Source organism: Chryseomicrobium excrementi, assembly GCF_002798305.1.
In the GTDB taxonomy this organism is placed as follows: Bacteria; Bacillota; Bacilli; order Bacillales_A; family Planococcaceae; genus Chryseomicrobium; species Chryseomicrobium excrementi.
In genome coordinates, this window is record NZ_PCGR01000001.1 from 288358 (window position 1) to 749730 (window position 461373).

Here is a 461373-nt window from a genome sequence, read left to right on the forward strand (position 1 = left end):
TTATGAATTTACGCCAAGCAATTGGTGTTATCATGGGTGCCAATATTGGTACTACAGTAACTGCGTTCATCATTGGATTTGATGTAGGTGAGTATGCGTTACCAATTATGGCTTTAGGGGCATTTGCTATCTTCTTCTTTAAAAATGCACGTATTCATAACATCGGAGAAGTAGTATTCGGTTTTGGGGGACTTTTCCTAGGACTTGAACTAATGGGAGATGGAATGAAACCACTCCGCGAAGTACAAGCATTCACAGACTTGACCGTTGAAATGAGTACAAACCCTGTATTAGGAGTTATCGCAGGTACGTTATTTACTGTACTTGTACAAAGCTCGAGTGCAACTATCGGGATTTTACAACAACTCTATGCTGAAAACCTGGTTACATTAGACGCTGCATTGCCAATCTTGTTTGGTGATAACATCGGAACGACTATTACAGCAGTTCTTGCATCACTTGGTGCTTCAATCGTTGCGCGTCGTGCAGCAGCCGTGCACGTATTGTTCAACTTAGTCGGAACAGCTATTTTCTTGCTGATTTTGCCACTATTTGAATCGTATGTGATTTGGATTGCAGGAATTTTAGATTTAGAAACGAAAATGCAGATTGCCTTCGCGCACGGAACATTCAACGTTGCGAACACAATTATTCAATTCCCATTGATTGGTTTATGGGCTTATGTGGTTACAAAAGTAATTCCTGGTGAAGAAATGTCTATTGAATACAAACCAAAACATTTAGATGAGAACTTCATTGAACAATCGCCTTCCATTGCCATCGGGCAAGCGAAAGAAGAAATCCTTCGTATGGGGAATATGAGTGTTCAAGGTCTAGAATTAACTTATAAATATCTGAAGGAACGTTCTAAACGTGATGCAGAACTGACTCTTCAAATCGAAGAAGCTTTAAATAACTTAGATAGTAAGATTACGGATTACCTTGTGAAGATTTCATCTCAGTCCTTGTCTCCACAAGATTCAACACGTCACAATATGTTAATGAATACAGTTCGTGACATTGAGCGAATTGGAGATCACTTCGAAAACATCATTGAATTGATTCAGTACCAAGAATCTCACAAACTTGTGCTTACTGAAGATGCAATCGAAGACGTGTCCGAAATGTTTGAGTTAACGATTAATACTGTTGCGAAAGCAATGACTGCTTTAGATGAAAACTCTGCAGAACTTGCACGTGAAGTCGCTGAACAAGAAAACACAATCGACAAAATGGAACGTAAATTCCGTAAAAACCATATTGCTCGTCTAAATGAAGGACAATGTACAGGTCAAGCGGGTGTGATGTTCGTGGACATTCTAAGTAACTTAGAGCGTATCGGGGATCACTCTGTGAACATTGCAGAAGCCATCTTAGGAAAACGCGTATGATGGAAAGCATCGGTTGGATTTTCATCATTGCGAGCTTTGTCATTGCCTATGTAGGGCTTGTGTATCCGATTATTCCATCTGTTGTATTTCTAGTGCTTGGCTATATCCTTTATGGTGTATTCTTTTCGTTTGAACAATTAAACGTTTGGTTTTGGGTCATTCAAATTTTGTTCGTTGTACTAATTTTTGGTGCAGACACACTTTCGAATCTCGCAAGTGTAAAGAAATTTGGAGGAACAAAACCTGGTCTCTACGGAAGTACGATCGGTCTGATCATCGGACCGATTATTCTTCCAGGGATTGGTCTATTAGTCGGACCGTTTCTCGGCGCTTTTTTAGCTGAGCTGTTGATTTCGAAGAAGAAAGTCAAAGATGCGGTTCGCGCGGGAGTCGGTTCTTTTGTCGGTCTCGTAACCTCCACTGTAGTCAAGGCAATCTTGTTTACAGTCATGCTCGTCATCTTTGTGTTCTTCATCTAATTTCAGTCAAAAGCCTGAAAAATGAAAAACTGAATAGTTTTTAATTGATTGCCATTGTCTTCTTTGCTAATGTAAATAGTGGATATACTACTAGTACCTTAGGAGGAATTGACAATGGCTTTTGAATTACCGAAATTACCGTATGAATATGACGCGTTAGAGCCTCATATCGACAAAGAGACTATGAACATTCACCACACGAAACATCACAACACGTACATCACAAATGTGAACAACGCTCTTGAAGGACATTCGGATCTTTCTTCTAAATCAGTTGAAGAATTGATTTCAAACCTTGATGCAGTTCCAGAAGACATTCGCACTGCTGTTCGTAACAACGGCGGCGGTCACGCGAACCACTCACTATTCTGGGAAATCCTATCACCAAATGGTGGCGGACAACCAACAGGTGCATTAGCAGAAGCTATCGACAGCAAGTTCGGAAGCTTTGACGCATTCAAAGAAGAATTCGCGAAAGCAGCTACAACTCGTTTTGGATCTGGTTGGGCTTGGTTATCAGTTGCAAACGGTGAATTAGAAGTTTCTTCTACACCAAACCAAGACTCTCCATTGATGGAAGGAAAAACACCACTTCTAGGCTTAGACGTTTGGGAGCATGCTTATTACTTAAACTATCAAAACCGTCGTCCAGACTACATTTCATCATTCTGGAATGTTGTCAACTGGGACGAAGTTTCAAAACGCTACGAAGCAGCAAAATAAGAAGTACTGACTCTCCTCTGACCTTGGTCAAGGAGAGTTTTTTTGTCAAATTGTCTAGGTGTTGCAACATTTTCTTATGAAAAGACGTGTTATACTTGTAAGCGAGGTGCACGCAATGAAAAAAACAAAATCCCAAACAACACGAACATCCAAGTCCAAACAACGCGCACATTTGATTTTTCGGATGAATGTGCTTTTCTTGACGATCTTCTTGTTATTTACTGCTTTAATTTTTCGTCTAGGCTATTTACAGATCGTTAAAGGGGAAGACTATACACGAATTCTTGCTCGCACAGAAGAAGTGCCGGTGAATACAAGTGTTCCACGAGGTCGAATTTTCGACAGCCAAGGCCGCATCTTAGTAGACAATCAAGCAGAACGTGCAATTACGTATACAAAAATGCAAACGACCACTGGAGATGAGATGTGGGGAATTGCGGAGAAGCTTGCTGCTCTGATTGAAAAAGATGCTGATGCCATTACAAAGAGTGACCTACAAGATTATTGGTTACGCAAAAATAAAGACAACATGTATAAATATGTCGATCAAGCAGAACAAGACGCTATTGAAGAGAATGAAGAACTCGATAATGTTGAGAAATCTAGAGAAATGAATCGTCTGATACGAGACAGCATTCCGGAGCAGGAATTAGATGCTTTCACAGAAGAAGAACTTGAGAAAATCGCGATTTACCGTGAGATGGTATCTGGATATGCATTATCTCCTCAAATCATTAAAGGAGAGAATGTATCCGCTGAGGAATTTGCACGCGTTTCAGAGCGTCTAAATGAATTGCAAGGTGTCAATACGACAACAGACTGGCGCCGTGTAAGAAATTCAAATCTTGCTATTCTTGGAACCACTACTTTACCAAAGGAAGGAATTCCAAAATCAGAATTAAACCACTACCTAGCTCGTGACTATTCTCGGAACGACCGTGTTGGTAGAAGCTATGTGGAACAGTATTATGAAGAAGTGCTACAAGGTCAAAAATCTGTAGTGAAAAATATTACTGACGGAAAAGGCCGTGTTATCGATACACAACCGGTCTATGAAGGGGATCCAGGAAAAGATTTAGTATTATCTATAGATACGGAAGTTCAAGCTCGACTTGAAGAGATTGTCACAGCTAGACTCCTTGAAGCAAAGCGTAATCCTGGAACACGTCATTTAGACCGTATGTTTTTCACAATGATGGATCCGAACACTGGTGAAATCATTGCTATGGTCGGCAAAATTTTGCGACGTGACCCGGAAACGAGCGAATTTGCTCGTGATCCAGAAACAGGTGGATACATAGTGGATGACTATGCATTTGGAACATTCACTACAGCTTATGAGGCGGGTTCGACAATTAAAGGGGGAACCGTTCTAACTGGATATCGGGAGAATGCACTCAGCATCGGGGAAACGAAAATTGATGAACCGATTTATATTGCAAATGATGATCCTAAAAGCTCCGTTTTTAATAGGTCAGGAAGAATTCCGGTATCTGATTTGACGGCACTTGAGCGCTCATCCAACGTCTATATGTATAAAATCGCATTTACCCTCGCAGGAGAGACGTATCGACCTCGAGAGTCTGTTGACTTCAATTTCGATGCTTTTGACAAATTGCGAAACGGGTATGCGCAACTGGGCCTTGGAGTCCCAACGGGTATAGACCTGCCTGGTGAAGTGGCCGGATATAGTGATTCTAGTAAAGATGAAGCGTTTAACCTCCTCGATTTAACTATCGGGCAGTATGATACGTATACGCCTTTACAATTGACTCAGTACATTGCGACGATTGCAAACGGGGGCAAGCGGATCCAACCTCATGTCGTCAAAGAAATTCGAAAAGCCTCTGAAAACGGTGAAGAGATGGGTGCTTTAGAGGCGGAGATTCAACCTAAAGTCTTAAATATTGTGGAAAACACACAAGCAGAAATAGAGCAAGTCCGCAGAGGAATGCGCCGAGTCTATCAAGGGGATCAAGGGACAGCTCGTGGAGCTTTTGCTGATTTTAAGTATGACGGTGCTGGGAAAACAGGTACAGCAGAAACATCTGCTTATGATCCTGTTGAGAAAAAACTGTATGACACGGTTACACTTTCTCACGTAGGATTCGCGCCATATGACAACCCTCAGATAGCGTATTCGACCATGATTCCTTGGGCGTCACTAGAAAGCGTCTATAAAACAAACTCTTCAACGCCGCTTACACGTGAACTTGTCGATGCCTATTTCGAAATTATGGAAAAACGAAATTCCAAGCAAAAAGAAGAGTCCTTACATCCAAAAATCATTCCTTCCATTTCAGACGATTCTATAGATGAAGAGGAAGAAACCGAATGACAAATCTAAATCCAACCAGCGATGGTTGGATTTTTTGTGTTTACAATCTCTTAACATCTCCTTCATTTGTTCTCAACAATGTGTTGGTAAAGTTACTAGTGTAAGAACAAAACAGAAAATGTAGGGGGACTTACCTGATGAAGAACTGGAAGTACTTTATGGGAACGGCAATGTTAGGATCTGCACTTATCTTAGGAGCGTGTGGGGAAGAGTCAGCACAAAGTGAAGGAACGTCCAATACAGAAGGTGGCGAAGCAGTAGAAGGTTCAGTAGCTGGAGATGGTTCATCGACAGTAGCACCAATCTTAGAAGCATTAGTTGAAGAGTACTCTGCACAAAGTGATGTACAAGTAACTGTAGGTGTATCAGGAACCGGTGGAGGCTTTGAAAAATTCATCGCGGGTACAACTGATTTCTCAAATGCATCTCGACCGATTAAAGATGAAGAAGCTGCTCAACTTGAAGAAGCAGGAATTGACTATACAGAATTTTTACTAGCGTATGACGGTCTTACAGTAGTAGTGAACCCTGAAAACGACTGGGCGACTGACCTGACTGTTGAAGATTTAAAGAAAATTTGGGTTGAAGATGGCACGACTAAAAAATGGTCGGACATCAATCCAGAATGGCCAGATGAAGAAATCGTATTCTACTCACCAGGTACGGATTCTGGTACGTTCGATTACTTCAATGAAGTGATCCTAGAGGAAGCAGATATGGTTTCTGCTGCGACACTATCTGAAGATGACAACGTTCTTGTACAAGGTGTACAAGGGGACAAAAATGCTATCGGGTTCTTCGGTTATGCTTACTACCTAGCTAACCAAGATACAATCAAAGCAGTTAGCATTGAAGGCGTAGAGCCAAATAACGAAACAATTGAATCAGGTGACTATTCACCACTATCTCGCCCACTATACACATATGTCAAAAACTCTGCGGTTGCAGAAAATCCAGCTGTGTATGACTTCATGAAGTATGTGATTGAAAATGCGGGTGCTATGGCAGAGGCTGTAGGATATGTGACAGCTCCTCAAGAAGAGTACGACGCTGATATGGAAGCATTAGAAGGCTTAAAATAATTTCAACTTCAATACGTGAAGATGAGGAGTAGCAGAGGCTACTCTTTTCTTCCGTCCGGTAAGGAAAAGGGGGATCATGATGGCACAAGTTCGTCCATCTGTTCAAGAGCTAATAGCTCAAAAAAGTTCGAAAGGCCGTAAAAAGGCCATTGAAAAAGCAATACCCATTATCTTATTTATGATTGCAGCCATATCCGTATTAACTACTATTGGAATTGTGGTTACATTGATTTTTGAAACAGCAACATTTTTTACTCAAGTACCGTTCTTCTCCTTCTTATTTGGGACTGAATGGTTGCCATTCTCAAACACTGAGGCACGCTTTGGAATTCTACCATTGATTGTTGGAACACTTAAAGTCACTTTAATTGCAGTTATCGTGGCTGTACCGCTTGGATTAGCTTCGGCAATCTACCTAAGTGAGTATGCAAGTGACACAGCTCGCCGCATTATCAAGCCTATTTTAGAAGTGCTTGCTGGCGTACCAACCATTGTTTATGGGTTTTTTGCTTTGACGTTTGTAACACCAGTACTGCAGCAATTCATCCCGGAGCTAAAGATTTTCAATGCAATCAGCCCCGGTATTGTTGTAGGGATCATGATTATTCCAATGATTGCTTCATTATCTGAAGATGCAATGAGTGCTGTACCGAACTCGATTCGTGAAGGTGCCCTAGGAATGGGTTCAACAAAACTTGAGGTTGCATTAAAGATTGTTTTACCAGCTGCATTATCTGGTATTTTAGCTTCAATTGTGCTTGCGATGTCTCGTGCAATCGGAGAGACCATGATCGTTTCTCTAGCAGCTGGGTCAACACCACGGTTTGATGCAAACTTTACAGATAGTATCCAGACGATGACGGCTTACATTGTACAAGTATCAACTGGTGATGCTGGATACGGTACACCAATTTATTATTCGATTTATGCAGTTGGATTTACGTTGTTCTTGTTCACGTTGGTCATGAACCTCCTCGCTCAGCGTATTTCAAAACGATTCAGAGAGGAGTATTAATATGCGCTATATTGAAGAACAAAGTGTCATGAAGAAAATGAACTCGAGAAAAATTTTAAACTCCGTCTTTAAAGGAATTTTCTTTGTGGCTACATTGATTGCATTGCTTACTCTTGCTGTCTTGTTTTATCGCATCTTGTCTCAAGGGCTAGGGTATTTGACCTCGGACTTCTTTACAAACTTTGCTTCCCGCTTTCCAGAAAAAGCAGGAATAAAAGCAGCTTTAATAGGGTCTCTTTGGTTAATGGCGGTAGTTGCCCCGGTTTCCATGATTCTTGGCGTCGGAAGTGCCATTTACCTTGAAGAATACGCAAAGAAAAATCGAGTGAATGACTTTATCCGAGTCAATATCTCTAATCTTGCAGGTGTTCCGTCTGTTGTATTCGGACTTTTAGGCCTAACGATATTCGTCCGTGCGCTTGCTCTTGGGAACAGTATCTTAGCTGCAGGATTCACGATGAGTCTGCTTATTCTTCCGGTCATCATCGTGGCTTCACAAGAAGCGATTCGTGCAGTGCCAAGTGAAGTAAGACAAGCGTCATACGGAATGGGAGCAACTAAATGGCAGACCATTTTGCGAGTGGTATTGCCGAGTGCAATTCCAGGGATTTTAACAGGTTCTATTTTGGCTTTGTCTCGTGCTATTGGAGAAACGGCGCCGCTAGTAGTGATTGGAGTTCCTGTTATTATTCAATTCTTACCTGCAGATGTAATGGATACATTTACGGCACTTCCGATGCAGATCTATGATTGGGCAAAACGTCCACAAGCAGATTTCCAAAATGTTGCCTCCGCAGGAATCATAGTTTTAATGGCCGTTCTTTTGTTAATGAATTCAGTCGCGGTACTCATTCGAAATAAATTCCAGAAGCGCTATTAAGCGCCTTGGAAAAGGGGAGACTTACATGCTACAACAAGCAGAAACAAACGTTCAACCAAAATCATCATCTATAGTTTACGATACAAAAGGGTTAAATCTGTGGTACGGATCAAACCATGCATTAAAAAATATCGATCTTCCAATTTACGAAAACGAAGTGACAGCTATCATTGGTCCTTCAGGCTGTGGGAAATCTACGTATATTAAAACATTGAACCGAATGGTGGAGTTGACACCGGGCGTAAAAACGTCAGGTGAAATTGCTTACCGTGGACGAAATATTTTTGAAAAAGATTACTCTGTTGAAGAACTTCGTACAAAAGTAGGAATGGTATTCCAAAAACCAAACCCTTTCCCGAAATCAATCTATGACAACATTGCTTACGGGCCACGCATCCACGGAATCAAAAACAAAAAGATCTTGGATGAAATCGTTGAGAAAAGTTTACGAGGCGCTGCCATTTGGGACGAGGTCAAAGACCGTCTTACTACAAATGCGTATAGCCTTTCTGGTGGTCAGCAACAACGTATTTGTATTGCACGTGCTCTTGCTATCGAGCCGGATGTGATTTTAATGGATGAGCCTACATCTGCGCTGGATCCAATCAGTACATTAAAAGTGGAAGAGCTGGTTCAGGAGTTAAAGAAAGATTACTCGATCATCATCGTAACGCATAACATGCAACAGGCTGGACGTATTTCAGATAAGACGGCATTCTTCTTGAATGGAGAGGTAGTTGAGTATGACGAGACAAATGTCATCTTCTCGAATCCATCTGATCAGCGTACAGAAGATTATATTTCAGGAAGATTCGGTTAAGGGGGATTTATAGTGGTAATGAGAGAATTGTTCGATAAGGAATTAAAAAGTTTACACGATAAGTTGATTCATATGAGTCAGTTGTCGATTCAGCGACTAAGTGATTCAGTTGATGCTTTAGCAGATCACGATGTAACATTAGCTAACGAAATCAAAGAAAAAGATGCGGAAATTAATAAGCTTGAAGAAGAGATCAATGATGCCGTAATCCTGACAATCGCGCGTCAACAACCTGTTGCAACAGACCTGCGTCGCTTGATGGTTTTAGTGAAAATCGCTGGAGATATGGAGCGCGTTGGAGATTATGCAGTGAATATCGCTAAAGAAACAGAGCGCATCGGTTCACAACAACATTTAAAGCAACTGCCGATGATTCAGCAAATGAAGGACAAAGTCGTATCCATTTTGCGTTTAACTTTGGATGCATTCGTTGCAGAAGACGTAGAACAAGCGCAGCATATCGCGAAACTTGATGACGAAATTGATACAATGTATGGCCAGTTAATACGTGATTTGCTTGGGTCGGGAGTTGAGCAACCTGAACAACTGCCACAAATTACTCAGTTGGCATTTATCTGTCGCTACTTAGAGCGTTCAGCAGACCATGCAACAAATATGGCAGAGCAATTATTATACTTGCGTAAAGGAAAGCATGTAGACCTGAACTAAATCTTTTTGAGAAATGACTAGATTTTTTATGTCAGTATGATATAATAGGAAAGTCGTATAAATCAGCTCAAAATGATTTTAAACATCCTTTATATAGTGGGAGGGACTACAATGCGCGTTAATATTACTCTTGCATGCACAGATTGTGGAGAGCGTAACTATATTTCTAAAAAGAACAAACGTAACAATCCAGAGCGTTTGGAGCTTAAAAAATATTGCTCTCGTGAAAAGAAAATGACTCTTCACCGTGAAACGAAATAATAACTGATCAACCAAAATCCCCGCTCGGATTTTGGTTTTTTTCTTAAAAGCAGTTGAACCCGGGCCACTCATCTGAATTCTCAGATGGGTGTTCTTCGTGAGAGGAGCGAGAAAGATGAAACGTGAATTAAGAAATTTAGTCCTAGCTGAAATGAGCAGTTTAGGGCAGAAACAGCATTTAGAATTGAGTCACAAAATAATTGCGAACGCTGTGAAATTTTTTGATGGCCACTCATTTCATACAATCGCAGTAACACTTTCCCGATTTCCTGAAGTGGAAACTGCAGCTCTTATAGCGTATCTTTGGCAGCAAGGGAAGAGGGTGTGTGCCCCGAAAAGTGATGGCTCGACAAAGGGGATGCAATTTTATAAAATAGACTCTTGGTCCGATACGGAACCTGGTTATAAAGGGATATTAGAACCTAAAGAAACAAGTTGTGATGCTGTTAGCAAATCAGAAATTGACTGCATCATTGTTCCGGGAGTCGTATTCACTCCTAAAGGATACCGCATAGGTTTTGGGGGCGGGTTTTTCGACCGCTACTTGGAAGATTACACAGGTGTGACTTGTTCTTTAGTAGCTAGTCTTCAGTTATATGAACAGCTACCAATCGAACATCACGATGTACCTGTCCAATATTTGATTACAGAAAAGAACATTTTAAGAGTGGAGAGTAACGGGTGATGAATAGTTTTTATGATGTACAACAACTTCTAAAAAAATTTGGTACGTATGTGTACACAAAAGATATAAAATCAGATTGTGATCTTATGGAATTTGAATTAGACGAGTTGCATCAGTCTGGGTTACTCCCTACTGAAGATTTTTTGAAAGCTAAAGTTCTTGTTAGAAAACGTCGGCAAGAACATAGCTAATTTCATATCAGCTTTACATTTTACTATGTCTTTTGACGTGTATTTACTAAAAATGAAACTTATCATGCATACTTCCGTCTAATAGAGGGTATTATGTTTATGTTATGTATAGATTTTATGAACTATATTAAATTTGTTTACCTATATAAAGGAGGGGTTGGCCATGAAAAAATGGTCCACACATTCTTTACTATTTGCTGCAATAGTATTGACCTGGTTAAAAACGTTTGTTGTTTATCATATTAGTTTTAACCTGAAATTAGAGAACATCATGCAGCATATAATTTTATTAATCAACCCGTTAAGCTTTATTTTGTTGTTCTTTGGGATTTCTCTCTTCTTTTCTAAAGAAAAGACTCAAAGACGCTTTATTCTAACGGGAGCTACTATTCTATCTATTGTTTTATATGCAAACGTTGTTTTTTACCGTTTCTTTACGGATTTCATCACGTTACCTGTATTATTCCAGACGAGTAATTTTGGAGATCTAGGTGGATCGGCAACATCAAGTATTTATTTTACAGACATATTCTATTTTGCCGATGTGATCCTGCTATTCATTTTAGCTCGTAAAATTGCAAAACTACCGGTACAATCACAAGCTTATAAGATTCATCGCAAAGCGTATTACGTATTTGCTGCAGCTATTTTTTTCTTAAACCTTGGATTAGCCGAAATTGAAAGACCGCAACTTCTTACTCGTAGCTTTGATCGTGAAATGCTTGTGAAAAACATCGGTACTTACAACTACCATATTTATGATGCTTATGTACAGTCTAAATCACAGGCGCAACGCGCATTTGCTGATGGAAGTGAACTGGTTGAAGTAAACAACTATGTGCGCGCTAATCATGTGGAAAATCAATCCCCTCTTGAAGGGATTGCAAAAGATAAAAACATTATCGTCGTTTCCATGGAATCTTTACAAAACTTTGTAATCAATGAAGAGATGAACGGAGAAGTCATCACACCTTTCTTAAATGAATTAACGCAAGACGAAGATACAATGTATTTCTCTAATTTCTATCATCAGACGGGTCTAGGAAAGACATCCGATTCTGAATTTATCGTAGAAAACTCACTGTATCCTCTTGGAGGAGGCGCAGTATTCTTCACTCATGGTGGAAATACGTATAACTCTTTATCTGAACGTCTTGGTGAAAATGGCTATCATACATCTGTGATGCACGCTAATAACAAAAGCTTTTGGAACCGAGATATGATGTACAAATCTTTGAACGTTGAAAAGTTCTTTGATATTGAAAGTTATACTGTAGAAGAAGGGCAAGCTGTCAACTGGGGAATGAAAGACATCCCATTCTTTGAACAATCTGTTCAGTTAATGAAAGATATTCCACAGCCATTCTATACACGTATGATTACGTTAACGAATCACTATCCATTCACTTTAGATGAAGAAGATAAGATGATTCCAGAATACGATTCGAATTCGGGTACATTAAATCGTTATTTCCAAACTGTACGTTATATGGATGAGTCTTTACGGGTCCTATTTGATGAACTGAAGGCAGAAGGTCTGTATGAAGATTCGATCATCGTTATGTACGGAGATCACTATGGTATTTCGGAGAACCATAACAAGGCAATGTCTCAGTATCTTGGAGAAGAAGTCACGCCATTTGTGTCTCAAGGACTTCAAGAAGTGCCGCTGTTCATCCACATTCCTGATAGTGGACTTGGTGGAGAGCGTACAGACATAGCAGGGCAAATCGATTTACGTCCAACAATCCTACACATGGCAGGTATTGAAACTTCTAAAGATATTCAACTAGGAACTGATTTGTTTGCAGAAGACCGCGAGCAGAAAGTGGTGTTCCGTGATGGTGGATTCGTAACAGAAGATCTTGTTTATACGAAGAATACATGTTATGACGCAAAAACAGGACTTGAGATTGAAGTGGCTACTTGTCAAGAAGAGGCAGATGCTGCGAATCAAGAGTTGAGCTACTCAGATCAGCTAATCAATGGGGACTTGCTTCGTTTCTATAACCGAGAAACAGGTCAGTTGCTTATTGAAGAAGAAACAATAAACGAATAAATTTCATTCCTTCGTCGTCCTGGCGAAGGGATTTTTTTGTACAAAAAAAGACTTCCAGCGAGGAAGTCTCTTTCTGATACGAATGGATTAGTGCACTGGTGGATATCCTTGTTTAACTACTGTCATAACAGAGAAGAATCCAAACACTAAAAGTGTTGCTAGATTAAAGAATACGCCTAAGAAATTTCTTTCTTTGAACGCTTGGTACGTACCTACGGCTGCAAGAATCGTAGTTAAACCAAAAATGACGATTAATAAGTTCATTGATGACACTCCTTTCGACATCAGAAAATGAATGTCGCAAACAAATATTTCTCTTTTATTTTACGTTGTTCTTGAACATTTGTCGAGTACGATTCATGACATTTGTTTGAACGTTGCGTTACACTAACACATGAGGTGAAAGAAATGACAACAATCCGAAGATTACCGTTAGGTCCCATTCAAACAAATTGCTACATCATTCGTTCTGGGCAACAAGCACTTATTTTTGATCCAAGTGACGAGCCTACTAAAATCATTCAGGCGCTGGAGCAGTCTTCAGTGAAGCCGCTCGCTATTTTCTTGACGCATGCTCACTTCGATCATATCGGGGCATTGCAAGCGCTAGTAGACCGCTATCAACTTCCTGTCTACCTGCATAAAGCGGAAGTCAAGTGGCTGCAAGATCCGCTATTAAATGGTTCTGGAAAGTATGCAGAGCTCCCTGATATTCAAGCAGATGTACAAGTAACGGAAGTCAAAGAAGGAACTATTGAATTGGGAGAGTTCACATTTAATGTGTTAGAGACTCCCGGACATTCACCAGGTAGTGTCAGCTATTATTTCAAAAAACAAGGGTTTGTTATAAGCGGAGATGTACTGTTCCATGGGAGTATCGGACGTACAGACCTTGTTGGTGGGAATTTACAGACGTTGATGCAGTCGATCACTCGAAAGCTTTTAGACTTGCCAGAAGAGACCATTGTTTATTCCGGGCATGGACCTGAAACTACTATTGGGGATGAGATGGATAGCAACCCGTTTTTAAATGGTTTTAATTAAACATAAAAAAACCAGATTCTCAATTTGAGAATCTGGTTTTTCTGGATTAGTGACCTGCTCCTGGTACATGAATAAATGAAGCGTAGTACGTAAATCCTGCGAAGAAGAACATCAGGTACGCACCGAAAATATACATATACATACGTTCAGATAAGTTCAAGAAACCAAGAAGAAGGAATAAACCGGTGTTTGCTAACATGATTAATGAAGCAGGTACCATATCACCTAGATAAAACATGACAGAAAAAATACCTGTCCAAAAAGCCATTACTTTATACATATTGCCCATCATAATTAAGAGTCCCTCCTTTTAACGGCAGACGAATCACACTCTTATTATAATGTATGTAGCAAACGAATGTAAACAGAATCTATCCTCGTTTTGACAATGACAAGATGTTGTCACATGTTGCGGCACCTTAATAACATTCTGATAATTCTGAAATAACTCTAGACATTGTCAAATCATTAGGTATACTGAAGATACATTCTGATTGGCGATGTCAGGATGTACTGGAGAGAGGAGCTGACTTTGAACCCATCCAATCCTATCGAACAACGAAGTAGGGAGCTTCTAGAAAAAGCAATCGTTTTTGAAGCATCCGATGTCCATCTCGTTCCACATGATAAAGAATATCAAGTGTTCTTTAGAAGACAGCAGCAAATGTTTGATGCTGGATCAATCCCCCATGCTTTTGGTGATCGCATGATCACGTACTTCAAGTATTTATCTTCTCTAGATATTACCAATAAGCGCAATCCCCAAAGTGGTGCCTTTCATTTACCTATCCAAACTGAGACTTATCATTTCCGTGTCTCCACTTTAATTTCCGTTTCCAAAAGAGAAAGTGTTGTACTTCGTATTGCAAAACCAAACTTGGTTGTGCCACTTGATGATATTAGTTTGCGAGTAGACCAAGCAGCAAAACTCCGTGAACTCGCCGCATCTAGGCAAGGCCTGCTTCTTCTAGTAGGTCCAACTGGCTCTGGAAAGTCAACGACGATGTACGCACTTACGAAATACTGTTCACAAGAACTCTCTAGACATGTGATTTCCTTAGAAGACCCGGTTGAAATCAATCAGGAGTGCCTTCTTCAAGTGCAAGTCAATGAAGTGGCGGGGTTATCGTATGCTACGGGCTTGAGAGCAATTTTACGTCATTCACCAGATGTCATTTTAATAGGTGAGATCCGCGATCAGGAAACAGCTAAGATAGCAGTAGAGGCTGCACTCACAGGACACCTTGTGATTTCAACCATTCATGCTAAAGATACAATAGGTGCCATCTATCGCTTGTTGGACCTTGGAGTTTCTGCAGACGAAATCGAACAGGTCTCGAAAGCCTATATCTCACAGCGTTTGCTTGTGCGAAAAGGGGAAGCTCCTTCATTAGGTGCTATCTACGAGATTGTAGAATCTGAAACGATTAGCGGGCTTTTAAGTGATCTGGCAAGTGGGAATAAGTTATATCTTCCAATAACTATGACCCTTGCTTATCAAATCGAACGAGCTGTAAGAGGATGAAGAAAAAAGATCAGGCTGAGTTTCTTGAAAAAATTGTGATAGCTATGGCAGAAGGAATCTCTGCAACAGATTCGATTCGAATTTTAGCTCCTTTTTATTGTGATGGCACCCAACTTGGACGGATAAACGAGTTGTTTGAAGAAGGACATGAAATCGACGAGATCTTTCGGTACCTAGGATTTAGTGCGGTGATCGTCGAGTCCATACAATTTGCGGGCATTCATGGTCAACTTTCGAAGGTCCTGGAACACATTAGTGTGCAAATAAGGAAGCAGCAACAGTTTCGAGGAGAATTGGTAAAGGCATTAAGCTACCCATTAGGACTTTTGTTGTTCATGTCTATTCTGTTCATTACATTCAGAATCTATTTCTTACCGATATTTTTGCCAGTTTTAGAACGCGCGAATCCACAAGCTATCGGTAAAGTGAAAGTTATTTTTTCGTTGCCGTTTTATATAATTGTCACTCTTTTCGTTCTTGCTACTTTCATCGGTATTGTTCTACTTGTTGTGATGAAATCAAAATCGAATCGGTGGTTTTTTTATATGAGAGGGTATCCCGTAGTCGCTCAGCTGCAAAATGCTGGAGCGGCATACCGGATCTCCCGTGAACTCAGTTTGTTACTCGATAGTGGTTTCACACTATCTCAGTCTCTGTCTTATTTACAAAGTTCTCGCGCAAGGAATGTCCACTTTGCCTGCCGTAGTATTCTCATGCATTTAGAACGAGGAGAGAGCTTCTCCCAATCACTTAGACTAAGCGGCTGGGTCCCACAAAGTTTGATTCGTTATGCGGAGCATGGAGAAATTCATGGCTATGTAGCTAAAGAGTTAGGGCTTTATCAAGAATTTACGATTGAACGGCTACAAAAACGAAGTGTAGCGCTTGTCGGAGTGGCGCAACCTTTATTGTTTTTAATCATCGGTGCCATGGTGATCAGTGCGTATCTATCTCTCATGCTGCCCATGTATAATCTCATCTCACTATAGGAGGAATAAATAATGAAAAAATGGTTATCGAATAAGGGGTTTACTTTAGTGGAAATGATGGTCGTGTTGTTGATCATCTCAGTATTATTATTAGTTACAATTCCAAATATTGCTCGTCATACAGCTACCATTGATTCAAAAGGGTGTGAAGCATATAAAACCATGCTGACGTCACAAGTAGAAGCCTATAAACTAGAATTTAAGAAAAAACCGGAGCTTGTGGATTTGGTGACTGAAGGATTCGTAAAGGATTCCAATCTAGTCTGTCCTGATGGAACAGAACTTGATATAGTGGCTGGAGTTATCGGTGTCAAAGAAGACTAAGGGGGAGACGGGTTTTACATTAATTGAAGTTCTATTAATTCTAGCACTTCTAACATCGAGTATAGTCATCGCAAATTCCATTGCATATCGACAGTCTGTCAAACTTGAAGAAGCTCAGTTCTTCTTATTACTAGAACAAGACTTGCTTGCTGCTCAAGCAATAGCTCTTGAACTTCATACGCCAGTAGTTATCCGTTTTTTCTATGCGGAATCAAAATATACGATGACCGCACAATTCAAAACGATAAAAACGGTCTTGTTTCCAGAGACAGTTCAGTTTTTATCAAGCTCTTATTTAAAGACAATCGAGTACTCATCAACTGGAAATGTAGTGAATTTTGGAACCTGTTACTTTACTACAACTTCAGGAAAAATCACGTTAACGCTATATATAGGAAAAGGACGCGTGCGTTTTGATGGATAAGGGATTTAGTACATTGGAAGCGTTGGTGGGATTCACTTGTTTACTCGTCTTCATTTCGTTAGTGATTCCACTACTAATGCAAATGTCAGCGACTTTATCAGATGCTACTTGGGCAAGTTCAGATGCACAAGCTCAATATGAACTGAATCGTCTGCTACCCCATCCTGCTAGCTGGGAAAATCACGGAGTAGTGTATACGAGTTATTGGAAGGGGGACTTATGGTGTGTGGCAAGAGGTCCGGACGAAATTTCGTGTATCTCCAAGTAAATTCACAGCAAGGCTTTTCTCTACTAGACCAGCTGTTGCAGCTCGTCATCTCTTTATCTAGCTTATCTTTGTTAGTGACAGTTATTGCATCTACAGCTGCCACCACTTCAAAGTTTGCCGACCCTTACGTCCAGCAGGTCGACTCCTTTTGGCTGGAATTCCAAGAAGTACTCCACTCCTCTACGAATGTTCGCAACTATCTAGGGAGCTGTTCTGTTGTAATGGATAGTGCTGGAGCTTCTATACGCTATGAGAAAGTAGGAGACCGCTTTCGAAAGACAGTAAATGGTGCAGGAAACGAACCTGTACTACTTGAAGTCCAGTCGTGCAGGATTTTGATCGGTGACAACAAGTTACAGATGGAGATTACCGCTTTATCGGGAGCCACTTATAAAAAGGAAATGCTGTTGTATGTTCCGTGAAAGAGGCTTTATTTTACCCTTCACATTAGTGTTCCTACATCTTCTTCTAACGATTATCTTGCTCACAAGTGCTAACTATGTTTCTAAACTCAGTTACTATCACTCTATGGAAAAAATTTATAGTGACAAAGCGCAACAGCTTTGGATAGTGTATACTGAAAAAAACAAATTGAAGTAAATGAGTGAGTCTATGAAGAAAGTGTACCTAGTAGGATTCATGGGGTGTGGGAAAACGGCTATCGGAAAACGATTGAGTTTTGCTCTTCGTATCCCTTTTTACGATATGGATAAGGAAATCGTCAAACAGCAAGGCTTGACCATTCCTGAAATATTTGAAAAGCACGGAGAGCCTTACTTCAGGAAATTAGAAACTGAATTTTTGAAGTCTTTTCGAGATGAATTCTGTATCATTTCAACGGGTGGTGGAGTAGCTGTCTCAGAAGAAAATCGTAACATCATGAGAAAAACAGGATTGGTGCTATTTTTGAATGCTGTTTTTCCGGATATCTGGATGCGGATCCACCGAGATAAAAATCGTCCTATTGTACAAAGGAGCACGCGTGAAGAAATTGAGGCCTTGTATTATGAACGCCTCCCATTTTATAAGAAGACTGCTCATATAGTAATTCGTACAGAAGGAAAGACACTCCGGCAGATTACCGAATACTGTGCTTTCCAAGTAAATCGTCTAAAAGGCGAATATTCAAAGTGAATTTATTGTAAAAAGTTCGTGTATAAGCTGGAAAACAGAAATAGATTGCGTTTTCAATCTTACAATGTTAGGATGTAGGTATTGAAAACAGCATAATTGGCGGATGAACGTACGGGGAGAGAACGCAAACAGCGTCGCCGAAGGAGCAAATGTGAAAACATGAATCTCTCAGGCAAAAAGACTCGTACTGGACGCACCTCTGAACTTTCAGATAGTAGGACAGAGCCCGGAAAATTGGGTTGCTGTCTTTTTTTATGCGAAAAATTCACAATACTATGAATTTCATTGAAGGAGGAACTGAGATGCAACGAACACCCCTTTATGACCTGTATGCTAATTATGGTGCCAAAACAATAGATTTTGGTGGTTGGGAATTACCTGTTCAATTTTCAAGTATTAAAGAAGAGCATGAAGCAGTCCGCACGAAAGCTGGATTATTTGACGTATCCCACATGGGAGAAGTCTGGGTCACAGGTGCTGACAGTGAAGCGTTCATTCAGCAGCTTGTAACGAACGATGTGTCCAAGCTTGTTGAAGGAAAAGCGATGTATGCAGCGATGTGCTATGAAGATGGTGGGACTGTAGACGATTTACTTGTTTACAAGTTTGGACCTGAACGCTTCTTACTCGTAGTCAATGCTTCGAATATCGACAAAGATGTCGCTTGGATGAAAGAACATGTGACAGGCGATGTTCTAATCGATGATCAATCAGTAGAATGGGGGCTTCTTGCTCTTCAGGGACCTGTTGCGGTCGATATCCTTCAGCCTCTGACAGAAACAGATTTACATGTTGTGAAATTCTTTACATTTACAGAAGGTCAAGTTGCTGGACAAGACGTCATCATTTCACGTACTGGATATACGGGAGAAGATGGCTTTGAGCTTTACGCTCGCAACGAAGCATTGCCAGAACTGTGGACGAAATTACTTGAAGCGGGTGCTGATCAAGGCTTGGTTCCTGCGGGACTTGGTGCTCGAGATACCCTGCGTTTTGAGGCGTGTCTGCCACTTTACGGACAAGAACTTTCTAAAGATATCTCTCCACTAGAAGCGGGTATTGGATTTGCGGTTAAGACTGCCAAAGAATCTTTTATCGGTAAAGAAGCCATTATCGCAAAAGGGAAGCCTCGTAAATTAGTTGGTATCGAAATGATTGACAAAGGAATTCCACGCCATGGCTATCCCGTTCTAGTTGATGGGCAAGTGGTCGGAGAAGTGACGACAGGAACCCAGTCACCCACTTTAAAGAAAAATATTGGACTCGCCTTAGTCAAATCCGAGCTTGGCGAAATTGGACAAGAGCTTACTGTTGAAATTCGAGGGAAACAGCTTAAAGCGGTAGTTATCCCGACACCATTCTACAAACGACAAAAATAAGAGGAGCGACTCTATTATGATCAAACATCGTTATTTGCCGATGACAGAGCAAGACCAAAAAGAAATGCTCGACACAATCGGTGTATCATCTATTGATGAACTGTTTGCAGATATTCCGGAAAAAGTACGCTTTAAAGGTGAATATGCTATCAAGCCGGCCAAGTCAGAGACAGCACTTTTAAAAGAATTGACGAAGATGGCTGCTAAAAATGCCGATAGCCGCCACTACGCTTCTTTCTTAGGAGCTGGAGTTTACGACCACTTCAAACCAACGATTGTGGATCACGTGATCTCACGTTCAGAATTTTATACAGCTTACACGCCGTATCAACCAGAAATTTCTCAAGGGGAACTTCAAGCTATCTTTGAATTCCAAACAATGATCTGTGAATTAACAGGAATGGAACTTGCCAACTCGTCCATGTATGATGGCGGTACGGCACTTGCAGAAGCAGGAAACTTGGCTGCTGGACATACACGTCGCAAGAAGATTTTAATCTCAGAAGCTGTGCATCCGGAATACCGTGATGTCGTCAAAATGTATGCACATGGTCAAAACATTGCGGTTGAAGTCGTTCCACATAAAGACGGAAAGACTGATTTAGATGCGTTACAATCGCAACTTTCTGATGATGTTGCAGCTGTGATGGTTCAGTATCCGAACTTCTTCGGCCAGATCGAAGAGATGCAGGCAATCTCAGATGTGACACATGAGCATGGGGCTTTGTTTGTCAGCTCATCAAACCCGCTAGCATTAGGTGTCTTGACTCCTCCTGGTAAGTTCGGAGCGGATATCACAGTCGGAGATGCACAAGTATTTGGGATTCCAGAAGCATTTGGTGGACCGCACTGTGGTTACTTTGCGGTATCTGGAAAATTGATGCGTAAAGTTCCAGGGCGTCTTGTAGGGGAAACAACTGATGACCAAGGTCGTCGCGGTTTTGTATTGACGCTTCAAGCTCGCGAACAACACATTCGTCGTGACAAGGCGACTTCAAATATTTGTTCGAACCAAGCACTAAACGCACTTGCTGCAAGTGTCGCGATGACAGCACTTGGAAAGCAAGGTACAAAAGAAATGGCAATCCAAAACATCGCGAAAACGGCTTATGCAAAACAAGCTTTCGAAGCTGCGGGATTATCCGTGGTCTTCACAGGAGCACACTTCAATGAAATCGTAGTGAAGCTGCCAGGTAGCATAGAAGGCTTGAATAAACATTTACTTGAAAAAGAAATGATTGGTGGTTTACACCTTGGAACGTATTACAAAGATTTGCAAGATCACATCTTGATCGCTGTAACCGAGCAGCGCACAAAAGAAGAAATCGATGCACTTGTGCAGGAAGTGGGGGCTTATTATGCATAAAGATAACCAACCCTTGATTTTTGAACTCTCAACTGAAGGGCGTATTGGCTATAGCCTGCCAGACTTAGATGTTCCTGAAGTGGACTTATCGTCTCTTTTACCTGAAGGAATGATTCGCGAAGAAGAAGCAGAACTACCTGAAGTGTCTGAATTAGATATCATGCGCCACTATACAGCGTTATCGAATCGCAACCATGGTGTGGATTCAGGGTTCTACCCATTAGGTTCTTGTACGATGAAGTACAACCCAAAAATCAACGAAAGCGTAGCGCGCTTCCCAGGCTTTGCAAACATTCACCCATTGCAAGATGAATCTTCTGTTCAAGGTGCGATGGAATTGATGTACGATCTGCAAGAGCACTTGATTGAAATCACAGGTATGGATGATGTGACATTGCAGCCTGCAGCTGGTGCTCACGGTGAGTGGACGGCTCTGATGATGATCCGTGCGTTCCACGAAGCAAATGGGGATCATCACCGTACAAAAGTCATCGTCCCAGACTCAGCTCACGGAACAAACCCGGCATCTGCGACAGTTGCTGGATTTGAGACCGTAACTGTAAAGTCCGATGAGCACGGTTTAGTTGATTTGGAAGATTTACGACGTGTAGTAGGTGATGACACTGCGGCTCTTATGCTGACGAATCCAAATACACTCGGTCTATTTGAAGAACATATTTTAGAGATGGCTAGCATCATTCATGGTGTCGGGGGCAAATTGTATTATGACGGAGCAAACTTGAATGCCGTTATGTCTAAAGCACGTCCTGGGGATATGGGCTTTGACTGTGTTCACTTGAATTTGCATAAAACATTCACGGGTCCTCACGGTGGTGGTGGTCCAGGTTCAGGTCCTGTAGGTGTGAAGAAAGACTTGATTCCTTTCTTGCCAGCGCCAGTTCTTGTGAAAAAAGACGATCGTTATACATTTGACTATGATCGTCCACAAGCCATTGGCCGTGTGAAACCATTCTACGGAAACTTCGGTATCAATGTTCGTGCTTACACGTACATCCGTTCAATGGGTCCAGATGGGTTGAAAGCTGTAACAGAATACGCCGTACTCAATGCGAATTACATGATGCGTCGTCTAGAGCCTTATTTCGACCTTCCATACAACCGTCACTGTAAACACGAGTTCGTTTTAAGTGGCCGTCGCCAAAAGAAATTAGGTGTTCGCACACTTGATATGGCAAAACGACTGCTTGATTTCGGATACCATCCACCAACTATCTACTTCCCACTTAATGTAGAAGAGGGTATGATGATCGAGCCAACAGAGACAGAATCTAAAGAAACACTTGATGCATTCTGTGACGCTATGATTCAAATTGCGAAAGAAGCAGAAGAAAATCCAGAGATGGTGCAAAATGCACCGCATACTACGGTTATTAATCGTCTGGATGAAACGAAGGCTGCTCGAAAACCAATTCTCCGTTATACGAAGTAACACAAAAGGCTCGCCAATTGGCGAGCCTTGTTTTAAGTTATTTGGATTTGATTTTACCTGTCCATTTGCGGAAACCGCCATCTAGTTGGTAAAGTTGATCGTAGCCATTCTTTTTTAATGTCATAGCCGTACGTGCACTACGTGCGCCGCTCTGGCAATATAAATAAACGGGTTTGTCCTTACGGATTTCTTTCATACGAGTCCGTATCTGGCTAGCAGGAATGTTGCGGGCTCCTAGAATATGACCGCCTTCAAATTCTTTTGGTTCGCGCACATCGATCAGCTGTGCTTTGCGATAGCCTTGAATAAATTCATCTTGCGATAACGTAGTTACGGACTTCTTCATTTTCATTCCTGTGAAAAATGTGTAGATTCCAAATACGATGATGGCACCTAAAATACCTAATACGATTTCTAACAACTTCATTACTCCCTTCTCTTCTTCTATTATAAGTAGTAGACTGAAGAGATTCAATTGACAATCTTGCAAAACGGAGGCAACCTCATGACAAACAACTGGATTTTTATTAATTCTGGCAAACAAGACGCCGCCTACAATATGGCTTTAGATGAAGCATTGCTTGAATGGCATGCAGAAGGATTGATTCCACCGGTCATTCGCTTTTATCAGTGGGAGCCAGCAGCGCTTTCCATTGGCTATTTTCAGCGAGTAGAACGAGATATCCATCTACCAGCCGTAAAAGAGATGGGGCTCGGATTTGTACGTCGACCAACAGGAGGTAGAGCGGTTCTTCATGAACACGAACTCACTTACAGTGTCATTGTATCAGAAGACTATCCGGATATGCCTAAGACGGTAACAGAAGCCTACCGCGTCATCAGTGAAGGGATTCTACAAGGGTTTCGGAACCTGGGACTTCAAGCGGAATTTTCTGTTCCAAAGTCTGAATCTCAACGTGAAGCTCTAAGTCAGCCTAAATCGGCGGTCTGTTTTGATGCTCCTTCTTGGTATGAATTAGTAGTTGAAGGGAAGAAAGTAGCCGGTTCTGCTCAAACACGACAAAAAGGAGTTATTTTACAACACGGTGCTATTTTAATTGATCTTGATGAAGATAAATATTTAAATTGTTTTTCTTATGAATCGGAAGAGAAACGTCAAAAAGTAAAAGAACGATTAAGTCAAAAAGCTGTCTCGATTAACAAAATTGTATCAAAGACAATTGAGGTTGATCAGTGTATTCCTGCCTTCAAAAACGGCTTTGAATCGGCACTAAATATTCACCTGACTTCTTTTTCTTTAACACCTGAACAGCAGCAATATGTTGAAAACCTTGCAGACACAAGGTATCGTTCGGATGAATGGAATTTTAGAAAATAATCGCCACTTCTGGGCTATGGAATTTCACCGAAATAGGTTCAAAGATTCATCTTGAAAATCTGCGAGGTTCTAACTAGACATTCAATATATAGTGCTTTATCATTTGGATATACACTATATATTGTGTCAATAATCATAGAACTTATTTCGGGAGGAATTTACATGGTCTCACCATCAACTCTTCAAAACCAACAAGCAGCAATCCAACAACTCAATGAAGCTATCAAACAATTTCCTCAGGTTCACCCCGTAACACCCGATATGAAATTGACTCATAAAGGCGTATCTCGCCTGGTCATGATTGATCGCTACTCATTTAAAGACACCGAGAAAAAGACACTCCAAGCAGGAGACTTCGTCGTTCTTACTGTAAAAGAAGACCCTAAATTCCCGGCCCGTGGCCTTGGGCAAATTGTCTCAATCGATTGGGACAAGAAAGTAGCTGTCGTGCGCATTGACGAAGAATACCGTAGTGCAATCGATGATCCAGAAAAAGCACAAACTGGTGAGATCACACGACCTTTATCTGTAATTGAAAAACCATTGGAATTGTTCTACGAGCAGATCGCTTTGCGAAATGCGACGGGTCTTGCTAGCGTTGAAAAGACTGAAGAAAAACGCAACGAATGGTTTGAAAAGTTCTATCAAGAGCTCGTTTCTCTCAATTTCATTCCAGCAGGCCGTGTCATTTATGGTGCAGGAGCGGAAACAGACGTTACGTACTTTAACTGTTACGTGATGCCATTCGTTCCAGATTCACGTGAAGGCATTAGTGATCACCGGAAACAGGTTATGGAAATCATGAGTCGAGGTGGTGGAGTAGGAACAAATGGTTCTACATTACGCCCACGTAACACTCTAGCTCGTGGGGTTAACGGAAAATCTTCAGGTTCCGTATCGTGGCTTGATGACATTGCAAAACTCACGCATCTAGTGGAACAAGGTGGCTCACGTCGTGGAGCACAGATGATCATGTTAGCTGACTGGCACCCAGATATTGCGGAATTCATCATCTCTAAAATGCAAAATCCGCGAATTTTGCGGTATTTGATTGAAAATACAGAAGACGAGTGGATTACGCAACTTGCTAAAGACAAGCTAAAATTCAAACCCCTCTCTTTACAAGAAGAGCAGATGTATCAAGGGATTGTAAACTACAAAGCGATTCCAGGTTACGGCGGATTCAGCGATGCTATCATTCGCGATGCAGAGTCAAAACTTAGAGATGGCGGTCACTACAGTGTCCACAATTCAGAATTTTTAACAGGTGCAAATATTTCTGTTACCCTCACAAAAGAATTTATGCAGGCCGTAGAAGATGACGCATCTTTCGATCTTCGCTTCCCAGCAGTAGAAAATTATTCAAAAGAAGATATGGAAGTGTACAACCGTGAATGGCATAAAGTCGGTGACGTCCGTGAGTGGGAACAGATGGGCTATGAAGTGCGTACCTACCGCACGATCAAAGCACGCGATTTATGGAACTTAATCAATATCTGTGCAACATATTCTGCGGAACCAGGTATTTTCTTTATCGACAATGCCAATGATAAAACGAATGCAAAAGCCTACGGCCAAAAAGTTGTAGCTACCAATCCTTGTGGGGAGCAACCTTTAGCTCCATACAGTGTGTGTAATTTGGCTGCGGTCAACTTAGCTCAGTTTGCTGATAAAGAGACGTTGACAGTTGATTTTGAAGCACTGAAAGAGACGGTTCGCGTTGGTGTGCGTATGCAAGATAACGTTATTGATGCCACGCCTTACTTCTTAGAAGAGAACAAAGTGCAAGCGCTAGGGGAACGTCGCGTCGGCCTAGGAGTAATGGGTCTTGCGGATCTATTGATTTACTGTGAAAAACCATACGGCTCTGAAGAAGGAAATGTACTCGTCGACCAGATCTTCCAAACGATTGCAGAGACAGCATATGAAACTTCTATCGAGCTTGCGAAAGAGCGCGGGAGCTTCCCATTCCTAGTTGGAGATACGGAAGAAGAGACGGCACGTCTTCGTAAAGCATTCACTGAGACGGGCTTCATGCAAGGAATGAACGAAACGATTCGTGAAGATATTTTGTCTTACGGTATTCGTAACTCACACTTACTGACAGTTGCTCCAACTGGCTCTACAGGTACTATGGTTGGTGTATCGACTGGTCTTGAACCTTACTTCTCCTTCACGTACTACCGCAGCGGTCGTCTAGGGAAATTTATCGAAGTGAAAGCTGATATTGTTAGTGAGTACTTAGCGAAGCATCCCGAAGCTTCAAGCGAAGAGCTCCCAGAGTGGTTTGTAACAGCAATGGAACTGAAACCAGAAGCACATGCGGATGTTCAATGTATCATTCAGCGCTGGATTGATTCTTCTATTTCAAAAACAGTAAATGCTCCTAAAGGCTATACAGTTGAACAAGTTGAAGGTGTTTATGAGCGTCTTTACCGAGGAGGAGCCAAAGGTGGTACAGTCTATGTGGACGGAAGCCGTGACTCTCAAGTGCTGACATTGAAAGCAGAAGAAAATGATATGACGGAAGTGCAAACGGAAGTGGTAGAAGAGAAACGTCCGATCGTCTTGATCGATACGATTCAAGATCTTCGCAGCACGAACGTTACTATCGGATCTGAAGTAGGAAATACATGTCCGGTCTGCCGTAAGGGAACAGTTGAAGAGCTTGGTGGCTGTAACACTTGTACAAACTGTGGTGCTCAGCTTAAGTGCGGTTTATAAAATTAAAGGTAAAAATAAAAAAATGATTTAACAGTGTAGGGGTGACTCCAGCGGGATTAAAAGCGAAAGCTGAGACCGAGGCTCAACCCGCGCCCGCGGAACGCTTCCCCTACACTAAAATTTAAGTATAGACTAAGCAGCTTCTCGTTATTTTTTGTGAGAAGTTGCTTTTTCTAATTAAATTCGGCATCTTTTTTTGAGTTCCGAAGGAATATTCGTTTTCTGAAAAATAGCACTATGCTACACTAGAACTAGTGTTTACATAGGAGGCTATTACTCATGAAATTAAAAAAACTTCGTCAAGCATTACAACAAGCAGATCTACCCGCATTACTTGTTACCAGCGCACACAGTCGCCGCTACTTAACAGGATTCACCGGCACGGCTGGCGTCGCTGTCATTACAGCAAATGAGGCATTCTTTATCACGGATTTCCGTTATACAGAGCAAGCAAACGACCAAATTGAAGGTTACGAGATCATCGAACAGAAAACCACTCTTATAGAAGCAGTGGCTCAACTAGTTGAAGACAAGCAATTGACTAAACTTGGATTTGAACAAGATGCGATGACATACGCGGAATATGATCGCTATGCAAACGCTTTGAAGGCGGAGCTTGTGCCGACATCAGGCCTAGTAGAAAAAATCCGCTTGATTAAGACGGAAGACGAGCTTACTATTATTAAGCAGGCTTGTAAAATTGCCGATGATGCATATGAACATATTTTGACGTTTATCAAACCGGGAATGACTGAGTTAGAAGTCTCCAATGAACTTGAGTTCTTTATGCGAAAACAAGGTGCCACTTCTTCGTCGTTTGATATTATTGTGGCATCAGGAACGCGTTCTGCTTTACCGCATGGTGTGGCAACAGATAAAGTGATTGAGTCCGGAGATTTTGTTACACTTGATTTCGGTGCCTATTACAACGGGTATGTTTCAGACGTGACGCGGACGCTCGCTGTCGGACAACCAAGTGACAAGTTGAAAGAGATCTACCAGGTCGTATTAGATTCTCAGTTACTTGCTCTTGAGAAAATCAAACCAGGGATGACAGGGAAAGAAGTAGACGCTATTTCTCGAGATTACATTGCCTCTAAAGGATATGGTGAGGCATTTGGTCATTCTTTAGGGCATGGCATTGGACTTGAAGTGCACGAAGGACCAGGTCTTTCTTCACGTTCTGACGTGGTTCTTGAACCAGGTATGGTCATCACGATTGAACCGGGAATTTATTTACCAGGTATCGGTGGCGTTCGCATCGAAGACGACGCTCTTGTAACAGAGACAGGTGTCGAAAAACTGACGCATACGTCAAAAGAATTAGTTATTTTATAGGAGGAAATCACATGATTTCAGTAAACGATTTTAAAACAGGTCTAACTATCGTATTTGATGGTAACTTATACCGCGTTATCGAGTTCCAACACGTAAAACCAGGTAAAGGTGCAGCGTTTGTTCGCTCAAAACTTCGCAACCTTCGCACGGGTTCTGTAAATGAACGTACATTCCGCGCAGGTGAAAAAGTAGAGAAAGCTCAAATCGATACACGCAAAATGCAGTACTTGTATGCAAATGGTGATCAACACGTGTTCATGGACACAGATACGTATGATCAAGTGGAACTTCCAGAAAGCTCAATCGAATACGAATTGAAGTTTTTGAAAGAAAATATGGAACTAAGCATCATTCAGTACCAAGGTGAAACACTAGGCGTTGAGCTTCCAAACACTGTAGAGCTTGAAGTAATCGAAACAGAACCAGGAATCAAAGGCGATACTTCTGGCGGCGGTTCGAAAACGGCGAAACTTGAAACAGGTGTTGTGGTAACGGTTCCGTTATTCATCAACGTAGGTGACAAACTGATCATTAACACATCAGAAGGTTCTTACGTATCACGCGCTTAATAAATTGGTAAGTGAACTAAATAAAAACTGTGCAGGGAGTTTCTCAATGACGAGAGACTCCCTTTTCTCTGTTTATCTGACCTATCTTTTTCGTCTAATACCATGTACTGAATCATATGTTGAAGAAAAAAAGGGGGGTGAAGAAATTGATCCCTGAGGAACTGGTCTCTCTTTACAGGATGTTCTGGTTGACCGCACTTCCAAATTTCCCCTCACCGCATTCAAGTAGAACGTATGAAAGGAGATTCAATTGACCCCTAATAAAGAACTGTATGGTTGATGATATTACTAAGTCTTGGTGTCGTATTCTCTGTGTATGTTCTAAATGATCGACCAAATCCATTTACGGAATCGTCCTGTTTGAAATTGTCACACTATTCGCTGTTGCCTGAAATGTAGGGAATATAAGAGCAGGTACTAAAAAAGGATGCGCAATCGAACGAAAAACGGTAGAATGGATAATGGAAAGAATGTCATTACTGAAATAGGGGAGTTCGATAACGATGAAAATTCAAGAGATTCGAGAAATCATTAAATTAATGGATCAATCTTCACTAGATGAATTCGTATTTGAAGCAGATGGCACGAAATTAAAATTAAAAAAACACGCTACTGGAACAGCGGTAGTTAGTCAGCCATCTCGTGAAGTAGCAGCTGAACCTCAAGTGGAAGCACCAAAAGTAGTAGCTCAAGCTCCACAGACAACACAAGAACCTGAGCCACAAGCTCCACAAGCTGCACCTGTAGCAGAAGAAGCTTCTACTACATACAAAACAATCAACTCACCAATGGTGGGAACATTTTATGAAGCATCTTCACCAGAAGCAGAGCCTTATGCAAAAGTAGGCGATAAAGTAACAGCTAGCACAGTAGTTTGCATTGTCGAGGCTATGAAATTATTTAATGAAATTGAAGCGGAAGTAGAAGGAGAAATCGTAGAGATCCTTGTTAAAGACGGTCAGCTTGTCGAGTATGGTCAGCCGCTATTTTCTATTAAATAAACAGCGAAGAGGTGACGAACATGAAAAAAGTACTGATTGCGAACCGTGGCGAAATTGCGGTGCGGATTATCCGTGCATGTAAAGAGATGGACATCGAAACAGTTGCTGTCTATTCAGAAGCGGACAAAGAAGCACTTCATGTACAATTAGCTGATGAAGCATATTGTATCGGACCACGTACTTCAAAAGATTCTTACTTACATTTTTCAAATATTATGAGTGTAGCGAAATTGACTGGAGCTGACGGCATTCACCCAGGCTACGGTTTTTTAGCAGAAAACGCCGATTTTGCCGAGCTCTGTGAAGCGTGTAACATTAAATTCATCGGTCCATCAAGCTCTGCAATCTCGAAAATGGGAACAAAAGACGTAGCTCGTGAAACGATGCGAGCAGCTGGTGTTCCTGTTGTTCCTGGTTCAACAGGAATTGTTGAGACTGTCGAAGATGCGAAGCGAGTAGCTTCTGAGATCGGCTATCCGGTCATCATTAAAGCAACTGCTGGCGGTGGCGGTAAAGGGATTCGTGTCGCTCGTTCGGAAGAAGAGTTGGTGACAGGAATCAAAATGACTCAAAAAGAAGCACAAGCAGCTTTTGGAAATCCTGGCGTTTATTTAGAGAAGTTTATCGAAGAGTTCCGCCATGTAGAAATCCAAGTGCTAGCTGACGGTCACGGCAATGCCATTCACTTAGGTGAACGTGATTGTTCGATCCAGCGTCGTATGCAAAAGCTTGTGGAAGAAGCACCGTCGCCTGCATTGTCTGAAGCCACTCGTAAGAAAATGGGAGATGCGGCTGTTAAAGCGGCTCTTGCTGTGAACTACGAATCTGCAGGAACTGTAGAATTTATTTACGACCACGTAAATGATACATTCTACTTCATGGAAATGAATACGCGGATTCAAGTAGAACACCCGGTAACAGAAATGATCACAGGTGTGGATTTGATCAAACAACAAATACTTGTTGCATCCGGTGAAGCTCTTACTTTAAAACAAGAAGATGTTCAAATGAACGGCTGGGCCATTGAGTGCCGTATTAACGCAGAGAACCCGTCAAAAAACTTTATGCCTTCTCCAGGTAAAGTCGTGATGTATTTACCTCCGGGTGGATACGGAGTTCGAGTGGATTCTGCAGTGTATCCAGGCTATGCCATTCCACCATTCTACGATTCAATGGTTGCGAAACTGATTGTTCACGCTCCGACTCGTGAAGAAGCCGTCCTCAAGATGAAGCGAGCTCTTCAAGAATTTATAGTGGACGGCGTGGAGACGACAATCCCGTTCCACTTGCGTCTGATGGACCATGAAGTATTCCGCTCAGGTCACTTTGATACCAAGTTTTTAGAACACTATGAAATTATGAAGGAGGAGACAACGCATGGCTGAGACAAAAGATCAAGAATTCTTCCAAATGTCTAGTGGAAAAGCTGACTTAGGAACAATTCAGATTGCTCCTGAAGTCATCACGGTCATTGCAGGAATTGCTGCACATGAAGTGGATGGTGTGGCTGCAACGAGAGGAAACTTTGCAGCAGGTGTTGTCGAACTGCTTGGAAAGAAAGTGCATGGTAAAGGAATCAAAACGGACATCTCGTCAAAAGGATTGTTCATCGATGTCTTTTGTACGATTCGTTACGGAAAATCAGTTCCAACTATTGCACAAGAAGTACAACAAAGTGTACGTCAAGCTATCTTGAACATGACCGGACTTGAAGTAAAAGAAGTCAATGTCCATGTGACGGGTATTCAGTTTGATACACCAGAAAACAATCAATAGACTGATATATTCCAGCCGATTGCGGCTGGAATTCTTTTGTGTTGCCAAACTTTCTGAATAAGGAATAAAGTTTTGTAATGGCCGTTTCTATGCTATGATGAAAGACATAGTGAACGTATAAAGGAGTCAACTTGAATGAAAAGAAGAGAAGCGCGGGAACACGCGTTACGAGTACTATTCCAACTGGACCATTCGGACATGGATGTACACGAAGCAATGCTGCACGTTACAGAAGAACACGATGTGTTTTATGAAAACCTCGTCAAAGGGACTCTTGCACACCGTGAAGAGATTGATGCAAGTTTAGCAGAGAAATTAGAGAACTGGTCTTTAAATCGCTTGCCTAAAATTGAACGAACAATTTTACGAATGGCCGTTTTTGAGATCAACCATACGGAAGATACCCCAGGGGCCGTTGTGGTCAACGAAGCAATTGAACTGACAAAAGCATATGGAGACGAACAATCCAGCCGATTTGTAAATGGCGTATTATCGAAATACATCAACAAGTAGGAGTGTGCAACATGACAGCGACAATCATCGATGGCAAGGCAATAGCAGAACAAGTAATTGAAAAAGTAAAACACCGCGTATCCAAACTTCAACAACAAGGGATCACACCAGGACTTACAGTCGTATTAGTTGGTGATGACGCAGCTTCTCAGACATATGTAGGAAGCAAGGAACGGACGAGTAAGCGCCTTGGAATGCATTCTTCAGTCATTCAAAAGCCTTCATCCATATCGGAACAAGAACTATTAGCAATCATCCAGGAGTTGAATGCATCTCCTGATGTACACGGTATTTTGGTACAGCTACCTTTACCAAAACATATTGATGAGAATAAAGTGCTGCAAAGCATTGATCCTCAAAAAGATGTAGACGGTTTTCATCCTCTAAATGTGGGTAAGCTGTTACTCGACCAACCAGGATTTATTCCTTGTACACCGTTTGGTATTATTCAATTACTTGACTATGCAGGCATTTCGATCGAAGGAAAACATGCTGTTATCGTTGGTCGAAGTAATATAGTAGGAAAGCCGATGGGCCAACTGCTATTGAACCGTCATGCGACTGTTACATATACCCACTCTCGTACACCAAACCTTAAAGAGTTCACGACACAGGCAGACATTCTAATAGTGGCAACAGGTCAGCCATCCATGATCACAGGGGAGCATCTCAAACCAGGTGCTACAGTGATCGATGTAGGTATCCATCGCGATTCTGATGGACGTCTTTCAGGGGATGTTGCGTTTGACTCTGCTAAAGAAGTAGCAGGAGCTATAACCCCTGTACCAGGTGGAGTCGGCCCTATGACGATAGCCATGTTGATGGAAAATACCTGTCTCAGTGCAGAACGACAAGCTGAATAAGAACGACATGCCAAGCTTGTACACCACGTACAAGCTTGTTTTACCGGGAAAGGGGAAATGTGCATGAGCTCTGCGGCCAATTATTTGACAGTGTCAGCACTTACACGGTACATAAAACGAAAGTTTGATGCGGATCCTTATTTACGTAAAGTTTATGTGAAAGGGGAATTGTCAAATGTCAAATACCATTCCAACGGACATATCTACTTTACCTTAAAAGATGCCGGTGCTCGTATTGCTTGTGCGATGTTCGCCTCACAAGCTAGGGCTCTGTCTTTTCGTGCTGAAGAGGGAATGAACGTCTTTGTTACGGGTGATATTTCTGTCTACGAAAACGCAGGAAACTATCAATTTTATGCGAAAACTATGGAACCTGATGGTGTCGGTGCTCTATTCGTAGCTTATGAGCAGTTAAAACAAAAGCTTGAGAAGGAAGGCTTGTTTTCTCCAACTCGAAAACAACCATTACCTCCCCTACCTCGACACATCGGTGTCATCACGTCATCTACAGGAGCGGCCATTCGTGATATTTTGACCACTCTTGAGAGAAGGTTTCCATTAGCAAAAGTCACCGTAATCCCGACTTTAGTTCAAGGTCCTGGAGCCGCACCCGCAATTGTCAAAGCGATTGAAAGAATGAATGAGGTACCAGATGTTGATGTTTTGATAGTGGGGCGCGGAGGAGGGTCGATTGAGGACCTCTGGGCGTTTAACGAAGAAGCGGTTGCTCGAGCCATTGTAAAAAGCCGAGTGCCCATCATCAGTGCAGTAGGTCATGAAACGGACACGACGATTGCTGACTTTGTAGCGGATCTTCGTGCGCCGACTCCAACTGCAGCTGCCGAGCTTGCGGTGCCGGATCAACTTCAGTTGCTCCAGAACATCAGGAGTTTCTCCGACCGCATTACGCAACAGACACTCGGAAAAGTAAAACAGTCTCGAATTGACTTGCAGCGTGTGAAGCAGTCGGCTGTTTTTCAAGATGCTAGCAGACTCTACAGACCCTTTGTAGAACAACATCTTCGGATGACAGATCAATTGCAACAAACTACCATGCGTACAATCGAACGAGTAGGGCAGCAGCAAGAACGCTTAAGCCTTCGTCTCATGCACGTCTCCCCAGTGGAACGTATTCAGCGAGCGCAGCAGCAGATCGACACCATTCGTCAACGGATTCTTTATAGCACGCAGCAGCAAACTACTGCCAAAAAGCATCAACTTGTTAACCGGATTCGTACATTAGAGGCTTTGAGTCCGTTACAGACCTTACAAAAAGGGTTTCTATATGCAGAAAAAGAGCACGGAGTCGTAAAGACGATTGAGGAGATCCAGCCAAAGGACACACTCCAATTGCATTTTTACGACGGAACTGCGACTGTACAGGTACAATCTTTAGAAAAGGGTGGGAATCATGGAACGGACATTTGAGCAAGCAATGAAACAACTTGAAGAAATCGTGCGTCGTCTAGAACAAGGAGATGTGCCATTAGAAGAGTCGATTGATCTCTATAAAAAAGGGATGGAACTGTCTGCGGAGTGTTCAGCGAAACTCCAACAAGCAGAAAAGCAACTTGTACAGTTTATAGATGCAGAAGAGGAGGCAGACTAAGTGAGTGAGCAAGTAAAATCATTTATTGCGAACAATCTGCCAGTTGTCGATGCGCATCTCATCCATGCAATTGACAACCAAGACATTGTCGAAACTTTAAAGAAATCGATGATTTATTCTTTAGAGGCTGGTGGAAAGCGTGTGCGTCCGATGTTGCTTCTAGCTGTATTAGAGGAGTTTGGTACACCACTTGAAAAAGGTCTAGATGTGGCTTGTGCTTTAGAGTACATCCATACGTATTCGTTGATTCATGATGATCTGCCTGCGATGGACAACGATGACTTGCGACGTGGGAAGCCAACCAATCATGTGGTGTTTGGTGAAGCGACAGCTATTTTAGCTGGAGATGCACTTTTAACTGAGGCATTTCGTCTAATTGCCGCATCTAGCGACTATTCAGCAGAGCAAAAAGTAGAGTTACTGCAACTTCTTGCAGAGTCTGCAGGAGCACTTGGAATGGTCGGCGGCCAATTGATGGACATGGAAGCAGAAGGCAAGCGTGTAGAGCTTGAACACTTACAAACGATCCACGCGAACAAGACAGGCGCATTGCTTCGCTTTAGTATTCTTGCAGGAGCGTTACTAGCTAATGCTGACCAAAGAGAACTACAAGCATTGACGCGCTACGCAGAAGCACTTGGCGTGTTGTTCCAGATTCAAGACGACATTTTAGATGTGACGGCAGATTCGGATCAACTCGGAAAAACAGCTGGAAAAGATGAAGCGGCTAATAAAAGTACCTATCCTTCTTTACTGACTTTAGAAGGAGCTCTTAAGGAACGTACGCAGTACCATGAGCAAGCAATTGGTGCATTACAGACTATTGAAAAGGCGGATGGCCTGCTAAAAAGTTTCGCAGACTACATAACCTTCCGCGAGAACTAACTTCTCGCTGTATTTTAGCGTCTGATATTGCTATCATTAGAACTACCTATAAATTCAGGAATAACAAGATAAGGTGTGTGATGGAAGTGGATCTGAATACTATAACTAGTCCATCCTTTTTAAAAACTATGACAAATGAAGAGCTTGAATCTCTAAGCCAAGACATTCGAGACTTCCTAATTGAAAAATGTTCTATAACAGGTGGTCATATTGGACCAAACCTGGGTGTTGTTGAACTGACACTCGCTTTGCATAAAGCATTCAATTCACCTGAAGACAAGTTTATTTGGGATGTCGGGCATCAAGCCTACGTCCATAAAATTTTGACGGGGCGTGCCGACCAGTTTGACACACTTCGTCAATTTAAAGGGTTATGTGGATTCCCAAAACGTGTAGAGAGTGAACACGACGTCTGGGAAGCGGGGCACAGTTCTACATCTCTTTCAGCGGCAATGGGGATGGCAAAAGCACGTGATGTGCTTGGAAAATCCAATCATGTCGTTCCCATCATTGGTGATGGTGCTTTAACAGGCGGAATGGCACTAGAAGCGTTGAATCATATCGGACATGAAAAAACGAAGATGATTGTTATTTTGAATGACAATGAGATGTCGATTGCACCTAATGTCGGTGCACTTCATAACATCTTAGGCAAACTTCGCACACACGGTTCGTATAACAAAGCTAAAGATGATCTCGAATATTTAATGAAAAAGATTCCAGCAGTTGGCGGTCGCATTGCGGCTACTGCTGAAAAAGTCAAAGACAGTTTAAAATATTTGATGGTATCGGGTGCGTTTTTCGAAGAGATGGGCTTTACGTATCTAGGTCCAATTAATGGGCATGATTTTGAAGACTTAGAAGAAAACCTTAAGTTTGCTAAAAGTGCTGACGGTCCGGTGGTTCTTCACGTCTTGACGAAAAAAGGAAAAGGCTACAAACCAGCGGAGCTGGATACGGTTGGAACGTGGCACGGAACCGGTCCTTACAAAATGGAAACAGGAGATTTTGTAAAGTCATCTGCTAAAGGTCCATCATGGAGTGGTTTGATTTCGGAGACGGTTCGCAAATTGGCACGTGAAGACAAACGCATTGTTGCAATCACACCTGCTATGCCGGTCGGATCAAAACTTGAAGGCTTTGCTTCTGAATTCCCTGACCGTATGATTGATGTGGGAATTGCAGAACAGCATGCCATTACGATGGCTGCCGGTATGGCAATGGATGGTATGAAACCTTATGTAGCCATTTATTCAACCTTCTTACAACGTGCCTACGATCAAATGCTTCACGATGTGTGTCGTCAAAACTTAAACGTTTTCCTTGGAATCGACCGTGCAGGCTTAGTAGGTGCAGACGGTGAGACGCACCAAGGTGTTTACGATATTGCGTTTTTACGCCATATGCCGAACATGGTGATTATGATGCCTAAAGACGAAAACGAAGGCCAACATATGGTGAAGACCGCTATCGAATACAATGATGGTCCTATTGCTCTTCGTTATCCTCGTGGAAACGGTTTAGGTGTCCCGATGGATGAAGAATTGAAGACGATTCCAATTGGCTCTTGGGAAGTCCTTGAAGAAGGAACGTCCGCTGCCATCTTGACATTCGGAACTACGATTCCTATGGCCTTACAAGCTGCTGAAGAATTGAGAGAAGAAGGCATTTCTGTAGAAGTGGTGAATGCACGTTTCATTAAACCACTTGATGGTGCCATGTTAGATTCTCTTGCTGCCCGTCAGATTCCTCTAGTGACACTTGAAGAAGCTGTCTTGCAAGGTGGATTTGGAAGTAGCGTATTAGAATACTACAATGAACAGCAGCAAGATGTGAATGTGACTCGAATTGGGATTCCAGATGCTTTCATCGAACATGGTGATGTTCCTGAACTGCTGAATGAGATTCATATCTCCGTTGCGGATTTGAAAAAACAGATTAAGTCACAGCTACAGCAGGCGACGGTGTAATGGCTCAAGTTCCAAAAGAAAGAGCAGATATCTTGCTCGTTGAAAAACAACTGTTTGCTTCACGAGAACAAGCCAAACGCGCTATCATGGCCGGTCAAGTTTATGTGGATGAGATGCAGATCATGAAACCAGGCGAGAAAGTAGCGATTTCTAGTGAATTTGTATTAAAAGGGCAGCGACTTCAGTACGTGAGTCGCGGAGGTCTAAAGCTTGAAAAAGCGATTGAAGTGTTCGCTATTCAAGTCAAAGATGCCATTCTTCTCGACATTGGATCTTCAACAGGGGGCTTTACAGATTGTGCTCTACAAAATGGTGCGCGTCACGCTTATGCACTAGATGTTGGGTACAATCAGCTCGATTGGAAAATTCGCAGTGATGAGCGCGTGACTGTTATGGAACGTACAAACTTCCGATACAGTAAGCCAGAAGATTTTGAAGTTGGATTGCCAACACTTGCTACGATTGATGTCTCGTTCATCTCGTTAAATTTGATATTTCCGCCACTCGCTTCCATTTTAGTTGATGGAGGAGAAGTAGTGGCCCTCGTGAAACCACAGTTTGAAGCTGGGAAAGACCGAGTTGGTAAAAAAGGTATTGTTCGCGATGCTAAAGTACATCTAGATGTGTTAGAACAAGTGGCGGGTTTTGCAGAACAAGCAGGGTTTGCAGTTGAAGCCGCTACTTTCTCTCCTATTACAGGTGGAGAAGGCAACATCGAATTTTTATTCTATTTAAAAAAAGCACAAGGTCTCGTGTCTCGTCCTGACTTTAAACAGGTCGTGGAAGAGGCACATAGATCATTAAATCAATAAACTATGGGCGGAATCCGCCCATAGTTTTTTTCGTAACACTTGTGAGCATCCACTCAGAATGATACTGTATTACTACTAAGGTATAAATATACAGTCAATGGAGTGAAGAACATGAATAAAGGCCAACGCCACATTCGGATTCGAGACATCATTTCAAACAATGAAGTGGAAACTCAAGACGATTTAGTAGATATTTTAAAAGCAGAAGGATTTACGATTACACAGGCTACGGTATCACGTGATATTAAAGAGCTACATTTAGTAAAGGTGCCATTGCCAGATGGTCGCTACAAATATAGCCTACCTGCAGATCAACGCTTTAATCCGATGCAAAAATTAAAACGAGCTTTAACAGATGCATTTGTCTCCATTGATGGAGCCAGTCACTTTTTAGTGATGAAGACCCTGCCTGGAAATGCCCATGCCATCGGATCTCTGATCGATTACTTGGATTGGGAAGAGATTTTAGGGACGATTTGTGGAGATGATACATGTCTTATTTTATGCAGACAAGAAAGCGACCGCGATGACGTCAAGAAACGGTTGCTCGAGATGCTTTAAGAGGAGAGGGTTCCTATATGTTATCGGAGTTATCAATCCGCAATTTTGCAATTATAGATGAATTGACAGTCAGTTTTAATGAGGGTCTGACCGTATTAACAGGAGAGACAGGTGCAGGGAAGTCGATCATTATCGATGCCGTGCAATTGTTATGTGGTGCGCGTGGGTCTTCTGAATTCATTCGACACGGGGCAAAAAAAGCGGAATTAGAAGGGTTGTTTTCTTTAGATTCCACTGCCCACTCAAGCTACAAAAAGCTTGAGGAGCTAGGCATTCCTGCAGATGAAGAAAGCATTGTGTTGCGTCGAGAACTCAATGCGAATGGAAAAAGCACATGCCGAATCAACGGTAAGCTTGTCACGATTGGCCTCTTGCGTGAAGTCGGAACGACGCTTGTGGACATCCACGGGCAGCATGAAAGCCAAGAACTGATGGACGAACGGTCTCATATTGACTTACTAGATCAATTTGCTTCAAAACAGTTAGTTACAGCGAAAGAGAGCTATACGGATGTCTACACTACTTATCAAAAAACGAAAAAACGCCTTCATTCCCTTCAGCTCGATGACCAAGAAATGACTCACCGAATGGATCTGTACCGTTTTCAATTGAATGAGATCCAAGAAGCAGAATTGTCGGGTGGAGAAGAAGAAGCGTTGACGTTAGAGCGTACGGAAATGATGAACTACTCCAAGCTTGTCGAAAAGCTACAGACTGCCCAGCAAGCATTGTCTTCAGAATCGGCAGCGATGGATTACCTGGGAGTCTCGATGAATGCACTTCAGGATATCTCGAATGTGAACGGCACGTATCAGAAGATCAGCGAAGAGTTTGCAAACGCCTATTTCATCTTGGAAGATCTGCAATCCCAAATTCAATCACAAATCGATTCGTTGGAATTTGACGAAGAGCGGATGCAAGTTGTTGAAGATCGACTGGCACTTATCCAGACATTAAAACGTAAATATGGACAATCTGTAGATGAAGTCATCGCTTATGGCGAAAAGATTGAACGGCAACTAGATCAATTAACAAATCGAGATGTAGAAATTGCACAACTCGAGAAAAAATTGTCTCAAATTGAGCAGGATCTCGAAGTAGAAGCTGCTGAACTGTCTGCTATTCGAAAGGAGACAGCAAATGAGCTTAGTGAACGCATCATGGAACAGCTAAGTGCACTTTATATGGACCGAGCTGTAATGGACGTTCGAGTTGAGCCGACTGCAACTTACACAGACAACGGCAAGGATCATGTTGTTTTTTATATAGCAACTAACGTTGGCGAGCCTTCCAAACCGCTTACTAAAATTGCATCAGGTGGAGAACTGAGTCGCATTATGCTAGCACTTAAAAGCATCTTCTCAAAACATCAGGAAATCACATCCATTATTTTTGACGAGGTCGATACGGGTGTCTCCGGACGTGTTGCGCAGGCTATAGCTGAAAAAATTGGAGAGATCGCCAAAGATTCACAAGTGCTTGTCATTACGCACCTGCCACCTGTGGCTGCCATTGCTGACACACATCTGCGTATAGAAAAGCATGTTCAAGAAGACCGCACGAAGACAACAATTCAAGAGTTGACACACTCGGAACGTACGGAAGAGTTAAGTCGGATGATGGCGGGAGAAGTGATTACCGAAATCACACTGCATCATGCGGCAGAACTACTAAAACAAGCACAAGCGAAGAAATGACTAAATAGAAAAATTGTACTACACATTCTTCACCTCCTTTGATGCACACTAGCAAAAAGGAGGTGATTTTTTTAATGAAAAAAAACTGCTCCTTATTGCAGGGCTTTGGATTCTTCCGACACATGCTAAAGAGTGGGTAGTGCATCCCCTGGAAGTAGAACAAGTCGAGCAATTCACGTTAACGATTCAATCAATTAAAAAAAATTCGTTTTTTAGTTAAGTCACTGATTATTTGGCTGTGTTTTTAGTAGAGAAGATTTGACGAAAACGGTATACAAGAGAGAAGATTATTCGACAATTTAACGATTCTGTGTCAGAACTTGTAAGGAAAGCAAGAGATTAAACTACAAAAGAATGATTTAACTTAACTAGTACTTTCTTTTTACTATGTAAGTAGATTGATACAGAACAGGGGATGAATGTAGTGGGGAAAATTAAAGTGATGATTGTAGATGACAATAGAGACTTGGTGAACACTATTGCCGATTATTTTAAAGAGCATCCATCAATTGAAGTGATTCACACAGCATTTAACGGCAAGCAATGTCTCGACCTTTTAGAAAAAGAAGTGCCGGATGTATTGTTATTGGACATTATCATGCCACATTTAGACGGAATTGCTGTTATGGACTACTTGCACAAAGAGCAATTGTATCCACAAATGAAGGTCATCATGCTGACAGCCTTTGGTCAAGAAGAAGTCATGAAACAAGCGGTAGATCTAGGTACGGCGTATTTCATGTTGAAACCATTTGAATTCGACCGCCTCGTCCAGCAGATTTTGCAAGTCGTCGGCAATGGACAGAGCACGACAGATGTGACACCAAAGCGTCATATCTTCAAAACAAAAGGCATCGACTTTACCATCACCAATGTGATTAAAGAAATAGGTGTACCAGCACATATCAAAGGGTATTCGTATTTACGTGAAGCCATTCAAATGGTCTACCATGATATAGAACTTTTAGGATCGGTTACAAAAGTACTTTATCCAGAAATCGCAGAGAAGTTTGATACGACACCTTCTCGTGTTGAACGCGCCATCCGCCATGCGATCGAGGTGGCATGGAACCGCGGGAATTACGAGACGATTTCACAGACATTTGGCTACACAGTCCATCATTTAAAAAGCAAACCTACCAACTCCGAATTTATTGCGATGATTGCTGATAAGATTCGATTGGAGAACATGGCTAGCTAAAGGAGACGATTTCATGCTTCCAGTTTATGCGCATCGAGGTGCATCAGGATATAGAATGGAAAATACACTCGCTGCGTTCAAAGAAGCGATCAAACGAAAAGCAAGGGGAATTGAAATTGACTTGCAGCTTACTGCTGACGGACAGCACATGATTCTTCATGATTTAGATTTGTTCCGTCTGACAGGTCAAAACAAACAAGTGCGTGACGTGGCAGCAGAAGAGCTGATGCAATGGAAGGTCGGCAGACGTTTTTTTCGTAAGTGGTTTGGCCATCGCATTTTGACATTACGTGAATTTTTAGAGTTTGCGAAACCCCATCAAGTTGCTTTGAATGTTGAATTGAAAGAGACCTACATGGGAAAGACGGAGAAGATAGCGGAAGTTGTAGAGCTGCTCCGAGAGTTTGAAGACGTGCATTTCTCTTCATTTGATATTTCCATCTTAGATGCCGGTCACTCGATGTTTCCAGAATACGACTGGTGTTTGATCGGCAAAAAATCAACGGACTGGGAAGAGATGAAACAGTATACATGGCTCAAGACGATTCACATGAACAAGCGCTATTACCAGGCGAAGTGGGTAGCACCGCTGTGTGAGCGGTATTCATTCCGTTTTTATGGTTTGACAGGAAAAGAAAAATTCATCACCAATCCAAAACCTTGCGTCATCGGTTGGATCAGCGATTATCCAGATATTGTGGAGCGAACACAAAGAAAAGCGTAAAGTTATAAATAGTGAAAAAGCAGTTTCTCGTATTATGGAGAAACTGCTTTTTCTATGCTGCTTTTAGGTGTAGGGGAAGCGTTCCGCGGGCGAAGGCTGAGCCTCGGTCTCAGCTTCCGCTTTTCATCCCGCTGGAGTCACCCCTACACTCTTTTCAAATTGTATTAGGGCTCTGACATAGAAATAATTCTTTCACAGTTTCGTTTTCTCTTTGAATCGATCGGATACACGGCCATTCTTTCTGTCTCTTCGAAGTAAAAATCCTGCAAAGAAGCCTACACCCAAAATCATAAAGAGTAATCCGAGTAGGAACTGCAGCCAAAGTGGAGCAGCACCAAGGTTAGAAATCCCAAAAAAAGTATCGCGCATCAATTTGATTCCATAAGCAGCTAGAATGCCTGGAATAACTAGAACTATCAGTGCAACTAAACGTGCCACGTGCTTCATCTCCTTACCTATTGATACTATCGCACGGCTAAAAATGATTGTCAATTGAGTTCTCTTGCGTTATGATAAGTAGGAAATGCAACAACTTGCACTAACGCCAGGGAGGTGTGCAATATATTGCAAAAGATAATGTTACTAGGGGCAGGTCGTGGCGGGACAGCCATTCTTCGTCTTCTACATACCAGCGGCAGCTTTTCATTCAGTGCTGTGATCGATGAAAATCCGGATGCGCCTGCGCTCGAGCTTGCACGCTCTTATGGAATTCTTACCGATACGGACTGGCGGCCCTATTTGACACCTGATATCGATGTGATCATCGATGCGACAGGAGATCCGGAGCTGTTTCCTGAACTGCTGAAACGGCGAGACCGCTCAACAGTGGTCATTCCAGGAGAAATCGCATCTGTTCTCGTTCAGCTGATTGAAGAAAAAGAACGCAGTTTCCACATGATGGATTCCCAGCGCCGTATTCAACGAATTTTGTTTGATTCCATGGAAGAAGGAATCATCAGTATCAATGAATCGGGAAAAATTACGTTTTTTAATACAAGTGCTGCCAAGCTTACACAAGTATCAAAAGATGAAGTGATTGGCAAACATATTCATGAGGTCATTCCTGATAGTAAATTAATGCACGTGATCGAGTCAGGGCGCTCTGAGACCAATCAGCAATTAACTCTTGAAAGCGGTACCAAAATTGTTACTTCACGCTTTCCAATTACAACAGAAGAAGGGAAACGGATTGGAGCGTTTGCTGTATTTAAAGATATATCTGAAATTCAACAAATGGCCGAAGAACTTACAAACCTTCGAGAAATCCAAATGATGCTAGAAGCCATCATACAATCTTCAGACGATGCGATTTCAGTTGTAGACGAAAACGGAATTGGTTTGCTGATCAACCCGGCGTACTCTCGAATTACCGGACTACAGGAAGACGACGTGATTGGGAAACCCGCTGAAGCAGATATCGCAGATGGAGAAAGTATTCATAGGCAAGTCCTTGAAACCAGGAAGCCTGTCCGAGGCAAGCAATTACAGGTCGGAAAAGATAGAAAAGACGTCATTGTAAACGTAGCACCGGTCATTGTGAACAATCGGTTAAAAGGTAGTGTCGGTGTCATTCATGACGTTACTGAGATGCGCTCAATGATGAAAGAGCTTGACCGTGCCAGATTGTTGATTCGTTCTCTTGAGTCCAACCTGTCGTTTGAAGACATTATTGGAAAGTCCGAGAAAATCCAGTTTGCAAAAGATCAAGCTAAACTTGCTTCCAATGTTCCCGTTACGGTTCTTCTTCGAGGAGAAACAGGAGTAGGAAAAGATTTGTTTGCCCATGCCATTCATAGGAAGAGTGAACGAAGGCATAACAAGTTCATTCGGGTGAATTGTAGTTCACAAGAAGACTTGGCTAAACTATTTCACTCTTCTAGCGATGAAAGTTACATCAAACAGGCTCAAGGTGGCACGTTGTTCTTGGATGAAATCGGTGATCTTCCACAAGAGATGCAGCAAGAGTTACTTCAATTAGTGCCACATAGCGATATTCGTCTGATTGCATCCACGAGTGATCAACTAGAAAAAAATATGCGAGACGGTTTGTTTGTCGAAGAACTTTATTTTCACGTCAACAAAATGCCAATTTTTATACCACCACTAAGAGAACGAACGGAAGATATTCCGTTGATTCTCGAACATGTCTTGGTGAAACTAAACAAAGAGTTTGGTAGACAGATTGAAGGATTCTCAGAACGCGCATTACGAGCGCTTGAATCCTACGACTGGCCAGGAAATGTCCGGGAGCTCGAAAACGTCATCAGTCGCACACTCATTTTTATGAATACGACTGAAAAATGGATTGAAGAAAAGCATCTCCCATTGACGACGATTCGAAGAGCCCAGCCGGTTCTTCCAGAAGGTTCTTTATCGGACCTTGTAGAAGAATACGAGCGCAAGCTTATCCAAGATACTCTTGCTACGTTTAAAGGTAACAAATCAGAAGTAGCAAAAAAATTAAAGATCTCACTTCGTACTCTTTATTACAAGATTGAGAAACTTGGAATCGAAGATTAAAGGAGGGTGACGATGAAAACATTTGATGACCTACTAAAGCAAAGTGCTGAACGGGATAAGAAAACCATTGCGATTGCCTGTGCAGCAGATAAAGAAGTGTTAGAAGCGGTCTCACAGGCTCTCAATCATCAATTAGCGAAATTTATCTTGTTTGACACCGAAGAGGCTTTTACTAGCTTTTCTGAACTCGTGCCCCAGCACGCGGATGTTGAAGTTCGCTATAGCACTTCAGCACAACTAGCTGTTCGAGAAGCAGTCCAAGCAGCGGGAACGGGACAAGCAGATGCTTTGATGAAAGGCCATGTAGACACGGCAGCACTTCTTCGAGAAGTGTTGCGCGATGACAATGGCTTAAAGACAGGGAAGACGATCTCGCATGTAGCGGTCTTCGAGTTTCCGGACTTTGATCGTCTGTTATTCGTAACAGACGCTGCGATGAACATTGCACCAGATGTAAAACAAAAGAAAGACATTATCGTCAATGCTGTTGCAGTAGCCCACCGAATTGGAATCAATCATCCAATCGTTTCGCCACTCAGTGCGGTGGAGGTTGTCAATCCGGCCATGACATCAAGCACGGATGCGGCCTTGCTGACGATGATGAACCAACGAGGTCAACTTACAGGCTGTACTGTAGAAGGACCCCTTGCTTTTGACAATGCGATATCAGTCGCTTCCGCAAAAGCGAAAGGGATTGAGTCGAAAGCCGCTGGACACGCTGATATTTTAGTCGTTCCAAACATTGAAGCAGGAAATATTCTTTATAAATCGTTTATGTACTTTGCTCATGCTAAAGTTGGGGCGGTCATTGAAGGTGCTAAGGTACCTATCGTGTTGACTTCACGTGCCGACAGTGCAGAAAGCAAATTATATTCAATAGCGCTAGCCGCTTACTAAACTACTATTGGAGGAATTACAAATGGAAATTTTCAAATATATGGAGACTTATGATTACGAGCAATTGATTTTCTGTCAGGACAAAACATCAGGACTAAAAGCAATCATCGCAATTCACGATACAACTCTAGGTCCAGCTCTTGGTGGAACACGTATGTGGAATTACGCTACAGAAGAAGAAGCGATCGAAGATGCACTTCGCCTTGCAAAAGGAATGACTTACAAAAATGCTGCAGCCGGTCTTAACCTTGGCGGAGGAAAAACAGTTATTATCGGCGATCCACTAAAGGACAAAAATGAAGAGATGTTCCGTGCATTCGGTCGTTTCATCCAAGGTTTAAACGGACGCTATATCACAGCAGAAGATGTCGGTACGACTGTAGCGGATATGGACTTGATCCACGAAGAAACAAACTATGTAACAGGGATTTCCCCTGCATTCGGATCTTCAGGTAACCCATCTCCAGTAACAGCTTATGGTGTATACATGGGGATGAAAGCAGCTGCAATGGAGGCTTTCGGTTCAGATTCACTTGAAGGCAAAAAAGTAGCCGTTCAAGGTGTTGGAAACGTAGCTTACAAACTTTGCGAGTTCCTTCATAAAGAGGGTGCGATCTTGACAGTGGCTGACATCAACCAAGCTTCTGTAGACCGTGCAGTGAAAGAATTCGGAGCGACTCAAGTAGACGTATCTGAAATCTACTCTCAAGACGTAGATATCTTTGCACCATGTGCTCTTGGCGCGATTATCAATGATGACACGATTCCACAATTGAAAGCTAAAGTAGTAGCAGGTGCTGCAAACAACCAATTGAAAGAACCACGTCACGGGGACAAGCTTGCTGAACTAGGTATCGTTTACGCACCAGACTACGTAATCAATTCAGGTGGCGTTATGAACGTTGCGGATGAGTTGAATGGCTACAACCGTGAGCGCGCTATGAAACGCGTTGAAGGAATCTACGATACAATCACTCGTATTTTTGAAATCTCTAAAACAGAAGGTATTGCATCGTATGCAGCAGCAGATCGCTTAGCTGAAGAGCGTATCGCTCGCATGGCGAAATCACGCCGTCAATTCTTACAGAACGGAAAACACTCTTTAACAAATCGCTAATCAACTCTGGGGAGGCAACACAAATGGAACCTTATCGAATACTTGTCCTGAATCCAGGTTCAACCTCCACGAAGATCGGCATTTATGAAAATGAACAATTGCTATTTGAAAAAACGATTCGCCATAAAACAGAAGAAATCGAAAAGTTTCCATCAATTATCGATCAATATGCATTTCGTAAAGAGATGATCTTACAGGCCCTGGATGAAGAACAAATGAATATTTCCCGTCTGTCCGCCGTGTGCGGACGCGGGGGCCTGTTACGGCCTATCGAAGGCGGCACCTATGAAGTCAACGAGCAAATGCTCGAAGATTTGCGCATCGGCTATTCGGGGCAACATGCATCGAATCTTGGTGGCATCATTGCCAACGAGATTGCAAAAGGCTTAAATATTCCTGCTTATATCGTCGACCCAGTCGTCGTAGATGAAATGCAGGAACTTGCACGGGTCTCCGGTACAGCAAAACTTGAACGTCGTTCCATCTTTCATGCATTGAATCAAAAGGCTGTAGCACGTCGCTACGCGAAGGAGATAGGCAAACCGTATGATTCGTTATCTCTCATCGTCGTTCATATGGGCGGTGGTGTGACAGTCGGTACCCATCATTTAGGAAAAGTAATAGACGTCAACAATGGTCTTCATGGAGACGGCCCGTTCAGCCCAGAGCGTGCGGGAAGTGTTCCGATCGGAGACCTGATTGAACTGTGTTTCTCTGGACAGTACTACCAGCATGAGGTTATGAAGATGATTGTCGGTCAAGGTGGTCTGGTCAGTTATCTTGGAACAAATGATGCGGTGACAGTCGAAAAACGCATCGAACAAGGTGACCAAGAGGCGAAGTTAATCTACGACGCTATGGCGTATCAAGTGGCTAAAGAAATCGGTGCTCAAAGCGCTGTACTTTCTGGCAAAGTAGATGCGATCTTATTGACGGGTGGCCTAGCTTACGGCAAAGCATTTGTCCAAGAAATCGCAAGTCGCATCAGCTGGATCGCAGACGTCGTTACGTATCCTGGAGAAGATGAACTTCAAGCATTAGCAGAAGGTGCTTACCGCGTATTAAGCGGTGAAGAGCAACCGAAGCATTATCCGAATTAAAGGAGGGATTTCCCATGGCAAAAGAGTATGATTTGGTCATACTTGGTGGTGGAACAGGCGGTTATGTAGCTGCGATTCGTGCAGCACAACTTGGCCTGAAAACAGCCATCGTTGAAAAAGGAAAATTAGGCGGAACATGCCTACATAAAGGATGTATTCCAAGTAAAGCCCTTTTGCGTTCTGCAGAGGTCTACCATACAGCAAAAGACCGTGCACATGAATTTGGAGTGGTGACAGGAGATGTCACACTCGACTTTAGCGCTGTCCAAAAGAGAAAACAATCGATTGTCGACCAACTGCACCAAGGTGTACAAGGTCTAATGAAAAAAGGCAAAATTGATGTATTTGAAGGAACAGGACGCATGCTCGGACCTTCTATCTTCAGTCCATCTCCAGGTGGTACGGTTTCTGTTGAGATGAACAACGGAGAAGAAAACGAAATGTTGATTCCAAAAAACGTCGTTTTGGCTACAGGATCACGACCACGCACGCTTCCAGGTCTGACAATTGACGGTGAGTTCGTCATGACTTCTGATGAAGCACTTGAAATGAAAGAACTTCCGAAGTCGATCATCATCGTAGGTGGAGGCGTCATCGGTATCGAATGGGCTTCTATGCTTCATGACTTTGGTGTCGAAGTGACGGTTATTGAATACGCAGACCGGATTATTCCAACGGAAGACGATGCCATTTCAAAAGAAATGAAAAAGATTTTAGAGAAAAAAGGGATCACCATCATTACATCAGCAAAAGTGATGCCCGACACGCTTTCTGTTGACAATGGCGTTACGATTCAAGCCGAAATCAAAGGGGAGAATCAGTCGTTCCAAGCTGAGAAGATGCTCGTATCTGTTGGTCGTCAAGCAAATGTTGAAAACATTGGAATCGAGAATACGGATATCGTTATTGAAAAAGGCTTTATCCAAGTGTCGGATACGTATCAGACAAAAGAATCTCACATCTATGCAATCGGAGATGTCATCGGGGGTCTTCAATTAGCTCATGTAGCGAGTCATGAAGGAATTACTGCCGTTGAACACATTGCTGGACAAGACGTACATGCAATGGATACAGAGAAAGTAGCTCGCTGCATCTATTCAAACCCGGAAGCTTCAAGCGTCGGGATAACAGAAGCTCAAGCGAAAGAGCGCGGCTTCAACGTGAAAACTGGGAAATTCTCTTTTAAAGCTATCGGAAAAGCTCTTGTATACGGAGAATCTGATGGATTCGTGAAAATTATCGCAGATAAAGATACAAATGATATTTTAGGAGTCCACATGATTGGACCACATGCAACCGACTTGATTTCTGAAGCGGGTCTTGCAATGGTTCTTGATGCAACTCCTTGGGAGATCGGATCTACCGTTCACCCACACCCAACGCTTTCTGAAATCATGGGAGAGGCTGCTCTTGCAGTCGACGGCAAAGCGATTCACAGCTAAAAGGAGGAATTGAAATGACTACTCGTCATGAACAAGTTGGACTTACAAATGATGACGTACTAAAAATGTACGAGACGATGTTGCTTGCACGTCGAATCGATGAGCGCATGTGGTTACTGAACCGCGCTGGTAAAATTCCATTCGTTATTTCATGTCAAGGACAAGAGGCAGCTCAAGTTGGTGCTGCGTATGCTCTAGACACAGAAAAAGATTATATCGCACCTTACTACCGTGACATGGGTGTTGTTCTTCACTTTGGTATGACAGCTCGTGACTTGATGCTTTCTGCATTTGCTAAAGCTGAAGACCCAAACTCAGGTGGACGTCAAATGCCAGGTCACTTTGGTCAGAAGAAGAACCGTATCTTGACAGGTTCTTCGCCGGTTACGACTCAAGTTCCTCATGCAGTTGGTGTGGCTCTTGCAGCTAAAATCGAGAAAAAAGATTTCGTTTCGTTCGTAACTCTTGGTGAAGGATCTTCTAACCAAGGAGACTTCCACGAAGGTTTGAACTTCGCAGGTGTTCATAAGCTTCCATGTATCACAATGGTCGAGAACAACAAATATGCGATTTCTGTACCGTTTGACCGCCAAGTAGCAAGTAAGAACATTGCGGATCGTGCCATTGCTTACGGCATGCCTGGCGTTGAAGTGGACGGAAAAGACCCGATTGAAGTATACCGCGTCATGAAAGAAGCGGTAGAACGTGCGCGTAACGGAGAAGGTCCTTCTCTAATTGAAGCGGTAACATTCCGATTGACTGCTCACTCATCAGATGACGATGACCGTCAGTACAAATCAGCGGAAGAAATCGAAGAAGGTAAAAAGCTTGATCCAATTTTGTCATTTGCCGCGTACTTGAAAGAAAACGGCATCTTAACAGACGAGTCGGAGAAAGAACTGAACGATCGCATCATGAAAGAAGTCAATGAAGCAACGGATTACGCTGAAAATGCACCGTATGCGGCTCCTGAAGATGCCCTGAAACACGTATATGCTGAGCAAGGAGGCGACAACTAATGCCAATCATGTCTTATATTGATGCCATCACACTTGCGATGAAAGAAGAGATGGAACGTGATGAGCGTGTATTTATTCTTGGAGAAGACGTTGGTCGTAAAGGCGGCGTATTCAAAGCGACAAACGGTCTTTATGATCAATTTGGTGAGTACCGAGTATTAGATACACCACTTGCAGAATCAGCAATTGCTGGGGTAGGAATCGGTGCTGCGATGTACGGTCTACGTCCGATTGCAGAAATGCAGTTTGCTGACTTTATCATGCCAGCAGTCAACCAGATCATTTCGGAAGCGGCACGTGTTCGCTACCGTTCAAACAATGATTGGACGTGTCCCATGGTTATCCGTGCACCATTTGGCGGGGGGATTCACGGTGCATTGTACCACTCACAATCTGTAGAAGCGGTATTTGCGAACCAACCTGGTTTGAAAATTGTGATTCCTTCAACTCCTTACGATGCAAAAGGATTATTAAAAGCGGCTATTCGTGACGAAGATCCAGTACTATTCTTCGAACATAAGCGTGCATACCGACTAATCAAAGGCGAAGTTCCGACAGAAGACTACACAATCGAAATCGGAAAAGTGGATGTGAAACGTGAAGGCGAAGACATCACGGTCATCACTTACGGTTTAGCGGTTCACTTTGCTCTGCAAGCTGCTGAACGTCTTGAAAAAGACGGCATCTCAGCTCACGTAGTCGATTTACGTACCGTGTATCCATTAGATAAAGAAGGCATTATCGAAGCGGCTTCTAAAACAGGAAAAGTACTTCTTGTAACAGAAGACAACAAAGAAGGAAGCATCATGTCAGAAGTTGCAGCGATCATCGCTGAGAACTGTTTATTCGACTTAGACGCTCCTGTCCAACGTCTTGCTGGACCAGATGTTCCGGCAATGCCGTATGCTCCGACAATGGAGAAATTCTTCATGATCAACCCGGATAAAGTAGAAAAAGCAATGCGTGAGCTTGCAGAATTCTAAAAAGGAGGAACTACTATGGCACTTGAACAAATCAAAATGCCTCAGCTCGGAGAGAGTGTGACGGAAGGGACCATTGAAAAATGGTTGGTTGCTCCTGGCGACCACGTCAACAAATACGACCCGCTTGCTGAAGTGAACACAGATAAAGTCACTGCTGAGATTCCTTCTTCATTTACTGGCGTGATCAAAGAATTGATTGCTTCAGAAGGAGATACATTAGCAGTTGGTGAAGTCGTTTGTACGATTGAAACTGAAGGTGGAAGTACGGAAGAAGCAGCTCCTGCACCATCTAAAGATGAAACACCTCAAGAAGCACCTAAACAGGAAGCGCAACCAGCGACTCCTGCGAAAGTGGAACGCCCTGCAGGTGGCGGCCGTTTCTCTCCAGCTGTTCTGAAAATGGCTGGTGAGCACGGCATTGACTTAGCTCTTGTATCAGGCTCAGGTAAAGAAGGACGCATCACTCGAAAAGATCTTCAAAAGATCATCGATTCGGGTGAGATTCCTCAAGCACAAGAAACACCAGCGGCTCCTAGCCAATCGGTAACACCACAAGCAGCTCCAGCTGCTGCTGCAACACCAGTGGCACCGAAACAAGATATCCCAACACTACCAGGTGACGTGGAAATTCCAGTCACAGGTATCCGTAAAGCAATTGCTGCCAACATGCTTCGTAGTAAGCACGAGGCACCACACGCATGGACAATGATTGAAGTAGACGTGACGAACTTGGTTCAATACCGTGACTCAATCAAAAACGAGTTCAAGCAAAAAGAAGGTTTCAACGTGACGTACTTTGCTTTCTTCGTAAAAGCAGTGGCACAAGCATTGAAAGAATTCCCAATGATGAACTCCATGTGGGCAGGCGATAAGATCATCCAGAAAAAAGACATCAACATTTCGATTGCAGTAGCGACAGAAGATGCGTTGTATGTCCCGGTGATCAAGCATGCTGATGAGAAGACGATTAAAGGGATTGCCCGTGAGATCAACGAACTAGCAGGAAAAGTACGTGCTGGTAAGTTGAAATCTGACGATATGCAAGGTGGCACATTCACAGTCAACAATACAGGTTCATTTGGATCTGTACAGTCGATGGGAATCATCAACTATCCACAAGCAGCGATTCTGCAAGTCGAGTCTATCGTCAAACGTCCAGTTATCATGGATGGCGGCATGATTGCAGCTCGAGACATGGTCAACTTATGTCTATCTCTTGATCACCGTGTACTTGATGGTCTCGTATGTGGCCGTTTCTTAGCACGAGTGAAAGAAATTCTAGAAAACATGACGAAAGAAAACACGTCCGTCTATTAATTTTAGGGGCCGTCCACTTGGTTGGACGGCTTTTTCTATTCCAAAAAATAGAGTACACTAGAAATGGTATGAAAACGCATTCAAGTTAGGGAGGAACAACATGGCACACTCTACAAGCTCGTTTGAATCAAAGACAGTAGAACAATGGAAAGAACTTGTCACCTCTTCGTTACGAGGAAAAGACTGGTCATCGCTCACGACTACAACTCCTGAGCTGATCACGATTGAGCCTCTTTATACAGAACTAACTAAAGAACAAGAAGATCAAATCCAAAAGCTTCAACAAGTATGGGTAACTGAAGATGTGAAGGCTATTGAGCCTGGAACGCAAGTTGAGCTAGACACAAGAAAGTGGCATAAACATGGGGCAGATGCTGTCACAGAACTTGTGGCATTTCTTCTTGAATCTCATAAAAGAGCAGAATCTGGATCGATTCCAGAGAAGGTGGCTTTTTCTGTAGATACTCAGTTCTTTATGGAAATCGCGAAACTTCGTGCTGCTCGCGTATTGTGGAGTGCTTTTTTACACGCTCGCAATCTAGAGACAACATCTTTAGTCATTGTCGCTGAGACGTCTTTGCGCTCCTATTCTTTATATGATCCAATGGTCAACTTACTGCGCAGTGCCAACAGCGCATTCTCAGCAGTTCTTGGCGGCGCAAATGAAGTAGCTGTCTACCCATTTGATAAGTTGACTGGCGAAACAGAACTCAGCAAACGCCTTGCTGCTAACATCTTAGAAATCATTGAGCATGAAACGTTCGTATCTGCAGTTCAAGATCCGGCAGCGGGGGCTTATGCGATTGAGGCGTTGACCGACCAACTTACTGAGAAAGCTTGGAATGCTTTCATTGAAGTAAGCGAGAAAACTGTAGAGCAACAAAATGAATGGTTGCAGCAGCAATCTAGTACGTCTTTCGACGCTCAGCTCCAAGCCGTGGCAAAACGCAAACAAGCCCTCATCGGTACAACAATCTATGCAAATCCTGCAGATCCTGTTACCATAGCTTCTCAAGATAACGGATACAAACGTTTAGCTGAACAATTTGAAGAGCTTCGAGCGTCGCTTCAATCTTTCTCTGAAAAAGTAGCCATTGTACAAGCAGGTGACTACAAAACAAGCAAACCTCGTGTAGACTTTTGTAAAGGCGTCTTATCGACGTTCGGCTGGGATGCAGCTGTGATTTCTCCAGCTCAAATGAATGAGTATGCGTATATCGTCATTGCGGGAACTGATGAAGATATTTCGAAGGTAGTTGCTGAGATGACAGATGGGCCACAACTCGTTGATATCGCAGGCAAACACCCAGAATTCGAAAACTTCCAATCAAAGGGAGTAACTGGAATGATTCATTTAGGTCAGTCTCTTCTTGAAAAAGGGTCAGAGCTCCGTTCTAAACTGGCAGTGAAGGAGGATGCACGATGAAAAAGACGATCATGACAAACGAAGGCATTCCATTAAAGCCTCGGTACACAAAAGAGGATCTGCAGCAAGCACGCCACATTGGGGAACTCCCTGGAATGGTGCCGTTCACTCGAGGCCCGTATCCTACGATGTATGTCCAAAAACCATGGACAGTTCGCCAGTATGCCGGGTTTTCTACAGCAGAAGAAAGTAACGCATTCTATCGCCGCAACTTGGCAATGGGGCAAAAAGGCTTGTCCGTCGCATTTGACCTTGCCACGCACCGTGGGTACGACTCGGATCATGAACGTGTCAAAGGAGATGTCGGGAAAGCCGGTGTAGCAATTGATTCTGTAGAAGACATGAAAATCTTATTTGACGGCATTCCACTTGATCAGATGTCAGTATCGATGACGATGAACGGAGCCGTGCTCCCGATTTTGGCGTTTTACATCGTGACTGCAGAAGAGCAAGGAGTCACTCCAGAGCAACTGACAGGGACGATTCAAAACGACATTTTAAAAGAATATATGGTACGTAATACATATATTTATCCGCCTGATATGTCGATGAAGATCATTGCAGATATCTTCTCATACACGTCTCAAAATATGCCAAAGTTCAATTCGATCTCGATCTCGGGCTATCATATGCAAGAAGCCGGTGCTACAGCGGATATCGAGCTTGCGTATACACTCGCGGACGGCCTTGAATATGTCCGCACTGGACTCGCTGCAGGAATGGATATTGACCGGTTCGCCCCGCGTTTGTCATTCTTCTGGGCAGTCGGCATGAACTATTATATGGAAGTCGCGAAGATGCGCGCCGCACGCCGGATCTGGGCAGAACTGATTTCTCAGTTTGATCCGAAAAATGAAAAATCGTTAGCACTACGTACGCACTCGCAAACTTCGGGGTGGAGTTTAACAGAACAAGATCCGTTCAACAACGTGACACGTACATTGATCGAAGCAAACGCTGCGGCTATGGGGCACACACAGTCTCTTCATACGAACGCACTGGATGAAGCCATCGCGCTTCCGACAGATTTCTCCGCTAGAATCGCACGGAACACGCAACTGTTCTTGCAAGAGGAAGCGGGCATGACGTCTATTATCGATCCTTGGGGCGGTAGCTATTACCTCGAGACATTGACTGAAGAACTGATGACTAAAGCGTGGGCGCATATCGAAGAAATCGAGTCTTTAGGTGGCATGGCGAAAGCTATTGAGACCGGTCTACCGAAAATGAAGATTGAAGAAGCAGCGGCCATTCGTCAAGCGCAGATCGATTCGAAACAAGAGAAAATCGTAGGTGTCAATTACCGTCGACTTGAAAAAGAAAACCCAATCGACATCTTAGCCATCGACAACTCAGCAGTTCGACTGTCTCAAATCGCGCGTCTTGAAAAAGTTCGCACAGAACGCGATCAACAGGCAGTAGAAAAAGCGCTACAACAACTTACTGATGCTGCAGCTTCTGGCCAAGGCAATTTGCTTGAGCTCGCGGTAGAAGCGGCACGTCACCGAGCTACTCTTGGTGAAATTTCAGATGCTATTGAAGAAGTGTCGGGCCGCCATAAAGCCATCATTCGTTCAATCAGTGGTGTGTACAGCTCAAACTATTCGGAATCTCAAGAAGTGGAAGCAGTGAAAGAGATGGCAGAAGACTTTTTAGAAAACGAAGGTCGCCGTCCGCGCATCATGATTGCGAAGATGGGACAAGATGGGCATGACCGCGGTGCGAAAGTCATAGCGACAGCATTTGCAGACCTTGGCTTCGATGTCGATATGGGACCGCTGTTCCAGACTCCTGCAGAGACGGCTTTACAAGCTGTTGAAAACGATGTCCATGTCATCGGAGTCAGTTCTCTTGCAGCAGGTCACTTGACGCTTGTGCCTGAACTGAAAGCAGAACTTGAAAAATTGGGTCGATCCGATATTCTTCTTGTTGTTGGGGGCGTTATCCCAAGTCAAGATTATGCGTTCCTGCTTGAAAACGGCGCATCTGCTATCTTTGGTCCAGGAACTGTCATTCCGGTAGCTGCTCAAAAAGTAATCGAGGAGATTTACAAGCAGCTTGGCTACGAAGAAGCTGGAGAAACCGTATGACGAACGTCAAAAAATTTTCGAAAAGAGTACCACAATCTTTAAATCTTGAAGAACTTGTAGAGCCGCTTGTTAACGGCTCGCGGGTTGCTCTTGCTCGTGCCATCACGCTCATTGAAAGTCAACAACCTACTCATAGAGAAGCGGCGCAGCAACTCTTACAGCAATTGCTACCTCGAACGGGAAACTCGATTCGAATTGGCATCACTGGTGTCCCTGGTGCAGGCAAGAGTACGTTTATCGAAGCATTTGGGAAGATGCTTGTTGAACGTGGTCATCGTGTTGCTGTCCTTGCTATCGATCCTTCATCCTCTCGTACGGGTGGAAGTATTCTAGGTGATAAAACGCGGATGGAGACACTTGTGAAAGAAGCAAACGCATTTGTCCGCCCGTCACCAACGTCAGGAACACTTGGCGGCGTGCATAAAAAAAGTCGCGAGACGATGTTGTTATGTGAAGCAGCAGGATATGATGTCGTATTAATCGAGACGGTAGGAGTCGGTCAATCGGAGACAGCTGTCAGAGAAATGACGGATTTCTTCCTGTTACTCACTTTGACTGGAGCTGGAGATGAGCTGCAGGGGATGAAAAAGGGAATTATGGAACTTGCAGACGCCATCATCGTGCACAAAGCAGACGGAACCAATGAAGCACCTGCGAAGAAGACGGTATCTGAATTTAAACAGATTTTGCATTTCATCCAACCGGCAACTGTTGGTTGGACACCTGTTGCACTTCCTGTTTCGTCTTATAAAAAAACCGGCTTAAAAGATGTCTGGCAGACGATCGACCAGTTCCGTAAACTTACAACGGAGTCGGGTGTGTTTGAACAAACTCGTAGCTTGCAACAAAAGCAGTGGTTCAAAGAGTCCGTAACAGACGCATTGATTTCAAGGTTTTTTGAATCTCCTGAAAAAAAGCACCTGATGAAAGAACTAGAACAACAAGTAGCTGCATCAGAGCTGACAGTTGAACAAGCCGTCAGCAAACTTTTTGCTTCGTCAAGTAGCTAAAAGTCTGATACAATACTGCTATAAAGGAGTGTTTTGAAATGAGTATGGATTTTAACCTATATATGAATGAGATCGTAACTACAGCTCGCAATGAGATGGATGCTGCAGGATACGAACAATTACGTACACCTGAAGATGTAGACCGCGCGCTTGAGCGTTCTGGAACTACTTTGTTCATGATCAACTCAGTATGTGGATGTGCAGGAGGTATCGCCCGTCCAGCAGCTACACATGCGGTACATTATGACCGCCGTCCAGATCACTTGGTAACGGTATTTGCAGGACAAGATAAAGAAGCGACTTTCTATGCGCGTGACAAGTTCGGCGACGAGCATCTGCCTTCGTCACCATCATTCGTTTTAGTAAAAGACGGTCAAATGGTTGCAGAAGTGGGACGCCATGAAATCGAAGGGCATGACCCAATGAGTGTCATCACGCACCTTCAAGCGCTATTCGAAGAGCACTGCGAAGAATATTAAACTAAAAAATACACGGTCTGAATTTCAGACCGTGTATTTTTATAGTAAAAAGCTTAATCCAAACACAAATGTAGAAAGTAACATTGTGATAATCATTAAGTAGATAATTACTTTTCGAAACGTCTCATTTCTCATGTATACATCGCTCCTCTAGTTCACTACCTCTATTTTAGCAAAGACAAAAGAGGTAGCCAACCATTTTTGAAATCGCTACAATAGAAGATAGAGTGCGAAAGGGGATGGCATGATGAAAAAAGTAGATCATATTGGAATCGCCGTACAATCTATTGATGAAGCGCTTCCATACTATAAGGAGACACTAGGTCTTCCACTGTTGAAAGTTGAAGAAGTTGAAAGCGAACAAGTAAAAGTTGCTTTTCTAGATGCTGGGAATCTAAAACTTGAACTATTGGAGCCACTTTCAGAAGCTAGCGCTATTCATGGCTTCTTAGAAAAAAAGGGACCTGGCATGCATCATATCGCTTTTGGAGTCGACTCGATTGAAACTCGGTTACAGGAATTAAAAGAGCAAGGGGTGCGCTTGATTCAAGACAAACCGAAAGTAGGAGCAGGAGGCGCATTAGTAGCCTTTTTACATCCAAAGTCTTCTTACGGAGTGCTTTATGAAGTATGCGAAAAACAGTCGGAGGCGAAACAGTAATGGATATGTACGATAAAATTAATGAGTTATATGACCGCAAACGCACTATTGAACTTGGTGGTGGTGACGAGCGTATTGAAAAGCAGCATGAGAAAGGAAAGCTGACAGCTCGCGAGCGAATTGATCTACTATTAGATGAGGGTACATTTGTTGAACTGAGCCCATTCATTAAGCATCGTACGACGGACTTTGGAATGGACAAGCAAGAAGGACCTGGAGACGGAGTCGTGACTGGGTACGGAAAAGTGCACGGCAAACCGGTGTATCTGTTCTCTCAAGATTTCACAGTGTTTGGTGGTGCGCTTGGTGAGATGCATGCTCTTAAGATTGCTAACGTCATGGACATGGCCGCAAAGAACGGGGCTCCGTTCATCGGGCTCAATGACTCGGGTGGCGCTCGTATCCAAGAAGGCGTCGTATCGTTAGACGGCTATGGCCAGATTTTCTATCGCAATGCCATCTACTCTGGTGTGATTCCTCAGATCTCAGTTATTTTAGGGCCATGTGCAGGAGGCGCAGTCTACTCTCCAGCCATCACGGATTTTGTTTTCATGACTGACAAGACGAGTCAAATGTTCATAACAGGTCCAAAAGTTATCGAAACGGTGACAGGTGAGAAGATTTCATCTGAAGACTTAGGTGGTTCAAAAGTACATAATACAATCAGTGGAAACGCACATTTCCGCGGTGCAACTCACGGACAGATTCAAGTCGTGATTACAGTTGGAGAAGAAAGCGGACTCGTCGGTGCAAAAGCGTTAGATGCGGCACTTCTAGATGCAGACTATGGCTATGCGCTTGATAGTGACGGGGAAGTCGGCGGTATCGTTGTAGCAGCTCCTTACCAAGCAAAGTTATGGACAACTGTTACAGGGAAACCAGCGCACGCGGGTGTTGCTCCTGAGAAAGGTATCTCTGCCATCACAGTGGCAGCGAAGTCAATTTCTGCGATGTCTCTTGGTCGCATCGACGACGAGACAACAGCGAACATCGGTCGTTTTGAAGGTGGAAAAGCGACAAATATTGTCTGCCCAGAAGTTCACATCCTTTCTGAAGCACGTTCTTTGACTGAAGAAAAAGTAACGGCTCAAGTAGATCATATGGTTAATACATTCTCGACAACGGCAAAACAATTCGGAGCCACTGCAGAGACGAAGACCGAGATGATGTATCCAGGATTCTCCTATTCAGAATCAGAACCTGTCGTAATATTTGCAAAAGAAGCTCTTGAAGCTCTAGGACTTCCTGTTTCCATCAAGCGTAGTGGAGGCGGCAGTGATGCCAATATCTTAAATGGTCTAGGTGTCCCAACAGTCATTTTATCTGTAGGCTACGAAGAGATTCATACAACAAATGAAGCGATGCCACTTGATCAGCTTGAAAAATTAGCAGATGTAGTAGAACAATTAGTGAAGAAATAGGAGGAACAGAGAATGAGCGAGCGCGGACGCATCTTATTCCATCTGGATATGAATAGTTTTTTTGCGTCGGTCGAACAGGCTCATGACCCCTCTTTAAAAGGAAAGCCGGTCGCTGTTGCCGGCAATCCGAAAGAACGTAAAGGCATTATCATCACATGCTCCTATGAGGCTCGTGCTTACGGAGTATACACGACGATGCCTGTATGGGAAGCGAAGCGCAAATGCCCTTCGCTTCTTTTCGTTACCCCTACTTTCGAGAGGTACCGAATTGCCAGCCAAGCCATGTTTGCGATTTTGCGGGAGTATTCGGATCTTGTAGAGCCTGTCTCTATTGACGAAGGCTATGTTGATGTCACTTCTGTTGTAAACGGTGCGGATGCCATAGACCTTGCCAAGACCATTCAAAGTCGCATTTTACGAGAACTCGACCTGCCTTGTAGTATCGGAATTGCTCCGAACAAATTTTTAGCTAAGATGGCAAGCGGTATGAAAAAGCCAATGGGAATCACGGTGCTTAGGAAACGCGATGTAGCACATGTATTGTGGCCGCTCGATGTGGAAAAGATGCATGGTGTGGGAGAGAAGACTGCTAACAAATTACGAGAACACTCTATTCATACTATTGGAGACTTAGGGCGCATGACCGAAAAACAAGCGTCTGAAGTACTGGGACAACACGGCGAAAAATTGTGGCGACGAGCTCACGGAATCGACAGTCGACCAGTAGATCCAGAATCCGTGTATGAACGAAAAAGTGTAGGCAACTCCAAGACTCTGTCTTTTGACGAAACCTCAAAACCTGCACTGCTCCAGCATATCGAGCAGTTATCAGGTAAAGTGGCAAGTCGTTTGAAAGAAAAAGGGTATGTGGGGTACGGAGTTCATGTCCAAATCCGTTATCACGATTGGCAGAACCGGTCGAAGAGTCGCACATTTAAAGAACCTATCTATAGACAATCGGATATTGAAAAACACGCCAAGAAGTTATTCCTCGAACTATGGAATCTCGAACCAGTTCGTCTGGTTGGTGTAACTGTGCAACAGTTGAAAGAGCCAGGTGAGATCACCGAGCAATTGACGTTTGACTCGTATCAACAAGTAGCTAAAGAAGAACCAGTTCGAAATCTTGTAGAAGAGCTGCAAAAGAAATACGGAAAGTCGAGTATTCAAAAAGGGATCCGAATCCGCTCTAAAGGCTCATCTTCAAGCTTTAGTAAAGATTTCTTAAATGATCACAACAAGGAGGAGTAAGATGGAACTCATGTTTTTAGGTACGGGTGCTGGCATGCCATCTCGAACGCGTCATACGTCCTCGATTTTATTGAACCTTGTAGAGGAAAGAGATACGTATTGGCTGTTTGATTGTGGAGAAGCCATGCAGCACCGTCTGATTGAAACCTCCTATAGACCGCGGCGAGTGGAAAAGATTTTCATCACGCATCTTCATGGGGACCATATTTTCGGTCTTCCAGGCTTTTTGGGATCCCGCTCTTTTCTCGGCGGAACAGAAGAATTGACCGTTTATGGTCCTGTTGGAATTGAAGAATATATCCGCACATCTCTCCGGCTATCAGGAACGCATCTGACCTACCCACTCACTATTAGAGAAATTGATCCGGGAGTCGTGTTTGAAGACGAGCAGTTTGTAGTGGAAGCGGACTTACTGGAACACGTGATTCCAAGCTTCGGATACCGAATCGTTCAGAAAGACTTACCTGGTACGCTTTTAATGGATAAAGTTCGAGAGTTGGGGGTACCAAAAGGACCGTTACTGGGGCGTTTAAAAAAAGGAGAGACTATCCAGTTAGAAGACGGCCGAATAATAAAAGGTACAGATGTCACATCTTCCCCTCAGCGAGGGCTTATTCTATCAATTCTTGGAGATACAAGATTTTGTGAAGCTTCGATTCGATTAGCTATGAATGCGGACGTGGTCGTTCATGAAGCCACCTTTGACGATACCAATAAAAAACTCGCTGGTGCTTACGGTCACTCGACATTTCGTCAAGCAGCGACCGTAGCACAGCGAGCAGGGGCTAAACATTTGATTGCAACACATATTAGTGCACGCTTCACAAAAGAAGATGAACCGCGCTTAGTAACTGAAATGGGAGATTCCGGCTGTCCCGTCTATATAGCTCGAGATTTACAGGGCTATCAGCTTTTACGAGATGGCAGCATAACGTCTTTTACAGCTTGACCAAGTATATGCGACTGAGTCGCAGCAGCGGCGATGCCTTCAGAGATCGCCGTCTCCATTCCTTGTTGTTTCATTTTGCGAAGGCCGGCTTCTGTCGTGCCTCCTGGGCTTGTCACGCGTTGTCTTAGTGTGGCAGGCTTCTCGTTTGTCTCGCGCAGCATAGCTACAGCACCTTCGAGAGTCTGCAATACAAGTGCTTCAGCATCTTCATCTGGGAGACCTTGCTCTTTAGCAGCTTGTTGAAGTAGTTCGGTTACATAATAGACATATGCTGGACCACTTCCAGAAACAGCGGTGACAGCATGCATCTGATCATCCGGCATGACAGCAACTGTTCCAATTGCTTCAAATAATTGAGTTACAAATTCAAGTGTATTTGCTGAAACTAAATTATTAGTACTCAACACGGTCGCACTTTTTCCGATTGTAGCAGACGTGTTTGGCATGGCTCGGATGATGGCTTGACCAGGAAATGCTGCTTCTAACAATTCCAAATCAATTCCTGCAATGACCGAAATCACGGTCGTGTGTGCTGAAATCTGAGGTTGAATCGCTGGAAACGCGTCCTTCACGTCTTTCGGTTTCATCGCGAGTACTACATAATCTGCCGTTTCCACACTTTCTGGATGGTCCACTACGCAGCCCGTATCATAAGTGGCTTCTAATCGTTTTAGTGTTGCGTGATCGCTTTTATTGGTGACATAGAGAGAGAGCGGAGGAAGTGTCGGAGAGTGTACCCATCCACTAATTAATGCTTCTGCCATAGAGCCTGCTCCGAAAAATACAATCTTCATTCAAACCGCCTCCTCTGTATAATGATTCGAATTATAGAATTGTAGTAGCCGCTTGTCAATGTGTCCGTGACGTCTTTCGGAATTCGTAGTACACTATGAATAACCATTCATTTTAGGAGGCGTCTCATGATTCATACGATTACACTTCCCACGCCGTTTGCTGTCGGGGATGTTCATAGCTATTTAGTAAAAGGAGACACCTTAACGTTATTCGATGTTGGACCCAAGACAGGAGAGGCTCGAGAGCGACTCGAGTCGCAATTAAAAGATTTAGGCTACCGTCCATCTGACATTGAGCAAGTCGTGCTCACTCATCATCATCCGGATCATTCGGGGTGGACAGAGCTCTTTGATAACGCAACGCTTATGGGCCATGCTTATAACGACGTATGGTTTACAAGAGACGAAGACTTTTTCTCTTACCATGACACCTTTTATCTACAACAACTGATTGAAGAAGGCGTTCCAGAATCCTACCACCACTGGATTGAAAAAATGCGCCGGCCGATCAAGCTAATGGGCAATCGAGCTCTCGATCGTATCTTGAAAGAAGGGGACGACTTGCCTGGTCATCCTAAGATGGAAGTGCTAGAAACTCTTGGACATGCACAGAGTCAACTGTCTTTCTATCAACCCGATGCGCAGTTTATGATTGGGGGAGATCATGTGATTGCACATATTTCTTCAAATCCATTGATAGAGCCGCCTATTACTCGAAGTGCGCCGCGTCCAAAAGCTCTTCTTCAATACAATGAGTCGTTGAAGAAAGTGTTAGAAGTTCCAGTGGAGACCATCTATAGTGGCCACGGAGCGCCTGTAGTGAACGCCCATACTCTGATCAAAGAACGTTTACTGAAACAGCAACAACGCGCGTATCATGTTTTAAATCTTATAGGCAATGAGACGGTAACGATTTTTGAAGTGACTAAACGGTTGTTCCCAAAGGTTTATGAAAAAGAACTAGGCCTTACGTTGTCAGAAACGATTGGTCAAATCGACTATTTAGTGGAGCAAAACGAAATTTTAGAACTCCAGGAACAAGGAGTGAACTATTATCGAAAAGCGTAAACGGATTCTCATAACGGGTGCAACCAGTGGTCTCGGAAGGTCTGTAGCAGAGGCTCTGTTAGACCAAGGGCACGAGGTTACAGTTACGGGAAGGAATACTTCTTCTCTAGAACAACTGCTACTAAAAGGAGCCCGAACCGCCACTTGGGATATGCTCACTCAAAAAGAAGAAACCACATGGCCTATTGAAGTGAAGGACGAGTTTGACGTCGTCATTTTGAATGCAGGACTTGGCTTTTTTAAAGAGCATACTGCACTAAGTCCTGAAGAAATACACGAGATGCTGACCGTTAACGTCGAGTTACCAATACTGTTTAGTCGGTACCATAGTCAGTCTTTTCAACAACGTGGAAGGGGCCAGCTACTATTCATCGGCTCATTAGCTGGTCGCATGGCCTCTCCCAAAGCAAGTGTCTATGCAGCCACCAAGCATGCCTTAACGGGATATGTACAAGGTCTCCGCATGGAGTTGATGGGGAGTGGGGTAGATGTGACTATCGTGCAACCAGGTCCAATTGATACGCCATTCATCGATAAAGCAGACGCGTCCGGTAACTATAAGAAATCACTCGGCAAGCATCTGCTGTCCATTGAGACGGTACGAGACGTCGTTCTTGAACAATTAGTGCGACCACAAGGAGAAGTGCTCGTACCCCGACACTTAGGAATCGGAGCGAAGCTCACACAGCTCGTCCCTCTACAATTCGAACGCTTCGGAAGAAGCATCTACGCAAAAAAATAGATCGCCCGCGGGCGATCTATTTTTATTTCAAACCAACAGTCGCTTTGACATCGACTTCTGCATATTTCTTAGCATCTGCTCGCTGTCCAACAAGAGTTCCAATAAATCCTCCGATGAAACCAGCAGGAACAGAAACTAGGGCTGGATTCGTCAGTGGGAATAATGGCTCACCCGTAAACAACATCGATCCGTCCGCCGCCCATAAGTTCGGGCTCAGTAGTACTAGAACGAGTGCCGTGACTAGACCCGTCACAATCGCTGCAAGCGCTCCAGTTGTTGTGAACTTCTTCCAGTAGATCGTGTAGATGATTACTGGTAAGTTCGCAGAGGCAGCGATACAGAATGCTAAAGACACTAAGAAGGCCACGTTCATAATTTTGTGCTCCAAGCGCTAACACAATCGAGATGACAGATACGGCAATGGAAGCCGAGCGAGCCGCAACCATCTGCTCTTTTTCTGTCACTTTTCCTTTTTTAATGATTTGCCCATACAAGTCGTGAGCAAAAGCAGAGGCACCTGATAATACAAGTCCAGCCACTACTGCAAGAATCGTTGCAAACGCTACGGCTGAGACGAAGGACAATAGCAACTCGCCACCTAAAGCTTCAGCAAGCAGTGGGGCTGCCATGTTGCCAGCAGCATTCGCTGCAACAATTTGTTCAGAACCAACAAATGCAGCAGCGCCGAATCCTAGGAAGATCGTCAAAATGTAGAAGATTCCTACGATCCAAGTCGCATAAACAACTGAACTACGAGCAGTCTTCGCATCTTTTACCGTGAAGAAACGCATTAAAATGTGAGGAAGACCTGCTGTACCAAGGACGAGAGCAATCATCATAGAAATCGTATCAATGCCATTTGTATAGCGGACTCCCGGATGCAAATAGGCTTCTCCGTGAGTGGTAACGGACTTCATTTCAGAAAACATTCCTAAAATGTTGAAGTTGAACTTCCACAGAACTAAGAAGGAAATAATCACAGTTCCTACCATTAGCAAAACGGCTTTGATGATCTGTACCCAACTTGTGGCAGCCATCCCTCCAAAGAGCACGTAAATCGTCATCATCGTTCCCACAATCAATACGGCTATCCAGTAATCAATGCCAAGTAACAACTGAATCAAGGCTCCTGCCCCAACTAGTTGCGCAATCATGTAGAAGAGTACAATTGTAATCGTACTAACTGCTGCTGCTCCTCGTACTTTTTTCTGGTTAAAACGAGCGGCGATCATATCAGCTAGTGTGTACCGTCCAAGATTTCGTAACGGTTCGGCTACAATATAAAGAACGACTAGATAGGCAACTAGGTAGCCGATTGAGAAGAAGAAGCCGTCAAAACCGAATAACGCGATCGCTCCTGCAATCCCTAAAAAGGAAGCTGCAGAGAGATAATCTCCTGCAATCGCAATTCCGTTCTGCCAGCCTGTCAAACCTCCACCGGCTGTGTAAAATTCACTCGCTGAATTCGTTCGCTTCGAAGCGACGTATGTAACATACAATGTCAGTCCCACGATGGCAACGAAGAAGAACAAACCAATTCCACTCATTTGACCACCTCACCGACTGCTTGATCTTTAATAGCTTCAGCTTCTTCATCGAATTGATTGGCTCTTTTGACATAAATCATACAAAGCGTCCATGTCATCACAAACAGGAGAATGGAGTAGACCCAAACAAGAGAGATATCTCCAATGACTGGAGTATTCAAAATTGTCGTGTATGAAGTCAAGATAGGTAATGCAATATACGCAAGTAAGAAAAAGATGGAGACATACAAGATAAAACTGTTTTTCTTTCGTTTCAACTCTTTAAAGTTTTCTTGATTTGCGATCTTCTCATAAGGATAATCGCGTGTGTAACCGCTTTCTTTTATAGGTTCCATACCATTCCTCCCTTTCTATAAGTATTCAGTATAATGAATGATTAATCAGAAAACAATGAATAGTTAAAAAACGAGAGTATTCGATTACTTCCATTAATTAGGCTAGGGAAAAATTCTTATCTTATGTGAAAATGAGCAATAAAAATCTCTCATACCACAAAGGTATGAGAGAAAGATTTAAAACCCACGTTCGTATGCTTTTGGTGGTGTCACTTTTCCAGTCAGTTGTTCTTCTGCATGAAGAGCCCAATACGGATCTCGTAGCAAGCCACGACCGATGGCCACAAACTCAGCATCACCTTCAGCTACAACTTTTTCTGCAAGGACCGCATCTTCGAGTCTGCCTACAGCAATGACCGGAAGTTCAAATGCTTTCTTATAAGCACGGGCGAACCCCACTTGATAGCCTGGTTCGTTAGATGGTGTTACTTTTCCTGGAGGCGCTTCACCGCCACTCGAGATATGGAACACGTCGACGCCAGCTTCTTTATAGCGGCCAGCGATTTCTAATGCGTGATCAAGCCCGTACCCGCCGTCCATGTATTCGATTGCTGACATACGGAACAAGAGAGGCATTTCTTTAGGCATGACAGATTTTACAGCTTGAATGACTTCAACACCGAACAACGATAGGTCGAGACCGTACTGATCTTGTCGCTTGTTGATACTTGGTGAGTGGAACTGATGTATCAAATAGCCATGTGCTCCGTGTAGTTCAATCGTATCGTAACCAGCTGCGATGGCACGTTCTGCAGCTCGTTTAAATTTTTCTACCATCTCTTTGACTTCTTCGGTCGTCAAAGCACGAGGAATCTTCCAGTCTGGAGAATCGGCTACTACAGGAACTGTCGATGAAGAGACAGGCTGTTCAGCATCCGTTGCTTTTCTTCCGGCGTGTGCGATTTGTACGCCGATTCTTGCACCATTCTTTTTCACACATTCGACAAGGCGGCGGTGTGATTCAATATGGCTGTCATCCCACAGACCTAAATCCCGATTTGTGATACGTCCATCTGGTTCTACGTCTGTCATCTCCACGATGACGAGACCCACTCCACCTACAGCACGAGAAGAATAGTGTACTAAGTGCCAATCTTCCGGGTGGCCATCTTCCGCTTCGACTGAATACTGACACATCGGTGCCATGATCACTTTATTTTTAAGCTCTAGTTCGCCGAGCTTGGCAGTTTCAAATAATTTCGACATAACTCATCACCTTTCTCGGGTATGTTGCTATTATTTCGCATTTTCATGGAATTTTCAAAGAATAGCTACCGAATTTTCAGAAATCACTTATAATAGGGAGAAACTGGAGGTGGAGCTTGTGATCATTCAATTAAACCAGGTTCAAAAGAAGTCGGAGTCCTTGTCCAAAAAGGAATACAAACAAGAGCTGAAGAAGCTCCAGTATCATCTGTTAAGTCTGCAACTGACGCTTCGGAAACACGGAGTGGCACTGGTTCTAGTTTTTGAAGGTATGGATGCGGCCGGAAAAGGGGGCGCCATCAAGCGCTTGACGGAACGCATGGATCCGCGTGGTTTTATTGTGCATCCGATTGCAGCACCTCAACCACACGAAAAACGCTACCATTATTTGCACCGATTCTGGCGAAAATTGCCAATGCATGGGCAGATCGCCATCTTTGACCGCTCGTGGTATGGTCGAGTGCTCGTCGAGCGAATCGAGAAGTTTGCGACGAAAACTGAATGGAAACGAGCATTTGAGGAAATTAATACATTTGAACAGACACTGACGGAAGAAGAGTATATTATCATCAAGTTTTGGATGCAGATTTCAAATGAAGAGCAATTAAAACGATTTGTCGAGCGCAAAAACGATCCGTTTAAACAATGGAAGCTGACAGAGGAGGATTGGCGCAATCGAGATAAGTGGGAAGACTATATCGTCGCTGCTGAAGAAATGCTCGAAAAGACGGATGTAGAACGCTCACCGTGGTTTGTTATTTCAGGAGATGACAAAAAATCGGCACGTCTCCAAGTCATCCGCCATGCCATCAATGCGATCGAAGCTGAGCTCTCAAAACGAGGATTAGAGTTCCCACCAATCCATGACAAAGAACTGACACAAATTATAAATGAATAAATAATTAACTAGTTGTATTTTTATAACCTCCATGTTAGTATATGCATATTGATAAATTATTATGCATAAACATACATGGAGGTTTTATTATGAAGAAAGTCGTTTTAGCATACTCAGGTGGACTTGATACATCCGTCGCCATCACATGGCTTAAAGATCAAGGATATGAAGTAGTGGCGGTGTGCCTAGACGTTGGTGAAGGAAAAGATTTAGACTTCATTAAAGAAAAAGCACTTCTTGTTGGAGCTACAGAAAGCTATGTAATCGACGCAAAAGAAGAGTTTGCAAATGAATATGCACTCACTTCTATGCAAGCTCATACATGGTATGAGCAAAAATACCCACTCGTTTCTGCATTGTCTCGTCCTTTGATCGCTAAAAAATTAGTGGAAGTAGCGGAGCAAGTCGGAGCAACGGCCGTGGCTCACGGGTGTACTGGAAAAGGAAATGACCAAGTTCGTTTTGAAGTATCGTTCCAAGCGCTTGCGCCTCACTTAGAAGTTATTGCGCCTGTTCGTGAGTGGTCGTGGAGCCGTGACGAAGAGATTGCGTATGCTAAAGAAAAGAACATTCCAATTCCTATCAACTTAGACAGCCCGTTTTCCATCGATCAAAACTTGTGGGGACGTGCGAATGAATGTGGGATCTTAGAAGATCCGTGGGCAGCACCACCAGAAGATGCCTATGAACTAACGGTAGCACTAGAAAATACTCCTAACACTCCAGACGTTATCGAAATCGAGTTTCAAGCTGGAGTTCCTACTTCATTAAACGGAGTGAACTACGCACTGAGCGATTTGATTCAAGAGCTGAACAAAGTAGCAGGAAAACATGGAGTCGGTCGTATTGATCACGTCGAGAATCGCCTAGTTGGTATCAAATCACGTGAAGTTTATGAGATCCCAGGAGCACACACGCTTCTGATTGCACATAAAGAACTTGAAGACATCACGCTTGTCAAAGAGCTTGCGCATTTCAAACCTGTGATGGAGAAAAAGTTAACAGAGCTGATTTATGAAGGACTTTGGTTCTCACCACTGCGCACAGCACTGCAAGCCTTTTTAAAGGAAACGCAACAATACGTCAACGGTACGGTTCGCGTAAAGCTCTTCAAAGGTCACGCTATTGTGGAAGGCCGTAAGTCACCAAACTCTCTATATGATGAGAAACTTGCAACGTACTCAACGGATGATGCATTCAACCACGCATCTGCAGTAGGCTTTATCGAGCTATGGGGACTTCCAACAAAAGTCCATGCAGTCATTAACAAACAACAGGAGCAGAAGGTGACGGTATGACGAAGTTATGGGGAGGTCGTTTTCAACAGACGGCCGAACAGTGGGTCGATGCATTCGGCGCATCCATCCACTTTGACCAAGCGCTGGTGATGGAAGATATTACGGGGAGCTTGGCGCATGTTCAGATGCTCGGGGAGCAAGGGATTTTATCTGTTGATGAAGTAAAGCAGATCACTGACGGCCTTCACGTTTTGCAAGCAAAAGCTGAAAACGGGGAGCTTGAGTTTTCCATTGATCAAGAAGACATCCACTTAAATCTTGAAAAGCAGCTGATTGATCTGATTGGTCCGGTCGGAGGTAAGTTGCACACCGGCCGTAGTCGAAATGATCAAGTAGCGACAGATATGCACCTGTATTTGAAAAAGCGTACGAATGAGATTATCGATCTGATTGTAGCGTTTCAAAAAGTGCTAGTAACGCAAGCGGAAACACATGTGGAGACACTTGCACCAGGGTATACCCATTTGCAGCGCGCACAACCTGTCTCTTTCGGTCATCATCTCATGACGTATTTCTGGATGCTGGAGCGTGATAAAGCACGTTTCGTTGATGGATTGAAGAGAACGGATTGCTCGCCTTTAGGTGCTGGGGCTCTTGCTGGTACGACATTCCCGATTGACCGTTCACGTTCTGCGGAACTATTAGGCTTTTCATCTATTTATGAGAACAGTTTGGATGCGGTGAGTGACCGTGATTTTATCGTGGAGTTTTTAAGTGCGTCATCTCTACTCATGACACATTTGTCTCGCTTTGCAGAAGAGATTATCTTATGGTCGAGCCAAGAGTTTTCTTTCATTGAACTATCTGATGCGTTTTCTACGGGATCAAGCATCATGCCTCAGAAGAAGAACCCAGACATGGCCGAACTGATCCGTGGCAAGACGGGGCGCGTTTATGGCAACTTGTTTGGTTTGCTGACTGTACTTAAAGGGCTGCCACTTGCATATAACAAAGACATGCAAGAAGACAAAGAAGGCATGTTTGATACTGTGGAGACGGTGATGGGCTCATTGAAAATCTTTGCTGGTATGGTCGAATCCATGACGGTACGCACGGAAACCCTCGAAGCAGCAGTCGAGTCTGATTTCTCGAATGCGACGGAGCTTGCGGATTATTTGGCTACCAAAGGGATGCCGTTCCGTGAAGCGCATGACGTTACGGGTCGTGTTGTGTTCCATTGCATTCAAAACGGCATTTTCTTAAAAGACGTTTCTCTTGCAACGTATCAAGACTACTCTTCTTTAATAGAAGAAGATATCTATACCGCTCTATCTCCGCGTGAAGCGGTCCGCAGACGAAACTCACTTGGAGGCACTGGTTTTGAACAGGTGCGCTTGCAACTTCAGAAAGCGAAGGCGTTGTTATAAGTCGAAGTTCAATCTCGTAAAAGACTCTATTTCTTTTTAGCTGAAGATTTTCTTCTTTATCGTGACGATGGGCTTTCTCTAAGAACTATAAATCAAAGGTGCAGGACTCGCTTTTCGAGCGAGTCCTGCACCTTTCTTCATCGTACTTGAAAAAATCCACATCTTGAAGTAGAAGAAACTCAGTCTGCCACTGCTTTTCTGGAAGTTGTAGAATCTCATAATCCCAGAGTCGGCCCTGCCTCTATTCATTGTCAAGAACCACTTAGCAATCTCTAATGTAACAAGGCAGAGTCGGGCTGTACTGGAGCAAGGCCCGATAATTCAAGCTTGTAATCACAGTCTAGGACGGCAAGCCTGCAGCAAACGCCAAGATATTATTAAACCTCTGCATTCTACCACAATCCCCTATTCTCTAAACTCCTCCAGAAGAAAAGACCCCGGGTGAGGTGCCTGTCTTAGACTCAATTCTGGCAGTTGATGAGACTCAGTTCGAGACGAAGTCGAAGAAGTGTGGCTCTTCAACTGCCGATTTAGAATTGTGGCTGTGACAGGCTCCGCATAACTTACACTACGAAGCTACAGGAATATTTAGTTCTATTCCTACGCTTTGTTTTCCAAAAACCACCTAAATTCTTTACTACATCTAGTAAAGCGCTTACCAAATAGGTAAAATAAAAAGGAATACATATAAACTAACAACAAGAATGAGGTATATTAGATGATAAATTTTCAAGACAAAGTAAGCTTTATTTGGTCAATCGCTGAAGTGTTACGCGGGCCATACAAACCAGAAGATTACGGAAAAGTGATTTTACCACTTGCCGTATTACGTCGCTTTGACTGCGTACTCGAGAGCACAAAAGAATACGTACTATCTTCTAAGAAACAATATGAAAACCTTGCCGAAGAAGCACGTGAACAAGTGTTAACGCGCGTTTCAAAACAAAACTTCTTCAATACTAGCAACTATGATTTCAACAAACTACTTTCAGATTCAGACAATATCGCCGACAATTTACGCGATTATATCCGTGGATTCTCGAAAGTAGCTCGAGACATCATGGATCACTTTGACTTTGACCGTCAAATTGAAAAGTTAGAGAAGAATAATCTTCTCTATCTTACAATCAAGCGTTTTAGTGAGATTGATTTGCACCCTGAAATCGTTTCCAATGTGGAGATGGGTTACGTTTTTGAAGAACTAATCCGTCGTTTCAACGAGAATGCGGAGGCAGGTGATCACTACACGCCTCGTGAAGTGATTACACTTATGACACACTTGTTATTTGCACATGATGATCAAGAAATCTTACATAAACCTGGATTAACACAAACCCTATATGATTGTGCCGCTGGAACTGGAGGAATGGGTTCAGTTGCTCAGGAGTACCTAAAGGAGCACAATCCTACTGCTCACTTAGAATTTTTCGGTCAAGAAATTAATGATGAATCTTACGCTATTTGTAAAGCTGACTTATTAATAAAAGGTGAAGATGCAAGCAATATTCGTCTTGGAAACACTTTAACTAACGATCAGTTTGCAAACGAAAAATTCGACTACTTAATCAGTAACCCTCCTTATGGAGTCGATTGGAAATCTTTTGAAAAACCGATTAAAGACGAATCCGAAACACTAGGCTATAAAGGTCGCTTTGGTCCAGGGACACCTCGTACAAGTGACGGACAACTTTTATTCTTATTACACTTACTTTCTAAAATGAAACCTGTGTCTGCTGAGAACCCCCAAGGCTCACGCTTAGCTATAATTATGAACGGTTCGCCATTATTTACTGGAGACGCAGGTTCCGGCGAGAGTGAAATTCGCAGATACGTTTTAGAAAACGATTTAGTTGAAGGAATTGTCGCTCTGCCAAATGATTTGTTTTACAATACGGGGATTGCGACCTACATCTGGATTTTAACAAATAACAAAGCACCTCTAACAAAAGGGAAAGTGCGTCTTGTAAATGCTGTCGATTTCTTGAAAAAGATGAAAAAATCAATGGGTAACAAACGTAACGAAATCACTAGCAATCAAATTGATGAGATTGTTAGATTATATGGCGATTTCCGAGAACATGAACACGTGAAAATTTTTGATAATGAAGACTTCGGATATTCAAAAATTACTGTGGAACGCCCACTTCGAATTAATTTCCAGGCTTCAGAAAAGCGAATTGCACGTGTGCTCGAACAAAAAGCATTCAGTAATCTTGCAACTCCTAAGAAAAAAGGCGATGCTGGGCACTTCGAAATTGAAGAAGGCAAGAAACTGCAAACTCAAATTGTTTATGTGCTACGTCAGCTAGATCAAGAACAACTTTATAAAAATCGAGAAGAATTCACAGCTATATTGAAGAAAGCGTTTAAAGACGCAGGAATCACAGTATCTGCTCCTGTCTTAAAAGCTGTACTCTCTGGATTGTCTGAAAAAGATGAGACTGCAGACATCTGCATGAAAAACAAAACGGACCAAGAACCAGATTCAGATCTGCGAGATACGGAGAGTGTGCCATTAAAAAAAGACATTCAAGAATATTTTACACGCGAAGTTCTTCCACACGTTCCAGACGCTTGGATCGACGAATCCAAAACTAAGATCGGTTACGAGATTCCATTCACTCGCCAATTCTATAAATACACTGCGCTCAGAAGCTCAACAGAAATCATGGAAGAAATTCGTGTATTAGAAGCGGAGATTGCTGAGCAATTGAAGAAGGTGATGGGATGATTGAACAAAAATCAAATTGGTTTGGATCTATTCCAAAAGAGTGGAGTGTTACCAGTTTAAAAAAGGCTATATCATTAGCCTACAGATACCCTACTTATTATGGGATTGATTATGTAGGTGAAGGTATTTTAGAGGTTAGGGGAGAAATGTTAAGAACTGACGGGCAAATCTCTTTAGAAAATTCAAGCCCAAGATATATATCTTTAGAAACTTCAAACAGATTCCCTTTAACTATATTAGAAAAAGGAGATTTAGTAATTTCTGTACGAGGTACTATTGGTAAAGTAGGAATAGTAGATGAAGATATAGCCGGTAGCAATATTACAGCAAATCTATTGCGTCTAAAAATCATAAAGAAGCTATTTGTTCCGGAATATCTTTTTTGGTTGATTAGAAACCATGTTTTTCTCGCTCATTTAAATAATGTTTCAGATTCAACTACTATAAAAACAATAACTTTACCTACCTTTTTATCGATTGAAATTCCTTCTCCTACTTTATTGGTTCAAAATAAGATTGTGAAGTATCTAAATCAAAAAGTCCAAAGTATAGATAATATAGTGGTTCAGAAGCAAAATTTAATAAATCTTTTAGAACAACAACGTCAATCCATAATCACCGAAGCCGTCACAAAAGGTTTAAATCCGAATGTGAAAATGAAAGATTCGGGTGTTGAATGGATTGGAGAGATTCCTGAAAATTGGAGTGTCAAGAAAGTTAAGTACTTGATTTCAGAACCTTTATCTTACGGTGCAAATGAATCTGCAGAATTAGATGATAGAGAATTGCCACGGTATATCAGGATAACAGATATTGATGACAGTGGTAAGTTAAGAGAATCTACTTTCAAATCAATATCTAAAGAAATAGCCAATCTGTACAATGTTAAAAATGGTGATATTTTACTTGCAAGAAGTGGTGCAACTGTTGGAAAGTCATACTTCCACAGAGAAAGTGAATCAGCTTCGCATGCTGGATATTTAATTAAACTTAGAGCAAAAAATTACAAAATAGGAGAGTATATTTATCTCTACACGCAATCTTATATATATTCTCAGTGGATCAACTCAAATTTAATTCAAGCTACTATACAAAATGTGAGTGCAGAGAAATATGCTAATTTATATGTATCAATTCCTGACAGGATAGAAGAAGTAGAATTAATAGTAAATAATATAAAACACCGAATTGATGAAATTAATTCTTTGATTCAAAAAATAAAAATTGAAATAAATTTAATTAAAGAATACCGCCAATCCTTAATCTACGAAGCAGTGACTGGAAAAATTGATATAAGTGAGATGGAACTTGAAGAAGTGAGGTGACGATATGGCAATTGACTCGTCTGAAAAAGGATTTGAAGAGAATATTGAAAAGGCACTTTGTGAAGTGGGGTACGATAAGCGAAAGCTCGAAGGCAAGGCAAGTAGCTTGTTCAAAGAACATGCACTTGACGTAGAAGAACTGTTTCAGTTTCTAGAGCAAACTCAAGCTAAATCCATGCGTATTTTGGAAAAGAGTTACGGCGCGGACTATCAGCAGCATGTGCTAAAACGTATCAAAGATCAACTTCATAATCGTGGGTTAGTCGAATGTTTACGTAAAGGTGTTCAAGATCGAGGAGTGACGCTTCGTCTTGCATATAACAAGCCACCTACGGATATGAACCAAATGCTGAACGAACTTTATCAGATGAACCGTTTTCGAGTATCGCGACAAATGTTCTATAGTGACAAACACACTAACAGTTTAGATATAGTGCTTCTACTTAATGGGTTACCAGTAGTGGTGATGGAGCTGAAAAATCAGTTCACGAACCAAACGGTAGAACACGCAATGAAGCAGCTAAAGTTTGACCGCAATCCAAATGAACCGCTGTTTAGATTCAATGAACGCGTAGCGGTTTATTTCGCTGTGGATACCGATGAAGTATTTATGACGACGAGACTAGCAAAAGACAAGACATACTTCTTACCTTTTAATCAAGGGAACCAAGGCGGGAAAGGGAATCCGCTTACTTATGAAAACACATACCGGACTCATTATTTATGGGATACGATTTTAACTCCTGATAGTTTACTCGATATTTTATTCCGCTTTGTCTTTGTGAAAAAAGACGACATTTTAGATTCGGACGGCAAGCTTCTACATACAAGAGAAATGCTGATTTTTCCACGTTATCATCAATTAGATGTAGTGAGGAAGTTAGAGCATGATGTCAAACAGAAGTCTGTTGGTGTGAATTATTTGATTCAACACTCCGCAGGGTCTGGGAAGACAAACTCAATTTCGTGGCTATCGCATCGCTTGGCGAAGCTTCATAACGAAGACAACGAAGCAGTATTTAGCAGTGTCATCGTCATCACGGATCGACGCGTTCTTGATAAGCAACTTCAAGATGCCGTTTATCAACTTGAGCACAAAGCAGGTATGGTCGAGCGTATCAATGAAGACTCTGACCAATTGGCTCGTGCTATTAACAATGAAACGCGTATTATCATCACTACACTTCAAAAGTTCCCGTTTATTTTAGAAAAAGTTGCGGGACTTGAGCGGAAAAAATATGCCGTCATCATAGATGAAGCTCATTCGTCACAAGGTGGGAAAGCATCCACTGCTTTGACCAATGCATTATCCGATAAAACATTAGAAGCCGCCTACAAAGAAGACCGTATTGCTGAAGAAAACTTAGATGATACGGATGAAAAGATTGTAGAAGCTATTTTAAAGAGCGGAAAACAAGATAATGTCTCGTTCTTCGCATTTACAGCGACTCCGAAACCAAAGACACTTGAGAAATTCGGTACACTGAGTCCCGATGGTAAGCCTCAAGCCTTTCATGAATACACAATGCGTCAAGCCATAGAAGAAGGCTTTATTTTAGACGTGCTTGAAAACTACACAACGTACCAAACGTTTTGGAAAATCGCGAAAACAGTTGATGACGATCCAGAAGTCTCGCAAAAACAAGCAACGAAGAAACTTGCGCAGTATGTATCCTTACATCCGCATAGCATCGCTCAAAAGACGGAAATCATCGTTGAACACTACCGCAATTTTGTGCAGCGTAAAATTGGTGGCCGTGCGAAAGCCATGGTCGTCACAGCTAGTCGCCTTCACGCCGTGCGTTATAAAATCGCTTTCGATAAGTATATCGAAGCCATGGGCTATACTGATTTAAAAACAGTTGTCGCTTTCTCTGGAACCGTAAATGACGGAAACATTCCGTATACCGAATCAGGGATGAACAACTTCTCGGATAAAGAGTTGCCGACGAAATTTAATTCTGATGAGTTCAAAGTACTGCTTGTGGCTGAAAAATATCAAACAGGATTTGATGAGCCACTTCTTCATACGATGTACGTCGATAAACCACTTAGCGGTATTAAGGCCGTGCAAACTTTATCTCGACTCAACCGCACGTGTCCAGGAAAAGAAGATACGTTTGTTCTCGACTTTGTAAACGATCCAGATGAAATCAAAGCGTCATTCCAGCCGTATTATGAATCAACAAGCTTATCGGAAGTAACAGATCCGAACATTTTATATGATATGCAATCAGAGATTGAAAACTATCAGCTTTTCATACCCGAAGAAGTGCAAGCGGTAAATGAGCTTGAAGTTGCTGGTGGACCGCAAAAGTCTGTCAAAGCTCAACAAACTTTAAACGCGGTCATTGATCAAGGCGTTGAACGATTCAAACGTCTTCCTGAAGAAGATCAAATTGCATTTAAAGACGTGGCTTTGAAATTCACGCGCACATATAGCTTTGTTCTTCAAGTCGTGACGTTTATTGATTTAGGCCTTCATAAGCACTATATCTATTTAAACTATTTGCTGCGTAAACTGCCAAGAAGTTCTGTAGATAAAGATATCTATCTCGCTGACGACGTCGCACTCGAATACTACCGCAATCAAAAAGTATTTGAAGGCAGCATCGAACTCGAAAAAACCGGTGGCTCTGAACTTGACCCACAAAAACACGGCGCAGGTGGGGCAGTAGAAGACGAAAAAGTCCGTCTCTCTTCTATCCTCGACAAGCTTAACGATCGCTTCGGCACCGAGTTCACAGAAACCGACTACCTATCTCGTGAACAAGTAAAAGAAGACATCCTAAACAGCGACGATATCCGTCAAAAAGCTCAAAACAACACAAAAGAAAACTTCAAATTCGCGTTTGAGCGGACCTTTATGGACTTTGTTATTGATCGTATGAACACCAACCAAGACTTCTTCATGAAAATTCTTGAGAATCCAGAATTTAAAGCTTATATCATGGAGGATATGATGAATGAGATTTATGGAGAAGTGAATCAGTAATTTTAGCCGTGCCCTTGAACATATAAGTTTAAGGGACTTTTTTTATTACATTTTACAAGTAGCAGTATTTACCTTTTTAAATAATGGTATAATAAGGGAAAAAGCAGGTGATGTAATTGAAGAAATTTAACCCATCTATTTTATTGTTTGTTATTGCTCTTGGAATATTTGTTGGTTTAAATCTTAATAATGATTTTTTTAGTACAACTGAAAGCTTATTAGATGGCATAGCATCTTCTGAGGTTTCGCAAGAGCAAGCGGAGGCTACCGTATTTAATACTGAGAACCAGTCGGGCAATACCTCAAAACTAAACTATGAAATTATTTATTCTATTGTAAAAAGGTACGACGGTGGAACATCCTATTATGTATTATTAGAATCAGTAGATTTAAATTCTGCTGTATTTATGGATGATGTGAAATACATAGTTGATGAATTGGTTCGCGAAAAAGGTGAAAAAATTTCAATCGAAATTTTCGATAATCGCGATGCATTGGAACTAGCCTATAAACAATATGGTGATTTATCTTTAGAGCGAACATTAACAGAAAGCGAAAATCTATGGCAAGCACGTCATTATATAGCTGCTTATTCTGGAAATCTCGAGACAGGAATTTATTTTAATACACTCTTAATGTTTCCTTCAGCATCTTCTGATCATCCTGAAGTTGGAGAATTTGTGGCTATAACAGAATACAATCCTGAATAATCCTGAATTATTGTTTAATACCCGTGCCAAGACAATTTTGATTATTACTTGTTTGTGTTTCTTAACTTGCTTTCCTAGACGGTGAGTTTTAGCTCTATTAATCGGGCCTTGCCCCAGTACAGCCCGCCCCAAAACCGTTGTAGAGAGAATGCTTGAAGATTACGTTATGTGAGATAGAGGCAGAGCCGACGCCAGGACTTTGATTTTCCACGACTGCTTTCAAAAAAGAAGTTTGGTCAGAGGTTTTGTCTGTTGGCAGAGGTTGATTTTACAGAGAATGAAGAAGAGTAGTGGCCGATTCGCTTAAAAAGCGAATCGGCCACTACTGGTTCTTACTTCTTTTAAAAAAATCAAACCTTAGGCTGTGGATTGAACATCTATCCAAGTATAAGTCATACGGGATCTTCTTTTCTTGACTAGTATAAAACCCGTAAAAAATCCTCTACAAAACTGACTCTCCACTAGATTAAGAACAAGCGTTCGGTGTATACTAAACAAAACTAAAGAAAGGCGGAATCCCTATGTATGAACTTCTTGAACCGCGCACGATCCTTTGCATCGACATGCAAAGCTTCTTTGCAAGTTGTTCTGCAGCTGTCCACGGCCTGGACATCCAAAAAGAGGCCATTGCCATCGTCGGCAACTTAGAACAGAAGGGAAGTGTTGTACTCGCTGCTTCTCCGTCCATGAAAAAGCGTTTCGGCGTCAAGACCGGGACACGCTTGTTTGAAATCCCCAACCACCCCGACATCCGCATCATCCAGCCACAGATGGAGCTGTATGTCAAAATCTCAGCAGAGATCACACGCTATCTCAATCAACTTGTCCCAATGGAATCCATCCATGTCTACAGCATCGATGAAAGCTTCATTGATTTAAAAGGAACGGAAATTCTTTGGGGAGACCCATGGACCATTGCCCGTAAAATTCAACGCGACTTAAAACGTCAATTTCAAGTTCCGTGTAGTATCGGGATCGGGCCGAACATGTTGCTATCGAAGCTTGCGCTTGATTTAGAAGCGAAGAAAAAAGGGATTGCAGAATGGACCTATGAAGATGTACCGGACAAGCTCTGGCCCGTTTCGCCACTGAGAGAAGTATGGGGGATTGGAACCCGTTTAGAAGCGACGCTTCATGCGATGGGGATTTTTTCAGTAGGAGACCTTGCGCATACACCCTTAGAACAGCTCGAGAAAAAATTTGGTGTGATGGGCAATCAGCTCTACCATCACGCTTGGGGAATCGACCTTTCGGAAGTCGGTGCACCTATCATGGAAGGACAGGTGAGCTATGGCAAAGGCCAGATTTTGTTCCGGGACTACAACTCGAAAAAAGAAACCATGGCAGTCGTCCTGGAGATGACAGAAGATGTTGCGAGACGTCTTAGAGAGGCTGGAAAAGTCGGTAGAACGATGCACATGAGCATTGGCTATAGCAAGTTCGGCGGGTTTAGCCGGTCTCTTTCTATAGAAGAAGCGACAAACCGCACATCGGTCCTCTATGCAGCCTTTGACCGATTGATGGATACTTTTTATGATGGCAGTCCCGTGCGCCGCATAGCGCTCTCGGTCAGTAATCTTGAAGAAGACACATCCATGCAGCTCAATTTGTTCCAACATCAGCAACAGGTCCGCGAACAACGGCTTGGAAAAACCATTGATGCCTTGCGACGTAAATACGGATCGACTGCTGTACTCCGGGCGGTATCTTACACAGCGGATGGCACGGCACGTTACAGAGCTACACTTCTAGGAGGACACAAAAAAATGTAAGTATAGATATTTCAGTTTTCGAAATTATTTTAGTGGTTCGTCTTCCGAAATGTGTGAACATTTGCTAAACTAAATAAGGTTTTGAAATTGGACGAGAAAAGGGGAACAACACATGAAGGTATTTTTAGACCTTGCCTGGTTCTTTAAAGAGAGAAAATGGCACTACGGCCTCGGCATTGTCATGCTCTTATTTGTGGCATTCTTATCCATTATTTCTCCTCGGATTATTGGGGAAGTCGTCGATGCCATCAACGAAGAACGACTCACACCAGAACTACTTTTGCAGTGGCTCGGGCTACTTGCAGGCGCAGCCGTTCTGATGTACATTCTTCGCTACTACTGGCGAATGATGATTTTCGGATCGGCCATCTTACTTGCTAGACGCATGCGCCAAACCTTGTTTACACATTTCAGTCGCATGTCCCCAGCATTTTATCAAAAACGCCGTGTCGGAGACTTGATGGCACACGCGACGAACGATTTATCCGCCGTTCAGCAAACAGCAGGAGCGGGTGTATTGACTCTTGTGGATTCACTAGCCACTGGTGGATTTGTTATTGCCGCAATGGCTATCACCATCAACTGGAAACTGACATTGATTGCGCTGTTACCGATGCCACTTATGGTGTTGTCGACGAGCTATTACGGACGCTTGCTTCATAAACGTTTTCGTTTCGCTCAGGAAGCGTTCTCTGACTTGAACGATAAGTCGCAAGAAAGTATCAGCGGCATCAAAGTCATCAAAACGTTTGGTCAAGAACAAGAAGATACGGAAGATTTCAAACGTCTCTCTCAAGACGTCGTTGACAAAAATGTTCACGTTGCGAAGGTTGATTCGTTGTTCGACCCGACGATTTCACTGATTGTCGGCGCCTGCTTCTTCTTGGCCATCAGTTTTGGAACGCAGTTTATTTTGTCCGAAGAGATGACGATTGGAGACCTCGTCGCATTTAATACGTATTTAGGACTTCTTGTTTGGCCGATGCTTGCATTTGGCTGGTTGTTCAATATCGTGGAGCGGGGTCGTGCTTCGTATGACCGCATTCAACAGTTGCTTTCTGAACCAGTAGACATTGACGATCGTGTCGGTGCACTTGAAATGAAGCCTGAAGGAAAAGTAACATTTGCGATTGATTCCTTCTCTTTCCCAGGAGACGAGCGGAAGGCGTTACAAAATGTCCACTTCACACTTGACCGCGGACAGACTCTGGGAATCGTCGGTCGTACAGGTTCAGGGAAAACGGCGATATTAAAACTGCTACTGCGTGAATTTGAAGGGTACGAAGGCCACATCACGTATGGTCAACATGACATTCGCGATTATAAGAAAGAAAGTCTGCTCGAAGCTATCGGATATGTCCCACAAGATCATTTCTTGTTCTCTACAACGATAGGTCTCAATGTAGCTTTTACGAATGTAAAGGCGACCCAAGAAGAAATTGAACGAGCAACGAAGCTTGCTGCGATTCATGATGACATCACACGCTTCACAGAAGGCTATAATACAATCGTCGGAGAGCGAGGAGTCTCTCTTTCAGGTGGACAGAAGCAACGCATTTCCATTGCACGTGCTCTGATGATGCAGCCGGAACTACTGATTCTCGATGACTCCTTATCTGCTGTCGATGCGAAGACGGAGGAAGCGATTCTAGAAGCGTTGAAAGCAGAACGAAGTGATGAGACGACCATCATCACGTCTCACCGACTAAGTGCCATTCAACATGCGCACCAAATCATTGTGATGGAGAATGGAACCATCAAAGAAAAAGGCACCCACGACGAGCTTATGGCTCTTGAAGGTACGTATTACGAGATGTATCAGCTCCAGCAGCTCGAGTCTCTCGTTGAGCAAGGAGGCGATCACAATGGATGACAAAATGCCAAAACTAACGGGTAAGATGCAGTGGCAGGTTTTAAAACGGTTGCTACGCTATTTGATCCCGCATAAAAAAATGATGATCATCGCCCTTGTATTGCTGACCTTAACCGTCATCGGTGATCTCGTCGGACCGTATTTAATTAAAATCTATATCGATGATTATTTAACACTTGGATATTTCCCGCAGTCTGCGATCATCGCTCTTGCAGCAGCCTATATTTTCATCCAAGTCAGTAATGTAATCATCAGCTATTTTCAGCTCATGACGTTCCAAAAGCTTGCGCTAAAAATTATTCAAACGATGCGCATCGATGTCTTCACAAAGGTGCAGGGTCTTGGCATGCGCTATTTTGACCGGACACCAGCAGGAAGCATCGTATCACGCGTCACAAATGACACAGAAGCGATCAAAGACATGTTTGTCAGCGTACTGGTCGGATTTGTGCAGTCAGGGTTCTTGGTCATCGGGGTTTATATTGCGATGTTCCTGATCAATCCGCAACTTGCTCTAATAGCGACACTGTTACTTCCGATATTAGGGTTCATCATTTATACGTACCGAAAACATAGTTCGGTCGTGTATCAAGATTTGCGTGAGCGGCTGTCACAGCTAAATGCCAAGCTTGCCGAGTCTCTTGCCGGCATGGGAATGATTCAAGCATTCCGACAAGAAAAGCGATTACGCGATGAGTTTAGTGAGATCAATGACAAACACTTCAAGGCAGGACGACGCAATATTAAACTCGATAGTTTGCTTTTGCGTCCTGCTATTGATCTAGTGTACGCACTCGCTATCATTCTTGTACTTAGCTATTTTGGTGTCACGTCGTTTTCAAACCCAGTAGAAGTTGGGGTCATCTATGTATTCGTAACCTATATCGACCGCTTCTTTGAACCAATCAACCAAGTGATGCAGCGCCTTTCCATCTTCCAACAAGCCATCGTTGCTGCTTCTCGGGTATTTACATTGATGGATGAGAAAGACATGGCACCGGCACAGAACGACCAACCAAATGCGAAGATTGAACAAGGCAAGATTGAATTCCGTAACTTAACGTTCTCCTATGACGGACGTCAAGACGTACTGAAAAATATTTCCTTTACGGCAGAGCCAGGACAAACCGTAGCCCTTGTCGGACATACTGGAAGCGGGAAGAGCTCAATCATCAACTTACTCATGCGTTTTTATGAATACAACAACGGAGACATACTTATCGACGGACATTCATTAAAAGACTTTCCGATGAACGAGTTACGGAAAAAGATGGGCCTTGTACTACAAGATCCTTTCTTGTTCTACGGAGATATAGAGAGCAATATTCGTCTCCATGATAAGGAGATGACGAGTGCACAAGTCCGTGCGGCTGCTGAGTTTGTGCAGGCAGACAACTTTATTGAAAAATTACCGGAGCGCTATCAGCAGAAAGTGACAGAACGCGGCTCGACCTTCTCCAGTGGACAGCGTCAGCTTGTAGCATTTGCTCGCACGATGGCAACGGATCCAAAGATTTTAATTCTCGATGAAGCAACTGCAAATATTGATACGGAGACGGAAGTGGCCATCCAAACGAGCCTTGAGAAGATGCGAAAAGGACGGACGACGATTGCCATTGCACACCGACTCAGTACCATCCAAGATGCGGAACTGATCCTGGTACTTCACCAAGGTGAGATCGTTGAACGTGGTACGCACCAGGAATTGATCCGTCAAAAAGGGCTGTATCATAAAATGTATCAACTGCAAAATGGCATCGTGGAAGAACAAATGTCATAAAACTGTCATAAGCAAGTGATAGGTGATTTCTAGGAAAGTCTGATACGATGGAGACAGTTCAGCTGAAAGGGTGATTTTGTTGGCAACCGATGTTAGCATCTGGCTTGCTTTTGGCGCAGGGTTCTTAAGCTTTATTTCCCCGTGTACATTACCGCTGTATCCGGCTTTCCTTTCTTATATCACAGGCATGACGATTGAAGAATTGAAGACCGATCGGAAACAAATGCAGCGCAGAGGCATGTTTCATACGTTATTTTTCTTACTTGGATTCTCCGTAATCTTTTTGGCACTCGGCTTTGCTACGTCGTGGCTCGGCACTTTCTTCATTCAATATGGTGATCTGATTCGTCAAGTTGGGGCTATTTTAATCGTAATTTTTGGTCTACTAGTCGTTGGTGTGTTCAAACCGGACTTCTTGATGTCTGAAAAACGATTACAATTCAAAAATCGTCCTTCCGGTTATCTTGGCAGTAGCTTGATTGGGATGGCGTTTGCTGCAGGATGGCAGCCGTGTACAGGACCTATCCTTGCCGCAGTACTTGTAATGGCAGGACAGAACCCTGACCAAGGAATTTGGTATATGGTCGCTTACGTTCTTGGATTTGCTATTCCATTCTTCTTATTGTCGTTCTTCGTCACACGGACTCAGTGGATGAAGAAGCATAGTGAAAAGTTTATGAAAATCGGCGGATATATTATGATTGTGTTAGGGGTCATCTTGTTCTTTGATGGCCTGACATGGATTATCCGGATCTTGAGTCCGATTTTTGGGGACTTCACCGGTTTTTAAGGACGTGAACCTATGAAAGACATTCATACATTTGAACAGTGGCAGACAGTCCGTGAACAGCAACCTGTGGGATTGCTATTCGTTAAGACCACTGGTTGCTCAGTCTGTGAAGGGCTGCTACCACAAGTGGAAGCAATCGAAGCAAACTATAACATTCCGTTTTATAAAGTAAATATCGCAGATTTGCCAGAAGTAGCGGGTCAACTTGGGCTTTATACAGCTCCAGTTGTTCTCTTGTGGCACCATGCGAGAGAAAGTCAACGCTTTGCACGATTTGTGCCGATGCAAGAATTGATTTTCCGACTAGACCAATTGCAAGAGGTGACAGACGATGTTCTTTGAGTGGATTCCGCAAGAACTGTTAGTCACACTTTCGATCGTGACAGCGGTCGTCATGGGTACCGTTCTTACCATCGTGAGAAGTCGTGCAGCCAAAAAACCAGCCAGTGCCAAGAAGATTTTATTGCCACCACTCTTTATGTCTACAGGAGCGTTGATGTTCGTATTTCCGTTCTTCCGAGTTCCTTGGATTCACGTGCTCGAAGCGGTAGCAGTAGGCATGGTCTTTTCCATTTTGCTGATCAAGACCTCTAATTTCGAGCGACGAGAAGGAGACATCTTCTTAAAGCCATCAAAAGCATTTGTCTTTATACTTTTTGGGCTGCTAGCTGTCCGTATCGTCATGAAGTTGCTCTTGAGCAGTGAAATCGATGTTGGGGAACTCAGCGGCATGTTCTGGCTACTTGCCTTTGGTATGATTGTGCCATGGCGTCTTGCCATGTATACAAAATTTAAAAAGCTAAAACTTCAAAGCAACTAAAAATACCGTACCTTTTTTGGAAACACTCCAAAATAGGTACGGTATTTTTTAATGGAAATAGACTTCATAAGGACTGAGGTCAATCTGCAGTTCTGCCATCTTTTTGCGAAGAAACTTATGATCTCGTTTTGGTGTAGCTAGAATATAGCCACGAATCAGCAGTTCTTGTGTGATGGCCTTTGCATCTTCTTCAAGCGCCAATTGTCCAATACGACCAGCAATCTTTTGTTTGGCGACCGGACGGAACAATTCTGGCACAGGTGCCACAAGTTCATTTAATAATGCTTTTTGTTCATCTGACCACAAATGGATGGTCTTATCTACATAATACGATTCCCAGTCAAGATCGGACTTACCGTCTTCTTTAGGAAGGGCTTTTAAAAACTTTCGGAACATAAAAAATCCGCCAATGGCCATCAAGGAAATCAACACGACAACCCAAAACAGTATAAACCAAAGAAACCAACCATCTAACACAATCGTTCACCTCGCCTTAAGTATACAAGGTTCTAGATAAAAATTCATCCATCGTATCCCTTTTCTTTGAACTCTTCTATATAGAGGATGAAGGAGGTGAACAACATGGCCAACTACATTTTAAAAAGTTCGGTTCTGCGTCTCGTCTATGATGACGGTATGACAGCAGACAACAAACCGAAGCGTCACTCAAAGTCGTACATCCACATTGAACCGACCAGTTCAGCGGATGCAATGTACCAAGTGGCTGTTCAACTCGGCAGCCTTTCAGCAAAAGAATTGCTGTCAGCAGAAAAGCAAGAAGTAGACGAAATCATCTAATGACTAGGAGGACCTGACAATGGCGAAAACGTTACAATTGGAGTTCGGTAACACGGCAGGTAAGAAGATCACGGTGGCAGTTGAAGAGCCTCGCACGGATCTGACACTGGCAGAAGTACAGACGGCGATGCAAGCCATCCTTGCTGCAGAAGTGTTTTCAGTAGAAGGGGAGCCGGCTACAGAAGCCGTCTCTGCGCAGATCATCGACCGAAGCGTTCAAAGTTTATTCTAATCTGAGCCTCCTCCACTCGTGGGGGAGGTTTTTAAACTATCTCTGTGATTTTATGAACCTGAGATACCATTTCCCAGGGTATCAGAGGTTCTCCCCTTGGAAATGGTGTCTCAGGTGAAGATCAACATTTAAGGAGGTGTCTTTATGGATCAATGGGTCGCAATCATTCAAGAAATTGGCTTTCCGGTCGTAGTTTCCTTCTATCTCCTGCATAGAATCGAATCTCGCTTAGAAGCCATTCGTGATGCACTTGTGGCAATCACTCCTGTCACAAAAGTGTAAGAAATAGCCGTTCATTTGGATTGAACCCACTCATTGAAACGACTATCATTAGGAGTAAGATGAGGAGTGATCCATTTGAAAAAGTTGTTGCTTACACTACTTGCAGTCGTGACGATTCTCGCTGGATGCGGCGGCGGTTTCGAGCGTCAGACGGATTGGGAAGTCGAGTCCTTTTCAGCGACCACCCACCGAGGTGAGACACTTGCATTAGAAGATTTACAAGGAACAGTATGGCTAAGTGCCTTTATCTTTACAAACTGTGCAACCATCTGTCCGCCTATGACGGCGAACTTGACAGATATTCAAGAAGCTGTTGAAGAGCAAGGCGTTGAAAACTACAAAATCGTTGCATTCAGTGTCGACCCTGAAGTCGATAGCCCTGAAGTGTTGACAGACTACTTGAGCATGTATGAGCTCGCTGACGAGTCAAAATGGGAGCTCTTGACAGGGTATGACCAAGCATTCATTAGCCAGCTGGCGAAAAATTCGTTCAAAGCACTGGTTCAAAATGACGCCAATTCAGATCAAGTCATTCATGGAAGCAGTTTTTATCTAGTTGATCAAGAAGGAATCGTAGTGAAAAGCTATAGTGGGGTCAGTGATGTTCCTGTAGATGAAATTGCACAGGACATGAAGGCGCTGTCTGAAGAGTAAACTGTCCAATTTGGGCAGTTTCTTTTTTTATCAAAATTATAGTATGATAGGACAAGCATTAGATGAAGGTGATTCTCCATGAAACCAAAAAAACTCAATCACAAAAAAATGATCCGCCGTAGGCTTTGGTTTGTCGGCTTATTTCTTCCTTTTATGATTGTCGGGTATTTTTTGTCCGTAATAGGATGGCATGAACTACGGAACATTCCGTGGGCCCATGAAATCGGCCAGTTTGTAGAAGCGAAGAAGGTGGAGTTCCGTGACCCTGAGATACCAGAAGACTATATTGCGGTTTATCAGGCAGCCGAGGAAGAATACGGAGTTCCCTGGCAACTGCTAGCAGCACATCACCGGATCGAGACACGTTTTTCAACTATGGATCCTTTAGTGTCGCCAGTGGGAGCAGAAGGGCATATGCAGTTCATGCCCTGTACTTTTGTGGGCTGGTCGCATCCGACCTGCAGTGGGCTCGGACAAGGTGAGATTCCACAAGAAGAGAAGACGGATCCTGAAGTGATTGCCAAGTACGGAGGATACGGGGTAGACGGGGACGGAGATGGAATCGCCGATCCGTATAGTTTAACAGATGCGGTTTACAGCGCAGCGAACTATCTCGGCTCGAACGGAGCGGCAGAAGGGGAGTTAGAAGCAGCCATCTTTCTTTACAACCGTTCGGATGAGTATGTGGAAGATGTCCTCCATTTTTATAACTTATATCGCGAGACGTATATTGAAAATGTGACGGTCCGACCTGAATAAGGCATAAAAAATAAGCCTCCATAGGAGGCTTATTTTTTTATGCTGCTTTGCGCATAGCTTTCATGATAAAGGAAACGATGAAGATTACGATGATAGCACCGATTAATGCAGGAACGATTGCCATGCCCGCGATTGATGGTCCGAAGTCAGAGAACAACATGCCCCCAACCCAAGCACCTACGATACCTGCGATGATGTTTCCGATGATACCGCCAGGAATGTCTTTACCTAAAATAAGTCCAGCTACCCATCCGATGATACCACCGATGATTAAGTATAAAATGAATCCCATTTTCCTTCACTCTCCTTGTCTAATGTTAATGTATGAGTACACTCTTTAAATATCCTTAGACAAGAATTCTTAAACCTATTCACGAAAAAAATTATTTTATTTCTGCGCCAAGGGTGTTTTTGAAATGGAGTAGTGCCCATTCGTGACCTTGAGGATCAAACGATGCCACAGCTTCTTCATGGATTACAATGTCATAGCCAAGGTTGTAGGCATCGACCGCGGTATGCAACACGCAAATATCTGTACAGACTCCTGTTATATGAACTGTCGTAATGTCTCGCTCGCGTAAATACTGGTCTAAATTCGTCCCTGCGAAGGAACTATAGCGACGTTTGTCCATATAATAGATATCGGATTTATGTTTCTCGTAAAAATCTTCAAGCGCGCCATACAAATCTCGTCCTGGTGTTCCTTCAATATTGTGTGGAGGGAACAGTGCGGTCTCCGGATGATACGTATCGTTTCTATAATGAAGGTCTACAGGGAAAACAATCACTTGATTTTGTTGGACGAACTCTTCACATAAAGAAACGATTTTCTCTTCAATTGCCTGTCCTGGCTTACCACAAGTGAGCGCTCCATGATCAGCGACAAAATCCACTGTATAGTCGACTACTAGTAAAGCTTCCTTCATACTCCGTCATCCTTTCTCGAATAAAATGTTTTTCAAATGTTCTGAAAAATTGTATACTAAGAAAAAAAGGAGGTACAACAAGATGGATTATGAACTACACAAACGTTGGACCAAACACGCCATGTGGTTTGCTGGACTTCACACCTTGTTTGTTGTTACACTCACCTTTGACTTTATCCAATTTTACTAAAAGAGTGGAAGCAGATTCCACTCTTTTTCACTGTGAGGAGACGACTAATGGATACTCTAAAGCATTTAAACTCGATTCGTGACCAACTGGTGCGTACCCTACATACGATTCCAGACGCTATGTTTAATGAAAGACCTGACCCGAAAACCTGGAGTCCACGAGAAGTGGCAGAACACATTGCACGTATGGACGCTCATGTAGCGCGATTGATGAGGGAAGGCAAGACGGAGGACAAAAAAGTACTGAAGAAACCTATCCGATTGACCACGCTCCGTGGGATAAAGGTTTCCGCACCCGCGCAGCTCGACCCTCAAGAAGATGCGCAATCAAAGGATGCCATTTATCAGCAATTGTTTGATTCACGGATGCAAGTTTTAGAACTCTATAAACAATTCACACCTACTGAGAAAAAAGAAAAAGCTATGAAACATCCAGTTTTCGGCTATCTTTCACTGAGACAATGGTTTGTGTTCCTAGGGTACCATGAGAAGCGACACTTAAAACAATTAGATGAGATTTTGCGTCAACTAAAGATATAAATAAATCTTATCAAGATTAATAATTTTAATGTAATTTACTTATCACGTTCACTGTTATAAGATTAATAGTGGAGAAAAGCGACATATGTCTCTTTCATTATGCAAAGGAGGAAACACGATGGCAAAAAGCAATTTACATCAGAGCCGCGCTTCATTTGAAGTAAATGGCAAGACGTATAACTATTACCGTTTAAAAACTTTAGAAGAAGCAGGAATCGCAAACGTTTCACGCTTGCCGTATTCTATCAAAGTGCTACTTGAATCTGTACTTCGTCAATATGACGGCTACGTGATCAAGGACGACCATGTTGAAAAATTAGCAAACTGGGGCAAAGAAAACGATCCAGAGGCGGAAGTACCATTCAAGCCGTCACGCGTTATCCTACAAGACTTTACAGGTGTTCCTGTAGTCGTTGACCTTGCTGCACTTCGTTCAGCAATGGCAAAAATGGGTGGAGATCCATCAAAAATCAACCCTGAGATTCCAGTTGACCTTGTTATCGACCACTCGGTACAAGTTGACAAATACGGAACAAATGATGCGCTTCGTCAAAACATGCAGCTTGAATTTGAGCGCAATGCAGAGCGTTACCAGTTCCTTAGCTGGGCTCAAAAGGCGTATGACAACTACCGTGCAGTTCCACCAGCAACGGGTATCGTTCACCAAGTAAACTTAGAGTACTTAGCGAACGTAGTTCACGCTGTTGAGAACGAAGATGGCACATTTGAAACATTCCCAGACACACTAGTCGGTACAGATTCTCATACAACGATGATCAATGGTATCGGTGTACTTGGATGGGGTGTAGGTGGTATCGAAGCGGAAGCAGGAATGCTTGGTCAACCTTCATACTTCCCAATTCCAGAAGTTATCGGAGTGCGTCTAGTAGGAGAACTTCCAAACGGAACAACTGCTACTGACTTGGCTCTTAAAGTAACTGAAGTTTTACGTAAAGCTGGCGTAGTTGGCAAATTCGTTGAGTTCTTCGGACCAGGCGTTGTTCAACTTCCACTTGCTGACCGTGCAACAATTGCGAACATGGCACCTGAGTACGGTGCTACTTGTGGTTTCTTCCCAGTAGATGAAGAGGCACTAGATTACATGCGTCTAACAGGTCGCGATGAAGAGAACATCGAAGTCGTAAAAGCTTACTTACAAGCTAACGATATGTTCTTCACAGCAGATTCAGTAGAGCCTACGTATACAAACATCATCGAACTAGATCTTTCTGCTATTGAACCAAACCTTTCAGGTCCTAAGCGTCCACAAGATTTGATTCCACTTTCAGCAATGAAAGAAGAATTCAATAAAGCTGTTGTGGCACCACAAGGAAACCAAGGTTTCGGTCTGTCTAAGAAAGAATTCGCAAAAACAGCAACAATCGAGCTTAATGGCAAAGAAGTTACAATTCCTACAGGTGCAGTTGCAATCGCAGCGATCACATCTTGTACGAACACTTCTAACCCATACGTAATGCTTGGTGCTGGTCTTGTTGCGAAAAAAGCAGTTGAAAAAGGATTAACTCCTCCTGCTTACGTGAAGACCTCATTAGCACCAGGTTCAAAAGTTGTAACAGGGTACCTACAAGATTCTGGCTTGTTAGAATCACTTGAGCAAATCGGGTTCAACCTTGTAGGTTACGGCTGTACAACATGTATCGGGAACTCAGGTCCACTACTTCCTGAAATCGAGCAAGGCATCATCGACAACGACCTACTAGTGACATCTGTATTGTCTGGTAACCGTAACTTTGAAGGCCGTGTTCACCCATTAGTAAAAGCGAACTACTTAGCTTCTCCACCATTAGTTGTGGCATATGCACTTGCAGGTACTGTTGATATCGATCTTCAAAATGATCCAATCGGTCAAGACAAAGACGGTAACGATGTATTCTTCAAAGACATCTGGCCAACTACTGAAGAAGTAAAAGAAGCAGTTCACTCAACTGTAACTCCTGAATTGTTCCGTAAAGAGTACGCTCGCGTATTCACTGAGAACGAAGAGTGGAATGCAATTGAAACTCCAGACGATGACCTGTATGCATTCGATGAGAATTCAACATACATCCAGAACCCACCGTTCTTCGAAGGTCTATCTAAAGAGCCACAAGACATTCAAACTTTAGCTGGTCTTCGCGTTGTTGCGAAATTTGGCGATTCAATCACTACGGACCACATCTCTCCAGCTGGAGCGATCGGTAAAGATACACCAGCAGGTCGCTACCTTCGTGAAAACGGAGTAGAGATTCGCGACTTCAACTCTTACGGTTCACGCCGTGGGAACCACGAAGTCATGATGCGTGGTACGTTTGCAAACATCCGTATCCGTAACCAAGTAGCACCAGGTACAGAGGGCGGTTACACGACTTACTGGCCAACTGGTGAAATCATGGCAATCTATGATGCAGCAATGAAGTACCAACAAGATGGTACAGGACTTGTCGTTCTTGCTGGTAAAGATTACGGTATGGGATCTTCACGTGACTGGGCTGCGAAAGGTACAAACCTTTTAGGCATCAAAACAGTTATCGCAGAGAGCTACGAGCGTATCCACCGTTCTAACCTTGTCATGATGGGTGTACTTCCACTTCAATTCATGAAAGGCGAGAGCGCAGACACACTTGGCTTGACTGGAACTGAAGAGATCAGCGTGAATATCGCAGAAGGCGTAAAACCACGTGATATCTTAACAGTTACTGCAAAAGCTAAAGACGGTTCTGAAAAAACATTCCAAGTACTTGCTCGCTTCGATTCAGAAGTAGAAGTAGATTACTACCGTCACGGTGGTATCCTTCAGATGGTACTTCGTAACAAAATGTTAGAAGCATAAGCTTCTCATAAGACCTCTCTCTACTCTGGTGGGGAGGGGTTTTTTCGTGCTTAATCGCCTGATATAAGTGAGAATGATAACGTGAATTCTATATAACTATATTGAAATAATATAGAGTTAACCCTATTGTTATTCTTGAATAATATCTAGTTGTTTTAGTACTTCCTGTTCTATGATGTATACTGATAGTGAGGTGAATCAACTTGAAAAGTAGCAAATCTATTGAAGTTCGCTATGCAGAAACCGACCAGATGGGCGTCGTCTATCACGCAAACTATCTTGTCTGGCTCGAGATGGGCCGAACACAGCTGATCAAAGACCTAGGGTTCGATTATGCCGGCCTTGAATCAAAAGGCTACCTGTCGCCAGTATTAGACGTGTCGATACAATACAAACAAAGCGCAAGGTATGGCGACACCGTCACTGTAACGACTTGGATCGATTCGTACAGTCGTTTAAAGACCATCTACGGCTACGAAGTGACGAAAGAAGATAGTACCGTCCTAGCTACGGCCAAGACCGTCCATACATTAGTAGCAAAAGAGACGTTCCGTCCTATCGCATTATCCAAAGTAGATCAAGACTGGCACGAAGCGTACGAGAAAGCGTGCGTGCAAGCATAATGGCTTTTGGGATCTCGAAAACAGAGCTAGTAGAGTGGAAGCGGCGGATTGAAGCAGGAGAGATGGCTATCTTGACGCATTACTGGTTAGACCCTCGTTTTCCAAGTTCGACTTCTGTCACGAAAGTCGGTTGCCAAGATACAAAGCGCCTTGCAGAGTGGGGACGGCAGTATGGTCTTAAAGAAGCGTGGATCGACCACAAAGAAGGTTATCCTCATTTTGATTTGTTCGGAGACATCCAGAAGCAAGTGTTACAGGATGAAGGCTTAGTGGACCAATATAAGCGTTTTATACAAAAAGAAAGATCGTAACCTTCAGGAGGCTACGATCTTTTTTGATAGTCAAATACGATTTCATTTCTTTCGTTGTCCACATCCACATGAAGGTCATGGTCATCAAAGTACCACAGGTCTCGTTCTTCAATGTAGAAATGGATAGAATCAAAGTCTTGCTGCACTGCAGGTTCATCAGGCTCTGCCTTGGTCATCCCAAGCGTAAACCCTTCATGGAGCTTGCTGCTCCCTCCATAGCGTGGGTAAAATTGGATCCACTCACCACTTACAGCGTCCATATCTGTTTTAAACCAGTGGAGTGCTTGTTCAGAGATCACGATGTTCATCGAGCTCACTTCCTATATCCAAGAGATTTTTGGTTCCGTACCTTGACGAATGCGCGAGATGTTCGCACGGTGACGGTACACGATAAAGATCATCAAGACACTTATCAATAGAATAAGCGGAACATCAGGGCGAATCAAGAAATGTGACCCCACTGCCATCAGGAAAGCAATGATAGATAGTAAAATGGAAGTCAGCGATACCATTTTCGTGAGCTTCAATAACACGAAGAACAACACGAGTAGAATCAGGAAGAACAACCAGTTGTAACCAAGTAATACTCCAGCAGATGTTGCGACCGCTTTTCCTCCACGGAAGCCGGCAAACACCGGGTACATATGACCGATAACAGCCACTGCCCCAAGAACTAGCGGATGAACACCGACATCTGTGAAGATTGCAAGTGCCGGCAACAATACAGCAGCTGTTCCTTTTAAGATGTCAATCAGCGAAACGATTAGGCCAGCAGGTTTCCCTAGGACACGGAACGTGTTTGTCCCTCCGAGATTTCCACTCCCATGCTCTCGTATATCTGTCTTAAAGAAAACCTTTCCTATTATAAGCCCTGTCGGTATGGAACCGAGCAGGTAGGCAAGTAGTAATGCAATTCCAGTAATCATAGCAGTCTCCTTTAATAAACAGTTCTGTAGTAGTAGTTTACCATATTCGAATTTTGATTGGACAGAGTGCATTGCAATCTTTTCACTGTTTCTTTACACTTAGAGAATGACGGTCTAGCAGTTGACATCACTGCTGGACAAGCGTATCGTTAAAAATAGAACACACGTTTGATTGGAGAGAGCAACTTGGCAAAACAGACTTTAACAGCCTACACAGATGATGATATTCAAGTACTAGAAGGTCTGGAAGCTGTCCGGAAACGTCCGGGTATGTATATCGGATCGACAGACACGCGAGGCCTACACCACTTGGTTTACGAGATCGTCGACAATGCCGTGGATGAGAGTCTTGCAGGCTTTGGAACACAGATCGATGTGACGATCCATAAAGACAACAGCATCAGTGTCCGCGACTATGGTCGTGGGATGCCAACGGGAACTCACAAAACAGGTAAGCCTACAGCAGAAGTCATCTTTACAGTGTTGCACGCAGGAGGAAAGTTCGGACAAGGCGGCTACAAGACGAGCGGAGGACTTCACGGGGTGGGTGCTTCTGTAGTGAATGCCTTGTCCACAGAAGTAGAAGTAGAAATTCACCGGGACGGCAAGAAGTTCTATCAAAAGTTTTCTCATGGCGGGAAAGTCGAGGTGGCTTTGCACGAAACAGGCAAAACAAAAGAGACCGGGACACTCGTTCACTTCTTACCGGACCCTACCATCTTCTCTGTTACGAAATACAATTTTGAAACACTCAGTGAGCGTCTACGTGAGTCAGCTTTCTTATTAAAGGGACTCCGCATCACATTAAAAGATGAAAGAACCGATACAATAGAAGTCTATCACTACGAGACGGGTATTGAAGCATTTGTTGCTTATTTAAATGAAGAAAAAGACACGCTACACAATGTGTTTTACATGGAAGGCACACAATCAGATATCGAAGTGGAGTTCGCGTTCCAGTTTAATGACGGCTACTCAGAGACCATTCTTTCGTTCGTCAACAATGTACGCACGCGCGACGGTGGAACCCATGAGACAGGCGCCAAAGCGGCACTCACTCGCGTCTTCAACGACTATGCTCGCAAAACAGGCCTGTTGAAAGAAAAAGATAAGAACTTGGACGGCTCTGACGTGCGTGAAGGGATTGCAGCCATCATCTCCGTGCGTATCCCAGAGAACATGCTGCAGTTTGAAGGCCAGACAAAAGGCAAACTCGGAACGAATGAAGCCCGAAGTGCAGTGGACACGGTCATTTCAGAAAAGCTTCAATACATTTTAGAAGAAAACGCCGATCTGACGGCTTCTTTGATCCGCAAAGCCATTCGTGCCCAACAAGCGCGGGAAGCAGCACGCAAGGCTCGTGAAGAAGCGAGAAGCGGCAAGAAGCGCAAGAAGAACGATACGCTTCTTTCTGGGAAGCTGACACCTGCCCAGTCTCGAAACGCGAAACGTAATGAACTGTACCTAGTGGAGGGTGACTCTGCTGGAGGTTCTGCTAAACAAGGTCGTGATCGTACGTTCCAAGCCATCCTGCCACTTCGTGGGAAGGTCATCAATACAGAAAAAGCAAAGCTAGTAGATATCATGAAAAACGAAGAGATCGCGACAATCATCCATGCCATTGGTGGGGGAGTCGGAGCTGATTTCAATGTAGAAGACATCGCGTATGACAAAATCGTCATCATGACTGATGCGGATACGGACGGTGCCCACATCCAAGTGTTGCTGCTCACGTTCTTCTACCGCTATATGAAACCACTGATTGAAGCAGGAAAGGTCTATATCGCCTTGCCTCCACTTTACAAAGTGTTCAAGGGAAGCGGCAAGAAAGAAGTTAGCACGTATGCATGGACTGAAAAAGAATTGCAGGATTCCATCAAAAAGATTGGAAAAGGCTATTCCCTGCAACGTTATAAAGGATTAGGTGAGATGAATGCGGATCAGCTCTGGGAGACGACAATGAACCCAGAGACGCGTACACTGATTCGTGTCACGATTGAAGACGGAGGACGGGCCGAACGCCGCGTGACGACCTTGATGGGTGATAAGGTTGAACCACGACGCAAGTGGATCGAGAGCCACGTCGACTTTAGTCTTGAAGAAGATGGCACGATACTAGAAAATGAACGTATTCATATGGAGAGTGAATTGTAATGTCCCAAATCGAACGTTTTCAAGATTTGCCACTTGAAGAGGTCATCGGTGACCGCTTCGGCAGATACAGTAAATATATTATTCAAGACCGCGCACTACCGGATGCACGAGACGGCTTAAAACCGGTTCAACGCCGAATCCTATATGCGATGTATACAGAAGGCAACACAAATGACAAAGCGTTTCGTAAGTCTGCAAAGACCGTCGGTAACGTAATCGGGAACTACCATCCACACGGAGACAGTTCAGTGTATGAAGCGATGGTACGCATGAGTCAGGACTGGAAGCTACGAAACTTACTTGTAGAGATGCACGGAAACAACGGGTCTGTTGACGGAGATCCACCAGCTGCAATGCGTTATACAGAAGCTCGTCTATCAGCGATTTCTTCTGAATTATTGAGAGACATCCAAAAAGAGACGGTTGAATTTATTCCAAACTTTGATGACTCGGACAGTGAACCAACTGTTTTACCTGCTCGTTTCCCGAATCTCCTTGTGAATGGATCAACTGGAATCTCTGCTGGGTACGCTACAGACATCCCGCCACATGCCTTGCACGAGGTCATTGATGCTTTGTTCATGTATATGGAAAACCCAGCTGTCACAGTTGATGAGCTGATGACAGTTATGAAGGGACCTGACTTCCCAACAGGTGGTATCATTCAAGGTGTCGACGGCATCAAGAAAGCTTATGAGACCGGTAAAGGGAAGATTATCGTCCGATCTAAAACGGAGATTGAGTCGATCAAAGGAAACAAGCAGCAAATCGTCATTACAGAGCTTCCTTATGAGGTCAATAAAGCGAATCTGATCAAACGCATGGACGAGCAGCGTTCTGACAAACGGTTAGACGGAATTGCGGATATTCGAGACGAATCCGATCGTACGGGTCTTCGTATCGTCATCGAAATGAAAAAAGACGTCGATGCACATGGCATCTTGCAGTATCTATTGAAGAACACAGACCTTCAAGTGTCGTACAACTTTAATATGATCGCCATCTACAATCGACGCCCAACGATGATGACGTTGCCTCTACTTCTAGATGCCTACTTAGAGCATCAGAAAGAAGTCATTCGCAAGCGCTCTGATTTCGATTTGAAGCGTGCAAAAGCTCGTCTTCATATTGTGGAAGGTTTGATGAAGGCATTATCTATTCTAGATGAAGTGATTGCAACGATCCGTGCTTCGAAAGACAAACGCGATGCTAAAGAAAACTTGAAGGCGTCGTATGAGTTCACAGAAGAACAAGCTGAAGCCATCGTGTCACTCCAGCTTTACCGTTTAACGAATACGGATATTACGGCACTTGAAGCAGAGCATGCGGACCTAACGAAGCTTGTTGCACAATTGCAAGGTATTCTAGGTGATGAGAAAAAACTGATTCGCGTCATCAAAAAAGAACTACAAGACGTCCGAAAAGCTTATGCAGAACCGCGTCGTTCTGTAATTGAAGATGCGATTGAAGAGATCAAATTGACCCTGGATGTGTTGATTCCAAGCGAAGACGTTCGTCTTACAGTGACAAAAGAGGGCTATGTGAAGCGCACGTCACTACGTTCGTATCAAGCATCAAATGGGAAAGACTTCGCGATGAAAGAGACAGATGAGTTGCTGCTCGATATGACGAGCAACACACAGCATCACTTGCTACTGTTTACGAGTCTCGGAAACTATATCTATCAGCCGGTTCATGAATTGCCGGAGATTCGCTGGAAAGACCTTGGTCAGCATATCTCAAGCATCGTGCAGCTAGACCCGAATGAACAGATCATCCATGCTGTGGCCATTGAGTCGTTTGAGCTAGATCACACTGTGGTGACGGTCTCTAGAGATGGTCAAGTGAAGCGGTCGTTGCTTGCTGAGTTCTACGTTCAGCGATACAACCGCACATTAAAAGCAATGAAATTAAAAAAAGGTGACGAAGTCGTATCCGTACACTTTGCAAATCCTTCAGATGATATTGCGTTCTTTACAATGGGAGCTTATGCATTGACGTATTCTTTAGACGAAATCCCAATTACTGGTGTCAAGACAGCAGGGGTCAAGGCCATCAATTTAAAAGACGGAGATGCGGTTGTTGCAACAAATATGATTGCAAAAGACAGCCAGGATTTCTTTGTAGTTGTGACGCATAGAGGCGCTGTGAAGAAACTGGCACGCAAAGAGTTGGAACCAAGTTCACGTGCAAAACGTGGAGTGGTCGTATTACGAGAATTAAAAACAAATGCGCATCGAATCGTCGATGTGAGATACGTTCCAAATGATGCTGTATTGATTCCTCAAACTGCTAAAGGCGACAGTGATCCATTAATCGTCAAAGAACTAAAGTCAGTCGATCGTTATTCAAATGGCAGTTTCTTGGTGGATGTTGATGTTGTTGGAGCTATTCAAGGATTAAAAGTAAAAGAGCTTTAAAATTTAAAAAGAATTATAAAACCAGGACCTAAAAAATCCTGGTTTTTTCTCTAATATCTCATTATTTCAAGTATACTACTTTATGAAACTTAACTTTAGATAATATATATTATGGAAACTAATTTATTTTGAAAGCAAAGGAGACCTCATTTAGAGTCTCCTTCTTTTACTCTCTTTCCATAATCCACTTCATCATTTCATAACGTTCCCGTGCTTCTGGAACTTTGTCTTCAATTGCCCAAACTAAATACACCATTCCAAGTGCTTTGATTGCATCTAGCAATTTAGTCTGTTCAAATCCATGTTCTTCAATCAACCAAGTAACTTTTTGAGCAAACTCTTCAACAGATCGATTTTTATTGAACAAAAACTGCACACAATCATAATACGCATGTCCAACGACGCCTTTAGGATCAATAATTACAAATCCACGCGTGTCGTCCCATAAAATGTTCTCATGATGCAAATCTCCATGTAAATTCGTATCTTGCTGTAATTCTTTTAATCTCGAACTTGCAAGTTTTGCTTCAACTAACCAACTTTTTGGAACTTCAGAGATTTCTGCGTCAAGAGCTCGAAACCATGTATCAATGCTAGGTAATGTTATTTCTATCGTTTCAGATGGAACTATATTATGTAGCCTCCTCCACTGCTCCACAAAAAATCGAACATTAGTTCTCGTATCGGGAAGTTGAGCATTTAAAGTAGTTCCAGGCGAAATACTTTCCATAATATAGTAGCCTTCTTCAACATTTGAGACTAACAGTGCGGCTATGATAGTTTGATCAAACGCTTCAAGAGCCCTAACCTGATTTGTGAAGTCATATCCAGGTAAGCCAATCTTTACAACCACTTCTTGCCCCTCTTTTATAGCTCTTGCTACATAATTGTAGGACAGATTAGAGAAAGGTTGAATCGAGTGGAGCCCGTGTTCACACTCCACTTTTCGGATCAGCTGGGGAAGCTTCTCAAGCCACCTCTCCCCTTGCTCACCAAAGGCTGCGGCAATTTTTTCTTCAAAAGTCATAAAATCTAGCTCCAATCAAAAGGCGTCTGTTGATACACATAATAATTTAACCAATTAGAGAATAACAGATGGGTATGAGATCTCCATGTGTTTTGCGGAGTCTGCGATGGATCGTCATTAGGAAAATAGTTATCGGGCACCTGGCACTTTAACCCTTTTGCTACGTCTCGTTCGTACTCGTCACGGAGAGTAGTTGCATCATACTCTAAGTGGCCGGTAGCCATTATATGGCGCTGATCTTTCGACTGGATCAAGAACACTCCAGCGTCATCTGATAATGCAACTAGTTCGAGCTCTGGCTGCTTCAGAATCGATTCATAGGATACCGTCGTATGTCTTGAATGCGGAGCAAGAAACGTATCGTTAAACCCCCGTACGACAGCTAGATGAGGAGCTACCAATTGATGAGAAAAGACTCCTGAGCACTTTTTAGGTAATGCTTCTTTATCAATACCAAATTCTTGATACAGCACTGCCTGTGCACCCCAGCAAATTGATAAGGTAGATGTTACATGTGTTTTTGCCCAAAAGAGTAATGTCACAATTTCTGGCCAGTAGGCAACTTCTTCAAATGGCATCTGCTCAACAGGGGCTCCTGTTAGGATCATACCATCGAAGCGACGGTCTTTGATGTCGTCAAACACTTTATAAAACTGATCCAAATGGCTGCTACTGACGTTCTTTGGCTGATAACTCGCCATTCGTAAAAACGTCACGTTGGTCTGGAGAGGTGTATTTCCTAAGAGCCGCAACAATTGATGTTCAGTCTTTTCTTTCTCAGGCATTAAATTGACGATCAATACCTCGAGTGGTCGGATATCTTGAGTATGGGCCCGTTCTGTATCCATCACAAATATATGTTCTTCGCGTAATTTCTCAATAACAGGCAATTCTTTTGGTAAATTAATCGGCATGTCACTTCACTCCTTCAAAATAAAACACTCTACCCATACAAGGGCAGAGTGTCGGTAATATTATCTTCCAAGTCAGCACTTGATGGAGGGAGCACCTTTCTGCACTGCAGAGGTTGCTGAAGCGTCACAGGGCCATATCCCTCGGCTTCTCTTGATAATAGCTATTCAATTGGGATGTTGCTGTCATTTTAGCACTACATGAAAGACCTAGCAAGCTATTCTTCAATATCGAAGATCAAATCATCCTCGTCTTGTTCATGACTCCCGTCACCAAAGAAAGCGGTCGTAATCAATGTCAAATGCGTCGCTTCCGCTCCCTCTTCTGGAACCCAGCGCTCATCTGGTATGATTTCAAAAGGAATCATCCGCGTGGCCTTTGAAGAGGCACTGCCCACAGGCTCAAATGACAATTTCGCCACTAATTCCCGCGTCTCTTTCTTACATACTTCTAGACGAATATCTTCAAGATCTTCATCATTCTCTAGTCCTTCGATGTAGATAGTTCCAGAGAGGTTGATGCCGTGCTCAATATACGGATGGTCGACCACCGTATCAATTTTGATCAATCCTTTTTCAATATGCGATTCAAACGAATTCATAATTACTCCACCTTATTTGTTTTCGTACTATATTCATAGTGATTGTCCACAACCGGCTCATATCGATTATACCGCATTTTAAACAATCGGAAAAAGTGTGTGACAATTACTTTTACTATAGCATACCCTGGAATCCCAAGGATAACGCCAGGTACTCCAAATAAAGCACCGGCCGTAATTAAAACAAAGATGATCGTAATCGGATGAATATGCAATGTTCTGCCCATGATTTGAGGCGAGATGAACTTTCCTTCAACTAACTGGACAACGGTCCATACTGCTGCAAGCTTCAGTAACATGAACGGGGATTGAATCAATGCGATGATGACCGCTGGTGTGATTGCAATAATTGGTCCGAGGTATGGCACCACACTCGTCACCATAGCAATTGCTCCTAGAAGTACGGCATAGGGCATCTGGATGATACTGAATCCAATGAACACCATGAATCCAATGGCAGCGGAGACCAATAATTGCCCCTGTATGTATGAGCTGATCTGCTTGTCGATGTCCGTGAACACTTGTGCCGTCTCGTCACGCATACGAGGAGGCAACATGCGTAAGATGTACTGTGGCAACTTCTCCCCGTCTTTTAGTAAGTAAAAAACGATAAACGGTACTGTGACAAGGGCTAAAATAAAACTGGTGATTGCACCAATAAAAGATGTGATTCCCGTAGCGATCCTAGTGAACGTATCTTGGAAAAACATCGCCAGTTGACTTGGTAGATCTTGAATCATCTCATTAAGGTCTGCTTCAATCGTATCGTAGTAGCCTGAAAACATCGATGTCTGCAGCCAAGCTGTAAAGTTGTTCACAAGCAGCGAAAAGTCATCAGGGAAGTTTTCGATAAAACGAATCGATTGTTCTTTTAAATAGGGAAATACGAGCAGTACAATCAGAGTGATCAGTCCTACGACTGCCAAGAACAGAATCAAGATACCCCAGATGCGCGGAATCTTTACCTGTTCTAGTAAACGCAATACCGGACGCAATAAGTAATACACTATAGTTGCTAAGATGATGGGTAATACTACATTTCCTAAAAAGACGGTAAGTGGATTAAACACAAACGATACCAAATCGAAAATAAATATGGTTAATCCTATCAAGACAATCAGCAGTAAAGCAAAAATCGTATTCTTCCCACCTAAAAATTGAATAAATCTTGTGTCAAAAAACCCTGACTTTTTGTCTTCGAACATAGCTTTCCCCCCTACTTGAGAAACTCTGAAATCGCAGTCTGAGCTGCTTCCTTATTGATTTCGATTACACTTCCGGCATGGCTGTATGAGTTGTAGCTGTACTCCCCTTCGCGAGGAATGGTCAAGCGCTCGATTTCTGGCTTGCCCCCTGTAGCAGCGTCTAGTAGGAAGCCAAGTTTTTCTGTGCTGCCGATATCTGTTTGAATATACCCATTTAAAGCCCCTGCAAACTTAGGCAGACGGTGCAAGTTTCCTGGTGAAGTCATTTCTTCTGACAACGCTTCGAACACGACTTGTTGGCGTCTAACACGTCCAAAATCGCCTTCTTCATCTTTCCGAAATCTTGCATAACCCAAGAGCTCTTTTCCTGAAAGTTTATGAACACCTTGTTTCAATTCTACACCGATTTCCTCGGACATGTCTTTTTCTACATCGATCTCCACGCCGTCCGGAGCTAACACATCGACCATCGTCTCAAAGCTCGTAAAATCAATGAGTGCATAATGATGAATCGGGACACCGAACATCCCTTCAATCGTCTGTTTAGTGAGTTCTGCACCTCCGAGGTAGTAGGCAGTGTTTAACTTATAGGATTGGTATCCTGGGATTTCTGCATAGATATCCCGCATGAGCGACACCAATTTCACATCATTCGTGTCAGGGTCCCAAGAAGCGATCATCATCGTATCCGTTCGTGACTTCTCTTCTCCCCGACTATCCACGCCTAAGAGCAACACATTCATTCGACCTCCCTCATAGGCAGTTCCAGAAAATGCTTCCGGCTCTTGCTCCTCCGCCAATTGGGTCCCTTGCCAGTAAGTAAATGCGACGTATCCGGCACCAACTAGCACCAACACGACTAAGAGCTTCATTAAGCCTTTAAAAGGCGATCTGCGTCGTTTGCGGGCCCTTCTCTCTGTTCGTAATTCTTCCATGGTCAACACCCTTTCTATAGATATCATAACGTATTGGAAGAACAAGTAGTTTCATAGTTTGCGCAGAAGTGATAGAATTTTTTCAGCACCATGAATCGGAGGAGATACTATGGAAAAAGCAATTTTTGCAGGCGGCTGTTTTTGGTGTATGGTAAAACCATTCGATAGCTACCCTGGCATTCATAAAGTGACATCTGGTTACATGGGTGGTCATGTTGACAACCCAACATACGAACAGGTAAAAACAGGTACTACAGGCCACCTCGAAGTCGTGGAGATCGAGTTCGAACCAGCCTTGTTCCCTTACAGTCAACTTCTTGAGATTTATTGGCAGCAGATTGACCCTACAGACGACGAGGGACAGTTCCAAGACCGCGGGGATCAATACCGTACAGCAATCTTCTATACAACAGAAGAACAGCAACAACTTGCTGAAAAAGCAAAAGAGGAATTAGCGGCAAGCGGCAAGTTCCAGAAACCTATTGTCACTCGTATCTTACCTGCTTCTACCTTTTATGAAGCAGAAGACTACCATCAAGACTTTTATAAAAAAGAACCAGATCACTACCAACAAGATCGTGCCCAGTCTGGTCGTGACGAGTTCATCGAGAAGAACTGGAAGTGACATTTCCTCATTTCATGGTATAATGAAATGATTGTGTTAACAGGAGGGTATGAACTAATGATTCAAGTAAGCGAAGTCAGTTTGCGATTTGGTGATCGTAAACTTTTTGAAGATGTCAATATTAAATTTACTGCAGGAAACTGTTACGGTTTGATCGGTGCCAACGGTGCTGGGAAATCTACATTTATTAAAATCCTATCAGGTGACCTAGAGCCTCAAGAAGGCCACGTCTCCATGGGTCCGGATGAGCGTCTAGCTGTCCTGAAGCAGAATCACTTTGAATACGAAGAGTTCCAGGTTCTTGAGACGGTCATGATGGGCCACAAACGTCTCTATGAGGTCATGAAAGAAAAGAACGCCATCTACATGAAAGAAGACTTCTCTGATGAAGACGGCATGCGCGCTGCAGAGCTTGAAGGCGAATTTGCTGACATGAACGGATGGGAAGCAGAATCGGAAGCAGCTATCTTGCTTCAGGGCTTAGGTATCACAGAAGAGATGCACACTAAGCTTATGAGCGACTTAAATGGTTCTGACAAAGTGAAGGTCTTGCTTGCTCAAGCTCTATTTGGCAAACCCGATGTACTCTTACTCGATGAGCCTACCAACCACTTGGACTTAAAGGCGATCCAGTGGTTAGAAGAGTTTTTGATTAACTTTGAGAACACAGTTATCGTCGTATCTCACGACCGTCACTTCTTAAACAAAGTATGTACACATATTGCGGACCTAGACTTTGGAAAGATCCAAGTCTATGTTGGGAACTACGATTTCTGGTACGAGTCAAGCCAACTAGCTTTAAAAATGGCACAAGACCAGAACAAGAAAAAAGAAGAAAAGATCAAAGAGCTTCAAGCATTCGTTGCACGCTTTAGTGCCAACGCTTCGAAATCCAAGCAAGCAACATCTCGTAAGAAAACTCTTGAGAAAATCGAGCTCGATGATATTCGTCCATCTTCTCGTAAGTATCCATACGTCAACTTCTCCATGAAACGTGAAATCGGTAACGATGTTCTTCAAGTTCAAGGCTTAGGCTATGAGCAAGAAGGTCAAACGTTATTGAAAGATGTTCACTTCATGCTAAACAAAGACGACAAAGTGGTATTACTTGGTGATGAACTTGCTAAGTCTGCACTTCTTCGCATCTTAGCCGAAGAAGAACAACCAACTTCAGGGTCGGTTCGTTGGGGTGTCACTACAACTCGTGCCTACTTCCCTATCGATAATGCTCGTTACTTCGAAGGCAGTGAAACGTCACTCGTTGATTGGCTGCGTCAGTATTCACCAGACGATGAGTCTGAGACCTTCCTGCGTGGCTTCCTAGGACGTATGTTGTTCTCTGGGGAAGAAGTAAAGAAAAAGCCTTCTGTCTTATCTGGTGGAGAAAAAGTGCGTTGTATGTTATCGAAGATGATGTTATCTGAATCGAATGTATTGCTCTTTGATGAGCCTACCAACCACTTGGACTTGGAGTCTATCCAAGCACTCAACAACGGATTGATTGCATTTAAAGGTGCCATGTTGTTCACTTCCCATGACCATCAGTTCATCCAGACAATTGCAAATCGTGTCATCGAGATCCAACCAGATGGAACGATTCTAGATAAACAATTGTCGTACGATGAGTTTCTTGAGTGGAAAGAGCAACACGCTGTAACAAAATAAATACAAAAAACACATCCCGCAGGATGTGTTTTTTTTACATAGGAGTTCGTTTCATAAATTGACCGATCAACGATTTAGTTGGGAGCTTCCCTAAGATAGATTCTCCACTTGCAGATAAGCGTTTCAGTGTTGCGAGTAAGTTGTCATCTCCTGCCCAATGGTCTTCTAACACTTGTGGAGACAGGCGATTCACCAGCATATTCAGTACAAATGTGGCAATGACTAAGTCATCGACAAATCCGCCTGGACCTGCCAGCAGTTCTGGCATGAAATCGACTGGTGCAACAAAATAAGCGATTCCAGCCCCAAGTAGAGCCTTGCTTTTAAAATCAATACGCGGGTCTGCTAAGGATTTGATCATCAGATGAAAAATATCCGGTGCGAATAATAGATAGGACGTGACTTTGGTCATTCCTTTTTTTTGAAAGTAGGACGTGATAGACTTACGTAAACGCTCATAAAAATCGAGCTGTTGTTCATACTCAGTAGTTTGCATCATGATTCCTCCCTTTCCATCAGTATACCAATTTTTTCGTAACTTGAAACTTCCAGCTCCCTCGACCCGTCTAACAAGTTAAAGGAGGCATCTGAACATGAAAAAGCTCTTGCTACTACTCGTGATGCTACTCGCTGCCTGTTCTCAGCAAGCTGCAGATGACCCGTCACCACAGCCACAACCGACTCCAACTGAAGAACAGCCTTCCACTGAAGAGCCAGCTGAAACGCCCGAGACAGAGATTGACCTGCATGACTACTTCATGCCCAATCAATCGATAGCCTCGTTTTTAGGTGACGGAAATGAGTACGCCACTTACACCTTGAGTACACAGCACTTATATGAAAATTATATTGGTACGCTAGAAGACAATGGGGGTACTGTGATGCAACGGATTTACCGAGTTGAAGAAAATCGCATTGTGAAAATCTTTGAGCAAGCAGAAGCCTATGATGCGGATTTTCCCGCTCTCAGCGAACTGGAGTCCATGCCAGAACTTGAAATCTATTTATCTCTACCTTTTGAGGTGGGTCATGAGTTCAACGGTTGGACCATCACCGACACAAACGCTTCTTTAGAAACACCGTATCAGAATTTTTCAGATGTCTTAGTCATGGAGCAAGAAGGATCTGACGGAAGCATCCTACAAAAGTACTTTGCCCAAGGATTTGGCGAAGTGAAACGTGTCTTCAAAATGCCTGGAGGCGAAGGAGAACAGTTTGAAGTGACTTCCACTTTAGAATCTGTAGAGTAAAGAAAAGGATGACCACGGGGGTCATCCTTTTTGTATCTTATAGTTTTGTTACGTTCGCAGCTTGTGGTCCGCGGTTGCCTTCTACCACTTCGAACTCTACCGCTTGACCTTCATCAAGAGATTTGAATCCGTCACCGTTGATTGCTGAGAAGTGTACGAATACATCGTTTTCTCCTTCAACTTCGATGAAGCCGAATCCTTTTTCTGCATTGAACCATTTTACTGTACCTTGTTTCATGTGAACAACCTCCAAATAGATAATCAATATGTGAAAAGCAAAAAATTCACATATCCGATGAAGTACCGATGCGTTCACATCGATCACTACATAGGATATGTGAATTGGGTTACGGTTTTCACTATACATTGTTAGTTAAATTATATCAGTTCCAGTTTCTTCGTCAACAGCTATTATCTGATTACATGCATTATTCTGCTAGTTCCGTAAAAATAAACAAGCCATGATAGAGCTGCAAGTCTTCTTCACAGTCTTCGCAATAGCAAACTTCTTTGCCATCCCAAAATGCATGGTAGCCATTTATTTCACGAGAAAATGTGTAGGCTTGTTGAAACTCTTGAACTTTATGTACAAGATGCTGCTTTGCTTCCTTCTCGGATGGGAAGGACCAGCTGTCTACAATATGGTGCTGCCAGCCTTCAAACAAATACCACGGCTCATAATCAGCCTTCATATAGATCACACGATACATGTGTGTCCCTCCTTCCTTCTCTCATTATGCTAAAACAATTAGGTGCTGTCGACTAAAGTGCTTGCAATTCTTTGTCTAGAAACTGATACTTACGTTAAGAATGAAACTTTTCGGTCCCCAAAACGTATGTAAAAGTAGTGAAACGAGGTGCAGCTATGAATTCAAAATATACAGCAATTCGACATGTGCTCAATATTCCCATCGCGGGGTCGTCTTTATTATTGTTACTCGTCCCGTTTGATGCAGGGCTCACCCTAAGTGCCTTTGTAGCTGCGGGTACGTATGCAGCTTCCAATTACTCTATTAAAGGTGTGCAGAAGTACCATGTCGTCAAAAAACATGGACTTACTTGGTCAGAACTTCAGCATATTTCTAAACAAGTTGGAGAAGCGCAAGAAAAGATGCGTGAGCTCAATCAATACTATACCAAAGTTCGGTCATTTCGTTCCATCAAACAATTGATCGAGATGAACCGGGCAGCAAAACGGATTGTTCAGCTTGTCAAAGAAGATCCAAAACGCTTCTATTTAGTCGAATCCTTTTTTTATTCGCACATGGACAGTGCATTAGAAATCACCAAAAAATACGCGCTACTCGTGAGACAACCTAGTAAAGATGCTTCTACAAAGCTTGCACTTTTAGATGCTCGTGAAATGATGGATGACATCAATGAACTTCTACAACAAGACGTCAACGATGTTGTCAAACAAGATATCAACCGTCTCCAGCTCGAGCTGGATTACGCTAAACAATTGACCACTTCCCGTCTACCGGAACCGAAAGGAGATCAACCACATGAACGCTGAACAAAACAACCAAACCGATTATCTACTAGATGAACTGTTAATGGAGCCTGTAGCGAAAGCAGAAACACCTGCCACGCAACAAGTAAAACTACTTGATCGCCTGACAGAAGAAGAACAAGCCAAAGCCAAACAATTGGCTACACAAATCCCCGTTGGAGATTATGAATCTATTTTGACATACGGTGCTACAGCTCAAAATGAACTTACGAAGTTCTCTCATCAGATGCTGGACCATGTTCAGAAGAAAGACATTGGGCCGGTCGGCGATATATTAAGTGATCTGATGAAAAAATTAAATGAGATCAATCCAGAAGATTTAAACCAAAAAGAGAAAAAAGGCATCCGTAAACTGTTCTCTAAAGTGAATCGCTCTCTTCAAGAAGTGATGTCTCGCTATCAGAAATTGAGCACACAAGTAGACCGTATCGGCATCCAATTGGAGCACTCTAAACGAGGTTTAATTGAAGATGTGCGTATGCTCGACAAGCTCTACGATCAAAACAAGAACTACTTTAAAGCATTGAATATTTATATCGCGGCTGCAGAATTGAAACGAGACGAGATCGTCTCTACGACAATTCCTGCACTTAAACAAAAAGCCGAGCAATCCAATGACCAAATGGCGTTCCAAGAAGTTCATGACATGACGCAGTTTGTAGACCGTTTAGAAAAACGTATCTACGACCTACAGCTTTCACGTCAAATTACGATACAAAGTGCACCTCAAATCCGAATGATCCAACAGACAAATCAGACGCTTGCTGAGAAGATCCAATCTTCTATCATGACATCGATCCCTCTTTGGAAAAATCAGATTGCAATTGCACTCACACTTAATCGCCAGCAAAAAGCAGTGTCTGCTCAGCGTCAAGTAACGGCGACGACTAATGAGCTACTGCTAAAGAACTCGGAGATGTTGAAAGTGAACAGTATCGAAACGGCTAAAGAGAACGAGCGCGGTATCGTTGAAATCGATACATTGAAAAAAACGCAAGAAAACTTGCTCAGCACTATCGAAGAAACGCTTCAAATTCAAGCAGATGGCCGTATGAAACGAAAGGCTGCAGAGCTTGAGATTGCCCGTATGGAAGAAGAGTTGAAAAACCGTCTCCTTCAAATCCAAGAACGTAGTGAAAACCGTATGTAGGATAAAAAAGACCCCAGAATCGAATGATTTTGGGGTCTTTTCTATAGTCGCATCAAGGCATGTTGTAGCATCCGCTTTAGTAAACGATGTGCTTCTGAAGTAAACTGATCTAATGAATCCGTTGCAGCTGTCCTCTTTCCATAAATCACTGAGAAAAGGTGCTGTTGTTCTTCTGTCACCTTAGTGTCAGAAAGATACAGATGAAGAAATCCTATTCCATTCTTCTCCAGCCACTGCACAGCGTCTGCTGTGTCCAGAATCCCTTTTTCTCGGTATTCGAACGCTGAGGGCTCCCCGTCTGAGAAATAGAGTAAGAACTTCTGTGACTCCGGTCTTGCAAGCAAGGAGTGCCCTGCTTTTCGGAGCGCGTAGCCGTCTCGGTTGTCTTCATGTGCTTCCATCGAGAATATGGATGGAGCGGCATCTGTCGTATGCTCGTACTCATGCATGACTTCAAAGTAGTTCGGTTGGAAGCTCTCTGTAGCATCATACGCATCCTCGTAATGCTGTACGATGCGATGCGGGATTCTGAGCTTGCGCAATACATCATGCACGTAGAGAACAGCTTCTTTCGTTTCTTCAAGCTTATCTTGCATCGAGGCAGAGCCGTCTACTAGTAAGTAAAAAACTGCATCAAGTTCTCTACTATCTTGACCTTTGCGGTAGAAGATTCGTGGTCTTTCTTCAAGCCAAAGTGGCAAGAGGTTTTTCTGCAGTCTTCCTTTGCTCAAATTACGTTGCACGTCGATTTCTTTTTTGGCCATTTCTTTTTCAAAAAGTGTGACCAATTGTTTCACGTAAGGAGATTGGAGTAGTCGGGTCTTAGCAATAGCAGGCAAATTAGGGGTATCGTGAACCTCAATTAACCGTTCCTTCGCTACCACAGCATCATGAATTCGAGGAAATAGACCAGCAGCCAGTTGATCCATGTCATATTCTTCAGATTCCTGAGCAGCAGAGTTTCCGAGTCCTATTGAAGTCGGCTCATGATCTTCACGCCCTTCTTCCACTGCACCATCTGGATCTGCAAGGTCACTATCTCGACCGTGTTCAATTTCAAACCGTAAATGAAGGCCTTTTTCCTCTTCGCTTTCTTGATGCCACATCTGCATCATTTCTTCTACTGACTCTTTTGATTCTTCCGCACCTTCTAGCTTCTTTTTAAGACCGCGGTGATACGTAAAGTTTTCAAATTCAGACCCTCGTAATACTAGGTGCTGAAAATGTGTCAGTTGCGCATCTTGTGACAATAGTTCTTCCATTCGAAACAAGATTCCCCAGACGGTATCGAGAGTCGCTTCTGTTGAGGTAAGTGCACGCCACTGATTCAAGAAAGGAACGAGTTCACTAAATTCTTCAATAGCTTGGACACGCAGCGTCCCTTCATAAAATGCGATAGCAACAAAATAAAGTAAGGCATCAGACGTGAAGCCACGTTTTTGGAGAGTCGAGAGCTGCTGCTTATAATAAGGAACAACCGCTTGATGGCGAAGCTGAAACCATTTCGCTGTGCCTTTTCTAGTGCGGGTAATTTGCTGAGTAAATCGAATTTCTTCTATTAAAAATACAAGTTGCCTTGCTAGTTGCTCGAATCGGTGCCCTCGCACTTCTTCTAGAAACTCCTGATACACCTTCAAATTAAACTCTTTATAGAATCCTAATGTGAGAAGAAGCACATCTGTCACGCGACCCGCGTGTTGAATAGCAGGCGACCGGTGTCTCCAAAATACACTGATGGCAACGAGACGGTCTACTGGATTCAATTCTAGAAGTTGTCGTTCAGACAACTCAAATTCAGATGTGCGCATCCATGCTTGTGCTACACGCTCAAAATGCAATAGTTCCCCCGCCTCGACAACTTCATTATTGAACTTGATGAAGCGTTCCATTAGGCATCCAACCATGAGGCTATGATTTCATGTACAAGCATTTTTTCTTGTACATCTGCTAGTTTCTCTAATAGCCCGTATTGATAAGCTCGTTCAAGAGGCATATAGAAGGACAGCTCGATCACATCAAAAAGAGAACGAATCGAGGCAGATTCATCAGCCACACGACCTTGTTCAGACAGTTCTCGTAACTCATTTGTTACGGCGAGCACTGTATCGAGATCTGAATCGCCTAAATCAGGAAATTGGCTCTTCACTAACTCTTTTAAATCGTCGCCATGAATATACGGAATGGAAAAGGACACAAAACGGTCTTTCAACGCCTCGTTTAGAGGGGCTGTACCCATATACCCTTCATTGATGGCAGCAATCACCCCGAAATGAGGATGCGCTTTAATGACCTCTCCTGTGAAAGGGTTAGTTAGCATTTTTCGGTAATCGAGAATTCCGTGCAGAATCGGCAGTGTTTCGGCCTTCGCCATATTGATCTCATCGATATACAAGAGATGTCCTTTCTTCATGGCTTCCACAACAGGGCCTTCCACAAATTCGATAGCTGTCTGACCGTCTCGTTGAATGATTGTCTTAAAGCCAAGAAGTGCTTCTGCATCAAGATCAACAGAAGTATTGATGCTTTGCATCGGTTGGCCGAAATAGTGACTTATAGATTCCGCAAGTTTGGTCTTCCCCGCTCCTGCCGGCCCTTTAAGCAACACAGGTTTCCCTAGAGCTATAGCAATTTGAATATCCTGTAATAAATGAGCATTCGGACTTTTGTATCCACCATCCCGTATGAGCGATTTGTCATCAAAGTAGTTTCTAGTAGACCGTTCTTTTCTTTCTTTGTCTAAAAGATTCATAGTCTTCACCCTTTCGACAGAAAAAACCGATGGAACCCCATCGGTCATTCAAAATAGTCTTTATAATATCCACCGATTTTGCCTGTGTTGTCGACAACAAAAACAAATTCGTCTGTCTCGTTCTTTACTTCATACTCTTTTCCTGCAGTTAACACATTACTCACTAGAAATTTGTCAGCATTTGTGTGCTTGCAGACTACTGTACGAAGTGTTGGCTTTTCTGCCCAATTTTCATGAATCATAAGAACCCTCCTGTAGTGGAAAAGAGATCCTGCGTAGTGCAGGACCTCTCGTTAAAATTATGAGTTAAGTAAAAGATCTTCTGGGTTTTCAAGCAACTCTTTAACAGTTTTCAAGAATCCTACAGAGTCTTTTCCGTCAATCACACGGTGATCATAAGATAGAGCGATATACATCATCGGACGAATTTCGACATTGTCTCCAACAGCGATTGGACGCTTTTGAATTGTATGCATACCAAGAATACCTACTTGTGTACCGTTCAAGATTGGAGTAGACATCAATGAGCCGAATACACCGCCGTTTGTGATTGTGAATGAACCACCTGACATGTCGCCTAGTGTCAATTTGTTGTCGCGAGCTTTTGCAGCTAGTTCTCCAATGTTCGCTTCGATTTCTGCGAAGTTTTTACGGTCCGCGTCACGTACGATTGGCACAACTAGTCCACCTTCAGTAGATACCGCAATACCGATATCGTAGAAGTTGTTTTTCACGATGTAGTCTCCATCGATTTGTGAGTTCACATATGGATACTTTTTAAGTGCTGCTACAACAGCTTTCGTGAAGAATGACATGAATCCAAGACGAACGTCGTTTTGCTCGAAGAACTGATCTTTTTTGCGTGAACGAAGTGCCATCACATTCGTCATATCAATCTCGTTGAATGTAGTTAGCATGGCTGTATTTTGTTTCACTTCAAGTAGACGGCTAGCAATCGTCTGACGACGACGCGTCATTTTCTCGCGAGTTGTACGGCCCTCGTCTTCTTTAGTAGCAGTTTGTGCTTGTGGTGCTGCAGCAGGAGCTGATGGTGCAGCTGCTGGTTTTTGACCATGTGCTGCTACGTCTTGAACACGAACGCGCCCCATTGGATCTACTGGAGAAATCTCGCTCAAGTTGATTCCTTTTTCACGAGCTAGTTTGCGAGCTGCAGGTGATGCGATTGTGCGGTCACCAGACTCTTCGTGTTTTACTTCTTCTTTAACCGCTTCTTTAGCAGGTTCTGTTTTTTGCTCAGGAGCTTTTTCTTCTGTTTTCGCTGGAGCTTCTTCTTTCGGTGCTGGAGCTGAACCTTCACCAGCGCCAACACGTGCGATGACTTGTCCGACTTGAACTGTATCACCTTCAGCAGCTAAAAGCTCTTGAACAACTCCAGCTTCTTCTGAGATGACCTCAACATTCACTTTATCTGTTTCAAGTTCAACGATGAACTCACCTTTTTCAACTGTATCACCTGGTTGTTTTAACCACTGTGCAATGGTACCTTCTGTAATGGATTCTGCTAATTCTGGAACGATAATATCTGCCACGATTGTTTCCTCCTTGGACGATTTAGTTGTTTGCTACTGCTTCTTCAATGATTCGTGCTTGTTCGATCTTATACGCTTCTCCATCACCTTCTGCAGGGCTTGAACGGTGCGTACGACCTGTATAAGAGATTTCAAGGCCTTTGCCTAACTCTAACAAGTATGGAAGGGCAAAGTGCCATGACCCTTGGTTTTGAGGTTCTTCTTGAGCCCATACCAGTTTTTTAACGTTTGGATAACGAGCAATGATTGCTGCGATTTTCTCCTGAGGGAATGGATACAACTGCTCTACACGAACGATGTGTAGGTGATCATATCCTTCACCAGAGTCAATCTTATCTGCTAAATCAATTGCAAGCTTTCCACTCGCAAACACGATCTTTGTAACGCTGTCCGCGTTTTTACCCAAGTTTGGTTCTTCAATCACTGTTTCGAATTTGCCTGATGTCAATTCTGCTACATCCGCTCCCACTTTAGGATGACGTAACAAGGACTTAGGAGATACGATAATCAGTGGACGAATCGCTTCGTTTTCTAGCATAGCCGCTTGGCGACGCAAGATGTGGAAGTAGTTCGCAGCACTCGAAAGGTTGGCAACCGTCCAGTTGTTTTCAGCTGCTAGCTGTAAATAACGCTCTACGCGGGCACTTGTATGTTCAGGTCCTTGTCCTTCAGCAGCGTGAGGAAGTAACATAACTAGACCTGATTTTAGGCCCCACTTAGCACGAGCCGCACTGATAAAGTTATCAAACATCACTTGTGCCATATTAGCAAAGTCACCATACTGAGCTTCCCAAATCGTCAAGGTGTTTGGATCCTCTAGATTGTAACCAAATTCATAACCTAGGATAGCTGCTTCTGTCAGTGGACTGTTGTGCACGACGAAAGAAGAGTTTGAACCAGAAATATGATGGATTGGCATCAATTCCTTACCATTTGTTTCATCATGCAGTACAAGGTGACGGTGAGAGAATGTTCCACGCTCCGCATCTTGTCCTGTAAGGCGAATCGATTGACCATCTTGCAAAATAGTAGAGAATGCTAATGTCTCAGCATGACCCCAATCAATCTTGCCTTTGCCGTTGAAAGGTTCTTCACGACGTTTTAGGATGCGAGCAAGCTTTTTAAACGGAGTGAAGTCTTCTGGCCAAGTCAACAACTCTTCATTGATTTTGCGCAGACGGTCTTCTTCTACACCAGATTCGTGTTCTGGCATGCCATTTAATACAGCCTCCGGAATTACAATTTCATGTGCTTTTGACTCAGGAAGTTCTTTGACGCGGTCATAAGCTGCTTGCATTTCTGCAAATGTGTCTTCATCTAATTTTTTCACTTCATCTTCACTTACTAGTGATTCGGAAGATAAGTTCTTTCCATAGAGTTCACGTACAGTTGGATGTTTGTGAACCAATTTATACATCTCTGGATTCGTTACCATCGGCTCGTCCATTTCATTGTGGCCATAGCGACGGTATCCGATCAAATCGATCACGATATCTTTATTGAATTTTTGTCGGTACGCAAACGCAAGTTTAGCCACACGAATCACTTCTTCTGGCTCATCGGCATTTACGTGAACAACTGGCACTTCGTACCCTTTTGCTGGATCACTTGAATAAAGCGTTGAACGTGAATCGTAATGTTCTGTCGTAAAGCCAATCATATTGTTTGCAATGATATGGATGGATCCTCCAGTTTGGTAACCTGGAACACGGCTGTAGTTCAAGACTTCTGTAACCACACCTTGTCCTGGGAATGCAGCATCTCCGTGTACAAGAACTGCAAACGCAGCGGATGGATCTTGTTTCGGTAGGCCAGCTTCATCTGTTGTTTCTTGAGCAGCACGAACTTGCCCAGTTACTACTGGACTAACAACTTCTAAGTGTGATGGGTTATATGCAAGCTTCACTTTCAAACCTGATGGTGAATTGTATGTCGCACCGTTGTGGTACTTCACATCTCCGTACCAACCTTTAGAGAACTCTAAAGAGCCATCTTTAGGAATGAACGCATCATTTGGAACATGAGCAAAATCAGCGAACATCATTTCATACGGCTTGTTCAATATATGAGTCAACACGTTCAAACGGCCACGGTGTGCCATTCCGATATTCATTTGTTTGACTTGTTCTTTATTAGATTGTTCGACTAACGTATCAAACAACACAACAAGACTATCCAAACCTTCTATAGAGAAACGCTTAGCTCCAACAAATGTACGATGAATAAACTTTTCAAACCCTTCTACGTGAGTCAAACGAGCAAGAAGCTCCTTTTTCTCATCCGCTGAAAGTGTTTGAGGTTTCGTACTTTCAATTTGAGACTGCAACCATTCACGCTCAGTGCGAGTAATAACGTGAGCAAACTCATAAGCTACTTTATTTGTGTAAACAGACTTTAGATGCTCGATTGCTTGTGCTCCATTTTGAACGAAAGCAGGTGGATTTTGAACAAGCAAAGACACAGGCACCTTTTCTAGGTCCTGTTTAGTTAATCCGTAAAACTCTAATGAGATACGTTCTGTTTTCTTTTCGCGATCATTTAGCGGGTAAATGTCTGCTGCTTCATGACCATGTGTACGAATCGCATCAGCAAGTTGAATCGCTTTCAACACAACATCCATTAACGAGTCGTCTACTTGTACAGATTCTGATTTTGAAGTTGTAGAACCAACTGGCGCACCATATTGTTCAAACAAAGCGGCAAGGTCAGAATCTACGTTTTCTGGTGTTTCCAAAAATAAATCATATTGTTCCATCACATACCCTAAGTTCGGACCCGAGAATGCGGACCAGGGTGTAGTTGTTTTCGACATGAGAAAACCTCCAACTGTAGTTCCTATCAATAGTATATATATTCATAGTATCATTGATGACCCCTTTATGAAAGCGAGGGGGCATGAACAATTTTTCCATTTCAATCTTACTACTCTTAGGAAAAATTACAATGCTTTTTGTGAAAAATCTCACGAAAAAACGCTCGTCTAAAACGAGCGTTCAACTGAACAGTTATTCACTTGGTTTTAATTGGGAATTGAAGTGTGAATTCACTTCCTTTTCCAAGTTCACTTGTTACAGAAATCTTCCCGCCGGCACGTTCCATGACTTGTTTTACAAATGTTAGACCTAGTCCAGTGCCACCCGCTGATTTGGAACGCGTTGCATCGATTGTATAGAACGGCTCAAAGATTTTCTCAAGTTCATTTTCACCCATACCGATTCCCTGATCTTGAATACGTACTATATAGTCATTGTTGTTAACTTTACCTACAATAGTGATTACAGGATTTTCTTTTGAGTAGCGAATTGCATTCGTAAGTAAGTTCGTAATCACCTGTTCAAGCAAGACGGGAGAAATTGGTAGCAACATCGGTTCAATAGAAGAGCTGATCGTTACCGTATCATGAATATCTTGTCGCTGTATTGTTGTCTCAACTACTTGTTTGATATCTGCAACATGGTTCGAATCCTCTTCTTGTTTCGCTAGGGCTAGTAGCGCTTCCATCATTAGTCTCATTCGCATCGTCTCTTGCTGCAAGATGGACACAGTCTCTTCGACTAATTGCGGATCGGTCTTTCCCCACCTCTGTAACATAGCGAGATTTCCTTCCATGGCTTGAATCGGACTACGCAGTTCATGTGATACGTTCCCTATAAAACGTTCCTGCATTGCATAAACTTTATGAATTCGTGTCACCATTTGCTGATACTCCTCAGCTAATTGGCCAATCTCATCAGTTCCTGAGTAAGATAAAGTGGGAACTACCTGATTATCAAGTGCATATTGTTTCATAGCATGCTTTAATTCTTCTAATGGACGCACGAGCAAAGATGATAAGAAATAGCCTGCTATACTTGAAACAATAACAAACAACACCCCAAATAGAACTAAAGACCATCTTAGATAAGTGATCATGGAATTATAGCTTTCTAAAGAGTGAGACATGGCGATATAAAGTGAGCCGTTGCCAATTTGAAAAGCTGTTGCTTTATATAAAAAATCTTGTCCGTCCTGTTCCATTCTCTGAAACGAATTGACTTCACCAGTAAACACGGGATACGGAGAATTCGGGTTGATTTGTAGAATCTCTACACCGTCATCATTTAGTAGTCTCGCACTTTGATTTCGACTCAGAAATTGATTTAGTAAACCCGTATTGCGCTCAAAGTCTTGAACGCTAAGTGTAGGACCCCTTGTTGTCATGTAACTTTCAAGCTCTGTAAACGAAATGGTTGCCGCGGCCCTTTCATTGGCAAGAAGCCATTGACTGAGAGCAGTAGCTAAAACAAGAGACAACAAAATGTATGTCACGATCATGGCAGTTGCAGTCCAAACCGACCAACGGACTCGTAATGAACTAGGCTTCCACTTCATACATATATCCAATCCCTCTTACCGTCTGCAAAGCGTCACTGACGTTTTGTGGAAGTTTTTTGCGGAGATGTCGCACATAGACATCGACGACATTCGTCTCAGCTTCCGCATCAAATCCCCATACATGTTCTATGATCTGCGCCCTGGTCAAGGCACGATTTGGGTGCTTCACAAAATAGAGCCACAAATCAAATTCCGTCTTCGTCAATTCGATTTCTTTCCCTTGTGAAAGTACTCTACGAGCTTTTTCGTCAATTTGGAACGTTTCATCACTAATAGACTTTGTTGTCTCTACTCTACGAAGAATGGCACGGATTCTTGCAAGAAGCTCTTCTATCGCAAATGGTTTGACAATGTAATCATCTGCACCCGCTTCAAGACCTGAGACTCTATCCATAACAGCGTCTCGAGCAGTCACTAATAATATAGGAGTGGTTGAAGTCTTACGAATTCTTCTGGTCAATTCCATCCCGTTGAGGCCGGGAACCATCACATCCAGCAAGACGACATCGTAGTTATTATTTTGAAATAATTCGTAACCCTCACGGCCATCCAATTTATGATCGACTGTAAAACCTTCGTGCTCCAATTCTAGTTTTACAAACCTTGCGATATTTGGTTCATCTTCAACAAATAATATGCGTGTCATGGTCGCTCACCCACCTTATCAAATCACGTATTTTGTTTAGCTTAATCGTACGAATTTAGGTCCTAGGATTCAAGTTTTTCTGTTCACGCATTTTTCACTTTTCAATTTTAAAAAAATAATGTATATTTTTCTAGCAACATAAAATTCTATAGTTTGATAGGGAAGGCAAATGGTGCGCCACCACGCGATTGGTTCTAGTAGGTTCGATTCCTACCCCGAAATTTTTTATGCAGCACAAAATGAAAAATTTCAGGAACCGTTATACCGGTTTGGGAGGAAGATTGAATTGCTAAAACGACGCGATTTACAAGACTGCCACGCTCTATATGAGCTCATGTCCGACCCGTCAGTGATGAAGTATGTACGTCATAAAGCTGCTTCTGCGGAAGAGTATCTCTTTAGCACAAAAGCACTTATGGAAGAAGAGGAACAAGGAACGGTTATCTCACGAACTATTTTAAGTGACTTTGGTCAACCTATCGGCACCATCAACTTGTTTGATGTGCAACAGAATGCCGGATTTTTAGGCACTTGGATCGGCACTCCTTTCCAAGGACTAGGTTACAATTCAAAAGCAAAAGAACAGTTTTTAAGTGAATTGTTTTTTGAGCTTGATATTGATAAAGTGTTTATGCGTATTCGCAAATCAAATGAAAAGAGTCTTCGTGCGGCATCCAAGTTACCTTATGCAGTCGAGGCAAATGATTTATATTCCGCGCTCTACCAAGAGATCAACCGTGAACAAGAAGTCTATGACCTTTATTGTATCTCAAAAGATATGTTCATGTTTTATATGCTGCAACAACAGAATCAAGAAGAACAAGCAATGTGAAAAAGGCTGGGATAAAAACCAGCAAATGGAGTTTCTCGTCATGAGAAACTCCATTTTTGTTTGATGTATTGTGTGTAGGGGAAGCGTTCCGCGGACGAGGGCTGAGCCTCGGTCTCAGCTTCCGCTTATTATCCCGTTGGAGTCACCCCTTCACACTTTTTTATAAGTCTAAGCATCAATTTTGCAATTACATAAGTTATTGCCCAGCTTTTTTTCTATTTCTTGAACTGTTCTTCAAGAAGTGAAACAAATGCTACTGGAGATGGTGAGCTAGCCGCCTGTTGTTGCTTACTACGTATTTCCTCTTGACGTGAAACTAGTTCCTGAATAGCATTAGTGAATTCTTCTGCTGTCAATAAATCTTCTTCTGTCATGACTGCATAGCCCTTCTTCACAAAATAATGTGCATTCTCTACTTGATCTCCCCGACTTGCTTTTTTAGAAAGAGGAATCAAATACATAGGTTTTTGAAGTGCTAAAAACTCGAAAATTGCATTGGAACCTGCTCGTGAAATGATAAAATCTGTTGTCGCTAAAAAATCGGACAAGTCGTCTGTCACAAATTCAAAGATTCGGTAATTTGGGTGTGACCACTCGCCTACTTCCACATGCCCCTTACCAGCTAAATGTATAATTTGAAAAGACTCTACCAACTGCATTCTTGTCTCTCTGACCAACTGATTGATTTTTGCAGAGCCTTGACTTCCTCCCATAATCAATAACACGGGAAGTTCGTTAGTAAATCCAAGTTGTGCAAGCCCCTTATCTCGTGACCCACTAAATAATTCTGGGCGGATTATTGGGCCAACTGATAATCCTTTGCCAGGGAAATGCTTTGCAGTAGTATCAAATACTGTTAGAACCGTTTTAGCAAACTGAGAGGCAATTTTATTTGCTAGACCTGGGCTCATGTCTGATTCATGGATCACTAGTGGTTTGTTTGTAAGTTTTGCTGCCAAAGCAACAGGCACTGAGACAAAGCCCCCTTTTGAAAATACCGCAACGGGCTTATGTTTTAGCATGAGCTGAACGGATTGCCCGACTCCAGCTACAACTTTAAACGGATCTTTTATGTTTTCAACAGAAATATAACGGCGTAACTTTCCTGTAGAAATGCTGTGGAACGGTACGTGTGGGTAGTATTCCTGTACGAGCTCTTGTTCAATGCTGTTTGCAGAACCAATATAATGGACGGCATAGCCCTTCTTCTCTAGTTCTGGTATAATGGCTAAGTTTAAAGAAACATGGCCGGCAGTTCCACCGCCTGTTAAAAATAGTGTTTTCATAAAATCCAACCTCCAAGATCATCATAAAGGATGTGCTCACTCATGGCGAATTCATTGCCAAGATATTTGAAGACTTTAGCCCTCATCGTCACTCCCATTTTAATTACGCAAGTTTTTCTCTACCTTATGACTTTTTTCGATATCTTAATGACCAGTCAATACGACATCGGTCACTTGGCAGGCGTTTCGATTGGGTCGTCGCTTTGGGTGCCTGTTTATACAGGTTTGACTGGCATCCTTATTAGTATAACGCCTATCGTAGCACATTACATCGGTGGAAATAAAAAAGACCAGGTTCGTCCGTCTGTTCAACAAGGAATACTTGTAGCCATTGGAATGTCATTACTAGTCTATATCTTGGTGTTCACTTTTGCAGAATCTGTAGTGAACGCAATGGATGTTACAGCAATCGAACGCGAAATCGCGATTGCTTACATGAAGACGATTTCCATTGGACTAGTACCACTCTTTATTTATAGTGTCCTCCGAGGATTCATAGATGCTTTAGGTCTTACTCGTGTAACAATGTTCATTACCTTGCTATCGGCTCCTATCAATATCTTTTTAAACTACTTGTTTATCTTTGGAAACTGGGGGGCTCCCGAGCTCGGGGGACAAGGAGCTGCACTAGCTTCCGCCCTAACCTACTGGCTAGTATTAGCAATCACTATCAGCTTGATTGTGTTGTTACCTTCTATAAAAGAATACCGGATCTTCAGTGGTTTTGTCGGAGTCCAGAAGAAGAGAATTTGGACGATCGTCGCGATGGGAGTTCCCATCGGATTATCTATTTTTGCAGAGACGACCATCTTCTCAGCAGTTACACTCGTTATGACGAATTACTCGACAGAAGTGTTGTCTGCGCATCAGATCGCTTTGAACTTTACGTCACTGCTCTATATGATTCCGTTATCGATTGCTATGGGAGCGACCATTGTTGTCGGTCAAGCTGTAGGTGCAGAAAAGCGAAACGAAGCGAAACACTATGCTTGGCTAGCCGTATCGCTAGCAATAGGAGTCAGCTTTATCTCGGCATCCATCCTGTATTTCTACCGTGAACAAATCTCAGGATTCTATACAGATGACGCAACAGTTGTTGCTTATGCTGTTCAGTTTCTAGTGTTTGCTGCTTTATTTCAATTGTCTGACGCTATTCAAGCACCAGTACAAGGAGCGCTTCGTGGTTATAAAGATGTCAAGATTACATTCATTATGGCCATCATCTCGTATTGGGTAATCGGCTTGCCTCTAGGCTACGTACTTGCTACCTATACAGAGTTTGCTCAATACGGGTACTGGGTCGGTCTGATTGCAGGTCTTACTGCCGGAGCCATTACTCTCTCTATTCGTTTAGTAATTGTACAAAGAAAACCACATGTCGGCTGACATGTGGTTTTTCAATTGATCCGTTCTTTAATTTCGATATTGCTATAAGTAGAACTAGTAGTGAGAGATTCTACCAATGAAGAAGGGTATTGCTAGATGGATTGTGTTGACAAGTGCTTGTATCGCATAGAAAGAAAGTCTAGAAAGTGCATTTGTTGCCAACTAGAGCAATCTAACGCTTGTATCTTTTCTTCAATCTGGAGGAGTTTCGCCTCTAAATTTAATCGTGTTCGAGGATGCGTTCTGACATCTAAAAGCTCCTCATCTATGAACTGTTCAAGCTCAGTACGTGTGGTAAATTCAGCTATACGTTCTCGACCCGGGTAGAGTAGTTCTAAAAGGCTTCTAAGAGAGAATGTATCTAAAGATGGAACCGTCTTAATGCTCTCTCCAATTAACACAAGTTGCGTCTTCACTTTGACATCCTCTGGCATCCACTGAGTCATTCCATACGAATATTGGAAAAGATGTGGATGAGTCGTAGATGGAAGCTGGATATACCCTTTTATCCGGTAGACGGAATCGGGTAAGGATTGAACCCATTCTTCCACTAGGTATTGAGGATAGGAATGCTCTAGAGTGTCAAGGCGAGAGCCAAGTCGTAATTCTTTACCTATTCGAGTGGGTTGATGCGAAGCAGTACCCTTTCTAGAGCTTGTCAATTTTTCAAAATCTATGGATGCATGCTGCGCTTCAATAATTTCAGCTGAGTTGTTCAATTGTTGCAGCGTGAAAAGAAGTTCACTCAGTTCATCACGATCAACCAGATCAGTCTTATTCACAATGAGTGTATGTGCATGCCGGATCTGCTCAAGATACAGTGCCTTGGTCTGAATAGGCAAAGCATCTCTCTGCAAAAATCGCTTAGCATCGATCACTGTGAGAATACCTTTTAATTCAAATTGATCTGCAAACAGTGGAGATAAGATTACGTCCAAAGAGGCCACTGGATGCGCGGCACCCGTCGTCTCAATTAGTAACACGTCAAATTCTTCCTGATAGAGGATTTGTTGAATTTGAGCTTCTGTTTTCTCAGCAGGTGAACAGCAAATACAACCGTCTAACAACTCACGTAATGGTACGTCTCCTTCTACCGCGTCAGAATCGAAGCCGAGCGCACCCAATTCGTTCATGATAACTGCAGGTCTCAAGCCCTTGCTTTTGAGATATTCGATAAATTTGACTAATAGAGTCGTTTTTCCACTCCCTAAAAAGCCACTTAATAAGTAAACTGATTTCATGAATTGCCTCCTATCGAAAAAGAAGGCTGACTACAAGTAGCCAGCCCCTTCCTTCTATTGTTCTGATAATACTTCGATTGCTTTTAGTAGTTGTGGATCTTCTGTTCGCATTGTTTCACGGACAGCGTTCATCAAGGCAGTTGTTGTCTCACCTGATACCACTCCTGTAACTTCTAAATCATTTTCTTGCTGGAATTCTTCCACAAGTGTCTTAAGCTGTGCATCAAATTTATTATCTTCTGATTCCACTTCATAGCCAATAGCCGCCATAAATTGCTTTAATGAAGCCACTTGTTCAGATTGCAACCCTTCGCTCAGCTCCACAGAAGAATCTAGTGGAGCAAGAGATGCATAGTCCGGGTATGCAACTTCATAATCAGGTTCAACGCCTTTTTCATGAATCCAATTACCATCTGGTGTCAACCATTTAGCCGTCGTCAACTTAATATTCGAACCATCTGCCAAGTCTTCGACGCTTTGAACAGTTCCTTTACCAAATGAAGTCAGTCCTACAACAGGAATATCTGCAGATTCACTTAAAGCTGCTGCAATGATTTCAGAGGCGGAAGCACTTCCTTCATCAATAATGACTGCTGTCGGTACCGTTACTTTCTCTGCATCCGTTGCAGGTAAGACTGTCGCTTCACCTTGTTGTTCGATTTGAAGGACCGGTTGGCCTTCTTCAACAAATAGGGAGGCGATATCAACTGCTACGTCTAAAAGTCCGCCGGGATTTTGACGTACATCGAGTAGTAGCATTTCCATTCCTTCAGATTCCATTTGGTCAAGGGCATCCAAAAGTTCCTGGTACGTATCTCTAGAGAAACTTGTAATCGAGATGTGCGCTACATTCCCATCTAACATTTCAGCATACACTGTCTCAATCGGAATATCATCACGAGTGATTGTAAGTTCGATTGGTTGTTCTTCCCCACGCTGAATCGTTAATGTCACATCTGTTCCTTTTTCCCCGCGAATCAACATAACCGCTTCAGAAGCACTGAAACCACGGATATCTTCACCATCAACGGCAATGATTTTATCGTTAGGCATAATACCAGCGCGTTCAGCAGGAGAGTTTTTAATTGGGGACACAACTGTGATGACTCCATTTTGTTCTTGAATCTCTGCTCCAATACCCTGGAAGCTGGATGAGATACTTTCATCAAACTGGGACGCTTCTTCTTCATTCATATAATCCGAATAGGGATCTCCTAAAGCATCTACTAACCCGTTAATTGCCCCATTTACTAGTTCTTCTTGATCAAAATCCATGTAATATTGCTCCTGCAATTGATCATAGACATCATATAGTTTTGAAAACTCTTGTCGCTCTGTAGGTTGAATGACTTCTGCCACTTTATCCTCACCTGTGGTTAAGGCAAGCATCGTGACCCCAGCAGAGGCAATGGCTGTAAGAAACAGGACAATGACAAAGATAAACGGATTGATGCGGAATGAACGTTTTACTGGTGGAGTTGGTTCCAGTTGTTTCTGTTCATTTTCATGTTCCATGTTCTCACCTCATTAATAAAGACTGCCGCACAAGTCGACAGTCCAAAACGTAATTCCGGCTTCAATTGGAAGCCGAAATTCATTTTATTCTTGAATAGCAGCTTCGAGTGCAACAACAATCATATCGTTAAATGTTGTTTGTCGTTCTTCAGAAGAAGTCGCTTCACCTGTCAAAATATGATCACTTACAGTTAAAATTGATAGCGCTTGGCGACCGAATTTAGCAGCTAATGTATAAAGAGCTGCAGATTCCATCTCAACTGCTAAAATACCATAATCTGCCCATTTTTTATAGTCCGCTTCATCATTGTAGAATAAGTCAGCTGTAAAGATGTTACCTACACGAAGGTTAAGGCCCGCTTCTTTTCCTGCTTCAAATGCTTTGTACAACAAATCGAAATCTGCAGTTGGCGCGTAAGCTAAATCATTTAACAGTACTTTGTTTAATGAAGAATCTGTAGAAGCACTTTGACCTAAAATAACGTCGCGTACTTTTACATCTTTTTGAATAGCACCACATGTACCTACTCGAATCAACTTTTGCACATCATATTCCTGCATAAGCTCTGTTACGTAGATAGCAATAGAAGGAACGCCCATTCCTGTTCCTTGAACAGAGATGCGTTTGCCTTTATATGTACCTGTGTAACCAAACATATTACGAACTTCATTATATTGTACGACATCCTCTAAAAATGTTTCAGCAATATACTTTGCACGCAATGGATCTCCTGGAAGTAAAATTGTATCTGCAATTTCACCTTTTTTAGCACTAATATGAACACTCATCTTTGTAACCTCATTTCTTTAACGTATAGATTTATGATACATAGTTTGACGTCTGATTGCAATTGTCGGTATTACCTTGACGCATATTCTTCCCAAAGCTCGTCAAAAGTAGACGCAGGCAAGTCATCGTCTGCCTGCATCTCAATGTATAGTGAAATCTCATGAAAATCTGTAGATGCTTTCGGAAAATCATGCAATTCGAAGACTCGCTCTGCAAATCTGTGTTTCGGATCTGCCTTAACGCCGCCTCTGTAACGTAATGCAAATTGATAAAAACTGTCTCGCATCGGCTACACCTTTATTCAAATGTCGACAAATAGTCGCCATAGCCTTCTTTTTCTAGATCTTGCTTTGGAACAAAGCGAAGTGCTGCTGAATTGATACAATAGCGTAGACCCGTTTCTTCTTTTGGTCCGTCTGGAAACACGTGACCCAAATGAGAATTTGCAGTCTTGCTACGCACTTCCACGCGTCTCATGCCAAAGCTGTCATCAAACTCTTCGACGATCTCAGGAGCATCGATTGGTCGAGTAAAGCTTGGCCACCCGCATCCTGCATCATACTTGTCTTTCGAATGAAATAATGGCTTTCCAGAGACGATATCCACATAAATCCCCTCGTCAAAATGTTGATCATACTCATTCTTATACGGAGGCTCTGTACCATTTTGTTGTGTTACGTAATACTGCATTTCTGTCAGTTTTTCTCGTAGATTATCTTTCAAAGTAATCCCTCCTTAAATTTTCCGTGAACTGTTTGCGTCCAGACCCTGTAAAATAGCGTGTATAGTGTCCACTATTTTTTTTATAGTAGTCTTGGTGATACTCTTCCGCAGGATAAAACGTAGATGCGGGAAGCAATTTTACAGCTACTTTTTTAGCGAAAACATCGTTCTCAAGTCGCATCATCACTTGTTCTGCAATTTCTTTCTGCTCTTCATTATGAAAGAATATTGCGGTTTGATACGATTGACCACGGTCAAAAAATTGTCCGCCCGCGTCAAAAGGATCAATATTTTGAAAAAAGATTTCTACAATCGACTCATAAGAAAATTTGGCTGGGTCAAAGGTGATTTGAACCGCTTCATAATGCCCAGTCGTTTCCGAACAGACTTGCTCATATGTTGGATTTTCAACTTGACCTCCGGTGTAACCGGAGACTACTTTTTCAATTCCGTCATACTGATCAAACGGCTTTACCATACACCAAAAACAACCACCAGCAAATGTTGCTATTTCCATATGAAAACCTCCTAGTTTGATGTTGGAACAGTAACAGAGAGAATGATTTCATCATTTTCAAGATCGATTTTTTCAGCTCGTATATCAAAATCCCCATCGATCGGGAGACCTCCAAGATCAATGAAGACAGACTCGTCTCCAGGGCTAACGACCATCCATGTTGGTAGATCTATAGAATCTCGTAACAGCTTCAATACCTGTTCAGGCGGGATTGACAATTGCCCGATATCTACCTTGTCTTGTTTCAATTGAATGTTGCCGTCTTCTTGTACGATAGGGTCAAAATACATTTGAACCGGAATCGTTAATGTAAATACAGTAAGCTCGGATACCAACGCAATCTGATCGTCCACTGTCAATTCTAATGGAATAGGCTGGTTTTCAACGGCTTCTTGTATATACTTGTTGGCTAGTGCTTCAAAATCCGCTTTAGTTGTCTGTACTCTTAGTTCTCCACCAGAAGTAGCTGCTGCTCTTTCGGCTAATCCATAGCCCCCAGGCTCACTGGAAATCAAACTCACGAACCAGACCACTCCTACTAGAAGTGCTAGGATCAGTAAGAAAAATGCAATCTTCCATTTGTTCATTCCGACTCGCCCCCTTTTACATACAGTTCCCCATTTGTTTCTTCAACAAAACCACAGCTTTCCATAGTTCGAATCATCCGATTAGCAATCAACTCATACCCTTTGGCATTAGGATGAAAGAAATCTGTATGGTAGACCAAGTTGGCATTCGTATAGAACAAATCTTGAACAGGTACATAGCACGTCCCTTCAAACTCCATCAATTGACGTTCCATTGTTGTGTTCCAGTCTGTTATGATGGATTCCACTTCTTCAGATTCTACAGTGATTAACGAGAAGGGATTGTATAAACCTAGCGCAATTATAGGGGCTTGCGGATTTAAATCTCGGATGTAATGCAAAATATGAAAATAGCGAGTTTCATAATTCTCGCGTTCTTCCTCGAACGCTTCCAACTGTAACGAAAACAAATCCCGTTTAATGATTTTCATGACATCGTTTCCACCGATTGATAGATAAATATGACTCGCTTCTTGTATCTCCTTGTCGAGGCCTCCACTTGAGAGTAGGGTCATCAATTGATCGCTTCTGCGTCCTCGTTTTGCCGTATTGATTAAGTCAATCTCGTCAATCTGTTCACTTTGTAACAGCTGTTGTTTGACGCGCCCTATATACCCGTCCTGTTTTAATTCATCGCCTACGCCGACAGTTAATGAATCTCCCAAGCCAAGAAATAATAAATTGTCCGGAAAGACAGCATAAGGAACCTGATAATCTACAGGTTCCTCACGTTCCTTGGTTTGAAAGACTGGTTTGATGACAATTGAAGAACATCCCGCAATCAAAAAAACCATTCCTATAAGTAGTAAACTGAATTGTTTCACGATATTATCCTTCCAACAAATACATAAACCCAATGGCACCTGGGCCTGTGTGCGTGGAAATTACGGGAGTCGTATAGGACATCTTTACATCACGGAATCCAGAAGCTTCAATTGCCTCTTTTAAAGGAGTAGCCATTTGGAAACCATCAGCTTGTGCAATTCCTACTGCTTTTACACCTGAAGAATCCGTATCTGTTTGAAATTCATTCATCAAGTAGTTGATCACTTGTTTGTAACTGCGCGCCTTTGCTACTGGTGTGTATTCTCCGTTAGCAAGCGAGGCAATTGGCTTTATTGACAGTAAGGAACCGATCATGGCACGACCTTTCCCAATACGGCCTCCCTTTACTAAATTATCTAATGTATCTACAACAACAAATAGTCGCGTGTTCTCGCGGACTCGATCAAGCAACTGCAGAATATCATCTAGTGACTTTCCTTCTTCAACAGCTTTTGCTGCTTCGATTACTTGGAAAGCCAGAGCATGAGAAATAAAGCGAGAATCAACAACCGTCACATCACTGTCTGTCATCTCTGCAGCAGCTTGTGCAGATTTCACTGTACCACTCATTCCGCCTGTCATATGGATAGATAAGATTTGAGAACCGTCTTTTCCAAGCTCATCATACACTTCTTTGAATGTTCCTGCTGCTGGTTGAGAGGATTTAGGTAATTCATTAGATACTTTCATCTTTTGAAGAAATTGTTCTGCTGAAATGGTCACGCCGTCAAGGTAATCCTCTCCATCCACATGGATGGTTAGAGGAACTACTGTTATGCTGTAGCGATTCAGTACGTCTTGTGTCAGTTCAGCAGTAGAGTCCGTCACAATTTTAATCATAGGCCTATTCCCCCTTCTGTAGCTTTGCTAACGCTCGTTCAATCTGATGTTGAACGCGTTGTTTGAATTCATCTATACTTTCCGTCTCTTCTAGTGAAACCGAAGGCAACACCTGCACATATACTTTAGCTGGTTGAATCCGGTTGCTCTGTTGTTCCATTAGACGAGAAGTTCCATAAATCGCAATAGGTACAATAGGTACTCCTGCTTTTTGAGCAATTCGTACGAATCCTGATTTAAACTCCCGAATGCCTTGTCCTTTTGAACGTGTACCTTCAGGGAACAATAGTAAAGAGTGTCCGTTGCGGAGAGTCTCTATACTATCATCTATTGATTTCAAAGCACTGCGTCTGTTTGAGCGATCGATGAAGACACAATTCATTTCTGTCATCCAATCAGCTATAAACGGAATTTTAGTAACTTCCACTTTTGATAAAAATCCAAATGGTTTTGGAATTTTAGATATCAGCACCGGAATGTCAAAATTCCCTTCGTGATTGGCTACAAGAAGTACCGGTCCTCGAGGGAGTTGTTCCGTACCGGAAATCTCCACAGTAGCACCGGCTTTTTTCAAAATGTTAGTTGCCCATCTTCTTGGCGTTTCATAGACTAGTTCATCGTAAGAAGCCAGATCTAAGTCATGCTTTCTCTTCTGTAACCGTCTCAATGTAGCCATTTGAGTAGGGATGTAGCCAATAATATAACTATATGTCACAAGGCTTCTAATCACGAGTCTTCACTAGCCTTTCTTACTATAACGTTTATAAGTGTAATCGATTCCAGCTTTTGAAGTCATCTTTTCTGACTCCCACTGAAGCTCAAATTCAGGATATTCAGGAAAATAGGTGTCTCCCTCAAAAGTGTCATGGATCTCGGTAATATAGAGTTGGTCCGCCATATCTAAATAGTCTTTGAAAATCTGTGCACCGCCAATAATCAGTTGTTCGTCTCCATGCTGTTTCGCGAAATCGACAGCGTCTTCCATCGAATAAAAAATATGAGTTCCATCAGCTTCAAACTCTTTGTTACGAGTAATGATGATGTTCGTGCGATTGGGTAAGGGTCTTCCAATTGATTCAAACGTTTTTCTTCCCATGATGACCGGCTTGTTGAGAGTAACTGACTTGAAATAAGCCAAGTCTTCCGGAAGATGCCACGGCATCTCATTATTGATACCAATGACTCGATTTTCATCATGAGCAACGATCATAGAAATCATGCTACCACGTCCTTACACAGCTATTTCAGCATGAATGCGAGGGTGCGATTCATAACCGATAAGTTGAATATCTCCGAGTTCCATATCAAAAATGGATTTTGAACTTAATTGAATCTCAGGCATTTTTTTTGGTTCACGAGACAATAGCTCGTTTACTTGATCTAAATGATTTAAATACAGATGAGCATCGCCAAATGTATGAATAAATTCGCCAACCTCAAGGTTCGTCTCATGTGCGATTAAATGAACTAATAAAGCGTAAGATGCAATATTAAAAGGAACTCCTAGAAATACATCTGCACTTCTCTGGTATAACTGGCACGAAAGCTTGTTCCCTTGAACATAAAACTGCATAAACGAATGACAAGGTGGCAACGCCATCTCATCCACTTCTGCAGGATTCCAAGCGGTCACAATATGACGTCTTGAGTGAGGGGAATGTTTCAAAGAAGAAATAACGCTCTGAATTTGGTCAATGATTTGACCATCCTTGCCTTCCCAAGCACGCCATTGCCTTCCGTAAACAGGGCCGAGCTCTCCATATTTTGCAGCAAATGCATCATCTGTTTTCAATCGCTCAATAAATGCAGACATCTCTTTGTCATAGTGAACCTTAAATTCAGGGTCCTGCGTTGCGCGTAGTCCGAAGTTTGTCATATCAGGTCCTTGGTACTCTTCGCTCGCTACCCAATTTTCAAAAGCCCACTCGTTCCAAATGTTATTATTTTGACGAACGAGAGTTTGAACGTTCGTATCCCCTTTTAAAAACCACAACAGTTCACTTGCAATTAATTTAAAAGAGGTATGCTTTGTAGTTAGGAGTGGAAAGCCTTGTTGAAGATCAAAGCGCATTTGATAGCCAAATATACTAATCGTTCCAACACCCGTTCGGTCTGTTCTTTCTTGCCCGTTTTTTAAAATATATGTACAAAGATCGTGATATTGTTTCATGGAACTACTCCTTTAGGATAACCATTTAGGTGGTGTATTTTTTGACCAGTAGATCTCACCAACATCAATGTGACTACTAAAAGCATCGTCAGCCGTATGATAGTGGAATGTGAAATAATATCCTTCTTGAGGTCGTTTTTCTACTCGGACATGAGCTCGAAGAATATCATCATTTGTCACTGTATCATAGAGGTGAAAGATTTTCTCTCCATACTCTCCTGAAGGTTTGTGAGAAATAGCGGATTCAGGTGTGGCCAGTTGTTCAATTTTCTCTTGATAAGCTGGAAAAATGGCAGCCTGATACTGATCATAAATTTTCGGACTGATTTTTGAACCAAATTTTAATAGACTCTGTTCTTCAGCAGCTGCTAGAAGGCTTTCAGTATCAATAGGTCGTTGCTCAATATAACTTTGAGAGACTCGGCTTTCTTCTACTTCAAAGACCGCGTTCCAAATTTCATGTGAAGGTGTAATGACACCAAATGTAATGACGGCAACTAAGGCAGCAAGAAACTTTTTCACGTATAAAGTCAATTCATACACATCCATCCGTAACATTTTTGAAACAACTTATCATCCAAACTAGGACTTGCACTTCATTCTTTTCTCATTTCATTGTACAATAAGAAGCAACCATATGTACAAATTGATTCAGCAAAAGGAGGATTTCTCATGAGCTTGGGTATTTTCATCGGTATCGGATATTTATTACTATTAGGTTACTTGACTTCTTTAAACTTCACACATTGATACAAACAGGCTGGGACAAAACCCAGCAAAGGGAGTTTCTCGTCATGAGAAACTCCCTTTTGTATGTTCTATTGTGTGTAGGGGAAGCGTTCCGCGGGCGCGGGCTGAGCCAAGGTCTCAGCTTCCGCTTTTAATCCCGCTGGAGTCACCCCTACACACTTTTCATTTTGTTATCCTTAACTTCATTTATTGAATTAACTGAGTTATGTCCCAGCCTCTAGTTCTTTATCTATAAAACCAAAATGAAATTTTGAAGTTTTTCGGATTTGCTGCTCGAATCCATAGTCTGAAAATACAGAGCTGGAATAATGAGCTTTCACAACAACACGTCTTTTTGCTACTCTTAAAGCTTCTTGCACCCATTCTTTAGAGAGTGTATCCCCAGCTGCGAACACTTTATGCGTTTTAAAATTTGTTGCTTCTTCAATAGACTCCTCAAACATCGGATCTAAATAGACGACGTCAAAAGAATTGTCTTGCTGTAGCTTTAGAAAAGCGAGTGCATCTTGCTCCACGCATTCTATTCGTTTTAGGGCCGCTGTTAATTCAGGCAGACGAAGATCGGCAAGTTGTTGGCTCTGTTGAAAAAGAAAACTAAGTACTGGAGATTTTTCAACCCCCATCACTTTCCCTCTTACTCCCACAACTACACTTGCCATCAAACAATCCGCACCAAAACCAAGCGTTGTATCGAGAAATGAATCTCCTGGCTGCAGTTGAACTGCTGTAAGAAAAGGTTCTATATCACCTTGTTTGAAACGTTTGTACCTGAACATCGCAGTACCAGGATGGTAAGCATATCGATACCCTTCCCCATTTTGTGCTTCCCAGCCATGAGACGTCCAAATATAGAGGATATCATACTGTTTGAACCATTTGTGAAGAGACTCATCTCCGCGTTCCACATAAGGATATCCGAGTTGTTCCGCAAAAGTTTTCGCGTACTGTCGCCCTTCTTCAGAAAGCTTAGCTGAAGTGGTTATTGCAATTCTCATGAAGTCACAAGTTGTTCCAATACACCTTGTACATGGTCGACAATAGCTTCTTTTGGGAAGTTTTCAATCTGCTCACGTGGAATGAAATAAGCTAACTGACCATCTTTCCAAATAGCCATTGAAGGTGAACTAGGAGGAACTTCTGAAAAATAATTCCGCATTCGTTCTGTCGCTTCCTGGTCTTGTCCAGCAAATACTGTGACAAGATGATCTGGTTTTTGAGTCAAATTTTCAATAGCTTCAATTGCAGCTGGTCGTGCAAGTCCTGCTGCACATCCACATACGGAATTAATAACGATAAAAGAAATTCCTTTAGCAGATTCCATATGATTCTCGACTTCTTCAACAGTTGTCAATTCTGTAAAGCCATGTCCAGTCAACTCTTGACGCATTGGCTGAACGATTTGCTTCATGTATTCTTCATAGGCATTCATTGGTTTTCCTCCTTGATTGCTCGGGCCATGTTCATTTGCTTCCAAACGGACCCTTTTGCTTCTTCGCCTTGCTCGATGCGCGCAATAGCCATTTTAACTTGAAGACGCACTTCATACTCGCTGTCATTTTCAGCTTTGCGCAGCGTATCTAAATGCGTATCCTCTCCAACTTCATAGAAAAACATGGCTGCACGCCAACGAACTAACTTATTTTTATCAAAAAGTGCTTGTTCCATTGCTTGTGCGAATTCTGGATACCCAAGGTCACTCATCGTATCTCCAGCGGTACGTCGAATCGATGCATTCTTGTCATGTAGAGCAATGGTCAAGTGAGGAACTACAATCGGATCTTCAAGAATCCCAAGATAAATGACGGCAAGTCTACGAATTGATACTTTCTCGTCTTTTAGAGCTAGTGCAAGTAGTGGCAAGTCTTCTTCTTTAGGGTGTGTTAAACGGTCAAGCAACTGATAGCGAACTTGCCAGTCTGGATGTTGAAAATCTTCAAGTGAGACTGGGTAACGCTTATTTTTCCATTCTGTCTCCGTGTGAGACTCCGGCTCAGCCAACTGATGAAGACGTTCTTCTGTAAAAGCTGCCTCTAGCTCGTCTTGGACTTGTGCAGCAATCTCATCAAAGTCACCGTAACGCACTCCGTAATCCAACCATTTTCTCTGAAGGATATAATTCTCATCATCTTGAATCCGTTTTTCAAATGTTTCTGTAAAACGTGAAGACAGCGCATAACGTTTTTCTGATGAGTTATCAAATACTTTTATTTGGAGTGGTATGCCGTGATAATCCTGAATGTGTACACGGACCTCTCCAAAAGATGGTTCTAGAGCTGGTTGTTCCTCTACTGCCTCACTATCTTTACCAAACAAGCCTTCAATCTGCGGAATCAACTGATCCCAGCTCGCTTTTGGATGCTTCTCTACTGCTAAAAAGTTAGCAACATGATAAATACCTTTCATTCCATCTAGCTCTAAAATCTGTCGAATGACACCTTGTGCTTGGTCAAGTGCCTCAACTTTGTAATTAGTACTTGTACCGAAAGGTAGCTCTGTGTCTACGACAATTTTCATTGAATTCGGACTAGGGGTTGGTTCAATTGTGACAATCTTCATCGAATCACTCCTTTTCTATCTCTCAGTGTATCATGAAGAAACAATTTCTTCTAAGTACGCCCACCGCTCCATCTTTTCTTCTAAAATAGCTTCTTTTTCTTCTAGTTCTATAGAGGCGACACGGATCGATTCGTAATTGGAGCCCGCTTGATCTATTTCCTGTTGCAGCTCAGAGATTCGTTGTTCGAGTTTTGCAATCTCGTCTTCAATAGTTTCCCACTCTTTTTTCTCGTTATAAAAAAGGCGTTTCTTTTTCTCTTTCACTTCAGGTTCAGGTGAGGCAGTTACTTCTTCCATTTTTTCTTCCTTGACCTGTACTTTTTTCTGCTCCAAATACTCTTCGAAGGAATCTAGGGTTTGCGTTACACGACCATTCTCTAATATCCAGAGCTTATTCGTCACTCGGTCTACAAAGTAACGATCGTGTGATATTGTGAGTACAACACCTGGGAACGTATCTAAATAGTTCTCGAGGACTGTCAAAGTATCTAAATCCAAGTCATTTGTCGGTTCATCTAACAACAGCACATTCGGTTGTTGGATGAGTAACTTGAGCAAGAACAGTCGTTTTTTTTCTCCTCCTGAGAGCTTTCGGATTTGAGTACCATGAGTAGACGTTGGGAATAAGAACTGCTCTAACATTTGAACCGCGGAGAATCGTTCTCCAGTTGTCGATTCTATGGAATTGGATTCTTCCGTAATATAATGGAGGACGCGTTGATTCGAATCAAATTCAGGAAGTTCTTGAGTAAAGTATCCAATTTTCACAGTCTGTCCACGATCGAGAACGCCTGAGGTTGGTTCTTCGAGTCCGGCGAGTATCGAAAACAGTGTTGTTTTACCTGCACCGTTTTCTCCTACAATTCCGATGCGGTCTTTGTTTTGAAGCAAGAAAGAGAAATCGTCAAATAGACGACGGTCACCGAACTGCTTTCCAAGATGATGCCCCTCCATGACTTTTTTACCGAGACGGCTTGAAGACAAGTTAACTTCTAAATCTGTAACAGTCACTTTTTGCTTCGCTTTCTCTTGAATATCGTCAAATCGGTCAAGTCTCGCTTTTTGCTTTGTCGTACGCGCTTTAGCTCCACGTCGTACCCATTTCAGTTCATTGCGGTAAAGGTTTTGAATCTTAGATTGCTCGGCCTGTTGTTGTTCATATCGAATCGCTTTGTTTTCCAAATATTGTTCGTAATTGCCCTTATAACGGAACAACTGCTGTTGATCGATTTCCAAAATGGAAGTAGAAATCTGATCTAAGAACACACGGTCATGCGTTACAAAAAGCACGGCTCCTTTGTAAGACTTCACTAGCTCCTCCAAAGCAACAGTCGATTCTACATCCAGATGGTTGGTAGGCTCATCTAGTAGTAACAAGTCATGTGGTTCAATTAGCGCTCGAGCTAGTGCCACTCGTTTTTGCTGCCCACCTGACAATGTCCCTGCATCTTGATTGAAATCTTCAATACCTAGCTTAGTCAATGCTTGCTTTGCCGCTGTATTGACTTCCCACCCGTTCATCTCTTCCATCTGCTGCTGAACAGAAAGTAGAGTCTCAATTAATTTCATATTAGAGCTGTCCAGTTCAGCTGCTAGACGCGCTTCTTCATAGGCACGATTTAGTCTCATCACTTCAAGATCCCCACTAAACATGCTCTCAAGGACGCTCTTACCTGCTGGTAGTATCGGCTGTTGTTCTAAATAGGAAATCGAGTAGTCTTTTGGGTGATCCATTACTGCTTGATCTGCTTCGAGTCGTTTAGCAAGGATTTGGAGCAACGTGGATTTGCCGCTACCATTTTTACCTACTAGCCCTATCTTTTCACCTTTATAAATCGTGAATTCGATTGAGTCAAATAGCATTTTCTCTCCTACAGTTTTGGTCAATGATTGAATGATCAATTGCGACACGGCTGATTCCCCACTTCTTCATACAACTGTTTTAAAAAGAGCTCCATAAATTGATGGCGATCTTCTGCCATCTGACGAGCCTGTTCCGTATTCATTAAATCTTTTAATTTTAAGAGCTTCTCATAGAAATGCGTTACAGATGAACCATTTGTTAAGGACTGTCCGCCCCAATAAGCCTCGACTTCTTTGTGATCATAGAGCTTGCGATTTTTTGCGCCTCCAAATGCAAAGGTACGTGCAATTCCCACCGCCCCAATGGCATCTAAGCGATCTGCATCCTGTACAATCTGGGCTTCTAGACTAACAGCTTTGACTCCTCCACTAAACGAAACTTGTTCAATAATCGTCCGAATCTTCAACTGTTCTTCTAGAGACAATGCAAATCTTTCAAAAATCTGTATCATAAAAGCTGCACTAGTAGCTGTTGCGTACTTTTTATCTTCTACATCATGCAGACCAACTGCAAAAGTCACTAACTGACGATCTGCTTCTGGGTAATGGTTTAGTAAGCGGTCTGCATTCTCATAGACACGTTCAATATGTGCCATGTCGTGACTTCCATCGTACTGGTTGTAATAACTTTCAAGATAGGGAGCTAGTTTTTCCCACATCAAGGTTTTCCCCTTTCAAATTGACGGATACCGTCGAATCCTGTATAGTTTATCTAGTAATTATCTGATTTTTCTAACGAAGGGGGTCCCGGTACGATGCAACAAGGACAAGTAAAATGGTTTAATGCTGAAAAAGGGTACGGTTTTATTGAATCCGTGGATGGTGAAGACGTGTTCGTTCATTTTACAGGTATCCAAGGTGAAGGGTTCCGAACGTTAGAAGAAGGTCAAAAAGTACATTATCGTACCGTTGAAGGAAACCGAGGACCACAAGCTGCGGATGTTCAAGTAATCCTAGATGCTTAACTTATGTATACATTCCCCACGCTTCAAGCGCAGGGGTTTTTTTATGTGGTTTGATAGAGTTTAGAACCCATCTGCTGCAACTCTTTGCCCACCGAACAACCAGAAATACAAAATTGGTGTGCAGCCGTCTTTCCTTTACGTGAGCGAAGATCTTGCTTGATTGGACAGTCTTCACAGTAAACGTCTTCTAAGCGGTTGATCTCCTCTACAACTTGATGTAAAAGCATGTTTATCCCACCTTATCTATTGTAGTAGTATAATCGTTTTTAGAAGACGGTTGCAAGGAAAGGAACTAGAAAATGATTGAACTCTATACGGATGCGGCCACTCGTGGCAACCCTGGCGAAAGCGCTATAGGAATTTTTTACAAAGGAGATGGCCATAAAGGAATGCTTGCGAAGAAAATCGGAGTCTGTTCCAATCATATCGCTGAATTTATTGCTCTTCGAGAAGGCATAAAAGAAGTGGTTGCGCTCAAACCGGATGTTTTGTCCATTCGGGTGGACTCTAAGATTGTATTCCAAGCAGTTGATACAATGTATGTGAAACGACCGGAATTTAAAGTGCTTCTTAAAGAAATTGAATCTTTATTGAATGAAGTTCCACTCTATTTTATTAAATGGATTCCGGATAAGGAAAATGCGGCAGCGCATCGTTTAGCTACAGAGGAATTGAGGAAAGGTTAGGAGAATTTTTATGATATTTCTAAAGCGGCGTTCTACACATCTAATAATAATCGAGTTGCGAACGCCAGAAATCCCCATCAAAACCATTCACCCCAACCGAGGCAAAGAACGCCTCAATTGGCGCGCCTGGTTTTGATGAAATTTCTAGAGCGGCGTTCTACACATCTAATAATAATCGAGTTATAGGGGTTAAAAATACATTGAAAAATCGTTAGCCCCCATAGAGGCAAAAAGCGCCTCTACGGGCACGCCCAATTTTAGAAGCATTTCTGACCAAATCCCTTCCAAATCTGAAAATAAATAAAAAAAAAGACCTCACAAGTGAGGTCTTTTTGAATGGGTAAAATTAAGCTTTAACTACGTTAGTAGCTTGTAGGCCGCGTTGACCTTGCTCGATTTCGAAAGTTACGTCTTGACCTTCGTCAAGAGTTTTGAAACCTTCGCCTTGGATAGCTGAGAAGTGAACGAATACGTCGTCTCCGCCTTCGCGCTCGATGAATCCGAATCCTTTTTCTGAGTTAAACCATTTTACTTTACCTTGTTCCATGTGTGTATCCTCCTCGTGTACATGCATGTACACTTTTGTTACTATCCTTGCTCAACACTGTTAAGTAAAAGTGTTGCCACCTACTAACGCTCCGAACAAAAATAATTCTATTACAATATACCATGAGCTGGGAGAGAATGCAAATAGAATGATTAAATTGTTAAAAGAGCCCCAATCGCGCCACTGTAGCCATGTTCTGGTAAGAACAGAGGGGTTTTTTCCTTCAAAATTGTATAGGAGGAAATAACATTTTGGAGCATCTTATTGTTTTCTAACGTCGTTCCTATATAGATAATATCTGTGCAGGATTTTGTATCCGCAGCTTGAATTGAAAGGGAGGAAATCACTTCTCCGATCATTCCTTGGATGCCTGCAACGTAATCGTCAGATGTGTTTTTGCCCGGCTCTACGTTCAATAAAGCGCCAAAATTACTCGCAGTAAGTGAACCTTTGATGGGAAGCTGGTTTTGCTGATAGATATCTTCAACTCGTACATCAATCCATTTTCTTGAGCCGTTTTCACTCTGAGCTACGATTTGAGCAAAGTCATCTGTTCCAATCATGATTTTACTCAAACCCAGTAGCGTTCCTCCGCCGATCCCAGTACCGGCGAGTCGTTCATGTATCTCGCCATTTAAGTAATGGATAGATGTTCCAGTACCAATATTCGTTATAATGGAGCGCGATGTTAATGAACCACCTTTTTTCAATTGATAAAGTACTCCTTTTACAGTGGCATCAAACTCCACCACATAGCGGTAGTTTTCACTCCCTAAATACTGTTCCAATTGTTTTGCTCGTCCGCCTGTCATACAGATCTGAGGATGTTCCATCGTTTCCGAGATCCATTGCTTGACCAAGTCAAAACGTGCAGAAGGAAAATACGTGGTTTGAATTTCATTATCTTTCCAATACGCCAGTTTTACTAACGTTCCTCCTGCATCAATTCCTAATGAAGACATGCTATTGTTCCTTTCTATACACCGTTTCCCCATTCACGATTACTGCTTCAATTGTAAGATGGACAATCGACTCTTTCGTTATCTCTTCTGATACTACTGTAAAGTCCGCAGAAAACCCTGGCGCGATTTGACCAAAGCGGTCCTGTTGTCCAGCAATACGAGCGGCACCAGTTGTATATAAAGAGATGGCTTCAAATGCTGAAAGCTCTTGATGTGGCAAATAGGGATTGTTCATAGCTGCCTGAATGCCTAGTAGGGGATCTGCCGTTTCAATCGGTGCATCCGATCCACCAGCGAGTCCAATCCCGTTCTCTAGGAGCGTCTTCCAAGCGTAGGCATAATCCAGTCTTTCTTCACCCAATCGCTCTCTTACCCAAGGGAAGTCAGAAGGTACGAACATTGGCTGGATATCACACATGACTCCGAGCTTGGCAATACGATTCACAAGATTTTCAGATAGCACATTCACGTGGATTAGCCTGTCCATAGTGCCTTTTGGAGCTGGGTAAGCTTCAAGTAGCTCAACCACTTGTTCTGTTGCCTTATCTCCAATCACGTGGACTGCAATACCAGCATCATGAGAACGAGCAGTCTTAAGCATGCTCTCAAATGCGTCTTTTGTATGTATAGCTACACCTTGAAGCTCCGGTTCATCTGAGTAAGCTTCGGACAACCAAGCTGTATGTCCACCTAAAGAACCATCCATGAAAATTTTCATACATCCAAATGACAGAAAATCATCTCCTGTTTCATGGATCATTTCTTCAAAGACCTGGTGATGCCGTAGTAAGTGCGCTCTAAACGATGTCCCTAAAGCATTTCGATAGGCGCTAAGGGGATTGGTATAGGCCCCGTAGTAAGCCATATCTTCCGAGTGACCACCTGTAAGTCCTAAGCTATGTAAATTTTTAATACTTTCTTTAATAATATAGGTCAAGTCATCTATTGATAGTTCAGGGATAGCTTTTGTAATCACTTGTTGCGCTTCATCATAAAATAATCCATTTAGTCGATTCGTGCCAGGTACTCTTCCAATTACGCCTCCAGCAATTTCTTCGACTTCTTCATCTATACCCGCTAATTCTAATGCTTTTGAATTGGCAAGAAGCGCATGGCGACAAATTCGTTTCAACACTACAGGTATATCGGGATAAATAGCATCCAACTCTTCTCGAAGTGGAGGTCGCTGTTCCATTAGAGTATTGTCATTCCAACCTTCCAATACAATCCAACCAGAAACCGGTGAAGCTGTGCTGACTACATCTAACAACTCACGGATGGACGTACAGATGGAAAGATCAGCTGATAGGATTTTTTGACCATGTCCGATTAAATGCATATGGCTATCGATCAACCCGGGATAAACAACTTTCCCTTCAAGGCTCCGTTCTTCTTCTGCTAGCGCTTTCAACTCTTGATAGGAGCCAGTAGCAATGATCTTTCCATCCTCTATAAGAACAGATTCTACTTGATGGCCTGGTTCGGTCATCGTCACAAAAGTGGCATCTTTTAGTAACGTTTTCATAAAGAATTTTATTCCTCCTCTAAAGTCGGATGGATTGTGATGAGCACATTGCCTTTGAGTGCATTACTTATCATACAGCGCTCGTCGGCTTTGTGGACCAATCGCTCGATAATTTTTCTTTTATCAGACGGAAAGTACCGAATGGTCGGGTGATGTCGAATTTCCTGGACCTTAAAGATTCCTTCGTTTACTTCGACAATAAGTTCCGAATGAAGATCAATTTCCGCATGAGTAATTTGACTTCGTTCAAACATAGCACCTAATGTCATGATGTAACATCCAGCTGCTGAACTTAATAACAGCTCGTCTGGGTTCGTACCTTCACCTGGTCCGTCAAGCGAAGCAGGAATCGAAAATTGATGAGTGTGTCCTGCAAGAGTCACTTCTCCCACAGTATTGCGTTTATGATTCCAGCGCAGAGACTGGTGAAATGAGTGTCGCATCCATTTACATCCTTTCTTTTTTATTAGTATACTTGAAATCAGAAAGCGGGGAAATGAAATGAATGCCAATTATAAAACTTTGGGCGTGCTCGTCATGTCCATCACACTCTTTCTTCTGCTCCTTGGCGTAGGAGTTTTACTTGATCAACCACTTACGACTTCTAATGTCGTTACCATCATCGCTTATGGATTAGCTGCAGGACTATTTGCAGGAGCTTTAGCATTTTTAAACTTAAAGATAGGTGTCATCATCTTTTTGATTGGACTAGCTATCGGATTCTTTGAAATGTTCCGGAGTTTCCTTTTTGCTTCTGGCGAGTTCGGAGATTTAGCCGGTCTTCTATCCTTATTTATTTTCACAGCATTTGGTCTAGTTTTAGCTGTAGTAGTTGAAGGAATCCGCTATTTTATCGCAAAAAGCAAACCGCCCACAACATAAGTTGTGAGCGGTTTTCTTAATGGCCTCCTAAATAGGCTTTACGAACTTCCTCTGAACTCTGAAGCTCATCAGCCGAACCAGAGAGTACTACTTTGCCTGTTTCAATTACGTATCCTCTACTCGCCACAGAAAGCGCCATATTAGCGTTCTGCTCAACCAGTAAGATAGTCGTTCCTTGTTCATTAATGTCTTTAACGACTTCAAATATGGTTTTTACCATTAAAGGAGCTAGCCCCATTGAAGGCTCATCCAATAACAGTAGCTTAGGCTTTGCCATGATGGCACGTCCCATAGCTAACATCTGCTGTTCTCCACCTGAAAGCGTTCCAGACATTTGTTTTCGGCGCTCTAGAAGTCGAGGAAACGTATCATAGACTTTCTTCATGTCTGCTTCAATTCCCTTTTTATCTTTACGAAGAAAAGCTCCAAGCTCTAAATTCTCTTCAACTGTCAGATTTGCGAATACACGACGACCTTCTGGAACGTGAGAAATACCAGACTTCACAATTCCTTGTGCTGGCTTTCCAGCAATCGAATTGCCTAAAAACTCGATAGAACCCGATTTTGGCTTTAGTAGGCCTGATAATGTTTTTAGAAGAGTACTCTTCCCCGCGCCATTTGCACCGATCAGCGTGACGATTTCGCCTTCTTCAACAGTAACTGTAACTCCTTTTAATGCTTGTATGTTGCCGTAGTACACATCAATATCTTTAACTGCAAGCATCGTCATTCTGTTACCTCCTCACCTAAGTAGGCCTCAATAACTTTCGGATCGTTCCGGATCACTTCAGGAGGTCCCTCAGCCAACAACTGGCCGTGATCTAATACATAAATTCGTTCACAAACGCCCATCACTAGGTTCATATCATGCTCAATCAATAAAATAGTCAGATCAAACTTTTTACGAATGAATGCGATCAGTTCCATTAAATCATGTGTTTCTTGTGGATTCATTCCTGCAGCAGGCTCATCTAATAGCAAAAGTTTAGGATTCGCAGCGAGTGCCCGAGCGATTTCCAATCTCCTTTGTTGCCCATATGGAAGATTTTTGGCCAATTCGTCTTTATAACGATCTAACCGAAAAATCTTTAAAAATTCAATTGCATCTTCTTCCATTTTCTTTTCTCCAGCAAAGTGAGAAGGAAGGCGAAGAATCGAAGCTAACATGGTATGTTTTGCAAGGGCATGATACGCAACTTTCACGTTATCAAGTACCGTCATGTCACGGAACAATCGAATGTTTTGAAACGTTCGGCTCATTCCAGATTGCGTCACCTTATAAGGAGCAATCCCGTTGATCCGTTTTCCTTGAAATACAACATCCCCTTCAGTTGGCACATAAACGCCTGTCAGTAAGTTGAAGCTTGTCGTTTTCCCGGCACCATTCGGTCCAATTAGGCCAACAAGTTCCCCTGGATAAAGAACAAGGTTTAAGTTTTGTACGGCTTTTAAGCCTCCAAATTGGATACCCGCTTGCTTTACTTCAAGTAATGGTGTCTTTTCCATTGTCTTTACCTCCTTTTGACGTCCAACCTCGGAAATAATCTGTGATTTCTTTTGTTCCCATCAACCCTTGTGGACGGTACAACATGACGATAATCAATACAAGGCTGTATATAATCATACGCGTTTCTGGATAATCTTGTAAGAATGTCGATACCAGCGTTAAGAAGATTGCAGAAATGATGGCGCCTGATAAACTCCCTAACCCCCCTAATACAACTAAAATCAAAATATCGACTGATTTCAAGAATCCAAATTGAGACGGTAAGACAATGTAAAAATTATGTGAAAATAACGCCCCTGCAACTCCAGCAAAGAACGCTCCAATGACGAATGCCACAACTTTATAGTATGTCGTATTGATCCCCATAGCATCGGAAGCTATTTCATCTTCTCGAATCGACAAAGCAGCAATACCGTGACGTGAACGCGTGAAGTTTACAATCACTAGAATCGTGATCAACATGAAGAAGAACGTATAAGTCCAGTCCGTCATTTTGCTGACCTGCATCCCAGCAGCTCCACCAACATAATCGATATTCAAGAAAATGATGCGAATAATTTCTGCAAAACCAAGTGTTGCAATCGCTAAATAGTCGCCGCGGAGACGTAAACTTGGGATTCCAACAATCAAACCAGCAAGAGCTGCCACTAACCCACCAACAATGATGGCTACAACAAACGGAAGATCAAATTTCATTGTAACAATAGCCGATAAGTAAGCCCCAACCGCCATAAATCCAGCATGACCGATAGAGAACTGTCCAGTAATTCCAATTACTAAGTGTAAACTGACTGCTAAGATAATATTAATCGCAATAAAGATGAGCGTATTTGTGTGGTACGCTCCAAGCATATCCGTCATAATAAGACCCTGAACAATTGCGTAAAAGACAAGAGCTGCAATTAGTAGGGGCCAAAACGCTTTTGAATGTCTTTTCATTTTGTCCACCTACACTTTCTCTCTTGAATTTTTTCCGAAAATCCCTGATGGGCGGAAGATTAAGATCAAAATCAAAATAATGAATGCCGCAGCATCTCGCCACAATGAAAACCCGATGGCACTAACAAAAGTTTCAACTAGACCAAGAATCAAGCCCCCTACCATGGCACCTGGAATAATGCCGATACCACCAAGAACGGCTGCCACAAATGCTTTTAGACCAGGAATGACACCCATTAATGGATCGATTTTTGTATAATACAATCCAAAAATGACACCAGCTGCCCCAGCTAATGCAGAACCTATTGCAAAAGTAGCAGAAATCGTATTGTCGACATTAATCCCCATCAATTTAGCTGCTTCTGTATCATGTGATACAGCGCGCATCGCTTTACCTGTTTTTGTTTTGTGAACAATAAATTGGAGAAGCAACATTAAAATCACAGATACAGACAAAATCAGCACAGCTTTCATGTCAATTGTCGCGCCAAATAAAGAAACAGACTGACGACCAAACACATCTGGATAGGCCTCAGGTTGAGCCCCTCGAATATAAATAAATCCGTATTCAATAAGTAATGAAACTCCGATAGCCGTAATCAGGGCTGCTATACGCGTCGCATTGCGTAAGCGTTTGTAAGCAATGCGCTCAATGAGCACTCCAATTAAAGCTGTGATTGCCATGGAGAAAATCAGTGCGACAAAAAAGTTCATCTGGAACTGGGTAATTGCATAAAACCCGATGAATGCACCTAACATGAAGACGTCACCATGTGCAAAGTTGATTAGTTTGATGATCCCGTACACCATCGTGTAGCCGAGTGCAATAAGTGCATAGATACTCCCGACCGAGATACCATTCAAAATCTGTTGAATGATTTCCATAAGTAAACCCCCTTTGATGTGTTGCCAAAAGAAAAAGGGGGGACATGTTCTCCCCCCTAATAACGCACCCCTTAAGGGTTAACTTTCGTATTAAAGACTTGAACTCCATCAACGAATTCTAAAATCGTAGCTGATTTTACTGGGTGGTGGTTTTCGTCGACAGAGTAAGAACCTGTTACAAGCTCTAGTCCGTCAGTAGAAGCTAATGCATCTTTAATCTTTTCTCCATCAACTTCTCCAGCACGCTCAATCGCATCTTTTAACAGATAGACTGTGTCATATCCTAAAGCGTTGAAAGAGTTTGGTAATTTGCCGTATTTCTCTTCAAACTTATCAGCAAATTCTTTTGCTTTCCCGTCTGGATCTTCTGCAGAGTAGTGGTTGATGATGTATGTGTTATTCAGTGCATCCGCACCCGCTAAATCGACGATTGTTGGTGAATCCCATCCATCTGCTCCCATTAAAGGAACATCAATGCCAAGCTCACGAGCTTGCTTAACAATCAATCCAACTTCTTCATAGTATCCAGGGATGAAGATGAATTCTGCATCTGCAGATTGTAAGCGAGTCAATGTAGAACGGAAATCTGTATCTTTTGCAACATAAGATTCTTCGGCAACGATTGTTCCACCTGCAGCCTCAAAGTCTTCGATGAACGATGCAGCAAGACCCTTAGCATAGTCAGAAGAGTTGTCAGCGTAAACTGCAGCGGTTTTTACACCTAATTCATTTGCCGCAAAGTTTGCAGCTACTGTACCTTGGAACGGATCGATGAATGATGTACGGAACGCGTATTCATTTACAGAACCATCTTCAGCAACAGTTACCGTCGGGCTTGTACCTGATGGCGTGATTAGTGGCGTTTTAGAATCACCTGCCACTTGAACTTGTGCTACTGTATTTCCTGAAGTTGCAGCACCAATGATGGCTACTACTTCGTCTTGATCTGTTAATTTAATTGCAGCATTGGTTGCTTCCGCCGCATCTGATTTATTGTCTACTTTTGTCAATTCGATTTCTTTGCCGTCGATTCCACCGTCAGCATTGATTTCTTCAATTGCCATTTCGATACCTTCAAGTTCAGACGAACCATAAGAAGCTACAGGTCCAGAAAGCTCTAAGTTAGCCCCGATTTTAATTGTATCGCCATCTCCTGAAGAACTGCCACCTGTGTCACCACATGCTGCCAGAGTGCCAAGAATCACAGTTGAAGCTAAAAACAATGACGCAAATTTCGATTTTTTCATTACTAGACCCCCATTTTTTTGACAGTTAAATTGTCTCTCTATTTTCACAATTCACAACTGTCGTACTTGTTTGAACAACTTCATTGTAATGCATGACTTTTTATCCGTCTACATAAATTTTCAGATTTTATTAGAAAATTTAATGAATATATTAGTATACATAAATAAAAACGCGAAGAATTAAACTTCTTCGCGCTTTGGTACTACTCTCTTTATAAATAAAGTTAATATTAGTGCAACCAAAGTTACACAAGCCGCTATGAAAAATGAATACGTGATCCCCTCAAGCATACCTTGTCTGGAAAGTTCTCCTATCATCTGCTCAGTTGGAGTGACTCCGGTAAGCTGTAGCTCACGTATCTGAACTTCAATCCAGTGATTCATTCTTGTGTTCATAATTGTTAAGAAGATAGCCGATCCAATAGCTCCGGAAACTTGTTGGAGCGTATTGTTCATCGCTGTACCATGCGGATAAAGTGGTGCAGATAGTTGGTTCAAACCGTTTGTCATGATAGGCATTGAAATCATGGAAAATCCAAACATACGCAGTGTATAGAAGATCATGATAACTTGAAAACTTGTTTCCATCGTCAACGTACTTAATTCAAATGTGGCGAAAGCTGAAATCGACAGACCAATCAATGCCAACCACTTGGCGCCGAATGAATCAAATAAACGTCCAGTGATTGGTGACATGATGGCCATGACAAGAGCTCCTGGTAACATCAATAAACCTGATTCAAGTGGAGTGAACCCTCTGATGGTCTGTACATATAGTGGCGTTAAAATCATTCCAGAGAACATTGCGGCAGATAATACGATGGATATGGCTGAAGCAAGGGCAAACATTGGGAATTTGTAAATACGAAACTCGAGAAGCGGCTCTTTTAATTTCAGTTGTCTTTTAATAAATAAAATTAACCCAATTGTACCCGCCGCAAGAGTACTTACGACGATTGCCGAATCCCATCCTTTATCTCCTGCTGCACTAAATCCGTACAATAGACCTCCGAAAGCAATAGTCGATAAAACTAGTGAAAACTTATCTAGCGTTACTTCCCGCTGAGGAGTAATGTTTTTCAACTTGAATATGGCTAAAATTAAAGGAATAAGAGCAAATGGTAAGATCATCGCAAATAATACTCGCCAGCTGTAATTTTCTACAATGAATCCAGAGAGTGTTGGTCCAATTGCAGGGGCCATAATCATGACTAATCCAAACAGTCCCATAGCTGTTCCCCGTCGTTCTATTGGAAAAGCAATTAACATGACGTTCATCAAAAGTGGCATCATGATCGCAGAACCACATGCTTGGATCATACGTCCAGCGACTAATATCCAAAAAGCTGGAGCTAGATATGCGACCAATGTTCCTAAAGTGAACAAGCTCATTGCTGTAATAAACAAAGTTTGGTTTTTGAATTTCTGAATAAAATAAGCAGATGCAGGGATGAGGATTCCGTTAACAAGCATATAGCCGGTAGTTAACCATTGAACTTGAGAAGGTTTAACATCAAATTCTACCATGATGGTAGGCAAAGCAACGTTTAGGAGCGTGTTATTTAAAAAAGCTACGAACGCACCGATAAATAAGATGGCAATCATCCCATAAGGTGGTTTTTTCATACAAAATCCTTCTTTCTTTTTTTACATTTCTACATCGTACCTCAAAATATTTAGATAATCAAACTATTTGTGATACGAAATACCGAACCAAAAAATGACGCTCAATCAGAGCGCCATCCCTTCTTTGCAAAACTCATGAATTGCTGTTGTGCATGTATCGTTTCATCTGACTCTCTATAACAATAGATTCCACTTGAGTTTTGAACCCGTGCTTTTGTAGTATCTCGAAGCTCCAAATCCAAAATTGACAAAATTCGTTTCTTAATACTTGGAGACAGGATTGGAAACAAAATTTCTACTCGTTTGATCATATTGCGTGTCATCATATCCGCTGAGGATAAGTATAGCTTGGAAGCTCCGTTGCGATGGAAATAATAAATTCGTGAATGTTCTAAAAAGCGCCCTACAATACTGATAACTTGAATAGTGTCGCTAATTCCTTTGATTCCTGGTCGTAAGCAACAAATCCCTCTTACGACTAAGTCAATCGTAACTCCAGCTTGAGAAGCTTCATAGAGTTTCTCAATGAGGTCCTTATCTGTTAACGAGTTCATCTTCAACTTGATATGGCCATTGCCAAAGGTCTTGTGGAACTCTATCTCTTCATCAATCAATTCTACAAAACGGTCTTTAATCTCAAATGGTGAAACAACAAGCTTCTGATAATCCGGTTTGTCCATATACCCACTCAAATAATTAAAGAATTTCGTCGCATCCGCTCCAATTTTTTTGTTGGTGGTGATAATGCTCATATCTGTATAGACTTTTGCGGTCTGGTCATTGTAATTTCCTGTTCCAAGGTGCACAAACTGTTCAATTCTGCCTTGTTTCTGTCGGATGATCAATGTGATTTTGGAGTGCGTTTTTAAATTGTGCATTCCGTATATCACTAGACACCCTGCTTTCTCTAGCTCTTTTGCCCAGATGACATTGTTCTCTTCATCAAATCGCGCTTTCAATTCCACTAACACGGTGACTTGTTTGCCATTCTCTGCTGCTCGTTTTAATGCATTTATAATCGGTGAATTTCCACTGACTCTATACAAAGTTTGCTTGATTGCAAGGACATAGGGATCGTCTGCAGCCTTTTCAACAAATTCAAGTATCGGTTGAAACGATTCGTAAGGATGAAAGAAAAACAGGTCTTGAGTCAATGCTTTTTGGAACATGTCTTCTTCTCTCTTTAAGTCTCGGGGCTGCTGTGGCATAAAAACCGGATAAGAGAGTCTTGGAAATTGCGTTTCAAAATGTTTAGTGAATGAAAACAAGAACGTAGCATCGAGCGGCCCATCTATTTTATAAACATCACTTGCTGTAATTTCTAGTTCATCTAATAAATAGGTCAGTACTTTTTGTTTAATTTCGCTTGATTTCACTTCTAGACGACTGACAGCACCCCATTTTCTCTTCTTAAGCTCTTTCTCAATTTCAATTAAAAGATCGCGCGCGCCTTCTTCATGTATCGTGAGATCTGCATTTCGAGTGATACGGAATGGATTTGCATGTTTGACAGTGAAGCCTGTGAACAATTTTGACAAGTTTCCAATTATTACATCTTCTAATAATACGATCGTATGGGAATCTCTAGTTGATTCTACGACCAAAAAGCGCTTAAGAACTGACGGCACTTGGACAATGGCGATTTTTAAGTCGTCTTCTTCATCTGCGTCTTCAATCATGGCCAAAATGTTCATCGTCTTACTTAGCAAAATGGGAAATGGACGGTAAGCATCTACTGCAACAGGAGTTATGACAGGATAGATTTCTTCATCAAACTGTAGATCGATTCCTTTTTTTTGATCTGAATTTAATTTTGAATAACTGATAACATGGAGACCCTCCTTAGGCAGGTCCACTTCCATCAGCTGACGGTATACTTTCATTTGACGAGCTACCAGTTGTTGCGTTTTCTCAGCAATGGCTTCTAGTTGCTGAAGTGGCGTGAGCCCCGACTTTGCTTCGGGGTTTGTAAACCCTACTCGAACTTGATCTTGGAGACCCGCAACTCGAACCATAAAAAACTCATCCAGATTGGAGCTGAAAATAGCTAGAAATTTGAGTCTCTCAAACAACGGGTTGTCTTCGTCTTCCGCCTCTTCCAAAACTCGCTCATTAAAAGCCAACCAGCTGAGTTCTCGGTTGTTAAAATGCGCATATGTAAAATCGCTCATACAGATGCCTCCGTCTCAAACTGTACTCGAACATTCCTGTTCGTCAATTTTTCAATATGTTTCTTCATTTTATCCGCCTGATAAGACTCTAAAACATGAGAACCTCTTGCAAAAAGAGTCAACACAATATCTTCTCTATCTGTGTGCATCTGTGCATCATAGACACTCGAATGATTTGTGGTCTGGAGAGCGTGAACAAACCGCAGCAGCGCTCCAGCTTCTCGACATTCTTCAATTTCTTGCATGGGTAAGATGCCTTGATACGGTTGAATATACTGCTGGAAAGTTTGCTTATTTTTATATGAAGCAAGCAGAGACAATTTCAACTTTTGCTTATTCGTGAAACCATCCAATGTACTATTCGTCAACAAATAAAATGTGTGTTGACTGGCAGACTCTAAATCGACTTGTTTGCCAAAATGGAATAACTGGTAAGCATAAGTAAGCATCTCTGGGTCATCTGACCACTCTTGAATCCATCCTGCTTCAGAAAATTGCTGATGAAGCTTGTGAAATGCATCGATCAAGTCATTTTCTTCTAGCTTCTTGATTCCAAATTTTCCGTGGACATGCCGGATTGCACTTGATGCTACCTCATCGACGAAAAAAGTATGTTCATTATTGGCCTCTAATTGTTCGATGATGATCCCTTCACGAAGTCCTTTTCTGCTGTGCATGAATAGTGTGGAGCTGCTCATCTCAAGTAAGGCTTGAAACGTAATTATAGCGCCATCAATGACATCGGCTCGGTCAGAAGAAAGTCCGTCAATTTTCTTTCTGTCTGCAAATGATATTTTCTTTAGCAGGTGATCGACCGCTCGCATATCCTCTAAAGTCATCTCGTACTGATGAGTACCGGACAACGGATAATTTTTACGGTTTTGATCAATCTGGACGATGTTTCGAGCACTTCCTCCTATTGATATGACAGGAAGTCCTTTGCCTTTTTCGGCAATCCAAGGCTGCTGTGAAAATTGCTCTTTCACAAAAGCTTGAATTGCTTTTCGTTCTTGAAGAGTTGGAAGATCACCTGAGATAAATTTCTTTTTTAAGGTGACGACTCCAAATGGAAAACTGAAAGATTCAAGTAACTGTTTGTCTTTAAATAACGTGACCTCAGTACTTCCTCCCCCCATATCAACAGTTAGCCCGTCTTTGCAATCGGTAGTCAAAACCACTGCAAGGTATCCATAATAGGCTTCTTGTTTTGTGGATAAGACATCTATCGCCATACCCGTCTTGTCATGCACTTGCTGTAAGATTTCTTTTTGATTGACTGCCTGTCGAATTGCAGCAGTTGCTGCTATGACAGGCTGCGGAATAGATAAATCTTTTAAAAAGGCGTTGAAGTTTTGAAGGGTCTCGACTAGCTTGTCGATTCCTTCTTGTTCTAATACTAAGTCATCGTTCAAATAGTTACTTAGACGAGCCACTGTCTTAATATTATGGTGTTCTTCTAGCCCTTTTTCATAAGAATAACTGTAGACTACAAGTCGAATGGAGTTTGATCCGATATCAATGATGGCGCGTAACTGGTCCATACACTCACCTGCCGTTTCTTTTTATTATAACGGATTCGGATTCTAATGAAGTTATTTTTCAGAAAATTTACCTGAAATTCATAACGATGCGATACAATGTTAAAAAGAGGGGGAAGGTCTTGTGAAAAAGTACAGTAAAAAAGAGAACAGCTGGGTGATGTATGACTGGGCCTCATCAGCATATACACTCATTATAACTACCGCAATTTTTCCCATTTATTTTAAATCTTCCGCAACCGAGGCTGGCATTGCAGGGGCCGATTCCACTGCTTATTTAGGCTACACGATTGCAATCTTCACAACAATTCTAGCTTTACTCGGTCCTATAATGGGAACTATTGCAGACTATGAAGGGCTGAAGAAGAAATTTTTTAGCGTATTCACTGCAATTGGTGTGACATTTACAATAGCGCTAGCACTTGTGCCTTTTGAGAATTGGCTGCTTCTATTGATTATTTATACATTTGCTGCACTAGGAGCAACAGGGTCTAATGTGTTTTATGACAGCTTTATCGTAGATGTCACAACAGACGAACGAATGGCGAAAGTATCTGCTCGTGGTTATGGGATGGGCTATATAGGAAGTCTCTTTCCTTTTATTATCGCCATGGCTATCATTATTCTGAGTCAACAAGGGATTCTTCCATTCGCTGCAGATACAGCTAGTAAGATTGCTTTCTTGATAACAGCAGCTTGGTGGGTAATTTTTTCTATTCCTATTTTTAAAAATGTAAAACAAATTCATTTTGTTCCGAGAGAACCAAATCCGGTGGCTCAAAGCTTTAAAAGGTTGTTTACTACGTTCAAAGAAATTCGCAAATACCGAGCTGTCTTTCTCTTCCTCCTTGCTTATTTCTTCTATATTGACGGAGTCGGCACCATCATTTCTATGTCAACAGCGTATGGTACTGACCTAGGTCTTGATTCTACTTGGCTACTTGGTATCTTGTTCCTCACACAAGTGATTGCAGCACCTTTTGCTTTCCTATATGGTCACCTAGCTGGCAAGTTCGGGGAAAAGATGATGTTATATGTAGGGATCTTTGTTTATACGATTGTATGTACGTATGCATATTTCATGGATTCCGTAACCGACTTCTTCATTCTAGCCATGCTAGTAGGAACTTCACAAGGGGGGATTCAAGCCTTGAGCCGTTCTTATTTCGGCAAGCTTGTCCCGAAACAAAATTCTAATGAGTTCTTCGGTTTCTATAACATCTTTGGACGATTTGCAGCGATTTTAGGTCCGCTACTCGTTGGTGTTACCGCTCAAGTAACGGGTAACTCTTCAACAGGCGTCTTCAGCTTGATTGTGCTCTTCATAGTCGGTTTCATTATTTTGCGTTTTGTACCAGAGCCAGACCATCATGCCCCTCCAGTCGTAGTCAATGAGTAAACCTCAAAAGTTCTTTCCGATTGTCTTCGGAAAGAGCTTTTTTCATCTATAAATTTTCCATCAAGCGTTTGGCAATCTTTCTGTAATCTTCAGTCGTAAGCCCCGGAGCAAATTCTTCTGGTAAGTCATCGAGCTCTGGAATTGGCGCCCCTTCTGGACTCCCCGCCTCTACAATCAATGGCGCTCCAGTTGTTGGGTGCTCACCACTTGGGGCAAGTCAATTAACAGCTTACTCGTTCGCTGGAACATTAGTAGCCCTCCGAACGTGAAAACCAGATGATCTGTTGGTTACGAACAACGAAGTCTCGTTCTTCTTTAGTGACAACAACTCAATCGTAATGGACCATTGTTAATGTCCCTTCTACAGTAGACCGCTGAGTTTGAATGGTTACTTGTTGACCTTGAAGTTCACGTAAATGACGCACCCCATAAGATTCCACGGTTGCCTCATAATTCACAAGTGGAGTTGATTGACACACTGAATCCCTCGCTTTCATATTAACCTATTCAAAAAAGGAGTTTATGTTACACTAAATTTAGAGGTGAGTCTGTGAAGAAACTTGTGATCAGCGGATACCGCGCAACGGAACTCGGTATTTTCGACTCTAAACATCCAGGTATTTCTATTATTAAAACGGCACTAAAAGAACGGATTCTTCGTTACTATGAGGAAGGACTGGAATGGGTATTAATTTCTGGACAACAAGGCGTCGAAATTTGGGGAGCAGAGGTTGTAGTGGAGTTGAAAAAAGAAGGAATTCCTCTAAAACTTTCTATAACTCCGCCATTTTCAGAGTTCACCAATCGATTAAAACCAGACAAACAAGCGGAGTTTCAACAACTTGTGCTCGAAGCTGACTTTTACCAAGCACTAACGACAGGTGGGTACCAAGGTCCATGGCAATTCCAAGAGCGGGACAAGTTCTTGCTTCGAAATACGGAAGGTGCTCTAGTCGTATACGATGATGAACAACCTGCGAGTCCCAAATTTTTTATGGAATTAATCGGACGCTATCAGGAAAAACAGCCCTCATTCGTTGTCGAACAAATTACATCTTTTGATTTGAATGACACTGCAGAACAGATGAAATGGAAAGAAGGCGATGACCATGACTAGACACTTTGAAATCTATTCTAAAGAGACGGATGAGTTACTCCACTCATTCACGGAAGAAGATTTATCTAAAGCTATGTCCTATTTCAATGACCATTTAGATCATTATTTATACGTTTCCAAGCCAGAATACCAAGACTTTCGAATTGAAGGATTCGTGCTAGAAACGGATGACATCTTTCGGTTTTACAATGCGTTGATTGGAATCTACATTCCGAAGTCAAAAATGGAAACTGTGAAAAATGAGCTTGCCTCTATTTGGAACAATCCTGATTTCCAATATGCATTCACTTATGACGCCAATGAAGGAGTTGCAGAGTTAAATCTCCCTCTCAATTATATTCAAGGATTTGATCCTCAAGGATCCATTGGAACGACAATTGCATTTGTGGAGTCTATTTTAAAAAAATTTGCCAGTTCTTACTAAACCGAATAACTGAAGAGCTTCCTGAGCATACTACTAGCGATTATGCAAAGGAGGCTTTTTTATGTGGAAAAATCAGCACCATCTGTACCAAATACCTAAGTTGGATAAGCAATATGTCCAGACGATTCTACAAAACTTCCAACCAGCATCTAAACTAAGTTTAAATATGAACTGATAACAAAAAGCACCTCCTCGGAGGTGCTTTTTAACGCATTGGAATGCCGTGTTCTTTGACGTGTTGTTTAATTTCTTGAATCGTATAGTGACCGTAATGAATCATAGAGGCAACAAGTGCCGCATCTGCCTTTGCTTCAGTGAAAACTTCAGAGATATGATGCAGTTCGCCCGCACCACCTGAAGCGATAATCGGAATAGAGACATTTTCAGAAAGAAGTTTGATTAACTCTAGATCATACCCTGTCTTCATACCGTCCTTATGAATACTTGTACAGATGATTTCACCGGCCCCTCGATATGCAGCTTCTTGAGCCCACTCTAAGACGTCTCGTCCTGAATTCTCATGGCCAGAGTGCGTATAGACTTCCCACCGCTCGATCGAACCATCTTCACTTAGGATCGGCATCGCATCAAGTCCCAGTACGACACATTGTTTCCCAAAGATTGCTGCAGCTTCGTTCAATAGTTCCGGACGCAATACAGCAGCAGAGTTCACTCCTACTTTGTCCGCACCTGCACGAAGCAACAGGCGGAAATCTTCAATCGTTCTGACACCTCCGATTACAGAGAAGGGAATATAGACTTCTTCAGCCACTCTTCGGATCCACTCATATTTCACTTCTTGATTTTTCAATGAAGCGGTCGTGTCTAAATAGATCAGTTCATCCGCTCCATCTTCAGCGTATTTTCGTCCAAGTTCTGCAGGATCTCCTATGATAGTGGGATTACGGAATTGAACGTATTTCACTGCTTTGTCATCTAAAACATCAATAGCTGGTACAATTCGTTTTTTTAACATGTCGTCACCTTTTTCTTTGCATAACGGCAAAAATTATCGAGCAGCTTCATGCCCGCTTCTCCACTCTTTTCGGGGTGGAACTGCACGCCCATTACATAGTCATTGCCTATTGCTGAAGCAAAAGGTGTCCCGTAAGCTGTCAATCCAATGATATCGTCTGTATCTTTAGGGGCTGCATAATAAGAGTGAACGAAATAAAAATCCGTTTGTTTAGGAAGGTCTTTTAATAAGAAATGGCCTTTCACATCTTCTACATCATTCCAACCCATATGAGGAACTTTCAAATCCGGATCTGCAAAGTACGGAACCGTGCCTTTTAATAGGCCTAATCCTTGTGCATCACCTTCTTCACTTGTTTCAAGAAGCAGCTGCATTCCTAGACAGATTCCAAGTAACGGAATACCTTCTTCAACTTTTCTTTTTATATAAGAAACAAGACCACGTTCTTCGAGTTGTTTCATAGCTTGTTCCGCATGTCCCACTCCAGGTAAGATCAACTGCTCAATTTCACCTGTATAGGTCCCGTCTTCAATTCGCACGTACGGGTACCCAAGTTTTTTGATGGCCTTTTCCACGCTGTGCATATTACCAGCACCATAATCCAATATTCCAATCATCGCACTCGCCTCCTGTTTCTCATTATGCCATCGTCATAAAATAATTGAAAGAGAAAACTTTAATTCACTAGCAGAAGAAAGTTTTAATACAAACGAAAAACCCGCTGTTACACGGGTTGAGGTGTTGCAACAAATTGATTCACTTTTTGAGCCGCTTCTTTTCCTTCTTTAATTGCCCAGACGACAAGACTTTGTCCTCTTCTTGCATCTCCAGCTGCGTAGACGCCGGGTAAATTGGTGGCATAATCTACTTTTGAAGCGGCGATGCGGTTGCGTGATAAGGTGAGATTGGAATCTGCGGCAACCTCTTCTTCTATACCTTCAAATCCAATTGCAACAAATACGACATCCGCTGGCCATTCTTTTTCAGTCCCAGGTAGTTCACGGAAATAGTGGAAGCCGTCTTCTCCTACCACTTTTTCCATTTGTATCGTCTTTAACGCAACGACTTCTCCTGAACTGCCTTTCACAATTTCTTTTGTTTGTATCAAATATTCTCGAGGGTCTTGGCCTTTGCTTGCAAGGGCTTCTTCATAAGCGTAATCCATTTTAAAGACATTAGGATCTGATGGCCACATGTGTTCGCCATCTCGTTCTGAACCAAGCTTCGGATGCTTCCCGAATTGCACGACCGACTTGCATCCTTGGCGTATGGCAGTGGCAACACAATCTGCTCCCGTGTCACCTCCACCAATGACGAGCACATGCTTTTTACTGACATCGAGTGGAGGTTTCGTACCATCAAGAAGTGCTTTCGTTGTATTGGTTAGATATTTCATGGCTGGAACTATGCCTTGTGCATCGTCGCCAGGAAGATGGAGCACACGTTGCTTCTGTGCACCAACACAAAGGATGACCGCATCAAACTCTTCACGAAGGTGAGTAAGAGTCAGGTCTTTTCCAATTTCAGTATTCACGATAAATTGAATTCCTTCTTCTGCAAGTAAATGGACTCGTCTAAGTACAACATCTTTATCGAGCTTCATAGAAGGAATCCCATACATCAGCAACCCTCCCGGGCGGTCATCTCGCTCAAATACTGTTACACTGTGGCCTTCTTGATTCAGATCGTCCGCTGCTGTTAGACCTGCTGGCCCGGAACCGACAATAGCAATCTTTTTCCCAGTTCTAGAAGTAGGAATGCGGGGTGTGATCCACCCTTCTTCAAATCCTTTATCGATGATACTTCGTTCGATACCCTTGATAGCCACTGCAGGTTCTGAAATACCTAGTACACAAGAGCTCTCACAAGGTGCCGGACACACTCTCCCCGTAAACTCTGGGAAATTGTTCGTCATCAAAAGACGGTCAAGAGCATCTTTCCACTGGCCTCTGAAGACAAGGTCATTCCACTCAGGAATAACGTTTTGAATGGGACATCCAGCTGCGACGCCACGAATCTCGATTCCCATATGACAAAACGGGGTGCCGCAGTCCATACAACGCGCTCCTTGCTGTTGCATCTCCGAATCCGTGAAGCGTTGTCCATATTCATTAAAATGACGAATTCGTTTTTTTGCTGGTTCTTCGAGCGGCTTTTGTCTCCCGATTTCCAAAAATCCAGTTGGTTTTCCCATTCATTTCACTCTCCTTAAGAAACGACAGTTGCCCCGTAGAACGCTTGTAAGGCAGCTTGATCTTTTTCAAGGCCTTGGTGTTCTAAATCAACAATGCGCTTTTTCATTTTTGCATATTCGACAGGCTCTACCTTGATGAATTGGTACTTTATAGCATCCCAATTCGCTAGAAGTGCTCCCGCTTTTTTGCTCTTCGTATAATAGAAGTGGTCCATCAGCATCTTTTGAAGCTCGTGGTACTCTTCTTCATCTGCTACTGTTACGAGTTGAATCATCTCCAAATTGCTGAGTTCTTTTACTCGTTGCTCGCTATCCGGTAGTATATAAGCAGTGCCTCCTGACATTCCTGCCCCAAAGTTTTTGCCTATATCACCTAGGATAACTACTCGCCCACCTGTCATATATTCGCAGCCATGATCTCCAATACCTTCAACTACAATAGAGGCTCCTGAATTTCGAACAGCAAAGCGTTCACCAGCGCGTCCATTCAGGAACGCCTCACCCGAAGTTGCTCCGTAAAACGTTACATTTCCTGCAATCATGGCATCCTTCACAGAGCTTTCGACAGGTTGTTTGAGGACGAGCTTTCCTCCAGACAAGCCTTTACCTAGATAATCATTCGCATCTCCCGACAAGTAGATAGAAACTCCATTCGGCAAATAGGCTCCAAGACTTTGGCCCGCATGACCTGACAAGTGTAGCTGGATATGATCTTCTGGTAGTCCTGCTTCCCCATACTTTTTCGTAACTTCATGTCCAACAATTGTTCCGACCACTCGGTCTGTATTTCGAATAGCGAACTGAACGGTTTTAGACTGACCTGTTGCAATGGATGTCTCAAGCTGAGGCAACAAAACTTTCAAATCAAGTGACTGCTCTAAACGGTGCTGTTGGTCACGTTGTTTTGTAGTCGGTCCATCAACACGATGTAACAATACGGTCAAATCGAGTTGTCCTGCTTTCCAGTGATTCTTAGCTCGCTCAGAAACATGTAATGCATCTGTGCGGCCCACTAGCTCATCTACTGTGCGGAACCCAAGTTTAGCCATCCATTCTCGTAGTTCTTCTGCAACAAAGTGCATATAATTTACGACGTGATCTGCTGCTCCTGTAAACTTGTCGCGAAGTTTTGGGTTTTGCGTAGCAATACCGACTGGACAAGTGTCTAGATGGCACGCACGCATCATGACACACCCCATCACGATAAGTGGTGCCGTTGCAAATGCAAATTCTTCTGCTCCAAGAAGTGCTGCAAGAAGGACATCCTTACCTGTCATCAATTTCCCGTCCGTTTCGAGTGTCACACGGTCACGAAGACCGTTTAGCATAAGTGTTTGATGTGCTTCTGCTAGTCCGAGTTCCCATGGAAGGCCGGCATGCATGATGCTTGTTTTCGGAGAAGCACCCGTTCCGCCGTCATATCCGGAAATGACAATGACATCTGCAGCTCCTTTTGCAACACCTGCTGCTATGGTTCCTACTCCGCCTTTTGAGACGAGTTTCACGCTAATACGAGCGTGACGATTGGCATTTTTCAAATCATGGATGAGTTGCGCCATATCCTCAATGGAATAGATATCGTGATGTGGAGGTGGTGAGATCAATCCAACTCCTGGAGTTGAACCTCTGACCTCTGCAACCCAAGGGTACACTTTGTTCCCAGGGAGCTGCCCACCTTCACCCGGCTTTGCACCTTGTGCCATCTTGATCTGTAATTCATCAGCTTCAGAAAGATAGACTGCCTTAACTCCAAAACGACCAGAAGCGATTTGTTTGATGGCGCTTCTTCGGTAATCGCCATTTGCATCACGTTGATAACGAGAAGGATGTTCTCCACCTTCTCCACTGTTACTTTTGCCTCCTAGACGATTCATGGCAATAGCGAGCGTTTCATGAGCTTCTTGAGATAACGAACCGAAGGACATAGCGCCCGTTTTAAATCGTTTGACGATGCTGCTTGCAGGCTCTACTTCTTCTAACGGTACTTTCGGTCGGTCTGTACGCAGATCAAATAAATTTCGTAAAAAGCCCAGTCGCTCCTCATTCGCCATCTCTGCATATTGTCTGTAAAGACCTATATCATTTTTGCGAGCTGCCCACTGAAGTGTATGAATCGTTTTTGGACGAAACGCGTGATGTTCTCCATTCGCTCGCCATTGGAACTGACTACCTGAGTCTAATGGTTGAGCTGCTTGCTCCACAGCATGTGCAACACGAAGTTCCATCTCGCGCTGTATTGTGGATAGGTCAATACCACCCAGCTGAGATTTCGTTCCTGTAAAGTACTTACTGATAACATCCTGTCCAATCCCAACGGCCTCAAAAATTTGTGCACCACGGTAGCTTTGAATCGTCGAAATTCCCATTTTCGCCATCACTTTTACGACTCCATCTGTAAAGCCTTTTACAGTTGAAGCTACAGCTTCATCATAGGACTTATTCAGATGACCTTGCTCAATTAATTGCTCAAGCGTTGCGTAAACCAAATATGGGTAGATAGCATCTGATCCGTACCCGATAAGAGCAGCGATGTGGTGAACTTCTTTCACTTCTGCAGATTCGATAAGTAACGATAGTTTCGTTCGCTGTCCTTTTCTGACGAGATACTGATGAATGGCACTGCTCGCTAACAGGACCGGCACAACTTTTTCTCCCTTAGAAAGATGGCGGTCAGAAAGAACCACCAAATGCTTACCTTCTGCAAGTGCCAGATCAACTTCTTCAAGTAACGAATTGAGCTTTTCTTCGAGTGACCCTGTAAACTGCAACTCTAAAGTTGTCGAGGAAAATACCGGATGATTTCGCAATTGGTTCATTTGACTTGCTTTTAAAATTGGCGTCTGCAATTGAATCCTCTTTGCATTCGTGGCATCCGATTCCAGCAAGTTTCCTTCAGGACCTAAGTAGCTGATAGTTGAAGTTACCATTTTTTCACGAATCGAATCGATTGGTGGATTGGTCACCTGAGCAAATAACTGCTTAAAATAGTTAAACAATAGCTGCGGTCGATCTGACAACACAGCTAACGGCGTGTCATTCCCCATGGAACCGATTGGATCTTTGCCTTCCAAAGCTAAAGGCAGTAGGTATTTGTGGATGTCTTCAAAGCTGTATTGATTTAAATGCTGTTTGTAGGAAAGTTCTTGCTCATTCTCAACGAATTCTTTAGACGTATCAAGCTTTTCTAATTGCTCTAGCCAGGAATCATACGGATGTTCCGTAGCAATTGTCTGTTTCAATTCATCGTCTTCAATGATTCTTCCTTGCTCTAGATCTACAAGTAGCATCTTTCCTGGACTGAGTCGTTCTTTTCGGACGACATCTTCTTCTTTAACATCTACCACTCCGACTTCAGAAGAATAGATGAGACGGTCGTCTTTTGTAACGTAGTAGCGTGCCGGGCGCAAGCCGTTTCGGTCTAGTACAGCACCTAGCTGTTTACCATCCGTGAAACAAATTGCAGTCGGCCCATCCCAAGGCTCCATAAACGTAGAATGGTACGTGTAAAAGGCTTCTTTTTCTGGCGTCATGTGTGGATTGTTCTCACTCCAAGGTTCTGGGATCATCATCATCGCAGCATGCGCTGGAGATCGTCCTGCAAGGACCAGGAACTCGAATGCATTATCTAACATGGAAGAGTCACTTCCAGACTCGTCAACGATTGGAAGGATCTCTTGAATGTCTTCGCCAAAAACTGAGGAGACAAACTGTCGCTCACGTGCCTTCATCCAATTGACATTGCCTTGAAGTGTATTAATTTCTCCATTATGGACGAGGTATCTGTTTGGGTGTGCTCGTTTCCAACTCGGGAATGTGTTCGTACTATAGCGCGAGTGAACCAAGCTATAAGCAGATACAAAGCGCTCATCTTGTAGATCCAGATAAAATTCGCTAACTTCAACCGGAGTTAGAAGTCCTTTAAAAACAATAGTTTCCGTTGAAAGCGAAGGAATATAGACTTCGTAGCCATTTTCTAAGAAAAAACGTTCTAGTTTTTTTCGGAATACATATAGCTGTCTTTCAAAATCTAACTGATTCATTTTTGCGTCGTTTTTCTTTAAAAACAACTGCTCAATGATAGGCATCGAATCTTGTGCTGTTTTCGATAGTTCCGAGCCATTTACAGGAACCTCGCGCCATTTTATCAGATTAAGATGTTTTGAACTGGCAACTAGTTTATCCACTTGTCTCTTTACTTCCTCTACTACTTGAACTTCCTGAGGGAAGAAAAACATCCCAACAGCATAATCTCCTCTTTGAGGCAGCGGAAAATTCAAGATTTGACGAAACAATGCATCTGGTAGCTGAACCATAATGCCTGCTCCATCTCCGGTACGATGATCATGCCCACGTCCTGCTCTGTGATCCAGTCGATGTAACATTTCAAGACCATCCGTTACAATGTCATGACTCGCTTTGCCCTTAATATTGGCATAAAGTCCAATTCCGCAGGCGTCGTGCTCATTTGTCGGGCAATACAGTCCTTGCTTTTTTGGATACTTATGAAATGTCATCGCCAATCCCTCCATGTCATGAATGTGTAGGAATAGTGTAAGTTTTCAAAATGATATAAACAATATATAATTACTATCATACTTATATCATTTTGAGATAGAAAGGCGGATAAACGTTGGAATTACGGCAATTAATTTATTTTCAAGAAGTTGCAAAACGCGAACATATTTCTGAAGCAGCTCTTCATTTACATGTTGCTCAATCTGCCATCAGTCGTCAGATTGCAAATTTAGAAAAAGAGCTCGGAGTCCAATTATTTGACCGAATTGGAAGAAACGTTAAATTGACTACTATTGGTAAAACTTTTTTAACTCATGTGTCAAAAGCTTTACTAGAAATAGACCTTGGTGTAGAAGAAGTCCATACGTATCTTAATCCCGAAAAAGGGAGCATCCGGATCGGCTTCCCAAGCAGTTTTGCTACTCAATTATTGCCAAGTGTCATCACAGCGTTTCGCAAGCAACATCCAGACGTTAAATTTCAGCTTCGCCAAGGAAATTACAACTACTTAGTAGATGCAGTTAAAGATCGCTCAATCAATCTTTCCTTCATTGGTCCGTTACCAACTGGCGAGACAGAACTTATCACTACTGAATTATTCACTGAAAAGTTTTCACTACTAGTTCCCCTTCCACATCGACTGGCGAATCAGACGTCTGTTCATATGATTGAACTGAAGAACGAACCATTCATCGTCTTCCCAGAAGAATTTATTCTTCACAAGACTGTCATCCAAGCTTGCCAATCTGTTGGGTTTCAACCTGCTATCAGTTCGGTTGGAGAAGACCTCGATGCCATCAAGGGATTGGTTGCCGCTGGTCTCGGAGTGTCGATTTTACCTGAAAGTACTTTGCCAGAAGGTTCGATGCGATTCACAAAAAAGATTCAGATTGAAGCACCTTTGATGCAACGGACAGTCGGTCTTATCACATCCACTTCAAGAGTGCTCACACCATCTGAGACCATATTCATCGATTTTGCCACCCAATTTTTCAGAAGAATGAACCAATATTTATAAATGCTCTAGCACTTCAGCGCAATGGTGTGTTAAACTTGTCAAATATTCTGATAAAGGTTGTGATGAAATGATTGAACTTGAAAGCAAATCGTTGGTGAAAGTAGAAGACATTCTTCAAGCATTTCATCAATTAAAAGATGTTGTAGCCCATACCCCGCTTCAACGAAATGACATTTTAAGCACGCGCTACCAAGCTGATATTTACTTAAAACGAGAAGACTTGCAGCATGTCCGGTCGTTCAAATTAAGAGGCGCTTATTATAAGATTGCTTCTATAGAAGAACAGGCTAGAAAGAATTCCGTAGTGTGTGCGAGTGCAGGAAATCATGCGCAGGGAGTCGCATATGCATGTGCAGCATTAGCTATTCGAGGAACCATCTTTATGCCGAAGACCACTCCAAAACAAAAAGTGAATCAAGTGCGAATGTTTGGCGGGTCCTTTGTTGATATTCGACTTGAAGGAGATACGTTTGATGATTCAGCTGCAGCTGCTACTGTCTTTGCAACAGAGCAAGGTGCTGAGTTTATTCATCCTTTCGACGATCCTGATGTCATAGCAGGACAAGGTACAGTCGCTGTAGAAATCCTCCACGAACTGGAAGGCCCCGTAGATTACATTCTAGCCAGTGTTGGTGGCGGTGGTCTGATTGCTGGTGTATCGACTTATACGAAAAGTATATCGCCCACAACAAAAGTGATTGGTGTAGAACCGAGCGGCGCTGCTTCCATGGCGGAGGCATTTCAACAAGGGCAGCCGGTCCCACTCAGATCAATTGATAAGTTTGTAGACGGTGCTGCTGTGAAATGTGCTGGTGCTCAGACGTTTACCATTGCAAAGCACTTTGTGGATGACTTGCTAGCAGTTCCGGAAGGAAAAGTGTGTACGACGATTCTCGAGATGTACAATCAACACGCCATCGTTGTTGAACCCGCTGGTGCTCTTCCTATTGCGGCACTGGACTTAGTAGCGGATGATATCCGTGGCAAACAAGTGGTCGTAATTATTAGCGGAGGGAATAACGATATCTCCCGAATGCAAGAAATTAAAGAAAAATCCTTATTATATGAAGGCTATTTGCATTATTTCTTAGTGAAATTCCCGCAACGCGCTGGTGCTCTTCGTCAATTCTTGCACGACGTCCTCGGGCCTGAGGACGACATCACAACGTTTGAGTACACGAAAAAGAACAATAAAGAGAGCGGCCCTGCACTTATCGGTATCGAACTTCATGATCCTGACGACTACGAGGCCCTGATTGCTCGATTCGAGCACAATGGGTTTGAATACAAAGCCGTCAATACAGATTCGCTTCTGTTTGAATTGTTGATTTAAGTGAGTTGATGGGTTTGTGAAATCATGATGCGGAATAAATTAGCGGTCATGTAGAAGATATCAGGCCTGATGCTGATGAAACCTCGCTTGATGCAGTACAAATTGCGCTCAATGCTGAACAACCCTTGCTCCATGCTCGTGAACGCTCGCTCGCCCCCCTTCTTACACAACCATTTCAAACTAAAAAGCACATCTCATCACGAGATGTGCTTCTTTATACTTCTAAAAGCATGCGGTCCGATAACGCATGACTGCCCTTAATTTTTTTGAACTCCTCTAACAAGTGCTGGACGTTCAACTGCTTCTTCGTTTCAGCATCTGCCTCGTAAATGATTTTTCCTTGATCCATCATGATCAAACGGTTCCCTAAATCAATCGCTTGCTGCATATTGTGTGTCACCATCAACGTCGTCAGTTGCTGATCATTTACAAGCTGTTTCGTCAGCTGCGTAATCAGCTCCGCTCGTGCTGGGTCCAGTGCTGCTGTGTGTTCATCTAAAAGTAATAACGACGGATTCGTGAATGTGGCCATCAAAAGAGACAATGCTTGCCGTTCTCCTCCAGACAATGTACCCACTTTGGTAGTCAACCGGTTCTCAAGATTCAAATGCAAGACTTCTAGCGCTGCGCGAAAATGGTCTCGCTTTGTTTTGGAAGTCGCAAATCGCCAGCTTCGTTTTCGGTTTCGTGCATGTGCAACAGCTAAATTCTCTTCAATCGTGAGACTAGGTGAGGTTCCAGCCATTGGATCTTGAAACACACGGCCAATCCATTTGGCCCTGGCATGCTCTGCGAGTGAATCGACTTGGTTCCGTGCAATTTCAATGGTGCCCCCGTCTCCTTGTAACGTGCCGGAGACACAGTTTAGCAATGTAGATTTTCCCGCACCGTTACTGCCGATAATCGTCACGAAATCTCCGTCATTCAAATGAAGAGACAGATCATGTAACGCGATTTTTTCGTCATGACTCGATTCATTGAACCGTTTGTGTAAATTACGAATGGTTAACAAGTTCGGTCCCTCCTTTAGTAACGGATTTGGATTGCAATCTCTTTCGAGCTAAACGTTTTTTCGTTTCGCCTAGTTTGCCTGGAACAATTAGTGCAAGAACAACAATCGCAGCTGTTAGAAGCTTCATATCCCCTGTATCTAAAAATTCAATACGAAGTGCAAAGGCTAAAACGAGACGGTAGATGACAGCTCCAATCACAACAGCTAGTGTGACTCGAACGATAGATTTGGTACCAAATAGAGCCTCTCCAATAATGACCGAAGCCAGACCGATGACAATCATTCCAATTCCCATCCCGACATCTGCAAACTTCCCGTATTGAGCAATTAAAGCGCCTGACAGAGCTACAAGACCATTGGATAAGCCAAGCCCAAGAATCGTTAGTGTAGAAGTGTTTCCTGAAAAACTTCGAATCATTCGTTTGTTATCCCCAGTTGCACGAAGAGCAAGACCCACTTCTGTTTTCAAGAAGGCATCCAATGCCAATTTCACGACTGTAACACCCACTGCTGCAAATAAGATGATGCTAATTTCAACAGGAATCCCTAAACTTGTCGCCCAAGCTGTATACTGACTAAACAACGTTTCTGATTGTAATAACGGGATATTAGGACGGCCCACTGCATTTTCTACCGTCCACCCCATAATTCGTAAATTGATAGAATACAGAGCAATCATCATCAAGATTCCAGATAATAAAGGATTGATGCCGCCTTTGGTATGCAGGAGACCCGTTCCGACACCTGCTACAAATCCAACGACAATGGCAACCAGTGTTGCAAGTACTGGAGAATAGCCCATCACGATCATCGCCGCTGCGGTTGCAGCTCCTGTCACAAAACTTCCGTCAACCGTAAGGTCCGGAAAATCAAGGACCCGGAATGTTAAATAGACACCTAGAGCCATGATTCCGTAAATCAACCCTTGCTCAACAGCACCAATTAATGCTCCTACCATTTGAATCCCTCATTTCTACTCTGCGAGTTCTGCATTCCATTCATCTTTTACTTCTATACCTAACTGCTCTGCGACCGTCCCATTCACCACAAATTTAACGTTTTGAGGATATTGAACTGGCAGTTCAGCCGGAGTGGCTTCACCGTTTAAGATCTTTACAGCCATTTCTCCAGCTTCGTAGCCGATTTCAAAGTAATCAAAACCAAATGCCCCTAGACCACCACGTGCTACCGAATCAAATTCTCCTACCATGACGGGAAGTTCATTGTCTGTAGCTACCGATAAGACAGATTCTAAAGCTGAGACAACCGTGTTATCTGTAATGATGTAAAACGCATCTACTTTACCGATCAGAGATTCTGCAGCTTGTTTCACTTCTGCTGAAGTAGCTACTGATGCTTCTTCTACAGTGATACCTAATTTCTCTGCTTCTGCTTTCACTACATCAACTTGAGCTCTAGAGTTTTGTTCTCCCGAGTTGAACACCATTCCAATAGATTTTGCTTGTAGCTCATTTTTTAAGAACTCGATCGTATTCGGGATGGCTTCAGGTTGAGTATCAACTGTTCCCGTCACGTTTCCACCCGGTTCTTCCATTGAAGCGACAAGTTCCGCACTTACTGCATCCGTAACAGATGTGAAAACGATTGGGATTTCGGAAGTAGCACTTGCGACTGCTTGTGCAGAAGGAGTGGAGTTTGCGAAAATCAAATCAACACCACTGCTCACTAAGTTGGTAGCGATCGTCGTATTCGCACTAGTATCATTCTGAGCGTTTTCGATTTGGTACTCTGCTTCGATACCAGCGTCTTCAATTGCTTTTTGGAACCCTTCAAATGCTGCATTTAAAGATGGGTGCTCAACAATCTGCGTGACTCCAATTGTAACTGTATCTTCAGTTGCTGCTGCTTCCTCTGAAGAATCTCCACAAGCTGCAAGTACCAAGGTCGATGATAGTGCGACAAGTCCTAATGTGCGTTTCCAATTCATATAATTATCCCCCTTAACTTTAGCGCGTTGAAGCGACGAAGTATTATAAGGGCTATATTACAGACACTTGAAAGAGAAGTCAATGGAATTTTCAGAAATAATACAAATAAAAAAATCAGCAGAGATAATATCTCTACTGACTTTAAATTAATTTGCGACTTTTTCTTTTTTGATTTGTTTACTGCGAAGCTGACCACAAGCGGCATCGATGTCGGTACCTTGCTCTGTGCGAACACCACAGTTGATTCCGCGTTTCTTCAACGTTTGGAAGAACGCATCGATTGCTTCTGGCGTACTACGCTGATACTGACCATGCTCATCCACTGGATTGTATGGAATCAAGTTCACATACGACAAGTGACGCTTGTTCTCTAGAAGATCTGCCAGCTGTTTTGCTTCTTCCACGTGATCGTTGACATCACGAAGCAAAATGTATTCAAACGTGATACGACGGTTCGTTTTCTCCAAATAATAATCAACAGAGTCCATCAATTTCTCGATTGGGAAGGCCTTATTGATAATCATGATGTTGCTACGTAACTCGTCATTCGGTGCGTGAAGGGACACTGCCAAATTCACTTGTGTTTGCTCATCCGCAAACTCACGGATTTTTTTAGCAAGTCCACTTGTGGATACAGTGATATGACGTGCTCCAATAGAAAGACCTTTTTGGTCGTTAACTACATTTAAGAAGTTCATCAGATTCGTGTAATTGTCAAACGGTTCTCCGATTCCCATTACTACGATATGGCTGACGCGTTCACCTTTCCCTTGTGCATCCAAGTGTTCTTGAACCTTCATGATCTGTCCGACGATTTCACCGCCATCTAAATCGCGGCTTTTTTTCAAAAGACCACTTGCACAGAAGCTACAGCCGATGTTACATCCAACTTGCGTCGTCACACAGACAGAAAGGCCGTAATGGAAACGCATTAAAACTGTTTCAATCAAGTTCCCGTCTTCTAGCTGGAACAAGAATTTGATTGTGCCATCTGCTGACTCTTGTTTTACAGACTCTTTTAACGTCTGCATCACAAAGTGTTCGCTAAGTAACTGCAAGCATTCTTTATTGACGTTATTCATTTCTTCAAATGATTGTACGCGCTTCACATAAAGCCAATTCCAGACCTGTTCAGCACGAAACTTTTTCTGACCTCGTTCAAGTAACCATTCTGTTAATTGATCCTTCGTCAGACTATAAATAGATTTTTTCATAATGTATAGTCCCTCATTTCATCCTCATAACAATTTTTCCATTATACTATAGGAATGTATGAGTGACAAGTTTATTTACTTGTCTCTACTGCATTGTTGCGAATCCAGTCACTATAACTACCTGCATAAAGGTGCACGTTTTCAAAACCCGCTTCTAGTAAAGCAATGGTCAGTGGAGATGCAGTGACGCCACTTCCGCAATAGGTGATGACCGGTTCTTCTTTAGAAAACTGTTGAAAAAGACCGGTTGTTTCACTCGATTTCATTAAACCATGCTCTGTTTTTAACGACTCCCAATCGAGATTTTGAGCCCCCGGAATATGCCCCGCAATTGGATCGATCGGTTCCACATTGCCCTTGAAACGCTCTGATGAACGAGCATCGAGGACAGCTCCACCAGTTGCGAGATGGTTTTTCACATCTTGTTCAGTAACCAACAACTCCTTATTGAAAGTGAGCTGCTGATCGGTTTTTGGATACCAAGGCGTGCCACCTTCTAAAGGATACACCTCTTTTAAACGGCTATACCCTTCACGTGCTATAGAGACATGAGGAAAGCCAGCCCATAACAGTAATAGGGCTGCACGAGCTGCAAAAGGTGCGTTCCCTTGATCGTAAAGAATTACTTGGTCGTCATACTGCAACCCAGATGTTTGGATCAAGCGAGTCATCTGTTCTTCAGATGGGGCAGGATGTCTGCCTTCTACTTTTGACATATCAGACAGATGCTCCTCCAAATGCCAATACACAGCTCCAGCAATGTGTTCTTGCTGGAACTCGTATTCTCCCCACTTCGGATTTTGCAAATCAAAGCGTGTGTCAATAAAACGGGTATTTCTCTTCGGAAGTTCATGCACATCTTTAGTGATGATCATTGGTCTCCTCCAATTGAATCCGTATTTTCTTCCATGCCTCAAGTGTCGCTTGCTGTTCTAACAGTTCTCGTTCTGCAGCAATCGTATTTAGACTAGCTTGTAGGAAACGCTGCATACTCGTCTCCATTTTGTCATTGAATTGCTGCTCCGTCCAGTTCCGCAATCGCTTGGTTTGCTGATCTAAATGTTGCGCAACATCCACTTTGAGTTTTGATTCAAGTTCAGTCTGTAAAATTGCCTTTTCATTTTTCTCAAAGAACCGCTTTACATTTTTTACATATTTTCGAAGCGGTTCGTAACTCTGAATTGGAAGCTCTGGTTTATCAAACTCCAATAACTTAGGAGCTTTAAGTTCCATCGGTGACACAGAAAAAGCTGCTGGTTGTTCCGCAAGATACGCTCTTTCTTGCTTCTCGAACTCACGAATCGCTTTTTCAGTAGCTTGTTGCAAACGAAGGTTTGTGACGCGTAGCTCTTGAGCTGTATCAAATTCCAGACTTTCCACTACTTCTTGAAGAGAATCTTCAAATGCTGACTTGATATCCTGCTTCGAGAAACGAGAAGGATTGAATGCTTCTTTAAAGAAATCGGGATATCTATAGAACAAACGTTGTTGCAAGTAATAAATAAGTGTCTCGACTTCATTAAGCAGTGCGTTGCGTTTTGTCTCTGAAACAGGTCGCTTGTACCTCGCACGGAGTTGTTGCTCTACTTCAGACAATTCAGCTAGACGTTGTGGTTTTCGTTTCATATTTTCTTCTGTTGAGTCAATCAGCATGTAGAATTGATTGGTCAACTCGTTTGTTTGCTCATCGATGTATTGCAAAATCACTTCAAGCAGCTCTTCTTTCAAGAAATGTTGGAAGGCCACTTCAAATTCAGACATACCACTTGCCCCTGATGTGTTCGATTGTTTTTCTTCGAGTGCTTGTAGACTTGATACTCCGTACAAACGTGGGAAGCGAATTCCGAACTGTGTCAATTCTTGTTCCACATAATCCAGGACATCTTGCTTTTCTTCTTCCGTGTTAGCGAGATCGATTGCATTGACGATAAAGAACATTTTATCCATCTCGAAAGAATCTTTGACTCGTCCAAGTTGAATCAAGAATTCTCTATCTGCTTTCGCAAAAGCATGATTAAAGTATGTGATAAACAAAACAGCGTCCGCATTACGAATATAATCAAATGCGACACCTGTATGACGAGCATTGATAGAATCAGCACCCGGTGTATCTACAAGAGTCACACCTGCTCGAGTCAGCTCACAATCATAGTAGTATGTGATGGTCTCAACAAAACAACTTTTTGACTCGACAGCTACATATTCTGTAAATGCTTGATGCTCGACTAATCGGACTGTACCAAGGTGATTTTTTTGTTCTAGATACCCTGAAACAAAGGCACGAATAAATGATTTCTTAGTCTCATCTAATGGCTTGTGAAGAAATTCTTGCGCTCTACTATAGAGTTCATCTAGTGTTTGAATCTCTTTACCATGCGGTGCAATCATTCCTTTTAATTCCGCAAGTAAATTCTCTACTGTTTTAAATTGCACATCTGCGTTGCGATGTGGTTTTTCAGTTGAAACCGGGGAGATTTTATTGATAGAAGCTGTTGTTGGATTTGGTGAAACCGGTAATACCGCATCTCCGAGTAAGGCATTCGAAAAGCTTGATTTTCCAGCAGAGAATGCACCAAAAAGTGCAATGGTAAAGGAGCGGTTGTTAATACGGTCTCGCTTTTGTTTCATCTCACGAATGGCTTCTTTGAAATTTGGAATATCGGATAATAAATTTAGCAGCCGATCCGCTTTAGACAAAACCTGTTGTTCTTTTAACTGATTAGTAGATGCCGTTTGCTCCAACCGAATCTCTTTTTCAACTTCTGTTTTTGTTTCCGAGAGTGTCAGAGGAGAAGCAGAAGAGTAAAACCCCTTGTATTGCTCCTCCCACATTTCTACTCGATTTGCACGCTGCTTTTGGAATGCTTCATTTGGAGACTTGATCTGTAAAGAAAAATCTTGTTTTTTCTGTTCAGTTGCTTCCCATTCTTCCAAAGCACGCTGTTTTCTGACTAGTTGTTGTTTCTTAAACTGATCATCTTCTGACAGTACTTGTTTGCCATCCGATTCCTCAGTCATTTCTTCTGCCCAATCTAGGACATGTTGCACCACTTTCTTTTTAAGTGCTTGTTCAATACGGCTTGAAAACTGTAGCAGTCCATCCCCCGTAGAACTAGTACCAGGTTTGAATTCATCTACAATAATAGAAGCTTCTAGTGTATAAGGAGTGTACGCATCTGTAGGTACCTGAATGATTTGTGCATACTTAACAACAAGCCCTTCAATATGAGGGGCAGTCGTTTGGTTGTAGACGTGTTGAAGTTGTGAAAGTGCTTTTGTTTGTCGCGCTATACGCTCTTCCTCAATTTTTTTCTTAGAACTGAAAAACCCCATCTTAAATCCTGGATCACTTGCTTCAGCAAACGAACGTACAGCCTCTCGCACTTCAGGTGTCATCACATACGCATTTGACATGACTTGTTGGACTTGTTGCTGTAGGTCATCTTTCCATTTCTTCAAGTCGAGAAGCTCAAACGACTGAACTGCTTGTAGGATTTCTTTTTTTGTCGCACCTTTATCCTGCCATTCTTCTTGCGAGAACAGCTCTTCGTAAGAGGCTTCTACTTCCTCTTGCTGTTCTTGTAAAAAAGCCTCGTGTTCTTGAATCAGTTTCACTAATGTCCCCTGTGCACTTTCTTCTAGAACGGTCTCTTTTTGCTGAAGAGCACTATCTATTACACTCTTTACTGAATCCACTGGGTACATGTCTGGCTGTCTAAGAGAAGTGAAGAAAATTCCTTTCGGAAGGACTCCCCAACTCTCAAAAGAGGTCTCAACAGACTGTTTGTACGCTTCAATAGAAAGTTCTTGTTCTCTATGCTTATCCATTTGATTAACAATTAAATAAACATTTGGGTTTGTCCGCATTAGATCTTTGGTGAATGTAAAGTTCAGCTCCGACTGGACATGGTTGTAATCCATTACGTAAAAGACTAGGTCTGCAAGATGCAGTTCCGATTCAGTGGAAAGGCGGTGAGCGTCATCCGTTGAATCTACTCCAGGTGTATCCATTAATACAACGTCTTTTGGTAGCGACGTTTCTGGATGGAACAACTCGATTTTGCGAACCGATTGGCCGTCTTTTGCCATACGCTTTAAGTTAGCTACAGCCAGCTCCTCTTCAGCAATTGCTAAATCTCCATTCATAAAATGAACATAGGCTTTCCAATCCTCTGCTCTTTGAATAGTGACAATGTTCGCCGAAGTCGGAATCGGACTCGTAGCTAACAAATTCTCTCCTGTTAGCGCATTGATCATACTCGATTTTCCTGCAGAAAAATGCCCGGCAAACGCTATAGTCAATTGCTCAGAAAACAGTTTTTGTCCAAACTTTTTTGCTTTTTCTGCTGTTGAGGAGTTCCCTTGCTGTTCTGCAAGAACTCCTAAAAGAGCGGTACGTCGATAAATATGCTTTCTTAACTCATTCATGAAACGGGACCCCTTTTGCAGTCTAATAATTTGGCATTACAGGTAGTTCTTTTTCAAGTTCCTTCATAAACTCGTATTCTTGTTCCGACAACAAAAGCTCTATAGTGCCATGATCTTGTTCAGTCCGAATGAGACGCCCAACTCCCTGTTTCATTCGCATTTTCATGAACGGAAGATCGACTTCTTCAAATGCATGGAACGACATATCCCGCTTTGCATTAAAAATAGGATCATTCGGAGGGAATGGTAAATCATAAATTATGACTCGAGTTAACAGATCTAAAGGTAAATCTAATCCTTCCCATAAGGAATAGGAAGCTAAGACTTTAGGATTTTCTTTATACTGCTCAATCAACGTGCTCATCTCTTGATCGCCCTCGAAAAGGATATCCTCATGACCATACATAAATTTGAACTGTTCAAACGATTCTATCGTTGAGAAAAGAACTAAAGTCGGTTGTGGTTCATTGAGCAGTTCCATTACTTTGTCATTTTTATCAAACGGCTTTGACAGTTGAATAGTCATCACTTCTTCATAATCAAAAGGTGACGGAACTTGCAAAGATTCATATTCTGCAATTCCTAGACTACCTGCTAAATAATCAAACGTTTGGTCGACACTAAGTGTCGCACTAGAGAAAATAATTGGTAATGATCCGTTAAATAATTTTTCAGCCAATTGCTCATCAACAAGTTCAGGCATAATCGCAAGTGTTTCAATGCCATCTACTTCTTCTACCCAGTGAATGGCCTCGTTTTCTTCTGTGAACAGTTGGAAAGCTTGCAAATAGTCCTCTAGATATTCTTCCATAAGTTTCATATCATACGACTCAATAGAGTACATTTCGCCTTCAAATACGAACTCTTCTAACAACCCTTCTACCGTTTTAATTAGAAACGCACTTTTCCCAACAAGTTCAGGGGAACGACGAATCGTCATTTTTTCAAGAGCTGGATTTTCTATTGAATTCCGAAGGAGCTCAAAAAATGCGAGATGCGCTTCCTCTAGAACATCTAAGTAGTGGAGTGTCTTAGGTCGTAACCCTTCTACACGTGCCTTTTCAAGTAAATCTAGTAGCGATTCACTTTGTACTTTTAGTGTAAACGCTTCTTGTGCTGCAAACTCAACCAAATGACCTTCATCCAGTACGATAGCAGACGCTTCTGGTAACAGAGGAAGCTGCTCTTGGCGTTTTCGAGACTCTGCCGTCCATAAGTGTTCCATTAAAAATTCATGGGAGCAGATGACTAGATCTGTAGCTTGACGATAGAACTGCCTTGAGATGGTTTGGCCACATTGATTTTTCACCTCACAAATCGAACACTGCTGTACAGGGTGATAATTGACAAGTTTCCACTCTTCATCTGTTAAGAAACTGAACTCTTTTCGGTCACCATAAGGGTATACTTTTTGCAAAGAGGTTCCAGCAAAAACAAACTCCGGAAGACGATCATCGATTTCATCGACAAACTCAGGTACATCAAACCCCCTGCGCTGTTCATCTAGGCGCTGCAAACAAAGATACTCTTCTCTTGATTTTGCTAGACGAACATCAATAGCGAGATTCAATAGCTCAGAAAGACGAGCGATATCGCCCTCTGGCTTGATTAACTGCTCAATCAAAGCTTCATCGGAACATGCTACGATGACTGGTTTTCCAGTATAGCGGGCATAAGCTATCGAAGGAAGTAGATAGGCCATTGTTTTACCAGTTCCTACTCCCGCTTCTGCAAAAAGGACTGATTTCTGTTGGAGTGCTTTTTCGATTTGAAACGCCATGTAGACTTGTTCGTCTCGTATTTCATATCCATGGTCAGGTAACGTCTCATAAAAGATATCCCCTAACCAATTGGACAAGGATTGATAAAATGACTGATCTTTTGACAATTCAAAGGGGATATTTTTACGCATAGCTCCACTCTTTTCCATATATTCTAGACACGTTTACCCCAGAACTGGTAGTAATCCGTGCGGATGAATCCATTGAACAATTTGCGCTTTTTCGTCGCTTTTTTACCGTAGACCGTCTCTAAATTTTCCATTGAAGAAAGTAAGTAAACAGACCAAGACGGGTATTTTTCCATGACGTAACCAAATTGAGAAATGGTTTTCTCAATTTCCTCGATTTCTCCGATACGCTCGCCATAAGGTGGGTTACTGACAATCACTCCATTCTCGAGTCGCGTCGTGAAATCAGTTGCTTGCATCTGTTTAAATTCAATAATATCTGCAAAGCCTGCTTCAAGTGCATTGGACTTGGCAATTTCAATCATGCGATGATCGATATCAGTTCCAAGGATGGTTAATTCTTGATCATAATCTGCTTGAGCGTCCGCTTCTTCACGAACCTTATCCCATACAGCTGGTTTGATAAATTTCCAATTCTCCGCATCAAATTCACGATTGTAGCCAGGTGCGATATTTTGACCTATCATCGCTGCTTCGATACATAGAGTGCCAGAACCACAGAATGGATCTACAAACGGACGGTGCGGACTCCACTTCGAAACCTTCACAAGTGCTGCAGCCAGTGTCTCTTTTAAAGGTGCATCTCCTTGCGTCGTGCGATAGCCGCGTTTATGCAACCCTGCTCCACTCGTATCAAGTGTCAATAACACCTTGTCTTTCAAAATACTGACTTCTACTTTATAGCGTGCACCTGATTCATCAAAATAACTCATTCGTTTATAAGCAGACTTTAGTCGTTCGACGATTGCCTTTTTCACGATACTTTGGCAGTCCGGCACACTATAAAGTGTTGACTTGACACTCTTACCGCTAACTGGGAAGTTCGCATCTACTGGTAAGTAAGTTTCCCAAGGAAGTGCTTTTGTCCCCTCAAACAATTGATCAAATGTGCGGGCCGGAAACTCTCCCACGACTAACTTGACACGGTCTGCGACTCGTAACCAGACATTAGCACGAGCAATCGCTTCTTCGTCTCCTGTAAAGAATACTTTTCCGTTGTCTGTAGTCGTCTCAAAACCAAGGTCCTTCAGTTCATCTGCGACGATTCCTTCAAGGCCCATGGCCGCAGTTGCTAGTAATTTATACTTCATATCGTCTTCAACTCCTTGCTATAGTTTGGGTATATAAAGAGAAAAAACTCTCCACAAAGGAGAGCTGTAAAGTTCATCATAAACCTTCTATTCGGTAAGCCATGTTTTGTCTCCCATGTACTCAAGCGGGGAAGCCCCTCGTACATACTGGGCGGCAATCATCTATCTACGGAATCTCCGTCTTCCAATCCGTTCAGTTCCTTCATGGAAATGCCCCTACCATAATTTGGGTTTCTCACTCGTGGGGTTTACCGCGTTCCACTCTTACCGTTTCCGAATAAGACTTCGTCACTGTGGCACTTTCAAGAGTACTACACCGTATCCAAAGACTTAGGTGATTTCTCTGCCGTCAGCCTGGCAGCTGCCCTCGTTTATGACTTCACGAGGCACGAACACTACAGTCGTCTCAGAGCTGTGTGAGCATGGACTTTCCTCTACACATCAAAGTGTGCAGCGATTGCCTGAATAGAAGGCCACAATCGAGTATACGTTATTTACCTTGTGAATACAAGCACAGATTATTCGTAAAGTTTGGCTCCAAAAACATGCTTCTCAAGATTTGATAGACGTTTTAAAATATCAAAGTTAGTTGATGTCTGTGGTGCTGGTGCTGAACGAGGTGCCTCTTCCACTTGAGTGCGAAGATCGCGATTTTCTCGTTCTAATTCTTGGATACGTTTATCAAATTGCTCGTAATCTTTAATGATCTCATCTAAAAATGCGTCGACTTCTTCTTGGCTATAGCCACGCATCGTAGTTTTAAATTGTTTTTCTAAAATATCAGAAGTTGTAAATTGAATCGCCATACCCATCTTCCTTCCATCCATTGGTGATTGGCTTCATTATAGCATAGGATGGAAAGGTGCACCTATCTATTTGTCGAAATCTGCGCTTTCCCGGGAAATGATTTTCCGAGAAATACGGGCATCTCGTTTCTTTAGGTCAAGCAAATAGTCGGCCAGCTTTTCTCTTGTGAGAACAGCTGTTAAAGTAAGCAGCTGGGCTTTAGCTTGGAGCACGTAATTCGTAGCCAAATTGAAGTCTTTCAATTGATGCTCTAAAATCTTTGCGCAATAGAGAAGGGCATCTAGCCTTTCTATGCCTTGTAGTTCATCTGATGCAATCTTCATTAGCTCAAAACTTTCTTCATACTCTTTCTCGCGCTTCTTCAACAGCGATAAGTAATAGTAGGCATGAGGAATATCTTGTCTTTCGTAGCGCTCCGTTACTTTTTCATAGAGTTCCTTACTATGCGGCAACAGTTTGATATCCTTCAACCACTTGGCCAAATTTATCTCGATAGCCGAGTTACTCTGTTCAGACTGATCGAGTAAGTGCTGGAGCGATCGAATGTAAAGTGCTACAAGTGATAGCAAGTCCCACTTATTGTGTTCCAGGACCCTGTCTAAATTTTCAGTTGTATTGGATCTCAAGGCATCCATATAAATAATAGGCGCTAAATGCCCCGGCATATCTTCTTCACGAACAAATGCCAATTGTTCGCGTTCCATATCTTGCAATTTATAACGCTCCTGCAACCCTTTCCACAAGCGTTTACTTCCATGAAATAAATCCACTTGAAATAATGTAGGAAATGGAGGTAGCTCCTTCCGATTCATCGTCCAGCGCACTTCAAGCTGCGGAATATCGAAGCTCTTCCCATTATAAGTTACGATGGTATCGGCTAATTGAAATGGCAACGCTTTTAAGAAAGGCACCTCAAACTCAGGAGACGCAAGGAGATACTGATCTAACTGAAAATGAGTCGGGAAGCGCTGAATAATCCCATTTAAGAAAATATGCACGCCAACGCCTTTCAGACCTGTCGTCTCTGTATCATAAAATAACACTCTCTTGTCATCATGCGGAACCAGTGGATGGCCAGGAAATTTCTCTTTAGCTTGCAGGAGCAATTTGTCTAACTCGCTAAATTTGACAAGTCCATGTTCAAAATCAAGTGGATAATGAGTCGTCACTTTAAAGTAAAGACCTTCAGGTGTCTCCACACGCTCATAACCGGACGATTCCCACTGGTTCGGTAGAAGTTTCTTCTGATCAACAGCTTGGGCTTCTTTAATCTGTTCCGGTTGCTTTTTCAGTAACCCTTTCATAGCCATTAATTTCTTCTCATAAGACATCAGCTTCACGCACCAGATGATTTAGTAGTAATAGAACTTCTTCTTTCAGTCCAACATTTGCTTCTTGGGCACCGATACATGCTGGGCATCCGTCGAGGCAAGGACAAGCCGTGACTTGTGAATGGGTCTCTTCCACCAATTCATCAAAACGATCCATCATTCGTTCAGATAGACCAATTCCACCAGGATAACTATCGTAGATGAAGAACGTAGGTTGTTCATCTAATATAGACTTCATTTGGGGAACAACATGCACGTCTTTACGATCACAATCTAGGAAAAGTGGAATGAACGAGTGTAACGCGTATGCAGCTCCAACCATTGCATCTGCAAACAAGTGCATGGCTCCATGTGCAGGTTTATCAAATGTGATCCAAGTTGCACTTGTATGGAGCTCCAGCGGCGGAAGGTCTATAGTTCCCGAGCCGATATTGTCATGAGTATCAAATTTAATTTTTTTAAAGATGGTTGGGTGAGCTAGAACGATGATATCCCCAAAGGTCATCTCAACTTGTTTCTTTGTCAGTTGTTTGTCTTTAGATAATACCTTCATCTCTACAGCTATGTTGGCATCCGTAAAGTAATCGACATCGACTTCTGTCACATAGGCTTTCTTTTCATCCCAGTCGAGAAGTTCCACTTGGAATTGTGTCCCTTGATGCAGATAAATGGCTTCTTCATGGAGTAACGTCATGGCACTGAACAGATCCATCTCACCAATAACTCTTGTTTGGGTCGGAATGGATTGGTCGATGATGATGACATTGTCTTGAGAAGCAGAACGAAGTGAAATGTTGCTGGCTGGGAAGCTTTCCGCCATCCAGTGCCACTTGTCTCCCGTCTCTAGTAATACATTCTCGTCCTTTAAATGCTCAAGTAACGATTGCACGTAATACTCTGCATAGTCTTCTTGTTTGTCAAATGGCAGTTCAAAGGCCGCACATTTCAGATGGTCCATCAAGATCAACATGTTTTCAGGGAAGATCCGCACTTCTTCAGGTGACTGCCCAAGTAAATAGTTTGGATGGTCTACCACATACTGATCGAGTGCAGTTGATTGAGCAACATATATAACTAGTGATTCCCCTTGTCGTCTACCCGCTCTGCCGGCTTGCTGCCAAGCACTTGCGATATTTCCTGGGTAACCTGTCATAATGCAGACTTGTAACTGACCGATATCCACACCAAGTTCAAGAGCGTTTGTACTGACTACTGTTCGTATATCTCCGTTTCGAAGCCCTTTTTCAATGTCTCGTCTTTCTGAAGGTAAATAACCTCCGCGGTATCCTTGAATAGACCGGTCATTTAGCTTTTTACTTACGAGCGCTTTTAAATAGGTTACTAGCATCTCTACTCGGACCCTACTCTTAGCGAAAATAATGGTCTGTAACCTCTTTTTATATAATTCTTCTGCTAGATCTCGAACTTCAAGAATAGCGCTTCGACGAACATTATACGTCGGATGCACAATAGGAGGATTGTAAAATAAAAAATATTTTGTTCCAGAAGGGGCTCCGTTATTTGTAAGCACTACATGATTTTCATGCGTCAATGTATCTGCAAGTTCTTTAGGATTTTGGATAGTTGCTGATGTGCAGATAATTACAGGATGACTTCCATAAAATGCACAAATACGCTTCAATCTTCTGATGACATGGGCAACATGAGAACCAAACACGCCCTTATAAGTGTGCATTTCATCGATTACAATAAATTTTAAGTTCTCAAACATCGAGACCCATTTCGTATGATGTGGCAATATACCCGAATGCAGCATGTCTGGATTCGTCAAAATGATATTGCCGTTGGTCCGCACTTTACGGCGTATTCCTGGCTCCGTATCTCCATCATAAGTGAAACTATTAATTTGCTTACCTGTCGCTTCAATCAATTCATTCACATCTGTCTTTTGGTCTTGTGCAAGAGCTTTTGTTGGAAACAAATAGATGGCTCTGCTCTTTGGGTCTTCAATGATGCTTTGTAGAACTGGTAGGTGATAACAAAGAGACTTACCCGAAGCTGTTGGAGTAATAGCTGTGAACGATTGACCTTTTCGAGCATTGTCATAAGCACTTGCTTGGTGCGTATAGAGTTCCTGAATTCCTTTTCGCTTTAGAGCGGAAACTAAACTTGGATCCAGATCCGATGGGAAGGGTACTGTTTTAGCTTCGCGGGGTTCTATAGTATGAATAGATTGAATCTGCTGTCGCTTCTGAGGGTCCTTCACCCATTCGTCGAGAAGTTTTGAGATCTCACTCATCTACTGTACCCTCCAGTTCCGATTGCATAGTCTTTAATGTATAAAGTACTGCATGGACACTCTGATAAAATCGCTTTTTTGATGTTTCTTTATAAAATGATTGTACAACAAACTGTTTCATCCCTTCCTGAGCTGCATGAATCTGAGAAGGGTGTAAGTATTTTGGTCGGTTCATTTTTATATAGTGCTCAGAATCTTTTACCCATTCATCCAGGATGCTATCTACTTCGTTCACATGCGGTTTCACTTCGTTAAAAAAATCTGGGCTGCGATCTTGTTCTCGCATTTTTTCAAAACGGCTTATGCACCGCTCTGCTTCATTCAATAAAAAACTAGTAGTTTCTAAGAGCTCCATTCGTTCACTTCCTCTAACGTCTATCTTCTTATCATATCAAATGTATTTCAGTTCCTCTAGTTTTACGAACAAACATTCGAATGCAACATTCGGCACGTGTCAGGCGTCTAATCTGTGTGCTACACTAAGGCACAGAGGTGTTGAAGATGACAATACGTTATCCTGGTGGGAAAAAATATCAACCCCCTACCCCAAAAAATAATACGAGTAAAAAGGATTATTCTTTTAGCAATAGGGGAAAAACGTTAGAGGATGAAGTGAATGAGTCGAATGACTATTACTTGCAGCATCAGCTAGCAGTCGTTCATAAGAAACCTATTCCTATACAAATCGTCAAAGTCGATTATCCCGGAAGGTCTCGTGCTGTGATCCGAGAAGCGTATTACAGAACGCCATCAACTACAGATTACAATGGCGTCTACAAAGGCTATTATTTGGACTTTGAAGCAAAAGAAACGAAGAATAAGACTTCATTTCCTTTGCAAAACGTCCATGAACACCAAGTCTTGCACATGCGAAGTGTCCGGCAACAACAAGGCATTGCATTCTTGTTAGTAGCTTTTCAAAATCTAGAAAGGTATTTCTTTCTATCTAGTGAGCAGCTAGATATCTTTTGGGAACGTATGCAGCAAGGCGGTCGGAAATCGATTACTCTTGAAGAGTTTGAGCAAGTAGGAATTGAAATAACACCTGGCTATGCTCCGCGCATACCCTATTTAAATGCAGTAGATCACTATGTGATCGGTAATGAAAGTGAGGATGGAGCTCGTGGCGAATGAACAACGATCTCGACAGCAACGCAGATTAGAAGAACAGAAGAATAAATCAAAAAAGAAAGGTAGTAAAGGAAAAAGAGGTATCTTTAAAAAGATTTTCCTAGCACTTGTTGCTATTGGGCTCATCGGACTTATAAGTGGTTTTGGACTCTTTGTCTATTATGCAAGCTCAGCACCAGAACTAGATGAGGCCTCTTTAAAAGATCCTATTTCTTCCACTTTTTTAGATGTAAATGGAGAACCTTTCTATACATCAGGTACTGAAAACCGAATTTATGTAAACTATGATGATATTCCACAACAAATGGAGGACGCGATTCTAGCAACAGAAGATGTGCGATTTTATGATCATATGGGAATGGACTTCTTGCGCTTAGGTAGTGCCGTTATTGCGAACGTGACGCAAGGCTTTGGAGCACAGGGTGCTTCTACTATCACGCAGCAAGTTGTGAAGAACTCGTTCCTGCAAAATGAGAAAACTCTTAAGCGAAAAGCTCAAGAAGCTTGGCTTTCTTTTCAATTAGAACGTAAGTATGATAAAGAAGAAATTTTTGAGATGTATTTCAACAAAATATTAATGTCAGGTAGAAATTATGGATTTGGTACAGCAGCCGAATACTTCTATGGCAAAGAACTAAACGAACTTGAATTACACGAGATGGCGATGCTTGCCGGTATTCCTCAAAGTCCGAACAACTACAATCCATTTAACAATCCGGAATTAGCTGAGAAACGTAGAAATACCGTTCTTCATCTCATGGAACTTCATGAAAAAATAACCCCTGAAGAAGCAGAAGCAGCACGCGCTATTCCAGTTACAGAAACGTTGATTCCGGAAGAAGAACGCCAAGCATCTTCAGAATTAAAATATGAAGCATTTATTGATATTGTTGAAAGCGAACTAAACAAAATTGATCCTTCCCTTCTATCAGAAGGTATTACTGTTCACACGACTTTAGACCCGGCTATCCAGTCTAAAGTCGAAGAAGTCATCAACTCCGATGTTTATGCAACAGAAAAACAACAAGCGGGTATTGCAGTGGTCGACCCGAAGACAGGCGCCCTGGTAGCTTCTGGTGGAGCTCGAAATTACTCAAATCGCGGCTGGAACTACGCATATGACAATAAAGACCGTCAACCTGGTTCTACGATGAAACCGCTACTTGCCTACGCACCAGCTATCGAAAATCTAAACTGGTCTACAGGTCAAACAGTAGTCGATGAACAAATTACGTATACAGGCACTGATCAAGTCGTTCGGAACTTCGTTGATCGTTATCTAGGACCGATGACAATGCGTGAAGCACTTTATCGCTCACAAAATACACCAGCTGTGAAAACGTTACGTGAAGTCGGACTAGACAATTCACGTGATTTCATCAACCGCTTTGGTCTTGGAATTGAAAATGTTTACGAATCTTCTGTTCTAGGCGGTATCGAAGGTATCTCACCAATGATGCTAGCAGGTGCATATAGTGCATTCGCTAACGGAGGCTATCATGCAGAACCTTATGCAATCAATAAAATTGTCTACCGTGATGGTGAAACTGAAGATGTATTGAAAAAAGAACTCAAACCAGTCATGAAAGATTCTACAGCTTATATGGTTACGGATATGCTCCGTGATGTACTTGAAAATGAAAATGGAACAGGTCAAACTGCAGCAGTGCCTGGAATTGATTTGGCTGGTAAATCCGGAACATCCAATTACAGTTCCGATGAAATAGCAGCAAATAACCTCCCTTCTGGTTCATTCCCAGATACTTGGTTTGCAGGGTATTCTACTAAATACTCAGTTGCCATTTGGTCAGGGAACAGTAAACGTAGTGAACCGATGACATCCGCTGAAGAACGCCGCGTTCCACAAGTCATGTTTAATCAGATCATGTCATCGATTTCTTCCGATGCGGAAGATTTCAGTCGTCCAAACTCAGTGGTTGAAGCTACAATTGAAGTAGGTACTTCTCCATTACAATTGGCAAGTGACTTCACACCTAGTAACCTACGTCGTACAGAATTGTTTGTTCGAGGTACAGAGCCAACTGCTGTCTCTGATGAATATGAGTTAACAGAGCTACCTGCACCAACCGGCCTATCAGCAGACTTTGATGAATCTTCTGGTTCTGCCACATTGCAATGGAACTATTCTGCTCCGGATGGCGTGGACGAGGTAAATTATGTGGTTTCTGTGAAAGTCAATGATGGTGGCACTCAAGAACTCGATACTGTGGATCAGACCGGTATTGTGGTTCGTGATCTGCAGCCAGGAAACACCTACACATTTAGTGTGGTAGCTACAGCAAATGGTATTTCTAGTGCCCCTGCCACTGTTTCTATCACAATTGCCGAAGACGAACCTGAAGAACCTCAACCTGGTGAAGGTGAAGATGAAGGTGAAGGTGAAGGTAATGGAAATGGTAACGGCAATGGCAATGGCAATGGCAATGGTAATGATAACGGTAATGACAATGGTTCTGGTGACGGTGGAGACACTGGAGAACCAACGGAACCTGGTGACGGTTCTGGTGAAGAAGAACCTACTGAGCCAACTGAACCAGGAACTGATGAAGGTACTGGTGATGAAGCGAGCGATGGTTCAACCGACCAAACTCCTTAATCTACAATGAAAAAAGGCATTTTCTCGTAAATGAGAAAATGCCTTTTTTCTATTTGACCCGCTTCTTGCCTTCTCGACATCTTTCCAATAAGGGGCACTCGGGGCAATTAGGATTCTGAGCCTTGCAATGATAGCGCCCGAAAAAGATCATCTGATGATGCGCTTTCGACCACTTCTCCATCGGTGTTTTACGCATTAAGGTCTCCTCTACTTGCAGAGGGGAATCCTTCCACCTGCAAACACCCAACCGTTTGGAAACACGCTCCACATGAGTATCTACCGCAAGAGCTGGAACATCAAATGCAACAGAAACGACAACATTAGCTGTTTTTCTTCCCACACCTGGTAATCGAGTCAGCGTATCTCTATCTTCTGGGACGACACCTCCGAACTCATCGAGAAGCATCTGACTAAGCTTTTGAATATTTTTTGCTTTGTTTCGGTACAATCCAATTGACCGGATATCCTGCTGCAGTTCTTCTAAAGGTACTGCCAAATAGTCTTCAGGAGATTTATATTTTTGGAATAAGTCCTTAGTGACACGGTTTACGAGAACATCTGTACATTGTGCAGATAATAGAGTGGCCACAACTAATTCAAATGCGTTTTCATGTACAAGTTCACAATGCGCGTCTGGAAACATGTCATCCATGACGGCTAACATCTCTGCCCATTCTTTTTTTGTAACCAGTTTACTCCCTCTCTTCAAGCCAATTATAAAATGGCATTCGTGTAGTCGGTTCTGATTTTTGTATTGGGGCTTTCACAGTATATTTATGGAACCCTTCGGAGTGCTTTCGAATGGCGTCTAACGTTTGAAGATTTTTCTTCTTCCACTCAAAAAGAATTCGATCAATATACTTCAGACTTTTCTTTTCTGCCAAAACAGCTTCCACAAGCGCTTGGCGAATCACTTCAGGAGAATGCCCATCTTCATCTAACCATTTGGAAATCGTTTCATATTCCAATGGAGTGAAAACGCGGCCAAACTCTTCCTCAAAGGTACGAAACAACTGTCCGGCTAACTGCTCTTTCGTTGCGACAGACTGTTCCATCTTGACCTGCTCCACACAATCAATTAGTCGTTCCCATAATTGATAGAGAACATACTTTTCTTCGACCATCGCACCGGTTTTTGACTGTTCGATAAGTAGAAATCCTCTTTGCATCAAGCGCTGTAAAATAGCCGCAACTTGTTGATCGGAGATTTCCATTCGCTCTGCAATTTCACGAGGTGTTGGAAATTCAATCTGGTTTTGTTGAAAGGAAACGAGTTGTAAGACAACCATCGCCTCTTGATCTGTTAATTGTAAAGCCCGATAATGAGTAAAAAAAAGCTGGGAAATGGTTACATTTCCCCGCTTGATCCACTGCTCCAGGCGACTAGATGGAAACTCCATTCCAAGTCCTCCTTAAGGATATAAACGATTTAATAAACGTGGGAACGGAATCGATTCACGGACATGTTCTGCTCCACTGATCCAAGCAACCGTGCGCTCAAGACCAAGACCGAAGCCAGAGTGTGGGACCGTCCCGTATTTGCGTAATTCTAAATACCACGCATAAGCACTTTCATCTAAATTATGTTCTTGAATTCGTTGTTTTAGTAGGTCGTAATCGTAGATACGCTCCGAACCACCAATGATTTCTCCGTACCCTTCTGGTGCAATCAGATCAGCACAAAGCACGACATCGTCTCGCTCTGGGTGTGGTTGCATGTAGAATGGTTTAATGCCTACTGGATAGTGCGTGATGAATACTGGCTTATCGTATGCTTCTGCAATTGCAGTTTCATGAGGTGCTCCGAAATCATCGCCCCACTGGATGTCATCAAAACCTTTTTCGTGTAAGAATTCGATTGCATCATCGTACGAAATACGTGGGAACGGCGCTTGAATTGCTTCTAATTTTGAAGTATCACGACCTAAGCGTTCCAATTCCAATTTACAATTCTTTAAAACAGACTGAACGATGTAAGAAACATAATTTTCTTGAACTTCTAGACTCTCGTTAAATTCTACAAAAGCCATTTCCGGCTCGATCATCCAGAATTCGATCAAGTGACGGCGCGTCTTCGATTTTTCAGCACGGAAAGTTGGACCGAATGAGAAGACTTTCCCCATTGCCATCGCCGCTGCTTCCATATATAGCTGACCTGATTGAGAAAGAAACGCATCTTCGTCAAAATATTTCGTCGCAAACAATTCAGAAGTTCCTTCAGGAGCTGAACCCGTAAGGATTGGTGGATCCATTTTCACAAAGCCTTCATTGTTAAAGAACTCATACGTAGCACGAATAATTTCATTACGAATCTTCATGATGGCGTGTTGCTTACGTGAACGCAACCACACGTGGCGGTTGTCCATTAAGAACTCTGTACCGTGTTCTTTCGGTGTAATTGGAAAATCTTCAGCAAGAGATAAGACTTCGATTGATGTGACTTGGATTTCACAGCCAAAGCTGTTACGAGTATCTTCTGTAACTGTACCCGTTACATAAATCGAAGATTCTTGTGTTAATGATTTAGCAAGTTGGAATACTTCTTCTCCTACGTCTGCCTTTACCACAACACCTTGTACAAATCCAGTACCATCACGAAGTTGTAGGAAGGCAATTTTTCCGCTTGAACGCTTATTGGCTAGCCAAGCGCCTAATTTTACTTCTTCTCCAATATGAGAAGGCATTTGATTAATTGAAATTTTCTTCATAGAGTCCTCCAAATTATAAGTTCGAAATACGCTTCCACCAATCACCTGTTTTAAAGTCGAGATAGGTGTAGCTTAATGCGTCATTTTCATTCAAGTACGTCACTTCCCAGACGGGACCGATTTCTTCATACCCCAGTTTGATTGACAAAATCTCTTTTACATTGTGTTCGGCACGAGTAAGCTCTTCCGCTTGTTCTTCCGTAATACCCTCTTCAAGTAGTACTTCATAAGCCGTTTTGCTATCTTTACTATCCACAATATACGCAACTTCTTGTTGATCCTTCGTTCCAATGACCGTGATATAGCTGGTAACACTATGATAGGCATAAGTTTCAGTCACACTATCTACTAAATCTTGACCTAGAACTAAAGTTTCAATCCGCTCAAAATCTTGGTTCTGGGGTTGTTTTGCAATTACATATAAGATTCCTAAAGTAGACACTATTGCAACAACGGCAACGAGTAACAAGGCTCCAATCCATTGCTTCTTCATGTGCGGTAAATCGTGAAGATCGCTTTGGAGTCGTCCTCTTTATCCAGTGCAAGTCCAAACATCAAATCCTCTTTTTTTAAAGAGCGATTCAAAGCATCGACCAGCTTATACAAATCTGATTGGTAATTGACCGTCACAGTTTGAATGACTTCAATCTTTGATTCCACTGCAATCCCTGCTTTCTTCAAGATACTTAGCTATTATACCAAGTTTCCAACATCTCGACCATCGTTTCAACGGAAACATGTTCAGTTGAAACTTTAGGTATGGCAGATAAAAAGTCTTTCCCATATGATTTGCTTTCTATCCGCCGATCGAGGATGATAAACGCGCCTTTTTCTTGCGGATTCCGAATCAGACGACCAAAACCTTGTTTGAATCTAATAATTGCTTCTGGCAAGGCAAGCTTTGTAAACGCATTTTGTCCACTTCGAGTAAGCTCTTCCGCTTTTTGTTTAAAGTAGGGGTCATCCGGATTTGTAAAAGGCAAGCGCACTAACAAAATGGTTGATAATGCATCTCCTGGAACATCCACGCCTTCCCAAAATGTAGTCGTTCCAAACAAGATTGCCTTTTCAAATCGCTGGAATGTCCGAAGCATCCGCATTTTACTTCCTGCATTCATACCTTGAGCAATCAGCAAGAAGTCGTCAGCTAATGAAGTTTCCTCAACTAACTCTACCGTCTTCCGCAACATGTCCTGAGAGGTGAACAATACAAACATACGTCCTTCCGTCACTTGGGCGGTCTGTATAATGACATCGGCAATCGACTCAATGAACGTCATTTGATCTACCTGAGTGACGTCCGGCACATCATCCACAATAAATACTTTGGCACCGTTGTAATAATCTGGGGCAGTATGAAAACGCTGAATGGGAATAGACCTTGGCAGATACAATTGATCTAAAATAAACCAAGGCTGTTTAGGAACAGTCAGTGTTCCCGATGTCCAGACAATCGATTTCGTAGCCCTGTAGTTTTCAAATAGCTGTTCCGTAAATTCTTGATGATTCAACTTCCGTTGATGAAAAATAAACGAACTTGGTAAGCTGCGTTTATCCGCTTCTAACCAACTAGCTTCTTCTTGAATCTGAAGAACAAACTCTTCCCATTTATAGGCTACAATACGAAGTTCTCGGATCCAGTAGTAAATATCTTCTTTATCCGAAGTGGTTGAAATATCAACGGAATATAAAGCTTCATCATAAAGTGTCACAAGACTATTCAATTCCGCAATAAAATCTTCAAACAGAGCTCGATGCTCTCTTAAATCTACTGTTACTTTTGACATTCCTCTAGTTGTTTTTTGAGCATTCGTCCATTCAATAAGTTCCCTGATGATCCCGTCAAATACGTCTTGAATCGTCTCAGTACGAATTTTCAATTTAGTGAGCATGGCTGCGGGAACTTCAAGTCTTTCAAGTTTCCAGCCGACTTGCGTTTTTTCATTAAATCCAAATTGGCTAAATAAATATTTCCACTCAGTAAATGAGATGACCTTCTCATTCATTTTTTTTACGGCCGTCAAAAAATGATGCGCTTCGTCAATAATAAGAGCTCCGATTTGTGATTCAAAGCTTTTCATCACTTCTGGTTGGCCTGCGACCATGGCATGATTCGTAATGATGAGCTGAGCTTGTTTCGCTCGCCGATACTCCATTTCATAAAAATCTTGTGCTATGTGTGGGGTACGCTTTCGCTTTCTTACTTTATCAAGCGTTAAAGCGCCGCCTCCAGTTGTATTGAGTTCTATCAGATCTCCACTCTTCGTCTCTTGCATCCAAACTAAAAGTTGCATCAGAGCAAACGTCTCATCATAAGATTCATCAACACTTGCAAGCCGCACTTGGAACAATTCATGGTCAATATAATGGGTGTACGCTTTCAACTTGGATACACGGAAACTGCCAGGAAAAGCTTGCAACAGCTGCGAACATTCTTTTTCGATCAACTGGTCCATCAGCGTGTTTGTATAAGTGGAAATGACAACTTTTTGATTCGTTTCAAGTGCATAACGAATTGCAGGAATTAAATATCCCATCGTTTTCCCAATACCTGTTTCTGCTTCTAAAGCAACTTCCGCACGATTTTGCAACGCTTCATGTACAGCATCCATATAATGCAGCTGCGAAGGTCGGTGTTGAGAGGTCGTGTAGATCTCTTGAAGAAGTGCGAGCTTCTGCTCCTCCGATTTCGGATAGTCTGGAAATGACTTAGCAGGTAATAAGGTATCGTTCAGTGCAGTATCAGAAAAACGCTGTTGTTGCATTCTCATGGCTTCAAAAAATAGTGGAGCTACATGAGATTTCATTCGAAAACAGCGTTTATGTAGATTTGTGATGGTCTCGAGTGACAAGGAATTTAATTTATCGACGCATCTCAAGAACAACTCTGCTGTCGCATAAGCATCAGCATCCGCTCGGTGGGCATCTGTAAGTTTGATTCCTAGCTCTGAAGTGATTTCACTCAATTTATAACTGAGTGCTGAGGGAAACATCAAGCGAGAAAACTCTACTGTATCAATTTTTTTATTTTTAAGAAGCGGACGATTGACACGCTTCAACTCACCTTGTAAAAAAGGAAAATCGAAATTCACATTATGCGCAACAAAGACAGCCCCCTCTAATTGATTGTAGACTTCTTCTACAACCTCATGAAATAAAGGCGCATCTTTTACATCATCATTGCGGATATGTGTGAGCTGTTGTATGAATGTTGGGATTTGCTTTTCTGGATTTACAAAAGTGGAATAAGTTGAAACAATCGTGCCTTGTTCAATTCGTACAATTCCAATTTGAATGATCCGGTCTCCATTTTTAGGCGAACTTCCTGTTGTTTCGATATCGACTACTGCATAACTATCTTTCATCGGATTCACTCACAGTACTTATAGATTCAGTAAAATTGTAACATAAAAACGCCGCTCAACGAGTGATGCGACGTTTAAAACTACATTATAATACTGTGGCTTCCGGTTCGTAAGAAATCAAATCTCGAATTGAGTTGTCTTCATTCATCAAGGCCACAGTTGGTTTGTGTGCCTTTGCTTCTTCATTCATCATATAAACGTAAGAGAGAATAATGACGATGTCTCCTTTTTGTACCAATCGAGCTGCTGCACCGTTAACGCAAATCACGCCACTTCCACGAGCCCCAGAAATAATATACGTCTCAAAGCGTGCACCATTATTATTGTTCACAACGTGAACTTTTTCATTTGGTAGCATACCGACAGCATCTAAAATATCTTGATCGATCGTGATACTGCCTACATAATTTAAATCCGCTTCTGTAACAGTCGCGCGGTGAATTTTACTATTTAACATCATTCGTAGCATATGGGTTCACTCTTTCTATAAGAATATTGTCAATCAATCGGGCTTTTTCAAAAAAGACAGCAACTGCCAATACATACAACTTCGCGTGCTCCGTTTTCTTCAGATGCGGATAGCTCAGCATATCTACATAATCTATACGTGCAGCTGTAAGCTTGCCGAGCTCTTGTTGGACGTAATGAACGGTTTCTTTAACAGATGCACATTCTTCATAAACCTTTTTACCAGCTACTAGAGCTTGGTAAATCCTTGGTGCCTGCTCCCGTTCTGCAGCTGATAAATAAACATTCCGCGAGCTTTTAGCCAGACCATCGTTGTCACGGATAGTTGCCACCCGGACGATAGATAACGGAAAGTCATAGGCTTCTACAAGTGACTCAATCAATGCAAGCTGCTGAGCATCCTTCTGTCCGAAATAAGCGTTTGTAGGTTGCACCAAATGAAATAATTTGGTGACGACTTGTAACACACCATTAAAATGTCCTGGACGACTTGCTCCGCAGAGCACGTTGGCCATATCTCCACTGTCAAAAGTAATGGTGCTTTCGGTTGTATACATTTCATCAACAGATGGGTAGAAAATACAATCTACGCCTAGTGATGCAGCAAGCTGATGGTCCCTCTCAAAGTCTCTTGGATACCGATCTAAATCTTCATTTGGACCGAACTGCGTAGGGTTGACGAAAATACTCAAGATCGTCACATCATTCTGCTGAATGGACGTTTCAAGTAGCTTGGCGTGACCATCGTGCAAGTATCCCATAGTAGGAACAAAGCCGACAGTACCCCTACAAGATTTTCTAAAAGTGCGAAGCTCTTGCTTCGTTTCACAAATAATCATGTCGTGCCTCCATACAACGCAATCTTTTCTTCCGTCTTCATTTCAAATTGATGTTTTTCTTGCGGGAACTGCTTGTCTTTCACTTCTTGAACGTACTGTCCTAGAGCCTGTTCCATCGTTGGATAGACGGATGCATAGGATTTCACAAATTTTGGAACATGATGTGCTCCATAGCCCAGCAAGTCATGGAACACGAGAACTTGACCATCTGACTCCGCTCCAGCACCAATACCGATTGTAGGAATATGAAGGGATTGCGAAATTTGTTCCGTCAATTGGTGAGGGATACACTCTAAGACGAGCATGAAAGCCCCAGCAGCCTCAATTTTTTTAGCATCTTCAATGATTTGTTTTGCTTGTTGAGCCGATTTCCCCTGTACTTTGAAGCCTCCAAGCACGCCAGCAGTTTGTGGAGTTAGTCCTAAGTGCGCCACTACGGGGATACCCGCTGCTGTGAGTTTTTCTATGAGCGGTAGCATATCTCCCGCTCCCTCAATTTTCACTGCTTGAGCCCCTGTCTGTTGCATAATGTCAATAGCATGACCGAGCGCTTTGTCGGTAGAAAGGTGACACACACCAAACGGCATATCCACGATGAGAAACGTGTTTAGAGCGCCTCGTCTAGCGGCTTTTCCATGATGAATCATATCTGCCACCGTTACTGGTACAGTGGAATCATAGCCTAGAACGACCATTCCTAAGGAGTCCCCGACTAAGATTACATCCACTCCTGCTTGCTCGGCTACTTTAGCAGAAGGATAATCGTAAGCAGTCACCATTACGATTTTTTCGCCTTGCTGTTTCATTGATTGGAACCCAGTAGTTGATTTCATTTTTTCTCCTCCTATCTTTCGAAAGGTGGAAAAAACCAAAAGTAAGCCCCTGCGAGAAGACGCAGGGGCAGAAAATGTCCATAAGTGGTTTTTTCCGTCCCTGTCAGATACCTGATCAAGGCGTACATGTAAGTTGTAAGCATACAAAAGCAGGTACAGTTCTAAAAAGATACTGTCCAAATTTAGTGTAGCACAATCTCGTCACCTGTCCAGTTTTCCACTCAGCGTGACGTCTCCTGAAAAGAGTGCACGAACGCCTTCACCAGTATCGACTAACAGTGCTCCGTGCTCATTAATCCCTAATGCAATTCCTTGGATCGTTTCTCGAACAGTTGTGGCGGTCACTTTCTCACCTATCATTGACGAGCGCTTCTCCCACTCACTCATGAACGGACGAAAACCTTGGAGCTCATATTTTTCAATTGCTTTTTCAAGCTCTAATGCAATCTCAGCCAATAACTCGGTCCGGTTGATTGGGTGATCACAAGCTAATTGTAGTGAAGTTGCTCGAGCGGTCAACGGGTCTGCAAAATCTTCAGCCGTCTGCAGAACATTGATTCCGATTCCTATTAGAATCGCTTCAATTTTGTCTGGGGTGGCTTGTAGTTCTGTTAAAATACCTGCTGTTTTGTAACCATCAATTAGTAAATCATTTGGCCATTTGATATCCACTTTAACCGATGTAACACGCTCGATAGCCACAGCGAGGGCTAAAGCTACAACCAACGTAATGGGAGGTGCTTCATGCGGCAGTAGGTCCGGACGAACAACCCATGTGGTCCACAATCCCTTCCCTTCTGTAGAAGCCCATGGCCTATTCAGTCTTCCTTTGCCTTCAGTCTGCAGGTCGCTTACAACAAGAAGCCCGTGCGGAGCTTGTCCATTCAAAATTAACTCATTAGCTACTTTCTGAGTAGAACTACAACTGTCGAGAGTATGAAGATTTCTAGCAAACGTGTTCGTCTTTAAGTAACTTTCTAATGCATGCTGTGAAATCTTAGATGACATCTCTTGTAACACATACCCTTTCTTTTTTACCGCTTCAATCCGGTATCCTTCTTCAATTAAACTCTGTATATACTTCCAAATCATCGTTCTAGATACACCAACCGTCTCAGCTAGTTGTTCTCCAGAAACAGGTTCAGTCGCTTGTTTGAGAATCGTTACAATCTTTGCCTTATTGGACATGTTTTTTAACCCACTTTTCTAATTCCGAGTAGTCGTTTTGGAGTTCCCCACAAACAATTCGCTTCGAAAGTTCACGGTTCACTTCTTTAATCCATGGACCAGCTGGTCGCTTCACCAACTCCATCAATTGTTTTCCTGATATCTCTAAGTCTGACGAGTTTCGAAGCGGGGATGACACTGCCCACCTTCTCATAGCCTGTAAGGACGGGAATGGAGCAACATTTCCAAGAATCTCAAAACAAACTTCAAGTGCCTCATCGGAGCTATTTAGAATGGCTTCATAGGTCCATCCCATTTGCCGAAGCATTGACATAGTTTGTTTCACTTCAGACTGAAGCCGCTTCTCTGCGTTGGAATAGGGAAATGTATAAGGTACCTTTTGGAAATAATGAAACCAAGCCCATCCATGTCGTTCGCTCAGCGAAGGTTTCTGTTTTTCTGGCAGGCTTTGATAGTTCCCTGGAAGTACATTGAGAAAACATGTATTTCGTAACGAAGCAAGTGAAATTTCCGGATTGGTAAATGCCCAAATACGACCTATTTCTTGTTTGATCCGCTCCTTAGCAATATGTTGCAACAAATGACTTTTTGCAACCATGGCTTCCCACGTAATTCGTTCAATCTGAAAATCAAGCTGACCTGAAAGACGAATGCCTCTCAAGATTCGTAGTGCGTCTTCTTCATAGCGCTCCGTAGCGGTACCTACAGCCCGGATTTTTTGATTAAATAAATCTTCCTGTCCACCAAAGCAATCCAGTAGCTCATCTCTACGTGACAGCGCCATCGCATTGATTGTGTAATCACGCCTTGCCAGGTCTTCTTCTAAATTTCGGACAAAGGTTACTTTGTCAGGTCTTCTGTGATCTATATAGTGAGATTCCACACGAAATGTCGTCACTTCAATAGCTTCACCATTTTCTACAACGGTCACCGTACCGTGTTCGATACCAGTAGCGAATGTTTTAGAAAACAGCCTCATCACTTCTTGTGGAGAAGCGTCAGTCGTGATATCGATATCTTTTATAAGCAGCCCCAGTAAATGATCTCGGACTGCACCGCCTACTACATATGCTTGGTACCCCGCATGTTCTAGTTTTGAAAGCACTGCAAAAGCATTCGGCCATCTAGTCTTCATTTGACGCTACCTGATAGTAGAAATCTTCATATTGTGTGATGATTTGTTCGTTGTTAAATATCTTTTCAACGGTCTCTAAAGCTTGTTGACGAAACGCTGCATACATCTCTGGATTATTCAACAGCTCCACAATAAGAAGCGCGGCTTTCTCTACGGCACCACTAGGTACAACAAATCCGTTTTCGCCGTGCCGAATAACTTCTGGGATTCCTCCAATGTCTGTACCTATACAAGGAACACCACATGCCATAGCTTCAAGTAACACTAAACCAAAAGATTCTTTCTCAGACATTAATAAAAACAAATCAGCAAGCGCATAAAGTTCTGCAACATTCTCTTGTTTTCCTAGGAACAGAATATCTTTCTCATAATCCGTGCCTTTCGCTTGTTCAAGTATCGGGTGTCGCTCTGGACCGTCACCGACAAGAACGAGCTTACAGGGCATCTGTTTGCGTACGTATGAGAACGTCTTGACGATGTCCTGTACTCGTTTGACTTTGCGGAAGTTCGATACGTGTAAAAGAACCTTTTCTTCAGGTGCGATTCCTAGTACCTTGCGTAAGTGAGAGACATCTTGAGGAAAATAATCTTCTGTATCAATAAAGTTATAAACGGTTTCAATTTTTTTATCTGGAGCAATCAATTCCATCGTTTGTTTAGCCAGTGAATTGGAAACCGCCGTCACGATATCAGACTTTTCAATGCCATATCGAATGGCTCCTTTTAAAGAAGAATCTACTCCTAGAACCGTAATATCTGTCCCATGCAATGTGGTGACAATTCCAACGTTGCGTTTCGCCATATCTCGTGCCAAAATTGCACAGACTGCGTGAGGAATAGCATAATGCATGTGCAATACATCTAACTGCTCGTCATCAATGACTTCTGCAATCTTATTTGCGAGTGCTATGTCATAGGGGGCATATTGAAAAACCGAGTAGTTATTCACTTCTACCTCATGATAGGTCACGGATTGATAAAACCCTTTCAATCGAAAGGGCATGCTAGACGTTATAAAATGAATTTCATGGCCGCGTTCTGCAAGTTGCTTCCCAAGCTCCGTAGCAATGATACCTGAACCACCGACTGTAGGATAGCACGTGATCCCAATTTTTAATTTTTTCGTTTTATCGATCACGACGGTCCTCCAAAAGACGCCAATCTAGGAATCCTTCTTCTATTCCTTTCAGCAACACTTCTGCAGTACCCATGTTTGTCGCTAAAGGAATCTGATAGACGTCACAAAGACGAATCAGAGCCGTCACATCTGGCTCATGTGGTTGAGCAGTAAGGGGATCACGGAAGAAAATAACCATATCCATCAAATTATCTGCAATTGCTGAACCAATCTGCTGATCCCCACCTAGAGGACCTGATTTGAAGCGGTGGATGTTGATGCCTACCTCACTCTCAATTCGTCCTCCTGTGGTCCCTGTTGCATAAAGGTCGTGTTTGATTAATGTATTTTTATAAGCTGTAACAAATTGAATCAAATCGTCTTTCTTTTTGTCATGTGCAATCAATGCGATTCGCATAGTGTCATCTCCTACTCAATTAAATTTTCCAACCCGTAAATACATGTATCACGTTTTAAAACTTCTCGAATACTCAGTGCAACACCAGGCATAAATGAACCTCTTGTAAACGAATCATGCCGCAAGGTCAGTAACTGGCCCTCGCCACCAAAAAGAACTTGTTGATGTGCAACGAGTCCAGGAAGTCTTACACTATGTAGCTTTATCCCGTCGATGTCTGCACCTCGTGCTCCGGTTAAGAGTTCTTGCTCATCTTCATGCCCTTGTTTATGAGACGGTCGGTGTCGCCCAATCAGTTCAGCTGTTTTTAATGCTGTTCCCGAAGGGGCATCCAGCTTTTGATTGTGATGCATCTCGATAATTTCTACATCCCCCATATACTTTGCCGCTTGCTCAGCAAACTTCATCATGAGGATGGCCCCTATTGAGAAGTTCGGTGCAATGATGCAACCGAGCGTTTTCTCTTTGCATTCCTTCTCTAAAGTCTTCAAGTCTTGCTCAGTAAATCCCGTTGTACCGACAACAGGTCTCACACCATAGTGAAGAGCTGTCATGGTATGCTTCATAGCAAGTTCAGGTGTTGTGAGATCAACGAACACATCTGGCTTCGTTTGTAAAAACAGCTCGTCAATCGAGGTAAATACAGAATAATTCTGCAACGCATCTGTTTCTCTAGAATCAAGTAAACCGACCAGTTCAAAATCAGTCGTGTTCTGAATGAGTTCTAATGCTTCTTTTCCCATCTTACCACGGGGTCCCGCGAGTGCAATGCGTATCATCTAGTCCAGCTCCTTTTTAGTCCAGCGGTCTTTATCACGCGTTTCAAATTTTATCATCACTCGGTCCAGAGCTTGTTGCATATCGATTTTTTCTGCATTAGCAAAACAAATCAAGACGAATAGAAAATCCCCTAACTCTTCTTCAAGTGCTTTTTCCGCTTCAGTCGATTTCTTCTTCTTCATTCCATACAAATGCTGCACTTCTCTTGATAGCTCTCCAAGCTCCTCAGTCAGTCGAGCCAAAAGCTCCATCGGAGGAAAATAGCCCTCTTTAAATTGCCCAATATATGTATCCACTTGTTGTTGCATTTCTGACATTGTTTTCTGTTTCATTTTACCACTCCTTGTCGTTAATCGTAGCTATAGAATCTCTAGTTGTCAAAGGCCTTTAAATGAATGATAATGAGTGATGGGGTGAATGAAATGAAGTTGGGACTAAAATTTAAAAACATCTTTTTTATTATACTGGGAGCTGCTATTTTTAGCTTTGGATTTGTTCATTTCAATATTCAAAACGAGCTAGGTGAAGGTGGATTTTCAGGTGTTACGTTAATTCTGTATTTTGTTTTTGGCTGGGATGTTGCATTGATGAACTTATTATTGAATATTCCCATGTTTCTTATCGGTTGGAAATTACTCGGTCGTAAAGTATTCCTTTACACTTTAATTGGGACAATCAGTGTTTCAGTATTTTTAAAGATTTTCCAAATCTATGAGATTCAAATCAACTTGCAAGATGATCTGTTTTTAGCTGCACTATTTGCTGGAGTGTTTGTTGGTGTAGGTCTTGGAATCATCTTCCGGTACGGTGGAACAACTGGTGGAGTGGACATTATTGCTCGTCTAGTCCATAAGTATATTGGCTGGAGTATGGGGAAGACGATGTTCTTATTTGACGCAGGTGTGATTTTGCTTTCTTGGCTGACTTTCCTTGATGAGCGTTCTATGATGTATACGCTTGTAGCTGTATTTGTAGGAGCAAGAGTTATAGATTTTGTTCAAGAGGGAGCGTATTCTGCTCGTGGTGCGTTTATTATTTCGGATCACCAGACGGCTATCGCTGAGCGCATTGGAAAAGAGATGGACCGAGGTGTTACGGTTCTAGATGGACATGGCTTCTATACAAAATCAAAGCGAGAGATGCTTTATTGTGTCATCGGACGAAACGAAATAGTTCGTCTAAAGAATATCATAACTTCTGTAGATCCTCATGCCTTTGTCTCTATAGTGGATGTCCACGATGTGATGGGAGAAGGATTTACATTGGATGAAAACAAGAAACCATTTGATTGATTAAAAAAGTGCCTAGAGCTGAGCTCTAGGCACTTTTAGTTTATTCAGATCGGGTCATACCTGTGTAAATTAAAATCAAACGCAGTAGCTCAAGAACTGCTACAGCAGCAGCGGCGACATATGTCATCGCAGCAGCATTTAATACTTTTTTAGCATGACGTTCTTCTTCATTGCGAATCAAGTTCAAGCTTACCATTTCATTCATTGCTCGGCTAGATGCGTTGAACTCAACTGGTAATGTGACGATTTGGAATAGCACACCAGCTGCAAGCAATGCGATACCTAACAATAACATTTCAGAAATCGTAGAGAAAATCCCAATCATGATGAAGATCCACGAGGCATTAGATGAGATGTTCGCTACAGGTACTAATTTATGACGCAGTGTCAAGAAAGAATAGGCCTCTTTGTGTTGAATTGCATGTCCCACTTCGTGAGCAGCAATAGCAGCACCTGCAACTGAAGCTTCATGGAAGTTGTGTGATGACAGAGCAACGATTCGAGTCATTGGATTGTAATGATCACTCAAAAACCCGCGACTTTCAACAACTTGAACATCTTGTAGTCCATGAGCATCTAAAATTGTCCGGGCTACTTGTGCACCGGTCATCCCTGATGTAGAACGAACTTTAGAATAACGCTTGTACGTACTTTTCACTTTAAATTGTGCATATAAAGGTAAAATCAATAGAACAGCAAAGTAAATTAAATAACCCACTGTGTTTCCCCTCTTTTCTAATATAGTTTTATTTTATCTAGTTTTGACTGAATTATCAAATGACATGTATCGCTTTCCGCTTATATTTAATACAGCAAGTAAAATACATGCAATGGAAAGCCAAAATGTAAAATAGCCTATTTGAGGAGCATACTCAAGTAGTGATCTATAGATCGGCATTTGCCCAAACACGTAATCTATCACATCATTATGGAGTGTCCAAATTGCAGCTATAGCTAATGCTAGCCACTTAAACCGGTACCAAGGGAAGTAGAGAACGGCTTGCACGGCCATTCCAAAATGAGAAATGACAAGCATCCAACCTACTGGACCAATCGGACCCTCTACGACCAGTGTCATCAAGTTCATGACAACAGCCCATAATCCGTATTTCACAAGCGTAATGAGCGCAAGCGCTTCAATAAGTCTCCAGTTCCTACCGAGTAACCAGCCCAATAATGCGAGTGTGAAAAACAGACTTGCTGTCGGACTATCTGGTACAAAAAGATAATAGATCGGCTCGGTAATTGAAAGTTGTCCCTTATACCAGTAATAGCCGTAAATGGTGCCGAGTAAGTTGACAATAAAAAGCAACCACATAAAAGCACGGTTATACAAAACCGCTCGAATCCATTCCACAAGACAAAACCCCTTCGATAAAATGGTAGAAAAAAAGAGAGTCATAAATGACTCTCTTACTTAGATTATTCAGAAGCTTCTAGAGTTGAAATAAACTCCGCAATCACTTGAAGCTCTTCATCTGTACCTTGGTAAGTTCCAGCTGGCATTGAAGCAATACCATTTTTACCAATTTCATAGATTTCTTCCGCAGAGCGACCAGTACCAACTAAAGTTGGTCCGATTCCGCCTTCAAATGCATTCCCGTGACATCCAATACAAGATGAAGTGGAGTACAACTGATAGCCTTCAGAGTTTTCATCAAACTCTACAGACACTTCTTCACGAATCTCACCTTGTGCTTTAGCAGCTTCCCAGTCATGGTTTACTACTGATTCCCACGTCAAGAAGATGATTGAAGCAATAGCAAGTAACATAAAGCCTGTTGGTAATGGACGCTTAAATGGACGGCGTTCTTTAGATGTATCTAAGAATGGTACTAGTAGTAACGCCATGAATGCGATACCTGGCATAACAATGGCACCAATTACGTTATACGGACCTGATGCGAATTGATATTTAAGTAGTTGGTATAAAAATAAGAAATACCAGTCTGGTAATGGAATATAAGCAGTGTCAGTCGGATCTGCTTGACGCTCCAATGGTGATGGATGCGATACCGTTAAAATAAGATAACCTATTAAGAATACAGAACCAATCAACCATTCTTTTAGAAGAAAGTCTGGCCAAAACGCTTCTGTTTTCCCTGGATACTCAGAGTAATCTTTAGGTCCCTTTTTCTTACGGCTAGATGGATGCAGAACACGAGAGTCACCCACGAATTTTAAACCTTTTCCGCGATGCATGAAGTCCCCTCCTTGTTATCCTCTTTTTCCACTTACCTATTATAGTGGACCTGAAATACCTTGACGACGAATTAAGATAAAGTGAGCTGCTAATAATCCAAACAATGCAGCTGGTAAGAAGAATACATGGATAGCGAAGAAACGCGTTAACGTTTGTGCTCCAAGGATTACTTCATCACCTGCAAGTAATGTTTTGATCATTCCACCGATAAATGGAACCGATGCCGCAATCTCAATACCTACTTTTGTTGCAAATAAAGCTTTCATATCCCATGGTAGTAAGTAACCCGTAAATCCAAGACCTAACATAATTCCAAAGATCCCTACTCCTACCATCCAGTTCAATTCACGAGGTTTCTTATAAGAACCAGTGAAGAAAACACGGAGTGTGTGAAGGAACATCATCACGATAACTAATGATGCGCCCCAGTGGTGCATTCCTCGAACGATTTCACCGAATGCTACTTCATTTTGAAGATAGTAAACGGAATTCCATGCATTTTCAATATCCGGCACATAGTACATTGTTAAGAACATACCTGAAAGAATTTGAATAACTGTAACAAAGAACGTTAATCCTCCGAAACAATACACAAACGCCGAAAAGTGGTGTGCAGGGTTTACGTGTTCAGGAACTTCGTGGTCTGCAATATCACGCCAAATTGGTGTAATATCGAGACGCTCATCTACCCAATCATAAATCTTGTTTAGCACGATGTCGTACCCCCTTTATTACACTAAATTATTCGGAACTGCCATACCAATTTCTAATAAACCATCGGCACTTTCACGTACCTCGAACACATCAAGTGGTCCAAGAGGTGGTGTACCCGGAACATTTTTACCGTTCTTTTCATAGCGGCCTTCGTGACATGGACAGAAAAATTGATCTGGGTATTCAGCATCCCCAGCCCAGTTTACTGTACAGCCCAAATGTTTACAGATAGGGGACAATGCGACAATGCTATCTCCGCTCTTATAAACCCATGCTGTATTTGTTACTTCTGAAGTGTACCAAGCATCCACTTGTTCAAATGTGAAGTCGACACGTGTTGGCTCTTCAGTGATATCAGCTACTGCTACATCAGTCGTTACGAAATCTCCTCCATCTTTCTTTTGAAGGACAGGATCAATTGCAAAACGAACCATCGGCATTAGCATACCGGCAGCCATAAATCCGCCAACTCCTGTAAGCGTGTAGCTTAAAAATTGACGTCTGGTTACTTTGTTGTTACTCATCGGTTTCCCCCCTCTAACGTAAAGGTCAGTCCAAAGGACATACTTGCGTGAATAAAATAATACTAGGACAGTTCAATGATACTTTAACTATGCAATAAAATCAATATTGGCTAGGATTGAATTCGACAGTTTGTGAACATTTGTTGAATCCTATCAAAATAACTTTTTACGAAGGAGAATTCCACTTTTCAGCGATTCGAGGAATGAGCTGACGAACTTGATCTTCAAGTATTTTTCCTCGCATTTTGGGTTCCATCGAATCTAGTGGAATTGTTGCTGTCCAGAAGATAGAACCATCTAGCTGATTCCACTCTGAATCTCCCGTTAAAAACAAAATATGCTTGAATGGAGATGCAGCAAAAGCACTCTTCCAATCTACTAATAGTTGTTCTTTTGATTGTCCGGAAACATAAGAAAAAGAAGGGAAAGCCACTACTCTCCCTTTAAATTGGTTCTCGAGCGCATTAGCTAGAGACAGAATATAATCGGCTTGTGAAGCTCCCATTTGCATCGTCTCTTTTGTAACATGTACGGGTATCAAAGGTACAATTGCGGTGTCAATATACTCTGTTTGTGCTAAAAACTGAGCACTGTCTCTTCCTGTATAAAACATTTAGTCAACCTCCGACTGCAGTATCTGATATTTTTTTGAAAGCTCTTCAAAACGCTCTCGGTCTTGCTCATCTAGCGCTCGGTCAATCTCTTTCTCCAGCTGTTGCAATTGATAGGCTTTTAAAGAGTGATCCACTACATGATTAGCCGTCGCTTGATCCATTCGTTTCAATTCTTCGTTCATGGGGAGGAAAGGATTGTCCTCAAGAACGGCAATAAATTCAGGAACTCGTTGTTTATCTGGAAACTTTAGCTCGATGTACATCGGTTGGTCTGGATGCAACCTCATATCGTGGAATGATTTTTCTGCATCTGCTGAAACAATAGTCCCTTTATAGAAGCGAAATGGTGCTCCTGAAGAAGATGTGGTGGAAATCATCATTCCTCTTGGACAATGTTCCACCCCTTCTACAAAATGAACGTTTTCTAAAAGTTCTTCATGGCTGACCAAATAATTTAAGATCCACACACTTTCCCGACGTTTCAGTTGGAAATTCGTAAGTAGCCACTTCACAAAATCTCGCTTTTCATTTGCTGTTACCGAAGCCGTCATAGGGTTGTCCCTCCTATAATTCGTCTAACATGGCGCTCCATTCCAAAGAATCCGGTTGCAAGGAAAGCAGTTGTTGGATCACTGTTTTAGCCTGTTGACGTTTTCCTTCCTCTAGTAAGAAGTATGCATATTTTTCAAGAAAGTAGACATCTTCTTTTTGTTCCGTGTATGCGAGCTGATAGAACTCATATGCTTGTTCGTAATTCTCAAGTTGGTTGTGACTCTCAGCAAGATACGGATAAAGTGCCGTCAAAATGGCTCCATCTACTTGAACGGCTTCTGCAAGTGCAATGACTTCTTCGTATTCTTCTCGGTGCATATGCAGCTGTACCAAATTTAAAATCCCGTCGATATACTCAGGATCTAATGCAATTGCCTGACTGAAGTACTCGATTGCCTGCTCTTCGAGTTGCAGTTTCAGCGCCGTCTTCCCTGCAAACAAATAATATTCTTTCTCGAATCCGTCTTTTTCAATACCTTGTTGGATTCGTTCAAGAGCCTGCTCGTTTTGTTCTAACATCGCATAGCCTTGTGCCGATAATAAATACGCCGAATAGTAATCTGGGTCCATTGCTAACACTTCATCCAGTTGTTCAATTGATTCCTTATACATACCAGATTGGAACAAAGCGTAGCCGTATTGGAATAAAACGTCCGGAGCCTCCCCTGCTTTTAGTGCTTCTTTAAAATAGGGAATGGATTCTTCATAGGCAGCTCCAGCAGAATACGTTTCTGCCAACTTCAATGCCAAGTTGACGTGAACGAGGTCGTCTCTTAAGTTCCACAAGTTTTCATAAAGACGTGCCGCTTCTAAGTAACGCCCTGTCTCGCGTTTTAACTCTGCCTTCGCTAATTGTAGAATCGGTTCATCTGGCAACAAGCGTGTAGCTGCTTCCAACTTTTGTTCAGCCACTTCATAGAGCCCTGTCATTTGATAGTAGTCCGCAAGAGCAAGTAGCACTTGTGGGTATACGTCAGAGGACTCAGGAATTTGCTGTAGCAATTCTACAGCCCCCTCTTCTTGACCGACTTCTAGCATCCACAGTGCTCGGTCTACGACTAGCTGATCTTCTTCTGGGAACAGGTAACTTAAATGCTCAAGTAACCGGAGAGCTTCTTCTACAAATCCGTAGCTTGCTACCTGTTCGGATGTTTGATAAATCGTTTCCGGGTCATTTTCTAATAAAAAGGTCTCTATTTGGTCTTTCCAGGTTTCTTCTCCTGTTTCAATTTGGCGGAGAATCTCATTCATTGTCATAGATATCACTTCTTTCTTACTTCTTAGTGTACACGATACAAAGTCAAATCAAAAAGAAAACAGACTCAGTTTGAGCCTGTCGTAACTTGTGTATAATGGTCAAAAAAGTTTGGGTAGCTGACACGAATGCAGTCTGCATTGTCGAGAGTTACAGGAGAACTTGTAATTAGAGAGGCAATAGCGCCCATCATACCGATTCGGTGGTCTCCATATGTAGTTATGTTCCCTCCATGCAGTGGAGTAGGTCCCGTAATACGCATGCCATCTTCTGTAGATTCAATTTGAGCCCCCAACTTCGTTAGCTCATTCACCACAGCGTCAATCCGATTGGTTTCTTTCACTTTAAGTTCTTCAGCATCTCGGATGACCGTCACACCAGTTGCCTGAGTTGCGAGAAGTGCGATGATCGGGATTTCATCAATAAGACGAGGAATTTGACTCCCTCCAATTTCAGTTGCTGTTAACTTACTTGATTCTATTTCAAGAGTAGCCGTCTCTTCATGCGAACCTGATGTAGAAGCAGTCATACGAAGTGTCGCTCCCATTTCCTGTAACACTTCTACAATTCCGTCACGTGTCGGATTTACTCCCACATTTTCAAGTCGAAGAACTGAATTTGGTGCTATCGCGCCTGCAACCAACCAAAATGCTGCAGATGAGATATCTCCCGGTACCACTACATGAGTAGGAGTCAGTTTTTGACCGCCTTCAAGTGAGATAGTGGAACCAGCCTGATGAACCTCTACACCAAAGTGACGGAGCATCTTTTCCGTATGATCGCGAGATATATCGATTTCTGTAACAGTTGTCGTCCCTTTCGCTCGGAGGGCTGCCAGTAAAATTGCAGATTTAACTTGTGCGGATGCAACTGGCATCTGGTAAGAGATGGCTGTTAATTCTCTTCCTTGAATCGCAAGAGGAGTGAAATTCCCACCACTTCTACCAATAATCTCAGCACCCATAAGTTTTAATGGATCCGTCACACGTTTCATCGGTCTTTTTTGGATGGATTCATCTCCAATCATTACCGAGGCTATGGATGAAGAAGCCAAGACTCCTGCAAGTAATCGCGTAGTTGTTCCTGAGTTTCCTGTGTAGAGAATCGTATCCGGTTCTTTCCAGTTATCAATTCCTGGACTAGTGACCGTCACACGATCTCCATCGACTTCTACTTGAACACCGACACGCTGGACACAATCTATCGTACTCAAGCAATCGTCGCTCTGCAAAAATCCTTCTACAGTCGTGGTACCTTGTGCCATAGCCCCAAATAAAATCGACCGGTGTGAGATGGACTTGTCTCCTGGTATCACGAGAGTTCCTCTTAAAGGACCTTGATGATGTAGTGTCTTCATTGCCTTCACTTCCTTATGCGATGTAAGTTTCGTAATTCGTCTCTGCATGAATGCATGCCATTGCCCGGTTGCGATCATCGTCAGATTGGAAACTGATGACTAAAATACCGAAGAGATCTTCACGCGTTTCAATGATGCGAATGTTCAATAAGCTCAATTGATGTGCAGCGAGTAATCCCGTCACTTCAGAAATAACACCAGGGTAATCGGGAACATCAATGTACAGGTCGAATGTACTGAAAAAAGCTCCTTGTGTATGCGCCGGGAGATTGTCGCGTTTCGTTTTTGCTTGTTGAAAATAGTCTTCAATCTCAACCGGGTCATTCGTCATGACCAAACGCTTGACACGTTGCATCTCTTGCATCCAGTGATCAAGCTGCTCGAGCAATTGGTCACGATTCTGTAGCGTAATATCTCGCCACATAACTGGATTCGAAGAAGCAATTCGCGTCGTATCTCGAAATCCTCCTGCTGCTAATTGCGCTGTAAGGGGATTGTCACTAGAGGCATTCAGTTGATGAACAAGAGATGCTGCTACAAGGTGTGGGAAATGGCTCACGACAGCCGTCATTTCATCGTGTTCAGTTGCTGACAACTGGAGCACTTTTGCTTTGGCTGGTTGCAACAATTGTTTAAAGTTATCAACTTGTTGCTGGCTGACAAAATCGGACGGACACAGTATGAAAAACGCATTTTCAAATAAATGTGCACGCGCCGCTGTCACGCCACTTTTGTGAGAACCCGCCATTGGGTGCCCACCTAGGAATGGCAACTGTAAAGAATTCGCTAAATCTACGATTTCTTTTTTTGTACTTCCAGTGTCCACTAAAAGAGCATTTGGTTTGAGCGTCCATTTTGTTGCCTCTTGTAAGAGCTTCTTGGTCGTATTGACCGGTGTAGCAAAAATGATGATGTCTGCGTCTCTCACAGAGCGCGCTAAAGAGTACGCCATTTCGTCAATGACGTCAATTCGCTTAGCGGTCCTTACTGTGTTGGCATCGACATCATAGCCTATCACATGGCAATCCGGATTTCTTCGTAGTGCAAGAGACAAACTACCTCCGATTAAGCCGAGCCCCACGGTTACTATTGTTGTCAAAACGTATCACACTTTCTCTTTGCTCACGAGATGTAACAATTCTCTAAGCAATCCTTCATTTTGTTCTTTCGTTCCTATCGTGATGCGAATCGTTCCTGGCAAGCCAAGCGCATTTCCACTTCGGATGATGTACCCTTTCGACATCAAGTACTGGAATGCCTCATCACTGTCTTGTTCAATATCGATTAAGATGAAATTCGTTTCAGTAGGGTAATATCGCAACTTATGTTCCTTACAAAACTCAATGTATTGCTGCTTCCCTTTTTCGTTCTGCTCGATTGTGTGCTTAATAAACTGCTGATCTGCAAGAGCAACCTGCGCCGCCACTTGACTGATTGACGTATTGTTAAAAGGCTCTCTTGTTGGCTCGAGCTGTTGCACCACTTCCTCAGAACCCACTCCGTATCCAACTCGGAAAGCTGCCAAACCGTATGCTTTAGAGAATGTACGTAAAATAAGCAGGTTGGGGAACTGCTGTATCCATGAAAGAGATTCTTCATAGTCTTCTGAAGATACATATTCGTAATAGGCTTCATCTAAAACTACCAACACGTCATTTGGTACTTTTTTAAGGAATTGATAGATCTCTCTAGAAGGCGTCAGCGTCCCTGTAGGATTGTTAGGATTACAAATCCATACGACCGCCGTCTCTTCAGTCACTTTTTCTAGCATAGCATCCAGATCATGTGAGCCGTCTTCTTTGAGAGGAACCGCAATATAAGGAGAGCCTTCAATACGTGCATTATGTGCATATTGACTGAACGTAATAGCTGCTCCAACAGAATTCACTTCTGGAGACAGGAGTGCACGAGTCACCAGTAAAATGACTTCATCTGATCCATTTCCAAAAATCAGCTGCTCTGGTTTTACTGATAAGTGAGCGGCAACTGCTTCACGCAGACTCGATGCATAACCGTCTGGATACAAAGCAAAATCAAGTGAAGCACCTGCCAACGCTTCTCGAACTTTTGGTGAAGAACCGTACGGATTTTCATTTGATGCCAGTTTGATGACTTCTTGTAAGCCGAACTGCTTTTTTACTTCATCCATCGTTCTACCTGGCTTATAAGCCTGTAAACCTTTTAATTGCTGCTTAAATTTCATCATCAGTTCCTCATTTCTTTACTAAATCAGGTCGAAGAGAAATGGCTTCATTCAAATACACATGTTGAATCTCATTTTGCGCTACAGTTGTATTCACGTGCATCATAATTCGTATGCATCTCGGGAGACTTGGTTGTACATTCATCTCATGTGTACACATAACCGGTACATACTCCCATCCCTCAATAGTGCGTACTGCTTTTGCGGGAAAAGCGGACACAATATCCGGTGTCGTGGAGATGATGACAGATGCCACTCCTTCAGGTTCAATGTGGTTTTCTTTCGCCATTTCGCGTGCCAGCGTCTGAGTGGCTTCCATTACTGCTTCTGGTTGGTCAATCTCAATGGTTGTTGCGCCTCGTACGCCTCGTATCATAGCTGGTCCTCCTTCAACCATGCACATAGTTGGGTATGTGCGTAGTGTACCTGTTCTTCAGTGACTGTCGCAAGTGTCGGTTTCGAAATTTCAGATAAAACAACAAATTGCAGTTCAGTCGCTGTGTTTTTCTTATCTTTTCTAATAAACTCCATGATGGACTCAAACGGAAAACTCAGCACTTCATTTGTTGGATACCCGAGTGCAAGCATCTGGCGTAACCACGTCTTAGCTAAGTCACGTTGTTCACTTAGTAAAAACGTGATGACCAGACCAATGGCTACTGCTTCTCCGTGTTTTAACCGTCCGTAGCCCGCAAGAGCTTCTATCCCGTGGCCGTAAGTATGACCGAGATTTAGAAACTTCCGCTCGTAGGTTTCAAATTCATCTCTTTCCACGATAGCAGCTTTCACTGCAATTCCTTTTGCAAGCTGTTCCTGCCAGTTTAGCGCTTTTAAATCAATCATAGATTTCAATTGCAACAATTCTTTTGCCCACACAGCGTCAGATAATAACGCATGTTTGATCAGTTCCGTGTATCCTGAACGAATCTCGCTGTCCGGCAATGTTTGGAGAAAATGCGTATCAAAAATCACAGCTAGCGGCTGATGGAAAGCTCCTATCATATTTTTGCCGAGTGTATGATTGATTCCAGTCTTACCTCCAACTGCACTGTCATGAGCCAATATGGTTGTTGGAAGTTGTATAAAGGGGATGCCTCTCATATAAGTGGCTGCAACAAAACCTGTAAAGTCTCCTACAGCACCGCCGCCAAATGCAAGTAAAACCGTTTTTCTAGAGGCCTTACTTTCTAGTAAGTAAGCAAGCGCTCGATCATATTCAGTGAGCGTCTTGGTAGCCTCGCCAGACTTTAATAAGTACTTGTCAAAGTTAAACGATACCTGTTGTTGAAAATAGGTGCCGTGAAGATTCCAGACATGTTGATCTGCAAATACGATAATGCGGTCCGCGTTGTCTGGAAGCACTTTTTCTAGATGGCGAATAGCTTGCTTTTCAAGAATCACAGAGTACTTTCTCTCTTTAGCTTGAATCGTTAATTCCACGTATTAAAACTCCTTTGCTTCATTCCGTCGCTTCTCAACGGCCTCCTGCAGTTGAGCAAGATGATCAGAAGGGAAAGTTTCCAAAATGGCTTGAGCAATCTCCCAGGCAATGACATGTTCTGCCACAACAGATGCTGCTGGTACTGCACATGCATCTGAACGCTCGATGCTAGCTTTAAACACTTCTTTCGTTTCGATATCTACGCTTTCAAGAGGTTTATACAGTGTTGGGATCGGCTTCATAACTCCACGAACCACAATTGGCATTCCAGTAGACATGCCTCCCTCAGTTCCACCCAATCGGTTGGTCTCCCGGTAGTAACCATGCTGTTCATCGTATCGAATCTGATCATGCACTTGGCTACCCGGTAAATTGGCCATCTCAAAACCAAGTCCAAGTTCCACTCCTTTGAACGCATTGATGCTCATCATGGCAAAGGCAAGGCGCGCATCCAGTTTGCGGTCGTAATGAACATAGCTTCCTACTCCTTCTGGCATGCCAGTCACTCGAACTTCCACTACCCCACCGATCGTATCTCCTGCTTTTTTAGCAGCATCAATCGCAGCAACCATTTGTTCAGATGCAACTGGATCTGCCGTATAAACAGGGTCTTGTGACGTTCGCTCAATCAACTCTTCAACTGTCAGTTTTTCTGCAAGGGATCGGTCTGCGTGAACACCACCAATTGTCGTTACATAGCCTATAACTTGAATTCCAAGTTGTTCTAGAAGTTGTTTTGCCACTGCCCCGGCTGCCACTCGGACAGTTGTTTCACGCGCAGATGAGCGTTCTAATACATTTCGTAGATCCCTATGTTGATATTTAATGCCTCCGACTAAGTCTGCATGTCCTGGCCTTGGACGAGAAATCTGACGCTTGATTTCACTTTCATCCATTCCTTCGTCTAGAGGTTCCACTCCCATGATATGCGTCCAGTGCTTCCAATCATCATTGGTTACTTGAAGACAAATTGGTGAGCCAAGAGATTTCCCATGACGAACTCCTGCAGTGATTGCAATCAAATCTTTTTCAATCTGCATTCGTCGCCCTCGTCCGTGGCCTCCTTGTCTTCTACGTAAAGAATCATTTAATTTTTCAATCGAAAGAGGAAACTGTGCGGGTACTCCTTCAATAATGGTTGTCAGTTGAGGTCCATGAGACTCTCCTGCTGTTAAATAACGCAAAATAACTTTCTCCCTTCAACTCGCTAAAGTATTATGTGTTCCACTATACCACAATCATACGGGATTCTGGAACGCTGGGCACCTAGAAAAATAAAAAAAGACACCCTTTCGGATGTCTTTCGTTGATTAGTTGATCCAGTCGTTAGAAGATTTTGTGTATGTAACAAGCTCTTCTTGTTTGAAGAATAAACCAATTTCACGTTCAGCTGATTCAGGTGAATCAGAACCGTGAATGATATTTTTTCCAACTGTTACAGCGAAGTCGCCACGAACAGTTCCTGGAGCTGAATCTTTAGGATTTGTAGCGCCCATCATTAAACGAGCTGTTGAGATGACGTTTTCGCCTTCCCATACCATAGCAAATACTGGACCAGAAGTGATGAAGTCTACTAGTTCACCGAAGAACGGACGCTCTTTGTGCTCTCCGTAGTGCTGTTCAGCAAGCTCAGTTGGGATTTGCATTAATTTAGCACCAACAAGTTGGAAGCCTTTTTTCTCGAAACGGCCAACGATTTCACCGATAAGGTTACGTTGAACGCCGTCAGGTTTTACCATTAAAAATGTCTTTTCCATTGTAGTCGCTCCTTAAAATCAAGTTTCACACGTTTAAAATCGTACCATTACCCTCCAAGAAATTCAATTAAAATTTGCGTTTGCTCATGAATAGAGCAATGTTCTGGAGTGATCTTTTTGCAGAACTTTTAGGAAGGTGTTTGATTTCGTTCATTGCTTTTTCAAGATACAGATTGCTAACACGTTTTGCTTGCTCTAGCCCCTTAGATTTTCTAAGTGCTGCAAGTAGTTCGTGACGAGTCTGCTCCGTCGTGTCCCCACGCTGAATGCGAGCAAGTAATTCTTTGACCCCGTCTTCATCTCGGGCATAGACTACCGGTAATGTAATGTTACCTAGTAAGAGATCACTTCCTGCTGGCTTTCCGAGCATCTCGTCAGTTGATACGATATCTAAAATATCATCTACAATCTGAAATGACATACCGACATAATATCCAAAATTGCGCAAATGGATACGGTCTTTTTCGTCAACATCCGCAGCGAGTGCGCCAAGTTCACAAGACACACTAATTAATAGAGCTGTCTTACGCCGAATACGCTTTAAATATTCTTTTACTGTTAACTGATACAAGCGTTTATCTTCAACTTGTTCAATCTCTCCAAGACAAAGTTCAACCATTGTGTCAGACAGTAATTGATGCGCATACGTACTTTCCACTCTGGATAAGGAGGCAATCGCTTTAGAGAATAAGAAGTCTCCCGTATACATCGCCATGCGATTATCCCACTCTGCTTTCACAGTTGGTCTTCCACGGCGAGTATCTGCATCATCTATAACATCATCGTGGACGAGTGACGCCATATGGATGAGTTCAACAGGAACTGCAACATGCTTTATGCGGTCAATAGAGAACTCACCAAATTTTGCAGCAAGCAATACGAAGACCGGTCGAATTCGCTTCCCTCCAGCTTGTAACAGATGAAGAGATGCTTCTGTCAACAAGGCAGAATCGGATTGAACTGATGCAGTAAGCTCAGCTTCTACTTGATCTAAGTCAGGACGTAGATCTGTATATAAGGCTTTCAATTTCAACTTATCCACTAAATACCATTCCTAACTACATCTTATAGCCGATATGCCGTGCTGCAGCTCCACCACTATAAGGCTTACTTGTTACGTTTGCAAAGCCGACTTCTTCAAACAGTTTAGTTAACTCTGTACGGTTTGGAAAGTCTTTTTGAGATTCTTGCAACCAGGAGTACTCATCATAGCTCTTTGCGAATAACTTTCCGAAAACAGGCATCACAAAGCGGAAATAGAGTCTAAAAAAGCCATTGAATAGTTTGGAATCTGGTTGAGACGTTTCAAGACAAACGACCATACCACCTGGTTTTACAACTCGGTACATTTCGCTTAATACTTTTTTATAATCAGGAACATTGCGCAGTCCAAAGCCAATTGTCACATAGTCGAATTGGTTGTCGTCAAATGGTAGCTCCATCGCGTTCCCATGAATCAAGTCAATCTGCGGGTAAGACTTTACTTTCTCGCGGCCAACAGACAACATGTTCTGGCTAAAATCTAACCCCGTCACATGTCCTTCAGCACCAGCATCTTCAGCAAGAGCAATCGTCCAATCTGCAGTTCCACAACAGACGTCTAAAGCTTTCGCTCCTTTTTTTACTGCCATGGCACGCATTGTATCTTCACGCCAGCGCTTGTGCTGTTGAAAACTGATGACTCCATTCATCGAATCGTAATTGGATGAAATCTTTTCAAAGACTTCATGAACGCGCTGTTCTTTTTCTTTCACCATTCCTAACACCTTCGTCCTTACAATATAGTTTCACTTGGTGATGCTTTTTCGATAAGTTCCAAGAGAGATTGCTTAACTTCCTGATTTAAAGGAGCTTGATCTAGTTGCTGTTTGATCTGACTAGCCATTACATCTAATGAATAAGGCAATTTATCAAAGTCTTCGAACAGAGCTAGTTGCTCCGCTAGTGGCATAAATTTAAGGGTTCCCAGTTCTGTAAACAGAGCACGAGTAGGTTCCGTTACGATTACTTTTCTCGCGTGAATGACAGCTTGTTCGTCAGATGTATCATTCAAATACAAAAAGGAGCGAGATTCTGTCATCAATCGGATGGAATTTGTCAGACGAGTGATTAACTTCTGATAGCCATTTTTCGCGAGGAGCTGATAGTATTTTCCACTATAATAATCTCCTGCTAAAACTTGAAGTTGCTGACTCTTTTGTAACGTGCCCATTTGAAGCACATCATCGTGACAAGAAAGTGCTAAATAAATAATGGTCGTTGCATGATAAGCATTAACATCCTCTAAGTGTTCCTTCTCAAGTAATGGCAAATAGATAGATGCCATTTTCAGATCAGACAATTGAGGTATGCCCGTATGTTCAATCAATATCGGATGCCTTAAAATATCTTTTACTTCACGTCGCCATAGTTCAAGTTTCCCTTGTATAGAATTTGTCATTTGTTTCATCACCAACTATTTGGATTTCGAGTCGCTCATAACGGTACCATGTGCCGTTTGAATCTCAGCATACCCACGGATTTTGACAGCTGATGTATGGTCTGTGAACTGAGCGATCATTACTTCACCTGTATCTAATTTTTCAGAGTGATGAAACTTCGTGTCTGTTCCTCGCGTTAATCCGATGACATGCACACCATCTTCAAGAGCTTTGATTACAATAAATTCATTATTAGACATTTCATCGTCTCCTAACTGTATTCTCTAGTTTACCACAAAAGGCACCTGAAATTAGGTCATTTGTATGAACGAATGAATTTCCGAACGCTTTACTGCGTCATCTTCATAGACACCACGTGCGACTGCAGTAATAGTTTTTGCACCAGGTTTTTTGATTCCACGCATTGTCATACACATATGTTCCGCCTCTATAACTACATATGCACCATATGGATTCAACATTTCCATAATGCTATCTGCAATTGTTGAAGTGATGCGTTCTTGAAGTTGTGGCCGGCGAGCAGTAGTTTCAACTGCACGAGCCAGTTTGCTTAACCCGGTCACTACTCCGTTTCTCGGTATATAGGCCACATGCGCTTTTCCGTAGAAAGGTACTAGGTGGTGTTCACACATTGAATGGAAAGGTATATCCTTTACGAGTACCAGTTCTTCATGATCTTCATGGAAAATTGTTTTAAAATATTCTTTCGGGTCTTGATGAAGTCCTTCAAACATTTCCGCATACATCTTAGCAACCCGTTTTGGTGTTTCAATTAAACCTTCGCGTGAAGAGTCTTCCCCTACGGCTTCAAGTATCATTTTTACAGCATTCTCTATTTTATGTAAATCGACAGCAGTCACTCTAGATCCCCCTCTATCATTCATCATATGAATCTTAACACACCGCCTGTTGAAGGGGAAATCGTATATCTTGAATCCGAAAAAATAAAAAGAGTAGCCTCTCGGAATGAGAAGCTACCCTATGTAAATCCTTATTTCACTGCATCTTTAAGTGCTTTACCTGGTTTGAAAGCAGGCACCTTAGAAGCTGCAATTTCGATTTCTTTACCAGTTTGTGGGTTACGACCTTTACGAGCCGCGCGCTCACGCACTTCAAAGTTACCAAAACCGATTAATTGAACTTTGTTTCCTTCTGCAAGAGCAGATTGGATGGATTCAAATACAGCATCAACCGCTTTAGAAGCATCTTTCTTAGAAAGAGAAGCTGATTCTGCTACAGCATTTACTAATTCTGTTTTATTCACATCATTCACCTCCTCTCAAGGAAGATACAATCAATCTGTAAAAAGAGTATCACAACAAAAATACGTATGCAACTGAATTTGCTATAGAAATCGTTGTTATAGCGCGATTTCGGCCAATTTTCTGAGTGACAATTCAGATTTTCAAACAAGCACAAAATATGGTAATAAGCAACTAGTTTCCATAATATTTTTATGGACGATAAAAAATCCAGTCTGAGACTGGATTTTAGAGAGAACTTATAAAATAAATGATACGATTCCTTGTTGGTCCTGTTTTACCACTTTTTCAATTGTCTTCATCAAACGATGTTTACTTAGAAGATCGAGCTGGGCAGTCTGTCGAAACAACGAATCCCACCGTTGAATGATCTCGAATCACTTTATCTGTCCCCAATTTCGCAGCTTGTTGGAAGGGGATGGGATCTTGACTCCATGGTGTCTAAATCAATTTGTCATGATTACCAATTGAATCAAGAATGTACCCCACGCAATCTACGAAACGGAATTTCATGTGGATATTGGACCCTTGAATAGGCATTAAAATCGCCTGCGAGGGAATAAACTTTGGTTCCGTCGTCATGATTTCTAGGCCTGCTGAGCTCTGAGGCATTTCATCAATAACACGTGCCCATTCTTCACCCTCTTCAATAGAAGGAACTACAAGATGGTCTAGTAGCTTTGTGATCAGTGTTGACTTCCCTACTCGCACAGGTCCGACTACTCCAATATAGACATCTCCATTGGTTCGTTTAGCTAGTTGATTTAAAGCACTTTGCATAGCTCCCCTCTCATATTGTAACGTATGAAAAAAAGACCCGCAGTACACCTGCGGATCATTCAGGGAGCATAAATACGGGCTCATTATTTTCATTTACAGTGTAAGGTAACGAATAGGCAGGTACGATTGGTGAGTCTTGCTCTAACAAATACCGAATATCCGTGCCTGGTTCGATTTTTTCATCAGTTTCTTGAAGGATTTTATACAGTTCAATTGAATAGTCTATAAAAATTTCACCTGTACCAATTGCAATAAGCGGTAATTGAGTGGATGAATACGGACTAGGAACTGTAATTTCCGACTTGTATCCCATTGTCTTATAATCCAGTTTGTAAACACCTTCTGCAATGGTTTCCGCTATAGGTGCATAGCCATTTACAGATCTACGGAAATTTAGGTCTCTAAGAACTTCTGTCCCACGTAAATCTACTAATTTCACTGTTGGATTTTCTTCTACATCTCGAAGGACATATTGATAAATCCCACCAGCTTCAAAAGAATTAGGGGGTACTTGCCCCATAAAAGAAGGTACTAATTTAGTAAAATCAACAGGATATTTGATGTACTGGTCAACATCCGCTTCCCTTGTCTTGATAGGGAGCAGCCCACCGGAATTTTCACTGAATTGATTTACGGCACTCTGCACTTGCTCTAACTGCTCCGGATAAGGGTTCACATTATCCGGCTCGTAACCACTCTTATACCCACAGGCCGATAACAGTAAAATCAAGCTAGTAAGGACAACAAATTTACTAATTCGTTTCATCAGGCAGTCCCTCTTGTCGGATTGAAGATGATGTACAGCATGGAAATAAACCCAAGTATTAAACAAACCCATGCAACGATGCGAATCGGCCAAGCGACCCATTTATTTGTCACTTTAGAGTGAACAAACAACATCAGCAACATCGCAATAAACATGAATCCCATAGAACCAAAGGAAATCCACATTTTGTCTAATGACGACATGATAATCCCACTTTCTTTAAAACGATTTAAAATCTTCTAATTCGTGCTTTTTTGTACGTAACATTAATTGATCAACGCCTTCTTTTGGCGTCATCCCTTCAAATAACACATTATACAAAGCATGAGTAATAGGCATTTCAATAGCATATTTCTGTGATAGTTGGTACGCCGCTTTGGTAGTTCGCACGCCTTCAACAACCATCCCCATATCTTCTAATACTTGCTCTAGTGAATTCCCTTTTCCTAATAGATTTCCGGCTCGCCAATTGCGAGAATGAACGGAAGTACACGTAACAATTAAATCTCCCATACCGGTCAACCCAATAAATGTATAAGGTTCTGCACCCATTTTAATTCCTAAACGGCTGATTTCAGCAAGACCCCGAGTGATTAGTGCTGCTTTAGCATTATCGCCATATCCTAAGCCATCGACAATCCCAGCGGCCAAAGCAATCACATTTTTAAGAGCCCCACCTAATTCAACACCAATCACATCTTCATTTGTATAAACACGAAGGTAGTGATTCATAAACAAATCTTGAACGAACTTTGCAGAATCTTCATCAACACTTGCAGCTGTGACAGTCGTCGGATGACGAAGTACCACTTCTTCTGCGTGACTTGGACCAGAGAGAACTACAATACTCTCTCGCAAATGCTCCGGAATCTCTTCCTCAAGAATTTCAGAGATACGCTTTAAAGAGTCCGGCTCAATGCCTTTTGAGACATGTACAAATGTTTTAGGTTCTGTTAAAAATGGCAAGAAGTTTTGAATAACTTCACGGAATGCTTTTGTTGGAACAGCCAGAACTATTGTTGGTGCATGCTCTAGAGCAGTTTTTAAATCAGACGTAGCAGCGAGATTCATCGGAAGCTCGCTGTCTGGTAAATACTTTTTATTTGTATGGGAGTCATTGATTTCTTGCGCTTGATCTTTTCGGTGAGACCAAATCAATGTATCGTGTTGATTTTCTGCGAGTACAAATGCTAGAGCTGTGCCCCAACTTCCCGCTCCTAAGACTGTGACGGAATGCAAACACTCCACTCTCCTTTACGTACGTGCACGTGCAATAATTTTGATTGGAGTTCCTTCGAAATCGAATGCTTCACGAATACGATTTTCAAGGAAACGGTTATACGAGAAGTGCATAAGTTCCGGTTCATTGACGAAAACAACGAACGTCGGTGGACGAGTAGCCACTTGAGTCGCGTAATAAATACGTAAACGTTTCCCTTTATCAGAAGGTGCCGGGTTACGTGCTACGGCATCTTCAATGACTTCATTCAAAATAGATGACTGGATGCGCATAGAATGATTTTCACTTACACGTTGAATAATTGGGAATATCGAATGTACCCGTTGTTTCGTCTTAGCAGAAACAAAGACGATTGGAGCATAATCTAAGAATAAGAAATGTTCACGGATTTGTTGAGTGAACACGTTCATAGTCTTTTCATCTTTTTCTAATGCGTCCCACTTGTTGACTACGATAATGACACCGCGGCCAGCCTCGTGAGCATAACCTGCGATCTTCTTATCTTGTTCTTGTATTCCTTCTTCTGCATTTAAAACGACTAAAACAACGTCAGAGCGTTCAATCGCTTTAAGTGCACGAAGAACACTGTATTTCTCTGTACTTTCATATACTTTCCCTTTTTTACGCATACCGGCTGTATCAATCATGACATATTCTTGATCATCTACTGTGTAACGAGTATCGATTGCATCACGCGTTGTACCTGCAACATCACTCACGATGACACGTTCTTGACCAAGCACTGCATTAATTAAAGAGGATTTCCCAACGTTCGGACGACCGATAAGAGAGAATTTGATGACTTCATCTCCGTAATCTTCATCCCCATCTTCTGGGAAGTGTTTTGCTGCTTCATCTAGGAGATCACCAAGACCTAATCCGTGAGAACCAGAGATCGGGAACGGCTCTCCCATGCCAAGAGCATAAAAGTCATAGATCATATCTCTCATATCAGGGTTATCAATTTTATTCACAGCCAATACAACCGGTTTTTTTGTTTTATACAAAATGCGCGCTACGTATTCATCTGCAGCTGTTACGCCTTCACGTCCATTAGTCAGAAAAATAATGACGTCTGCTTCTTCCATTGCGACTTCAGCTTGCTGCTTGATCTGCTCTAGGAAAGGTTCGTCACTCAGTTCAATTCCGCCTGTATCAATAATGCTAAAATCATGTGTCAGCCATTCAGCTGAGCTATAGATACGATCACGTGTAACTCCAGGTACATCTTCTACAATGGAGACACGCTCTCCTACAATTCGATTAAAAATAGTCGATTTGCCAACGTTCGGCCTACCGACGATTGCTACTACTGGTTTTGTCATTTCGTTCATCCTTCCAACTTCATCTACAAGGTATTATACACGAATCGCTGGTAAAAAGAAAAAACAGAGGCGCTAGGGCCTCTGTTCATCCTTATTCTTTATTAAAATCTTTGAAGCGGTCACCAAGAACATCTGAGATAGAGAAGCCTTTGTTTTCCTCTGGCATCTCATAATCGGAGAAATCTTCCGCTGTGTTTTCCTGGAGTTCTTTCATGCTAAGTGAAAGGCGTCTCTCCTCAGGTTTCACGTCTAGTACTTTGACTTCAACTTCTTGACCTTCACTCAACACTTCATTTGGTGAACCGATGTGTTGGTGAGAAATTTGTGAAATATGAACAAGCCCTTCGACTCCTGGGAACACTTCTACAAAAGCTCCATAACTTACTAAACGCTTTACTGTCCCTTTGTGAACGGAACCAATCTCTGCTTTTTCAGCAACGGACTCCCATGGTCCAGGTAGCGTGTCTTTGATGGATAAAGAGATGCGCTCTGCATCCCGATCTACAGACAAGATTTTCACTTTTACTTTTTGACCTTCTGTCAAAGCGCTTGCTACATTGTCAAGATGGTCGTGTGAGATTTGAGAAATGTGCACAAGGCCATCTACTCCACCGATATCAACAAATGCTCCAAACGAAGCCAGTCGTTGAACAGTTCCTTCCACAACACTACCTACTTCTAGTTGTTCAAGTGTTTGTTGTTTTAATGAAGATTTTTGTTCTTCAACCACAGCACGGTGTGATAGAATCACGCGGTTCTTTTCTTTGTCTAGCTCTACGATTTTAAATTCCATCATACGGCCTTTATAATCATCAAAGTTTTCCACAAAGTGGTCTTCAATCAAAGACGCTGGGATAAATCCACGTACACCAATATCTACCACAAGACCGCCTTTAACAACTTCTTTCACTTCGGTCTCGATGATCGTGCCTGCATTAAATTTCTCTTCTAAACCTTCCCAAGCGCTTTCTGCATCTGCTTTGCGCTTTGAAAGGACATAATTTTCTTCTTCAACTTTCGTAACCATCAGAGTCAGCTCGTCACCAGGTGACACCACATCCGATGCTTTTTCTACGTGCAGACTTGATAACTCACTGATGGGCACAATGCCATCAAAGGGTGCGTTCTCAATTGTAACCGTAATCGATTTTTCATCGACTTGTTCTACTTTTGCTTGAACAATATCCCCTTCTTTGAGTACTGGGATATCATTTACATTCATTTCTTCTGTCATAAGATTATCCTCCTCCACTACGTCTATACCTTATTTTAGTCGAAACTGGCTATAAATACAAAACCTAGCCATTACCTACTAGAAGGGATATGGGACGAAAGTATTCGTCGTGATGAAGTTACTTATGCTTATCAATTAATTTTTGGATCTCCGCCATGATGGCTTCTGTAACGACTTCAGCAGATGCTTTTTGCTCTCTAAATGCAGTCATGTCCATTGGCTCTCCGTAGACTACTTTCAGCCGTTTAAAAGGCTTATAAGGTCCTACAATGGCTGTTGGTACAACAACTGCATTTCCTCGAAGTGCAAAAAATCCTGCACCAGCTAGTCCCTTTTTCAATTGACCATCTTTTGAGCGTGTCCCTTCAGGGAACAATCCTACGACATTGCCTTCTTTAAGAAGTTGAATCGCTTTTCTCATCGCTTCGCGATCACTCATACCACGCTTTACTGGAAAGGCATTTAAGCGAGGAATCAGTGTTTTTAAGATAGGCGTATTAAATAGTTCTTCTTTGGCCATAAAGTGAACCGGTCGAGGGGCCAAGATGCCTACGACTGGTGGATCCAGAGCATGAATATGATTAGAACAGATTAGTACTCCGCCTTCTTTAGGAAAGTGTTCATGTCCACGAACATCAAACCGGTAGATTGGGGCTAAGGCCCCGTAGACGACACTTTTTGCAAATTGATAAAAGTTCATACAGCAGACTCCTTCTCTTTAGCTAGCTGAACGATTTTTTCTACAACTTGATCAATTGAGAGGTTTGTAGTGTCTAAGTAAATGGCATCTTCCGCTTGAACTAGCGGAGAAGCTTCTCTCTCACTATCTAATTTATCACGTTTAATGATATCTGCTTTAAGCTGTTCCAAGTCACTTGGGATTCCTCTTTTTTCATTATCAAGCAGACGACGTCTTGCACGCTCATCTGCAGAAGCAGACATAAAGATTTTTAATTCAGCATCCGGAATTACATGAGTTCCGATATCTCGACCATCCATAATAACTCCACCTGTTTGTGCGAGTACCATCTGGCGATCCACCAATTCTTGACGCACACGTGCATGAGCTGCTACTTCAGAGACATTAGACGTCACTTCTGTTGTACGGATTTCGTTTGAAACGTTGATGCCATCAAGATATACTTGCTGACCAGTTTCAGAAGGACGAAGCTCTATAGTTGTTTGTTTCAAGAGGTCGACTAATGCCGCCTCATCAGATAAATCTAATTGATGCTCCATTGATTTGTATGTAATCGCTCTATACATCGCACCTGTGTCCACGTATGTATAATTCAGTTTTTCAGCTGCCATTTTGGCTATAGTAGACTTTCCAGCGCCCGCTGGTCCGTCAATTGCAATGCGTATTGTTTTCATTTTCGTATCCTCCAGTTCATCAGAAACAGTTTACCATAAAACCCCCTCTAATTCGAAGTAAATTGGAGGGGGCCAGTTCAAGCATTATTTTTTTCTTTTTTTACAAACTCATGTGTCACAGCATCGACAAACAACGTATAGTTTTCCCCTTGAGCGGTTTGAAATTTGAGTTCGTAACATAGCTGTTGTTGATACGATTTCGTTTCCAAGTAGGCTAGATTTGACTCTAACACTTCTTCGCCCTCACTCACTACTTCAGTGGCTTCAAATTCTACGGGTTTAGTATCAGGTAGCTTCTCTTCTTGAATTCACCCTGAAGCGATGTAGTAGCTAGTACAGATACTAATAACAACGCACCTGTTAAATGTTTCCACTTATTCATTACACGATTTTCTTCCTTTTTCGTTACCATGTGATGAATTGTGAAATCTATACAAAAAAGCCTCTGAAATGCTCAGAGGCCAGAAATTATTTGGTTTCGGAATTATGAAAAGGATGGTTTTTTAAATGGTAATTTCGAGATAACAGGTGCGCTTGTTTGACACGTGACAGTGCAACTATCCAAAGGCCTAACATAAAGAGTGACCAAAGTAAAATTTGGTCTTGAGCGGTGTAGATGAGAGCGTTGTATAAAAAGTGCAAAAGCAATGGAGCTAATAAAGCTAGTACGAGCTGAGTCTTCTGACGCGCTTGTACAAATTGCGCTCTCCCTAAATAATAACCCATCACGACACCGAATAGTGCGTGGCTTGAAACAGGTAATAAAGCTCGTAAAATCGCATCGTTCATTCCAAAGCTCACAAGAAACAATAAGTTCTCTACTGTAGCAAATCCTAGGGATACACTTGCTCCGTATAAAATGCCATCATAAGGATCTGCAAAGCGGGTCTGTTTGAATATAGCTACTAGCAGAATCAGCCATTTGAAAAATTCTTCAAGTAGCGCAGATAAACTTCCACTAAAGAACGAAGTGTCTGTAAGAGCGGTCTCTGCTTGAACAACGTATTGAATAAAGAGAATCGGGAAAGTTAAGACAGCGCCATATATGAATGCATAAAAGAGTAGACGACTCGGTTCCGATTCAATTTCTCTACGTAAATAAAAATAACTAAGTAACGCTAGAGAAGGAGCTATGGCCACTGTAAACACTATGAACACTTTTCCTCCCCCTCTCTTGTGGTACTATACTCTTATCGTACCATTTTATTTAAGGGGTGTGAAAATGAAAAATTTATTAGTACTACATACCGGTGGAACTATCTCTATGCATGCAGACGAAAAAAGCACAGCTGTCATGCCCTCTGCTATCAATCCTTTGACTGCTGAACTTGATAAACTTGCAGCTCTCGCCAGAATAAAAGAAATTGAAGTATTTAATTTACCTTCCCCTCACATGACACCTGCACATATGCTCGAGTTGAAAAATGTGATTGTGCAGGAACTTGAGAAAACTTCATTTGACGGTGTCGTCATTACTCACGGAACGGATACACTTGAGGAGACAGCGTATTTTTTAGATTTAACTCTACACACGGATATACCTATCGTTATGACGGGAGCCATGCGTTCTTCAAACGAGTTGGGAGCAGATGGGGTTTATAATTTATTAGGTGCAGCTAGAGTCGCCTTGCACAAGAGTGCCCGCGAAATAGGCGTCCTAGTGGTGTTAAATGATGAGATCCATACAGCCGAAAATGTTACAAAAACGCACACTAGCAATGTCTCAACCTTTCAATCGCCATCCTATGGTCCTATAGGTCACATCACGAAAACCATAATTCATTTCCACCATAGACCGAACCGTACTCCATTTTTACCAATCACCGATCTAAAAAAACGGGTGGCTCTATTAAAAGTATATGCAGGAATGGAGCCAGAACTTGTCCGCGCCGTATGTTCTAGCGGTTTTGATGGATTGATTTTAGAAGGTCTTGGTCAAGGGAATGTGCCTCCCGCCCTGGTAGCTGAGATTGACTTGCTTCAACAACAACAGATTCCTGTCGTTTTGGTATCTCGCTGTTTTAATGGGATTGCGCTAGACGTCTATGGATATGCTGGCGGTGGACGAGATTTAAAGAATCGTGGCGTTCACTTTGCTCATGGATTAAATGGTCAAAAAGCTCGACTTGCCTTACTTGCTGCATTGCATCAAGAGAATCCTAGTCAAGCGTTAGATGACTTTTTTCATTATCCAGCGGAATGATTTTAGATGTGTAGAACGCCGTTCTTAAAAATTTCATCAACGCCAGGCGCACCAATTGATATGCATTTAGTCTCGGTTGGGGTGAATGGTATTGATGGGGATTTCTGGCGTTCGCACCTCGATTCCTTTTAGATGTAAAGCCAACTGTCCAGAAATCTTGTAAACTGCCGATGTGGATTGGAAAGCGCATTTGGCAAAAAGGCATCTACTCAACAATTTGAGAGTAGATGCCTTTTTGGTGTTAAGTAGTTTTTATTTTATTTGCTAGATCTCTAGCAATCAATTCACCGTGAAAACGGCCGTTTTCAATGAAAATTTCGTTTGCATTGTTCCCTGCTGCAATGACGCCAGCAATATAAACTCCTGAAACATTCGTCTCCATGGTTTCTTCGTTCAAGAACGGTCTTCCCGTTTCCTTATCAAACTCGATACCTAAAGCATGAAGAAAATAGCGGTTCGGATGATAGCCCGTCATAGCGAAAACAAAGTCAGCTGGTAGTTTTTTCTCCACACCATTCTGTAACACGGTTAGCTCCCTTTCGGTTATCTTCACTACTTCAGTATCAAAATGCATTTGAATCTCACCTTGCTTTACGGCACCTTCGAACTCAGGCAACACCCAAGGTTTGATGCTTGGAGAATAGTCAGACCCTCTATATACGACGTGAACAGACGCTCCTGCTTTGTTTAGTTCAAGAGCCGCATCAATCGCAGAATTCTTTCCTCCGATGACGACTACTTGCTGGTTGAAATAGGGGTGGCCCTCTTTAAAATAATGAGAAACGTGTGGCAATTCCTCACCAGGAATGTCCATTAGATTTGGTTGATCGTAATAACCCGTCGCTAAAATAATATTTGGCGCCACGTAACTATCTTTAGTAGTATTTACTTGGAACAGTTCATTCACTCGAGATACTTTTTCTACTGTCTCAAATGTATTGATTTGCAACTTTTTTTGTTTGACTACTTCTCGATAGTAGACGAGTGCCTGGTTGCGTTTTGGTTTTCGTTGTTCCACAATGAAGGGCACATCCCCGATCGCTAATTTCTCACTTGTACTAAAAAAAGTTTGATGGGTTGGATAGTTATAAATAGCATTTACAATGTTCCCTTTTTCGATACACACGTAAGAGAGCCCTTTTTCTTTCACTGCGATTGCAGCAGCAAGCCCACAAGGACCTCCACCAATAATAATCACATCGTAGTTCACACTTGTCACTTCTTTCCTTCAATTTCAACAATATGCACTTCACTCTCCGCTCCAAGACGAAAAGGAAGCGCTGTCGTACCGTACCCATTGCTAATCAATTCATATCTATGACCTTTTCTTTTAAATTCTCCGAGATCCTGTAAGCCCCATTTTAGAAAGCGAATTTGACCGCCATGATGATGACCTGCAACAGCTAGATCTACTTGAGAAAAAGAATCTAATTTTGAAAAATACAAGGGAGAATGGCTCATAAATACTGTAAATAGATCAGGTTGTACTCGTTGGAATGCTTTCTCTATATCTACTGTACCAGTATATGCATCGTCAATCCCAACAATTTGCATCGGAATATAGGGATGAAGTAGAGAGAAGTTCGTCAGCACTTTTACGTTGTTGGCTTCGAGTAGTGCTGTTAGAGCAGCCTCACCCACTTCTCTGTCATTATTTCCAAACACATAATAACTCGGTGCAAGTGAAGAAAGCTTGTTGATGATCTTAGCTGTCCTCTTTAGCGGTACGCCACCCTCTGTTAGATCTCCCCCTATTAGCACCGCATCAATATCTGTAGGGAGTTTCTTTAGTAACTTGGCAGAAAGATTTCTTCTGTGAATATCTGAAATAAAAAGGACTTTAGCTCGTCCAGTAAATTTAGTTGTTTGTAATTGATGAATAGTTACATTATGTTCATGTGCAAGCCACGTCATATATCGAAGAGTAGACAAGGATGACTTAAGTACTAGTGGTAACATAGGGTCCCTTCTTTCTTAGAAAAACAAGAACTCGCCCCAAAAGGAGCGAGCACTTATGGCAGTACTAATACTTGACCGACACTGATTTCGTTGGATGTTAGATTGTTGGCTTGTTTGATCCTCTCGACTGCTGATGGATCATTGTAATAGTTCATTGCAATTCGGTAGAGCGTTTCAGATGATTGGACCGTATGCGTTCGCTGTGGTTGCACCGGCTCTTCAACAGGTTGTTCTTCCTCTTCTTCCTCTACTACCGGTTGCTCTTCAGACTGTTCCTGTTCAGATGCATCTTGTGATTCAGTTGGTTCTACTTGATCTTCCGCAGGTTCCTCCTCAGTCTGTTCCTGTTCTTGCTCTACCGGAGTAACTGGCTTGACATCAAGTTGAACAACTTGTTGGTTATCTGGGCGTTCGTTTGCCATTGGATCATAAAAGAAATACGCGTAAATGAATAAAATGACAGGAAGTACGATTCCAATAGTAAAGAGAGTTGGCAAAAACCAGTTTTTTGGTTTAGCCGAAGATTTCTTTTTCTTCTTCTTTACATGACGCGACCGTCTACTAAGTGTCTCTGGCTCTTCAATCGGTTTGCGGTGCTCTTCTAATTTTTTTTGGTAGTCATTGTTCGCCATGATGGTTTCCCCCGAATGCCTTCTTTTGTCTAATTATGCCGAAATTCCACGGGAAAGTAAATGAATCTTAAGGGAATAATTGCTTTAGACGTTTTTCATACATACTAGTCTGATCTATTTCATCCTTATCGTGAGTTGACTCTTTAACCATTTCTATCGCTTCAAGGGACTGGCATTTATTGCAACAGAATGTCGGTTTCGGTAGACCCGACTCCCCAAATGCATTTCCGATACCCTCTCTTAAACACTTCTGTCCTGCAATGATTTTATACAGTTCTAAAATGTTTTGTTGTTTTGATACTTTGAGTCTGTCAAACAGTTGGTGTTGTTCAGCCACAGAAAGTCTCGATTTCCAATAGGACAAAACTTTCATCTTCTGCTCGTCAAGCTCGACACTTTGTGAAAAGTGTTCTATATCTTGTTGATCAGGTAAATCCGCTGTAGCTAAAAACAAACTTTTTCGATAGTCGTCATCTGTATAGAATAAGGAAGCGAGCGACTGTTTTCCGTCCCGAGAAGCACGCCCAAATTCCTGTAGATAATTGGAGAGCGATGTCGGAATATGATCATGCAGGACTTGGCGAATGTTTTCTTTATGGATTCCCATTCCGAATGCATTGGTTGCACAGATCCATTCTAGTTCCCCACTGCTGAACTGTTGCTGAATAAGTGACCGGTCTATAGACTCCATACCTCCATGATAAGCGGCACAACGAATACCAAGTTTTTTCAGCTCCCATGAATAGTCTTCTGCACGTTTCCTCGATTGCGTATATAAAATCCCTGGCCCTCCGTACTGTTTTATGAGACGTGTCATCTCATCAAAACGTTCCACATCAGATTCTACTTGAATCGTTTGCAATGCAATACTTGGACGGTCCACAGATCGAACAATCTCTTCCATTTTAGGACGATGTAGCGTTTCTTTAATTAATTTCCTGGTTTTCTTTGTTGCTGTTGCCGTCAATGCTAAAATTTGTTTAGTAAAATTGGTATGTATCCACTCCGCTGCACGTAAATAATCTGGTCTAAAATCCATGCCCCACTGCACAAGACAGTGTGCTTCGTCAAAAACAAAATAGGCAACGTGAATCGATAGCAAAGCTTTTTGAAGCTCTCGGTTTTGCAAACTTTCAGGCGATACAAATATATAGTGATAGCTGTTGATGTTCCGAAGTGCATAGTCCCTTTCTGCTCGAGTTTGAAATGAGGTGAACGCGACAACTTTCCTTTCACCTCGAAATTTGAGTTGTTGAACTTGATCGGTCATCAAAGACACTAAAGGAGATAGGATAATGACTGTCCCACTCATATAACTTGTTGGAAATTGAAATAACATAGATTTACCAGTACCAGTCGGCAATACTCCTAACACATCTTGTCCTGAAATAAACTGTTCAATTACTTCTTTTTGTCCTGGTCGAAATGAAGTAAAACCGAAGCGCCTTACTAATTCTTGTTCAAGATCAATCATTTGAAGCACCTCCTATCGCAAGAGCTAATCGAATTTGGAAATAGCTGAATTCAGGTAGCTCTTCGCGCAGTTCCTTGAGCTTATGCGTCTGAAGCTGCTTTTGAACGTCAAAAATTCTATCGCATTGTTCTGGAGACAGTAATTCAGTAAAGAAGTGACCTCCTTCAATTGAAGCAATTTCCACAAAATGGTCTTCTATCGTACTTGTTTTTAGTCGACGAGCAGCTGCTATTTGTTCAAGCGAAAGTTGGTTCTGTAAATACCGTTTAGTCACACCTGCCGTTTCCGTCAAAACTAAAGGTCGATCCACTAATTGGGAGAGCGGTGAGTGCGTTTTCTCCAGATACGTCATGAACTGAACCAGTAAATCTCGGAACAGATACTGACAGTCCAGTTTGCGAAGCACTAACATGTCTGCAAGCTGTGACCATGTCCACCCCGTCACTTCAAACCCAGATAACCGGAAAACAAATAAATTCCGTTGTTTTTCTGTAAATGTTGTTTGGTGAATAAAGTCGAGAACAGCCTGTTTTGTGTCTTCTGCAACTTGTTGAATACTTGCTTGTGACGCAATAAATTGTTTGATGTCTCTTTGAATAGGCTCCTCCGCAATGATTGGGATGTACCTACGATTTTCGTGCAAGACATTAGAACTGATCTGGACTAGTAATTGAAGTTTTTTCTCAAAATGTACACAATCGGGGCCAAGCACCCCAGTTTGAAAGTGAGAATTAAAGTCTTCCAGATTCTTATACCCTACTTCAGTAACATTAGGCGAATCTAATGAAGTAATCCATCCAGCTTTCACAAGACTGTCTAGTTCTTGCTGATACATGTCTTTCGTGAGGTCTACACCGATGCCGAAAAATCCTTGCACTTTATAGTAATGAATATCTTGTAGAGTCTGTCCCGACTTCTTTCCTTTTAAAATATAATAAGGAGCCATTGCAGAGCGCTCTCCATTTAATTGATAAAACAGATAGACTAAAAGTTGTTGAAAAAACATAGAACACCTCGGTATCTGAACGTTTAATGGTTGAAATGCAAGGTAATGAGCTTTAAAATGAAACGTAGACGTTGATTTGCGAGAAAAAGGAGAGACCATAATGGCTAAATATACAATCGTTGATAAAGATACCTGCATCGCATGTGGTGCATGTGGCGCTGCAGCACCAGATATTTATGATTATGATGATGAAGGAATTGCCTTTGTTATTCTTGATGATAACACGGGGACGGTAGCTATTCCAGAAGAGCTATTAGAGGATATGGAAGATGCGTTTGAAGGATGTCCAACAGATTCTATTAAAGTTGCTGATGAGTCATTTGATGGCGACGCTTTGAAATACGAATAGAAAAGAGTAAAGGCTCGTCTAGAATTCTAGACGAGCCTTTACTTATGTCAGCTGATAAGACTGGCTGACTTTATCTAAATAAGGTTTCAGTTTCTTGAATACAAGTACCATCACAACGGTAATAAAGGCACCTTTAATTAGATTAAAAGGTAAAATTCCATAAACTAATGTGTTCATTAACGCTGATCCTGTCTCCATTGGGAAGTTCAAGAAGTAAGCGTACATTGGTAGAAACACTAAGTAGTTCAGTAGGGTCATTCCAATTGCCATAGATACTGTTCCTGCTACTAATCCAAGGTACATGCCTTTAGAAGAAGTGACCTTTTTGTAAATCAAATAAACTGGTGTGATGAATAAAATAGATGTCACAAAGTTCGCCATGTGACCTACAGGAACACCAGTTGGACTTCCTGAGAAGAACCAATCTAATACGTTCTTTAAAAATGCTACTGCGATCCCAGCGACGGGTCCCATCGTAATGGCTGCAATTAATGCAGGTACATCACTGAAGTCGACTTTCAAATAAGCTGGCAGTGCTGGCAATGGAAATGCAAGTAACATTAAAATAAATGACAAGCTACTTAGCATAGCCACCGCAATGAGTTTGCGTGTGTTGCTTTTAAACATGACTTTCCGCTCCTTTTGCGATTCACTTCACAAGAGGAAAGGCTAACGTTGTCTGTGCGCTTATTTGCATGTAAAAACAAAACCCTTAAGCCGAAATCGACTTAAGGGAGAAAGGTACACTTAAATAAGCGTTTGAGATCACATCAACGCTGCACCTTCACCTTCTCCCATCCAGACTGTACTGTCGGCTCTGGAATCTCACCAGAATCTGCCTTGCGGCTCGCGGGCTAGACTTTCGTCATTTCCGCCGGTCGGGAATTGCACCCTGCCCCGAAGATGAATCATATAATGAAATTATACATACTACTGTATCCACTATTTATCATAGCAGACCGTGCAAAGTCGTGCAATACGTAAGCTTATTGTGACGGTAATACAATTTTATTCACGCCAACAAGAGACCGAGTGTCTTCTGGCAGTGGGTAAATTGCGGGATCCCAGTTTTCAAAAATTACCGCTTTATTAAACGATGCAGCTGTAGCAATTAAAGACTCTATCATGACGACAAGATCTCGTCGTGGCATCGAATCGGCAGTTAACGTCTCATCAAAAACAAATGTCACAGTATCTTCCGTCTCTTCTAATACATACGCAATAGATGACGGTAATATCGGTTCTACCACCGAATTCTCAGGAGCCTGTAGTTCATTTAGAGCGATCTCAAATGAGTCATAAGAAGTTCTTGGATAAGGTACTAAGTAATCTTCGCCTATCGCATTTTGTATGGGACTATAGGCTAGACCTGTTGCTGAAAGTTCTATTGGATCTGTAAGAGGTCCTACTTGATCCCATTCGAGGGGCTGTCCTTCCTCATCTAAAAGATACGCTTGTAAATAGTTCTTGCTAAATAGATTCTGTAACGTATTGAAGTAGACTTCTGAAGTAGCAGATGCCATATCGTATGGATGATCCTCTGGCAGTGTGATTTCTAATCCTCGTTCTGATTCGACAACAGTACCTTGTAATGGAAGATACTCATCAAAACCTAGTGCTTGTTCATCAATTTCAGTACTATATGCTTCGTAAAGCTCTAGCTGTGTCGGAAACCCATCCGGAAAATCTTCCTGAATCCGCTCGTTAGGAATCAAGAGCGTTACAGGGAATGCTACCGCTTGATAACTTAGTGAGAACGGTACGGCAGTATGATTTTGAAGCAAAGGGTCTTCTGCGAAGACCAAATGGGCATCTTGTGCAAACTGCATACCAAAGCTTTTTGCGGATTCCGCGTCTACTTCTTCCTCTGATTCTTCCGTTGCCATTGATGCTGATGAATCAGCGGTTTCACCGCTGTTCTCAGTTGCGCCAGATGACCCTTCTGACATGTCATTTAAGGACATCTCCGTGGCGCTTTCCATGTTAGTGGAATCCAGTGTGGTGAGCAATGACTGGACAAACAATACGAGAACAAATAATGCAGCGACTGTAATAACTGCCGGTAACCAAGGTTTTGATTTCTTTTGTTTGGGTGCCATAGACTGTTTCTTAATGGCATTCCAAACGTCTTCCTTTGCTCTTAAATCCACTTGTTTCGGCATGGAGTTGAGGAGTTGCTCTACATCATGATCTGTATATTTTTCATTTGTCATAGATCATTTCCCCCTCTCGTACATTTGACATGAATCTTTTTAAATTTGCAATAGCGCGGTGTTGTGTAGTCTTCACCTTAGATTCCGTCCACCCAAGAGCAGTTGCGGTTTCTTGAATCGAAAGTTGTTGAAAGTAACGCAACACGATGACCATTTTTTGATCCCCCGTACATGAGTTTAAGTAGTGCAGCAACTGTGATTTCTCTTCATCTAATTGCACAACTTGTTCAGGCCTCATATCGGGAGAAGTTAATTGGATTGCCTCCCAATCAAAGGAGTCAAAGACTCTTTTCTTTCGCACATTCTGTTTTCTGAAGTGATCAATAGCCACATTTTTGGCGATAGAAAATAGCCAGGTCTTCTCTGAGCTGTTTCCTTGAAAAGAATCGTAGGACCTAAGAACACGGATATAGACTTCTTGCGTTAAATCCTCAGCCACTTGTCTGTTTTGCACCAAATAAATCAGAAACTGGAATAAGTCCTGATGGTACGAATCATAGATTCGGTGAAAAACGGAGTCATTCATGGTACTTCCCCCCGTTCAAATCATTAGTCGTTTGAATTCAAAATAAGTTACATCTTTTTTATCTCCACTATGAAAGACGTTCCCTCACCTAATTCACTCTCTACCCAGATAGCACCGTCGTGACGGTCAATAATATTTTTAGCGATTGCAAGCCCTAGTCCCGTTCCGCCTTTTCCTCGTGTACGAGCTTTGTCAGCTTTATAAAATCGCTCAAACACATACGGTAAATCTTCTTTAGGAATTCCATATCCAGAATCTTGAATGATGATTCGTACATGAGTTGTAGAATTTTTCACACTTACCTTAACTGTTCCATGCGCTTCGGTGTGACGGAGAGCATTATCCACTAAATTGGTAATGACTTGTTCAATCCGGTCTTCATCTGCATAGATCAAAGTGTCTGCAGATGCGTCAGTTGAAAACGTAAGCTGAATGTCTTTCTCTTTTGCCTTTTGACTGAATTTTGCAGTCATCCGTTCCACAGATTTCACAATAGGAAGAGGCTGTTGGTAAATTCGTAAATATCCTGACTCGAGTCTTGCGAGATCGAGAAGTTCCGTTACAAGACGTCCCATTCGGTTTGACTCATCAGAAATGATCCGAATCATTTCTTTCTTTTCTTCCTCTGTTTCGACCACTTCATCTAAAATTGCTTCACTATAACCTTGAAGCATAGCAATCGGCGTGCGGAGTTCGTGGCTGACATTCGCGATAAAATCACTGCGCATCTTATCAAGGCGGTGTTGCTCTGTCATATCTCGAATGACAGCAACTGCTCCTCGAACTGTATCTTTCGAATACAGCAACGAGAGACTGATATTGTAATAATGTGAGTCAAGTTCAAACTCCTCTTCGAGCTCCTCTTCATTCTCAACCGTATGCTCTAGCATATGTAACAATGCTGCTGGAAGCGGTGAGCTTGGATCTTCAGCATGCGAAGACCACCTTCTAAGCAATTCATCAGCTGGTGGATTGCTTAATAAGATAGAAGCATCTTTATTGAATGTAATTACAGCATCTGTCATGGAAGACAGTATGTTAGATAATTGCTCTTTTTCTTGATTAATCACTTCAACATTATGTTTGATTTGCATGCCCATTCGGTTGAAGGCGGCACCAAGTTCTCCAATTTCATCTCTTTGCGAAGAAGGAACACGCGTGTGAAAGTTTCCTTTTGCTAGCTCATGGGCACCTTCTCGCATTTTGCGAAGAGGAGAGGTGATTCGTGTGGATAAGAAAAAGGATAATAAGGTAGTCAACACCATGGCGAGAAATCCAGAAAGAAAGACAATTTTCGTTGTCTGATTAGAAGTATTGTTCACTTCTTTTAAACTTTGATAGATAAACACTACACCATGGGGATTCGTATTTTCTAATGGATAAGCGAGAACTAAATAATTCTCCATACGATTTTGTTCCGTCAATGAAGGCAATAGCATCGTTTTAAGAGCAGGCTGCTCGGTATCAAACGCTCTTCCAAACAACTCATTTGACTCTAACTTTTCCTGAGTCTCAAGTTCTCCTAGTCCAGCATGGATGGTTTCCTGAATCTGTCTATCTTCAGAGTAGATCATCAAATTGGTCTCATCAGCTAAAATTTCCTGGATAAGCGGATAATCAATGGAGTTCTGGTCATTAAAGATATTTGAAATCAAAGAGGCCTCTTGGCGTAATTTGTTTTCGGCTTGTTGCGTGTGAAAATCTTCCAAAAACTCAAGCATTAAAACAGTAACAATAAATAATACAAAGAGAACGAGAAGCATAATGGTTCCCCATAGCTTCCCGACCACACTGTTCCATATTCTATTCATTGACGACCTCGAACTTATAGCCGACGCCCCAAACCGTTACAATCATCTTTGCTGCATTTTCAGATACACGGTTAAGTTTTTCACGTAAACGCTTTACATGTGTATCTACGGTACGTAGATCTCCAAAGAAATCGTAATGCCAGACTTCTTTCAACAGCTGTTCCCTGTCGAAAACTTTATCAGGAGATTTTGCTAAGAAGTAAAGTAGCTCATATTCTTTAGGAGTTAAGCTAACTTCTGTGCCATCGGCAGTTACACGGTGTGCATCGTGATCAATTGTTAAATGAGGGAAAATCACAATATCTTTGCTGACAGAAGAAGACGAAGACGACACGACCGTTGCAGAACGTCTCAACACAGCTTTTACTCGAAGTACCACTTCACGTGGGCTGAACGGTTTGACAATATAATCGTCAGCACCTAATTCAAAGCCTTCCACTCGGTTGGCTTCCTCCCCTTTAGCAGTCAGTAATAAGATAGGAGTTGCACTAATCTCTCGAATTTCTTTCATTGCTTCTAAACCATCTTTGATAGGCATCATGATATCTAACAAAATCGCATGAAAATCTTGTTCAGATGCAAGTTCAACGGCTTGCTCCCCGTTCTCTGCTTCTGTAATTTCGTAGCCTTCACGCTCTAAATACATTTTTAATAAACGACGAATCCTTTCTTCGTCATCCACAACTAACAGTTTTACTGATTCTGACATATCGACACTCCTTTTGTGAAGTTCCTGTATCTATTCATATTGTACATGACCTGACAATGAAATCAAACTAACTAAGAGCATGTATGTTCCATAGAAAAAGCTGCCACATCACTGTGACAGCTTTTTATTAAGCGTAACTGTGTAAACCGGCGATAATTAAGTTTACAGCAATCAGGTTGAACATAATGATGATAAAACCAATTAGGGCAAGCCACGCGCTCTTCTCGCCTTGCCAGCCTTTTGTGAGACGCAAGTGTAAGTAGACAGCATAGAAAAGGAACGTAATCAGAGCCCAAACTTCTTTAGGATCCCATCCCCAGAACCGGCCCCATGCCTCGTGCGCCCAGATCATTGCAAAAATCAAAGCACCTAAACTAAAAACAGGGAACCCGATCAACACGGAACGGTATCCAATCTCATCAAGCAATTGAGAATTTGTTTTTTTCGTAAATGGTTGAACCACTTCAGCCAAACGTTTACGTAAAATAAGACGTAACAAAATGTAGAGAACGGATCCAATTAGAATCGACCATACGACAGTCGTTAATTTTTTCGCATTTACTAATGCAGGCATTTCTATCAGTGGTTGCATAGCGCCTTCAGTAATAACAGTGGATTCATTCATTCCAAATAGAGCCGGCTTCGTATATTCAATAGTCTGTTCGGCACCTTCGACATCCACATACGAATATTCTACAGGTTCGTATGCCACAGAGAAAATTGTGGTGGATACGATAAAACCAACAACTAAAATCAAGACATACATGACAGCTTCGATCCAAAAGCGTTGTTTTGATTTCTTTGTCATGTCAATATTCTTAAGCAACCAAATCAATCCAGCAACCGCACTGATTGCAAGAATTGCTTCACCTAGTGCTGCAGTGATGACGTGAATTGTCAACCAGTAACTTTGTAGAGCTGGAATCAACGGAGACACGTCTGTTGGGAACATGCTCGCATAAGCAATGATTATAACAGCGATCGGTAACGCGAAAAGTCCGAGTGCTGCGATGCGGTACATGGAATAAATTAAGATGAATGCACCGACAATCATCATTCCAAAAGCTGCTGTAAATTCAAACAGGTTACTTACTGGTGCATGACCTGCAGCAATCCAGCGAGTAATAAAGTAAGTTAAATTGGCAATAAAACCGATTATCGTAACGGTAAAACCATACATTCCCCAGCGTTTATTTGTAGCTGTCTTCTCATGAGTAGAGGACTTAACAGCTCCTCCAAAGAAAATCGTAGCTACTAAGTAAGCAACGAACGCCACAAAAAGTGCCGAACTGCTCCATTCGATTAACGTCATGACGTCTCGTCTCCTTCTTCAAAGTCCAAGTCATCTTCCGGATCTTGTTGATCCTTAGGGCGAGGAACTTTTGTGTCCTTAGTTACATAATACAAGTCTTTTTTAACAGAGTTCCAGTTTTTGTTCGTGTGACCTGCAATACTCACATCACCTGTTGCGGTCTGTTGAATCCAGATACGGCGATGGTTCCAATAAGATCCTTGAGCAACACCTATCATAAAGATAAGCCCACCAATCATAAGAATCGGCAGTGTCAAATCTTTGCGGACCGTCAGTCCTGAAATGTCTCGAGTTTCCGCTGCTTGGAATTTTAGTTTGTAGTCATTTTCACCAAACGGTTCAATCGTTTCACGGATTAATACAAAGCTAGTCTCTGGCTCTGGTTTATCCGGTGTGTACATTCGTACTAAGAAAGCAGGATTGTTTGGAATCGGAGATTTAGATTGTGGTTCTCCATTTTCAAAACCAGTAAAATCAGCATAGTAATCAACTAATTCAACTTTGTAGCCATCTCCTAAATCGTACTCCGGTTCTGGTTCAATCAAGTCTATTGTGAACTCGCCAAACTGTTCACCAGACTCTTTGTTTTCAAGATTAAACGTCATAGCTTTCAACTCATCCAAACGGAAATCTATTTGATAGATATTATATGAATCAAATTTAAATGGCTTATTCACAATTGTAGGACCAGACTTGATTTCTTCAAGTTCACCAGGGTCTCCAACAACTTCTTGATTGGCGCCTTCAAATAAAGTTAGGTTCGTTTGATAGTTGGAAGCAATTGTCCCTACACGATCAATCGCATCGGAAAACACTTCATCAGATGATTCTTTATCATAAACATCAAATTCAAAGCCATTGTTCTGAATGAAATATCCAGAAGCTCCTGGTACGGCTAAAGTCTCTCCTTCACGAATCCAAAGCTGCTCATCCACGTAAACTCCTGGAATAGCCCGCAACATGACGCCACCTAAGAAAATGATCAATCCCAAATGATTTACATAAGGACCCCAACGAGAAAAACGGCCCTTTTCAGCAAGTAAAGCTCCGTCTTCTCTCCGGACATTGTATTTTAATTCTTTTAGTTTCTTTTCAGCTGGTGTTAAAACATCTTCCGTTACATTCTCAGCTTTTGTGTAAAGTCTCTGACGTTGAAGGAAAGAACTATGTCTCTTCACTTTTTGTTTTTTTAATGATTTGTAAAGAGGGATGACTCGGTCTAAACTCGCAATAATTAAAGAGATTCCGAGCATTCCAATAAGTCCTTGGAACCACCAAGAACTGTACAAATCAGAAAGTCCTAAATCGTTATAAATTTTACCGAACGTCCCGTAAATCCGCTCATAATAAGCTGCTGCTTCAGTAGCGTTGTTCGCGGGTACGTAAAATACTTGTGGCAGGATTGTGCCGATTGCCGCTGCCACTAAAATGGCTACGATAATCCACATGCCTACTTTAACACTAGAGAAAAAGTTCCAGACTTTATCGATAATTGTTTTATTATACGTCTGAGAACGTCTTGCTGAGCCTTCGTAACGCATATCGGCAAGCGGCTTATTGATGGCCTCTTCTGTCAGAGGTCTTCCACAACTCTCACAGAGCTGCGTGCCGACTGGATTGATATGCCCACATTTACATTCAAGCGATTTCATTATGAAAACTCCTTATGATGGCTTAATCTCTTCCATGAAATTAGCCACGTCTTGTTCCGTCATCTCACCTTGTATAATTCGAATTATTTTTCCATCCGGATCCACAAGGAAGGTTGTAGGTAATGGGCCGATGTTGTATCTTTCCATCACATTTTTTTGCCGGTCAATAACTACAGGAAATGTCATTCCATATTGCTTTGTGTAGCTGTTTACTTTGAAATCGGATTCAGCTATATTCACTGCAATAGTTTGAACTCCTTGGTCTTTAAATACTTGATACTGTTTATCAATGTAAGGCATTTCTTTTGCACACGGCTTGCACCATGTACCCCAAAAATTTAAAAAGACCCCTTGTCCCTTATAATCAGACAATCGCTGCACGTTGCCGTCCATGTCCACCAATTGAAAATCAGGTGCTTGATCGCCAACAGCAAGAACAGCATTCTTCTCTTTTGTTACATTGACATAAATGGTCCCAATAATTGCAACTACTAAAATAGCAAGAATCACTGTACGAATATAAAATCGTGTCTTTTTAGACTGAGCCATCTGTCTCTACCTCCTTGTACAATTCCTATCCTGAACATCGTGCTACACAATAGTATAACAAAAATTTGCGGATACTTAGATTTGAGATATGAATGGTTTGTGAACGACAAGAAACCAGCCCCTAGAGGCTGGATGGGATTTAGTATTTAGATATGCCCCACTTTCCCTGTATCTGCAAGCACTCGCATTTGTTTCACTTCATGGGTCGTCAACTTTCTATACTCTCCAGCGTTTAGGCCATGAAGCGTTAACAAACCAAACTTTTCTCGTTTTAATTTTTGAACCGGATGACCGATTGCATCAAACATACGACGTACTTGACGATTTCGTCCTTCATATATGGTAATTTCCACGATAGACTTGTCTTGTTTTTTATCTTCAGACAACAGTTTCACCTTGGCCGGTGCTGTTTTTCCATCTTCTAATTGAATTCCCCGCTGTAATTGCTTGATTTTTTCACGAAACGGTATTCCTTTAATGCGAGCTACATAAGTTTTCTCTACTTTAAACTTTGGATGAGTTAGAGCATATGAAAAATCGCCGTCGTTTGTTAACAGAATCAATCCTGAAGTATCATAATCCAGACGTCCTACCGGGAAAATCCGTTTGTCTTCGATATCAATTAGATCTACAACGGTTTTTCTCCCTTTATCATCTGTTGCTGCTGAGATGATTCCCCGAGGTTTATAAAGCAAATAGTAGACTTTCGTTTCTTTTTCTAGAAGAACACCATCTACCTCTACTTCATCTGAATTTGACACTTTTGTTCCCAATTCTTTGACTCGCTGACCGTTCACTTTCACTTTACCATCTAAAATTAATTGTTCTGCTTTTCTACGAGATGCAATCCCTGCATTCGCAATTACTTTTTGCAATCGTTCCACTGTAAACCCTCATTCCATTGAATAGGTGATAGGAAAAGACAAGGTGGTCTCACCCAATTGTATAATCCATTCACCTGTTGTTTGTTTGTTTTGTAATCGTACTACATTTGTTTGAACTTCTTGTGATTTACGCAAATAGCCAAACGGCTTGGGTACCTTTAGTCTGATCCCGTCTGAAGTGATATAGTCCCCTTCAACTGTTTCATGAATTACTTGTTGGAATGTTGTATCCCGTAAGTGTTCGTGAAGAGTCCAGTCATTTCTTTCATTTAAAGACACGACAACAATTTTTTTAGGCGCCTATTCAAAATAACTGATTAGCATCCTACCTGCAGCTAAAGTGTATCCTGTTTTGCCAGCGAGTGCTTGATCATTTGTAACCAATCGGTGTTTATTGATCCAAAGGCTGTTTCGTTCCTTAGGACGAAACTGTTTTGCAGATGCAATGACACGGAATCTGTGGTCTTGCATCGCCGGCTTGAACAGGAGCGCCATGTCATATGCAGAGACATAGTGTCTGTCTTGATCTAAGCCTGATGGATTTTGAAACCAAGTGGATGTAACTCCTGCTTCTCGGGCGTACTCGTTCATCACTGTAGCAAAAGCTTCTTCAGATCCGGCCACATGCTCAGCAACAGCCACTGCAGCATCATTCCCTGATTGTAACATAGTCGCATACAGGAGACTCTCCAGACTCCAAGCTTCCTTTGCTTCTAAGTATACGGATGAACCTTCTTGATTACTAGCATGTTGACTGATTTGAACCGTTTCATCAGTTTGCGCCTCTTGAAGGGCTATAAATACAGTCCAGATTTTTGTAATGCTTGCTGGAGGCAGTGAACTATGAGCTTGTTGCTCTTCAAGCAGTCTTCCTGAATCCGCATCAATTACGGCATAAGCGGCGTGTGCTTGATTACTGAATAGTAGTAAGAAAAAACAGCCAAACCAAAAATATCGGCTGGCTGCAATCCACGTCTTTCGAGTCACTAAGTCATCCTTTCTCTACGGTCTCTAAGTCGAACTGTTCTTGGAACTTGGTCATGAACAAATCTGTCTCTTCTTCTTCCGATTCTTCATCCGGTAGTGGCGGCAATTCTGTCAAGTCTTCTAAGCCAAATACCTGCATAAACTCAGTAGTTGTCCCGTAGAGGATGGCTCTTCCCGTCCCTTCAGCTCGACCCACTTCTTTAACTAAGGCACGAGCCACTAAAGTCTGTAGAGCACTATCTGATTTAACACCTCGAATATCATCGACTTCCACTCGAGTGATTGGTTGTTTGTAAGCGATAATTGTTAAAACTTCAAGAGCGGCTTGAGACAATGCAGTCAATTGAGTTGTTTCTATCATCCGCTGAATCACCTCTGCATGAGCCCGTTTTGTGACAAACTGATAGGTATTAGCAAGTACGACTAGTTCAAGCCCTCTTGACGCATCTTCTTTATAGAGGTGCTGCATATACTCCAGGTGAGCCTTCATTGTCTCGCCATCTGTTTGCGTGTAATGACAGAGCTTCGAGAAACTAATTCCTTTATCTCCGGCAATAAACAAAAGACTCTCTAGCTGACTAATCAAATTCTGATTCCAGTTCATTTTCAAGCACTTCCTCGGTTAACTCTATTTCTAAATCGGTAAAATTTTGAGATTGTGTCACTTGGATCATTTGGCGTTTCATCAACTCAAGAACAGATAAAAATGTAGCGACGACAACTGCTTTTTCACTTGAGTCAAATAAAGTTTCAAATGCAAGCTTGCCTTTAGCTCTTTTAAGACGGGTAACTACTTGCTGCATCTGATCTTTAATTGAGATTTCCGCTTTACTAATTCTTGTGGATAGCGGCTTTTGAAGCATCTTACGCTTGAGCATCTTTTGAAAAGCGCCTAATAAATCATATACTTCATATTGTTGATCAAGAACCAACTCTTTGTCCGCTGGCTCAATTTCAATTAAAGAAGGCAGTTTTGAAAAATGATGACTTTGCTGATGTTCTTTCGTTTTTAACTCTGCAGCAGCTTCTTTATACCGTTTGTATTCCAACAGTCGATTGACTAATTCATCTCTTGGATCAAACTCCTCTTCATAAGAACCATCAATATCAAGATCAATCGGCATAGTAGGTAGTAGCATTTTACTTTTAATACTTAGTAATGTAGCGGCCATAACTAAGTATTCACTCGCCTCGTTTAGTTCGAGAACTTGCATAGCTCGAACGTGTTCCATATACTGAGAAGTGATCTCGGTCATTTTTATATCGTAAATATCAATTTCCAATCGATTGATCAGATGAAGTAATAAGTCCAGAGGACCTTCAAATGCTTCCACTTTTATTTCATATGCCATAGACTCACCTTTAACTTGCAGAATGACTCTAATTATACCGGATGTGACCAAACAATGCACCTAGCGAATAATAAAGCGTTTCAGGCTTATTTCTATCATTATCTCGTCACCGAGGATTATTTTGAGTGCCATGAAGTGCTCGAAGAATTGTGGAAAGAAGTGGCACCTCGTAACAAAACCCATGTACTCGTCCCCTTTATTTTAGTAGCTACCAGTATGTATCACTGGCGGCGTGGAAATACAAAAGGGGCTCTCAAGTCGCTCAGAAAAGCACATGAGCTGTTTGAAATAAATGTCTCTGAAGTAGACGGATATCTTGACGCACAGGACCTCGAACAGGAAATCCAAGCAAAACTCGTTGCCATATCAAAAGAAGAACCCTTTTCACCAATTGTTTTTATAGTAACATCAGAGACTTTAGCAGCAGTCATCGAACAGTTTCCCGAAAAACAACAAGTGACTGATGCATTGATCCACAGACACACAGTTCGTGACAGAAGCGATGTCATCGAAGCTCGAAAACAAGCACTTTTAAAACGTCGTAACTAAAAAGCTCAGCCAATTGGCTGAGCTTTTACTATACCGTCGGGGCAATAAAGATCCAGTAAATGATTCCCCAACCCAGTCCCATTGCAAGTAACAATAAGAACAACACGATATTTTTGTTTTTCAATTTCATGATTCTTCTCCCTCCTCATACAAGGAAAGATCGTTGCGAACCAAGTCTTCTAACGATTCCCGACGAATAACTAAACGTGCCTTACCATTTTCAACAAACACTACAGCAGGACGAGCTAACCGGTTGTAATTGCTAGCCATGGCATACCCGTATGCTCCTGTTGAAAAAACGGCTAAAATATCTCCAGCCTCCACCATGGGAAGAGCGATATCTTCAATTAGTTTATCTCCAGACTCGCAACATTTCCCGGCAACTGTCATGGTAGTAAGATTTGAATCCTGCATTCGATTGGCTACTTTTGCGTCGTAGCGTGCTTGATAGAGGGCTGGTCGAATATTATCTGACATCCCGCCATCCACTGATATATAGTGACGAGTATCCGGAATCACTTTTTGACTGCCGATCGTGTAAAGAGTGGTACCTGCATCCCCTACAAGAGAGCGTCCTGGTTCAATCCAGATCTCCGGCATTTGATACGCAGATTCTGATGATAGTCGTTGAATAGCGACGATCATCTCTTCAACGTAAGTCTCTGGGGACAGTGGCGTATCTTCTTCTGTGTAGCGAATTCCGAATCCTCCACCAAGATTCAATACGCGACACGAGTAGTGATGCACTTCACTCCAGGTCTGCATTTTGACCAGAAGTTTTTCAGCAGCTGCTACAAAGCCATTCGTCTCAAATATTTGGGACCCGATATGACAGTGAAGACCAAGTAACTCCACATATGGATGATTTGCTAAAGATTCAAATGCTTCGTCGGCTTGTCCGTTTAGTAAATCAAAACCAAATTTTGAATCTTGTTGACCTGTTGTGATGTAAGTATGCGTATGTGCCTCGATTCCTGGGGTCACGCGAAGCAAAATAGCCATCTGTTGTTTACGAGTCTCCGCAAGCTCTTTTACAAGTTCGAGCTCATAGAAATTGTCGACTACAATACAGCCGATTTCATGGTCAAATGCCATAATCAATTCATCTAAGCTCTTGTTGTTTCCGTGAAAGTGAATCTTTTCTACAGGAAAATCCGCTTGGAGGGCCGTATACAATTCTCCAGATGAGACCACATCTAGTGAAAGCCCTTCTTCCTTCATCACTTGATACATGGCGATAGAAGAAAAAGCTTTAGAGGCATAAGCGACTTGCGCTCGGATTCCATGTTTTTCAAACGTATCTTTAAATTTGCGCGCTCGCTCTCTTACAAGCTCCACATTATAAACAACGACTGGGGTACCAAATTGTTTTGCAAGTTCTGTAGCATCAAATCCAGCTATCGTTAAGTGGCCTTTTTCATTGGTTGTGTAGTGAAGCGTATCATTCATGGTCATCCCTCACGATTCCTTCGTTTTTCTACACAAACTTTACCACACTGAAGCACTCGATTCAATCGCTTCAAACATAAGATGCAGGACTCCAGCCTCGTAACCTTTCAAGAATTCGCTTTTCCATTCGGGACACTTGCACTTGGGACACACCAAGTCTCGCCGCAACTTCTGTCTGTGCGTAGTCAGTATAGAACCTCATACGAATCAAAATTTGTTCTTTTGGTTCTAATCTCTCAATGAGCTCCGTCAGGAAATAAAAGTGAAATGCTTTTTCTGCCCGGTCGTCTCGCATTTGACCCATTAAAGTGATGCCTTCTTCCCCATCCATAAAACTTACGTGTCTTAAATCCCACACCAGCATCTTGATTGGTTTGGTCTCCTACTTTTTCTATAGTTGATAGCATAAACATTCCTCCTTGCCTACACAGCTCGAAACGGAGGCAAGAGAGTCCTGCCGGTCGACAAAACTAGAAAAAAAGACAAAAAAAGACCTCAATCGACAAAGGATTGAGGTCATATCTTGTTTATTTAGTAATGATTTTATAGACAAGTGGCGGTGCTTCTGCTGCTTGCTCTGAAATTGTGATATTCGATAAGAATTTCTCCTTAGCATCCGCAATGTCCTCGCTATTTGCATAGAACGTTGCAAGTGCTTCTCCAGCTTCCACTCGGTCGCCTACTTTTTTGTGAAGGACGATTCCGACAGCCAGATCAATTTCAGATTCTTTTGTAGCACGTCCTGCTCCAAGAATCATAGCTGCCGTCCCGATTTCATCCGCTTCCATATACGTAATGTAGCCAGAAGTCTGGGCTTCGATTGCAATTTGGTGGGCCGCTTGTGGTAATAACTCAGGGTTATCTACAACAGCAGGGTTTCCACCTTGCCATTCAATAAAGTCCTTAAAGATTTGAAGAGCCGAACCGTCAGCGATGACCGCTTCTAGCATCTTGCGCGCTTCTTCCAATGTGTCCGCTTTCTCACCAACTACAACCATCTGGCTACCAAGTACTAGACACAGTTCAGTCAAGTCTTCTGGACCTTTTCCTGCAAGTGTATCGATTGCTTCTTTCACTTCAAGTGCATTCCCGATCGCATTCCCTAATGGCTGGCTCATGTCTGAAATAATAGCCATTGTGTTGCGTCCGACATTATTTCCGATACGAACCATTGCAGTTGCAAGAGCTTCTGAATCTTCAAGTGTCTTCATGAAAGCTCCTTCACCAGTTTTCACATCAAGGACGATGGCATCTGCACCTGCTGCGATTTTCTTACTCATAATGGAGCTTGCAATCAATGGAATGCTACTTACAGTGGCTGTTACATCACGTAATGCATACAATTTTTTATCAGCAGGTGTCAAGTTCCCACTTTGTCCAATTACAGCAAGTTTCAATTCATTGACTTGTTTCGTGAACTGTTCACTAGACAATTCTACGTGGAAGCCTTCGATAGCTTCCAATTTATCAATAGTCCCACCCGTATGGCCAAGACCGCGACCACTCATTTTAGCGACCGGAACGCCTACTGCTGCAACTAGAGGGCCTAGTACAAGTGTTGTTGTATCGCCAACTCCACCAGTCGAGTGTTTGTCCACTTTGATTCCTTCAATTGCAGAAAGGTCGATTTGATCTCCCGATTCCACCATTGCCATCGTCAAAGCTGCACGTTCTTGATCTGTCATATCTTGAAAATAAATCGCCATCATAAGAGAACTCACTTGATAATCCGGAATCGAACCATTCGTGTAGCCTTCTACAAAAAAGCGAATCTCTTGTTCCGTCAATTCATGACCGTCACGTTTTTTCTCAATAATATCAATCATTCGCATAAGTCTGTCTCCTTACTTCAACTCAGATGAAAAGCTAGTTCCAAATGTAGTTGGATTGGTTTTAAATAAATCTGTAAGTGTGGCACCAATGTCCGCAAATGTAGCGCGAAGTGGCAGTTCGTTACCTTGTGCAAATTGTTTAGAGTACACAAGAAGCGGAACGAATTCACGTGTATGATCCGTTCCTGGCATTGTCGGATCGTTTCCGTGATCCGCAGTGATTATAAGCAAATCTTCTTCCTGTAGTAATTCCAAAGTTTCCGATAGGCGCGCATCAAATGCTTCAATTGCAGCTGCATAGCCTTTAGGATCACGACGGTGACCATAAAGAGCATCAAAGTCGACTAGATTTAAGAAGCTGATTCCAGTAAAGTCTCGCTTTAAAACCTCATGCAATTTGTCCATTCCATCCATATTGTCTTTAGAGCGGATAGCTTCTGTGATGCCTTCACTGTTGTAGATATCGTCGATCTTTCCAATTGCAATCACGTCAAAACCGCTATCTTTTAATTCGTTTAATGCCGTACGTCCGAAAGGTTTCAGAGCATAGTCATGTCGATTTGTTGTGCGACTAAAGTTTCCTGGCTCGCCTATAAATGGACGTGCAATGACACGACCTACAAGAAATTCTTCAGATAAAGTCAATTCACGTGCGATTTCGCAAATTTTGTATAGCTCTTCGAGCGGGATAATCTCTTCGTGTGCCGCAATCTGAAGTACAGGGTCTGCAGATGTGTAGACAATGATAGCACCTGTCTTCATATGCTCTTCACCAAGCTCATCTAAAATCTCTGTACCGCTTGCTGGCTTGTTCCCAAGCACTTTACGTCCTGTTCGCTCTTCAAGTTGTGCAATCAGTTCTTGAGGAAATCCGTTTGGATACACTTTGAAGGGTTGATCCACATGAAGGCCCATGATTTCCCAGTGACCTGTCATTGTATCTTTCCCTACTGATGCTTCTTGCATTTTTCCGTAATGTGCAATCGGCTGTGACACCGCTTCCACACCAGGAATTGTTTCGATGTTTCCAAGTCCCATCTTCTGCAAGTTTGGTGCCTTTAAGCCACCAATTGCTTCCGCTGTATGAACGAGTGTATTCGACCCTTCGTCACCAAAAGCTTTAGCATCAGGAGCTTCCCCAATTCCAACAGAATCCATAACAATTACATGTACACGTTTAAATGAATGTGACATAAAATCCCTCACTTTTTATCGGTATATCGTAATAGTAGCATCTTTTATGGAAAAAATACACGTCAGACCTCTTACTAATTAAGCGCGAGGATGAAATTCTTTATAGACTTCTTTTAAACGTTTCTTCCCTATATGCGTGTAGATCTGGGTCGTTGAAATATCGGAGTGTCCTAGCATCTCCTGAACTGCGCGTAAATCTGCCCCATTTTCTATGAGGTGTGTCGCGAAGGTATGTCGCATTAAGTGTGGTGTAATCTCTTTTATTAGCCCCGCTCGCTTCGCATGCTGTTTCATCAGCTTTGCAATGCCTTGTCTCGTCAACCGTTTTCCTGCCTGGTTGATAAAAAGTGCCTTGTCATCACCGCCTGGCTTGAAAAGCTTTGACCTAGCTTGTTCAATGTAAGTTCGAACCAAATGAATCGATGTCTGATTGAGCGGGATGATGCGCTCCTTCTGACCTTTTCCTGTTACGCGGACGAATCCCATTGTCAACTGGATGTCCTCGATGTCCAACTGGGTACACTCCGAAATACGCATCCCTGTTGCGTATAGCAGTTCGATTAGCGCGTAGTCTCGAATGCCTTGTGCCTTATCTTTTGGGATGGCTGCGGTGAGCGCATCGACTTCATCAATAGTTAAGAACTTCGGTAGGACACTGTCAAACTGAGGATGTTCAATTTGATAGGATGGATCATGATCTGCCAGCCGCTCTCGGAGTGCAAACTGATGAAAAGAGCGGATGGAAGCCACTTTTCGCGACAGGGTTCGAGCTGATTTTCCGTCAAGCTTTTGACTGCGAAGGTGTTGCTGAATGTTTTCTTTTGATACTTCTTGTATAGAACAGACCCCCCACCCGCTGAGTTGCTCGATATAAGTTGACAGATCTGTTTGATAGGCAGAAATCGTGTTGTCTGCCATTTGTTTTTCAATTCGCAAGAAATGCAAATAGTCTTCTAAAGCTTCTTTCATTAGTTTCACCTGTTTCGTTTGGAGTTTCATGTGTATTTAGGAGATTTCTGAGCGAACGCCTTTCACATCTAGATGGAATCGAGCTGCACAGGCTTTACATCTAGAGTAGTCGAGTTGCGAACGCCAGAAATCCCCGCAAAAATCGGTCGCATCCATAGAGGCAAAGAGCGCCTCTACGGACACGCCCAATTTTCGCAAGATTTCTAGAGTGGCGTTCTACACATCCTATAGTAATAAAAAAAGGATAGCACAGATGGCTACCCTCTTCGACTTCTAGTCATTTGAAATTATTTTGAATGACATCGGTGGCAAATGCCGTGGAATGTCAACCGGTGGTCTTTAATTTGAAAGTTCCAACGGGATTCAACGATTTGCTCGACATCCCCAAGTAGATCCTCTTGGATTTCATCTACAGCTCCACATTCCATACACACTAAGTGGTGGTGGAAGTGAGTAGCACCTTCTTGACGCAGATCGTAACGAGACACGCCATCTCCAAATTGGATCTTGTCCACTACATTCAATTCGTTTAGCAACTCTAAAGTTCGGTAGACGGTTGCTAATCCGATATCTGAAGATTTATCTCGTACTAATAAAAATACGTCTTCTGCACTTAAATGGGCTTCTTCATTCTCAAGTAGAACTCGGACAGTCGACTCTCGCTGCGGCGTCAGTTTGTAGCCGGCGCCGGACAATTGTTTTTTAATTCGATCGATACGGCCTTCCATATGACGCCTCCTAACATGCATTCAGTATACCAAAACCCATTTTCAAGTGACAAGTATAACTTCTTAGATTTCTTCTTTTTTTAGAATCATTCTAATTTAAAGCGCTAATTGATACTCTTAAATGCGTGACAAGGAGTATACTTGCAAGAACTTTCCAACCGATTGCTTTGTGGTGTAGAACAAACCAGAGAATGCAACTTCCACACAATAAAAAGAAGAATTGCATGGTATATTGCTCGAAGCCATTCAGACGAAGACTCGGGATTGAAAAATAAGCCATACTGCATAATCCGAATGCCAGTGCTAGTTTAACAATCATTCTGACTGAGGGATGGAGTTTCATAAATACGATCAGTATTAAGACTGTGTAGAGGGCATAACGGAATCCCGAACTAGAAACGAATGTTTTTAGAGTCGGATGCATCGTCACTTGCGGAAACTGACTGTACAACAGATACCAGCCCCCGCTTGTGACAACAAATACAACCCACCATTGCATAAACAACTGCTTCATAGACTCTCCCCCTATTAGTATTAGATGTGGAACCGACTGTTCAGAAATCTTTCAAAATGCCAACGTGGCTTGTGAAGCGCTCTTGGCTTCATGAGACGCGTTGGTTTTTTGAGGGGATTTCTGGCGTTCGCTCGCTCTCCCTACTAATATAGTCTATGAATCTTAAGAAGCGCCCTAGAACCTATGAAGTCTCCACCACTGGATTGCAAATGCGGTTTTGGCATCAAAGATTTTTTGCTCTTTGATCCACGTCTCCGCTTCAGCAAGCGTGCATTCGTGGAGTGTCACAAACTCATCATCATCCATTTCTATAGGAGTCTCCAACTTCTTTAACCCTTGTGTCACGTAGATATGGATGATTTCATCAGCAAATCCTGGAGAAGTTGCAAAGCTCTGTACATAGTGAAGGGCACTTGCTGTATACCCAGTCTCTTCTTCCAATTCTCTTAAAGCCGTGGCTTTTGGATCCTCTCCTTTTTCGATCTTCCCTGCCGGAATTTCAATCAGCTCTCGCTCTAGCGCTTTACGATATTGTTCGACCAAAATAATTTTGTGATTTTCTGTAATAGCAATGATAGCAACAGCTCCTGGATGCTTCACGAGCTCTCGTTTAGATGTCTTTTGATTTGGCAAAGTGACTTCATCTACTTGCAATGAGATGACGCGACCTTGATAAATTGATTCGCTTGAAATTGTTTTTTCTTCAAATTTGTGACTCATCGACTCACTCCTCTTTGAATTCTATCTGAAGTCATTGTACCATTACGTAAAGGAGGAGAGCAGATGAAAACACAACGTTTAGGGAAAAGTACGCTTCAAATCTCGGAGCTTTCTTTAGGTGGTATGAGCTTTCCAAAAGAGCAAAACAAGACAGATACGATCATTCAACATGCACTCGAGCAAGGAATCAACTGGATTGATACGGCCGACCTGTACGAACAAGGAGAAAATGAAACTCGAATTGGAAAAAGTCTTCAAGGAATACGTTCTGATGTCCATATCTCTACAAAAGTCGGGAACCGATTTACGGCTGGAAAACAAGGCTGGACTTGGGATCCGGATCCGAAATGGATCGAGCAAGCAGTAGAAGGATCTTTAAAGCGGCTGAATACGGACTACATCGACCTGTATCAGCTGCATGGAGGAACGAAAGAAGATGATTGGGATGGAATCATTGCGGTGTTCGAACGGCTCCGTGAACAAGGAAAGATTCGTGAATATGGCATTTCTTCGATTCGTCCGAATGTCATTTATCCCTACTTTGAGAAGAGCCAAGCGGTTAGTGTAATGATGCAATATTCTGCTCTCGACCGGAGAGCTGAAAGTGTGTTTCCGTTTCTTGAAGAACATGAAGTCGGATTGTTGGTTCGAGGCGGGCAAGCGAAAGGGCTGCTGACTGATGCCGCTTTAGAAAAGCTAGAAAAACATTCCCAGTATGGGAGTTATGATGAGTCTACCCTTGAACAAACTGTGAAACAAATGCATCAATCCATGTCCCATTTAGGTGCTACAAGCCTTGCACATATTTTAAGTCAACCAGCTGTCAGTTCTGTAGTGATTGGAACGAGCTCCCTTGAACAACTAAAAGATACTTTAAACAATTATAAAACCACAGTATCTAATGAAGACGTGGAGCAGCTAGTTGCTTTATCGAAACAAGAAACATACAAAGAGCATGTCGAGTGATCGACATGCTCTTTGTTTAAAATTTGGATCCTTTGTCTCCGTATTGCTCTAAAAGCTCTTCGAAAGACATATTTTTTTCGCGTTGCTTCTTCTCAAACAACTTGCGTGCATGTTCTTCTTCCTCACGCTGTTTTTCTTGAGCCGTGAGCTCCGTTTTAGCTTGTTGCAGCTTGGCGAATACCGAGTCAGACAATTGATCTTTTAACGTTACTTTTTCATCTTGGGCTGGCTTTTGCTTTTGCTGCTGAGCTGCTTTCTTCTTTTTCATCGTTACTCACCTCTTGAAACGATGGTTGCTACACCTTGTCCTCCACCAATACATAAAGTTGCGAGTCCTAGTTTCGCATCACGCTTTTTCATCTCGTGTAAAAGTGTGACGAAAATACGTGTGCCACTTGCTCCGATTGGGTGACCAAGTGCAATAGCTCCCCCGTTGACATTTAATTTTTCTGCATCAAATTTTAATTCGCGGTCCACTGCAAGAGCTTGAGCAGCAAACGCTTCGTTTGCTTCCACTAAGTCCATATGAGCTACAGTCAGATTCGCTTTTTTCATTACTTTATTGACTGCTTCGACTGGACCAATCCCCATAATCGCTGGATCCACACCTGCAGATGCATTAGCAACTACAGTTGCTAAGATTGGTAAGCCTAGTTCTGTCGCTTTTTCTTTCGACATGACAACCACTGCAGCTGCCCCATCGTTGATTCCTGATGCGTTACCAGCTGTCACAGAGCCATCTTTTTTGAAAGCTGGTCGCAAACCTGCTAGTTTTTCAGCTGTACTTCCTTTTTTCGGATACTCGTCTTGTTTGAAGACAATTGGGTCACCTTTACGCTGAGGAATTTCAATAGATACGATTTCTTCTTCAAATTTCCCTGCTTCAATGGCAACTGTAGCGCGTTGCTGAGAGCGCGCTGCAAATTCATCTTGCTCTTCACGAGTCAACCCGTAGTTCGTGCAAAGATTCTCTGCAGTGACCCCCATGTGGTAGTCATTGAATGCACACCACAAACCGTCTGAAATCATGCTGTCTACTGCTTGTTGATTTCCCATGCGGTAGCCATCGCGTGCCCCCATAAGTAAGTAAGGTGCTTGGCTCATGTTCTCCATCCCACCTGCTACTACTATTTCTGCATCTCCTGCAAGAATCGCTTGTGTTGCTAGGTGAACCGTCTTCAGACCAGAACCACATACCTTGTTAATCGTCATAGCCGGTACTTGCTGTGGCAGTCCTGCTTGAATGGAAGCTTGTCTTGCCGGGTTTTGACCAAGCCCTGCTTGTAAGACATTCCCCATAATCACTTCATCTACTTGGTCTTTCTCAATTCCTGCACGTTTGATGGCTTCTTCAATTACGATAGCCCCTAATTTCGTTGCAGGCACATCTTTTAGCGCTCCTTGGAACGATCCGATAGCTGTTCGGACAGCGCTTACAATTACCACTTCAGTTGACATCAACAGTTCCTCCTCTTCATCCCTCTTGCGACCTTCGACCCCTTATGCGTAAACTAGAACTAAGGGGGAATGGTACCATGATTAGTTTACCAAATGCTGTGACAATAATCGAGGTGGGGCCTCGAGATGGTTTACAAAATGAAAAGCAACATGTAGCAACAGCTGACAAGCTCGCTTACATTAAAGCCCTGCAACAAGCAGGAATTCAAGAAATGGAACTCACTTCGTTTGTTTCACCGAAATGGGTGCCGCAGATGGCGGATGCTTCTGAAATACTGGCTCAAGTGAAACGTACGGACCGACAATTCGTATTGGCGCCGAATTCAAGAGGGATCGACAATGCGCGCGCAGCAGGAGCGGATCACATTGCAGTTTTTGTTGGTGTATCGAACACATTTAATAAAAAAAATATCAATAAATCGACTGCTGAAGCTGTAGATCAATTACGACAACCGATTCAACAGTTGCTTCAGGATGGCGTCTTTGTGAGGGCTTGTATTTCAACAGCGTTTTATTGTCCGTATGAAGGCAAACAAGATCTACAAGACGTTGTAGCATTATGTCGAGAATTTGTTGAACTTGGTGTTCAAGAACTTAGTGTGGCAGATACAATCGGCAAAGCATCACCTCTTGAAAGCTATACAGTATTTTCAACATTAAAGAATGCTTTTCCAGACACATTACTTACTGCACACTTCCATGACACAGAACAAATGGCGCTTGCTAATATCTTTGCAGCTCTACAAGCAGGGATAGACAGATTCGACAGCTCCGCTGGCGGCCTTGGAGGTTGTCCTTTTGCACCAGGAGCTACAGGCAACGTCGCAACCGAACAAGTTGTTCATATGCTGCATAGAATGAATATAGAAACAGGGATAGACGAGACACTCTTGAAAAAAGCTGTTGAAACCATTCAACCGCATGTGTCAATCCACTAACTTCAGGGTACAGTGCTATATATCCTAGTATGGAGTGATGATTATGAAAAAGAGGGTCATCTTATGGACGAGTTTTGTAACAAGTCTATTTACAGCACTGGCTACACTAGTTGGATTCGTAGCAACCAACAGGCTTATGTATATCAAACAGAAAGAACCCGACTTCATCTTAAACCGGGAAATATCAGAAAAGCGACTCGACCAAAATTGGTACGACGCCATTCGCAAGGAAGAAGTGTGGATCACTTCAAAAAATGGCTATCAACTCAAGTCTATTTTTATCCAACCCCATGACACAAAGAATTATGTCATCATTTGTCATGGTGTCACTGAAAACAAGATCAACTCATTACGATTTGTTCGTATGTTCGAACGTCTCGGGTACAATAGCGTCATCTACGATCATCGCCGTCATGGAGACTCTGGAGGAAAAACGACGAGTTTTGGTCATTTTGAAAAGATGGATCTAGAAGCAGTTGTGGATACACTTCGTGAGCGTGTGGGTGAAGGTGGAATTATTGGAATTCATGGAGAATCGATGGGAGCCGCAACAACACTACTTTATGCAGGTTCCATTCGAGATGACGCAGACTTTTATATTTCCGATTGTGCGTTCTCTGACTTTGAACGCCAAGTGCATCATGTGATGATGCAGACTACTCCGATTCGTTCGATGCTCACTGTGCGACTTGCCAACCTGTTCATGAAACTTCGAGAAGGCTACACGTTCCGTCTCGTTTCTCCAATTGACATCGTGGACAAGATTGAAAAGCCCGTACTATTTATTCATTCGCGACCAGACGACTTTATTCTTCCGGAGATGGCACAAGAGCTTTATGATAAAAAACAAGGACCTAAAGAGCTCAAGTTTTTTGATAAGGGAGCTCATGCCAAGTCATTTAATGAAAATCCGGAAGAATACGAACAGACCGTTCAGGACTTTTTAATTAAATATTCCTTATATACAAACGAAAAGCAGCTCACATGAGCTGCTTTTACTTTTGTTTACCTGGTTTCGTTTGTACACGGTTCATTTGAGCCATCATTTGTTTTACTTGCTTTTCTGATGGTTTACGTCCCATTTGGGCCATCATCATGCGAAGCATTTGTTCATTGATTGGCGGATTGTCTTTAAGATATTTCATCATATATTGACGTGCTGCAAAGAATCCTCCAACAAGACCGAGAATTAGAGCAACGATAATCAATGTGATTGCAAGTGCTAAGTTCAAGTATGTCATCCTCCTTTGCTAGCTAATCGACGTGTCTCAGACACCATTCACTAGTATACACCATCTTTTATGGAGTTGACTAGAGTCTAGCAAAAAAGAGCACTCGAAAGCCCGAGTGCTCTTTAAAGATTAGTTCAATGCCTTGAATTTTGCTGCTACATTTTCAGCTGTGAATCCGAACTCTTCCATGATCTTCTCTCCAGGTGCACTTGCGCCGAAGCGATCAATCGCTAGAACGTCTCCTTCAAAGCCTACATATTTATGCCAGCCTAGGGAAGATCCCATCTCGATAGCTAAGCGTTTCGTGATAGAGCGTGGTAATACAGACTCTTTATAGGCTGCATCTTGTTGTTCGAAGCGGTCCCATGACGGCATCGACACAACAGATACTTCAATACCCTCTGATTTTAGAAGCTTTTGAGCTTCAACAGCCAAGCTCACTTCAGAACCTGTAGCAAGTAGAAGGCCTGTTGGGTTTTCTCCAGCGGATACAACGTATGCACCTTTTGATACGCCTTCTGCCGCTCCTGAAACTGTACCTTCTAACACAGGTAAGTTTTGGCGTGAAAGGACAAGAAGTGTCGGCGTATCTTTAGATTCTACAGCTAATTTCCATGCTTCTTGAGTCTCCACTGCATCTGCAGGACGAATTACAGATAGACCTGGCATTGCACGAAGAGCAGCTAAATGTTCAACCGGCTCATGTGTAGGACCGTCTTCCCCAACAGCAATGCTGTCATGCGTGAATACATACGTCACAGGTAAGTTCATTAGTGCAGACAAACGAATAGCAGGACGAACGTAGTCACTGAACACGAAGAATGTTCCACCGAATACGCTTAAGCCACCGTGAAGTGCCATACCGTTTAAAGCAGCACCCATCGCGAATTCACGAACACCGAACCAGATGTTTTTGCCAGCGTAGCTTTCTGCTGAGAAGTCACCGACACCTTTGATTGTAGTTTTATTAGACCCTGCTAAGTCCGCGCTTCCACCGAAGAATGAAGGAAGTGCTTTTGCAATCGCGTTAATAGCATCTCCAGAAGCAGAGCGTGTTGCTACCGAACTACCCACTTCATATGTTGGTTTCACAGAAGCCCAGTCTATAGACTCCTTGCCTTCGATTGCGTTCTTTAATTGACCAGCAAGTTCAGTGTTTGATTTCTCGAATTCTGCGAACAGGCTGTTCCATTTTTCCTCTTCCGCGCGACCTAATTGATCTGTCGCTTCTTTGAATGTTGCATAAACCGTTTCATCGACATAGAAGTCTTCTTCAAATGTCCATTTATACGCTTCTTTAACAAGTTTCGTCTCGTCAGCACCCATTGGAGCTCCGTGTGCGTCTGCTTTTCCTGCACGATTTGGAGAGCCAAATCCAATGACAGTTTTCACTTCAATTAAAGTTGGACGATCAGAAGTCTTCGCTTCAGCAATTGCTTTGTCGATTGCTTCCACATCATTGCCGTCAGCCACGTGTAAGTAGTTCCAGCCGTATGACTCGAAGCGTTTTTGAACCGATTCAGAGAATGATTTATTTAAGTCACCATCAAGTGAAATATCATTGCTATCATAGAGGACAACTAGCTTGTTTAACTTTAAGTGACCAGCTAAAGAAATCGCCTCCGCTGCGACACCTTCCATCAAATCTCCGTCTCCACATAAAGCGTACGTATAGTGATCAACGACGTCATGAGTCGTGTTATACGTTGCAGCAAGATGTGCTTCTGCCATTGCCATACCTACAGCCATCCCAATACCTTGTCCAAGTGGTCCTGTTGTAGCTTCAACACCATCTGTGTGGCCAAACTCAGGGTGACCTGGTGTTTTTGAATCCCACTGACGGAAGTTTTTGATTTCTTCCATCGGTAAATCATAGCCACTTAAATGTAGGAGACTGTATAGAAGCATAGAACCGTGACCTGCAGACAACACGAAACGGTCGCGGTTAAACCACTTAGGATTTGATGGATTGTGACGAAGGTGACGCGTCCACAATGTATAGGCCATTGGTGCAGCACCCATTGGTAGACCTGGGTGACCTGAATTGGCTTTATCAATGGCATCAATAGATAATGTACGAATAGTATTGATTGCTAATAAATCTTTCTCTGCTTGCATGAACGACATCCTCTCACTTTTAATTACTCTCTTAGTTTAGTCAACCTTTAGAGTTCTAGCAACTACTTCTGCTAGTTCAGACGATTATTTTGCTTGGCTTGCTTCACTTTTTCAGGTGTTACGTCATTCCCATTCGGATCCACGATTTTTACGTTTTCAATCGTTTTTCTCATAGTAGAGCGGAATGTTTCAAGATATTCTTTACGAAGAGCCGTCTGTTCTTTTGCTTCGGCTGTCGATAACTTTTGTTGTTTTGATTTATTTGAAAGTTCGCTGATTCGAGCTAATTTTTCTGGACTTAACATGCGATTCCCTCCTTGCTTTCTACTACACATTAGGAGAAATCCGATAAAAGTGCAAGAAAAAAGACATTCCCAAATGCGGAACGTCTAGGCTTGTTGTTTGTATTCTTTGTACCGTCTATGTACCGTAGCTTTGCTAATTGTGTGACCTAATGCAGATAGTGTTTGACTAATTTCATCATAGGTCATTCCAGCCACTCGAAGACGCACGATTTCCTCGATCGGAACCTCAATTCGTTCTCTACCTAATTGATTCCCACGAGATTTAAGGTTCTGTTCTGGTTGATAGCCATTCTGGACAGCACGTTTCATTCCTCTACGGATTTTAGCATTGTGAATTTTCCGTTGGTATTCCTCAACAACAGAAAGAATTCCCAATACCATAGTGTCCGTTTCAGAGAGAGCCAGTGTTCCTTCTTCACGAGCCGTCAAAATCTTCACAGATTCTTTCTCAAGCAAATGCAAGATGGCCATGCGAGCATGACCTCTCCCCAATCGCGTCTCATCTTGAATCAGTAAATAATGTACGTCTTCTTCTTTAATACAAGTCAGTAGATCTAATAATCCATCTCGATCCACTTCATAACCGCTTTGCTGATCACTAAAAGTGCCGATACAAGTCAGTCCATAATTTTTAGCTAGTTGTTCTAGTTCCTCTGCTTGTCGTTCTAACGAGGTTTCTTGTGCTTCTTTTTCCGTACTAGCTCGTGTGTAAATCACACAGTTGTTCGTCGTCATTCATCTACACCTGCCAGTTGTGTTGGTTCTCCTAAGTAGTTGAATTGTGAATCTGAAGGAATCACCAATTGTTGTCCAACAAGAATTTGGCTATCTGTCATCTGATTCAGTTCCATTACTTGATCAATCCAATGAATTCGTTCTGTTTCGGACACATACTGCTCAGCAAGTGTCCAGAGCGAATCTCCATTAGATACTGTGATGGCATCCGTCTGATGATTTTGCCCTTTTAAGTGTAGCGTAGTAATAGTAAAAAGTATAATGAGTGTTAAGCATGTAGTATAAAGAATTCCTGATTTTTTTAGCATCGTCTCACTCCTCAAGAATGTATGTTCGTATTTGTAAATTCATCATAATACGAACACACGTTTCTTGTCAAACCATTTTAGAACCTATGTTTGCATTTCATAGTCAGGAATGGTATACTTCAGTTATGAAATAAGGATCGTGATATGGAGGGGAAATCATATGAGAAAGGCTTCAAAAAGACAAGAAGATATTCTGGCTTTCATAAAAGAAGAAGTACGAAAAAAAGGGTATCCACCTTCCGTTAGAGAAATTGGTGAAGCGGTTGGTTTAGCATCTAGTTCCACTGTACACGGGCATTTAGCTCGTCTTGAAAGTAAAGGCTTGATTCGTAGAGACCCTACGAAACCACGTGCTATCGAAATTTTAGAAGATGAAGCGATTCAAGATATTTCACCAGCTGCTGTTCTTCAAGTACCACTTGTTGGTAAAGTCACTGCTGGACAACCGATTACAGCAATCGAAAATATTGATGAGTTCTTCCCTCTCCCTACTACTTTTGGAAATATGGATGATCATTTGTTCATGTTAGAAATTATGGGTGACAGTATGATTGAAGCTGGAATTTTAAATGGTGACTACGTAGTAGTGAAACAACAAAATTCTGCAAATAACGGAGACATTGTTGTTGCCATGACAGAAGAAGACGAAGCGACTGTAAAGCGCTTTTTCAAAGAAAAGAACTATTTCCGTCTACAACCTGAAAACTCTTCTATGGAGCCTATCATCGTAGAAAACGTATCGATTCTAGGTAAAGTAGTTGGCGTTTACCGTCACATTCATTAAAAATTTTATAAAAAAAGGCATTTTCTCGAAAATGAGAAAATGCCTTTTTTTATGAGGCTGGCACAAAAAATACAGCCTTTTAGTATTAATACATTTTTAGGTACTGCTCGCGCTCCCAAGGGTGGACAGTCGTGCGGAACATATCCCACTCGATTTCTTTAGCTTCTACAAAATTATCGTAAATGTGCTCACCTAGACCTTGGCGAACCACTTCATTTTTCGATAATTCTTTAATAGCGGCTTGAAGAGTTCCAGGAAGGTTTGCAATGCCAACTTCTTCACGCTCTTTTTCATCCATCACGTAGATGTTACGGTCTACTGCTGGTGGTGGTGTCATCTTGTTTTTGATTCCATCTAGACCTGCTTGCAGAATTACTGCCATAGCTAAGTATGGGTTTGCAGAAGGATCTACAGAACGCACCTCAATACGTGTGCTTAAACCACGTGAAGATGGAATACGAATTAACGGGCTACGGTTCTGACCAGACCATGCAACATAAACAGGTGCCTCATAACCAGGAACTAGACGCTTGTAAGAGTTAACAGTCGGGTTCGTGATAGCTGTGAAACCTTGTACATGTTTTAATACTCCCGCCATAAACTGCATAGCTGTTTCGCTCAACTGCATGTCTGTATTCTCATCAAAGAAAGCATTTTCTTTGCCTTTGAACAGAGATAAATTGAAGTGCATACCAGATCCGTTAACACCAAATAGTGGTTTTGGCATGAATGTTGCATGGAGACCGTGTTTGCGCGCAATTGTTTTAACAACCAATTTAAACGTTTGGATGTTATCACATGCTTCAACAGCATTTGCATATTTGAAGTCGATTTCGTGTTGTCCAGGCGCTACTTCGTGGTGAGAAGCTTCAATTTCAAAGCCCATCTCTTCAAGTTCTAAAACGATATCACGACGGCAATTTTCACCTAAATCCATTGGGGCAAGGTCAAAATAGCCACCGTGGTCATTTAACTCAAGAGTTGGTTCTCCTTTTTCATCTAACTTGAACAGGAAGAATTCAGGCTCTGGCCCTAAGTTGAAAGATGTGAACCCTAGCTCTTCCATTTCTTTAAGTACACGCTTCAAATTGTTGCGTGGGTCTCCTTCAAATGGTGAACCATCTGGACGATTAATGTCACAGATTAGGCGAGCTACTTTCCCTTTACCAGTAATCCATGGGAATACTACCCACGTATCTAGATCAGGAACTAGGTACATATCCGACTCTTCGATACGCACAAATCCTTCGATAGAAGAACCGTCAAACATCATTTTGTTATCAAGTGCTTTATCTAACTGACTCACCGGAATTTCAACATTTTTGATTGTTCCTAAGATGTCTGTGAACTGAAGTCGGATGTACCGAACGTCATGCTCTTTTACTAGATTCTTGATATCTTCTTTTGTGTACTTACCCATTTTTTCACTCTCCTATTTATTAATATGACTTGCCATTGTTAAAAAACCGTGACAAATCGCCTTGCCTTAAAGAGACACGCTGATTCAGCTGGGATTTCTTCAACTCTTCTTTTACAATTGAGCGAAGCTCCACATCCGAGATCTTATGTACGGAGGTAGCAGCAGGCTGTTTTTTCATCTCAAAAATTTGTTTGATCCCTGCAATATTCACTCCACTTGCAAGTAAATCTTTAATCTCGAGAAGCGTGTCAATATCATCTAAAGAAAACATGCGTTGTTTTCCTTCTGTTCGTGAAGGAAAAATCAATTCATTTTCTTCATAGTAACGAATTTGTCGGGCCGTTAATCCTGTCAATTGCATCACAATATTCATTGACAGAATGGGCATCGAACGTCTCCATTGCTTTTCCATACTGCACCTCCTCTCTTTGTGTACACTCAGTATATGTCATGTTAGCTAACATGTCAACACAATGTTAACTAAACTAACATGGTTTACTTTAATGTAAATAGAGAGCGAGTAACCGCATATTTAATGTGCTCATATGTCAGTCCACCTTGAACAAATGCAGTATAAGGAGCTCGAATTGGACCGTCAGCTGTCAATTCAATACTCGATCCCTGCACAAATGTCCCTGCAGCCATAATGACATTATCCTCATACCCAGGCATATAAGCTGGGACTGGAGCAAATTGAGCGTTAATTGGAGAACTTGCTTGAATTTGTTGACAGAACCGGATCATCTCTTCTGCCGTCTCAAAAATAACGGACTGTATCAAATCAGTACGTGGTTCGGAAGAGGCTGGGGAGGCAGTAAATCCTGATGCTTCTAATGCCGCCGCCGTAAAATAAGCTCCTTTGACTGCTTGCAATACAATATGTGGGGCCATAAAGAACCCCTGATACATATCTTGCAAAGTATGTAGAGAAGCTCCTGCCTCTCCTCCTATACCCGGTGACGTCATCCGAAATGCACACTTTTCTACAATTTCGTGTTTACCGGCAATATAGCCTCCGATTTTAGCAAGGCCGCCTCCCGGATTTTTTATCAAAGAGCCTGCCATAAAATCAGCTCCCACGTCAGTCGGTTCACGTTCTTCAACAAATTCACCGTAACAATTGTCTACAAACACCAGGCTGTTCGGTGAAAGTTTTTTAACAAAGCGAATCATTTCTTCGATTTGATCAATTGTAAAGGATGGTCGAGATGCATACCCACGAGACCTTTGAATCGCAATGACTTTCGGCGACTCCATACAGACTGCGCGAAGTTGCTCCCAATCGATGAATCTATCCTTTACAAGGTCTAAATGTCGGTAGCGAATACCAAAATCTTTTAAAGACCCTGTATCTGTTTCTCCACCGTCCACTATTGAAGCTAGTGTGTCATAAGGTTTTCCGGTAATATAGACGAGTTCGTCTCCAGGACGCAAGACTCCGAACAATGCAATCGTGATTGCATGTGTCCCTGAAATGATTTGAGGACGCACGAGTGCTGCTTCAGCACGAAAAACAGAAGCATAGACTTTTTCTAACGTATCGCGCCCCTCATCGTCGTATCCGTAACCAAATGAGGGCTGTAAATGGTGCTCGCTTACTTGGTTTTCCCAGAATGCTTGCAATACCTTCTGTTGATTTGTAAATGCAATAGCTTCAGCTGAGCGATGTGAAGCAGCAATTGACTGTTCGATAGTTGTGATGAATTCTAGATGTTCAGCGTTTAAAAACACGGGTTCATTCGTTCCTTTCTTACGGAAAGAAGGCCCGTCCACGGGGGACGAGCCTCTTTTTTTAATTTGAAGATAATTGAAGATCTACTTTTTTTGTTGGTGCAAATGTAGAAATGGCATGTTTATAGATCAGATGTTGTTTACCATCCGCTTCTAAGAGAACAGTAAAATTATCATAGGATTTAATAGTACCCTTTAATTGAAATCCATTCAGTAAAAACACGGTTACAAAGATCTCATTTTTTCGTAGTTGATTTAAAAATGTATCTTGCATATTGGCGTTTGCCATAGTGCCATTCCTCCCTTTTCCCCTGTATAGTGTAAAGATTCGCTACTCAGCTTTAATTTCCTTTTAAAAAGTTCCGGCAATCTTCAAGGATCTTCTCTCCGTCTTCTTCCGGATGGTACCAGATCACAGGAAGTTTGTTACGGAAATACGTCAGTTGTCGTTTTGCATAGCGTCTAGTATTTTGTTGAATCGTTTCTATTAGCTGTTGCCTCGGCCAGTCAAATTCTAAGCCTTCAACTACTTCTTTATAGCCAATTGCTTTTAAGGACTGTGCTTCTTTTGATGTGTGGGATAAAATGCTCTTCACTTCTTCAAGCAGTCCTTGTTCCATCATGAGGTCCACTCGCTCATTGATACGACGATACAATTCAGCACGGTCCCGATTCAGTCCGATAAGGTGAAAATCATAAACTGCTAGTCTACCAGCCTGCTGTTCAATCTCCTGCTGTTTTTTGCCTGTTTGTAGAACACGCTCAAGAGCACGGATGACTCGCTGTTTGTTGTTAGGATGAATAGCATTTGCTGCTTCTGGGTCCAACAGGTGTAACTCTTCCCATAATGTCCCCTCTTCCCTAGCTTCAAGTTGCATGCGAAGTTCGTCTGAAGGAGCGGCTTCTTCAAAACGGTAATCATAAAGAACCGCCTGAATATAGAGGCCAGTACCCCCTACGACAATAGGGACTTTTCCCCGAGCTGTGATGTCTTCAATCTTCTCTCGAACGAGTTTTTGATACTCTGCTACAGAAAAGGACTCACCAGGATCTTTAATCGATAACAGATGGTGCGGTACCCCTTCCATTTCTTGTTCAGAAATTTTTGCAGTCCCTATTGTTAATTCTCGGTACACTTGTAAGGCGTCTCCGTTAATGATTTCTCCATTAAGTTCTTTCGCTAAGCGAATACTGGTAGCCGTTTTACCGACAGCGGTCGGCCCGACCAGTACAAGCACTTTTGTAGCATTCATTTTTTCACAATCCAATTCGCAATTTGATCATACACTTTATGGCGGTTAGACCCATTTAAAATCTCATGTCGCTCTTGTTCTATTAATACAAGAGTGACATCTTCCATACCTATCTTCTGATAGTCTCGTGCCAGTAAGCGAACGCCCTTACCATAATTACCAACAGGATCGTCAGTTCCTGCAATGAGTAGAATAGGCAAGTTTTTAGGAACACGCTCAAGCTCTTTTTTTGAATGAATCGTCTGAAGGCCATCTAGTAAGTCTACATAGAGCTGATTCGACGAAACAAATCCACAGAGTGGGTCTTCTTCGTAGGCTCGTACAGTTTCTTCATCAGTTGATAACCAATCAAACTCAGAGACAGGCTCAGAGATCTGTTTATTGTAACTGCCAAACGTCAATTTGTTCATCAAGTGCCCATGCTCTTTAGCACCATTCCCTCTTGATTTCCAAGCGGCTATGCGGCTGCCGACCTTGCCCATGAAGCCCGGATCTCCGCCTGTTCCGACTAAAATTAATTGATCTATGACTTGAGGATACTTTTGAACGTAGCGTCTTGCAAGGAAGGACCCCATACTATGGCCGAGTAAAATGATTGTCTTGTCACTTTGATTCGCTGTGTGTAGATGAATCAATTCATTGCAATCATCGACCACTCGTTCAAATCCTTGTTCGTCTGCAAAATAGCCAAGTTCTCCAGCTAGCTGCCCTGTCTCCCCATGACCTCTATGGTCAGGAACGACCACTTCGTAGCCTTTGTCTCTTAAATAAAGGGCAAAATCATCGTAACGTCCACCATGTTCTGCAAGGCCATGTAGAATAAATACAATCGATCGGGCGTCAGGTTTTGGATACACTCTTGCGAATAAAGAGGCTCCGTCCGTCATCTTCAGCCATTTTGTCTCCATCAGCTCTCCCCCTTGGCATCTTGGATCAATTGAAGCAATTCTTGTTCCTGCTGCTCCTTCTGTTTTTCAGAAAGATTCAACTCTTGAGCCAGAATGGAACTGACATCTTTCCACGTATATTCCACATGTGCAATGTCAAAGTAAAGAGCTCCTGTACGACGAACGAAGAAATCTGCCAGACTCGTGACCATCTCGTTATGAATTGTGTAGTACAGGATGAGTCGGTCTTTAAGACTTAATGTAGGAGTTTCCCATTTCTCAACGTAGGAGAGGTAGCCCATTGCAACTTCTACATTCTTCCCAAGGAATCTTACAACTTGCTTGGCTTCGGATAATGAAAGTCCATAGTAAATTAATTGTTTCGAACGCTCGTACAAGTACTCGTCGAAATCCAACAACCCAAAGTCACCCCCAGAGAGAGGGAGTTGTTTTGTTGGAGAAGGGGGAAGTTCGCGCTCAAAGTTTTTGGCAATCGTATCGATGACATCTTCAGCCATTTTGCGATACCCGGTAAGTTTCCCGCCTGCAATAGTGACGAGTCCAGAGCTAGAAACCCAAATCTCATCTTTACGTGAAATTTCTGATGCCGATTTCCCGTCCTCAGAAATCAAAGGTCGTACGCCAGCCCAAGTGGATTCAACGTCATCTGCAGTAAGCGCGACAGAAGGGAACAGAGCATTCACCGCATCCACAAGATAGGCAATATCCTCTTTTGTAGCAACTGGGTGCACGGGGTCTTGATCATAAAATGTATCTGTCGTTCCCACATATGCCTTCCCATCACGTGGTACAGCAAATATCATCCGACCATCCGGGACATCAAAGTAAACCGCTTGTTGCAGGGGAAATCTCTTTTGATCTACGACGATGTGAACACCTTTAGTCAGTTGCAGGTGTTTGTCATTATCGATAACGTCCTTCTCACGTACTTCATCGACCCAAGGACCAGCAGCGTTGATTATAGTTTTAGCATGAATATCAAACAGTTCCTGAGTCATTTGGTCAAGAGCTTGCACACCGATGACCTGTTCATTTGCATAAATAAATTCATCTGCTTTGACGTAGTTTAAACAAACCGCTCCGAGTTCTATGGCTTTCTTTAACACTTCGATTGTCAGACGCGCATCGTCAGTACGGTATTCTACGTAAAACCCGCCGCCTTTTAACCCTTTTGGCTTGAGTAATGGTTCTAAGCCGAGCACTTCTTGCTTCGATAGCATTTCACGACGTTCCTCTTTTTTGACTCCAGCTAAAAAGTCGTAAACCTTTAAGCCAAGAGAAGTGGAGAGAGGGCCAAATGTGCCATCTTTATAAAACGGGAGCATCATCCACTCTGGAGTCGTCACATGCTTAGCATTTTGATAGACGATGTCACGCTCTTTCCCAACTTCACTAACCATTTGCACTTCAAATTGCTTTAAATACCGCAATCCTCCGTGAACCAGTTTCGTTGAGCGCGAAGAAGTTCCGCCTGCAAAGTCTTGCATCTCGATAAGTGCCACAGTCAATCCTCTTGAAATCGCATCAAGAGCTATCCCTGCTCCTGTTATGCCTCCACCAATCACCAGTACGTCAAACTCATAACTGTCTAAGGTATCCCGTAAATAAGTTCTGTCTAAATACGATTTCATGCCGGATCCGTCCCTTCATTTGGTTTAAAAGCACGCGCAGCCGAGACAGCCAAATGCCATCCTTTATAAAGATCCTCACTTTTTTCTGATGGCATGCTAGGTTTATAGGTGGCTGAAGTGACATGCAGGTCGGAAAGTTCATCTAGGGACTCCCAGAAACCAATCCCAAGTCCCGCAAGATAGGCTGCACCAAGAGCTGTTGTTTCATTTAGTCCTGCTTTTTCCACATTCGCTTGCAAAATATCTGACTGGAACTGCATTAAAAATCCGTTATCAACAGCTCCCCCGTCTACTCGCAGCGAATCTATTTCCATGCCTGACGCTTGTTGCATGGCCACTAAGACATCTTTCGTCTGATAAGCAAGTGATTCCAAAACAGCTCTTACAAAATGCTCTTTTTCTGTACCACGTGTTAACCCGAAAATAGCTCCTCGTGTATCGGAATCCCAATAAGGCGTTCCAAGACCTACGAATGCCGGAACCACATAGACACCCTCAGTCGAATCCACACGAGTTGCATAACTTTCTGAATCTGAAGCATTTCGTAACATACGAAGACCGTCTCGTAGCCACTGGATTGCCGACCCTGCAACGAAGACACTGCCTTCTAATGCATAATGAACTTTCCCATCAATTCCCCAAGCAATGGTGGTCAGCAAACCGTCATCGGATTCAACAGCTTCTTGTCCTGTATTGAGGAGCATGAAACAACCTGTACCGTAAGTGTTCTTAGCCATTCCTTTATCAAAACACGCTTGCCCAAAAAGAGCAGCTTGCTGATCTCCCGCAGAACCACTAATCGGAATCTCTTTCCCAAAGAATACCGATGGGTCCGTTGTTGCGATAGTTCCGGAACAGTCTACAACTTCTGCAAGCATGGCAGATGGAATGTTCATTTTTTCAAGCAACTCATCATCCCACTTTAACTCATGGATATTATAGAGTAGTGTACGTGAAGCATTGGAATAATCCGTAACATGCGTCTTGTTTCCGCTTAGCTTCCAGATCAACCAGCTTTCAATTGTTCCAAACAGTAATTCTCCATTTTCAGCTGCTTGTCTTGCCCCTTCTACTTCATCTAAAATCCAAGCAATCTTACTAGCAGAAAAATAAGGATCCAGACGAAGACCGGTCTTTCTCCGAACCAAATCCTCATATCCTTTATCTTTCCAGTCTTTGATGATACCTGTTGTTTGTCGCGATTGCCATACGATGGCATGGTAAATGGGCTTGCCTGTCTTCTTGTTCCATACAACCGTTGTTTCCCGTTGATTCGTGATCCCAATAGCTTTCACTTGTTCAGGCTGGGCATTGGCTTCGGTCAAAACTCCTGCGATACAAGACAATACGGAGCCCCAAATTTCTTGCGCATCGTGCTCGACCCATCCAGATTTAGGGAAGTGCTGTTTGAACTCTTTTTGAGAAGTATGTACTGGCTTCCCTTTTTGGTCGAATAAGATGGCTCGAGAACTAGTCGTTCCTTGGTCAATTGCTAAAATATAGTCCATGTCAACACTCCTTTACATGACGCGTTTGAACATCTTTTCTACTTCATAGCTTGAAAAATGAATGACTACAGGACGGCCATGCGGACAGGTATATGGCTGCTCGCATTTCCGAAGATCCTTCACTAAAGCATCCATTTGATCTTTAGATAGATAGTGATTTGCTTTGATAGATAACTTACAGCTCATGAGAATAGCCGCTTCTTCTCGGAGTTTAGCGATATCGAGCTGTTTTTTATCCAGAACAAGCTGCAACAAGGTCTCAACGATTTGCCGTTCTTGATTTTTAGGATACCATGAAGGATGCTCTCGAATAATAAAACTCGAGGTGCCAAATTCCTCAAGGACCACTCCTACTTCTACTAACTCAGCTATTTTTTCTTTGATCCGAAGTGCCTCATCGAGTGTAAAGTGAAACGTCAAAGGCAATAATAACAGCTGACGCTCTTCATGATTTACTTCCCCTACTTTCGTTCGGTAAAACTCATATTTGATGCGTTCTTGTGCGGCATGTTGATCTATCAGATAAAAGCCATCTACAGTTTGACCAACAATATAAGTCCCGTGGATCTGTCCGACAATATCCATTTCCGGTAGTTCAGGTACCTCTGGAATTTCGGGTTGTTGAATCCGCTCATCAGTTTCTATGACATCACTGGTATCAACTGTCGGATCAAGCACCCACTCTTCGTGAACGACTTCTTGTTTAAGAGTAGCATTTGGTTGTGTAAACTCTTTTGTAAATAACTGCGGTTGTTCGGAACTGTGTATTTTTTTAGGTGCTTGAACTTTTGGAATTTCTTGACGAGAACGAATCGCTTCTCGAATGGTCTTTGTAACAAACAATTCGAGTTCCTTCTCTTTACTGATTCGGATCTGATGCTTAGCAGGATGCACATTGACATCGGATAATAGCGGATCCAGCTCAATTGAGAGCAATGTGATTGGAAAACGGCCGATTGGCAAATAGGTATGATAGGCTTCTTCAATTGCTCGGTTTAAACCAAAATGTTTGACCCATCTTCCGTTCACAAGTACGGTCAGGTAATTTTTTGATGCACGAGTAATAGCCGGTTGGGTTGTCAAACCCGAAATTTTAAAATCTTCATTTTCTGCTGCAAACGCTACTAATTGTTTAGCAGTTGCTGTGCCATAAATGGCCGCAGCGACTTGTTGCAAGCTACCTCTTCCTGAAGTCTGGAGAAGCGTTTGTCCATTATGGATCAGCGTAAACGCCACACCCGGGTAACTAAGTGCAAGGCGGTTGATCAGATCAATGGAGTATCCAAGTTCGGTTTGGATCGATTTGACATGCTTCAATCGAGCAGGTGTATTAAAGAAAAGCTGTTCCACTCTAATAATAGTGCCTTTGCGTAAAGGACCGTCTTGAACAAGGATTCGTTTGCCACCTTCCATCGTTAGGACGGTCCCTCGATCTATGCCAGTAGAAGTTTGCATCCAGATTTTCGAAACAGCCGCAATACTTGCCAATGCCTCGCCACGAAAACCTAACGAGCGGATTCGGAACAGCTCGTGCTCACTGGATAGTTTAGAAGTTGCATGACGCGAAAACGAGAGTTCTGCATCTTCGCGTACCATCCCGTCACCGTTATCCGTCACTTCGATTTTTTGTAATCCCGCTTCTACGAGTTCAATTTGAATGGATGTACTATTTGCATCAATCGCATTTTCCACCAGTTCTTTAACGACACTTGCTGGACGTTCTACAACTTCTCCTGCAGCAATTTTATTGGAAAGCAATTCATCCATCACTTTTATTTTGGCCATGAATGAGTCACTCCTTTTTCGCGTCTTTTTGCAGTTGATATAGTGTATTGATTGCTTCTAGAGGTGTCATTTCTAATATTTGTAACTCTTTTAACTGGTCTATAACTGGATGAGTTAGTTCAAATGTAGCAACTGGCGTCGGATCCACTTTTTGAACGGGAGGAGATGTTTGGAAATCAAAAATCGATAGCTGTCTGTCTTCTTGCTCTTCGTAATCTTCTAACAGTTGTTGTGCCCTTTCGATAATCGCTTGCGGAAGTTCAGCAAGCTCTGCCACATGGATTCCGTAGCTTTTATCAGCTGCTCCGTCTTTGACCTTGTGTAAAAACACCACTTTGCGGTCTTGTTCAGTAGCTGCTACATGAACATTCTTAAGTCGGTCCAACTTTCCTTCTAATTCTGTCAGTTCATGATAATGAGTTGAAAATAACGTATTCGCCCCGATGTGGTCATGTATATATTCCATCATGGCCTGTGCAAGGCTCATTCCGTCATATGTAGAGGTACCTCGACCAATCTCATCAAACAACAACAAGCTCTTGGAAGTCGCTCCGACAATAGCATTGCGCGATTCCACCATCTCGAGCATAAAAGTACTCTGTCCTCCAGCTAAATCATCAGCTGCTCCAATACGTGTGAAAATTTTATCCGTGATGGGGAGTTTTGCTAATTCAGCAGGCACATAGCTTCCCATCTGTGCCATGATCAATGTTATAGCAACCTGTCTCATGTACGTACTCTTACCCGACATGTTAGGTCCTGTTATCAAGAGCATATTTTTTTGATTCGTTAACACACAGTCATTGGCTACATAATGATGGTTGTTCATCATCTTCTCGACTACCGGGTGACGCCCTTCTCGAATCTCCAGTTCTTGACCTTCTGAAAATTCAGGACGTGTCAGCTGATAGCGATTCGCGCACGTCGCAAACGCTTGAAGAACATCCAGTTCACTAAGTGCATCTGCAAGCGTTTGTAGTGAAGAGATATGAGTTTGAAGTGCTTTCCGTAAGTCCTCAAATAAAGCTGTCTCTAATACGAGCGCTTCTTCTTGAGCATTCAATATCAGTGTCTCTTTTTCTTTTAACTCTTCGGTAATAAACCGTTCGGCATTGGCAAGCGTTTGTTTTCGAATGTAGCGAGAGTCATCCGCTAAGTGCACCATCGATTTTGTTAGTTCAATGTAGTAGCCAAAGATTCGGTTGTAGCCAATCTTCAAATTTTTAGCACCTGTCTTCTGACGTTCACTCTGCTCAAGTTCAGCTAACCAGTCTTTTCCATTCGTATCTAAGTAACGCAATTCGTCAAGCTTTTCAGAGTACCCTGCACGAATGACGCCTCCTTCTTTAAGTGTCAAAGGAGGAGAATCAGCAAGTGCTCGTTCCAAAAGCTCCCTGCAATCTTTTGGATCCACAAGCTTTTCTCCATAGCTATTTAATGCAGGATGTTGTGCTTCTAGGAGAAGTCCTTTTAAATATGGTACTTGTTGCAGGGTCCGGCGAAGCTGAGCTGCATCTTTTCCTGTCAAAGTGGCAAAGCTGACTTTACCAAGAAGTCGTTCCATATCATATACTTGCGTAAGCGCTTCTTTAATTTCTTCATGAACTAAAAACTCGTTTAAGAATGCATCAACATAATCAAGGCGTTGTTCGATAAGAGTTTTGTCCGCTAGGGGCTGGTGGATCCACTGCTTTAATTTACGTGATCCCATTGCGGTCTTCGTCTCATCTAGGAACCAGCTTAAAGTTCCTTTTTGTTCCCCCGTACGAATGGAATGAATGAGCTCTAAATTTCGTTTCGAAGCACTGTCGATACTTAAATAAGCAGTCTCTTCATAGTGTGAAAAAGGTTGAATATGAGAAAGAGGCCGTTTTTGTGTCGTTTGCAGATAAGCTAGTAGCATCTCGCTCGCTTCGTTAGTAACGAGTTCTGAATCAAATCGTTCCTCTTGCGTGTATATAGATAAGTGAATGTCATACAACCCGCCAAGCTCTTCCACTAGTAAATAGTCTTGTTCTGAAACAACTACTTCTTTAATATTCAGTTCTTGAGCTTTAGCTATCAAGCTTTTTGCGTCTTCTTGAATCGATGTAGATCGAGCCTCTCCTGTAGCGAGGTCAACATATGCAAGTTGTGTTGGCTTTCCTAGTAGAGCTGCTCCTATGTAGTGGTTGGTTGCAGACGAAATCGTTTTCCCTTCTAGAAGTGTTCCTGGGGTGATCACTTGAACCACTTCTCGTTTGACGATTCCTTTTGTCATCTTTGGGTTTTCCACTTGTTCACAGATGGCCACTCGGTATCCTTTGCTAACTAGTGTCTCTATGTATCCTGCAGCAGAATGATACGGTACACCGCACATCGGAATGCGCTCTTTAGCGCCCGCATCTTTTCCTGTTAATGTGATTTCCAAAATAGCTGCTGCTCGTTTGGCATCTTCAAAGAACAGTTCGTAAAAGTCACCTAATCGAAAAAATAGAAATTCGTTCGGATAGTTTTCTTTTATAGTCAAATATTGTTGCATCATCGGTGTATAAGTCATTGTTCATTACCGCCCTTTAATTCAATCAATGTAGTGTTAGTATAGCAGACTTTCCGGAGTCAATAAAAAAGGAACCTATTGCTAGGTCCCATAAAAAGGAGAAGAGCTTTCATCTGGCTCTTGACGCTGAAATGTCTCAACACAAATGGAGGTTTCACCTATCACTTCCACATGGACGCAGTGCACTGTTTCTACACAGACCTTGCCGTTCTCTTCAATTTTCACACGCTCACATTCAGGTTCATCGATGGACTTAATATAGACATCGTCTCGAGACACCGGTTTACTGTCATAGTGGATAGGTACAGTTCCTTTATAATGAATGGATTCAGCATGTACCGCTGTCTTTTTTGATCCGCCGAATGCATACCAAATGTTCACTTCATATTGCCCAACAAGTTCTACTCCATCCGGTAATTTCTTCGCTTGATACTGATGATTTACAATCCAGCACCCTAAAATACGATTGGGTCGTTGAGGTAAAGCAATGCTCGTCTTGCAGTCCAATTTCTTTTTCCCGTGCCCAATGACCGCCTTCGTAATAATGTGACGATAGTTTTTCAAACACATGCCTCCTCTTTAGTACTATATGCAAGAAAGCAAAAAACGTGCACCTCGAAATGAGGTGCACGCTAAAATTATGCTTGTGCTGGTTTTTGCTCGAATTTGTCTTTTGTCATGAACTGGATTGCTAATAGGATGATGAATAACACCAACCCGATTGTATCAGAAAGACCTTCTGGGTAAATCAACAAGAGTCCTGTCGCAATGGCGACTAAACGCTCATACCAGAATACTTTTCTGTACCAGAATCCTATGATTCCGGCCCCAATTGCAATCATACCCGAAATAGCTGTAAAGAGTACCCAAACCACTTCAAGAGGTGTCGTATCAATCATCAACAGTTCCGGAGAGAACACAATCATATACGGGATGATGAAAGCGGCGATAGCAAGCTTCGCTGCCGTAACCCCTGTCTTGATTGGATCTCCACCCGATACTCCAGACGCTGCGAATGCAGCAAGAGCAACTGGTGGTGTGATATCTGCGACAATTCCAAAGTAGAATACGAAGAAGTGGGCAGATAATGCAATAGCTAATGGAACAGCCGCCCCAGCTGGCTCATCAAGCATTAGAAGCGTGATGATAGCTGGTGCTGCAATAGTTGAAGTGATGACGTAGTTTGCTGTAGTAGGCGATCCCATACCGAGTACAAGGGATGCAAACATCGTAAACACTAAAGTAAGAAGTACACTTCCTCCAGCAGCATCAATCAAGCCGTTTGCAAGACCTAATCCAAGTCCAGTTTTTACTACAACTCCTACAATCATACCTGCGGCTGCAGTCGCAGCAGCTACAGCAAGCGCTGTGCGTGCCCCATCAACCAATGCATCAACAATATCTCTGAAACTCATACGAGTTTCCTTGTTCAACGCACTAAGTACTACGGCAAGGACAATACCCCAAAGAGCTGCTTGCATAGTAGGTACTCCTACGAAAAGCATGACGATGATAGCCAAGATAGGAGCTAGCAAATAAATCTTTTTCAAGACTTCTTTGCGATCAGGCATTTCTTCCTTAGGTAATGCTTTTAAGCCAACTCGTTTAGCTTCAAAATGTGTCATGATCCAGATTCCTGCAAAGTAGAGGACAGCTGGAATAGCAGCTGCTTGTGCTATTTGCCAATAGGAAACCCCACCTATGAACTCCACCATAAGAAACGCTGCTGCACCCATAATCGGAGGCATGATCTGTCCACCCGTTGAAGCAGCGGCTTCAACACCACCAGCGAATTCTTTTCGATAGCCGAGCTTTTTCATCATAGGAATTGTATACGAACCTGATGTTACTACGTTCGCTACAGATGAACCTGAAATCGTTCCTTGTAACGCACTAGAGAAAATAGCTACCTTTGCCGGACCACCAGTTAGACGACCTGCAATAGTAACAGCCAAATCATTAAAATATTGACCCACTCCGGTTTTCACTAAGAACGCTCCGAAAAGTAAGAACACGAAGATAAAGGTCGCAGAAACACTAATAGGAGTTCCTAAAATACCGTCAGTAGTAAAGAACATGACTTGAACAATCGTATCAATATCTTGACCGCGGTGAGCTAAGAATCCTGGGAAATATCGACCATAATACGCATACACAAGGAATACAGCTGCAATGATCGTAATTGGTAATCCTACTGCACGACGTGCCGCTTCAAGAGTCAACAGAATAGCTAATGCTCCTACAGTTAAATCTAAAGTAGAGAGACTTCCTGCTCTGAAGACGATGTCATCGTAGAAAATTGGCCAGTAAAGCCCTACTCCAATTGACAACAATGCAAAGATAAAGTCATACCAAGGTATCGAGGGTTTATGTACCCATATTCTTCGAGCTGGGAACAGCAAGAAGATTAAAGAGAGTGCAAATCCAAGGTGAATGGAACGCTGGATGTACGCTGTAAATTGTCCATTAATCGCTGTGTATAATTGGAATAAAGTAAACGCTAATAAGCCGAAATACACAACTTTGCGCATGACGCCTTGATGGTCGCGAGTATTTGATTCCGGATCATACTTTGATAAAATGGCTTTTTGTTGTTCTTCAGAAAGTTGTTCTGTTGCTTCAATTTCTGGTTTCTGTTTGTTTTCTTCCATCCATCTTTTCTCCTTTCAAACTATCAATCCAAGAGTACGTATCAATTTGTACTCGAAACGAACGGCCAGTTGGCAATTCCTTCTTCAAATCGAAGATTGTATTATCGTATCCTACTTCAAGTTTTTTGTGAATGGATGAATTATACAATGTAAAGAAATTGGTAAACGAATCAAAGGTCGTTAACACCCATTTCCCATCGATTTGTTCAAAAGTTTGGTTTTCTTCTGCTGCTCCTGGCATCCCAATTGCTAAATCTTCATAAATCATTTGATAGAACTGGATTTGATCAGATTCTACTACCCTATAAATCTCAGTGACATCTGAAAGATGGATGGAATGAGTGAAAGTAACTGAAAATTCCTCTTCAGATGTTAAAGGTATGTAGTATGTATCACCTTTAGTAGGCCGAGATTGTTCGAATTCAATGACGCGCTGATAAGGAATGAATGTTAGCAGTAGCAAGAGGATGGCAATGGGAAGCAGAAAAATGCCCGTTTTCATGTTATTCCCTACCTTCAGGGACATAAGCCCAAATTCAAAACTAATTTTCGAGTTTCGGCTTATGGCCTAGTCTCAAGAGATGGAAAAAGCAATGGCCGAGACCATTGCTTTTTTCACTTATTTCTCGTCGAAATAACGTTGTGCTCCAGGGTGAACATCAATACCGATACCATCAAGTGCAGTTTCTGCTTTGATGTATTCGCCTTTTGCATGTGTAATCTGGTCTGTGTTGTCATAGATTGCTTTTGTAATTTCATAGACAAGATCTTCAGGAAGATCTTTAGTTACCGCTAACATGGCTAGTACAGATACAGTTGGGACATCTTCAGTTAAGCCATAAGTGCCGCTTGGAACTTTATCTTCAGCATAGTATGGATATTTTTCAATCAATTCCGCTGCTTTATCAGCCGCAACTGGAACGATGCTTACTTCAGCTACTGCATTTAAAGCTTCAACAGCACCTGTAGGTGTTCCAGAAGTGATGAATGCCGCGTCAATTTGACCCGCTTGCAAGCTCTCTTGTGATTCTCCGAAGTCTAATGCTTGTGCATCGATATCATCCATTGTCATGCCATGAATTTCAAGGATTTGCTCCGCATTTGCATACGTACCAGAACCTGGTGCTCCAACGGAAACTTTCTTACCACGTAAATCTTCTACCGATGCGATTCCCGTGTCAGCTAAAGTAACAATTTGGATTGTCTCTGGGTAAAGAGCTCCGATTGCAGCGATGTTGTCAATTGCTCCGTCTTCAAACATGAAAGTTCCTTCTGTTGCATAGAAAGCAACATCCGTCTGTACGAAAGCGATTTCAGCATTGCCGTCTTTTAAAGCCGTCATGTTGGCTGCTGATGCTTGAGAAGACTCAGCTGTTGTTTTGATTCCAGTCTCATCTGTAATCAAGTTTGCAAATGTCCCACCAAGCGGATAGTATGTACCTTGTGTTCCGCCAGTTACGATGCTAAGAAAATCATAATCTTCTTTTGTTGTCTCACCAGAAGATTCTCCTCCGCCTTCTCCGCCTCCACAAGCTGCCAGCAATAATGCTGTTGCTGCGAAAGTAGTTCCTAGAAACTTAAACTTTTTGTTCATCTTGTTTCCTCCCTTTTCTCGAATAGGTTTTGGACCCGCTTTCATTTTACCATAAAAAAAAGGCAGTGTGTCGAACTAACTAAGACACACTACCTAAGCTATTAAGAACAGCTGCCAGGTTTGGCATTTTTTACGGCTGAACCCGTTTCTCCACGGAGCAAGTCGCCACCAGTGGATTCAATGATTTCATTCGTCACTTTATTAGAAATGGAATGAGCGACCATTTGAAGCAGGCTGTTGACATCTCCTTGAGATTGTTTAAATTCTTGTACGATTGGCAGTTCATCGATCTCTGCTTCAATCGCAGCAATCTTAGTTTCCACTAGTTTCAATGCTTTTTCTTTCCCTAAGTGTTGGAAATTCACAGCTTGTTTTTGAAGACTCTTCAAGCTCGCAATTTTCTCTTTTACTTTTTGATTGGCGTTGATTTGTGCTTCCGCACGTTTAAAGAATTCAACTTCTTCTGTTTGCGCAATCATAGAAGCAATTTCATGTGCTTTTTCTATGATCTGTTGTTTTGTATATTGACTCATACGAGTTCCACCTTTTCTGTTTTTGCCAGTTCAACGAATTCACCATTTAGCGACCACGTTTTAGCATCTGTAATTTTAACAAGGACTAGTTTCCCAATCAACTCTTTTGGACCGGTGAAGTTCACTAACTTATTTTTTCGAGTATACCCAGCTAACACTTCTGGGTTCTTTTTACTCTCCCCTTCAACCAATACTTCTACAATTTCACCTTGATGCTTCAGCATCGCCTGAGCAGACAGCTCATTGACTACGGCGTTCAAACGCTGTAAGCGTTCTTTTTTCACTTCCATCGGGACGTTATCTACCATCTTTGCTGCAGGAGTTCCTTCTCGTGGCGAGTAAATATAGGTGTAGGCGAGCTCGAAGCCTACTTCTTTATAAAGTGAAAGCGTTTCTTCAAATTGTTCTTCTGTCTCATTTGGGAATCCAACTATAATATCCGTAGATAGTGATAGGTTTGGAATGCGCTCCTTCATTCGACGAACTAAATCTAGATAGTGCTCTCGAGTGTACTTGCGAGCCATGATTTTTAGAATATCTGAAGAGCCCGACTGAACAGGTAAATGGATATGTTCTACTAGGTTTCCGCCTTGCGCCAGCACATCAATCAAATGATCATCAAAATCACGGGGATGACTCGTTGTAAATCGAATGCGCGGGATATCAATCTTATGAAGATCATTCATTAAATCGCCGAAACGGTACTCGAGATCTTCAAAGTCTTTCCCATACGCATTGACATTTTGGCCGAGTAACGTAATTTCTTGATAGCCCGCTGCTGCAAGCTCACGTACTTCTTGAATAATGTCCTCTGGTCGTCTGCTCCGTTCTTTTCCACGTGTATAGGGAACAATACAATACGTACAAAACTTATCACAACCATACATGATATTGACCCAAGCCTTGATCTCGCCTTTGCGCTTTCGAGGAAGATTTTCAATAACGTCTCCCTCTTTAGACCAGACCTCGATGACCATCTCCTTAGAAAGATACGCTTCATTTAAGATCTGGGGAAGGCGATGGATATTATGCGTTCCAAAAATCATATCGACTTGATCGTATGTTTTTAAGATTTTTTTTACGACCGCTTCTTCTTGAGACATACAGCCGCAAACTCCAATTAAGATATCTGGATTTTGACGTTTCAACTTTTTAAAATGACCCAGTTCACCAAACACTTTATTTTCAGCGTTCTCACGAATAGCACACGTGTTTAATAGCAGCACATTTGCCTCTTCTACATTATCTGTTGGCTCATAACCAAGGCTTAAGAATATTCCCGCCATCACTTCCGTGTCGTGTTCGTTCATTTGACATCCGTATGTACGAATATAAAATTTGCGGTTTTGGCCCATGCCTTTGAATTGTTCATCAATAGCGAAGTCTGTGTGATAGGAAACGGATTCCTTGCCTCGTTTCTTAGCATCTTTTAAAGAAGGTGGTTGATAAACGGTTTGGAAATACTGACTATAATCCTTTTCAGGTTTCGCTGATGGGTTAATTTGAGAGCTGTGTAACCGTGATTCTTCGTTCATGGGTACGACCTCTCCTTTCTAGACAGTTTCATCCTCTCATTATACCGAAAAAGAAGAGGGGTGCCTACTTTGTTCACAGCTTTGTGCGGAGTAGAAAAAAAAAGACCGCTCTTTAGGAGCGGCCTTTCGTGTTATAGGAATTCAGCTTGTAACGCTTCGAATTGTTCACGAGACATCGTCAAGTTCTCTTCTACAAGAGGAGTCGTTGCATAGTTGTCTAGCTGATGTTGGTAAGAAGCCGTTTCTTTGTCTTGATAGATGATGCCTGTTACAAGTCCTTCTGTTTCCATCACCACTTGCATTGCTTGTTCACGGTTTGTTGAATCGTAATCTTCTCGCTCAGAAAGCTTGACGAGGTTTTCTTTAAACCAATCATACGTATTGATCTTGTTGTATGTGACACAAGGACTAAATACATTGATGAATGAGAACCCTTTATGCTGAATGCCTGCTTCGATAATCGCAGTCAATTCTTTGATGTCTGAAGAGAAACCTTGAGCAACGAATGTAGCCCCAGCTGATAATGCCATTTCCATAGGTTTTAACGACGGCTCGATCGCTCCCCCTGGTGTGGATTTTGTTTTAAACCCTGCAGCTGAACGAGGTGATGTTTGGCCTTTTGTCAGACCGTAAATCTGGTTGTCCATAACCACATAGGTTAAATCAATGTTTCGTCGAATCGAATGAATCGTGTGACCCATCCCAATAGCAAATCCATCACCGTCACCACCAGAAGCGATAACGTGCAGATCACGGTTGGCCATCTTTAAGCCTTGTGCGATAGGAAGTGCGCGGCCGTGAATTCCGTGGAAGCCGTAAGAATTGATGTATCCCGAGATACGTCCAGAACAACCAATTCCGGAAACGACTGCTAGTTCATGCGGTTCAATACCGACGTTGGCTGCTGCACGCTGAATGGCAGCTTGCACGGAGAAATCGCCACAACCTGGGCACCAGTTCGGTTTCACATTATTTCGAAAATCTTTAAACGTAGCCATTTAGAGCATCTCCTTCACTTGGTTCTCCAGTTGACGAGGTAGGAATGGCGTCCCGTCATAACGTAATACATTCTTTATTTTTTGGTGGCCTCCTACGTTCATCTTCACAATAGAAGCGAGTTGACCAGTTGCGTTGTTTTCTACAACCAGTACTTGTTTTGCAGAATCCACTAAAGCTTGCATCTCTTCTACCGGGAATGGATGCACTAAGCGAATATGCGCATGGTTTGTTGTGATTCCTTGATCATTCAAAGACTCTTGAAGTTCTTCTAACACGCCACGAGTCGAGTTAAAACCAACTAATAACACATCTGGTTGCTCATGTGGTGTGTTTTTATAGACAGGTTCTTGGAACTGAATCGTTTGCAGTTTACGCATCCTTTTGTCCATCTGATGTTTGCGGTTACCTGCTGCTTCAGATGGTTTCCCAGTCTCATCATGTTCAACACCAGTCACGTGGTGAATCGCATTCTTCATTCCAGGCAATACACGTGGCGATACGCCATCTTCGGTTACTTCATAACGTTTAAAGTATGCCTTGTCTTCATTTTCCGGAACTGTGTCTCCAGAAAGTAACTTTCCACGAGTCACTTGAATCGAATCGTAATCAAACGGCTCTACCGTTTGTTTTCCTAAAGAAAGTTGAAGATCCGAAAGCAAGATGACCGGACACTGCAATTCTTCTGCTATATTGAAAGCTTGAATCGTATCGTAGAATGCTTCTTTTCCTGTACTCGGTGCGATGACCACTTTTGGAATGTCTCCATGAGTTCCGTAGATCATTTGCATTAAGTCAGATTGTTCTTGTTTAGTCGGAAGGCCTGTTGAAGGTCCTCCACGTTGTGTGTCGATTACTACAAGAGGTTGCTCTGTCATACCGGATAATCCGATTGCTTCCATCATCAACGACAATCCAGGTCCTGCTGAAGCTGTAAATGCTCGAACACCACCATAATTTGACCCAATGGCCATGGTAGCTGCTGCAATTTCATCTTCTGTTTGGATTACAGTGCCTCCGAATAGTGGCAATTTCTTGATCAGGTATTCCATGATTTCAGATGCTGGTGTGATTGGATAGGCAGCCATGAAACGAACGCCTGCTGCAAGAGCACCTAATGCGATTGCATCATTTCCAATCATATAAAGGCGACGCTTTCCATCCGCTGGTCGTAGAACATATGCTCCTGATTTTTCAGGTGCCATCTCTTCAAGCTTCGCATATCCCTGCTCAATGGCTACCATGTTTTTAGCTACGACTTCTTCTCCTTTTTTAGAGAAGATTTCTTTTACGACATCTTCAAAAACAGCGACATCCAATTTCAATAAAGCCGCTGACGCTCCGATTGCTACCATGTTCTTCATAAGAGACGTCCCTAATTCAGAAGCGATCTCTGTAAAAGGAATAGCAATCACAGGAGCTAAAGAATCTTCCGGTTGTACGGGACCAAACTTGGCATCAGCTAAAATGATGCCACTCGCTGTCAGTTCTTTATAATTTAAATCAATCGTTTCTTGATCAAATGCAATCAAAATATCTAAATCGTCCGCAATAGTACGCACTTCTGTAGGACGAACTGTAATTTTGTTATTCGTGTGTCCACCTTTGATGCGGGATGAAAAGTGGCGGTATCCGTACAAATAATAGCCAAGGCGGTTCATCGCCATTGAGAATATTTCTCCTGTACTTTCAATACCTTCCCCTTGTTGCCCTCCAACTTTCCAAGCGAGCTGCTGCAACATGTTGATCTCTCCTTAATAATTACATGATTTAATCCTTCATTAGTTTATCATGAAGCGTTTGTTTCCTCTATGTATAGAACCTTAAAACATTGAATTTCAGTCTAATGACGGATAAAAAGCAGAGGGAGTTCCCTCTGCTAAGGTCATTTATTCTTTTTTTCCACGAGCAGCATAGGTGCTGTGCGTTCCTCGCCACCAATTTCAATGTCTGCAAAGGCAGGTCGGCAGAACAAGTCTTGTCCAGTTGGTGCAACATATCCACGTGCAATTGCAATAGCCTTCACTGCTTGATTCAAAGCTCCTGCTCCCACTGCTTGCATTTCTGAGTAGCCTATTTCACGGATGACCGCCATTAGAGCTCCTGCACTAAGTTCGGGTTAGATCCTGATGAAACTTTGAGTGAATCCATTTCTCGTTCCCTTCTTTCCAAGCTTTGGACATGGTCCATAGAACAAGGTATGCGGAAACAGGAGACTCTAGACTACTGAGCAAATGGTTGATCGTCGTTGATATAGATTCGTTCTTGGTGAATGGCTTTTCCAGCTTGATTCAATTCTACAAAATAGCCACTCAAAACGGCACGGCCGGTTTTCGGGACTTCAAAGCGCGCCGGTAAGTTGGTCTTGAATTTGTAGAGTACATTTTCTTTACCCATCCCTAACACGCCGTCGTATGGACCCGTCATTCCGACGTCCGTAATATAAGCTGTTCCTCCAGGCAGAATACGGTTATCTGCAGTTTGGACGTGAGTATGTGTTCCCACTACGGCAGAAGCACGGCCGTCTAAATGCCAGCCAAATGCGATTTTTTCACTTGTTGCTTCTGCATGGAAATCCACGAAAATATAAGGACTAATTTTCTGAGCTTCTTCTACCATCTCATCAACTTTTTTAAATGGGCAATCGTGCGGCGGCAAAAACACACGACCGTGAAGGTTCATGACAGTAAGCTGTTTGCCATTCTTAGTAATAGTTACAGCTCCTTTTCCCGGAGCATCTTCTGAAAAATTAGCTGGGCGAATCAAGTAATCGGCATCATCGATAAAATCGAAGATTTCTTTTTGATCCCATGTATGGTTCCCCATTGTAATGACGTCCACACCCATAAACAGCAAATCGTCATAGATCTTCTTCGTGATTCCGCGACCAGCAGCTGCATTTTCACCATTGACGATGATTGCATCTGGTTGATATTTCGATTTTAATCGTGGCAAATAGGATTGCAAGGCATCGCGACCGATAGAACCGACGATATCCCCTATAAATAAAATTTTCATTTTCTTCCTACTCTCTAACATGATAAAACCATACGCAGGGTACCCTGCGTATGGTCCTTATTTGGCATATTCGACAGAACGTGTTTCTCGGATGACTGTCACTTTAATATGTCCTGGATAATTTAACTCTTCCTCAATACGTTTACGAATGTCTCGTGCTAGGCGATGTGCCGAGATGTCGTCAATGATATCTGGTTTGACGATAATTCGGATTTCTCGTCCTGCTTGAACCGCAAAGGACTTTTCTACTCCTTCGTACGATTCAGAGATCTCTTCTAATTTTTGAAGACGTTTGATGTAATTTTCGAGTGTCTCACTTCGTGCACCAGGGCGAGCAGCAGATAAAGCATCGGCAGCAGCAACTAATACTGCAATGACAGATGTTGGCTCAGTGTCTCCGTGGTGAGAGGCAATACTGTTAATAACGACTGGGTGCTCTTTATACTTCGTTGCAAGCTCTACCCCAATCTCAACGTGGCTACCTTCCACTTCGTGGTCAATGGCTTTCCCGATGTCGTGAAGAAGACCCGCACGGCGAGCGAGTGTAACATCTTCACCAAGCTCAGCAGCAAGTAATCCTGCTAAGAAGGCAACCTCAGTAGAGTGTTTTAAAACATTTTGTCCGTAACTTGTACGGTAACGAAGACGACCTAAGATTTTAATCAGATCCGGGTGAAGATTGTGAATACCCACGTCAAATGAAGTTTGTTCTCCTACTTCACGAATGTATTCATCTACCTCGCGACGAGATTTATCGACCATCTCTTCAATACGAGCTGGGTGAATGCGTCCGTCTTGGACTAATTTTTCTAAAGCAAGCCTTGCTGTTTCACGTCGTATAGGATCAAATCCAGAAAGAATGACTGCCTCCGGTGTATCATCGATAATTAAATCGATACCAGTCAGAGTCTCAATCGTTCGGATATTCCGGCCTTCACGACCGATAATACGACCTTTCATTTCATCGTTTGGAAGGTTGACTACAGAAACAGTAGTTTCTGCTACGTGATCCGCAGCAAAACGTTGAAGAGCTAAAGATAAGATTTCTCTAGATCGTTTATCCGCTTCTTCTTTTGCACGCGTTTCAAATTCCTTCGTCATGACAGCGATATCAGTGGATAGTTCGTTTTCTACTTCACGTAAAATCAATGTACGTGCTTCTTCACGAGTTAAAGCGGAAATACGCTCCAACTGATGTTGTTGTTCTTGAACCAGCTCTTCCACTTTACTTTCTTTTTGTTCAATATGCTGTTGTCTTTCCGCCAACGCTTCTTCTTTACGTTCTAAACTGTTTTCTCGCTTATCGAGTGTTTCATCTTTACGATCAAGATTCTCTTCCCGTTGAACGAGTCGATTCTCTTGTTTCTGCAGTTCAGCACGTCGTTCACGAATGTCGGCTTCTGCTTCTGTGCGCAATGTGTGTACTTCATCTTTTGCTTCTAGAAGAGCTTCTTTTTTAAGTGCTTCCGCTTCACGCTTTGCTTCTTCTAGAATCAGTTCAGAGGACTGTTTGGCTCCAGTGACCTTGGAATCATTAAGTTTTTTAAGATACCAATACCCAACAACGGCACCGACAAATAGACCAAGCAAAGCGGAGATGATGATTTCAATCATGCAGACACCCCCTCTTGCTATTTGATGTTTCAGTCGGCTGACGCTTGTCTGCCTGTTTTTACGTTTTGCATGAAAATAATAGAAAATACAAATTCATTGTATCGATATAAAAAATCACTGTCAAGTTGATGGAAAAAAGCGCACGTCAAAAGACGTGCGCCGGTTCTCCTATTCTTCGTCTAAAACAAGCTCAAAGTCTTCCTCATCTTCTTCATGTGCAGCAATTGTGTAAGAGCTCGCTGCCATTCCAAGAGATTCACGGATCTGAGAAGCAATTGTATGTTTAATAGCTTCATTTTCTTTCAAGAATTGTTTTGCATTTTCGCGACCTTGACCTAGGCGGTCATCGTTGTAGGCATACCAAGAGCCGCTTTTTTGTACGATGTCCAGATCAGACCCCATATCGATAATTTCTCCTTCTTGAGAAATCCCTTCTCCATACATGATATCTACTTCAGCTGTACGGAATGGTGGCGCTACTTTATTTTTCACAACTTTGATTTTAGTCTTGTTCCCCATGATGTCAGTACCTTGCTTGATAGCCTCAGCACGACGTACTTCAAGACGAATCGTACTATAGAACTTTAGGGCACGACCACCAGGGGTTACTTCTGGGTTACCGAACATCACACCAACTTTTTCACGAATCTGGTTGATAAAGATGGCAATAGTATTCGATTTATTGATAGCACCCGATAATTTACGAAGAGCCTGAGACATTAAACGAGCTTGAAGACCAACGTGAGAATCCCCCATTTCCCCTTCAATCTCTGCTTTAGGAACTAAAGCCGCAACAGAGTCAATTACAAGAATATCAACAGCGCCGCTTCGAACTAGTGCTTCTGCGATTTCAAGGGCTTGTTCTCCTGTATCTGGTTGAGAAAGTAATAACTCATCAATGTTAACACCTAATTTTTGAGCATAAACTGGATCAAGTGCGTGCTCTGCATCGATAAATGCTGCTGTACCACCAGATGCTTGTGCTTCTGCAATGGCATGAAGAGCAACAGTTGTTTTACCTGAGCTTTCTGGTCCATATATTTCAACAATACGACCGCGTGGATATCCACCCACACCAAGTGCTGCATCAAGCGCTAATGAACCACTGGAAGATGTCTGGATTTCACGATCCGTCTTCTCACCAAGCTTCATTACGGAACCTTTACCGAATTGTTTTTCTATTTGTTTGAGAGCCATATCTAAGGCTGCTTTACGATCTGCCAAATGAAATTCCTCCTAAGAAATCAAATGTTGTTTCTATACTTACTATACTCTTTTAATGAGAAAAATACAAGCAAAAAGCGAACGTTTATTCGTATTTTTTCAAACAACTCGAATTTGGCAAAATAGAGTTTTGTGCATAGAAAAACTCACGGACTGAAATGTCCATGAGTTCATTTTAAACGTCGATTTGATTGTATTCTCGCAGCAACTGCAACAAATAGTGGATGGTGAACTTTACAGCACGTATCCGATTTGTGTTTCGCATACCCGATAAATGTAGCTCATAGCTATAGCTCTTATCTTGAAAAGCAATTCCGATCCATACTGTCCCAGCAGGCTGGCCTCCATGATTGTCAGGTCCAGCAGCGCCAGTAATCCCTACACCAATATCTGTTTTGAATAGCGCTTGAATCTTTCGTGCCATCTCTTCTGCACACTGACCGCTGACAACAGAGTGCTCATCAATAATTACTGGATCGACTCCAAGCTGATTAATCTTGACATCTTCATTATATGCGATGATTCCGCCAGCAAGTGCTTGTGCCATACCAGGAATTGTGGCAAGCTCTGCTTGGAAGAGACCTGCTGTCATACTTTCAGCTGCAGCAATTGTCAGCTTCTGATTAATCAGCATTTCTTTAAGCTTCAAAGGAAGGGAGTCATTGTTGTAGCCATAGACGTATTTCCCAACACGATTCACTATTTCCGCCTGAACTTTTTGAATTGCATCCCAAGCTTCCTCTTCCGTTTCTCCAGTTGCCGTCAAACGAATGGTTACTTCTCCATCTGAAGCAAGCGGAGCAATTGTAGGATTTGTTTGCGCGTCAATCAGATCTTCTAGACGTGTCTCAAGCTCCGCTTCCCCAATTCCGAAAAAGCGAATCACATGAGAATAAATCATCCGATTATTCAACACTTGTTTGGCTAGGAGCGGCTTGGCTTCATATTGAAACATTGGTTCTAATTCTTTTGGAGGTCCAGGTAAAAGAATATACGTATGTTCTTCTTTCTTATAGTACATTCCTGGAGCCATTCCATTGTGATTCTTTAGAACAGATGCGCCTTCAAACACAAGGGCTTGCTGTTTGTTATTTTCAGTCATTGGACGTTTACGCTGTGCAAAGAATTCTTCGATAAACTGAAGAGCATCCGTATCGAGGACCAGCGAAGTTCCTAAATGTTCTGCAATGGTTTGTTTCGTCAAGTCATCCTTTGTCGGACCGAGCCCTCCCGAGAATAGTAAAATATCGGCACGACTCTCCGCAATTTTTATCGCATCTAGTAGTCGTCCTCTATTGTCTCCCACAACAGTATGATAGTGAATATTGATTCCCATCTCCGCCAGTTGAGTGGACAAGAACTGTGCGTTTGTATTGACGATTTGTCCTAGTAATAATTCAGAGCCTACTGCAATTATTTCAGCGCGCATGGATATCTCTCCTTACTTGGAGTCGAGTAGAACACGACGATTTAAATAGAAGTAATCATAACCTGACCACACTGTAAATACAAGACAGACATACAGCATGATTGTAGCAAATGGGAATCCAATTAGAGCAAATCCAATGTTCCCTAAAAGCAGTGCCGAAATCGCAACCGTCTGTGTCCACATTTTAATTTTGCCTAACTGATTAGCTGCTACAACTTCTCCTCCACCTGCTAAAATCAAGCGAAGTCCTGTCACAGCAAACTCACGACTAATAATTATAATGACAACCCAGGCTGGAGCCATGTCAAATTCTACAAGAAGAATTAAAGCGGCTGAAACCAATAGCTTATCAGCAAGTGGGTCTAAGAATTTCCCCATATTGGTTACGAGGTTGTGCTTACGCGCAATGTAGCCGTCAATAAAGTCTGTGATGGATGCAAAGATGAAAATAATGGCACCAATTAAGTGACCAACAGGAATTGTTGCCCCTAGTAAAGAAAGTTCTCCAAACCCGAAGTCCACAAGCATAAACAGCATAAAAATAGGAATTAAAAAAATGCGAAACAAAGAAATCTTATTTGGTAAATTCATAATCATCGCTCCTTTCTATAAGAAAACAGGCCTTGTCCAAAACGGACAAGGCGTTTATTCAGTCGTCCAATTGAAATATAAGTTTTCTGGTCCTTCACCTTTTTGATACTCTACTTTCGTATCATTGATTAAAATAGTTACAAGGTCAGGTCGTGCAACTCGAACTCTGTAAGTTCCTGGTTCAGGGAGTTCAAAGTCTACCGTACCGTCTAAAGCAGTATAAATTCGTGCCCGATCTAATAATTCCACACCTGATGCATCTCTTATCGAGAGCCATGAGTCTCCTGTAAAAGTGATACTCAAGTTTAGCGATTCAATTCCTTCAACATCATAGAATGAGTCTTCTCCTTGGTTGCCTGTTGGAGTTATTGAAACATCCTCAACTGGTTCCGCTTCTGTCTCCTCTTCTGAAGTGGTTTCATCAGCTTCCTCATCCTCAGCAGGAGCAGCAGGTTCTGGGTCCTGTGTCTCAATGATAATCTCAGTTTCTCCACCATCTTCAACTGGAGGATCTATTGGTGCTCTTTGAGAAAGTACGTAAGCAATCGCAAGAATCGCTATTACAAAGAGAGCCACTAAAATCATCGGGAAAATTTCCATTAAACGATTTCCACCCCCACCTAAGCGGTAGCCTCTAGAACGAGATGTTGTAGAAGCCGCTAATGGCGGAGAAGATGTCCGAGTAGCTGCAGGAATTTCATTTTTGTATTGCTCTAGTAATTCATCTCCATGCAAACCGACAGCATCTGCATATTGTCTGATGAATGCGCGGACATAAAAGGGTCCCGGCATCGCTTCATAATTTCCTTCTTCAATTCCGTGTAAGTAACGCTTTTGGATCTTAGTTAAAGCTTGTATATCATCAATAGATAAGTTTTTTTCAGTTCTCGCTTGACGAAGACGAGCACCTAATTCTGACACAGCATTCACCTGCCTTCTTTAAAATTCAAATCCGCCAAATCCACCGAATCCACCGAAATCATTGTTTCCATGATTCTTTTCCATCATTTCGTACGTGATTTCCTCATCCGGTGTATGACGCAGTTCTATAATATAATCAAAATCATCAATAGAGTATTCTGAGTGTTGCACAAACATATCCGGGTGTTCCACCACTTTAATGGTCGGCATCCGCATCATTTCTTTAACTAGCTGATGATGTCGCTCATCCGAAGACTTGCGCGTGACGATTCCGTCTAAAATGAAGATGTTTTGCTGACTGAATTCGTCTCCCATCAACTGATTCCGCACAGTCTGTTTGATCATCGTAGAAGAAAGAAAAATCCACTTTTTATTCGCACAAACACTTGCAGCTACGACCGACTCTGTCTTTCCGACACGTGGCATCCCACGAATTCCAATCAACTTATGTCCGTCCTGCTTAAAGATTTCAGCCATGAAATCAACTAGAAGACCTAAGTCGTCTCGAACAAACCGGAACGTTTTGCGGTCATCTAAATCTCTTTGTATGTAGCGACCGTGACGCACAGCCAAACGGTCTCGCAGTTTCGGCTCACGGTATTTGGTCAATTGGATAGTTTCCATAGTGGAAATAATATGTTCAAAACGGTCAATACTAGCTTTGGATTGAGCATTCAATAGCATGCCTCTACGTCCTTCATCCACTCCATTGATTGTAACGATGGTAATCCGTAACATCCCTAATAGCGAGGCGATGTCTCCTAACAAACCCGGCCTGTTGATTTGAATCTCGTATTCAAAGAACCACTCCGTCGTCATTGACCTTCCCCCTCATCTACTTCTTTATGATAACGAATTTTTTGTTCTACGAAAAGAATCATCCTATTAAGTTCCATCCACCATCTACAGCGATCTGTTGCCCGGTAATAAAATGACTTTCATCGCCCACTAAAAAACTGACAGCATGGGCTATCTCTTCAGGTCGTCCTTTTCGTTTTAATGGAATTGTAGAAATTGTAGCTTCTTCGTCTTCTTCAGTTAAATGACCGTGTATTCCTGAATCAATGTAGCCTGCTTGTACAGCATTGACTCTTACAGGTAGCGTTGCCCATTCTCTGGCTAAACTTTTAACCATACCGTTTTGAGCAGCTTTAGCAACACTGTATGCCACTTCCCACGAAGCTCCTTTATCACCAAAAATAGACCCTATAAAGACGATACTGGAACACTTCAACTTCGGATAAAGAGCCTGTAACAGTTTTTGTGGCGCTAACAGGTACGTATCGAGTAGCGCATCACTCTCTTCAATAGTAGTTGCCATCCATTCTTTGTAGAGAGTAACACCGTGAGCAAACACAAGTGCATCCAATTCAAATACAAAAGAAACGTCCATCTCGCTCTTTGAACTCATTTCAAATGAATGCAAAGAAAAATGCTGAGATGGGTAGCGTTCACTCAATTCTTGAACAAGAGTCTTCCCTTTTTCGCAAGAGCGGTAACAGTGGAGATAAAGATTCCATCCGTCTTCAGCTAAACGTATTGCGGTTGCCGATCCAATCGCTCCGGTAGAGCCTATGACTAAAGCAAACTTACTTTTTGCCATTTGTAGGTTGAATGACAAATTGAGTGTGTGCTGTTTCCACTTGCAGTTGCTTATAGACTGATTTCAAATCCTCAATGGTCAATGTCTCGACGACAGGGAGAACTTGGAATAGTTCCATATCATTGAAACGGTACCGAGTGAATTGGTTGGCAATGTACTCTATCGAATTAAGAGAACGTAAAAACATTCCGATTTTTCGTTTTTTAGCCCGTTCAAGCTGCTCAGTTAAAGACGTATACTCTTCGAAAGGAGTTGCAAGCTGTCGTTTGATTGCTGCAATCAGCTCTTCAGGACGATCTGTGTCAGAACCGATCATGGAGAATCCGTAACTGGTTTCTAACGAAAAGTCAGCAGAGTAAGACTCATCAATTAAGCCTTGTTCATAAGCACTTTCAAAGAATGTTGAAGAGCGGCCAAATACACTGTCTAAAATCGTTTGCATAGCCAACTCATAACGCAACATTTCCTCTCCAGCTAACTGGTGCACAGGAGCTTTGATTCCAAATAAAACCTTTGGTTGCACGACATCCATGGCCATTTCTCGGTAAGGAGTGGCAACTGTATCTGGCTCTGTCGGCAATACATGAATCACCTCAGGCTTGTCTTGGAACTGCTTTTTCTGTTGGTTTTCTTTAACCAGTTCGATGAAGACTTGCGGATCAACTGCCCCGACAGCAAATAGAACCATGTTGGACGGGTGGTAGAATGTCTCGTGACACGTATACAGATGCTCCGCTGTAATTTCTTGAATCGATTCAACAGTTCCTGCAATATCAATTTTCACAGGATGTTCATGATACATATTCTCAATTGTACCAAAATACAAACGCCAATCCGGCATATCGTCATACATTGTAATCTCTTGAGCAATAATTCCTTTTTCTTTGTTCACAGTAGCTTCCGTAAAATAAGGTTGTTGTACAAAGTCTAACAGCGTCTGCGTATGTGTATGGATATTGTCTGTTGCAGAAAATAAGTAAGACGTTCGAGTAAATGAAGTGAAAGCATTTGCGGATGCCCCTTCTTCACTGAACTTTTGGAACACGTCTCCATCTTCTTTCTCAAACATCTTATGCTCTAAAAAATGGGCAATCCCGTCAGGAACTAATACTGCTTCTTTACCAGGAGGAATGAAGTGGTTGTCGATAGAACCATACTTCGTCGTAAACGTTACATATGTCTTAGAGAAGCCAGACTTTGGAAGGACATAGACTTCTAGACCATTCTCTAGTTTTTCACGGTATAGTGTCTCTTTTAACTGATCGTATGTGAGTTTATGCATGCTGCTCCTCCTTTGTAGTGAGGAAGTACGTGTGGATCTTGTGGACGGAATGCGCAAGTTCTTGGACGTCTTGCTTCGTAATGGTCTCCCATTTTTTGGCCCACCCATCCAAAGTAAAGTCTGGATCGATTTCTTGATAGGACTCATAGACTTCAATCAATCCTCGTGCGGAATCTTTAATTTCCATAAGCTGATTTTTCAACATAGACTTCGTTTGAAGAAACTCTCTATCAGAAATAGTGCCATTTTTTAATTCTTCGAGTTGCTGATCAATAAGCGATTCTGCTTTGTCTTTCTGAGCTGGATCTATACCACTTACTGCAAATAGTAGTCCATAAGATGAAGCAAACGAACTAGATGCATAATACGCTAAACTTTCTTTTTCACGAACGTTCGTAAAAAGTTTAGAATGCGGATAAGCTCCTAATATCCCATTTAATACTTGCATTGTTGGAAACTCAGGTGACTGTGCCGTGACTGGTGTTTCGTAAGCCATATGCAATTTTGCTTGTTTCATATCTAGGTACTCAACTGTTTCTTCAAAAGTAGACGTCTTAGGCTGCATGACATCACGCTCTTTGAATTCACGCCCTTCAAACCCAAAGTATGAAGTAATCAGGTCACGATAATGAGCTGTATCAATGTCTCCCACCACATAAATCGAAATTTCGTCTTGAGAAATCATAGAGTGGTAAGCATCCATCACTTGTTGTAAGGTAACACCTTTTACTAGCTCTTTGTCACCGGTTGCAGAGATGGAAGCAGGATGATGTGGTCGAATCAATTCCATCAGTCGATGCTGTGCATAACGAGATTTGTCTTCATAAAGTGACTCAATTCGAGTTTGCACTTGTTTTTTCTCTCGCTCAAAAATACGAACATCAAAAGTAGAAGTTGTCAGAAGCGGCTTTATTAGCACTGCTTGAATCAACTCCAATACGTCTTCTGTCAAATTGTGTTCGGCTAAGTAGGTATCATTAACAAAGTCCGCATTTAAATAGACCGTATGACGATCAGCACGCTTCATCGTATCGAGATAGACAGAAGTACCGTATAACTCGTCAAGTTTTTGACGAAATGCGCTATTTGTCGGTGTCAGCTGGTTGCTAAACTGTAACAGGTTGGATAACACTGTGCGGACTCCTGCATTCTCTTCTGTAAGTTGTGTTGTAAATTTAATAGAAAGTGTAATGGTTTTAAATTGCTTGGTAGGCAATGTATAAAGACGCACACCTGGTGCAAGTTGTTGAATCGTAAACAAAATAAAGGCCCCTTTCTCTAACGTTTAGTGTACCACTATCATGTGCATACGACTATCGTTTCAGCATGAAAAAAGGCCTCCAAATGGAGACCTTTTTGAGAATTAACGTTTTCCTTTAATGTATGGCTGTCCGATTGCCTTTGGCGCACTTGCTTTCCCAATAAATCCAGCTAGAGCAAGAATCGTCAATACATAAGGTAAGATGTCTAAGTAGACCGTTGGGACTTGGTCGATGAAGTCGATTGAACCACCAACAATCTTTAAAGATTGAGCAAGTCCAAAGAACAATGCAGCTCCCATTGCACCTAGTGGATGCCATTTACCAAAGATCATAGCCGCTAGTGCCATGAAGCCTTGTCCGTTGATTGTAGAATGAGAAAACTCGTATGAAATCGATTGTGCATAAGCCGCTCCACCAATTCCTGCTAGCATCCCAGACAAAACAACTGCGATATAGCGCATACGATTTACTTTCACGCCCATTGTGTCTGCAGCCATTGGGTGTTCCCCAACAGCACGTAAACGCAGTCCAAACGGTGTTTTATAAATGACAAACCAAGCAAGGATTGCAACTGCGATTGCAAGAATGGAAGTACTGTAGACATCAGAGAAGAACATAGGACCAATGAAAGGAATATCACTAAGTACCGGAATATCAAATCGAATGAACTGTTCTGAAACGTAATCCGTTTGACCTTTATCGTAAATCAGTTTGACAGCGAATAGAGCAATCGCCACACCTAGCATGTTGATTGCAACCCCAGAGATTGTCTGATCTGCACGGAAGCTAATTGATGCGACCGCATGTAGTAAAGAGAAAATTCCGGATACAACCATAGCTGCGAGTAACGAGAACCAGATGGTGCTTCCACCTAATTGGTCAGCAAATGTTAAGTTGAACACAATCCCGACAAATGCTCCCATGACCATTAATCCTTCTAATCCGATGTTGATAACTCCGGATTTTTCCGAAAATACCCCTCCGATTGCTACAAAGATAAGTGGTGCCGCATATGCAATCGAAACAGGCACAATAAAGTAAAGAGCTTCTAAAAAGGCGCCCATTTATTTCGCCTCCTTTTTACTACTGATCTTCTCAAGGAACAGGCGAAGTACATAACCTGATGCTACGAAGAAAATGATGATGGCAATAACAATTGATACGATTTCGACAGGTACGCCTGCTTCGTTTGGCATGTTTAAAGATCCGTATTGAAGGGCTCCAAACAAAGTAGCTCCAAATACTACTCCGAGTGGCGTATTCGCACCTAATAAGGCAACCGCAATCCCGTCAAATCCGATTCCTGTAAATCCACCTTTTACGTTCGCGTACTGGAACGTCCCAAGAGCTTCCATAGCTCCTGCAAGACCAGCAAAAGCTCCTGCAATAACCATTGATAAAATAATGTTGCGACTTACGTTCATACCTGCATACTCAGATGCATTTTGGTTAAAACCAACTGCTTTTAATTCAAAACCAGTTTTTGTTTTCTCAAGAATAAACCACATAACGAAGACCATCGCTAATGCAATTAGAATTCCGTAGTGAAGTCGTGAAAAGTCTGTCAATCCTTGTAGGAAAGGAGATCCTAAAGACGCACTTTCTGCAATACGTCCCGTATTGTCTCCACCATCTGATACATAGCGGATCAATGCATTTGTAACAAATAAGGCAATGTAGTTCATCATGATGGTCACGATAACTTCATGCACTTTTAATTTCGCTTTTAATAGTCCTGGAATGAAGCCCCAGAAAGCCCCTGCAACAGCTGCAGCAAGAACTGCAAGTGGCAAGTGAATAAATGCTGGAAGATCGGTAAACGCAACTCCAACCCAAGCTGCTGCGAACCAACCTACAATAAGCTGTCCTTCAACACCAATGTTAAATAACCCCGTGCGGAAAGCAAAAGCTACCGCAAGTCCAGCTAAAATATAGGGTGTGATTTGACGAATGGTCTCCCCAATCGCATAGATGTCCCCGAAAATTCCGTTCCAAAGTGCCGCGTATCCTTCAATTGGATCATACCCAGTAAATAACATAATGAGTGCGCCAACTAATAACCCTAACACGACTGAAACAGCGGGCACGAGAATGTTAATCAGTCTATTCGACATGTGCTGTCTCCCCCTGCTTTGATCGTCTCTGTTTTGCTTGTCCCGCCATTAATAGACCTAGCTCTTGTTCCGTAGTTTTCTTCGGATCAAGCGTATCGATAATATACCCGTCATACATTACGGCAATGCGGTCCGATACGTTCATCACTTCATCTAACTCATATGAGAGTAGTAGAACGGCTTTTCCATTATCACGCTGCTCGATCAGACGTTGGTGAATGAATTCAATAGCGCCAACATCAAGCCCTCGAGTAGGAAGTGCCGCAATCAATAAATCTGGGTCACGGTACACTTCACGACCAATGATCGCCTTCTGCTGGTTTCCTCCAGATAATGAACGAGCTAATGCATCTTCTCCAGTAGTACGAACATCATAGTCTGCGATGATTTTCTTCGCAAGCTCAGATACTTTGCTATAATTCATAATGCCGTTTTTAGCAATCGGCTCTTTGTAATACGTTTGAAGAGCGATATTGTGTCCAATTGGGAAATCTAGAACCAGACCGTGTTTGTGACGGTCTTCCGGAATGTGACCTATCCCACTTTCTGTAACTTTACGTGGTTTAAGATTCGTGATTTCATTTCCATTAATAAACACAGTTCCAGATTTTGTTTTACGGAGACCCGTAATCGCTTCAATCAATTCACTTTGTCCGTTTCCGTCAATTCCGGCTAGACCTAGAATTTCCCCTTTACGAACAGTCAGTGACAAGTTTTTCACTTTGTCGATACCTCGGTAATCTTGTACTACGAGATCCTTGATGACAAGAGCATCTTCTCCTGGAGTCGCATCTTTTTTCACAGTTTTGAATTCTACTTGACGTCCTACCATCAATGAAGCAAGCTCATTTGGATTCGTCTCAGCAGTGGTGACCGTCCCAATCCCTTGGCCTTTACGGATAACTGTAACGCGATCAGAAACTTCCATAATTTCTTTAAGCTTATGAGTAATAAGGATGATGGATTTCCCTTCAGCAATTAGTCGTTTCATGATTCCAATCAAATCTTCGATTTCTTGAGGTGTTAAAGAAGCAGTCGGCTCGTCAAAAATCAAAATTTCAGCACCACGATAAAGCGTTTTCAAAATTTCTACACGTTGTTGCATACCAACTGAGATATCTTCAATCTTTGCTGTCGGATCTACATCCAAACCATACATCTCTGAAAGTTCGGTGATTTTTTTTGCAGCGACTTTTTTATCAATCACGCCACCCTTTGTCAGTTCGTTTCCAAGGATGATGTTTTCTGTAACAGTAAAGTTTTCAACAAGCATAAAGTGTTGGTGAACCATACCAATACCTAAATCATTTGCGATATTCGGGTTTGCAATATCCACTTTTTGCCCCTTCACGCGAATCTCACCTGCTTCTGGCTGGTAAAGACCGAATAAAACGTTCATCAAAGTCGATTTCCCTGCACCATTTTCACCAAGAAGTGCGTGAATCTCGCCTTTCTTCAATTGAAGGGTAATATTATCATTTGCAACGAAGTTACCAAACTCTTTTCGGATGTTTAGCATTTCGATAACATACTCCATGTAGCTCACTCCAATTCTATCTAAATAACACATGAAAGATTTAGGATTTCTAAAATCTTTCATCTATTATTTGGAATTTAGTTAAAAAAAGAACATAAAGACCGATACATATCGGTCTTTATGATTCTTCAGTATGTCCTACTCACGTGTTTCAGGTACTGTAATTTCACCATCAACGATTTGTTGCTTGAATTCTTCAATTTGAGCCATGATGTCATCTGGAATAGCTCCACGAGAATCAGCTAGGCCAACACCTTCTTCAGCAAGTCCATAAACAGTAGATTGTCCACCTGGGAACTCTCCGTTCATAGCTGCTTCAGAAATACGGTAAACTGCTTCGTCAACGCGTTTCAACATAGAAGTTAAAGTGACGTTTGTATCGCCAACAGCACCTTCTTCGTATTGGTCAGAGTCAACTCCGATTACCCATACATTTGCATCTGGATCTTTTGTTTTACGCTCTTTCGCTTCTGCGAATACACCGTTCCCTGTACCACCAGCAGCGTGGAAGATAATATCTACGCCTTCAGAGTACATGCGGTTAGCAGTAGTTTTACCTAGCTCTGCTTTGTCGAATGCACCTGTGTACTGAACATCTACTTCGATAGATGGGTCAACAGCTTCAACACCAGCTAAGAAACCAACTTCAAAGCGCTCGATTACTGGAATTTCCATTCCACCAACAAAACCGATTTGTTTTGATTCAGACATTAATGCTGCAGCAACACCAGCTAAGAATGCACCCTCTTGCTCTTTGAAAAGAACAGAAGCTACGTTTGGCTGATCTACAACTGCATCAATGATTGCAAGTTGAGCATCTGGTTGTTGTTGAGCGATATCATTAACTGCCGCTTCCATTAAGAAACCAATTCCGAATACCACGTCAAAGTCACGACGAACTAGGTTGTTTAGGTTCGTTACGTAGTCAGCATCTGAAGCTGATTGTAGGTAATCATAACCACCGTCTCCTTGAGCTAGGCCGTTGTCTTCACCAAACTTTTGAATACCTTCCCAAGCTGATTGGTTGAATGATTTGTCATCCACTCCACCAACGTCTGTTACCATAGCTACTGAGAAATCTGCTGTTTCTTCTGTTGGCTCTGAACCTTCGCCAGAGTTCCCGTTTGTTTCTTGTGTTTCTTCATCAGAACCACATGCTGCAAGTAATGTACCTGCTGCTAACATTACAGATAGACCTAAACCGTATTTGCGTTTTGACACGTTAAAAACCCCCAAAATTAGTTTCTTATTAGTAGGAATTGACGATTACACCCGTTTACGAATCACATGGAAACTGAATTTATCTGCACGGAAATAGTTTTTCGAGTACAAGACAACTCGGTCCTGCTCATCGTAATGAAGCTGCTTCAACACAAGAAGGGCAGTCTCCGGCTCACAGTTGAGTGTCGGGGAAGCCACGTCATGGTAGCCCATTGGATCGATAAAAGTTACTGCATGCGAGACACGTAACTCTCCAGACTGTTCAAGTGCGGAGAATAAAGAACCTTCTCTTCTACTCAAGTAATCCTCAGGTAGATATTTAGCTGGTACTTTGTCTACGCAATAAACAACTGGATCACCATTTGCAGTGCGAACACGTTCAATCGTGACGATCAAATCTTCCTCTGAACAACCAAAACGCTCCATATCTTCTTCTGTTGGAAGCGATTGCAAAGAACTTAAATAAATAACTCCAGGTTCCATACCGCCTTGCTTTATCATGGATGAAACACTGGATAATTGTTCAATACCTGAGGTAAAGACAGGTTTAGAGTTGATAAACGTCCCTACCCCATGGCGTCTGACAATTATGTTTTCCTCTTCAAGTAAGCGAAGAGCTTCTCGCAAAGTGGCTCGGCTGACACCGAGCATTTTTGCGAGTTCGAATTCAGAGGGAAGCTTTTCCTTCTCTTTGAATACGCCATTGTCGATATCTTGTTTGATACGATCAATTACCTGCAAATATAAATGCCGTTGATCAACCTTAATTGACACTTGCTACACCACCAATAACCAAAGAGATCAGACCTCTGATGTAAAACATTCCTACTAATCAGTGTTACTATTCCATTTAAAATCTTAAAAATAAATAGTTTTTTCTCTGAAATCGCAAAACTTTTAATGTTTTTGTAATCATTTTGTCATACTTCTTCCGTATCGTATGTCCCACGATTCATTAAAACCTGACGTGGCTTGGAACCTTCATATGGGCCAACAATACCAGCAAGTTCCAATTGATCGATAATTCGAGCAGCACGTGAATACCCGACTCGGAAACGGCGTTGAATCATAGAAACAGAAGCTGTTTGCATGTCCATGACTAGATTGGCAGCATCATCAAACAAGTCATCTCGCTCTTCTTGGTGAACGGTCTCTTCTACTTCTGACGGAATCATTTCTTCCACATAATTTGCTTTTTGCTGTTCGATGACTGCATCTACGACACGTTCCACTTCAGCATCTGATACAAACGCCCCTTGAACGCGGACGGGCTTGGAATTACCTGATGGATGGAACAGCATATCCCCACGTCCAAGCAGCTTCTCAGCACCTCCCATATCCAAGATGGTGCGTGAATCAATTGCAGAAGAAACGGAAAATGCGATACGTGAGGGGATATTGGCTTTAATAATTCCTGTGATTACATCCACACTCGGACGCTGTGTAGCAATGATCAAGTGAATACCTGATGCACGAGCCATCTGTGCAAGTCTTGTGATCGAATCTTCGACGTCATTTGAAGCTACCATCATCAAGTCAGCAAGCTCATCTACAAACACAACAATGTAAGGTAGTTTTGCATGCTGCTCTTCATTCTCACTGTTCCACTTATCAACGAACTGATTGTATCCTTCCATGTTTCGCGTCCCTGTATGTGAGAACAGATCGTAGCGTCGCTCCATCTCTGAAACGATTTTTTTTAGGGCCTGAGAAGCTTTCCGTGGATCGGTTACAACCGGTGCCAATAGATGAGGAATTCCGTTATAAACATTCAACTCCACCATCTTGGGATCGATCATCATCATTTTCACTTCATGGGGCTTCGCTCGCATCATCAGACTGACGATGATCCCATTCATGCACACACTCTTTCCAGAGCCCGTAGAACCCGCAACAAGTAGGTGCGGCATTTTGTTCAGTTCTGCTACAACCGCTTTCCCTGTAATGTCTCGACCAAGTGCAACAGCTAATTTCCCTGGATTGCCCATACTTCCTTCTTCCAAAACTTCTCTCAAACTTACCATAGCAACTTCTGAATTTGGAACTTCAATTCCTATCGCTGACTTGCCAGGTATCGGAGCTTCAATCCGAATGTCCCTAGCAGCTAATGCAAGAGCTAAATCATCACTTAGGCTAACAATACGACTTACCTTCACACCGACGTCTGGTAAGACTTCATATTTTGTTACTGCCGGCCCTAAGTGAACTTGAGTCACTTTGGCCTTTACACCAAAACTCAAAAAAGTATGTTCCAATTTTTTGGCGTTGGTCTGTATGGCACCAAGCTCTGAACTTTGGTCTGCATGAGGACTCGGTGTCAACAACTCAAAACTCGGCAATATGTAAGCTTCATTCTCAAGTTCTTGCCCAGCCAAGTTGATTTCCACCTCTGTCTCTGGAGTTTCCACTTTCTCAGGTTTAGGACGTTCATTAAATGCTGAAATAATGGGAGCTTGTGGTGGTTCTTGAGATGGTACTTCTTCTAATACCGTAGTGACTGACTCTTCCTCGTATGTTGGAGCTTGTGAGACCCCTTGTACTTCAGGTTGTTTCTCCACTTTTGTGCTGCGTCTTGTTTTAGCAGGCTTGACGGCGGGGGGCTGATTTTTCCAATTTTTAAACGCCTCCACACTCGAAGCTCCGAGCGCAGTAGATTGTTTAGCAAGCCATGGGAGTAAAGCTTTTCCGGTAATTAAGATGATACCGATAGAAATTAATATCCATGCAACGATTAAAGCACCATTAGCTGCTAAGAGTGCACGTGCCGCTGCATAGAGTAATCCACCAATCAGACCTCCTCCTTCATTGGATGTCGTTGTCTCAGAAAACAACACGTTCCACGTTTCCTTCATGACGGAAGGTGATACATCAAATCCAATCTCCTGACGCTGAGTAAACATCAGATGATGACTGACCATCAGAATGCCCGCAAATGATAGTATCGCGCCTGATGTGATGCGATTGGTCCACTTCGGAAAGGCTTGTTTGATCATCATCCAGAGTGCGTACAAAATAAAGAAAAAAGGAAGGGCAGCATGCCAATTTCCAAACAATGTGGTGCCGATCGCATGTAGACCGCGACCTACAGGACCATATTGGAACAAAGCAATAATCGCAAGTCCTATAAGAATGAGTCCAAAAATCTCAAAGAGTAAGGGATGGAGCGTTTTTGTTTTTTTCTTTTTTGTAGGTTTTCGTTTCGTTTGTTTCCTTGCCACAGGTGACGCTCTCCTTTCGTAAAGCTCGATTTCATTTCACTCATTAGTGAAAAAAGGGCCTCCTCCCCGAAAGGTGGAAACCCTATCTTTTTTAATATTCCATAATAATTGGAATAATCATTGGTCGTCTTTTCGTCTGTTGGAACAAGTACGAATGCAATGTGTCGCGAATCTCTTGTTTGATGTTCGTCCACTCAAAAGATTCTTTTTCCGTGTACTTCTCTACAACAGCTTTTACTTTTTGCTGTGCTTCTTGAAGCAATTCTTCTGATTCACGGACATATACGAATCCACGAGACAATACTTCAGGTCCAGATGCAATTTTACGCTTTTTACGATCAAGTGTTACTACAACGATGAAGATACCGTCCTGTGAAAGTAATTTGCGGTCACGAAGTACGATATTTCCAACATCACCGACTCCAATACCGTCAATAAGAACGTTACCTGCTGTAACACGGCCGCTCATACGTACTTTGCCATTTTTAAATTCAACAATATCTCCTTTATCAGCGATAAAGATCTGAGATTTTTGCATGCCTGTCTGTTGCGCAAGCTTTGAGTGCGCAATTAGCATACGGTACTCTCCTTGTACAGGAATAAAATACTTCGGTTTTAAGAAGTTGATCATCATCTTCAAATCTTCTTGACTACCGTGACCTGATACGTGGACATTTTTTGCAGAAGTTAATACACGAGCACCAGCTTTAGCAATGTTGTTCATTGTATGATACATGCTCACTTCCATACCTGGTGATGGAGTAAAGGTAATCAACACGGTATCGTTTTCATTGATTTTCACTTCACGGTGTTGTTTACGAACCATCTTCTCTAACGCTTCAAGTGGCTCCCCTTGTGTACCCGATACAATGATGACGAGATTGTCTTCGTCAACGGTTGTCGTTTCTTTTAAAGGAATTAAGACATCCTCGCCTACTTCCATATAGCCAAGGTCAATTGCAATTTTCATTGTCGTCTCTAGAGTCTTCCCTGCAAACGCAACTTTCTTCCCTGTTTCTTTTGCTTTGTCTAACACCTGTTGAATACGGATAAAGTTCGATGCGTAAAGAGCTACAATGACGCGGCCTTTAGCAGCATAAAATGTCTCGGATAACTGATTCGCAATCACAGTCTCAGACGTTGTATAGCCAGGGCGTTCTGCTTCTGTAGAATCTGAAAGTAACATAAACACGCCTTGCTCACCTAGTAAAGCTAATTTAGCAAGGTCCGGAGCATACTTGCCTTGTGCAGATTGATCGAACTTAAATTCACTTGTATAAACAATCGGTCCTTCTGAAGTGTGGAACACAATTCCTAATGTATCTGGAATACTATGTGTCACATGGAAGAACGTCACATGAGTGCGGTTAAAATTCATGCGACTTGCATTCGTTACTTCAAAGAATTTTACCGGTTGCTTTGGTTTTAACTCTTTTAGATGTGTCTTAGCTAGAGCAATGGTCAACTTAGACCCATAAACTGGAGCCGAAATTTTTTGCAATAAATACGCAATCGAACCGATTGCATCTTCATGACCATGTGTTAAAAAGATTCCTTTCACACGGTCTTTGTTTTCTTCTAAATACGTTAAGTCTGGAATGACGATATCAATCCCGAGCATTTCATTTTCAGGAAATAATAATCCGCTGTCGACTACGAAGATCTCATCATCGATTTCGACAACATACATCGCCTTTCCAATTTCTCCAACTCCACCGAGTGGAATGACTTTAATCGTTTCGTTAACTGTTTTCAATTGATTTCCTCCTAAATAAGTACCCGTACCTTCTCACTAAATTTCATTATAGCCTACTCACCCGTTTTTAGAAAGTATTGGCGGCATAGAAAAAAGACTGAGTTTCCTCAGTCTTTGTAGGTGTTTAGCAAGTTATTCCGTTTTTCAGTAAAGTCGGCCCATACATGATCAAATTGTGCTTTCTCGGACTCTGTCAGTGTCAGCAATGGGAGACGGACCGTGTCCGAAAATCCATGAAGTTTCGATAATGCATATTTGACAACTGTCGGGTTCGGCGCTGTAAACAGCTGATTGAATACCGGTAACAGCAACTTGTGGTAGTTCGCAGCTTTCTCATGCTGACCTTCTCTAAATGCTTGAAGCATTTGTTGCATGTCATTCCCTACAATATGGGATGCAACGGAGATGATTCCCGCTGCCCCAATCGTATAAAGTGGGAGCGTCAACCCATCATCTCCACTGTATACTGACAGTCCAGTCGAAGATTTTGACATCACTTCTGCAATTTGTTCCAGATCGCCACTGGCTTCTTTCATCCACTGAATCTTTGGGTGCTCACTCAAAATAGACGTTGTTTCTGTTGTCATGTTGACAACGGATCTGCCAGGGATGTTATACAGCATTAAAGGTTTTTCTGCGTTGTCAGCAATTGCAGTAAAGTGAGCGACTAAGCTGCGCTGGTTCGGTTTGTTGTAATACGGGACGACGACCATGCAGCCATCGACTCCTAAAGCTTCTACTTCTTTTGTAAATGCAATCGTCTGAGCTGTGTTGTTAGAGCCCGTACCTGCAATAACAGGAACTTTTCCGTACGCTTCCTTGACGACCGCTTGAATCACAGCCAGTTTCTCTTCATGAGAGAGAACTGGAGATTCTCCTGTTGTTCCATTGACTACGAGACTTTCAGAACCCGTTGCAAGTAGATGACGCACAAGTTCTTGCAATTGATCATAATCTACGGCTCCCTGTGCTGTAAACGGTGTGACAAGGGCAGTAGATACCGTTCCTAAATTCACTGTGACACCCCACTAACTAGCTGCATCTCTACCATTTTTTCTGCGATTTGAATGGAGTTCAGTGCAGCCCCTTTTAATAAATTATCCGATACGACCCAAAGATGAATCCCTGTTTTCTCGTGCAAGTCTTTTCGGATTCGCCCTACAAAAACAGGGTCTGTGTCTTCTGCATAAAGCGGCATCGGATACAATTGTTGTGCTGGGTTATCTTGAAGGACCACGCCTTCTGCAGAACTTAAAATGTCTCGAATCTCAGCTAGGGAAAGTTCCTCTTCCGTTTCTACATACAGTGATTCTGAATGTCCTGTCACAACCGGAACACGGACGCATGTCGCTGCTACAGGAAGCTCTGGCATAGACAAGATTTTTTTCGTTTCATTGATCATTTTCATTTCTTCGAACGTAAAGCCGTTTTCTTCAAACACATCGATTTGAGGTAGTAAATTTCCAGCAATCGGATAATGCTTCGGTTGACTCTTTACCGGTAGCACTTGAGGATCAGGCTCTTTTTGCAAAAAGTCCCGGCTTTCTTTCTTCAACTCATCGATTGCTGCAGCACCTGAACCTGAAACGGCTTGGTACGTCGAGACGATTACCTTTTTCAGACCAGCTCTTTGACGAAGTGGTTCTAACACACAAACCATTTGAATCGTCGAGCAGTTCGGATTTGCTATGATTCCAGCATGCTGTTGAAGAGCAGTTGGATTTACTTCAGGTACAACAAGTGGCGTGTCCGGGTCCATACGAAACGCACTTGTATTATCAATAACAACCGCACCTCTATCCGCAGCTTCTTTCGCCAGCTGGCGGGATACATCGCCTCCAGCTGAGAAGAAAGCAAAATTGACTCCTTCGAAAGCTTCAGGAGTTGCTTCTTCGATTGTATAGTTTGTATCATTTAAAGTGACTTGTTGACCTGCAGAACGCTTAGATGCAAGTAGTTTAATGTCAGAGTAGGGAAAGTTCCTCTCAACTAATTTCTCTGCTATTTTCTGTCCTACAGCTCCAGTCGCTCCAACAATAGCGACAACAAAGTTCTTGCTCATGTGGTTTTCCCCTTCCTGCATTCATAATGGCGATATTGTAACACAATCCGTATGATAATTCACTAGATTAAATAATTATTACTATGAATTATATTTTGAAAGGGATTACATGTAAGATATGAACAAGGGTTGCAGTTGTCGCCCTTCAATTGCTTCTACAACGGTATCAGCAATTTTAGAAGTTTCGATTTCTGCTTTTGGATCTGTTGCATTTAAAAAAGTAGTCCAATCCGAAAAGTACGCTACATCGTATCCTCGACATTGTAATTCTGCCGACAAAAATTTATAACGCTCATCTGCACCAACTCTGCATGCTGAAGCAAGCCGTATTTTTTCCCATCTTTCATACCTACTAATTCTTTTCGCACAAGCTCGGATAAACGCATAAAACCCCCCTTACCTTCTACTATATGAATAGAAGTGAGAGGAGTTTCATGATTTTAGGATGAATAAGGTTGAATGATGGATTTAGCAGGCTTATTTGAAAACATCTGACTCACTCTCAGAATATCTTCACAAATAACTGCTCGGTACTTCTCTAAATACGATTCTACGTCCTGTTGTGTCCCGTAGAGGATTTCATTGCGAGCCAGACGATTCATCCAGGTGGTCGAACTCTCAAGTGAAAGGTAGAGATTGGCTTCAATCTGCGTCTTAGCATCTTCAAGTTCTTCTTCAGTAAATCCTTTAGTTGCTACTTCCACTAAGCATTCGTGGACGGCTTCTAGCAATTCGTTCAACTGATCTTTAGAAGTCCCTCCGTAAATGGCGAATACTCCGCCGTCTACATACGAAGTTTGGTAACAATAAATTGAATAGGCGAGTCCCTTCTCTTCACGAATTGATTGGAACAATCGTGAGGACATGGAACCTCCTAACATCGTCTGCAATAAAACAATTGCATAGATATCGGAATCTAAAACAGACGGAGATGGCCAGGCAAGAGTTACATGGACCTGTTCGATCTCACGTTCTTTTTGAATCTCTCCTACATGAAACGTCCCTGGAGTGATGGCAGGTAATTCCTGTGAATCCCAAGTAGGTGTTCCAAACTGCGCCTTTACATGTTTGATTAGCGCCTCGTCGATATTTCCTGCAATCGAGATGATCACCCGTGACGGGTGATAGGCTTTTTTATAGAAATCCACAACTTGATCTCGAGTAAAAGAAGCTACCGTCTCCTGAGTTCCTAAAATAGGCTGTGCTAATGGATGCGACTGATAAATCGTTTCCCACAAATATTCATGTACACAATCATCTGGTGTATCTTCCACCATATGAATCTCTTCCGCTATGACTTGTTTCTCGCGTTCCATCTCTTCAGGATCAAAGACAGAATTCCACAGCATATCGGAGAGCAAATCAATCGCTTGGACTGCATAGCGATCTAATACACGAGTGTAATAACACGTCTGCTCTTTCGAAGTGTAGGCATTGCTGTTGCCCCCAATTCTATCAAAGGCAATCGCTAAGTCTTTTGCAGAACGAGTCGTGGTTCCTTTAAACAGCATGTGCTCAATAAAATGAGCCATTCCCGCTTGCTCCGGAGTCTCATAACGCGAGCCGACTTCAACCCAAACACCAATGGATACGGAGCGAGTATGGTTCATGGGGTGAACAACGACGCGCACGCCGTTTTTGAGTGTCTGTTTCTTCATGTTGATACGACCTTTCTCAATGACTATAAAAGCTGCATGCCTAGGCATGCAGCTCGGGTATTAGTTTTGTTCAGCGCGTTCTTTCTCTTCTTTCAAGACTACTTTACGTGACAAGTTTACACGGCCTTGATTATCGATTTCGATAACTTTTACGAGAAGTTCGTCGCCCATTTTCAAGACGTCTTCCACTGTTTTTGTACGCTCTTCTTGAATTTCAGAAATATGCAGTAATCCGTCTTTACCTGGGAAAATCTCTAAGAAAGCACCGAATTTCTCAATGCGTTTTACTTTACCTAGATAGTATTCACCTACAACAGCTACACGAACGATGTTCTCAATCATGCCACGTGCTTTTGCAATCATTTCTTCATCTGCAGAAGCGATGTAAATCGTGCCGTCTTGTTCAGTATCAATTTTGACACCTGTTTCATCGATGATCTTGTTGATCACTTTACCACCCGGTCCGATTACATCACGAATCTTATCCGGATTGATTTTGATCACATCGATTTTTGGTGCATATTTAGAAAGCTTGTTTCGAGATTCTGGTAATGTAGCAAGCATGCTCTCCAAAATCTGTAGACGCCCTTTTTTCGCTTGTTCTAAAGCTTCTTGAAGAATGTCACGAGACAAGCCATCAATTTTAATGTCCATTTGAAGTGCTGTAACACCTTCAGCTGTTCCAGCTACTTTAAAGTCCATATCTCCAAGGTGATCTTCCATACCTTGAATATCCGTTAACACCGTGTAGTGTTCACCTTTTTTAATAAGTCCCATTGCGATACCAGCTACTGGCGCCTTGATTGGAACTCCAGCATCCATCATAGCAAGGGTAGATGCACAGATACTTGCTTGTGAAGTCGATCCATTAGACTCCAAAACTTCTGATACAAGACGCATCGTGTATGGGAATGTCTCTTCGTCTGGAATGACTGCTTCTAAAGCACGTTCACCTAGAGCACCGTGACCGATTTCACGACGACCTGGAGCACGAATTGGGCCTGTTTCCCCAACGCTGAATAGTGGGAAGTTGTAATGATGCATGAAACGTTTTGACTCTTCTACACCTAAACCGTCGATGATTTGTACATCACCTAGTGGCCCTAATGTACAAATGCTAAGTGCTTGTGTTTGTCCACGAGTGAATAGACCTGAACCATGAGTACGAGGAAGAACACCTACTTCAGAAGAAAGCGGACGAATCTCATCTTGTTTACGACCGTCTGGACGTACTTTTTCTTCCGTGATCAAGCGGCGAACTTCTTCTTTAACGAGCATATCTACTGTTTGACGAACTTGTTTCAATGTATCGTCATCTGCTTCTTCCGCTTCAAACGTTTCAATCACGCGAGTACGTACTTCATTGATTGCTTCGTCACGAGCTGCTTTTTCAGCAACTTGTACAGCCGTGTTGACTTCAACTTCAGCCAGTTCACGGACTTTTGCAACGATATCTTCATTCAATTGGTACAATGTGACTTCTGTTTTCGGTTTTCCGATTTCTGCAACAATCTGCTCTTGGAAAGCAATTAATTTCTTAATTTCTTCGTGACCGAACATAATAGCTTCTAACATGATTTCTTCAGAAACTTCTTTAGCTCCTGCTTCTACCATGTTGATCGCGTCTTTAGTACCAGCAACAACAAGATCCATTAAAGACTCTTCCATTTGTTCAGTAGTTGGATTGATGACAAATTCACCATTCACATAACCTACTTGAACACCTGCAATAGGACCTTCAAACGGAACATCTGAAATCGACAGGGCTAATGAAGACCCAAGCATAGCAGCCATCTCAGAAGAGCAGTCTTGATCAACAGACATCACGATTGAGATTACTTGTACCTCATTACGGAAGCCGTCTGCAAATAGAGGACGAATTGGTCGGTCAATAAGACGGCTTGTTAAAATAGCACGCTCCGATGGACGACCTTCTCGCTTAATAAAGCCGCCAGGAATTTTACCGACAGCATATAATTTTTCCTCATAATTCACTGTTAATGGGAAGAAATCTAAATTTTTTGGTTGTTTTGAAGCAGTTGCAGTTGATAACACCGTAGTGTCACCATAACGCACTAGAGCTGCACCGTTCGCTTGTTTAGCTAATTGGCCTACCTCAATAGTTAATGGACGACCTGCCCATTCATACGTATACGTTTTCTTTTCGGTCATTTGTGTACTCCTCTCACCATACAAATCTATGATATGTATCCTCTTGTAGTGTATCAAACTCCTACACTGCATGAAAACAACTTTCTATTAGCAGAAAGACTCAACCTGTATCACAAGTTGAGTCTACTAAATTGAATATTCGAATTAGCGGCGTAAGCCTAATTTTGCAATCAATTCACGGTAACGTTGAACTTCAGTTTCACGAAGGTATTTCAAAAGGTTACGACGACGTCCAACCATTTTGAAAAGACCGCGACGTGAGTGGTGATCTTTTTTGTGAGTGCGTAAGTGCTCGTTTAAAGAGTTGATCTCTTCAGTAAGCATTGCGATTTGGATTTCTGGTGATCCAGTATCACTCTCGTGAGTGCGGTACTCAGTGATTAGTTCATTCTTACGTTCTTTTGTAATTGCCATGTTGGTTTCCTCCTAATAATAGATATATCCCCTGTACCCGAGCAATCGTTGGAGAATCGAAAAGCCAAGATAAGGTTTAGTACAAGACGTACTGACTTATTATAGCAGACTGCTATTCCTATTACAAGGGACGAGCTGCCAAATAAGCGATGGCTTGGTCCTTGTCTTTAGCAATCTGTTCTTTCAATGCCTCTAAAGATGGAAACTTCTGTTCTTTACGGATTGGTTCATACCAGTGAATGCGAACTTGTTCTCCGTAAATGTCACGATTGAAATCAAACAAATGGACTTCGATAGAGACTTTCTGGCTGTTTTGGACTGTCGGTTTGTACCCTACATTGCAGACTCCATCAAACCACTCATCTTGTACTTGCATCCGGACTGCATAAACACCAACTGCCGGGATAAACTGTCCTTCATCTGGTTCTACATTAGCAGTAGGGAACTGTATCGTCCGCCCACGTTTATCCCCGTGAACAACGACGCCATCCAGCTGAAACGGTCGACCAAGCAAGTCGCATACCAATTGCATATTCCCAGCTTTAAGTTCATTACGAATCCGAGTCGAACTTACTTTTTCCTCATCTTTTGTGAATTTTGGTATGACCGTCACTTCAAGATTGTCAGATGCATACTTTTTCATCAGCTCCATGTTGCCTTTACCAAAAGCACCAAACGAGAAATCGAAGCCAGCAATAACATGTTTGACGTTTAAATCTAAAACAAATTGTTGAATAAAAGCTTCAGGCGTCAAGCTTGCGAAATTAGAAGTAAAACGCACAACAAAGACGTCATCGACTCCTTGCTGTTCTAGCAGCTCAAGCTTTTGATTTAGAGGTGTAATATAAAATATGTCTTCTTTTTTCCCTCCAAGAACGACAGAAGGGTGAGGATCAAACGTCATCACAGCAGCTCTCAAATGGTTCTCCTGTGAAGAACGGATTGCTTCATTTATCAATTGTTGATGCCCTTTATGTAATCCATCAAAAAATCCGACGGCCAGTGCGTAGCCTGCTTCATCTGGAATCGGCAGTTTGGATGGATACGTAATATGATGAACCTTCATGAGTTTTCCATCTCCGAACGTATAAACATTTTTTCAGGCTTCATGAAACCAGGTTTCTCAGGATGCGCCCGGTATACAGCATGCGCAACGCCTTGTTTTCCAACTACAATTTTATCATGAAACTCAAGGTCCGTGTGTGCGGGAAGTACTTGGCCGTTTGAAAAAGCTTTTTCCAGTTCTTCCGGTATTTCATGATAAGGCCACTGTTCAAGAGCACGTTCAATAGGCTGCAATACGCTACTAAATGTTTCGTTCTCGAGCATCTCTGAAAGCTCTGAGAGAGTCTTTGCTTCTTCAGAGTTGAAGCCACCTGCTTTCGTCCGCACTAGTTTTTTCATATGAGCCGGTACTCCAAAGATGTCACCGAACTGAACAGCTAAAGTACGGATGTAGGTTCCTTTGCTACAGCTAACATCAATGGTGAAATCGATGGTTTCTCCCGTCCATGTATCAGGAACTTCCACTAGATCTAGTTGGTGAATAGTTACTTCACGGCTTGGTCGGTCGATGACTTTTCCTTCCCGTGCATATTCATAGAGACGGCGACCGTCAACTTTAACAGCAGAATACATAGGGGGTGTCTGAATGATGGTTCCTGTGAGTTGTTTACAGGCTTGTTGCAGTTGTTCTTTTGTGATTGAAAATGGAGCTGTCACTTGATCTACGATTTCTCCAGATGCATCCTCAGTGGTAGTGGAGATTCCTAGTGAGACCACTGTTCTATACGACTTCCCTTGTGCCATGACATATTCGGCTACCTTCGTTGCTTGGCCTAAGCAAATAGGCAATACGCCTTCTACATCCGGATCTAATGTACCGGTGTGACCGATGCGCTTCATCTTCAACAATTTCCGTAGTTTAAAGACACAATCATGCGAGGTCATACCTGCCTCTTTCCATAAAGGAAGAATTCCTTCAAATTCAGCCATACTCTCTCTCCTTGCAAAAAAGCCTGCCTCGAGTGGAGGCAGGCTTCAGACTAATCTTGCTGATTTAGTTTGCGTAACAGATCATCAATATGATTTCCGTACGCAATCGATTCATCGATTTGGAATGCAAGTTCCGGTGTCTTGCGTAAGCGAATGCGCTTCCCGACTTCAGAACGCACAATCCCTTTCGCTTTCTCTAAGCCTTTTAACGCTTCCGCTTGTTTGACTTGCTGCTCCAGTACAGTTACATATACCGTCGCTTGTTGCAAGTCTCCTGTCACTTCCACATCTGTTACTGTAACAAATTCTACACGTGGATCCTTCACTTTTCGTTTCAGGATATCCGCGATTTCTTTCTTCATTTGTTCAGCTACTCGATTTGATCTTGTCGACATAATCTTCACCTCAATTACAGCTCGTGAATAGTGTACGACAGGCACTCCCATTCCGAGTTCGATTCTAAAAAGTTTAGAACATAATGCAGTTCTCGCTCTGAATGGCGACGGTCCGATGAGACCGTCACGATTCCAAGCTTTGTGCGCTGCCAAAGGTCCTGGTAATCTAGTTCACTGACAGCCACATTGTATTTTTGACTCGTGCGTTTCAGCATTCGCTGCAGTACAGCCCGTTTCTCTTTTAGGGTGTGTACATGTGGCAAAATAAATTCACACTCGAGATAAAGGATCATTTACGTACGATTTCTTGCATGATGTAGGCTTCGATGATGTCGCCTTCCTTCACATCATTAAATCCTTTGATGGTAATACCACACTCGTATCCACGAGCCACTTCTTTAGCATCGTCTTTGAAGCGCTTCAAAGTATCTAGCTCACCCTCAAAGATAACGATACCGTCACGGATGACTCGAACTCCCGAATCACGTGTGATTTTCCCTTCAGTTACGTAAGAACCGGCAATCGTACCCACTTTAGATACTTTGAATGTCTCACGAACTTCTGCTTGCCCAATAATTTTTTCTTCGAATTCAGGATCTAAAAGACCTTTCATAGCATATTCGATTTCTTCAATTACTTTATAAATGATGCGGTGCAAGCGAATGTCTACGCCTTCTTCTTCCGCAGCACGTTTAGCATTCGTATCTGGACGCACGTTGAATCCAATGACGATAGCGTTCGATGCAGCAGCAAGTGAAATATCTGATTCCGTGATAGCCCCAGCGCCTGTGTGAATGATTCGCACATTAACGCCTTCCACTTCAATTTTCATTAAAGCAGCAGCCATCGCTTCAACCGTACCTTGAACGTCTGCTTTGACAATTAAGTTCAGTTCTTTCATTTCACCTTGCTTCATTTGATCGAACAAGTTATCAAGTGTGACACGTGTTTTCTCAGATCGTTGCTCTTGAATCGCAGTAGAAGCACGAGACTCCCCAACTTGACGAGCCGTCTTTTCATCTTCAAATACTACGAAGCGGTCACCCGCTTGTGGCACTTCATTTAACCCTGTAATTTCAACTGGAGTCGATGGACCAGCTTCTTTCAAACGACGGCCAAGTTCATTGACCATAGCACGTACACGTCCGTAAGCATGACCGACTACGATTGGATCTCCAACGCGAAGTGTTCCATCTTGAACTAGAAGTGTTGCAACAGAACCGCGACCTTTATCAAGTTGCGCTTCAATTACTGTACCGATTGCTTTGCGTTTTGCGTTTGCTTTCAGTTCTGCTACTTCCGAAACAAGAAGAACCATTTCGAGTAGTGTATCAATTCCTTCGCCTTTAAGCGCAGAAATTGGTACGAAGATTGTGTCGCCGCCCCAATCTTCTGGAACAAGACCATGTTCCGTCAGTTCTTGCATGACGCGGTCTGGGTTTGAAGATGGTTTGTCCATTTTGTTGACTGCTACGATAATTGGCACTTCAGCAGCTTTTGCGTGGTTGATTGCTTCAACCGTTTGAGGCATCACGCCATCATCCGCAGCTACTACTAATATCGTTAAATCTGTTACTTTAGCTCCACGCGCACGCATTGTGGTGAACGCTGCGTGACCTGGTGTATCTAAGAATGTGATTTTCTTGCCGTTTTCATCTGTCACTTGGTAAGCACCTATATGCTGTGTAATACCGCCCGCTTCACCTGAAGTAACTTTTGAATTCCGAATAGAATCTAGAAGTGTTGTTTTCCCGTGGTCAACGTGACCCATGATCGTAACAACTGGTGGACGTTCTTTTAAATCCGCTTCATTCTCTTCTTCGTTTTCAAAGTGCACTTCTAGATCCGTGATGTCGACTTTGATTTCTTCTTCAACTTCTACTCCGTAATCTGCACAGATGAGCTCGATTGTATCTTTATCTAGCTGTTGGTTAATGTTTGCCATGATACCGAGCATGAAGAGCTTTTTAATCAGCTCTGCCGGCTCTCTGCCTAGCTTTTTAGAAAGTTCTTGAACAGATAAAGACTCTGTGAACGTGATTTTTGCTGGCAATTCGCGCTCTTTACGTGGTACCGGTGGTTGAACTGGTGTTGAATTCTTTTTACGACGGTGTGGGCGATTGCCACCTGGACGTCCTTGGAATCCACCACGGTTACCGCCTGGACGGCCTCCGCCACCTGCGTTAGGACGATTTTGGCTTTGCGGACGGTTTTGTCCTTGGCCTTGACCTTGTCCCTGAGGACGATTTTGATTAGACGCTGGTCTCGCTCCTTGTGTTGAAGTTGATGACGTAGCTGCTGGACGGTTTTGTCCTTGTCCCTGAGGACGATTTTGGCCTTGACCCTGTGGACGATTTTGGCCTTGACCCTGTGGACGGTTTTGGCCTTGTCCTTGAGGTCGATTTTGTCTTTGACCTTGCGGACGGTTTTGTCCTTGGCCTTGCGGACGTGATTGCCCTTGACCCTGTGGACGGTTTTGGTTGTTTGCTGCAGTTGGTTTTGATCCTGCTGTAAACTTAGAATCGAGTTGTTTTACTGCGTCTGGTTCAATCGTTGACATGTGATTTGTTACTTTCACGTTCATTTTCTCAAGCTCCGTAATGACATCTTTGCTTGATTTATTTATTTTTTTGGCGTATTCATGAACTCTGATTTTCGTCATTCGCTCACCCCCGGTTATATTCGTTGATTAGTGATGCCAATTTTTTCGCAAAACCATAATCCATAATTGCTAAAACAACACGGGCTTCTTTCCCGGTTGCGTGTCCTAAATCATATCGATTCCCGAAGACACCTAAATCAACGTTGAATGATGCACACTTATCCGTAACTTTTTTGGCTGTATTAGCTGATGCATCGTTCGCTAATATGACAAGCTTTGCTTGTTGCCTTCTTACTTCTCTTACAACCAATTCTTCACCCGTGACAATTTTGCGTGCCCGAGTAGCAAGTCCAATGAGATTGATGATTTGTTGTTCTAGTGTCATTTTAGTTTTTCACGCTCAATCAACACAATCAGCTCATCATAAATCTCAGCTGGAATCTTTACTTCAAGTTGGTTGCCTAACGAGTTTTTCTTTTTGGCTGCTTCCACAGCCTCTATAGATTTGGACAAGTAGGCTCCGCGGCCTGACTTTTTGCCTGTTGGGTCTACAGAAACGTCTCCTTCTTTTGACCGCACAACACGAATCATTTCTTTTTTCGGAAACATTTCATTCGTTGCCACACATTTACGCATGGGGATCTTTTTTTGGATTGCCATATGCAGACACCTTCTTCACTTAATCTTTATAGAAATCGAAGTCTTCTTGTGGTTCAAAGTCTTCGTAATCTTCTTCAACTGATTCTTCAAATGCGCGTGGGTAGATTCCTAACTCACGAGCGTCCGTTTCACTCTTAATATCAATTTTCCATCCTGTCAATTTCGCTGCAAGACGTGCATTTTGACCACGTTTTCCGATAGCTAAAGACAATTGGAAATCCGGTACGACTACAGTAGTCGATTTGTCATCGTCGCTTACTTGTACATCCAATACTTGAGAAGGGCTTAGTGCATTTGCAACAAACTGTACAGGATCTTCTGACCATTCCACGATGTCGATTTTTTCACCGCCTAGTTCATTGACGATGGTTTGAACGCGAGCTCCTTTAGCACCTACACAGGCACCCACTGGATCTACATCTTCATGATGAGCGACAACTGAGATCTTAGAACGATCTCCCGCTTCACGTGCAATTGATTTGATTTCAACGATGCCGTCATAAATTTCAGGAACTTCCATCTCAAAAAGACGACGAAGTAACCCCGGATGCGTACGAGATACGAAGACTTGAGGCCCACGAGTAGTACGCTCTACTTTTGTAATAAATACTTTGATTCGGTCATGTGGGCGGTATGTCTCCGTTGGAATCTGCTCATTTGTTGGAAGGACAGCTTCTACTTTACCAAGCCCCACATAAATGTTACGTGCATCTAGACGCTCTACGATACCATTAACGATATCCTCTTCACGGTCTACATACTCTTCATAAATTAAACCGCGCTCTGCTTCACGTACACGCTGAGTCACGACTTGTTTAGCTGTTTGCGCAGCAATACGACCGAAGTTTCGCGGAGTCACTTCTTCTTCAATCACGTCACCCACTTGGTAGTGAGGATTGATTACTTGAGCATCTGCTAGAGATACTTGTAGGCGCTCATCTTCCACTTCTTCGACGACATCTTTGCGAGAATAAACAATCATAGATCCTGAATCCAGATTGATGTCTACACGCACGTTTTGTGCTTGATTGAAATTGCGTTTGTAGGCTGTAACTAAAGCCGCCTCAATCGCCTCAATTAGTACATCCCGTTTTATTCCTTTTTGTTGTTCAAGAGCCGTTAAGGCATCTAATAGTTCGCTGCTCACAGCAATCACTCCTTATTTTACCTAATATGCTTAAAAATCAATTGCTAGACGCGCAAGTGCCACTTTGTCACGAGGAATCGTTACTTTGCGACGACGCGTTTTATCCTTGTATTCAATTACAGCACCCTCATCTTTAGAGTAGCTGAGGAGCGTTCCTTCAAATTCTTTACGTCCATCAATCGGTTCATATGTTTTGAAGAATACATATTCTCCGACCGCTTGAACATAATCCTCTTCTTTTTTAAGCGGACGTTCTGCTCCCGGAGAAGATACTTCTAAGAAATAGTTTTCTTTGATGGGATCCTTTTCATCTAAAATTTCGCTTACACGCTCGCTGACACGTGCACATTGTTCTATGTCAATGCTGCCACCTGGAACATCCACATAAATTCGTAAGAACCAGTCTCTACCTTCTTTGACGTATTCCACATCTACTAGTTCAAGGTTCAAGTCTGCGATGATAGGAGCTACCATCTGCTCGATTTTTGTAACGATTTCCTGCATAAAATCCTCCTTACTTTTGTCTTTAAACAACAGAAAAGAGCGGGAAATCCCACTCTTTGCGCAAAAGTTATCTACCATTCGTATGCCAATCATACCATATATGGCGATCAGAAGCAAATTGTAGCTAAAATAGTGACAATTGATTCGCGTCAGGCATCCCGTCAAGACAACCAAGCGAATCTAAGTAGTCAATAATCGTGCGTGAAACCTTTCCGCGCTGCTGTAAATCTTCTTTTGATAAGAATTCACCGTTCTCACGAGCCCGCACTATTTGAAGGGCTACGTTTGTTCCAAGACCTGGAACCGCATTGAACGGAGGAATCAGTGTATTGCCTTCAATGACAAACTCAGTGGCTTTCGATTTATAAAGATCCACTTTCTGCATGCGGATACCCCGCTCGGACATCTCTAAAGCAATTTCTAGGACCGTTAGCAAACTTTTCTCTTTCGGACTAGCGTCTAACCCTTTTGAATTGATTTCTTGCAATCGTGCGCGAATCGTTTGGGAACCATTGATCATCGCTTGCAAGTCAAAATCAGATGCACGCACTGTAAAGTACGCTGCATAATAAAGGATTGGAAAATGCACTTTAAAGTACGCGATTCGCACTGCCATCAATACATAAGCAGAGGCGTGAGCTTTAGGGAACATATACTTAATTTTCTTACAGGAATCGATATACCATGCTGGTACATTGTTCTTTTTCATTTCTTCTTCAAATTCTGGTGTCAAGCCTTTCCCTTTACGGACAGACTCCATGATTTTAAATGCAAGGGATGGTTCAAGTCCTTGATAGATCAAGTAGACCATGATGTCATCTCGACAGCCGATCACATCGCTCAATTGGCAAGTTCCTGCTTGAATTAGTTCTTGTGCGTTACCAAGCCAGACATCCGTTCCGTGAGACAGACCAGAGATCTGTACGAGTTCAGAAAATGTAGAAGGCTTTGTTTCCTCTAACATCTGTCTTACAAATCGAGTTCCAAACTCCGGGATCCCGAGCGTCCCCGTTTTGCAGTCGATTTGTTCTTGCGTGACTCCAAGAGACTCTGTACCACTGAAGATTTTCATCACTTCAGGGTCGTCAGTTGGAATCGTTTTTGGGTCAATACCCGACAGGTCTTGCAACATACGAATCACAGTTGGATCATCGTGGCCAAGGATATCGAGTTTTAGCAAGTTATCGTGAATGGAGTGGAAGTCAAAATGAGTTGTCTTCCAGCTGGAATCCTGTGCATCTGCAGGGAACTGGATTGGCGAGAAATCGTAGATATCCATATAATCGGGTACTACGATGATTCCCCCTGGGTGTTGCCCTGTTGAGCGTTTCACTCCAGTACAGCCTTTCACTAGTCGGTCTACTTCTGCACCACGCATCACCAGATTGTGATCAGATGCATACCCTTTTACGTAGCCGTAAGCGGTCTTCTCAGCAACTGTTCCTATCGTTCCCGCACGGAACACATTGTCTTCACCGAACAATTCCTTCGTGTAATTGTGCGCAATTGGCTGGTATTCTCCACTAAAGTTCAAATCAATATCAGGAACCTTGTCTCCCTTAAATCCAAGAAACGTTTCAAACGGAATATCTTGCCCATCTTTTTTATAAAGAATGTTGCAATCCGGACACTCTTTATCCGGTAAATCGTAACCTGATCCAACAGAACCGTCTTGGAAGAACTCGGACTTTTTACATTCTGGACAGACATAATGCGGAGGTAATGGATTCACTTCCGTGATGTCTGTCAAGGTGGCTACAAGCGAGGATCCAACAGATCCACGGGATCCAACTAGATAGCCATCATCCAATGATTTTTTAACAAGCTTATGAGAAATCAGATAGATGACTCCAAAGCCATGTCCGATGATGGAGGTCAGTTCTTTCTCGATCCGAGCTGAGACGATTTCAGGAAGTTCGTCTCCGTAAATCTCTTTAGCACGACTATACGTAAGCTCTTTAATCTCATCGTCTGCCCCTTCAATTTTCGGAGCAAACAAGTCATCTTTAATTGGTTTCACGTCACCGATTCGGTTAGCGATGGCTTGGGAGTTCTCCACAACAATCTGATGCGCTGTTTCTTTTCCTAAGAAATCAAATGCTTCTAACATCTCGTCTGTCGTGCGGAAGTGAACCTTTGGAAGCTCATGACGGTTTAGTGGATTCGCTCCTCCCATGCCGCTGACAAGAATCTTTCGGTAAATCGCATCATTTTCTGTTAAATAATGCACATTCCCTGTTGCTACTACAGGCCTGTTTATCCGTTTTCCAAGCTTGATCATTTTACGAATGATGTCTTCTAAATTCCATTCATCTCGAACTAGCTCTAACTCTATAAGGTGTTGGTACACTTCTTTGGGATGGACTTCTAAGTAATCATAGAACTTTGCAATCTGTTCCACTTGTTCTAATGGTTTTTGCATCAGTCCTTCAAAAACCTCACCTTTATCACAGCCAGAACCGATCAGTAAGCCTTTTCGGTATTTTTGAAGTGTCGAACGCGTGATACGAGGAACCCGATAAAATGTCTTCACATGAGATAATGAGACCAAGTGGAAAAGATTTTTTAAACCTTCATCATTTATTGCGAGAATCGTACAGTGCGAAGGCCTTCCTCGTTTGTACGCATCGCCTTCACCGACATAGTCATTTAATTGATTGTGATTTGTGATTCCTCGCTGCTCTGCTTCTTTTAATAAGTGCAAGAGTAAATATCCAGTAGCCTCGCAGTCATAAATGGCTCGGTGAGCCTGCGTGAGTTCGATATTGAACTTTTTAGCAAGCGTTCCTAAACGGTGATTCTTCATTTCAGGATGCAAGAAGCGCGCAAGCTCTAATGTATCAATGACGGGGTGATCCGAAGTTTCAATTCCTGTCTTCCGATACGCTTCGTATAAGAAGCCCATATCGAATGAAGCATTATGTGCTACAACGATCGCATCTCCAATAAATGTATGAAATTCTTTTGCTACTTGATCGAGTTCAGGAGCATCTCGAACCATGTCATCTGTAATACCTGTCAATTCAATCGTAGTAGCAGATAACGTTTGGTGCGGATTCACAAAACGTTCGAACTTATCTACTATAGCGCCGTCTCGTATCTTCACAGCAGCAAGTTCAATGATTTTGTCATAAGTCGCGGATAGTCCCGTTGTCTCTACGTCAAATACAATAAAGTCCGCATGTTCTAGATTTCGATTTACAGGCTCATAAGCAATGGGAACGCCATCATGAACTAAACTTGCCTCTAATCCATAGATGACTTTGATACCGTTAGCTTTACCAGCAGCATACGCGTCAGGAAACGCCTGGACATTTCCGTGATCCGTAATGGCAATTGCAGGATGTCCCCATTTGGCCGCTTGTTTGATCAATTCTCCAACCGGAGTGACCGCATCCATCGCACTCATAGGTGAATGCATATGGAGCTCAACACGCTTTTGTCCTTCAGGCGCTTTATCTTGCTTCACTTCAGGTCGGATTTCATTCATATCTTGCGCCATCATGATCAAATCACGAACAAATGTATCGTTTTGAACAGACCCTCTTGTGCGAATCCACATTCCTTTTTTCAGGCGCTCCATCATTTGGACATCTTCTTTGTCTCTTGAGAACATCTTCACGAGTATTGAATCCGTATAGTCTGTAATTTTCGCTGTCAGTAAAGAACGCCCGCTTCGAAGTTCTTTGATTTCCACATCAAATACAAATCCTTCAATTGTAATTCGGCGTTCCTCATCTTGGATGCGACGGATTTCCACAACGGGCTCATCCTGCTTAATTTGGACACCAAGTTGGAACGGTCCTTGAGGCACAGTGTCATCTGTGGCATTTTGTTCTCGATTCATCTGGTCAGCGAGGGCTTTACGGCTGAGTTCTTCCTCTTCTTGACGCTTCTGTTCAAAGAACTGACGCTGCATTTCAGCAAGTTGTTCCGTATTTTCCTCTAGTACACAATCAAACCGGACCGAGTGGATGCCAAGTTTTTGATAGGCACCTGCAAGGGACGGGAAGTACTTGGTTTGAAGAGTTCGAAGCTCAAGCTCTTGCGCGCATTTCACGCGAACAAGTTGTCCTTCTACCTGAGGCGTTTGAGAAGCAAGTAACTCCTTCAAAGGAGGACTCATCTCATAAAAAGATTCAACGACGTCCAGCCAATAAGCCGGAATCACCTCAGCAAGATCATAAGGTCCTGTCAGTTGAATCTCTAGATCTACAACTGCAATACCTTTGAAGCGTTCGACTAGACGTTTTTTAAACTCTCGGAAAATGGGGCCAGGAAGAGCCTGTTGTCCAACGAGACGGAATTTCCATAAGCGATCTTTTTTATGTACAGTCAATTTTTCAAGCTCGTAACTTTCAAATGCATCACTATAGCTATCTTCTTCTAACTCGAGCTGTTGCAATAGAAGGAGCATTTTCATTCGATTGGTTTGCATAGGGGTCCCTCCTTACCGTAAAAATAAGGGAAAGTTCAGCATGTGAACTTTCCCCAGGTCTTCATTAAAAGAAAAAGCGTTGAATATCGTTCCAAGTAACGACAACCATCAATACCATCAGCAACATGATGCCCACAAAGTGGACCATGCCTTCCCGTTGCTTGTCGATCGGACGTCCTCGCAATGCTTCAAATCCGAAGAATAACAAGCGCCCGCCATCTAATGCCGGTAAAGGAAGCAAGTTCATAATACCAAGATTGATACTTAAAACTGCTGTCCAGTTCATGAGATTGAATATTCCAAACTTCGCAACTTCTTCCGTTGCTTTGTAGATACCAACTGGCCCTGATAAATCATCGATACTGAACTGACCGGTAATCAAATTACCGAGTAGCTGGAAGATCAAAATGGTCCATTCATACGTTTGTGTCGCCCCGTAAGTAAAAGAGCCTAACACAGACTTTTCAAGCGGACTTTGAATCCCAATCTGTCCAATGGTCTGTTCTCCATTTTCAACGGCATTAGGTGTGATTTCAAGAGTCACAGGCTGACCGTCTCGCTCCAGGTCAAACGTAAGTGGTGTTTCTGGGTTCTCTTGAATCGTAAGCGCCATCTCTTCCCATGAAGAAATCGCTTGACCGTCTATCGCAGTGACTTCATCGCCTTGCATCAGCCCAGACTCTGCAGCAGGTGAATCTGCCATGATCGTGCTGATCAAAGGCTCATCCGTGGGAATTCCTCGGAAAAGCGCAAGTGCTGTAAACACTAAAAACGCTAGAATAAAGTTGAACAAAGGACCTGCAAAGATTGCGAGCGACCGTTGTCCCACAGTTTTAGAATGGAACTGACGATCAAACGGTGCAATTAAAGATTCGCGACCAGATTCATTCACTTTCGCATCACGTGCAATGGAATAGCGTACAAATTGTTCAGATTCATCATAGCCTTCGATGTACATGTCTTTCATTAAATCCGCACGCTCGACTTCTAAAAAGTGCATATCGGGCAAATAATTCTTTTGGTTCATCACCAATAAATCCACTTCACCCACATCATTTAATCGGACACCCACTCGGTAACCTGGTTGCAAGTCGATAGCGTCGAGATCTTCACCTGCCATACGGACATAACCACCAATCGGTAGGAGGCGAATGGTATAAACTGTTTCACCTTTTGTATAGCCAATTAATTTAGGTCCCATTCCGATTGCAAATTCTCGAACCATGATCCCTGCTCGTTTTGCAAAGATAAAATGGCCGAGTTCATGAAAAAACACGATGGATCCGAATATCAATATAAACGCAATAGCTGTTTCCATGTTACCCCACCTTCATTTCTTACAGTATGCTTAGTGTACCATGTTTTCAACCATTCTTCTTGTATCAGCATCCACAGCTAAGATGGTTTCTAGTGATGGTTTGTGAATCACTTGATGACGCTCAAGCGCTTTCTCGATTGCTGTATCGATAGCTAAAAAAGAAATTTTTTCTTGCAAGAAGAGACTGACGGCCGCTTCGTTGGCCGCATTTAAAACGGTTGTAGCTGTGCCTCCGATTTTCCCTGCTTGAATTGCAAGGTCTAACGCTTTGTAACGCTCCAAATCCATCTTCTCAAAATGCAGCTTCCCAATGTCTACTAAATTCAATCGTTTGCCTTGTGGTAGTGGGAAACGGTCAGGGTATGTCAAAGCGTACTGAATTGGAACTCGCATATCAGGAGTTCCTAGCTGTGCCATGACACTCGTATCTACAAACTCAATCATAGAATGAATAATACTTTCTCGGTGCAACAACACTTCAATATCTTCATATGGCATATCAAACAATACGTGAGCTTCGATGACCTCAAGACCTTTGTTCATCATTGTCGCAGAGTCTATTGTGATTTTGCTGCCCATGGACCAGTTAGGATGATTCAAGGCATCCTGAACGGTTACTTGTTGAAGCTCCGCACGAGTTTTATCTCGGAAGCTGCCTCCAGAAGCAGTGATAATCAATTTATTGATTTGTTTTGGATTTTCTCCATTTAATGCTTGAAATAGAGCAGAATGCTCACTATCTACAGGTAAGATAGCAACTTGATGTTTGCGAGCAGCTTCCATTACTAAGTGACCCGCTGTGACAAGAGTCTCTTTATTAGCAATGGCAATTGTTATCCCTTTCTCAATCGCTCTTAAAGTAGGTTGCAGCCCAACACTTCCAAGCACGGCATTGACAAGCAACTCAGCTCCAGAATCTGCTGCGACAGCTACAAGACCCTCTGCCCCGAAGACTACAGTTGCCTCAGGTAAAGCATCTTGTACTCTCTTCACGTCCCTTTCATTCGCTACAGAGACAAGCGGGACATGGAATTCACGTGCAATCTCAATCGCTTGATTCACTTGCTGTCCAACTGAGAATGCCACTAGTTTAAAATGTTCTGGGTGTGTGCGAAGTACATCTAATGTTTGGAGACCAATGGATCCTGTTGCTCCAAGTAAACTAATCTTTTTCATCCGGCAATCTCCTCATCGATCAGATCTATGATTTATACAAAATGTAAAAAGTGCAATAACGGAATTACAAATAGCAGGGAATCAAAGCGGTCTAAGATTCCACCATGGCCCGGAAGCAATGTACCGGAATCTTTTACATGGTAATGACGTTTAATAGCCGATTCCGCCAAGTCACCAAACTGCCCGATGATAGAAGCAGCGATTGTTACAAATAGAAGTTGCAGAAGAGAATCTGCAAATGGGAATAACCAGTTTAGTACAAAGGCAAATACAATAGCTGCTAAGACACCGCCATAAAATCCTTCGACTGTCTTGTTCGGAGAAATCTCTGGCCACAATTTTTTCTTACCAAACTTTCTCCCTGTAAAGTAAGCTCCAGAATCTGTCGTCCATACAATCAACAGCGCAAAAACAACGTAAATCAAACCGTCCATGCGTGTCTCAATTAAATAGTAGAAACCGATTCCAATGTAGAGCATGCCAAAAAATACAAATGCAGCATCATCGTATGTAAATGTGTTTTTAACTAACACGGCATACAAAAGCAGCATAAACACTAATACAAAGACCAATGTCATTTTGTCATGTCCCGTCCACCCTAAGAGTGCATCCTCATATTTTATAGGTAGTAGCAACACATAAAGATTGATCAGTGCGAGCGCTCCCGGTATGGAAACTAAGCGAATTTGTTTCATCCGCAAAATTTCATAAAGAGCAATCGTCGCTAGCGCATAAATTGCAAGAGTAAATGGGATACCACCTAGCCATACTAGAGGTATAAATAACGCCATCGCTATGACAGCGGTAATAATCCGTTCTTTCATTTCGTTTGTTCCTCCAGTCCGCCATATCGTCGGTTCCGAGATTGATACACTTGAATCGCTTCTAGTAGGCAGGCCTCGTCAAAATCTGGCCACAAGACATCTGTAAACCAAAACTCTGTATAAGCAAGCTGCCACAGCATAAAATTGCTCAAGCGGACTTCTCCACTCGTACGGATCAAGAGGTCAGGTTCTACCAAATGTTTTGTCATCAAATGTTCGCTGATGCACTGTTCTGAAATATCATGGGGAGCTAACTCTCCTTTTTGAACAGCTTCCGTAATTGCTTTCACTGCATGTACGATTTCTGTTCGACTGCCATAATTGAGTGCAAAGTTTAAAATAAGTCCGGTATTGTGACTCGTCTCATCAATTGCTCGCTGCACAGCACGTTGTGTATGTTGAGGGAGAGAATCGAAATCTCCCATAATCTGTACTTGTACATTTTTTTCAATGAGCTCTGGCAAATACGTGCTTAAAAATTCTTCGGGAAGACGCATTAAAAATTCGACCTCTTTTTTAGGTCGAGACCAGTTTTCCGTTGAAAATGCATAGAGAGTGAGTACTTTTACACCGATGTCATTTGCATAGCGTGTAATTTTCCGCACTGTCTTCATGCCTTCATGATGTCCTGCTATGCGAGGAAGCGCACGCTTAGTTGCCCATCGTCCGTTACCGTCCATAATGATGGCAATGTGTTCCGGTATTGGACCAGCGATTGTCTGCTCGTCGCCTTCAGTTGATGTGTGCTTTTGTGTAAAAAGCTTTTTAAACATGTATAAGTTCCTCCAAACGCTCGTATCAAAACATATATATCCTATCATACCAAATTTCATACAAGTTATGAGTCGATTTTTTAACTTTCACCATATGAACGCTTTTTTGAGCGGAAGGTTTCGAGACAAAAGAAAAGCATCCTCCGAAGAGGACGCTTGGGACCTAGATTTCCATGATCTCGTTTTCTTTTTCTTTTGCAAGTTCATCGATTTTTGCGATGTACTGGTCTGTTAGTTTTTGAACCTCATCTTGGTAGCTACGTAAATCGTCTTCTGTGATCTCACCATTCTTTTCAAGCTTCTTCAAATCCTCATTTCCATCACGGCGCACGTTACGGATATGCACTTTTGCTTCTTCAGCTTCTTTTTTCACAAGCTTTGCAAGATCTTTACGGCGCTCTTCTGTTAGTGCTGGAACAGCTAGACGAATGACAGAACCATCATTTGTTGGAGAAATCCCAAGATCAGATTTCATGATGGCTTTTTCAATATCATTGATAACAGTTTTGTCATAAGGCTGAATCACTAGAAGGCGAGCTTCTGGAGTTGAAATCCCAGCCATTTGATTGATTGGAGTTGGAGAACCATAGTAATCTACAGTAATTTTATCTAGAAGAGATGCATTGGCACGACCTGCACGAATCGTAGCAATTTCGCGTGAATAGGCTTGTACCGATTTCTCCATCTTATCTTTTGTTTGATCGATAACTTGCTTCGACATTATGAGTTCCTCCTTACGACAGTCCCGATTGTTTCACCGAGTGCCGCTTTTTTAATATTTCCGTTTTCCATAATTGAGAATACAATAAGATCGATATCATTGTCCATACATAGCGTTGACGCTGTAGAATCCATCACTTGAAGACCATTTTGGATGACTTCTAAGAAGGAAAGAGTTTCATATTTGACAGCCGATGCGTCTACCATTGGATCTGCTGAATAAACTCCATCTACATTGTTTTTCGCCATTAAAATCACATCTGCTTCAATCTCAGCGGCACGTAAAGCTGCTGTTGTATCTGTTGAGAAGTACGGGTTGCCTGTACCAGCTGCAAAAATGACAACTCGGCCTTTTTCTAAATGACGAATCGCTTTTCGACGGATATATGGTTCAGCTACTTGACGCATTTCAATAGATGTCTGAACTCGAGATTCTACACCTTGTTTTTCTAATGCATCTTGTAAGGCAAGTGAGTTCATCACTGTTGCCAACATGCCCATGTAATCAGCAGTAGCACGATCCATTCCCATTTCGCTACCTACTTTTCCACGCCAGATATTGCCGCCGCCCACGACTACAGCTACCTCGATATCTAAATCTACTACTTCTTTTACTTGCTCAGCAACAGATTTAATAATGGCTGGGGATAATCCGAAACCTTGCTCTCCTGCAAGAGCTTCTCCGCTCAGCTTTAATACGATTCGTTTATATTGTGGTGTCGTCATTTATATCCTCCCAGATTTTGTCTTGAAAAATAGGGAACACACAGGTGTGTTCCCTAGTGGGTTCTTATGAAATTAGTTCCCTTTAACTTGGCTCATTACTTCTTCAGCAAAGTTGTCTTCACGCTTTTCGATACCTTCACCAACAGCGTAGCGAGTGAATGAAACTAATTCTCCACCAGTAGCTTTCACGAAGTCACGAACTTTTTGATCTGGGTTTTTAACGAAAGTTTGGTCAAGAACACAAACGTCTTCGAAATATTTACCAAGGCGACCTTCAACCATTTTAGCAACAATGTTTTCTGGTTTGCCTTCGTTTAGTGCTTGCTCAGTCAATACTTTGCGCTCGCGCTCTACTTCGTCTTCAGAAACTTCGTCACGAGAGATGTATTGTGGGTTAAGAGCAGCGATGTGCATAGCTACATCTTTAGCTGCCGCTTCATCAGTAGTACCTTCAAGAACAGCTAGAACACCAATACGTCCACCCATGTGTAGGTATGGTCCGAAAGCGTCTGCATCTGTTTTTGTTTTGATATCGAAACGGCGAAGAGTGATTTTCTCACCGATTTTAGCTACTGCGTTTGAGATATAGTTTTCAACAGTTGAACCGTTATCCATAGTAGATGCTAATGCTTCTTCTACAGTAGCTGGCTCAGTTGCTAGTAAGTGTGCAGTGAGATCCTTAACAACTGTTTGGAAGTTTTCGTTTTTAGCAACGAAATCTGTTTCTGCATTTACTTCTACTAGTACTGCTTTATTGCCTTGAACTTCAATTGCAGTAATACCTTCAGCCGCAATGCGGTCTGCTTTTTTAGCTGCAGAAGAAAGACCTTTTTCACGTAAGAAATCGATAGCTGCGTCCATATCACCATTTGTTTCTACTAACGCTTTTTTACAGTCCATCATACCTGCGCCTGTTTTTTCACGTAATTCTTTTACCATTTGAGCTGTAACTGCCATGTTTAGTTCCTCCTATACCGTTTCTATTCTTAAAAAAAGGTGATAAGTGGGTTGGCCGCTTATCACCTGTTCGTTTTAAAAATTACTCAGCTGTTACTTCTTCAGTTTCAGCAAGCTCTTCACTTTGTTTAGCTTCAAGTAAAGCGTCTGCCATTTTACCAGTTAGAAGTTTTACAGCACGGATTGCATCGTCGTTTGCAGGGATTACGTAATCAATTTCATCTGGATCACAGTTTGTATCAACGATACCTACGATTGGGATGTTTAATTTGATTGCTTCTGCAACAGCGATACGCTCTTTGCGTGGGTCTACTACAAACATAACGTCTGGTAGAGATTTCATATCACGAACTCCGCCTAAGAATTTCACTAAGCGCTCGTGTTCTTTTTTAAGTTGAACAACTTCTTTTTTAGGAAGTACAGCGAAAGTACCGTCTTCTTCCATTTTTTCGATTTGCTTCATACGAGCAACACGCTTTTGGATTGTACCGAAGTTTGTTAACGTACCACCTAACCAACGTTGGTTGATGTAGTAGTTACCAGAACGTTCTGCTTCTTCCTTGATAGCTTCTTGTGCTTGCTTTTTCGTACCAACGAACAAGACTTTACCGCCTTCTTCGCCAACTTGACGCATGTAAGCATAAGCTTCTTCTAATTTTTTCACCGTTTTTTGAAGATCGATGATGTAGATGCCGTTACGCTCAACGAAGATATATTTCTTCATTTTTGGGTTCCAGCGGCGAGTTTGGTGACCGAAGTGTACACCAGCCTCAAGTAGTTGTTTCATAGAAATGACTGACATGATATTTCCTCCTATTGGTTTAAACTTCCGCCATTCTTCCTGTGATCAAACGACCCGTAGGCACCTGCTTGACCATCAGAACAGCGTGTATAATCATACCGTCTTATAATGTACCATACATTGAACATCTTGACAACAAAAAAATCCGACCATCTAAATGGCCGGATAAGTTCATTATAACTTCATGTTTTCAAGTTCTTCTAGGAACTTGTTGTTCAGGACTTTGATGTACGTCCCTTTCATACCTAGTGAACGTGACTCGATAACACCAGCTGACTCCAATTTACGAAGAGCGTTTACGATTACTGAACGAGTAATCCCTACGCGGTCTGCGATTTTCGAAGCCACAAGAAGACCTTCGTTTCCGTTTAGCTCTTCAAAGATGTGTTCAATAGCTTCTAATTCACTGTATGAAAGTGAATTGATTGCCATCTGTACAACTGCTTTGCTACGAGCTTCAATTTCGATTTCTTCAGATTTCTCACGAAGAATTTCCATACCGACTACAGTAGCACCGTATTCAGCTAAGATTAAATCGTCGTCACCGAATGCGTCTTTGATACGAGCTAGGATCAGCGTACCAAGACGCTCCCCTCCACCATTGATTGGTACGATTGTTGTAAGACCGTCTTTGAACAAGTCTTTGTTCTCTACTGGGAAAGCAGTAAACTCACTATCCACATCTAGGTTTGAAGAAGTTTCTGTTACTTTGAAAAGATTTTTTGTATATTCCTCTGGGAACTGACGCTCCTCGAGCATACGGATCATGCGGTCGTTATCGATCTGTTGGTTGATATCAAACCCTAAAAGTTTCCCTTTACGGCTTACGATAAATACGTTACACTCAATTACTTGTGATAACGATTCAGCCATTTCTTTAAAATTCACTTGCTGCCCTGCAGACGCTTGGAGCATGGAATTGATTTTACGTGTTTTCGTTAATAGATTCATTATGAACCTCCATCTTTAAATTTTTTCTATTTATAAAATATTCTAAAGCTTTTTAATTGTTTTTAAAACAAAAAAGTTTCATTTACAAGATAAATTGTGACAAATCTTTGTTTTTTACGATATTTTTGAGCTTACTGTCCACAAATGCAGGTGTAATATCAATATGAGCTGGTGAAATATCTGATGCTTCATACGATAAATCTTCCATCACCTTCTCCAACAGCGTATGCAAACGACGCGCTCCGATGTTATCGGTCTCCTGATTCACTTCAAAAGCAAGCTCTCCTAAGCGGTCAATCGCTTCATCCGTAAATGCCACTTCAATACCTTCTGTAGCAAGTAAGGCTACATACTGCTGAATCAAAGAATGGTTCGGCTCTTTTAAAATTCTTACAAAATCGTCTTTCGATAGCTTTTCAAGTTCCACGCGAATCGGAAAACGTCCTTGAAGTTCAGGAATCAAATCAGATGGTTTTGCCATATGGAATGCACCAGCCGCAATAAATAAAATATAATCTGTTTTTACTGCGCCGTATTTTGTAGTCACGGTAGATCCTTCAACAATCGGTAAAATGTCTCGCTGCACGCCTTCACGAGAGACATCGGCACCGTGCCCAGATTTTGCTGCAATCTTATCAAACTCGTCAATAAAGATGATGCCATCTTGTTCTGCCTTTTCGATAGCAGCCTGATTCACTTCATCCGTATCAAGAAGCTTTGAGGCCTCTTCAGTAATAAGGGCTTTTCGAGCCTCTTTCACCTTCATCTTCCGTTTCTTCTTTTTCTTAGGCATCAGATTCGAAAGCATATCTTGCATTTGAGCGCCTTGCCCTTGGTCTGCGCCAGGCATCATATCAAATAGAGACGGTGCTGATTCGGTTACTTGAATCGTCACTTCCTCTTCTTCTAAAAGTCCCGCCTTAAGCTTCTCTGCTATCTCACTTCTTTTGATCCGAACTGTGCTGTCTTCTTCCTCTTCTTGCTCTACCCTTCCTCCAAGAAGGGCTTCAAACGGATTGCTTGGATTCGATTTCTTTTTTAATGAAGGGACCAAATATTTAACGAGCTGTTCTTCAGCAAGTCGTTCTGCCAAAGGACGCACTTGTTCCATCTTTTCTTCTTTCACTAAGCGAATGGACGCTTCCACTAGATCACGAACCATAGACTCCACATCTCTACCCACGTAGCCGACTTCTGTAAACTTGGTGGCTTCTACTTTGATAAAAGGCGCACGAGTTAGTTTTGCAATACGGCGAGCAATTTCTGTCTTCCCTACTCCAGTGGGCCCAATCATCAACATATTCTTTGGTACGACTTCTTGCTGCATCTCCTCTGAAAGCAACTTCCGTCTGTAGCGATTGCGAAGGGCAATGGCAATCGCTTTTTTTGCCTCATCTTGTCCAATGATATAACGATCTAAGTAGGCTTTCGTCTGTTTAGGCGTTGTTTCTTTCGTCATGATCAATCGCCTCCAAGATAATATTATGATTTGTGAACACACAGATATCTGCTGCTGTCTCTAACGCAGCATGTGCAATTTGTTCTGCCGATAGCGCATCTCCACTAAATTTCTTTAGTGCCCGTCCTGCTGCGAGAGCGTAGTTGCCTCCTGAACCGATGGCAAGAATTCCGTCATCTGGCTCGATTACTTCTCCTGTACCTGAAACAAGAAGCAAGGTGTCTTTGTTCATGACAAGTAGCATAGCTTCTAGTTGACGAAGCATTTTATCTCCTCGCCACTCTTTTGCCAGTTCTACAGCAGCGCGTTGTAGGTTGCCATTATACATCTCAAGCTTTGCTTCAAACTTCTCAAATAGCGTGAATGCATCCGCTACAGAACCTGCAAAACCTGCCACTACCTGACCACCGAATAGTCTTCGGACTTTTTTCGCTGTATGTTTCATGACGACTTGGTTTCCTAGAGTCACCTGACCATCGCCTGACATGGCAGACTGCCCTTTATGTTGAATCGCGAATATCGTTGTTGCGTGGATTGCCATTTGGATAACCTCCTATGCACGTGGATGTGCATTTTTATATGTGGAAAGCAAATGATCTTTTGTAACATGTGTATAGATCTGAGTAGAACTTAAACTGCTATGACCAAGTAGTTCCTGGACGGTTCGCATATCTGCCCCATTGTTTAAAAGATGGGTTGCAAATGTATGACGGATCATATGCGGATAGATAGATTTCGTGAGCGTACTCTTTTTCACAATCTGCTGCAAGATATGGCGAACACCCATCTCCGTCAGAGGATCTCCTCGATGGTTCACAAAGACCACTTCGTGATCCTTGGCTTTCATTAAACGAGGACGAGCCGTCTGTAAATAGGTTTCAAGCGCGCTCTGCGCAAAACTCCCGAGTGGAATATAGCGCTCTTTTCTCCCTTTCCCCATGACACGGACAATGCCGTAGGACAAATCGAGGGCATCTTGTTCAAGATTTGTCAGTTCACTGATACGCATGCCGGTCGCATAGAGAAGTTCAAGTAAAGCCATATTGCGAAGGTCCAGCGGTTGTTCACCTTGTGCGGCTTCGAACAGTGCCTGAAGCTCTTCTTCGTAAAAGAACTGTGGGAGTTTCTTTTGTTGCTTTGGATGAAACAACGCTTGGAAAGCATCTGAATTGACTTGAAGCTCTTTAGCTAGATACGAGAAAAATGTTCGTATTGCGGAAATCTTGCGAGAGATGGTCGTACGTGCCAGCTTCTGATCATAAAGCTTCGTTACAAATAATCTGGCGTGCACGTACTCGACTTCTTCAAAAGAGGAAATCGCCTCAGCTTTAAGAAACTGTATAAATTGCTGTAGATCCGATTCATATTCTTTTACAGTATGCGGAGAATAGTTTTTATCTAATTGAATGTATTCCAGAAAGCCTTGCAGTTCCTGCGACTCCATTGTGCATCCTCCTCCACGTAAAAACCCCTAAGATTATATCAATCTGTAGGGGTTCAAGCAATTAAAGTGAATTACTCTTCACAAAATTTTGAATTGTTGTCAAAGCTCGGTCGGCTAATTTCTCAGACTTTACCTTTTTGTCGCGGATGCGTTCTGGTAATGCTGGGAATAAACCGAAGTTGATGTTCATAGGTTGGAAGTTTTTCGAATCAGCTTCTGTAATATAACGAGCCATGCTTCCTAGAGCCGTTTCAGCAGGAAGAACAATTGGTTCTTCTCCTGAAACAAGACGTGCTGCATTGATTCCAGCAAGTAGACCTGAACCTGCAGACTCTACGTATCCTTCTACACCCGTCATTTGACCTGCGAAGAAAATCTTTTTGTCTGCTTTCAATTGATACGTAGGCTCAAGTACTGTTGGTGAATTGATGAACGTGTTGCGGTGCATAACGCCGTAACGAACGATTTCTACGTTTTCAAGTCCTGGTATTAATTGAAGGACTTCTTTTTGAGGTCCCCATTTCAGGTGCGTTTGGAAGCCCACAATGTTATATAGTGTTCCAGCCGCATCATCTTGACGAAGCTGAACGACTGCAAATGGACGCTTTCCAGTCTTCGGGTCTTCAAGACCCACCGGTTTCATAGGGCCGAATAACAATGTCTTGCGACCACGTGACGCCATGACCTCAACAGGCATACAGCCTTCAAAATAAATCTCTTTTTCAAACTCTTTTAGCGGCACAACTTCTGCCTCTAAAAGGGCATCGTAAAATCGGTCAAATTCTTCTTCTGTCATCGGACAGTTGAGATAAGCTGCTTCTCCCTTATCATAACGAGATTTTAAATACACTTTGTCCATATCGATACTGTCTTTTTCGATGATCGGCGCTGCTGCATCATAAAAGTACAGGTAATCTTGACCTGTCAGCTCTTTTACTTTTTCAGCAAGCGCCGGTGATGTCAAGGGACCGGTAGCAATAATCGTGATGCCGTCAGGAATCTCTGTGACTTCTTCATTGATGACTTCGATATTCGGATGATTGCGAATCGTGTCTGTGACACGACCAGCAAAATCATGTCGGTCTACTGCAAGAGCGCCACCAGCAGGCACCGAACTATTGTCTGCTGACTTGATGATTAAGGAGTCGAGCATACGCATCTCTTCTTTAATGACACCCACTGCGTTTGTCAACGTATTGGCACGTAGCGAGTTCGAACAAACAAGTTCTGCAAATTTATCAGTATGGTGCGCTGGTGTTTGTTTTACAGGGCGCATCTCATAAAGCTTTACTTGAATGCCGCGTTTTGCTAATTGCCAAGCCGCCTCACTACCTGCAAGGCCGGCTCCGATTACATGTACTGTCTGATTCATAAGATGATTGCCTTCTTTCTAGCTTTGTACTTCTTCTTTATAATCACAAGACACACATTGAATTTGAATGCCTTTTTTCAGCTTTTTCTCCACTAGAAGTGCTTCACACTTCGGACATGGACGACTGATTGGTTTGTCCCAAGAGACAAAATCACATTCCGGGAACTGATCGCAACCGTAAAAAATACGTTTTGTCTTACTCTTTCTCTCCAGGAGTTGTCCTTTTTTACAAGTAGGACACGGAACGCCGATTTCTTTGACGATTGCTTTTGTATTCCGGCAATCCGGGAAATTACTACATGCCATGAACTTTCCATAACGTCCTAATTTATAGACCATAGGTGATCCACATTTTTCACAATCTTCACCCGTTGGTTCATCTTTGATCTCGATTTTTTCCATCTCTTCATCTGCATGTTTGATGTGTTTTTCAAAGTCAACATAGAACCGGTCTATCAAGTTTACCCATTCAATCTGACCGTCTTCGATTCGGTCTAGATCTTGCTCCATCTGAGCAGTGAACTCAATATCAATAATATCTGGGAAAAACTCAATCATGAGTTCATGTACGATCGTACCTAACTCAGTTGGAACAAAACGCTTTGTTTCAAGTGTGACATAGCCTCGTTTTTGAATCGTATCGAGTGTCGGTGCAAATGTTGATGGACGACCTATGCCCAGTTCTTCAAGCGTCTTGACTAGACGCGCTTCCGTATAGCGTGGAGGTGGTTGCGTGAAATGCTGCTTCGGTTCAATGTCAGAAGCTTTTACTTTTTCCCCTTCAGCTAAGTCTGGTAGCAACTTGTCTTTGTCATCCACTTGATCGTCGGAGCCTTCCACATACACCTTCATAAACCCTGCAAATTTCACTTGCGACCCGTTCGCACGGAACATCACATCTTGGTTGACGAGGTCAACAGCTACAGTATCTAATACAGCAGCTGACATTTGACTAGCGATAAAACGTTCCCATATCAACTTATACAAGCGGTACTGATCACGTGACAAAATAGCTTTTACTTCATCTGGTGTTCTCAAAGCACTTGTTGGACGAATCGCTTCGTGGGCATCTTGTGTCTTTTTAGTAGATTTCGCTGCCCCGGTCGTTGAATTAAATTCTTTGCCGTATTTTTCTTCGATATAGCTTGACGCTTCCGTTTTCGCACTATCTGAAATTCGAGTGGAGTCCGTACGCATATAAGTGATCAAACCGACTGTTCCTTGTTTCTTTCCAAGGTCGATTCCTTCATAGAGCTGCTGAGCAAGCATCATCGTTTTTCGAGCTCGGAAATTCAGTTTACGTGCTGCCTCTTGTTGTAGCGAAGAAGTCGTGAATGCTGGAGAAGGATTGCGTTTGCGTTCCTTCTTGACGACCTTCTCTACAGTAAACTGCTTGCCTTTCATTGATTTCAATACAGCGTCGACTTCTTCTTTAGAAGTCAGTTTTTTCTTTTCTTTCGTAGTGCCATAATACATGGCATCGAACACGCTCTTTCCTTTTTCAAAGACGCCCTCAATTGACCAGTATTCCTCTGGAACGAATTGTTTGATTTCATTTTCACGATCGATGATTAAACGTAATGCTACCGATTGGACGCGACCTGCAGAAAGTCCTTTTTTGACTTTCTTCCATAGTATTGGACTGATGTTGTACCCTACGAGACGATCAAGAACACGTCGCGCTTGTTGTGCATCGACTAAATCACGATTTAGAGGTCGTGGATGCTTGAACGATTCAATGACCGCATCTTTTGTGATTTCATTGAATACAACTCGGCAATTGGAATCTGCATCAATGGAAAGCGCATTAGCAAGGTGCCATGCAATCGCTTCCCCTTCTCTGTCGGGGTCAGCCGCGAGATAGATTTTTTTCGCTTTTTTGGCAGCTGTCTTAAGTTCTTGAAGAACAGGGCCTTTTCCACGAATCGTTATATATTTTGGTTGGTAGTTATTCTCTACATCGACACCCATCTGACTACGTGGTAAATCAATCACGTGGCCTACGGATGCTTTCACTTTATACTTTTTCCCCAAATACTTCTCTATGGTCTTCGCTTTGGCTGGGGACTCTACAATGACTAGATAATCTGACATAATTGGCCTCCTTTAAATAGAAGGTAATCCGCTTCACGATAAAAACAAATACCTGAAGCAAAATGTATAACAGTTTTCCACTGATTGCAAGGCTTTTCATCTCAGGAAGTTTTTTTGAGTCCCAAAAATGTCCTGTAAATCTTCTATCGAATGCAGCAGATGAGCCCCTTGTTGAATCAAAATATGAGGTCCTGCACTAAGAGGAGAATCAATCCTTCCCGGCACGGTATACACTTCTTTACCAAGGTCTAGTGAGAACTCCACAGTGGACATGGTGCCACTCTTTTTTTCAGCCTCTGTAACAAGCAATCCATCAGACAATGCGCTGATGATGCGATTTCTTGCGATAAATTGGTGAGGAGAAACAGCTGTATGCGGTGGATACTCACTGATGACGAGATGATCTTTTGCAAGATGTTCAAATAAGTTGCGATTTGATGTCGGGTAAATAAATTGGAACCCAGACCCTAGCACAGCAATTGTGGGTACTTCATGTACTAGTGCGGCTTCATGAGCCATCGTATCTGCTCCTACCGCCATGCCACTACAGACGACCCAGTCCTGATCTTTAAAATACGGCATAAACTGTGCAATGCACTCTTTCGAATAGGAAGTAGCTTTTCGAGAGCCAATGATAGCCAATACACGTTTCTCAAGTAATTCGGCATGACCTTTTATATAGACCACAGCAGGAGGATCGTGTAATTCTTTGAGACGCGGTGGATAGGAATCATCGAATATAGTAATAGGTGTGATCATGTGTTGTTCGTAGTAGACATCGAAGGGAAAAGTTAAAGCTTCGGACCATTTTTGTTGGACTACATTGGGGATTTTAGGTGGGGCTAGTGATGCTGTATGGGAAGATATCAAGTAGTTGTAGATCGGTTTGAGACGGTTCCATGGCCAGGGTAAAAGACTGTGTAGAGCCAGCAAGTGTTGACGTTTGTTCAAAAGTCACCTCATTAGTAGATTTGGGGATAAAAAAAGATACGGCGGCTGCCGTATCTTTCATATTAATGTGTTTTACAAGCGTCGTAAAGACCTGCTTCTTTAATTGCTTCAATTAAAGTTTCTCCAATTACTGATGGAGTTGCAGCTACTTTCATACCTGCATCTTTCATTGCGCTAATTTTACCTTCAGCTGTACCTTGACCACCAGAGATAATAGCTCCTGCGTGACCCATACGTTTTCCTGGAGGTGCAGTTTGACCGCCGATGAAGCCGACAACTGGTTTCTTCATGTTAGCTTTGATCCACTCAGCCGCTTCCTCTTCTGCAGTTCCACCGATTTCACCGATCATGACGACAGCATATGTGTCTTCATCTTCGTTGAACTCTTTAAGAACATCGATGAAGTTTGTTCCGTTAACTGGATCTCCACCAATACCAACAGCAGTTGTTTGGCCGATTCCTTCTTGAGTTAACTGGTGAACCGCTTCATACGTAAGCGTACCAGAGCGAGAAACCACTCCAACGTGACCTTTTGTATGGATGTAGCCAGGCATGATTCCGATTTTACACTCATCAGCTGTGATAACACCTGGGCAGTTAGGACCGACTAAGCGAGTCTTTTTACCTTCCATGTAGCGTTTCACTTTAACCATGTCTAGAACTGGGATGTGCTCTGTGATACAGATCGCCATATCAAGTTCAGCATCAACAGCTTCTAAGATTGCATCTGCAGCGAATGGTGCAGGTACATAGATAACAGATACATTAGCGCCAGTAGCTTTAACAGCTTCTTCAACAGTGTTGAAAACTGGAACGCCTTCTACTTCTGTGCCGCCTTTACCAGGAGTCACACCTGCAACGATTTTTGTACCGTACTCAATCATTTGTTTTGTATGGAAAAGAGCAGTTGAGCCCGTGATTCCTTGAACGAGTACTTTCGTATCTTTATTAATATATACGCTCATTTTATCTCCCTGCCTTTCTTATCCTACAAGTTTCACGATTTTTTGTGCGCCGTCTGCCATAGAATCTGCAGCGATAATGTTCAATCCAGATTCATTTAGCATTTTCTTACCTAAGTCAACGTTCGTACCTTCAAGACGAACAACAAGTGGTACTTGTAGTCCTACTTCTTTAGCAGCGATGATGACACCTTCAGCAATAACGTCACACTTCATGATACCGCCGAAGATATTTACGAAAATACCTTTTACGTTTTTATCTGAAAGAATGATTTTGAATGCTTCCGTTACTTTCTCTGCTGTAGCACCGCCCCCAACGTCAAGGAAGTTAGCGGGTGAGCCGCCGTAGTAGCTAATTGTATCCATTGTAGCCATAGCTAGACCTGCACCATTAACCATACAGCCGATGTTGCCATCTAAAGAGATATAGCTAAGGTCATATTTTGATGCTTCGATTTCTTTTGCATCTTCTTCATCGTAATCACGCATTTCCATGATTTCCGGATGACGGTACAATGCGTTTGCATCGAAGTTGAATTTCGCATCAAGAGCGATAACTTGATCGTCGCCAGTTACAACTAGTGGGTTGATTTCCACGATAGCTGCATCTTTTTCGACGTATACTTTGTAAAGACCCATCATGAATTTAACAGCTTTGTTTACAAGCTTCGCTGGGATGTTCATGTTGAACGCCATGCGACGAGCTTGGAATCCTGTTAGGCCGACTACTGGATCAATTTCCTCGTAGAAAAGTCTTTCAGGTGTGTTCGCTGCTACTTCCTCGATATCCATTCCGCCTTCTTCAGAACCCATAAGAGTGACACGTGAAGTTGCACGATCTAATACAAGGCCGATGTAATATTCTTTTTGAATATCGCTACCTTCTTCGATGTAGATACGTTTCACTTCTTTACCTTCTGGACCTGTTTGGTGCGTCACAAGAACTTTACCTAAAAGTTCCTTTGCGTATTCACGGACTTCATCAAGATTTTTAGCAATCTTAACTCCGCCAGCTTTACCGCGACCACCTGCGTGGATTTGTGCTTTGACAACGGTTACTGCTGAGCCTAATTCTTTTGCTGCTTTCACTGCTTCTTCAGGTGAGAAAGCAACGATTCCATTTGGCACGGCAACTCCATATTGACGTAGCAATTGTTTTCCCTGGTATTCATGGATATTCATTGTGCGTCCTCCAATCGAACTATTGAGTTTACTACCTTCCCCATTGTATAAAACCTGTCACAATATGTCCATAAAAGTCTGAAACTGCGAATTTTCAAATTTCTCTCATTTTGCAACAAGGGATTTTATCGGTTCGAATGAGCGACGATGCTCTTCACATATGCCGTACTCTTCAATTGCTTGCAAGTGAGAGGGCGTTCCGTAGCCTGCATGCTGCTCAAAACCAAATTGAGGATACTTGGTTGCTAGCTCCTCCATATACGCGTCACGAGTAGTTTTTGCGAGAATAGAGGCAGCCGCAATTGACAGACTTTTCGCGTCTCCCTTGATAATGGCATGACACGGCTGTGTCACAGGTAATGGCATGGCATCCGATAAAATGATAGTTGGAGTCAGGTCGAGTAGTTCAATTGCTACTACCATAGATTGTTTTGTCGCCTCGTAAATGTTGAGCTGATCGATTTGTTCTCTTGATTGAATATGTACTGCATAACTGACAGCGTGTTGACGGATAAGTGATGCCAGACGCTTTCGTGCTTCTTTAGTGAGCTGTTTGGAATCATTGACTTCCCAGAGCGCTGTCGTGTCTTCAGGTAAAATAACAGCTGCGGTGACGACTGGTCCTGCCAGCGGACCTCTGCCTGCTTCGTCGACTCCTACTACGATTCCTTCGCCAAAAGAGCGATCGAATGCGGTGCGCTCTAAATAGTCGGTCCAGCGCTGCTCACGCTTGGCTTGTTTGCGATCCCAGCTTGTGATGAGCTTTTGGACGCCACTACGTGCATCTTGTCTGAGTGCGCTGAGCCATTCGGTCTCGTGTTCAAGCAGTTTCAGTTTTTCTTTAATGGTTTGAATCGACTCCATCTCATCGACCCCTTTCATTTAATCATGTAGTTTAATCAGCTTATTGAGAGCGTTCGGAAAAGAAACGCTTATCTGTGGGAGTGGCCATCAGAATTCTATATTTGTGTAGCGAGTTTTACCTGAGAAGCCCCTTTCCAAGGGGAGAACCTCGAAGCCTCCTCGTCGTGAACAAAGCTTCGCTTTACTCCTGCGGGGTCTCCGAGAACCTCTTAATTCCCTGGGAAAGAGGCATCTCAGGTTCAAAATTATGTATGTTCTCGAATCCATTTTATTTGAAAGCGAAAAAGCGTGCCGTAGATCTTGGGGCTGTTTTCTAAAGGCTCAGGTCGATGCCGGATATCACCCGTGTCGCTTCACCCGTGAAGCGATTGGGAAGATTCGGCACGGCCCTTCTGGAAACAGTGCCAAGTCAGGCACGATTTAAGCGTAAAAGTCGGTTCAGCTGTTAAAAATATTTTATAAAAGAACACTATTGCATTCTCAATTTAATTTCTAGATCTAGCAAAAAACCCCTTGGATTAGTCCAAAGGGTCTTGTTCTTCCACAAAATCAAACGTTAAACGGCCAAGATGCTCATTCCGAACATCACGCACAATCAGCTCTGCCACGGCATCGTAATCAATCTCTCCACCGGCAGCAAACGTTTGGCGCAATTGACCGATGTGAGTGAATACAGCTTCCAAGTCATCACCGACTGTAGTCAGCTGGTACCGTTCCTGTAAGCGCTCTGGGTAATGCTCCTCTAAAAAACGTAAGGCATAGACTGCTAGATCTTCCATACGCAGCACGGCGTCTTTGATGGCTCCTGAGAGCGCTAATTTGAAGCCGATTTGCTGGTCTTCAAACTTCGGCCACAGAATACCTGGTGTATCCAGAAGCTCTAGCTCTTTTGCAATCTTGATCCACTGCTGTGACTTCGTAACACCTGGAGTGTTCCCAGTACGCGCTATGTTCTTTTTCGCAAAACGATTGATCAATGTCGACTTTCCGACGTTTGGAATTCCGAGAATCATCGCACGGATGGCTCTTGGTTTCATACCGCGTGCTTTCATACGGTCAAACTTTGGCTGTAGCAGCACTTTTGTTTCTTTCAATACCTTTTGAAGATCTTTCCCTTCAAAAGAATTGATAGCCACTGCTTGGATCCCTTGATCCGCAAAATAGTGAATCCATTTGACTGTCTGTTTTTCGTCTGCCATGTCGGCTTTCGTCAAAATCATCAATTTGATTTTCTGATGGACGATCTGCTCGAGCATCGGATTTCTTGATGATACCGGTAGACGTGCATCGACCAGCTCAAAAACGATATCAACTAATTTTAAGTTTTCTGTTACTTCCCGACGGGCTTTCGCCATATGGCCAGGGAACCATTGAATGGTCATGTCATCACCTTCACTCTATGATGGTCGCATCTTGAAGAGGCCAGAAAATCAGATTGGTCGTTCCAATCACTTCATTTTGGGGTACAAGACCAATGTGTCGGCTATCTTTTGAATAGCGACGGTTGTCTCCCATCACGAAGAAATAGCCTTCTGGAATTTCCGACAACTGCGTCTTCTCTTCAAGAGTAAAATCTTCCGTTAGAGTTCCTTCTGTAATTTCAGCTTTCTTTTCATCTAAATAGGGCTCATCGATAGGTTCACCATTGATGTACAATTGGTCATCTTTATAGGCAACATGATCTCCAGGAAGACCTATGATGCGTTTAATATAGTTTTTTTGTTCAGGTGCATGGAATACGACAATCTCAAATCGTTCAGGAGTTCCAATTTCATAGCCGATCTTGTTGACGACCATACGGTCTCCATCATGTAGTGTTGGCATCATAGATTCCCCGTCCACCACAATCGGTGTGAATAAGAAGAACCGGATGATGGCCGCAATACTGAATGCAATCAGGATGGCTTTTGCCCATTCCCATACTTCATTTTTCTTTTTAGTTGTTTCCATAGTAGCTCGCTCTCCCCTCAGCTTCTATCTTACAAAAATTACAGGGTTTTCTCTACTGTCAGCCTTGCCCAAATAAAAATACTGTATGCTGTCTTGCGACAACATACAGTATTCCAATTAGCGAAGTTCTTTAATACGAGCTGCTTTACCACGTAGGTTACGTAGGTAGTACAATTTCGCACGACGTACTTTACCACGACGAACCACTTCAAGACGTGCAATCTTCGGTGTGTGTACAGGGAATGTACGCTCAACTCCTACACCAGAAGAAATTTTACGAACTGTGAAAGTTTCGCTGATACCGCCGCCACGACGTTTGATTACAACACCTTCGAACATCTGTAAACGTTCACGAGTACCCTCGACAACTTTAACGTGTACACGTACAGTGTCTCCAGGACGGAATGTTGGTAGGTCAGAACGAAGCTGATCTTTTGTAATCTCTGAAATAATGTTTTGCATAATCATTTCTCTCCTTATACGAATGCTCTTACACGCATATCCGCTGCAGCGGAACATCCAAAATAGGTGCAACTTATAAGAAGCACATCAGTCATCATAGCACAAAGTTTGACAAGTTGCAATACTTGTCAGTCAGATTTTAACGTTTTTAAATAAGCTTGGTCTTGTTCGGATAACTCTGCCGTTTCCAGTAAATCTGGACGGCGTTCAAATGTCCGTTTCAAGGATTGTTCACGACGCCACTGTTCAATTTTTGCATGGTTTCCAGAGAGTAATACATCTGGTACTTTCATGCCGTTGAAATCAGCAGGACGTGTGTAATGAGGATGTTCTAGAAGTCCTGTAGAAAACGAGTCTTGTTCATGTGACGCCTGCTTACCTAATACATCAGGTAATAAACGGACCACACTGTCGACGACCGTCATGGCCGCCAGCTCTCCACCAGTTAACACAAAATCACCAATGGAGATCTCGTCCGTCACTAAGTGCTCACGGATTCGCTCATCATAGCCTTCATAATGACCACAGATGACAACAAGCGACTCTTCTTCAGCGAGTTCTTCTGCTTTCTTTTGCGTAAAGCGCTGCCCTTGAGGACACATCAGCAGGACGCGAGGTGGTTTACTAGACGCACTCTTCAGCTCTTCCACCGCTGCAAACAGGGGCTCTGGCTTCAACACCATTCCAGCTCCACCACCATACGGATAATCGTCTACTTGTTTATGCTTCGACGTTGAAAAGTCTCTAAAGTTGATCACTTCAAGATCCGCACGTCCAGCCTCTTGAGCTTTCTTTAAAATCGAAGAACCAAAGACCCCTTCAAACATTTCAGGAAACAGCGTCAGCACTTGAATTTTCATTCACTGAGCAGTCCTTCCATGACTTCAATCACAATCTTCTTCTCAGCCGGGTCTACTGATTTTACAACTTGTTCGATATACGGGATGTAGTGCTTCTTCCCTTTTTTCGGTGTGACTTCCCATACGTCATTAGCTCCAGTAGCTAGAATCTCCGTTACGGTACCGAGCTCATCCCCATCTGTTGAATAGACTGCACAGCCGATAATCTCATGATAATAGAACTCATTATCTTCGAGCTCTGTCAGTGCGGTCTTCTCTACTTTTAATAAATGATCTCGGTAACGCTCGACCTCATTTATAGACGGCATGCCCACGAACGTCAACAAGTCGAAATTTTTATGGGTACGGTGTGATGCGACTGTTACTTCTGTAACAAGCTGGTCACCGGTAAACAAGCCTAGTTTAGCGCCTTTTTTAAAGCGCTGTTCCGGAAAATCTGTTGAAGACATTACGCGGACTTCTCCACGAATCCCATGTGTATTGACAATCTTTCCGACATTTAACCATTCTGTCATAGTAATTTCCTCCCTCTACGTAAACGAACAAAAAGGAAGAACCAGTGAGTTCTTCCTTTTGATCAATCCATAATATCGACAAAAACACGTTTTGATTGGTGACTGCTTGCTGCTGAATAGACAATTGTACGAATCGCTTTCGCGACGCGCCCTTGTTTCCCAATTACTTTCCCCATATCTTCTGGATGTACAGAAAGCTTATAGACGACTCGGTTGCCTGAAGTCTGTTCATGGACCTCAATGGATTCCGGGAAGTCAACAAGTGGTGTAACGATCGTTTCAATCAGCTGCTTCATGCTGTCACCTCCGATTATTTATTGAATTTTGAGTTATGGAATTTTTCCATGATACCTTGTTCAGAGAACAAGTTACGTACTGTATCAGATGGTTTTGCTCCATCTTGAAGCCATTTCAATGCAAGTTCTTCATTGATTTTAACTTCAGCTGGTTTAGTTAGTGGGTTGTATGTACCCACTGTTTCGATTTGACGGCCGTCACGTGGAGAACGTGAATCAGCAACTACAATACGATAGAAAGGAGATTTTTTAGCTCCCATACGTTTTAAACGAATTTTTACTGCCATTTGTTAGTGCACCTCCGAATAGTTTCACACAAGATAGTATATTACCAAGCTTTTTTTAGTTTGTAAAGTGTTTTTTCTTAACACTACATAAAGTTATCGAAATAACCCGTCCATACCAGGGAAATTCATCTTTTTCTTGCCTTTTTGTTGCATAGAAGACATCTGTTTCATCATCTTTTTCATATCGTCAAATTGCTTTAGAAGACGGTTCACTTCTTGAATAGATGTTCCCGAGCCTTTTGCAATTCGCTTTTTCCGACTGCCATTGATAGTTTCTGGATGCGTTTTTTCATGTGGTGTCATGGAGTAGATGATCGCTTCTACACGACCCATCTGCTTTTCATCCACTTTTGCGTTCTCAAGACCCTTGATTTTACCTGCACCAGGAAGCATTTTCAAGATCTCATCAAGAGGCCCCATCTTCTTCACTTGTTGCAGCTGCTCAATAAAGTCATCAAACGTGAACGATTGCGTCCGAATCTTTTCTTCAAGTTCTTTTGCTTTCGACTCATCGACCTCTGTCTGTGCTTTCTCGATGAGGGATAGTACATCTCCCATACCTAAAATACGCGATGCCATACGGTCTGGATGGAATTCTTCGAGAGCGTCCATCTTTTCACCCATACCGACGAATTTAATCGGTTTCTGAGTGACAGAACGAATCGAAAGTGCAGCTCCCCCACGCGTATCTCCGTCAAGTTTCGTCAAGACGACCCCAGTTATCCCTAGAGCTTCATTGAAGTTTGATGCCACATTGACCGCATCTTGCCCGGTCATGGAATCCACGACTAAGAAGATTTCATCCGGCTCTTTAATAGCGCGAATCTGCTTCAACTCGTCCATCAATGCTTCATCCACGTGGAGACGACCAGCCGTATCAATGATGACCACATCATGGTGCTCTTGTTTCGCATGCTCAATCGCTTGGCGTGCAATCTCGACTGGCGAGATTTCCGTCCCTAACGAAAATACAGGCAATGAGAGCTGTTTCCCGAGCGTTTCAAGCTGTTTAATGGCAGCCGGGCGGTAAATATCCGCTGCTACAAGAAGTGGTTTCTTGTTGTACTTTTTGCGAAGAACGGATGCAAGTTTCCCACTGGTCGTGGTTTTACCGGCACCTTGCAGACCAACCATCATAATGACAGTGGGTGGTCGCGTAGAAAATGCAATCTTACTCTGTTCTCCACCCATGAGTTGAGTCAATTCATCTTTAACGATTTTAATGACTTGCTGACCTGGTGTTAGACTCTTCATGACGTCTTGACCAACAGCACGTTCGGAAACCGTCTTTATAAATTCTTTGACGACTTTCAAGTTGACGTCCGCTTCAATCAAAGCAAAGCGAACTTCACGCATCATTTCTTTGACGTCCGCCTCGGAAATCTTTCCTTTACCTTTAATCTTTTGCATCGTCACTTGGAGTCGTTCTGCTAATCCTTCAAAAGCCATTATGTGCTCCTCCTATTCGACGCCTTTTAATTGTTCTAGAATTGCGTGTAGCTGTTCGTCAGTACCTTCCGCAATGGTCTTTTCAAGCTCTTCGATCAATTGCTGACGCTGCTCAAATTTCTCAAACAAGTTTAATTTCGTTTCATACTCTTCAAGCATCATTTCTGTTCGACGAATATTATCGTAGACCGCTTGTCTCGATATTTCATATTCCTCGGCGATTTCTCCTAATGAGAGATCATCTAAATAATACAGTTCCATATATGAGCGCTGTTTATCGGTTAAAAGAGATTGATAAAAGTCAAAAAGGAAGTTGATACGGGTCGTTTTCTCAATCATCTTCTCGCTCCTTTATAGGTACACCCACTAGTTTAGTAGGTGCCCAACGTAGTGTCAAGTAATTTTACTTGTCTTCAGTATCTTCTAGTTCCAGCCCTTCAGCAAATAAACCGTACACATATTTGTCTGCATCAAAAGGCTGCAGATCATCCATTTGTTCGCCTAGACCAACAAATTTCACTGGGATTCCCAGCTTGTTGCGGATGGCTAGGACAATCCCACCTTTAGCTGTACCGTCTAACTTCGTTAGTACAATACCTGTGACATTGGTTACTTCTTTAAAAGTCTGCGCTTGAATCAAGGCATTTTGACCCGTGGTAGCATCGAGTGCTAGGAGAACTTCATGCGGAGCATCTGGAAGTTCACGCGAGATCACGCGGTGAATCTTTTCTAGCTCATTCATCAAATTCACTTTATTTTGCAAACGTCCTGCTGTGTCACAGATCAACACGTCCACACCGCGGCTCTTTGCTGCACGGACTGCGTCGTACATGACAGCTGCCGGGTCGGAACCCTCTGCCTGTTTGACGACTTCTACACCCGTTCGGTTGCCCCACTCCTGTAATTGATCGATGGCTCCTGCACGGAATGTATCTCCTGCAGCGAGCATCACCGTTTTTCCTTGTTGTTTCAGGCGGTGTGCGAGTTTCCCGATTGTCGTCGTTTTACCGACCCCGTTCACCCCAACTAAAAGGATGACACCGAGACCTGTCTCTGGCAGTTGAAGCTCAGCTAACTGCTCTTCCCCACTTTCATAGATCTCCACAAGTTTTTCTGCAATGACAGACTGGATACCTGACGTATCTTTGATGTTCTTGCGCTGTACTTCGTAACGCAGCTTGTCCATCAGTTCCATGACTGTCTCAAATCCGACGTCTGCTTGAAGAAGCAATTCTTCGAGTTCTTCAAAGAAGTCTTCATCCACTTTTCGGTATTTGGCAACAAGATCATTTACCTTAGATGTAAATTGGTCACGAGTCTTTGAAAGACCCCCTTTAAATTTTTCGGTAATACTTTGTTTTTCAATCTGTTCTTCCGGTGTACCGGACATTTTTTCTTTTAACTTTTTAAAAAAACTCATTGTCCTCATCCTTTATACATAATCTTCAAGTTTTACAGAGACCAGCTTTGAAACGCCTGATTCCTGCATAGTCACCCCGTACAAGACGTCCGCGCCTTCCATGGTCCCTTTACGATGTGTGATGACAATGAATTGGGTGTCATCAGCAAACTGCTTCAAGTAATCGCTATAGCGCACGACATTCGCTTCATCGAGTGCTGCTTCTACTTCATCTAGTATACAGAAAGGAACCGGACGCGTCTGTAAGATTGCAAATAGTAAGGCGATGGCCGTTAGCGCTCGTTCCCCACCTGAGAGTAGTGACAGGTTTTGCAATTTCTTACCTGGCGGTTGTGCGACGATTTCAATACCCGTTTCAAGCATGTTGTCTGGCTCAGTAATCACAAGATCTGCCTGACCTCCACCAAAGAGTTTGCGGAAGACCACGCGGAAATGTTTTTGGATTTCAAAGAACGTAGTAGAGAACCGCTCTGTCATTTCTTCATCCATCTCTGCGATAGCCACGTGAAGTGTTTCTTTAGCTTCAAGTAGATCTATTCGCTGCTCGGTCAAGAACTGATAACGCTCATTCACTTGTTCAAACTCTTCAATTGCAGAGAGATTTACTGGCCCCAACTCTTCAATTGATTTCTTGAGTAAACGAATCTTAGAACGTTCTTTTTCACTATCTTGCGGGAGAGTGAACTGCGACTTCGCTTCTTCGAAATCTAAATCATATTCTTCAAAAAGAAGCGTATGAAGGCTATGAATCGACTTTTCAAGCTGTTCGCAGATAAGCGTTGTTTTCTCATGTCGGATGGAAACCTCTCGTAAGCTCGAAGAACACGCTTCTTCCGTGATTTCGGTTTTACGTATTTGTTGTTGATGGGTCATCCGTCTGTCACGCAATTGTTGAATTCTAAGTGACAGCTCTTTCTTGGTTTCAGCCAATTTCACAATCTCTTGATCAAGCTCTTCTTCCGTTTGCTGATCGTGCCCTGTCTGATACCAAGACAGCTCGTCTTCCCAAAGTTTGATTTGCTGTGCTGCTTTATCCCGTGACTCGATCAGTGCCGACAGGTCGCGGTCAAACTGTTGCCCCCGTTCCCCTTCTACTGCAATTGTCGTCAACAATTCCCCGAGCTGATGCTGGAGCGCATCTTTTTCTTCCACTGTTTTGGTCTTTACTTCTGTGAGAGACTGAATTTGTTGTTGTATAGCGGCTGTCTGCTCTGCAAAGCGCTCCAATTGGTCTTTAATTTCTTGTAGGCGCGCACTTGCTACATCACGGTCTTCCCCTTGTTCTTGTTGCTGCAAGTGATAGACCGCATGCTTTTCTTGCCATTTTTCTAATTGGGAACTAGCAGTGACCAAGTCGCGGTGTAAGGTCTGTTGTTTTTGTCGCAGCTGCTCTCCGTCGGCCGTCACTTTATCTACTTCTCGATTAAGATGGGCCTTTTGTTCTTTCAGGTCTGCCACAACTGCCTCTGCACGAGCCAGATCCTTTTCTAACTTATGTACGAGCTTTGTATAGTTTTCAAGATCCGCTTTTCTAGTGAAGACCGAGCTCTGTTTTTTAGCAGCTCCACCGGTTAAAGAGCCTCCTGGATGCACAACATCTCCGTCAAGCGTCACAATACGGTAACTGTGCTGCACGACACGAGCAAGTTCTGTTGCACCTTTTAAATCCTTTGCAACAATAGTTGTGCCCAATAAATTGTCACGAATCGCTTGATACGCTGAATCAGTCGTTACAAGGTCATTCGCTGTGGCGATAAAAGCTGGATGACCAGTTACTTTTTGAAGCTGGTGGCTTGCCACATGGCGTGGTTTGATGACTTCCATTGGAAGGAACGTCGCTCGTCCGTAGCGATTTTGTTTTAAAAACGCGATCGCTTGTTGCGCATCTTTTGTTGACTCGACGACCACATGCTGTGCTTGGCCGCCGATTGCCGTGTCAATTGCTGCTATATATTCAGAAGGAATCGTAAACAACTCAGCCACTGCACCATGAATACCGGAAAGCTTCCTCGTCTCACGTTGCTTTAAAAGCTCCTTGACTCCTTGGAAATACCCACTGAACTCTTCCTCAAGTTCTGTAAGTGAGTCTCGTTTGGCTCGCAATTGATGAAGCTGTTGATAGCCATCAAACACCAACTGACGCTTTTTCTCGTACTCCTCTGTAACGCGGTCTGCTTGTTGCTTCTTTTCTCGGTGCAACGTCAGGGCCTGCTGTAACTCTTGATCAATCCGTTCTTTTTCAAGAGTCACTGCATCTACTTGCTCTATTGAATCGGCTAAATGGATCTCAATTTCATCCACTTCTTGCGAAAATCTTTCTAAATGAGCCAGCTGCTTTTCATTTTGTTGAAGCAGGATGCGCTGCTCATTTTTAAGGGCCGCTTCCTCATTCAACAGCTCGATATATTCAGATTTCAATTGTTCTATCTGCTCTTCGATTTGTTGTTCGGATGTTCCGGTCAACTGTTCCAATTTTGCCCGCTCTGAACGAAGGGCTTTCACCTTTTGCGCGTGCACATGCTTTTGTTCGGTCACTTGTTGCACTCTAGCTTCGATGCCTTGAAGTTCTTGAGTCGCTACTTCAAGGGAGCGCGTTAACTTGTCAACTTGTTGTGCCCGGTTGTTCTGCTTTTCAACAAGCACTAGCTTGCGACCCTCTTGACGCTCAAGGCTTGCCGAAATTTGTAACGCTTCATCTTGGAGATGATCCAGTTGCAGCTCCAGGTCGGATAGGGACGCTTTGGACTGTTTCAACTGCACCAGCATCTGCTCCCGCTCTTTCGTCAACCGATCCATCTCTTCTTTAGATGACGCTTTTTCTTTTCTATTCACTTCAAGTTCAACTGTCTGATGAGAGATGTCATGAAGGGCTAGGCTGACTTCTCTGTCTTTTAACTCTTCTGCGAACGCCAAATAATCCTTAGCTACGGATGCTTGGATCTGAAGCGGTTCAATCCGTCCTTCTAGTTCGTGTAAGATATCGAGCACTCGACTTAAGTTGTCATCGGTCTCAATAAGCTTAAACTCTGCTTTTTTCTTACGCTGTTTGTATTTCAAGACGCCTGCCGTCTCTTCAAAAATCGCGCGGCGATCTTCAGCTTTACTGTTTAGAATCTCGTCTACTTTCCCTTGCGAGATGATAGAAAACGCTTCTTTTCCGAGACCAGAGTCCATGAACAGTTCCGTAATGTCTTTTAAGCGACAGTTCTGTCTGTTCAATAAGTAATCCGAATCTCCCGAGCGGTAGACGCGTCTAGTGACACTGACTTCTTCATATTCCGTCTGAAGTAGCTGGTCGCTGTTATCCAGTACTAAAGTGACTTCAGCAAAATTTAGCGCTTTTCTCGATGCACTCCCCGCAAAGATAACATCTTCCATTTTGGCTCCGCGAAGCGACTTAGCAGATTGTTCTCCGAGCACCCAGCGGATGGCATCCGTGATATTGCTTTTTCCACTTCCGTTTGGTCCGACGACCGCTGTGACCCCAGGAACGAAATCCACAGCAATACGTTCTGCAAACGATTTGAAGCCTACAATTTCAAGCCTCTTTAAAAACATAGTTATTCCTCCGTCTTCACTTTCTCAATCGCGACCTGCGCAGCCTGTTGTTCCGCTTCTTTTTTAGAACGCCCACTGCCAGTACCAAGGGGTTTATCATCTAACGAGACTTGAGAAATGAAGAGACGATTGTGTGCTGGTCCTTTTTCATCTACAATTTCGTATTTTAACTGGCCTGCATTGTCTTGTTGGATCAATTCCTGAAGCTGGCTTTTGTAATCCGATACTTTTGAAAAAGCTCCCACTTCTACTTTTGGGAACATGACCCGCTCTAATAATTCGGTTGCTTTATCAAGCCCTTGATCTAGATAGATTGCTCCGACTAACGCTTCGAAAACATCCGCAAGAAGAGCAGGGCGCTTGCGCCCTCCTGTATTCTCTTCGCCTTTTCCTAATAAGATAAAAGTTCCTAATTGAAGCTCATTGGCCAAATGAACAAGGGACGGTTCACAGACTATCGACGCACGAAGTTTCGTCAACTCTCCCTCAGTCATTTTCGGGTAGCGGTGGAATAAATATTGAGAGACAGCGAGTTCTAATACTGCATCTCCTAAAAACTCAAGGCGTTCATTGTCAATGAACGATTTGCGGCGATGCTCGTTCACATAAGATGAGTGCGTGAATGCTTCAAATAAAAGGCTTTCATTTGTAAATACGATTCCTGATTCCTGTTGGAATTCTGCAATCTTCTTTTTTGCCTCTTGGCTATATAGTGGTTTTTTCTTTTGGTCTTTCATTCTCCTCAGCCTTTCTCTATCTAGCGGTCTTTCCTTACTAGTTTACTGCTATTTCTAGTTGTTGCATAGTAAAAGTAAAAGCCGGAGAGACACGTCTCACCGGCTGTATACCTTCTTATTCACCAAGTTTGCTTTCAATGTATGTTACCGCTGAACCTACAGTTGAAATATTTTCTGCTTCTTCATCAGAAATTTCCATATCGAACTCATCTTCAAGTTCCATAACAAGCTCTACAACGTCTAATGAATCCGCGCCTAGATCTTCACGGAAAGAAGCTTCCATCTTCACTTCGCTCTCATCCACACCTAAACGGTCTACGATGACTTTAGTTACGCGCTCTAATACTGTTGACATGTGATGTCACCTCCCCTCACTAGTATACGAAACTTCAAGGCGATTGCCTAGATTACATGTACATTCCGCCGTTCACATGAAGCGTCTGTCCTGTGATGTAGCTGGCATCGTCTGATGCTAAAAAGGCTACTGCTGCCGCGATGTCTTCCGGTTTTCCAAAGTGGCTCAGTGGAATTTGACTGAGCATAGCTGATTTAATATCTTCCGGTAACTGTTCTGTCATTTCCGTTTCAATAAATCCGGGAGCAATTGCGTTCACCGTGATTCCACGGGAGGCAAGTTCGAGCGCTACCGTCTTGGTCATTCCGATGACACCTGCTTTAGCTGCCACATAATTCACTTGTCCAGGGTTTCCAGAAGCTCCAACAATTGATGAAATGTTGATGATGCGTCCCGAACGCTGTTTCATCATTTGACGCGTGACGGCTTTCATCGTCATAAACACGCCTTTTAAGTTCGTATCGATGACTTCATCCCACTCGGAATCTTTCATGCGCATCAAGAGGTTGTCTCTTGTGATCCCTGCATTGTTGACAAGGATGTCGACACGGCCAAATGTATCCACCGTCTCTTTAATAAGCGCAGTGACTTCGTCATGATTAGAAACGGACGCTTTGACAGCAATCGCTTTGCCACCTGCCGCTTCAATATCTGCTACCACTTGCTCTGCTTTTTGTTGACTGCCACTGTAATTGACGACGACCTGGGCGCCTTTAGCAGCTAAATATTTTGCGATGGAACTACCAATCCCACGAGAACCACCTGTTACAATCGCTGTTTTTCCTTGTAAAGTCATTAAGAGACCCCTTTCACAAACTGAATCGTCTTCACAAGACTCTCCGAATCATGGACGGAAAGTGTTGTAACCGAACGGTCAATTTTTTTCACAAGTCCAGAGAGGACATTTCCCGGTCCACACTCAATAAATGTGTCGACTCCGAGGTCAATCATTTTTCGCACGGATTCTTCCCAGCGGACAGGTGCTGTCACTTGCTCGATCAACAACTGACGAATTGGTTCTGCTGCCATCACCGGCTCTGCCGTCACATTGGCAATGACCGGCACTTTCGGTGTATTGACTGAAATCATAGCAAGTTCTACTGCAAGCTTTGAAGAAGCTGGCCGCATAAGCGATGAATGGAATGGCCCGCTAACCGCTAACGGAATGGCTCGCTTTGCTCCGTTTTCTTTTGCCGATTCGGATGCAAGACGCACTCCTTCTGCAGTTCCCGAGATTACGATTTGTCCTGGGCAATTCAAATTTGCAATTTGTACAGGGTGACCGCTAGCTGTAATCGCATCTGTTACTTCCTCGAGAGGCCCTGGTTCCATACCTAAGATGGCAGCCATCGCTCCTTGACCTGCGGGAACAGCCTCATTCATAAATTTTCCGCGCTTGTGCACGATAGTGGCACCGTCTTTTACAGATAACGCACCGGCCATGACCAGAGCAGAATATTCTCCTAATGAGTGACCTGCCAAATAGTCAGGCTGCACGCCGTACTCCATTAGTAGTGACGCTGCAATCGTGCTACTAAGTAGTAGAGCCGGTTGGGCATTGTATGTTTTCGTCAGGTCTTCCATCGGGCCTTCAAACATAAGAGTAGAAATAGAAAAACCGAGTGACTTTTCAGCTGTTGCTAAATACTTTTCATATTTGGAATAAGTACTGACTAGATCTTTAGCCATTCCTACTGTTTGTGATCCTTGACCTGGAAATAAAAATGCAATTTTCATTCGGATTGGTCCTTTCTGATGGTTTCTGCAATTACACCACTGACATTCCATTCCACCATGGTACGTGCTTGGCGAATAGCGTGGAAGATGGCATTGGCGTTAGACGAACCGTGCGCCTTGATAACAGGTGCATTGAGACCGAACAAGCCTGCGCCTCCGTATTCCGTATAATCCATCAAGCCTTTCAAATCGGACAGATCATTTTTGACAAGTGCGGCAGCAAGTTTCGTCTTAGTGGACTTCATAAATGTCGCCTTCAACATCTTGAACAGACTTCCAGCCGTACCTTCAATCGTTTTTAATACCATGTTCCCTGTAAATCCGTCTGTTACTACGACATCAGCAACTCCGTCTAACAGGTCACGCGCTTCCACATTGCCTATAAAGTGAACGGGTGCTTCTTCAAGTAAGCTGTATGCTTGTTTGGTCAAATCGTTTCCTTTGCCAGGTTCCGTCCCGATATTTAACAGTCCCACTCTCGGGCGCTCAATCGAACGGACATTTTGTGCGTAGATGGACCCCATTATAGCGTACTGAACCAAATGCTCTGGCTTCGCATCTGCATTAGCACCAAGATCAAGCATGACAAACCCTTTGCCATCAATAGTTGGAAGGGTCGGCGCTAATGCTGGACGGTCAATCCCTGGAATACGGCCGACAATAAACAGCCCTGATGCCATAAGGGCACCAGTATTCCCTGCTGAAATCGCTGCATCTGCTTCTTCGTCTTTTACTGCTTGTGCCATACGAACCATTGAGGCATCTTTTTTACGGCGGATGGCACGGACTGGTTCATCGGTCGCTTCAATCTTTTCTGTAGTTGGAATAAATGTTAAACGGTCATGCTGTTTGAGCAGCGGTGAGACTTCCGCTTCAATTCCGTAAAGCTGGATTTCAATATCGGTGAAGGCGTCGAGTGCACGGTACGCACCTTCTACGATTTCACGTGGGGCATTATCTCCACCCATTGCGTCTAAAGCTAATTTCATTCTGTCACCTTCTCTTCTGTCTTGGACACGTGATACATCTCAAACTCGCCTTCGAACACGACTTCTTGATGTACCTTGCTAGTTACATATATGGTAGAGTTTCGCTCGTTATAGCGAGCCGTTACATTGGCTTTCGCTACGACACGATCTCCTTTTTTCACTTGTTTCACAAAATGAATCGTAGCTTTTTTGGTCAAGGCGAGCTCGTCATCTAAAAGCGCAACAGCCAATGAATTCGCTTGAGCGAATAAATGGTGGCCTCGAGCAATATTTCGTGTGTGGAATACGTGCTCTTGTCCAATTTCTAGCATAGAAATCGCCGTTTCGCCTAAAGTCAGGTCAATAATTTCACCAATCACATCATCTTCCGTTAAGGAGCGCACCGTGGTTAGACGATCCGTAGCCACATGTTTGATTCGCTCACGTAGTTCAGGGATGGAAAGTTCCATACGGTCCAAGCGAATGGTTTGCACGCTCACATGAAAAGCAGTAGCTAATTGTTCATCTGTAATAAATGGGTTGTCATCCAGCTTTTTTTTCAAGCCGGTTTGTCGGTCTTTTTTAGAGTAACGCAGAATTATCACCTCAATTAGCACTTGGTACTAATATCAGTATATAAATACAAAAAAGAGAATGCAAGAACTCTTTCGTTCTGTGCATTCTCTAATCGATTCGTTGACCTTCTAAAATACCTGATTTCTCAAGAGCACTTCTATAGGCTGCCCACTCTTCAGATTCCCAAAAATAACTGCTGTCCACTAACTTTTCCGCGTCTTCTCTAGCCGTCTGTAGTGCTCTGTAATCGTGAACAAGATCCGCGACTTTGAATTCTGGCATCCCACTTTGCTTGCGGCCAAAGAAATCTCCAGGACCCCTGAGCTCTAAATCTTTTTCAGCAAGCGCAAAGCCGTCTGTCGTCTCCGTCATCGACGTCATTCGTTCTTTCCCAACCTCTGTCTTCGGGTCAGCTATCAATACACAGTACGACTGCTGGTCTCCTCGACCTACTCGGCCGCGGAGCTGGTGAAGCTGCGCAAGACCAAAACGTTCTGCGTCAAAGATCATCATAAACGTTGCATTTGGGATGTTAACCCCTACTTCAACCACGGTAGTGGAGACAAGGATCTGACTTTCATTCTCCGCAAAGCGTCTCATCACCTGATCCTTCTCGTCTGATGGAAGCTTTCCGTGCATGAGTTCTACTTTGTACTGAGGTTCATAGTAACTCTGTAATTGATGATAGATTTCTAAAACATTTTGCAAATCCAGTTTGTCCGATTCTTCGATAAGTGGACAAATGACATACGCTTGGCGACCGGCATCTAATTCTTTTTTGAGTCGTGCGAGTAGCGCCGGAAGCTGTTGCTCCTTCATCCAGTATGTTTCTATCGGCTTTCTTCCTGCTGGCATCTCATCTACTATCGTGACATCCATCTCTCCGAATGCCGTAATAGCTAGAGTTCGTGGAATCGGCGTTGCTGTCATGAACAATACATCTGGTTCCAAGCCCTTTTGCTTCAATACCCTCCGTTGCTCGACACCGAATCTGTGCTGTTCGTCAGTAACGACGACACCAAGATTCTGGAATTGCACATCCGGTTGGATCAAGGCATGAGTTCCGATGACTACATCGATTTTCCCTGTTTGTAAGCCCTCTAAGATTTGTCTGCGAGCTTTAGTTTTTGTAGACCCTGTCAACAGGGCCACTTGAATTCCAAGTGGTGCAAACCATTCGTAAAACGCATTCGCATGCTGTTCAGCAAGAATTTCTGTCGGAGCCATAATGGCTCCTTGCATGCCCGCACTATAAGCTGCGACTAGAGAAATAGCCGCTACAACGGTCTTTCCAGATCCTACGTCTCCTTGTAACAAACGATTCATCTGGTAAGGTGCACGTAAGTCCCTTAAAATTTCATCGACAGCTCGTTTTTGGGCACCCGTCAATTCATAAGGTAGAGACTTGATAAAGCTGGTAATCAATAACTGGTCATAGGAAACCGACCGTCCTACATTTGCTTCTTTGCGAAGTTTTTTGAGTGCCTGCATCTTTAACTGGAATTGGAGCAGTTCTTCATAGACGAAGCGGCGTCTAGCATGTTTGGTTTGCTCAGCATCCTCTGGGAAATGGATGGCTTGAAGAGCGTGGTACAAATCAGGCAATCTATAAGATTCACGAACAGATGCCGGTAACGGGTCCACCAAATCGTCTCTTGTTAGTTCAAACGCTTGAGTCAACAGACGTCGAAAGACTTTTTGAGTGACACGTCCTTTTAAGCTATATACCGGCTCAAAATCATGCGTGTCCGTTCGTGGACCAAGATGATGCGCAGAGGCTTGAATCACTTGTCTGCCTTTGTCCCACTTCCCTGAAATCGAGACAAGTTCTCCTGGAATCAGTTTTGCTTTTAAATACGGTTGATTGAAGAACACGGCTTTGATTAAATGACGACCAGTCAACACTTTCACTTGAAGCCTAGATTTTCTCCCCATGTATAAGACCGTCGGCTCGCTCTCAATTCGCCCTTCTACCGTAACGCGCTCATTGTGCTCGGTCATCGTCAAATCTTTGAGACGAAAATCTTCGTGTCTAGTTGGAAATGTGAAGAGGACATCTTCCAAAGTGGAGATGCCCAGTTCTTCTAGTGCTTCAGTTGTTGCTTTTCCGACACCTTTTAAAATCGAGATGGGCTGGGAAAGAGCACTATTGTTCACGGCCGACCACAGCTCCGCCAAAGATTTTCGCTTCAAGCCAACGACCTGTTGGAGTTGCTGCTAGACCACCTTGTGCAGTCTCTTTAAGAGCAGTAGGCATCGTTTGACCAATTTTATACATGGCGTCGATAACTTCATCACATGGGATGCGGCTTGTCACTCCTGCCAGAGCCATATCTGCAGCTACTAGTGCATTGGCTGCCCCCATCGCATTACGTTTGACACATGGTACTTCCACTAGACCCGCAACCGGATCACAGACAAGACCTAACATGTTTTTTAACGTGATAGCAAAGGCTTCCGAACATTGTTGAGGTGTTCCCCCTGCCATTTCAGTAATTGCAGCAGCAGCCATCCCAGCTGCAGAACCTACCTCTGCTTGACAACCGCCAGCCGCACCTGAGATAGAAGCATTATTTGCAACAACAAAGCCAAATGCCCCTGAAGTGAACAAGTAATTGATCATTTGTTCACGTGTTGGGTTCAATTTGTGAATAACGGCAAACAATGTACCGGGCACGACTCCTGCAGAACCTGCAGTTGGAGTTGCGCAAATTGTACCCATTGCTGCATTCACTTCATTAGTAGCTACCGCCTTACTTACAGCATCCAATAAGAGTTCTCCTGATAAGGTATTGCCTTTTTTCATATAGTTTTGAATGAGTACAGCATCCCCACCAGTTAGTCCAGAGGTAGAGCGGACACCTTTCAGCCCTTTTTCAACCGCTTCTTCCATCACAGTTAAGTTGCGATCCATTTGCTTCATGATTTCTTCTCTTGAACGATCCGTGATGAGCATCTCCTGCTCGATCATGATCTCAGATATTAATTTATTTTCAGTTTTTGCCCGTTCTACTAGCTCGCGGACATTCCGAAATAATACATCCATTTTATAACCCTCCTATTCAGCAATACGTGTGACTTGAGTGATATTTGGAAGAGCTGCAATCTGCTCGAGTACCTCTTGACTGACTGTCTGATCGACTTCAATGACCATTAGCGCCATATTGCCTTTTTCTTTACGAGACACTTCCATATGTCCGATATTGATCTGTTGCTCTGCTAGACAGCTCGCTACTGATGCGATACATCCGGATCGATCGTCGTGTACGACTAAGATAGCCGCATGTCCACCTGATAAACGAAGCGGGAATCCATTTAATTCAACGAGTTCCACTTTCCCTCCACCGATTGAGATACCGACGATAGACATTTCTTGGTGATCGTCACCTAAAACAATTCGTGCTGTATTGGGATGTTCTGTATGAGCACTTTCTGGAATAAATTCATAGGTCATACCAACTGATGCCGCTTCTTCAAATGCCGTCTTGATTCGTTCATCATCTGTATCGTAATCAAGAAGCCCTCCAACTATGGCAACATCCGTCCCATGTCCCTTGTAGGTTTCAGCAAACGAGCCATACAGATGTATTCGAGCCCAAGTAGGCTGTTTACCAAATAAATCTCGAGCAATGCGTCCAATTCTCGCCGCTCCAGCTGTATGTGAAGAAGATGGACCAATCATGACAGGTCCAATAATATCAAAAACAGATTTAAACTTCATAATTGATTCCCCCAAACCTTTATCCTTACCATTTTACTATGAAAACGCTTTATTATCTAGTTTGCTTAGATGTGGAGAACGCCACTCTAGAAATTTCATTAAAACCAGACGCACCAATTGAGGCGCACTTTGCCTCGGTTGGGGTGAATGGTTTTGATGGGGATTTCTGGCGTTCGCAACTCGATTGTTCCTAGACACGGCCCCATGTAACCTATAAAAAGAGAGTTTCTCAATCTCGAGAAACTCCCTTTTAAAGCCTTATCCCAACCTCGTGCTCTTTATTCTACTGATAAAATGTAAGGATACAGCGGCTGCTTGCCATTGTACACTTCCACTTCCACATCTGGATACGTTTCTTCCACCCATTCAGCTAATGATTGTGCATGATCTTCTGTAGTATCTTCACCGTAGAGAATGGTTAATAGTTCCGCATCTTCATCGATCATAGCACCAAGGAGTTCTTTAGCTGCTTCGTCTAAATCTTTCGTAGCTAAAATGATTTTACCTTCCGAAATCGACATGAAGTCATCTTTAGCAATTTCCACACCGTCGATAGACGTATCACGGACAGCATGCGTGATCTGTCCTGTCTTCACGTGCGCAAAGGCTGAAGTCATCGTCTTTTGGTTTTCTTCAACAGATGCTTCAGGATTGAATGCTAGTACTGCAGCCATACCTTGTGGAACTGTTTTCGTTGGAACAACTGCCGCTTCGATTTCAAGAAGCTCTGCAGCTTGTTCTGCTGCCATGATGATATTTTTATTGTTTGGCAGGATCAGGACGCGTTCAGCACCTACTTCTTCAATCGCTTTTACGATATCTTCCGTAGACGGATTCATCGTCTGGCCACCTTCAATAACTGCAGATGCTCCCAGGCTCTTCAACATCTCACTAACTCCAGAACCCATTGCAACCGTCACTACCGCATACGGATGTTTTGTTTTCTTAGAAGCTTTTGGCTGTTCACCGACGATGTCCGTATGCTGTTCACGCATATTTTCAATCTTAATTTTGATCAGTTCACCGTATTGTTGCCCATAAGAAAGCACTTCTCCCGGTTGTTCTGAGTGAATGTGAATCTTTGCCACTTCATCGTCTGAAATGACAAGAAGAGAATCACCAAATGCACTTAGATCATTACGGAAATCGCCTTCGTCGAATGCTTTTTTCGACTCATCTAGACGCACCATGAATTCTGTACAGAATCCGAACTCAATATCTGCCGTGTCCATGAAGCCTTGAATGGCCATATGATGCTCTGCACTCACCATCTCGTCCATTGAAGAAGCCACTGTTTTTTCAGGAAGCTCTTCACCTTTAAGCGATGCAAGGAACCCTTCGTAAACATACACCAGTCCTTGACCACCGCTATCGACTACACCTACTTCTTTTAGAACAGGAAGTAGGTCTGGAGTGCGCTTTAGAGAAGCTTTTGCTTCTTCAAGTGTCACTGTCATGAGTTCATCGATCGCATCAACTTCTTTAGCAGCTTCTACTGCTTTTTTAGCTGCATCTTTTGCAACAGTCAAAATCGTACCTTCAACTGGTTTCATAACGGCTTTGTATGCAGTATCTACACCATACTGAAGTCCTGCTGCAAATTGCTCTGCCGTCAGTTCTGCATGGCCTTCTACGGCTTTACCAAACCCTCTAAATAGTTGAGATAAAATAACGCCAGAGTTCCCGCGAGCTCCCATCAACAAGCCTTTTGCTAAGGATTGAGCTGTTTTTCCAAGATGTTCAGAAGTCCCTTTTGCGGTCTCAGCTGCACCTGATGTCATCGATAAATTCATGTTTGTTCCTGTATCGCCATCTGGCACAGGAAACACATTTAGTGCATCTACATACGCTGCATTTTGAGCCAAATGGTGTGCACCCATTTGAACCATTTCAGCAAATTGAATACCATTGATCGTTTTCATTGTGTTCTCTCCCTTACATTGTCGCGACGCGAACGCCTTGCACATAGACATTCACCGATTCAACAGCCATGCCTAATGATTTTCCTAGCGTATATTTTACTTTAGATTGAACTTGATAGGCGATTTCAGAAATTTTCGTTCCGTAGCTTACAATAATGTACATATCAATATGCACTTTTCCATCCACTTCTCGAACGAGTACGCCTTTTGCAAAATTTTCTTTTCTTAAAATATCAGCGAGTCCATCTTTTACTTGATGTTTGGATGACATCCCTACGATGCCGTAACACTCGATGGCAGCTCCACCTGCAATCTGAGCAATTGCATCTTGTGAAATTTCGATCTGTCCAAAGTCATTTTTAATTTCAATTGACATTGCTAGTTCCCTCCTACAGTCAAAGTGACTACCTTTCATTGTACTATAGGTTGCTAGGCATGAAAAGAAACGATTTGTTGAAGAGCTGTAAAGGAATTTTTCTTGATAACACTTGCGAACTGAAAAAAAGTGTGGTAAATTACTAAAGTATGTGAAATAACGAAGTAAAACAATAAGCATAGCTTCTTGTTGTGAGGAGGGAATTTAGTATGCCTAAACAATGTGTTATTACAGGACGCAAAGCTCGTACTGGAAACAGCCGTTCACACGCTATGAACGCTTCTAAGCGTACTTGGGGTGCTAACTTACAAAAAGTTCGTATTCTTGTAGATGGTAAACCAAAACGCGTATGGGTTTCTGCTCGTGCATTAAAATCAGGAAAAGTGGAGCGCGTATAATTCGCACTTCCTTTTTAAAAAGAACCACAGCTCTCTCACGAGATGCTGTGGTTTTTTTCTTTACAATGAAGAACAATCTCAATACCTTCGTAACAGCTGCAGGTAACTGAAATGTAATAACCTTCACTTAATCCCCACTTTCCTCGCGACTCTGTATAGTTAAACATATGCCCGAAGAAAATGTGATAGACCCGGTATCTTTCAAAATCTCATTGCTTGTAAATCGAGACGACTGCATCGCAATCGTATCAGCAGTAACAGGATATTTAAAACCTTCAAGAGTTAACCCTTTCACTTGCTGGTGCCACGAGAAAAAGGAACAATACGTGTACGAATCTTGCTGAAGAATAGTGGTGCCGGGTAAAAGGAAACGCAATCGGTTCGTTGCATTTGTAATTTCAAATTGAATAGTAGGATACCTTTGTTGGTAAGCAGCAACATCATGAAGAACAGCTTGATAATGATCGAGTCTTCCTCCTGTTACACCATAGAGTGTTACCCGTTCAGGCTCTTGTTGAACTGCTTTTTCGAGAGCTAGTTGTGTATCGGTCTCGTCTTTCTCAGCAGGTAACACAATCGCTCGACTCAATCGCGTGGCCCACTCCACTTTCGCTAGGTCAGAAATCGAGTCCATATCCCCAATGATACAATCCGGTTCAATTCCGACTTCAAAGAGATGCAACGCTCCACTATCCGCTGCAATCCAATAATCAGCTTGCATCTCTTTTGAAATCTCTTGACGAGGTCCTCCCGCACAAATTCCGATATGCATCGTTACGCTTCCTTGATGTCTTGTAATGCTTGTTCTTTGTCCGCTGCCCCGTAGATTGCAGAACCCGCTACAACAACTGTTGCGCCAGCAGATACACACTCTTTCACAGTTTCTTTATTTACGCCTCCATCAATCTCGATCTCAAAGTTCAGTCCACGTTGTTCTTTAAGTTCTGCCAATGCTTTGACCTTTTGCAGAACAGAAGGAATAAATGACTGACCTCCGAAACCTGGATTGACTGTCATAAATAAGACAACATCTACATCTTCTAGTAGATGTTCAATTGTTGAAATTGGCGTGTGTGGGTTTAATACGACGCCACATTGAATACCGAAAGATTTAATATAGTGCAGTGTCCGGTGCAAATGGCGACAAGCTTCTACGTGAACAGTGATGATATCCGCTCCGGCTTTTGCAAAGGATTCGATGAACTGATCGGGTTGTTCAATCATAAGATGCACATCTAACGGTAGTTTTGTATGCGGTCTGATAGCATCTACCACAAGAGCACCCATAGTGATGTTCGGAACAAAATGACCGTCCATAACATCTACATGAATCCAATCGGCTCCTGCACGCTCTACTATCTCAATCTCACTCTGAAGGTTTGCAAAATCTGCTGCTAAAATTGATGGTGCTACTTTTACCATTTTTAGTACCTCGGCTTTCTATCCATAATTTCTTGTAAAAATTGTAGGTAATGATCATAACGGTGCTGTGCAATCACCTGTTGTTCCACAGCCTCTTTCACAGCACATCCAGGCTCTTTTAAATGAAGACACCCTCTAAATTTACAGGACAACTCGCGCATCTCTATAAAACACGAGCCTAGTTCCTCTTTTTCGATATGATCAAGTTCAAATGTACTGAAGCCCGGTGTATCAGCAAGTAAGCCTCCACCTACTTCAATCAATTCTACATGTCTCGTCGTATGTTTTCCACGACCTAATGCCATCGAGATCTCACCTGTTTTTAACGCAAGATCAGGTAGCAATGTGTTCAACATGGTGGACTTTCCGACTCCAGATTGACCAGCCAAGACACTCACTTGATTAACGAGTAGCGGATTCAACTGTTGAGTTAGATCAGCGTCTCCTTTACTCGTATAGATGACTGCATACCCAATTCGTTCATAATACTGAGCTTCTCGTCTTACTTCTGCTTCTTGTTCAGGCGACAGTAAATCCATTTTTGTAATCATAATGACTGGATCGATTTGATGGCCTTCAATCACAGTAAGAAAACGGTCTAGTAAATGAACGTTAAAATCTGGCTCGGTAGCAGAAAACACGAGCAGCGCCTGATCCACATTAGCAATAGGGGGACGAACCAGTTCATTTTTCCGATCAGCGATTTCTGTCACTACGCCGTCATTCTCTCCATCAAATGTATAGGTCACGAAGTCACCTACAAGAGGGGATTGTCCCCTCTTTCTAAAGACTCCACGTGCCCGTGTTTGAATGAGCTCTCCTTGGTCGTAAATATAATAAAATCCACTCAACGCTTTACGAATTTGTCCTGTCGGCATCCCATTCCTCCTTTACGGCAATTCTTTATAATCAATCGTTTCTTGCTCTACAACGACATTATCGATTTCGATCCGGTAAGCTCCCTGCATTCCTTCTTCAATCTCTAATTGCAATCGTCGAGAGACGGTTTCCGTAATTTCAAACTCTTCAATAGGTTCTGCTAAAGTTCGAGTTTTGTCCTGTACAAATATTTTTACATTTTTCGGCTCCGGCTCTTGCCCTTCTTCCGGTTCCTCATATGGAATCTCCACGCTGACAACGTATAACTTGGTTGCCGCTGCTTTTGGGCCTGAGGATAAAACTACGGTGATTGTACTCCCTGGCTCTAATCTCGTTCCTGCAGCAGGATCTTGACGAATCACTTCTCCTGCTGGAACTTCGGAAGAGTTTTCTTTTGTTGAGGAATTAATGACAAACCCTGAAGATTCCTCATATGCATCGAGCGCTCGCTTATTGTAACCTCTTAAATCCTGAACTTGTTGCAAATCAGGTCCTTTACTAATTGTAAGAACCAAGTCTGTCTCAACCGGATTCACTTCTTCTCCTGCTTCAGGCTGTTGAGCAAGAATAGTCCCAGCTGGTTGTTCTGAGAACTCCTCGTTCTCAGTAAGTGACTTGAATTGATCGGAGACGAGCGGACGCACTTGCTCCACACTTCTTCCAACATAGTCATTCATCTCGACCAGCTCAGGTCCTTGCGAGACATACAACGTGATTTCCGTCTCTAAATCCCGCATCCTACCAGCTTCAGGTGTCGTTCGAATAATTCTGTCCTGTTCTACCTCATCAGAAAAATCTTCACGAACTTCGCCCACAATAAAGCCGTTAGCTTCCAACTCTTCAGTGGCTTCTTCAACCGTCATGTTTGTGACATCCGGTACAGCTACTTTGTCGGGTTTGAAAAGCCCAGGAAATGCCACCACTACTATCAAGGCAATTAACAAAAGAGCTCCTAATATGGATGCGATGATGAGACCTGTTTTTTTCTTTTTCTTTTTTGGTTTTTCTTGTGGTTCCGGTGTGTCCGTCAGTTTCCTTGTCTCAGCTAATGAATCGACTGGAATAGGTTGTTTGATGACGGGCATCACCTTTGTTGCATCGTCATCTACACTCGGCATATATTTTTCTTCATTCATTCGTTCCGGATGCAGGGACTGGACCAAATGCTCATGCATCTCTTTAACAGAAGCATATCGATCTTCTGGTTTTTTCGCAGTTGCACGTAGCACGACATTTTCTAAACTTTGCGGAATCGCTGGATTGATAGCTCTTACTGAAGGGGTTTCTGCCTGAAGATGCTTCAGTGCAATCGAAACTGCAGATTCACCTTTAAACGGCAACTGACCTGTTAACAACTCGAACAACACAATTCCAAGTGCATAAATATCTGATTTACGGGTTGCCGTTCCTCCTCTTGCCTGTTCAGGAGACAGATAATGAACAGTACCCAGAACGGAGTTGGTCTGCGTAAACGACGTTGCAGATAAGGCCATCGCAATTCCAAAATCCGTGACCTTTACGTTTCCTTCTTCATCTAGCAAGATGTTTTGCGGCTTGATGTCACGGTGAATGATGTGATGGTCGTGAGCATGTTCAATTGCAGATAGCAGCTGCTTCATAATCTGAACGGCTTTTGCTGGTGATACAGGAGCGTGTTCTGCTATGTATTCTTTTAAGGTTTTCCCTTTTACATGTTCCATTACGATATAATGGATATCGCCATCTTCTCCGACATCATAAATGGTAACGATATTGTCGTGTGTCAGCGATGTCACTGAAAGGGCTTCCCTCTGGAAACGTCTATGCATATCTTCTTCACTTGAAAAATCATAACGCAAGATTTTAATGGCCACGTCGCGATCCAAAATCATATCATGGGCTTGGTAGACATTGGACATCCCACCTCCGCCAATATGCTTTTCAAGCTTATAGCGTCCGCTGATGCGTTTTCCAATCAACATAGTTACTCACCTGCCCTTACTCGGCTGATAATCAGTGAAATATTATCTTCCCCACCTTGTTCATTTGCCAATTCTATCAATGTTTCCACTTTGGCATGGAGCGTTGCCTCCGATTGCAAGACGTGTACCATCTGTTCTGCAGAAACCATGTTGCTCAACCCATCAGAACAAATCAACATGTATTCTTCCGCTCGAAGAGAGACTGTTAAAATATCGGGGTCTATTGAGATTTCCGTGCCGATTGCTTTCATCAACATATTTTTTCTAGGATGTGTGCGGGCCTGCTCTTCACTGATTTCCCCAGAGTCCAACAAGACATTGACGTAAGAATGGTCTTTCGTCAATGGATTGATCTCTCCTTTAGAATACAGATAGACGCGGCTGTCTCCAATATGAGCAAAGGTCACTTTGTTGTTTTGGAATACGGCCGCAATCAGAGTCGTTCCCATTCCTTTACAGCTTGGATCAGATTCTGCGATAGTGCTGATTCGTTCATTCGCTCCTTCGTATGCCTCTTTTAACCACGAAGATACCGTAGTTGCATCACTCGTTAGCTGCAACGTAGATTTTTGAAACCGGTCAACTAGGAAGCGAACGGCAAGTTCACTAGCCACATCCCCTGCGTTATGGCCACCCATTCCGTCTGCTAAAACAGCTAGTATCATGCCAGGTTCCTTTTCTACCACATCTAAATAATCTTCATTAATAGCACGTTTCTTTCCTATATCTGTGCGATGAATTAATTCCATTGTGTCACCCCTTGGTATCTGCTTTAAGTAAAGCTGCTAAATAAAACCCGTCTCCATCTTCATAAGGTAAAACCTGCATACCTGGACCCATAGCTGTGTGAGGCAATTTTTGTAAGATGTCAGGAAGAGACTGTTCATGAAGATCTGGATGCAGCTTTAAGAATCTACTCACGACTTCTTGGTTTTCCTTCGGTTCAATCGTACACGTACTATAGACCAAGATGCCTCCTGGAATTAGAAGATTATAGGCCTCTTCTAAAATGGCAAGTTGGATAGTAGCAAGACGGTCCGCATCTGCTGGTTGTTTTGTATACTTCATATCCGGTTTTCTTCGAATGACTCCATATCCACTGCATGGGGCATCGACTAGAATTCGGTCAAATTGCTTCTGTTCAAGCGATGCTGTTGCATTTCTTGCGTCAGAAGCAATCGTAGTAATCCTTTGAAAGCCTAATCGATAGGCATTGTCATGAATCAGTTTCATTTTATGTTCATGAATATCAAGCGCTGTAATCGCACCCGTGTCTTCCATTAATTGCGCAATATGAGTCGTCTTTCCTCCTGGTGCCGCACACATATCCAGTACATTCAAACCTTCTCGAAGATGTAAAGCATGTGCTGGCATCATGGAACTTTCATCTTGGATTGTGAGTCCACCTGTTGCAAACAATTCAGAAGCCGCTGCTACTTTTCCCGAAAGATGTAGGCTTTCTGGTAAGAGCCCTTTCCTTACTTGGAATCCTTCCTGTTCCAGAGCATGTATTGCCTCATCCACAGAAATTTTATGCGTATTCACTCGAACAGTCTGTGGTGGAGCTACATTGTTCTGAAGCGCGATTTTTTTTGTTTTGTCAAAACCGAAGGCTGTAATCCAGTTTTCAATCATCCAGCGGGGATGACTACTCTCGATAGTAAGTCGCTCGACCGGATCTGCAATTTCATCAAGGCTTGGAGGGCCTTGACGAAGGTAAGCTCGGAGCACTCCATTAATTAGACCTGAAACCCCTTTATGTCCATGAAGTTTTGCAAGCTGCACAGATTCGTTCACTACTGCATGGTCCGGAATTCGGTCTAAATACGTGATTTGATAAACGGCCATGCGAAGCAACCACAGAACCCAGGGCTCAATCTTTCCTTTGAGAAACGGCTTTAGATAATAATCTAACGTCATTTTGTGTTGCAACGTACCATACGTCAATTCCGTCATCAACCCGCGATCGACCGGTGCGATTTTATGTTGTTTTAAATGCTTTGTTAACAACAGGTTACTGTAAGCCTGATTCTTGTCTACTTCAAGCAAGACATGCAGCGCTGCGTCACGAGGATTTCCTATTGATTTTTTCTTCATTCAAATTTATCTCCCACTCTATAGCTCTGCCCGACTCCTCTAAGAAATTCTTCAATAGAGAGTTTTTTCTTACCAGCAGGTTGTAACTCTTGAATCTCTAAAGCGTTGCCGTCACCAGTTTGAACTTGAAAGACTCCGCTCGAGTTGATAATTTCTCCTGGTGCCGCACCAGATTTCCCTCTAACGGGTGTGGCAGACCATATCTTTACTACCGTTCCTTGAAAAGTAGTGTATGCACCTGGCCATGGTGACAGTCCCCGAACTTGATTCCACAGATCACGAGCGGCTTTTGTCCAGTCGAGACGTTCTTGTTCTCTAGAAATATTGCGAGCGAATGTGACCTGTTGTTCGTCTTGAGCAGTTCTCGGATTTGTGCCAGCTACAATCGAAGGAAGCGTCTGTTTTAAGAGCTCTCTTCCCGCAGCGCTCAGTTTGTCAAATAGCGTTCCTGTCGTATCGGTATCCTCGATAGGAAGTTCGACTTGAGAGATGATATCTCCTGCATCTAACTTCTTTTCCATATACATAATAGTCACACCAGTAGTTGGTTCTCCGTCAATTACAGCTTGGTGAATCGGAGCGCCTCCCCGGTATTTCGGTAAGAGTGAAGCGTGGACATTAATTGCACCAAGTCGTGGCAAGTCCAACACTTCTTGTGGAAGCAATTGTCCAAAAGCAGCTGTCACAATTAGATCTGGATTGATTTCTTGTAGTCGTTCCCACTCTGCACTGCCTTTTAGCTTTTCGGGTTGCAATACTTCGATTCCGTGAAGCACAGCTTGCTCTTTTACAGGAGGTGGTGTCATCACTTTTTTACGTCCTACAGGACGATCCGGTTGTGTGACGACAGCCGCCACTTCGTAGCCTTCTTCAACAAGCATGGAAAGGATTGGAGCAGAGAAAGCTGGTGTTCCCATGAATACGATTTTGGTCATAGCTCCTCTTCCTCCTCCATGAACTCATCAGGTGTCACATAGCGGATGATTTTCGATGTGAAAAGGATGCCATTTAAATGATCGATCTCGTGCTGGATAGCTCGTGCCTCATAGTCCTCCGCTTCCAATTCATAGAGGTTACCGTCACGGTCTTCTGCTTCAATTTTTACATAGAAGGGACGCTCGACTTCCCCATAAATATCCGGGAAGCTAAGGCAACCTTCCACTTCAATTTCTTTCCCTCCAATGGCAACGACAACAGGATTGATCATTTCAATCACGTCTTGTCCTTCACCTAAGTCGACTATAGCTACGCGTTTAGAAACACCTACTTGAGGCGCTGCAAGTCCGATTCCGTCTGCTGCGACCATTGTGTCGTACATATCATCTAGAAGCTTAGCAAGTTTCGCATCAAACTTCGTCACTTCCTCAGCAGGAGTTGTCAAAATATCATTTGGGTGAGTCACTAGTTTTAAAATTGTCATGGGTATTCCTCATTTCTATACAATCGTAGACGGATGCAAATCAATAGAGATGCGTACGCCTTGTTTCTCCCAATCGGTTCGTGCCAGTTTCAACAATTGATGGAGAGTTTCTGTTAACTTTGGTTCTTGTTTGTATTTGATCATGCACTGGTAGCGGTAGCGATCTTGGATGCGGCTGATGGCAGATGCCGTCGGTCCGATGACTGCAGTTGTATGCGAAAGTCGTACTCGTAACCAGTCCGCAACTCGAGCGGCGTACTCCGAAGTCGTAAGAACATCTTGATGGCTGATTTGAATGTGGGTCAAATAATAAAAAGGAGGATACTGATACACTTTTCGGACTTGCATCTCTTGCGTGTAAAACCCTACGTAATCATGCGTCTGCGAACAAGTCAGCGCATAATGCTCCGGGTCATACGTCTGCACGATGACGTGCCCTGCCTTTTCATGACGACCGGCGCGACCACTGACCTGAGTGATCAACTGGAACGTCTTTTCTGCTGCTCGGAAGTCCGCTAAGTGTAGCGAGGTATCCGCATTTAAGACCCCGACTAGCGTGACGTTGGGAAAATCGAGACCTTTCGCAATCATCTGAGTTCCTAATAAAATATCTGCTTGGTGGTTTCCAAAATGGTGCAAGATGCGTTCGTGGGCGCCTTTTGTACGAGTTGTATCGACATCCATCCGCAGCGTACGAGCTTCTGGAAAAAGCCGCGTAATTTCTTCTTCCACTTTTTGAGTTCCTGTACCAAAGAAACGGATATGTTCACTCTCACAATGCGGACACTGAGTTGGCACTTGTTCTTCGTAGCCACAATAGTGACAACGCAACGCTTCTCCCATTCGGTGATAGGTGAGTGAAATATCGCAATTTGGACACTGGACGGTTGAACCACAATCCCTACAAAGCACAAATGAAGAGAAGCCTCGTTTGTTTAAGAACAAGACAACCTGCTCTTTTTTTTGTAGGCGATCTCTAATGGCATCTATCAGCTCAATGCTGAACATCGAGCGGTTGCCCCCTTTTAATTGCTCTCTCATATCAATCAGATCGACAGGTGGGAGTTCTTTAGCATTTGCTCTACTCGGCAATTCTAAAAGCGTATAGACCCCTTTTTTCGCTCGAGCATAGGACTCGATGGAAGGAGTGGCACTCCCTAAGATCACGGGACACTTTGCAAAGGCTGCGCGCCATTTGGCCACTTCCCGTGCATGGTAGCGTGGAGAATCTTCTTGTTTATAAGAGGATTCGTGCTCTTCGTCTAAGATGATTAGTCCCACATTTACAAAGGGTGCGAAAATCGCAGAACGTGCACCGACTACAACGCGCACTTCCTGACGATGGATTTTCCGCCATTCATCGTACTTTTCTCCAATAGAGAGACCGCTATGAAGTACTGCGACTTGGTCTCCAAAACGCATTTTGAAACGCGTCACCATTTGTGGTGTCAATGCGATTTCCGGAACTAGCATAATAGCTTCTTTCCCTTGAGAGAGGGCATGTTCAATCGCTTGGAGGTAAATTTCTGTCTTTCCACTTCCAGTAATCCCGTGTAGAAGAAAGACATCACTCTTCAACTCGTCTTGAGCTTGTTCAATTTGCTGGAGTACGGACTGTTGCGTAGGTGTTAGTTCTACGATTTTGTCAACAGACGTGTCTGCTAATAATTCAATTTCTCGGTAAACTTCTTGGCGCGTCTTTTGCAAGATTTCTTTGTCTACCAAGGCTTCTACTACAGCAGCAGTCACCGAGACTTCCTGCTGCAGTTCAGCCAATGTGAAACGCTCTTTTCCTGTACGCTGAATCCACTCTAGCACGGCCATTTGTTTTTTGGCGTTTCCAGAGAGTGCTGCATTAGGCTGAATGACTTCAAAAACGGTCTGCAATTTCGGCTTCGCTTTTTGACGAATCCGATTTTCAATCACGGCAGTTGAAGTATCTAAGTGACGTTTCAATTCTGAGATCAAATTCTCTTTCTCAAGTACTGTAAAGTCTACTTCGTTGTCTTTAGAAAGATGACGTCGAAACGCATCTGACACAAGTTCAGGTTGTCTGATTTGAATGATTTTTGAATACGTTGCCCGCAGAGCTGCAGGTATCATAATTTGCAAGGCGTCATTGTAAAAACAAAGAGTATCGTCTTTCAACCACTCTGCAAGCTTTAGCATTTCTGCTGTTAAGACTGGCTCTAAATCGATGACAGACTCTATCGGCTTTAGTTTATTCATATCGAGGTCACTTTTGTCCGCTAAACCCACTACAAATCCCTGAACTTTTCTAGGACCAAATGGCACATGAACTCGAATACCCGGTTGTAGAAAGGGTTCTAAGTGTTCAGGTACTCGGTAATCAAATGGACGATCGATAGCTGCCGTGGACACATCCACGATGACACGTGCAATCACGAGTGCCATCCCTCCTGCTTCACAATGTGCTGGAGCAGTTCTGTAGCTAGTTGGTCTTTCGCTAGCATCGGGAAGTCCACTTTTCCTTCGCTTGAAAACATCACCACTTTGTTGGTGTCGGTCCCAAAGCCCACTCCTGGTTGTGTCACATCGTTTGCAATAATATAATCTGCATTTTTCTTTTGTCGTTTGGCGTCTGCGTAGGCTTCTACATCATTTGTCTCTGCTGCAAACCCGATGATAATCTGATGCGTTTTCGCTGCACCCATTGTAGCTAAAATATCCGTAGTACGTTCCATTTCAAGTGACGTATCTCCTTGTTGTTTCTTCACTTTTTGGTCGGCCGGATGCTTTGGCTTGTAATCTGCGACAGCCGCGGTTTTGATTAACAAGTCCGTTGTGCTAAAGCGTTTCTCAACCGCTTCCAACATCTCTGCTGCGCTCTCTACATCGATACGTGTGACACCAGGTGGTGTCGCTAAACCTACAGGTCCTGCAACAAGTGTCACGTTTGCCCCAAGTTCAGCTGCCGCTTTTGCCATGGCAAATCCCATCTTCCCAGAAGAGAAGTTAGAGACATACCGAACCGGATCAATACGTTCTCTCGTGGGTCCCGCTGTTACTACGACTTGTTTCCCAATTAAAGGTTTTGACTTGTTGGTGCGATTTAAAATCAGTTCCGTAATCTTCTCTGGCTCTTCTAAACGACCTTTTCCAACATAGCCACAAGCTAAATACCCTTCAGAAGGTTCAATGAAGCGAACTCCACGTTTATACAAGGTATCGATATTTTGTTGCACGGCTGGATGGTCATACATATGCACGTTCATTGCAGGTGCCATCCAGACCTCTTTTGTTGTGGCGAGAAGTGTCGTCGTGATCATGTCATCTGCAATACCATTCGCATATTTCCCAATGACGTTGGCCGTTGCTGGCGCAACGACGACAAGGTCTGGCCAATCCGCTAAATCAATATGGGCAATGACACGTGAATCTTTTTCATCAAATGTATCAAAGTAGACGTCATTGCGGGACATCGCTTGAAACGAAAGTGGTTGGACAAATTCCATTGCCGATTGTGACATAATGACACGGACATCTGCACCCGCTTGAGTAAGTTTACTGACAAGCGCCACTGCTTTGTAGACCGCGATTCCACCTGTCACACAGAGTAAAATTTTTGTTGACCCAGTCATTCGAAAATCCCCTTTTATACAGAATGACCTCCCAAAGACATTCTTTGGGAGGTAGGTTTTTATACTTCGTCTTCGTATACTACGTTTTGATCGGCTGCTTCATTGATTAAAACGCCTGTAGCGATCTCTTCAAGTGCCTTGCCGACATTTTTATCAGAAACATACTTCACAAGACGCATGTTCTTTTCTTCTTGCATTTGGCGTGCACGCTTAGAAGCGATACTCACCAAAGAGTATTTTGAATCAACTTTTTTCTTTAACGAATCCACTGATGGATATAACATTTAGAGCTCTCCTTTCAACATAGCCTTGTAGCGCTGTTCTACACGTTCACGCTTACAATGCTCAGCTGTCACAATCGCATTAATTTTATCACATGCACGCTCGACTTGGTCATTTTCAACAACGTAATCATACAGATCCATCATCGCAAGTTCTTCACGAGCTGCTGCAATTCGTGCTTGAATCACATCATCCGTTTCCGTACCTCTACCTACTAGACGGCTCTCTAGCTCAGAAAGGCTAGGAGGTGCTAGAAAAATAAAGAGCGCATCCGGTGCTTTTTCACGAACAAGTTTTGCACCCTGCACTTCAATTTCTAAAAACACATCGCGTCCAGCATCTAATGTGTCATTGACATAGTCCAGTGGAGTACCGTAATAATTGCCTACATAGTTGGCATACTCAAGGAGTCGTCCTTGTTCAATCAGTTCTTCAAACTCTTCTTTCGATTTAAAAAAATAATCAACACCGTCTACTTCGCCTTCGCGCGCTTTCCGTGTTGTCATTGAAATCGAATATTCATAATTTGTTTCTGGGGTGGAAAAGAGCTCTTTTCGCACCGTCCCTTTCCCTACACCCGAAGGTCCAGAGAGGACAATTAAGATGCCGCGTTCTTTGTACATAATGACTCCTTCACATTCAACATACTTACTTGATTATAGCACATCATGATAGAATAGAACAAAACGTTTTGAAAGAGGAATTAAAATGGCATTTGACGGTTTATTTACAGCAGCAATCACAAAAGAATTACACCAGCTTCAAACGGGCCGTATCACGAAAGTCCACCAGCCAAATGCACAAGAGTTGATGCTCCATATCCGTGCAGGAGGAAAAAACCACAAGCTTCTATTCTCCATCCATCCGTCGTATGCACGTATTCACTTAACGTATGAATCTATCGACAACCCCGCATCACCACCGATGTTCTGTATGATGATGCGCAAGCATATTGAAGGTGGCTTTATTGAAAAAGTGGAACAGATCGAAGCAGACCGGATCATCCAACTAACGATTCGCAGTAAAGATGAAATTGGTGATGACACGAGCCGCATCTTGATTATGGAAGTGATGGGACGTCACAGCAACTTGACGCTCGTCAACGGGGACACATTCAAAATCATCGAGACGATGAAGCACCTTCCCCCTTCAATGAACTCGTACCGCACGATGATGCCGGGTCAAGATTATATTTATCCACCAAAACAAGATAAAGAAAATCCGTTTCTTCTAACAAAAGATGCCGTTCCGACGCTTGATGCAGATGGTTGGATGGCGACTTACCAAGGCGTGTCCAAAATTCACGCTGAAGAACTCGCTTCTCTGTCTCCATCGGATGCTTTTGACTTTGTCATGAGTTTCTCGTCAGGAGGGAGTCAGCCAGGAAGTGCAGAAGTTGGCAGCAAGACCGTATTTTCTGCGAGTCCTCTCTCTCATCTCGACTCATCTTGGGTCGCAGCAGAGTCACTTGGTCACCTACTCGACCGCGTGTATTACCAAAAAGCGGAGCGTGATCGTGTCAAACAACAGGCAGGAGATTTGGAGCGCTGGTTGATCAACGAACGCAAGAAATTGACGACGAAATTGAAAAAGCTCAAAACGGACATGACTCGTGCGGAAAACTTACAAGAGTATCAAAAACACGGGGAACTGTTGATGGGCAATCTGCATGCCATGACTAAAGGTATGAAAGAGGTCGAAGTCATTGATTATTACGATGAGAATCAAGCGATGCTGACGATTGCTCTCGACCCTAAGAAGTCACCTTCTCAGAATGCCCAATCGTATTTCCACCGATACACGAAAGCGAAGACGGCTCTGCACGAAGTTCAAGTGCAGCTTGATAAAACTACTGAAGAACTCACCTATCTAGATGAAATCATGCGACAACTGGAACAGGCTTCTCCGTCGGATATCGAAGAAATTCGTGAGGAACTGATGGAACAAGGCTACTTGAAAAAACGTTCGAAAGCGAAGGCTCGTAAAGAAGTGAAGATTAAGCCGGAATCGTACCGTTCTTCAGACGGTACCTCGATTTCTGTTGGGAAGAATAATAAGCAAAATGACTACGTGACGTTCAAGCTCGCAAAGCGAACTGATACGTGGTTGCATACGAAAGATATCCCCGGCTCTCACGTCGTCATTCACGATGCCGACCCGTCTGAGCAGACGATTTTAGAAGCGGCTACTTTAGCAGCTTATTTCAGTAAAGCTCGAGAATCTTCTTCAGTACCCGTAGATTACACCGAAGTGCGTCATGTGAAAAAACCGAACGGCTCAAAGCCTGGATTTGTGATTTATTTTGAACAAAAGACAGTGTATGTCACACCTGACCAAGAGACGATCCGTGGTATGCAAAAGTAAGAATTCAAAAAGGTCGGGAGCTATACTTCAGCTCCCGACCTTTTTATTATGCATTTTTCTGTTGAAGTTCTTCGTGCCAGTTCTTGATAAATCCTAACTGCTCTTCATTCAGGGCACCACTCTGTTGCGCTTGCTCTGTCAATTTCGGAAGCGTCGTTAAAGATTCATAGGGAACGCCTACCTTCTCGAACGCTTGCGCAGCTTTCGGCAACTCGTAAGAGAAGATACTCACAACACCAAGTACATCTGCACCTTCTTTTTGCAGAGCCTCCACAGCAGTAATGCTGCTACCGCCTGTCGAAATCAAGTCTTCAATAACAACGACTTTTTGCCCTTCAATTAGCTTCCCTTCGATTTGATTGCCTCTTCCGTGCTCTTTCGCTTTCGAGCGAACATAAACCATCGGTAGCTGCAATTCACTACTGACCCAAGCTGCATGAGGAATACCCGCAGTTGCTGTCCCTGCTACTACTTCACACCCGGGAAACTCAGCTTCAATTTTTTTAGCTAGTTGTTTCGCCACTACCTCACGAAGCTCCGGGTATCCCATCAACAAACGGTTGTCACAATAGATGGGAGACTGGATGCCAGAAGCCCAAGTGAATAACGGGTCTGTAGAAAGTTGGACCGCTTGAGCGGATAAAAGTGCTTGTGCTACTTGATCTGTCATTTAGATACTCTCCCATTCTGTTACGATTTGGCGATAGGCTACAAGTGGATCTTGTGACCCTGTAATTGCTCTTCCTACTACAATATGTGTTGCCCCCGCTTCTCTCGCTTGTAAAGGTGTTGCAATTCGGTGTTGGTCATGTGCCACCCCTCCAGCCAAACGAATCCCCGGAGTCACTTTGAAAAATGTTTCTCCTATCGATTCACGTAACAGCGCCGCTTCATGAACCGAACAAACGACTCCATCAAGACCTGCCTCTTTAGTCAATTTCGCATAGTGAAGGACCGATTGGTCAAGCGCTACAGGAATCAATTGCTCTCGTTTCATCTGTTCTTCAGTTGTAGACGTCAGTTGCGTGACGGCAATGAGTTTTGGAATCTCTCCTGTAGCACCTTCAGCAAGTCCTTCCTTTGCAGCCTTCATCATCTCTACTCCGCCAGCTGCATGGACATTTACGAGATCCACTCCTAGTCGTGATAGACCCTTCATCGCTTTATAGACAGTTGTAGGAATATCATGAAGTTTCAAATCTAAGAAAACTGAATGTCCCTGTTCCTTTAACTGAGAGATAACTTGAGGTCCATTTTGAAGATAATATTCCATTCCCACTTTGACAAAAAGCGGCTCATGAAACTGTTTTAAAAAAGAGGACACCTCTTCTGGAGATGCAAAATCTAAAGCAATGATAGGTTGTGTCATCGGTGTGCCCTCCCTATTACTTCTTCTATTGACGTATAACCAAGCTCTGCCAATCGTTCTGGAAGCTCTTCAATAATCGTTGGACATACTAAAGGATCTACAAAGTTTGCCGTTCCAACGGCTACTGCAGAAGCTCCTACAGATAAGAAATCAATAACATCCTGTGCGTCTTGAATGCCTCCCATTCCGATAATCGGAATCGAGACTTGTGGATACACCTCATAGATCATGCGAAGCGCAACAGGTTTGATAGCTGGCCCAGATAAGCCGCCTGTCTTGTTTGCGAGTACAGGTTTCCCCGTTTTTTCATGTAAGCGCATGCCGAGTAACGTGTTGATCATCGTCAGTCCGTCCGCTCCAGCTTGTTCAACAGCTTTCGCGATGTCGACGATGTTCGTCACATTCGGAGACAGCTTCACATAGACCGGAACAGAAGATACTTCTTTCACAGCGCGAGTCAGTCCCGCCGCAATTTCAGGGTCCGTTCCAAAAGCAATCCCTCCGCATTTGACATTAGGACACGAGATATTGAGCTCTAGTGCGTGGACGTTAGGTGCTTGAGAGATCTCTCTTGCTACCGCCACATAATCCTCGACTTCTGATCCCGCAACGTTCGCAATAATCGGCACATCGTGTTGTTCAAGCCAAGGAAGTTCATGTTCTAAAACATGAGCAAGGCCTGGATTTTGTAAGCCGATTGCATTCAGCATTCCAGAAGATGTCTCCGCTACACGAGGTGTTGGATTGCCAAAACGGCTCTCTTCCGTCGTCGCTTTAATCATGATGGCACCAAGTACGGAGAGGTCATAAAACTTCGCGTATTCTTGACCGAATCCGAAACAACCGGAAGCTGGCATAATCGGATTTCTTAAATTTAATCCTGGTAATTGAGTCGCTAATGCGTTCATGCAATCACCCCCGCCGGGAAGACCGGTCCGTCAGAACAGACTTTCACGTAGTCGCCGCCACCTGTAGTCGTCGGGCAGACACAAGCGAAACACGCTCCGATTCCACAGCCCATTCGTTGTTCGTAGGAGAGATAACCGGGCACATCGGGTAATGCCTTCTCCACTGCATGTAGCATGGCATGTGGTCCGCAACTATAATAGATAGCTGGTTTTTGTTCAAACAAGGCCATTTGATCAGTCACAAAGCCACCAAGACCATGAGAGCCGTCCACTGTTGTCACATACGTTTCACCGAACTCTCGAAACTGCTCTTCATAGAACACATCATCTGCTGATTGGAAGCCAAGGACGATGGTCAATTTTACCCCCGACTCGGACAGTCGTTTAGCAAGTTCATAAAGAGGAGGGACTCCAATCCCTCCTCCAATGAGCCACGCATGAATATCCGGTGTTGCAACGACCGGAAACCCATTCCCTAGTGGCCCCATGACATCAATTGTGTCTCCGGGGCGTTTTTCGGAAAGAAGTTTCGTTCCTCTTCCGTCCACTCGGTAAATCATCGTGAACTCGAGTGTATCTTGGTCGATTGAACAAATACTGATAGGTCTACGAAGCAGTGGTTCGTGATGACCGGATACTTTAATATGGACAAACTGGCCAGGCTGGTTCATCGCTGTAGTATGTTGACCAATTACGGTCATCTCAAATACATCTCGTGCAATTTCTTTGTGGCGCACGATTTCCATTTTTCCCGTATGAATCATCCACGCACCTCCGCTGGTTGCATTGTTTCTGTTGTGAACGTCATGGATTCCATCACTCGTAAGATGGCTTCAGCAGTATCGAGCGAAGTTAAGATCGGCACCCCGTTCTCAACTGCTTCACGACGGATTCGGAAGCCGTCACGCGCCGGTTGTTTTCCTTTTGTCAACGTGTTGACGACAAACTGCGCTTTACCTGATTGGATCACATCGACTAAAGTCTCCCCTGTATCTCCGATCTTATTGACAGTCTGCACTGGAATTCCTTGCTCTTCAAATACAGCTGCTGTTCCCCCAGTAGCAAGGATGCGGTAGCCAATTGCATGGAATCGTTTTGCAAGATTTGCCGCTTCTTGCTTGTCTTTGTTCGCTACTGTCATCAGGACTGTACCATGAGGTTTCATTTCTAGACCTGCAGCAACTAGACCTTTATATAGTGCTTTCTCAAGCGTTCGGTCTTTCCCTAACACTTCTCCTGTCGACTTCATCTCTGGTCCTAATGTAATATCGACACGGCGCAGTTTCGCAAAGCTGAACACCGGCACTTTTACATAAACGCCTGGTTGATTTGATGCAAGTCCAGGTGTGTAGCCCATTTCCGTCAATGTTTTTCCAAGAATTGCTTTTGTAGCTAAGTTCGCCATCGGGATTCCTGTGATTTTACTTAAGAACGGTACTGTACGGCTTGCACGCGGGTTCACTTCGAGAACGTAGATCTCTCCTTTAGAAATCACGTACTGAATATTGAGAAGCCCTACTGTTTTTAATGCTTTAGCTAAGCGCATCGTATAATCTACCAACTGCTCGATATGCTCGTTCGACAAGTTCTGAGGTGGGTATACTGCAATCGAGTCACCAGAGTGGACTCCAGCGCGTTCGATATGTTCCATGATTCCTGGAATGACGACGGATTCTCCGTCTGAAATTGCATCCACTTCAATCTCCGTACCCGTCAAGTAGCGGTCTACAAGAACCGGATGTTCTGGACTCGCTTCTACCGCATATTCCATGTAGTGTTTCAGTTCATCTTCGTTGTAGACAATTTCCATAGCACGGCCGCCAAGGACGTATGAAGGGCGGACTAGAACTGGGAATCCGATTTCTCTCGCATTTGCTAAAGCCTGCTCTACAGATACAGCTGTTTTCCCTTCTGGTTGCGGAATGCCGATCTCACGAAGTAGCGCTTCAAACTTGTCGCGATTTTCTGCGCGGTCCAAGTCTTCTAAGCTAGTGCCTAGAATCTTGACACCACGTGCTTCTAATCCTGCTGCTAAGTTAATAGCCGTCTGACCGCCAAACTGGACGATAACTCCTTCTGGCTTTTCAAGCTCAACAATGTGCATCACATCTTCAAGTGTCAGAGGTTCAAAGTACAACTTGTCTGAAATCGAGAAGTCTGTTGAAACGGTCTCTGGGTTGTTGTTGACGATGATTGCTTCGTATCCTGCTTCTTTGATCGCCCATACAGAGTGAACTGTCGCATAATCGAACTCGACACCTTGACCGATTCGGATCGGGCCAGAACCTAGTACCATAACACTTGGCTTGTCACTGCGAATCGATTCATTTTGTTTTTCATAAGTGCCGTAGAAGTATGGAGTTTCCGATTCGAACTCTCCTGCACATGTGTCTACCATTTTATAGACTGGGAACATGTCTTGTTGCTTTCTGAAATCGTAAACTTGTTGCTCCGTCCAGTTCCATAGCTTCGCAATCGTCACATCTGCAAAGCCCATGCGCTTCGCTTTATACAAGACGTCAAGATCTCCTACGTTTTCTTTAAGTGTAGTCTCGTAATCGACGATTCCTTTTAATTTGTTCAGGAAGAAGAAGTCGATTTCGCTCCACTCGTGGATTTGTTCCACTGTCATGCCGCGACGTAGTGCTTCTCCGATAAAGAACAGACGCTCATCTCCCGCGCGCTTGATGCGCTTGATGATCCATTCATCTGTAATCGTGTGTGCATTTTTCATCTCGAGGTGCATGTGTCCAGTTTCTAGGGAGCGAATGGACTTCAAGATGGCTTCTTCAAATGAACGTCCTAGAGACATCACTTCTCCCGTTGCTTTCATCTGTGTGCCAAGATTTCGTTTTGCCGATTCAAATTTATCAAATGGCCAGCGAGGAATTTTTGCGACGATGTAGTCAAGTGCTGGTTCGAAACATGCGAATGTCTTGCCTGTTACTGGGTTCATCATCTCATCAAGAGTTAGACCCACAGCAATTTTCGCAGCAAGTTTTGCAATTGGGTATCCTGTTGCTTTAGATGCCAGTGCAGACGAACGACTCACACGAGGATTCACCTCGATGATGTAGTACTGGAAGCTATGCGGATCTAGTGCAAGTTGCACGTTACAGCCACCTTCAATTTTCAAAGCGCGAATAATTTTTAAGGAAACGTTTCGCAACATCTGGTTTTCACGGTCTGTCAATGTCTGTGTTGGCGCGACAACGATGGAATCCCCTGTATGGATTCCGACTGGGTCAAAGTTTTCCATATTACACACGACGATTGCGTTGTCTGCCGAGTCACGCATTACTTCGTATTCGATTTCTTTAAATCCTGCAATCGACTTTTCAAGTAGACATTGAGTCACCGGGCTGTACTTCAAACCACTTGTTACGATTTCCTGAAGCTCTTGGTCATTGTGACAGATTCCTCCACCTGTTCCTCCAAGGGTAAATGCCGGACGAACGATGACTGGATAGCCGATTTGGGTCACAAAATCTTTTGCTTCATCTAAGTTATGGATGATGGTACTTTCAGGAACAGGCTCACCAAGTTCATTCATGAGAGTGCGGAACAAGTCACGGTCTTCTGCTTTGTGGATAGCTTCTAGTTTCGTACCTAAAATCTCGACATTTAACTCGTCTAAAATTCCAGAACCATGAAGTTCAATCGCCATGTTCAGTCCTGTCTGTCCACCAAGTGTCGGAAGAATCGCATCAGGACGTTCTTTTCGAATGATGTTTGAAACAAACTCTAGAGTCAGCGGCTCCATATACACTTTATCCGCCATCTCGGTGTCCGTCATAATAGTAGCTGGATTCGAGTTCACCAAGATCACACGGTATCCTTCTTCGCGCAGTGCGATACAAGCTTGTGTTCCCGCGTAATCAAATTCAGCTGCTTGTCCGATGACGATTGGTCCAGAACCGATTACTAAAATGGTATTGATATCGTGTCGTTTAGGCATGTAAAGTCCCCGCTTTCGTAGATGTGTGCATGAGCTTAATGAATTGATCAAATAAGTGAACCGAATCTTCTGGTCCTGCTGAACCTTCTGGGTGGAACTGAACGCAGAACACCGGGTAGTGTTTATGGCGAACGCCTTCCACCGTCTGGTCATTTAGAGCAATATGAGTCAATTCAAGGTCTGTGTTTTCAAGTGACTTCAAGTCAATCGCATAACCGTGGTTTTGTGAAGTCAGTTCTGTACGGCCTGTTGTTAAGTCTTTAACAGGGTGGTTCGCACCACGGTGACCGAACTTCAATTTAAAGCTAGTTGCTCCACTTGCTAGTGAAATCAACTGGTGGCCTAGACATACTCCAAACATCGGAACATGCGGAATCAGCTGACGTACTGTCTCAATAGCTTCTGGAATGTCGGTCGGATCTCCAGGTCCGTTTGACAACATGACTCCATCTGGTTGCATAGCAAGAATGGTTTCTGCAGACGTGTTGTAAGGAACTACTGTCACGTCACAGTCTCGCTTGTTCAGCTCACGCAAGATACCGTGCTTCATTCCAAAGTCCATGACGACAACTCGGCAACCGCGGCCTGGGCTCGGATAAGGTCGTTGCGTAGAGACGCGAGAGACTTCATCATGTGGAAGGGACCAAGTGTTGAGCTCCGCTACAATTTCTTCTATATTCGGTTCTTCACCAGCAGATGTTAACTTCCCCCGGAGGGATCCATGTGTACGAAGGAGTTTCGTTAAGTGACGTGTATCGATTCCTGAAATCCCTGGAACGTCGCGCTCTTCCATAAGTTCTCCAAATGTGCGGTGGGAGCGGAAGTTTGACGGTTGCTCTGTCCATTCACGTACGACGACTCCTGCAAGAGTAATCGTCATCGCTTCAAAATCCTCTGGATTGATTCCGTAATTTCCAATAAGTGGATACGTAAGTGTAAGAATTTGTGCACAGTTGGAAGGATCCGAAATAAACTCCTGGTACCCTGTCATTCCCGTTGTAAAGATGACTTCTCCCGTACTTCCTTGTGGTGAACCAAATGCTTCTCCTTCAAATACCGTTCCATCTTCTAAAATTAAATAACGTTTCATCCTTGTTCCCTCCAGACACATTTTCCGTTAAACCAAGTTTCAGTCGGCCAGCCCTTGCATGACCTTCCCTCAAACGGGGTGTTCGTACTTTTTGATAAGAATTCGTTTGAATCAATTGTTTTTTCTAGTTGTGTATCAATCAGTGTAAATTCCGCTTCTTTGCCAAGTTCAAGTTTCCCGTATGGAAGATCAAATACAGCAGCAGGCTTCGTCGTTAAGTAGCTGACGAGTTGTCCTAGTGACCATTTTCCAGTCTCTACAAAGTGTGTGTAGAGCAGCGGAAAAGCCGTTTCAAGTCCTACAATTCCAAACGGAGCCTTTTCAAATCCATGAGATTTCTCTTCCGCCGTATGTGGTGCATGGTCAGTCGCAATGCAATCTAATGTCCCATCGAGTAATCCCTCTAGCAACGCTTGTTGATCCGCTCTCCCACGAAGAGGAGGGTTCATTTTCCAGCTTGCTTCATTTGTCGGAATATCCTCTTCACATAACAGCAAATGGTGTGGGGACACTTCTGCAGTAACATGAATTCCTGCTCGTTTCGCATCTCGAATCACGCGAACAGACTCTTTTGTACTGACGTGGCAAACATGATAATGTACTCCTGTAGCTTCAGCCAGCAGACAGTCACGCGCAATGTGCACCGCTTCAGAGGCTGAAAGAATTCCAGGGAGGCCAAGCTCTTTATTTTTCGAGCCTTCGTGCATCACGCCGCCAAACAGCAAGCTGTTATCTTCACAATGCGCTACCACCGAGATGCCGGCTTCAGCTGCTTGTTTCATTGCTTCATACATCATGCCTGCAGTTTGAACTCCAACTCCGTCATCTGTTAATGCGAACGCTCCCGCTTGTTTCAGTTCAGAAGCATTTGTCAGCTCCTTACCAGCTTCACGGATGGTGATCGAACCGTATGGCAAGACGCGAACAGAAGCCGTTTCTTCAATTCGCTGTTGCAGCCACTCCATAGTTTCTTTCGTGTCCGGAACCGGTCTAGTGTTTGGCATCGAACAAATTGTCGTAAAGCCACCTCGTGCTGCAGCCCGTGTTCCACTTTCAATCGTTTCTTTATGCTCTCCACCCGGTTCTCTTAGATGAACGTGTACGTCGATGAGTCCTGGCAGTAGCAACTTTCCTTGCCCATCAATCACTTCATCAGCATCTTGTACTTCTTCAAAAGAGTGTAGCACTCCGTCCTCTACCACTAATGCTGTCGGAACGAGGTCCCCTTGTTCATTCAGTCGTTGTAGATTGGTCCACATTGTTTTCATCATGCTTCCTCCTTCAATAAGTACTCTAAAATGGCCATTCGCATAAAGACCCCATTCTTCATTTGTTCGAATATCCGTGACTTAGATCCTTCAACCACTTCATCCGCAATTTCTACTCCTCGGTTGAAAGGTGCAGGATGTAAGATGATGGCGTCTTCCTTCATCGCGTGCATGCGCTCTACCGTGAGTCCATACTGGCTGTGGTATTGCTCTTTTGTAAATGACTGCCCCGGTTGGTGGCGTTCGTGTTGCACTCGTAGCAGCATGATGACGTCACTCGTCTTGATGGCATCGTCTAGTGATGCTTGTGTCTCAAACTCAGCTTGCCATTCTGGCGGACTGACAAACTGTAGGTTGGCTCCGAGTCGTGACAGGACTTGAACATTAGACCTTGCCACTCGGCTATGCGCCAAGTCACCAACGATTGTAATCGTCTTTCCTTCGAGCTCCTCGAACTCTTCCATGATGGTCATCAAGTCAAGCAAGCTCTGGGTCGGATGATTGCCTGTCCCGTCGCCACCGTTGATGATCACAGGCTTCACTTTTCCAACAAGCGGTTCGTAATAAGCGTTGTCCGTATGCCGAATGACTACTACATCAACGCCGATGGCTTCTAGCGTCTTTACCGTGTCATACAGTGATTCACCTTTCGTCGCACTAGAGAATTGCGCTTCAAAAGGAAGTACCGTCAGACCGACTTTTCGTTCTGCCATCTCAAAGCTCATCTTCGTTCGAGTGCTCGGCTCGAAAAATAAATTGGTAGCTACTAGCCCAGGCGGAACTTGACTTGGGCTCCCTGCCTTGAGTTGTCTGGCTCGCTTTACTAGAAATAAGATATCGTCTGTTGACAGTTGTTCAATGGTTGTAAGTGTCCGCATGAGTCCCGTCCTTTCATAAAAAAAACCCTTTCCGCAGAGGGAAAGGGTATGAGGAAAGACACGTGACCTGAACGATCCGTGAGCAATCCGCTCCCCTTTCTCATCTCTCGGATGAAATTAAAAGGTTACGTCTGTGATTTAGATTTAGGAAGTATCAAGTTGAGCAGCACCCCTACAATAGAAGCAAGCGCCATGCCTTCGATATGGAAGGTCTCAGAAAACTTCACCATCGCTCCACCGATTCCAAGGATCAGGATGATGGAAGAGATAATCAAGTTTCGAGAATCTCCAAAGTCTACTTGGCTATCTACGAGCATTCGAAGTCCGGAAGAGGCGATGATTCCGAATAACAGAATCGAGATGCCTCCAAGTACCGCTGCTGGAATCGTGTCGATAACAGCCATCAGCTGACCAAAGAAACTGAAGATGATGGCGAACACTGCCGCAAGTAAAATGACGGCTACACTGAACACTCGAGTCAGCGCAAGCACTCCAATGTTCTCCCCGTACGTTGTCTTAGGAGGTCCACCAATCAAGGCACTGAAGAAAGTACCAAGCCCATCACCTAAAAGAGAGCGGTGAAGTCCTGGGTTTTCAATGTAATTGCGGTCTACAATTTTACCAAGTACGAGCTGGTGACCGATGTGCTCTGAAATCGTTACGATGGAGATCGGCACCATGATTAACATTAGCTGAGATGTGACGACAAACGGATAATCGATTCCCGGGATTAGCATCTCAGGAATTTGTAAGAACTGAGCTTCTTTCACAGCTGTGAAATCCACAATTCCTACTGCAACCGAATAGATATATCCAACGATGATTCCGCTGATTACGGGCATCAAGGAAAGCAAACCTCTGAATACTAACTGCACGATGATGGCTGTTGAGAGTGTCACGAGAGCCGCTGAGAAGTGCAGCATGCTGTAAGTGTCTCGCATGCCATCTCCGTCCGTGTCGATGTTCATTGCCATATCTACAGCAACCGGTGCAAGAGCAAGTCCAATGACCATGATTACTGGACCGACTACGACCGGAGGCAAAATTTTCATAAACCACTGATGTCCTGTCTTCCAAATGATGAGCGCTGTCAACGCGTAAACTAAGGAGACGAACATCGCTCCGATCATTGCACTACCAACTCCACCCGTATTGGTAGCCAGTATAATAGGCGCTATAAATGCGAAAGATGAGCCCAAATAAGCGGGCACTTGAAAACGAGTTACGATAATAAAGATGATAGTCGCAATCCCACTTGTCAGAAGGGCAATTGCAGGACTAAGTCCGACAAGTTTTGGTACAAGGATTGTTGCTCCAAACATCGCAAACATGTGTTGCAAGCTGAGTACGATCCATTTGAATGTTTCAGGTCGTTCGTTGATTCCAATTTCCCTAGACACACAGCATTCCTCTTTTCTACTCCGTGATGACGACTCGGTCTTCTTGATCACTCTCTGTCATTCTCACTACAATCCGCTCTCCGCTCGATGTGGGGATGTTCTTCCCGACATAGTCTGCACGAATCGGCAGTTCTCGGTGACCTCTATCGATGAGTACGGCCAGTTGAATTTGAGAAGGTCGTCCAACGTCCATGATGGCATCCATTGCGGCGCGAACCGTTCTACCTGTATAGAGCACATCGTCTACTAAAATGATTTTTTTATCTGTCACATCATGTTTGATGTCCACTTGTCTTACTAAAGGTTGTTGATCTTCTGTCTTCACTGTCAAATCATCTCGGTACAACGTGATGTCGAGCTCTCCTGTTTGGATGGCTTTACCTTCAATAGCAGAGATACGCTCGGCCAACCGTTTTGCGATGAATGCGCCGCGAGTTTTGATTCCAACTAGCACGCAGTCATCAATGCCCTTATTGCGCTCGATGATTTCGTGAGCGATGCGTGTGAGTGCTCGCCGGATGGCTTGTTCATCTAATAACACTGCTTTTTCCATGTCGTTCCTCCTTTTTGGGTACAAAAAAACCTCTTAAGCAGCGCTTAAGAGGTTGACTATGCATAGTGAAATAAATCAAATGGACAAACAGACCGCAGTCTGTGTTCATTCGAAACCGTATGCCTTCTCAGCCTCTCTGGACTGTCTTTAAAGGACCCTTATTTAGTTATCTTAGTCAGTATACAAGATGATTTGGCATATGGCTAGTTTTTATTTAATTCAGACAATAGCTCTTCAAACGGTTGAGGTAGTGGCGCTTCAAACTCCAGGTACTCTCCTGTCGTTGGTTGGACAAAGCCTAAGACACCTGCATGTAGGGCTTGACCACCAATATCTAATGTCTTTTTCGGTCCGTATTTTGGATCGCCTACGAGCGGATGGCCGATAAATTTCATGTGTACACGTATCTGGTGCGTCCGACCTGTTTCTAACTTACATTCCACAAGTGTATAGTCACCGAAGCGCTCTTTCACTTCAAAATGAGTGACCGCATGCTTGCCTTTGTCAACTACAGCCATGCTTTGACGGTCACGAGTATCGCGGCCGATAGGAGCATCGACTGTTCCCTTGTCATGGGCAATATGGCCATGTACAAGCGCTGTATATTTGCGAGTGACAGATCGTGCCACTAGCTGATCTACGAGCGACTGATGGGCTTTATCATTTTTAGCGACCATCAAAAGGCCACTCGTATCTTTATCGATTCGGTGCACGATTCCAGGACGCATGATTCCGTTGATACCGGATAAGTCTTTGATTTGGTGCATCAAGCCGTTCACAAGTGTGCCTGTTAAATGACCAGGTGCTGGATGGACGACCATTCCTTTTGGCTTGTTTACAACAGCGACATCTGCATCTTCGTAGACAATCTCAAGGTTCAAGTCTTCTGCTTCAATTTCATACTCTTCAGGATCGGGAATACTGACGGAAACGACATCGCCTTCAGAGGCTTTGTAATTAGACTTTACTACTTCGCCATTCACAAGAATCAACTCTTGCTTCATGAGATTTTGAATCTGTGTTCTAGACCAGTCTTCGTTAGCGCTGAGCAGTAGTTTATCTAAACGTTCCTTATGTTGCTCTTTTGTAATCGTTACTTCAAATTGCTTCATTTTTTCACCTTTTTCTGCTTTCTTTCATCCCATAGAATGAAAAGAAAAATAAGTACTACTCCTACCGTCAAAGCAGCGTCTGCTACATTGAAAATAGGGAAGTCATAGTTTATGACAGGAATCCAGACATCAACAAAATCCACTACTTCACCACGAAACAAGCGATCGATAAAGTTCCCAATCGCTCCTCCTAATAACACCATGAGTCCTAATTGGAACAAAGGTTGCCCTTTAGCTTGTGTATGAAAATAATAGATGATTCCGATGATGACGAGTGTTGTGACGATATAGAAAATCCACATTTGTCCTTCTAGCATGCCCCAGGCAGCGCCTCGGTTGCGATGCGACAGAAGACCAAGATACGGGTCTGCAAGTGCGATGCGTTCCCCAAGTTCCATATTTTGAACGACCAACCATTTGGTCCATTGATCAACAAGTACAAGAAGTAGTGCTATTCCATAGTATATCCACACAGTCGAACCCTCCATTTACATGTAGTTAAGTGTACCACATTTCACGCTTTTCGTAGACAAGTTAAAAACCTCTCCCGTGTAGGGAGAGGCTTTCATACTTTACTTGGAAACGACAGCTGCACAGCGTGCACATAATGTTGGGTGCTCTGCATCTTCTCCTACTGTAGTAGAAATCGTCCAGCAGCGTTCACATTTTTCGCCTTGCGCTTTTTCAACAACGACAGAAGATTGCTCTAAAGCAACTGCCTGTTCAGGTGCTTCTTCAACCGTTCCTGCTAATGTAAAGCCAGAGACGATGAACAGTTGCGCGTAATCGATTTTATCATCCGCAAACAATTCTTTCACACTGTCTTTCACATACAAGTGAACATGTGCTTCTAATGACTTTCCGATTTGCTTCTCAGCACGAGCCATTTCAAGTGCTTTTAATACATCATCACGAACAGTTAACACCTTATCCCATTTCGCAATCAAATCTGTTGCATTCGGAACTTCAACCGCTTGAGGCATATCTGTCAATTGAACGCTTTCTGCCTGTTCATGCTCCATGTAACCCCACAACTCATCTGTAGTATGTGGCAGGACTGGAGTTAGAAGTTTCACTAGAGCAACTAAGGCATCGTACATAACCGTTTGCATTGCACGACGATCTTTGTGATCAGCTTCGTAAATATACACGACATCTTTTGCAAGATCTAAATAGAAAGCACTTAGTTCCGTTGAAACAAAGTTGTTGATTGTATGGTACACAGTCGAGAACTCGTAGTTTTCAAATGATGTATTCACAGTTGAAATCATTTGTTGTAGTTTTGCATACATATACTGATCTACTTCACGCATGTCTTCAAAAGCTACACGGTCTGTTGTTGGATTGAAGTCATGCACATTCCCGTGAAGGAATCGTAGCGTGTTGCGGATCTTACGGTATACTTCTGACACTTGTTTTAAGATGGCATCAGACACACGAACATCAGCCGTATAATCTACGGATGCTACCCATAGGCGAAGGATGTCAGCACCTAGTTGGTTCATGACTTTTGAAGGTACGATAACGTTTCCGATGGATTTACTCATCTTACGTCCTTCTCCGTCTAACACGAACCCGTGACTTAGAAGCCCCTTATAAGGTGCGTGACCAAACATCGCAACACTAGTGATTAGTGATGAGTTAAACCATCCGCGGTACTGATCCGAACCTTCTAAATACAAGTCCGCAGGAAACTGCAAGTCTTCACGCTCTGCAAGAACGCCTTGATGTGTTGAACCAGAGTCAAACCAAACATCCATGATGTCAAGTTCTTTAGTGAAGCGACCGTTTGGACTAGCTGGGTGTGTATAGCCTTCTGGTAATAAGTCTTTCGCATCCCACTCGAACCAGATGTTTGAACCGTGTTCACGGAACAATTCGGATACATGTTGAATTGTGTTTTCTTCAATAATCGGTTCGCCATCTTCAGCATAGAACACGGGAATCGGTACACCCCAGACGCGTTGACGGGAAATGTTCCAGTCACCACGGTCACGAATCATATTGAATAGACGTGTTTCACCCCATGAAGGCGTAAACTCTGTTTGACGAATTGCTTCTAGAAGTTCTGGACGGAACGCTTCAACTGATGCAAACCATTGTGTAGTTGCACGGTAAATAACTGGTTTCTTTGTACGCCAGTCATGTGGATACGAGTGCGTGAAGAATGTTAATTTTTCCAGAGCGCCTGCTGCGTCTAATGCTTCTGTGATTGGCTTGTTTGCTGCATCATAAAAGAGACCTTCAAAGCCAGGTGCTTCAGCAGTCATTACACCACGATCGTCTACTGGACATAAAACATCTAAACCGTATTGTTTCCCAACGTGGAAGTCATCTTCCCCGTGGCCAGGAGCTGTATGGACACAGCCTGTACCAGACTCAGTTGTTACATGTTCTCCAAGCATAACTAGAGAATCGCGATCGTATAATGGGTGTTTCGCTACGATACGGTCGAATTGTTTCCCTTCAAAAGTCTGTTCCACTTCGAAAGATTCCCACCCTAGTGTTGCGCTCACTTCTTCAAGAAGGTCTTTTGCAATGATAAATGATTTATCGTTTGCGCGGACTTGCACATAGGAGAAGTCAGGGTGGACAGAAATTCCAAGGTTCGCTGGGATTGTCCATGGAGTCGTTGTCCAGATGATGAATCGAACGCCTTCTGGTACGACTCCTTTACCGTCTGTTACTTCAAAGCTCACATAAATCGAAGGAGATTTTTTGTCTTTGTATTCGATTTCTGCTTCTGCAAGTGCCGATTCAGATGACGGTGACCAATAAACTGGCTTTAATCCTTTGTAGATGTACCCTTTTTTGGCCATTTCACCAAACACTTGGATTTGACGTGCTTCAAATTGTGGTTTTAATGTAACGTACGGGTTGTCCCAGTCACCTGTTACACCAATACGCTTGAACTGCTCGCGCTGGTTGTCAATTTGTTCGTAGGCATACTCTTCACAAAGTTTGCGGAACTCAGCTACTGTCATTTCTTTACGGTTCACGCCTTTGTTTGTCAATGCTTGCTCAATTGGAAGTCCGTGTGTGTCCCAACCTGGAACATAGGGTGCTTGGAAGCCAGACATTGATTTGTAACGAACAATCATATCTTTAAGTACTTTGTTCAAAGCATGACCGATATGAAGATCACCGTTTGCGTATGGCGGTCCGTCGTGCAAGATGAACTTTGGACGGTCTTTAGTACGCTCTAAATTTTTCGCATAGATGTCTTTTTCTTTCCACATGTCTTGGATTTGAGGCTCCTTAGTTGGAAGGCCTCCACGCATAGGAAAGTCGGTTTTTGGCATTAACAGGGTATCTTTGTATTCCATTTAGTATCTCTCCTTAATTGTTGTTGATTCGTAATCAGATGTGGCGAGTCGGCTCCACTTTTCTAGGCACATAAAAAACCCGTCCCCAAGAAAGGGACGAGTTGTTCGCGGTACCACCCTAATTGCAGACGAATCTGCCACTTAGATGACCGTAACGTGGTCAAACGGAAATGCTTACGAATTTCAGCATTTCGGCTCAAAAGTGATGGGCGTCTCTGGACTAGTTGATTGGGCTCTCACTATCCCCAACTCGCTTGGTCGTTCATCCAAATGCCGTCTTTATCAGTGCCTTTTTCTATGTGCTTATTATAAAGATTGCACTATGTATCGTCAAGCTGTTTAGACTTCGTCTGCAGTGATACGTTCTAGGGACGTCGTATCTACATCCGTTTCCATTAAGTGATCCCAATCGTCCGTGTTGATCAGTTCCAGTTGCGCTTCTACCAACATCTTAAAGCGGTTGCGGAATACTTTAGATTGTTTCTTCAGCTCTTCAATCTCTAATGCAATTTTACGCGCTTTTGTTAAAGATTCGTTTAAAATGCGATCTGCATTCTTTTCTGCTTCTTTCACGATTAACTTTGCTTCTTTTTGAGAATTGCGGCGCACTTCTTCAGCAGCCTCTTGTGCAACGACAATCGATTTTTGCAAGGTCGACTCAATGGTTGTAAAGTGCCCCACACGTTCAGTCGTCGATTTCAATTGCGCCTCTAGTTCTTTCTTTTCTCGGATAAGCGTTTCAAAGTCCTTTTTCACTTGCTCTAAAAACTCATTGACCTCATCTTCACTATACCCGCGAAATGCTTTACTAAAGACTTTTTGATCAATATCTAAAGGTGTTAATGGCATGGTTACAGCTCCTTTATCGAATATGGCTACTTGTATTATACCGTTGATAGAGTAGGAAAGCAGTACAATTTAAGAAAAATTCAACTTTTTTGCTCCAGCTTCGCTATCTGCAGTCGTATTTTTTCTTTCTTCGTTCTACCTTCTATCAAACCAACCTGGAAGCGGCCAAACGTTCTCAAAGATACCATATCGGATTCGTTCAAGATAAACGAGATGTCTTCCACTACAGACCAGTTCACTTTCACTTTGCCACCTTTAATAAACGCAGCCGCTTTCTGACGAGAAATGTTCCAAGCGGAGGCCAGTACTGTATCAAGTCGCATAGAACTTACGATATGAAGTTCATCTACATAGTCTTCTGTCACGGCAAGCAGTACGTCTTCTTCCGCCACATCTTCCACTTGAACTTTCACTTTACCAATAGATGTTAAATTGGTCTTAACATAGTCGGCGATTTCAGAGGCAATGGCAAACTGCACCACACCGTCTTGTAAGCGAATATCACCGAACTTAGAGCGGTCGAGTCCTAACGACATCAGAGAACCTAATACATCAGAGTGCTTGAACGTCACAAATTTAGTAGGATACGAGATTTGTACGATTTGAATCTGTTCATCTTCCTTTGCTGGTTCATAGTAAGATGGGGCAACAAGTACACGCTCCCTCTCCGCCTGATCAAAACCGCCAAAAGAAAAGCCATTCAAATCTCTTTGTTGGGACAACGTCTGTAAAATAAACCGCTGACGGGGATCTAAAAAATCCGTCAGTTTTGGTGCGTAGCGGTCTTCTACTTCTCTTGTCAGGCTAATCATCGCCTCTATAAAGGGTTGTTCATCTTTTCGAAAATGTTGAAATATCGTATCCATAAAAGTCCGCTCCAGTCAGTAAACTAGTTGAAAAATAGCCCCAGAGCAAATAAGCTCTTGGGGCCATACAAGTTGTACATCAGAAAATCCACAATAATACTTGTTTGATTCCAAATGACGCAAAGTTTAAAGCAATGATTGCAATGATTGGCGACAAATCAATCATCCCAATAGGAGGAATGATTTTTCTAAAAATCGAAAGGTATGGTTCAACAAGCGTTGCTAGAAATTGCCCGATCGCTGATTGCTGCAAGCTCGGAATCCATGACATTAAGATGTAGCCAATGATCATGTACGTATAAATACTAAAAGCAATATTAATAATATAAAATAGTAATGCTATAGACATCGTTTAGAAATCTCCTCGCTTATTGGTGTTCGTCATAGTAGTAGTCGGAGATAGCTCCATCCACTTCGATGGTATCTGGTGCACATAAAAAGATATCGGTGCCAATACGCTGAATATCTCCACCTAAAGCGTACACTGTTCCACTTAAAAAGTCGATAATTCTGATTCCTTGTTCTTTATCGATTCGTTGCAGATTGACAATCACAGCTCGCTTGCCTTTTAGATGTTCCGAGATATCTTGAGCTTCTGCATAGACACGGGGCTCGATTAAAATCACTTTAGACGACTTTTGAACGTTTTGAATACTCACTAGCTGGGGAGACGTTGCTGTTGATGCACTAGAGATTTTCCGTTCTCGAACGGATTTGACCGGTTGTTGTTTTGGACGTGCTTCTTGTTGCTCTGGTTTTGCTTTTGATTCTGTTTGCATTTCTTGCTCCTCTTCTTCATCCATTAAGAAAAATGAATTGAACCATTTTTTCATGCGATCACTCCTTTATACTTCCGACTAATGCTGTTCCAATTCGGACAAATGTTGCGCCTTCTTCTACGGCAATTACATAATCCCCTGACATGCCCATGGATAGTTCCGTCATCGGCTGTTTTAACAGTCCCTTTTGGTTCATTTCGTCGCGTAGTTCTCTCAGTCGCTTGAATTGTTTGCGAATGTCCTCTTCGCTTGCATCTGCAGGTGCCATGGTCATTAGACCGATAGGAAGAATTTTATCGTAGCTTTCAATCTGCTGCATAAAGTTTGAGAGTTCTGTATCGGCCAGTCCGTGTTTTGAAGATTCGCCGGAAACATTAACTTGAATAAAGCAGCGAACAGGTTGCTGTGCACGTTTTTGAATTTCATCTGCAAGACTCATTCGGTCAAGCGAGTGGAGATAATCGATAGTGTTAATGATGTCTTTTACCTTACGAGTCTGTAACGATCCGATAAAATGCCATGTAACAGAAGAACCAATTTCTGCTTGTTTAGGAAGCAATCCTTCTAGACGATTTTCTCCTAGATGCTTAAGTCCTGCTTCCACTACAACCTTCGTTTGATCAACCGATAGCTGTTTCGTAACAGCAATCAGTGTGACATGGTCTGCACTCAATTTGGAGCCTTGTTTTGCTTGTTCTATTTTGTACTCAATCTGTTGTAAGTCGTTTTGTATCATTTTTACGTCCCAACTTTGCATTGTGTTTCATTTATTGTACCAATCCGAGCACGTTTAATCAATGTTCGACAGATTTCAGAAAGATAAAATCAGCTCCTACCGATACAACTTCGGACATGGTGACGAAACGATCCGTGCCTTGTTTTTGAAAAAATCGGGTGGAACCACTTACAACATATCCCTCCACTTGACCTGTCTGCGCGTTCACTTCCGCGTCTTCAATATAGCCGATAATTTTCCCTGTTGCCTGATCAATCAAACGTTTCTGTTGCAACTCTGAAAAATAAATTCTTTCACTTCGTCTTATAATGATGGAGCAAAATATCACAATTTAACGGGAACTCTTTCGTAGCTACAGATGCAAAAAGAATAATCAAAAGGCTGGCAACAGCCCACCAAAACTAACAATGAAAACTTCAAATAAAACAGTTTGAAGTACAGCAAAATCGAGTGAGCATGATTTTAGAAGCTACATGCAGAGTTGCCATCATTACAGCAGTATGAATCCCCACAATCCATTCGATATACAAGCTACTCCTCCCTTCTATCTCTAATGATACGGATGTGACTACGTAAAAATCTGTCGAAGGGAGTTTGATTGGTCAGTTTTTTCACGACAAAAACCCCTTATCTCACACGGAGATAAGGGGGATTTATAGGCTATTAACGACGATTCCGGTTTCGTAGGAATGTTGGAATGTCTAATGCTTCTTCTTCTTTAAACGAAGGTTGTTGTGGGCGAGTCTCTTGAACTGGCTCTTCTTCGTAACGAGTTTCACGTTGTGGTGCCTGAGTTGGAGCAGGTGAAGATGGACGCTTCATTCCGCCACCAGCCATACGAGGCTGACGCTGAGTCAAAATTTCTTCGTTAAATCCAGTAGCGATAACTGTAACTACAATTTGATCATCTAAGTCGTCATTGATTACAGAACCGAAAATCATATTTACTTCTTCATCAGAAGCGCTTGCCACGATATCCGCTGCTTCTTGAACTTCAAATAGAGACAGGTTTGATCCACCGGTGATATTCATAAGAACACCTTTAGCCCCATCAATAGATGTTTCTAAAAGAGGACTTGAAATTGCCTTTTTTGCTGCTTCGGCAGCACGGTTTTCACCTGAAGCAATTCCGATACCCATCAATGCAGACCCTTTGTTAGACATAATTGTCTTCACATCGGCAAAGTCTAAGTTGATTAGTCCTGGTACCGCGATTAAATCTGAGATACCTTGAACCCCTTGTCGAAGTACGTTATCCGCTTCACGGAATGCTTCGAGCATTGGCGTGTTTTTGTCAACGATTTCAAGAAGACGATCGTTTGGAATAACGATTAATGTGTCGACAGCTTCTTTCATCATGGAGATACCGCCAACAGCTTGAGTAGAACGTTTGCGTCCTTCAAATGTGAACGGACGTGTGACAACACCAACTGTTAATGCGCCAAGTTCTTTAGCGATTTGGGCGATTACAGGTGCAGCACCTGTGCCCGTCCCGCCACCCATACCTGCAGTAACGAATACCATATCCGCACCACGAAGTGCTTCTTCAATTTGTTCTTTACTTTCTTCAGCAGCTTTACGACCTACTTCTGGGTTAGCCCCTGCTCCAAGACCACGAGTCAATTTGCCACCAACTTGAAGCTTTACTGGCGCTTTTGACATATTTAATGCTTGTGCATCCGTGTTGACTGCGATAAAGTCGACCCCTTGCACTCCGTGCTCAATCATACGATTGACGGCATTATTACCGCCACCGCCAACTCCAATTACTTTAATAATTGCTAAAGATTCATCATTCGTTTCAAAATGTAACATGCAATTGCCTCCTATGTTAGATTGCCGATACTACTATTCAAAGAATCGGTCGAAAAATTGTTTGATCTTCGTCATGCCGCTTTCTTTTGGTTCATTTGAATCTTCAACAGATTCTTTTTTTACTTTTTGTTTTGTCTTGGGTTTTATAGTAGGTTCTTGTCGAGCTGTTACTGCACTAGTTGTAGTATTCGACAGACCATAATATAAATCCTCTTTGTAAATATACTGAATTAAACCGATTGAAGTTGAGAATTGTGGCTCACGTACACCAATATAATCTGGAGTGAACACACGGACTCGTGTCTGCAATACATGTCGAGCCAATTGAGAGAGTCCTTCAAGTTTTGAGACCCCACCGCTTAGTACGATACCTCCAGGGAGGTCACGAACACCAATCTGATAAAGCTCTTCCATAATCATCTCAAACAGTTCTTCTAAGCGTACTCCTATGATTTCTGAGATGTACTTCTGAGAATACTGTTCCTTCATATCAGCACCAATGACAGGAACTTCAAACAGCTCATCTTCGGAAGCATCGTCATAAAACGCATGTCCATATTGACGTTTGATCTGCTCCGCATGTTCCGTTGGTGTCTTAAGGACGATACTCAAGTCTTTCGTAATGTGGTCTCCACCGACAGGAATGGTCGTCGTGTGTGTTAAGTGTCCATCACGGAAGACCGCAATCGTTGTTGCTCCGCCACCTATATCAATATAGGCCGTACCATGATTGCGTTCATCTTCAGTTAAAGCAAATTGACCTGCCGCTAAAGGCTGCAGATAAATCTCACGAATCTGTAATCCTGCACGTTCTACACAGCGCAGAAGGTTATGTAAGATTGTCTTAGAAGTAGTAATCATGTTGGCATCGACTTCTAATCGTGTTCCGATCATACCTCGTGGGTCACTGATTTCTTCCACTCCGTCCAATATATATTGAACCGGAATGATATTTAAGTATTCACGTTCTGGTGGAATAGACATTACTTTAGCGGAGTCTAAAACTCGCTCTAAGTCTTTCCCTGTCACTTCTTTATCTTCAGACTGAACAGCCACGACACCCTTCACATGGTGAATGGATGCTTGATTTGCTGGGATTCCTAAAACCACTTCTCGAATCTCCATACCTGCCATACGTTCTGCTTCTTGCACTGCCTTTTTTATAGACTGGACCGTGGCATCAATATCCACGATGGCACCTTTTCGAATGCCTGTTGACTTGGCATTGCCAACACCGATAATATGAATAATTTGATTGTTGATTTCTCCAATGACCACTTTGATCGAGGATGACCCGATATCTAGTGATACGTATAATTCTGATGAATTCACTTTGTGGCACCTCCTAAAAAGGTATATACTTTTCATTTTAGAGTAAACACCTTGTAAAGTCTAAATGTTTCTTACTAGTCAAACAATTATTTTATTTTGATGACAATCCTTTGTCGGCCCATCGGGTCAATAAAATACGACGAATCACTGCAATATTTTGAAACAACCGGACACCAAACGCGAAAATGGCTGCCAGATACAAGTCGACACCTAAGTGAACACCTAAGAATGCAAGTGCTGCAGCTAAAGCGATATTAAAGAAAAAACCCGATACAAATACTTTATCATCATAGACTTGTTGCAGTTGGGCACGAATCCCGCCAAATAATGTATCAAGTGCCGCTAATACTGCGATTGATAAATAGTTCTCATAAGCAGAAGGAATTTGAAAATCCGTCATCAAGCCTAAAGAAATCCCCAAAATCAGACCTAGCAGTGGTAGCCACATAGTCAGTCTCCTTCCTTCCACTCCGTTAAATAATTGACAGCGATCGGTTGGTCATACGATGTGATGCTCAACTTTTCTACTGGTTCACCAATCTCTAAAGCATAATTCTCCAGGTAAAAATCATCCGCTAATCCGCTTGCTTGAATTTGTGCTACTAACTTTTCTACAGTTTCTATAGAGTCGGTTGCTAGTTTTATTTCAAACGGCGGCGTTTTTATCGGTAATGTATTGATAGTAGTATTACCGTTAATATCGCGAATGGCAGATGAATAAATCAATCGTTTGCCATCGATCTCAATAGCCTTCGCTTGGAATCGATTCATCTCATTAACAAAGCGTACTAGAAGTTCTGGTGAAATGGGTTCGATAGTCAGCCCAAATGCAATAGCCTCTTCAGATGGAGTCACCGTGATAGTGACGCCGGGGCCTTCATACGGCAGTAAACCGATATCTTGTTGAAGTTGTTTAATTGATTGTTCAACAAGTCTCTCAGGTCGATCCGCTTGTGAACTTTCATATTGAACTACTAATTGCTGTGCTTCCCTGATTCTTGTTAAAAGCTCTGAATGGTATTGCGTTTCAACTGAAAGTTCTTTTCGAATCTCCCACACGTCACGCGTGTCACGTTGTTCCGGGTTTTGCATAGTATTGAACTGAATTGCTAACATAAAACCAATCACAAATAGTATTAGAGTAAAGCGAGAGATCCCTTTCTTTTTCAACTGGTTCTCCCCCTTAACTTTCGTGCATAGACAACATCATCAGCTCAGACACTTTTTCTGTTTGAATCCGGATTTGTTGTCCTTTCAATTGATCGAGGATACCGCCCGAGAGTTCAACGGCTTCTGACAACGTTGAAGAGTTTCCAATAGCTTCAATAATAAACGGTGCCGGGAACGTCTCTCCATCTACAGTAATGACAGGTCCTGTACAACGGATATAGCTTGTTTCATGGATCCTCTTGCCATTGACACTAACCGCTTCTGCTCCCGCAATCTTCAGTTCATTAATCACCATGAAGACATGGCCTTCATGAACTATGTAATCATTAGGATTTACTTGGTCTGGATCGTATTCTCCATCTTCAAGCTGAACACGGTAGCCTTCCCCTTTAACTGAAACTTCTCCTGTCAATAAGCGGAGTGCTTCTGCTTCTTTAACGAGTTCATCTAAAGACGATGTGTTGGACCCTGCTTGTTGCTCGTATTCCCGAATCGTCTCTTGGACATCTCGAAGTTCTTCGCTCAACTCTTTATTGCGTTCTTTTTGTTCAATGAGTTCTTGTCTCACACTTTCCGTTTGTCCAAATGTGGCGGAATTGACAGCAACCTCTTGATTTCGATTTTGAGAAACACTGAAGCTAAAAGCTAAAATAAACCCTAATGTCAAACTGACAACTGATAATATAATTTTGCCTCTATTCACTGTCTTGTTGTTCATCTATTACCAGCTCTTCTCCTTTCTCGCCGTAAATGCTGTCATAACTCTCAAAGAAAGTACCCACTTCCATGTCGACAATCCCTTTTTGTCCAATAGGAATTTGTTGCAGAACCGCTGGGTATAAATCCATCTTTTCTGAGAGGTCGAGTGCACTTAGAATGACCGTGTTACCATCATTCATAAACAAGGTTATGAGATTCGGATCTGACTTACTTGGAGAGGAAAAGATTTCTGATATCAGCATTCGATTTTCAGAAGCAAGTTTTCCAAGTTCTGAAATTACTTTCTTTTCCACTTTCTCTTCGTCAAACTTCCCAATTGCTGGTCCAAACATACTACCAGCATCCTCTGAAGTGACTTCCGCTCCGTTTTCTAACAAAATGCGTGTTTCGTCAGTCCCTCGAAAACCTATCGGTTGATACTCTTGTACAGAAATGACTACTTCTGACCATCGTTTTCTTGACACTTCCGCTTGCTTTATAGCAGGGTGCTGCTCAATTTCCTGTTCAATGCTAGACGTAGTAAACGACCACAAAGAGTCTCCTTTGTTCAACGTAGAAACAGCTTCAATTTCTTGCGCATTTACGATTTCATTGCCGTGGGTCGTGATAATCTGAATCTTACTTATAGAAGATTGCAGGTAAAGTACGAGAAGCAACGCGCTAAAAAAAAGAAACAGAAGAATAGAAAAGGTCCACGTCATTCTGCGCTTTCTCTTTTTTCTAAGTGTAGGTATTCGTTCTTCGATATCAATTAGTTTTTCCATTCTTCTGCCTCCCTTCCATACCAAGTCCTGATACCCATACCGTAAGTGCCGTCAAAATTCCCACAATATAAAAAATGGTGAGTTCATTTCCTTGAAATTTAAACCTTCTAACAACTATAAAAGCTCCAAAAGCAAGAACTGCAAATAGGCTCTGCTTAATCAAAAAAGGTGTACTGGTTGGATAATGAACAGCTGACCAATAGCTGCTGGCAGTGGCAATAAAAGCAACGCCAGCAACGGTCAATAAGATACTGACTACAAAGAGCCTCCATTTGGCAAGTTCATAAGGTACAACGCCATCCTTTCTAATTTAAGGAGTCGTATAGGGCTAAAAATTCATCTCCGCGGATTTCAAAGCTTTCATATTGATCCCAACTAGCTGATGCAGGAGATAAAAGGATAACGTCTCCAGGTTCAGATAAAACAACCGCTTCCTCAAATGCTTGAGTTAATGTTTTAAAAGGAGCACCTTTCACATCATGCGCTTCTAAGAACTTCTGCAGTCTCGGAGCCGTTTCACCGAAATGATAGACAGCTTTCAAGTTCCCTAAATACGGAATGAGTTCATCAAATGAATGCTCTCGCTCTTTCCCACCTGCAAGCAAAATCACAGGGCGCGTGAATCCTTCCAGGGCACTCTTAGTTGCTAATGCATTTGTAGCTTTTGAATCGTTATAGAACAGACGTCCCTGCCACTCACCAGCAAACTGCGTACGGTGTTTTACTCCAGCAAATGTGGAGACCGTCTTACGAATCTGGTCCAGTGGAGCATGTAACAACATCGCTGCTGCTGTAGCTGCAAGCACATTTTCTAAATTGTGTTGCCCAGGCAAACGAATTTCATCTCGCTTATAAAGTGGGCTTCCTAACCAGTACACCCATTCATGGTCTGCGCTGATTCCCTCGTCTTGACGTCCCGATACATAGAACGGGAGAAGCTTTGCTGAAGTTCCTTTAACACGATCCACTAGAACGTCTTGTTCCCCGTTATAAATTAAAGTATCTGCAGAAGTTTGATTTTGAGAAATCGCAAGCTTTGCTTGGATGTATTCTTCCAAGTCTGTGTGGTAATCGAGATGCGCTTCATAGATGTTCGTGATAATTGCAATCGAAGGTTTTAATTTTACCGTACCCATCAGTTGAAAGGATGACAGTTCTGTTACGATTACATTATTTTTCGTGGCACTTTTAGCCACTGTAGTAGCAACAGTACCAATATTCCCAGCCACAAGTGGCTCTAGTGGGCCTTCACTCAGCATTTCCATTAGTAAAGTTGTTGTAGTTGTCTTGCCGTTGGATCCTGTAATTCCAACCATTTGCGCTTCACTGATGCGATATGCTAGTTCGATTTCTGTCCAGATGGGAATCTCCCGTTTACGTGCTTCTTGCAGCACAGGATTGCTATAAGGGATTCCAGGATTTTTGACGATTAATGTAAATCCTTCATCCAATAGATTCTCAGGATGACTTCCACAAATAACCGTCAATCCTTGTTTTAATAAATGCTGTGCATGCTCATTTTCTTCAAATGGCTTCGCATCATTTACAGTGACAAACGCACCGAGTTCATGGAGTGTCTCAGCAGCTGCAGTTCCACTCTTGGCTAATCCAAGTACGAGTACTTTTTGATGATAAACTTCTTTTAGTTGTTTCATACGAAGACCTCCAAGACGAGCACTAGTAGTGCAGCGACAAATCCAATTGTCCAAAATACATAGACGACTTTGATTTCAGACCAGCCTGACAACTCAAAGTGATGGTGAATCGGACTCATTTTAAAGATGCGTTTTCCACGCGTTTTAAAGCTGATCACTTGAAGAATGACAGACAGTGTCTCTACAACGAAAATGATTCCTACAAATAGCAATAGCAACTCTTGTTTCAAAATAATTGACAACATCGCAAGAGCCCCGCCAAGAGCTAAAGATCCTGTGTCTCCCATAAACACCTTTGCTGGGTTTTTATTGAATAATAAGAAACCGAGTAAGGCTCCAGTAACCGAGAATGCAAAGATAGCAGCATCCGTCTGGTTGTAAATCACAGCTAAAATCCCGAAAGTGGCAAATGCGATGGAGGCCGTTCCACTAACAAGTCCATCTAAGCCATCTGACAAGTTGACGGCATTTGAGAAGCCTACCAGCCAGAACACGATGAACACCACATACAAGATACCAAAATCAATCGACCAAGTTGTAAATGGAATCGCAATAGCCGTATCGAATGGTCCGAGTTGCAATAAGAAATAAGCGATAATAGCAATGACGATTTGTCCAATAAGTTTTTGTAAGGATGTAAGCCCAAGATTTCGTTTCATAACGACCTTGATAAAGTCATCTAAGAAACCGAGTGCTCCAAATCCAATCAATACAAGTAATAACACGACAGTTTGTGTAGTTAGTGTATTGGTGAAGTAGGCAACAACTAGAGTTGAAACCAAAATTGACACTAAGAAAATTAAGCCACCCATCGTAGGGGTACCAGCTTTTTTCTGATGAGACTCAGGGCCCTCTTCTCGAATGCTCTGTCCAAATTTCATTCTGCGTAAATATGGAATAGCAAGTGGAGCGAGTAGTGCCGAAAGTATGAATGCGAGTGCAATTGTGAGCACGATAGTTACAAGTGACATAGTGAAACTCCTTTAGTTAATCAGTATAAAGATGGATAAGATATGGAGGCTTTACAAATTCATCTGGAGCTGGCAATTGATCTAGTATTACTTGACCATTTCCATGCCAGATCAATTAAATTCATGCAATTGTTCTTCAATCTCATCCTTTGAGAGTCCTATAAGATTCGGGACTTTCAATTCGGGCATATTATCCCATGTTCGTTCCTTACGATTCATCCGCAAATCCCTCTAAACGTTTCCCTTTGGCATCTGTATAGAGCTCCAAACTCCCCGTAGTTCCAGTCAGAACTGCATCGTATTGATATTCAAGTCCTGCTAGTCCCTGTCCATCAGCGCCAACAAATCCCATAACCGGAGCCAGCATCTTCCCATAGGGATACGCCCTCTGAAAAGTACGGTTGTGTAAAGTCCTGGAACCCCTTTGGCCTGGAGTTCAATCAGCTGGTCTTCTGTTAGAGCTTTTGGCGTCTTTTTCAGTTCATTGAGTGAACTTTTTCGTGTCATCTCTTTTAAAATGACCTCTTTAGGAACTTGAGATAGGCGGTGCAGCTCATCCACCAGTTCTTCAACATCGGTAAGTTGTCCAGGCATCACATATAAGGAGGGTTTTAGACGATTAGTTACAAGAACTGAGTGATTGCGATCTAAAATCAACCCGCGCCCTGCGCTTTGGGGAAGCTGACGATTCCAGCTTTCACGAGCTTGTTCATGAAGAAAATCATAGCGCCAAAGTTGAATATACAGCACTTTCACTAGAATGGCTAGAAAGACAATAAATACAACCAGTACAACAATTCTTAGACGCATCTTTTGTAATGGTGAGATAAAATAACCTCCTGCACTACTTTATGACGCGGACCTGAGGTTATTCTTGCTGTTCTTCTAGCTCTTCCGGATTTCCTTCCATTTCGACCGGTTGTTGTTGATAGGCTTTTTCAGGACTATCAAGCTCCACTACGATCGGTGTGTTGTCGACAGCTGTACCTGGGGTCATACTTTGACGTACCACATAGCCAGTTCCTGTCATTTCAATCGGAAGACCTGAAAAGCCTTTGTAGATTTTCACTTCTCGAGATGACCAGCCTGTCATATCAGGGATCTGTATGTCTCCCCCAGCTTTTAAGAACACCTTTGTACCGCTAATAAGGGGCGTGTCCCCAGCCGGGTACTGTTGTTCAACCTTACCCTCAAGACCGGTTGCAACGACCTCTAGACCTTGGGCTTGAAGTGCCGATTGAACACTAGCTAACTCTTTTCCTCGATAATCTTCTAATAGTACAGTTTCTCTCTCTTTTGAATCATTTGGAGAAATGTTTAAATACTTTAACGAATTCTCAGTCACATAATTAAAAATATAGGATGTAGGGTCGGACCCAACTTCCGTAGCTTCAATTTTCGGTTTATGAACTGCAACGTAAACGATGATTTCTGGATCTTCTACTGGCGCCATTCCTAAGAACGAGTATAAGAATAGCTGACGTCCCCATAAATATTTGCCATCCGGTCCCGGAATTTGAGCGGTACCTGTCTTACCGGCAGAAGTATAGGAATCCAATTTGAACTTTTGCGCTGTCCCCTTCTCACTCGTTACTGTACTGGCAAGGATTTCTTTAACTTGATTTGCCGTTTGAGCAGAAATTGGAGACTGTTTTTTTACCGGTTCGTGATTTAATAGGACTTCACCCGTATTTGGATCGACAATTTGATCAATGATGTAAGGTTGGTACATCGTTCCTTCATTTGCAATAGCCGTCATCCCTTGGACAAGTTGAAGTGGCGTCACCGTAGTTCCTTGTCCATAAGTTGTCGTCAAGCGATTGATTGGATAGCGATCACTAATTGTACCCGTTGCTTCATTCGGCAAATCGATGCCTGTTTTCTCTCCAAAACCAAATTCTTTGATGTAGTTGATAAATGTTTCGTCACCTAATTTTTCAAGCAAGTATGCCATAGAAACGTTAGATGAGCGCTGGAAACCTTCTAAATACGTGATAGTTCCCCATCCAGAGACATTGTGATCATAGATGGTTCTATCAAGCAATTTATAAGAACCTGATTTGTACCAACCATTTGGGTCCCATTTCCCTTCCTCAATCGCAGCGGCAAGAGTAAAGATTTTCATTGTAGAACCTGGTTCAACCGTGTTCTCGACACTTTCATTCAACCAGTTTGTCGTCAAGCCTTCTCGTGTATTAGGATCAAAAGTTGGCCGCTGGGTCATGGCTAAAATTTCTCCAGAATCTGCTTTCACGACAAGTGCAGTAATTTTTTCAGGTTCATACTTCTCTTGAACATCGGATACCGCTTCTTCTAAAAAATTTTGAATCGTTCTGTCATTGGTCAGTTTCACATCTGCTCCATGCTTTGGTTCTGTAATCAATTTGTCTGACGACGGCAGTAACAATCCGTTTCTTCCTATTTGAAAATCAATACGCCCTGGTGTTCCCGTCAACGCTTCATCATAGATGCGCTCAAGCCCCATCTTTCCTACTAAACGAGTTTTGTTGTCTTCCACTTCTTCAGGAATTGCAAAGCCAATTAGGTGTGAGGCAAATCGTCCATTTGCATAATGGCGCTTTAGGTCTTTATCAAATTCAATCCCCGGTAGTTGTAGTTCCTCGATTTTTTTCATTTGCTGATGCGAAAGGTTACGACCTGAAGCGCCGAACTCCACTTGATAGCGTTCTTCATCGATTCCATTTTGGATACGAGTTGCAATTTCTTCTTCTGATAGATCGAGAAATTCACTTAGCTTTTGTGCCGTATCTTGCACATCAATGACGTGTCGCGGGTCATTTGCGTGAGCCGTTGCTTTTTCACTGACTACCGCGTAGATTTTGTAACTCAGCGTGTCTTCTACTAAGATTTGGCCATTACGATCTTGTATCGTTCCACGGTGTGCTTCTACGACTTGAGAACGACTGTATTTTTCCTGTGCCCTTTGTTCCAAAACTTCTCCATTTACGACTCCCGTGGCTTGAATGTAGATAAATCGACCTAATAACAGAAAAAAGAGCCCCCCATATAGCAAAAACAGTAGGAAGGCTCCCCATTGAAAACGTACTTTTTTATTCATTCACCAGACACAACCTTCACATTTTTCTCATTCAATGTTAAGCCGAGCTCCTTTGCTTTTAGCCAAATGCGTTCATAGCTAGAAAGTTCTGCAACTTGAATTTCAAGGTCTGTGTTTTCACGTTTTACCGTATCAATTTGTTGTTCCATCTGTTGTATTTGCACGTCGACTGCGCGAATTTCAGTCTGAGTTTGAACAATGAAAATCATTAAAAAGGCACACGTCATGACAAATGCGGCAAATAAGAATTTTTCCCCTTTAGAAATGATCTGTTTTCTTTTGACAGGGGTTGGATATGTATGAGGTACGGCAGGTTGTTGCGGTTGTGGTTGTTGTTGATACTGTCGTAGCGCCATTTAATAACTCCCTTTCTCGTCAAGTTTCTCTATAATCCGTAACTTTGCTGATCGTGATCGATTATTCGCTGCCAGTTCTTCTTCACTTGGTAAGATTGGCTTTCGTGTGATGAGCTTGAACTTTGGCTGATTTCTCGTGGAATAATCGGTAAATTCGGTGGCAATTCAGGTAATGACGCTGCCTCTTTAAACATTGTCTTTACTAATCGGTCTTCTAAAGAATGGAACGTGATAACCGAAATACGACCGTTTGGCTTAAGTAACGTCATAGCTGCTTCGAGTGAATCTTCTGCAGCCCCCAGTTCATCATTTACAGCAATACGAACGGCTTGGAAAATTCGCTTTGCAGGATGACCGCCTGTTCGTCTAGCGGCTGCCGGTATCCCTCGTTTGATTAATTCGACGAGATCAAATGTAGTTTCTATCGGTTGATTTTGTCTTGCTCTCTCAATTTCTCGAGCAATCTGTTTTGAAAACTTTTCTTCTCCGTAACGGAAAAAGATTTTCACTAACTTTTCATATGGCCATTCATTGACTACATGATAAGCTGTCAACTCACTTGTTTGATCCATTCGCATGTCGAGCGGTGCATCGTATTGGTAGCTGAATCCTCGTTCTGGAGTATCGAGCTGTGGTGAAGAAACACCTAAGTCATATAGAATTCCATCCACTTCAGTAACGCCTAGTTTTTCTAACTCCTCTTTGATATAACGAAAGTTGGAATGGACAAATGTCACTCGGTTTATGTATGGTGCTAATTTGTGCTTTGCACTTTCAATGGCTGTCGTATCTTGATCAAAACAGTAAAGGTGCCCCTCATCTGAGAGTTGCTTCACCAGATATTCACTATGACCTGCGCCACCTAATGTGCAATCTACGTATATACCGTCTGGTCGAATCGCCAAACCATCGACTGTTTCGGTAAGTAATACGGTTGTATGGTTAAACAAGCGACCCGCTCCTTTGGATTATTAAATATTGAAGTCAATCATATTTTCAGCGATTTCATTAAAGGATTCTTCCGATTCTTCTGCGTAGCCATCCCAAGCATCTTTTGCCCAAATCTCAAAACGACTGGAAACGCCTAGAACGACACACTCTTTTTCCATTTTTGCATACTCCCGCAAATTTGCTGGAAGCATGATTCGTCCTTGCTTATCGATTTCTACTTCTGTAGCTCCAGAGAAGAAGAAACGTGTAAATGCGCGGGCGTCTTTTTTAGTAAGTGGAAGCTCTTTGAGCTTTTCTTCGAGTTTTCGCCATTCTTCCATAGGATAGCCAAACAAACACTGATCCAGACCACGTGTGATGACAAAGCTGCCTTCAAGATGTTCTCGAAACTTTGCCGGGACGATTAAACGGCCTTTGGCATCGAGCGAATGCTGATATTCTCCCATGAACATGCTACTCACCCCACTTTATGAACTAAACATACCACAATCCCCCACTTTCCTCCACCACTTTTCTAGAAAGTTCCCAAAAAAATTCAAAAGTACTAGTCGACTCTATTTTGAGAAAGAAAAAAAGCCGCCAGAGGCGACTTTTAAGAGGTATGAACTACGACATGTTTCCCGTCCAACTCATATGGAATTTCTAATAACTGTTCGACAATTGTGGTACCGTATTTATTCAAATAGTGAAGCGGTGAATAGATTCTTTCTTGAAGTGAATCCAGTGGGACCAATTCATTTTGAATCGCCTTATAGGAGGCAACAGCCGCATCAAATCGTCTGAAATACAAATCTTCAATAGCATGATCTAAAAACGTAACTTGCTGGCGATGCAAGTGCTGATTCTTTTCTAATAACGGCTCTAACTTAAACCCTTCTTGATTTAAAGTGTCACTGAGCTTCGCATAGTGGTTGGTTAAGAGTGTATAAAGTTCTTCTATTTCTTTAGAAAGCTGTGTGTTTTTTTGAGAGTCAATATACGCTTGAAGTCTTCCAGCCGTTTCTCCTCCCCACACGGCTTCTAGAGATAAGCCCGTTTGCTTCATTTTTTCTTCAATGGTAAGAGGCAAGATGGTAACACTGAACCTAGGTGCAACAATCGGCATTTTCAGATTCATAACTGCAAATGCATCTTTTAACAGCGCCCAATAAGCGATTTCTCCTGGTCCCCCAACAAAGGTATGGACTGGGAAGAGGTACTGTTGAACTAGTGGTCGGGTCACGACATTGTGACTAATACAGGCAGGATTTTGCTCCACTTCTTCAAGCAATTCCTCCATCGTCCATGATTTCTTAAGATCTTTGTTTTCAAATCCTGCATCCGTCGCTTCAAGTAAATAGCGGTGGTTGTCTTCCACATAAAATAGATGTGCATTTTCCAGGCGGCACTGAACCGGAAATCCAAATCCTGAAGCAGCAAGTTGCTGCTCTTTCTCATAGACGCTGTGTCGTAACGCTTCATTGTTCCGAATCAATTGTTTCGTAAATTCTTTAGCTAATTCTCGCATAGCCGTGTCAGAAGAATTGACGAACAACAACCCTTCTTTATGGAAGAACTGTTGGAATAACTCCAAGAAAAATCCTTTATAAGTTCCTTGTCGTTCTAGTGAGGATTCAATCATTTTCCATAAGGATTGCGTATGTTCAGTTTCCGGTAAATCACGGAATGCTTGGTGCAACAGGCCACGAAACTCCGATACTGGAATCTCTTGATCTGCTACCATTTCAGTCGAAAGACGCTCCACACTTAGAGAAAGCTTCGAGACTTCTCGGTTTTTTTCAATATAAAAATGATTTACTTCTAAAATATCGTGGTCTTCACCAGCCATCCAAAACACGGGAACTACTTTCTTCCCTGTAGCTTCAGTAATTTGTTTAGCCAGGACGATAGCTGTTATCGCTTTATGGATTGAATAGATAGGACCAGTCAAAATTCCTGTCTGTTGCCCAGTGATGGTGACATCGGCACCTTTCTCCAACTCCCTTAAATGCTGTTGCTGCAATTCACTGAGTTCCACTTGACCCATCGAGGATTTGATAGTTTCTACTAAGCGAACTCTTCGGCTAGTAGGATACACCAACTCTTCGGTTCTTGTTTTCCAAGAGCCAGGCTTCCAGGAATAGTAGAAATAGTCTTCCACCTCTTCAAATCGATCTATATATGTAGAATAAAATGCTGATGCTTTTGGTTGTGGATGTGTGGATACTTTCATGAGAACACCTCTTCTGAAATCAATACGTATACGAGTATAGCAAACAACTATCTCAAATTAAAACTATCCGCCTAGATAACTCATGATTGACCGAGTGAGCCCAATAATCCACCCAACAAAATAGAATAGGGAAAGCACGATAAAATAGATTCTCCACAACAACCTAAAAATAATGCGTGGCCCGACGTCTTGTTTTTTTCTCCACAAAATGACAATCAAAATGATAGCAATAAACAGTAAGAAGAGCAGCAAATTGGTGATCGTATTTGGTATTCCGAGCAAGTTGTATACGCTGGCTACAGCGAAAAACAAAACAATGGTTGTTGCATCTGCTGCAAGTCCGGTCCTTTTTGCTTTTCGAACACCTAGTCCTTTTGCGCCCCACCATACAAGTATAAAGATGAGAATAGGAAAAATGATAAGAGCACTAACTAAGCTTTGTATGTGGTTCACTTCCCTTCGATAAGATCAGGTTATAAAGATAGTTCGTAATAGGTAAGTACCGTTTTCTGCCTTCAGCCATCTGTAGAAGTGGTCGCAGGATATATTCCGCCTCTGTTTGACGCTTCGCTTGAATATCGCGTCTCATCGAAGAAGAATTGGTCGCCGTCCGTTTTATCAATTCAAACACATCATCAAGTGTGAGCGCTGCTTCTAATTCACTAAATGCTTGAATCAGTTCATCATAATGACCGATGACCGCTTGTTGAATGGACTTGTTGGTTCTGAGTTCCCCGTTTGCAACATCTAGGAGTGCGGTGACAGGATTAATCAACGTATTCAATACTGCTTTTCTCAGTAAAATAAGTTCAATGTCTTCTTCCCAATAAATTACAGGAGCCAATTTCTCTACTTGCTCTTGGTGAATAGAGGATCCACCCACTCGAATCGTTCCGTCACCAGTATGAAGCAGCATATCTTCTTCAATACCTACACCGTGATCGACACTCCCGTAAAGTACATAGGCACTATCCAACACTTGCTGCACGGAATGCTTTATCAAACCGTTTTGCAAAAAGATGATAGGACCCTTCCTAGTTACAAGACGAGGCAATACGTCCGAAAGATGGTAAGCTTTCGTAGCCACTACCACGATATCTGCCGAATCAACAATCGACCAATCTTGTGACACAAATCCCCCCATCAGTTCAACTGTTCCCACAGGAGATTGATAGAGGACTGGCGGCTGTTTCGGAGTGCGGATCAAGACGGTCACTTGATGGCCTTGGTCTTCAAGCAGCTTTGACACAAGGAGGCCTACTGCCCCTCCTCCAATCACGACGATATTCACGTGCGTCCCCCCTTACATTGGTAGAAAAAAGTCTACCCAGTTGAGGGTAGACTAAATGGTTACACAGGAAATACAGGATGTTTACGAGGTGGTGCTGGAATATGCTTTGTCGCATACAGCTCCAGACGTTCAACCAACTCTGAACGAAGTGCAGAGGGAGCAATAATCTCATCTACAATCATTTCAGATGCCAGTTTATAAATATCGATTTCCTTTTTATATTCTGCATGTTTTTCTTGCACATAAGCAAGTCTTTCTTTTGGATCTTCAATTGATTCAATCTTGTTTGAATACACTGCGTTCACAGCTGCCTCGGGACCCATTACCGCAATCTGAGCAGTCGGTAGTGCGATACAAACGTCTGGTTCGAAAGCAGGGCCTGCCATTGCGTATAGGCCAGCTCCATAAGCTTTACGAACAACAACTGAAATTTTCGGTACAGTAGCAGAGCTCATCGCAGCAATCAGCTTCGCTCCGTGACGAATAATTCCGCCTCGCTCTACTTTTGTTCCAATCATAAATCCTGGTACGTCGGCTAGGAACAACAATGGAATGTGGAACGCGTCACAAAGGGAGATGAATTTTGCTCCCTTATCAGCAGAATCGATGAATAACACGCCACCTTTTACTTTTGGTTGGTTGGCAATGATTCCGACCGGTTTGCCGTCGATTCGTGCAAGACCTGTGATCAATTCAGCTGCAAACAACTTTTTGATTTCAAAGAAGCTGCCTTCATCAATCAACTGATCGATGGCTTCATACATATCAAAAGGTGCATTTTGGTTTTCTGGAATGATTTCTTCAAGCGAGCGCCCTTGTTTTGGTGCTACTGCGTCCACAACTGGCGGTCTTTCTAAGAAGTTTGCTGGGAAGAATGATAGGTACGATTTCGCAAGCTCAATCGCCTGTTCTTCGCTCTCAGCAAGAACGTCTCCACATCCACTGACTGAACAGTGCATACGTGCCCCGCCCATCTCCTCAAGTGTAACTTTTTCACCGATAACTTTTTCAGCCATTCGAGGAGAACCCAAATACATAGAGGCGTTGCCATCTACCATGATCACGATATCACAGAAGGCTGGGATGTACGCTCCACCTGCAGCAGAAGGACCGAACAACAAACAGATCTGCGGAATGAATCCAGAAAGGCGGACTTGATTATGAAAAATCTTCCCTGCTCCACGACGATTCGGGAACATATCCAGTTGATCCGTAATACGAGCTCCCGCAGAATCCACTAGATAAAGAAGTGGCAAGCGATTCTTTTCTGCAACTTCTTGGATACGAATAATCTTCTCTACTGTACGTGATCCCCATGAACCCGCTTTAACAGTAGAGTCATTTGCCATGACACACACCATCTGGCCGCCGACTTTCCCCATCGCCGTGACCACGCCGTCTGCTGGAAGGTCTCCAGCTTCTACATTGGCAAACTTTGCATCTTCCTTGTATTCCCCACCATCAAATAATAGTGCAAGGCGGTCACGCACAAAGAGCTTGCCTTGTTCTTTCATTTTCTCATGGTACTTAGAAGCTCCACCTGCAAAAATCGTCGAGACTTTTTCTTCAAGGCGTTCATTATATGATTTTGTTACCATGCCCATTTCCCCCTAAGTTGTCTTATTCGAATGTAACGAGCGTGTCTCCTTCGTTTACAAAGTCCCCTTCAGCTACGTGAATTTCTGCAATTTTACCCGATTGATCGGATTCTACAGGAATCTCCATTTTCATGGATTCAAGAACTAGAACTACATCACCTGTTACTACTTCTTCCCCAGCCGCTTTGTTCAAAGTGAAGACGGTACCTGCCATTGTTGAAATAAGTGTTTTCATTGTCACTGCTCCTTTAGTTGTAATCTGAATAAATCAATACTGTTAGTTGCATAACGACCTTCTCTGAAACCATCGTATTGAATGAATGAACGGAAAAACGCCACATTTGATTTGACACCTTGCACATCCAAGTTCTCTAGTAGTGCATGTGCACGCTCTAAAGCTTGTTCCCGGTCACTACCTGATACAATGATTTTTGCAATCATTGGGTCATAGTAAGGTGTTACAGAATTGCCCTCTGCATACCCAGTGTCTATGCGGATTCCTTCACCCTCTGGAAAACGTAAAACTTCAAGCTTTCCAGGAGAAGGCATGAAGCGCTCCGAATCTTCTGCGTAGAGACGAAATTCAATTGCATGACCTTTGATAGTCAACTCACTTTGTTCTGAAATAGGAAGCGGTTGATTCATTGCCGTTAGCAGTTGCCATTTTACAAGATCTGTCCCTGTAATCTCTTCTGAAATCGGATGTTCTACTTGCAACCGCGTGTTCATCTCAAGGAAATAGAAATTTTCATCGGCATCCATAATAAATTCTACAGTACCGGCATTTTTATAATTCACTGCCTTTGCTGCTTGAACAGCTGCATCATACAATTTATCTTTCGTCTCCTGGCTAAGAGCCGGCGATGGAGCTTCTTCAATCACTTTTTGGTTGCGGCGCTGTACCGAACAGTTGCGTTCAAATAGATGGAAGACGTCCCCTTTGTAGTCTCCAAATACCTGAACTTCGATATGACGAGCTGGTTCCACGAATTTTTCAACGAAAACAGCATCATTACCAAAATAATTTTTAGCACGAGTTTTGATTCCAGTGAACTGCTGAGCGAGCGTTTGTTCAGTATCACATTTCACCATACCGATTCCACCGCCGCCGCCAGATGCCTTCAACATTACCGGATAGCCAATTGAGTTTGCAAACTCTACCGCTTCTTCCGCTGTAGCTAGGCCTTCTTCAGTCCCTGGAACAACTGGAACACCAGCCGCTTTCATCGTATCACGAGAAGCAATTTTGTCCCCCATCTTGTCAATCGTATCTGCAGATGGTCCAATAAAGTGAATTCCTGCAGCTTCGATTTCTCGAACAAACTCCGCATTTTCAGATAAGAAGCCGTATCCTGGGTGGATGGCATCCACTTGTTCTTCTTTTGCGATGCGGATGATAGCTTCTTTATTAAGATAGGATTGATTCACAGGTGCTGGCCCAATCAGATGCGCATGCGTTGCCTGTTTGACAAAAGGCATGTCAGCATCCGCTTCAGAATAGACTGCCACGGTTTCGATTCCCATCTCGTCACATGTACGAATGATCCGACTTGCGATTTCTCCCCGATTTGCAATTAGTATACGTTTCAATCCATCTCTCCCCTTCCCACACTTTTTAAGTCTATACGATAGATGAAAGCGATTTCAACTATCAATTGACAAAATAAATCAAATTGTCCGGACTTTTTAGTTTTTTCGGTTCAAAAAGTGGGCCACTGCATCGTGGTGAGGTTGTTGTTCCCATAATACGGAACACCAGCGAGCCTCTTCTAACATGCGGTCAAGAATCACTTGTTCTCTTAAAGGAGCCGTCAAAATCGATTTATAAGCTCTTGTAACGGTAGGATGACGAGTTTTCATTGTTTGAATAAATGCTGCTAGCGCTGCCCATTTGTCGCCTTCATAGCTTTCAGTTACCCAGCCAAGCTCTTTAAGCTTTGTTGCTTCAAGAGGCTCTGCTTCTGTTGTGAACTTCAATAATTTATCGTATGCCAGGCCTTTTGTTTGAAGCAGGGTTGTTCCACCCCAACCTGATGTAATCGCAAGTCGACCTTGGATAAACCCTGCCTTGGCATCTTTTCGCATCAAACGGTAATCACAGGCACTCGCAATCTCTGCACCGCCTCCAATGGCTGTCCCATTAAGTAAAGCGATTACGAGTACCGGTTGCGTGGCCAATTTATAGAGGATATGTGTCATTCGTTCATGGATAGCAAATGCTTCTTGTTCTGTCCGAACAGAGTGAAAGACACTTAAATCTCCTCCACTGCAAAACGTTTTGTTTCCTTCCCCCGTGATGACACCAAAATGGACATCTGGTTGGTCTAAACGTTTTAAGAAGAGCTCGAGCCCCTCCATCACTTCAAAGTTTACTGCGTTATGTATGTGCGGTCTGGTAATTTGAAACTGGACGATTCCATCTAACTGATCAATTCGAAAGCTCATGTCCATCCCCCTAATAAAAATTGAATATAAAAAAAGACTACCAAAGAGCCATGGTCTCTCTGGTAGTCTTTATTATACGGATAACTCAACAAGTTATCAGTATTTATGTTCTAAAACATAGCTGCGCAAATACTGAATTATTTGCTTACAACTTCTTTCCCTTTGTAGTGTCCGCATGACTTACATACGCGGTGAGCCAATTTTGCTTCACCACAGTTAGGGCATGCTACCATACCAGGTACAGATAATTTGAAATGCGTACGACGCTTTCTTTTTGCAGTTTTAGAAGTTCTTCTAAATGGTACAGCCATTGATGGCACCTCCTTACAGATCTAATCGTCTGTTTGATCAAAATACTTAGCTAATTCAGCAAGTCTTGGATCCGTTTTTTGTTCTGCCGCTTCCTTTTCTTCTAGCTCTTCTTCCGTTGCAAAACTCCAAAAACTTCCACCTTCCGGCTTCTGCTCGTCTGCATCGTCTTCAAAGACTTGAAGAGGAATCGTTAAAAGAATCAGTTCCTCTAATACAGGATCTACGTGAATGACCTCTCCTTTAACAGGATGAACGTTTTCACTTTCTTCTGCATGCTCCGACCAATCAAACATTTCTGTTGAATCAATCGAGAAAGGAAACTTCACATCTGCCCACGTCCGCGAACTTGGTAAGATGAGATGCCCTTCTAACTGGAAGTGACAAGTTAAACTCGTTGCACCCACTGTACAACGGGCCTTTACATGTACGGGTGATACGTGCCGAATCTCCGGATTTCGAGTCTTCAGTTCAGGAAGCTGAACTTCTTCGTCAATTTCCATCTGACTGCGACGGTATTTCGCCAATTGATGAATTGTCCATTTCATACGTTTATCACCTCAAGACAACAAAGTTGATTATATAACGTGCTGAAATAGATGTCAAGATAATTTCTTGTCACCTGATTTCTTTCTACGTATACTGTTACTAGTATACGAAGGGGCGATGAAAAATGAAAGCAACAGGAGTTGTAGTTGAGCACAATCCGTTTCATAACGGTCATGCTTATCATATAGAACAGGCCCGCCAGTCATCTGGTGCAGACGTTGTCGTGGCCGTCATGTCAGGCAATTTTTTGCAGCGAGGAGAACCTGCACTCGTTGATAAATGGACACGAGCTGGGATGTCTCTAGCAAACGGTGTAGACCTGGTCGTTGAACTTCCCTACCGCTATGCAACTGCATCTGCTACTGAATTTGCTGCCGGATCCATCCATTTGCTTGAGCAGCTAGGATGTACCTCTTTTGTATTTGGTAGTGAACACGGCAAGATCCAGTCGTTTCTTGATACATATCATCTGATTCATTCAAATCGTGACACCTACGAACATGCCATTCGTCAGTCTTTACAAGCTGGCAACAGCTATCCAATGGCTTTGCAGCATGCCTTTCTTGCAGTTGCACACGACGCAACCGAATTCGTGGATTTATCACAACCCAACAATATATTAGGGTATCACTATGTCGAAGCTGCCCTAAGTCAGTCCTTTTCGATTCAACCTTTGACGATAGAACGGATCGGTGCTGGCTATCATGAATTTATACAACAGGGCCAGTCTATTGCAAGTGCCACAGGCATTCGTCACGCACTTTTTGAGACGATGGAGATTCCAGGAGAGTTTGTACCTAAAGAAACATTACAAGCGCTCACAGGCTGGTATGAACGCTATCAACAATACGGTAGCTGGGAACAATTCTGGCCGCGACTTCGCTACGCCATCTTGTCCAACAGTTCCGAGCAGCTGAGGAACATTGCAGAAGTAACGGAAGGTATTGAACACGCCATTCGAAAACACGCTCTAGTTTCTGCAAGTTATAGTGAGTTTATGCACCGGTTGAAATCGAAACGGTACACGTGGACTCGTCTACAGCGTATGATGACACATATTTATACAGGTTTTCAAGAATCTTCTCGCACGACGGCTTTACCTGATGCTGTTCGACTGCTCGGGAGAACCGATAAAGGGCAGCAGTATCTGGGTCAAATAAAAAAAGACTGCCCGCTGCCGATTGTATCTCGGCTGGCGAGCAGTTCTTCTGAGTTTCTTGCACAAGACACAAAGGTTTCAGACCTTTATTATTTAGGATTTGAAGTTGGCGAGATTCACCACCTTGTTGGACAAGAATATAAAAGACTGCCTCTTAAGATTTAGGGGGCAGTTTTTCTAAGTAATTCAGTGCATCATCAATGGTTTTCACCGGAATGATATCGAGCTCAAGATCTAGCTTCTCTTTTGTCTCCACAGCCAACTGGTAGTTACTCACGAGATCTGGGTTCTGCTTTAAGATTTCAGGATCAATGGTATCGTCGGGAGCAAACATAAAGTCTACATCCTCGTCTGCCGCTGCTACTACTTTTAAATCGATCCCACCAATGCGGCCGACCTTTCCATCTTCTAAAATTTCTCCCGTGCCCGCAATTTTGTACCCCTTCGTCAAGTCCTCTTCTAAAAGCTGATTCATGATTTCCAATGTGAACATCAGCCCCGCTGATGGGCCCCCGATTTCCTCTGACTCAAAAGATACTTCACGTTCTGTTGTGATTTCTTGGTCTTGCTGATAGGAGATACCCACTGCCGGGCGATCGGGGATTTCCTCAATACTTCCTAACGTGATTTGTTCTTCACGAGTCTCTCCATCTCTTTGAACCGTCAGATTGATGGTATCTCCTACTTCTTTTGTCAGGATGAACTCTTGAAGTGCTGTCTCGCTGACATCTCCATTTCCATCAATCGCTACAATACGGTCCCCTGGTCGTAACTTCCCATCTGCAGGACTTTCTTTGACTACGGAATAGATAAACAGACCATTGTTGATCAATTCATAGGGTTCCCCTGTTTTTTCATAAGCCACTTTAATCGCATTGAGTTGTGAGTTGGACATCAACTTCAACTGGCGAACCTCATAAGCTTCATCGTCCTCGTCTTCACGGCGTATCTGATTGGCTTCCATCAAATGTTCGGGGTCTTTCAGTCGCTGATACAAATACGTTGCTGGAGTAGCTTTCGAAAAGGCGATCGTCAATAGCCGAAGTTCCCCTTCATCTCCCGCGTCTTGATTTTCCACTTGGACGATAGGAGATAATTCGTATGCGCCACCTGGTTTAGAAATATAATAATCCAGCGGATAAAATAGGAACAATAAGACAGCCAGCAACAGAAGCGGTCCTCTCCATTTCTTCATCATATGCTCATTCCCTTCCCCTGTCTCTTGTCGAATCCATAAGGAGATGACTACTATACACTACCTTATTCAATTAGCTTGTTTGGTTATGATGGCTTTAGGGTTGACCTACCCTGAAGCGTCTTACCAAGGAGCTACACAAGGTTTTACGTTATTTTTGACGGTTCTAGTCCCTTATTTGTTGCCATTCATTACGTTATCTAAGGTGTTTATTTGGTCATTTACTTCTCGAACTAAACAGTTGTTTAGCTTTTGGCTCTATGTGTGTCGCTGTTACACAATCAATTGATAGGCATTTTACTCTATAGAGCAATTCACTGTATTAATTTATTGTTTTTTTCTACTGGAGACTCTCGAATGGACAACAGTTGAACTCGAGACCTCTCTCGTTAAAGCCACATCAGTCTTTGGATCAATAACTGAAACGTTGACTATCATTGCGGTATCCGTCATTGTCAGCAGTGCAATTGCTGAAATCGTGATTCAATCCCTTACACTCCCTCCCAATCTAGGAGGATTACTTAATGGAATGCTTGAACTATCAGCAGGGATGGGTCAATTGGCGACACTAGATGCTCCACTGGTTTATTACGGAATCGCTTTGGGCTTCTCTAGTTTAGTATTCATTTGCAAAATTATCTGTTGATCCGAGGTTCGGGAATTTCATTGGGTCCCTACTGGTTGTCTCGTATCGTGACAGTAGCTATATTAGCTTTGCTGTTACTTATGCTCGAATAGAAGTTACTTATTTAGTAAATTTTTCGCGAAGTGCTTTCTCTACTGGTGGTGGCACAAATTCATGCAGGTTGGCTTCATATTTTGCCACTTCTTTAACAATGCTCGAACTTAAGAACGAGTATTCATTTTTCGTCATAATAAATAGCGTTTCTACTTGGTCATTTAATTTGCGGTTCATAGACGTAATTTGCATTTCATACTCAAAGTCAGATACGGCACGTAAGCCCCGAATAATCGCCTGAGCGTTCTGTTCTTTTGCATAATCCACAAGAAGACCTGAAAACGTATCCGCTTCCACATTCCCTAAATGAGCTGTGGAAGCAGCGATCAATTCCATACGCTCTTCTACAGAAAACAAGGGATTTTTAGAGGAATTATTTAAAACGACTACTTTAATTTTGTCAAAAATGACGGATGCTCGTGTAATGATATCCAAATGACCATTTGTAATGGGATCAAATGATCCTGGTACTACAGCGATTTTCATACTAGTTGTCTCCTTTAAGTTCAAAAAATGAGATGGATAAACTGCCGTACGTCTCTTTTCGGTAACAAACACCGGACGGTATCAAAGATTCAATTTCTACTTGTTTTGCGTGCTCGCAAACTACGATTCCATCTGGCTTTACCAAACCGTTTGCAAAAAGCGTATCCGCTAATTTATAGAGCTCCACTTTGTTATAGGGTGGATCTAAAAAGACGAGATCAAACGAGCTCTTCTCTGTTACGAGACGCTCAACCGCTTGCTTAGCGTCTAACTTCATTACAGTAGATTGATCTGAAAATCGTGCTTTCTCAATATTTTCTTTGATCACTTGTACAGCTTTTCCCTGTTTTTCAACGAATACACAATGATTCGCACCTCGACTTAACGCTTCGAGTCCTAAACCTCCAGAACCTGCAAATAAGTCGAGCACAGTCTCTCCGTCTAAATAAGGTCCTAATATATTAAATAAAGACTCTTTCACTTTATCAGTTGTTGGGCGTGTCATCTCGCCGGGTACAGCTTTTAATGGGATGCTTTTTCGTGTCCCTGCTACGATTCGCATAACTCTTCCCCTTTCCAAGTACCTCAATATCTAGTAAATTAACATAAGTAGCTTTAATAAGAAAGGACGTCACAACATGATTCAACGATTTATAGAATTAGGTGAAGGATATGGAGATGTATTTGAGTTATGTGAACTCGCAAAAACCAATCAACACCGAATCCATCACGCGTTTATTTTGCACGGAACAAAAAATGACAAAAAAAGTGTCTCCTTGGCTTTAGCACTGAAGCCAGCAGGAGACGTGCCTTTTATTCCTATCTATATTTGTCGAGAAGGAATAGATTTTAGAGAACCAAAAATGGAAAGACAACTGGCATTTGAAAACGTGCTAGCTGATCTTGACGTGACACCTGTTACACTCGAAGTCAAACATTCCAGCGAATTTGGGTCAGTCGATCACTATTATCAAGCCCTCATCGCTATCATGCGCCTGAACCATTTGCTGCCGCCTTTATCATAAGCCAATCTTGTAGTCGTATTCTTTCGCTTTATCGGGTTTGGAGTTTTCATACTCCGTCTTGATAAACGGTCGCTCCGATTCCATAAGCTTTTTCACAAATGGCAGCTTCAGTAATTTAGCAGTTACGGCTTCTACTTCTTCTTGATTGACGTAGATGACTGCGTACTTTAATTTTCTCGATATATAATAGACATGACCATATTTTCGTAATGTCTTTGCATGCTTCAGATGATTGACGAATACAATCAATCCTTGTCTAGGAATCATAGCCATTCCTCACTTTCTAGATTTGCTCAAATTGCTCTTTCGTAGTAAGTTAAGTCTACCACAGCAGGGAATTTCTGAAAACTGAATCACTAGGAGGCAACAGCATGACACGCAAACGCAAGATTGCACTGCTCCTTGCAGCAGCTGCAGGAACTGCTTGGGCAGGAACTAAGGCCCTGTCCAAACCACAACCACGACCGCAGAAACAAGTTTTAGATACAGCATCACCCATCATTTTAGCCCATCGTGGTGGTTCACTAATTGGACCTGAATCCACTTTACTTGCCTTTGAAAAAGCAGCGGAGCTTGGTGTGCATGGCTTTGAAATCGATTTACGCATGACAAAAGATGAACAGATCATCGTGTTCCATGATGATACCGTAGACCGCACAAGCGCTACTTCAGGACGTGTGAGCGATATGACATTAGAGGCTATCCAAGCAATCGATTTTAGCGCAAACTTTGAAGGACGCGAGCAGTTCACAGAACAAGAACTGGAAAAAGCTCGCATCCTCACACTAGATGAATTGCTAGAGCGGTTTCCTTTTATGTACATCAATATGGATATGAAAGATGCCCCTTCTTCTTATGAGGGTTCTCTGATGCCATCTAAACTTTGGCGAATCATTGAAGAAGCGGGTGCTCTTGACCGCGTTGTCGTAACGAGCTTTTATGATGAACAGATTGACCGTTTTAATCTGTATGCGCAAAATCGTGTCGCTCTAGGGGCTGGAGAGAAAGAAGTTCGCAAGGCCTATACTGCTTATACAAGCCAGTTCAAACATCTCTATCATCCTAAAGCAGATGTCTTCCAGTTGCCGGTGAAACATAAATCGATTCGCTTAGATTTAAAAGGGTTTATTGAATTCTTGCATTCTTTAAACATCAAAGTGCATTACTGGACGATTGATGAGGAAGAGGAAATGCTGCGGCTTGTGAAACAAGGAGCGGATGGAATTGTTACCGATCGCCCAGACCTTGCTATTGAGACGCTTGAAAACAATACAAAATAAAAAAGCCCCCGAAGGGACTTTGCATTAGGCTGAACAGGCACAACCTCCGCCTGTTCCACAGCCGGTGCCGCATGAGCCTGTCGCACTCTGGAAAAAAGGATTGCTGACAGGTACTTTAATATCTTGAGATACAGCATGGGCGACTAGTAAACTGATTTCATCCAACAAATCCTGGACATCGTTCTCAGCAGCTTTTAATTCGGCTACTTGAGGCAACAAGTCCATCTCTCTTTTTTTAATCCGGATCTGTGTATTGATCGTTTTATAGTCAGGGTGGTATTTCCCGAAGCGCTGTACTTCTTCATACGTCTCTTTCAGACGTGAAAATTCGTGAACAACTTTGGCCACTTCAGGAGTCGAATAGACGTCTTGATGGGCTTTATGATAGGCAGATACGATAGCTGAATGCATGAAGAGTTCATTCAACTCATCCACACTCTCAAAAATATCGATCCAATCTGATGACATCTGCATGATGATCCCTCCCGTTTCATCATACCAAATTTTGATAAAGGGGCAAACCGAGATGCAATCTACAACTTCTATTCAACACTTTTACGAGACCGCTTCTGCTACCGAAAAAGAGCTACTCGACCAATTTGTTCAAGGGCTAGAAAAAAAACGACAAGGCGTTTATAGCACCTATGTGAATGCAGCGTTTCAATTCGATATTTCATTCCCAGAAGAGACATGCAAAGTGACAATGCCGGTCACCCCGATGACTACGAATTCGTTCGGTATGCCTCACGGGGGCGTTATTGCAACACTGATCGACAATGCGATGGGATTCCTAGTGAATAAAGACTTACGTCCAACCGGCAAAGGTGCGGTAACTACCAATTTGACGATCCACTACACGAAGGCAACAACTGAACCATTCGTTTATAGTGTAGCTTCTTATTTACATAAAGGAAGCCAGACAATGGTTTTAGAAGCATCAGCTTATGATTCTAGAGACCGCCGCATCGCTTACGCTACAGGATCTTTCTTTGTGATTGATCTTCCCACTCGATAACCACTTTTAGATCACTATACGGAATGTGCAATCGCCGAAATTCGATAGAACGTTCATCGCCTTTTCCAACTATAAAAATCGTCTGATTTTGTGAAGCCACCTCTAATGCGTACCAGATTGCCACTCGCCTATACGGCATAACGAGTGCGTCTGGTGCGCATTTTTGCATATCTAAAATAGGTTGCAAAGCATCTACATTCGAGGGTTGTCGAGCGTAAGAACCACTAAAGAGGCGAGACGACTAGCAATCTGCGCCATCTCACATCTTTTGAGTCTGTTGCGGTCTCCTCCACAGCCTAAGATGACCATTCGGTCTCCTTGGAACCGAATTCCTAGTGTCCCTAAAGTAGCGACTGAACAAAGCTTCGTGTGCGACAGGATTGAAGAAATGGTAGAGAATAGAAATTTGTTCGCAAACAGTAGAAGAGTTTCCGGTCACCATCATTCCAGGGTTTCACTTTCTTTCAGAGGATGGTCTCTTAAAAACATTTGGACATGGCGGTAGTGATTTCACAGCACTCCTCTATGCTGCCTACTTTGAGTGCGAAGCATTGTTTTATAAAGATGTTCCAGGAGCTTATTATCCACTAGGCTTTGCAACGCTCGTTCAGTCTTTAAATCACAATCAACAATGCGAACTGGAAGTATTACAACAGCAAGCAGCTGAATTTGCTAGACAAAAAAATATACCACTCTCCATCATGTCGTTTCAGACATCAGAAAGTGGCACGCTTATTCGGTCTCCGGTTCCGAAAGCTCTATAAAATTCTGTGTATAGAACTCAGAGAAGACACCGATTCCTATATGAGTGTAAGAAGATTCTAAGATGGTCTCTCTATGTTCTTTCGAGTTCATCCAACCGTTAATTGCTTCTATGGGATCACGGTAAAGAGCCGCGCTGTTTCCGCCGGCTTTTTTAAATGGGATTTGGTACTCCTCTAACTTGTCTTCGTATTTAGAGAGCTCAAACTCTCCTTGCATGACTGTTTCACTTTTAGCAAGTTCTTCACTATAGTTACGTGCAATCTCTGCAAGTGATGGATAAGGTAGTAGCGGTTCTTCACCATGTCTCAATCGGTAAAGATTGGTAAGATCCATCAATTCTCGTTCTGCAGCTCGGTCTACAGCATTTTGGATGGATGAGGTCGGATAAATGGTCTCAATCATCTCACCCTCATAATACGTATCATAAGCTCGGTGCTGCAACAAAACTTCTGGAGTGATGAAGCGCACCCCTTCTAATTCGTTATCAAATGTGTCTATATAGAGTTGTGCAAAAATGCCTTCATATTGGACTAGGATCCGCCGCTGAGTATCCGCTGGAGTTAGGGAGAAAACGTACGAACTGTCTCCAAGCTCAATACCAATCTCAGGTAGTACAATGGTGAAGCGGTAAATATCATCTAAACTTTGACCAATTTTGTATGGTGTGACTTTGGCATTTTCACCTGCTGAATACACTTGATTGATGATACCATCCTCAACTCCAACCATTTGGTAGCTGTTTAGACGGTCCTTATAAATATGCCACTCGTAATTATAGAGAGAAGGTTCGATTCGTTGCGCCTCTCCGTAAACCGCTTTCCACGCGTCGATGGTCTTTCCTACAAATGTAGAGACTCCTTCTTTCGGTCGAGAGAAAACATTGTAATCAGGTGTTGTCTCTGTCAGATTTTCTTGAGGCAGGACTTGTCCTGTCTGTCTTTCTTCTGTTAGCAACTCATTTTCTTGTACTGGCCGATCAAATAGGATGAAAGCAAAGATCACAATGGCAGTGGCAATAAATAGTTTAGCTAGATTGTTCATTTGCTCTCACCTCTTTCTAGTTTCAGTATAGCAGGGCTCCCCTTTCTGACACAATGTTGTCATTGCATCCAGGGCTTTTTTCCGCTACTATTAAGTAGAAGAAATAGGGTATTTACCTTAAGGAGGGTGTTCCATGTATTTTGAAAATACTGGTCTAGAAGGCATGGTAGTAGATTTAAATCTACTGGATGACATTATGAACAAGCATGGAATGGTACGTGCTGGTGCATGGGACTATGAGCGTGCTACGTATGACAAAAAATTTGTAATTCGTGAAGGCACATATTACCTTCGCGTATTCACGTATACAACAGATGGCGACGTTGGTGCACATGATGCAATGATGACGTTAATGAAACCTGTTGTAGGTAAACACTATTATCCACATGGTGTGGAGTATGGTGAAGATGAAGTGTTCCCAAAACACTTACTTAAATCATGTGAACAGACACTTGCAGCGATTAAAGCAGAGCTACACGCATTTGAAATTCACGCATAATTGAAAGAGAGTAGACTGAGCTCTACTCTTTTTTATTACCTAAATAAAGGAGCGCCTGTAGTGAAAGTGAAACGATTTGATCGTCCTCTGATACGCAATACGGTCATCTTCATCATTTTGGCCATACTTGCTTTTGTCATTCTGCCTGTTTCGGTTCCCATCATTTTGGCTCTTTTAGTAGCCATATTTGTAGAACCACTTGTTGAATTTATTCAAAATCGCTTCAAAGTTACCAGAAAGACTTCCGTGATAATAAACTATACAGTGACATTTGGTTTGTTCATTCTATTGTTCTACTTTGTGATTACATCTTTGATTGCACGAGTTATTGATTGGTCAAAAGCATTTCCTTCGTATTTAAATGACTTAGGTGGCATCTGGATCAATATTCAAAGCAGAATGTTCGATATGACACAAGGTTTGCCACTAGAAGTCGTCAACTCCATTCAAAAAGAAGTGGATTCCACTCTCTCAGACATTCAAGAGTCTTTATTAGCCATCGTCAATTATGAAAACATTACGGCTCTCGCAACCGAGCTACCTAGCTTACTTGTTAGCTTTATCGTCTTCTTAATTGCATTGTTCTTATTCATGCTTGATCTCCCTATGCTACGAGGAAAGTTTTTCCGCTACTTCTCAAACGAAACAGCAGATAAAATCCTTTTTATGTATTCAGGAATTAAACGAGTCATCTTTGGGTTTATGAAAGCTCAGATTTTAGTGAGTTTCATTATATTATTTGTTAGTTTGATTGGCCTTTATATCATTATTCCGGAATATGCACTCGTCATGTCGATTGTGATTTGGATCATTGATGTCATTCCAATTTTAGGATCTATTATTGTCTTGGCACCTTGGGCTATCGGAGCGTTTGCTATGGGCAACTTTGCGCTTGGTACTAAACTTTCGATACTGGCTGTCATCTTATTGATTATCCGCCGTTCTGTGGAACCAAAAGTAATGGGTGCTCAAATGGGCTTGTCTCCATTAGCAGTTTTAATTGCCATGTTTATTGGTGCGAAACTTTTTGGACTTGCTGGATTCATTGTAGGTCCATTAGTAGTCATCATTTTTACTACGGCTAAGGAAGCCGGCATTATCAAACTTGATTTTAAACTGTAAAAAAACCTTTCTGAACGATATGTTCAGAAAGGTTTATTTTAATTACCAAGTATAGCTTTAAATACAGAAGTGGTTTCTCCGCCTTCATAAAATACATATAGTAGCATGTATACAGCTACACCAGTAATGGCTACGAAGAACCACACTACCGATGTGATAGGACCCCATTTACGGTGTTTCTCGATGTTGTTTTTAAGTCCCAAGTAAAGTGTCGTCAAACCGAACACTGCACCTGTAGTAGCTAGAATAATGTGGAAAATTAAGAACAGCGTGTAATAGATTTTGATATCATCTGGTCCACCAAACGCGGTATTTCCAATAAATAGCGTTCGTGATACATAGATTATGAAAAACGTTAGCGCAGACACAGCAGCTGCAAGCATAGTCTTTTTATGAGCTTCGATTTTGCGTTGTTTAATAAAAGCCCATCCGATGGCTACAAGTACTGCACTTAAAACGATAAAAAATGTACTGATCGTTGGTAGTAGTGGTAACGACATAGTTGCTCTTCCCTCAATTCCTTAAGCTTTTGTTTGCAAGTCACGGAGTGCTTGTTCCGTAATTTCATCTGCATTTTCTTGTTCATTTTTATACCAATCAAAGAAAACACTAGATAACAGCACTGCATAAATCAGTTCTTGAATAATTTTCATGATGATACCACCAAGTTGTTGGTCTTCAATAGCTGACATAGCAGAGAATAACTCGGGACCTGAAAGAGACAGGCCGGACAACGTTTCGGATGGTACACAGAGCTCCATAGCTTTTAGCCAAGCATCAGCATCCGTATAAGTAGCATACATCGGGTTACTAGCAAAAATAATCAGAGCACAAGCGGGTGTAATCAAAACAGCACTTCCGATAATAAAGCCAATCTTTTTTAATCCGTGTAATGTCTTTTGATTTCTTGTCACATCAATGACCGACCACCACATGAAGAAGGCGGTTAGAAATAAGGCAAATGTGACTGCAGTATGCAAAGCCTCACTCATCTTAATTTGATCTAATACCATAGGGATATGGTAAATGGAAAAGAATGCACTAAAGACAATCAAAGCAAGTAGCGGTTTCGTGACAAAATTAAATAGACGCGCGAAGGTTTGATTTCTAAACATACCTTCCCAAACCCACCAAGGAATTCCCTTCATTAGCAGAATAGGAATTAACAATAGTAAAATTGCCATCTGAGCCATATGGACTGAGAACATGATGTGACCTAGCAAATCAATTGGTGAACCTTTAACGATATAGAGTAAGATGATTCCGCTTAGAAAATAGGCCTTCTCTTTCGTCCCGACTGGCTCTGACTCTTTAAAAAGAGAACGACCAGATCCTATCAAATAGAAATAACCAATTACAACGAGTAGTAGTATATAAATCAAATAAGGGCTCCAGTTAGCTACGAAGCCAAAAGTCGATAATGACAAGGTGGACCACCTCTCCTTAAGTATGTCGCTACTTGTATTATAGCCTTGCCCCAAGTGAACATTCAATGAACAGAGCGTGAACAATATTATTCCATAATAAAAAGGGCCCCAGAGGGACCCCCTTTTGATTACCACCATACAATCGTTAAGAAAGTAATAACGAATGTGAATCCGAACAACGCACCGCTATAAAGGAAAAACGCAGGCATATTGTGGCCTTTTTCACTCATGTGCATGAAGTAGTAAAGTTGCAACACAACTTGTATTGCAGCAAGCAACAAGATGACTGGACCTACGTAATAGGCAGACATTCCAGCTGCAACCGCGGCAAAAGCGATAAATGTTAAGAAAATCATGATTGCAAATGTCACAACTTGCATTTGCATTGTCTGTGAACGTTTACGACGCGCATATTCATATTGCGTCTTATTTTTTGCAACCACTACATGTGTATCGTGACCCATCTTAACTCATCACTCCCATCAAGTATACTACTGTGAAGATGAATACCCACACAACATCGATGAAGTGCCAGTATAGTGAAGCAGTATAGTATTTTTGAGCCGTGTAAATTGATAATCCACGTTTTGCATTACGAAGCATCAACAGGATAATCCATCCTAATCCGATGACTACGTGCAACCCGTGCGTTCCGACTAAGGTAAAGAAGGAAGAAGAGAACGCACTTTGTGAATAAGTGAAACCGATGTGTACATAGTGATAGAACTCATAAATTTCTAGAGCTAAGAATCCAAATCCAAGAAGGACCGTAATGGCCATCCACGTTTGAACACCGCGGAAATTAAAGTTTTTCATATGGTACATTGCATAAACAGATGTCAAAGATGAAGTTAATAGTAACATCGTCATGACAAAAACTAATGGTAGTTCAAACAAAGACTGTGTAGTAAATTCCATACCTTCAGGTCCTTTGTTTTTAAGAGCCAAGTATGTTGCAAACAAACTTGCGAACAGTACAGTCTCTCCACCAAGGAATAGCCAGAAGCCTAAGAATTTATTCTTACCTTCAAGATTTGCCGTTTCCGGATGTTCCGGCCACGTTTGAGGGGTATATTTCACTTCTTCAGCCATTAGTAGTTACCCCCTTTGTGATCCATTAAATCTTCTTTATGAATGTGATACCCGTGATCATCTTTCAATGAACGAGTAGCCATAGAAGCTAATGTAATACCAAGACCGATGACTAGGACTGGCACAGCCCAAGCCTTTTCCCCATTGTATAATGCACCAAATGCTGCAATGAATAATCCAAGTGACATTACGAAAGGAATGAACGAGTTGTTTGGCATGTGAATATCGCTAAGTGGCTCAGCATAACTCATACCTTCTTTGTTGCCTTCTTGTTTTTCAATCCAGAATGTATCTAGACCACGAACAAGTGGTGTACGTTTAAAGTTGTAGAATGGCACTGGTTGTGGAATCGCCCACTCAAGTGTGCGTCCATCTTTCCAAGGGTCATTTCCAACTGGAACGTTTTTCACTGTAGTCATCACAATGTTGATTACTAGTACGATGACACCGATTGCCATCAAGATTGCACCCATTGAACTGATAAAGTTGAATAGATCCCATCCTTGCCCTTCAATAAATGTGTAAACACGACGCGGCATCCCCATTAGACCTAAGAAGTGCTGAATAAAGAATGTTGCGTGGAAGCCTAGGAAGAAGAACCAGAATGTAATTTTTCCTAATTTTTCACTTAACATTGTGTTGAACATTAAAGGCCAGTACAAGTGAAGACCAGCTAAAATCGCAAGTACTACTCCACCAACGATTACATAGTGGAAGTGAGCTACGATAAAGTACGAATCGTGCAGTTGATAATCAAGTGGTGCAGCTGCCTGCATAACACCTGTTACCCCACCTGCTACGAACGATGGAATGAATCCAAGCGCGTATAGCATTGGTGTAGTCACTTTAATGCTACCGCCCCAGATAGTAAGTAGCCAGTTAAAGATTTTAACACCAGTTGGAACAGCAATAGCCATTGTTGCTACAGCGAAGATTGCGTTTGCTGTTGGCCCAAGACCTACTGTGAACATGTGGTGAGCCCATACCATGAATCCTAAGAAACCGATAAGAACAGTTGCGAATACCATCGCTGAGTAACCGAATAGACGCTTACGTGAAAAGATGGCAAAGATTTCAGAGAAAATACCGAAAGCCGGTAAAATCAAGATGTATACTTCCGGGTGACCAAAGATCCAGAATAAGTGCTCCCAGATAATTGTGTTTCCACCCATAGTGTGATCAAAGAAGTTGGCTCCAAACATGCGGTCAAAGATCAAGAAGAATAGACCGATTGTTAATGGAGGGAAAGCGAAAAGAATTAGTGCAGATGCGACAAACGTAGTCCATGTAAATAGTGGCATACGCATATATGTCATACCAGGTGCACGCATGTTAATGATTGTTACTAGGAAGTTGATCCCGGCGATATATGTACCTGCCCCGGAAATCTGAAGTCCAAGCGCATAGAAGTCAATACCATGACCTGGAGAATACAAGGATAGAGATGCATAAGATGTCCACCCTGCATCAGGTGCCCCACCCATGAACCAAGATAAGTTTAGGAAGATTCCACCGAAGAAGAACAACCAGAAACCAAGTGAGTTTAGGAATGGGAATGCTACGTCACGCGCTCCAATTTGCAAAGGAACAACGGCGTTCATATATCCAAATAATATCGGCATGGCTGCAAGGAAAATCATTGTCGTACCATGCATGGTAAGAATTTCATTATAAAGTCCGGCACTTAAGAAGCTGTTGTCCGGAACAGCTAACTGGATACGGATCAACATTGCCTCGATACCACCGACAACGAAGAAGAACCCACCAGATGCTAAATAAAGGATGGCAATCTTTTTATGGTCTACGGTAGTTAACCAGTCCCATAAAGCAGAGCCAAAGCCTTTTTTCTGTGCGATTGCGCTCACAGTTTCTACCTCCTTCGACTATTCTCTATTTTCTACAGATAAGCCCATTAAATACGCCGCTAAAGCGTTTAACTCTTCATCCGTTAGGTCTGGATAAACAGGCATTAAATTGCCCTCTTTGTACTCTTGAGAGTTTTTGATCCAACCTTTAAGGTTTTCTTCGTTGTGCTCTAAGAAGCCAGCAATACGGTTACGGTCGCCAAAAGTAGCTAAACTTGGTCCTCGTTGATTTGCTGCTGCAACACCAGAAGTTGCGTGACAACCAATACAGCTGTTAGATACAAATAATTGTTCTCCTAGATCTTCCGACTCTTCAGATGGAGCAGGAACCTCTTCTTGAGCAACTGCTACCCACTCATCGAAGTCTTCAGGGCTTAATGTTTTTACTTTGAAGTCCATCAATGCGTGTGATGGTCCACAAAGCTCAGCACATTTACCATAGAACACACCGTCTTTTAGGCCTTCTGATTCTTTATCAAACTCAAGGTAGAATTTGTTTACGTTTTCAACATTCGTATCTAATTTACCACCGATAGATGGAATCCAGAATGAATGTTTCACGTCTGCTGCTTTTAAGTTAAAGTACACTTTCTCTCCAGTAGGAACAACCAATTCTTGAGCTGTTACGATGCCAAGATCCGGATACTCGAATTCCCACCAGTAAAGTTTCGCAGTTACATTTACTGTCAACGCTGTTTTATTTCCTTCTTCATCTACTTGCTCCATGCCACTAACTTCAGCTTGTTTGTATGTCAACCAAACTGTAGGTACTGCAAGGATCAAAAGCAAGATGATTGGAACGATTGTCCAAACGATTTCAAGTTTCGTGTTTCCTTCCACTTGTTCAGGAATTGTATTTTCCCCAACTTTTGAACGTCGGAACTTCATGAGTGCCAATACATAGATAACAACAACGACAATAATTACAAAGGTCATGATTGCTGTTGAGAGAATCAACAAATCAAATTGTTCAGATGCAACTGGACCTCGTGGAGTCAAAGTTGAAATTTGCTCTTGGCCACAAGCAGCTAAGAAAAATACAAGCGCTGCTAGCATTGAAAAGAGTCGCCATTTTTTTAGCCCTTTCATCATCGCTAAATCAAACCCCACTTTCATAGTTGTAATGTTTTCAATTTCGGTGTGCTTGCTCTAACAACCCAATTAGTTATATGAAGATTGCAAAGATAACAATCGACACAAATAAGATTGTCATGTAATTAAGAGAGTAAACAAACATTTTGGTTGCCCACTTTAAGTCATCTTGTGCTTTATAACCTGCAATTGCAAGCCACAGCCACCCTAGATTTAAAGCAGTCGCTAAGATCAAAAACCCTGTTCCTAATGAACTTAATAAGAACGGCACTGGGAGCAGTGCAATAACCCATAGCAACATCGACAATTTTGTTCGTTTGAAGCCTTTAATTACAGGTAGCATCGGAATGTTTGCTGCACGGTACTCTTCAGTACGCTTCATCGCTAGTGCATAGAAATGCGGTGGTTGCCAAATAAACATAATTAAAAATAATGCCCAAGCTTCCCAGCCGATGACCGGTTCAATCGCTGCCCAACCAATGATTGGTGGGATAGCTCCTGAAATACTTCCTACTACCGTATTGCTCACATATTTCCGCTTCGACCACATAGAGTAGAGCACGACATAACTAATGATGCCGGCAAGTCCCCAAACACCAGCAGATGTAGATGCCATAAATAACAATAATTCGCCTACAACGAGTAAAGTTAGAGCAATAGTCAGAACCATTGAACTAGAAAAACGACCTGTTACTGTGGGACGTTTACGTGTTCGTTTCATGATTGGATCGATATCTTGGTCAATCCAGTTGTTCATAGCTGCAGAGCCCGCTATGATGAATGCCGAACCCCCAATTGTCAGCAGTCCTAGATCAAATTCCTGTATAAAGCTGCGTCCTGTCAGTTGAAATGCCAACCACATCCCTGTGAATACCGTAATCAAGTTGGAATTGACGATTCCAATTTTAATTAGCGCTAGGAAATCTTGCATCCACGTAGTCGATTCAACAGTCGGCTCTGAAGTAGCAGCAATTGTCGTACTGTTCGACATGTTGCGCCTCCTTTCATCAATGTAAGCATAATCTGCTACTCTTAACTATAACTAAAATCCACATAGATTTCTAGCTAGTTCCGAGAATTTCACAATTTATGGCCCACACCATCATTTTGTCGTAACAACTTAATAGTAATGGATTTCCTTCTAGGAGTTGTGAAGAGGAAGGTACGAATTTATGAACAAACTGTGAAATAACAAAGGCATCTTTAGAGAGACGGGGTGTTGACGTTGTTTTTTAGCCGTAGGTTCGCTATTATCAAAGAGCAGATATGGTAGAGAAATGAAGGTGAAGTAGTGAAAATACATCCATTATTAAAAGTACTTGCTGTTCTTTCCACTTTAGGGATGCTGCTAATTCTATTAGGCGGTGCTCTAGTTACTAAAACTGAAAGTGGACTTGGATGCGGTCGTAACTGGCCTGACTGTAATGGGAACCTTATTCCTAAAGAAATTACAGCAGAAGTTCTGATTGAGTTTTCCCATAGAGCCGTTACACTTGGTGTCAGCGTCCTCATTTTGGCTCTTGCTATCTGGTCTTGGAGAAAGATCGGTCATGTGCGCGAAACAAAATTTTTAGCATTTATCTCCGTGTTCTTCTTAGTGTTACAAGCTCTTATCGGAGCTGCACAAGTTCTATGGGGACAAGGTGACTTTATATTAGCTTTACACTTTGGAATCTCCTTGATCTCATTTGCAGCAGTTTTCTTACTAACACTTCTTGTTTTTGAAGTAGATAAGAAATTTGAAACAAATAAGATTTCTATTGACCGAAAACTTCGCTTACATACGATTGGTGTGACACTTTATTCGTATGTTGTTATTTATACCGGGGCTCTCGTACGACACACGGATTCTAGTCTGGTTTGTCGTGACTGGCCACTTTGTCGCAATGATGAATTTGGACTTCCAACGAATATGTATGAATGGGTTCAAATGGGCCACCGTGTTGCAGCTGCAGCCATCTTTATTTGGTTGCTGTACATCATGATTTATGTCATTAAAAACTACAAGTCACAAAAAGTCATTTACTACGGATGGATCATTGCATTTACTCTTGTAGCTCTTCAAGCAACTACTGGAATGCTATCGGTACTCACTCGTTTGAACTTGTTTGTTGCTTTGTTCCACTCATTATTCATCACGCTATTGTTTGGATTGCTTTGTTACATGATTCTTCTTGTTTCCAGAAGTCGTGCAAACTACCATCGTGAGTAAGAAAAAAGCCTGTCAGCTAAATCCGCTGACAGGCTTTTGTTATCCTTTTTCGATTTCAATCAACAGATCTCCCGGAGAAATGGCTTCTCCTGCGACTACATGAATCTCTTGAATGGTTCCGTTAAATGGTGCTTGCACCGTCGTCTCCATCTTCATCGCCTCTGTAATGAGTAAGTGTTCCCCACGCTTCACTTTGCTTCCTTTAGCTACTGCAACTTTCAATACAGTACCTGGCATCGTAGCACCGATATGCGAGTCGTTTCCTGGCTCGATTTTGCGACGTGCTACATGGCTCACTTCTACATTCATATCTTGAATATAGATTTCACGTGGCTGACCGTTCAGCTCAAAGTAAATAGTCCGTTGCCCTTCTAGGTTTGCATCACTAATAGATACAAGCTTGATCATCAACGTCTTCCCTTTTTCAATCTCCACTTCGATTTCTTCACCAAGTTTCATTCCGTACAAGAAAGTCGGTGTATCAAGCACAGAGACGTTACCAAATTGATCGACCGTTGTACGGTACTCATCGAATACTTTTGGATAGAGTAAGTATGCTAACACTTCATGGCTGCTGACAGGACGTCCAATCTTCTTGAATAACTCTTCACGAACCTGTTCAAAATTAGCCGGTTCTAAAAGTTCACCTGGTCGCACTGTGATTGGTTTGCGATCTTTCAGAATGACTTGCTGCAATTCTTCTGGGAATCCTCCGTACGGTTGTCCGATATACCCTTCAAAGAACTCAATTACAGAGTCTGGGAAGTCGAGTGATTTTCCTTTTGTCAGTACGGTATATTCATCTAAATCATTTTGCACCATGAACAACGCCATATCCCCTACTACCTTTGAAGAAGGCGTTACTTTTACGACGTCTCCAAACAATAGGTTCACTGATGAATACATGTCTTTGACTTCTTCCCAGCGCTCGCCTAGACCAACCGCCTTGGCTTGCTGTTGAAGATTCGAGTACTGACCACCAGGCATCTCATGCACGTAGATTTCAGAATGAGGGCTCTTCATACCACTCTCAAAGTCACTGTAGTATTTACGAACCTCTTCCCAGTACTGTGACAATGCTTCTAGCTCTTTTACATTGGCACGCACATCTCGGCCGGTTCCTTTAAGAGCATAAGCAAGTGAACTAGCTGAAGGTTGTGAAGTCAATCCACTCATCGAACCTAGTGCCGTATCGACGATGTCTACGCCAGCGTCGATAGCACGAGCGTACAAGAACACACCATTTCCGCTTGTATCGTGTGTATGCAAGTGAATCGGCAGAGTTGTTGTGTCTTTTAATTCACTGATCAATCGATAAGCAGCTTCCGGCTTTAGCAGTCCTGCCATATCCTTTATAGCTAAAATATGAGCACCAGCTGCTTCAAGTTCTTTCGCCATGTCTTTGTAGTATTGCACCGTGTATTTTTGACGGCTGTCATCCAAAATATCTCCAGTGTAACAAATCGCCGCTTCTGCTAACTTCCCTGCTTGGCGAGTTGCATCAATAGCCACTTCCATTCCTTTGATCCAGTTCAAACTGTCAAAGATTCGGAATACATCGATTCCCGCATCTGCAGACTTTTGAACAAATTCGCGGATGACGTTATCCGGATAGTTCTTGTAGCCAACTGCATTCGCACCGCGCAGGAGCATCTGAAACATGACGTTTGGAATTTTTTCTCGCAATGTCAAGAGGCGGTCCCACGGATCTTCTTTCAAGAATCGGTAAGCAACGTCAAATGTCGCTCCGCCCCACATCTCAAGAGAGAAAGCATCTTGCATGCCATGCGCCGTTTGATTGGCTATCTGGAACATGTCGTAAGAACGGACGCGAGTGGCAAGTAAGGACTGGTGCGCATCACGGAACGTTGTATCCGTTAGTAATACATCGTCTTGTGCCTTGATCCACTTGATGACGCCTTCAGGACCTTCGGCATCCAGCAATTGTTTGGTACCACTTAACGACTTCACATCAAATTTCTGATCCGCTTTAGGTGGTAAGTGGAACACTGGCTTTGGCTTTCGCTCAATACCTGGGAAGCCATTGACACTGATGTTCCCGATATAACTAAGTAATTTTGTCCCCCTGTCTTGTCGAGACGGGAATAAGAACAATTCTGGCGTTGTATCGATAAAGCTTGTATTGAACTTCCCTTCGATAAAGTTAGGGTGTTTCACCACGTTCTCTAAGAATGGAATATTTGTTTTGATTCCGCGAATACGGAATTCCTGTAAGTTACGGTCCATCTTGGCAGCCGCTTCTTTAAATGTCATGCCCCATGTCGAGACTTTGACTAATAAGGAATCGTAATAAGGAGTGATGACTGCTCCTTGGAAGCCGTTCCCCGCATCTAATCGGACACCGAATCCTCCACCTGAACGGTATACCATCAATTTCCCTGTGTCTGGCATGAATTGATTCAAAGGATCTTCTGTTGTAACGCGAGATTGAATGGCAAAACCAAACAACGGTATCTCATCTTGTGCTGGAATTCCCATTTCTTCGATTGTCAGGCTCATCCCTTGAGCAATCTTGATTTGTGAATGCACAATATCGATCCCTGTAATCATTTCAGTAATCGTGTGCTCCACTTGGATACGTGGATTGACTTCGATGAAATAAAAATCGTCTTCTGTTACTAAGAATTCCACTGTTCCTGCATTGATATAGCCAACATTGTTCATTAATTTCACAGCCGCATCACAAATTTCTTGTCGCAGCTCTTTGCTTAGCGCGTTAGATGGTGCAATCTCGACGACTTTCTGGTGACGACGCTGAATGGAACAATCGCGTTCATATAAATGAATCAGGTTCCCGTGGCGGTCCCCTAAAATTTGAACTTCAATATGCTTTGGTTTGTCTACAAATTTCTCTACATACACTTCGTCAGAGCCAAAAGCCGCTTTGGCTTCTGATTTTGCACGATCATATGCTTCTTGTAAATCTTCCTTGGTTGGCACAACGCGCATGCCTCGGCCACCGCCTCCAAGAGCTGCTTTAATCATAAGTGGATAACCGTATGTATCACCAAATGCCTCGAGCTCTTCCATCGACTTTATTGGTCCATCACTTCCAGGAATGACAGGAATACCTGCTGCAATTGCTTGTTCACGTGCTTTCACTTTGTCACCGAACATATCCAAATGCTTAGACGTAGGCCCAATGAAGATGATCCCTTCTTCTTCACAGCGTTTAGCAAACTCAAGATTCTCGGATAAGAACCCGTACCCTGGGTGAATCGCGTCAACACCAGCATCCTTGGCAATTTCAATAATGTTTTCAATATCTAAATACGCATCAATTGGCTTTTTGCCATCCCCCACCAGATAAGATTCATCTGATTTAAAACGATGAAAAGATCCACTATCTTCTCGTGAATAAATGGCTACCGTCCGAATTCCTAGTTCCGTACATGCACGGAATACTCGAATTGCGATTTCCCCTCGGTTTGCCACTAAAATCTTGTTAATCTTGTTCACTTTTCATCGCCACCCTTTGTTTATTTTTTTGATTTCTCGTAACGTGCGAACATCGAGACGTTCATTAAAATTCCAAGTGCTGCTGAAAATAAAATAAGAGCTGTTCCTCCGTATGAAATAAACGGAAGAGGTACACCTGTAAGTGGAATTATTCCTAACATCCCACCGAGGTTTACAAACGTTTGGAAGCCAAAAATTGATGCGATCCCGGCAGCAATCATCCGGCCATGTGGGTCGCGCCCTGTCAAAGCAATCGAGAGGCCTTTAAAAACCAAGAAGAAAATTCCGGCTAGTATAATGACGACTCCGATAATTCCTAATTCTTCCGCAATCACTGCCATGATAAAGTCTGTATGTGGCTCTGGTAGATACCCGTATTTCTGATTTGAATTCCCGAGTCCTAGTCCAGTTAAGCCACCTGAACCAATAGCCAAATAGCCATTGACGATTTGGTATCCAAAGGATTCTTCATACGCAAACGGATTAAAGAAAGCCTCTAGGCGCCCCAATCGTCTCGGTGTAATAATAGTGTCCCTAAAAAAGTATAGCAAAATACCAATTATCAGAAAAGCGCTAATAATTAGTCCAAGGAGTTTTGAGAACACTCGGAACTGAACTCCACTAGCGACAATAACTGTAATACAAACAAATGTAATGATCATTGAGTTCCCTACATCCGTTTCGAGCATGATCGAACCGACGGCAGCAGCCATAATGATAATTGGTGGATAAATAGAGTTAGTTAAATCATTCAGTGTTCCTTTTTGAATCTTTTTGGCAAACAAACTAGAAAAATACAAAACAAGCACTATTTTAGCTACTTCTGAAGGCTGTAAATTGAGGGGGCCAATGTATAACCAGCTTTGAGATCCTGCCGCTCCACCACTCCCAATAAAATGCACCAGAATCAGTAGCAAGAACATCACACTGACCATCGAGATCATAACGAACTTGTTTTTGAAGTGTTTATAAGGAAATAAAGACATGATGAAAAAGACAGGAATCGCTAAGAAAAGGTTTGTTTTTTGTTGCTGGAAAAAGTGATCAGGAGCCCAATCATACCGTTCCACAGCCCAGTAAAACGAGGAACTGTAAATCATGACCAGTCCGAAGACGACAAGTACTAAATAAACAAATGCGATTGAAAAGTCTGCGTGATGCAAATACCGTTTTAAATAAGTTTTCATGGATAACACACCTTGTTGTTGTAAGAATTTTTCATGATGCACACTTTCATATAGTAAAAAAACTCAAACACGAATTGTTTGAGTTCATTTACGATCTGTATACGTTTCGTGAAGTAAGGACATCTCTTTTTCAAGAGACGCGAGAATTTCTTTTCCTTCTTCGCGTTGAATTAATCCAAGCTTTACCGCAAAATCGATTTCTCGAGATAGACCAAACATCTGTGTATCTAACACCTCTTCGTAAAGAGGACATTGTGGCATCGTCAAGTTATCTAGCTGTACCTTAATCAATTGTGCAATCTTATCTGCATCTGTCTTAAGTAGAGATAGCGCTTTGTCTCGATACGACTGCTCCATCTGTAGATCCATATGAGGACGCCCCCATCTAAAATTTCTAGTTTACCTTATTAAAGTGTATCTTTCTGCTAGTAAAATTGCAAGTAGAGACCGTACACCTCTAAGGAAAAATACTTTGTTTCCATGTTTTTTCAAGGTATACTTACATCAGATTAGAGATGGAGGGAACGCATAAATGGATATGATTATTCCGGTAAAAGGTGCCGTAAAGTTTCCGATTACCATTGATCCCACCGTGTGGATTTTTGATGATCGTAAAGTAGATATCGAAGAATTTTTCGGAGGCCACTACGAAGAAGTGGATGCAGACGATACTTATACAGACGTCACATCGAAACAATGGTCTCGTGAAATCACAGAAGGCGCGGTCTTCCCACCGACGCTAAAATCCGAAAAAAAATATGAGCGCACAAAGCTTTTAACGAACTCCTATGCCATGCCTTTAGAAACGTTTATTTTAAATTCAGAACCAACAGCAGAAGCTAAAGAACTCGTGGTTGAAACGAACGGTCAAGAGGAGCGTTTTTCATTGTCTGAACTTCCGAACCTCTTAGTTCAGTTCAGTCAAGAAGGGAAACCACTACGAGACGATGGGCCAGTCTACATCTTGTTTAAGGACGGTAGCAACTTAAATTCGCCACTTAAACACGTTAGTGCGTTTCGGGTAGAATAATATGCGTGTAAAATGCGTTATTTGTGACCGAATCGACCGTTTAGAGGACGACCTACCTCTTGCAAAGAAATTGCGCAACCGACCTATCACGACTTATATGTGTCCAGATTGTTCGGAACGTATTAAAGACAATACTGAAAAACGGATTGCGACGGGCAATTTTCGGTTCTTCCGGAGCTCTCATCCTGCAGAACAAGAATTTTAGACAAAGGCAGTTTCTCATTGAGAAACTGCCTTTGTCATTTTATATCGCGTGCAGGGGAAGCGTTCCGCGGGCTGAGCCAAGGTCTCAGCTCCCGCTTTAATCCCGCTGGAGTCAACCCTGCACTCTTCTGATAGTATAAATCGCTCCTATTTGTGGCGACACATTCTAATTCTGTCCCAGACTCTTATTGGTTGAGCGGGCGTTCTTCAACAAATTTGAATTTTCTTTAGACAGAATTGAAATTCTTAAACGCAAATTACAATTCGCTTTAGACAAATTCTCAGTTATTTTCGACCGAACTCATTTCATACAAAAACCTCGGAACCAATTTGGCGCCGAGGTTTTTACTATGCGGCTGAGCCTCGTTTTTCAAGGCGCATCCGGATTTTATAGATGATAAGAATCAAGGCAGCTACAATCAGCCCTTCGACAATCGGTAAGAAGAATGCCAAGAACGTCAAAACGAGACACCCGATAAATAGGAATAGATAGATCACAATGTTTTGACCTAGGCGCAGACGTTTCGCAAACCCCAGCTTATAAACGAGTACGGATAGCGCAAAAATGATGGCAAATAACACATAGCCTGCTACATCATAGTTGGGCATCTGTTCGTAGATAAATCGAGATAGCGCGGACATCCGTCCAAAGACAAATTCTTGCTCTTCCACTTAGAGTCTCCCCTTCCTAGGATTGCTCAGCGTACTTTTGTTTCTTCGCGATGCGCTCACGTTCGTTCTTATCAAGAAGTTTTTTACGTAAACGGATAGACTGAGGTGTGATTTCACAGTACTCGTCATCGTTCAAGTATTCTAAAGCTTCTTCAAGAGTCATGATACGTGGCTTTTTGCGAGTCGTTGTTGCTTCTTTATTGGCAGAACGAATGTTGTTAGCAGCTTTCACTTTTGTGATGTTGACTGTTAAGTCGTTGTCACGAGTATGCTCTCCTACAATCATCCCTTCATAAATATCTGTACCTGGCTCAACGAAGATCGTTCCACGGTCTTCAACACCAAGAATACCGTACTCAGATGCTTTACCTGTCTCCATAGAAACAAGAACACCTTTAGAGCGTCCACCAACGCGGCCTTGCGCCATTGGCTGGTAGCTATCGAATGTGTGGTTGATGATTCCGTATCCGCGTGTAAGCGTCAAGAAATCAGTTGTATATCCGATCAAACCACGAGCAGGTACCATGAAGATCAAACGAACTTGACCTGATCCATTGTTGATCATGTCAAGCATTTCACCTTTACGTTCACCCATAGATTCGATAATAGAACCTACGTGCTCTTCAGGAATATCGATTTGAACGCGTTCTACTGGCTCCATACGTACGCCATCGATCACGCGAACGATAACTTCTGGTTTTGACACTTGGAGCTCAAAACCTTCACGACGCATGTTCTCGATTAGGATCGACAAGTGAAGCTCACCACGACCTGAAACGATCCAAGCATCAGGAGAATCTGTTTCTTCTACACGTAGTGAAACATCTGTTTCAAGTTGTGCAAGTAAACGCTCTTCGATTTTACGAGCTGTAACCCATTTCCCTTCGCGACCTGCGAATGGACTGTTGTTCACTAGGAACGTCATTTGAAGAGTAGGCTCATCGATACGAAGGATTGGAAGAGCTTCCGGTTGTTCAATCGGACAAACTGTCTCCCCAACGTTGATATCTTCCATTCCCGATACGGCAATCAAGTCTCCAGCTTTAGCTTCTTGAATTTCAATACGCTTTAAGCCCATGAAACCGAACATTTTTGTGACACGGAAGTTTTTCACTGTGCCATCAAGCTTCATTAGAGAAACTTGTTGACCAACGTTCATCGTTCCGCGGAACACACGTCCGATACCAATACGCCCAACATAGTCATTGTAGTCAAGAAGAGCTACTTGGAACTGAAGTCCTTCGTCGCTGTTATCCACTGGTGCAGGAATTTTTTCTACGATTGCATCGTAGATGACTTGCATGTTTTCTTCTTGATCAGCTGGATCTGAAGACAAACTAGCTGTTCCGTTGATACCCGATGCATAAATTACCGGAAACTCTAATTGCTCATCGTTGGCATCAAGCTCGATGAACAACTCAAGAACTTCATCCACTACTTCTTCTGGACGAGCGAAGTCACGGTCAATTTTGTTTACTATAACGATTGGTTGTAGGTTTTGCTCAAGCGCTTTTTTCAAAACGAAACGCGTTTGTGGCATACAGCCTTCGTAAGCATCGACAATCAAAAGAACACCGTCTACCATTTTCATGATACGCTCTACTTCACCACCGAAATCGGCGTGACCAGGTGTATCTAAGATGTTGATTTTTGTATCTTTATATTGAATCGCTGTGTTCTTAGCAAGGATCGTGATTCCACGTTCTCTTTCAATATCATTGGAATCCATTGCGCGTTCTTCAACATGTTCATTTGAACGGAACGTGCCGGATTGTTTTAACAATTGGTCTACTAACGTTGTTTTTCCATGGTCAACGTGAGCAATAATAGCGATATTACGTAAATCTTGACGAGTATTAGTCATTTTTCCACTCCATATTCTTTTTTCGAGTCCATAACTGTGATATTATAGCACAGATAGGATAGAAAAACATCTCTGAGTTTTTTCCGTTAAGGAGGAAAACATCTTGAAAAATGTAAAATGGATTTTTGTGCTGTATTCCTTTCTCGCGATTTTTGCCATGGCTTCCATAGGAATTGCCGTGTCATTCCGCAGTGTTCCGTTCATTTTGTTAGCCATTCTAGCGCTAATTGTTGTCATGGGACTTGGATTTAAAAAGAAAAAAGAATACCGAGAAAAAGGATTACTAGACTAGAAAAAGCTGCCAACTGGCAGCTTTTTTATTTGATCAAGTAGTCATTGATAAGCTCTTCAAAAAGAGCGGGATTCGCAATGACAAACGGTTGTTTCTTCAGCAAATCGAATGGCTGTCCTCCCAAAGTTCCAGACAGGGCTCCAACCTCGTTTGCAATCACCATTCCCCCTGCGACATCCCAAGCAGACAGTCGCATAGAGAAGTAGGCATCAAGGCGGCCTGTGACCACATAACTAATTTCAAGTGCTGCCGAACCGTAAGACCGAGTCCCACGAACACGTTTGATTAACTTGGCTACTTTTTCATGGTCAATATGGCGGTTGGGTGCTACCCACGATGCATTGACCCCAATAAGACTATCTTCAAATGCAACTGGTTCTAGTGGTTGGAGTTTGACTCCGTTTTGGTAAGCGCCTTGCCCTCTGATTGCAGAGATCATCTCCCCGGTCATCACTTGATAGATGTATCCGAGTTCACCAACCCCATCTTTGTATATTCCAACTGTTATGCAAAAGTTTCGCTGCTGATTGATAAAATTGGTCGTTCCATCTATAGGGTCTACAATCCAAACATATCCATCAAATGAAGTGATGACGTCTCCATTGCCTTCTTCTCCCAAAAGACGGTGCTCCGGAAATTGGCTACTCACGTGATCAACAAAAAATTGTTCTGTCTCAATATCTATATTCGTGACCAAATCGGAAGAAGAAGTCTTTTCCGTTATGGTCATCTGTTTATGTAAAGATTCTTTAATGCGCTCTCCTGCTTGTCTGATGAGCTTTTGTGCCGCTTGATCTAGTGACTGATGATTCATGCGCCTCCACCTTCCTGTCATTTCAGTGTATCAAAAAAAGCACCCTCTGGCATCTAACGTGCAGTGGGTGCTTCACCTATTTAATCTAGTCATTTAAATTGATAACTCCTTCAGCTCATTTGTGATATCGAGAAGTCGATGCTTCACGCCTTCCATCTCTTTCTCATCTTGTCGCTCCATCGCATCATACAGAGTTGCTAAGAAGTAATCCAGTTCAAGTTCCAATAAGTGTTTTCTCTCTTTGTCCATCTCGTCCTTACGAACAATGTGAATGACTTGGCGCATTGGAATTCCCCCTCTCTATCTTGAAATACTTGTTACAAGATTTTTACCCCGATGTCATTTAAACTAAACATACAGGAAAGGAGAATTTATTCATGAAGTATTGGAAGAAAAAAGATTTTGATGTATTTAAAAAAGAAGGATTAGAAGCACGGATGGAAGGCCTCGATGCTACCATTCGGCCAAAATTTCATGAACTAGGTGCGCACTTCTCTGAGGAGTTAGCAGCAAAGCTTGGACATGAGATGTTTCCGCACGTAGCGAAACACGCAAGACGAACGGTGAACCCACCTAAAGACAGCTGGGTAGCGTTCGCTCCCTATAAACGAGGCTACAAAGCACTTCCCCATTTTCAGATCGGTTTATGGGAAAGCCATGTCTTTGTAATACTCGCTGTGATTTATGAAGCGCCAACTAAAACAGCCATTGCAGACAGACTGTCGAAAAAAACGTCTCTAGTGACCTCGTTACCAAAGGACTTTGTGATTTCCGGCGACCATATGAAGCCAGATGCGGAACCTATCTCAAAATTGACAACCGCACATTATGTGCAGCGATTGGGCACCATTAAAAAAGGAGAGCTAGTGATTGGACGCCATCTGTCAGCAGATGACGCCACCAAGCTCTCTAAGGCACAATTTTATCAATTTGTAGAGGAAACATTTGATGCGCTACTTCCTCTTTATAGAAAAATGACGGAACTTCGCTAGACAGCTTTCGCTGTCTAGTTTTTTGTTGCCAGTTTAATTCGAGGTTCCCCTGCTTTTGCAGCTTTCACAACAGGGTACGCATCATAGCCGCTGACTTCCGCAAATTCACGGAACGATGTCTTTTCTTCTGCTATAGACCGCACGACTTCTTTAAAAGTTTTGTAGCGCTCCATTACTTGTTGTGAGGAGACACCTTTTTCATAGGCGAGCTCGACGACTTCGAAAAACTTCACTACGGCAACCATCTCTTCCGTCGTCCAATCAATGTTCAACGGATAACTATATTCATTCGACATCTTAACACCATCTTTCTTGTACTTGTTTCATTTGTTGATCAAAACGAGTGAACAATTCGGCAACTGTCGGCACATCATCGATCAATCCGACAGCTTGACCAGCCCATCCAAACCCGCGCTCGTGTTCCCCGTCATAAATAAACTTTTTATTTGCTTCCCCGCTAATGAAGTCTTTTAAAGCTTCATATGTAGGCGTTGTTTGTTCAATCCCTAAAATCTGCTCGGTCCACGATGATTTTAATGCACGTGCTGGTGCACCTATCGATCGTTTGATTACGACTGTGTCTTGTTCTGTCGCATTAAGGATCGCCTGCTTGTAGGCTTCAGACGCATGCACACATTCCTTCGTTGCAACGAAGCGAGTCCCCATCTCGACCCCATCTGCTCCAAGAGCAAGTGCCGACATGATTCCGTAACCGTCCGCAATACCGCCCGATGCCACAATGGGAATCGTGACAGCTTGAGCGACTTTGCGAATCAAAATTTGAGTAGAGACATCATCTCGACCTAGGTGTCCCCCACCTTCTTGACCTACAACCATCACAGCATCTGCTCCAAGCTCCTGCGCTTTGACGGCTTGTCGAACAGCGGCAACTAGAACGAGTTTTTTACACGGAACATCTTCCAGCATCTCAAAGATAGGAGCAGGATTTCCCCCTGTCATCGTGATGACTGGAACTTTTTCATCAATTGCCACTTGTATCATATGCTCGAATGGGCGTCCGTGTTGTCCTATTGCAAAGTTGACTCCAAATGGACGGCTTGTCATCTCTCGAACCTTACGAATTTCCTCTCGAAGTTCATCAGGTCCCGGCAAACTCATCGCAGTAATCTGACCTAAGCCTCCCGCACTCGAGACAGCCGCACACAAATCGGAATACGCAAGATAGGCGAGACCGCCTTGAATAATCGGTTTTTCAATTTGTAGCAATTCAGTTAAACGTGTTTTCATGTCCATCCCTCCCCTCTCAGTCTATCAATATTTCTCTTTCAATAGTAGCCCGGAAATGCTATACTTCACTTGTTTTCTATTTCAACAATAAAGGTGGTTAGCACGTTGTCACAATTAGAAACTCCCTTGTTCGATGCTCTTCTCAAACATCGCAACAGGCATCCGATTCAGTTCCACATTCCTGGCCATAAAAAAGGACAAGGAATTGACCCGGCTTTTCGAGAGTTCGTTGGCGATAATGTATTGTCGATCGATTTAATCAATATTGCTCCATTGGATGACTTACATTCTCCTAAAGGAGCTATTAAACAAGCACAACATTTAGCAGCAGAAGCCTTTGGTGCAGATGCTACATTTTTTTCAGTTCAGGGGACAAGCGGCGCAATCATGACGATGATCTTGACGATTTGTGGACCTGGAGACAAACTTCTTGTTCCAAGGAACGTTCATAAATCCATCATGTCAGCAATCGTCTTTGCAGGTGCCATTCCTGTATTTATTCACCCCGAAGTGGATACGGAACTCGGAATCTCTCACGGCATCTCCGCAGAATCCGTAGAACGCGCTTTAGACGCCCACCCAGATGCGAGTGGTCTTCTTGTCATCAACCCGACTTATTTTGGCTTCGCAGCCGATTTAAAGCGTATTGTGGACTTGGCTCATAGTCGTAATATCCCAGTTGTTGTTGATGAAGCACACGGCGTTCACATTCACTTCCATGATAAATTACCGATTTCAGCAATGGCAGCAGGCGCAGATATGGCCGCGACATCCGTCCACAAACTTGGCGGCTCGATGACACAGACATCCGTTTTAAATGTGCGCGAAGGACTTGTGTCTTCAAAACGTGTTCAATCGATTTTGTCGATGTTGACAACGACATCAACGTCGTATCCATTGCTCGCATCACTAGACACTGCCAGACGCCAGCTTGCAATCCATGGATATGACTTGATCGATCAAGCAATTAAAATCTCAAAAGATGCAAGAAAGCGCATCAACTCGATTCCACATCTTTACTGTGCAGGTGTTGAAAAATTACGGACATCAGCTACGTACGACATGGACCCAACCAAAATCTTGATCAGCGTGAAAGATCTTGGAATTACGGGCTATGAAGCTGAGAAATGGCTTCGCGAAAAAGCGAATATTGAAGTCGAGCTTTCTGATTTATACAACATCCTGTGTCTGATCACTTTAGGAGACTCACGCAAAGAAGTCAACTTGTTGATCAATGCTTTGACTCGCATGTCAGCAGCGTTCGAATCCGAAGCTGCAGTCAAAGAGACCGAAGTGACATTACCCGAAATTCCAGGTCTTGCGATGTCTCCACGCGATGCGTTCTACGCTGAGACTGAAACCGTGAAGCTTGCTGAAGCGGCTGGCCGCATTTCTGCAGAATTTGTCATGGTCTACCCACCAGGGATCCCGATTTTCATTCCGGGTGAGATCATCGCACAGGACAACATCGACTATATTGCGATGAATATTGAAGCAGGATTGCCTGTACAAGGTCCTGAAGATGATACTCTTGAGACCATTCATGTAATTAAAGAGACAAAAGCGATTTATTAGAAAAGAGAACCCTTTGTGGTTCTCTTTTTTTGTATGTTTTCGTGGGTTGGATGAGTAATCTTGGGGCGAGAGGGTGGATTTGGGGCGGTTGAGCGTTCGTTCTTCTGCATTAAGCGTGATTTCTTCTACCAAAATGAAGATTTATTCTACATAAAACACATTTTATTCTACCGAAATGAGATTTTATTCTACAAGAGTCATGATCACAGAGGAAGGGCCACAAAAAACCAGCATCTCTCGCTTATCGAGAAATGCTGGTTTTGTTTATTCTACACCTTGAATTTCGCTAGGATCTACAAATCCGTACCCTTTTTCCTGAAGCCCTAGAACAATGTCTTCAAGAGCCGATGCCGTCCATTCTCGGTCATGCATCAGCAAATTGGCGCCTTCAGTTAGATAGGGTGTGTTCACCATGATGTCCGCTAAGGCACCCGCATCTTGATATTGCTTTTCCCAGTCGTACCCATACGTCCAGTTCATAAGAAGCATCCCTTCGTCGGCTACTAACTGCCTGCTGAAATCCGTATTCACTCCAAAAGGAGCACGGAAAAAGATAGGTTTTTCACCAATAACTTGTTCAATAGTCGTACTCACTTGCAGGATTTCTTCTTTCTGTTGCTCTTCTGAAATATCGCTTAAGTTCGCATGTGTCTGCGTATGGTTGCCGATAGCAAACCCCATCTCATGAATTGCCTTCAATTTCTCTTTTTCTTCCTCGCTATCGATAAAGTGACCGTTCACGAAGAAAATTGCAGGTACTTCAAGAGCTTTTAAAGTCTCAGCCATTTCGAGGCTGTATGTATCCGGTGCATCATCAATTGTGACTAACACTACTTTTTCTTTTGCATCTTCTGTCGGAGTGAGTGTCCAATTCGCTTCGTTGAGTGCATAAGCAGGAGTCACGTCTACTTCTTCCTCCACTACTTCTTCAACAGGTTCCTCTGTTTCCCTTTCTTCTGGCTGTTCTACCGGTTCTACCTCTTCTACTGGCTGTTGTTCCGGAGCCGCTTCTTCCTCTCCACAAGCTGCTAATAAAAGACTAAGCGCACCTGCGGCAATTAGTTGTTTGTTCATAGTTGATTTCCCCCTCTACTCGAGCAAGTATAGCATGTCATATCCAGAATTTCACATACAAAAAGCCCTACCTGGGAAGGTAGGGCTGTATCATTATTTGCTTAAGATGTGGATTGGGTGACCCATAACCACTTCTGCTGCTTCCATTGCGATTTCACCTAAAGTTGGGTGCGCATGGATTGTCATTGCGATATCTTCAACCGTCATACCAGCTTCGATTGCTAAACCAAGTTCAGCGATCATGTCTGAAGCACCTTGACCTACGATTTGAGCACCTAATAATAGGCCATCTTCTTTACGTGAAACGAGTTTCACGAAACCGTCTGTAGCATCAAGTGCAAGAGCACGACCGTTAGCACCAAATGGGAATTTCCCAGCTTGTACTTCGTAGCCTTCTGCTTTTGCTTGCTCTTCAGATAGACCAACAGTTGCAAGTTCAGGATCCGTGAAGCATACAGCAGGAATAGCCAAGTAGTCTACTACTGATTTTTCTCCTGCAATTGCTTCTGCAGCCACTTTACCTTCGTAAGAAGCTTTGTGAGCAAGTTGTGGTCCTGCAACGATATCACCGATAGCATAGATGTTTTCAACGCTTGTACGGCACTGCTCATCTACTTCGATTAATCCGCGTTCACCGAATTTGATACCGACTTCTTCAAGACCGATTTCATCCGTGTTCGGACGACGGCCTACAGTTACTAGTGCGTAGTCAGCTTCGATTGTTTTCTCTTCTCCGCCCACTTCATACGTAACTTTTACGCCAGTATCTGTTTCTTCAACACCTTTGGCAGATGCTTTAACCGCTACTTCGACTCCTTTTTTCTTAAGAGCTTTTTTCACGATTTGTGTCATTTGTTTTTCAAATCCAGCTAAGATATCGTTTCCGCCTTCAATGATTGTTACTTCAGAACCTAGGTTTGCGTAAGCAGTTCCTAATTCAGTTCCGATGTATCCGCCACCGATAACTACTAATTTTGCTGGGATTTCTTCAAGTGCAAGAGCACCTGTAGAGTTGATTACACGTTTTGAATATTTGAAAGTTGGAATCTCTACTGGACGTGATCCTGTAGCGATAATTGCGTTTTTAAATTTGTAAGTTTGAGCGCTATCTTCTTTCATGATACGAACTGTGTTTGCATCAACGAAGTAAGCTTCGCCTTCTACTACGTCTACGCCGTTTCCTTTTAACAGACCCGAAACACCGCCTGTTAATTTTTTCACGACACTATTTTTGAACTCTTGCGCTTTAGCAAAGTCAATTTTCACATCAGAAGCTGTAATTCCCATGTTGTCTGAGTGTTTCGCTTGCTCAAAACGGTGACCTACTGAAATCAACGCTTTAGAAGGGATACATCCAACGTTTAGACAAACGCCACCGATATGTTCTTTCTCTACAACTGTTACCTTTTGTCCTGTTTGTGCTGCACGAATTGCTGCAACATATCCACCAGGGCCTGATCCGACGACCAGTGTATCTACTTCGATTGGGAAATCTCCTACTACCATAGTTTTTACGCCTCCATTAATAGATGTTCTGGGTTACCCAGTAATCGTTTGATGTGATTCAGCGCATGTTGGGCAGTTGCACCATCCACCATACGGTGATCAAAGCTCAATGATAATGCTAACACAGGTGCAGCTACAATTTCACCATTTTTAATGACAGGCTTCTCAGAAATGCGACCAATTCCTAAAATAGCAACCTCTGGATGGTTAATAACTGGAGTAAACCATTGGCCTCCGGCTGAACCGATATTCGTGATAGAGCATGATGCACCTTTCATTTCTTGAGGGCTCAATTTGCCATCACGTGCTTTTGTAGCAAGCGTGTTGATCTCGTCTGAGATCGCGAACATCGACTTGCGGTCAGCGTTTTTGATAACAGGAACTAAAAGTCCTTTTTCTGTATCTGCAGCAATTCCGATATTGTAGTAATGCTTGTGAACAATTTCCTGAGCGTCGTCGTCATAAGAAACGTTAAGTGCTGGGAATTCACGAAGCGTGCTCACTAGAGCTTTTACTACGTATGGAAGATACGTCAACTTGATTTCTTTTTCTGCAGCAATCTCTTTGAACTTTTTACGGTGTGCCACTAGTTCTGTCACATCCACTTCGTCCATAAGCGTTACGTGTGGAGCCGTGTGTTTGGAATGAACCATTGCTTTTGCAATCGCTTTACGGATTCCAGAAATTTTCTCACGCGTTTCAGGGAATTCTCCTTCAGACACTTGAGGAGCTGCTTTTTTAGCTGGCTCTTCTGAAGCCGTTTCTTTCACTTCCGCAGTTTCTTGCGGTGCCTCCGAAGCTTTCATTTGATCTCCATTCATGAAGCTTTCAATATCTTCTTTCATGATACGACCGTTTTTCCCGCTTCCTGTAACTTCAGCAATTTCCACGCCGTTGTCACGAGCAAACTTGCGAACAGATGGCATTGCAATGATGCGCTCAGAACCTTTTGGCTTTTCTTTTTGTTCAGCAGGTTCTGGCTGCTCTTTAGCAGCGGGCGCTTCTGTTTTAGAAGGTGCTGCTTCTTTCTTGTCTACATCTTGTCCTGCTTCAGCAGTCGCTTGAACTTGTTCTTCCGTTTCAGAAGCTTCTTTTTTCGCAGGTGCGTCGTCTTTGTCGTCACCTTTAAACTTTAAGTCCTCATAGCCAGGTGCATCGATTCGTACTAAAACGTCACCAACAACCGCTACGGTTCCTTCTTCGACTAGAACTTCTTCCACTTTCCCTTTCACTGGGGATGGAATTTCAACTACAGCCTTGTCATTTTGTACTTCACATAGGATGTCATCTTCGTTGATCTCGTCTCCTGCTTTGACGAACCACTTGACGATTTCACCCTCGTGGATACCTTCTCCAATATCTGGTAATCGGAATTCAAATGCCACTACGCGTCATCCTTTCTTAATTAAAATTCTAGTACTTTTTTAGCCGTTGCAAGTACGTCTTTATAGTTAGGTAACCAAACTGTCTCAGCTTGAGAGAATGGGTACACTGTATCAGGCGCTGTTACACGTAACACTGGAGCATCTAGGCTTAGGATAGCCCGCTCTGTAATTTCTGCAACTACATTCGCTGCGATACCTGCTTGCTTTTGAGCTTCTTGAACGACCATTGCACGACCTGTTTTTTCAACAGAAGCAATGAGTGTTTCGATATCTAGTGGTTGTACCGTACGCAGATCGATGACTTCAGCAGACTTGCCTTCTTTTTCAAGCTCTTCTGCCGCTTTAAGCGCTTCGTGTACCATAGCACCATATGCGATGATTGAAATGTCAGTACCTTCACGTTTCACATCCGCTTTACCAAGTGGAATTGTGTACGATTCTTCAGGAACTTCTCCACGGAAAGAGCGGTAAAGTTTCATGTGCTCTAAGAAAACGACAGGGTCGTTATCACGAATAGATGAGATTAACAATCCTTTCGCGTCATATGGGGTTGACGGGATAACTACTTTTACACCAGGAGTAGATGTCATGAGAAGCTCTAAGCTGTCTGCATGCATCTCTGGAGTGTGAACGCCACCACCGAAAGGTGAACGGATCGTCACTGGTGCATTGAAGCTTCCACCAGTACGGAAACGCATACGCGCAAGTTGTCCACTGATCGAATCCATTACTTCAAATACAAATCCGAAGAATTGAATCTCAGGCACGGGACGGAAACCTGTCATAGCTAGACCTACTGCAAGTCCACCGATACCGGATTCTGCAAGTGGCGTATCGAATACACGGTCTACACCGAATTCTTTTTGGAGTCCTTCAGTTGCACGGAACACCCCACCATTTACGCCAACGTCTTCTCCAAATACAAGAACGTTTTCGTCATCTTTTAATTCACAGCGTAATGCGTCTGTGATTGCTTGAATCATGGTCATTTGTGCCATTGTTTAGTTCGACTCCTTTTCTGTGTAATACGCTTTTTGCTCATCAAGGTTGTATGGGTTTTCTTCATACATAATGTTGATCAAGTCTGTAACTTTTTGTTTAGGAGCAGCATCTGCTTTCTTAACTGCTTCTTTGATTTCTTCTTTCGCACGTTCAATTACTTCATTCTCTTTTTCTTCTGTCCATAGACCTTTGTTTGTCAAGAAGTTACGGAAGCGAATTAACGGATCGCGTTTCTCCCACTCAGAATCTGTTTCAGAAGTACGGTAACGAGTTGGGTCATCACCAGCCATTGTGTGTGGACCGTACCGGTAACAAAGAGCTTCGATGAATGTTGGGCCTTCTCCCGCCACTGCACGTTCACGAGCTTCTTTAGTGACTGCATAAACTGCAAGTGCATCCATTCCATCTACTAGAATAGAAGGAAGACCTGCTGCAATTCCTTTTTGAGCGATAGTTTTAGCTGCAGTTTGCAAAGAACGTGGCGTTGAGATTGCAAATTGGTTGTTTTGTACAAAGAAGATTGCCGGAACTTTGTAAGCACCTGCAAAGTTCAACCCTTCATAGAAATCTCCTTGAGAAGATCCACCGTCACCTGTGTATGTCACAGCAACCGCTTTTTGGCCTTTTTTCTGGAAGCCCATTGCGACACCTGCAGCTTGGATGTATTGTGCCCCAATGATAATTTGTGGAGGGAATACATTGACACCTTCAGGGATTTGGTTCCCCATGAAATGACCACGGCTGAATAAGAATGCTTGATAGAGTGGCAGGCCGTGCCACACGATTTGAGGTACATCACGGTATCCAGGTAAAATAAAGTCTTCTTTTTCTAGTGCGAACTGAGAAGCTAGTTGGGATGCTTCTTGACCAGCTGTAGGAGCATAGAAACCTAAACGACCTTGTCGGTTCAAGGAAATCGAGCGCTGATCCAGAATACGCGTGTAAACCATGCGAGACATTAATTCCACTAGCTGTTCATCTGAAAGATCAGGCATTAAATCTTCGTTCACCACATTGCCTTCTTCATCTAAAACTTGCACCATTTCAAATTTCTCTTCGATTTCATGAAGTACATTCACAGGATCGAATCGATTGTCTTTACTTTCCGCCATAAAACAACTCTCCTTTTGTTCTGTATTAAAATTTATTGTAGTTCGAGTAATACACATACGTATCACTCATAAGTATATCCGACGAAAATAGGATGGTCAATCGTTTGAACACGGTTCGAAGAGTTTCTAATAATCAAAGAATTCACTTCTGTATTAGTCAGTAATTCCATCTGTATTATATCAGTTTCTGTTTAAAACTCTATTTATATAACACAAAAGCAGCTCCCTAAAGAGCTGCTATGGCCATACTATATTCACTATTCCTCTTGTTTCAATGTTTCAAACACGCGATCCGTAGTTGCATTAAATTCTTCTGTTTTAGCGTTCATCGACTCTACTGTTTGTTGAACCACTTCATTCTGTGCATTCACTTGTTGAATCAGCTCTCGAATCGTTTCAATTGAAACATCTTCCGTCACCATTTCAGCGTAGAGATTTTCCTGAAGTTCTATTAGTTTTTCATAGTTTGCATATACTTCATCATATGTAGAGAATCGTTCTTCGTAAGCCGTGTCTATTTCGCTTGCAAGTTCCATTTCAGTTTCTTCAATATCAAGCGCTGTAAAATCACTAGCTGCTAGTGCTTCTTCCATAGAAGCCCTTTCTGTAGCAAGCAATTCTTTACGTTTGCTAACTAAAGCCTGGAGTTCTTCCACTTTAGCTGTCAATTCATCTGTCTGCTCTTGATCCAGCCCCAAGATTTCTTCAAACAATTTGTATTCCTCTTGCTCTGCGCTCGTCATGTCCGACTGCACAGAACGATACCCTTCTTCCGCAGTATGCATCTGTTGCAGCACTTCCGCTATTTGTTGTTCAGCAGAATCTCCAAATGTACACCCACCGAGTAACAAAGCACTTAGTGAAACCATTCCAACCCATTTCTTCATAATACGACCTCCCATACTCTCCCCCACTATACCTATTAAAACAATCCTTTTCAATAAGAATATCGTCTTAGAATTTGGTATACTTTCAAGTAAGAAAGGAATGAGAACGATGATTTTAATGAAAGATATTATACGAGATGGTCATCCTACATTAAGAAAAAAGGCACAAGAGGTCACGTTTCCTCTAAACCAAGAACACACGCAACTAGCAGATGACCTCCTTAATTACGTGAAGTTCAGTCAAGACCCGGAAAAATCTGAAGAGTTTGGGTTACGTCCCGGTATAGGGATCGCAGCTCCCCAGGTCAATCAAAGTGTCCGGATGTTTGCACTTCACATCACAGAAAATGATGAGCTGTTAAGTGAAGTGTTTATCAATCCTAAAATTAAGAGCCATTCTATAGAAAAGACATTCATTACTTCTGGGGAAGGGTGTCTATCCGTCGATGAAGAAATCGAAGGCTATGTGCCACGATATGCACGAATTACAATAGAAGCAAAAAACGCTTCTGGGGAGACTTTCACCAAACGGTTAAAAGGCTTAAAAGCAATTGCATTCCAGCATGAGTTAGATCATTTAAATGGCATTATGTTTTATGATCATATCAATAAGTCAAATCCTTTTGCTCAAATCGAAAACGCCACACCTTATGAAAGAGTTACTGTTTCTGAAGATTAATTGATTGACTTTTCAGAATAAATACTTTACTATTATGGATTTTTCGTTTATACTTATTCGTAAGGAGTGAGTATCATGTTGAAACGTTTACGAAGAAAAATGCTCAAACGTCTCGGCGAAATCCTAGGTAAAAAAACAGTCGCTTAATCTTTCCCCCTCTATATTTTTTTAGAGGGGTTTTCTTTATTTTCAAAGGTGCACATGCTAAGATAAAGAGAATTGAATGAATCTGAACGTGAAAGAGGAGAAGAGAAAATGATTTACAAAGTATTTTATCAAGAAAATGCAACACAAGTCCCTGTCCGCGAAAACACAAAAAGCCTTTACGTTGAAGCTGAATCTGAACGTGAAGTTCGTGCCAAATTAAAAGATCGTGCGATCATGATTGAGTTTGTCCAACTGCTTGAAGGTACCCATTTGGCGTATGAACAAGCTAGTGAAGACTACAAGGTTGAACAATAACCCTTATGAAATTCGTTAAAAATGATCAGACTGCTGTTTTCGCACTAGGCGGACTAGGTGAAATCGGTAAAAACACATATGCAGTACAGTTTCAAGATGAAATCATCGTAATTGATGCAGGGATTAAGTTCCCTGAAGACGACTTATTAGGAATTGACTACGTCATTCCGGATTACACGTACCTAGTACGGAACCAAGACAAAATTAAAGGACTGTTCATCACACATGGTCACGAAGACCATATCGGTGGAATTCCTTACTTATTGAAACAAGTAAACATGCCGGTTTACGGTGGAAAGTTAGCTTTGGGTTTATTGCGTAACAAACTTGAAGAACACGGGCTCCTTCGCCAAACGAAGATGACCGAGATTTCTGAAGATGATGTGATCAAGTTTAGAAAAACCTCTGTTTCTTTCTACTTGACGACACACAGTATTCCAGACGCTTATGGACTTGTGGTCAAAACTCCATCTGGAAACATCGTGCATACAGGTGACTTTAAATTCGATTTTACACCTGTTGGTGAACCGGCAAACCTTACAAAGATGGCTGAAATCGGAAAAGAAGGCGTTCTATGTCTGCTTTCAGATTCAACAAATGCTGAAGTTCCAAACTTCACAATGTCTGAGCGCAAAGTCGGCGAAAGTATGGATAGTATCTTCCGAAAAGTGGATACGCGAATCATTTTTGCTACATTTGCATCCAATATCCACCGTCTGCAGCAAGTAACAGATGCCGCAGTACGCTATGGCCGTAAAATCGCTGTCTTTGGCCGCAGTATGGACAATGCCATTACTATTGGCCGTGAGCTTGGTTATATTACTGCTCCAAAAGAGACGTTTGTGGACACGAACACTTTAAATCGTTTGCCGGCTAATGAAGTTCTTATCTTGTGTACAGGTTCTCAAGGGGAACCAATGGCGGCCCTTTCTCGAATTGCGAACGGGACACACCGTCAGATCCAAATTCAACCTGGAGATACCGTTATCTTCTCGTCATCCCCAATCCCTGGGAATCGCGGAAGTGTCAATCGTACTATTAACTTGTTGTACCGTGCAGGCGCAGAAGTTATTCATGGTTCTTTGAACAACATTCACACGTCAGGTCACGGATCTCAAGAAGAACAGAAGCTAATGCTTCGTTTAATGAAACCTAAGTTCTTTATGCCAATTCACGGTGAATACCGTATGTTAAAACTTCACAGTGAGTTAGCCATTGATTGTGATATTCCTGAAGAAAACACATTTATCATGGAAAATGGTGACGTCTTAGCTCTAACTGCTGATGAAGCTTCGGTTGCGGGACGTGTCCCTGCTAGCGATGTTTACATTGATGGTAGTGGAATCGGTGACATCGGAAATATCGTGTTACGCGACCGCCGCGTCCTTTCAGAAGAAGGGCTAGTTATTGTTGTGATGACTGTAGATATGAAAAAGAAACGCGTATTGTCAGGTCCCGACCTGATTTCTCGTGGATTCGTTTACATGCGTGAATCAGGAATGATGATTAATGAAGCGCAACAAATGCTGAATCGTCACGTAAAAAGTCTTTCTAAAGAAAACCCTGAAGGCTGGGACGATTTAAAGTCTGAAATCATCAATGTTTTAGGACCGCATCTATACGACAAAACGAAACGCAAACCAATGATCTTACCGGTAATAATGGAAGTATAATAAAAAGCTCATCCAATTTTTTGGATGAGCTTTTTTTAGTTAAAGACTTTCTTTTCGAAACGATTGATATCCACATCTGCCCCAATAATGATCATGATGTCATTCATTTGAAGCTTTTCGTCAGCCTGTGGAGAAACAATAATGTTAGAGCCTCTCTTGATTGCTACAATATTGATTCCATATTTCGCACGAATATCTAAATCAATAATTGAGTTCCCAGCAAGCTTCGAATTCACAATCAACTCCATGATAGAGTGTTCATCAGAAAGTTCCAAGTAATCAAGAACATTATTCGATAAAATATTATTTGCAATACGAATTCCCATATCGCGCTCTGGGTGAACGACTTGATCAGCACCGATCTTCAGCAGCACTTTCTCATGATAATCATTTTGCGCTTTTACAGTAATTTTCTTTACTCCTAGCTCCTTTAACATAAGCGTCGTCAAAATACTTGATTGAATGTTGTCCCCAATCGCTACAATCACATGTTCAAAATTCCGAATCCCTAACGATTTTAATACAGCTTCATCTGTTGTATCTGCGACGACAGCCTGCGTGGCAATCGGCGCAAATTCATCAACACGCTCGCTTTCAATATCAATTGCCATGACATCCACGCCTTGTTCAATAAGCTCTTTTACGATACTACCACCAAAACGACCTAGTCCAATTACTACGAATTCTTTTTTCATGCCCATCCCCTGCTTCCATGTTCCGTCTACATTATTTAGTTTACATCAAAATACTTTCGATATCGAAAGAAATCTATGATAAAATAAACACTAATCTTTGTCAATTTGGAGGTAGAGCCGTGTCGAATGAACCCATAATTCGTTTCGAAAATGTCAGCAAATCTTACGGAACGAATGAACCTGTTTTACATACAATCAATTTTGAATTAGAACGGGGTAAATTTTATACTTTATTAGGGCCTTCGGGCTGTGGAAAAACAACGATTCTTCGTTTGATTGCTGGATTTATCCAACCTACAGAAGGAACTATCCATTTGAACGGAAAAGTCATCAACAATGTACCAGCTAACAATCGTCAAGTAAATACAGTGTTTCAAGATTATGCGTTATTTCCTCATTTAAATGTCTATGAGAACATTGCATTTGGTCTTAGAATCAAAAAAATGAAATCGAAAGAAATTGATGCCAAAGTGAAAGAAGCTCTTCGCTTCGTTAACTTGGATGGGTACGAAAAACGAGAAATCAGTGAGATGTCTGGTGGGCAACGTCAGCGCGTCGCCATTGCTCGTGCAATCGTGAATGATCCTGAAATCATTTTACTAGACGAGCCTCTATCGGCTCTTGATTTAAAGTTGCGTACAGAAATGCAATACGAGTTGCGTGAGTTGCAGCAACGTCTCGGGAAGACATTTATCTTTGTAACACACGATCAAGAAGAAGCACTTGCCATGTCAGATGAGATTTTTGTTATGAATCATGGTCAGATTGTACAAAGTGGTACACCTCTTGATATTTATGACGAGCCTATCAATCGTTTTGTTGCAGACTTTATTGGAGAATCTAATATCGTCGAAGGCATTATGATTGCAGACTATCGAGTACAGATCGGTTCGAAAGAATTTGAGTGTGTCGATAAAGGGCTTACTCCTGGAGAAAAAGTCGATGTCGTGATTCGCCCTGAAGATTTAGAAATCAAAGCAGTAAATCAAGGCAAAATGAATGTCCGTGTTGATACACAATTGTTCCGCGGTGTTCATTATGAGCTGTCCACTTACGATGAAGACGGGAACGAATGGCTTGTTCACTCGACTCGTAAGGCAGAGGTTGGATCTACAATTGGACTTGATTTTGACCCTGAAGCTATCCACATCATGCGATTGAATGAATCAGAAGAGGATTTTGATCGTCGACTGGAATCGTATGAGGTACCTGCCAATGGAAACTAAATCTCGTACATTTTTGATGGTCCCTTATTATCTATGGATGGTATTGTTCGTCGTGGCACCAATTGCGCTGGTCGGCTACTATTCCTTTTTTGATATCCAAGGGAACTTCACTCTCGCGAATTACCAGAATTTCTTTTCGGGAACTTATTTGTCTCTAACGCTCAGTTCCTTTTGGTATGCCTTTTTAATTACAGTGTTTACACTTTTAATTGCGTATCCGACTGCTTATTGGATCACTAAAACGAAACAGAAGCAGCTATGGCTTTTATTAATCATCATTCCTTCATGGATCAACCTGCTTTTGAAGACATATGCCTTCATAGGGATCTTTGGTATGAACGGATCTATCAACAACGTGTTGACGTTCTTAGGTCTTGAACGCCAACAAATTTTATATACTGATTTCAGCTTTATTTTCGTATCGGTGTATATTTTTATTCCATTTATGATCTTACCCATCTTTAATGCTCTTGATAAATTAAATCCAGGGCTTGTAGACGCATCTAACGATTTAGGTGCCAGTCAGTGGGTCACATTCCGAAAAGTCATTTGGCCGCTTACAGTTGGGGGCGTAAAAGCTGGAATCCAAGCAACATTTATTCCTGCCCTATCCCTCTTTATGATTACGCGCTTAATTGCTGGAAACAAAGTCATCACACTCGGTACAGCTATTGAGCAACAATTCCTTGTTACGCAGAACTGGGGAATGGGGTCAACGATTGCTGTCTTCCTGATTGTCTTCATGGTCATCATTATGATTCTTACTGGCGACCGGGAGAAAGGAGGAAACCAACGTGGGAACTACTAGTAAATTAGCAAAACTTTACTTAGCTCTAGTATTTATCATTCTATATGCACCTATCTTCTATTTGATTTTCTACTCTTTCAACAGTGCTGGAAACATGTCAAATTTTGAAGGCTTTACTTGGGAACATTATGCAGCTGTTTTTGAAGATACTCGTTTATTGAGTATCGTTGTGAATACTATTATCGTAGCATTACTTTCTGCTTTGATTTCTACGGCAATAGGAGTTCTCGGTGCAGTTGGTATTGTCTATATTACCAACAAACGCTTGCGCCAATCGTTGTTGTCCTTGAATAACGTCTTGATTGTCAGTCCAGATGTTATTATTGGGGCTTCCTTCCTTATCTTGTTCACTATGATTGGAGTCAAACTAGGATTTGCCTCTGTATTAATCTCTCACATCGCATTCAGTGTCCCGATTGTCGTCATCATGGTCTTGCCAAAGTTACAGGAAATGAGTTCCACTCTTGTAGATGCAGCAAGAGACCTTGGAGCGAGTCGCCGAGATGTGTTCACACGCGTTATTGTGCCTTATATTCGTCCTGGTATCTTTGCTGGCTTCTTTCTTGCCTTGACCTATTCACTTGATGACTTCGCTGTAACATTCTTCGTGACAGGAAACGGCTTCGCCACACTTTCTGTAGAGATTTATTCTATGGCACGCGCAGGTATTACACTTACCATTAATGCGCTGTCTGGTTTGCTGTTCATCGTTACTTTAATTTTAGTGTTGGGTTACTACTTCGTCGCCAACCGCGCGAAAACACCTTTCCAAGCGGGGGTGCCTAAATAATGAAATCGTTAGTACAAACTATTATTGTGTTACTAGTAGCCGTTGCAATCTTGTTTTATGTCAACACTCAGTTAAACGAATCGTCTTCTAGTGCAAGTTCAGATACCATCACAGTCTTTAACTGGGGGGAATATATCGACCCAGAACTAGTTGATCGTTTTGAACAAGAAACTGGTATACGCGTCATTTATGAAACATTTGATTCCAATGAAGCGATGCTTACAAAAATTCAGCAAGGCGGAACCCGTTATGATGTAGCTATGCCTTCAGAATATATGATTGAGAAGATGAAGGAAGAAGAGTTGCTGATTCCAATCGATCAATCTAAATTGCCAAACCTACAAAATATAGATCCTTATTTCCTAGACCTTCCTTTCGACCCTGGAAATCAGTACTCGATCCCCTATTTTTGGGGTACAGTTGGTATTGCTTTCAATCCTACGTTGTTAGATGGCCAAACTTTTGAAAGTTGGAACGACCTTTGGTCACCTGAGCTGAAACAGGAAGTCATTTTAGTCGATGGTGCCCGTGAAGTCATGGGAATGGGCTTAAATACACTGGGGTACTCTTTGAACTCTACGGATGAGACTGAGTTGCGTGCAGCAACGGACCGCCTTAAAGAGATGGGCCCTAATGTAAAAGCCATCATAGGAGATGAAATTGTAGAGACGATGCGTCGTGGTGAAGCTGCTATTGCCCTTGTCTGGTCCGGTCAAGCTGCAGATATTATGTATGTGAATGAAGACATTGACTATAGTGTTCCGGAAGAAGGATCAAATCTATGGTTTGATAATATGATCATCCCGAAAACAGCTGGAAATGTGGAGGGTGCTCACAAATTCATCAATTTCATGCTAGATGCAGAAGTGGCGGCTCAAAATGCGGATTACGTAGGGTATTCTACTCCAAACTCAGCAGCTATTGAACTAATGGATCCAGAAGTTACAGGCGACACGCGCTTCTATCCGACTGAAGAGATGCGGGAGCGTTTGGAAGTCTATCAAAACCTTGGACCAGAAAAGTTAGGTCTGTATAATGAGTTATTTTTAGAATTTAAGATGAGTATGAATCAAAATTAATTAAAAGACCTTCTTCCAAGTGAAGAGGGTCTTTATTTTGAGTTCCGAAATTTTTGATTTAAAATCACCTATGTTATACTCTTTTCATCACTAGTTACTAGAAAGCGGGAGTCCTATGAAAAAAAAGAATCCTTTTGTTATCTATCTTTTGATGTTCAACATGTTCATTATCATGGCTGGAATTGGATTAATCGTACCAATCATGCCGAAATACTTAGAGACATTTGGAGCTGCAGGACAAGCATTAGGGCTCATCATAGCAGCTTTTGCATTCGCCCAGTTTGTTTTTTCTCCAATCGCAGGAGACTTATCAGACAAATACGGACGAAAGAAAATGATTGTCATAGGTCTCGCGTTATTCGGTCTCTCTCAATTATGGTTTGGTACAGCAACGCAAGAATGGATGCTTTATGCTGCTCGTTTCATCAGTGGAATCGGTGGTGCTTTTTTAATTCCACCGACAATGGCATTCGTAGCTGATATTACTACTTACGAGGAACGTGGAAAAGGCATGGGATATATTGGTGCTGCCATGTCTCTCGGCTTCATGATCGGTCCTGGAATCGGGGGTCTATTCTCTGCTATCAGCCTGAACTTCCCATTTTATGTATCTGCGGCAACAGCGCTCACTGCAATGATCTTCTCCATCTTTGTTTTACCAGACATACGCAACTCTGAAGTAGCTGAACCGTCAAAACCAAAAGAAAACATTGTAAAGCAGATGAAAAGATCGTTTTACACACCTTATTTTATGATGCTTCTTATCATCTTCGTCTTCTCTTTCGGAATTGCTAACTTC

460 protein-coding genes, 1 other RNA gene, 6 pseudogenes, 3 riboswitches and 1 other annotated feature (2 of these 471 cut by a window edge) are annotated in these 461373 nt (G+C 42.6%); of the genes and pseudogenes, 133 read left to right on the top strand and 334 right to left on the bottom strand.

The features are described 5' to 3' along the window. The 13 genes from CQS04_RS01475 to CQS04_RS01535 all read left to right on the top strand — a co-directional run. Positions 1-1391, top strand: the 3' portion of a protein-coding gene (locus tag CQS04_RS01475) for a Na/Pi cotransporter family protein (RefSeq protein ID WP_100352981.1). Its footprint begins 241 nt before the window's first position; the window shows 1391 of its 1632 coding nt (coding positions 242-1632); its start codon lies off the left edge, out of view; it ends in the stop codon at positions 1389-1391. Then, on the top strand, positions 1391-1870 hold the full coding sequence (locus CQS04_RS01480) for a DUF456 domain-containing protein (protein ID WP_100352982.1): 480 nt from the start codon (positions 1391-1393) through the stop codon (positions 1868-1870). Before CQS04_RS01475 ends, CQS04_RS01480 begins: the two co-directional genes overlap by 1 nt. Before the next feature lie 114 nt (positions 1871-1984). After that, positions 1985-2593 (top strand): superoxide dismutase, encoded by a 609-nt coding sequence (locus CQS04_RS01485; protein WP_100352442.1) that lies wholly within the window; start codon positions 1985-1987, stop codon positions 2591-2593. 115 nt (positions 2594-2708) lie between these two features. Continuing rightward, positions 2709-4931 carry a peptidoglycan D,D-transpeptidase FtsI family protein gene (locus tag CQS04_RS01490; protein WP_100352443.1) on the top strand — a complete coding sequence of 741 codons (2223 nt, stop codon included), beginning with the start codon at positions 2709-2711 and terminating at the stop codon, positions 4929-4931. Between the two features lie 137 nt (positions 4932-5068). Beyond that, a complete protein-coding gene (locus tag CQS04_RS01495; RefSeq protein WP_100352444.1) occupies positions 5069-6013 on the top strand; it encodes a PstS family phosphate ABC transporter substrate-binding protein in 945 nt (314 codons plus the stop codon). Between the two features lie 79 nt (positions 6014-6092). Next, positions 6093-7028 (top strand): phosphate ABC transporter permease subunit PstC, encoded by a 936-nt coding sequence (gene pstC, locus CQS04_RS01500; protein ID WP_425430227.1) that lies wholly within the window; start codon positions 6093-6095, stop codon positions 7026-7028. Position 7029: 1 nt separating this feature from the next. Beyond that, entirely contained in the window at positions 7030-7908 is an 879-nt protein-coding gene (gene pstA / locus CQS04_RS01505) for a phosphate ABC transporter permease PstA (RefSeq protein WP_100352446.1), read from the top strand. A gap of 25 nt (positions 7909-7933) precedes the next feature. Then, positions 7934-8728: a phosphate ABC transporter ATP-binding protein PstB gene (pstB, locus tag CQS04_RS01510; protein WP_094942062.1), complete on the top strand. Its 795-nt coding sequence runs from the start codon at positions 7934-7936 to the stop codon at positions 8726-8728. A gap of 12 nt (positions 8729-8740) precedes the next feature. Further along, complete coding sequence (gene phoU / locus CQS04_RS01515) at positions 8741-9397, top strand: phosphate signaling complex protein PhoU (RefSeq protein WP_100352447.1); 657 nt, start codon at positions 8741-8743, stop codon at positions 9395-9397. 111 nt (positions 9398-9508) lie between these two features. Further along, positions 9509-9658 carry a 50S ribosomal protein L33 gene (gene rpmG, locus CQS04_RS01520; RefSeq protein WP_053588882.1) on the top strand — a complete coding sequence of 50 codons (150 nt, stop codon included), beginning with the start codon at positions 9509-9511 and terminating at the stop codon, positions 9656-9658. Between the two features lie 115 nt (positions 9659-9773). Continuing rightward, a complete protein-coding gene (locus CQS04_RS01525; RefSeq protein ID WP_100352448.1) occupies positions 9774-10343 on the top strand; it encodes a 5-formyltetrahydrofolate cyclo-ligase in 570 nt (189 codons plus the stop codon). After that, positions 10343-10534: a YqgQ family protein gene (locus tag CQS04_RS01530; protein ID WP_100352449.1), complete on the top strand. Its 192-nt coding sequence runs from the start codon at positions 10343-10345 to the stop codon at positions 10532-10534. Before CQS04_RS01525 ends, CQS04_RS01530 begins: the two co-directional genes overlap by 1 nt. Positions 10535-10697: 163 nt before the next feature. Further along, positions 10698-12593 carry an LTA synthase family protein gene (locus CQS04_RS01535; protein WP_100352450.1) on the top strand — a complete coding sequence of 632 codons (1896 nt, stop codon included), beginning with the start codon at positions 10698-10700 and terminating at the stop codon, positions 12591-12593. Between the two features lie 87 nt (positions 12594-12680). Here CQS04_RS01535 and CQS04_RS01540 read toward each other — a convergent pair whose 3' ends face one another. Then, positions 12681-12857, bottom strand: a complete 177-nt coding sequence (locus CQS04_RS01540; RefSeq protein WP_100352451.1) for a DUF2759 domain-containing protein — start codon at positions 12855-12857, stop codon at positions 12681-12683. Between the two features lie 144 nt (positions 12858-13001). On the opposite strand from CQS04_RS01540, the gene CQS04_RS01545 reads away from it, so the two are divergent. Next, a complete protein-coding gene (locus CQS04_RS01545; RefSeq protein ID WP_100352452.1) occupies positions 13002-13637 on the top strand; it encodes an MBL fold metallo-hydrolase in 636 nt (211 codons plus the stop codon). 46 nt (positions 13638-13683) lie between these two features. Here CQS04_RS01545 and CQS04_RS01550 read toward each other — a convergent pair whose 3' ends face one another. Beyond that, positions 13684-13926 carry a DUF2626 family protein gene (locus CQS04_RS01550; RefSeq protein WP_094942117.1) on the bottom strand — a complete coding sequence of 81 codons (243 nt, stop codon included), beginning with the start codon at positions 13924-13926 and terminating at the stop codon, positions 13684-13686. Between the two features lie 219 nt (positions 13927-14145). Between CQS04_RS01550 and comGA the strand changes: the two genes are divergently transcribed. The 10 genes from comGA (at position 14146) to gcvPB (ending at position 22496) form a co-directional block, all read left to right on the top strand. Then, positions 14146-15162: a competence type IV pilus ATPase ComGA gene (comGA, locus tag CQS04_RS01555; protein WP_100352453.1), complete on the top strand. Its 1017-nt coding sequence runs from the start codon at positions 14146-14148 to the stop codon at positions 15160-15162. Further along, the gene (locus tag CQS04_RS01560) at positions 15159-16151 is read left to right on the top strand and encodes a type II secretion system F family protein (RefSeq protein WP_100352454.1); all 993 of its coding nucleotides are present in this window, start codon (positions 15159-15161) and stop codon (positions 16149-16151) included. The genes comGA and CQS04_RS01560 overlap by 4 nt, the downstream gene beginning before the upstream one ends. A gap of 12 nt (positions 16152-16163) precedes the next feature. Then, a complete protein-coding gene (gene comGC, locus CQS04_RS01565) occupies positions 16164-16475 on the top strand; it encodes a competence type IV pilus major pilin ComGC (RefSeq protein ID WP_100352455.1) in 312 nt (103 codons plus the stop codon). After that, entirely contained in the window at positions 16459-16899 is a 441-nt protein-coding gene (comGD, locus tag CQS04_RS01570; RefSeq protein WP_100352456.1) for a competence type IV pilus minor pilin ComGD, read from the top strand. Before comGC ends, comGD begins: the two co-directional genes overlap by 17 nt. Further along, positions 16892-17167 carry a hypothetical protein gene (locus CQS04_RS13690; protein WP_165775431.1) on the top strand — a complete coding sequence of 92 codons (276 nt, stop codon included), beginning with the start codon at positions 16892-16894 and terminating at the stop codon, positions 17165-17167. Before comGD ends, CQS04_RS13690 begins: the two co-directional genes overlap by 8 nt. Beyond that, positions 17152-17589: a ComGF family competence protein gene (locus tag CQS04_RS01575; protein ID WP_165775432.1), complete on the top strand. Its 438-nt coding sequence runs from the start codon at positions 17152-17154 to the stop codon at positions 17587-17589. Before CQS04_RS13690 ends, CQS04_RS01575 begins: the two co-directional genes overlap by 16 nt. Positions 17590-17779: 190 nt before the next feature. Beyond that, positions 17780-18301, top strand: coding sequence for a shikimate kinase (locus CQS04_RS01585; protein WP_100352459.1), 522 nt, complete (start codon positions 17780-17782; stop codon positions 18299-18301). A gap of 103 nt (positions 18302-18404) precedes the next feature. After that, positions 18405-18495, top strand: a riboswitch (glycine riboswitch). Positions 18496-18603: 108 nt separating this feature from the next. Next, a complete protein-coding gene (gene gcvT / locus CQS04_RS01590; protein ID WP_245858723.1) occupies positions 18604-19680 on the top strand; it encodes a glycine cleavage system aminomethyltransferase GcvT in 1077 nt (358 codons plus the stop codon). A gap of 19 nt (positions 19681-19699) precedes the next feature. Next, a complete protein-coding gene (gcvPA, locus tag CQS04_RS01595) occupies positions 19700-21046 on the top strand; it encodes an aminomethyl-transferring glycine dehydrogenase subunit GcvPA (RefSeq protein WP_100352984.1) in 1347 nt (448 codons plus the stop codon). Next, the gene (gcvPB, locus tag CQS04_RS01600) at positions 21039-22496 is read left to right on the top strand and encodes an aminomethyl-transferring glycine dehydrogenase subunit GcvPB (protein ID WP_100352460.1); all 1458 of its coding nucleotides are present in this window, start codon (positions 21039-21041) and stop codon (positions 22494-22496) included. Before gcvPA ends, gcvPB begins: the two co-directional genes overlap by 8 nt. 37 nt (positions 22497-22533) lie before the next feature. On the opposite strand, the gene CQS04_RS01605 is transcribed toward gcvPB, so the two are convergent. Beyond that, a complete protein-coding gene (locus CQS04_RS01605; protein WP_100352461.1) occupies positions 22534-22923 on the bottom strand; it encodes a rhodanese-like domain-containing protein in 390 nt (129 codons plus the stop codon). 78 nt (positions 22924-23001) lie between these two features. Here CQS04_RS01605 and CQS04_RS01610 point away from each other — a divergent pair, with 78 nt between their 5' ends. The 18 genes from CQS04_RS01610 to CQS04_RS01695 all read left to right on the top strand — a co-directional run bounded on the left by CQS04_RS01610 (position 23002) and on the right by CQS04_RS01695 (position 42078). Continuing rightward, positions 23002-23835 carry a lipoate--protein ligase family protein gene (locus CQS04_RS01610; protein WP_100352462.1) on the top strand — a complete coding sequence of 278 codons (834 nt, stop codon included), beginning with the start codon at positions 23002-23004 and terminating at the stop codon, positions 23833-23835. A gap of 162 nt (positions 23836-23997) precedes the next feature. After that, positions 23998-26559: a vitamin B12-dependent ribonucleotide reductase gene (locus tag CQS04_RS01615; protein WP_100352463.1), complete on the top strand. Its 2562-nt coding sequence runs from the start codon at positions 23998-24000 to the stop codon at positions 26557-26559. A 279-nt stretch (positions 26560-26838) separates the two neighbouring features. Next, positions 26839-27897, top strand: coding sequence for a M24 family metallopeptidase (locus CQS04_RS01620; RefSeq protein ID WP_100352464.1), 1059 nt, complete (start codon positions 26839-26841; stop codon positions 27895-27897). An 11-nt stretch (positions 27898-27908) separates the two neighbouring features. Beyond that, positions 27909-28466 carry an elongation factor P gene (gene efp, locus CQS04_RS01625; protein ID WP_100352465.1) on the top strand — a complete coding sequence of 186 codons (558 nt, stop codon included), beginning with the start codon at positions 27909-27911 and terminating at the stop codon, positions 28464-28466. Between the two features lie 503 nt (positions 28467-28969). Beyond that, positions 28970-29467 carry an acetyl-CoA carboxylase biotin carboxyl carrier protein gene (accB, locus tag CQS04_RS01630; protein ID WP_100352466.1) on the top strand — a complete coding sequence of 166 codons (498 nt, stop codon included), beginning with the start codon at positions 28970-28972 and terminating at the stop codon, positions 29465-29467. 20 nt (positions 29468-29487) lie between these two features. After that, positions 29488-30852, top strand: coding sequence for an acetyl-CoA carboxylase biotin carboxylase subunit (accC, locus tag CQS04_RS01635; RefSeq protein ID WP_100352467.1), 1365 nt, complete (start codon positions 29488-29490; stop codon positions 30850-30852). Next, entirely contained in the window at positions 30845-31243 is a 399-nt protein-coding gene (locus CQS04_RS01640; RefSeq protein WP_100352468.1) for an Asp23/Gls24 family envelope stress response protein, read from the top strand. The genes accC and CQS04_RS01640 overlap by 8 nt, the downstream gene beginning before the upstream one ends. 135 nt (positions 31244-31378) lie before the next feature. Further along, a complete protein-coding gene (nusB, locus tag CQS04_RS01645; RefSeq protein ID WP_094942037.1) occupies positions 31379-31756 on the top strand; it encodes a transcription antitermination factor NusB in 378 nt (125 codons plus the stop codon). 11 nt (positions 31757-31767) lie between these two features. Continuing rightward, a complete protein-coding gene (gene folD, locus CQS04_RS01650; RefSeq protein WP_100352469.1) occupies positions 31768-32619 on the top strand; it encodes a bifunctional methylenetetrahydrofolate dehydrogenase/methenyltetrahydrofolate cyclohydrolase FolD in 852 nt (283 codons plus the stop codon). A gap of 63 nt (positions 32620-32682) precedes the next feature. Beyond that, positions 32683-34047: an exodeoxyribonuclease VII large subunit gene (gene xseA / locus CQS04_RS01655; RefSeq protein WP_100352470.1), complete on the top strand. Its 1365-nt coding sequence runs from the start codon at positions 32683-32685 to the stop codon at positions 34045-34047. Next, entirely contained in the window at positions 34031-34228 is a 198-nt protein-coding gene (xseB, locus tag CQS04_RS01660) for an exodeoxyribonuclease VII small subunit (RefSeq protein WP_100352471.1), read from the top strand. The genes xseA and xseB overlap by 17 nt, the downstream gene beginning before the upstream one ends. After that, positions 34229-35113, top strand: coding sequence for a polyprenyl synthetase family protein (locus CQS04_RS01665; protein ID WP_100352472.1), 885 nt, complete (start codon positions 34229-34231; stop codon positions 35111-35113). An 80-nt stretch (positions 35114-35193) separates the two neighbouring features. Continuing rightward, a complete protein-coding gene (gene dxs, locus CQS04_RS01670; RefSeq protein WP_425430228.1) occupies positions 35194-37083 on the top strand; it encodes a 1-deoxy-D-xylulose-5-phosphate synthase in 1890 nt (629 codons plus the stop codon). Beyond that, complete coding sequence (locus CQS04_RS01675) at positions 37083-37895, top strand: TlyA family RNA methyltransferase (protein ID WP_100352473.1); 813 nt, start codon at positions 37083-37085, stop codon at positions 37893-37895. Before dxs ends, CQS04_RS01675 begins: the two co-directional genes overlap by 1 nt. Before the next feature lie 111 nt (positions 37896-38006). Continuing rightward, on the top strand, positions 38007-38456 hold the full coding sequence (gene ahrC / locus CQS04_RS01680) for a transcriptional regulator AhrC/ArgR (protein ID WP_094942031.1): 450 nt from the start codon (positions 38007-38009) through the stop codon (positions 38454-38456). Between the two features lie 17 nt (positions 38457-38473). Further along, complete coding sequence (gene recN, locus CQS04_RS01685; RefSeq protein WP_100352474.1) at positions 38474-40153, top strand: DNA repair protein RecN; 1680 nt, start codon at positions 38474-38476, stop codon at positions 40151-40153. A 424-nt stretch (positions 40154-40577) separates the two neighbouring features. After that, positions 40578-41354 carry a sporulation transcription factor Spo0A gene (gene spo0A, locus CQS04_RS01690; RefSeq protein ID WP_100352475.1) on the top strand — a complete coding sequence of 259 codons (777 nt, stop codon included), beginning with the start codon at positions 40578-40580 and terminating at the stop codon, positions 41352-41354. A gap of 13 nt (positions 41355-41367) precedes the next feature. Next, positions 41368-42078 (top strand): glycerophosphodiester phosphodiesterase, encoded by a 711-nt coding sequence (locus tag CQS04_RS01695; protein ID WP_100352476.1) that lies wholly within the window; start codon positions 41368-41370, stop codon positions 42076-42078. 192 nt (positions 42079-42270) lie between these two features. Here CQS04_RS01695 and CQS04_RS01700 read toward each other — a convergent pair whose 3' ends face one another. After that, positions 42271-42516, bottom strand: coding sequence for a DUF2627 domain-containing protein (locus tag CQS04_RS01700; RefSeq protein WP_100352477.1), 246 nt, complete (start codon positions 42514-42516; stop codon positions 42271-42273). 126 nt (positions 42517-42642) lie between these two features. Here CQS04_RS01700 and CQS04_RS01705 point away from each other — a divergent pair, with 126 nt between their 5' ends. The 12 genes from CQS04_RS01705 to CQS04_RS01760 all read left to right on the top strand — a co-directional run bounded on the left by CQS04_RS01705 (position 42643) and on the right by CQS04_RS01760 (position 57478). Next, the gene (locus CQS04_RS01705; RefSeq protein WP_100352478.1) at positions 42643-44598 is read left to right on the top strand and encodes a PAS domain-containing protein; all 1956 of its coding nucleotides are present in this window, start codon (positions 42643-42645) and stop codon (positions 44596-44598) included. Between the two features lie 12 nt (positions 44599-44610). Next, a complete protein-coding gene (locus CQS04_RS01710; protein WP_100352479.1) occupies positions 44611-45495 on the top strand; it encodes a bifunctional enoyl-CoA hydratase/phosphate acetyltransferase in 885 nt (294 codons plus the stop codon). A gap of 22 nt (positions 45496-45517) precedes the next feature. Continuing rightward, positions 45518-46612: a Leu/Phe/Val dehydrogenase gene (locus CQS04_RS01715; RefSeq protein WP_100352480.1), complete on the top strand. Its 1095-nt coding sequence runs from the start codon at positions 45518-45520 to the stop codon at positions 46610-46612. A gap of 23 nt (positions 46613-46635) precedes the next feature. Further along, positions 46636-47712, top strand: coding sequence for a butyrate kinase (buk, locus tag CQS04_RS01720; protein ID WP_100352481.1), 1077 nt, complete (start codon positions 46636-46638; stop codon positions 47710-47712). 14 nt (positions 47713-47726) lie between these two features. Further along, on the top strand, positions 47727-49154 hold the full coding sequence (gene lpdA / locus CQS04_RS01725; protein WP_100352482.1) for a dihydrolipoyl dehydrogenase: 1428 nt from the start codon (positions 47727-47729) through the stop codon (positions 49152-49154). Between the two features lie 14 nt (positions 49155-49168). Continuing rightward, positions 49169-50173 (top strand): thiamine pyrophosphate-dependent dehydrogenase E1 component subunit alpha, encoded by a 1005-nt coding sequence (locus CQS04_RS01730; RefSeq protein WP_100352483.1) that lies wholly within the window; start codon positions 49169-49171, stop codon positions 50171-50173. Further along, a complete protein-coding gene (locus tag CQS04_RS01735) occupies positions 50173-51156 on the top strand; it encodes an alpha-ketoacid dehydrogenase subunit beta (RefSeq protein WP_100352484.1) in 984 nt (327 codons plus the stop codon). Before CQS04_RS01730 ends, CQS04_RS01735 begins: the two co-directional genes overlap by 1 nt. 15 nt (positions 51157-51171) lie before the next feature. After that, on the top strand, positions 51172-52473 hold the full coding sequence (locus CQS04_RS01740; protein ID WP_100352485.1) for a dihydrolipoamide acetyltransferase family protein: 1302 nt from the start codon (positions 51172-51174) through the stop codon (positions 52471-52473). Positions 52474-52573: 100 nt separating this feature from the next. Continuing rightward, positions 52574-53899, top strand: coding sequence for a methylmalonyl-CoA mutase family protein (locus CQS04_RS01745; RefSeq protein ID WP_100352486.1), 1326 nt, complete (start codon positions 52574-52576; stop codon positions 53897-53899). Further along, positions 53896-55989 carry a methylmalonyl-CoA mutase gene (gene scpA / locus CQS04_RS01750; protein ID WP_100352487.1) on the top strand — a complete coding sequence of 698 codons (2094 nt, stop codon included), beginning with the start codon at positions 53896-53898 and terminating at the stop codon, positions 55987-55989. Before CQS04_RS01745 ends, scpA begins: the two co-directional genes overlap by 4 nt. After that, a complete protein-coding gene (gene meaB, locus CQS04_RS01755) occupies positions 55986-56999 on the top strand; it encodes a methylmalonyl Co-A mutase-associated GTPase MeaB (RefSeq protein ID WP_100352488.1) in 1014 nt (337 codons plus the stop codon). Before scpA ends, meaB begins: the two co-directional genes overlap by 4 nt. 38 nt (positions 57000-57037) lie before the next feature. Next, positions 57038-57478 (top strand): BrxA/BrxB family bacilliredoxin, encoded by a 441-nt coding sequence (locus CQS04_RS01760; protein ID WP_100352489.1) that lies wholly within the window; start codon positions 57038-57040, stop codon positions 57476-57478. 39 nt (positions 57479-57517) lie between these two features. Here CQS04_RS01760 and prli42 read toward each other — a convergent pair whose 3' ends face one another. Then, positions 57518-57613 (bottom strand): stressosome-associated protein Prli42, encoded by a 96-nt coding sequence (gene prli42 / locus CQS04_RS13980; RefSeq protein WP_165767453.1) that lies wholly within the window; start codon positions 57611-57613, stop codon positions 57518-57520. 112 nt (positions 57614-57725) lie between these two features. On the opposite strand from prli42, the gene mce reads away from it, so the two are divergent. The 4 genes and pseudogenes from mce (at position 57726) to rnz (ending at position 61760) form a co-directional block, all read left to right on the top strand. Next, entirely contained in the window at positions 57726-58139 is a 414-nt protein-coding gene (mce, locus tag CQS04_RS01765; protein ID WP_100352490.1) for a methylmalonyl-CoA epimerase, read from the top strand. Next, positions 58139-59494, top strand: a pseudogene (locus CQS04_RS01770) (M20/M25/M40 family metallo-hydrolase); the annotation flags it as partial. The gene mce and the pseudogene CQS04_RS01770, both read left to right, overlap by 1 nt. Before the next feature lie 78 nt (positions 59495-59572). Further along, entirely contained in the window at positions 59573-60811 is a 1239-nt protein-coding gene (locus CQS04_RS01775; protein ID WP_100352492.1) for a DNA polymerase IV, read from the top strand. A 1-nt stretch (position 60812) separates the two neighbouring features. Then, positions 60813-61760, top strand: coding sequence for a ribonuclease Z (gene rnz / locus CQS04_RS01780; RefSeq protein WP_100352493.1), 948 nt, complete (start codon positions 60813-60815; stop codon positions 61758-61760). Here rnz and proC read toward each other — a convergent pair. Then, positions 61718-62554 (bottom strand): pyrroline-5-carboxylate reductase, encoded by an 837-nt coding sequence (gene proC, locus CQS04_RS01785; protein WP_100352494.1) that lies wholly within the window; start codon positions 62552-62554, stop codon positions 61718-61720. The two genes, rnz and proC, sit on opposite strands and share 43 nt — an antisense overlap. A gap of 126 nt (positions 62555-62680) precedes the next feature. On the opposite strand from proC, the gene CQS04_RS01790 reads away from it, so the two are divergent. Further along, positions 62681-63622 (top strand): MBL fold metallo-hydrolase, encoded by a 942-nt coding sequence (locus tag CQS04_RS01790; protein WP_100352495.1) that lies wholly within the window; start codon positions 62681-62683, stop codon positions 63620-63622. Between the two features lie 10 nt (positions 63623-63632). Beyond that, positions 63633-64364 (top strand): SDR family NAD(P)-dependent oxidoreductase, encoded by a 732-nt coding sequence (locus tag CQS04_RS01795; RefSeq protein WP_281257830.1) that lies wholly within the window; start codon positions 63633-63635, stop codon positions 64362-64364. Between the two features lie 22 nt (positions 64365-64386). On the opposite strand, the pseudogene CQS04_RS01800 reads toward CQS04_RS01795, so the two are convergent. The 3 genes and pseudogenes from CQS04_RS01800 to CQS04_RS01810 all read right to left on the bottom strand — a co-directional run bounded on the left by CQS04_RS01800 (position 64387) and on the right by CQS04_RS01810 (position 67452). Next, positions 64387-65911: pseudogene (locus CQS04_RS01800) on the bottom strand (solute symporter family protein). After that, on the bottom strand, positions 65908-66246 hold the full coding sequence (locus CQS04_RS01805) for a DUF485 domain-containing protein (RefSeq protein ID WP_100352497.1): 339 nt from the start codon (positions 66244-66246) through the stop codon (positions 65908-65910). Before CQS04_RS01805 ends, CQS04_RS01800 begins: the two are co-directional and overlap by 4 nt. 177 nt (positions 66247-66423) lie before the next feature. Then, entirely contained in the window at positions 66424-67452 is a 1029-nt protein-coding gene (locus CQS04_RS01810) for an NADH:flavin oxidoreductase/NADH oxidase (protein ID WP_100352498.1), read from the bottom strand. A gap of 118 nt (positions 67453-67570) precedes the next feature. On the opposite strand from CQS04_RS01810, the gene CQS04_RS01815 reads away from it, so the two are divergent. The 13 genes from CQS04_RS01815 to CQS04_RS01875 all read left to right on the top strand — a co-directional run bounded on the left by CQS04_RS01815 (position 67571) and on the right by CQS04_RS01875 (position 85811). Then, a complete protein-coding gene (locus CQS04_RS01815; protein WP_245858725.1) occupies positions 67571-68350 on the top strand; it encodes a polyphosphate kinase 2 family protein in 780 nt (259 codons plus the stop codon). A gap of 89 nt (positions 68351-68439) precedes the next feature. Continuing rightward, positions 68440-69648: an argininosuccinate synthase gene (locus CQS04_RS01820; RefSeq protein ID WP_174688376.1), complete on the top strand. Its 1209-nt coding sequence runs from the start codon at positions 68440-68442 to the stop codon at positions 69646-69648. After that, positions 69645-71015 carry an argininosuccinate lyase gene (gene argH / locus CQS04_RS01825; RefSeq protein ID WP_100352500.1) on the top strand — a complete coding sequence of 457 codons (1371 nt, stop codon included), beginning with the start codon at positions 69645-69647 and terminating at the stop codon, positions 71013-71015. Before CQS04_RS01820 ends, argH begins: the two co-directional genes overlap by 4 nt. A 718-nt stretch (positions 71016-71733) precedes the next feature. After that, positions 71734-73746, top strand: coding sequence for a type I restriction-modification system subunit M (locus CQS04_RS01830; protein ID WP_100352501.1), 2013 nt, complete (start codon positions 71734-71736; stop codon positions 73744-73746). Beyond that, positions 73743-75071 carry a restriction endonuclease subunit S gene (locus CQS04_RS01835; protein ID WP_100352502.1) on the top strand — a complete coding sequence of 443 codons (1329 nt, stop codon included), beginning with the start codon at positions 73743-73745 and terminating at the stop codon, positions 75069-75071. The genes CQS04_RS01830 and CQS04_RS01835 overlap by 4 nt, the downstream gene beginning before the upstream one ends. 4 nt (positions 75072-75075) lie before the next feature. After that, complete coding sequence (locus tag CQS04_RS01840; RefSeq protein WP_100352503.1) at positions 75076-78066, top strand: type I restriction endonuclease subunit R; 2991 nt, start codon at positions 75076-75078, stop codon at positions 78064-78066. Between the two features lie 116 nt (positions 78067-78182). Beyond that, entirely contained in the window at positions 78183-78776 is a 594-nt protein-coding gene (locus CQS04_RS01845) for a hypothetical protein (protein WP_100352504.1), read from the top strand. A gap of 521 nt (positions 78777-79297) precedes the next feature. Next, positions 79298-80548: a Y-family DNA polymerase gene (locus tag CQS04_RS01850; protein WP_100352505.1), complete on the top strand. Its 1251-nt coding sequence runs from the start codon at positions 79298-79300 to the stop codon at positions 80546-80548. 112 nt (positions 80549-80660) lie between these two features. Continuing rightward, positions 80661-82421, top strand: coding sequence for an ABC transporter ATP-binding protein (locus CQS04_RS01855; protein WP_100352506.1), 1761 nt, complete (start codon positions 80661-80663; stop codon positions 82419-82421). After that, on the top strand, positions 82414-84201 hold the full coding sequence (locus CQS04_RS01860; protein WP_100352507.1) for an ABC transporter ATP-binding protein: 1788 nt from the start codon (positions 82414-82416) through the stop codon (positions 84199-84201). Before CQS04_RS01855 ends, CQS04_RS01860 begins: the two co-directional genes overlap by 8 nt. A gap of 79 nt (positions 84202-84280) precedes the next feature. Next, positions 84281-84991, top strand: a complete 711-nt coding sequence (locus CQS04_RS01865) for a cytochrome c biogenesis CcdA family protein (protein ID WP_100352508.1) — start codon at positions 84281-84283, stop codon at positions 84989-84991. A gap of 12 nt (positions 84992-85003) precedes the next feature. Further along, entirely contained in the window at positions 85004-85333 is a 330-nt protein-coding gene (locus CQS04_RS01870; protein ID WP_100352509.1) for a thioredoxin family protein, read from the top strand. After that, positions 85323-85811, top strand: coding sequence for a CcdC family protein (locus CQS04_RS01875; RefSeq protein ID WP_100352510.1), 489 nt, complete (start codon positions 85323-85325; stop codon positions 85809-85811). Before CQS04_RS01870 ends, CQS04_RS01875 begins: the two co-directional genes overlap by 11 nt. Before the next feature lie 48 nt (positions 85812-85859). Here the strand turns inward: CQS04_RS01875 and CQS04_RS01880 are convergent, their stop codons facing one another. Beyond that, positions 85860-86288, bottom strand: coding sequence for a DUF2621 domain-containing protein (locus CQS04_RS01880; protein WP_174688377.1), 429 nt, complete (start codon positions 86286-86288; stop codon positions 85860-85862). A gap of 105 nt (positions 86289-86393) precedes the next feature. Between CQS04_RS01880 and CQS04_RS01885 the strand changes: the two genes are divergently transcribed. The 5 genes from CQS04_RS01885 to CQS04_RS01905 all read left to right on the top strand — a co-directional run bounded on the left by CQS04_RS01885 (position 86394) and on the right by CQS04_RS01905 (position 88536). Continuing rightward, positions 86394-86609 (top strand): DUF1659 domain-containing protein, encoded by a 216-nt coding sequence (locus CQS04_RS01885; RefSeq protein WP_165767452.1) that lies wholly within the window; start codon positions 86394-86396, stop codon positions 86607-86609. Positions 86610-86628: 19 nt separating this feature from the next. Beyond that, positions 86629-86841 (top strand): DUF2922 domain-containing protein, encoded by a 213-nt coding sequence (locus CQS04_RS01890; protein WP_100352512.1) that lies wholly within the window; start codon positions 86629-86631, stop codon positions 86839-86841. A 144-nt stretch (positions 86842-86985) separates the two neighbouring features. Beyond that, a complete protein-coding gene (locus tag CQS04_RS01895) occupies positions 86986-87123 on the top strand; it encodes a YvrJ family protein (protein WP_094941987.1) in 138 nt (45 codons plus the stop codon). A gap of 75 nt (positions 87124-87198) precedes the next feature. After that, positions 87199-87777, top strand: coding sequence for an SCO family protein (locus CQS04_RS01900; RefSeq protein WP_174688378.1), 579 nt, complete (start codon positions 87199-87201; stop codon positions 87775-87777). A gap of 78 nt (positions 87778-87855) precedes the next feature. Next, positions 87856-88536: a lytic transglycosylase domain-containing protein gene (locus CQS04_RS01905; protein WP_100352513.1), complete on the top strand. Its 681-nt coding sequence runs from the start codon at positions 87856-87858 to the stop codon at positions 88534-88536. 37 nt (positions 88537-88573) lie between these two features. Here CQS04_RS01905 and CQS04_RS01910 read toward each other — a convergent pair whose 3' ends face one another. Together CQS04_RS01910 and CQS04_RS01915 are read right to left on the bottom strand one after the other, a co-directional pair. Then, a complete protein-coding gene (locus CQS04_RS01910) occupies positions 88574-88828 on the bottom strand; it encodes a GlsB/YeaQ/YmgE family stress response membrane protein (RefSeq protein WP_100352514.1) in 255 nt (84 codons plus the stop codon). A 91-nt stretch (positions 88829-88919) separates the two neighbouring features. Further along, positions 88920-89462 carry a cysteine hydrolase family protein gene (locus tag CQS04_RS01915; protein ID WP_100352515.1) on the bottom strand — a complete coding sequence of 181 codons (543 nt, stop codon included), beginning with the start codon at positions 89460-89462 and terminating at the stop codon, positions 88920-88922. 237 nt (positions 89463-89699) lie between these two features. Between CQS04_RS01915 and CQS04_RS01920 the strand changes: the two genes are divergently transcribed. From CQS04_RS01920 to CQS04_RS01935, 4 genes are all read left to right on the top strand, one after another. Next, the gene (locus CQS04_RS01920) at positions 89700-90191 is read left to right on the top strand and encodes a DinB family protein (protein WP_100352516.1); all 492 of its coding nucleotides are present in this window, start codon (positions 89700-89702) and stop codon (positions 90189-90191) included. A 118-nt stretch (positions 90192-90309) separates the two neighbouring features. After that, positions 90310-93021, top strand: coding sequence for an aconitate hydratase AcnA (gene acnA, locus CQS04_RS01925; protein ID WP_100352517.1), 2712 nt, complete (start codon positions 90310-90312; stop codon positions 93019-93021). 203 nt (positions 93022-93224) lie between these two features. Beyond that, a complete protein-coding gene (locus tag CQS04_RS01930; protein ID WP_281257820.1) occupies positions 93225-93644 on the top strand; it encodes an acyl-CoA thioesterase in 420 nt (139 codons plus the stop codon). After that, positions 93644-93955, top strand: coding sequence for a hypothetical protein (locus tag CQS04_RS01935; protein ID WP_100352518.1), 312 nt, complete (start codon positions 93644-93646; stop codon positions 93953-93955). The genes CQS04_RS01930 and CQS04_RS01935 overlap by 1 nt, the downstream gene beginning before the upstream one ends. Before the next feature lie 11 nt (positions 93956-93966). Here the strand turns inward: CQS04_RS01935 and CQS04_RS01940 are convergent, their stop codons facing one another. Then, on the bottom strand, positions 93967-94263 hold the full coding sequence (locus CQS04_RS01940; protein WP_100352519.1) for a HesB/YadR/YfhF family protein: 297 nt from the start codon (positions 94261-94263) through the stop codon (positions 93967-93969). Between the two features lie 12 nt (positions 94264-94275). Next, positions 94276-94881: a glycerol-3-phosphate 1-O-acyltransferase PlsY gene (gene plsY, locus CQS04_RS01945; RefSeq protein WP_100352520.1), complete on the bottom strand. Its 606-nt coding sequence runs from the start codon at positions 94879-94881 to the stop codon at positions 94276-94278. A gap of 186 nt (positions 94882-95067) precedes the next feature. Here plsY and parE point away from each other — a divergent pair, with 186 nt between their 5' ends. Then, positions 95068-97035, top strand: a complete 1968-nt coding sequence (gene parE / locus CQS04_RS01950; RefSeq protein ID WP_100352521.1) for a DNA topoisomerase IV subunit B — start codon at positions 95068-95070, stop codon at positions 97033-97035. Beyond that, positions 97035-99455 (top strand): DNA topoisomerase IV subunit A, encoded by a 2421-nt coding sequence (gene parC / locus CQS04_RS01955; protein ID WP_100352522.1) that lies wholly within the window; start codon positions 97035-97037, stop codon positions 99453-99455. Before parE ends, parC begins: the two co-directional genes overlap by 1 nt. Positions 99456-99621: 166 nt before the next feature. Here the strand turns inward: parC and CQS04_RS01960 are convergent, their stop codons facing one another. The 5 genes from CQS04_RS01960 to CQS04_RS01980 form a co-directional block, all read right to left on the bottom strand. Continuing rightward, positions 99622-100482 carry an aminoglycoside phosphotransferase family protein gene (locus tag CQS04_RS01960; protein ID WP_100352523.1) on the bottom strand — a complete coding sequence of 287 codons (861 nt, stop codon included), beginning with the start codon at positions 100480-100482 and terminating at the stop codon, positions 99622-99624. A 5-nt stretch (positions 100483-100487) separates the two neighbouring features. Beyond that, a complete protein-coding gene (gene metA / locus CQS04_RS01965) occupies positions 100488-101396 on the bottom strand; it encodes a homoserine O-acetyltransferase MetA (RefSeq protein WP_100352524.1) in 909 nt (302 codons plus the stop codon). 57 nt (positions 101397-101453) lie between these two features. Then, a riboswitch (SAM riboswitch) is annotated at positions 101454-101557 on the bottom strand. 54 nt (positions 101558-101611) lie between these two features. Beyond that, positions 101612-101995 carry a sporulation protein gene (locus CQS04_RS01970; RefSeq protein ID WP_100352525.1) on the bottom strand — a complete coding sequence of 128 codons (384 nt, stop codon included), beginning with the start codon at positions 101993-101995 and terminating at the stop codon, positions 101612-101614. 2 nt (positions 101996-101997) lie between these two features. Then, positions 101998-103200 (bottom strand): AI-2E family transporter, encoded by a 1203-nt coding sequence (locus tag CQS04_RS01975; RefSeq protein WP_100352526.1) that lies wholly within the window; start codon positions 103198-103200, stop codon positions 101998-102000. 11 nt (positions 103201-103211) lie between these two features. Further along, positions 103212-104135, bottom strand: coding sequence for an LCP family protein (locus CQS04_RS01980; RefSeq protein ID WP_100352527.1), 924 nt, complete (start codon positions 104133-104135; stop codon positions 103212-103214). A gap of 109 nt (positions 104136-104244) precedes the next feature. On the opposite strand from CQS04_RS01980, the gene msrA (CQS04_RS01985) reads away from it, so the two are divergent. Together msrA (CQS04_RS01985) and CQS04_RS01990 are read left to right on the top strand one after the other, a co-directional pair. Next, positions 104245-104760, top strand: a complete 516-nt coding sequence (gene msrA, locus CQS04_RS01985; RefSeq protein ID WP_100352528.1) for a peptide-methionine (S)-S-oxide reductase MsrA — start codon at positions 104245-104247, stop codon at positions 104758-104760. Between the two features lie 57 nt (positions 104761-104817). Then, entirely contained in the window at positions 104818-106425 is a 1608-nt protein-coding gene (locus CQS04_RS01990) for an ABC-F family ATP-binding cassette domain-containing protein (protein ID WP_100352529.1), read from the top strand. Positions 106426-106459: 34 nt separating this feature from the next. On the opposite strand, the gene CQS04_RS01995 is transcribed toward CQS04_RS01990, so the two are convergent. Beyond that, positions 106460-106921, bottom strand: coding sequence for a YkvA family protein (locus CQS04_RS01995; RefSeq protein ID WP_245858726.1), 462 nt, complete (start codon positions 106919-106921; stop codon positions 106460-106462). A 97-nt stretch (positions 106922-107018) separates the two neighbouring features. Here CQS04_RS01995 and CQS04_RS02000 point away from each other — a divergent pair, with 97 nt between their 5' ends. Then, complete coding sequence (locus CQS04_RS02000; RefSeq protein ID WP_100352531.1) at positions 107019-107675, top strand: hypothetical protein; 657 nt, start codon at positions 107019-107021, stop codon at positions 107673-107675. 37 nt (positions 107676-107712) lie between these two features. On the opposite strand, the gene CQS04_RS02005 is transcribed toward CQS04_RS02000, so the two are convergent. Both CQS04_RS02005 and CQS04_RS02010 read right to left on the bottom strand, forming a co-directional pair. Further along, the gene (locus CQS04_RS02005) at positions 107713-107913 is read right to left on the bottom strand and encodes a cold-shock protein (RefSeq protein WP_094941967.1); all 201 of its coding nucleotides are present in this window, start codon (positions 107911-107913) and stop codon (positions 107713-107715) included. 190 nt (positions 107914-108103) lie between these two features. Then, positions 108104-108385, bottom strand: a complete 282-nt coding sequence (locus CQS04_RS02010; RefSeq protein ID WP_100352532.1) for a DUF1033 family protein — start codon at positions 108383-108385, stop codon at positions 108104-108106. Positions 108386-108540: 155 nt separating this feature from the next. Here CQS04_RS02010 and CQS04_RS02015 point away from each other — a divergent pair, with 155 nt between their 5' ends. Together CQS04_RS02015 and CQS04_RS02020 are read left to right on the top strand one after the other, a co-directional pair. Further along, complete coding sequence (locus CQS04_RS02015) at positions 108541-109191, top strand: 5-bromo-4-chloroindolyl phosphate hydrolysis family protein (RefSeq protein ID WP_100352533.1); 651 nt, start codon at positions 108541-108543, stop codon at positions 109189-109191. Then, a complete protein-coding gene (locus CQS04_RS02020) occupies positions 109181-110338 on the top strand; it encodes a toxic anion resistance protein (RefSeq protein WP_100352534.1) in 1158 nt (385 codons plus the stop codon). The genes CQS04_RS02015 and CQS04_RS02020 overlap by 11 nt, the downstream gene beginning before the upstream one ends. Before the next feature lie 41 nt (positions 110339-110379). Here CQS04_RS02020 and CQS04_RS02025 read toward each other — a convergent pair whose 3' ends face one another. The 7 genes from CQS04_RS02025 to CQS04_RS02055 all read right to left on the bottom strand — a co-directional run bounded on the left by CQS04_RS02025 (position 110380) and on the right by CQS04_RS02055 (position 119657). Continuing rightward, positions 110380-112227 (bottom strand): vWA domain-containing protein, encoded by a 1848-nt coding sequence (locus CQS04_RS02025; protein WP_100352535.1) that lies wholly within the window; start codon positions 112225-112227, stop codon positions 110380-110382. Further along, positions 112227-113087: an ATP-binding protein gene (locus tag CQS04_RS02030; RefSeq protein WP_100352536.1), complete on the bottom strand. Its 861-nt coding sequence runs from the start codon at positions 113085-113087 to the stop codon at positions 112227-112229. The genes CQS04_RS02025 and CQS04_RS02030 overlap by 1 nt, the downstream gene beginning before the upstream one ends. Before the next feature lie 44 nt (positions 113088-113131). After that, entirely contained in the window at positions 113132-113329 is a 198-nt protein-coding gene (locus tag CQS04_RS02035; RefSeq protein ID WP_100352537.1) for a DUF6501 family protein, read from the bottom strand. Positions 113330-113386: 57 nt separating this feature from the next. Continuing rightward, entirely contained in the window at positions 113387-114637 is a 1251-nt protein-coding gene (gene odhB / locus CQS04_RS02040) for a 2-oxoglutarate dehydrogenase complex dihydrolipoyllysine-residue succinyltransferase (RefSeq protein ID WP_100352538.1), read from the bottom strand. Between the two features lie 22 nt (positions 114638-114659). Then, positions 114660-117449, bottom strand: a complete 2790-nt coding sequence (locus CQS04_RS02045) for a 2-oxoglutarate dehydrogenase E1 component (protein ID WP_100352539.1) — start codon at positions 117447-117449, stop codon at positions 114660-114662. 197 nt (positions 117450-117646) lie between these two features. Next, entirely contained in the window at positions 117647-119008 is a 1362-nt protein-coding gene (locus CQS04_RS02050; RefSeq protein ID WP_100352540.1) for a HAMP domain-containing sensor histidine kinase, read from the bottom strand. Beyond that, the gene (locus tag CQS04_RS02055) at positions 118992-119657 is read right to left on the bottom strand and encodes a response regulator transcription factor (protein ID WP_100352541.1); all 666 of its coding nucleotides are present in this window, start codon (positions 119655-119657) and stop codon (positions 118992-118994) included. The genes CQS04_RS02050 and CQS04_RS02055 overlap by 17 nt, the downstream gene beginning before the upstream one ends. 286 nt (positions 119658-119943) lie before the next feature. Here CQS04_RS02055 and CQS04_RS02060 point away from each other — a divergent pair, with 286 nt between their 5' ends. Continuing rightward, complete coding sequence (locus CQS04_RS02060) at positions 119944-120489, top strand: GNAT family N-acetyltransferase (RefSeq protein ID WP_100352542.1); 546 nt, start codon at positions 119944-119946, stop codon at positions 120487-120489. 215 nt (positions 120490-120704) lie between these two features. On the opposite strand, the gene CQS04_RS02065 is transcribed toward CQS04_RS02060, so the two are convergent. Beyond that, on the bottom strand, positions 120705-121775 hold the full coding sequence (locus tag CQS04_RS02065) for an undecaprenyldiphospho-muramoylpentapeptide beta-N-acetylglucosaminyltransferase (protein ID WP_100352543.1): 1071 nt from the start codon (positions 121773-121775) through the stop codon (positions 120705-120707). Positions 121776-121817: 42 nt separating this feature from the next. On the opposite strand from CQS04_RS02065, the gene CQS04_RS02070 reads away from it, so the two are divergent. Beyond that, positions 121818-123161, top strand: coding sequence for an MATE family efflux transporter (locus CQS04_RS02070; protein WP_100352544.1), 1344 nt, complete (start codon positions 121818-121820; stop codon positions 123159-123161). 92 nt (positions 123162-123253) lie between these two features. Here CQS04_RS02070 and CQS04_RS02075 read toward each other — a convergent pair whose 3' ends face one another. The 18 genes from CQS04_RS02075 to CQS04_RS02160 all read right to left on the bottom strand — a co-directional run bounded on the left by CQS04_RS02075 (position 123254) and on the right by CQS04_RS02160 (position 138197). Beyond that, on the bottom strand, positions 123254-124402 hold the full coding sequence (locus tag CQS04_RS02075) for a CobW family GTP-binding protein (protein WP_100352545.1): 1149 nt from the start codon (positions 124400-124402) through the stop codon (positions 123254-123256). 54 nt (positions 124403-124456) lie between these two features. Then, on the bottom strand, positions 124457-125917 hold the full coding sequence (locus CQS04_RS02080) for a S41 family peptidase (RefSeq protein ID WP_100352546.1): 1461 nt from the start codon (positions 125915-125917) through the stop codon (positions 124457-124459). An 84-nt stretch (positions 125918-126001) separates the two neighbouring features. After that, positions 126002-126706 (bottom strand): purine-nucleoside phosphorylase, encoded by a 705-nt coding sequence (gene deoD, locus CQS04_RS02085; RefSeq protein WP_100352547.1) that lies wholly within the window; start codon positions 126704-126706, stop codon positions 126002-126004. 71 nt (positions 126707-126777) lie between these two features. Then, complete coding sequence (locus CQS04_RS02090) at positions 126778-126993, bottom strand: YozE family protein (protein WP_100352548.1); 216 nt, start codon at positions 126991-126993, stop codon at positions 126778-126780. 11 nt (positions 126994-127004) lie between these two features. Beyond that, the gene (gene msrB, locus CQS04_RS02095) at positions 127005-127397 is read right to left on the bottom strand and encodes a peptide-methionine (R)-S-oxide reductase MsrB (RefSeq protein WP_100352989.1); all 393 of its coding nucleotides are present in this window, start codon (positions 127395-127397) and stop codon (positions 127005-127007) included. A 22-nt stretch (positions 127398-127419) separates the two neighbouring features. Continuing rightward, positions 127420-127947, bottom strand: coding sequence for a peptide-methionine (S)-S-oxide reductase MsrA (gene msrA / locus CQS04_RS02100; RefSeq protein WP_100352549.1), 528 nt, complete (start codon positions 127945-127947; stop codon positions 127420-127422). An 11-nt stretch (positions 127948-127958) separates the two neighbouring features. Then, entirely contained in the window at positions 127959-128534 is a 576-nt protein-coding gene (locus CQS04_RS02105) for a YpmS family protein (RefSeq protein ID WP_100352550.1), read from the bottom strand. Further along, positions 128531-129358, bottom strand: a complete 828-nt coding sequence (locus CQS04_RS02110) for a GDSL-type esterase/lipase family protein (RefSeq protein WP_100352551.1) — start codon at positions 129356-129358, stop codon at positions 128531-128533. The genes CQS04_RS02105 and CQS04_RS02110 overlap by 4 nt, the downstream gene beginning before the upstream one ends. Positions 129359-129362: 4 nt before the next feature. Beyond that, positions 129363-130199 carry a DegV family protein gene (locus tag CQS04_RS02115; protein WP_100352552.1) on the bottom strand — a complete coding sequence of 279 codons (837 nt, stop codon included), beginning with the start codon at positions 130197-130199 and terminating at the stop codon, positions 129363-129365. Between the two features lie 4 nt (positions 130200-130203). Continuing rightward, complete coding sequence (locus CQS04_RS02120; protein WP_245858728.1) at positions 130204-130914, bottom strand: lysophospholipid acyltransferase family protein; 711 nt, start codon at positions 130912-130914, stop codon at positions 130204-130206. Between the two features lie 24 nt (positions 130915-130938). Beyond that, positions 130939-131418, bottom strand: a complete 480-nt coding sequence (locus CQS04_RS02125) for a dihydrofolate reductase (protein ID WP_100352554.1) — start codon at positions 131416-131418, stop codon at positions 130939-130941. Positions 131419-131430: 12 nt separating this feature from the next. Further along, the gene (locus CQS04_RS02130; protein WP_100352555.1) at positions 131431-132369 is read right to left on the bottom strand and encodes a thymidylate synthase; all 939 of its coding nucleotides are present in this window, start codon (positions 132367-132369) and stop codon (positions 131431-131433) included. A 12-nt stretch (positions 132370-132381) separates the two neighbouring features. Then, entirely contained in the window at positions 132382-132927 is a 546-nt protein-coding gene (locus tag CQS04_RS02135) for a YpjP family protein (RefSeq protein ID WP_245858729.1), read from the bottom strand. Positions 132928-133322: 395 nt separating this feature from the next. Further along, the gene (locus CQS04_RS02140) at positions 133323-134114 is read right to left on the bottom strand and encodes a class I SAM-dependent methyltransferase (RefSeq protein ID WP_100352557.1); all 792 of its coding nucleotides are present in this window, start codon (positions 134112-134114) and stop codon (positions 133323-133325) included. Further along, entirely contained in the window at positions 134111-134548 is a 438-nt protein-coding gene (locus CQS04_RS02145) for a BrxA/BrxB family bacilliredoxin (RefSeq protein WP_100352558.1), read from the bottom strand. The genes CQS04_RS02140 and CQS04_RS02145 overlap by 4 nt, the downstream gene beginning before the upstream one ends. Next, positions 134545-135675, bottom strand: a complete 1131-nt coding sequence (locus CQS04_RS02150; RefSeq protein WP_100352559.1) for a conserved virulence factor C family protein — start codon at positions 135673-135675, stop codon at positions 134545-134547. The genes CQS04_RS02145 and CQS04_RS02150 overlap by 4 nt, the downstream gene beginning before the upstream one ends. A gap of 30 nt (positions 135676-135705) precedes the next feature. Beyond that, positions 135706-137586 carry an ABC-F family ATP-binding cassette domain-containing protein gene (locus CQS04_RS02155; protein WP_100352560.1) on the bottom strand — a complete coding sequence of 627 codons (1881 nt, stop codon included), beginning with the start codon at positions 137584-137586 and terminating at the stop codon, positions 135706-135708. Continuing rightward, on the bottom strand, positions 137574-138197 hold the full coding sequence (locus tag CQS04_RS02160; protein WP_100352561.1) for an HD domain-containing protein: 624 nt from the start codon (positions 138195-138197) through the stop codon (positions 137574-137576). Before CQS04_RS02160 ends, CQS04_RS02155 begins: the two co-directional genes overlap by 13 nt. A 96-nt stretch (positions 138198-138293) precedes the next feature. On the opposite strand from CQS04_RS02160, the gene CQS04_RS02165 reads away from it, so the two are divergent. After that, complete coding sequence (locus tag CQS04_RS02165) at positions 138294-138503, top strand: cold-shock protein (protein WP_100352562.1); 210 nt, start codon at positions 138294-138296, stop codon at positions 138501-138503. A gap of 41 nt (positions 138504-138544) precedes the next feature. Here CQS04_RS02165 and CQS04_RS02170 read toward each other — a convergent pair whose 3' ends face one another. Further along, positions 138545-138730 carry a zinc-finger domain-containing protein gene (locus tag CQS04_RS02170; RefSeq protein ID WP_094941938.1) on the bottom strand — a complete coding sequence of 62 codons (186 nt, stop codon included), beginning with the start codon at positions 138728-138730 and terminating at the stop codon, positions 138545-138547. Between the two features lie 72 nt (positions 138731-138802). Between CQS04_RS02170 and CQS04_RS02175 the strand changes: the two genes are divergently transcribed. Beyond that, on the top strand, positions 138803-139189 hold the full coding sequence (locus CQS04_RS02175) for a ribonuclease HI family protein (RefSeq protein WP_100352563.1): 387 nt from the start codon (positions 138803-138805) through the stop codon (positions 139187-139189). Between the two features lie 346 nt (positions 139190-139535). On the opposite strand, the gene CQS04_RS02180 is transcribed toward CQS04_RS02175, so the two are convergent. From CQS04_RS02180 to CQS04_RS02195, 4 genes are all read right to left on the bottom strand, one after another. Continuing rightward, the gene (locus CQS04_RS02180; RefSeq protein WP_100352564.1) at positions 139536-139736 is read right to left on the bottom strand and encodes a cold-shock protein; all 201 of its coding nucleotides are present in this window, start codon (positions 139734-139736) and stop codon (positions 139536-139538) included. A 152-nt stretch (positions 139737-139888) separates the two neighbouring features. After that, on the bottom strand, positions 139889-140698 hold the full coding sequence (gene coaW / locus CQS04_RS02185; RefSeq protein ID WP_100352565.1) for a type II pantothenate kinase: 810 nt from the start codon (positions 140696-140698) through the stop codon (positions 139889-139891). Between the two features lies 1 nt (position 140699). Next, on the bottom strand, positions 140700-142223 hold the full coding sequence (locus tag CQS04_RS02190; RefSeq protein ID WP_100352566.1) for an amidohydrolase: 1524 nt from the start codon (positions 142221-142223) through the stop codon (positions 140700-140702). Positions 142224-142231: 8 nt separating this feature from the next. Continuing rightward, positions 142232-142666, bottom strand: a complete 435-nt coding sequence (locus tag CQS04_RS02195; RefSeq protein ID WP_100352567.1) for an OsmC family protein — start codon at positions 142664-142666, stop codon at positions 142232-142234. Positions 142667-142724: 58 nt separating this feature from the next. On the opposite strand from CQS04_RS02195, the gene CQS04_RS02200 reads away from it, so the two are divergent. Further along, the gene (locus CQS04_RS02200) at positions 142725-143105 is read left to right on the top strand and encodes a hypothetical protein (protein ID WP_100352568.1); all 381 of its coding nucleotides are present in this window, start codon (positions 142725-142727) and stop codon (positions 143103-143105) included. A 16-nt stretch (positions 143106-143121) separates the two neighbouring features. Here CQS04_RS02200 and CQS04_RS02205 read toward each other — a convergent pair whose 3' ends face one another. From CQS04_RS02205 to CQS04_RS02240, 8 genes are all read right to left on the bottom strand, one after another. Further along, positions 143122-143829, bottom strand: a complete 708-nt coding sequence (locus CQS04_RS02205; protein ID WP_100352990.1) for an ABC transporter ATP-binding protein — start codon at positions 143827-143829, stop codon at positions 143122-143124. Between the two features lie 2 nt (positions 143830-143831). After that, on the bottom strand, positions 143832-144611 hold the full coding sequence (locus CQS04_RS02210) for an ABC transporter ATP-binding protein (protein ID WP_100352569.1): 780 nt from the start codon (positions 144609-144611) through the stop codon (positions 143832-143834). Then, positions 144589-145551, bottom strand: a complete 963-nt coding sequence (locus CQS04_RS02215; protein ID WP_100352570.1) for a branched-chain amino acid ABC transporter permease — start codon at positions 145549-145551, stop codon at positions 144589-144591. Before CQS04_RS02215 ends, CQS04_RS02210 begins: the two co-directional genes overlap by 23 nt. Positions 145552-145560: 9 nt before the next feature. Further along, complete coding sequence (locus tag CQS04_RS02220) at positions 145561-146436, bottom strand: branched-chain amino acid ABC transporter permease (protein ID WP_100352571.1); 876 nt, start codon at positions 146434-146436, stop codon at positions 145561-145563. A 71-nt stretch (positions 146437-146507) separates the two neighbouring features. Beyond that, on the bottom strand, positions 146508-147683 hold the full coding sequence (locus CQS04_RS02225) for an ABC transporter substrate-binding protein (protein ID WP_100352572.1): 1176 nt from the start codon (positions 147681-147683) through the stop codon (positions 146508-146510). A gap of 180 nt (positions 147684-147863) precedes the next feature. Then, the gene (locus CQS04_RS02230) at positions 147864-149309 is read right to left on the bottom strand and encodes an MDR family MFS transporter (RefSeq protein ID WP_100352573.1); all 1446 of its coding nucleotides are present in this window, start codon (positions 149307-149309) and stop codon (positions 147864-147866) included. Positions 149310-149410: 101 nt separating this feature from the next. Then, complete coding sequence (locus CQS04_RS02235) at positions 149411-151480, bottom strand: RNA degradosome polyphosphate kinase (protein ID WP_100352574.1); 2070 nt, start codon at positions 151478-151480, stop codon at positions 149411-149413. After that, positions 151477-153021 (bottom strand): Ppx/GppA family phosphatase, encoded by a 1545-nt coding sequence (locus CQS04_RS02240; protein WP_100352575.1) that lies wholly within the window; start codon positions 153019-153021, stop codon positions 151477-151479. The genes CQS04_RS02235 and CQS04_RS02240 overlap by 4 nt, the downstream gene beginning before the upstream one ends. Positions 153022-153142: 121 nt before the next feature. On the opposite strand from CQS04_RS02240, the gene CQS04_RS02245 reads away from it, so the two are divergent. Continuing rightward, the gene (locus tag CQS04_RS02245; RefSeq protein WP_100352576.1) at positions 153143-154417 is read left to right on the top strand and encodes an MFS transporter; all 1275 of its coding nucleotides are present in this window, start codon (positions 153143-153145) and stop codon (positions 154415-154417) included. A gap of 46 nt (positions 154418-154463) precedes the next feature. Here CQS04_RS02245 and CQS04_RS13915 read toward each other — a convergent pair. Together CQS04_RS13915 and CQS04_RS02250 are read right to left on the bottom strand one after the other, a co-directional pair. Continuing rightward, a pseudogene (locus CQS04_RS13915) lies at positions 154464-154622 on the bottom strand (manganese catalase family protein); the annotation flags it as partial. A gap of 124 nt (positions 154623-154746) precedes the next feature. Further along, entirely contained in the window at positions 154747-154875 is a 129-nt protein-coding gene (locus CQS04_RS02250; RefSeq protein ID WP_165775433.1) for a DUF2642 domain-containing protein, read from the bottom strand. A 92-nt stretch (positions 154876-154967) separates the two neighbouring features. Between CQS04_RS02250 and CQS04_RS02255 the strand changes: the two genes are divergently transcribed. Both CQS04_RS02255 and CQS04_RS02260 read left to right on the top strand, forming a co-directional pair. After that, complete coding sequence (locus CQS04_RS02255) at positions 154968-155534, top strand: SLOG family protein (RefSeq protein ID WP_165775434.1); 567 nt, start codon at positions 154968-154970, stop codon at positions 155532-155534. Further along, complete coding sequence (locus CQS04_RS02260) at positions 155527-155958, top strand: hypothetical protein (RefSeq protein ID WP_100352579.1); 432 nt, start codon at positions 155527-155529, stop codon at positions 155956-155958. Before CQS04_RS02255 ends, CQS04_RS02260 begins: the two co-directional genes overlap by 8 nt. A 205-nt stretch (positions 155959-156163) precedes the next feature. Here CQS04_RS02260 and hisF read toward each other — a convergent pair whose 3' ends face one another. From hisF to gltB, 4 genes are all read right to left on the bottom strand, one after another. Beyond that, on the bottom strand, positions 156164-156934 hold the full coding sequence (gene hisF, locus CQS04_RS02265) for an imidazole glycerol phosphate synthase subunit HisF (RefSeq protein ID WP_100352580.1): 771 nt from the start codon (positions 156932-156934) through the stop codon (positions 156164-156166). Beyond that, on the bottom strand, positions 156928-157551 hold the full coding sequence (hisH, locus tag CQS04_RS02270) for an imidazole glycerol phosphate synthase subunit HisH (protein WP_100352581.1): 624 nt from the start codon (positions 157549-157551) through the stop codon (positions 156928-156930). The genes hisF and hisH overlap by 7 nt, the downstream gene beginning before the upstream one ends. 107 nt (positions 157552-157658) lie before the next feature. Then, positions 157659-159128: a glutamate synthase subunit beta gene (locus CQS04_RS02275; protein ID WP_100352582.1), complete on the bottom strand. Its 1470-nt coding sequence runs from the start codon at positions 159126-159128 to the stop codon at positions 157659-157661. A gap of 14 nt (positions 159129-159142) precedes the next feature. After that, positions 159143-163642 (bottom strand): glutamate synthase large subunit, encoded by a 4500-nt coding sequence (gene gltB, locus CQS04_RS02280; protein WP_100352583.1) that lies wholly within the window; start codon positions 163640-163642, stop codon positions 159143-159145. Positions 163643-163758: 116 nt separating this feature from the next. Here gltB and gltC point away from each other — a divergent pair, with 116 nt between their 5' ends. Then, positions 163759-164661 carry a glutamate biosynthesis transcriptional regulator GltC gene (gltC, locus tag CQS04_RS02285; RefSeq protein WP_100352584.1) on the top strand — a complete coding sequence of 301 codons (903 nt, stop codon included), beginning with the start codon at positions 163759-163761 and terminating at the stop codon, positions 164659-164661. 67 nt (positions 164662-164728) lie between these two features. Then, a complete protein-coding gene (ilvA, locus tag CQS04_RS02290) occupies positions 164729-165994 on the top strand; it encodes a threonine ammonia-lyase IlvA (protein ID WP_100352585.1) in 1266 nt (421 codons plus the stop codon). A gap of 214 nt (positions 165995-166208) precedes the next feature. Here ilvA and CQS04_RS02295 read toward each other — a convergent pair whose 3' ends face one another. From CQS04_RS02295 to CQS04_RS02355, 13 genes are all read right to left on the bottom strand, one after another. Further along, positions 166209-167006, bottom strand: a complete 798-nt coding sequence (locus CQS04_RS02295; protein WP_100352586.1) for an ABC transporter ATP-binding protein — start codon at positions 167004-167006, stop codon at positions 166209-166211. Beyond that, positions 166990-167964: an ABC transporter permease gene (locus CQS04_RS02300; RefSeq protein WP_100352587.1), complete on the bottom strand. Its 975-nt coding sequence runs from the start codon at positions 167962-167964 to the stop codon at positions 166990-166992. The genes CQS04_RS02295 and CQS04_RS02300 overlap by 17 nt, the downstream gene beginning before the upstream one ends. Positions 167965-167979: 15 nt before the next feature. Further along, entirely contained in the window at positions 167980-168954 is a 975-nt protein-coding gene (locus tag CQS04_RS02305) for an ABC transporter substrate-binding protein (RefSeq protein ID WP_100352588.1), read from the bottom strand. A gap of 147 nt (positions 168955-169101) precedes the next feature. After that, positions 169102-170169: a dual-specificity RNA methyltransferase RlmN gene (gene rlmN / locus CQS04_RS02310; protein ID WP_100352589.1), complete on the bottom strand. Its 1068-nt coding sequence runs from the start codon at positions 170167-170169 to the stop codon at positions 169102-169104. A 71-nt stretch (positions 170170-170240) separates the two neighbouring features. Continuing rightward, a complete protein-coding gene (locus tag CQS04_RS02315; protein ID WP_100352590.1) occupies positions 170241-171044 on the bottom strand; it encodes a sulfurtransferase in 804 nt (267 codons plus the stop codon). Beyond that, on the bottom strand, positions 171031-174597 hold the full coding sequence (locus tag CQS04_RS02320) for a dynamin family protein (protein WP_100352591.1): 3567 nt from the start codon (positions 174595-174597) through the stop codon (positions 171031-171033). The genes CQS04_RS02315 and CQS04_RS02320 overlap by 14 nt, the downstream gene beginning before the upstream one ends. Before the next feature lie 22 nt (positions 174598-174619). Continuing rightward, positions 174620-176509 carry an ATP-dependent DNA helicase gene (locus CQS04_RS02325; RefSeq protein WP_100352592.1) on the bottom strand — a complete coding sequence of 630 codons (1890 nt, stop codon included), beginning with the start codon at positions 176507-176509 and terminating at the stop codon, positions 174620-174622. Between the two features lie 23 nt (positions 176510-176532). Next, entirely contained in the window at positions 176533-177657 is a 1125-nt protein-coding gene (locus CQS04_RS02330) for a THUMP domain-containing class I SAM-dependent RNA methyltransferase (protein ID WP_100352593.1), read from the bottom strand. A gap of 90 nt (positions 177658-177747) precedes the next feature. Next, positions 177748-178126: RNase P RNA component class B (rnpB, locus tag CQS04_RS02335), an RNA gene on the bottom strand. Between the two features lie 49 nt (positions 178127-178175). Beyond that, a complete protein-coding gene (gene gpsB, locus CQS04_RS02340; protein WP_100352594.1) occupies positions 178176-178463 on the bottom strand; it encodes a cell division regulator GpsB in 288 nt (95 codons plus the stop codon). A 66-nt stretch (positions 178464-178529) separates the two neighbouring features. After that, entirely contained in the window at positions 178530-179795 is a 1266-nt protein-coding gene (locus CQS04_RS02345; RefSeq protein ID WP_100352595.1) for a ribonuclease H-like domain-containing protein, read from the bottom strand. Beyond that, the gene (locus CQS04_RS02350) at positions 179785-182055 is read right to left on the bottom strand and encodes a DEAD/DEAH box helicase (protein WP_100352596.1); all 2271 of its coding nucleotides are present in this window, start codon (positions 182053-182055) and stop codon (positions 179785-179787) included. The genes CQS04_RS02345 and CQS04_RS02350 overlap by 11 nt, the downstream gene beginning before the upstream one ends. Continuing rightward, complete coding sequence (locus CQS04_RS02355) at positions 182048-182410, bottom strand: YppE family protein (protein ID WP_100352597.1); 363 nt, start codon at positions 182408-182410, stop codon at positions 182048-182050. The genes CQS04_RS02350 and CQS04_RS02355 overlap by 8 nt, the downstream gene beginning before the upstream one ends. A gap of 146 nt (positions 182411-182556) precedes the next feature. Between CQS04_RS02355 and recU the strand changes: the two genes are divergently transcribed. Continuing rightward, positions 182557-183189 (top strand): Holliday junction resolvase RecU, encoded by a 633-nt coding sequence (gene recU, locus CQS04_RS02360; RefSeq protein WP_100352598.1) that lies wholly within the window; start codon positions 182557-182559, stop codon positions 183187-183189. Then, on the top strand, positions 183170-185803 hold the full coding sequence (locus tag CQS04_RS02365) for a PBP1A family penicillin-binding protein (RefSeq protein ID WP_425430232.1): 2634 nt from the start codon (positions 183170-183172) through the stop codon (positions 185801-185803). The genes recU and CQS04_RS02365 overlap by 20 nt, the downstream gene beginning before the upstream one ends. 49 nt (positions 185804-185852) lie before the next feature. Here CQS04_RS02365 and nth read toward each other — a convergent pair whose 3' ends face one another. The 15 genes from nth to CQS04_RS13880 all read right to left on the bottom strand — a co-directional run bounded on the left by nth (position 185853) and on the right by CQS04_RS13880 (position 198986). Further along, complete coding sequence (nth, locus tag CQS04_RS02370) at positions 185853-186467, bottom strand: endonuclease III (RefSeq protein WP_100352600.1); 615 nt, start codon at positions 186465-186467, stop codon at positions 185853-185855. Positions 186468-186495: 28 nt separating this feature from the next. Next, positions 186496-187203 (bottom strand): DnaD domain-containing protein, encoded by a 708-nt coding sequence (locus tag CQS04_RS02375; RefSeq protein ID WP_100352601.1) that lies wholly within the window; start codon positions 187201-187203, stop codon positions 186496-186498. 12 nt (positions 187204-187215) lie between these two features. Beyond that, entirely contained in the window at positions 187216-188511 is a 1296-nt protein-coding gene (gene asnS, locus CQS04_RS02380) for an asparagine--tRNA ligase (protein ID WP_100352602.1), read from the bottom strand. Between the two features lie 13 nt (positions 188512-188524). Then, positions 188525-189004, bottom strand: coding sequence for a hypothetical protein (locus CQS04_RS02385; protein WP_100352603.1), 480 nt, complete (start codon positions 189002-189004; stop codon positions 188525-188527). After that, positions 189001-189171, bottom strand: coding sequence for a YpmA family protein (locus CQS04_RS02390; protein WP_094941793.1), 171 nt, complete (start codon positions 189169-189171; stop codon positions 189001-189003). Before CQS04_RS02390 ends, CQS04_RS02385 begins: the two co-directional genes overlap by 4 nt. Before the next feature lie 26 nt (positions 189172-189197). After that, the gene (locus CQS04_RS02395) at positions 189198-191876 is read right to left on the bottom strand and encodes a helicase C-terminal domain-containing protein (protein WP_100352604.1); all 2679 of its coding nucleotides are present in this window, start codon (positions 191874-191876) and stop codon (positions 189198-189200) included. Positions 191877-191961: 85 nt separating this feature from the next. Further along, on the bottom strand, positions 191962-192345 hold the full coding sequence (gene panD / locus CQS04_RS02400) for an aspartate 1-decarboxylase (RefSeq protein WP_100352605.1): 384 nt from the start codon (positions 192343-192345) through the stop codon (positions 191962-191964). Then, positions 192323-193183, bottom strand: a complete 861-nt coding sequence (gene panC, locus CQS04_RS02405) for a pantoate--beta-alanine ligase (protein ID WP_100352606.1) — start codon at positions 193181-193183, stop codon at positions 192323-192325. The genes panD and panC overlap by 23 nt, the downstream gene beginning before the upstream one ends. Continuing rightward, complete coding sequence (gene panB, locus CQS04_RS02410) at positions 193180-194016, bottom strand: 3-methyl-2-oxobutanoate hydroxymethyltransferase (protein ID WP_100352607.1); 837 nt, start codon at positions 194014-194016, stop codon at positions 193180-193182. The genes panC and panB overlap by 4 nt, the downstream gene beginning before the upstream one ends. 201 nt (positions 194017-194217) lie before the next feature. Further along, a complete protein-coding gene (locus CQS04_RS02415) occupies positions 194218-195204 on the bottom strand; it encodes a biotin--[acetyl-CoA-carboxylase] ligase (protein ID WP_100352608.1) in 987 nt (328 codons plus the stop codon). Further along, on the bottom strand, positions 195194-196339 hold the full coding sequence (locus CQS04_RS02420; RefSeq protein ID WP_100352609.1) for a CCA tRNA nucleotidyltransferase: 1146 nt from the start codon (positions 196337-196339) through the stop codon (positions 195194-195196). The genes CQS04_RS02415 and CQS04_RS02420 overlap by 11 nt, the downstream gene beginning before the upstream one ends. Continuing rightward, complete coding sequence (bshA, locus tag CQS04_RS02425; protein ID WP_245858730.1) at positions 196329-197477, bottom strand: N-acetyl-alpha-D-glucosaminyl L-malate synthase BshA; 1149 nt, start codon at positions 197475-197477, stop codon at positions 196329-196331. The genes CQS04_RS02420 and bshA overlap by 11 nt, the downstream gene beginning before the upstream one ends. After that, positions 197467-197874, bottom strand: coding sequence for a methylglyoxal synthase (gene mgsA / locus CQS04_RS02430; RefSeq protein WP_100352610.1), 408 nt, complete (start codon positions 197872-197874; stop codon positions 197467-197469). Before mgsA ends, bshA begins: the two co-directional genes overlap by 11 nt. 11 nt (positions 197875-197885) lie before the next feature. Beyond that, positions 197886-198653 carry a 4-hydroxy-tetrahydrodipicolinate reductase gene (gene dapB / locus CQS04_RS02435; protein ID WP_100352611.1) on the bottom strand — a complete coding sequence of 256 codons (768 nt, stop codon included), beginning with the start codon at positions 198651-198653 and terminating at the stop codon, positions 197886-197888. Further along, positions 198654-198986 (bottom strand): nucleotide pyrophosphohydrolase, encoded by a 333-nt coding sequence (locus CQS04_RS13880; protein WP_100352612.1) that lies wholly within the window; start codon positions 198984-198986, stop codon positions 198654-198656. 90 nt (positions 198987-199076) lie between these two features. Between CQS04_RS13880 and CQS04_RS02445 the strand changes: the two genes are divergently transcribed. Further along, entirely contained in the window at positions 199077-199946 is an 870-nt protein-coding gene (locus CQS04_RS02445; protein WP_100352613.1) for a YitT family protein, read from the top strand. Positions 199947-199986: 40 nt separating this feature from the next. On the opposite strand, the gene CQS04_RS02450 is transcribed toward CQS04_RS02445, so the two are convergent. The 30 genes and pseudogenes from CQS04_RS02450 to prsW all read right to left on the bottom strand — a co-directional run bounded on the left by CQS04_RS02450 (position 199987) and on the right by prsW (position 224146). After that, positions 199987-200664, bottom strand: coding sequence for a zinc metallopeptidase (locus tag CQS04_RS02450; protein WP_100352614.1), 678 nt, complete (start codon positions 200662-200664; stop codon positions 199987-199989). A gap of 33 nt (positions 200665-200697) precedes the next feature. Beyond that, the gene (lhaT, locus tag CQS04_RS02455) at positions 200698-201348 is read right to left on the bottom strand and encodes a lipoprotein heptaprenylglyceryl N-acetyltransferase LhaT (protein ID WP_100352615.1); all 651 of its coding nucleotides are present in this window, start codon (positions 201346-201348) and stop codon (positions 200698-200700) included. A 20-nt stretch (positions 201349-201368) separates the two neighbouring features. Continuing rightward, positions 201369-202148 carry a menaquinol-cytochrome c reductase cytochrome b/c subunit gene (locus CQS04_RS02460; protein WP_100352616.1) on the bottom strand — a complete coding sequence of 260 codons (780 nt, stop codon included), beginning with the start codon at positions 202146-202148 and terminating at the stop codon, positions 201369-201371. 39 nt (positions 202149-202187) lie between these two features. Further along, positions 202188-202862 carry a menaquinol-cytochrome c reductase cytochrome b subunit gene (gene qcrB / locus CQS04_RS02465; RefSeq protein ID WP_100352617.1) on the bottom strand — a complete coding sequence of 225 codons (675 nt, stop codon included), beginning with the start codon at positions 202860-202862 and terminating at the stop codon, positions 202188-202190. A gap of 18 nt (positions 202863-202880) precedes the next feature. Continuing rightward, a complete protein-coding gene (locus tag CQS04_RS02470) occupies positions 202881-203387 on the bottom strand; it encodes a QcrA and Rieske domain-containing protein (RefSeq protein WP_100352618.1) in 507 nt (168 codons plus the stop codon). A 166-nt stretch (positions 203388-203553) separates the two neighbouring features. Next, positions 203554-204000, bottom strand: coding sequence for a DUF2487 family protein (locus tag CQS04_RS02475; protein WP_100352619.1), 447 nt, complete (start codon positions 203998-204000; stop codon positions 203554-203556). Continuing rightward, positions 204001-204552, bottom strand: coding sequence for a ReoY family proteolytic degradation factor (locus CQS04_RS02480; protein WP_100352620.1), 552 nt, complete (start codon positions 204550-204552; stop codon positions 204001-204003). A 13-nt stretch (positions 204553-204565) separates the two neighbouring features. Beyond that, complete coding sequence (locus CQS04_RS02485) at positions 204566-205810, bottom strand: tetratricopeptide repeat protein (RefSeq protein ID WP_245858731.1); 1245 nt, start codon at positions 205808-205810, stop codon at positions 204566-204568. Positions 205811-205875: 65 nt separating this feature from the next. After that, positions 205876-207165 (bottom strand): 3-phosphoshikimate 1-carboxyvinyltransferase, encoded by a 1290-nt coding sequence (gene aroA, locus CQS04_RS02490; RefSeq protein WP_100352621.1) that lies wholly within the window; start codon positions 207163-207165, stop codon positions 205876-205878. A gap of 13 nt (positions 207166-207178) precedes the next feature. After that, complete coding sequence (locus tag CQS04_RS02495; protein WP_100352622.1) at positions 207179-208264, bottom strand: prephenate dehydrogenase; 1086 nt, start codon at positions 208262-208264, stop codon at positions 207179-207181. 6 nt (positions 208265-208270) lie between these two features. Then, entirely contained in the window at positions 208271-209371 is a 1101-nt protein-coding gene (gene hisC, locus CQS04_RS02500) for a histidinol-phosphate transaminase (protein ID WP_281257825.1), read from the bottom strand. A 7-nt stretch (positions 209372-209378) separates the two neighbouring features. Further along, positions 209379-209744, bottom strand: coding sequence for a chorismate mutase (aroH, locus tag CQS04_RS02505; RefSeq protein ID WP_100352624.1), 366 nt, complete (start codon positions 209742-209744; stop codon positions 209379-209381). After that, a complete protein-coding gene (aroB, locus tag CQS04_RS02510; protein ID WP_100352625.1) occupies positions 209741-210808 on the bottom strand; it encodes a 3-dehydroquinate synthase in 1068 nt (355 codons plus the stop codon). Before aroB ends, aroH begins: the two co-directional genes overlap by 4 nt. A gap of 3 nt (positions 210809-210811) precedes the next feature. Continuing rightward, positions 210812-211993: a chorismate synthase gene (aroC, locus tag CQS04_RS02515; RefSeq protein WP_100352626.1), complete on the bottom strand. Its 1182-nt coding sequence runs from the start codon at positions 211991-211993 to the stop codon at positions 210812-210814. Between the two features lie 126 nt (positions 211994-212119). Beyond that, positions 212120-212566, bottom strand: coding sequence for a nucleoside-diphosphate kinase (gene ndk / locus CQS04_RS02520; protein WP_100352627.1), 447 nt, complete (start codon positions 212564-212566; stop codon positions 212120-212122). A 67-nt stretch (positions 212567-212633) separates the two neighbouring features. Further along, complete coding sequence (locus tag CQS04_RS02525; protein WP_100352628.1) at positions 212634-213608, bottom strand: polyprenyl synthetase family protein; 975 nt, start codon at positions 213606-213608, stop codon at positions 212634-212636. A gap of 16 nt (positions 213609-213624) precedes the next feature. After that, a complete protein-coding gene (locus CQS04_RS02530) occupies positions 213625-214323 on the bottom strand; it encodes a demethylmenaquinone methyltransferase (RefSeq protein WP_100352629.1) in 699 nt (232 codons plus the stop codon). 17 nt (positions 214324-214340) lie between these two features. Next, positions 214341-215006 carry a heptaprenyl diphosphate synthase component 1 gene (locus CQS04_RS02535; RefSeq protein WP_165775436.1) on the bottom strand — a complete coding sequence of 222 codons (666 nt, stop codon included), beginning with the start codon at positions 215004-215006 and terminating at the stop codon, positions 214341-214343. A 15-nt stretch (positions 215007-215021) separates the two neighbouring features. After that, positions 215022-215246: a trp RNA-binding attenuation protein MtrB gene (gene mtrB, locus CQS04_RS02540; protein ID WP_100352631.1), complete on the bottom strand. Its 225-nt coding sequence runs from the start codon at positions 215244-215246 to the stop codon at positions 215022-215024. A 51-nt stretch (positions 215247-215297) separates the two neighbouring features. Next, the gene (gene folE / locus CQS04_RS02545) at positions 215298-215867 is read right to left on the bottom strand and encodes a GTP cyclohydrolase I FolE (RefSeq protein WP_100352632.1); all 570 of its coding nucleotides are present in this window, start codon (positions 215865-215867) and stop codon (positions 215298-215300) included. 131 nt (positions 215868-215998) lie between these two features. After that, the gene (locus CQS04_RS02550; protein ID WP_094941762.1) at positions 215999-216271 is read right to left on the bottom strand and encodes an HU family DNA-binding protein; all 273 of its coding nucleotides are present in this window, start codon (positions 216269-216271) and stop codon (positions 215999-216001) included. 310 nt (positions 216272-216581) lie between these two features. After that, positions 216582-217142, bottom strand: a pseudogene (locus CQS04_RS02560) (hypothetical protein). Next, positions 217105-217815 carry an LptM family lipoprotein gene (locus tag CQS04_RS02565; protein WP_100352635.1) on the bottom strand — a complete coding sequence of 237 codons (711 nt, stop codon included), beginning with the start codon at positions 217813-217815 and terminating at the stop codon, positions 217105-217107. The pseudogene CQS04_RS02560 and the gene CQS04_RS02565 overlap by 38 nt, the downstream one beginning before the upstream one ends. Next, a complete protein-coding gene (locus CQS04_RS02570) occupies positions 217815-218000 on the bottom strand; it encodes a DUF2768 domain-containing protein (protein ID WP_245858732.1) in 186 nt (61 codons plus the stop codon). Before CQS04_RS02570 ends, CQS04_RS02565 begins: the two co-directional genes overlap by 1 nt. A 34-nt stretch (positions 218001-218034) precedes the next feature. Beyond that, entirely contained in the window at positions 218035-219054 is a 1020-nt protein-coding gene (locus CQS04_RS02575) for an NAD(P)H-dependent glycerol-3-phosphate dehydrogenase (RefSeq protein WP_100352636.1), read from the bottom strand. Between the two features lie 15 nt (positions 219055-219069). Beyond that, positions 219070-220380, bottom strand: a complete 1311-nt coding sequence (gene der, locus CQS04_RS02580) for a ribosome biogenesis GTPase Der (RefSeq protein WP_217349711.1) — start codon at positions 220378-220380, stop codon at positions 219070-219072. A 91-nt stretch (positions 220381-220471) separates the two neighbouring features. Continuing rightward, on the bottom strand, positions 220472-221614 hold the full coding sequence (rpsA, locus tag CQS04_RS02585; RefSeq protein WP_100352638.1) for a 30S ribosomal protein S1: 1143 nt from the start codon (positions 221612-221614) through the stop codon (positions 220472-220474). Between the two features lie 118 nt (positions 221615-221732). Continuing rightward, positions 221733-222314 carry a lysophospholipid acyltransferase family protein gene (locus tag CQS04_RS02590; protein WP_100352639.1) on the bottom strand — a complete coding sequence of 194 codons (582 nt, stop codon included), beginning with the start codon at positions 222312-222314 and terminating at the stop codon, positions 221733-221735. Beyond that, entirely contained in the window at positions 222311-222988 is a 678-nt protein-coding gene (cmk, locus tag CQS04_RS02595) for a (d)CMP kinase (RefSeq protein ID WP_100352640.1), read from the bottom strand. Before cmk ends, CQS04_RS02590 begins: the two co-directional genes overlap by 4 nt. Before the next feature lie 468 nt (positions 222989-223456). Continuing rightward, a complete protein-coding gene (prsW, locus tag CQS04_RS02600) occupies positions 223457-224146 on the bottom strand; it encodes a glutamic-type intramembrane protease PrsW (RefSeq protein ID WP_100352641.1) in 690 nt (229 codons plus the stop codon). A 64-nt stretch (positions 224147-224210) separates the two neighbouring features. Between prsW and CQS04_RS02605 the strand changes: the two genes are divergently transcribed. Next, positions 224211-225191 (top strand): asparaginase, encoded by a 981-nt coding sequence (locus CQS04_RS02605; protein WP_100352642.1) that lies wholly within the window; start codon positions 224211-224213, stop codon positions 225189-225191. Positions 225192-225432: 241 nt separating this feature from the next. On the opposite strand, the gene CQS04_RS02610 is transcribed toward CQS04_RS02605, so the two are convergent. The 5 genes from CQS04_RS02610 to CQS04_RS02630 form a co-directional block, all read right to left on the bottom strand. Then, complete coding sequence (locus CQS04_RS02610) at positions 225433-226401, bottom strand: YpdA family putative bacillithiol disulfide reductase (protein WP_100352993.1); 969 nt, start codon at positions 226399-226401, stop codon at positions 225433-225435. A gap of 5 nt (positions 226402-226406) precedes the next feature. Continuing rightward, positions 226407-227150, bottom strand: coding sequence for a metallophosphoesterase (locus tag CQS04_RS02615; RefSeq protein WP_100352643.1), 744 nt, complete (start codon positions 227148-227150; stop codon positions 226407-226409). A 53-nt stretch (positions 227151-227203) separates the two neighbouring features. Then, a complete protein-coding gene (locus tag CQS04_RS02620) occupies positions 227204-227782 on the bottom strand; it encodes a LysM peptidoglycan-binding domain-containing protein (protein ID WP_100352644.1) in 579 nt (192 codons plus the stop codon). 67 nt (positions 227783-227849) lie between these two features. Next, complete coding sequence (locus CQS04_RS02625; protein WP_100352645.1) at positions 227850-229256, bottom strand: RecQ family ATP-dependent DNA helicase; 1407 nt, start codon at positions 229254-229256, stop codon at positions 227850-227852. Further along, positions 229249-230262, bottom strand: a complete 1014-nt coding sequence (locus CQS04_RS02630; RefSeq protein ID WP_165775438.1) for a YpbB family protein — start codon at positions 230260-230262, stop codon at positions 229249-229251. Before CQS04_RS02630 ends, CQS04_RS02625 begins: the two co-directional genes overlap by 8 nt. 100 nt (positions 230263-230362) lie before the next feature. Here CQS04_RS02630 and CQS04_RS02635 point away from each other — a divergent pair, with 100 nt between their 5' ends. Next, entirely contained in the window at positions 230363-230611 is a 249-nt protein-coding gene (locus CQS04_RS02635) for a ferredoxin (protein ID WP_100352647.1), read from the top strand. Between the two features lie 42 nt (positions 230612-230653). Here the strand turns inward: CQS04_RS02635 and CQS04_RS02640 are convergent, their stop codons facing one another. The 13 genes from CQS04_RS02640 to CQS04_RS02695 form a co-directional block, all read right to left on the bottom strand. Beyond that, on the bottom strand, positions 230654-231238 hold the full coding sequence (locus CQS04_RS02640) for an ECF transporter S component (protein WP_100352648.1): 585 nt from the start codon (positions 231236-231238) through the stop codon (positions 230654-230656). Between the two features lie 155 nt (positions 231239-231393). Further along, positions 231394-231520: riboswitch (FMN riboswitch) on the bottom strand. 77 nt (positions 231521-231597) lie between these two features. Then, positions 231598-232824 carry a hypothetical protein gene (locus CQS04_RS02645; protein WP_100352649.1) on the bottom strand — a complete coding sequence of 409 codons (1227 nt, stop codon included), beginning with the start codon at positions 232822-232824 and terminating at the stop codon, positions 231598-231600. Continuing rightward, positions 232814-233350: an RNA polymerase sigma factor SigX gene (locus CQS04_RS02650; protein ID WP_100352650.1), complete on the bottom strand. Its 537-nt coding sequence runs from the start codon at positions 233348-233350 to the stop codon at positions 232814-232816. Before CQS04_RS02650 ends, CQS04_RS02645 begins: the two co-directional genes overlap by 11 nt. Positions 233351-233397: 47 nt before the next feature. Then, positions 233398-235161, bottom strand: coding sequence for an ATP-binding protein (locus tag CQS04_RS02655; RefSeq protein ID WP_100352651.1), 1764 nt, complete (start codon positions 235159-235161; stop codon positions 233398-233400). Further along, positions 235154-235870 carry a response regulator transcription factor gene (locus tag CQS04_RS02660; RefSeq protein ID WP_100352652.1) on the bottom strand — a complete coding sequence of 239 codons (717 nt, stop codon included), beginning with the start codon at positions 235868-235870 and terminating at the stop codon, positions 235154-235156. The genes CQS04_RS02655 and CQS04_RS02660 overlap by 8 nt, the downstream gene beginning before the upstream one ends. Positions 235871-235997: 127 nt before the next feature. Then, positions 235998-237182, bottom strand: coding sequence for a c-type cytochrome biogenesis protein CcsB (gene ccsB, locus CQS04_RS02665; protein ID WP_100352653.1), 1185 nt, complete (start codon positions 237180-237182; stop codon positions 235998-236000). Next, the gene (gene resB / locus CQS04_RS02670) at positions 237179-238834 is read right to left on the bottom strand and encodes a cytochrome c biogenesis protein ResB (RefSeq protein WP_100352654.1); all 1656 of its coding nucleotides are present in this window, start codon (positions 238832-238834) and stop codon (positions 237179-237181) included. The genes ccsB and resB overlap by 4 nt, the downstream gene beginning before the upstream one ends. 12 nt (positions 238835-238846) lie before the next feature. After that, positions 238847-239383, bottom strand: coding sequence for a thiol-disulfide oxidoreductase ResA (resA, locus tag CQS04_RS02675; RefSeq protein WP_100352655.1), 537 nt, complete (start codon positions 239381-239383; stop codon positions 238847-238849). Between the two features lie 146 nt (positions 239384-239529). Continuing rightward, positions 239530-240267: a pseudouridine synthase gene (locus CQS04_RS02680; protein ID WP_100352656.1), complete on the bottom strand. Its 738-nt coding sequence runs from the start codon at positions 240265-240267 to the stop codon at positions 239530-239532. A 9-nt stretch (positions 240268-240276) separates the two neighbouring features. Then, positions 240277-240546, bottom strand: coding sequence for a hypothetical protein (locus CQS04_RS13700; RefSeq protein WP_165775439.1), 270 nt, complete (start codon positions 240544-240546; stop codon positions 240277-240279). 21 nt (positions 240547-240567) lie between these two features. Then, positions 240568-241254, bottom strand: coding sequence for a D-alanyl-D-alanine carboxypeptidase family protein (locus CQS04_RS02685; protein ID WP_100352657.1), 687 nt, complete (start codon positions 241252-241254; stop codon positions 240568-240570). 4 nt (positions 241255-241258) lie between these two features. After that, positions 241259-241858, bottom strand: coding sequence for an SMC-Scp complex subunit ScpB (gene scpB, locus CQS04_RS02690; RefSeq protein WP_100352658.1), 600 nt, complete (start codon positions 241856-241858; stop codon positions 241259-241261). After that, positions 241833-242606, bottom strand: coding sequence for a segregation and condensation protein A (locus CQS04_RS02695; protein ID WP_100352659.1), 774 nt, complete (start codon positions 242604-242606; stop codon positions 241833-241835). The genes scpB and CQS04_RS02695 overlap by 26 nt, the downstream gene beginning before the upstream one ends. 54 nt (positions 242607-242660) lie before the next feature. Between CQS04_RS02695 and CQS04_RS02700 the strand changes: the two genes are divergently transcribed. Next, on the top strand, positions 242661-243155 hold the full coding sequence (locus CQS04_RS02700; protein WP_100352660.1) for a DUF309 domain-containing protein: 495 nt from the start codon (positions 242661-242663) through the stop codon (positions 243153-243155). Positions 243156-243281: 126 nt separating this feature from the next. On the opposite strand, the gene lysA is transcribed toward CQS04_RS02700, so the two are convergent. The 8 genes from lysA to CQS04_RS02740 form a co-directional block, all read right to left on the bottom strand. After that, the gene (lysA, locus tag CQS04_RS02705; protein ID WP_100352661.1) at positions 243282-244604 is read right to left on the bottom strand and encodes a diaminopimelate decarboxylase; all 1323 of its coding nucleotides are present in this window, start codon (positions 244602-244604) and stop codon (positions 243282-243284) included. Positions 244605-244674: 70 nt separating this feature from the next. Next, positions 244675-244935, bottom strand: coding sequence for a sigma-70 family RNA polymerase sigma factor (locus CQS04_RS02710; protein ID WP_165775440.1), 261 nt, complete (start codon positions 244933-244935; stop codon positions 244675-244677). A 196-nt stretch (positions 244936-245131) separates the two neighbouring features. Beyond that, positions 245132-246436, bottom strand: coding sequence for a pyrimidine-nucleoside phosphorylase (locus tag CQS04_RS02715; RefSeq protein ID WP_100352663.1), 1305 nt, complete (start codon positions 246434-246436; stop codon positions 245132-245134). A 12-nt stretch (positions 246437-246448) separates the two neighbouring features. Then, positions 246449-247630, bottom strand: a complete 1182-nt coding sequence (gene deoB, locus CQS04_RS02720; RefSeq protein ID WP_100352664.1) for a phosphopentomutase — start codon at positions 247628-247630, stop codon at positions 246449-246451. Positions 247631-247708: 78 nt separating this feature from the next. Next, positions 247709-248608, bottom strand: a complete 900-nt coding sequence (xerD, locus tag CQS04_RS02725) for a site-specific tyrosine recombinase XerD (protein WP_100352994.1) — start codon at positions 248606-248608, stop codon at positions 247709-247711. A gap of 278 nt (positions 248609-248886) precedes the next feature. After that, positions 248887-249327, bottom strand: a complete 441-nt coding sequence (fur, locus tag CQS04_RS02730) for a ferric iron uptake transcriptional regulator (RefSeq protein WP_094941724.1) — start codon at positions 249325-249327, stop codon at positions 248887-248889. Positions 249328-249418: 91 nt separating this feature from the next. Next, entirely contained in the window at positions 249419-249841 is a 423-nt protein-coding gene (locus CQS04_RS02735; protein ID WP_100352665.1) for a hypothetical protein, read from the bottom strand. Positions 249842-250015: 174 nt separating this feature from the next. Further along, the gene (locus CQS04_RS02740) at positions 250016-250561 is read right to left on the bottom strand and encodes an NUDIX hydrolase (protein WP_100352666.1); all 546 of its coding nucleotides are present in this window, start codon (positions 250559-250561) and stop codon (positions 250016-250018) included. 63 nt (positions 250562-250624) lie between these two features. Here CQS04_RS02740 and CQS04_RS02745 point away from each other — a divergent pair, with 63 nt between their 5' ends. Then, a complete protein-coding gene (locus tag CQS04_RS02745; RefSeq protein WP_100352667.1) occupies positions 250625-251527 on the top strand; it encodes an aldo/keto reductase in 903 nt (300 codons plus the stop codon). A 16-nt stretch (positions 251528-251543) separates the two neighbouring features. Here CQS04_RS02745 and CQS04_RS02750 read toward each other — a convergent pair whose 3' ends face one another. Both CQS04_RS02750 and CQS04_RS02755 read right to left on the bottom strand, forming a co-directional pair. Next, positions 251544-251795, bottom strand: a complete 252-nt coding sequence (locus CQS04_RS02750) for a YqkE family protein (protein ID WP_100352668.1) — start codon at positions 251793-251795, stop codon at positions 251544-251546. A 2-nt stretch (positions 251796-251797) separates the two neighbouring features. Continuing rightward, a complete protein-coding gene (locus tag CQS04_RS02755) occupies positions 251798-252985 on the bottom strand; it encodes an acetyl-CoA C-acetyltransferase (protein ID WP_100352669.1) in 1188 nt (395 codons plus the stop codon). Positions 252986-253062: 77 nt separating this feature from the next. Here CQS04_RS02755 and CQS04_RS02760 point away from each other — a divergent pair, with 77 nt between their 5' ends. Together CQS04_RS02760 and CQS04_RS02765 are read left to right on the top strand one after the other, a co-directional pair. After that, a complete protein-coding gene (locus CQS04_RS02760) occupies positions 253063-253923 on the top strand; it encodes a hydroxymethylglutaryl-CoA lyase (RefSeq protein ID WP_100352670.1) in 861 nt (286 codons plus the stop codon). A 43-nt stretch (positions 253924-253966) separates the two neighbouring features. Continuing rightward, on the top strand, positions 253967-254911 hold the full coding sequence (locus tag CQS04_RS02765) for an alpha/beta hydrolase (RefSeq protein ID WP_094941718.1): 945 nt from the start codon (positions 253967-253969) through the stop codon (positions 254909-254911). 7 nt (positions 254912-254918) lie between these two features. Here CQS04_RS02765 and CQS04_RS02770 read toward each other — a convergent pair whose 3' ends face one another. The 5 genes from CQS04_RS02770 to yneA form a co-directional block, all read right to left on the bottom strand. Next, positions 254919-255155, bottom strand: coding sequence for a YneF family protein (locus CQS04_RS02770; RefSeq protein ID WP_094941717.1), 237 nt, complete (start codon positions 255153-255155; stop codon positions 254919-254921). A 129-nt stretch (positions 255156-255284) separates the two neighbouring features. Continuing rightward, on the bottom strand, positions 255285-257273 hold the full coding sequence (gene tkt / locus CQS04_RS02775; protein ID WP_100352671.1) for a transketolase: 1989 nt from the start codon (positions 257271-257273) through the stop codon (positions 255285-255287). A gap of 71 nt (positions 257274-257344) precedes the next feature. After that, positions 257345-257578, bottom strand: coding sequence for a DUF896 domain-containing protein (locus tag CQS04_RS02780; RefSeq protein WP_100352672.1), 234 nt, complete (start codon positions 257576-257578; stop codon positions 257345-257347). Positions 257579-257662: 84 nt separating this feature from the next. After that, on the bottom strand, positions 257663-258313 hold the full coding sequence (locus CQS04_RS02785; protein WP_100352673.1) for a YneB family resolvase-like protein: 651 nt from the start codon (positions 258311-258313) through the stop codon (positions 257663-257665). Next, entirely contained in the window at positions 258310-258621 is a 312-nt protein-coding gene (yneA, locus tag CQS04_RS02790) for a cell division suppressor protein YneA (protein WP_100352674.1), read from the bottom strand. The genes CQS04_RS02785 and yneA overlap by 4 nt, the downstream gene beginning before the upstream one ends. Positions 258622-258781: 160 nt before the next feature. Here yneA and lexA point away from each other — a divergent pair, with 160 nt between their 5' ends. Beyond that, a complete protein-coding gene (gene lexA / locus CQS04_RS02795) occupies positions 258782-259405 on the top strand; it encodes a transcriptional repressor LexA (RefSeq protein WP_100352675.1) in 624 nt (207 codons plus the stop codon). Positions 259406-259490: 85 nt separating this feature from the next. Here the strand turns inward: lexA and glnA are convergent, their stop codons facing one another. The 92 genes and pseudogenes from glnA to CQS04_RS03250 form a co-directional block, all read right to left on the bottom strand. Then, positions 259491-260825 carry a type I glutamate--ammonia ligase gene (gene glnA, locus CQS04_RS02800; RefSeq protein ID WP_100352676.1) on the bottom strand — a complete coding sequence of 445 codons (1335 nt, stop codon included), beginning with the start codon at positions 260823-260825 and terminating at the stop codon, positions 259491-259493. A gap of 19 nt (positions 260826-260844) precedes the next feature. Next, complete coding sequence (locus tag CQS04_RS02805; protein WP_100352677.1) at positions 260845-261237, bottom strand: MerR family transcriptional regulator; 393 nt, start codon at positions 261235-261237, stop codon at positions 260845-260847. Positions 261238-261320: 83 nt separating this feature from the next. Continuing rightward, positions 261321-262556, bottom strand: coding sequence for a methionine gamma-lyase family protein (locus tag CQS04_RS02810; RefSeq protein WP_100352995.1), 1236 nt, complete (start codon positions 262554-262556; stop codon positions 261321-261323). 61 nt (positions 262557-262617) lie between these two features. Beyond that, entirely contained in the window at positions 262618-262845 is a 228-nt protein-coding gene (gene hfq, locus CQS04_RS02815) for an RNA chaperone Hfq (RefSeq protein ID WP_100352678.1), read from the bottom strand. Positions 262846-262897: 52 nt separating this feature from the next. Continuing rightward, complete coding sequence (gene miaA / locus CQS04_RS02820) at positions 262898-263809, bottom strand: tRNA (adenosine(37)-N6)-dimethylallyltransferase MiaA (protein ID WP_100352679.1); 912 nt, start codon at positions 263807-263809, stop codon at positions 262898-262900. After that, positions 263806-264717, bottom strand: a complete 912-nt coding sequence (locus tag CQS04_RS02825) for an alpha/beta hydrolase (RefSeq protein ID WP_100352680.1) — start codon at positions 264715-264717, stop codon at positions 263806-263808. The genes miaA and CQS04_RS02825 overlap by 4 nt, the downstream gene beginning before the upstream one ends. After that, a complete protein-coding gene (locus tag CQS04_RS02830; RefSeq protein ID WP_100352681.1) occupies positions 264717-266348 on the bottom strand; it encodes a glycerol-3-phosphate dehydrogenase/oxidase in 1632 nt (543 codons plus the stop codon). The genes CQS04_RS02825 and CQS04_RS02830 overlap by 1 nt, the downstream gene beginning before the upstream one ends. Further along, positions 266345-267856 carry a glycerol kinase GlpK gene (gene glpK / locus CQS04_RS02835; protein ID WP_100352682.1) on the bottom strand — a complete coding sequence of 504 codons (1512 nt, stop codon included), beginning with the start codon at positions 267854-267856 and terminating at the stop codon, positions 266345-266347. Before glpK ends, CQS04_RS02830 begins: the two co-directional genes overlap by 4 nt. Positions 267857-267868: 12 nt before the next feature. After that, entirely contained in the window at positions 267869-269641 is a 1773-nt protein-coding gene (mutL, locus tag CQS04_RS02840; protein WP_100352683.1) for a DNA mismatch repair endonuclease MutL, read from the bottom strand. A gap of 7 nt (positions 269642-269648) precedes the next feature. After that, on the bottom strand, positions 269649-272180 hold the full coding sequence (gene mutS / locus CQS04_RS02845) for a DNA mismatch repair protein MutS (protein ID WP_100352684.1): 2532 nt from the start codon (positions 272178-272180) through the stop codon (positions 269649-269651). Between the two features lie 81 nt (positions 272181-272261). Next, on the bottom strand, positions 272262-272744 hold the full coding sequence (cotE, locus tag CQS04_RS02850; RefSeq protein WP_165775441.1) for an outer spore coat protein CotE: 483 nt from the start codon (positions 272742-272744) through the stop codon (positions 272262-272264). Positions 272745-272818: 74 nt separating this feature from the next. Next, entirely contained in the window at positions 272819-274831 is a 2013-nt protein-coding gene (locus tag CQS04_RS02855) for a TRAP transporter permease (RefSeq protein ID WP_100352686.1), read from the bottom strand. After that, the gene (locus CQS04_RS02860; protein ID WP_165775442.1) at positions 274800-275333 is read right to left on the bottom strand and encodes a DUF1850 domain-containing protein; all 534 of its coding nucleotides are present in this window, start codon (positions 275331-275333) and stop codon (positions 274800-274802) included. Before CQS04_RS02860 ends, CQS04_RS02855 begins: the two co-directional genes overlap by 32 nt. A 117-nt stretch (positions 275334-275450) precedes the next feature. After that, entirely contained in the window at positions 275451-276425 is a 975-nt protein-coding gene (locus tag CQS04_RS02865) for a TAXI family TRAP transporter solute-binding subunit (RefSeq protein WP_100352688.1), read from the bottom strand. Between the two features lie 101 nt (positions 276426-276526). Next, on the bottom strand, positions 276527-276958 hold the full coding sequence (locus CQS04_RS02870; protein ID WP_100352689.1) for a YlbF/YmcA family competence regulator: 432 nt from the start codon (positions 276956-276958) through the stop codon (positions 276527-276529). After that, positions 276955-278493: a tRNA (N6-isopentenyl adenosine(37)-C2)-methylthiotransferase MiaB gene (gene miaB / locus CQS04_RS02875; protein WP_100352690.1), complete on the bottom strand. Its 1539-nt coding sequence runs from the start codon at positions 278491-278493 to the stop codon at positions 276955-276957. The genes CQS04_RS02870 and miaB overlap by 4 nt, the downstream gene beginning before the upstream one ends. A gap of 131 nt (positions 278494-278624) precedes the next feature. Next, positions 278625-279491: a 2-oxoacid:ferredoxin oxidoreductase subunit beta gene (locus tag CQS04_RS02880; protein ID WP_100352691.1), complete on the bottom strand. Its 867-nt coding sequence runs from the start codon at positions 279489-279491 to the stop codon at positions 278625-278627. Continuing rightward, complete coding sequence (locus CQS04_RS02885; RefSeq protein WP_100352692.1) at positions 279492-281231, bottom strand: 2-oxoacid:acceptor oxidoreductase subunit alpha; 1740 nt, start codon at positions 281229-281231, stop codon at positions 279492-279494. It abuts the gene before it with no gap. A gap of 143 nt (positions 281232-281374) precedes the next feature. Continuing rightward, a pseudogene (locus tag CQS04_RS02890) lies at positions 281375-281640 on the bottom strand (stage V sporulation protein S). A 72-nt stretch (positions 281641-281712) separates the two neighbouring features. After that, entirely contained in the window at positions 281713-282507 is a 795-nt protein-coding gene (locus tag CQS04_RS02895; RefSeq protein ID WP_100352693.1) for a TIGR00282 family metallophosphoesterase, read from the bottom strand. A 57-nt stretch (positions 282508-282564) separates the two neighbouring features. After that, positions 282565-284121, bottom strand: a complete 1557-nt coding sequence (gene rny / locus CQS04_RS02900) for a ribonuclease Y (RefSeq protein ID WP_100352694.1) — start codon at positions 284119-284121, stop codon at positions 282565-282567. A gap of 168 nt (positions 284122-284289) precedes the next feature. Next, positions 284290-285345 (bottom strand): recombinase RecA, encoded by a 1056-nt coding sequence (gene recA / locus CQS04_RS02905; RefSeq protein WP_100352695.1) that lies wholly within the window; start codon positions 285343-285345, stop codon positions 284290-284292. A 175-nt stretch (positions 285346-285520) separates the two neighbouring features. Beyond that, a complete protein-coding gene (locus CQS04_RS02910; RefSeq protein WP_100352696.1) occupies positions 285521-286774 on the bottom strand; it encodes a competence/damage-inducible protein A in 1254 nt (417 codons plus the stop codon). Between the two features lie 12 nt (positions 286775-286786). Continuing rightward, on the bottom strand, positions 286787-287365 hold the full coding sequence (pgsA, locus tag CQS04_RS02915; protein ID WP_100352697.1) for a CDP-diacylglycerol--glycerol-3-phosphate 3-phosphatidyltransferase: 579 nt from the start codon (positions 287363-287365) through the stop codon (positions 286787-286789). A gap of 54 nt (positions 287366-287419) precedes the next feature. After that, positions 287420-288286: a helix-turn-helix domain-containing protein gene (locus tag CQS04_RS02920; RefSeq protein ID WP_100352996.1), complete on the bottom strand. Its 867-nt coding sequence runs from the start codon at positions 288284-288286 to the stop codon at positions 287420-287422. Between the two features lie 18 nt (positions 288287-288304). Beyond that, positions 288305-289105, bottom strand: a complete 801-nt coding sequence (locus tag CQS04_RS02925) for a DUF3388 domain-containing protein (RefSeq protein WP_094941688.1) — start codon at positions 289103-289105, stop codon at positions 288305-288307. Positions 289106-289163: 58 nt separating this feature from the next. Beyond that, positions 289164-289889 carry an SDR family NAD(P)-dependent oxidoreductase gene (locus tag CQS04_RS02930; RefSeq protein ID WP_100352698.1) on the bottom strand — a complete coding sequence of 242 codons (726 nt, stop codon included), beginning with the start codon at positions 289887-289889 and terminating at the stop codon, positions 289164-289166. Further along, positions 289876-291171, bottom strand: coding sequence for an EF-P 5-aminopentanol modification-associated protein YfmH (gene yfmH / locus CQS04_RS02935; protein ID WP_100352699.1), 1296 nt, complete (start codon positions 291169-291171; stop codon positions 289876-289878). The genes CQS04_RS02930 and yfmH overlap by 14 nt, the downstream gene beginning before the upstream one ends. Beyond that, positions 291164-292432 (bottom strand): EF-P 5-aminopentanol modification-associated protein YfmF, encoded by a 1269-nt coding sequence (gene yfmF / locus CQS04_RS02940; RefSeq protein ID WP_100352700.1) that lies wholly within the window; start codon positions 292430-292432, stop codon positions 291164-291166. Before yfmF ends, yfmH begins: the two co-directional genes overlap by 8 nt. 102 nt (positions 292433-292534) lie before the next feature. Further along, the gene (locus tag CQS04_RS02945) at positions 292535-293497 is read right to left on the bottom strand and encodes an ABC transporter permease (protein ID WP_100352701.1); all 963 of its coding nucleotides are present in this window, start codon (positions 293495-293497) and stop codon (positions 292535-292537) included. Further along, entirely contained in the window at positions 293498-294547 is a 1050-nt protein-coding gene (locus tag CQS04_RS02950; RefSeq protein ID WP_100352702.1) for an ABC transporter permease, read from the bottom strand. Further along, the gene (locus tag CQS04_RS02955; RefSeq protein WP_100352703.1) at positions 294537-296084 is read right to left on the bottom strand and encodes an ABC transporter ATP-binding protein; all 1548 of its coding nucleotides are present in this window, start codon (positions 296082-296084) and stop codon (positions 294537-294539) included. Before CQS04_RS02955 ends, CQS04_RS02950 begins: the two co-directional genes overlap by 11 nt. A 138-nt stretch (positions 296085-296222) precedes the next feature. Continuing rightward, positions 296223-297305: a BMP family lipoprotein gene (locus tag CQS04_RS02960; RefSeq protein ID WP_100352704.1), complete on the bottom strand. Its 1083-nt coding sequence runs from the start codon at positions 297303-297305 to the stop codon at positions 296223-296225. A 45-nt stretch (positions 297306-297350) separates the two neighbouring features. Continuing rightward, positions 297351-298079, bottom strand: coding sequence for a GntR family transcriptional regulator (locus CQS04_RS02965; RefSeq protein WP_100352705.1), 729 nt, complete (start codon positions 298077-298079; stop codon positions 297351-297353). Between the two features lie 146 nt (positions 298080-298225). Then, complete coding sequence (locus CQS04_RS02970; protein ID WP_100352706.1) at positions 298226-300523, bottom strand: DNA translocase FtsK; 2298 nt, start codon at positions 300521-300523, stop codon at positions 298226-298228. A 91-nt stretch (positions 300524-300614) separates the two neighbouring features. Next, entirely contained in the window at positions 300615-302279 is a 1665-nt protein-coding gene (locus CQS04_RS02975) for a ribonuclease J (protein ID WP_100352707.1), read from the bottom strand. A gap of 107 nt (positions 302280-302386) precedes the next feature. After that, a complete protein-coding gene (dapA, locus tag CQS04_RS02980) occupies positions 302387-303295 on the bottom strand; it encodes a 4-hydroxy-tetrahydrodipicolinate synthase (protein WP_100352708.1) in 909 nt (302 codons plus the stop codon). After that, positions 303292-304341 (bottom strand): aspartate-semialdehyde dehydrogenase, encoded by a 1050-nt coding sequence (locus CQS04_RS02985; RefSeq protein ID WP_100352709.1) that lies wholly within the window; start codon positions 304339-304341, stop codon positions 303292-303294. Before CQS04_RS02985 ends, dapA begins: the two co-directional genes overlap by 4 nt. Before the next feature lie 105 nt (positions 304342-304446). After that, positions 304447-304620, bottom strand: coding sequence for a hypothetical protein (locus CQS04_RS13705; protein WP_165775443.1), 174 nt, complete (start codon positions 304618-304620; stop codon positions 304447-304449). Positions 304621-304781: 161 nt separating this feature from the next. Further along, on the bottom strand, positions 304782-306047 hold the full coding sequence (locus tag CQS04_RS02990) for a M16 family metallopeptidase (RefSeq protein ID WP_100352710.1): 1266 nt from the start codon (positions 306045-306047) through the stop codon (positions 304782-304784). Positions 306048-306059: 12 nt separating this feature from the next. After that, positions 306060-308171 (bottom strand): polyribonucleotide nucleotidyltransferase, encoded by a 2112-nt coding sequence (gene pnp / locus CQS04_RS02995; RefSeq protein WP_100352711.1) that lies wholly within the window; start codon positions 308169-308171, stop codon positions 306060-306062. Between the two features lie 144 nt (positions 308172-308315). Further along, on the bottom strand, positions 308316-308585 hold the full coding sequence (gene rpsO, locus CQS04_RS03000; RefSeq protein ID WP_094941673.1) for a 30S ribosomal protein S15: 270 nt from the start codon (positions 308583-308585) through the stop codon (positions 308316-308318). 121 nt (positions 308586-308706) lie between these two features. Then, positions 308707-309651, bottom strand: coding sequence for a riboflavin biosynthesis protein RibF (gene ribF / locus CQS04_RS03005; RefSeq protein ID WP_100352712.1), 945 nt, complete (start codon positions 309649-309651; stop codon positions 308707-308709). Continuing rightward, positions 309648-310580 carry a tRNA pseudouridine(55) synthase TruB gene (truB, locus tag CQS04_RS03010; RefSeq protein WP_100352713.1) on the bottom strand — a complete coding sequence of 311 codons (933 nt, stop codon included), beginning with the start codon at positions 310578-310580 and terminating at the stop codon, positions 309648-309650. The genes ribF and truB overlap by 4 nt, the downstream gene beginning before the upstream one ends. Before the next feature lie 50 nt (positions 310581-310630). Beyond that, the gene (rbfA, locus tag CQS04_RS03015; RefSeq protein WP_094941670.1) at positions 310631-310975 is read right to left on the bottom strand and encodes a 30S ribosome-binding factor RbfA; all 345 of its coding nucleotides are present in this window, start codon (positions 310973-310975) and stop codon (positions 310631-310633) included. Positions 310976-310989: 14 nt separating this feature from the next. Then, positions 310990-311268 carry a DUF503 domain-containing protein gene (locus tag CQS04_RS03020; protein ID WP_100352714.1) on the bottom strand — a complete coding sequence of 93 codons (279 nt, stop codon included), beginning with the start codon at positions 311266-311268 and terminating at the stop codon, positions 310990-310992. Beyond that, positions 311265-313637, bottom strand: a complete 2373-nt coding sequence (infB, locus tag CQS04_RS03025; RefSeq protein WP_100352715.1) for a translation initiation factor IF-2 — start codon at positions 313635-313637, stop codon at positions 311265-311267. The genes CQS04_RS03020 and infB overlap by 4 nt, the downstream gene beginning before the upstream one ends. 4 nt (positions 313638-313641) lie before the next feature. Then, complete coding sequence (locus CQS04_RS03030) at positions 313642-313962, bottom strand: YlxQ family RNA-binding protein (RefSeq protein ID WP_094941667.1); 321 nt, start codon at positions 313960-313962, stop codon at positions 313642-313644. Next, a complete protein-coding gene (gene rnpM, locus CQS04_RS03035; protein WP_094941666.1) occupies positions 313959-314237 on the bottom strand; it encodes an RNase P modulator RnpM in 279 nt (92 codons plus the stop codon). Before rnpM ends, CQS04_RS03030 begins: the two co-directional genes overlap by 4 nt. A gap of 19 nt (positions 314238-314256) precedes the next feature. Beyond that, positions 314257-315384: a transcription termination factor NusA gene (gene nusA / locus CQS04_RS03040; protein ID WP_100352716.1), complete on the bottom strand. Its 1128-nt coding sequence runs from the start codon at positions 315382-315384 to the stop codon at positions 314257-314259. A 30-nt stretch (positions 315385-315414) separates the two neighbouring features. Further along, positions 315415-315888: a ribosome maturation factor RimP gene (gene rimP, locus CQS04_RS03045; protein WP_100352717.1), complete on the bottom strand. Its 474-nt coding sequence runs from the start codon at positions 315886-315888 to the stop codon at positions 315415-315417. A 124-nt stretch (positions 315889-316012) separates the two neighbouring features. Next, a complete protein-coding gene (locus tag CQS04_RS03050; protein ID WP_100352718.1) occupies positions 316013-320326 on the bottom strand; it encodes a PolC-type DNA polymerase III in 4314 nt (1437 codons plus the stop codon). Positions 320327-320390: 64 nt separating this feature from the next. After that, a complete protein-coding gene (rseP, locus tag CQS04_RS03055) occupies positions 320391-321644 on the bottom strand; it encodes an RIP metalloprotease RseP (protein WP_100352719.1) in 1254 nt (417 codons plus the stop codon). A gap of 30 nt (positions 321645-321674) precedes the next feature. After that, positions 321675-322820, bottom strand: coding sequence for a 1-deoxy-D-xylulose-5-phosphate reductoisomerase (locus tag CQS04_RS03060; RefSeq protein ID WP_100352720.1), 1146 nt, complete (start codon positions 322818-322820; stop codon positions 321675-321677). Between the two features lie 32 nt (positions 322821-322852). Further along, positions 322853-323644 carry a phosphatidate cytidylyltransferase gene (locus tag CQS04_RS03065; protein WP_100352721.1) on the bottom strand — a complete coding sequence of 264 codons (792 nt, stop codon included), beginning with the start codon at positions 323642-323644 and terminating at the stop codon, positions 322853-322855. After that, a complete protein-coding gene (locus CQS04_RS03070) occupies positions 323641-324417 on the bottom strand; it encodes an undecaprenyl pyrophosphate synthase (RefSeq protein WP_100352722.1) in 777 nt (258 codons plus the stop codon). Before CQS04_RS03070 ends, CQS04_RS03065 begins: the two co-directional genes overlap by 4 nt. 163 nt (positions 324418-324580) lie before the next feature. Further along, entirely contained in the window at positions 324581-325138 is a 558-nt protein-coding gene (frr, locus tag CQS04_RS03075; RefSeq protein ID WP_100352723.1) for a ribosome recycling factor, read from the bottom strand. Then, a complete protein-coding gene (gene pyrH, locus CQS04_RS03080) occupies positions 325138-325863 on the bottom strand; it encodes a UMP kinase (protein ID WP_100352724.1) in 726 nt (241 codons plus the stop codon). Before pyrH ends, frr begins: the two co-directional genes overlap by 1 nt. A 72-nt stretch (positions 325864-325935) precedes the next feature. Continuing rightward, entirely contained in the window at positions 325936-326820 is an 885-nt protein-coding gene (tsf, locus tag CQS04_RS03085; protein ID WP_100352725.1) for a translation elongation factor Ts, read from the bottom strand. A gap of 82 nt (positions 326821-326902) precedes the next feature. Next, entirely contained in the window at positions 326903-327622 is a 720-nt protein-coding gene (rpsB, locus tag CQS04_RS03090) for a 30S ribosomal protein S2 (RefSeq protein ID WP_100352726.1), read from the bottom strand. A gap of 174 nt (positions 327623-327796) precedes the next feature. Further along, positions 327797-328573 carry a GTP-sensing pleiotropic transcriptional regulator CodY gene (gene codY, locus CQS04_RS03095; RefSeq protein WP_094941654.1) on the bottom strand — a complete coding sequence of 259 codons (777 nt, stop codon included), beginning with the start codon at positions 328571-328573 and terminating at the stop codon, positions 327797-327799. A gap of 82 nt (positions 328574-328655) precedes the next feature. After that, entirely contained in the window at positions 328656-330032 is a 1377-nt protein-coding gene (gene hslU / locus CQS04_RS03100; protein ID WP_100352727.1) for an ATP-dependent protease ATPase subunit HslU, read from the bottom strand. Beyond that, a complete protein-coding gene (hslV, locus tag CQS04_RS03105) occupies positions 330010-330573 on the bottom strand; it encodes an ATP-dependent protease subunit HslV (RefSeq protein WP_100352728.1) in 564 nt (187 codons plus the stop codon). Before hslV ends, hslU begins: the two co-directional genes overlap by 23 nt. 12 nt (positions 330574-330585) lie before the next feature. Continuing rightward, on the bottom strand, positions 330586-331476 hold the full coding sequence (xerC, locus tag CQS04_RS03110) for a tyrosine recombinase XerC (protein ID WP_100352729.1): 891 nt from the start codon (positions 331474-331476) through the stop codon (positions 330586-330588). Between the two features lie 61 nt (positions 331477-331537). Next, positions 331538-332848, bottom strand: coding sequence for an FADH(2)-oxidizing methylenetetrahydrofolate--tRNA-(uracil(54)-C(5))-methyltransferase TrmFO (gene trmFO / locus CQS04_RS03115; protein ID WP_100352730.1), 1311 nt, complete (start codon positions 332846-332848; stop codon positions 331538-331540). An 18-nt stretch (positions 332849-332866) separates the two neighbouring features. Continuing rightward, complete coding sequence (gene topA / locus CQS04_RS03120) at positions 332867-334942, bottom strand: type I DNA topoisomerase (protein WP_100352731.1); 2076 nt, start codon at positions 334940-334942, stop codon at positions 332867-332869. Between the two features lie 96 nt (positions 334943-335038). Further along, positions 335039-335893, bottom strand: coding sequence for a DNA-processing protein DprA (dprA, locus tag CQS04_RS03125; protein WP_100352732.1), 855 nt, complete (start codon positions 335891-335893; stop codon positions 335039-335041). A gap of 62 nt (positions 335894-335955) precedes the next feature. Continuing rightward, on the bottom strand, positions 335956-336858 hold the full coding sequence (sucD, locus tag CQS04_RS03130; RefSeq protein WP_100352733.1) for a succinate--CoA ligase subunit alpha: 903 nt from the start codon (positions 336856-336858) through the stop codon (positions 335956-335958). 18 nt (positions 336859-336876) lie between these two features. Next, entirely contained in the window at positions 336877-338037 is a 1161-nt protein-coding gene (gene sucC / locus CQS04_RS03135) for an ADP-forming succinate--CoA ligase subunit beta (RefSeq protein WP_100352734.1), read from the bottom strand. A 105-nt stretch (positions 338038-338142) separates the two neighbouring features. Continuing rightward, a complete protein-coding gene (locus CQS04_RS03140; protein ID WP_100352735.1) occupies positions 338143-338901 on the bottom strand; it encodes a ribonuclease HII in 759 nt (252 codons plus the stop codon). A 518-nt stretch (positions 338902-339419) separates the two neighbouring features. Then, on the bottom strand, positions 339420-340283 hold the full coding sequence (gene ylqF / locus CQS04_RS03145; RefSeq protein ID WP_100352736.1) for a ribosome biogenesis GTPase YlqF: 864 nt from the start codon (positions 340281-340283) through the stop codon (positions 339420-339422). A 10-nt stretch (positions 340284-340293) separates the two neighbouring features. Next, a complete protein-coding gene (gene lepB, locus CQS04_RS03150) occupies positions 340294-340851 on the bottom strand; it encodes a signal peptidase I (RefSeq protein WP_100352737.1) in 558 nt (185 codons plus the stop codon). A 117-nt stretch (positions 340852-340968) separates the two neighbouring features. Beyond that, positions 340969-341313: a 50S ribosomal protein L19 gene (gene rplS, locus CQS04_RS03155; RefSeq protein WP_094941642.1), complete on the bottom strand. Its 345-nt coding sequence runs from the start codon at positions 341311-341313 to the stop codon at positions 340969-340971. A gap of 128 nt (positions 341314-341441) precedes the next feature. Next, entirely contained in the window at positions 341442-342173 is a 732-nt protein-coding gene (gene trmD / locus CQS04_RS03160; protein WP_100352738.1) for a tRNA (guanosine(37)-N1)-methyltransferase TrmD, read from the bottom strand. Continuing rightward, positions 342170-342688 carry a ribosome maturation factor RimM gene (rimM, locus tag CQS04_RS03165; protein WP_100352739.1) on the bottom strand — a complete coding sequence of 173 codons (519 nt, stop codon included), beginning with the start codon at positions 342686-342688 and terminating at the stop codon, positions 342170-342172. Before rimM ends, trmD begins: the two co-directional genes overlap by 4 nt. Positions 342689-342750: 62 nt before the next feature. Further along, positions 342751-342984: a KH domain-containing protein gene (locus CQS04_RS03170; protein WP_094941639.1), complete on the bottom strand. Its 234-nt coding sequence runs from the start codon at positions 342982-342984 to the stop codon at positions 342751-342753. A 14-nt stretch (positions 342985-342998) separates the two neighbouring features. Next, the gene (gene rpsP / locus CQS04_RS03175; RefSeq protein WP_094941638.1) at positions 342999-343271 is read right to left on the bottom strand and encodes a 30S ribosomal protein S16; all 273 of its coding nucleotides are present in this window, start codon (positions 343269-343271) and stop codon (positions 342999-343001) included. Between the two features lie 93 nt (positions 343272-343364). Next, positions 343365-344720, bottom strand: coding sequence for a signal recognition particle protein (gene ffh, locus CQS04_RS03180; RefSeq protein WP_100352740.1), 1356 nt, complete (start codon positions 344718-344720; stop codon positions 343365-343367). Positions 344721-344732: 12 nt separating this feature from the next. Beyond that, on the bottom strand, positions 344733-345059 hold the full coding sequence (locus tag CQS04_RS03185; protein WP_100352741.1) for a putative DNA-binding protein: 327 nt from the start codon (positions 345057-345059) through the stop codon (positions 344733-344735). 64 nt (positions 345060-345123) lie between these two features. Continuing rightward, positions 345124-346140: a signal recognition particle-docking protein FtsY gene (gene ftsY / locus CQS04_RS03190; RefSeq protein ID WP_100352742.1), complete on the bottom strand. Its 1017-nt coding sequence runs from the start codon at positions 346138-346140 to the stop codon at positions 345124-345126. 12 nt (positions 346141-346152) lie between these two features. Continuing rightward, the gene (gene smc, locus CQS04_RS03195; protein ID WP_100352743.1) at positions 346153-349698 is read right to left on the bottom strand and encodes a chromosome segregation protein SMC; all 3546 of its coding nucleotides are present in this window, start codon (positions 349696-349698) and stop codon (positions 346153-346155) included. Between the two features lie 2 nt (positions 349699-349700). Then, on the bottom strand, positions 349701-350435 hold the full coding sequence (rnc, locus tag CQS04_RS03200; protein WP_100352744.1) for a ribonuclease III: 735 nt from the start codon (positions 350433-350435) through the stop codon (positions 349701-349703). A gap of 115 nt (positions 350436-350550) precedes the next feature. Further along, positions 350551-350790, bottom strand: a complete 240-nt coding sequence (acpP, locus tag CQS04_RS03205) for an acyl carrier protein (protein WP_094941632.1) — start codon at positions 350788-350790, stop codon at positions 350551-350553. Positions 350791-350842: 52 nt separating this feature from the next. After that, positions 350843-351586 (bottom strand): 3-oxoacyl-[acyl-carrier-protein] reductase, encoded by a 744-nt coding sequence (fabG, locus tag CQS04_RS03210; RefSeq protein WP_100352745.1) that lies wholly within the window; start codon positions 351584-351586, stop codon positions 350843-350845. After that, positions 351586-352527, bottom strand: a complete 942-nt coding sequence (fabD, locus tag CQS04_RS03215; RefSeq protein ID WP_100352746.1) for an ACP S-malonyltransferase — start codon at positions 352525-352527, stop codon at positions 351586-351588. Before fabD ends, fabG begins: the two co-directional genes overlap by 1 nt. Then, complete coding sequence (gene plsX / locus CQS04_RS03220) at positions 352524-353516, bottom strand: phosphate acyltransferase PlsX (RefSeq protein WP_100352747.1); 993 nt, start codon at positions 353514-353516, stop codon at positions 352524-352526. The genes fabD and plsX overlap by 4 nt, the downstream gene beginning before the upstream one ends. Continuing rightward, positions 353513-354091, bottom strand: a complete 579-nt coding sequence (fapR, locus tag CQS04_RS03225) for a transcription factor FapR (RefSeq protein ID WP_100352997.1) — start codon at positions 354089-354091, stop codon at positions 353513-353515. Before fapR ends, plsX begins: the two co-directional genes overlap by 4 nt. Positions 354092-354179: 88 nt before the next feature. After that, entirely contained in the window at positions 354180-356264 is a 2085-nt protein-coding gene (gene recG / locus CQS04_RS03230; protein WP_425430229.1) for an ATP-dependent DNA helicase RecG, read from the bottom strand. Next, positions 356218-357117, bottom strand: coding sequence for an L-serine ammonia-lyase, iron-sulfur-dependent, subunit alpha (gene sdaAA / locus CQS04_RS03235; RefSeq protein ID WP_100352749.1), 900 nt, complete (start codon positions 357115-357117; stop codon positions 356218-356220). Before sdaAA ends, recG begins: the two co-directional genes overlap by 47 nt. Before the next feature lie 12 nt (positions 357118-357129). Beyond that, positions 357130-357792 (bottom strand): L-serine ammonia-lyase, iron-sulfur-dependent subunit beta, encoded by a 663-nt coding sequence (gene sdaAB / locus CQS04_RS03240; RefSeq protein ID WP_100352750.1) that lies wholly within the window; start codon positions 357790-357792, stop codon positions 357130-357132. Positions 357793-358070: 278 nt separating this feature from the next. After that, positions 358071-359714 carry a DAK2 domain-containing protein gene (locus tag CQS04_RS03245; RefSeq protein ID WP_100352751.1) on the bottom strand — a complete coding sequence of 548 codons (1644 nt, stop codon included), beginning with the start codon at positions 359712-359714 and terminating at the stop codon, positions 358071-358073. Between the two features lie 13 nt (positions 359715-359727). Then, positions 359728-360090, bottom strand: a complete 363-nt coding sequence (locus tag CQS04_RS03250; RefSeq protein WP_094941625.1) for an Asp23/Gls24 family envelope stress response protein — start codon at positions 360088-360090, stop codon at positions 359728-359730. Between the two features lie 209 nt (positions 360091-360299). Here CQS04_RS03250 and rpmB point away from each other — a divergent pair, with 209 nt between their 5' ends. Beyond that, positions 360300-360488: a 50S ribosomal protein L28 gene (gene rpmB, locus CQS04_RS03255; protein ID WP_094941624.1), complete on the top strand. Its 189-nt coding sequence runs from the start codon at positions 360300-360302 to the stop codon at positions 360486-360488. 127 nt (positions 360489-360615) lie between these two features. Here the strand turns inward: rpmB and CQS04_RS03260 are convergent, their stop codons facing one another. From CQS04_RS03260 to gmk, 12 genes are read right to left on the bottom strand one after another with little or no spacing between them, the layout of a single operon-like run. After that, on the bottom strand, positions 360616-361260 hold the full coding sequence (locus CQS04_RS03260) for a thiamine diphosphokinase (RefSeq protein WP_100352752.1): 645 nt from the start codon (positions 361258-361260) through the stop codon (positions 360616-360618). A 2-nt stretch (positions 361261-361262) separates the two neighbouring features. Then, positions 361263-361910 (bottom strand): ribulose-phosphate 3-epimerase, encoded by a 648-nt coding sequence (rpe, locus tag CQS04_RS03265; RefSeq protein ID WP_100352753.1) that lies wholly within the window; start codon positions 361908-361910, stop codon positions 361263-361265. Between the two features lie 2 nt (positions 361911-361912). Next, entirely contained in the window at positions 361913-362788 is an 876-nt protein-coding gene (rsgA, locus tag CQS04_RS03270) for a ribosome small subunit-dependent GTPase A (protein WP_100352754.1), read from the bottom strand. 12 nt (positions 362789-362800) lie between these two features. Further along, complete coding sequence (gene pknB, locus CQS04_RS03275; RefSeq protein WP_100352755.1) at positions 362801-364750, bottom strand: Stk1 family PASTA domain-containing Ser/Thr kinase; 1950 nt, start codon at positions 364748-364750, stop codon at positions 362801-362803. 2 nt (positions 364751-364752) lie between these two features. Then, on the bottom strand, positions 364753-365499 hold the full coding sequence (locus tag CQS04_RS03280) for a Stp1/IreP family PP2C-type Ser/Thr phosphatase (RefSeq protein WP_100352756.1): 747 nt from the start codon (positions 365497-365499) through the stop codon (positions 364753-364755). 4 nt (positions 365500-365503) lie between these two features. Beyond that, on the bottom strand, positions 365504-366847 hold the full coding sequence (gene rsmB / locus CQS04_RS03285; protein ID WP_100352757.1) for a 16S rRNA (cytosine(967)-C(5))-methyltransferase RsmB: 1344 nt from the start codon (positions 366845-366847) through the stop codon (positions 365504-365506). Further along, positions 366844-367782, bottom strand: a complete 939-nt coding sequence (gene fmt / locus CQS04_RS03290) for a methionyl-tRNA formyltransferase (protein ID WP_100352758.1) — start codon at positions 367780-367782, stop codon at positions 366844-366846. The genes rsmB and fmt overlap by 4 nt, the downstream gene beginning before the upstream one ends. Continuing rightward, positions 367779-368267 (bottom strand): peptide deformylase, encoded by a 489-nt coding sequence (def, locus tag CQS04_RS03295; RefSeq protein ID WP_100352759.1) that lies wholly within the window; start codon positions 368265-368267, stop codon positions 367779-367781. Before def (CQS04_RS03295) ends, fmt begins: the two co-directional genes overlap by 4 nt. Positions 368268-368282: 15 nt before the next feature. After that, a complete protein-coding gene (gene priA, locus CQS04_RS03300; RefSeq protein WP_174688379.1) occupies positions 368283-370682 on the bottom strand; it encodes a primosomal protein N' in 2400 nt (799 codons plus the stop codon). Next, the gene (gene coaBC, locus CQS04_RS03305; protein WP_100352761.1) at positions 370670-371869 is read right to left on the bottom strand and encodes a bifunctional phosphopantothenoylcysteine decarboxylase/phosphopantothenate--cysteine ligase CoaBC; all 1200 of its coding nucleotides are present in this window, start codon (positions 371867-371869) and stop codon (positions 370670-370672) included. Before coaBC ends, priA begins: the two co-directional genes overlap by 13 nt. Before the next feature lie 59 nt (positions 371870-371928). Then, positions 371929-372153, bottom strand: coding sequence for a DNA-directed RNA polymerase subunit omega (gene rpoZ / locus CQS04_RS03310; RefSeq protein WP_100352762.1), 225 nt, complete (start codon positions 372151-372153; stop codon positions 371929-371931). Then, entirely contained in the window at positions 372154-372774 is a 621-nt protein-coding gene (gmk, locus tag CQS04_RS03315) for a guanylate kinase (protein WP_100352763.1), read from the bottom strand. 85 nt (positions 372775-372859) lie between these two features. Here gmk and CQS04_RS03320 point away from each other — a divergent pair, with 85 nt between their 5' ends. Next, complete coding sequence (locus CQS04_RS03320) at positions 372860-374515, top strand: Rqc2 family fibronectin-binding protein (protein WP_100352764.1); 1656 nt, start codon at positions 372860-372862, stop codon at positions 374513-374515. A gap of 46 nt (positions 374516-374561) precedes the next feature. Here the strand turns inward: CQS04_RS03320 and pyrE are convergent, their stop codons facing one another. The 43 genes and pseudogenes from pyrE to CQS04_RS03530 all read right to left on the bottom strand — a co-directional run bounded on the left by pyrE (position 374562) and on the right by CQS04_RS03530 (position 414823). Beyond that, the gene (gene pyrE / locus CQS04_RS03325) at positions 374562-375185 is read right to left on the bottom strand and encodes an orotate phosphoribosyltransferase (protein WP_100352765.1); all 624 of its coding nucleotides are present in this window, start codon (positions 375183-375185) and stop codon (positions 374562-374564) included. Then, positions 375186-375884, bottom strand: a complete 699-nt coding sequence (gene pyrF, locus CQS04_RS03330) for an orotidine-5'-phosphate decarboxylase (RefSeq protein ID WP_100352766.1) — start codon at positions 375882-375884, stop codon at positions 375186-375188. Continuing rightward, entirely contained in the window at positions 375881-376792 is a 912-nt protein-coding gene (locus tag CQS04_RS03335) for a dihydroorotate dehydrogenase (protein ID WP_100352767.1), read from the bottom strand. The genes pyrF and CQS04_RS03335 overlap by 4 nt, the downstream gene beginning before the upstream one ends. Further along, positions 376789-377556: a dihydroorotate dehydrogenase electron transfer subunit gene (locus tag CQS04_RS03340; protein WP_100352768.1), complete on the bottom strand. Its 768-nt coding sequence runs from the start codon at positions 377554-377556 to the stop codon at positions 376789-376791. The genes CQS04_RS03335 and CQS04_RS03340 overlap by 4 nt, the downstream gene beginning before the upstream one ends. After that, entirely contained in the window at positions 377553-380750 is a 3198-nt protein-coding gene (gene carB / locus CQS04_RS03345; RefSeq protein ID WP_100352769.1) for a carbamoyl-phosphate synthase large subunit, read from the bottom strand. The genes CQS04_RS03340 and carB overlap by 4 nt, the downstream gene beginning before the upstream one ends. Next, positions 380743-381840, bottom strand: a complete 1098-nt coding sequence (locus CQS04_RS03350; protein WP_100352770.1) for a carbamoyl phosphate synthase small subunit — start codon at positions 381838-381840, stop codon at positions 380743-380745. The genes carB and CQS04_RS03350 overlap by 8 nt, the downstream gene beginning before the upstream one ends. After that, on the bottom strand, positions 381837-383108 hold the full coding sequence (locus CQS04_RS03355; RefSeq protein ID WP_100352771.1) for a dihydroorotase: 1272 nt from the start codon (positions 383106-383108) through the stop codon (positions 381837-381839). The genes CQS04_RS03350 and CQS04_RS03355 overlap by 4 nt, the downstream gene beginning before the upstream one ends. Beyond that, positions 383108-383986 carry an aspartate carbamoyltransferase catalytic subunit gene (locus tag CQS04_RS03360; RefSeq protein ID WP_100352772.1) on the bottom strand — a complete coding sequence of 293 codons (879 nt, stop codon included), beginning with the start codon at positions 383984-383986 and terminating at the stop codon, positions 383108-383110. The genes CQS04_RS03355 and CQS04_RS03360 overlap by 1 nt, the downstream gene beginning before the upstream one ends. A 125-nt stretch (positions 383987-384111) precedes the next feature. Then, complete coding sequence (locus CQS04_RS03365) at positions 384112-385386, bottom strand: uracil-xanthine permease family protein (RefSeq protein WP_133118803.1); 1275 nt, start codon at positions 385384-385386, stop codon at positions 384112-384114. 16 nt (positions 385387-385402) lie between these two features. Further along, complete coding sequence (pyrR, locus tag CQS04_RS03370; RefSeq protein WP_100352773.1) at positions 385403-385939, bottom strand: bifunctional pyr operon transcriptional regulator/uracil phosphoribosyltransferase PyrR; 537 nt, start codon at positions 385937-385939, stop codon at positions 385403-385405. A 203-nt stretch (positions 385940-386142) separates the two neighbouring features. Continuing rightward, on the bottom strand, positions 386143-387051 hold the full coding sequence (locus CQS04_RS03375; protein WP_100352774.1) for an RluA family pseudouridine synthase: 909 nt from the start codon (positions 387049-387051) through the stop codon (positions 386143-386145). After that, a complete protein-coding gene (gene lspA, locus CQS04_RS03380; RefSeq protein ID WP_094941600.1) occupies positions 387048-387524 on the bottom strand; it encodes a signal peptidase II in 477 nt (158 codons plus the stop codon). Before lspA ends, CQS04_RS03375 begins: the two co-directional genes overlap by 4 nt. A 99-nt stretch (positions 387525-387623) precedes the next feature. Further along, on the bottom strand, positions 387624-390377 hold the full coding sequence (gene ileS, locus CQS04_RS03385) for an isoleucine--tRNA ligase (protein WP_100352775.1): 2754 nt from the start codon (positions 390375-390377) through the stop codon (positions 387624-387626). An 89-nt stretch (positions 390378-390466) separates the two neighbouring features. Then, positions 390467-390672 (bottom strand) — a binding site (T-box leader). Between the two features lie 44 nt (positions 390673-390716). Continuing rightward, positions 390717-391226 (bottom strand): DivIVA domain-containing protein, encoded by a 510-nt coding sequence (locus CQS04_RS03390; protein ID WP_100352776.1) that lies wholly within the window; start codon positions 391224-391226, stop codon positions 390717-390719. A gap of 80 nt (positions 391227-391306) precedes the next feature. Then, positions 391307-392092, bottom strand: a complete 786-nt coding sequence (locus tag CQS04_RS03395; RefSeq protein ID WP_100352777.1) for a YlmH family RNA-binding protein — start codon at positions 392090-392092, stop codon at positions 391307-391309. Between the two features lie 79 nt (positions 392093-392171). After that, positions 392172-392435 carry a YggT family protein gene (locus CQS04_RS03400; protein WP_425430233.1) on the bottom strand — a complete coding sequence of 88 codons (264 nt, stop codon included), beginning with the start codon at positions 392433-392435 and terminating at the stop codon, positions 392172-392174. Positions 392436-392460: 25 nt separating this feature from the next. Then, positions 392461-392925: a cell division protein SepF gene (locus CQS04_RS03405; protein ID WP_094941595.1), complete on the bottom strand. Its 465-nt coding sequence runs from the start codon at positions 392923-392925 to the stop codon at positions 392461-392463. 4 nt (positions 392926-392929) lie between these two features. Then, the gene (locus tag CQS04_RS03410; RefSeq protein WP_245858734.1) at positions 392930-393628 is read right to left on the bottom strand and encodes a YggS family pyridoxal phosphate-dependent enzyme; all 699 of its coding nucleotides are present in this window, start codon (positions 393626-393628) and stop codon (positions 392930-392932) included. A 37-nt stretch (positions 393629-393665) separates the two neighbouring features. Next, a complete protein-coding gene (locus CQS04_RS03415) occupies positions 393666-393935 on the bottom strand; it encodes a PRC-barrel domain-containing protein (protein WP_281257828.1) in 270 nt (89 codons plus the stop codon). A gap of 335 nt (positions 393936-394270) precedes the next feature. After that, a complete protein-coding gene (gene ftsZ / locus CQS04_RS03420; protein ID WP_100352781.1) occupies positions 394271-395422 on the bottom strand; it encodes a cell division protein FtsZ in 1152 nt (383 codons plus the stop codon). A 33-nt stretch (positions 395423-395455) separates the two neighbouring features. Next, positions 395456-396754: a cell division protein FtsA gene (gene ftsA, locus CQS04_RS03425; RefSeq protein ID WP_100352782.1), complete on the bottom strand. Its 1299-nt coding sequence runs from the start codon at positions 396752-396754 to the stop codon at positions 395456-395458. 91 nt (positions 396755-396845) lie between these two features. Next, complete coding sequence (locus tag CQS04_RS03430; protein WP_100352783.1) at positions 396846-397202, bottom strand: small basic family protein; 357 nt, start codon at positions 397200-397202, stop codon at positions 396846-396848. A gap of 2 nt (positions 397203-397204) precedes the next feature. Next, the gene (locus CQS04_RS03435; RefSeq protein ID WP_245858736.1) at positions 397205-397924 is read right to left on the bottom strand and encodes a DUF881 domain-containing protein; all 720 of its coding nucleotides are present in this window, start codon (positions 397922-397924) and stop codon (positions 397205-397207) included. Positions 397925-397937: 13 nt separating this feature from the next. Continuing rightward, entirely contained in the window at positions 397938-398642 is a 705-nt protein-coding gene (locus CQS04_RS03440) for a DUF881 domain-containing protein (protein WP_100352784.1), read from the bottom strand. Continuing rightward, the gene (locus CQS04_RS03445) at positions 398620-399408 is read right to left on the bottom strand and encodes a cell division protein FtsQ/DivIB (protein WP_100352785.1); all 789 of its coding nucleotides are present in this window, start codon (positions 399406-399408) and stop codon (positions 398620-398622) included. The genes CQS04_RS03440 and CQS04_RS03445 overlap by 23 nt, the downstream gene beginning before the upstream one ends. Then, the gene (locus CQS04_RS03450) at positions 399392-399652 is read right to left on the bottom strand and encodes a hypothetical protein (protein ID WP_100352786.1); all 261 of its coding nucleotides are present in this window, start codon (positions 399650-399652) and stop codon (positions 399392-399394) included. Before CQS04_RS03450 ends, CQS04_RS03445 begins: the two co-directional genes overlap by 17 nt. Before the next feature lie 61 nt (positions 399653-399713). Continuing rightward, on the bottom strand, positions 399714-401063 hold the full coding sequence (gene murD / locus CQS04_RS03455; protein ID WP_100352787.1) for a UDP-N-acetylmuramoyl-L-alanine--D-glutamate ligase: 1350 nt from the start codon (positions 401061-401063) through the stop codon (positions 399714-399716). Continuing rightward, positions 401060-402034: a phospho-N-acetylmuramoyl-pentapeptide-transferase gene (mraY, locus tag CQS04_RS03460; protein WP_100352788.1), complete on the bottom strand. Its 975-nt coding sequence runs from the start codon at positions 402032-402034 to the stop codon at positions 401060-401062. The genes murD and mraY overlap by 4 nt, the downstream gene beginning before the upstream one ends. 208 nt (positions 402035-402242) lie before the next feature. Beyond that, the gene (locus tag CQS04_RS13985) at positions 402243-402386 is read right to left on the bottom strand and encodes a hypothetical protein (RefSeq protein ID WP_281257829.1); all 144 of its coding nucleotides are present in this window, start codon (positions 402384-402386) and stop codon (positions 402243-402245) included. Next, positions 402353-402844 carry a penicillin-binding protein 2 gene (locus tag CQS04_RS03465; protein ID WP_100352789.1) on the bottom strand — a complete coding sequence of 164 codons (492 nt, stop codon included), beginning with the start codon at positions 402842-402844 and terminating at the stop codon, positions 402353-402355. Before CQS04_RS03465 ends, CQS04_RS13985 begins: the two co-directional genes overlap by 34 nt. A gap of 58 nt (positions 402845-402902) precedes the next feature. Further along, positions 402903-405113 (bottom strand): penicillin-binding protein, encoded by a 2211-nt coding sequence (locus tag CQS04_RS03470; protein ID WP_100352790.1) that lies wholly within the window; start codon positions 405111-405113, stop codon positions 402903-402905. Then, complete coding sequence (gene ftsL / locus CQS04_RS03475) at positions 405110-405469, bottom strand: cell division protein FtsL (RefSeq protein ID WP_100352791.1); 360 nt, start codon at positions 405467-405469, stop codon at positions 405110-405112. Before ftsL ends, CQS04_RS03470 begins: the two co-directional genes overlap by 4 nt. Further along, a pseudogene (rsmH, locus tag CQS04_RS03480) lies at positions 405470-406419 on the bottom strand (16S rRNA (cytosine(1402)-N(4))-methyltransferase RsmH). 21 nt (positions 406420-406440) lie between these two features. Beyond that, a complete protein-coding gene (gene mraZ / locus CQS04_RS03485; RefSeq protein WP_100352792.1) occupies positions 406441-406872 on the bottom strand; it encodes a division/cell wall cluster transcriptional repressor MraZ in 432 nt (143 codons plus the stop codon). Between the two features lie 140 nt (positions 406873-407012). After that, positions 407013-408632 (bottom strand): bacillithiol biosynthesis cysteine-adding enzyme BshC, encoded by a 1620-nt coding sequence (gene bshC, locus CQS04_RS03490; RefSeq protein ID WP_100352793.1) that lies wholly within the window; start codon positions 408630-408632, stop codon positions 407013-407015. A gap of 63 nt (positions 408633-408695) precedes the next feature. Beyond that, positions 408696-409085 (bottom strand): DUF3397 family protein, encoded by a 390-nt coding sequence (locus CQS04_RS14040; protein WP_100352794.1) that lies wholly within the window; start codon positions 409083-409085, stop codon positions 408696-408698. Continuing rightward, complete coding sequence (locus CQS04_RS03500) at positions 409060-409923, bottom strand: ketopantoate reductase family protein (RefSeq protein WP_100352795.1); 864 nt, start codon at positions 409921-409923, stop codon at positions 409060-409062. Before CQS04_RS03500 ends, CQS04_RS14040 begins: the two co-directional genes overlap by 26 nt. Before the next feature lie 59 nt (positions 409924-409982). Then, a complete protein-coding gene (locus tag CQS04_RS03505) occupies positions 409983-411521 on the bottom strand; it encodes an acyl-CoA carboxylase subunit beta (RefSeq protein ID WP_100352796.1) in 1539 nt (512 codons plus the stop codon). A 22-nt stretch (positions 411522-411543) separates the two neighbouring features. Next, complete coding sequence (locus CQS04_RS03510) at positions 411544-411756, bottom strand: acyl-CoA carboxylase biotin carboxyl carrier protein subunit (protein ID WP_100352797.1); 213 nt, start codon at positions 411754-411756, stop codon at positions 411544-411546. A gap of 2 nt (positions 411757-411758) precedes the next feature. Further along, positions 411759-413111 (bottom strand): acetyl-CoA carboxylase biotin carboxylase subunit, encoded by a 1353-nt coding sequence (locus CQS04_RS03515; RefSeq protein ID WP_100352798.1) that lies wholly within the window; start codon positions 413109-413111, stop codon positions 411759-411761. Between the two features lie 96 nt (positions 413112-413207). Further along, the gene (locus CQS04_RS03520) at positions 413208-413966 is read right to left on the bottom strand and encodes an enoyl-CoA hydratase/isomerase family protein (protein WP_100352799.1); all 759 of its coding nucleotides are present in this window, start codon (positions 413964-413966) and stop codon (positions 413208-413210) included. Between the two features lie 137 nt (positions 413967-414103). Beyond that, a complete protein-coding gene (gene rpmF, locus CQS04_RS03525) occupies positions 414104-414277 on the bottom strand; it encodes a 50S ribosomal protein L32 (RefSeq protein WP_094941571.1) in 174 nt (57 codons plus the stop codon). Positions 414278-414298: 21 nt separating this feature from the next. Continuing rightward, positions 414299-414823 (bottom strand): YceD family protein, encoded by a 525-nt coding sequence (locus CQS04_RS03530; RefSeq protein ID WP_100352800.1) that lies wholly within the window; start codon positions 414821-414823, stop codon positions 414299-414301. Between the two features lie 125 nt (positions 414824-414948). On the opposite strand from CQS04_RS03530, the gene CQS04_RS03535 reads away from it, so the two are divergent. After that, positions 414949-416148 carry a nucleotidyltransferase gene (locus tag CQS04_RS03535; protein ID WP_100352801.1) on the top strand — a complete coding sequence of 400 codons (1200 nt, stop codon included), beginning with the start codon at positions 414949-414951 and terminating at the stop codon, positions 416146-416148. On the opposite strand, the gene CQS04_RS03540 is transcribed toward CQS04_RS03535, so the two are convergent. Beyond that, positions 416138-417178, bottom strand: a complete 1041-nt coding sequence (locus CQS04_RS03540; protein WP_245858737.1) for a SepM family pheromone-processing serine protease — start codon at positions 417176-417178, stop codon at positions 416138-416140. The two genes, CQS04_RS03535 and CQS04_RS03540, sit on opposite strands and share 11 nt — an antisense overlap. Before the next feature lie 427 nt (positions 417179-417605). Between CQS04_RS03540 and CQS04_RS13665 the strand changes: the two genes are divergently transcribed. After that, complete coding sequence (locus tag CQS04_RS13665; RefSeq protein ID WP_133118804.1) at positions 417606-417824, top strand: hypothetical protein; 219 nt, start codon at positions 417606-417608, stop codon at positions 417822-417824. Between the two features lie 99 nt (positions 417825-417923). On the opposite strand, the gene coaD is transcribed toward CQS04_RS13665, so the two are convergent. Both coaD and rsmD read right to left on the bottom strand, forming a co-directional pair. Continuing rightward, entirely contained in the window at positions 417924-418403 is a 480-nt protein-coding gene (coaD, locus tag CQS04_RS03545; protein WP_100352803.1) for a pantetheine-phosphate adenylyltransferase, read from the bottom strand. A gap of 1 nt (position 418404) precedes the next feature. Further along, positions 418405-418965 carry a 16S rRNA (guanine(966)-N(2))-methyltransferase RsmD gene (gene rsmD / locus CQS04_RS03550; protein ID WP_100352804.1) on the bottom strand — a complete coding sequence of 187 codons (561 nt, stop codon included), beginning with the start codon at positions 418963-418965 and terminating at the stop codon, positions 418405-418407. A gap of 76 nt (positions 418966-419041) precedes the next feature. On the opposite strand from rsmD, the gene CQS04_RS03555 reads away from it, so the two are divergent. Next, positions 419042-419428, top strand: a complete 387-nt coding sequence (locus CQS04_RS03555; RefSeq protein ID WP_100352805.1) for a DUF7147 family protein — start codon at positions 419042-419044, stop codon at positions 419426-419428. On the opposite strand, the gene CQS04_RS03560 is transcribed toward CQS04_RS03555, so the two are convergent. Then, positions 419423-419695: a YlbG family protein gene (locus CQS04_RS03560; RefSeq protein ID WP_100352806.1), complete on the bottom strand. Its 273-nt coding sequence runs from the start codon at positions 419693-419695 to the stop codon at positions 419423-419425. The two genes, CQS04_RS03555 and CQS04_RS03560, sit on opposite strands and share 6 nt — an antisense overlap. Before the next feature lie 104 nt (positions 419696-419799). On the opposite strand from CQS04_RS03560, the gene CQS04_RS03565 reads away from it, so the two are divergent. After that, positions 419800-420708: a glycerophosphodiester phosphodiesterase family protein gene (locus CQS04_RS03565; RefSeq protein WP_100352807.1), complete on the top strand. Its 909-nt coding sequence runs from the start codon at positions 419800-419802 to the stop codon at positions 420706-420708. A gap of 24 nt (positions 420709-420732) precedes the next feature. Here CQS04_RS03565 and CQS04_RS03570 read toward each other — a convergent pair whose 3' ends face one another. After that, positions 420733-421182, bottom strand: coding sequence for a YlbF/YmcA family competence regulator (locus tag CQS04_RS03570; RefSeq protein ID WP_100352808.1), 450 nt, complete (start codon positions 421180-421182; stop codon positions 420733-420735). Positions 421183-421234: 52 nt separating this feature from the next. On the opposite strand from CQS04_RS03570, the gene CQS04_RS03575 reads away from it, so the two are divergent. Together CQS04_RS03575 and CQS04_RS14045 are read left to right on the top strand one after the other, a co-directional pair. Next, positions 421235-421723: a PaaI family thioesterase gene (locus tag CQS04_RS03575; RefSeq protein WP_165767427.1), complete on the top strand. Its 489-nt coding sequence runs from the start codon at positions 421235-421237 to the stop codon at positions 421721-421723. Positions 421724-422166: 443 nt separating this feature from the next. Next, the gene (locus CQS04_RS14045) at positions 422167-422487 is read left to right on the top strand and encodes an amino acid kinase family protein (RefSeq protein ID WP_425430234.1); all 321 of its coding nucleotides are present in this window, start codon (positions 422167-422169) and stop codon (positions 422485-422487) included. On the opposite strand, the gene CQS04_RS03585 is transcribed toward CQS04_RS14045, so the two are convergent. Continuing rightward, positions 422456-423529 carry a CAP domain-containing protein gene (locus CQS04_RS03585; protein ID WP_100352810.1) on the bottom strand — a complete coding sequence of 358 codons (1074 nt, stop codon included), beginning with the start codon at positions 423527-423529 and terminating at the stop codon, positions 422456-422458. The two genes, CQS04_RS14045 and CQS04_RS03585, sit on opposite strands and share 32 nt — an antisense overlap. 133 nt (positions 423530-423662) lie before the next feature. Here CQS04_RS03585 and CQS04_RS03590 point away from each other — a divergent pair, with 133 nt between their 5' ends. Beyond that, on the top strand, positions 423663-424028 hold the full coding sequence (locus CQS04_RS03590) for a YugN family protein (protein WP_094941557.1): 366 nt from the start codon (positions 423663-423665) through the stop codon (positions 424026-424028). Positions 424029-424088: 60 nt separating this feature from the next. Next, a complete protein-coding gene (gene ytvI, locus CQS04_RS03595) occupies positions 424089-425150 on the top strand; it encodes a sporulation integral membrane protein YtvI (protein WP_245858739.1) in 1062 nt (353 codons plus the stop codon). 38 nt (positions 425151-425188) lie between these two features. Here the strand turns inward: ytvI and CQS04_RS03600 are convergent, their stop codons facing one another. The 7 genes from CQS04_RS03600 to cyoE form a co-directional block, all read right to left on the bottom strand. Then, the gene (locus tag CQS04_RS03600) at positions 425189-425650 is read right to left on the bottom strand and encodes a DUF420 domain-containing protein (RefSeq protein WP_100352811.1); all 462 of its coding nucleotides are present in this window, start codon (positions 425648-425650) and stop codon (positions 425189-425191) included. Between the two features lie 21 nt (positions 425651-425671). Further along, complete coding sequence (gene ctaG / locus CQS04_RS03605) at positions 425672-426577, bottom strand: cytochrome c oxidase assembly factor CtaG (protein ID WP_100352812.1); 906 nt, start codon at positions 426575-426577, stop codon at positions 425672-425674. A 128-nt stretch (positions 426578-426705) separates the two neighbouring features. Further along, entirely contained in the window at positions 426706-427041 is a 336-nt protein-coding gene (gene ctaF / locus CQS04_RS03610; RefSeq protein WP_094941554.1) for a cytochrome c oxidase subunit IVB, read from the bottom strand. 1 nt (position 427042) lies between these two features. Further along, complete coding sequence (locus tag CQS04_RS03615; RefSeq protein WP_100352813.1) at positions 427043-427669, bottom strand: cytochrome c oxidase subunit 3; 627 nt, start codon at positions 427667-427669, stop codon at positions 427043-427045. Then, positions 427669-429534: a cytochrome c oxidase subunit I gene (locus CQS04_RS03620; protein ID WP_100352814.1), complete on the bottom strand. Its 1866-nt coding sequence runs from the start codon at positions 429532-429534 to the stop codon at positions 427669-427671. The genes CQS04_RS03615 and CQS04_RS03620 overlap by 1 nt, the downstream gene beginning before the upstream one ends. An 18-nt stretch (positions 429535-429552) precedes the next feature. Continuing rightward, positions 429553-430626, bottom strand: a complete 1074-nt coding sequence (coxB, locus tag CQS04_RS03625) for a cytochrome c oxidase subunit II (RefSeq protein ID WP_100352815.1) — start codon at positions 430624-430626, stop codon at positions 429553-429555. A gap of 73 nt (positions 430627-430699) precedes the next feature. Next, complete coding sequence (gene cyoE, locus CQS04_RS03630; RefSeq protein ID WP_100352816.1) at positions 430700-431617, bottom strand: heme o synthase; 918 nt, start codon at positions 431615-431617, stop codon at positions 430700-430702. Between the two features lie 300 nt (positions 431618-431917). Here cyoE and CQS04_RS03635 point away from each other — a divergent pair, with 300 nt between their 5' ends. Next, positions 431918-432838 carry a COX15/CtaA family protein gene (locus tag CQS04_RS03635; protein WP_100352817.1) on the top strand — a complete coding sequence of 307 codons (921 nt, stop codon included), beginning with the start codon at positions 431918-431920 and terminating at the stop codon, positions 432836-432838. Between the two features lie 39 nt (positions 432839-432877). Here the strand turns inward: CQS04_RS03635 and pyc are convergent, their stop codons facing one another. The 3 genes from pyc to CQS04_RS03650 all read right to left on the bottom strand — a co-directional run bounded on the left by pyc (position 432878) and on the right by CQS04_RS03650 (position 437874). Then, the gene (gene pyc / locus CQS04_RS03640) at positions 432878-436318 is read right to left on the bottom strand and encodes a pyruvate carboxylase (RefSeq protein WP_100352818.1); all 3441 of its coding nucleotides are present in this window, start codon (positions 436316-436318) and stop codon (positions 432878-432880) included. Between the two features lie 20 nt (positions 436319-436338). Next, complete coding sequence (locus CQS04_RS03645; RefSeq protein WP_100352819.1) at positions 436339-437505, bottom strand: FtsW/RodA/SpoVE family cell cycle protein; 1167 nt, start codon at positions 437503-437505, stop codon at positions 436339-436341. A gap of 84 nt (positions 437506-437589) precedes the next feature. Beyond that, positions 437590-437874, bottom strand: coding sequence for an Fpa/YlaN family protein (locus CQS04_RS03650; protein WP_094941548.1), 285 nt, complete (start codon positions 437872-437874; stop codon positions 437590-437592). Positions 437875-438037: 163 nt separating this feature from the next. Here CQS04_RS03650 and CQS04_RS03655 point away from each other — a divergent pair, with 163 nt between their 5' ends. Continuing rightward, a complete protein-coding gene (locus CQS04_RS03655; protein WP_094941547.1) occupies positions 438038-438535 on the top strand; it encodes a hypothetical protein in 498 nt (165 codons plus the stop codon). A gap of 1 nt (position 438536) precedes the next feature. Beyond that, positions 438537-438740 carry a YlaI family protein gene (locus tag CQS04_RS03660; RefSeq protein WP_100352820.1) on the top strand — a complete coding sequence of 68 codons (204 nt, stop codon included), beginning with the start codon at positions 438537-438539 and terminating at the stop codon, positions 438738-438740. A gap of 347 nt (positions 438741-439087) precedes the next feature. Here CQS04_RS03660 and CQS04_RS03665 read toward each other — a convergent pair whose 3' ends face one another. After that, positions 439088-439411: a YlaH-like family protein gene (locus CQS04_RS03665; RefSeq protein WP_243370617.1), complete on the bottom strand. Its 324-nt coding sequence runs from the start codon at positions 439409-439411 to the stop codon at positions 439088-439090. A 16-nt stretch (positions 439412-439427) separates the two neighbouring features. Next, complete coding sequence (typA, locus tag CQS04_RS03670; RefSeq protein ID WP_100352821.1) at positions 439428-441275, bottom strand: translational GTPase TypA; 1848 nt, start codon at positions 441273-441275, stop codon at positions 439428-439430. Positions 441276-441378: 103 nt separating this feature from the next. On the opposite strand from typA, the gene CQS04_RS03675 reads away from it, so the two are divergent. Then, positions 441379-441567, top strand: a complete 189-nt coding sequence (locus CQS04_RS03675) for a YlaF family protein (RefSeq protein WP_100352822.1) — start codon at positions 441379-441381, stop codon at positions 441565-441567. A gap of 25 nt (positions 441568-441592) precedes the next feature. Here CQS04_RS03675 and CQS04_RS03680 read toward each other — a convergent pair whose 3' ends face one another. Both CQS04_RS03680 and CQS04_RS03685 read right to left on the bottom strand, forming a co-directional pair. Beyond that, the gene (locus CQS04_RS03680; RefSeq protein WP_100352823.1) at positions 441593-442381 is read right to left on the bottom strand and encodes an inositol monophosphatase family protein; all 789 of its coding nucleotides are present in this window, start codon (positions 442379-442381) and stop codon (positions 441593-441595) included. A 93-nt stretch (positions 442382-442474) separates the two neighbouring features. Further along, the gene (locus CQS04_RS03685) at positions 442475-442666 is read right to left on the bottom strand and encodes a hypothetical protein (RefSeq protein WP_100352824.1); all 192 of its coding nucleotides are present in this window, start codon (positions 442664-442666) and stop codon (positions 442475-442477) included. 92 nt (positions 442667-442758) lie between these two features. On the opposite strand from CQS04_RS03685, the gene CQS04_RS03690 reads away from it, so the two are divergent. After that, positions 442759-443373 (top strand): YktB family protein, encoded by a 615-nt coding sequence (locus CQS04_RS03690; protein WP_100352825.1) that lies wholly within the window; start codon positions 442759-442761, stop codon positions 443371-443373. Between the two features lie 14 nt (positions 443374-443387). On the opposite strand, the gene CQS04_RS03695 is transcribed toward CQS04_RS03690, so the two are convergent. Both CQS04_RS03695 and CQS04_RS03700 read right to left on the bottom strand, forming a co-directional pair. Next, entirely contained in the window at positions 443388-443669 is a 282-nt protein-coding gene (locus tag CQS04_RS03695; RefSeq protein WP_100352826.1) for a UPF0223 family protein, read from the bottom strand. A 1-nt stretch (position 443670) separates the two neighbouring features. Further along, on the bottom strand, positions 443671-444627 hold the full coding sequence (locus CQS04_RS03700) for an NAD(P)H-dependent flavin oxidoreductase (RefSeq protein WP_100352827.1): 957 nt from the start codon (positions 444625-444627) through the stop codon (positions 443671-443673). A gap of 99 nt (positions 444628-444726) precedes the next feature. Here CQS04_RS03700 and CQS04_RS03705 point away from each other — a divergent pair, with 99 nt between their 5' ends. After that, positions 444727-446196, top strand: a complete 1470-nt coding sequence (locus CQS04_RS03705) for an aminotransferase class I/II-fold pyridoxal phosphate-dependent enzyme (RefSeq protein ID WP_100352828.1) — start codon at positions 444727-444729, stop codon at positions 446194-446196. A 264-nt stretch (positions 446197-446460) separates the two neighbouring features. Here the strand turns inward: CQS04_RS03705 and CQS04_RS03710 are convergent, their stop codons facing one another. The 6 genes from CQS04_RS03710 to CQS04_RS03735 all read right to left on the bottom strand — a co-directional run bounded on the left by CQS04_RS03710 (position 446461) and on the right by CQS04_RS03735 (position 453162). Beyond that, the gene (locus tag CQS04_RS03710) at positions 446461-447270 is read right to left on the bottom strand and encodes a polysaccharide deacetylase family protein (protein ID WP_100352829.1); all 810 of its coding nucleotides are present in this window, start codon (positions 447268-447270) and stop codon (positions 446461-446463) included. 93 nt (positions 447271-447363) lie between these two features. After that, on the bottom strand, positions 447364-448776 hold the full coding sequence (gene lpdA, locus CQS04_RS03715; RefSeq protein ID WP_100352830.1) for a dihydrolipoyl dehydrogenase: 1413 nt from the start codon (positions 448774-448776) through the stop codon (positions 447364-447366). Positions 448777-448781: 5 nt separating this feature from the next. Next, the gene (locus CQS04_RS03720) at positions 448782-450161 is read right to left on the bottom strand and encodes a dihydrolipoamide acetyltransferase family protein (RefSeq protein WP_100352831.1); all 1380 of its coding nucleotides are present in this window, start codon (positions 450159-450161) and stop codon (positions 448782-448784) included. Between the two features lie 20 nt (positions 450162-450181). Next, entirely contained in the window at positions 450182-451159 is a 978-nt protein-coding gene (locus CQS04_RS03725) for an alpha-ketoacid dehydrogenase subunit beta (protein WP_100352832.1), read from the bottom strand. A 3-nt stretch (positions 451160-451162) separates the two neighbouring features. After that, positions 451163-452275: a pyruvate dehydrogenase (acetyl-transferring) E1 component subunit alpha gene (gene pdhA, locus CQS04_RS03730; RefSeq protein WP_100352833.1), complete on the bottom strand. Its 1113-nt coding sequence runs from the start codon at positions 452273-452275 to the stop codon at positions 451163-451165. 257 nt (positions 452276-452532) lie between these two features. After that, complete coding sequence (locus CQS04_RS03735; RefSeq protein ID WP_165775445.1) at positions 452533-453162, bottom strand: YkyA family protein; 630 nt, start codon at positions 453160-453162, stop codon at positions 452533-452535. A 109-nt stretch (positions 453163-453271) separates the two neighbouring features. On the opposite strand from CQS04_RS03735, the gene def (CQS04_RS03740) reads away from it, so the two are divergent. The 3 genes from def (CQS04_RS03740) (at position 453272) to rnjA (ending at position 455976) form a co-directional block, all read left to right on the top strand. Further along, complete coding sequence (gene def / locus CQS04_RS03740; RefSeq protein ID WP_100352835.1) at positions 453272-453841, top strand: peptide deformylase; 570 nt, start codon at positions 453272-453274, stop codon at positions 453839-453841. 255 nt (positions 453842-454096) lie between these two features. Continuing rightward, positions 454097-454303, top strand: coding sequence for a DNA-dependent RNA polymerase subunit epsilon (locus tag CQS04_RS03745; RefSeq protein WP_100352836.1), 207 nt, complete (start codon positions 454097-454099; stop codon positions 454301-454303). A gap of 5 nt (positions 454304-454308) precedes the next feature. Then, positions 454309-455976, top strand: a complete 1668-nt coding sequence (rnjA, locus tag CQS04_RS03750) for a ribonuclease J1 (RefSeq protein ID WP_094941529.1) — start codon at positions 454309-454311, stop codon at positions 455974-455976. 35 nt (positions 455977-456011) lie between these two features. Here rnjA and CQS04_RS03755 read toward each other — a convergent pair whose 3' ends face one another. Further along, a complete protein-coding gene (locus CQS04_RS03755; protein WP_094941814.1) occupies positions 456012-456671 on the bottom strand; it encodes a potassium channel family protein in 660 nt (219 codons plus the stop codon). Between the two features lie 119 nt (positions 456672-456790). On the opposite strand from CQS04_RS03755, the gene CQS04_RS03760 reads away from it, so the two are divergent. The 5 genes from CQS04_RS03760 to CQS04_RS03780 form a co-directional block, all read left to right on the top strand. Beyond that, positions 456791-457897, top strand: coding sequence for an ABC transporter ATP-binding protein (locus CQS04_RS03760; RefSeq protein WP_094941528.1), 1107 nt, complete (start codon positions 456791-456793; stop codon positions 457895-457897). Further along, on the top strand, positions 457887-458705 hold the full coding sequence (locus tag CQS04_RS03765) for an ABC transporter permease (protein ID WP_100352837.1): 819 nt from the start codon (positions 457887-457889) through the stop codon (positions 458703-458705). Before CQS04_RS03760 ends, CQS04_RS03765 begins: the two co-directional genes overlap by 11 nt. Then, positions 458692-459495 (top strand): ABC transporter permease, encoded by an 804-nt coding sequence (locus tag CQS04_RS03770; protein WP_100352838.1) that lies wholly within the window; start codon positions 458692-458694, stop codon positions 459493-459495. Before CQS04_RS03765 ends, CQS04_RS03770 begins: the two co-directional genes overlap by 14 nt. Continuing rightward, on the top strand, positions 459495-460574 hold the full coding sequence (locus CQS04_RS03775; protein ID WP_100352839.1) for an ABC transporter substrate-binding protein: 1080 nt from the start codon (positions 459495-459497) through the stop codon (positions 460572-460574). The genes CQS04_RS03770 and CQS04_RS03775 overlap by 1 nt, the downstream gene beginning before the upstream one ends. 115 nt (positions 460575-460689) lie before the next feature. Further along, on the top strand, positions 460690-461373 hold the 5' portion of the coding sequence (locus CQS04_RS03780) for an MFS transporter (protein WP_100352840.1). The gene runs 522 nt beyond the window's last position; only the first 684 of its 1206 coding nucleotides appear in the window; its start codon is at positions 460690-460692; its stop codon lies beyond the right edge, outside the window.

Coding starts and splice junctions, on each gene's coding strand:
- CQS04_RS01525 (WP_100352448.1), top strand. CDS start 9,774: ATGAAACGTGAATTAAGAAATTTAGTCCTAGCTGAAATGAGCAGTTTA.
- CQS04_RS01835 (WP_100352502.1), top strand. CDS start 73,743: ATGATTGAACAAAAATCAAATTGGTTTGGATCTATTCCAAAAGAGTGG.
- ccsB (WP_100352653.1), bottom strand. CDS start 237,182: ATGACGTTAATCGAATGGAGCAGTTCGGCACTTTTTGTGGCGTTCGTT.
- mraY (WP_100352788.1), bottom strand. CDS start 402,034: ATGTCACTTGTAACTATCGTGCTCACAATTGCACTCGCATTCATACTT.
- rbfA (WP_094941670.1), bottom strand. CDS start 310,975: ATGTCGACAAGATCAAATCGAGTAGCTGAACAAATGAAGAAAGAAATC.
- efp (WP_100352465.1), top strand. CDS start 27,909: ATGATTTCAGTAAACGATTTTAAAACAGGTCTAACTATCGTATTTGAT.
- deoB (WP_100352664.1), bottom strand. CDS start 247,630: ATGTCACATTCATTTAAACGTGTACATGTAATTGTTATGGATTCTGTT.
- rpmF (WP_094941571.1), bottom strand. CDS start 414,277: ATGGCTGTACCATTTAGAAGAACTTCTAAAACTGCAAAAAGAAAGCGT.
- CQS04_RS01890 (WP_100352512.1), top strand. CDS start 86,629: ATGGCGAAAACGTTACAATTGGAGTTCGGTAACACGGCAGGTAAGAAG.
- rlmN (WP_100352589.1), bottom strand. CDS start 170,169: ATGAAAAAATCTATTTATAGTCTGACGAAGGATCAATTAACAGAATGG.
- CQS04_RS03445 (WP_100352785.1), bottom strand. CDS start 399,408: ATGGAAAAACTAATTGATATCGAAGAACGAATACCTACACTTAGAAAA.
- CQS04_RS03775 (WP_100352839.1), top strand. CDS start 459,495: ATGAAATCGTTAGTACAAACTATTATTGTGTTACTAGTAGCCGTTGCA.
- CQS04_RS03245 (WP_100352751.1), bottom strand. CDS start 359,714: ATGAAAACGATCAATGGTATTCAATTTGCTGAAATGGTTCAAATGGGT.
- parC (WP_100352522.1), top strand. CDS start 97,035: ATGTCCCAAATCGAACGTTTTCAAGATTTGCCACTTGAAGAGGTCATC.
- priA (WP_174688379.1), bottom strand. CDS start 370,682: ATGGCACTCGTGATTGCACGTGTCATCGTGGATGTGTCCACGGCAGCT.
- CQS04_RS02050 (WP_100352540.1), bottom strand. CDS start 119,008: ATGAAGTGGAAGCCTAGTTCATTACGAGTCCGTTGGTCGGTTTGGACT.
- CQS04_RS01855 (WP_100352506.1), top strand. CDS start 80,661: ATGAAGGTATTTTTAGACCTTGCCTGGTTCTTTAAAGAGAGAAAATGG.
- CQS04_RS02325 (WP_100352592.1), bottom strand. CDS start 176,509: ATGCGTAAAAATATCCCCTTTGAATTGTCAAAAGATCAGTCATTTTAT.
- lysA (WP_100352661.1), bottom strand. CDS start 244,604: ATGAATGATACGCTTCACTACACAACCAATGAAAAAGGCCACTTAACG.
- CQS04_RS02070 (WP_100352544.1), top strand. CDS start 121,818: ATGGCGAATTCATTGCCAAGATATTTGAAGACTTTAGCCCTCATCGTC.
- CQS04_RS01615 (WP_100352463.1), top strand. CDS start 23,998: ATGGTCTCACCATCAACTCTTCAAAACCAACAAGCAGCAATCCAACAA.
- CQS04_RS01870 (WP_100352509.1), top strand. CDS start 85,004: ATGAAAGACATTCATACATTTGAACAGTGGCAGACAGTCCGTGAACAG.
- CQS04_RS02140 (WP_100352557.1), bottom strand. CDS start 134,114: ATGAGAATTGCAATAACCACTTCAGCTAAGCTTTCTGAAGAAGGGCGA.
- cmk (WP_100352640.1), bottom strand. CDS start 222,988: ATGAAAACAATACGCATTGCAATTGACGGACCAGCGGGCGCTGGAAAG.
- CQS04_RS01740 (WP_100352485.1), top strand. CDS start 51,172: ATGGCACTTGAACAAATCAAAATGCCTCAGCTCGGAGAGAGTGTGACG.
- CQS04_RS02950 (WP_100352702.1), bottom strand. CDS start 294,547: ATGTCGAATAGACTGATTAACATTCTCGTGCCCGCTGTTTCAGTCGTG.
- scpB (WP_100352658.1), bottom strand. CDS start 241,858: ATGAACTGGAATCAGAATTTGATTAGTCAGCTAGAGAGTCTTTTGTTT.
- CQS04_RS02865 (WP_100352688.1), bottom strand. CDS start 276,425: ATGAACAAAAAGTTTAAGTTTCTAGGAACTACTTTCGCAGCAACAGCA.
- buk (WP_100352481.1), top strand. CDS start 46,636: ATGGAACCTTATCGAATACTTGTCCTGAATCCAGGTTCAACCTCCACG.
- xseB (WP_100352471.1), top strand. CDS start 34,031: ATGGAACGGACATTTGAGCAAGCAATGAAACAACTTGAAGAAATCGTG.
- rpsP (WP_094941638.1), bottom strand. CDS start 343,271: ATGGCAGTAAAAATTCGTTTAAAACGTATGGGAGCTAAAAAATCTCCT.
- CQS04_RS02275 (WP_100352582.1), bottom strand. CDS start 159,128: ATGGGAAAACCAACTGGATTTTTGGAAATCGGGAGACAAAAGCCGCTC.
- CQS04_RS02170 (WP_094941938.1), bottom strand. CDS start 138,730: ATGCTTTTACATCAAGTTGTAGAGGAGATCAACCGCTTAGAAGACGTT.
- CQS04_RS03685 (WP_100352824.1), bottom strand. CDS start 442,666: ATGCGCCAAGTCATTCACATTGTTCGTAAGGACGAGATGGACAAAGAG.
- rimP (WP_100352717.1), bottom strand. CDS start 315,888: ATGCAGGAAATCGTTACAAAAATCGAGCAGATGGTAGCTCCTATCATC.
- CQS04_RS03280 (WP_100352756.1), bottom strand. CDS start 365,499: ATGGAATTAATTCATCGCACAGATATAGGAAAGAAACGTGCTATTAAT.
- CQS04_RS03560 (WP_100352806.1), bottom strand. CDS start 419,695: ATGATTCCTAGACAAGGATTGATTGTATTCGTCAATCATCTGAAGCAT.
- CQS04_RS01820 (WP_174688376.1), top strand. CDS start 68,440: ATGAAGAAAGTCGTTTTAGCATACTCAGGTGGACTTGATACATCCGTC.
- CQS04_RS02365 (WP_425430232.1), top strand. CDS start 183,170: ATGGAGCTCGTGGCGAATGAACAACGATCTCGACAGCAACGCAGATTA.
- CQS04_RS01850 (WP_100352505.1), top strand. CDS start 79,298: ATGTATGAACTTCTTGAACCGCGCACGATCCTTTGCATCGACATGCAA.
- tsf (WP_100352725.1), bottom strand. CDS start 326,820: ATGGCAGTTACAGCTCAAATGGTAAAAGAATTACGTGAAAAAACAGGC.
- ilvA (WP_100352585.1), top strand. CDS start 164,729: ATGATTGAACTTGAAAGCAAATCGTTGGTGAAAGTAGAAGACATTCTT.
- CQS04_RS03735 (WP_165775445.1), bottom strand. CDS start 453,162: ATGAAGAAATGGGTTGGAATGGTTTCACTAAGTGCTTTGTTACTCGGT.
- rpsO (WP_094941673.1), bottom strand. CDS start 308,585: ATGGCAATTACAAAAGAACGTAAGAATGAACTAATCACTGAGTACCGC.
- CQS04_RS02535 (WP_165775436.1), bottom strand. CDS start 215,006: ATGACAAATTCTATACAAGGGAAACTTGAACTATGGCGACGTGAAGTA.
- CQS04_RS02750 (WP_100352668.1), bottom strand. CDS start 251,795: ATGAAAAAGAAGAAAGCAGCTCAGCAGCAAAAGCAAAAGCCAGCCCAA.
- panC (WP_100352606.1), bottom strand. CDS start 193,183: ATGATTATTTGTGAAACGAAGCAAGAGCTTCGCACTTTTAGAAAATCT.
- CQS04_RS02870 (WP_100352689.1), bottom strand. CDS start 276,958: ATGAGTCAATATACAAAACAACAGATCATAGAAAAAGCACATGAAATT.
- CQS04_RS01775 (WP_100352492.1), top strand. CDS start 59,573: ATGAGCGAGCGCGGACGCATCTTATTCCATCTGGATATGAATAGTTTT.
- msrB (WP_100352989.1), bottom strand. CDS start 127,397: ATGCAGTATTACGTAACACAACAAAATGGTACAGAGCCTCCGTATAAG.
- hisF (WP_100352580.1), bottom strand. CDS start 156,934: ATGTTAAAAAAACGAATTGTACCAGCTATTGATGTTTTAGATGACAAA.
- CQS04_RS02660 (WP_100352652.1), bottom strand. CDS start 235,870: ATGTCAGAATCAGTAAAACTGTTAGTTGTGGATGACGAAGAAAGGATT.
- CQS04_RS03655 (WP_094941547.1), top strand. CDS start 438,038: ATGGATATGATTATTCCGGTAAAAGGTGCCGTAAAGTTTCCGATTACC.
- CQS04_RS02005 (WP_094941967.1), bottom strand. CDS start 107,913: ATGAAACAAGGTACAGTAAAATGGTTCAATGCAGAAAAAGGATTCGGC.
- CQS04_RS03465 (WP_100352789.1), bottom strand. CDS start 402,844: ATGCGTCTAAGAATTGTTGTACTGGTTGTATTTATTGTCTTTCTAGCC.
- gltB (WP_100352583.1), bottom strand. CDS start 163,642: ATGACATTTCATAAGTATCCAAAAAAGCAAGGACTGTATTGCCCGACA.
- CQS04_RS02740 (WP_100352666.1), bottom strand. CDS start 250,561: ATGAGTCACAAATTTGAAGAAAAAACAATTTCAAGCGAATCAATTTAT.
- CQS04_RS01605 (WP_100352461.1), bottom strand. CDS start 22,923: ATGAAGTTGTTAGAAATCGTATTAGGTATTTTAGGTGCCATCATCGTA.
- CQS04_RS02345 (WP_100352595.1), bottom strand. CDS start 179,795: ATGTCTTATGAGAAGAAATTAATGGCTATGAAAGGGTTACTGAAAAAG.
- lexA (WP_100352675.1), top strand. CDS start 258,782: ATGAGAAAGGCTTCAAAAAGACAAGAAGATATTCTGGCTTTCATAAAA.
- coaBC (WP_100352761.1), bottom strand. CDS start 371,869: ATGACTGGGTCAACAAAAATTTTACTCTGTGTGACAGGTGGAATCGCG.
- rimM (WP_100352739.1), bottom strand. CDS start 342,688: ATGACAGAATGGTTAAATGTCGGAAAGATTGTCAATACACATGGGATT.
- CQS04_RS03570 (WP_100352808.1), bottom strand. CDS start 421,182: ATGCAGATGTCATCAGATTGGATCGATATTTTTGAGAGTGTGGATGAG.
- aroA (WP_100352621.1), bottom strand. CDS start 207,165: ATGAAGACACTACATCATCAAGGTCCTTTAAGAGGAACTCTCGTGATA.
- CQS04_RS02470 (WP_100352618.1), bottom strand. CDS start 203,387: ATGAGTAACAACAAAGTAACCAGACGTCAATTTTTAAGCTACACGCTT.
- CQS04_RS02315 (WP_100352590.1), bottom strand. CDS start 171,044: ATGATCATCACTAAAGATGTGCATGAACTTCCGAAGAGAAATACCCGT.
- lpdA (WP_100352482.1), top strand. CDS start 47,727: ATGGCAAAAGAGTATGATTTGGTCATACTTGGTGGTGGAACAGGCGGT.
- rplS (WP_094941642.1), bottom strand. CDS start 341,313: ATGCAAAACATTATTTCAGAGATTACAAAAGATCAGCTTCGTTCTGAC.
- CQS04_RS01980 (WP_100352527.1), bottom strand. CDS start 104,135: ATGGAAGAATTACGAACAGAGAGAAGGGCCCGCAAACGACGCAGATCG.
- CQS04_RS02700 (WP_100352660.1), top strand. CDS start 242,661: ATGCACCTAGCGAATAATAAAGCGTTTCAGGCTTATTTCTATCATTAT.
- CQS04_RS02135 (WP_245858729.1), bottom strand. CDS start 132,927: ATGTTACGGATGGATGTGTATGAATTGACTTTATACGTGAAAAAGTTT.
- CQS04_RS02855 (WP_100352686.1), bottom strand. CDS start 274,831: ATGGAAGAAAACAAACAGAAACCAGAAATTGAAGCAACAGAACAACTT.
- ahrC (WP_094942031.1), top strand. CDS start 38,007: ATGAATAAAGGCCAACGCCACATTCGGATTCGAGACATCATTTCAAAC.
- recU (WP_100352598.1), top strand. CDS start 182,557: ATGACAATACGTTATCCTGGTGGGAAAAAATATCAACCCCCTACCCCA.
- coaW (WP_100352565.1), bottom strand. CDS start 140,698: ATGTCTTCATTAGGAATTGATGCAGGAGGAACGTTAGTAAAACTGGCG.
- hfq (WP_100352678.1), bottom strand. CDS start 262,845: ATGGCAAACGCCAATATGCAAGATACATTTTTAAATCAACTACGAAAA.
- CQS04_RS03350 (WP_100352770.1), bottom strand. CDS start 381,840: ATGAAACGTTATTTAATTTTAGAAGATGGAACGGTATTTGAAGGAGAA.
- CQS04_RS01810 (WP_100352498.1), bottom strand. CDS start 67,452: ATGTCGAAATTATTTGAAACTGCCAAGCTCGGCGAACTAGAGCTTAAA.
- CQS04_RS02735 (WP_100352665.1), bottom strand. CDS start 249,841: ATGAAGCAGTTGTTTATGCAATGGTGGGTTGTATTTGTTGTCACAAGC.
- CQS04_RS01735 (WP_100352484.1), top strand. CDS start 50,173: ATGCCAATCATGTCTTATATTGATGCCATCACACTTGCGATGAAAGAA.
- CQS04_RS01485 (WP_100352442.1), top strand. CDS start 1,985: ATGGCTTTTGAATTACCGAAATTACCGTATGAATATGACGCGTTAGAG.
- pdhA (WP_100352833.1), bottom strand. CDS start 452,275: ATGGCGGAAAGTAAAGACAATCGATTCGATCCTGTGAATGTACTTCAT.
- CQS04_RS02235 (WP_100352574.1), bottom strand. CDS start 151,480: ATGAGCGATTTTACATATGCGCATTTTAACAACCGAGAACTCAGCTGG.
- fur (WP_094941724.1), bottom strand. CDS start 249,327: ATGGAAGGCCGTATCGATCGAATTAAAAAACAATTGTCCGGCGCCGGC.
- accB (WP_100352466.1), top strand. CDS start 28,970: ATGAAAATTCAAGAGATTCGAGAAATCATTAAATTAATGGATCAATCT.
- rpmB (WP_094941624.1), top strand. CDS start 360,300: ATGCCTAAACAATGTGTTATTACAGGACGCAAAGCTCGTACTGGAAAC.
- CQS04_RS03710 (WP_100352829.1), bottom strand. CDS start 447,270: ATGAACAAACAACTAATTGCCGCAGGTGCGCTTAGTCTTTTATTAGCA.
- CQS04_RS02445 (WP_100352613.1), top strand. CDS start 199,077: ATGAAGTTGGGACTAAAATTTAAAAACATCTTTTTTATTATACTGGGA.
- CQS04_RS02260 (WP_100352579.1), top strand. CDS start 155,527: ATGACTAGACACTTTGAAATCTATTCTAAAGAGACGGATGAGTTACTC.
- rpoZ (WP_100352762.1), bottom strand. CDS start 372,153: ATGTTATATCCATCAGTGGATTCGTTAAAGAAAAAAGTTGATTCAAAA.
- CQS04_RS03530 (WP_100352800.1), bottom strand. CDS start 414,823: ATGAAATGGACAATTCATCAATTGGCGAAATACCGTCGCAGTCAGATG.
- CQS04_RS02305 (WP_100352588.1), bottom strand. CDS start 168,954: ATGAATTGGAAACGCACATTAGGACTTGTCGCACTATCATCGACCTTG.
- rnz (WP_100352493.1), top strand. CDS start 60,813: ATGGAACTCATGTTTTTAGGTACGGGTGCTGGCATGCCATCTCGAACG.
- nusB (WP_094942037.1), top strand. CDS start 31,379: ATGAAAAGAAGAGAAGCGCGGGAACACGCGTTACGAGTACTATTCCAA.
- coxB (WP_100352815.1), bottom strand. CDS start 430,626: ATGATGAAAGGGCTAAAAAAATGGCGACTCTTTTCAATGCTAGCAGCG.
- CQS04_RS13880 (WP_100352612.1), bottom strand. CDS start 198,986: ATGAAACAGAAAACAATGTCAGAAATGCAACAACAAGTGGATACATAT.
- argH (WP_100352500.1), top strand. CDS start 69,645: ATGACGAAGTTATGGGGAGGTCGTTTTCAACAGACGGCCGAACAGTGG.
- panD (WP_100352605.1), bottom strand. CDS start 192,345: ATGCTACGAATGATGTTAAATAGTAAAATTCACCGCGCGACTGTTACA.
- CQS04_RS02880 (WP_100352691.1), bottom strand. CDS start 279,491: ATGGCTACGTTTAAAGATTTTCGAAATAATGTGAAACCGAACTGGTGC.
- CQS04_RS03355 (WP_100352771.1), bottom strand. CDS start 383,108: ATGAAAACAATGTGGACCAATCTACAACGACTGAATGAACAAGGGGAC.
- tkt (WP_100352671.1), bottom strand. CDS start 257,273: ATGCAAGCAGAGAAAGATTTATTAGCAATCAATACTATTCGTACATTA.
- glpK (WP_100352682.1), bottom strand. CDS start 267,856: ATGGACTATATTTTAGCAATTGACCAAGGAACGACTAGTTCTCGAGCC.
- sucC (WP_100352734.1), bottom strand. CDS start 338,037: ATGAATATCCATGAATACCAGGGAAAACAATTGCTACGTCAATATGGA.
- CQS04_RS02930 (WP_100352698.1), bottom strand. CDS start 289,889: ATGGCAAAAAGTAAGTTTGCTTTAGTCATAGGCTCTACCGGAGCGATT.
- CQS04_RS01840 (WP_100352503.1), top strand. CDS start 75,076: ATGGCAATTGACTCGTCTGAAAAAGGATTTGAAGAGAATATTGAAAAG.
- ftsY (WP_100352742.1), bottom strand. CDS start 346,140: ATGAGTTTTTTTAAAAAGTTAAAAGAAAAAATGTCCGGTACACCGGAA.
- CQS04_RS01935 (WP_100352518.1), top strand. CDS start 93,644: ATGGCTTTTGGGATCTCGAAAACAGAGCTAGTAGAGTGGAAGCGGCGG.
- CQS04_RS01710 (WP_100352479.1), top strand. CDS start 44,611: ATGAAAACATTTGATGACCTACTAAAGCAAAGTGCTGAACGGGATAAG.
- ffh (WP_100352740.1), bottom strand. CDS start 344,720: ATGGCTTTTGAAGGATTAGCAGAACGACTCCAAGTGACGATGCAAAAG.
- CQS04_RS03260 (WP_100352752.1), bottom strand. CDS start 361,260: ATGCATATCGGAATTTGTGCGGGAGGACCTCGTCAAGAGATTTCAAAA.
- CQS04_RS01560 (WP_100352454.1), top strand. CDS start 15,159: ATGAAGAAAAAAGATCAGGCTGAGTTTCTTGAAAAAATTGTGATAGCT.
- cyoE (WP_100352816.1), bottom strand. CDS start 431,617: ATGTCGAACAGTACGACAATTGCTGCTACTTCAGAGCCGACTGTTGAA.
- CQS04_RS02765 (WP_094941718.1), top strand. CDS start 253,967: ATGAAAAAGAGGGTCATCTTATGGACGAGTTTTGTAACAAGTCTATTT.
- trmD (WP_100352738.1), bottom strand. CDS start 342,173: ATGAAAATTCAAGTGCTGACGCTGTTTCCTGAAATGTTTGAAGGGGTC.
- ileS (WP_100352775.1), bottom strand. CDS start 390,377: ATGGAATACAAAGATACCCTGTTAATGCCAAAAACCGACTTTCCTATG.
- CQS04_RS03755 (WP_094941814.1), bottom strand. CDS start 456,671: ATGAAAAAAGAATTCGTAGTAATTGGACTAGGTCGTTTTGGTGGTAGT.
- CQS04_RS03520 (WP_100352799.1), bottom strand. CDS start 413,966: ATGAGCTTTCGAATTGATCAGTTAGATGGAATCGTCCAGTTTCAAATT.
- CQS04_RS02355 (WP_100352597.1), bottom strand. CDS start 182,410: ATGGAGCTCTTAGAAACTACTAGTTTTTTATTGAATGAAGCAGAGCGG.
- miaB (WP_100352690.1), bottom strand. CDS start 278,493: ATGAACGAAGAATCACGGTTACACAGCTCTCAAATTAACCCATCAGCG.
- rsmD (WP_100352804.1), bottom strand. CDS start 418,965: ATGCGAATCGTAGCAGGGACACGAAAAAGCATCCCATTAAAAGCTGTA.
- rnc (WP_100352744.1), bottom strand. CDS start 350,435: ATGAAAGACCAAAAGAAAAAACCACTATATAGCCAAGAGGCAAAAAAG.
- dapB (WP_100352611.1), bottom strand. CDS start 198,653: ATGATACGCATTGCACTCGCGGGACCCCGTGGTAAGATGGGAAAAGAA.
- mgsA (WP_100352610.1), bottom strand. CDS start 197,874: ATGCGAATCGCATTGATTGCACATGACAAAAAGAAAGACGATTTGATT.
- msrA (WP_100352528.1), top strand. CDS start 104,245: ATGGAAAAAGCAATTTTTGCAGGCGGCTGTTTTTGGTGTATGGTAAAA.
- CQS04_RS01550 (WP_094942117.1), bottom strand. CDS start 13,926: ATGGGCAATATGTATAAAGTAATGGCTTTTTGGACAGGTATTTTTTCT.
- rsgA (WP_100352754.1), bottom strand. CDS start 362,788: ATGCCGACAGGACAAATTCGTAAAGCGTTGAGTGGATTTTATTATATT.
- CQS04_RS03505 (WP_100352796.1), bottom strand. CDS start 411,521: ATGGTAACAAAATCATATAATGAACGCCTTGAAGAAAAAGTCTCGACG.
- def (WP_100352835.1), top strand. CDS start 453,272: ATGATTTTAATGAAAGATATTATACGAGATGGTCATCCTACATTAAGA.
- CQS04_RS01760 (WP_100352489.1), top strand. CDS start 57,038: ATGAGTATGGATTTTAACCTATATATGAATGAGATCGTAACTACAGCT.
- CQS04_RS01675 (WP_100352473.1), top strand. CDS start 37,083: ATGGCTCAAGTTCCAAAAGAAAGAGCAGATATCTTGCTCGTTGAAAAA.
- CQS04_RS02230 (WP_100352573.1), bottom strand. CDS start 149,309: ATGAAAAAACCACCTTATGGGATGATTGCCATCTTATTTATCGGTGCG.
- CQS04_RS02150 (WP_100352559.1), bottom strand. CDS start 135,675: ATGAAGATTGTCACAATTGAACCAACCCCTAGTCCGAATTCAATGAAA.
- CQS04_RS03390 (WP_100352776.1), bottom strand. CDS start 391,226: ATGCCATTAACACCTTTAGATATTGATCAAAAAGTCTTTAGTAAAGCA.
- CQS04_RS02320 (WP_100352591.1), bottom strand. CDS start 174,597: ATGAATGAGTTAAGAAAGCATATTTATCGACGTACCGCTCTTTTAGGA.
- CQS04_RS01490 (WP_100352443.1), top strand. CDS start 2,709: ATGAAAAAAACAAAATCCCAAACAACACGAACATCCAAGTCCAAACAA.
- CQS04_RS02570 (WP_245858732.1), bottom strand. CDS start 218,000: ATGTGGATTTCCTTTGGTTCTATGGGATTCATGTTTATTGCGATGTTG.
- prli42 (WP_165767453.1), bottom strand. CDS start 57,613: ATGAGAAATGAGACGTTTCGAAAAGTAATTATCTACTTAATGATTATC.
- CQS04_RS03745 (WP_100352836.1), top strand. CDS start 454,097: ATGATTTACAAAGTATTTTATCAAGAAAATGCAACACAAGTCCCTGTC.
- CQS04_RS02160 (WP_100352561.1), bottom strand. CDS start 138,197: ATGTGGGAAAAACTAGCTCCCTATCTTGAAAGTTATTACAACCAGTAC.
- lhaT (WP_100352615.1), bottom strand. CDS start 201,348: ATGACTCTCTTTTTTTCTACCATTTTATCGAAGGGGTTTTGTCTTGTG.
- CQS04_RS02745 (WP_100352667.1), top strand. CDS start 250,625: ATGAAAACACAACGTTTAGGGAAAAGTACGCTTCAAATCTCGGAGCTT.
- comGC (WP_100352455.1), top strand. CDS start 16,164: ATGAAAAAATGGTTATCGAATAAGGGGTTTACTTTAGTGGAAATGATG.
- CQS04_RS02045 (WP_100352539.1), bottom strand. CDS start 117,449: ATGTCGAAAACAACTACACCCTGGTCCGCATTCTCGGGTCCGAACTTA.
- codY (WP_094941654.1), bottom strand. CDS start 328,573: ATGAATCTATTAACGAAAACACGTAAAATCAATTCCATGCTCCAAGCG.
- CQS04_RS03070 (WP_100352722.1), bottom strand. CDS start 324,417: ATGTTTAAAAAGCTTTTTACACAAAAGCACACATCAACTGAAGGCGAC.
- CQS04_RS02805 (WP_100352677.1), bottom strand. CDS start 261,237: ATGGAAAAGCAATGGAGACGTTCGATGCCCATTCTGTCAATGAATATT.
- coaD (WP_100352803.1), bottom strand. CDS start 418,403: ATGAAAATCGCTGTAGTACCAGGATCATTTGATCCCATTACAAATGGT.
- CQS04_RS02910 (WP_100352696.1), bottom strand. CDS start 286,774: ATGCGCGCTGAAATAATTGCAGTAGGCTCTGAATTATTACTAGGACAA.
- sdaAB (WP_100352750.1), bottom strand. CDS start 357,792: ATGAAGTTTAAATCTGTTTTTGATATTATTGGACCTGTCATGATTGGT.
- CQS04_RS02475 (WP_100352619.1), bottom strand. CDS start 204,000: ATGTTTTATACAGGAAGAGACAGTGCTCAGTTTTTAGCACAAACAGAG.
- CQS04_RS01905 (WP_100352513.1), top strand. CDS start 87,856: ATGAAACCAAAAAAACTCAATCACAAAAAAATGATCCGCCGTAGGCTT.
- rsmB (WP_100352757.1), bottom strand. CDS start 366,847: ATGAAGAAAAAATCAATAGGAAATCCTCGTGACGCAGCGCTGCATGTC.
- CQS04_RS01530 (WP_100352449.1), top strand. CDS start 10,343: ATGAATAGTTTTTATGATGTACAACAACTTCTAAAAAAATTTGGTACG.
- CQS04_RS01545 (WP_100352452.1), top strand. CDS start 13,002: ATGACAACAATCCGAAGATTACCGTTAGGTCCCATTCAAACAAATTGC.
- CQS04_RS02615 (WP_100352643.1), bottom strand. CDS start 227,150: ATGTTACCACTAGTACTTAAGTCATCCTTGTCTACTCTTCGATATATG.
- CQS04_RS03340 (WP_100352768.1), bottom strand. CDS start 377,556: ATGATTCATACGGGAAAAATGGAAATCGTGCGCCACAAAGAAATTGCA.
- typA (WP_100352821.1), bottom strand. CDS start 441,275: ATGACTAATACTCGTCAAGATTTACGTAATATCGCTATTATTGCTCAC.
- CQS04_RS02125 (WP_100352554.1), bottom strand. CDS start 131,418: ATGATTTCTATGATCGTTGCTCATGATGAAAATCGAGTCATTGGTATC.
- def (WP_100352759.1), bottom strand. CDS start 368,267: ATGACAATTTTAAAACTAGTGACTCACCCAAATGATATTTTGACAACT.
- CQS04_RS01995 (WP_245858726.1), bottom strand. CDS start 106,921: ATGCAAACTACTGAGTATGAACAACAGCTCGATTTTTATGAGCGTTTA.
- acpP (WP_094941632.1), bottom strand. CDS start 350,790: ATGTCAACAGTATTAGAGCGCGTAACTAAAGTCATCGTAGACCGTTTA.
- CQS04_RS02240 (WP_100352575.1), bottom strand. CDS start 153,021: ATGGACCAGTTACGCGCCATCATTGATATCGGATCAAACTCCATTCGA.
- hisH (WP_100352581.1), bottom strand. CDS start 157,551: ATGATTGGAATATTGGATTATGGTGCTGGTAATATGCACAGCGTGGAA.
- CQS04_RS03140 (WP_100352735.1), bottom strand. CDS start 338,901: ATGGAGTCGATTCAAACCATTAAAGAAAAACTGAAACTGCTTGAACAC.
- CQS04_RS02385 (WP_100352603.1), bottom strand. CDS start 189,004: ATGAAGAAGCAATGGATTGGAGCCTTGTTACTCGTTGCCGTTGTTGCA.
- hslV (WP_100352728.1), bottom strand. CDS start 330,573: ATGGCAATCCACGCAACAACGATATTCGCGATTCAACATAAAGGGCAG.
- metA (WP_100352524.1), bottom strand. CDS start 101,396: ATGCCGATTAATTTACCAAAAGAATTGCCTGTTATTGAGAAATTACGC.
- CQS04_RS02025 (WP_100352535.1), bottom strand. CDS start 112,227: ATGGAACGCTTCATCAAGTTCAATAATGAAGTTGTCGAGGCGGGGGAA.
- CQS04_RS02925 (WP_094941688.1), bottom strand. CDS start 289,105: ATGACGACGGAGTGGTTCTTTGAATACGAGATTCAAATCAACAGGCCG.
- CQS04_RS01535 (WP_100352450.1), top strand. CDS start 10,698: ATGAAAAAATGGTCCACACATTCTTTACTATTTGCTGCAATAGTATTG.
- CQS04_RS02080 (WP_100352546.1), bottom strand. CDS start 125,917: ATGGAACATGAAAATGAACAGAAACAACTGGAACCAACTCCACCAGTA.
- mce (WP_100352490.1), top strand. CDS start 57,726: ATGAAAAAAGTAGATCATATTGGAATCGCCGTACAATCTATTGATGAA.
- CQS04_RS02210 (WP_100352569.1), bottom strand. CDS start 144,611: ATGGAAAAGACACCATTACTTGAAGTAAAGCAAGCGGGTATCCAATTT.
- glnA (WP_100352676.1), bottom strand. CDS start 260,825: ATGGGTAAGTACACAAAAGAAGATATCAAGAATCTAGTAAAAGAGCAT.
- fabD (WP_100352746.1), bottom strand. CDS start 352,527: ATGAAAATTGCATTTTTATTTCCAGGTCAAGGATCACAAACAGTAGGA.
- CQS04_RS02330 (WP_100352593.1), bottom strand. CDS start 177,657: ATGAAGTATAAATTACTAGCAACTGCGGCCATGGGCCTTGAAGGAATC.
- CQS04_RS02165 (WP_100352562.1), top strand. CDS start 138,294: ATGCAACAAGGACAAGTAAAATGGTTTAATGCTGAAAAAGGGTACGGT.
- CQS04_RS02620 (WP_100352644.1), bottom strand. CDS start 227,782: ATGGCGAACAATGACTACCAAAAAAAATTAGAAGAGCACCGCAAACCG.
- rpe (WP_100352753.1), bottom strand. CDS start 361,910: ATGGTAAAAGTAGCACCATCAATTTTAGCAGCAGATTTTGCAAACCTT.
- pyrR (WP_100352773.1), bottom strand. CDS start 385,939: ATGGAAAAAGCAGTGTTATTAGATGAACAAGCCATCCGGCGAGCACTC.
- asnS (WP_100352602.1), bottom strand. CDS start 188,511: ATGAAGAAAATTTCAATTAATCAAATGCCTTCTCATATTGGAGAAGAA.
- CQS04_RS03535 (WP_100352801.1), top strand. CDS start 414,949: ATGAAAGCAACAGGAGTTGTAGTTGAGCACAATCCGTTTCATAACGGT.
- CQS04_RS02985 (WP_100352709.1), bottom strand. CDS start 304,341: ATGAGCAAGAACTTTGTTGTCGCTATTGTTGGAGCGACTGGAGCTGTA.
- xseA (WP_100352470.1), top strand. CDS start 32,683: ATGAGCTCTGCGGCCAATTATTTGACAGTGTCAGCACTTACACGGTAC.
- truB (WP_100352713.1), bottom strand. CDS start 310,580: ATGGCTGAATTTGAAGGAATTCTTCCTTTATGGAAAGAGGCAGGTATG.
- rny (WP_100352694.1), bottom strand. CDS start 284,121: ATGATTGAAATCATCATCTCCGCTTTGCTTGGTCTATTTGTCGGTGCC.
- xerC (WP_100352729.1), bottom strand. CDS start 331,476: ATGGAGTCGCAGGAACTGCAAGGCTTTCTGGAATACATTCAATTAGAT.
- CQS04_RS03660 (WP_100352820.1), top strand. CDS start 438,537: ATGCGTGTAAAATGCGTTATTTGTGACCGAATCGACCGTTTAGAGGAC.
- comGA (WP_100352453.1), top strand. CDS start 14,146: ATGTACTGGAGAGAGGAGCTGACTTTGAACCCATCCAATCCTATCGAA.
- CQS04_RS03020 (WP_100352714.1), bottom strand. CDS start 311,268: ATGATCCTTTATCTCGAGTGTGAATTTATTTTGCCACATGTACACACC.
- mtrB (WP_100352631.1), bottom strand. CDS start 215,246: ATGTCTAATAATGAATTTATTGTAATCAAAGCTCTTGAAGATGGTGTG.
- pyrE (WP_100352765.1), bottom strand. CDS start 375,185: ATGACAGATCAAGTAGCACAAGCACTTTTATCCGCTCAAGCGGTCCAA.
- CQS04_RS01895 (WP_094941987.1), top strand. CDS start 86,986: ATGGATCAATGGGTCGCAATCATTCAAGAAATTGGCTTTCCGGTCGTA.
- der (WP_217349711.1), bottom strand. CDS start 220,380: ATGACAAAACCAGTAGTAGCAATCGTCGGTAGGCCGAACGTTGGCAAA.
- CQS04_RS01990 (WP_100352529.1), top strand. CDS start 104,818: ATGATTCAAGTAAGCGAAGTCAGTTTGCGATTTGGTGATCGTAAACTT.
- CQS04_RS01940 (WP_100352519.1), bottom strand. CDS start 94,263: ATGAACATCGTGATCTCTGAACAAGCACTCCACTGGTTTAAAACAGAT.
- CQS04_RS02565 (WP_100352635.1), bottom strand. CDS start 217,815: ATGAAACGAATTAGTAAATTTGTTGTCCTTACTAGCTTGATTTTACTG.
- sdaAA (WP_100352749.1), bottom strand. CDS start 357,117: ATGGATGTATTATTTCGGAATGTCCGCGAGCTAGTAGAACGGGCAAAA.
- CQS04_RS03430 (WP_100352783.1), bottom strand. CDS start 397,202: ATGTGGCTACCACTGCTAGGTCTGATTTTGGGGATTTCTTTAGGCTTG.
- CQS04_RS01495 (WP_100352444.1), top strand. CDS start 5,069: ATGAAGAACTGGAAGTACTTTATGGGAACGGCAATGTTAGGATCTGCA.
- CQS04_RS02830 (WP_100352681.1), bottom strand. CDS start 266,348: ATGAAATCGTATTTAGACAGAACTTATTTACGGGATACCTTAGACAGT.
- CQS04_RS02955 (WP_100352703.1), bottom strand. CDS start 296,084: ATGGAGTATGTTATCGAAATGCTAAACATCCGAAAAGAGTTTGGTAAC.
- pyrH (WP_100352724.1), bottom strand. CDS start 325,863: ATGACGACACCACAATATAAACGAATCGTATTAAAGCTGAGCGGAGAA.
- proC (WP_100352494.1), bottom strand. CDS start 62,554: ATGAAGATTGTATTTTTCGGAGCAGGCTCTATGGCAGAAGCATTAATT.
- CQS04_RS02030 (WP_100352536.1), bottom strand. CDS start 113,087: ATGAATCTTTTAGACAAAGAAAGAAAAGAACGGTCTACTAGAAACTAC.
- CQS04_RS01790 (WP_100352495.1), top strand. CDS start 62,681: ATGATTCATACGATTACACTTCCCACGCCGTTTGCTGTCGGGGATGTT.
- CQS04_RS02860 (WP_165775442.1), bottom strand. CDS start 275,333: ATGAAAACGGGCATTTTTCTGCTTCCCATTGCCATCCTCTTGCTACTG.
- CQS04_RS01585 (WP_100352459.1), top strand. CDS start 17,780: ATGAAGAAAGTGTACCTAGTAGGATTCATGGGGTGTGGGAAAACGGCT.
- infB (WP_100352715.1), bottom strand. CDS start 313,637: ATGACGAAAATCAGAGTTCATGAATACGCCAAAAAAATAAATAAATCA.
- mutS (WP_100352684.1), bottom strand. CDS start 272,180: ATGACTTATACACCGATGATGCAACAATATTTGACTATAAAAGAAAAC.
- CQS04_RS03510 (WP_100352797.1), bottom strand. CDS start 411,756: ATGAAAACACTTATTTCAACAATGGCAGGTACCGTCTTCACTTTGAAC.
- CQS04_RS03645 (WP_100352819.1), bottom strand. CDS start 437,505: ATGAAAACTTATTTAAAACGGTATTTGCATCACGCAGACTTTTCAATC.
- CQS04_RS02015 (WP_100352533.1), top strand. CDS start 108,541: ATGAATTCAAAATATACAGCAATTCGACATGTGCTCAATATTCCCATC.
- ctaF (WP_094941554.1), bottom strand. CDS start 427,041: ATGGGTCACGATACACATGTAGTGGTTGCAAAAAATAAGACGCAATAT.
- pknB (WP_100352755.1), bottom strand. CDS start 364,750: ATGTTGATTGGAAAACGCATCAGCGGACGCTATAAGCTTGAAAAGCAT.
- CQS04_RS03600 (WP_100352811.1), bottom strand. CDS start 425,650: ATGTCGTTACCACTACTACCAACGATCAGTACATTTTTTATCGTTTTA.
- aroH (WP_100352624.1), bottom strand. CDS start 209,744: ATGATACGAGGCGTACGAGGCGCAACAACCATTGAGATTGACCAACCA.
- CQS04_RS01960 (WP_100352523.1), bottom strand. CDS start 100,482: ATGACTTTTGAAGAAAAAATTGCCGCAGCCTTTGGTGAGCAAGGGGAG.
- CQS04_RS02205 (WP_100352990.1), bottom strand. CDS start 143,829: ATGCTTGCAGTTAAAGATATTGATGTGTACTACGGCAACATACAAGCA.
- CQS04_RS03360 (WP_100352772.1), bottom strand. CDS start 383,986: ATGCGGACACTTACAACCATTGAACAACTGTCAACAGACGATATCTTA.
- CQS04_RS02630 (WP_165775438.1), bottom strand. CDS start 230,262: ATGTTTTTTCAACAACTTTTAGTCTATCTGTTTTATCAATTAAATGGA.
- mraZ (WP_100352792.1), bottom strand. CDS start 406,872: ATGTTCATGGGAGAATATCAGCATTCGCTCGATGCCAAAGGCCGTTTA.
- CQS04_RS03565 (WP_100352807.1), top strand. CDS start 419,800: ATGACACGCAAACGCAAGATTGCACTGCTCCTTGCAGCAGCTGCAGGA.
- CQS04_RS02090 (WP_100352548.1), bottom strand. CDS start 126,993: ATGCGAGACAGTTTTTATCAATTTGCATTACGTTACAGAGGCGGCGTT.
- acnA (WP_100352517.1), top strand. CDS start 90,310: ATGGCAAAAAGCAATTTACATCAGAGCCGCGCTTCATTTGAAGTAAAT.
- topA (WP_100352731.1), bottom strand. CDS start 334,942: ATGTCAGATTATCTAGTCATTGTAGAGTCCCCAGCCAAAGCGAAGACC.
- fabG (WP_100352745.1), bottom strand. CDS start 351,586: ATGACTTTACAAGGAAAAACAGCGATTGTAACAGGTGGTTCTCGTGGG.
- CQS04_RS03470 (WP_100352790.1), bottom strand. CDS start 405,113: ATGAATAAAAAAGTACGTTTTCAATGGGGAGCCTTCCTACTGTTTTTG.
- yneA (WP_100352674.1), bottom strand. CDS start 258,621: ATGCTAAAAAAATCAGGAATTCTTTATACTACATGCTTAACACTCATT.
- CQS04_RS01860 (WP_100352507.1), top strand. CDS start 82,414: ATGGATGACAAAATGCCAAAACTAACGGGTAAGATGCAGTGGCAGGTT.
- carB (WP_100352769.1), bottom strand. CDS start 380,750: ATGCCTAAACGACACGATATCAATACCATTTTAGTAATCGGTTCTGGA.
- CQS04_RS01920 (WP_100352516.1), top strand. CDS start 89,700: ATGGATACTCTAAAGCATTTAAACTCGATTCGTGACCAACTGGTGCGT.
- rnjA (WP_094941529.1), top strand. CDS start 454,309: ATGAAATTCGTTAAAAATGATCAGACTGCTGTTTTCGCACTAGGCGGA.
- CQS04_RS02945 (WP_100352701.1), bottom strand. CDS start 293,497: ATGGGCGCCTTTTTAGAAGCTCTTTACTTTATTGTGCCTGTTTCGATT.
- lpdA (WP_100352830.1), bottom strand. CDS start 448,776: ATGGTAGTAGGAGATTTCCCAATCGAAGTAGATACACTGGTCGTCGGA.
- CQS04_RS02130 (WP_100352555.1), bottom strand. CDS start 132,369: ATGAAACAATATCACGATCTTTGTACATATATTTTAAAAAACGGGCAA.
- CQS04_RS03375 (WP_100352774.1), bottom strand. CDS start 387,051: ATGAAGCAATTTGAAGTAACGATTACAAAAGAGCAACATAAGGAACGT.
- CQS04_RS03725 (WP_100352832.1), bottom strand. CDS start 451,159: ATGGCACAAATGACCATGATTCAAGCAATCACAGACGCATTACGCTGT.
- resA (WP_100352655.1), bottom strand. CDS start 239,383: ATGGCTCAGTCTAAAAAGACACGATTTTATATTCGTACAGTGATTCTT.
- dxs (WP_425430228.1), top strand. CDS start 35,194: ATGGAAGTGGATCTGAATACTATAACTAGTCCATCCTTTTTAAAAACT.
- CQS04_RS02190 (WP_100352566.1), bottom strand. CDS start 142,223: ATGAAAACGTTACTAAAAGATGCCACTTTTGTGACGATGACCGAACCA.
- ndk (WP_100352627.1), bottom strand. CDS start 212,566: ATGGAAAAGACATTTTTAATGGTAAAACCTGACGGCGTTCAACGTAAC.
- CQS04_RS01730 (WP_100352483.1), top strand. CDS start 49,169: ATGACTACTCGTCATGAACAAGTTGGACTTACAAATGATGACGTACTA.
- CQS04_RS01830 (WP_100352501.1), top strand. CDS start 71,734: ATGATAAATTTTCAAGACAAAGTAAGCTTTATTTGGTCAATCGCTGAA.
- CQS04_RS03440 (WP_100352784.1), bottom strand. CDS start 398,642: ATGAACAACAAGACAGTGAATAGAGGCAAAATTATATTATCAGTTGTC.
- ftsZ (WP_100352781.1), bottom strand. CDS start 395,422: ATGTTACATTTTGAAACGAATGATGAATCTTTAGCAATTATTAAAGTA.
- CQS04_RS01695 (WP_100352476.1), top strand. CDS start 41,368: ATGCTTCCAGTTTATGCGCATCGAGGTGCATCAGGATATAGAATGGAA.
- CQS04_RS02395 (WP_100352604.1), bottom strand. CDS start 191,876: ATGAAAGATAGTTATGCAGTAGTCGATATCGAAACAACAGGAAGTTCG.
- gmk (WP_100352763.1), bottom strand. CDS start 372,774: ATGTACAAAGAACGCGGCATCTTAATTGTCCTCTCTGGACCTTCGGGT.
- CQS04_RS02710 (WP_165775440.1), bottom strand. CDS start 244,935: ATGGATGGGGAAGAAGGCATCACTTTAATGGGTCAAATGCGAGACGAC.
- CQS04_RS01745 (WP_100352486.1), top strand. CDS start 52,574: ATGGCACACTCTACAAGCTCGTTTGAATCAAAGACAGTAGAACAATGG.
- CQS04_RS03065 (WP_100352721.1), bottom strand. CDS start 323,644: ATGAAAGAACGGATTATTACCGCTGTCATAGCGATGGCGTTATTTATA.
- CQS04_RS02825 (WP_100352680.1), bottom strand. CDS start 264,717: ATGGAGACAAAATGGCTGAAGATGACGGACGGAGCCTCTTTATTCGCA.
- CQS04_RS01640 (WP_100352468.1), top strand. CDS start 30,845: ATGGCTGAGACAAAAGATCAAGAATTCTTCCAAATGTCTAGTGGAAAA.
- CQS04_RS03585 (WP_100352810.1), bottom strand. CDS start 423,529: ATGAACAATCTAGCTAAACTATTTATTGCCACTGCCATTGTGATCTTT.
- CQS04_RS02655 (WP_100352651.1), bottom strand. CDS start 235,161: ATGAATAGAATATGGAACAGTGTGGTCGGGAAGCTATGGGGAACCATT.
- CQS04_RS02215 (WP_100352570.1), bottom strand. CDS start 145,551: ATGAAAAGACATTCAAAAGCGTTTTGGCCCCTACTAATTGCAGCTCTT.
- CQS04_RS02075 (WP_100352545.1), bottom strand. CDS start 124,402: ATGAAATCAGTTTACTTATTAAGTGGCTTTTTAGGGAGTGGAAAAACG.
- CQS04_RS03050 (WP_100352718.1), bottom strand. CDS start 320,326: ATGCAAACCAATCGAATGAAAATGCTCCTTCTATTGCAACAGCTCGAG.
- CQS04_RS02175 (WP_100352563.1), top strand. CDS start 138,803: ATGATTGAACTCTATACGGATGCGGCCACTCGTGGCAACCCTGGCGAA.
- CQS04_RS02460 (WP_100352616.1), bottom strand. CDS start 202,148: ATGCATCGCGGAAAAGGTTTAAAATTCGTGGGTGACTCTCGTGTTCTG.
- CQS04_RS02755 (WP_100352669.1), bottom strand. CDS start 252,985: ATGTCAACTGAAGTGGTAATTGTAAGCGCTGTCCGAACAGCTATCGGA.
- CQS04_RS02180 (WP_100352564.1), bottom strand. CDS start 139,736: ATGGAACAAGGTAAAGTAAAATGGTTTAACTCAGAAAAAGGATTCGGA.
- rpmG (WP_053588882.1), top strand. CDS start 9,509: ATGCGCGTTAATATTACTCTTGCATGCACAGATTGTGGAGAGCGTAAC.
- CQS04_RS02020 (WP_100352534.1), top strand. CDS start 109,181: ATGAACGCTGAACAAAACAACCAAACCGATTATCTACTAGATGAACTG.
- CQS04_RS02065 (WP_100352543.1), bottom strand. CDS start 121,775: ATGAAAACACTATTTTTAACAGGCGGTGGAACTGCCGGCCATGTTTCT.
- CQS04_RS03410 (WP_245858734.1), bottom strand. CDS start 393,628: ATGCAAAGTTGGGACGTAAAAATGATACAAAACGACTTACAACAGATT.
- gcvPB (WP_100352460.1), top strand. CDS start 21,039: ATGCATAAAGATAACCAACCCTTGATTTTTGAACTCTCAACTGAAGGG.
- lepB (WP_100352737.1), bottom strand. CDS start 340,851: ATGGAAACAACTAAAAAGAAAAATGAAGTATGGGAATGGGCAAAAGCC.
- folD (WP_100352469.1), top strand. CDS start 31,768: ATGACAGCGACAATCATCGATGGCAAGGCAATAGCAGAACAAGTAATT.
- resB (WP_100352654.1), bottom strand. CDS start 238,834: ATGAAATCGCTTGAATGTAAATGTGGGCATATCAATCCAGTCGGCACG.
- CQS04_RS02200 (WP_100352568.1), top strand. CDS start 142,725: ATGAATGCCAATTATAAAACTTTGGGCGTGCTCGTCATGTCCATCACA.
- CQS04_RS01610 (WP_100352462.1), top strand. CDS start 23,002: ATGACAAACAACTGGATTTTTATTAATTCTGGCAAACAAGACGCCGCC.
- CQS04_RS02375 (WP_100352601.1), bottom strand. CDS start 187,203: ATGGAGTTTCCATCTAGTCGCCTGGAGCAGTGGATCAAGCGGGGAAAT.
- CQS04_RS03395 (WP_100352777.1), bottom strand. CDS start 392,092: ATGGATACGATATTTCAACATTTTCGAAAAGATGAACAACCCTTTATA.
- CQS04_RS02105 (WP_100352550.1), bottom strand. CDS start 128,534: ATGAACAAATGGAAGATTGCATTTTTCTTACTGATCCTAGCACTTCTA.
- pyrF (WP_100352766.1), bottom strand. CDS start 375,884: ATGACACAACCTATCATTGCTTTAGATTTTGCATCTCCAGAAGAGGTG.
- recN (WP_100352474.1), top strand. CDS start 38,474: ATGTTATCGGAGTTATCAATCCGCAATTTTGCAATTATAGATGAATTG.
- CQS04_RS03700 (WP_100352827.1), bottom strand. CDS start 444,627: ATGGACATGAAAACACGTTTAACTGAATTGCTACAAATTGAAAAACCG.
- CQS04_RS02760 (WP_100352670.1), top strand. CDS start 253,063: ATGATTAGTTTACCAAATGCTGTGACAATAATCGAGGTGGGGCCTCGA.
- deoD (WP_100352547.1), bottom strand. CDS start 126,706: ATGAGTGTTCATATTAGTGCTAAAAAAGGTGAAATTGCAGATACAATT.
- CQS04_RS02785 (WP_100352673.1), bottom strand. CDS start 258,313: ATGACGACGAACAACTGTGTGATTTACACACGAGCTAGTACGGAAAAA.
- hisC (WP_281257825.1), bottom strand. CDS start 209,371: ATGATGAAATTTAAGCAGCAATTAAAAGGTTTACAGGCTTATAAGCCA.
- CQS04_RS02605 (WP_100352642.1), top strand. CDS start 224,211: ATGAAAAATTTATTAGTACTACATACCGGTGGAACTATCTCTATGCAT.
- pstA (WP_100352446.1), top strand. CDS start 7,030: ATGCGCTATATTGAAGAACAAAGTGTCATGAAGAAAATGAACTCGAGA.
- CQS04_RS02035 (WP_100352537.1), bottom strand. CDS start 113,329: ATGATTCATGAAAATTGGGCAGAAAAGCCAACACTTCGTACAGTAGTC.
- CQS04_RS01715 (WP_100352480.1), top strand. CDS start 45,518: ATGGAAATTTTCAAATATATGGAGACTTATGATTACGAGCAATTGATT.
- gcvT (WP_245858723.1), top strand. CDS start 18,604: ATGCAACGAACACCCCTTTATGACCTGTATGCTAATTATGGTGCCAAA.
- CQS04_RS13690 (WP_165775431.1), top strand. CDS start 16,892: ATGGATAAGGGATTTAGTACATTGGAAGCGTTGGTGGGATTCACTTGT.
- rseP (WP_100352719.1), bottom strand. CDS start 321,644: ATGGAAACAGCTATTGCGTTTATATTGATATTCGGATCCATCGTGTTT.
- CQS04_RS03765 (WP_100352837.1), top strand. CDS start 457,887: ATGGAAACTAAATCTCGTACATTTTTGATGGTCCCTTATTATCTATGG.
- CQS04_RS02590 (WP_100352639.1), bottom strand. CDS start 222,314: ATGAACTTTTATCAATTTGCAAAAAGTGTCGTCTACGGGGCCTTAGCC.
- CQS04_RS02145 (WP_100352558.1), bottom strand. CDS start 134,548: ATGAATGCCTATGAAGAATACATGAAGCAAATCGTTCAGCCAATGCGT.
- CQS04_RS03680 (WP_100352823.1), bottom strand. CDS start 442,381: ATGAATCATCAGTCACTAGATCAAGCGGCACAAAAGCTCATCAGACAA.
- CQS04_RS02695 (WP_100352659.1), bottom strand. CDS start 242,606: ATGGCATATGAAATAAAAGTGGAAGCATTTGAAGGTCCTCTGGACTTA.
- CQS04_RS03690 (WP_100352825.1), top strand. CDS start 442,759: ATGAAGTATTGGAAGAAAAAAGATTTTGATGTATTTAAAAAAGAAGGA.
- CQS04_RS02225 (WP_100352572.1), bottom strand. CDS start 147,683: ATGAAAAAATCGAAATTTGCGTCATTGTTTTTAGCTTCAACTGTGATT.
- CQS04_RS03030 (WP_094941667.1), bottom strand. CDS start 313,962: ATGACACTAGAACAACAAATCATCAATCTCATTGGACTTGCTACTCGG.
- CQS04_RS02195 (WP_100352567.1), bottom strand. CDS start 142,666: ATGCGACACTCATTTCACCAGTCTCTGCGCTGGAATCATAAACGCAAT.
- CQS04_RS03590 (WP_094941557.1), top strand. CDS start 423,663: ATGTATTTTGAAAATACTGGTCTAGAAGGCATGGTAGTAGATTTAAAT.
- CQS04_RS02530 (WP_100352629.1), bottom strand. CDS start 214,323: ATGGTGAAAGAAAAAGAACAGCGCGTTCATGAAGTCTTTGAAAAGATT.
- CQS04_RS02000 (WP_100352531.1), top strand. CDS start 107,019: ATGAAAAAGCTCTTGCTACTACTCGTGATGCTACTCGCTGCCTGTTCT.
- CQS04_RS02715 (WP_100352663.1), bottom strand. CDS start 246,436: ATGCGAATGATTGATATTATTGAGAAAAAACGTGACGGTCATGAATTG.
- murD (WP_100352787.1), bottom strand. CDS start 401,063: ATGAAACAACTAAAAGAAGTTTATCATCAAAAAGTACTCGTACTTGGA.
- nth (WP_100352600.1), bottom strand. CDS start 186,467: ATGTTAGCCGTCATGGATGACATGTTTCCAGACGCGCATTGTGAACTT.
- miaA (WP_100352679.1), bottom strand. CDS start 263,809: ATGAATGCTACAAAAGTGCTTGTACTGGTCGGGCCGACCGCTGTCGGT.
- gpsB (WP_100352594.1), bottom strand. CDS start 178,463: ATGGCGATTCAATTTACAACTTCTGATATTTTAGAAAAACAATTTAAA.
- CQS04_RS01975 (WP_100352526.1), bottom strand. CDS start 103,200: ATGTTCGAAGACAAAAAGTCAGGGTTTTTTGACACAAGATTTATTCAA.
- CQS04_RS03555 (WP_100352805.1), top strand. CDS start 419,042: ATGATTCAACGATTTATAGAATTAGGTGAAGGATATGGAGATGTATTT.
- CQS04_RS02990 (WP_100352710.1), bottom strand. CDS start 306,047: ATGCCTAGGCATGCAGCTTTTATAGTCATTGAGAAAGGTCGTATCAAC.
- CQS04_RS02635 (WP_100352647.1), top strand. CDS start 230,363: ATGGCTAAATATACAATCGTTGATAAAGATACCTGCATCGCATGTGGT.
- smc (WP_100352743.1), bottom strand. CDS start 349,698: ATGTTTTTAAAGAGGCTTGAAATTGTAGGCTTCAAATCGTTTGCAGAA.
- CQS04_RS02010 (WP_100352532.1), bottom strand. CDS start 108,385: ATGTATCGTGTGATCTATATGAAGGCTGATTATGAGCCGTGGTATTTG.
- CQS04_RS03615 (WP_100352813.1), bottom strand. CDS start 427,669: ATGGCTGAAGAAGTGAAATATACCCCTCAAACGTGGCCGGAACATCCG.
- CQS04_RS01875 (WP_100352510.1), top strand. CDS start 85,323: ATGTTCTTTGAGTGGATTCCGCAAGAACTGTTAGTCACACTTTCGATC.
- CQS04_RS03405 (WP_094941595.1), bottom strand. CDS start 392,925: ATGAAAAAATGGTTCAATTCATTTTTCTTAATGGATGAAGAAGAGGAG.
- scpA (WP_100352487.1), top strand. CDS start 53,896: ATGAAAAAGACGATCATGACAAACGAAGGCATTCCATTAAAGCCTCGG.
- CQS04_RS02115 (WP_100352552.1), bottom strand. CDS start 130,199: ATGATTAAAATTGTGACGGACTCTACTGCTGAACTGACACAAGACGTA.
- CQS04_RS03060 (WP_100352720.1), bottom strand. CDS start 322,820: ATGAAAAAGATTAGTTTACTTGGAGCAACAGGATCCATTGGTCTCCAA.
- mutL (WP_100352683.1), bottom strand. CDS start 269,641: ATGGCCAAAATAAAAGTGATGGATGAATTGCTTTCCAATAAAATTGCT.
- CQS04_RS01805 (WP_100352497.1), bottom strand. CDS start 66,246: ATGGAACCTATAAAAGAAAGCGGTTACACACGCGATTATCCTTATGAG.
- pstB (WP_094942062.1), top strand. CDS start 7,934: ATGCTACAACAAGCAGAAACAAACGTTCAACCAAAATCATCATCTATA.
- CQS04_RS02625 (WP_100352645.1), bottom strand. CDS start 229,256: ATGATTGATCTTGAACAAGAATTAGTAAGGCGCTTCGGTTTTACTTCA.
- CQS04_RS02420 (WP_100352609.1), bottom strand. CDS start 196,339: ATGAAGACTAGATGGCCGAATGCTTTTGCAGTGCTTTCAAAACTAGAA.
- CQS04_RS01915 (WP_100352515.1), bottom strand. CDS start 89,462: ATGAAGGAAGCTTTACTAGTAGTCGACTATACAGTGGATTTTGTCGCT.
- accC (WP_100352467.1), top strand. CDS start 29,488: ATGAAAAAAGTACTGATTGCGAACCGTGGCGAAATTGCGGTGCGGATT.
- CQS04_RS02645 (WP_100352649.1), bottom strand. CDS start 232,824: ATGACAAATGAAAAATATACAGATCATGATGTAGAGCAACTCCTCAAC.
- CQS04_RS02480 (WP_100352620.1), bottom strand. CDS start 204,552: ATGACGGCTTCGGTAACAGCAAATGAAAAGCGAGATTTTGTGAAGTGG.
- rpsA (WP_100352638.1), bottom strand. CDS start 221,614: ATGACAGAAGAAATGAATGTAAATGATATCCCAGTACTCAAAGAAGGG.
- trmFO (WP_100352730.1), bottom strand. CDS start 332,848: ATGAATCAGACAGTACATGTAATCGGAGCCGGCCTTGCAGGTAGTGAG.
- CQS04_RS02650 (WP_100352650.1), bottom strand. CDS start 233,350: ATGAATGACTCCGTTTTTCACCGAATCTATGATTCGTACCATCAGGAC.
- CQS04_RS03650 (WP_094941548.1), bottom strand. CDS start 437,874: ATGGATCTACAGATGGAGCAGTCGTATCGAGACAAAGCGCTATCTCTA.
- plsX (WP_100352747.1), bottom strand. CDS start 353,516: ATGAAATTAGCTTTAGACGCAATGGGTGGAGATAATGCCCCACGTGAA.
- CQS04_RS01480 (WP_100352982.1), top strand. CDS start 1,391: ATGGAAAGCATCGGTTGGATTTTCATCATTGCGAGCTTTGTCATTGCC.
- CQS04_RS02895 (WP_100352693.1), bottom strand. CDS start 282,507: ATGAAAATTTTATTTATAGGGGATATCGTCGGTTCTATCGGTCGCGAT.
- CQS04_RS02640 (WP_100352648.1), bottom strand. CDS start 231,238: ATGTTTAAAAGCAACACACGCAAACTCATTGCGGTGGCTATGCTAAGT.
- meaB (WP_100352488.1), top strand. CDS start 55,986: ATGACGAACGTCAAAAAATTTTCGAAAAGAGTACCACAATCTTTAAAT.
- ribF (WP_100352712.1), bottom strand. CDS start 309,651: ATGAAGGTTCATCATATTACGTATCCATCCAAACTGCCGATTCCAGAT.
- msrA (WP_100352549.1), bottom strand. CDS start 127,947: ATGGAAATAGCAACATTTGCTGGTGGTTGTTTTTGGTGTATGGTAAAG.
- CQS04_RS02415 (WP_100352608.1), bottom strand. CDS start 195,204: ATGTCCAATAAGGCAAAGATTGTAACGATTCTCAAACAAGCGACTGAA.
- bshC (WP_100352793.1), bottom strand. CDS start 408,632: ATGAAAGTATCCACACATCCACAACCAAAAGCATCAGCATTTTATTCT.
- CQS04_RS02485 (WP_245858731.1), bottom strand. CDS start 205,810: ATGACAATGAATGAGATTCTCCGCCAAATTGAAACAGGAGAAGAAACC.
- CQS04_RS02780 (WP_100352672.1), bottom strand. CDS start 257,578: ATGTTAAGTCCAGAAAAATTAGCTCGAATCAGCGAACTTTCAAATAAA.
- CQS04_RS03335 (WP_100352767.1), bottom strand. CDS start 376,792: ATGAACGCATTAGCGACTCAATTACCAGGATTAAATTTAAGAAATCCG.
- CQS04_RS01540 (WP_100352451.1), bottom strand. CDS start 12,857: ATGAACTTATTAATCGTCATTTTTGGTTTAACTACGATTCTTGCAGCC.
- pstC (WP_425430227.1), top strand. CDS start 6,093: ATGGCACAAGTTCGTCCATCTGTTCAAGAGCTAATAGCTCAAAAAAGT.
- CQS04_RS02300 (WP_100352587.1), bottom strand. CDS start 167,964: ATGGTAGGAGCATTAATTGGTGCTGTTGAGCAAGGGTTGATTTACGGA.
- CQS04_RS13985 (WP_281257829.1), bottom strand. CDS start 402,386: ATGGGATTTGTTGGCGCTGATGGACAGGGACTAGCAGGACTTGAATAT.
- CQS04_RS03540 (WP_245858737.1), bottom strand. CDS start 417,178: ATGAAGAAATGGAGAGGACCGCTTCTGTTGCTGGCTGTCTTATTGTTC.
- CQS04_RS02220 (WP_100352571.1), bottom strand. CDS start 146,436: ATGGAAATCATTCAACAGATTTTGAATGGTATCTCGGTCGGGAGTATC.
- CQS04_RS03170 (WP_094941639.1), bottom strand. CDS start 342,984: ATGAAGCAGCTGATTGAAACGATCGTTACACCACTTGTTGACTTCCCG.
- CQS04_RS01970 (WP_100352525.1), bottom strand. CDS start 101,995: ATGAATTCGTTTGAATCGCATATTGAAAAAGGATTGATCAAAATTGAT.
- rnpM (WP_094941666.1), bottom strand. CDS start 314,237: ATGGCAATCCAAAAAAAGATCCCCATGCGTAAATGTGTGGCAACGAAT.
- ylqF (WP_100352736.1), bottom strand. CDS start 340,283: ATGACCATTCAATGGTTCCCTGGCCATATGGCGAAAGCCCGTCGGGAA.
- CQS04_RS03250 (WP_094941625.1), bottom strand. CDS start 360,090: ATGTCAATTGAAATTAAAAATGACTTTGGACAGATCGAAATTTCACAA.
- CQS04_RS02055 (WP_100352541.1), bottom strand. CDS start 119,657: ATGACACGCATATTATTTGTTGAAGATGAACCAAATATCGCAAGGTTT.
- ftsL (WP_100352791.1), bottom strand. CDS start 405,469: ATGGCGCTACGACAGTATCAACAACAACCACAACCGCAACAACCTGCC.
- CQS04_RS03320 (WP_100352764.1), top strand. CDS start 372,860: ATGGCATTTGACGGTTTATTTACAGCAGCAATCACAAAAGAATTACAC.
- CQS04_RS02350 (WP_100352596.1), bottom strand. CDS start 182,055: ATGAGTGAGATCTCAAAACTTCTCGACGAATGGGTGAAGGACCCTCAG.
- frr (WP_100352723.1), bottom strand. CDS start 325,138: ATGTCGAAGCAAGTTATCGATCAAACAAAAGATAAGATGGAGAAATCG.
- CQS04_RS03575 (WP_165767427.1), top strand. CDS start 421,235: ATGCAATCTACAACTTCTATTCAACACTTTTACGAGACCGCTTCTGCT.
- yfmH (WP_100352699.1), bottom strand. CDS start 291,171: ATGCATAAACTCACATACGATCAGTTAAAAGAGACACTATACCGTGAA.
- CQS04_RS03695 (WP_100352826.1), bottom strand. CDS start 443,669: ATGTCGAATGAATATAGTTATCCGTTGAACATTGATTGGACGACGGAA.
- plsY (WP_100352520.1), bottom strand. CDS start 94,881: ATGATTACTGGAATTGCATTACTACTTGCCTACCTGCTCGGTTCCATA.
- rpsB (WP_100352726.1), bottom strand. CDS start 327,622: ATGTCAGTCATTTCTATGAAACAACTACTTGAGGCTGGTGTACACTTC.
- hslU (WP_100352727.1), bottom strand. CDS start 330,032: ATGACGAAAGAAACAACGCCTAAACAGACGAAAGCCTACTTAGATCGT.
- CQS04_RS03185 (WP_100352741.1), bottom strand. CDS start 345,059: ATGATTGAGAAAACGACCCGTATCAACTTCCTTTTTGACTTTTATCAA.
- CQS04_RS01620 (WP_100352464.1), top strand. CDS start 26,839: ATGAAATTAAAAAAACTTCGTCAAGCATTACAACAAGCAGATCTACCC.
- pgsA (WP_100352697.1), bottom strand. CDS start 287,365: ATGAATTTACCAAATAAGATTTCTTTGTTTCGCATTTTTTTAATTCCT.
- panB (WP_100352607.1), bottom strand. CDS start 194,016: ATGAAATCAACTACTGGGTTCCAATCAATGAAACAGCAAGGCGAAAAA.
- CQS04_RS01885 (WP_165767452.1), top strand. CDS start 86,394: ATGGCCAACTACATTTTAAAAAGTTCGGTTCTGCGTCTCGTCTATGAT.
- pnp (WP_100352711.1), bottom strand. CDS start 308,171: ATGACCGAAAAGAAAACGTATACGTATGAATGGGCAGGTCGTCCATTA.
- fmt (WP_100352758.1), bottom strand. CDS start 367,782: ATGACCAAAATCGTATTCATGGGAACACCAGCTTTCTCTGCTCCAATC.
- sucD (WP_100352733.1), bottom strand. CDS start 336,858: ATGAGCGTATATATTAATAAAGATACGAAAGTACTCGTTCAAGGAATC.
- CQS04_RS02885 (WP_100352692.1), bottom strand. CDS start 281,231: ATGTTGCAGCAGCTCGCTTGGAAAGTTGGAGGGCAACAAGGGGAAGGT.
- CQS04_RS01910 (WP_100352514.1), bottom strand. CDS start 88,828: ATGGGATTCATTTTATACTTAATCATCGGTGGTATCATCGGATGGGTA.